We start from the raw sequence: 461,373 nt of genomic DNA, 5'->3' as shown, positions 1-461,373 counted from the left end.
GACCGGTGTGCTCCCCTTCACGAGTCGGCATGGTGACGGGCCGCATCCAAAACCGGTTCGGGCTGAATCAATTGATTAATGCTGGCGAAAAAGAACGCCTTCCCTTGTTCCAATATATTCCGCCAGAAGAGCCGACACTGCCGCGCTTGCTCCAAAAGGCAGGCTACACGACAGCACATATCGGCAAGTGGCATTGCAGTTTCCCTGAGAGACCAGGCTCCCCCCGCATGTGGGACTATGGGTACGACTACGCCGCAGTGCTGAACGCGGGCCGACATAACAGCTACAAGGACTCGGGCTGGGATGAGTCGGTGAACCATAAAACGACTCGCATCCAGACACCGGGCCAGTGGTCGGCGGACGTGTATGTGGACAAGGCAATCGACTTCATCAGCAAGGCCGGTGATAAGCCGTTTTTCGTGAACCTGTGGAGCTTCGCTCCGCATCAGGAAGTAGATGCGAGCGACGAATACCGAGCGCTGTACAAAGACCGCACGGAAAGCGAGCAGTACTTCTGCGGCGCAATCACCCAGATGGATGCGGCCTATGGCCGTCTGTTTGACTTCCTGGAGCAGCAGGGACTCATGGAGAAGACAATCATCATCTTCACAAGCGACAACGGGCCGGAGCCACATTTGATCACATGGAGCGACCGGGCTCGCGGCTCCGCCGGTGGGCTGCGTGGAGCCAAACATGAATTGTACGACGGTGGCATTCGTGCACCGGGATTAATCGTGTGGCCAGGCGTCACGAAGCCGGGGTCGGTCATCCATACGCCCGTCTGGACACCGGATATAGCGGCGACCTTGTGTGACTATGTGCATGAGAAACCGCCGGCGGAATACCCGTTTGACGGTGTGAACATCGAGCCGTTGCTAGAGGGTAAGCCCTTCACGCGTAAAGACCCGATGTATTGGCAGGCGCCCTGGCGAGGCACTTCGCTCAGGGACGGCACCGAGGACACGAGCCCTCCGCTGGCGCTGCGCGATGGCCGCTGGAAAATGCTCTGTAATGACGATTTTACCGGCATCGAACTCTATAACATGGAGATCGACATGAATGAGAAATGGAACATGAAGGACGAATATCCCGAAGTAACGGAGAAACTGTTGGCTGAGATGAAAGTCAGGTACGCCGACGTCAACGGCCCGTATTCGCGCGAGGCCGATATCTTTTCCCCCGACATCAAATTACCCAACGGCAAGAAGGTCTCGGATTACCCCATATACGCAGCGCCGGGCCTGGCGGTGATTGAATCAGAGGCGGAAGCCCAACAGTCCTCTGATTTTAATTAAGGACCTTCATCGAAGGACCATTTTTGTCGATAGGTTCTTCGGTCAAGATGGGACCGTAAAATCGGGTGAAAAAGGACGAATGCAAACCGAAGAGACTGTTCGCGATCCATCGCTCGACCTATCGGTATCGCTTTAAGTCGTGTATTCATATTACGGAGCGAGTCCGGGCAGGGTGGTTTTGAGGCCGTTTTTCGACTACCGCAAGATCACCTAAAATTCTCGTGATCATGTCTGCTTCGTTGGCAAGAACCTTGTGCAGCGCATGCGTCGCGAGAAGTATCTGCAAGTATCCGCGCCCAAACCTCTCCTACCCCTTGAGGGATTGTTCACCGGGCTTCCGACTGTGGCGTTTCTTTGCGACCATGTGCGAAGCTTCGACTTCATGAGCGACCACACCCAGCGCGGCGGAAAGCTACACGTATTCAACATTCAACCTGTTAGCCACGTAACCAATCGTAGTTAAAATATTGCTTAAAGCCCTATAGACGCTTCGTCTCACGTGAGCGCCACCATCAAGACTACCTGCCAATAGGTGGCTTTGCCTTGGGAGCTTTACTCTTGCCCCTGAAAATATTTTTAACGCTAAGCAATAGCTTAGAGTATAGATCATATCCATGTACGGTAAGCTCAATGGGGGCCGGAGCTCCCCGAAACAGCGTCAAGCTGGCCAGATACGCGAGGACCATTGTTATAATATTCGTAAAAATAGGTAACGTCCATAAATGAATCGGGAAACCCGGTATAATGCTAACGATCTTTCCATCTTTGAATATAACACATATAAACGTAATTATAACAGAACAACAAAGCCCAAAATATATCCCGTTTTTAGTCACCCGACGGGTAAAAAACCCCATTAGAAACAGGGCTAGCAATCCACCCCCGATAATCGCACCGACGATAGCCCCGACATCCATGGTAAACTCTGCGATCCCACCCGGATAAAGATCCATCAAGATGGCCAGTCCGATCATCAGCAATCCTGAGAGCAGGATCACCATCTTCCCCATCAGCAACTGCGTTCTGGCGTTCTGGGATTTGGAGAAGCGGCAGTAAAAGTCGCTCGTTATGCATGCACCGATAGAGTTGAGATCTCCCGAAATGGTGGACTGGGCGGCGGCGAACAGGCCCGCCATCACCAACCCGGTAACACCCATTGGCAGCTCGCTCCCGATGAAGTAGGGAAAGACCTCGTCGCCCTTCGTAATGGCTTCACTGAGGCGGCCCGGGTTCAGGTCATAGAAACCCCAAAGCAGCGAACCGATCAGGAAAAAGATGACCCAAGCGAGAATACAACATGCCAGTCCGATCATGGTCCCCCGAACAGCCTCCTTCACACTGGGAGCCAGGAGGTAGCGCTGAACCATGGTCTGGTCTGTTGAGTATTTTGTCAGAAACATGAACAGTCCAAACAAGGCGAAAACCCAGGAGGACTCCCGGGAGAGGTCAAAGGTGGGATCGATAACTTTAAATTTTCCGGCGTCCCAAGCCGTCGAAAATGCGGCAAATGAGGTGTCCGTCTTAAAGGATAAAAAGGCAATGACCAGGAGTCCGCAAAAGAGCATCAGCGCCCCTTGAACTACCTCCGTCAGAACCACGCCCTCAATTCCACCGAAAAAAGTGAAAATCAGCGTCCCTAATCCTAGAATCAAGATAATAGTCTTGGTATCCAGCCCAAGGACCGTACTCAAGGTAAGCGAGAGCGCATACAGGACCACGCCAACCTTGATGAAATGGCCGATCAAAAAACCGATTGTGCCGTAAAGTCGCCCGATATATCCGAATCGTTTTTCGAGGTATTCATAGGCACTCATTCGGATGGCTCTTCGGTATATCGGTATAATTAGAATCGCGCAAAAAATAACCGCGAACGGAGCCATACTTTCGCGTAATATTAACTGCCAATCATGATCATATGTCCAACCCGGAAAGGCAATAAATGTGAAGCTAGACAACAGCGTGGCAAACATCGATATTCCCGCCACCCAGCCCGGAATTTTCCTCTCGGCCACAAAATAGCGGTCCGTAGATGTCTGGCGTTTTGCGAACAGAGAACCGACAGCAATAACAAACAGCATGTAGGTCACGATCATGCCCCAGTCCAGCCAAGTCATGTAGTTCTCAGGGGTAGCTTGTTCCATTTTCTAAAAATATAATCAACGTTGTTTCGTGTGCTATTTTACAAAGGTTATCTCACGCGCATCTCTCCGTGTAAAGCGCACCTGTTTGTTTTCCCATACCGTAAAATGTGGAAAATCAATCTGCGGGCGCCAGAAGGATCCTCAGGCCAGTGCGGATAACACGCGTTGCTGACGGAAACGTGCACCAACAACTTGCGCGTCATTTCCTCCCATATCTCGGCATGTCCCGGATCGTCGAAATGGTTATTCCATTCATTGGGGTCATCTCGGAGTGAATAGAGTTCTCCGGCGGGCGTATACATTCCCTCCTCACCGGCTTGCGACGAGGGAAGGGGCAGCTTGCTGGTCCAGCCCGAGTACCCGGCAGGATATTCCTCGCCCTGGCCGTAATTTTTCACTTCATCCTCATAGATCTCTAACAAATCCGGATTCCGCTCTCCCATCAAAACAGCTCCGGTCTCATAAGCCTGCTCGTCATTGGCCGGGCCGATCCCGCGCACATCAAACCTCCGCGTCGAAGCAGAACGATTTTCCCAGCCATGGCTCCAGTTGGATTTCCAGCCAATCCCAACGCCTTTGTCGTCCATGAAAAATATAATGTTTAGAGTGCTCATTTTTAGCGCCGACATTCCTACAGTAAAACCTTTGTACAGGGTGGACCTGAGCCTCACCGGCCCTTCCTTCATTTTTTTTGGCAACTCTATCCCCGCTGGTCATTCAGGGTAGCGCACCAAGCGGGTCGTTAGCGGAAACTCATCGGTCCGAAACGGCGCAGCAGGAAAGTTGTCCATGTTGATCAGGTTCGCGGTTGGATTGTTCTGCCATGCGTAGCGAACCGCTACCGGATGGGGAACATGCTCCGAGGACACAATCACTGTTTCTCCGTCGATTTTAGCCTCAGCCCAATACCACCGGTGATCCGGGCCGCAGATTGTAAAGCCCTGTAATTGGCTCCCCGGGACAGGGATTTTCAGCGGTTTCACGGTGCCATCAGAAGTACGCACCGGATAGGAGGCATCCAGCGCTCTTGCTTTCAGCCCGCCGCCAACATTGCTGAACGAAAGACGGATCGCTCCGTCTTCAACTGTCTCCCCCTCAAAAACAGGTCCGGAAAAAGCGACGTCCTTTCCGTATGTATTCGCCAAAGCAATGGCCGCCAGTCGTTCTCCGGCAGTCTTCTTGTCACGCGGATGAATATCGCCCGCTTCACCCGCATCAATGAGCACCGCTTGCCCCGTGCCCGGCAACTCGAGTGCCAGGCTCTGAGCCTCACGCACCTCGGCCCATGAGCTCTCACCGGGCGTGGAAACTTTATCGCGATATGCGGCAAGCTGGCAGAAATAGAAGGGAAGCTCTGTCTTCCATGCATGCCTCCAGTCTTGGATCAGAAGAGGGAAAGTCTCTCGATACTGCCAGGCTCTACTATCCTGGCTCTCCCCCTGATACCAGATCACCCCGCGCAGCCCGACCGGAATCAGCGGATAAATCATCCCGTTATAGAGACGCGAGCAGAGATTTTTTTCCACCATTGGCTCCCGGGGCCGCTTCGGGGGCAGGGGGGAGTCTGCGGCAAGGGGGGGCATCGTGAACTCGATCTTCGCTAGCCAGTCACCCTCAAGGTAAAACATGTTTGAAGGGTCGTTCCCGACACGGAACGAGTTACGGCTGGCGCTTAGGCCTGCCCGTCCGTAGGGGCTAAAGACACGAACCGCCAGCAGCGATTCGCCCTCCGGCGTCGGGGGCAGGTTATACTGCCGCCCAAGCGAAGCCGTCGGCGTGGCAGTCGAAGTCTCGCCAACAAGTTTGCCGTTCCAGTAGACCCGGTCGTAATCGCGAACATGTCCCAGGTTTACAATCATGGGCTGATTGGCACGGTCCGGCGTAATGGGTACACGCTTGCGCAACCACACCGCCCCGCACTCAGGGAGCCCAACATCCTGAAAGGCTGCTGGCATTCGCACGGTTTTCCAGCCCGAGGGATCGACATCAAGCCCGGCATATTCCTGGGCATCAACCGCCCGGTCTTCTCTGCCCTGCCCCCGCATCCAGCCCTCGCAGGCTTCACAGTACTTCCGCATGCGCTCCGGATAAGTATTGAACTCCTCGCTTGCTTTTCGGCAACCTTGCTGAAGCTCCGGGTTTTCAGCAATAGCTTCCGCGCTCATCCATGTCTCGACATTGGTGCCGCCATACGACGAGTTTATAATCCCCACTGGGCAGCCCAGCGCCTGCTGCACGCAACAGGCAAAATAATAAGCGACCCCGGACATTTGCCCGATACTGTCCGGGCTGGCCGTTTCCCATCTACCACCGAGCTCACGCGTGGGCTCAGCCGCAGGATGTTTGCTAACCTTGAATTCCCGGATAAACTCGTTGCGGGGCTTCTGACGTTCCTCGGGGTAAGTGCTCGTATAGCGCAAGAAGAGCTCCATGTTGGATTGTCCCGAAGCCAGCCAGACCTCGCCGACCAACACATTGCCCAGAACAATCCGGTTGTTGCCGGCAACCGTCATGGCGAAGGGGCCTGCGCCGGTACCGCTCAGGTCCAGGCGGACTATCCAGCAGCCCGACTCATCCGCAACAGCCTCCGCCGACGCATCCTCCATCTTAACCGTGACAGTCTCACCCGGGTCTGCCGTGCCCCAAACGGGTGTGGCCGTACCCTTTTGCAAGACCATCCCGCTGGAGAAGATTGCCGGGAGCCGGACTTCAGCACGGGCGATTCCCGAACTCAGGACAAGGGCAACAAGTACCCAATGACGGACGGCCAACAATCGTGAAGATTTTTCCATCGCGATCATTCCGGCAGCGGTTGGTTGGATATCCCGTCCGTTCCGGGCTGGAGGATGTTATTACTGATGCGCAATCCGCGCGGCGACTCGCCACGTTCTGGGCTACTGGTTTCGATCAAAACGGCGTACTTAAAGCGAGGCGTCTGCTGCAACTCCGTTTCCAGACTGGTAAAAGGGTTCGATTGAATCACATTACCAGTGACGATGACATCTGTCAGGGGCGGATCATCCGGCTCCTGTCCTATATCTAGGCGAAAAACACATTTCGTCGGCCCTTCATTTTCCCAGACCCAATAGGCGTCCCCATAGCCAAAATCGGAAATGATGTTGTTTGCGATGACGCTCGATCCATCACTGTTTGGAGGGATACTTTCACCGAATTCATCCTTAGCGCCATGCGAAGCCTTGCCGGGCATCAGTCCGATACTCCAGAGGACATTTCTGGAAAACTGGTTACCGGTGATCAGGACATTGCGCGATCCATGCATCGCTTTCATACCAATAAAGGCGTTATCGACCAGATTGTTTGCGACGATGACCTGGTCGGTATGCAGATCGATCCCCTGAGCGGCATTTTGAACCCTGTTCCCCAGGATACGCGTGAACCGGCTTCTTACAGGGTTCCCGACCCAAATGGCCGAGCCCTGTTGCCACATCGCCACGTATTCTTTGTCCCAGGCTTCCTGCGCAATGAGGCTTCCTTTTACCTCGGCTTTCTCACTGAAAGTTCCCAGTTGATACTGTTCTTTAATCTCCGGTGTCGGGCACAGATTTTCTTCAATCACGGTATTTTCGGCAATCAGGGTTCCCTCGCAATCGCGGGCGGAGATCCCCGTGCCATCAATGCAATGAAAAGCAAAGCCGTAGTACTTGGGCGAATCCATGCGGTCGTCGATCGCGATCCGCATATAGTTAAGCACGGTACAGTTATTAATTGTTGAGGAGACACACTCCCGCAGGCTGATTGCGCCTGAGCGAGAACGGTTGTCGAGGACGGTAATCCCGTCCACCCGCAGAAAGCTGCATGAGTCCGCAAACAGGCCCTCAGCTTCTCCATCCGTGCCCTCCGTCCGTGTCAAAGTAATGTCCCGCAGCAACACGTTTTTCGCCCCCTTCACCTCGACAACGGGTTCGGACGGCGTGCTTTGGATGATTCGCCCATAGCCAACCAACCCGGAGCCATCATGCGTAATTCGAATACGCCGGTCCACCGTCCAATCGCCCACACCGATGTCGATCCGCTGCCCCGGATTGCTGTCGATAGCCTCTTGCAGTGATGTATAGTCACAGGCATTGGCGGTTACCTTATGAGTATATGCCTCCACGGAGTAAAGGTGGCGCAAAAGCATGAACGCGATGACAAGTGTGAATGCTGATTTTTTCATAAAAATGCCGTAGCGGATAATCTTAAAAAAATGTCGAGACCCACATTGGCCGCACCGCAACAAAAGCGTCCCGGCAATACACCGAAGAGGCAATTCGAATAAGCAATGGATGAGGGAACAAGGCTTTATGATTCTTCGGAAAAGACAAAGGAACTCAGATGGGATTCACAGCGCCTGTCACGGTGAATTCGTCACCCCCTGCAGCACCATCCAACGGTCGCCATTCTCTTCAAAATCCTCATAGGTATGAGAGCCGATATGAAAATCCGCAAACAGCACATTGGCATGCCCTTGATGACGAACCCTTTGCCCTCTCGTTCCATCCATGATCGGCTTGATCATATTCTCGATCCCCAAGGCTCCCCTTCCGGCCGAGATGTCGCCATTTGAACCATACACCGCATCCGTGATAAGTAGAAAATCAGCAGGATTCGCAATATCCCCCGCATTCAATTTAGTCCTACTGCCAAACCGTGCGCCAACCCCGCCGCTGCCATCGTCATAAGATGGTAAGACAAAAGCGTAGCCAGCCACATGATCCTCATCGTCACCTGGGCAACGTCGGTACTCCTCGATCAGTTGAGGTGCCTGACGATAGTCCGTCCCGAAATAATCACGGTAAGGACCACCACTTGAAATCCAGTTCCCATCTCCATCGCTGTGCGCATACCAGTAGATCTCGTTCCCATTGTCCAATGAGTAAGACTGGATAGCGCTCGCCCACATTTTTAAATTCCCTATACATTGCACAGACCTTCCCCTCTCAATCGTTGACGAAACGACTGGTATCAAGATAGCTGCCAGTATTGCAATGACAGCAATGGAGGCCAGTAGCTCGATCAGGGTAAATGCACGACCCAAAGGACGCTGTGAACGGAGGAGATTGGGGTAATGTTTCACAGAAATAATGTTACACAAATGACTGGTTCTCAACAAGAGCACATCAGACCAGAAAATGCGCAAAAAATGCCCCGAAAGACCCGTGCATTTTCAACAGTAACGCGCCCACACCCTAAGTCTTACGCGTCGCGGCATTCATCCCTTGTCGCCATTCTTGGATCGTTTGCCACTGCGCGGTATCGGCGGTGAGGGGATCGAAGCGGCTCGGGTCAGTGTCTATATAAAGTCGCCGAAAAAAGGCTTCGTCGCACTCGGGATTGGGCGTGTTGGACTGCACATCGTTGCTCTGGCGCCAGGCTTCGAGTGCCGCCCGCATCGCTGCCAGGCGGCCCGGCTCTTCAACCGAGAGATCGAGGCTCTCGCCAATGTCCGCTGACAAATCGTAAAGTTCGGCTCTTGCCTCATCATACATCTCAACCAGCAGCCAATCACCCTCGCGCATCGCACCGCTGGGGCGCCCCCCTTGGTTGGTGTAGTGGGGGAAATGCCAGAATAGCGGACGCTCAGGCATGTCGCCCCCAAGCAGGCCAGCCGCGAAGCTGACGCCATCGAGCCCATCTGGCGGCGAGGCCCCTGCCAACTCCATCAGTGTGGGGATCCAATCAACGTTATTAACGGGCGTATCAATCACACGACCAGCAGGCACGCGGCCCGGCCAGCGGACAATGAGCGGCACGCGTTGGCCGCCCTCATAGACATAACCCTTTCCAGCGCGAAAAGGAGTGTTGTGTGTCACGCGTTGGTGTTCGAGTTCGGGCACGTGCAAGCCGCCATTGTCCGAGGTAAAAACGACAATAGTATTCTCAGCCAGCCCGTAGGCTTCCAGTTTGTCCAGAAGCAGGCCGACAGTGGTGTCGAGCGTCTCGACAAGCGCGGCATAAACCGGCTCAAAGGCGTCCTTATGTTTCTCAACAAGATCCGCCCGCGCGCAATAAGGAATGTGCGGGGTGAAATGACCGAGATAGGCGACAAAGGGCTGATCGCGGTTTTCCTCGATGAAACGGAGAGTCTCGCCGGTGAGCTCGAATTCGGCCTTGCCACCCTCGCTGGCCGAAGGCTCCGTGTCCTTGGCATCCCCCGGATGATAGACAAAATCGAAGCCGTGTTCGCGAGGCCCAGGCTCACTGCCGATGTGCCACTTGCCAATAAGGCCTGTGACGTAGCCGAGTTCTTTAAAGTAGCGGGGCCAGGTCTTAATGCTCAACGGGACGTGCATCATGATCTCCGGGTGTAGCACGCGCTGGCTGGCCGCGTCCGGACGACCGGGTAGAAAGGTCGTCAGGTGCAGCCGGGCGGGGTTGAGCCCGGTGAGTATACCAGCGCGGGAGGCAGAACAGATGGCTTGCGAGGCATAGGCCGAGGTAAAACGCGTTCCCTCACGCGCAAGCCGGTCGAGATTGGGCGTGCAGTGATCTTCGCGCCCGTAGCAATGAAGATCGTTGATGCCAAGGTCGTCGCAGAGGATGAAGATAATGTTGGGCTGGTTCATAGGGGATAGTATTATTATCGCAACAATTTCGTTATTGGGAGACACGCCTCAAGGGTTATTCCGAATCGATGACACATAATCGACCGGACTCTTTAGGGCAGCGGAACGCAACATGGCATCCATGACTTCCATGGCGGCCAACCCCTCACTTCCGCCAGTCTCAGGCTCACGCTCACCCCGGCAGCAGGCGACGAACTCCTCAAACTCATCCCGCACGGTATTATTCTGTTCCACCTGAATAGGTTCCCGCTCGATCGACCGGCTTTTCTGATTATAAACCACCGTTTCGGTATCGCTGAAAAGGTTTCCGGTCGTTCCAAGAATATTCAGAGAACGTACCCTCGGGATGCAGTAGGCGTTCGTAAACATCGCACTAACTGCATTTCCGAATTTCAAATGGGCTAGGCAAAGGTCCTTCGCTTCTCCCTCCATCGCCGCATTACTGATCCACGCCTGTACCATTTCCGGCGGACCAAAAATCGAATGAAGAATGTCGATCGCATGGATACCGATCTGGGCAAGGGCCAGGGAAGGCGTCCTCTCAGGATCGTAACGCCACCCCTGATTGCCTGACAAGAGACCCGCCTCTGACGTATAGCAGATTTCCGCCATCAAGGGCTGTCCAAGCACGCCGTCCTCCAGCATCTTTTTCATCAGCCGGAACCGGAGTTCCCGTCGACTGTTATGCCCCACGAAAAGTACCACGTTGGCGTGTCGGGCCGCTTCGATCATTGCCCGGCATTCATCCGGGTTGGATGCCATGGGTTTCTCGACAAACACATGAAGTCCTCGGCTGGCAGCGCGAACAACCTGATCACGGTGCAAGAAGTTGGGCGTTAAAACCAAGACCGCCTCCAGTCCCGGCAAACCGAAGAGTTCCTCCTCGCTCGTGACGGCCGGTATGCCCGTTTCCTTCGAGAAGGCTTCGCGCTCTGCCCGGAGGGGACTATAGCAGCCGACAAGCTCCATCCCGGAGACTTCGCGTAAAGACTTAACACAAATCGATGCCCAAGTCCCTGTCCCCAAGAGGGCGACTCTAAGTGGCTTATCCATGATTTTTCGTATGTATTATTTGTTCAAGATAGCGGGCGGTATGTCGCGTTGCTGCCTCCTTGTCAGGGGCCGGGATATGATGCTCGATCATCAATGGACCACGATACCCGTAACTCCACAGGGCCTGCGTCAATACCGTCCAATCCACTTGTCCCCGCCCGGCCAACACATACTCCCACTTGGGCGGACAGAGCACAAGGTCTCTCACATGAACCCCGTTAATGAGCCCGGCTACCTGCTCCAACTCGGCGGTCAAAACGCTTACGGGATCCGTGAACGCGCGGTTGGCCGTAGCGTTTCCCAACCATAAGGCTCGCCCGCATAGTGAGTTGCAGGGGTCCCAGAGCATATGCAAGGCGGGGTGGTCGGCGGCCTCAATAAGCTGTGCCGTTGCCAGCCCTGTATCTCCCCAACACTGATAGCCAACCTCTACGGAAATGGTCAAGCCCGCCCTGGCCGCCATGTCAGCCATTTGACGCAATGCGGCGCAAATGGCTTTCACCGGGGCGGATGGACTGAGCCCTCCCGCCGTGCTCGGAGGGAGGGCCCCCAGAGCTTTGGCCCAGGAAAAGAGCGAAATATCTTTCGCACCGATTCGTCGAGCTGCCGCCAGGCATTTGGGGAACGCTTCATTGATGACCCGACCGATGTCCTTTTCGTCAAAGAGGCCCTTATTAATACCAGGGGAGATCACATCGAAGCGGCAAACTCCGCCTTTGCGCAAACTTTCCAGCCAGCGATGCTCCTCCTCGGGCACATCCGGGTAGCGCCGCTGATTAATCATACGCAGCGTATAGGTACGTATTCCGAGACCTTGCGCCACAGGCAACGCCCGGCGCGGATCCCAGTCAATTTCATCTAGGACCAGATGGATGGGAAAGTTCATAGAGGCAAGCTTAGGCAACTCAAAAATCAGGCAACGGACATGCGAATTATAAGATGTTAATCGGGCAACTTTTCGGGGCTGGTCAGGCCGACACCGAGCATACCGGACTACATAAGGGCAGGCACATTCTACCACCAGTATGACGTTTTTAATATAGCAATCATCTGCCATAGAATACTCATTTTACGTCACTTCTCCCCATAAACCCAGACTCCCCCTGTGTCTGAAGCCAAGATCGTGCATTCTCATAAACACGGGCGACAGGGTAAACATAACCTTCCCAATAGGTTTCCAATGACAGTCACCTCACGGGAAGTGCCTCCTATTGAGCGAAATACCCATGGTTGAAAATACCAATTCACTGATTTCTTATGCTGATGACGAAATTGGGGAAATCCACTAGTATTCGTTCACTGAGTTTTGTTACCAGCGTTGGAACTCAAACCAAAACCCCATAATCACCTATGAAAAGAAAATATCCCGTTAGGTTTATTTCAACTGCCTCACTCGGAAGCGCTCTCTTGCTGGCGCTATCGGCCACCCCCTCCCCTGCCGCAGACTCTACCTGGACCGGTGCCAACAGCACGGTTTATAATGATATCGCCAATTGGACGAACGGAGTGCCGGGAAGCTTCGACCTTGCGATATTCTCCGGCACGACCACGGCCAACCAACCCTACCTCTCTACAGGCGCGGATATAGGTGGCATCCAGTTTTTAACTGAAACCGGCGGCTGGACCCTAGACAGCGACGGCAGCATAATCACCCTCGGCAATAAGGGCATCAACACGACAGGCCAGACCAGTGGAACCAACACCATTGACGCCCCGATCCGCATGAACATGGGCCAGGGCCAACAAGCCTGGACCGTGACCTCCGGATCGACGCTCGTGCTCCAAAGAACCTTATATGACGTGAGCACGAATGTGAACTCAAGGCTCACCGTCGATGGTAACGGAACCGTGGTGTTCCAGACCACGAATACCTTCGTCTCTCAATTGCTGCTCAACGGGAATACAACCACTCTCTCGCTAGAAGCTGACGGTGCTTTGGGGACAGGGGAATTGATCCTGAACGGCGGTATAATCAATAGCGTCGGCGCCCGAACCCTCACCAACAGCTCCATCAGATTGATCGGTAACGTCAGCTTCACCGGAAGTAACTTGACCACAAATGCGGATGTCAGGATTGCGTATGCCGGCGGAGCCTTGCGTACTCTTACTATCGAAAACAACACGACTATCAACGGTGTCATCAGCGATTATACCGGAGACGCTGCCGGCTTTAATAAACAAGGGGCGGGAACACTGACCTTGGGCGGCGCGAACACCTACACAGCCGGCACCAGCGTGTCGGATGGCACCCTGATCGTCAACGGCGACCAATCCGCGGCCTCAGGCGACTTCGTCGTTCTTTCCGGTGCCACACTCGGCGGCTCGGGCATCATCGGAGGTAACACCAGCATTGCGGGCATCCTCACTCCGGGCAACAGCGCCGGCACTCTGACCTTCGTGGATAATGTTACCCTGGAGTCCACCGCTGAGGTCAACATTGAAGTCACCGGGGCTTCTGCGGGCGAATACGACCAGTTAGCCGGAGACGGAGCCAACACATTAAACCTGGATGGGACCCTGATCATCGATAACACCGGCTATACGGCGATGCTCGGAGACACGATCACGATACTTAGCGGCTGGGATACGATTACCGGCTCCTTTACCTTGATCGAAGGTATCGATCTTGGTGATGGCCTCTATTGGGACACGTCCGCGCTAGCCACGTCCGGCATCCTGAAAGTCGTGCCAGAACCCTCAACCTCCGCCATGCTCATTGGCCTGGGAGCATTGACGATTACTTTCATCCGCCGTCGCCGCCCGTAAGCCTGAAGGTCTGTCCCCGGTAAGCACATAGTAAAAACAAATCGGCCCGCTGCGATAAAGGTTCATATTTAAATTTATAGTAATATTATATACTATAAAATACATTAAATAGTTAACAATAAAACCAGTTCGCAGGCTGCACTTTAATAATCATGAAATCGAATCAAGTACAATATTCACCACAGGTAGAAAATAACTGGAAGACCCATCCATGGGCGGGCGTCTTCGCGGCGACACTCTGCCCGTTTCATGACGATGAGTCGATAGATGAAGAAGGACTTCGCTCCTACCTGAAAGACGTTATCGCCGTAGACGGCATCAAGGGGATAGTGACAAATGGCCACACCGGAGAGATCATGTCGCTCCTGCCAGAGGAAAGGGCCCGCGTAACCCGCATCGCTGCCGAAGTGGCGAACGGAAAAAAAGTCATTTCCGGCTTGAGCGCCGAAGGAAGCCTCGAAGCGATAGAGCATGCCATCGCAGCCAAGGAAGCCGGAGCGGATGCCATCCTGCTCATGCCGCCGCACCACTGGCTCCGGTTTGGCCGATCAAGCGAGACGGCCATCGGATTCATGCGCGACGTGGCTGAAGGTGCCAATATCAATATCATGGTGCACCAATATCCGGCCTGGACAAAGGCCGGCTATACGCTCGATGAGATGAAGGAAATGATCAAGATCCCGCAAGTCGTAGGGATCAAGATGGGGACGCGAGAAATGGCCCGTTGCCGCTACGACTACGAGAAACTCAAGGAAATTGAGCCGGACAAGCCGATCATCACCTGCCATGACGAATATCTCTTGGCCACCTTACTGGAGGCGGCCGACGGCGCGCTTGTGGGCTTTGCCGGATTTGCTCCTGAACTGATCGTTCAGTTGGCACACGCCGCGCTCAATGGCGACCTTGCCGGGGCCCGCAAGGCTCAGGCTCTGGTCGATCCCTTGGCCCGAATTATCTACAGTTTCGGAGAGCCCAGCAGCGAGGCGCACCAACGCATGAAATGCGCACGCTGGCTGATGGGCAAGCTCTCCAGTCCCCTCATTCGCAGACCCCTGCGTCCGCTCTCGCAAGCAAAGGTTGATACCATCCGACAAGAGCTTGAAGCCATTGGCGTCAAGTGCCTGCGCTAGGCCGATAGCTTACCTGAAAAGCACCGATGCCTCCAACGACTGTTGCTGATATGTTCTAAAATTACGGCTCTCGCCATAAATCCCTCCAAGCGGCATGGAGGGGGTCGAGATTATGTCACGCAGCAGCTAGGCCCAACTAATCCCGGCTGCAAAATAGCACATGTAACGATTAAGGATGGAGCTATTGTGCCATTTAGGCAGGTATTGGATGTCTTTTCGGACTGCCAATACCTGCTTTTTTTAAAAGGAGACCAGCTGTGGCAAGGTCTGTTACCCTAGAGAAGGGATGTTCCAGTAGGCTTGCGGTGGCCGAACTGGGGGCATCAGGGATCGGAGATTATTTATCCCCGAAAGAATCGGGAACGAACAGAGGAACGCTTAACTCCGCACGCTCATCTCGCGCCTGCTAAGCTAAACTCTCAAAGCGGCATAAAATAGGGCACTCCGCTTACCCGCCTTTTGCAAGAACGAGTTGCTGTACTCATGCGGGATTGCAAAATATTTCTCCGGGATCCTTGAGGCTAACCGAAGTCCCCTGAAAAGCATATATAGCGGCCTCTTAACCTCTTGTGCATCTCGGACATATCCATAAGGGTTATTTTTGACAAGGCGCTTCATTCTGTAAATAATTCTCGTTATGCTAAGACACTTTAATTATGGTCATCGTGACTTTAGATTGCTCCCGGATGTAGCCTCTATTCGATACAATTGGATATTTTTAGTGTCGTTTGACGGAAGTTTGCGCCCCAAACTAACTACGCCGAAAAAAGGGTCCCCTGAAATCTCAAAATCCGCCAATTTCTTTATAATACCCCCAGATACCAAGTACGTATTAATAGCAAGTAAACCTTCATGCTTCCGGGCAGCCTTTCACTTCTCCCATGTCTCCGATTTATTGCGGAAAGTCGTAACGAAGCATGGTTTATACTGGCAAACACTTAGTGAAGAACTGCTTCAGCAGGTGAAGAAAATCGCCGAAGAGATCAAACCACATTTCGACGGGCCGACCGAACTATCATCATTGGCATTTGAGTTGGCGCTATTGCAATTGTCGATGCTGGCACTGCGAGAATTCAAATTTGAGAAAGTCACCCCCCTCGACAACATAGGAAGACAGCGCGTTGTTGACGCGGTCGCCTGGTTTTCCGAGCACATCGACGAGTCCCCTTCGCTATCGGACATCGCAGGCATTGTGCATGTCTCACCAACTCAGCTACGAAGACATTTTTACGAAGAATTCGGAAAAAGCCCTAAGCCCATATTCATAAAACTACGTATGCAGCGAGCCGCCCAATTACTATCGACGACCTCCGATACGCTGGATCAAATTGCGGAACAATGTGGTTTCCAAACCGCAACAGATTTCTGCCGATCGTTCAAAAAGGAATTTAACGTAACTCCAAACCGTTGGCGTCACGACATAAACGCCTCATCGAATGTGGATAAAGCGGCATTATCACTCAAAGACATATGGAAATGACCGTGGTCGGTCCCTTGGATGTGGCAGGACTTCAACATGTGGCGTGACCTCCTAGAACCGTACCATTGCGTTTGAGACACTGGCGGGTAGAACCCGACCAGTTGTTGAACATCAAAGTTCTGGAGCAGGTGAACGCAAAAAATGGTAAGCCCGGGGCACATCCGATCCGATAACGGGCCGGAGTTTATCGCCACGACGACCAAGGATTACCTGGAATCCAAACACATCAAAACCCTCTTTATTGAGCCGGGCTCGCCCTGGCAAAACCCGCAGGTGGAGAGCTTCCACAACCGCTTGCAGGACGTACCGAACCTGTGCTGACAAGCGCGGCGACACTCGAGCACAGCGAAGACATGCCTCAAGCAGGAGTGGTTCCTCTCTGTGACTCAAGCGCGCGTCGTTATCGAAAACTGGCAACGTAAATATAACTGCCAGCATCCGCATAGTCGTTTGGGCTTTATATCCCCCGACGCCTTTGCCAAACTCTGGTAGCAAGCCAAGGGAGTGCTTGGCTCCGTTCGCCCTACGGGCTCTCTGCACCAAGCACTCCCTCAAGCCACAATACAACCAACATAAGCATACCCAACCAGTGTCTCATCGTGCTGGTACGAAAACAGGGGGCCGACCAAGGGCGTTCATCTCAGAGGTTTCACCAGCAATTTGTTTCTGGACGCTACCGCAGCGCAGCATCTTCTGGCCGTAATAAGGGTTGGCCACGCTCTTGTCGTCCTGAATCCAGCTAGCTCCCTTACCGTCGAAAGCCATTGGACAGTGGAGCAGGTACAGGCTGGAGTCATCGCTCACACCGACATGCGTAATCAGGCGTTCCATTCCGACCGAAAGGCCCTGGAAAGCTTCACGGGCAGCGGCTAGATCCTTGGCCCCGGCTATCGCCTGCGCGAGCTTGCTTAGGTGCTCGTCTGCTCGCCCGGCACCTTTGCTCGCATCAGGCGCTTTATCCATGACGGCGAGGAAGCCCTTGGCTCCTTTTTGGGCAGCCGGGAGATCGTCCGCCGCGAGGCCTTTTTCGATGCTCAAGTAGCCGGGGACGAGTGCACTGACAAAGCCCGGCGCAAGGACTTCATCGCCCGCGTGAAGCAGATTCGTTAACAGGAGCGAAAGCCCGAGGGCCAGGATGTTTTTGGTTTTCATGATCGGGTTGATTTGAGTTTTAGAGCGTTTCAAAAAAATGCTGTGGTCACAGTATTTGAATGGCTAATTGCTAATTGTTGGATGCGAAACGTAGAAAAGAACAATTAGCCATTTAACTATTTAGCCATTCGGTCTTTGAGCAGGCGGCTACGACTCTATTTAAACCGCGCTAATGAGTGTGAGATTTCGGCCATCCCGCAGTAAAGCACGGGCACTACGAAGATGGTGAGGATGGCCAGCAGCATACCGCCGAAGGAAGGAATCGCCATGGGCACCATAATGTCTGAGCCGCGTCCGACCGAAGTGAGCACCGGCATGAGCGCAAGAATGGTGGTGGCGCTGGTCATCATGGCCGGTCGCACACGGCGGTCACCCGCCTCGACGGTGGCGGCGCGGATTTCCTCAAGACTTTGAGGATTTTTTTCGCGGAAGATTTGCTGAAGGTAGGTGCAAACGATAACGCCGTTGTCCGTGGCGATGCCGAAGAGCGCGAGGAATCCGACCCATACGGCCACGCTGAGGTTAACCGTGCCCATCTGGAACAGCTCCCGCAGGTTATGCCCGAAGAGGCTGAAGTCCAGGAACCAGGGCTGGCCGTACAGCCAGATCAAGATAAAGCCACCGGACCAGGCGAAAAGAATACCGGAGAAGACCAGCAGCGTCGTGGATATACGCTTGAACTGGAAGTACAGGATCAGCCAGATCGCGAAAAGGGCGATGGGCAGGACAATGCGGAGCCTTTTCTCGGCGCGCACCTGGTTCTCGTAGTTGCCGGTGAACTTGTAGCTGACCCCGGCGGGGATGACCAGTTCGCCGCTGTCGATTTTATCGAGAATAAACTGCTGAGCCTGCTCGACGACTTCCACCTCGGCGTAGCCCTCGCGCTTGTCGAAAATGACGTAGCCGACGAGGAAAGTGTCCTCACTCTTGATGACCTGCGGGCCGCGCACGTAGTCGATGCTCGCCAGTTCACGGAGCGGAATCTGGGTCCCATCAGGCGCGGCGACAAGGATGTCCTCTATTGACTCGATCGTGTCGCGAAGCTCGCGCATGTAGCGCACACGAACCGGGTAGCGCTCGCGCCCTTCCACAGTCTGGGTGATCGGCTTGCCGCCGATGGCGACCTCGATCACGTCCTGCACGGTTTTGATTTTGATGCCGTAGCGGGCGATGGCGTCACGGTCGATATCGATTTCCAGATAGGGCTTGCCCACGATGCGGTCAGCCAGCACGGCCTCGGCTTTGATGGACGGTACCTGCTTCAGGTATGCCTCGATCTCCAGGGCCACCTTCTCCAGTGTCTCCAGGTTCGGGCCGAAGACTTTCAGGCCCATAGGAGCGCGCATGCCGCTCTGGAGCATGACGATGCGCGCCGCTATCGGCTGGAGCTTGGGAGCCGAGGTCGTCCCGGGGATGGTCGCGGCCTTGACGATCTCGTCCCAGATGTCATCGGGGCTCTTGATCTGGTCGCGCCATTGGCGGTAGGGTCGCCCGTCTTTGTCGGGGATCAACTCCCCGGCCTCGTCGCGCTCGAAGGCTCCGGCGCCCTTGTCATAGGCGAAAGTGAGGATGCGCCCGTTCTCGTCGGTGATGTACTCGGACTTATAGGAGATGATGGTTTCGATCATTGAGATGGGCGCCGGGTCGAGCGGACTTTCCACGCGTCCCAGTTTTCCAACCGCGTTCTCGACTTCAGGGATGGCGTTGATGGCCATGTCCTGCTTACTTAGTACGTCCATGACCTCGCCGATGGAGGCATGCGGCATGGTCGTGGGCATGAGCAGGTAGGAGCCTTCGTCCAGGGCGGGCATGAACTCCTTGCCCAAGCCCGGTACAGCATGGGCCATCGCCACGTAGGGCCTCGATTGGCGGATGGACTCCGGCAACCAGCCAACGACCTTACCCCACCCCATCCAGACGGTGAAGCCAAAGGCAACGATCAGGCAACTCAGGGCGATGAAAGCGGCCTTGAACCGCAAGAGGAAGGTCAGCATCCGTGCATAAAACCTGATAAAGAGCAGGAAGAAGCCGAGCAGGCCGCCCACGGCAATCAGTACAAAGAGAATGTTATGCAGATGCTGCTCAGGGCCGAGCGGCTTCCAGTCCGCCGCCAACCATACCGCAACCAGTACGGCCACGATGAAATTGAAGGCGAAGAAAACGCCCTTGCGTACCTTTTGCGGGATGGCTGATCCCGCCAGGTGAAAGCTGGCAACCACAACCATAAGCAACCCCAGCCAGCCCGGGAACCAACTGACCAGCAGCGCCCCCAGCAGGCCGATCACGCCAATGCCACCCCAGAGGCCGTATTTTGACCACGTAGATTTATAGCGCCCGGCAATGAACCAGTGTGCCAGCGGCGGAATAATCGTAAGCGCCACCACAATCGAGCCGATCAGCGCGAAGGTCTTGGTGTAGGCCAGGGGGCGGAACAGCTTGCCCTCGGCCGCCTCCATCGTGAAGACCGGCAAAAAGCTGATAACGGTCGTCAACACCGCTGTCACCACGGCGCTTCCGACCTCGGCGCAGGCGCGGTAGACGACCTCCAGACGATTCTCGTCCGGGGCCGAGTCGTCGAGATGTTTGAGGATGTTTTCGATCAGCACCACCCCCATGTCCACAATAGTCCCGATGGCGATGGCGATCCCGGAGAGGGCGACCACGTTGGCGTCCACCCCAAAGAGCTTCATCCCGATGAAAGCGAACAGCACGGCCAGTGGCAGCACGCCGGAAATGAGTGCGGCGCTTCGCAGATGCAGCACCATGAGCACGACCACAATGATCGTGACAAGAATCTGCTGGCGGACGGCATCCTCCAGCGTCCCGAGCGTTTCGTAGATAAGACCGGCGCGGTCGTAGAAAGGTACGATCTCCACCTGGCTGACCGTACCGTCGGCGAGGATCTTTTTCGGCAAGCCGGGTGAGATGTCCTTGATCTTGTCTTTGACGCGCTTGATCACGGCCAGCGGATTTTCTCCGAATCGGGTGACAACGACCCCGCCCACCGCTTCCGCGCCCGCCTTGTCGAGAGCGCCCCGGCGTAGCGCCGGGCCATATTGGATCTGGGCCAGTTGATCCAGCGTTATAGGCACATTGTCCCTCTGGGTAACAACGGTCTTGCGCAGGTCGTCCAGATTCTTGATAAACCCGAGGCCGCGGATGACGTATTCGGCGGCGTTGATTTCAATCGTCCGGGCGCCCACGTCGAGGTTACTGCCACGCACGGCATCGAAGACCTCCTGAAGCGATATGTTATAGGTCCGTAAAGCGTCGGGATCGACGTCCACCTGATACTCTTTGACGTAGCCACCGATGGAGGCCACCTCGGCCACGCCGTCCACGCCCTGAAGGGCGTAGCGGACATACCAGTCCTGCACGCTACGCAGTTCCTCCGGGTCCCAGCCGCCCGCCGGTTTGCCGTCCGGGGCACGGCCTTCGAGCGTGTACCAGAAAACCTGCCCCAGGGCGGTGGCATCCGGTCCAAGCTGGGGCGAGACCCCCTGCGGCAAGGTGCCGGAAGGCAGACTATTGAGCTTTTCCAGGATGCGGCTGCGCGTCCAGTAAAACTCCACGTCCTCCTTGAAGATGATGTAGATCGATGAAAACCCGAACATTGAGTAGCTCCGGATCGTCTTGACCTCGGGCAGCCCGAGCAGGGCGGTCGTCAGCGGGTAGGTGATCTGATCCTCAATGTCCTGCGGTGAGCGCCCCATCCATTCGGTGAAAACGATTTGCTGGTTCTCGCCAATGTCGGGGATGGCATCCACCGGGACCGGGTCGCGCGGCAGGATATCCGACTCCCAGTCAAAGGGCGCCACGGCCACGCCCCACAGGATCAGGACCACGGTGAAGAGCATGACGACCAGCTTGTTCTCCAGGCAAAACCGGATCAGGCCGTTGATGGGATTAAAAGATGTTTTCTTACTCATGGCCTGCGTGGTCCTGAGCGTTGCTCTCGATCTTTTCCTTCACTTCGCCACAGCTCAGCATGGCTGCACCGAAGTACGGGTTACGCAGTGGTTCGGTGGCTTGCAGCCATTCGGCCCCGGTGTTGTTGTTCACCATCGGGCAAACCATCACAAGCAGCGGCTGCTCCAACACCTGAGGAGTTTTCTTCGCGGTGGCGATGAGGACATGGGAGAGCTTTTCAAAGGAGGGGACGCGAAAGGCGTCCAGGGTTTCGGCAGCGAGCATCTCATGCAGTAACTCCGGCAGACTGCCACTGTGTCCGGTGATGGCCATCATCGCCTTGGCCTGCGCTTTGGCCGCGTTCAGATCGTCGGAAGCAAGCGCATCCTCCATTTCCAGATAGGGCTCAATCAGCGCGGGAAGCTTCCGGGCGGGAACCTCCAGTATGACAGTCTCAACGTGTGCAGACGCTCGGTTTGCGCCCGTTGCCGGACCATCGTGGTTGTGGCCGGGCATGAGGCCGCCGCCTTCCGGGTTCATCATGCTGGGTTTGGCCTGGATTTGCAGGGCGCTATCGATCTTGAAAGCCCCGTTGGTGACTACTCGCTCCCCGGCGTCCAGCCCGGCGACGACGACGTAGTTGTCCCCGGCACGGGGTCCAAGCACGATCTCGCGGCCCTCGTAGGTGGGGCGCTCCACGTTCGGTTTTTCCACATAAACGACGGCGCGCTTGCCGGTGCGCAACACGGCCGAGGACGGGACAACGACAGGCGCGGATTCGGTGGCGTTGTCCACGTAACCGAGTTGCTCAGCAGGGACAAGGTCCATGCCGCACACATCGCACTCGCCGGGGCCATCTTTAACAATCTCCGGGTGCATCGGGCTGATCCACTTGCCCGCGAACTCCGGCGCATAGACCTTGCCGTCTTCGGCGAGGCGGGACTTGACCACGGCACGCACAAACATGCCCGGCTTCAGGCGTCCGTCCGGGTTCGGCACATTGACCCGCACAGGAATCGTGCGCGTTTTACGGTTAACCTCGGGTTCGATAAACGCAATCTGCCCCTGAAAGGTTTCACCAGGAATCGCCTCGGCGGTAAAGGACACTGCCTGCCCGTAACGCAGCCAGGGCAGGTCCGTCTCATAGGCATCCAGAAAGGCCCACAGTTCGCTCAAATCGACGATCTTGAAAAGGGGCTCACCGGTCTTGACATAATCGCCCTCCTTCACGTTCTTCGCGACAACCACGCCGCTGATGGGAGCTTTCAGTTCGAAGTGAGCTTTGGCTTCTCCGCTGTCAATGATGGCGTCTACCTGCTCGGGCAGCAAGTCCCAGAGCTGTAATTTATCTCGGGCGGCACGGGTGATCGAGCTATCAGGATCGGCCCGGTACGCGGTCAGCAACTCTCGCTGCGCCGTCAGCAGTTCAGGGCTGTAAACCACAGCCAGGTGGTCGCCCGCCTTCACGCGAATGCCCGTAAAATTGACGAACAGCTCATCTATCCGTGCCGGGAAGCGAGCGGTCAGGGACTTTTCCCGGGTCTCGTCGTAGGCCAGCTTGCCGACCAGGCGAATATCCGCCTCGGGGTATTCCTGGCTCACCTCCGAGGTCTGAATATCCGCCAACGCCCGCGAGGACTCGCTCATGCTCAGAACGCGGGGTCCGTCATCGGCGCCGGCGTCTTCGACCAGCGGAATAAGATCCATGCCGCAAATCGGGCATTGGCCCGGCTCCGGCTGGCGGATTTGCGGGTGCATCGAGCAGGTCCAGACAGTCGGCTTTTCTGCATCATCAGCCGTTTCCGCCACGACATGGCTGGCGGAGGCCGGAGCATGTTCCGGCGTGCCACCTGAAATCATCCGCCCGATAATAATCCCAACGATCAGGGCCGCCGCGGTCGTTCCTCCAAGAGTGAAAACCAGTTTTTTATTCATCGTTCTGCGTTGCGTGAAAGGTTCCTAAAATGGGCAGATTGGCCAGGGCCTGAATGGTGATGCGCTGCTGCCAGGCATCGGCCGCAGCCCTCCAGTAAAGCAGTTGCAGGTCGAGCAGTGAACGCTCGCTGTCGATCACATCAAGAATACCGATGCGCCCGCTCTCATAGTCCGAACGGCTGTTTTCCACGGCCTGCCTGGCCAGCCCCAGCAAATCCTCGCCGTAGAGCCGGAGGCGGCGGTTCGCGTCCTTCAGGCTGGCCAGGCTCGCGGACAGTTCCGCGCGAAGGGCATTGGAGCGGTTGTCGTACTCGCTTTCATAAGAGCGCTGGTTGGCCAGGGCTTCGGCCTTGGCGGCATCGTATTTGTCGAACCAGATGGGGATATTCACCGCGACCGTGAAGCCCCAGGGGTCCTGTCCGGCGTCGGGCGTATTCGGGTTGACCACCGGGTCGCCCGTCTGGATGTAGTTAAAACCCAGGGTAATGTCCGGATAGCTTTCCAGGCGGGCAATCTCCCGGCGCGCCTCCGCGCTGGATATCTTGCGCTCCAGCATTTGCAGATCGGGGTTGTTAGCCTCAATCGCTGCGACCAGAGAAGGACCATCGAGAGTAATCATTTCCGGCGCTGTCCATTCTGGCCAGGGTAGCAAGTCAGTTCCCGGCAGGGCGAGCAGTTCGCGCAGCCTGGCCGACTGGCCCACCCTTTTTTGCCGCAGGGATTGCAGACGGTCATCGATCTTCCCGATCTCAACCTTCAAACGCAGGAGAGCATTGATCTTGTCTCCTCCCCTCACCTTTTCTTCGACGATGGGCTCAAGCTTGCGCAGAAGGTTCAGATTCTCCTCAGTAATCCGGATCGCCTCCTCCATATAGCCGTACTCGTAAAATGCCACCGAGACCGTCCGGGCCAGCATCAGTTGCTGGCTTTGATAGGCGAACCAGAGTGCCTGCGCTTCGGCTGAGGCGGCATTCTCCCGACTACTCAATTTTCCAAACCAGGGGATTTTCTGGCTGAGCATGAAGATATTCTCCTGCGGGCCGGTCCGCGTCTGAACCGACTCCACAAAGTGCGTCACCTGAAACATCGGATCGGGTAAGGCCGACGCCTGTGGGATGCGCTGCATGGCGGCATCATAGCGTCGCTCAAAGGCGTCCAATTGCGGGTTCGCAGCCATCGCCTGTCTCAGGTAGTCCTCCAGCCCCGACAACTGCGGGTTTCCTGGCGCCTCGTCGGCCTCCAACAGGGGGTTGACCAACCCCACGCTCAAGGCCAGGCCCAACACTATCTTCAGCGTTTTTCTACGTCGGCTTCGGTCCATCTATGTCCATCTAAACGCAGACATGGCCCAAACCCCTCAAAAAAGATTTTTCTAGCTATTACTGAGTACCGCATTTTCTCTGGCCCAGGCAGTCAGCAGCCCACGATGGTGGCCTGACGAGCATGGTAGGCCCCGCCCTCTTCCCGTCCCTTCAGAGGCACAGTTTTTTCTTCCCCTCCTCACAGAAAAAGGCCGCCTCACGACGAGACGGCCTTTTGTTTGGCAAAGGAATAAATCGGAAGCGCTGCCTGCTAGGAGGTCAGTTGCTTGATGATTTCAATAATCGGCAGGAACAGCGCGATAACGATCGTACCGACCACAAGCGCGAGCATAACGATCATGATCGGCTCGATAATCGATGTGATACTGTTCACGGCGTTATCCACGTCGTCGTCGTAGTTGTCGGCGATGCGGTTGAGCATCTCGGGGAGCTCGCCGGTTTCCTCACCCACGTCGATCATACTCGTGACCATGGTGGGGAACACGCGCTGCTGCTCAAGCGGAGCGGCCAGCGGTTCACCGTCACGCACACGGTCGTGCACGCGGTCGAGAGCGTTGCTGAGGATGGAGTTGCCGATAATGTCGCGGGTGATCTGGAGCGCCTGCAGGATCGGCACCCCGGAGGAGAGCAGCGTCCCAAAGGTACGGGTGAAGCGCGACACCGCAGCCTTGCTGGAGAGTTCCCCGATCTTCGGAGTGTTCAGCGCGAGCCAGTCGATGATCTTGCGCCCGGGACCAGTCTTGACCACGTAACGGAAGCCAACCACCAGGGCGATAATGACACCGACCATGATACCCGCGCTGAGGAAGCTCTTCGGTGTGATCACATTACTGATATTGATCACGATCTGGGTCAACAAGGGCAGTTCGGCCCCTCCAAGCATGTCGGAGAAGATTTTCTGGAAGCGCGGGACGATGAAGATCAGCAGCAGGGCGACGATAATCACGGCTACGGCCACAACCACCAACGGATAGATCATGGCGGACTTGACCTTTTTCTTCGTCTTGAGGTTCTTTTCCATGAAACGGGCCAGACGGGAGAGCACCACGTCGAGCACACCGCCAGCCTCACCGGCGCGGATCATGTTAATGTAAATGGGCTCGAACACCTTCGGGTGCTGGGCAAGGCCATCGGAAAGGTTGTTACCGGAGCGAACGTTGTCAGCGATGGCGCTGAGGATGTCGCGGAAGCGCGGGTTTTTCTCCTGACGGATCATGACCTCAAGGCTTCGCAGCAGGGGCAGACCGGCCTGGAGCAGGGTCGCCAACTGGCGGGTAAAAATGGTCAGGCCTTCTTCGTTGATCGCCTTGCCGAAGTTGATGCCACTGGCCTTCTTGGGCTTGGCGGCGGCTTTGCCGGTAGGGCCTTTACGGGCCGGGCCACCGGTGGCGACGCTCAGCTTGCTCACCATCAGGCCGCTGGCGGAGAGCTTGCTGTTGGCCTCGTCCTCGCTGTTGGCTACGATCTTACCGGTCTTTTGCTTACCGGAGGCATCAATTGCGGTATAGTTGAATTTGGGCATGGGATAGGGAGATTCTGTTACGGTGAAACGAGCGAAGATTCAGATAAAAAGCCATTTAGGGGACGAAAACAAGCCCCCTTTTTCGGGAAGCCCGGTTCGCTCAAAGGCGGTGGGTTTAGGTGTATTTTAACACTTCCTCGATCGTGGTTGCACCATCAAAGATGTTACGCAAGCCGTCATCGCGAAGAGTGCGCATGCCCTGCTCCAGCGCTTTTTGGCGCAAGACGAGCGTGGGAGCGCGATTCGTGATCAGCTCGCGGATCTGGTCGGTGACGGAAAGCATCTCGAAGAGACCCTGGCGTCCGCGATAGCCGGTCTGGCTGCACTCGGGACAGCCGCGACCGTAGTAGAAGTGCTTGTCTGCGATGTCGAGCGGGTCAGCCCCGAGCACATCGATCAGCTCCTGGTCGGGCTCGTAGGCGGTCTTGCAGGTCGGGCAGATGCGACGGACAAGGCGCTGGGCGAGAATGCCCTCGACCGAGGCCGAGATCAGGAACGGCTCCAGCCCCATGTCGATCATACGGGTGACGGCCCCGGCGGCGTCGTTGGTGTGCAGCGTGCTGAGCACGACGTGCCCCGTCAGCGAGGCCTGCACAGCGATCTGGGCCGTTTCAAGGTCGCGGATCTCACCAACCATGATCTTGTCCGGGTCCTGACGCAGGAAGGAGCGCAGGGCCGCGGCGAAGGTCAGACCGACGGTGTGGTTGATCGCGACCTGCATGATGCCGTCGATCTCGTACTCGACCGGGTCCTCGGCAGTGAGGATCTTGATCTCGGTCTTGTTCACCTCGCGCAGCGCGGAGTACAGAGTCGTGGTCTTGCCGGAGCCGGTCGGCCCCGTCACGATAAAGATGCCGTTCGGGCGGGCAACCAGATCGCGGATATTGGCCAGCACGTCCTCGGGCATGGAGAGCTGCTCCAGGTCGAGGTTGACGACGGACTTGTCGAGCACGCGGAGCACCACACTCTCACCGAACTGCGTGGGCAGCGTGGAAACGCGCAGGTCAACCGGACGACCCGCGATGGTCATTTTGATACGACCGTCCTGCGGGATACGGCGCTCAGCGATGTTGAGGTTCGAGAGCACCTTGACGCGGGAAATAACCGGTGTGGCCAGGCTCTTCGGGGGCGGGGCCATTTCGTAGAGCGCGCCGTCGATGCGGTAGCGGATACGGAACTGGTCCTCAAAGGGCTCGAAGTGAACGTCCGAGGCCTTGTCGCGAATGGCCTGCTGGAGCACGAGGTTGACGAAACGGATGATCGGCGTCTCGTTGGCCATCGTGGCCAGCGCCGTCTCGCTCATGTCTTCATCGCCGTGAGCTTCCGGCTCGCTGCTGGCGATTTCCTCCAACAGGTCGTCGATGGAGGAGTCTTCATCGCCGTAGGTGCCGATCAGGAGGTTGTCGAGATAGTCCGGATCGGTCACGACCAGATTAATGTCCTTGCTCAGCGAGAAGGTCAGGTCGTCGATGATGTTATTGTTAAAGGGGTCCTTGGCCAGCAGGTCCACCGACTGCTCATCGGCCCGGATCGGCACCACCGCGTACATGCGGGCCACGGCGGGCTTGACCATGCGGGCGACATCCTCGGGAATCGACTGCGGGGGCACGGGCAGGTACTCGTACTGGAGGTAGTCGGCGACCATCTCAAGCAGCTCGGCCCGCTCGATCAGGCCGGAGTCGATGACGGCCTCGGCCAGCGACTTGCCGGTGGCGAGGTGGGCGTTGTTGATTTCCTCGAGCTGCGCGTTGTCGAGCTGGTCGCTCTGACGCAGGATTTCGTGGATGGTATCGTTGTGGTCTTCGAACATCTTGGGTGGCTAACTGGCAACTCCGGTGGTTTTAATGGACTGTACTTTTTTGGCCATTTCCGCCGGAAGCTGGGATTTTTCCAGGCAAGTCTCGGCGGAGATGTACCCGCGATTAAACAAGCTCAGCAAATGCGCATCGAGCGTGATCATCCCCAGGCTCCCGCCTGTCTGGATGTCGGATGCGATGCGGTAGGTCTTGTTCTCGCGAATGAGGGCTGAAATGGAATCGGTCGTGATCATGATCTCGTACCCGGCGATGAGTCCGCCACCGACGCGGCGGCAGAGCACCTGGGAGATCACGGCGACCAGGGTTGAGGCGAGCTGGGTACGCACCTGATCCTTGGTCTCGGCGGGAAAGGCGTCCACGATGCGGTCAACCGTGCGGGCTGCGCCCGTGGTGTGCAGCGTGCCAAAGACGAGGTGCCCGGTCTCGGCGGCGGAAACGGCAGCCTCGATCGTCTCCAGATCGCGCATTTCGCCCACGAGGATGACATCGGGGTCTTGGCGCAACGCCCCCCGAATGGCCTCGGCAAAGCTCGGCACGTCCACCCCGACCTCACGCTGAGTAACGAGGCACTTCTTGTGCGAGTGGTAATACTCGATCGGGTCCTCCACCGTGATGATGTGGCCGTCGCGGTTCTCGTTGATCCAGTTGACCATCGAGGCGAGCGTGGTGGATTTGCCCGAGCCGGTCGGACCGGTGACGAGGATGAGCCCGCGGGTGCGGCGCAGGAGATCCTTGATCCGGTCGGGCAGGCCGATCTCGCGCAGGTCGAAGAACTTGCTCGGGATCTGGCGCAGGACGATGCCGTAGTGGCCCTTCGATTTGAGCACGGAGACGCGGAAACGCGAATCATCCTGAAAGGAAAAGCCAAAATCCGCCCCCCCCCGGGTCTTCACCTTCTGCTGGTTGTCCTCAGAGGTAATGGCCCGCATCAGCTCCTCGGTGTCGTCGGACTGAAGCGCCGGCCCGTCCACTGGCACCATCGATCCGCCCGTGCGCAGAGTTGGCGGCTGGCCGACATGCAAATGCAGGTCGGAAGCGCCCTCCTCCACCATGAGGTTGAGCAGATCGTTCATTTCGTAGCCCATGGAGCTGTGTGATTACGGGGTATACAGGGGGTCGTATTAAGATCAGGGAGCGTCGCCCACGGTGACGTGGAGGACTTCGTCGAGGGTGGTCATACCGGCGGAAACCTTGCGGAAGCCGTCTTCGCGCATGGTGCGCATGCCGGCCTCGCGGGCCTTGCTGCGCAGTTCGACGAGCGTGCGGCCCTCGTAGATCATCTGCTGGATTTCCTCGGAAACATTGAAAATCTCAAAGATACCGAAACGGCCCTTGTAGCCGGTGCCGTGGCACTTCGGGCAACCCTCGCCGCGATAGAAGGTGGCTTCGCTCAACTGCGCCGGGTTGAGCCCCATCGAGGCGACTTCCTTCGGCTCGAGCATCGTCGGCTTCTTACAGGCCGGGCAGATGCGGCGGACAAGGCGCTGGGCCAGCACGCCGCGCAGCGAGGCCGACACGAGGAAGGGCTTCATGCCAATGTCAACCAGACGGGTGACGGCGCTGGGGGCGTCGTTGGTGTGCAGGGTACTGAACACCATGTGCCCGGTGAGCGAGGCGTTAACGGCGATTTCCGCCGTTTCAAGGTCTCGAATTTCCCCCACCATGATGATGTTCGGGGCCTGACGCAGCATCGAGCGCAGCGCGGCGGCGAAGGTCATCCCCACGTCCTTGCGGACCTGCACCTGGTTAATGCCATTCATCTGGTACTCGACCGGGTCTTCCACCGTGATGATCTTGCGGTCAGGGTGGTTGACGTAGTTGAGGGCGGAGTAAAGCGTGGTGGACTTACCCGAGCCGGTCGGCCCGGTGACGAGGAAAATACCGTCCGGCATGGCCACGAGGCGCTCGAAGCGCTCCTGGTCGTCGCTGAAGAAGCCCAATTGGGGGAGCCCGAGGTTGAGCCCTTCCTTGTCAAGAATACGCATGACAATGGACTCACCGTAAACCGTGGGCAGCGAGGACACGCGAAGGTCAATCTCCTTATTGCTGGCCTTCATCTGGATACGACCGTCCTGCGGAATGCGCTTTTCGGCGATGGAGATATTGGCCATCAGCTTAAGGCGCGAAAGGATCGAGGGCTGGAGGCGCTTGGGCGGATTTTCCACTTCCTGCAGGACACCGTCGATACGGTAGCGGACGCGGAAGCGCTTTTCCAGCGGCTCAAGGTGGATGTCCGACGCACGACGCTTGATCGCCTCGGTGATCAGCATGTGCACGTAGCGGATGATGGGGGCTTCCTCTTCCTTGACCCCCTGCTCGTCGCCGGTCGGCAGGTCGATTTTGATATCGCCGTCCTCGGCGATCTCCCCGAAGAGGCCCTCCATCTCGCCGAGATCCTCGGCATGTGGGCTCTCGTAGTATTGCTGAATGGCATGCTCGATGTCCTCCAGCGGGGCCAGCCGGGCGTTGACCGTCATCTTGATGACGTGGCTGATGCTGTCGATCGAGTCCACGTCCAGCGGGTCGGAGGTGGCCAGTTCCAGTTGGGAACCGTCTACTTCGATCGGGAAGACCTTGTAGCGGGTGGCCATCTGGCGGTCCACTTTTTCCAGCGCCTCGTGGGAGACGCGGATATCGTTCAAGTCGACAACCTCCATGCTGAACTCGTCGGCCATGGCCTGCACCACCTGCTGAGTGGTAATCAGGCCCTTCTGGACCAGCAGATCCAGCGTTTCCGAGTCCGGATTGCTGGAGCCGTCGTTCTGGCCCTCGACCTGCTGACGTGCGGATTCCACGTCCTCGCCGGTAACGAGAGCTTTATCTTGGAGGAGTTGGAGTACAAAATCGTCTGCGGACGTCACGGGACTATTTTAAGTAGAATATTTCGCACTAAAGTGTGCGACTTGCACCGGGGGGCAAAGGGTTAAAGGCCCGAACATGCCAAGAAATCGGTCGTTTGCAAAGAGCATATTTCAGGATTTTTCCCGTCCGGACAAAAAAATCCGGTCCCGGCTCTGGCTAATATCACTCCGGGGCGGTTTTTCCACCCCACCCGATCCACCAATACTCTTACCATAAAAAAGGCGGAAAGGCTATAAAAGCCCTTCCGCCTGAAAGTGAAACAAATCTGACCTGGAAATCAGCGTCCCATCGTCATGAGGAACTCGGCATTGGTCTTGGTCTTCTTGATCCGGTTGATGAGCATTTCCATCGCCTCGGTCGAGGGGACGCCCTTCATGGCGCGACGCAGGCCGTAGATTTTCTCCATCTCGTGCGGGTGGTAAAGCAGCTCTTCCTTACGGGTGCCGCTCTTCTCGAAGTTGAGCGCGGGGTAGATGCGTTTGTTGACCAGTTCACGGTCGAGGTGAAGCTCCATGTTACCGGTGCCTTTGAATTCCTCGAAAATGACCTCATCCATCTTGCTCCCGGTATCCACCAGCGCCGTGCCGAGGATGGTCAGGCTGCCGCCGCCCTCGATATTACGGGCCGAGCCGAAGAAGCGCTTGGGCTTTTGCAGGGCCCCGGCTTCGACACCGCCGGAGAGGATCTTGCCGCTGCTGGGCATGAGCGTGTTGTAGGCGCGGGCCAGACGCGTGATCGAGTCCAGCAGGATGACCACATCCTTGCCGCTTTCCACCATACGGCGGGATTTCTCGATCACCATCTCGGCGGCGTGCACGTGGCTCTCGGCAGATTCGTCAAAAGTCGAGCAAATGACCTCGGCCGATTCCACCTGGCGGCGGAAGTCCGTCACTTCTTCCGGACGCTCGTCGATGAGCAGAATGATCAGGTGGACGTTGGGCCGGTTTTTCGTAATCGCCTTGGCCATGCCCTGCATGAGCACGGTCTTACCCGTACGCGGCGGGGCCACGATGAGCCCGCGCTGCCCCAGGCCGATGGGCGTGAGCAGGTCCACGATGCGCATGGACTTGTTATCCCAGTCCACCTCGTCCGGCGGGCACTCCAGCAGGATACGCTCCAGCGGGTAGTACGGCACCAACTCGGTGAAAGGCGTCAGGTGCTGGACGGCTTCCGGGTCGCCGTCCATGACCTTCTCCATCCCGATGACAAAGGGGCAGGACTCGTTTTCGCGCGCCGGGTGCAGAAGCGCGTCCACGATATGTCCACGCTGGAGGCCGTAGCGCTCGATAAAGCTGCTGTGGATAAAGGCGCTCTCGGCCAGGACCCTGTATTGCTCGGATTGATACACGAGAAAGCCATAGCCGTCCTCGGCCAACTCGACAATGCCACGGGCGCGAACCGGGGTGGCGTCCTTACCGGCCTTTTCAAGAATGGCGCGCAGGAGCTTCTTCTTCGAAGGCGCTCCCTCCCACTCGGCACCAAGCTCACGGGCGCGGGCTTCGAGATCCGGCAGGTTCAGGCCGTTGATCTCGTTAAAGTTGATGGCTGCGGCCTCACCGGAGGTTTTCTCGGCCCGGAGGGCATCGAAAGCTTCGGCGGAATTGAGCGTCTCGTCGTCGAGGAGCGAGTCATAGACGGGCGGCTCGTAATCGTCGTCGCTGGAAGCGGCAAAGCCACCGGCGGGCTGGAAAAAGCCCTTCTTGCGCTGCTGCTTGTTGAACTTCTGCTTCTTGCCGCCGGGGCCACCCTGGTTCTGATTGCCGGGGCCGCCGGGCTGGAAGTTCGGATTTCCGCCCTTTTTAAAGTTCTTGTTGCCCTTGGGCTGCCAGTGTTGGCCCTTGCCGTTCTGGTTCTTGTCCCGGCGGTTAAACTTGTCGTTGCCACCCTGGCGGTTCTGGTAGTCGGGCCGGTCGCCGCGGCGGTTGTAGTTGTCGTTGCCGCCCTGCGACGAACGCTCACCGGAGATACTGCGCTCGGAACCCTCGGAAGCGGAATCGCCCCGGTCGGAAACCGCAGGCTTGCCGCTGTTATGCGCCTCGTCGGAACGCTCACGCCCGCCACGACCGCGGTTTCCACCGCGCTCATCGGCGTCGTCATCGCGACCGCCACGCTCATCGCGGTCGTCGCGTTCGCTACGCTCGTCATCATCCTTACGGCGATTGCGTTCCTGGCGATCGCCGTAGTCGTCCACATCGTCGGGATCGGCGGAAAAAGCCTGAGGGATGTCGCCCTCGTCATCGGCGACCCGCTTCTTGCGGGAGCGGGCGGGCGTCATCTTGGTCGGGACGGGAGCCTTCTCGACGGCGGGTTCGGAAGCGGCTTGCTCGCTCGGCTTGGGCGCGGATTCGGCGCGGGGTTCGGCGCGGGGTTCCGAAGCGGTCTCGGACGCACCCTCAGGGGCCGTGTCATCCTTTTTGGTGACAGCTTTTTTGCGGGTCGAGCCCCGGCGCACGCTTTTGCGGGCCGTTTTTTTCTTGGGAGCGGAAGCCTCTTCGTGCTCCAGCGTGAATTCCATTTCTTCAGGTTCGCTCATGGCGGGTCAATACAGGGCGTTCAAAGGCCCCACCAGTACGGTGGCGGATGGCGTTACAGGCCCGGTTGGCTTGTCAGGAAACGTGGGTTAATTGGTCAATCAGTTGAAATACCTGCTGCCGGAGAAAATCGAGTGATCCGTCATTGAGAAGGACGAAATCCGCGCGGACGATTTTCTGCTCAAGGGGAAGTTGCCGCTGGATACGGGCCCTGGCTTGCTCTCGCGAAAGCCCCTTGGCGGCAAGGCGATCCAACTGGATCGCTTCGGACGAAAGTAAGCAAACAGTGAAATCGAAGTGCTTTTCAAGGTTTTTTTCAAACAGGAGCGGTATTTCCACGCACCAGTCGGCGGCGCGGTCCTCACGGATCAGGCCCCGCCAGACTTCCTCCACCCGGGGGTGAAGCAGGCGCTCCAGCCATTCGAGGGCCTCGGCGTCATGGAACACCACCGAGGCGATGGCTGCGCGGTCGGCCCCGCCTTCGGGCCGGATCACATGCTCACCGAAGCGTTCGCGCAGGGCGGTGAGCACGGGTTCGTCGCTTTCCAGCAGGTCGCGCACGACCTGGTCGCAATCGACTCGCCGGAAGCCGCGCTCCTCAAAAAAACCGCCCGCCGTGGATTTACCGCAGCCGATGCCGCCCGTCAGTCCTATCTTCATATGGCTCGTAGTGGAAAGAAATTAAAAGCCGCCAAAGTGACCCTCATCATCATCGCCCAACCGAAGCTATCATTTGGGGCCTCAGCGCGAACGCGTCCGGAAGGAACTGCGGGTCGAACTGCTGTCAGCGGTACTTTCGGACGCGCCGGAAGTGCCGGAAACCGGGGTGGTTGCTTCGGAGGCCGTCGCCTCCCCAGACTCAACGGAATCGTCGAGCACGGGGTTTTCCCCGGTCAGCTCGGTGATTCGGGCCTCAAGCCTGGCAATGCGTATCCGCAGCTTGGCCGAAACCGCCCGCTCGGCTTCCAACTGGTCGTGCAGCGAGGCCACCTCGGCCTGCGCCACCTTGGGATCGGAGAAGTCAATCGCTGCCGACTCAACGGCACGCCTGCGGCTCATTTCGCCAAGGGTCATTAAACTGCCCGAAGCCTCCGCCGAAGTCGCGCCCTGAGCCTCAGCCGAAGCGGCTGCAGACTCTCCGCTCGCGGTCGCACCCGTGGGGGGCAGATCACCGGGGGCAGCGGATTCACTTGTCACGGTCGGTGACGCGGACTCGGCCACTGCCGGCTTCTGAAAAGCAGGCGCGGGCAGGGTCCATTTGTCGAGCGGGCCATTGTAAAGGGAACGTCCCGCAGTGAAATAGGTCTGCTCCACCCCGTCGCGGTCGCGCATCAGGTTCCGGCTCTGCGTGCTGCAAATACGACGGCCGTTACGCTGGCCGAAGCTCTCGAAAAAGACGTTGTACTCACTGCGGGGAGCACCGTACTCGCGCCAGGCGATCTTGCCGTCTTCGATGTCGCCGCGATAGACGGTGTTTTTCCCCTGCTGGTCGATGCGATTAATGAGGAAGCCCTTGCCGATTTCGGCCTCGGAGGAAGAGTATTTCGCGTCCTTGCCCTGCCCGAACTTGAAACGGCCCAGGAGCACCTCCTTGCCGTTGACATTTTCAAGCCGGTACTCGGACTCCACCGCCAAGGTCTGGATGACGCTGCCAAATTTGTCCGTCAGGTCGATGGAGCCACGCCAGGAGCCGACGTACAGCCCCAGAATCTCCCGCAACGCCTCATCCGACAACGGCTGGCCGGGCTCCTGCCCCGCCGACACGACGATCTGCTCAATGGTAACGGGCTGCTCCGAGTCCTCCTGCCCCCTCAGCGCCGTCGCCAGGCTCAGCACGCAGGCCGTTAACGCCAGGGCATGTTTTAAAATAGCTATACCTGATAATGGATGTCGCATGAATAAATCGTCTAGTCGGACAATTGCGGTGCCGCGAAGTTCTGGGTCGTATTTTCAAGTGGGGAATCAGTCCGCACAGTAAGGTGTTGAGAGCGTTTTTCGACCGTCAGGACGAGGCAATTAAGGAATTATCGGAAGGGGAAAACGCACAGCAGGCCAAAATCCAGGCAGGTGGATGACAGAAAACAAGATGAAGACACCTCATACGATGGGGACATTCTCATGGCTTTTCAACGACAATCCCCACCCCGCTCTCCAACTGCGCGAACCATTCCCATCTTCGGGGCTACTGAAAAATGCCATTGAAAAATGGGGGTATTGATTTATAGCTCAAGGACTATTATCCCTCCCGAGCCCCCAACTGAGCGCTTCCGGTTCCGGCTGGAAGATATTGATTTCCGCAATCCCGCCGAAATCGCGCGACGAGTTGTGCTCCTGCACAAGGAGGCCTTCCCCGACGCCCCCTGCGACTACATTATCCCGCGCTTCGAGGCCGTGACGGATATGTTCGAGGGCAACTACACCGGTTTCCAACCGATGGATACGGCTTACCATGACCTGGAGCACACGCTTCAGACCACTTTCTGCCTCGCGCTGATCCTCATTAACCGCCACCACACGATGACGGCTCCCGTCATCGGCCCGGAGGACTTCAACACCGCGCTGATCGCCATCCTGCTCCACGATATGGGCTACCTCAAGGAGTCCGGCGACACCAACGGCACCGGGGCCAAGTACACACACATCCACGAACAGCGAAGCTGCCGCCACGCCCGGGCCTACCTGGAGCGCCGGGACTGGCCCGGCCACGCTATTCGCAGCGTCGAAAACCTCATTTGCTGTACTGGCCCACGCGCCCGGCTTGACACTATCGACTTCACCTCAGAGACCGAAAAAATGCTTGGCCAGGCCGTCTGCACGGCTGACTTTATGGGCCAGATCAGCGATCCTCGCTACCCCGAGAAGCTGCGCACGCTTTACCAGGAATTTATCGAGAGCTACACCCATCAGGGGCTTCCGCCCGACCAATGGCCCTATCACGCCTACGAAGATCTTCTGCGCAAGACACCCGACTTTTACGAGAAGTTCGTCATCCCCCGTATGAACAACGAATGCGGCCAGCTCTGGCGCTTCCTTGAAGACCCGCGCACCGGCGACAATCCCCACCTCGACAGCACCCGGCGCAACATGCAGCGCATCCGCCAGGCCATTCGGGAACTGGACTCATCGCGCCCCGAGAGCGCTCAGGATTGAATCCGCCGCGGCCAGGCCCGAAAGAGCCGCACCTTCCACCCGCTTGTCAATAAAAGCGTCCCCGGCGAACCAGAGTCTGGCCTGCGAATCGGCCAGGTATTGCCCACCGATCCCCTCCTCCCGAAAAGCGTAACGCCAACGGTGCGCATGTACCTGCACGACATCCGCCCGCAAGTAGGGTCGAACGGCGTTGAGTAAGTGCCCGCTCCAGCGCTCCTCCGGTTCGTCGAAAAAGCGCTGCGCGAATTCCGGACCGCTGTGAATCGTCAGGCATGGTACCGGCGAAATACCCTTGAGCTGATTATCCGCCACCCAGGCCACCGGCTCCGCGCCTGCCGGCTCAAGAATGCCCGGCGCAGGCAGTCCGCTGGGGCCGTCCAACTGGGCGAGCACGGTTAGCGTCCGCACATAGCCGACCCGGTGCAGGGCCTGCGAAATCCCCGGTGGGCACGGATAGCCGCCTGCGTCGAGAATCGCCCGTGACTGGACTGCCGGGGCCGTCAACACGAGCGTCCGGGCGCGCACCTCGGCGTCTCCTTCGACCTGTAAGAACCAGTCCTTTTCCTCGCGAACCGCCGCCGTGACCAGAGCTCCGCAATGCAGGTCCAGTCCCTCGGCCAAATGGCTGACCATCTCGCCCATGGTCGGCACTCCCCGGTAGTAAACCGTCTCTCCACTGCTGCCCTCGCGTGTATACCACGGCACGCAAATGCCAGTCGCGACCCAGTCCTCGACACATGCCCGGAAACGATCCGAGCGGGCGGTGAAATTCTGCACCCCCAGGTCGAAAACCGCGTCGCCGAACCGCCTTGTTGTCACGCGCCCTCCCACCACCGGACTTTTCTCCAAAACGACCACCTCAGTACCCGTGCGGGCTAAAGCGCGTGCCGCCATCAGGCCCGTAATTCCGGCACCCACAATCGCAACATCCGCACCTCGATCTTTCATGTACTTAATGAGCCTCATAAATGTAACTTATTCCAATGATATCAAGACGTATAAGTATGGCTGAAAAAATCATCAGAGACTCAGCGTTTGAACTGATTAGGGCCTAAATGGGAGAGCTGTACCGATGCCGTCATAAAGGCGGCTCACCGGGCGGAATCAGCGTAACAGAAATCCGTTATCCATACCGCTGGCTATCTGGCCCGTTGACAACACGGCAAGTCGTTCCGCAACACTAAAAGACTCTCTCCTTTCCCTCTCATCACGCCGGGTTAAAAAATCCCCAAGGAGTTGACAAAAACAGAAATACATCTCTGTTCGTGCTTTCTCACCAGCAACAACCGCTATCCAACCCATAACTGCATGAAAACAAAAACCCTTCTTCTCTCCCTCTCAATTTCCAGCCTCCTGGCGCTTCCCGCTGCCCATGCGGGAGCGGGTTGTTGCGGCTCCGTGCCCCCCGCGCAGGCCAGCACCGCCCCCGCTGCGGCCACCAGCGTAGTCGCATCGGCCAAGACTGATGCTGCCACCTGTCCTTACACAGGGGCTTCCGTTCAGGCCGCCAAGCAGGACTGTTCCGACGGCGCAAAAAAGGACTGCTCCGACGTGGCGAAAAAAGACTGCTCCGGTGGAGCCTGTGACGCTTCGGCCAAAAAAGATTGCGGCAGCATGGCCAAAGCCGATTGCAGCAAGGGTGCCTGCGACACCACCGCGAAAAAGGACTGCTCCGGTGCCGAGGTGGCCAAGAAGGATTGCGGAGCCTGCCCCGGCGGTTCCAAAGACGATGTTGTTTCATCCGCCGCTGCCCAGGGCAATCTGAACACCTTCCTCGCCGCCGTGCAGGCCTCCGGTCTCCAGGCTGAGCTTCAGGCTGAGGGCCCCTACACGCTTTTCGCCCCCAGCGATGAAGCCTTTGCCAGCCTCCCCGCAGGCACGCTTGAACAGCTCCTGCTGCCGGCCAACAAGGATCAGCTCGCCGCCATCCTCAGTTACCACGTCATCCCCGGCAAGCTCCTCATGAAGGACATCCAGGCCGGTGAAGTCCAGACCGCCAATGGCTCACCGCTGGAGCTGGCTTTCGTCGAGGGTAACTTCACGGCGGGTGGCGCCAAGGTCACCGAAACCGACATTATCGCCTCCAACGGCGTGATCTTCGTTATCGACACCGTGCTCCTGCCCAACGTCAAGACCGCCGCCTTGACCGAATAAGTGAGCGGTCACGCGACCGTGTTTTCCCGGTCTGCGGCGGTGTTTTATTCTAGCCGTCCGACATTATTTTATTTTCCCAAAGGGGTCGCTTTCCAGCGGCCCTTTTTTTTGCCATTTTCAACGGGCGGCATCAGCCATGACGAAAGGCCCTCGGCGACTGGCCCGTCTTTTTCTTGAACTGACGGCTGAGTGCGTAAACGTCGCAAAAACCTAGCGTTTCGGCAATCTGGCCGATCGACAGCGAGGAAGAACTCAGCAGCGCTTTGGCCGCCTCCATCCGCGCCTGTACCACGAACTCGACCGGAGCCATCCCCTTGTACTTGCGAAACAGCCGTCCGGCGTGCTCCGGCCCGCAGCCCAGGCGCGCCGCGATTTCGACCAGCCGCCACGGCTCGCCGATGCGCTCGCGGATCTCGCTACAGAGCGTTTCCACCCGCAGGGCCTGTTCTCGCTCCAGCCCCTGCCAGCGCGGACGGCGTGCCTGCCGGTACAGCTCCACCAGCAGCGCCCGCAACCAGAATGTAGCTTCCGCCGACGGTTCGCCCGGCCCACGGCTCGCCTCCAGCACGCGCCCGGCCAGCCCCCCGACAAACTCCGTGTGCTCCGCCTTGAAATGCCGGGGCAGAAGCTTCTCCTCCGGTAATTCGACAGGCCGTTTTTTTCTATCCAAAAAATCAAAGTGGATAAAGTACATCGAGACCGGATCATCCTGCCGCTGAATTCCCCGGTAGCTTTCCCCACGCCGCAGCAGCATACAGGATCCCGCCGATACCTGCCACTCCTTTTCATCCCCCGTGTATGTTGCTCTGCCGGATTTCAGAATAACGAGGTCGTAGTCCCGCAGCGGGCCGGAAGTCCAACTCCACTGAGGAGAGGCGATGGTCAAACCCGCGGTATTGACGGTTGCCCCGTGTATATCCACCCCTTCTATCATGCCGTCTTTTTACATCTTTTTGTCGCAATTGCCTATTTAAAAACGACGGCATTTTTGCTACCCTGTTTCCACACAAGTCACGATATCCCCCCTACAGTAAAGACATGACTATGACGCCGAAAACTGCCGTCCAAATGTACACGGTCCGCGAGCATACCCTGACCGCCGCCGACCTGTCCCAGACCCTGAAAAAAATCAGCGACATCGGCTACACCGCCGTGCAGGTGTCATGCGTCGGTGCCATGAACGGCGACGCCCCCGAAGTTGATGCCAAGACCGCCCGCCGCATGCTCGACGACAACGGCCTCAAGTGCATCGCCACCCACCGCGCCTGGGAAAGCCTCGCCGACAATCTCCAGGCCGAGATCGACTTTCACCACACCCTGGGCTGCGATTATATCGCCCTGGGAGGGGTTCCTGCCGCTTATGGAGACACCGTTGAGGGCTATCGCCGCTTTATCGCGGAGTCCCGCAGTGTCGTCGATGGCCTGAAGGCCGCGGGCATTCAGTTCGGACTCCATAACCACAGCAAGGAACTCTTCCGTCCGGTCAAGGGCGGCCCCTCGCTGCTGGACATCATGATCGACGACACCGCGCAGGACGTCATGCTCGAACTCGACCTGTACTGGCTCGACAACGCCGGTACCAACTGCGAGCGCATCCTCGAGCGCTGCCACGGACGCGTCCCGGTCATCCACCTCAAGGACAAGGAAGTCAGCGAGCCGACCAACGAGACCCGCATGGCCCCCATCGGCGAAGGCAACCTCGACTGGGACCACATCATTCCGGCCTGCGAGGCCGCTGGCGTCCGCTGGTACGCGGTCGAGCAGGACCAGTGCTTCCGCGACCCGTTCGACTGTCTCAAGTCCAGCTACGAGTACCTCTCTGGCAAGGGCCTTTAAACAGTCTGGGCAACTTCCGGGATTTTCCTGAAACGAGGCCTTGGGAGCGGACCGCCCCAAGGCCTTTTGTGCTTACAGGCGAAGCGCGCCGGGGGCCAGAGCGAGAACGCGCGAAGGACCAACCTCCCGGCCAGGTGAACGTCGGTGAGATAATTTCACTGTTCAACCTAATGGTCTTTCCTTTGAGTCGAACTCCTTCTATGCATGAGGAGAGGATGGCTGCTGTGCGCGGCCCCCCCTCCCACCAGACACACACTCCGCTCATGCTAAAAGGAATCTCCCCCCTGCTTTCCCCCGAACTGCTCGCCGTACTGACCCGCATGGGCCACGGCGACGAAATCGTCCTGGCCGACGCGCATTTTCCGGGCGAGAGCTTCAATAACCGCGTGCTGCGGGCCGACGGCCTGCGCATCCCTGCCCTGCTCGACGCAATTTTACCGTTGTTCGAACTCGACGCCTATGTCGATGCCCCACTGGTGATGATGGCACCCGTCGAGGGCGACACGCTCGACCCCAGTGTCGAAGCCTCCTATCTGGTCCCTGTAAAGAAGCACGCTCCCGACGCTCCGGCCATTGCCCGGATCGGGCGTTTTGCATTCTATGACCGGACCCGCGAGGCCTTCGCGGTCCTCATGACCGGCGAGACCGCCAAATACGGCAACATTCTGCTGAAAAAAGGTGTGACCCCTTGTTAGGGGCTGCTTCGCCGGGATAACCGCCTCGTCAAGTTATTATAAAATATGCCAGGTCGGTTAATAGTGCTCGCCTTTGTCGTTCCCAATGCCTTGATACATGCTTACATAACTCTTCCACACGGATGCTTCGTTCCGTTGCGATCTTCTGGGATTATCATCCTCTTCCTCTCACCAGTAACGCGCAACAAAGCGCACAATCCTCAAAACACTATGAAAGCAATCGCACTTATCGGTCTTCTCTCTGTCAGCGCGCTCATTTCCACCGCCAGCGCCGACACAGCCAAGCCCAAGGGGGAATTCGTCCCCGAAACAGAAATCATCACCAGCACGATCCTGACCCAGGCGGATCAGTCCAAGCTTACTCCCGAAGCCGTCCTTGAAATCCTCAAGCAAGGCAACGCCGAGTACATCGATGACAGCCTCACCGTCCGCAACAACAGCGAGCGCGTGCGTGAGGCCGCTCTTGGCCAATACCCGATGGCCGTCGTCCTCTCCTGCCTCGACTCCCGCGTGCCGGTCGAAGACGTGTTCCACCGCGGCATCGGCGACCTCTTCGTCGCCCGCGTCGCCGGTAACATCGTCAACGTTGACATCATCGGCAGCATGGAATTCGCCTGTAAGGTCTCCGGCTCGAAGCTGGTCGTCGTCCTCGGGCACGAGAACTGCGGTGCCGTCCGCGCCGCCATCCAGGGTGTCGAACTGGGCAACATCACCGAACTGCTGGCCAAAATCCAGCCCGCCGTCAAGGAAGCCGCCGGGCATTTCCACGGCGACGCCACGGCCTCGAATCCCGCGTTCGTCGAAGCCGTCTGCGACGATAACGTGCTCATCGCCATGCAGCAGATCCGCGAGCAAAGCCCCATCCTGAAAGGGATGGAAGACAACGGTGAGATCATGATCGTCGGCGGCGTCTATGACCTGAAAACAGGCAAGGTTGAGTTCTTCGATCATAAGTAACCGCCCCCTTATTCGAAGGTGACATAACCAGCCTTCTCTTCTCGCTTTTCACCAACGGCAGCCTCACCGGCTGCCGTTTTTTTGTGCGACAACACTGGCCCGGCGGGACACCCGCTCAGGGATTGAAGGTGTAGCGCACGGTGCTCTGGACCCGGAAGTCGTCGCCACTTTCGCCGTTAACGGCGAGCTTGCGCCCGTAGAGCAACTCCGCCCCCACGACGAGGAAGGGTGTCGCCTGCCAGACGATGTTGCCTGAGCTGTAAAGGGTCTCACGCATATTCGTCGCCCCCACGTAGGGGCCGAGTCCTTCGTCGCTGATGTTCACATAGCCAAAGGAGAAGGTCGAGCTGAGGTGGCGTGTCCAGTTGTGCTGGTAAGCGGCCCCCACACCGTACACGCGGATGGTTTCGAGCTGGTTGGAGGCGTTGATATAGCCATCCAGTCCGAGGCCGTAGGCATCCTGGATGTAGTCGGCAAAGCCGTCTCCGATGTTTCCCCAAAGCATGACCTCATCCTTTTCGGTAAACTGCCAGCTCCCGCTGAGCGAGAAGCCCCAGCCCAGCGCGCCCGTGTCCCCCGACGGGGTCTGCGCGACCAGGCTGCGCAGGACGACACCGGCCTGGACGTGCCAATCATCCCCGACGGCCCGCAGGGCGAGCACGCCGTCGGGAGCCTGTTGGAAAACATCCATCCCCCCGGCCACGCCGGAGATGCTCGGGCTGGCCTGTTCGAGGGAGATTTTCCCGATCAGGTTGGCGAAATCGTCCTCCAACAGCGTCCGGGTATAGCGAACCTGGGCGTTATATTTTTCCGGCAGGGAGTTCGGACCTTCGTAGTCGAGGGTGTTCGGATCGACCCCGGCATCCATGAGTGCGGTCCAGTCATAGCCAATGAGCAGGCCGTTCCACTCCGCATAGAAGCCCAGCAGGTAGTAGCCATAGCCGTTCGCGGGCTGGCCGTTGGGGAAAAAGTTATTGGCGTAGAAAAAGGTCAGCGGCTTGTCCCCGGTCTCAAACAGCAGGTCAAAGGCGAGCGTGGACTGGCGGAAACTGACGTCGGAGTTCAGCCCGCTGCCGTAGTTCGGCTGCCCCTTGACCGGGAGCGAGGAGGTGACAAAGGAGCCGGGCGAGTTGGCGTTGTTCGTGTCCACGATCACGTCGGCCTGGGCGATGAGGGAGATATTCGCATAGACGCCCTTTGTCACCGGGAAGTAGCCCTCGGGGACATTCGCCGGGGCATGCTCGACCGGCACCTTCGCTGCGCTGACAGCCGTGGATGCGGTGGCAGGAGTTAATGCGGTGGGAGCGCCGTCCGTCGGCGGGTGAGACTCAGCGGCCGACGGAGACGCTCCCACAGGCAGGGCCGCGTGCGCGGCGGCGGTGGCCACGGCGGGCGGTTTTTCCTGAAGGCGTTCGTTTTCGGCCCGAAGCGCATTAACCTCGCCCTCCAACTGCGTGATGCGTCTTTCCATCGCTTCGAGCTTTTGCATGAGCAGTTCGTTGCTGGCAGCAACGCTCTCGGGAGTTCCCTGCCCAGGCAACGCTATCGGGCACAGCAGCAAAATCGTGACGATGAGTTTCAATTTCATGGTTCGCGGCGATAAATGGCCTGCTTGTCTGGGCCTGTTCAGCTAAACACTACTATCCGGATAATCCTCTTCGTAAAAAAACAGCCACACACGCACCCTTCAGCCGGACGGTTTTTTCTCAAACCTGCGGACCAGCGCATTCAACACCAACGCCTGCACCAGCAACACGCCTACGGCCACCTCCATGACCACGAGTTGCCAGGGCTGGGTGATCAGGCCGAGCGAAACAATCAGGGTCGTCGCTCCGGCCGGCGGGTGGTCGATCTTGAAGAGCACGAGGAAGAAACACGTCAACCCGAGCGAAAGCCCGGCTGAAAGTATCCGCGCCCACTCCACCTGCACGGCGACATCCGGGGGACGGTCCACCAGCCCCGAAACCGTCAGCGCGAAGTACCCGCAAACCAATGCAATGGCGTGTCCGAGCAGGCAGGCTCGCGGAGTCGAAGCCGCCGCCGTCGGGGCAAAATACAGCAGGTACGCCGTCGGCCCCAGCGAGGGAAAGATGAACGGCGTATGAGTAATCGCCGCCACCCCCGCCAAAGAGGCCATACTCAGCAGGGAACCAAGCCCGACATAGCTGGCGTGAGGAAGCGGCTTCATAGGATACGGTTTATGACCGTTTGTTTCGCGATGCCAACCCAGAACTTGCCAAGAGCGCATCGCAGGATTCTCGACAGCCCGCCCCGCTCTTATTCCTGAAAAATGCCCGGTCAGGACCGGCAGTCAACAGAGTGAGCCTACCGGTACCTGTTTTTCGAGGCATCATGGATGATGTTACGAAGCATAGCCCATGCTTTTCCATGACCAGACATCATCCTCCCGGAGACCTACGCGCACCATCGAGCGCCGGACCCTTATGACAGTGCGGTCAAAAACGCGCGGGTCAGCTCAAGCGTTTGCTCCGGCTCGTCTTCGAGCAGGTAATGCCCGGCGTTTTCGAGCCGGTGGACGTGCGCCTGCGGGAAGCGGCGTTGCCACTCGTCGAGAAACTCCTTGTTGAAGCAAAAATCCTTCATCCCCCAGACTATCTGCATCGGGTGCGAAGCCAGTTCCGGCAGGCACTCCTCGATGCCCAGCAGCGTAACGTAACTGGGGTGCGCCGGGTTCATGGGGATGTCCTGCACGAAGCGTGCCACTGCGACACGGTCGTGCCAGTTGCGGTGCGGGTGCAGGTACCCGGCCTTGACGGCGGGCGGGAGTTTTTTCTCAACTGCCATACTGGTAGCGCTTCCGGCAAAGCCATTAAAGCCGCGCACAAAGACCTCCCCAAGCAGGGGCAGGCGACAGCAGCCGATCTGCCAGGGCATGTGGGCCGAACGGAAGGCCGCCGTATTCATAATCTGGATACGGCCGAGCTTGTCCAGATGGCGCAGCGCGGCCCCGATTCCGATAGCGCCGCCCCAGTCGTGTACAACGAGGTGAAACTGCTTCAGCCCGAGCGTGCGGATGAGCGTATCCAAATGTTCGATACGGTCGGCCAGGCGGTAGGAAAAATCCTGCGGCTTGTCCGACAGCCCCATTCCGAGGTGGTCGATGGCCACGCAGCGGAATTTATCCCGCAGGCCGAGAATCAGGTTGCGGTAAAAGAACGACCAGGTCGGATTGCCGTGCACGAAGACGACCGTCTCCTCCCCTGCCCCTTCGTCCACGTAGTGAACGCGTCCGGCGGGTGTCTCCAGCCAGTGGGATTCAAAAGGATAGAGGGCGCGCCAATCGGGAATATTTTTCATGCGGTGAACGGGCTTTTTTTAGGGGCACGCTAGCACTCCAGCGCGAGCATGAGACAGCACAGGCCGCTGCCGATCCCGAGCAGGGCGACCTTGTCCCCCGCGCCGATGGCCCCCGTCTCCAGCCCCTTGGAAAGCGTGAGCGGGCACGAGACGGACCCGGCGTTGCCGAGCGTTTCAAAGGTGCTGTAATCCTTGGCCGGGGCGATGCCCAGCCCCTCCAGCAGCTTGAGCTGGTGCTGGCGTCCGACCTGGTGGCAAACGATGCGGGAGGGGGTCTGCTCGTCCCAGCCGCACACGCCCTTGAACTGCGTCCAGGTCTGCCGGGCGAGCGCTACGCCCGCCTCCAGCAGCGCCACCGCGTCGGTCTGCATCACCAGCGCGCCGGAGCCGGAGGCATCGCCTTCGCAGAGGCGGTTGGCCTCGGAATCGGTCCGGGCCACGCCCGCCCGCAGGCACGGAGAACCGGCGGGCGCAAGGTCTTTGCGGGTGAGCACGGCGGCCACGCCACCCGCGCCGATGGTGAGGTTAGCAAAAAAGGGTTTCACCTGCTTGCGGGTCAGCGACGGGTCAAGCAGTTGGGCCAGCGTGTGTTCGAGTAAGGGCTTGCCGTTCTCCCCGGAGACGAGCAGCGCCCGCTCGATCTGACCGGACTCGATCATCCCGGCGGCCATGACGAGGGCATTCATGAAGCCCAGGCACGCGTTAGAAAGGTCGAAAAGCTGCGTCGTGGCGGGCAGACCAAGCGCCCCGTGGACGTAGGAAGCGGTCGAGGGCTCGAGCCGGTCGCGGCAGACCCCGCAGTGTATCAACAAATCAATACGCCCGCGTTCACCGGCGGGGAGCTTTTTCAGCGCCTTTTCCCCGGCCAGGGCGGAGATGGCGGAGGGCTTGGTGCCGGCGGGCCAGAAGCGGCGCTCGCGGATGCCGGTCATCAGTTCCAGACGCCCGGCAGGGAGCTTGACGCGCTCGTAGAGCGGCTTCAGCCGCTCCTCGATTTCGGCGGAGGTGACGACTTCGGGCGGCTCGACGTGGGCCAGCGCGGCGATAGCGACGTTGCTGAAGCGCATCGGCTTAAATTTTGGGCCGCATGGCGGCGTCGAGGACTTCGCGGTCGAAGTAGTTCATATCCATCCCCGCGTTGACCACGATCGACTGGCCGTTGATCCCGCTGGAGCGGGGGCTCAGCAGGAAGACCGCCGTGTTGGCGACTTCCTGCGTGGTCACGGCCTGCTTGCGCAGGGTCAGCTTTTCGGCAAAGAGGTAGTTCTCCAGGTAGCCGGGGATGCCGGCGGAGGCGCTGGTCTTGAGCGGGCCGGGGTTGACGGTGTTAAAGCGCACGGCGGTATCCGCGCTGAAGGACTTGGCCAGAAACCGCGTGGCTGAGTCGAGCGCGGCCTTGATCGGGGAAAGGTAGCCGTAGTTCTCCGCCGTGACCTGCGAGGAAATCCCGATCGAAACCACGGCGGCGTCGGGCGCGAGGTACGGCTTGAAGGCCCGCGCCAGCTCGACCAGCGAAAAACAACTGATGGTCGTGGCCTGCAGGAAGTCCTCACGCCGCGTGTTGTGGAACGGCTGCGGCCCGGCGCTGAAGTTGGCGAAGGCGATGGAGTGCACCAGCCCGGCAAAGGGGCCGTGGGCGGGCCCGGCCTGCTCGGCCAGCGCCTGAATCTGCGTCTCGTCCTCCACGTCGCAGACGTAGGCGGGGCGGTCGCCGAGGAGTTTTTTGACCGACTCCAGCCGCTCGGGCGAGCGCACACTGAACACCGTTTTCGCGCCCGCCTCTTCGAGCGTCTTGGCGATGTGCCAGGCCACGCTCTTGCGGTTGGCCACACCGGTAATGAGGAAGGTCTTTCCGGAAACAGACAGGAAACTCATACCTCGGCAGCGATCATGGCCAGGACGAAATCGAGCGCAACGGCGACCTTGCCGTCACCGCGCCGCACCACCGCCTTGAGGAAGTGGAAGTCGGCCAGCGTCTTGGTGTAGGTGACATCGATGGTGAAGGTCTCACCGGGGCGGACGATGTTTTTGAACTTGGCGTCGCCGATGCGCGAGAGGATCGGCGTGCGCCCCTCCATGTCGGTGCCCTCGCCTTCCATCTTCTTGACCAGATAGACGGCAGCGGCCTGAAAAGCCGATTCACACAAAAGCACGCCGGGCATGATCGGGTTACCGGGGTAGTGCCCGGCGAAATAGAACTCGTCCGCGCGCAAGGTGCGGCGGGCGCTGATACCGTCCTCGCGCAGTTCCGTCACCTCGTCGATGAAGAGGAACGGCGGACGGTGGGGAATGGTTTTTACGAGGTCGTCCATCGGAATGTGGGTTGAGGTAAGAGTGAATAAAGGAAGTTTCCCGCGAAGTCACGCGAAGATGCGCAAATCCGCCAAAGTGGGCCAAGCAGTGCGGGCCAGGAATATTTTCAGGGCAACTGGCCACGCGCCGGGCGGGCGCGGTCAGTTCGAGGCGGCGGGGGCGGCTTCACCGCGCTTGGCGGCCATCAGGAAGGAGTCGGCCTTGCTGGCGACGATGACCCCGTAGTTGATCGTGCCCAGCCAGCCGGACATGATGATGCCGACCGAACCGGCGTGGTAGAGCCCGCCAACTTGCTCGGGCAGCTCCATCGAAACCTTCAGCCCCTCGAACTTCGTCCCGAAGGAGGTGCCGCCGAAGTGCCGCGTGTAGTGATGCACGGTGCGCGGAGTAGCCGCTTCCTGCCAGTCCACCTTCTGGCGGATGTCGGGGATAAATTTTTCCAGTCCGTCCAGCGCCTGCGTGATGATGCGCTCCTTGGCGGCGGCATAATCGGGCTCAGAGAGTTTTTCCCAGTCCTTCCAGCGGGCGTTGAGCGAGGCCACGATGGCGTAGCGCTGGACCGGGTTTTGCGGTCGGGTGTCCGGGTAATAGACCGAAAAAGTCCGGCTGGTCGTGTTGAAGTCAGTCAGCTCGGTGCTGGAGTACTCCGGGGCCTCCGAGGTGAAGACCAGGTCGCCAATGTTCGGGATCGACTCGCCCTCGCGGATGCCCAGGTACACCTGGCACGAACTGGTGTTGACGCGGACTTTTTCCGTCTCGGCCACGAACTCGGGCCTGAAATTCTCGGCCCCGGCCAATTGGAGGACGGTGTTCTTGATGTTGGCGTTGGAGACAACGGCCTTACAGGCGATGTCGCGGGACTCGCCGCCGCGACCATTGGCGCGGATGCCGACCACACGGCGCTGGCCGGTGGCCGGATCGTCCTCGGTGTAAACTTTTTCCACCAGGCAGTTGCGGCGGATTTCGACCCCGTTGCGCTGGAGCTCGTCCGTCATGCGGCTGATGAGCTGGTCCGTCCCGCCTTGATAAATATAGACGCCCTTGCTCATGAAATTGGAAAACACGATCCCGTAGGTGATGGCGGGGTCGTCCCAGGTGGAGCCGTTGGCGTAGGCGATGGGCTCCATAAGCAGGCGGTGCACGTCGTTGCGACCGGGGAAGAACTCCTCGAACATCTCCTTGGTCGTGCGGGTGTCGCGGTCGTAGTAGTTCATCTGCCGCAGGTGCTCGAAGAACGCCTCGACGCGCTCGCGCGGGATCTGGAAGGTCTCCTGCAGGATGCGCGTGAAGTCGTTGCGGTCGAAGGTCGTGTCGATGTTGAACTGCGGGTTGATGAAGCGGATGGACTTGATCTGTTTGATCGAGTCGGAAATCTCCTTCGTCCAGTAGCGGCGGCAGGACTTGATCATCCCGACCGGAAAGCCGTGCAGCGAGATGTCGAAAATGTGCCGGCGCGGGCGCTTGAACCACGTGGCCAGGCCGCCGAATTGGTAATGGTGCTCAAGCACGAGCACGCGGTGGCCCATTTTCCCGAGGATATTCGCACTGGTCAGCCCACCCAGTCCGCTGCCGATCACGACAGCGTCATAGGAGCCGTTTACGCCTTCTAGCCAGTCTTTCGCCATAAGTAAAAAGGCCGAACGTAAGCGGCTTTCCCTTATGGGCAAGGGCAAAGCGCACCCCACCCCTTACTCGGGCCGGGGCTTGGTCCTTCGTACCGGCGTCTTAAAACCCCTCGACGCTCTTCGGGGCCTCGTCCTTTTTCTCGGCATCAGTCTCGGCGTCGGCCTCGTCTTTGCCCGCCTTGACCACTTCGTCAAATTCCACCCGGTAAACGAGCAGATAGTTGCCGCGCAACTGGGCGCGCACTTGCCCGTCCGCCCGCTCCAGGTTGTAGCCAAAGACGCTGGGCTTGGCCTCCTTGGCGTTGACCCGCTGCCAGTGGGAGCCGCCCTGGTTGACCACGAGGATGGCCTCCTCTTCGTAGCGGGTGATGCCCGCGCCGTTGCGCCGGTAGGCCTCGAAGACGGACTGGCCGTTTTTGTAAACCACGTGCAGCATCCACCCGTCGGGGAACTGGTTTTCATTCACATCCGCCGTGGTGGCCTGGCCGTCCTCGGCGATCTTGTAATAGACGGCTTCCTCGATACCGTCCGGGAAAAACTCGTACAGCGCCCGGTAAGGAACGGACTTGTGGGTGATCCAGTTACTCTGGTCGCGAGCGGGGACCTTGACCCCCTTGCGGTCCTTGAACAGCCGGTTTTCGAGCGAACTTCGGCTTTCGCCGATCCGGGCGTGAGCGGTCCCCGCGAGGAGACCGGCGGTGATAAGCAGGAGCAACGAGCGCTTTAGGTTGGACATCGGGGGTAAGTTCACAAAATGGGTTGTATCCCTTCCCGCCTCTCCCGCAAAGTCAAATCTGTCATGCCCGAGCCCTTTTACCGTGATTTTGATAACGCGCGCTACGGCTCCACCCGAAGTGGAGATTCCGACGAGCGCAGCCCCTTCCAGCTCGACCGCGACCGCGTCGTTTTCTCCTACGCCTTTCGCCGCCTCCAGTCCAAGACGCAGGTCTTCCAGTCCGGCGAATACGATTTTTACCGCACGCGGCTGACCCACTCGCTGGAGGTGGCGCGCATCGCCCGCTCCATCGGCGAGCACCTCAACCGCCGCTACCCAGAGGTGGCACTCGACGGCGACCTGCTCGAAGCCGTCGGCCTCTCCCACGACCTGGGGCACCCGCCTTTTGGCCACATCGGCGAGCGCAAGCTGAACGAACTCATGGCCCCCTGGGGCGGCTTCGAGGGTAACGCCCAGACGGCCCGCATCCTGACCGAAACCTTCTGGCAGCGCAAGGACTCCCCCCACGGCATGTCCCCGAGCCGGGCCTTTCTGGACGGGATTCTCAAGTACAAGGCCCTCTGGATGGACTGCTGCACCCCGCCGACCGAGACAAGCGGGGCCGAGTACCCCGAGAACCATTTCCTCTATGACGAGCAGGCCGGGGTGCGGGACTTCGTAGCCGGGGGCGAATGGCCCTCCGATGCGGTTGCCCCCGATACCGCCAACACTGCCAAGAGCCTGGAATGCCAGGTCATGGACTGGGCTGACGACACGGCCTACTCCCTCCACGACATCGTGGACAGCGTCAAGGCCGGTTATCTGACCCGCGCCGCCATCGTCCGTTGGGCCGAGGGGCCGGGCAGCAAACGCGCCGACTCGCCCGCCTTCAAGTCGTTGCTCGAACTACTGGAAGAGGACTACCTGGAGGCGATTTTCGCCCGCAAGCTGGGCGAATTCATCCGCGCCGTCGAGCTCGTCCCCTTCGACGGTGTGCTGGCGGACAAGACCGCCCGCTACCGTTGGCGGCTCCAGGTGCCGGAGGAAATTCTGGCCGAATGCTCGCTGTACAAGAAAATCGCCTTCGACCTGGTTTTCCGTTCGCCGCGTATCCAGCAGGTCGAGTTCAAAAGCGGCTTTCTGATCGAGCGGCTGTTCAAGGCCTTTTTCGACTGCCACCTCAAGCCCGGCAGCAGCGGCCTGAAACTCCTGCCCGAACCCGCCCTGACCTGGGTCGAACGCGAGGAGGACGAGCACCGACGCGCCCGCCTGCTGTGCGACACGCTCACCCAGCTCACCGACCACGAGGCCATCCGCCTCTACCGCCACCTTTTCGACCCGGAGTTCGGCTCCATCACGGATTTGCTTTAGGTCAGATCCCTTCAATAAATGTTATAGGCACAGCGCATTGAATGCGCTAAATGCCTGATTGTTAATGGCTGGATGCAGAACGTAGAAAACAACAATTAGCCATTTTAACCATTTAACCATTCGGTCCTTTAGTAGGTCGCTACGATCTTATTTATACCGCTCCAGTTCTTGAATGTACAAACAAATTAACGTTTTTGTTTTTGTAAATTAATGTATTTGACAAGTTGGGCCGGAGAAGCTTGAGTGGGCGGCATGCTGGGGTTCAGCACAGAAGAAAGCGTCATTGCGGCGATCCACGCCTTGTTGGAGGAACACGACGACCCGTCGGTTCCCCTGCCCTCGACGCGCAAGCTCGGGCAGTTGCTGGGGTTTTCCCATGTCACCGTCTCCAAGGCCCTGCGCCAGATGGGCGACGAGGGCGAGCTCTGGCGCAATGAAAACGGGCGCTACTACCCGAAGTCGGCCCGGCTGCTCTTTGATGCGCCGAAGCCAGTCACGTGTTTTTTCCGCAGCATCAGCGCCTGGGCCAGTTGGTACTCGCGGCTGGTGCAGGGGATCGGCCTGGCCTGCGAAGAGGCCAACCGCGGGCTGCTCATGCTCCCGGCCAGCAGCCTGATCCAGCAGGACGCCTCCGACGCCGTCCCGCAGGTGCTCGGCGTGGAAGAACAGTGCCAGTTGCTGGAGTCGCTCCTGCTGCGTACACAGGACGAGCCGGGTCGCCTGATCCTGGACGACCTCTGGGACGACCGCGCCTTGGCCGCCTACGCGGACCAGCTCGCCGGTGCCCGCGTGCTGTTGCGCGCCTGCCCGGTGCCCGGCATTGGCAGCGTCGCGCCGGACTTCGCGCAGGGGGCGCTGCTCGCGCTTTCGCACCTGCTGGCGCAGGGCTATGAGCGCGTGGTTGTCGTCCGCCCCTTCAGCGGCAAGGTCATCGACGCGATGGTCGAAGCCTTTGAAGAAGCCGTCGAAGGCGTCAACCTCGACGCGGCCCATTTCACCATCATCGACGGCGATCAGGGCTGCGACACCGCGCAGGTCGTCGCCCGCCTCTGCTCGGCCAAGGGGCGGACGGGCGTTTACTGCGCGGAAGAGAATTTCGCGGTCGCGCTCTACCAAGGGTTGACCGCCGCCGGGGTGGACATCCCCGGCAAGATCGGCCTGCTCGCCGGTTGGGGGACGGGCGAAGCCGCCCGCCTCGGGCTCAGCTCGCTCAAGATCGACTTGCAACACCTGGGCATGCTCGCGGTCAGCCTGGAAAACCCGGCCCTGCACCCCTTCCGCCCTGTCACGAATTTCACGCTCCACCGAGGCATCTCCAGTTAGGTTTTAAACAATACCGGGGCACGGACGCCCTGTTAAAAAAACACCTCTCCCCTCTTTCCACTTCCGGCCGACGCAACGGCGGGACCGGGCATCGCTTTTCCTGAATTAATTAATATCCATAAAAACTAAATTCAAATATCTATGAAAAAGTCAGTCATTGTCGGCATGGGGTTCATGGGCGCGATGCACGCCCAGATCTATGCCCAGCTCGAAAACGCCACGCTGGTGGGAGTCGTTGACTTCAAGGGCGCGGCAGCGAAGGAAAAACTCGACGGCCTGGGCATGCCCGGGGTGCCGGTGTTCGCGACGGTGGAGGAGGCGTTCGAGGCGCTTGATTTCGATGTGCTCGACATCTGCCTGCCGACCGACCTGCACCTGGAGTTCGCGCTCAAGGGCATCGCCGCGGGCAAGGCCGTTTTTTGTGAGAAACCGCTTGCGCTCAGCACGGAGGACGCCGAGCGCATCAGCACCGCCGCCGCCGAGGCCGGAGTGCCCTTCCAGGTCGGCCAGTGCATCCGCTTCTGGCCCGAGTACCAGGCACTGCGCGAGTTCCACGCCAGCGGCCAGGGCGGGAAACTGCTCAGCCTGACCATGCAGCGTCGTTCCGCTCGCCCTACTTACGCAGAGGGCGACTGGCTTAACCAGGAAATCCGCAGCAAGGGTGCCGCCTTCGATCTGCATATCCACGACACGGACTTCGTGCTCGCCCTGCTCGGGGAGCCCCGCGCCGTGACCAGCCACGGGCATTTCGATGCCAGCGGGCCGAGCCACATTTTTACCCACTACGCCTACGACGGCCCCGTCGTCTATGCCGAGGGCGGCTGGAACTACCCCGACACCTGGGGCTTTCAGATGGCATTCCAGGCCCTGTACGAAAACGCCACCATCGACTACGACAGCGGGGCGCAGCCGACGCTCTCGATCACCGTCCCCGGCACCCCCAAGGCGGCCCTGCCCTTCGCCAGCGCGGGGCAGCGCGAGTCGAGCTTCAAGGGCGGCAACCTCTCCGACCTCGGCGGCTACTACAAGGAACTGGAAGCCTTTATCCACTGCCTCGAAAACGGCTCCGCGATCACCGACGCCACCGCCGGGCAAGCTACCGCGTCCGTCCGCGTCGCCCTGGCCGAGATCGAATCCGCCCGCAGCGGGCAGACCGTGAGCCTGTAAGCGCCGGGCGCGCTCCTTGCGTATTTAAAAAAAACTACACCTCCACCCAATGAAAAAGAGCATCAACATCTGGTCGTTCAACCCGGCGCTGAGCCTGCCGGAGAAATTCGCGCTGGCGCAGGACGCCGGTTTCCCCGCCATCGAAGTCGAGCTGGCCGAGACCGGGCCGGTTTCGCTGGCCTCCACCGCCGCCGACCTGAGCGAAGTGCTTCGCCAGGCCGGGGACCACGGGCTGACCCTCAGCGGGCTGGCCTGCGGCCTCTACTGGGGCGCGAATGCCGCCTCCGCCGACGCCGCCAACCGTCAGAAGGCCGCCGACATCCTTAAGAAGCAAATCGAAGTCGCCCACGGGCTGAACCTCGACGCCATCCTCGTCGTCCCCGGCGCGGTGGGCGTGGACTTCATCCCCGACTGCGAAGTCGTCCCCTACGAGCGCGCCTGGGAGCGGGCCACGGCCTTTATCGCGGAGGCGCTGCCTGCCGCCGAAGCCGCCGGGGTGCAGATCTGCGTCGAGAACGTCTGGAACAAGTTCCTGCTCTCGCCGCGCGAGATGAAGGCGTTCGTCGCGCAGTTCGACAGCCCCTTTGTTCGCTGCTACCTCGACGTGGGCAACACCCTGCTCAACGGCTATCCGGAGGACTGGATCCGCACCCTCGCCGGGCACATCGGGCGCGTCCACTTCAAGGACTTCAAGCGCTCCGTCGGCACGGTGGACGGTTTCTGCGAACTGCTCGCCGGGGATGTGAACTGGCCGCAGGTCGTCGCCGCGCTGAAGGAAACCGGCTACGACAACTGGATCGCTGCCGAAATGATTCCGCCCGTGCCCATGTACAAGCACGCCCCCGACGTGATCATCTACAACACCTCGCGCGCGATGGACGCCATCTTCGCGCTGGCCTGAGCTTGGATTTGTTCTCGGTCCTTTTTTTCACAGCCGGAAGCCCGTCGGGGTTTCCGGCTGTTTTGTTTAAAGAGCGTCTTGCTTAAGGTCGTGTCTTTAAACAAGACGGAGCGATTCCCTCTTTGCGTCTTTGCGACTCTGCGGTTCATCTTTTTTAACCACAGAGGCACAAAGACACAAAGGGGATGAGAAACAGCAGCATGCCACTTCCAAACGCCTTTTCTTTGAACTGACTTGGCGTTCTTTCCGGCCTTCCTGTTTTTAGAGCGTTTCAAAAAATACTGTAGCCACAAACTTTGAATAGCTAAATGGCTAATTGTTAATTGTTGGATTCCGAACGTAGGAAATAACAATTAACCATTTAATCATTTAGCCATTCGGCCCTTTTGTGACGGCTAAGACTTTATTGGAAACGCTCTAAAAAGCATCATTCCAGCGTGCGGCGAAACCGGCGGGGCGGTTGGCCGGTCTCGCGCTGGATGAAACGGGTGAAAACCGAGAGCGAGTTAAACCCGCAACGCTCGGCGATGCGGCTGAGCGAATCGCTGGAACCGCTCATGAGCTGCATGGCGCGGTGCAGTTGGTAGTTAGCCCGGTAGCGGCGGATCGAGACCCCGGTCTGCTCCTCGAAGAGCGTCCGCAGGCGGCGTCCGGAAAGCCCGAGCTGGCTGGCGATTTCCTCGACCGTCCAGCCCTTGTAAATCGACTGGATGAGCAACGACTCCGTGCGTGCGATCCAGGAGGAGTTCCCCGCGCCCGCCGGAGTCACCGTTCTCTCGCCCGCCAGCAACCCGGTCAACAGCAGGTCCAGCAACGGAAGGACGACGGCGCGCTCAGGCCCCGTTTTTTCGCCCCAGGTGCGGGCGATCCGGCTCCAGAGCCGCAGCAGGTTTTCGTCGGGCCGGAGCACGCGGTAGTCAAGCTCCGGCAGACGCCCGCCCCCCGCCTCCAGGTCGAAAGTCACAAAGAGCCAGCGCAGCCGGTCCTGCTCCAGGTTGATGTAGTGGTGAAACTGAAAGGGCCTCACCAGCATTCCCTGCCCTTCGCCGAGGCGGACCTCGCTCCCATCGACAATGACCGACCCGGCGGTGTCGAGCGCGAGGATGAGCACATGGCGGTGGTGGGAGCGGTTGGCGAAATTGCGCTGCTGGAGCTTGTCGCGCTCCGTGCGCATGAAAACGAGTACGTTGCGCACGCGCGGGCGTTCCGGATCGTCCACCCCGGTGTAGTAGCTGCCCGGCTCCGGCAGCGAGGCGGGAAAGTCCGGCGTGTTGCGGGTACGTCTTAGCCTTGCGGGCTCCATATTTCCGAAATCATCAAAAAATTGCCGAACAATGCAATGTTTTAGCCATTTATTTACGCTATGATGGTGGGCAAGAAAACCCATTATGAACGAGTTCGCCCAACGTGAGCATATTTCCACCCGGATCTACCCGGGCGCGGACCAGGCCTGCGCCCATGTAGCCGACGCCATCGATAAACTCCTGCGCACCCGCCAGCAGGAAGGCCGCCCCGCCGTCCTCGGGCTGGCCACCGGATCGACCCCGGTGCGGCTTTACCGCGAGTTGATCCGCCGTCACCGCGAGGAGGGGCTGAGCTTCGCGCACGCCGTCACCTTCAACCTCGACGAGTACTACGGCCTCGACGGCTCCCACCCCGAGAGCTACCGGCGCTTCATGCAGGAGCAGCTCTTCGATCACATCGACATCGACCCGGCCAATACCCACGTCCCCGACGGCACAGCCGCCCGCGAACAGGTCTTCGACGCCTGCCAGTCCTATGAAGACGCCATCGCACAAGTTGGGGGCATCGACATCCAGATCCTCGGCATCGGACGCACCGGCCACATCGGTTTCAACGAGCCAGGCTCCGGCCCGGAGAGCCGCACCCGGCTCGTCACCCTCGACGCGCTGACCCGCCGCGACGCGGCCCGCGACTTTCTCGGCGAGGAGAACGTCCCCCGCCACGCCATCACGATGGGTGTCGGCTCCATCCTCGAAGCCCGTCAAATTTTCCTCCTCGCCTGGGGTGAATCCAAGGCCACCATCGTGGCCGAAACGGTCGAGGGCGAACAGCGCCTCGCCGTACCCGCGAGCTTCCTCCAGCGCCACAAGGCCTGTACCTTTTGCCTGGACGCGGCGGCGGCCAGCCATCTGACCCGCATCCGCTACCCCTGGCTCGTCGGTCCGGTCGAGTGGACCCCCGCCCTCATTCGCAAGGCCATCACCTGGCTCGCCTTGCAGGTTAAAAAGCCGCTGCTGAAACTCGTGGACGAGGACTACTCTGAAAACGGCATGTCCGACCTGCTGACTGAAAAGGGTTCCTACAATCTCAACATCGAGCTTTTCAACCTCACCCAGCACACCATCACCGGCTGGCCCGGCGGCAAGCCCAACGCCGACGACTCGCACCGGCCTGAACGCGCCCTGCCCCACCCCAAGCGGGTGCTTGTGCTCAGCCCGGAGCCGCTGGACGACGTCAGCTCGATGGGCGGCACCCTGCACCGGCTGGCCAATCAGGGGCACGAAGTCACGGTCGCTTACCTGACCTCGGGCAACCTCGCCGTGCCCGACGACGAACTTCGACGCATGCTGGAGTGGATGATGGGCATGCAGCGGGATTACCCCGAGCAGCCCTCGACCGCCTACGCCGCGCAGGTCATGCGCGAGCTTGAGGCCAAGGGCAAGTTCGACCTCGACAGCGCCGACATCCGCCACCTCAAGGGCCTCGTGCGCCGGGGCGAAGTCAACTCCTCGGCTCGTATCCTCGGGCTGTCCCCGGCCAGCCTGCGCTTCCTCGACCTGCCCTTCTACGAGGAGGGGCGCTACCGGCGTTTCAAGCCGGGCGAGGCCGACATCGCCCGCATGCGCGAGCTTCTGCTCGAAATCCGCCCGCACCAGATTTTCGCCACAGGCTACCGCTACGATCCGCTCTCGGTCCCCGCCCTGTGCTTCGGCATCCTCAACGAGGCACTGGCCTCGTTCAAGGACGAAGAGTGGTTGCGCGACTGCCGCGTCTGGCTCTATCGCGGCCCCGGCAACGAGTGGGAAACCCACGAAATCGACATGGCCGTGCCGCTCTCGCCCTCGGAGTTTGAAAACAAGATGCAGGGCATTTACCAGCAGCAGTCTCAGCGCAGCCAGTCGCCCGGCCTAGGCAAAAAGAGCGACGGCAACAGCTGGGATGTCGCCGCCGAACTCAACCACGGCACGGCACGCACTTACGATGCCCTCGGCCTGCCCGAGTATGAGGCCATTGAGGCCTTCAAACGCTGGCCGCTGTAACCCCGCAACCCCATCCGAGGAACCGACACCATGTTTGAACTCAAGCTCCTGCACACGCCCGAACTCGATCCGGGCTTCATCCCGGCCTCGCTGTGGAACCAGCACTATCGCGATCTGGCCTACCTCTGCCCCGACGCCCGTGAAGTCACGCTCCAGGTGGTGCGCCCCGACGGGCAGGCCAACACCTACCGCACCCGCCTGCTCCCGGCCAACCTCGCCTACGCGGGCTACAACCTGCGCTACTGCGAGCGGCTGGTCAAAATGATGCTCTGGGCCTGGGGCGGCTGCGAAGTCCGCCTCAGCGGCGCGCCCGAAATCGCCGCCAAACTGAAAACCATTTACAGCCCCGAAGGCGAACGCGCCTTTGACTGGGAGTTCATGGGGCAGCGCGTTTTTCTCCAACCCTTCTCCGTCCACGACACGCTCGCGCCGGAGTGCGCCGACAGCGGCGAACCCGCCCCGGCCAAACGCAATATTGACGGTTGCCGGATCGGCTTCGACCTCGGCGGAAGCGACCGCAAGTGCGCCGCGCTCATCGACGGCGAGGTGGTTTACTCGGAGGAAATCAAGTGGTCGCCCTACTTCGAGAGCGACCCCGAGTACCACATCGCGGGCATTCAGGACAGCCTGGAGCGCGCCGCCGCCCACCTGCCCCGCGTCGATGCCATCGGCGGCAGCGCGGCGGGCATTTACATCGACAACGAGCCCCGCGTGGCCTCGCTCTTTCGCGGCGTCAGTGCCGGCGACTTCGAGGCGAAGATCCGTCCGCTCTTTCACGAACTCAAACGCAAGTGGGAAAACGTCCCCTTTGTCGTGGCCAACGACGGCGATGTCACCGCGCTGGCCGGGGCGCACGTGCTCGGTGTCTCCGAGGTGCTCGGACTCTCCATGGGCACGAGCCAGGCTGTCGGCTATGTCAACGGAGCCGGAGCCGTCACCGGCTGGCTTAACGAGCTGGCCTTCGCGCCGGTGGACTACCGCGAACAGGACTCCCCCCGCGACGAGTGGAGCGGCGACCGTGGCTGCGGCGTGCAGTATTTCTCCCAACAGGCGGTCTCCCGCCTGCTCCCGGCCTCGGGGCTCCCGGTCCCGGCGGAAATGCCTATGGCCGAGCAGCTCGAAGCCGTTCAGAGCCACATGGAGCGTGGCGACCAGCGGGCCGCCGCCATCTACCGCACCATCGGTACCTGCCTCGGCTACGCGCTGGCGCATTACGCGGACTTTTACCGGTTCCGGCACCTGCTTTTCCTCGGGCGCGTCAGCTCGGGCGAAGGCGGCCAGATCATCCGCGAGCAGGCCGAGGATGTGCTCGGCGACGAGTTCCCCTCGCTCGCGCCAACCATCAGCATCACCCTGCCCGACGAGACCATGAAGCGCCACGGCCAGGCCGTCGCGGCCGCTTCGCTTCCGGTACTGGACAAGCAGTCCGCCTCAACCAGACTGTAACCAGCAGAGATCCCGACAACCTCAAGCGCATTTTTCCCCATGAAACTTTTTATTCCCGATCAGAGCGAGCAAACAAGCGCCCTGGTGCGCACCACCCACCTCGGTGTCGGTGCGCACCAGGACGACCTCGAATTCATGGCCCTGCACGGCATCCTCGAATGCTTCCAGCGCGCGGACAAGTGGTTCGGCGCGGTGACCTGCACCGACGGCGCGGGCAGCGCCCGGACGGGAGCCTACGCGGATTTCACCGACGAGCAGATGCAGGCCGTGCGCGTGACCGAGCAGGAAACCGCCGCCAGCATCGGCCAGTACGCGTTTATGGCGCAGCTCGGGTATCCCAGCTCCGCGGTAAAAACGCCCGCCCCCCGCGCCGCGCTCGTGCGCGAGTTGCGCGACCTCTTTGCCACGGCCCGTCCCGAGGTGGTCTATACCCATAATGCCTTTGACAAGCACCCGACCCATCTGGGCGTCATGCTCGCCGTGCTGGAGGCGATCCGCGAGCTTCCCGTCTCCGAGCGCCCGGCCCGCATCTACGGTTGCGAGGTCTGGCGCGGGCTGGACTGGCTGCCGGACGACATCAAAGTCCTGCAAGATGTCAGCGGACACCCGAATCTCGCCGCCGCGCTCAACGGTGTCTTTGACTCGCAGATAGCCGGCGGCAAACGCTACGACCTCGCGGTCGAAGGCCGCCGCACCGCCAACGCCACCTTCCTCGACGCGCACAGCATCGACGACGCCAACCGCATCCAGTACGCGCTCGACATGACACCGCTCATCGCCGGTGATGCTCCGCTCGCGCTGGACGCGTTCATGCGGGATATTCTTGAGCGTAGCGACACGCTGATGATGGACGCCATCGCCACGCTCAGCTAGTGTTCCGTCAGCTGAGTTCTTGCTGGAGGCATAGCCTGCACTTTCGATGCGTGCCGCGTCGCCCTTAGCTGGCACCCGTTTTCTTTTACCAGTCCGGGCTTGAAATAACGTCGCCCCTCCGGGGTCAACGGTCGTCGGCGTTCTCGCCGTCGATCACGCGGCCGTCGTCGTCGACATCCACCCGCGTACTGCGCAGATCGACAAACATCTGCCGCACGTCACGCACGCCGCCCACGATAAACCAGACGGAGGTAAACACGGCCAGCACGACGGATATCCACAGGTTGACCCGCCAGAATGCGATCCAGGTATCCTCGCCCACGTCCACGGCCAGATTGACCGCGCTGCCGAGCAGAAACACGCACCACCAGCCGAGCACCCAGATAATGGTGCAGACATAGATGACCTTGTCCCAGCGGCTGAATTCCGGCCCCATCCCCAGCGTGCGCCAGGATTTGAGCGGCTGATCCACCGAGGGATCGTCGGCGCGGCGGAATTTTCCCCGGTGCAGGAGCTTGTCCATGTTGTGGGTGTAGTTCTGCATGAGCGAGATCCCGACATAGGCGAGAATCGCGCACAGCATGGCGAAAAACATCATGTGCCGACCGTTGAAGGGGAAGTCGCCAGCCACGCTGTGCAGGTAGGTCCAGTCGGGGAACCACCCCATCAAGACCGGCGAAAGCGAGGCCCAGTAGGACTGCACCCCCAGCCCGCCCACCGAGAGCACCGCGCCCACGATCATCGCGGCCCAGGCACCCGCGGTCGTCCCGCGTTTCCAGTACAGCCCGCCAATAATGACCGACCCCGCGCCGCCGAGAAAGATCGCCCCGGTGATGTCGAAAAACATGTAGATGTAGTCGCGTAGTGGAAAAATGATACTGAAGCACCAGGCAAAGAACGCGACGCCCACCAACCCAAAACGCAGGAGCCGGATGTGCTGCTTCGGGGTCAGCGGTTTTTTGCGAAAAGGCATGATCACGTCCTGGATAAAAATGCTGCTCCAGGAGTGCATGTAGGTGTTGTCCGTGCTGACGGCGGCGGCCATGATCACTGCCGCGAGCAGCCCCATCAGCCCGGCGGGCAGGATATGCTTCAGGCCGACGGGGACCGTCATCTGATGCCGCAGCACCGGGTCCGAGAACTGGCCCAGGTCGCGCGTAATCTCCGCCGCCTGCTCGCTGAAGGCCGGGTTATGCAACACCGCGTACACGCACAACGGCATCAGCAGCAGCGCCATCGCCTGTGCGATGGCCCGCCAGTTGGCCAAAATCCCCGCCATGCGGGCTTCGTGCGCCGTGCGGGCGGAGGAGTTGTAAGCCGAGCTCCCCTGCCAGGCCCGCGTCGTATAGGCCACCATAAAAACCCCGATCAGGTAGTAGGCCATGTTGAAGTCTTTCATGCTCCCGGCCTGGAAGGGATGCAGCATGGACTCGCCCGTCGGGCGGGTTTGCAGCCCCGCGATGATGTCCTGCCAATCGAAGGCCCAGATCAGAAACAACATGATGACCAGAAAGGAAACCAGGCAGAACACGGACTGCGTAAAATCCGTCATCAACACCGTAATCTGGCCGCCCATGAAAACGAAAAATAGCGCCAACCCCAACTCCAGTGCCATGACCACGGGGAACGTCGCGATCGGCGTCCCCAAAACGGTAAAGACTTCCGGCAACTGGCAAAAGTGGATAAAAAACCGGGCCGTGATGGCCGGAAAAACCCCGAAATTTATCAGCCCGGACAGGAAAGCCAGCATCCCGCAAAAGACCCGGAAAGAGCGCCCGTAGCGCATTTCGATAAACTGTGGCATCGTCATCGAACGGGTCTGCCGGAAGCGGTAAATGACGAACCCCGAGAGCGCGATAATCAGCCCCAGCGGCGAGAGAAAGTAGCCCCACCAGATCGGCACAAACCCGGCCTGGTACGTGATCTCGAACGTACCCACAATCGTGATCGCCCCCAGCCCCGCGATCCCCTCCGAGAGCGTCAGCAGGTAACGCCCGGCGCAGCGGTTTGCCACGAGGTAATCCGCCACACCGCGCATGTAGCGGCGCGAGTACAGCACCAGCGCCAGCATCGCCATCAGCAGCAGCGCGACGATTCCCCAGTCGATGTAGCCCATTTTTTTATCCGGTCGGTTCGGGGTACGTTAATTGACGGCCGAGAGGGCGACCTTCTCCACCCACATCAGGTCGGGGCGTCCGGTCGAGCCGCCACCCTCCTCCTGCACCACACGCACGGCGGCCACCTTCACCGGGGCGAAGCGGACTGCGTTGCGCGCCTGTTCATTCTCGGAGTACTCGCTCACCAGAACCCAATCCTCGCTCTCCTGTGGCTTGACCTCGATCCGGAAATTCCGCGCCGCGTACGCCGTTCCGTTGTCCCAGGCCCAGTCGATGGCGAGCCCGTCCGCCCGTATCGGCTGCGGCAGGATAAACTCCAGCCAGTGGTCCTCGTCCGTCTCCTGAGAAGCCCACGCACGGTGACGCCAGCCGAGCGTGTCCTTGTCGGCGACACCATCGACCACGGCCTTGACCTCGTAGTCGGGATAGGACGAACTGGGCATAACGCGCGTGCCCGCCGGAAAGCCGTTGGCCGCCTCGGTCAGCTCGTAGGCCAAACGCTCGGGCGTACACTGTACAGTCAGGTAATCCGGGTTTTTCTGCGGCTGGTAGTCGATCTCGTAAATATCGTCCAGGTAGATGGTCGAAACCTCCGGGATAAAGCCGAATGTCGCGGCACGGTCCATCGCCGTTTTCACCAGTTCGGAGTCGGCGGACGGGGCATAGTCCAGCGCGAGCACAACCACGCCGTAGTTGTCCATCGCCGGTTTCAGCGCCTCCTGCCAAACCTCCAGCCCGTAGTCCCACGACGACGGCGTCAGTAAAAGGTAGCTGCTGCTGGGCCAGTCGTAGCTGGCGGTAAAACTCTCGAACATCACCCCGTCAATGACCGGGGCCAGCGCCTCGACCGTGTGGAAGCCGCGGTTGAGCACGATCAGGCTGTCCGGGTAGGCGCTACGCAGTTCGCGGATGAGCGAGACCATCGCCTCCTCGGACTCGGGGTACAGCTCGCTCGTATCGACCGTGTCCAGAAAGAAGCCGTCCACGTGGTGCACGGCCTTCATCCGGGCGATGTTTTTCATAAAATGCTCGCGCCAGGCAGGCTGCCGCGAGTCCGCGTAGTACGAGTCCCAGATGCCGTTGCGGTCCGGCTGGCCGTCACCGTCGCGGTCGAAGTACGAGGAGTCCTTGCCCCCCGGCCCCTTGCCGTCGCCCACGCGCAGGTCGTCGTCCTCGCCGATGCTGATGTAGCCGATGACGAGCGTGCCGCCCTCCTGCAGGCGATGGATGTTTTCCAGGCTCTGGTTCCTGGTTTCGATGACGACCGCGTCGCGGGTGCGCAGTTCGTCCAGCTTGCCCTCGCCGTAGTAGCAGGCGTAGGAATCGATTTTCCTGAAAGCGTCCCGTGCGCCGGAGACATCCGCCCCGCAGGCATGGGAAATCGTGGCCGCCAGCACCGCGCCGGCGAAATAGCGAGAAAGTAGAATCATCACTGTTAGGTGTTTTTTATTTCATGGAGGGCATGGCCTCCTCGGGGATAAAGTACGGATCTTCGATGGTGAAGTCCACCTGCTCGCGGATCTCGATATGCCCGTCCAGAAAGAGCCCGATCGCCTTACCGTCACCGTATCGGTCGGGGTCGGCCGGGTGCAGGATGGTGATGTAGCCCCACGAGTCGTAGCGCGGGCCGTCTGTTAATACGAGCGTCTTGCCTGGATTATCAAACAGGAACACCGGTTGCACGAAGTCCCCACTGTAGGACTTATCGCCGATATGCCGCCCCACGACCGCGAAGTTCCAGCCGTAGGAAATCGTCTGCGCAATCGTCGTGTCATTGGTCGCGTCAAACTCCTCGTGCGCCGGGCTGTGAAAGACCTCGTCGTCGTCGTTGACGTAGGGCCGCAGCAGTTGCCACCAGTATTTGCCGACCGTGTAGTCATGCCAGACCGGGAGGTTGCCGTCGCTCTCCTGCGAGTACATATGCAAGGCCCCGCCGATGCTGCGGACATTGGCAGCGCTTTTCATCTGGCTGCTTTTGTTTCTCACGTGGTTCACCCCCGTGATCAGGATACTCGAAAGTATCCCGACCACGGCGATGACGACCAGAAGTTCGATCAGGCTAAACCCGCTCTGTCTTTTCATCAGCATGACCCGTGAGTGTTTAACGACCCGGTAAAGAACGGACTACTTGCGGCGGCGGCGGAAGACCAGCAGAACACCAACTGCCAGCGCCGATACTCCCATCGCATAGTGGCCAGGCTCGGGGATGGCAAACGTATAAACGCCCTTGCCCAGGAGGCTGGCCTCGGAGGTCGTTGTGTAAAAGACGATGGCGATCGTGTCGTCCGGAAAGACCGCGCTGCCGTCATTGGCGTAGGTCGCCGACAGGCTGATGGAGAGCTCCTGCTGGATCGTGGTGGTCGCGTAGGGCGAGATGGCCGCTCCGCCATCGGTGACGGTTACACCGGTATTCCAGACATCATTATCCTGCTGGAACGGGAAGTCATTTTCCCAGGCGACTTCCGCTCCGACGATCCCCAACCCGTACACATTAAACCCAGTGCTAGGGTCGTTGTCCGTGTCGATGCCGATATAGATGTTGGTACCTCCGAAGTTCACGGCCACCTCGGCGGTGTACACCACCCGCAGGTAGAGCTTCTCCCCGTCATTGGCGACGGACATCGAAGCGAACTGCACCGGCCCGGCGGCCATGGGTGTCTCTGTCGTCAAGACGGGCACGTCGTCCCAGTCGGAAAAATCCCCGTCAATTGTGATCGTCTTGTACGTCCCGGCATGGACGGTGGCGCAGAACCCGAGTACTCCCAGGAGTCCGGCGAACAATTTGATACCTGTGTGGATTTTTGTCATAATCTGTAATGGTTGGTCGTTTGAGTTTCAGGGAAATAATGGACAACCGTCTGAAGCTCCCGATTGGTTAGTTTTTATACAGCTTCATTAGTTGCGTAAACGGTTTCACTCTCATTGCAGTTTTCATGCCATACCAGCCTCGGCTGGTTTAAATTGATCAATATTTCGCACTTCGCAGAACGTCCGGGTCTCGGCGCTCTGCTTGGCGGCGAGGCAGGCGTAAACGCTCTGTAATCCGGCCCAGATACTGGAGATCGAGCTGGCTTCACCGCGCACGACCTTGACAAAGTTCTCAGCCAGTACGCCGTCGCCACCGTGGTGGTTCAGCTCACAGTCCACTTTGATCGTGTCCTCGAACGGGCGCTGATGGTGCACGATCTTCGCCATGTTCTCATACCAGTCGAAGCGCAGCGTACCCCGATGTCCGGAGAAAGTGGCCCCGCGGGCGGCTGCCCCGCGCCGGGAATAAAACACCTGCGTGTAAAGCGCCTGGGTGCCGTTCGCGAACTCGATCAGCGCACTGGAGGAATCCTCGTTCATGCCCGTTTTTTCCGTGCCAACCTGGTCATAGTAATAGCAGTCCGGGTCCGGCTCACCGTCGGCCAGGCTGGAGTCGCGATAGACCCGGCCGCACGACTTCATGGCAGCGACCCGCACGATCGGGCTGCGCAGACAGTACGCCAGGTAGTCGAAATCGTGAGTGGCCTTTTGCAAAAAGAGCCCACCCGTCACGCCGTAGTCTCGATACCAGGAGTTGAAATAAACGTCGCCATAGGGAACGTAGTTGACAGCCAATACATGCTGCGGAATCCCGATCACGCCCTCCTCCAGCAGCTCCTTGACCCGCACGCAAAGAGGCGATGTCCGCAGCGGGAAGCTCACCACGACCTCGGAGCGGGAGTCCTGGAACGCCTTTTCCAGCATAAGCGCATCCTCCATCGTCGTCGCGACCGGTTTTTCCAGAAACAGGGGCAAACCTGTCCTGGACGCTTCGACCGCGTACTGCGCGTGCAGGTTGCAGCGTGTCCCGATCGCAATCGCATCGACACCGGCGGCGATCAGTCCTTCGCAGTTCTCCACGAACTTGACCGCAGCAGCCTCTTCTTCGGGCAGTGCCTTTTTTACTGCCTCCTCGTCGGGATCAATCGCGGCGACAACCTTCAACTCGGGATCCGCTTCGCGCATGCAGTTATTGACCATGTGACTCAGGCGTTTGCCCATACCAATCACTCCGATTTTCATGAGCCCATGCAATCAGCCTTCTTATACCGAGTCAAGAAAAAGCGTAACCGTTTACACACACATATAAGAAAATCCCCATATCCTCACACACGAGAGTAGCCATAAGAATAAAGATACTCACAAAACCAGACGACACAGAGGCGCGCTGCGCCGCTGCCGCTTTCAGTCCCGGCCCATCTTGACAGGCCCAATTGAAGCGCGTTCGATCAGGAAAGTGCTCACGGTATGCATAAACTGAGCGCTGTCCTGTCTGTCGCCGTTTGAGGAATCAATCAATTGATCCAGCATCTTCACCGCCCCCTCGGCAATACGCGCCCTGGGGACACCGATACTCGAAAGCGAAGGCACCGTCTGCGAGCTCAGCGCCAGGTCATCCATCCCGACAATGGACAGATCGCCGGGCACGGACACCGACTGGCCGAGCGCCCCCTGCAAGGCCCCAAAAGCGAGCAAGTCCGTGCAGCACATAACCGCTGTGATTCCTTCCTTTAAAAGCCCGGAAATAGCCTGCTGCCCATCCAGTATCGTCTTGGATGGTTTAGTGACGAGTGACTTGTCAAAGCGAATCCCGTTTTGCTTAAGGGCGCGACGGTAGGCGTCAAATTTGCTCTCATCGGTCTGTCCGCGAATGAACCCGATCCGCCGGTGCCCAAGACGGACGAGGTGAGAAACCGCCTGATTGATGCCGCTTTCAAAGTCCAGATGAATAAAACCGCGAGACGGGTTGTCGGGCCAGATCTGGTTGGAAATCACCACCGTGGCGCACTTGCGAATGACATCCTCCAGCCCTTCCAGACTACGCAGGCTGTCAGTCACGATGATGACGCCGTCCAGCCCCTTTCCCGCCACCAGATGATTCAGTTGCAAGTCCTTGCGCGACTGACTGCGCAGAACCAGGTGCAGGGATACACTGTGCTCGGCGCAGGTCTTGGCGATTTCCTGCGCCAGTTCCATATTGTAGTAGTCGAAGATGATCTCGTCGCCGAACGTGTAGTACAGGCCGATGACACCGCTGAGTTTCGACGAAAGGCGGCGCGCATTGATGTTCGGACTGAAGCCGTGCTTGTGCGCTTCGCGCAGGATGCGCTCCTGCGTCTTTTTGCTGATGCGGCCGCGTCCGGAAAAGGCCCGAGAAACCGTGGCCGTCGATACCCCTACCAAAGTTGAAAACTCACGAATGTCCATGACTGCGCAGGGCGGAAGTGATTACACTCACGCCTCGATGCCCACTGTGCCCGCTCCCACGGGAAAGGTAAAGGACAAACGTTTACACAAAACCGGGTCGAAATCGCCGTGACCACTTATGGCGTGCATGGCGGAACGCACCGCCCTCAGCGCACTTCAACCTCGTTGAGCCAGAGAATGTCGGGCCGCGCCGACGGTCCCTGTCGCGCAGGCTGCCGCACGACAAGCCCGACCAGGCTCGCCGGGTCGAAGGAAACCGTCGTAACCTCTGACTCCGGCTCGGGTGAATAGCTCGTCAGCTCATAGACCGAACCATCCGGGCGCACGCCTTCGATGATGCCGGACTGAGAGGTGTAGATCACGCCGCCCTCCCGGTTCCAGTAGATTTTTACCTCGCTGACTTCGCGCGGAGCCGAAAAATCAAATCGTACCCAACGCTCACCAGGCGCGTCCTCAGAGGCCCAAGCGGCTTCATTGAAGGCCATCCCCTCGGCAGCAGCGGTTACCCCGTCGCGCAGGACCTGCGCGGAGTAGCCGGGGAAGTCGCCACTGGTGCTGACCGAGACCGAGCTGTCGCGCACGACACTGGCCTGCTTGCCCAGAAAGGTCACCTCAACTTCTGCCATAAAGACATCCAGTCCGCGCGTCTGCGCCCGGAGGCTCACGCTGCCCTGAGGCTTGCCGTTGGAGACGACGGGCAGATAGACCTTGCGCTCCTCCTTCGCGGCGAGGGAGATGTCCGACTGCCCCTTGCCATAATCGCCGCTCCACTCGATGAGCAACTGCGCGGGTTCATCCAGCAGATTGCGCACGCGCAGCGGGATGCTGGCCTCCTCCTGGACCGAGAGAATGCGTTTGTCGAGCAGCACGACCGAAGCCGGATCGCGCAGCGTCCAGGCGAAAGGCTGGCTCAGCGTGTGAGGCGTACTGGAACCGTTCACGGTAAAAGTCGCTTCGAGCACGAAGTCGCTGCATTCAAAGTCCGCCGGGACAACCACCGTCATCCCGCTGGAGTTTCCTGCGGAAATCGTGAGCGGTGTTTTCGATAAATTGAGCGCGCCGCCATCCGCCAGCTTGAGCGCGAGCGCGGTGACTTCGATCTGTGAGGCGGACGCGTTTTTCATCTCCAGCCAAAGCTCATTCTCCACTCCGCGCAGCAGCGGCGGCGAAGCTTCCAGCCCCACCAGCAGACCGGCCTTTTGCTCCTTTTGCAGCGAGCGCAGCTTACTGATCAGGCGGGCGGCATCGCCCTCCCCGTCCCGCCAGTTTTCGAGAAAACCGATCTCTGCCGCAATGTCTCCGCCCGGCACCAGCGCGAACACGCGGACCTGCCCCGGCTCCAACATGACGGGAACGGTCCCCGCTCCACCGGCATCGGTGAAAAGCCAGCCCGCCTCGCCATCCAACGGATTTGTCCACAGCCATTCGCCGCTGTCGCGAGGGAGCTGGACATCAAGGTAGGAACTGACGGTGGACGCGCCCGAATTGCGCGCTGTTATAAAAATAACCGGCTCACCTTCGCCATAAAAATGCTCGACCTGGATCTCCGGCTCGGACGTGCTGGCGATCCCGGTCGGCTGCCAGCCGACCGCGGCCAGTCGCTGAATCCACGGCATGTAGCGTTGGAACCAGGGACGATCCCGCTCATACCATTCCGCATTTTCCCAGTACGGATCGTTGGCCGCGTCGTGACTGAAGAGGCTCGGCTGAAACGCCCAAAAGAGGCAGTCCTCAAAATAGCTTCTGGCGAACTGCGGCTCGAAATGGTCGTACTCGCCGTTCATGAGAAAGCCCCACGCCTTCTGCCCGGACATGGCGCGGCGGTAGTTCAGATCGCGATCGCTCATGCGCTCGTAGCGGCCCTTGCTGAACCAGTGCGTCTCCTCGCCGGGGATGTCGATCAGCGGCATGAAGAAGGGGAAATTCCAGCACGGGAAATTGCCCATCAGGTACTTGCCCTTCGATTCGGCGTAACCGGCCAACGCAGCGATAAATTCATAAGCTGCGATGGGCGTCGCCAGCCCGGGCTTGAGCACATCGGCAGTGAATGTCGCCGGATAGTCGGCCACGGCCAGTGCCTCGGGATTGTAGTCCATGATGAACATCGCGCTGAGCGAGTCCAGGTAGATGCCGTCCACTTTTTCGTGGTCCATCTGCTCACGCATAAAGGCGAACTCGGCCATGGCACGGTTGACCGACGCGCCCGGAGCAGTGGGAAGCTCGGGATCGGTGCTCACCTCCATGCGGCCACCGGAATTCCACGGCACGTCCTGAAAAGTCATGACAATGTCACCCTCCGGCGAACGGGCCGCCCCCAGTAGTCCGCCCGAGGCGAATTCGGCCGCCTTTCCGGTGCCCCCCGCAGCGAGCCGCTTCATCAGGGCCAGAGCTGTCTGCGGCGTGCGCTCCATCCCCTGCGGCATGGGCAGCCAGTACAGCCACGGCTCGGTATAGACGAGGGTGAGCACGCCGTTGTCATGGCAGAAATCCACGTCAGCGCCGATGGCTCCGCCCTTTTCGTAGTAGGCGAACCCGAAGTCCTGCGGGTCGCGGATTTTGGAAATATCGGTAAATGGCATCCACAAGCCGACCTCGGCAGGACGGCGCTCAAACAGCGCAGGGTTGCGCGTGTAAAGCTCCCCCAAAGCTTGACGAAACGCCTGCTGCTCGGGCACATCGCGGGCGCGCAGAGTCAGGTGTGTGACGGCTTCGTTGGGAAATTTCAGGGTCAGCGGCGTCAACGCCACATCGTAGTGAATTCCGAATACACCCTGCGCCGGGCGGGCGGATATTTTAAAAACCACCGGCTCGCTCAGGTCGGTCTCCAGCACGAGCGCCCGGTCATCCGCGCTAATGACTCCGAGCGGGTATTTCGAGACCGCCCCATCCATCCCGTAGGGGCTCGCGCCGGTGTGCGCGTACTCGGCGCGCCCGCTGGAGACAGGCTCGCGATACTCGACATCGTCATGCCAAACCCAGTCCGCCGCCGGTATTTTTACCCCGACACCGAGGCGAAGCAGCCGTTCGCCGGAACTTTTGAGGCGGGTGTAGATGTCCATGTCCGCGTTTTCATCCAGACGGGAAAAAACGCTCCAGTGCACGCCCCCGGCCTCGCCTGCCCACCGGGTCCACTCGCCCGATACAGACTGCGAGGCGGGCGTCAGCGCAACCGTCGCCCCCGTCTGGGCATCCTGTAGCGTAAAGACCAGAGGCAACGCCTCGTCAAAGCCCTTCGCCTTCCACGCCGGGGCGGCCAGCGGAGCCGACGTCCAGTCCAGCCCGTCCATGAGCCGGTCAAATCCTGCGTTCAGCGAAGACGGTGCAAAGGCCATCAACTCGTCGAGGGAATAATTTTTAGGCCCGACTTGTCGGTCAGGCCCTTGGTAAGAATATTCTTTGAGTTCGGACCTTTTCGTTTTTTTCATCCCTGTGCCGGGGTAGCGGTCGATCACCTCCCAGTTTGTATCCGTTTTTTCGATACGGTACTCGATGACATCCCCGTAGTCCACAGCCTCGATCTGGTAGAGGACCCCCGCCTCCCTGATGTCGGGGGTGAGTTGGCCGAGCGGTGTCCAGTCCCACCCCGTGCCCGAACCAGTGTGCTTGTAGAGCGTAAGCCCCTCGATCATGTAGTCGGCCCCGGCGGGAGCCAGACCGGTTGAGGCGTTGCCATCCGTATTGATAAAGGCACGGAGGCGATTGGGGTCCAACCCCTGCCCGAGGACGGCCACCGCCAGGCCTCCGGTGGGCGTGCGGTAGAGGTTACCGCTCAGCGAAGCGCTGCCCGAGACCTGCGGCACCGATCCAAGGCGGGAGGTGTCCACCGAGACCGCGCCCTCCGCGGGAAAGCGGTCCGTGACCTCCCAGTTGTCATTAAAGCTTTCCACAAAAAGCCGCAAAATCCGCGGCTGCTCGGGCAGCGCCAAGGTATAGACGAGGCGACCGCCTTCGACCGCATTGGGCACCGGACCGAGCGAATCCCAGTTCCAGCCCGTCGCCCCCTTGGGATAGGCGTAGAGGGTCGCCCCCTCGATCATCAGGTCTGCGCCTTCGTCGCCAAAGCCCGTGGCCCGGCTCTCGTCGGTATCCAGCATCACGCGGGTGTGTATCGCGTCCGCCTTCGGGGCCACGATCACAACCTGCACCTGCCCATCACCGGTCTTGCGCACCTCCAGGCTCTCGGCGGCGTACGCCCCCTCATACCATCCGAGGCCCATGAGGGCGATCACCGCCACCCGTAGCAACGGCATCGAACAACCTGACACACCCCGAATGACACGAAAAAATAAGGAGGAACGCATAATAAAAACGATGGTTTTCAATTAGCCCGAACTGGATTTTCCAGCATTTGCGTAAACATTTACGCAAATCGTATCCTCGTCAAGCTACATTCGACACGGGGGCTTACCTCCGACCTTGTTCTTGAAACCTTAAGCCACAGACGACCAATTATTTGTAATAGCAACGCTGGCGCTCAAAAAAACACGTTTTTCAGTCAGGGCTCACGGTGCCGGTTGACGCGGACTCGATTTTATTTTCGTCATTATCCTTCTAAAACCAAGGAACCACGCGCCCTGCAAATCCACCATCGCTACAAGTGCGTACAACCTGCTAAAATCAGCTAAGATCCTAATAGATACGTTCTTCCGCTTGCATAATCAGCATAAATAACTTCCATTAGGCCGACTGATTTTCAATCCCTCGTATTATCTGCATGAAGAAACTTCTCGCCGCTAACCGTAGTGAAATCGCCGTGCGCATCTTTCGAAGCGCCACCGAACTGGACATGCGCACCGTCGCCATCTATGCGCATGAGGACCGCTTCGGGGTCCACCGCTTCAAGGCGGACGAGGCCTACCAGGTCGGCAAGGACAAGGGACCGGTAGCAGCCTATCTGGACATTAAGGGTATCATCACCCTCGCCCGCGAGAAGGGCGTGGACCTTATTCACCCCGGCTACGGGTTTTTGTCTGAAAACGCGACCTTCGCGAAGGCTTGCCACGAGGCGGGTATCGTCTTTGTCGGACCGCGCCCGGAACTGCTGGAGATGATGGGCGACAAAGTGCAGGCACGCCACGCGGCGGAAAAGGTCGGCGTCCCCACCCTGCCCGGCACCCCGGACCCGATCAGCGACCCGAAGAAGGCGATGAAGGCTGCCGAGCGCATCGGCTTCCCGCTCATCATCAAGGCCGCCCACGGCGGCGGTGGCCGGGGCATGCGCATCGTCCGCGACCCGAAGCAACTCCAGTCCCTGCTGGAGGAGGCGCAGCAGGAAGCCAAAGTCGCCTTCGGCAACCCCGAGGTTTTCCTGGAGCGGTACATTTCCAAGGCCAAGCACATCGAAGTGCAAATCATCGGCGACCAGCACGGAAACGTCGTCCACCTGCACGAGCGCGACTGCTCCGTGCAGCGTCGCCACCAGAAGGTAGTCGAGATAGCACCCTCGCTCGGGCTCCCGGACGAGGTGCGGCACGCCCTCTGCGACGCCGCCGTCAAGCTCGCCAAGAGCATTCGCTATGACAACGCCGGGACGGTGGAGTTTCTCTACGACCAGGAGACGCAGGAGTGGTTCTTTATCGAGATGAACCCGCGCGTCCAGGTCGAGCACACCGTGACCGAGGTCATCACCGGGCTCGACATCGTGCGCTCGCAGATCCTCATCGCGCAGGGTGAGCCGCTGCACGGCCCCGCCGTCAACCTCCCCGCGCAGGACAAAATCGCCCGCAACGGCTTCGCCATCCAGTGCCGCATCACCACCGAGGACCCGGAAAAGCATTTCACTCCCGACTACGGCAAGATCATCAACTACCGAAGCGCGGCGGGATTCGGCATCCGCCTCGACGGCGCGATGGGCGACACCGGGGCGGTCATCACGCCGTTTTACGACTCGCTGCTGGTCAAGCTGACCGCCTCCGACGCGACCTTCCAGGGGGCCATCCACCGGATGGACCGTGCGCTGCGCGAGATGCGCATCCGCGGCGTAAAGACGAACATCCCCTTCCTCGAAAACGTCATCGCGCACCCGATCTTCGTCAGCGGCAAGGCCAGCACGACGCTCATCGACACCACGCCCGAGCTGTTTAACTTCCAGCCCCGGCGCGACCGCGCGACCAAGCTGCTGCGCTACCTGGGCGAAGTCATCGTCAACGGCAACCCGCAGGTCAAGGGCCGCCCCGAGCCCGACCGCAGCCTGCCCGTGATCGTGCCCGAGTGGGAGCACACCACCGCGCCCGCCGACGGCACCCGCCAGCGACTGCAAAAGCTCGGCCCGCAGAAGTTCGCCCAGTGGGTGCGCAAGGAAAAACGCCTGCTGGTCACGGACACGACCTTCCGCGACGCGCACCAGAGCCTGCTCGCCGCCCGCGTGCGCAGCTACGACATGCTCCAGGCCGCCCCCGTCATGGCCCGCCGCCTGCCCAACCTCTTCAGTATGGAAATGTGGGGTGGAGCCACCTTTGACACAGCCATGCGCTTCCTGCACGAGTGCCCCTACGCCCGCCTGCGCGAGTTGCGCGAGCGCGTGCCCAACGTGCTTTTCCAGATGCTCCTGCGTGGGGCTAACGGCGTCGGCTATTCCAACTACCCCGACAACGTCATCCGCGCCTTCGTCACCCACACCGCCGAGGCCGGGATCGACCTGTTCCGCGTTTTTGACAGCCTCAACTACCTGCCCAATATCAAGGTCGCCATCGAGGCCGTCACCGGGCACACGGACGCGCTCTGCGAGGCCGCCCTGTGCTACACCGGGGACATTCTCGACCCCGACCGCGCCAAGTATTCGCTGGAGTACTACGTGCGCCTGGCCAAGGAACTGGAGAACATGGGCGCGCATATCCTTGCGATCAAGGACATGGCCGGACTTTGCCACCCGCTCGCGGCGGAGAAGCTGATCAAAACCCTCCGGCAGGAAGTCGGCATCCCGATCCATTTCCACACCCACGACAGCAGCGGCATCGCCAGCGCGAGCATTCTCAAGGCGGCCGAGGCCGGAGCCGATATCGTGGACCTGGCCATCTCGTCGCTCTCCGGGCTCACCTCACAGCCGAACCTGAACTCCGTCGCCCACGCCCTGCGCCACAGCCCGCGCGATACCGGGCTCGATCAGGCCACACTCGACGAGCTTTCGTTGTACTGGGAAGCCGTGCGCCAGTCCTACGGGCCGTTTGACACCTCACCCAAATTCGGGAGCGCCGAGGTTTACCGGCACGAAATGCCCGGCGGCCAGTACACGAACCTGCGCGAGCAGGCCACCGCGCTGGGCCTGGGCAAACGCTGGCCCGAAGTTGTCCGCTACTACCGCGAGGTCAACCTCATGCTCGGGGACATCGTAAAAGTCACTCCGTCAAGCAAAGTGGTGGGCGATCTGGCGATTTTCCTGCTCTCCAAGGGGATCGAACCGCGCGACATGCTCAACCTCGATCCCGGCTCGACGCCCTTCCCCGCCAGTGTGGTGGACATGCTCTCGGGCGGCCTCGGTCAACCTGAAGGCGGCTGGCCCAAGCCGCTGCAAAAGGTCGTGCTGGGCGACCGCAAGCCCTCGACCGGACGCCCCGGCACGAAGGCTCCGAAGATCGACCTCAAGGCGGAAAAGGCCGAGCTGGCCAAGCGCCTCAAGCGCGAAGTCAGCGACGACGACCTCTTCGACCACCTGATGTACCCGGACGTCTTCACCGCGCTGGAAAAGGCCCGCGCCGACTACGGCAACGTCTCCGTGCTGCCGACTCCGGCCTTCTTCTACGGGCTCAAGCTGGGCGAGGAAATCACGGTGGACATCGAGGAGGGCAAGACACTCTACATCCGCCTGACCGGCATCGGCGAGCCCGACGAGGAAGGCGTGCGCACCCTGACCTTTGAGATCAACGGGCGCGCCCGCGAAACCTTTGTCGCCGACGCCGCTGTCAAGCCCGCCACCGAGCACCGCCCGCAGGCCGACCCGGCCGACCCGCGCCAGGTGGCCGCACCAATCCCCGGCATGATCAGCGGCCTCAACGCCACCGTGGGCCAGAAGGTGGCCAAGGGCGACAAGCTCGCCGTGATCGAGGCCATGAAGATGCAGACCACCGTTTACGCCCCGCAAAACGGCGTGGTGGACGAAATCCTTGTCAAAATGGGCGACAGCGTACAGACCAAGGACCTCCTCATCCGCCTGCGCTGAAGCAGCCAGCCGGGTGTCCGGTTTTTCATCAAAAAGCCGAGTCCCAAACGCGCCTCACTCCGGGGCGCGTTTTTTTTGCTCACCGGCTGAACCAATCACACTCACCCGAACATGCCATCCTGCCAGGCCTGCGCGATGACGAGCACCCAGACGACAAGGACGTTGACGAGGGAGAAAAAGACGGCGGCGCTCCCCATGTCCTTGGCCCGGCGGGCAAAGGGGTGTGTCTCCTGGCTCACGTAATCCACGGTCCACTCGATGGCGGAGTTGAGGAGCTCGGTGATGAGCACCAGAAACAGGCTACCGAGCATGAGCGCCTTTCCCAGCAGGCCAACCGGCAGCAGCGCGGCCACCGGTACGAGGACCGCGCACAGAATCATCTCCTGCCGAAAGGCTGACTCCTGCTTGACGGCGGCGCCGATCCCCTGCAGCGAGTAGCGCAGGGCGTTATAGATGCGCCGCAGGCCACCGGTGGACTTGTCCTGGCGGACAGTGTCCTCGACGGCGCGGGCGGCGGGTTCCGGCTGGCGTTCCTGCAACATAAATTTCCCCAAAGGAAAGCCGCGACGTAAATCGCGGCTTTCCGTTAAGGCAAACTTATAAGGCGTTCGTCACCAGCTTGTAACAAACACCACCCCACCCTGCGCCGCCGGATCGGCTCCGGCGCACGCGGGGCGGTATTGGTTAATCTTAAAGCAGGCTGAAGCTGACGGTGACGCCCGCCACCACGATGGAGACCATGCTCATCAGCTTGATCAGGATGTTGAGGCTCGGGCCGGAGGTGTCCTTGAAGGGGTCGCCCACGGTATCACCGATGACGGACGCTTTGTGGGCTTCGGAGCCCTTGCCGCCGTGGTGGCCTTCTTCGATGTACTTCTTGGCGTTATCCCAGGCACCGCCGCTGTTGGCCATGAAGACCGCCAGGGCAAAACCGCCCGCGAGCGCGCCACCGAGCAGGCCGAGCACACCCGGCACACCGAAGACGATCCCGACCAGCACCGGCACGATCACAGCCGTGAGCGCGGGGAAGAGCATTTCCTTCTGAGCGGCGAAAGTCGAGATGGTCACGCAACGGGCGTAATCCGGCTCGGCCTTGCTTTCGAGGATACCGGGTATCTCCTTGAACTGGCGGCGAACCTCGTCCACCATCTGGGAGGCGGCGCGGCCCACGGCATTCATGGTCAGCCCGCAGAAGAGGAAGGCCATCATGCAGCCCAGGAACAGCCCGATGATCACCTTCGGGTTCATCAGGTTGACCTCGAAGACATTCATCATGTCGAAGAGACTCAGGTTGGTCACCTCGTTGGCCGAGTGCACGACCGTCTTGTCCGGGAAGGTGAACTCGCCCAACTGCGCCATGACGCGGTTGATGCCGATCTTCAGTTCCTCGATGTAGGAGGCCAGCAGCGCGAGCGCGGTCAGCGCGGCCGAGCCGATAGCAAAGCCCTTGCCGGTGGCGGCGGTGGTGTTGCCCAACGAGTCGAGCATGTCCGTGCGGCGGCGCACTTCGGGGTCCAGGCCGCTCATTTCGGCGTTACCGCCGGCATTGTCGGCGATGGGGCCGTAGGCGTCCGTGGCCAGGGTGATGCCGAGCGTCGAGAGCATGCCGACCGCGGCGATGCCGATCCCATACAGCCCCTGTGACATGGTGTCCGAGTCAAACGTAAAGCCCGTGGCCAGCAGGTAGGCCAGCGTCGTGCCAACGCAGACCGCCAGCACCGGGTAGGCAACCGAGAGCATCCCCTCGCCCATTCCCGCGATAATGACCGTCGCCGGGCCAGTTTTGGCCTGTTCGGCGATGCGCTGCGTCGGGCGGTAAGCCTGCGAGGTGTAGTACTCGGTGGCGCGGCCAATAACGATACCCGTGATCAGGCCGACCACGATCGCACCCCAGATCCCGTACCAGTTGGGGATTTTCAGGAAGTACAGCACGAGGGCCGAGAAGACGATAATCAGCGCCGAGCTGACGTTGATACCCTTGCCAAGTGCGCCGAGCAGGGCCTTGCTGTCCGCGCCCTTTTGTACGCGAACGCTGAATATCCCCAGAATAGAAAGCAGCGTGCCAAACGCACCGATCAGCATCGGGGCGATGACGGCCTTCATCTGCACGTCCGTGCCTGCGCCGAGGAAGGCGGCCGCACCGAGCGAGGCCGTAGCCAGAATCGAGCCGCAATAGCTCTCGTACAGGTCCGCACCCATCCCGGCAACGTCGCCGACGTTGTCACCAACGTTGTCGGCGATGGTGGCCGGGTTGCGGGGGTCGTCCTCGGGGATGCCCGCCTCAACCTTGCCTACAAGGTCAGCACCAACGTCAGCGGCTTTGGTGAAGATACCGCCGCCCACACGGGCGAAGAGCGCCTGCAGCGAGGCCCCCATTCCGAAGGTCAGCATCGTGGTCGTGATGATGATCAGGTTGTGGCCTTCGGCCTCGCCAATCGGATAGAAGTGCGAGAGCACCAGGAACCAGATGGAAATGTCCAACAGACCCAGGCCGACCACGACAAGCCCCATGACCGCGCCAGAGCGGAAGGCGACCCGCAGTCCGTGATCGAGGGAGTCCTTGGCGGCGTTGGCCGCACGGGCGCTGGCGTAGGTGGCGGTCTTCATGCCGAAGAACCCGGCCAGCCCGGAGAAGAAGCCCCCCGTCAGGAACGCGAACGGCACCCAGGGGTTTTGCAGCTTCAGGCCGTAGGCCAGGAACATGAAGACCAGCGTAATGACGATGAAGACGATGCCGACGACCTTGTACTGCTGACGCAGGTAGGCGTAGGCGCCAGCCCGCACATGCGCGGCGATCTTGCGCATCGTCTCGGTGCCTTCGTCTTCGGCCATCATCTGGCGGAAGAAATACCAGGCGAATGCCAGGGCGACCACCGAGCCGACCGGCACACACCAGAATAACGGATGTATGGAATGCATAACTAAAGTGTGGATAAGATTTTTCTATACTGGATCGTAAGAAGCCGATCTGATACTAGCCCATGGAGGACTCGGCGGAGCGCCACCACTCGTAGTACTCGCGCTGGAGCTGGTCCATGCCCGGCATCGGGTAGTAGAGCATCTTGCCGCCGCCGCCCACGAAGAAGCCATGTTTGATCGTGCGGTACATGAGGTCGCCCGGCATTGAGCGTACCACCGTCTTGGTCTTCTTCGTCGGGTCGTTCTTGACCGCCAGCAGGCAGTCGCGCAGGTGGGCGATGTTCGGGTAAGGCAGGTTGTCGGCCTTGGCTTCGGCCGGGTCTTGAGCGAGGCCGTCGAGGGCCAGTTCGCAGAAGACGATCTTATCCACAGAGACCGGTTCGTTGCGGTCCGTGATCCGCTGGCAAAAGGCCGACGGGTTCAGGGTGCTGGCCACGCGCGGGCGCAACGGGCAGATTTCCTGGTAGAGGTGCACCGGGTCTTCGTCCTTTACCGCGTACTCCTGGGGCTCCAGCGCGAGCATCTTGCCATCATCGGTGATGAGGTAGAGCTTGCCCAGCGCCTCCAGCGGCACGTGCTCAAGCACCCGATAAATCGACAGGTAGCTCGATTTACGCGGACGCCCGTCCTCGTGCGGGACGCAGCGCTTTTCGATCTGGTCCAGCTTGAGGTAATCCGAGGCGAAGTCGCGCTTTACTTCGAAGAAGAGCGCGCGGCCGCGGCTGCGTTTTTGTGTCCCGGTCGCGTAATAAGCGCCGAACTGCTCCGGGGGAAGCATCGAGGCTATCAGCGACTCGGGGATGAGCGATAGGTATAAGAACGTTTGCATAACTCTTAGTCCATGATCACAAAATTAGCTAAGCTTAACAAAGGCAAGACCTTTATTAGCTATAATACTCCAGCTAATGAACTCTTAAACCGGTGCTTAAGTTACCCTTCAGTGACATAACGGCACAAAAACAGCACGGCCTAGTATTGTAACCTGTTTGTCATAAACACAGCTTTGACGAAAGGGCTTGGCGGCGTTTTATTGGCGTCAACCTCAATCCCCGATACCCATGCGCAAATCCTCTCCGGAAAAAACCTCTCCCTCTGCGTCCACCTCCAAGTCGAAACTCACCGGCAAACCCGGCAAAACCACCGCCCGCGCCCCTTCGTCCAAGGCACGGACCAGTCCTCTAAAACCGAAAAAAGCCGCCCGCCTCCTCAAGCCCGCCAAAGTCGAAACCATCGCCGAAAACGTGACTGCCGACGAAAGCGCGTCCAAGGTGACCCCCGCACCCGCGAACGTGGACACAGAGCGCGAAAAAATCCTTGATCGCAAAAGCAAGAAGCAGCTCAAGAAACTGCTGAGTAAAGGCAAACGCTCGGCCTACGAAAGTCTCCACGAGGAGATCATGGATGACCTGGTCGAGGAGATCGAGCACGACCTGGAGGACATCTTTGAGGAGCACATCGGGGTCAAGGCCGGGCTGCGTCCGCAGGTGGACCCCAAAGCGCGCCTGAGCTTCCGGCGCTTTTACTTTCAGGAACTGCGGCGGCTCCAGATCGAGCTGGTGCAGATGCAGGACTGGGTCGTTGAAACCGGGGCCAAGATCGCTGTCATCTTCGAGGGCCGTGACGCCGCCGGCAAGGGCGGCGTGATCAAGCGCATCACCCAGCGGCTCAACCCCCGCGTCTGCCGGGTGACTGCCCTGCCCGCCCCTTCCGAACGCGAAAAAAGCCAGTGGTACTTCCAGCGCTACGTGCCGCACCTGCCCGCCGGGGGCGAGATCGTGCTCTTCGACCGCAGTTGGTACAACCGCTCCGGCGTCGAGCGTGTGATGAATTTCTGCAACGAGGAGCAGGTGGAGCAATTTTTCCACGACGTGCCGATGTTCGAGCAGATGCTGGTCAACTCCGGCGTCCGGCTGATCAAGTACTGGTTCTCCATCACCGACGAGGAGCAGGAGTTCCGCTTCCAGTGCCGCATTCACGACCCGCTCAAGCAATGGAAACTCAGCCCGATGGACCTCCAGTCGCGCGTGCGCTGGGAGGACTACACCAAGGCCAAGGAAGAGACATTCGAGCGCACGAGTTTCCCCTACGCCCCGTGGCACGTCGTCGAGGGCAATGACAAAAAGCGCGCCCGCCTTAACTGCATCCACCACCTGCTCGACCAGATCCCCTACAAGCCGGTCGAGCGCGACGAGATCAAACTTCCCAAGCGCGTTCACCACGAAGACTACCACCGCCACCCCGTCCCCACGCAAATGAAGGTGCCCGAGTACTACGAATAGCCGGTCCTGATTCCTTTTTATTTAACAGGAAGCATGGGACGTGAGGAAGGCTGCGCCTCCGAACTGACTTGGCGTTCTTTCCGACCTTCCCGTTAAGCCCCGCCCCTTATCAAATCTGTTTGAAAGCGGCATCGCAAAATGGAGCACGCACGCTTTCCCTACCCGGCGGTAGGGGCAATTTCGAGTGATTCGGAAGCGGCGTGGTGGTGCTCTTGAAAGCGGCGGATGCCCTCGCTGTTGCCGATCACGTAGAGCACGTCGCCGGGGCGCAGGATTTCGTCCGGCAGCGGGCCGGTGATCCGCTTCTGCCCCCGCTGAATACCCAGCACGGTCACACCGTAAACCTTGCGCAAGTTGGACCCGGCGAGCGTCTTGTCCGCGATCTCCGAATCGCGGTCGAGGTAGATCGTCTCGATGGTGAAAGTCGGCGTACCGTTGGCCTCGGCCGGTTCGCTGCGTTCGCTCTGGAGCAGTTCGGTGGCCAGGCGTGTCTCCTCTTCGCTCCCGAAGAGGTAGAGGTGGTCGAGCGGAAAAATCACCGTGCCTGGGCCCGGGTCGTACTGGACCTGCCCGGCCCGCCCGAGCGCTATGATCGAGGCCCGGGTCTGGCGGCGCAGGTCGAGGTCGCTGATGCGCTTGCCGCAGGCGGCGGCGTTCGCTTTGACCAGCACGTCGCGGATCGACACCGGCCAGGGGTACTGGCGCTTGATTTCCTCCAGCGTCTTCTGGCGACGCTGCGGCTCCTCGGTCTCCGCCCGCTTGTTGAAGCTCTCCATGAAGAGCAGTTCCAGACGGCTCTGGATATTCACAATGCGCTTCCAGAAAATCACCCCGGCCACCACGATCAGAACAAAGAACCCGACCAGTGCCAGCCCGCCGGGCAGGTACTGCGCGGTGACGGACAGGTAAAGTCCGCCCAGCAGCACGATCAGGACGGCCAGCAGGAACGCGTTCATGATGTTACGCAACCGCCCGTGAAAGTACTGCCGCTCCACCGAATTAGAAAACAGCGCATCCGTCAGCAGCATGATCATGACATTGAGGTTGCGCAGGATCGACGAGATACCGGGCAAGCACAGCAGCGCGGCGGCCCACCAGGTCACCGGCACGGCCCAAATCCGGGTGCTGGCGAAATTATCATGGGTGCTGATGTAGCGCGAAATCATATAGGCCAGCAGGATGATCCCGTTCAGCAGCAAAAAGGTGAACAAAATCTGCAAGGCCGGTCGCTTGGCCAGCTTGAGGAAGTAGTTCCGCCCGATATGCTGGTGCACGTCGTCGTAGAAGTTACGGTAAAAGCGACCCAGTGTGACCAGCCCGCGCGGCATGCGGGTGGACACTTTTTTGTAAATCACATCCGACTCGACCGTGAGCCCGAGCGCCATGAGGGTGCTCAGCAGGGAAACTCCGACCGCCACCGCCACCAGGCCGTCGCCGGTCACCCCGGTCTTTTGTCCCATCGCGGCGATGATAAAGCTGAACTCCCCGATCTGGGCTTTGGCCACGGCGGCGCGAAACGACGTGTCGGGGTTCTGCCCGGCGAGGAAGAATCCCACCCAGACCGTGATCGTCTTGATCAGGACGACGAGGACGCTCAAGCCGAGAATCAGCTCCCAGTTCGTCAGCAGCAGGTGCGGCTCGATCAGCATTCCGATCGCAACGAAGAACACCGCGCAAAAGATATTTCGCAGCGGCTCGGTCGCATTCTCGATCCGGTGGGCCAGCGGGGTCTGCGACAGAATCGACCCGGCCAGAAACGCCCCAAGCGCCTCCGAGAATTGCAATTCCATCGCAATGACGCTGACCCCGAGCATCAGCGCTACGACCGAGAGCGTGATCAGCTCGATGCTGCCCACACGGTTGAGGATGTTCAGGAAATGCGGGGCGGCGAGCTTGCCCACGTAGTAGGTCACCACCACGAATACCGCGATGAAGAATGTGATCTTGCCCACAGCGAAGAAGCTGACCGCCCCGGACACGGCCACCCCCGAAAGCACGACCAGAAGCGTCACCGCAAGAATGTCTTCCAGGATGAGCACCCCCACAGCTAGCTGGGCATGCGGCTTGTCCAGCCGCCCCAGGTCGCGAAGCACGGCCACCGTCACCATCGACGAACTGATCGCCAGCAGCGAACCGAGAAAAATCCCCTGCACCGGCGTCCACCCCAGCAGGGGCGCGATTTGCGCCCCAAGAAAAAGCAGCACCACGGTCTGGAGCGTCACCGCCAGCACGGCCGGCCCCATCACCCGCCGCAATCGCCGCAAGTCGAACTCCAGCCCGATGTAGAACATGAGGAAGACCACGCCGAGTTCACTCAGTTCGTTGACTGTGGCCAGGTCGTGGATGGGCGACTCTTCCCACAGATTCGGGCTGATGAGAAACCCGCTGACCAGATAGCCGAGAAACACCGGCAGCTTGATGCGTTGAAAGATCAGCGAGACACTCGCCGCACAGATCAGCACGATGGCCAGATCGTTGATAAGACTACCGTGGTTCAAGCCGCAGAAAAAGTGAGAGTTTGACAGTCAGGAGAGTGATGCTCCCGCCTTTAGCAAAAATTGGGCCGATATGGCTTTGCCTGCAACGGAATTTTCTCCTCCGGGGCCCTTAAAAATGACCTGGAGCCAGGCACAGGCCGTTTCTGATTTGCCAGCCGGACGAACTTGCCGAAGATGGCCCGATGCCATTTATCCCTGGACTCGTTTCCGTCAGTTTCCGCCAACTCGCACCGGTCGAGGTGCTCGAGCTTGCCGCCAAGGCTGGCCTGCAGGCTATCGAATGGGGAGGCGACATCCACTCCCCCCACGGCGACATCGCACGCGCCCGCGAAGTCGCCCTCCAGACCACCGAGGCCGGGCTGCGCACCGCCTGTTACGGCTCCTACTACCGGCTCGGCGTCTCGGAAAAAGAGGGCCTGAGCTTCGACCGCGTTCTGGAGACCGCCGTCGCCCTCGGGGCGCCCTCCATTCGCGTCTGGGCCGGGAATACCGCGTCCGAGGAAACCTTCGAGGACCAGCGCAAGGCCGTCACCGCCGACGCCCTCCGCTGCGCCGAAGCCGCCGCCGCCGCCAATGTCAAAGTCGCGCTCGAATACCACGCCAACACGCTGACCGATTGCGATGCCTCCGCCACTCGTCTGCTGGCCGAAGCCGCCCACCCCAACCTTTACACACTCTGGCAGCCCATTAACGGCGAGACCCGCGAGAACAACGAAACCGCCCTGCGCCACGTACTTCCGCGCCTGCTCAACCTCCACGTTTTCCAATGGACAAAACCGGCGGATAAAATCATCCGCCACCCGCTGGCCGAAGGGCGCGAGAACTGGGTTTCTTATCTCAACCTCGCCCGCAGCGAAGACAAGGAGCGCTACTGCCTGCTGGAGTTCGTCCTCGGCGACGACCCCCAGCAACTCCTGACCGATGCCGCCACCCTCCGGGAATGGCTGACCGCGAATTAAGCGCAACTGCCCCCCTCCGCGGCTATTTACTCCACAGCCAGTAAGGACCGCAGGTGGGCCTTGACCGAAGCGGCCAGGGCTTTGTGTTCGTATCCGCCTTCCAATACACTGACCAGCCGCCCGCCGCAGTGTTCATCTGCCAGCGCGCGCGCCGTCCGCGTCATCGCCCCGAAGTCCTCTTCGGTCAGGTCCATGTGCGCCATCGGATCGTCACGGTGCGCATCGAAGCCCGCCGACACCAGCAACAGGTCCGGACGGAAGCCCGCCACCGCGTCAGCCACAGGACCAGCCAGCAGGTTTTGATAGGTATCCCCCTTGGTCCGGGGCGGCAGGGGCAGGTTTAGCGTCGTGCCTTTACCCGCACCGATGCCTTGCTCATCCGCGTTGCCCGTGCCCGGATAAAACGGGTACTGGTGCAGGCTGCAAAAAAACACCTGCCCGTCATCGTAAAAGCTGTGCTGCGTGCCATTGCCGTGATGGATATCCCAGTCGAGGATAAATACCCGGTCCAGCCCGTGCGCCTTGCGCGCGTGCCGGGCGGCGATAGCGACATTGTTAAACAGGCAAAAGCCCATCGCCTTGGCCCGCTCGGCGTGGTGTCCGGGTGGCCGCAGCGCGCAAAAAGCGTTGTCGCACGCCCCGGCCAGCACCGCGTCAACCGCGCCGACCGCCGCCCCTGCCGCCAGTCGCGCCACCTGAAAGGACTCGTGAGATACGCGCGTTTCCCCTTTGTCGAACTGCCCCGTGCCCGCGAGACAAGCCTCCTCGACATGCCGGATATAGTCGCGGTCGTGGTTCGCTTCCAGTTGCTCCAGCGTCGCTGGTTCGGCCAAATGCCATTGCAGTTCCGACTGGAGTGAGGAGTTTTCCAGCGCATCAATAATCGCCCGGTAGCGCTCCAGGCATTCCGGGTGATCGGGCCCCGTCTCGTGGTGCACGAAATCCGGGTGCTGAAAAAGCGCTGTCCTCGCCATAAAAAGAAGATAACAAAAAGCTCCTGCCTGCCAAGTCCTGAGACGCCTTAACCGTCAGTAACGGTTCCGGCTGCGCCAAAGCCACCTCCGCCCGGCGTTTCGATCCGCAAACGCTGGCCGGGGGCCGCGTCAAACTGGTCGCTCGGCGCGAGTACACGCGCGTCGCCGTCCGGCGAAACCAGCGTCTGCCTCCCCGGTTCGCCGGGGTTTCCGCCCGCCAGCCCTTCGGGGCCACTGGTTCGCCGCTGGGTAAGCAGTGAGACCGAAAGCGGCTCCAGAAACTCGATCTCGCGCACCAGCCCGTCTCCACCCGGCCACTGCCCCGCCCCACCGGAGCCTGCCCGCAAGCCGAAGCGCCAGAGGCGCACCGGGTAGCGCCACTCGAAAAGCTCGGGGTCGGTGATGGCTGTGTTTGTCATGTGAACGTGCACCCCGCTCGCACCTGCAAAGCCGTTTCCGGCCCCCGCGCCCCCACCGATGGTCTCGTAGTAGCTGCGGCTCTCGTCACCGAAGACCAGGTTGTTCATCGTGCCCTGGCTGCATGCGACCTCCCCGAGCGCGAGCAGCAGCGTATCGACCAACCGCTGGCTCACCTCGACATTTCCGCCCATGACCGCCGGGGCACGCGCAGGGTCGTCATCAAAGACCGGGTTGAGCATCCCCTTCGGCAGCCGGATATCCAACCCCGCCAGCAGGCCGTCGTTCAGCGGGATGTCCTCCCGCACCAGCAGTCTCAGGACATAGATCAGGGCGCTGTTCACGATGGCGGGAGTGGCGTTGAGATTTCCGGGATGAACATCCGATGTATCAGAAAAATCAATACATATCCGCCCGTTGCTTTCCGCCGAAATACGAACAGTAATCACCGCCCCGTCGTCCAGGCCCTGCCGGGCCGATAAGGGGCGGAAAACACGGTCGCGCAACACCCGGCTCAAGGTCGATTCGGAAAACGCCTTCAGGCCCTCCATCTGCGCCGCCACCGCCCCGGTCCCGAATTCCCGGGCCAGCGTCAGCAGGGTCTGCGCCCCCCGGTGGTTCGCCGCCACCTGGGCGCGAATGTCCGCGAGATTTTGTAAAACATTCCGGCTTGGCCATGCGCCGTCTCCCAATAGCTGCTCCAGTTCGGCAAAACGCGAATCGCCCGCCCTTATCAGGTGTCTGGGCGCGATCACCACACCTTCCTCTGCCAGCGTAGTGGCATCGACCGGCATCGAGCCGGGGCGCTTGCCGCCGATTTCGGCGTGATGGGCACGGCTGGCCACATAGCCGATCAGACTGCCGCCTTCGTCATGCACCGGCGTAATCACCGTAACATCCGGCAGGTGCGAACCGCCGAAGCCGGGGTGATTGGTCACCACCACATCACCGGGCCGGAAATCGAGCACCTGCGCCACCCGCCGCACGCACAGCCCCAGCGCCCCGAGGTGGACCGGGATGTGCGGGGCGTTAGCGATCAGTTCTCCACGGGCGTCGAGCAGAGCGCAGGAGTAGTCGAGCCGCTCCTTGACATTGGTGGAAACCGCCGTGCGCTGGAGCTGCATGCCCATCTCCTCGACGACGCGGCGGAAACGGTTGGTAAAAAGTTCCCGTCCCACCAGTTCATCGATCTCTCCCGTATCCGTTTTCGAATACATACCGCCCTCTCGGCCCCCGACTCTGTCGAGACGAAAGGTGCCCGCGCTCCCGCGGCTCAACGCCCAGCCCGGGTCCACCACGAGCGTCGCCGTTTCGTCCGCCAGCACGCGAGGCTTTTCCGCTGCCTGTACCTCCGCAGCGGCGAACCCCTCTTCCTCGGCCCTAGGGCCTGTCGCCGCGACAACCACGCGGAGCTTGACCACCTCGACGCTCCCGCCGGACTCCCAGTAGCCGAACACCTGCCGGTAGCGCCGGGCAAAAGCGTCCGCCAGCGACACCCCCGACTCCCACTCCACCTCCAGCGGAGACTCCTGCCCCGACAGCCTCAGCAGGGCCACGCGTTGCCGCACTTCGCACTGCGCGGCGCGAAGCCCCTCGGCTTCAAGCAGGGAAAAACCCTCCGTCGCCAGCTCCTCGAAAAGCGCGGCCAGTTCACCTTCCGCATCCTCCAGTTCGCGCAAGACCTGCCGCTCGCAGATGCGCTCCATGCGGGCGTTACGCAGGCCGTAGGCGCTGAGCAGGCCCGCGTCGCGGGGAAAGAGTACGGTGCGGATGCCGAGATTTTCCGCCACCGGGCAGGCGTGCAGCCCACCCGCCCCGCCGAAGGCCACCAGCGCGTACTGCGCCGGGTCGTACCCCTCGCGCACGGAGATCGCCCGGATCGCGTCCGCCATGCGCTCGTTGGCGATGTCGAGAAAGCCCCGCAGTAGAGTTTCGCGTTCGCTGCCGGTGGCCGCGATGATTTCGGCCAGACGCGTTTCGGCAGCCTCCGGGTTAACCGGGATGCCGAAGTGCTCCGGATCGAGCCGACCGGCCAGCAGGTTGACATCGGTCAGGGTTAACGGGCCGCCCGCCCCGTAGCAGGCCGGCCCGGGCGAAGCCCCAGCGCTCTGCGGACCGACAAAAAGCGACCTCCCATCGTACCCGCAGATGGACCCGCCTCCGGCGGCCACGGTCTCGATGCTCAGCGCGGGAGCCACGATCTGCGAGTCCCCCACGCGCTGCACATCGCGGTAGGAAAACTCGCCATCAAAGCGCGAAACATCCGTGCTCGTCCCGCCCATGTCAAAGGCGATGATTTTGGAAAAACCCGCCCGGCGGCCAATGGAGGCTGCCCCGACCACGCCCCCGGCAGGGCCGCTCAGCAGGCTGTCCTTCGGGCGGAACTGCCCGCGTCCAACCAGACCGCCCGCGCTGGTCATGACGTGCAGGCGGCCAGCGGGGACTGCCTCCTCGACACGGTCCAGGTATGCCTCCATGACCGGCCCCAGATAGGCGTCTGTCACCGCGGTCTGCGCCCGGGGAACAAGCTTGATAAACGGGGCCAGCTCCGACGAGAGCGACACCGTGCCAAAACCTTCCTCCCGCAACATCCGTCCGAGCGTCTCCTCGTGCCCCGGATTTTGGTAACTGTGCAGCAGCGCAACCGCCGCCGCTTCACAGCCGTCCTTTCGCGCGCGACGGAGGCGTTGCCGGAGCTGGTCGCCGCCTTCGAGCGCCAGCAGCACGGAACCGTCCGCGCGAAGGCGTTCCTTGACCTCGATCACATGATCGTAAAGCGGGCGCGGGCGCACGATGTTCAACGCGAAAAGGTCCGGGCGGCGCTGATCGCCGATGGCCAGCAGGTCGGCAAAGCCCTCCGTCACGACAAAAAGCGTGCGCGCCCCGCGCCGCTCCAGCAGGGCGTTTGTCCCGCGCGTGGTTCCCAGCCGCAGAGCGATCGGGGGAAGCGGCCTCGCCCCCGGTGTGCCCGTCATGACGCGGGCACCCACCACGGGTGCTTCCTCGCCGGTAAACAGCTCGACCAGCATTCCGGCCTCAAGCCCCTCCGGCGCCACCTCCAGACGCACGCCTTCATTGTCATGGGAAACAACTACAACGCCTTCGTCCCTCTCTCCGGCACGCCGCAGGCGAAACCCCGCCAGCACGCCGTCTACCAGACCGGGAAGTCCCTCCAGCACGAGTTGTCTCCCCTGCGTTCTCACAACTCGCGCCCGCAGGCAACCGCTCGAGAGTACCTTTGCGCGGCAGGGTTTGCCCGCCGGGTCGAGCCCGATCAGGTCCGTGAACGTCCCGCCTGTGTCTGCGCCGATCTGCCACATGCGGGGTATTCAAACGAACGCGCCCCGTACGTGCAAGTACGGGGCGCGATTAGGATAAAATTCCCGGCTATGCCGGAAGGTGTGTGTTTCACCTCAGAGCGGCCTGTCAGTGGCTAGAGGATCATCCCGGCGGCGACGGTTTCGTTGGTAAACTCGTCGATGAGGATGAAGCTGCCGGTCTGGCGGTTGCGCTTGTAACCGTCGTAAAAGAGCGGATTCGACGTACGCAGGCGGATACGCCCGATGTCGTTCAGACTGAACTCAATGTCGTCCTCGATCTTGTGCAGGGTGTTGATGTTCACCTTGTAGAGGATATCCTTGACGATGGCTTTGACCTCCCTGGTCGTGTGGCGCAGCACGTACTTGCCCCGCCCGGCGAGCTTCTTCGTGTCGGAGAACCAGCAGATCATCGCGTCGATGTCCTGACCGACCTCAGGCTGGTTGTTCGGCTTGACCAGCATGTCGCCCCGGCTGATGTCGATCTCATCCGTCAGGGTGAAGGTAACCGACTCGGGGTGGAATGCCTCGTCCAACTCCTCGCCCATGCTGTGGATGGCCTTGATGTGGGTGGTAAAGCCCGAGGGCAGCACCGTCACCTCGTCGCCGGGCTTGAAGACGCCTCCGGCCACGCGCCCGGCGTAACCGCGGAAGTCGTGGTACTCCTTGGAGTGCGGGCGAATGACCCACTGTACCGGGAAACGCGCGTCCACGTGGTTCGCGTCCGAGCCGATGTAAACCGTCTCCAAATGATAGAGCAGTGTCGGCCCCTGGTACCAGGGCATGTGCTCGGACTTGTCCACCACGTTGTCGCCGAGCAGTGCGCTGATCGGGATAAAGGTGACCTCAACCACGCTGTCGAGGCGGGAGGCGAAGTTTTTAAAGTCCTGAACGATCTTGTTGTAAACGCTCTCGTCCCAGTCCACCAGGTCCATCTTGTTGACGCAGACCGTGATGTGCTGGATGCGCAGCAGGCTGGCGATAAAGGCGTGGCGGCAGGTCTGCTCGATTACGCCCTTGCGGGCGTCGATCAGGATGATGGCGAGGTTCGCCGTGGAGGCGCCGGTCACCATGTTGCGGGTGTACTGGATGTGGCCGGGCGTGTCGGCGATGATGAACTTGCGCTTCGGCGTGGCAAAGTAGCGATAGGCCACATCGATGGTGATGCCCTGCTCGCGCTCGGCACGCAGGCCGTCGGTGAGCAGTGCGAGGTTCACCTGCTCATCGCCGTGCTGGCGGCTGCTGGCCTCGACCGCTTCGAGCTGGTCTTCAAAGATGTTCTTGCTGTCGTAGAGCAGGCGCCCGATGAGGGTGCTCTTGCCGTCGTCAACGCTGCCCGCCGTGGTGAAGCGTAGCAGGTCCATATCAAGGTATCCACGTTCGTCTGACATTGGAAAAGGTGTATTTGAAATTAACTACAATGTGTCGGCTTGGCCGTTTTTTTAAAGAAGAGGCCGGTCTGTTCGCCCTAGAAGTAACCCTGCTTTTTACGGTCTTCCATAGCGGTCTCGGAGCGGCGGTCGTCGGCGCGTCCACCACGCTCGGTCTGGCGGGCAGCGGCCACCTCCTCGATGATGTCGTCGAGGGTCGAGGCGCTCGAAAGCGTGGCCCCGGTACAGGTGGCATCCCCGATAGTGCGGAAGCGCACGGTCTTGCGCTCCAGCGTGGGCTCCTCCTCCGGCAGCAGCGAGATGAAGTCCGTCTTGGCCAGGAGCGTGCCGTCGCGCACAAAGACTTCGCGTTCGTGGGCGAAGTAGAGGCTCGGCAGCGGGATGTTCTCCTGCTTGATGTACTGCCAGATGTCCATCTCGGTCCAGTTGGAGAGCGGGAAGACGCGGAAATGCTCCCCGTGTTGCTTGCGGCCATTGAAGATGTTCCACAGCTCGGGGCGCTGGTTCTTCGGGTCCCACTGACCGAACTCGTCGCGATGGGAGAAAAAGCGTTCCTTGGCGCGGGCCTTTTCCTCGTCGCGGCGGCCACCGCCGAGGGCGGCGTCGAAGCCGTGCTGCTCAAGCGCGTCAAGCAGGGTCACGGTCTGGAGACCGTTGCGGCTGGCCTTGGGGCCTTTTTCCTCGACCACACGGCCCTTGTCGATGGACTCCTGCACGGAGGCCACGATCAGGTCGGCGCGGATGTCGGCGATGAACCGGTCGCGGTAGTCCATCGTTTCGTCAAAGTTGTGCCCCGTGTCCACGTGCATGAGCGGGAACGGCATGCGTGCGGGCCAGAACGCCTTGCGGGCCAGCCAGGCCATGACGATGGAGTCCTTGCCCCCGGAGAAGAGCAGGACCGGCTTTTCGAACTGGGCGGCGAACTCGCGCAAGACGTAGATCGACTCGGATTCGAGCTGCTTGAGGTGATTGATGCGGTACGTGTGCATGGGACTGAAAATCCGAAAAATTGAAAAAGCGTTAGAACGTTAAAAGTAAAAGTGCGGGGGTTTGAGAGGTCAAAAATTTGAAAGTCAAAAAGCGGAAAAACTAACCGGATACGCCCCGCGCAGGGCAGCTATAAACCGGGCCAGGGAACAACTCACAGGCTGATCCTCGGGGTGGTATAGTCGAGCAACCTTTGCAGGCTCTGCTCGACGGTTTCGCGCTCGGTGTCGATGAGCAGGTCGGGGGCCGCTGGCTCTTCAAAGCCGGAGTCTTTCCCCGTGAACTGCTTAACCTCCCCTGCCTTGACTTTGGCGTAAAGCCCCTTGGGGTCTCGGCTGGCACAGGCCTCGTAGGAGGCTTTTACGTAAACATCCGAAAAGTCCGCCGGGCCGACGATCTCGCGGGCCAGCTGGCGCAGCTCCGCGCGCGGCGTGATAAAGGACGTGATCACGATCAGCCCCGAGTCCGCGTACAGGCGGGCCACATGGGCGATGCGGCGGATGTTCTCGAGCCGGTCCTCGTCGCTGAAGCCGAGGTTGCTGTTGAGCCCGGTGCGGATGTTGTCGCCGTCGAGCACCTGAACGACCCGCCCCTGCGCAAAAAGGGTCTTCTCCAGCGCGATAGCCAGCGTGCTTTTCCCCGAGCCCGACAGCCCGTAGAGCCAGAAAACATGTGCCCGCTGCCCCAGACGCTCCTCCCGCTCGCGACGGGACAGCATTTTCTCGAACTGAGGATATAGGTGCTCCTGTGGCTTGGCTGTCATACGGTTAAGACTGATAGATGTACCGCTGAGAATGGCAATGGCAAGGTTTATTTACTAAATTTGGTAATTTAGTTAAGATAACAACAATACCGCTGCCGAATACCCATCAAACCGCAAAGAGAACGGCTAACAATGAAAGCTCAGGACTCGTCTAACTCGTCTTCCTCGACCGGGATTTCCTCCGCTTCCGGCAAGGCTCCGGCGGCAGCAGCCTGACCTTCCGGCTTCTGTGGGCGGGGTACTTTTTTCAAAAACTTGGGCACGGCCCGCAACCGCTCGTCAAGCAACTCCAGCGTGGCCGGGGAAATACTCTCGCGAGCGGCTTCGAAGCGCTTGCTGCCGGGGAATTCCATCCCTTCGGTCACCCCGGGGACGGAATAGTCGCCCTCCACATCAAAGCTGTAACCGCTCTCCTCCCCCGCCGAAGCAGCAGCAGCCTCCAACACCTCCAGCGGCACATCGTCACCGGGAAGCACAATCGGGGGCAGAGGCGCAGCCTGCTCGCGGTTTTTCTTGCTCGCGGCCGAGGCAGTCGCCCCCTGCCCTGCCCCCTTGGGCGTATCCGGCGAGGTCTTGGACGCCGCGTTCACGCCGCCGTCGCCAGCCGGAGCAGAAGCCCCGGAGCCGGCATCAGGCAACACAATGGGCGGCGGCGTTTGGGCGGGCCTGGATTGAGACTTGGCCGTACCGACATCCGCCGACGGCTTCGCGGCGGGGCCAGTTTCACCCCGTCCGCCCGGCACAGCGGGGGCTTTTTCGCGGGCGGGCACCTTTTTTTCAGGCGCGAGCGATGGGCTTATTTTTTTTTGGCCGGCATCCTCAGGGAGGCCGGCTGCAAGCTGGGAAAGTTCTTTAATCAGCGAATCGATCGCTCGGGACCTGCTCTGGTCAATGGCCCGCAGGAGCGCGACCTCGAAGTTGACCCGCTGCGAAAGTCCCTGACGCACGGTGTGCTCGGCGGATTGGAGCGCGTCGAGCATGCGTGTGAGCGATTCAGCGGTGAGCGGCGTGCCGAGCATGTCGGTTTGCCCGCCCCCGGTGATCGCCTCCAGCAGCGCCTGACGCACGATCCGCTGGATGTCCAGCAGCAGGCGGTAGAGGTCGCGGCCCTCGCTGGCGAGACGCTCAATGGCGGCGAAAAGCGGCTGGTGCGCGGCGGCAGCCATGGCCTCGGTCAGGGCCTTGAGGTCGTCCTCCGAGGCGAGCCCGTAAACGTCGAGCACATTCTCGTCGGTGATCTTGTTGCCACAGAAAGAAATGAGCTGGTCGAGGATCGACTGGGCGTCCCGCATCCCGCCATCGGCCATGCGGGCGATAGTGGTCAGCGCGCCGGGGGTGATGTCGATGGACTCGGCCTTGGCGATTTCGCCGAGCTTGCCCGCGATTTTGTCATCGGGGATGGGCCGGAACTCGAAACGCTGGCAGCGCGAAACGACCGTCGGCAGCACCTTGTGGGCCTCGGTCGTGGCGAAGATGAACTTCACGTGGCTGGGCGGCTCCTCCAGAGTCTTGAGCAGGGCGTTCCAGGCCTGGTTCGAGAGCATGTGCACCTCGTCGATGATGTAGATCTTGTACGTGCCCTGGGCCGGGGAGTACTGGCACTCCTGGCGCAGGTCGCGGATCTGGTCCACCCCGTTGTTCGAAGCACCGTCAATCTCGATCACGTCCATGCAGGAGCCGTCCATGATGGCCTTGCTGATGTCGCTGGTATCATCCGGGGTGGCACTGGGGCCGCCCTCGGCATTGAGGGCCTTGGCAAAGATGCGGGCCGTGGTCGTCTTGCCGGTGCCGCGAGGGCCGACAAAGAGGTAGGCGTGGGCGATGCGGTTGGAGTCGATGGCGTTCTTGAGCGTGCGCACGATGTGCTCCTGCCCGACGAGCTCGTCGAACTGCTTGGGACGCCAGCGGCGGGCGATGACCTGGTAGGCTTCTGCCATGAGTTAACAGCTTGCGCGGCCTCGGCGGCGGCTTCAACAAGAAATACCGTCCGGGCCGCTTTTCGCCCCCGGTCCTGCGCCGAATGAAGACCAAATCCCTATATCCGGGCACAAAAAAGGCCAGGCACCCCACGGCACACGCGAATCCTGACTACCGTTGCTTCCTTCCGGATCTGGCGGGATTCGCCGGTTCGTCGTTGCATGGGACCCGGCCAAGCATCAATATTCCCCCACAATGACCTCTACATCAACATCAAAATACCTTTTTCGTCTGAATGCCCTCTTAATGCTGGTTGCCGCCGCCCTCCTCACCGGCTGCGAAAGCGACCAGACAACCACCGTCAGTGACGGCTTCGGTATGACCTTCACCGAAAGCAACAACAACTAGCGCGCCGGGTTGCCCCCGGAGGCACTCCGGCTGGAGCAGCACCGTGGGGAACAAGTTCCCCTACGCGTCCAGAAAGACCATATTTTTGGGGGCTATGCGCCCCCAAGCCCCGCAGCAGGCAGATTGCTGGTCCAGCCGAACCCTGCACTTTCTGATACTGCCGCATCGCGTCTTGGATGACGGCACACTAAAACGTTTAAAAAATACTGTAGCCACAGTGGTAGGATGGTTAAATGGCTAATTGTTAATTGTTGGATGCGGAACGTAGAAAACAACAATTAGCCATTTAGCCATTCGGTCTTATAGTGGCGGCTACGGCCTTATTCAAATCGCCCTACTGAAAAAAATGCCTCTCCGCGACGCAGAGAGGCATATAAAGTTCGTTTGAACTGGCGACCAGCGCCGTTGCCCGTGCCTCCGCGTTGGCGGATGCATCAGTGATCGGCAGGATCACAGGTCAAGGACTCAGTCCTTGCGAAGCGGCGGCTCTTACGAGCCGAGCTGCTTCATAATCATGTCCGTGACCTTTTGCACGAGAGCTTCGGTCTCGTCCTTGCCGCCGGGCTTGAAGTTCATCGGATTGATGACGCCGGTGTCGGCCTGACAAACCACGCCGGGGCGGAACTCGGCATTGTCGCACAGTTCGCATTCCTTCCAGTCGGAGCGCTTTTCTGGCATTCCGAGGCTGGTGCGGATGTTCATCAGGTCCTTGAGCTTCTGCGGGCCGTAGGTTTTCATGCCGCCGAGTTGCGAGGCCACGTAAACCGTCTGGCAGTACGACTCGGTGTTTTCCATCTTCCAGTAGGCGTCCTCCACGTCCTTGCCCCAGACGATGACCCCGTGGTTTTCCATCAGGATCGACTGGTGGTCGGGAGCGAGACGACCCACGGTCTCAGCCATTTCGGGCGTACCGGGAGTTTCGTAGGGAGCAAGCCCAATCTGGCCGAGGAAGACCTCCGGCTCGGGAATCAGACAGGTGGGCGGAACCATCCCGCACACGGCGAAGGCGGTGGCGTAAATCGGGTGCGCGTGCACGCAGGACTTGGCCTCGGGCGTAGCCTTCATGATAGCCAAGTGCGTGTTGCACTCGCTGGTGCGCTTGCGGGTACCGGCAACCTGCTTGCCGTCCATGTCCACCATGCAGATTTCATCGGGCTGGATGTAGCCCTTGGAGATCAGGGTCGGCGTGCACAGCACGAGGTTGTCGCCGACGCGGATGGTGATGTTGCCGCCGTTGCCGTCGCAGAAGCTGCGGGCCCAGATGCGACGGCCCATGTCGCACATGCGCTCCTTGAGCACCTGGATTTCGGGCGAGTTAAAGAAAGCCTGGATCGCCTCGGGGGTCTTCGGGTCGTTGCCCTTCACCCAGTGGTACTCGTAGTCGGGCACCATCGGCTCGGCGGGCTTGGCCGCGGCCGCGGTAGCCTTGCCCGTGTGGCCCTTCTTCAGGGCTTCGCGGATCGCGTCACGGGCCGAAGGGGTCACCACCGCATTTGTGGGGATCGCGGTGACGTCGCCACCGGCGGCCACGATTTCGGCAATGTCTCTGGCTGTGTAAACCTTCTTCATGGTAAAAAATGGGTGCGGGTTTTTGGAAAAAAAATCAGTTGGCGGGCTGGTAATTCAGGTTCTCGATGATAGCCGCGTTGTAGGCGTCGATGGGAGTGGGACGGTCAAAAGGCGCAGTCGCCTCGGCCCCTTCGACAAAGCCGATAATGTCGCCCCGGCCCGCTCCGAGATCATCGTAAACAACAGCGGAGGCCGAAGCCGAAACGATTTCTTCATCCGGGCGGCTGAGCTGGGGGCGGGACATGGGGCTGACGATCAGCCAACGCGCGCCGCGAAAGGCGGGGTCCTGGCGGCTGAGGGTCACTCTGCCTATGACGCGTCCGAGTCTCATGATTTAATCGATAATCCCCATGACCATGTTGCGCAGCGGCGAATGCTCGTTGCCCACATGCTCGCGGGTGCTGCTGCCGTCCGTGGTGTAAAAAACCCGATCGCCAAAGCCTGCTCCGTGCTCATCGATGGCAATAACGGGATCGCCTTTTTCGCGACCCTGTTCGTCGATGCCTTGCAGGATGAGCAGGCGCCATCCCCTCAAGGTCGGATGACAGACCGTCGAGGTGATGTTGCCGTCTACGCGAGCGAGGATCATGGCGATGGGTTATTGAGTTATGCGGAGAAGCGAAAAGTTTTTGGATGCACAAATCCCGAATCTACGAATCTACAAATTCGGAATCTACAAATCCTAATACATCTGGAGGTTGTCCACCATGACGCAGCGGCGGCGGCGGGTGAAGGTGTCCGGCGTGGTGATGCCCTCGCCGGTGGTGGTGGCAATGGAGAAGCTGGAGTAGCCTTCGCCTCCGGTACCCAGACCGGCCAGGCAGGAGCCGTTTTTCACGAAAACGGTGGAGTCGAGAGCGCGGGCCATCATGCCCATATGCTCGACGTTGAGCGAATGGATCATGGAAGAGTGCTTGTATCCATGTTCGGATACACGGGCAAGCTCGATGGCTTCTTCGATGTCCCGAACACGCACAACTGGGACCATCGGCATCATCTGCTCTTCCATGACAAAGGGGTGGTCCGCGTCGGTCTCGGCGAAGAGCAGTTGCGTGCTGGCGGAGCAACTGGCACCGGCCACTTCGGCCAGGCGAGTCGCGTCGGCGCCGACCAAGTCGCGGTTGAGAACAGGGTGCGAGCAGCCGCCGCCGTCCTTTTTGTAAGTGAAGGCCGCTTCGGTCAGCTTGGCCAGTTGGGCGTCGTTGATCTGAACCGCGCCGGCGTCCTTGAAGGCCTGGAGGAACGCGCCGTAGATCTTGTCCAGGACGAAGATCTGCTTTTCACCGACGCACAGCAGGTTGTTGTCGAACGCCCCACCGAGAATAATATCCCGGGCGGCCTTGGCCAGGTTGGCGGATTCATCCACCACGACGGGCGGATTACCCGGGCCGGCGCAGATGGCACGCTTCCCGCTGGCCATCGCGGCCTTGACCACACCGGGACCGCCCGTCACGCAGAGGATGTCCACGTGGGGCGATTTGCACAGAGATTCAAAAGATTCGAGCGTAGGCTTTTCAATGATAGTGACGAGGTTTTCGATCCCGACCTCGGCCTTGAAAAGCCGGTTGTAGTGGCGGATCGCCTCCGCCGCGCAACGCGCGCCGCCGGGGTGCGCGTTGAAGACCACGCCATTCCCCGCGGCCACCATGCTGACGATGTTGCAACTGATGGTGGGGATGGAGTGCGTGACCGGCGTGATGCCGCCAACGACGCCGAAGGGCGTGTTTTCCTCCATCGTGATGCCGTGGTCGCCGCTCATGCCGCGCGGGGCAAGCCACTCGACACCGGGCACACCGGGGATACCGGCGAGCTTGGCCACCTTGTGCTCCAGGCGACCGATCTTGGTTTCCTCGAACTCGAGCTTGCCCCACTCTTCCGCCTTTTCGGCGCAGGTGCGCTTGACGATATTGACGATCTTGGCGCGTCCGGCGATGCCGAGCTTGCGCAATTGCTTCTGGGCGTGGGAAGCGGCCTCGGCCGCCTCGCCCGCATCCTGAAAGACGCCGTCGCGCCCCTTGGAGGACGACTTCGAGCAGCCGCAATCGGAACCCTTGGCGGGAGCGGCGGCGGCCTGTTGGCCGAGTTTTTTCAGAACGTCTTCGACGACGGACTTGAGCGTGGCTTCGTCAATATTCAGGCTCATGGGAAAGAGGAATTACAAGAGGGTTTATGCTCCGGGCTTGTCCTTGTAGAGCTGCTGGCCGAGCACATCGACCGTGTCCACAATACCGATCACGGCGGCATCGACCGGCAACTGTTTCATGCCGTCGGTCTGACGGGCGGAACTGCCCGAGCAGAACAGCACCATCTCGCCGGTACCGGCACCGAGCCGGTCCACCGCGACCACCGTGTTTGAGCCGTCGCGGAGCTGGCCGGGATTTTCCGGATCGACCACCTGGGGCCTCAGGACAAGCAGCCGCTGCCCCTTCATGGCGGGGTCTTTTTTCGTCGAAACGACGTGGCCGATGACTTTGGCGAGAAACATAACTTACAAGTTTGAGAGTTTGAACGTTTTTGGTTTGAGAGTTTGCAGAAGCAGTGCGGATGGCCCGAGGGACACGCACCGGCAACTTTCAAACTCTCAAACGTTCAAACTCCCGACGTTTCGGGTTACTTCTTCGCGGCGGGGGCCTTGAGGATGCTCTTGCTCAGCTCTTCAGCCGGGCGGGCGATGACGTGCGCGCTGACGACTTCGCCGAAGGCGGAAGCCGACTGGGCACCGGCGTCGATGGCGGCCTTGACCGCGGCGACATCACCGACGATCGTCGCGCTGACCAGCGCGCTGCCGACGCTTTTCATCGGGCCGACCAATTCGACATTGGCAGCCTTGAGCATGGCATCAACGCCCTGCACGAGCGAGATAAGACCTTTGGTTTCGAGGAGTCCGAGTGCTTGGGACATGATTGCGTGAATTAAGGTTTTGTTGAGTTGGTTTTGAAAGTGTGTCTTTTACGAGGCCGGGGTGAGCCGGGCCTCCATGAAGCGGTGAACTTCGCGGGCAACGACGAGTTCTTCGTTGGCCGGGATGACGAGCGCCGGGATGCTTGAGCCGGGTACGGAGATATTCCCCTCGCCCTTGAGTGAATCGTTGGCGGCGGGGTCGATTTTTAACCCGAAGGGCTCCAATCCCGCGCAAACGGCGGCTCGCAGGGCTGCGTTGTTCTCGCCGATACCGCCGGTAAAGGCGATGGCGTCGATGCCGCCCATCTGCCAGAAAAAGCCGCCCGCCCACTGCCGGATGCTGTGGATGAGAACGTCGATCGCCAGGCGCGCGCGCTGGTTGCCGTCGTCGGCAGCTTCGATCAGGTCGCGCAGGTCGTTGCTGACGCCGGAGAGGCCGAGCAGGCCGCCCTCTTTTGTCATCTGCCGCTCAATCTCGTCGATGGAGAGACCGCCGACCTTGGCCATGTACGGGACGGCCATCGAGTCGAGGTCGCCCACACGGTTGTTTTGCGGCAACCCGCCCTGAGGCGAGAAGCCCATGCTGGAGCCGATGGCCACGCCGTTACAGATACCCGTGATCGAGCTGCTGCCGCCGAGGTGGCAGGAAATGATGCGCAGCGGTCGTTCGACCGCTGTATCACCTTTCTGATACAGGCGCTGGACCTTCTCGGCCACATCGTCGCGTCCGAGCAATTGCGCGGAGCGCTCCGCCACAAATTTGTGGCTGGCCCCGTGGAAGCCGTAACGGCGCACGCCCAGTTCGTACCAGCTTTCGGGGACGGCGTAGCGGCAGGCCGCCTCGCTCATCCACTGGTAGAAAGCCGTCTCGAACAGGGCGACACGGGTGACGCCGGGCATGACCCGGGCGAACTGGCGGATGCCGTTCGCATAGGCCGGATTGTGCGCCGGGGCGATGGCCTCGAAGCCCGCCAGGGCCTCCAGTACCTTGTCGTCCGCCTCGACGCAACCGCTGAGGTTTTTGCCCAGCACGGTCTTGAAGCCGACCGCATCCAGATCCTCCACGCTGTCGAGGTGCCCCTGCTCCTGAAGGACTTTCAAGCAGTCCTCGATAACGGCACCGTGGTCCTCCACGCGCTCGTAGCCCCCTTTTGCCAAGAGGGTTTCCTCGCCCGCACCGAACTTGAACAGCCGGTACTTGAACGAGGTCGAGCCGAGATTTGCGACGAGAATTTTCACAGGTACGTTGGAAAGTTTGAAGGTTCGAAAGCTCAAGCGTTATTCAAAGCCGTGGGTCTCCGGAGGAAACCCGACTCCCAAACACTTAAACTCTCAAACGCTTGAACTAGGTTAGCTGATCCAGGGGCCGAGCTTGGAGAGGTCGTCGTGCGGGCGGGGAATCACCTGGACGCCGACCACCTGGCCGACCGCCGAGGCGGCTTCAGCACCAGCGTCAACGGCGGCCTTGACCGCGGCGACGTCTCCGGCGAAGAAGCCCGTAACGATCCCGCTGCCGATCTTTTCCCAGCCGGCGAGAGTGACGTCGGCCGACTTGAGGGCGGCGTCAGTGGCTTCGAGCAGGCTGATCAGGCCCTTGGTTTCGATCATGCCGATAGCTTGTTTTGCCATTTTCGGTAAATGTGTTGGAGTTGGAGATTACAGTTCAAACTGCTTGACGAGGTCCGCGTGGGGGCGCGGGATGACGTGTGAGGAGACCAGCTCGCCCACGCGTGAGGCAGCTTCCGCACCGGCGTCAACCGCCGCTTTGACGCTGCCGACGTCGCCCTTGACCATGACGGTGATGAAGCCGCCACCAATCTGGACGGTACGGGCCAGGGAGACTCCTGCCGCCTTGACCATGGCATCGCTGGCTTCAACGCTGCCAACGTATCCCTTGGTTTCGACCATGCCTATTGAATCGCTCATGTGTGTTGTTGGGTTGATTTAAGTTGGGTTCTGAAAGTTGTATTGAAAAATGGATACGAGGGGACGCTTACTTGACCAGCTCGACCTGGCTTTGCGGGCCGAGGCGGCAGGCGTTGCCCTCGTCGGTGTCGATGTGGACCTCCAGCTTGAAGGAGTCGCTCACGCGGACAAAAATCCGGTCGAAGGTCACGCCAAGGTCGCCCCCGACGCGCATCTTCATGAAGTCGCCCTGCTTAACGCCGTAATGCGCGGCGTCTTCCGGGGCCATGTGGACGTGCGGGGCGGCGCGGATGACGCCCTTGTCCAGCTCCAGGAAGCCCTTCGGCCCCATGAGCATGCAACCGGGCGTGCCCTCGATGTCGCCGGACTGGCGCACCGGGATGTCGTAGCCGAGCGCGATGGCGTCGGTAAAGGCGAGTTCGACCTGGTTGAGCGGGCGGCAGGGACCGAGGATGCGCAGGTTTGAAATGACGCGGCTGCGCGGGCCGACCAGAGTGACGGATTCCTGGGCCGCGTACTGGCCTTCCTGGTAGAGCCACTTCATCGGCGTAAGCTGGTGGCCGGGGCCGAAAAGCTTTTCCACCGCTTCGGGCGAAAGGTGACAGTGGCGCGCGCTGACATTGACCACGAGGGGGTTGGGTGCCTCGTTCCCGGCCGGGACTTGTTTGCCGAGCTGCTTATAAATACTCTCACGTACCAGCCGCTCAATCGCGGCCCTGGTCAGATCAGGAGTAGCTTGGGCCATGGGAAATGTGAAGGGGTTATGAAAGGTTTCTAGAAGATTATGAGTGAAAACTTTCAAAATCTTCCAATCCTGTCAACGACTATTTTCGCATGATTTGCCGGAATCACAAAAATAAAACGCCAGCGGTCAAATGTCACCCACCAGAGACAACCAAGTCTCTAAAATCCACCAATCGTCCGCTTTTATCAGTGCGAACTCCCCTCGCCTAGCCCCAGCGAACGCCCAACTTTCAAACTCTCAAACCTTCAAACTCTCAAACGATTCTCCCTGACCGCCGCCCAGGCAAAAAAGAGCGCACACAGGCCGACAAACCAGTCGCCATAGCGGACATAGGGGGTCAGCACGCCGCCCCAGCGCAGGTCGTGCCGCAAGTCAAAGGTGCCCGTTCCCTGAAAATAGGTGGAGCCGTTAATCCCGCGCAGCACGTCTCGGATGCGGCCCTGTTCGTCAATCCAGCCGCTCCAGCCGTTGTTGCCGCAGCGCAGGACGGGGCGGCGGGTTTCCACCGCCCGCAGGACGGAGTGCGCTGCGTGCTGGATCGCCCCACCCTCCTGGCCGTACCAGGCGTCGTTGGTCACGACGAGCAGGAAGTCCGCCCCCATCGCGGTCACTTGCCGGGCCAGTGTTGGAAAAATGTCCTCGTAGCAGATGAGCGGTCCGGCGTTGTAGGTGCCCTCGGGCAGTTCGACCGGCAGGATGACCGGGCCGGGGCCGCGGGCGATGTCCTCCAGCGGGACGAACTTGCCCAGAAAGGGCAACCACTCGCGGAACGGCACAAACTCGCCGAAAGGGACGCGTTTCTGCTTGGCGTACCACTCACCGTAGGTGCCGCTGGCCGGGTAGATGACAAAGGCGGCGTTGTACCAGTGGCCGTCGTCGATGGCCATATTGCCGGTCAGCAGCGGGACACCGGCGAAGTTCACCAGTTGCTCGACCCATGCCTTCATGCGCGGGTCTTCGGGGTCCAGCAGCGGGCCGGGCGTGGCCGCTTCCGGCCACACGATCAGGTCCGGGTCGCTCAGGGCCGCCCGTTCGGTCAGGGAGCTGAGCGTGAGCAGGTTTTCGCGGAAAAAGTTGATGTCCCACTTCTTTTGCGGGTCGGTCCAGGGCTGCACCACCCCGGCCTTGAACATCGGACCCGTCTCGTCGGCACGGGGGATGGTTTTGAAAAACAGCCAGAGGCTCCCAAGCACCATAGCCAACGCGAGGGCCAGCTCCGGGCTCACCCGCAGGAAACGCGTAAAACTCCCGCCCGGCGCGCGGGCCATGGAAAAGGCGCCGCTGAGGGAAAGCGCGTTGGTGACCGGACGCTGCGGCCGGGTATGCAATAACGAACGCCCGAGACTGCGGTAAGGACGCCCGCGCTCATCCTCGGCGTCGGGATCGGTGTCGCGGCCGTCAGATGAGGAGTCGTCCTGATCCGGCGCGGAATCGCGGGCGATGTTCTTCCCGGCGGTGGTGTCGTTTTCCGCGTCCATTTCCTCGCCTTCCGCCTCATCGTCGGGCTCGGGATTCAGCAGTCGCCAGAAATAGCCCGCCAGCGCGAGGTTGAAGAAGATCAGGATAAAGGAGACGCCGTAGGCCCCGGTCCAGGCAGCAATCTGGAGCATCGGCGGGCGTTGCCACTGGCTAACCGCCAGCGTGGCCCAGGGAAAGCCAAACAGCATCCAGCTCCGTGCCCACTCGATCACGACCCACGCTCCGGCCAGCCCGAGCAGGGCGATCAGGCGCGGACGCAAGGAACGCTCCATGGCGCGGGGGAAAAGCCAGCGGGCGGCGGCGGCCCAGGTAAGGTTAAAGGCCCCCAGTATACCCGATAACACGATCAACGCGATCCAGCCCATGGGAGGCTCCATGTGTCGGAGCCAGATCAGGAGGAAGAACCAGCTAACCGCGTACGCGCCCCAGGCCCCGAGCAGAAATCTGCGCCAGCGGGGCCGGGCAGTCGTCCACAGCAAGAGCGGGACGGCCAAGACATAGGCCGCCTCGGCCACATCGAAGGGCGGAAAGGCGATAACCGTCAGCAGGACTGTAAAGACCAGCGCCACGCCAGCCATGATACATCGCAGGGGCGCGCGCCCGGTGGACTCGGCCCCGTGTGGAGTGCTCATGGCTTTAGCGGGATGTGGCTGGAGAACCGGCGCTACTTTTTGGCCGTTTCGCTGGGCGGGACCAGTTCCCAGCCCTCGTCGCGGACCATTTCCTCGGCCTTTTTCCACTTGAGCGTCTGGGTCTGACCGCCCTTGCGGATGGACACGACCTCGTTGCGCCCGATCTTCGGCAGCTCACGCTTGACCGGCTGCACCGTGGGCAGCTTGATCGGTTTGCCGTCGGCGGTCCGGCCCGCTCCGGCGGCGGCAGGTCCGCGCCCGGCAGGGGCGGCACCCGGGGCCGAGGCATTCTCGGGGCCGGTGGCCTGGGCGCGGCGCTGCATCTCCATCAGGCGACGGCGGGCGGCTTCCAGTTCGGCGGGATTGTGGATAATAGCTACGCGGAAGATGCCGGTGCAGATGTCCGTGCGCACACGGGCGATCATGTCCTGGAAATAGGTGAAAGCCTCGGCCTTGTACTCGACGAGCGGGTCTTTCTGCCCGTAGCCGCGCAGGCCGACGGCGCGGCGCAGATCTTCCATTTCGGTCAAGTGGTCCTGCCAGTTTTTGTCAATGGCGCGGGTGAGCACGTAGCGCTCCAGGCCTTTGAAAGCCTTTTCATCCTCGGCGGAGGCGCGCTGATCGTAGGCCTTGTTGATGCGCTCGGAGAAGAGGCTGAGCAACTGGGCGTGGGTCTTGCCCTCGATTTCCTGCTCCTCGATGGCGACCGGGAAGTGCGTGTTGACCCAGGAGAGCAGGCCCTGCACGTCGCTGTACTCGGGCTGCTTGTCCGAGCCGGAGGCGATGGTGTCGAGGCGGGCTTCCAGCTCCTCCATCACCATTTCCATGATGACGTCGCGCGGGCTCTCGCTGTGGAGCGCGTCGTTGCGGATGCCGTAAATGACCTCACGCTGCTTGTTGAGCACATCGTCGTACTGGAGCAGGCGCTTGCGGATGGAGTAGTTCTGCTGCTCGACCTTTTTCTGCGCCGACTCGATGGAGCGGTTCAACAGCGGGTGCGCCAGCACTTCACCTTCCTGGAAGGAGCTTTGGAGAATCTTGGAGATGGGACCGGCATTGGCGAAGAGGCGCATCAGGTCGTCCTCCAGCGAGATGAAGAACTTCGAGCGCCCGTTATCGCCCTGACGGGCGCAGCGGCCCCGGAGCTGGCGGTCCACGCGGCGGGACTCGTGCCGCTCGGTGCCGATGACGAGCAGCCCACCCTTTTCATTGATGCCCTCCCCCAGCTTGATGTCCGTGCCGCGACCGGCCATGTTGGTGGCGATGGTGACGCCGCCCGGTTGCCCGGCCTGGGAGACGATTTCGGCCTCCTGCTGGTGGTACTTGGCGTTGAGCACGCTGTGGCGGATTTTCGTGCGCTGGAGCATGCGGCTGAGGACTTCGGAAGCCTCGACCGAAGCCGTCCCGACGAGCACCGGCTGACCCTTTTCATGGGCGACCTTGATGTCCTCGATGACGGCGTTGTACTTCTCGCGGCGAGTCTTGTAAATGACGTCGTTCTCGTCGATGCGCTGGCAGGGTCTGTGCGTCGGGATGACCATGACGTTGAGCCCGTAAATGTCGTGGAACTCACCCGCCTCGGTCTCGGCCGTCCCCGTCATCCCGGCCAGCTTTTCGTAGAGGCGGAAGTAGTTCTGGACGGTGATGGTGGCGTAGGTCTTGGACTCCTTCTCGATCTTGACCCCTTCCTTGGCCTCGACGGCCTGGTGGAGACCGTCGGACCAGCGGCGGCCCGGCATCATGCGGCCCGTGTTTTCATCGACGATGGCAACCTTGCCCTCGTGGATGACGTACTCCTTGTCACGCTCGTACAGGGCGTAGGCGCGCAGGAGCTGGCTGATGCAGTGGATGTCCTCCGAGCGGCGACCAAAAAGCTCCTCCTCCTTCTGTTTTTCCTTCATCTTCTCCTCGTCGGAGAGGGACTGGTCGCTTTCGATTTCGTTGAAAATCGTGGGCAGGTCGGGCAGGACGAAGGCGTCGGGATCATCCGGGCGCAGGGTGGAACGACCCTTTTCGGTCAGATCGCTCTGGTGCTGCTTTTCGTCGATGGTGTAGTAGAGTTCCTCCTTGAGCGCGTAGAGGATTTTTTTCTGGAAATCCGAGTGCATCTCGGCGTCGTGCTTCTCGAAGGCGCGGCGGATGTTGCCGTGCTCCATCAGCTTCATCAGCGAACGGTTCTTGGGCATGCCGAGCTTGACCTGGACGAGCTTGTTGAGAGCGTCCAGGCGGGTGTCGTTGTCGAGGTCGCCGCTCATGAGCGCCTCCTGGGCCGTGTTAGCCAGGTGGGTGCAGAGGTTGGTCTGGAGCGAAACGAGCTTCTGGATGCCGGGCTTGAGCTCCATGAACGGGGCCTGGCGGTCATCCTGCACGGGGCCGGAAATGATGAGCGGCGTGCGCGCCTCGTCAACAAGGATGGAGTCGATTTCGTCCACGATGACGTAGTAATGGTCGCGCTGCACCTGATCCTCGGCGCGGGTGGCCATGCCGTTATCGCGCAGGTAGTCGAAGCCGAATTCCGAAGCCGTACCGTAAGTCAGGTCCGCCTCGTAGGCGGCGCGTTTCTCCTCGGGGGGCTGCTGGTTTTTAATCACCCCGACGGTGAGTCCGAGGAACTTGAAAAGGTGCCCCATCCACTGGGAGTCGCGCTCGGCCAGATACTCGTTGACGGTACAGAGCTGGCAATTGCGACCCGAGAGCGCGTTCAGATAGAGCGGGAGCGTGGAGACGAGGGTTTTACCTTCACCGGTGGCCATTTCCGCGATGCGGTTGTCGTGCAGGGCCATGCCGCCGATGAGCTGCACATCGTAGTGGACCATCTCCCAGCGCAGCATGTGGCCCATCACATCAACATCCTTTCCGCAAAGGCGGCGGGCGGCGTTCTTGACCGTGGCGAAAGCCTCCGGCAACAGGCCGTCGAGGATAGCCTGGTTGGCCTCGACCAGACGCTCCGGGTCGGGATTGTCCCCGAGGCGGGCACGAACCTCATCCATTTCCTTCGTGTAGCGGGCCCGGAATTCCTCGGTTTTAGCGCGTAGTTGTTCGTCACTGAGCGACTGGTACTCCTGCTCAAGCTGGTTGATCTTGGCGACGATGGGCTGGGCTTTCTTCAGAAAGCGACGATAGTGACTGCCCGCGAATTTCTTGAAAATCTTTGTGATCATGATTCAGGCTTTTCCGGCTCGGAAAAGGAAAAGCCGGAAATGTTGCCAACAAATCCACCCTTTGGCAAGCTCCGGGTGCGTAACCACGCAGCGCCGATAAGACGCTTCCCCGGGAACTGCTCAGCCCCGGGCCTCAAAGGTGCCGTCCGCGCGTTTGACGACGCGCTTTTTCAGTTCGAGCATCATGAGCGTGGCCGCAACGACGGGCATTGGCAGCCCGAGCGCCCCGGCGATATCGTCCGCGCCACGCAGGCCGCTTTCGCACAGGTAGCGGTACACGCGGGCCTCGTCGCCGCTCAAGCCACCGGCCTGCGCCTCGGTAGCCTGCCCGCTTCCGGAAAAACCGCGGGCGGAGGCCCCGTCAACACCCGCTTCGTCAGTCGCGTCCAGACCGGGCATCTGAAGCTGCTCCCCGGCGAACTGCAACTCCTCCAGCAAGTCATCCACGCAGGTCAACAACGTAGCCCCGTCGCGGATCAACTGGTGGCAACCGCGGCTGGAGGGCTGGTCGATGCGTCCCGGCACGGCGAAGACCTGCCGGTTCTGCTCGGCGGCAAAGCGGGCGGTAATCATGCTGCCGCCGCTGGCGTCGCTCTCCACCACGATGACCGCCAGGCTCATGCCCGAGAGCAGGCGGTTGCGCATGGGAAAGGTGCTCTTGGTGGCGCGGGTGCCGAGCCGGAACTCGGAAAAAATCGCCCCGGATTTTTCCAGGCGGCGGTACAGGTCGATGTTTTCAGGCGGGTAAATAATGTCCAGCCCGCAACCGAGCACGGCCACGGTCGGCCCTCCGGCCTCCAGCGCACCCTCATGGGCGGCGGTGTCGATCCCCCTGGCCAACCCGCTGGCCACGCAGATGCCCAGCCGGGCGAGGTCGGCGGCGAGGCGGCGGGCCACCCCCTGCCCGTAGAGCGTGGTATGGCGGCTGCCGACAATGGCCACGGTCTTGCGGCCTACTCGCAGCGGCCCCTTGGTGTAGAGGCCGATGGGCGGGTCGTAGATTTCCTTCAGCAACGGCGGGTACTCCACGCTGCCCGTATGGATAAAGTTCACCCCGCCGCGAGCCAGTTTTTCCTCCTCTTTGGCCAGATCGAAATGCGAGCGCCAGTTGGCAATCGTGGATGCCATCTCCGGCCCCACTCCCTGCACCTGCCGCAGCGCCGACACGCCCGCCGCCAGCACCGACCTGGGATCTTCGCCAAAATGATCGAACAGCCGACGCAGCGTGACCGGGCCGACGCCGGAGAGGCCGTTGAGCACGAGCGTGGCCTGCGTGGGCGTCAGTTCCTTGTCCATCCGTTGCGTTGTCCTAAAGTGTTAAAAAGTAAACCAACCCGCCCCTAAGCCTCCCGCAGGGCCGGGCCGAAGTGCTCCAGCAACTCCGTGGTGTGCACGGCAATCTGGCCACGGGTACGGGCGAGATGGTCGGCGGCGAGGCCGTGCCAGAGCACCGCCCGGCAGGCCGGCTCGAAGGGCGCGCGCGGCTGCTGGGCGACGAGGCCACCCATCAACCCCGCCAGCATGTCGCCGCTGCCGCCCCGGGCCAGGACCGGTCCGCCCCGCGTACTGAGCGCGACCTGCGAGCCGTCGCACACGCGGGTATGCGGGCCTTTCAGAGCCGTGACCACGCGGTGCTTTTGGCAAAAATCCACCAGCGCCTCCCGCGAATACTCCGCGCTCTGCCGCCCGGCCAGCCGCATAAATTCGCCCATGTGCGGAGTCAGCACAACGCCCCCCGCCGAGGCCGGGCGGCTGGCGGCGGCCAGCGCCGTCTCCGGCTGGAGCGCATCGGCGTCGATGACCAGCGGCAGCTCGACCTCGCGCACCAGGTCGCGGACCAGTTGCAGGGTTTCCGGTTCGCGGCCGATGCCGGAGCCACAGAGCACCGCGTCGGCGCGGGAAAGACGTTCGCGCAGCAGGTGCCAGCCCTCCAGGGCCAGTCCGCCCTCGGGCGTTTCCGGCCAGGGCACCCACATGGCCTCAGGCACGGCGGCGGCGTACTGCGCGGCCAGCGACTCGGGCGCGAAGGCCGTGAGCAGGCCGACGCCGGAGCTGAGCGCGGCCTTGACGCTCATCAGCAGCGCCCCCGGAAAGGAGCGCGAGCCGCTGAGCACAAAGAGGTGGCCGAAGGTGCGCTTGTCGCAGCGCGGCGGGCGCAGCCCGCCCTGGCTCTGCAAGGCGGCGTCGGGCAGGATGTTCTCCGCGAACGAGCGCGGCCCCTCGTAGGGCAGTTGGAAAAACCCGATGTCCAGGTAGCGGATGCGACCGCATTTGTCCGCATGGGCTGGGTCGAAAAGCGGGCTCTTGGCGATGCCGGTGGCGTAAGTGAAGTCCGCCTGAAAGGCGTCCGCGTCACCGAGGCCGCTGGGCAGGTCCACCGCCGCGCGGAAGCGGATGCCCCGGCGGGCGTTGACCTCCGCCAGCAGATCGGCCAGATCGGACTTCAGTGGCGGACGGAACTGCATCCCGAGCAGCCCGTCGAGCGCGATGTCGTAGGCTTCCTGCCGGTAGGTCAGCTCATTGCAGAGGCTGGCGCGGGAGGATTTCAAAAGCTCGTCAAAGGCGCGGCGGGTCAGGCTGCGCAGCTCCTTTTTATCGGCCCGCAGCAACAGGTGCACCTCGGCCCCACTGTGGCGCTTGAGGATCTCGTCCGCCGCCAGCAGCGCGTCGCCGCCGTTGTGTCCCTTGCCCACCAGCGCGAGCACACGCAGGCGCGAGGGCACCTCGGCCAGCTCGCCGAAGTCCTGCAACACCGCCCGGCCCACGGCACGCCCGGCGTTGTTCATGGCCGTCCATTGCTGCTCACGCCCCGGCAAGAGCGTGCGCTCGAAATCGAGGGATTCGTCGGTCGAGAGAATGGGATGGGCGATGGGCATGGCGGATCGGGGGTCGGGAGTTCGAGGATGGCTTTTTTGAAAAAAGACGTCGGTCAACCGGGACGTCGCACGATGAGGACGAACGCCTGGGCCAGAGTCGAGGTATGAGTCAGGGAAAGGAGGACGTTGGTTCCGCCCACGGCCTCCAGCAGGGCCTGCCCTTTAGCGTCCAGACGGGCCAGCGGCTGGGAGCGCTCCCCGTGCTCGACGCTGAGCGAGGTGAACGCGAACTCCGCTCCGATGCCGGTCGAGAAAGCCTTCGAGAGCGCCTCCTTGGCGGCGAAACGGGCGGCCAGATGGGGATACGGATTGCGGTGGTCGAGGCAGTAGGCCTGCTCAACGGCGGTAAAAACCCGGTCGAGGAAGCGCTCGCCGTGGCGCTGGTGGGAAGCGCGGATGCGCTCGACATCCACCAGGTCCGTCCCAACCCCGAGCACGAAGCCGCCTTCCTCCAGCCGGATGTTCATCGCAGCACGCCGTTCATGAGGGCCTTCATCTCGCGCACGGCCTCGGTGATCCCCGTGTAGAGCGCGCGGCTGATGATGCTGTGGCCGATGTTCATCTCGTGCAGGTGCGGCAGTTCGCGCACCATGCGGATGTTAACGTAGTTGATGCCGTGCCCGGCGTTGACCTTGAGCCCGGCGTTGGCAGCGATGTCGGCGGCGATGCGCAGCCGCTCCAGCTCGTAGCGGGCGGCCTCGCGGCTCTCGTAAAAGGCGCTGGCAAAGGCCCCGGTGTGCAGTTCCACGTAGGCGCAGCCGGTCTGTGCTGCGGTTTTCACCTGCTCGGGGTCCGGGTCGATAAAGAGACTCGTCTCGACGCCCACCGCGCCCAGATGGCTGACCATAGTGCAGATGTTGTCGCGGCCGCCAATCACGTCGAGCCCGCCCTCGGTCGTCACCTCCTGGCGTCCCTCGGGCACGAGCAGCACCACGTCCGGGCGCACTTCCAGCGCGATGTCGAGCATCTCCTGCGTGCAGGCCATTTCGAGGTTGAGCGGCACCTGGATCATGTCGCGCATCAGGCGCACGTCGCTGTCCTGGATGTGGCGACGGTCTTCGCGCAGGTGCATGGTGATGCCGTCGGCCCCGGCACGCTGGGCGTGCAGGGCGATTTCCACCGGATCGGGCTCGACCATCCGTCCACGGTCAAGCGCGTGCTCGCGGTAACGCGCCTGGCGGACCGTGGCGCTATGGTCGATGTTTACGCCGAGAAGAATCTGCTGAGATTGCATAAGGGGAGGGAATGAAATTCGTAGATGTGTAAATTCAAAGATTCGTAAACGGGACCGCCCGTCAAGGCAACCACTGCCGCCAAGAAAATCCGCTCCCTAAAAAAACTCTGCGGATACCCCTCCGACCGACCTACGAACTTAAGAATCCCAAGAATCTACGAATCTATAAATCTACGAATTTCTCCCTTTCCCCTCCCCTTCACCGAGCACTTTCCTCAAAAACAGTGTGCGGTGATACGGGCACGGGCCATGCGCGTGCAGGGCGGCCCGATGGGTAGCGGTGCCGTAGCCCTTGTGCCCGGCGAAACCGTAGGCGGGGAACTCCGCGTCGAGCGCGACCATGAGCCGGTCCCGCGTGACCTTGGCCACGATGGAGGCGGCGGCAATGCAGAGGCTGCGGCTGTCACCTTTGACCAGCCCGTCGTGGGCGTAGGGGAAGTTCTTCAAGGGCTTGCCGTCGATCAGAATACGCAGGCGCGGGCCGCTGGCCGCTTGTTCAAAAAGCGGCATCTCCGCCTCCCCGGCGGACGGCAACTCCAAAGGGAGCGCTTCCAGCGCCCGGGTCATGGCCAGCCGGGTCGCACCAAGGATGTTCAGGCGCTCAATCTCGTCAATCTCGCCGGCCGCGGCGGCAAAGGCCACCCTGCCCTCGTCCCGCCACTGTTCCAGCCGGGCGAGGATCTCCTCGCGCTGGGCGGGGGAAAGGAGCTTCGAGTCGGTGATGTCGGCGCAAAGTTCCCGCAGCTCGCTATTTTCAAAAAATCCCTCTCCGGGACAAAACGCCGCCGCCACCACCGGCCCGGCCAAGGCCCCGCGTCCGGCCTCGTCCACCCCCACGAGCGCCCCGCATTCGCGAAAGACGCCACAGTCCATCTCCCAGAGGGGGAAGGAGGTTTGAGAGTTTGAAAGTTTGTTGGTTTGAGAGTTCATCGCGTAGCTGTTCCCGTTTCGTAAAACTTCTCCACCTTTAATCGTTCCAACCGCCCCCAACTCTCAAACTTTCAAACTCTTAAACTCTCAAACTTGTTTATCAATACCTGTGCCAGGGCTGTTTTTCGGGGACGGGCAGGCCGAGCACCTCGTAGGCGGTGCGGAAGTGGAGCTTGGCGAAGTTGCCGAGGGACTCGGGGCCGAATTTTTCCACGAGTTGCTTGCCCTGCTTTTTGACGGCGGCGCTGGCTCCCTTGCCGAGTTTGAACCCGGCCTCTTCGGAAAGCTTGTCCATCTGCCGCACGTACTCGGCTCGGGCGATGACGGAGGCCGCCGCGACCACGGGGTCGGACTCGGCCTTGGTCCGCATGCGCAGTTCGAAATCCGGCACCTTGAGCTGACGCTGGACGAGCGGCTGCTTGCTGAACTGGTCAAGCAGGCCCCACGGCACGTGGCGCTTGGCCAGGGCGTTTTCGGCTGACTTGGCGTGCATCCAGGCCAGGAGCTTGTTCAGGTTACTGCCGAATTTCTTGTAAAGCTCGTTGTAGCGGCCCATCCCGGCCCAGGTGCTCTCGACCACCACGCCCTTGGTCTGGCGGATGAGTTTTTCCAGCCGCAGGATGGCGGCGTCGGAGGTGATTTTCTTGGAGTCCTGCAGCCCGGCTTCGCGCCACTTTTCGATCATGGGCTTGTCCGCGATGACGCAGGCCGACACGAGGGGGCCAAAGAGGTCGCCCTTGCCGCTTTCGTCAAGCCCGGCATGGGTCTCGAACCACTCGGGGTTGAGGACTTCGTCATAGCCGAACTTCGGATCGTGGGTGATCTCGCCCTCCAGCACATACGTCACCCAGTCCTCGGTCTTTTTGCCCTGCACCACAAGCTTGCCGCTGGTGTAGCCGACGAGGTTCACCCCGTCGCCCTTGAAGGCGAAACGGGCGTAATCGACCTCGTAAAAACTCCACAGGTGCCGGTCGCACCAGTCCTTCACCTGGTCCATCTGCCCATCGGTCAGCTTGAGCGTGTACAGGGTCTTCTTCTTGGGGGCGTCTTCGTCCGTCTTGGCCATGTGCGTACTAGCACGCCAAATGTCAGCCCGGTTGCAACCGTATTTGCGCAAAAAAGCCGCACGGCCTTCGTCCGCCTGCGATTGGCCGGGATGGATGCGGGAAAAGATATTACCGAAAAGACAAGGCCTGCGTTGACCCGGAAGATTTATCAGTCGAGGTTATCGGGTGTGACTCACCCCGACGTTATCCGCAGCCGCCGGGCTTTCCAAAATACGCTTGAGCGCTGGTACGAGCAGAACCACCGCAAGCTGCCTTGGCGCACCGAGCCGAGCCTCTACCGGACCGTCGTATCGGAGTTCATGCTCCAGCAGACCCAGGTCAACACCGCCCTGCCCTACTTTGAGGACTGGATGCGCACCTTTCCCGACTTCGAGACGCTGGCCGCCGCCGACGAGGAAAGTGTGGTCAAGGCTTGGGAAGGACTCGGCTACTACCGTCGCGCCCGCAACCTGCTGGCACTGGCCCGCGCCTACGTCGCGGCCGATCCGAAGCCCGAGACCGCCGCCGAGTGGCTGGCGCTGCCGGGTGTCGGCCCCTACACCTCAGCCGCCATTGCCAGCATCAGCCACGGGGAGGAAATCGCCGTAATCGACGGCAACGTTGTTCGCATCCTGACCCGGATGCTTGACGACCACACGGCCTACAAGGACGCCTCACAGGCCGCCCGCCAGCTCACCCCCGTAGCCAACGAGCTGATCGCCGGAGCCGCCAACCCCGGCGACCACAACCAGGCCATGATGGAGCTCGGGGCCACCGTCTGCACCCGGGGCAACCCGCTTTGCCCGCTGTGCCCGGTGCAGGGGTACTGTCGCAGCCACGTCACCGGAGAGGCCGAGTTGCTGCCGATTTTCGCGAAAAAAACCACCACCTACCGGCAGATCAACCGCTGCTGGGTCGAACGGGACGGTAAATTGCTCTTGCAAAAAGCCCCCAGCGACTCTCCCCGTCTGGCCGGGCTGTACGAGTTGCCCGAGGGCCGTCTGGTCAACTCCGACTACGAGTCCGCCCCACTCATTTTGAGCAAGAAACGCGGCATCGCCAACGAACTGATCGAGGAGCGCATCTACGCCCTTTCCAGCGACGCGCATGTGCCCAATTCCCCCCACCTGCACTGGGTCGCGCTCAACCAACTCGACGGGATTACCCTCTCCGGGCCGCATCGTCGCTGGGTCGGTGAAATCCTCTTCTCGCGCCAGCCGGAGCTTTTCCCGCACGGCGGAAGGTAAAGCGAGCCGGTTTTTTGGTGTTTTTTTAACCACAGAGGGCACAGAGAACACAGAGAGGCGCTTGAACACTTTAGGAAATACTATAGCCACAGTGATTGAATGGCTAAATGGTTGATTGTTAATTGTTGGATGCTGAACGCAGAAAACAGCAATTAATCACTTAAGCCATTCGGTATTCAAGCAGCGGTACAGCGTTCATCAAGCCTCTCTCTGTGTCCTCTGTGGTTAATCCATTTCCCAACAACACTGGACGAAGAGGCTTAAGGAAGTGCCCCCCAAGCGTCCTACCAGTCGAGGAGCCGCTGGATGTCCGCGTTGAGCAGTTCGGCCGTCTGGTAGTCCGCCGTAAATAGCTCCAGTGCCCGGAAGTAGGCCTTGTCGGCCTCGCTCGGCTCGAAAACGTCTCCGGACTCCGGCTGCGGGAGTACCAGCCAGGTGTCATACACGACGGCAAGCGACAGCAGCGCGTTGTGGTAAACGGGATTCACCTTCTGGAGCAGGAGCTTGATCTCGCGCACCCGCTGGCGGGCGGCACTGCGCATGACCGGATTCCCCCGGTACGGGTACAACTCGTGAATCAGCGCGCGGACATCGCGGCCGTCGATTTCGGCCGTAAGCGTGGCGCAGTCCTTGATCAGCTTGACCGACTCGTCCAGCGAATAAAAAGGCGTCTGGCGCGCGCGCACTCCCATCTCGTACCCGACCGCCCACCACATGGCCGTCGTCCATTCGTCGGGCAAGGACTCGGGGAAAGCCGCTACCAGCAGGTGGAAAGGCGGCAGGTTTTTCAAAAAGCCCGCCATCAGGCGCTGAAACCGTTCCCGGTCCGACGACTGGTTTTCCAGAAAGCGCAGCAGCCACAGGCACTGACGCCGGGCCTGCACCGAATCCGAGCTGTCCATGCCCCGAATCGAAAAAATCCGTTCCAGCGACCAGGGATTCTCCTTGCGCGACTGCAGGGCGATCTCATCAATCAGCGCGGGGCGCAACTGCACCTCCAGCCCCAGTCCGGCCCCCAGTTCCAGCCAGTCGGGCACCTCGGCGGCGGCATCCGTGCCAAAGCGCCAGATCGCGCAACGCACAAGCCAGCCGCTCATCAGGGCCTGACAGACCTGCGAAAACTCCGTGTCCTCGCCCCAGCGGATGCTCACATGGACATCGCCGTTGGGCTGCGGGCGGATCACAAAAGCGCTCTCAAACGACGCCTGCGCGGCGGGCACCAGCTTGACGAGGATCGGCAGCGGCAGTGATTTGGAAAGCGGGACCAGCGACGAGCCATATTCGCCCGCCTGCTGCGCCATGTGGGTCACGTACTGGACGGAAACGTAGTCCTCGCCCGCGACCTGGAAGTAGTTGTTCGGCGTCACCCGGACCTGCACCCTGGGCGTGGCCGGAAGCTCCGGCGAGTCGCCTCCGCCCCCCCCTGTCCGGTTCTGGATATCAAGCGTCGGCCCGACCTGCATCGGCGCGCGGCGCACGACCGGCACTTCCGCCGGGGGGCTTGCCGCCACGTCCGTCTGCGACGAAGCCTGGGCCTCGTCAGCCTGCGCCTCCGGGGCGGATGGTTGCGCGTTCAACACAGCCGGGATCACCAGCGCCGCCAGCAGGAGGATAGCCCGAAGAACTCGTTGCAATGCAGTCACGGCGCAGTTTTTCGAGCCCGTGCGGCTCAACCTTTGACCAGTTGAAGCGTGTTACCTTCGATACGGACATCCGAGAGGTTGTCCCAGGCTTCCAAAAGGGCCTCACCCGCTTCGGATGAAGCGAAAATGTCGTAAATGAAATTATTCACCAGCGGGGTCACCACTTCCGGAGGCAGCTTGGCCGAGCCCAGGTAAGACTCCTGCGGGACAAAGACCACGCCATCGGCCCCGCGCTCGAAAGCGCCCTGCGTCTGAAACAGCACCTTGTGCGTCTTGCCGTAGGCGCGCACCTCCAGCATCACGGCCATGTTAAGCGAGCCGTCGGTGAGGTTAAACCTCGGCGACGAAGGGATCAGCACCACGCCTCCCTCGTCCGTCCCCTCGGGAGCCCGTGCGAAACGGAAGGTGTTCGTGGCCCAGGTGTTCAGCTCGTCTGCGCTGACGGACACCGTCCCGCCTTCGCGGCTATAAAGGGTGTTTTCCTTGATCTGGTAGGTCGGCGCGGAGCCGCCCGAGGGCTGCACGTAGTAAACCACGCGCGGGTCGCGGTCCCCCTGGGCCGGAAGCTTGCGCACTGTCTGCACCGGCATGAGTGCCAGATGCGTGACCCCCAGCACGAAGCCCAGCAGCGCAAAGCACAGTGCCAGCACGAGCGATGTCAACAGGCTCCCGGTGGAGCGGTTTTCGGCATCTCGTTCGCGCTGGCTTTTTTTCGGCATGGCGGGTGTAAAGGTGGGGTCAGTTTTTGCAGCCGCAGCTACCGCTGCAACAGTGCGAGCCGCCTTCGCTCTTGCTCTCCGAAGAGGACGGGCTGCCCTTTTTCGATTTGTAGTCGGTTTCGTAAAAACCGCTTCCTTTGAAAATGATGCCTGCGCCTCCGCTGATCATGCGCTGCACCTTGCCTTTTTTATGGCAAAGCGGGCACTCGCTCAGGGGTTCCGCCGTCATGGACTGGAACTGTTCGAAGTCCTGGTTACAGGCGCTGCAATGATATTCGTAAGTCGGCATGATTCGCTTGGTTAACTGGCTTCCTGTGTAAGGATATAAACCTGTGAAGTATAGCCAAGCAACGGGAGAAATCCACCAAAAAAGGCGAAGGGAAGGATCGGGAAAAACAGACCGGTCAGCCCGAGAAAAGCCAACCCCGGCACCAGCAGGCGACGCCAGTTGCGGGCGAAGGGGCGCCAGACCAAACGCGCATCCAGCAGCACCCGCCAATCGCCGTCGTTACGCTGGAAAGCCCACAGGGCGGAGAAAAACAGCCCGCAGACCATCCACAGCACAATGGAGGAGGCGATCATGGCCAGGAACCCCAACGGCGCGAACAGCCAGGCAAAGAACCCCTGCACGGCCAAGGCCACGCCCCAGGGCAGGCAGAACCACACCGCAAACACGGCCAGGGCCTTCAAGCCGGGCAGCAGCAGTTCGGCCGGCTGGTGCCACTCGGGCAGGGAAAAATCCCCCCGCGCCCGGATTTGCTCCAGGTAGCGCCAGAAAAAGCCGAAGGCAAAGGGCAGCCCGATAATGCTCAGGCACAACAGACCGCCAATTAAGACTTTACGCCACGCGCTCTGATCAGCAAAGATTCTCGCGCAAATTGTTTCCAGGCTTGCCAGCTCGGGATGTGATTGAGTTTCGCCCATCAAGTTTTAGAAGGTTTGATCTCTGCCCTATCCTAGGTGCCTCTCCCGACAGCGCAAGCGTAAGATCATTCATCTATGTCCAGCACTGAACTTATGGATTTCAAGACGACCTATCAGCAGTACCAGCAGAAGGTCGAAAACGCCATCGACGCGATCATGCCCGCTGCCGATACCCGCCCGGCGTCCGTGCACAAGGCCATGCGCTACAGCCTCCAGGCTGGCGGCAAGCGCATCCGCCCCGTCCTGCTCCAGGCCGCCCACGCGATGTTCCCCTCCCGGCACGACCCCATGCCCGCCTGCGTCGCTCTGGAGTGCCTCCACACCTACAGCCTCATCCACGACGACCTCCCCTGCATGGACGACTCCGACCTGCGCCGTGGCCGCCCCACCTGCCACATGGAGTTCGGCGAAGACATCGCCCTGCTCGCCGGTGACGCCCTGCTGACTTGGGCCCTCTGGCTCCTGGCCGAGAAGTACCAGCACGACCCCGCCACCGCCGTCGGCCTCGTCCGCGACCTCGGCGACGCCTCCGGCTCGGAGAAGCTCATCGGCGGCCAGGTCGAAGACCTCCAGGCCGAAAAGGAAGAGCCCAACGCCGAACGCCTCGACTTCATCCACCGCAACAAGACCGGCGCGCTCATCACCTCCAGCCTCACGATGGGCATCCGCCTGACGGACGCCCCCGCCGAGACGGTCGAAGTCATGCGTGAGATCGGCTACCACGTGGGCATGGCCTTCCAGATCGTTGACGACATCCTCGACGCCACCGCCGACGCCGAAACCCTCGGCAAGCCGGTCGGAGCCGATGTCGAGAACAACAAGTCCACCTACCCCGCCCTCTACGGCCTGGAAGCTTCCCGCGCCAAAGCCCACGAGCACTCCGAGGCCGCCATCAAGGCCTGCGAAGGGCTCGGCGGCAACAACGCCTTCCTCATCTCGCTCATCCGCGAAATGGAAAAGCGCGTCAATTAAGACCGGTCCAAGTCGCTTTGAAGATTATGCGAGAGGGTGTTTTTGAAAAAACACCCTCTCGCGCTCTCCCCAAAAACTTTTAAGGCGATTCGTCGCGGAGTTTTCTCCCGGCCTACAGGAGCATGAACGCCTCGCTGATCCGCAGCAGACCACCGCGTGAAACCAGCGCTAATTCGGGCTCGGTCAGCACCATGAGGTAATCGTCGCGGCTGTTTACCCAGGCCCAGAGCATGGCCTTTTCAAAGTCCAGCCGCAGGTGGCCGCGCGGGCAACCGTGCCCCTTGAGCAACACATCGAGCTGAAGCACCAGTCGGGTGGCCTGGGCGAGGTACTCCTGGCCGATACTCATGTCGCAGGCACACTCTTCCCAGACGCCAGACTCGAAGTCCCGCACCCCCGCCCAGGAAACCCCGGGCAGGTCACAGAGGCGGTCAATCATTTCCGCCCGGGTAACGTCCAACAGACAATCGGTCGCCAGCACTTGATCCCAGGGCACATCGTCAAAGTCTTCCCACCCGGTGACGCCTTCCCAGAACTGATAACGGAAGTCACCATTCCGGCGTTGCAGGCGGAAGGCGCGGCCCGGGTTCCATGTAAGCATTCCCTGTAAAGCCCCTGCCTGGAGGGCGCTGCCGCAATTCTCGCTGGAGCGGCACAGGGTGCTCAGCAACAGACCAAGTTCCTCGCTATCGACGGATTCCCCCGCTCCCTCTACGCTTAAAAAATCTTCCCCGAAGGTCAGTTCTACCATCGGATTGAGTGAATAGGAGTCTCCGTTCGCGCTCATCTACCTATCCTCTCTTTTCAGTTTGCCCACCGGGAGTCACAATTTCGTGGACCAGCGTCCGATCGACCCCGAGCACCTGGGCGGTCAGCTCCGGCTCCTCTCCGCCGAGCAGGTGGACGGCTTTCAGGTAGTCGTTTCTGCGCAGTTGGAGCAGAGGCTTGAGGTTCCGCACCTTCTCGCACGCGTTACCCCCACCACGGGAGCAGCTTTCCTCCAGCGCCTCCCGGCTGATCGGCTGGCCACCGGACGCGGCCACCACCGCGCGAACGGTGCGCTTAAGCTCCAGCATGCCACCGGGCCACTCCTTTTCGCGCAGAAGTGCCGCCGCCGGGCTTTCCAGCTCGGGCAGCGAGGGCAGCCCCTGACGGGCGGCCTCGGATTTGATCACGCGACGGGCAATCAGCGGAATGTCCTCCCGCAACTCCTTGAGGCCGGGGACCTTGATCTCGGTCGTCCCGAGGAACATATAAAGGTTGTCGTCGATCTTGCCCCCGTCGTAGAGGGAGTCGATGTCTTCGTTGACAAAAAAGATGTATCGCAGGGGCAAATTACTCGCTTGAAACGCCCCCTTCTTTTTGGCGGCAGCATAAATAGCCTCGATCTGCCCGGGATGGAGTCGGTCGGGCCGGCTGACCATCAGCGTGAGGCGGTTGGCACCGGCCTGTTTGGCCTCCTCCAGCGCGGCCAGCAAGGTGGCCTCACCCAACTGCTCCAGCTCCACCAGCGCGAAGGCCTCCCCGGCCTCGGCATCGAAGCGGCGGATGTCCTCCAACAGGCTGGCCAGATCCGTCCCGTCTTCGCCAATGAGCACGAGGTTGTTTTTAAAACCACGCAGGTGGTGGAGCTTTTTCGCGAACTCCAGGCTCGCCGCCGAGCGGCACGGGTAACTGTCAAAGGAGAAAGGCAGGCCGTGCTCGAAATCTCCGCCCTCGGCCTCGACCGAACGGGCAACCCCGGTGCGCTCCGAATCGGGCTGGACGGATTCGATCAGCGCGGAGGTGCGCTTGAGCAGGGAAAATACGTTCAGCGGCTTGAGAAAGACCCCGCCCACGCCCTCGCGGATGAGGTTGCGGATCGTGTCATTGTCCAGATAGCCGGAGACCATGATGACCGGCACCTCGGGCTTGAGCCGCTTGATCTCGCGGATAAACTCTTCGCCGCTCAGGCCGGGCATTTTCTGGTCGGTCACGACCAGGTCGAAATTGTCATCACGGAAAAGCCCGACGGCGACCTCCGGGTCGCGCTCGGAGACAACCTCGTAATCCGCCTGCGCATAGATGTCCGTCAGCAGATTGTTGAAGTCTGAATCGTCATCGAGTATGAGTATCCGTTTACCCATGGTTTATGTTACTTATAGCAGGTAATAAAAATAAGGTTCAAGCCATTCCGGCACCTGCCCCGGTAATCCTCCGCCAACGCCCTGCCCTCTCGACAGAAAACTCGCCGCCACAGACTCAGCTTTCGGCCTCCTTGAGCTCGCCCAGCTCACGACCGGCACGGTCGAGGGCTTCGGCAATCGAGGTGATGCTGGCCACGTACCACAGGATATTGCCGTCAAACTGCTCGGCCCAGTATTGCTTGGCCGGTTCGCTCAGATAGTAGCCGGTCGCCACCATGTAAAAGTCCTCCACCCGGTCAAAGGGGATCGTGAAGGTGGCCCAGCACACGTCGATGTTGACGCGCATTTCGCGGAACTTGCCCAAATCGTAGTTCCCAAGGTCAATCAGGCTGACCTCATCCCGCTCCATCAGGCTGTCGATCAGCTTGGTCTCATCGAGTGCCTTGAGCTCGAAGATGAGGATGTTCAACAGGCTCGCCGAACGCAGGTCGCCAGCCTGTACGACCTCAAGCAGCTTCTCGTTGGCGGTTTCCAGGTCGGCGTTGCTCACCAGGTCGCGTTCGAGCAGGGCGGCCCCGAGGAAACGGTTACTGCGCAGGACAAGCGGGCGCTGTTCAAGCATGAGCGAAAAATAAAGGCCGTGCCCTATGCAGGGCGATAAAAAAACAGAATCCTCTGCACGTGCCGAATTAAGTGTGTGCTCTGTTAACCTAATCAGTTTAAGGTGGGTGCTCTCCGGTTGGCTTCTGTCTTCCGGTTTACGGCTTGACATTCACACTCCGGGGTCGAGCTCCCAGTATATGAGAAAAGGATAAGAGCAGACGTTAGGTTTTCGTACACAGAAGAGGACTCTGCCAAAGAACATACCCGAAGCCCGGGTATTTTCAAATGGAAAAACGCGCCTTCGGGGCCAAGCGCCCGAGACTCAGCTCTAGCGCAGGACTCCGCCGCCGAAGGGGCCGGCATCGGCCAGCGAGTACTTCTGGGAAAGGTAGGCTTCGACCTGCTTGGTCGCCGCATCCCCATAGATCGCGCTCACGTCGGACATCATCTGCGTGCGCAGCTTGTCCAGCTCGGTCTCAGTCTCGGCGGGAAAACTACGGCCCTGGAAAGTGCCCTGGCTCAGCTCCATCACCCGGCTCTGGATAGGACGGATCTTGGCCAGGAGCTGGTTCAGGCGCTGCGGTTCATTGAAATTGACCGCCAGGTAGCCGATCGTGTCAATGACCGGTACGCGGTACTGCACATTGAGCATAACCTTGGGCTCGCTCCATTCCTGGTTTTCGTACTCCCAGCGGGTCCGGTGATTGTCAATCGGGCGCGGGCCGGCCACAAGACCGTGGGCCATGAATAGTGCGGCCCCGGCAAGGGCCATTAGAGTGAAAGCCTTCTGCATGGATCAGCTTATTGGTTTTTCTTTTTCTTCTCGTAGTAAGCGTTGATGCGGTCGGAAACATCCTTGTAGCCGATGTCGTCCTGATAGATTTCCTTCAGTTCCTCGATCGAGCTGTCCTCGTCGCCGTGCTCGGTGTAGGCGATGGCGAGGTCGTAAATGATTTCCTTCTTCAGGTCGCTCATGCCGATGACGTCGCCCTTGGCCGCCTTGAGCTGCTCGATGGCCATGTCGCTTTTGCCGGTGGCGTTGAGGGCGCGGCCCAGGTAAAGGATGGCGCGGGTGCGCACCTTCGGGTTACGCCGGGCCTGCTGGAACTGCTGGATGGCCTCGTCAAACTGGCCGTCTTCGTACAGGAGCTGGCCGAGGTCGAAACGGGCGGCGTAGTCGTTCGGGTACTTCTCGACAGTTTCGCGGGCGTTCTTGAGCCGGAAGTCGTGCTCTTCCTTGCGCAGGCTTTCGATCTGCTGCTGGAGGGAGGCGTCGTCAGGTTTGGCGGCAAGCTGTTCTTCCACCCCGGCGATGCGCTTGCGCATGGACTGGACGGTGAGGTCGCTGGCGAGGCGCTCCAGTGTGGTGTCACCACGGCCAGTCGGGCGTTCGCGGGCCATCTTGAGGTATTCGAGCGCCTTGTCGTAGTCCTCAAGGTTGCGGTAGCCGTTGATGATGTCCCGGTAAAGGTTCATGTTGTCGGGCTCTTTTTCCAGCAGCTTGAGGTTTCTGCTGACGAGCTTCTGGACCGTCTCTTCGTCGTTGACGACACGCGCCTGCTGTTCGAGTTCGATGGCCTCTTCTTCGTTGGCGAGCTTGTCGCGGAAGCCGCCTTCTTCTTCCCACTTGCCACGCTTCATGGACTCGGCCACGGAGGCGCGTTTGACGAGTTCCTGGGCCTGGTCGTTGCCCGGCAGATCGGCGAGGACTTCGCCCGCCACATGAACGGCGTCCTGGGCGCGTCCGGCCTCGATCAGGGCATTACCGAGGGCGAGCTTGATTTCCAAACTCTTGGGGTCGGCGGCCTTGGCTTCTTCGTAGGCAAAAGCGGCGGTTTCCCACAGGCCGAGAGCTTCGGCGGCCTGACCGAGCATGCGCTGGGCGCTGGCATTGGCCGGGTCGTTGGAAAGCATCTTCTCGGCGCTCTCCATGGCGGCCTTGGGGTCCTTCTTGAGCTGAGTGCTGGCCTTGATGGCAAAGGGCGCGCTGGTCACACTGCCGAGCAGGCGGCTGAAGCCGCTGGTCTTTCCGGCAGTGGCGCGTTTCTGGGCGGTACGAAGTATTTTGCGCACATCCAGGCATCCGGGCTCGCGCTGGAGGATGTTGGTGCAGATGTCGATGGCGTAGCTGGCGTTGCGGCTGATCGACTTTTGCGCGTTTTCTACCTGTTTGCGAAGGCGGGGATCCAGATCCTTCAGTTCGATTTCCTGATAAGTGCTTTCCGTGGTGTCCATAGGAGTAGGAAGTGGGTAAATTACTGATTGTGCAGCGGGCGTCAATGCCCAAGGCGCACATACAGCCATCCGAAGCGGTTTCCGGCGAAAATCGCGAAGCGCGCGGGGGAGTTCACCGTTAGTCTATCACTTCGAGGTCTTTTTTTGCGGCCTCAACCAGCAAATCCAGCCCCTTTTGGCTAATTGAGGTCTCCGAAGCCTCCACCAGCAGCCGTAATTTCGGCTCTGTGCCCGAATAACGCACCAGCAAACGGCCCTCGTGCCCGAGTTGCGCCTCCAGTTGCTTCATCGTGTCGCACAGGCTCGGACATTCCTCCAGCGGGAGCTTTTTGGCCACGCGGAGGTTTTTCGTCACCTGCGGGAAAAGCTCCACCTCCCGCCGCAGGGCGGAAAGCGGCTTGCCGGTGTCGAGCATGACGGAGATCAGCTTGACCGCGGCCAGCAGGCCGTCGCCCGTCACCGAATAATCGCGCTGGATAATGTGGCCGGAATTTTCCCCGCCCAGGTTGCAGCCGAGAGCGCGCATGCGCAGGAGTACGTTGCGGTCGCCGATACCGACCCTCTCCACCCTGCCCCCGGCGGCGGCCAGGGTCTTGTCGAGGCCGAAGTTGCTCTGCACGGTGGTCACAAGGGTGTTGTGAGCGAGCTTGCCCGAACGCAGCGCGTGCAGGGCGAGAATCCCCAGCAACTCGTCGCCGTCCACCGTCTCGCCTTTTTCGTCGCAGACCACCAGCCGGTCCCCATCGCCATCGTGGGCGATCCCCAGACGGGCGCCTTCGCGACGGACGGTTTCAGCCATCCGGGCGGGGTGCTCGCTGCCGATCCCGGCGTTGATATTCGTGCCGTCGGGGGCGTCACCAATAGCCACGATTTCCGCCCCAAAGTGCTCCAGCACCGGGCGGCTGGTTTCGACGGTGGCACCGTTGGCGGTGTCGAGGACGATTTTCCAGCCCTTGATGCAATGCTGGTGGAGGATCGATTTGAGCGTGTTGGTGTAAACGCCCTGCCCGTCGTAAGGGTAACCGCAGGTGTAGGTTTTAATGGTGTCGGCGTGCTCGCACTGCCGACGGATAAAGCCCTCGATTTCGGCCTCCGCCTCGACCGCGAACTTGAGCCCGCGGTTGTCGAAAAGTTTGATCCCGTTGTCCGAGGCCGGGTTGTGCGAAGCGGTGATGGCGATGCCCAAGTCCGCCTGCAACTCGCGCACGACCTGGGAAACCGCCGGAGTCGGCACCACGCCCAGCAGCATGACATGGACCCCGTTCGTGCAAAGTCCACCGCACAGGCCACTCTCGATCTCCTCCCCCGAGGAGCGGGTGTCACGCCCGATGACAACGGTGATCGGCTTGGTCGGATTGTGCTTTTTCAGAAAATGAGCCAGGGCGAAGCCGCAATGATGGACAAAGACATCGTTGAGCACCGGGCCACCCCAGGCGCCCCGTATGCCGTCCGTCCCGAAGTAGCTCAATTTCAACCCAGATCCTCCTTGAATCGTTCTAACCATTTGCGGAAGCCCCCCCCCATTATTTGTTGTTTTGACTGGTGGACGCCCAGCAGCGGAGAATCCGCCCGCCCGGCGACCCAAAGCGCGGCCCCCGCATTCATCGCCACCGTGTCCACAAGTCCGTTGGTGGCCCGGCCCTCGGCCAGCTCCTCCAGTATCTCGTGGTTGCGGGCGAGGTCTCCGCCCTTGAGGGAGGAGATCGCGCAGGGGGTCAGGTCAAATTTCTCAGGCAGCCACAGCTCATTGAGCCCGGACAGCTCGCCGCCGCCGGCCACGGCGTTGCTGGAGGCGCAGGACATCTCGTCGAGCACGCCCCCCTCGAAGGGCTGGCCGTGGACGACCAGCGCGCGCCGCGTGCCCAGTTGGCGAAAGGCATCGGCCAGCGGCTCGACCCATTCGCGGGAGTAAACCCCCATCACCTGATAGGGCGGGCGCGACGGGTTGATAAGCGGCCCCAGAATGTTGAAAATCGTGCGCTTGCCCTGCGCGCCAAGGGCTTTGCGAACCGGGCCGATGTGGGCAAAGGCCGGGTGGAAGGCCGGGGCATAGAGGAAGGTGAAGTTGTGCCGCTCGAAGAGGCCACGCAGGGCCTCGTTGTCTCCCTCCAGCGGGAAACCCAGGTCAGCGATCAGGTCAGCGCTGCCGCATTTGGATGTGACGGAGCGGTTGCCGTGCTTGACCACTGGCACCCCGAGGCTCGCCACCACCATCGCGCTCATGCTGGAGATATTCGCCGTGCCGGACTTGTCGCCCCCGGTGCCAACGATATCCACCGCATCCTGGGCCATAGGCCCCAGTTCCGGGTCGCGCGCCAGTTCGCGGAAAACACTCGCGAAAGCGGCCACTTCCTGCGCGGTTTCCCCTTTTTCATGCAGAGCAACGACGAACTCCTGGCGTTCGTCCAGCGTACCCGCCCCCTCGGCCAACAGGCCGGCGGCAGTCGTAGCTTGCCCGGCATCGAGGCTTTTGCCCAGCCGGAGCCCATCTGTTAATTCTGCGAGATAGCAGACCCCCATAGTAGCAACTTTTTTCCTATATTATGCGTCAGTGTCCACCCAAAAAAATTTGGTTTGAGTGAATTCCCCCCCCCTGCCATAGCCATTAGCCCATGTCCCGTGTACTGCTGTCGTTTTTATGGGTTACCCTGCTGGCCCCGCTCAACGCCCCGGTTCAAAGCCCGGCTGACGCGGCTGCCGCCCAGAACGCGACGACCGACGCCTCCCCCCTCGTGACCACCGCCGATGAGGCAGTGCCCAGCGCCGCCGCGAGTACTCCCACCGCCACCGGGTTGACCTATATGGACGGGTTGATCCTCGGTATCGTCGAGGGCGTGACCGAATACCTGCCGGTTTCCTCCACCGGGCACCTGATCCTGACAAACCGCTTTCTCGGGCTGGACGTGCCGCTGCCCCTGCTCGACGACGAGGGCCAGCTCATCCCCGGCAAGCGGATCGACCCGGCCACCGGCGAGCCCGCCCCCTTTACCCTCGAAGAAGCCGCCAACGCCTACGCCATCATCATCCAGGGCGGGGCCATCATCGCTGTGGTCATCCTCTACTGGAAACGCCTCTGGAGCATCGTCGAGGGCCTGCTGGGTAAAAATCGCAACGGACTGCTCCTGCTGCGCAACCTGATGGCGGGCTTCCTTCCGGCGGCTTTCCTGGGGCTGTTGCTGGACGATTTTATCGAAAGCGTGCTTTTCGGCGTGTGGCCGGTGGTGATCGCGCTGGTCGGCGGAGCCTTTCTCATGCTCGGTGTGGAACGCTGGCGACGGGCACGGCACGGCTCCAGTGCCCCCGAATCCGGTCCCGACCTGCACGAGTTGAGCATCCGCCAAAGCCTGCTCGTGGGGCTGCTCCAGTGCGTGGCGATGTGGCCCGGCACCAGCCGCTCGATGATGACAATCGTCGGCGGCTACGTCGTGGGGCTGTCCCCGGCGCGGGCCGCTGAATTCAGCTTTTTGCTCGGCCTTATCACGCTCTCCGCGGCCTCCGCCTACAAGGCCCTCAGCCTCGGCCCGCAAATGCTGGCCGCACTGGACCTGGGGCCGGTTCTCTTCGGGATCGTGGTGGCCACTGTCGCCGCCGCCTTCGCGGTCAAGTGGCTCGTCAGCTACCTGACCCGCCACGGCCTCGCGCTCTTTGCCTGGTACCGGCTGGCGCTGGCTGCGGTGGTCGCCGCCACGATTATCTGGGGATAAAAAGGACACGCTCCCGCCCGCACTTACGTGATGCGCCCAGATTACGCGGGCACTTCAGCGGAAGACTGCGGAAGCAACCGGATTCGGCTCAAGCGCCCGGCCTTTGCAGCGCTTCCAGAAAGGCTTTCGGCTGGTCGATGTGCGGATTGTGCCCGCAGTCGGGTACGGTAAGGATGCGGACGTTGGGGAAGTGCTTCAGAATGATAGCGTGGTCCTCCGGACGCACGAAGCGCGAGTACTGCCCGAGGATGAACCGCGACGGCCCCGTGTAAACCTCGTCCTCACGGATCGAGTTGGTGCGCAACAGGTCGAGGTTGCGGTAAAGCACTTCCAGGTTCACGCCCCAGACGAACTTGCCGTCGGCGTCGCGCTTGAGGTTGGTCAGCAAAAACTGCCGCTGCCCGAAATCGGGCACGGTGGCCTTCATGATCGTGTCGGCCTCCTTGCGGGTGGTGAGGGATTTCAGGTCGAGCGCACGCATGCTCTCAAAGTCACCCACGTGGTAGGCCGCGTAGCCCTTCGGGGCGATGTCCACCACGATCAGGCTGCGCACGCGCTGCGGGCGGTTCACCGCCATGTGCATGGCGATCTTCCCCCCCAGGCTGTGGCCCATGAGGTGCGCGCTTTCCAGCCCGAGCCCGAGAAGGGTCTCCTCCACGTCAGCGGCCATTTCCTCGAAGGTGGTGGTGTCGGCGTGGGGTGAGTCGCCGTGGTTGCGCAGATCCAGCGCGAAGACCTCGTAATCCTCGGCCAGGGCGCGGCCAATGGTGATCCAGTTGCGGGAAGACCCCAGCAACCCGTGCAGGATGATGAGCGGCTCGTTGCCCGCTCCGCCGAAATAGCGATGTGCAAGTTTCATGTGCGACTGAAACCGCCAACCCTACCGGGCGCGGGTGTGGAATGTCAATGCGGGCACCGCCCAAAGCCGAACCGGATTCGCCCGCCCACATCGTCAGATTTGTACTCCCCCCGCTGCGCTGGCGTGAAAAGCGTGTTGCACTCCGGGCCTCAAGCGGCAGCATGGGCGCTTTTAACCGGCCGGACAGGCCCCCCACTCACCGACGACGGACCATGCAACGCGAACGCCCCTTCATTCTCTTCGGACTGGACGAAGACCGCACCAGTTGGAAAGGCGTCCTCGCGCTCGTCTTCATTTTTTTCGGGGCCATGCTCTTCGCCGCCGTGGCCAGCCCCCTGCTCTACTTCGCAGTCAAAGCCTGGGCTTCCTCTTCCCCGGACACCATCCCCGGCTGGCTCTCCTCGCGGATGGCACCGGAAGACTTTCCCCGCTACTTCGACCGCGTGCGCTGGCTGCCCGTCGTCCTGCTGCTGCCGTGGCTGTTCCGCTGGACGGGGCTGTTTTCCTTTCGCCGCCTGGGGTACCGCAACCCGGCCCGCGCCCCCCTGCCCCTGCTGCGGTGGTGGCTGGCGGGCATGGCCATGCTCGCCATCGTCGCGCTGATTCAGTGGGTCACGGTCGGGCTGACGTTGAGCGAGCAATTCAGCGCGGGCTACCTGCTGGAAAAGCTCGCCCTCGGGATCGTGGCCGGGCTGGTCGTCGCCCTGCTGGAGGAAATGCTCTTTCGCGGGCTTATCCTGCGGCTCTTTTACACCGCCCTGCGGCCCGGTCCCGCCGTGGCGCTGGCCGCGCTCTTTTTCGCCTACGTACACTTCAAGCATGTCTCCTGGCCGCCGGGGCAGGAAGTCCACTGGTGGAGCGGTTTCGATGTCTGCTGGCGGGTGGCGCTCGGCATCGTGCTGGAGCCCGAATGGCTAAAATTTCTCAACCTCTTCGCCACCGGCGTCTTTTTAAACCTGCTCTTCCTGCGCGGGGGCACGCTCTGGCCCTGCGTCGGCGTGCATGCCGGGTGGGTCTGCTTCCGGGCCGTTTACACGAAGTTCGTCGAAGTCCCCGCCAGCGACCTGAAATGGCTCTGGGGCACGCAGGCCATGGTGGACGGGCTGCTCCCGGTCATCCTGCTGACCGGACTGTGTGCCTGGGCCGTACTCGCCCCACGTAAAAAACTCTCCGCCGACACGCTCTCCGCGTAAAACCGTTCCGCTCCTCCCTGATCTCATGAAACCGATTTTCCGACAACTCTGGGCTCTCACCCGCGAACTCCACGTCCTCGCCTGGCGCACCTTTAAGCGGCGCTGGCCGTGGTTCGTGCTTGGGCTGGTTGTGGTCATGGCGGGCGTGGCCTGGATGCTACCCCACGACAAAGCCTGGCTGGCCGACATCCGCCAGCCCGAGTACATTGCAGACACGCACCCGCCCGAGTTCACACCGGTCAACCTCGCCGCCCGCCAATTGAGCTACTGGGGCGATTTCTTTAAAATCAACGTCATCGTGTTCGTCATCGGGCTGCCGCTGGCGGTGATTTTTAAAAGCGTGCGGTGGCAGCGGATCATGCTGGCTGTGTTCATCGGTGCGCTCTGGGGCGGGATCGCGGTCAACGTCCTGCGCCCGGCCATCGGTCGCCCCCGGCCCAGCGAAAACGTGGCCGACGGCATGTACCTGATGCAGTTCAAGCACGGCTACCACAGCTTCCCCTCCGGGCACACAACCACGGCCTTCGCCAGCGCCACCGTCGTGACCTTCATCTGCCCGCCTGCCGGGCTCATCGCCTACCCGCTGGCCGGGAGCATCTCGTGGTCGCGCATGCAGCTCAACCGCCACCACCCCGCCGACATCCTTGGCGGCATCGGCCTGGGCGTCGCCTTCGGCGTCCTCTTCGGCTCCGCTGTGCGTGGCCGCACGCGACAATAAGGGGGTGCGTGGCCGCACCGGACAATGAGGGGCTTCGCCCCTACGCGGCCAGAAAGGCCGCTACCCCGGAACGGTGCTGCAAGCTATAGCATTCCCCACGGTGATGAAAGGGATGCCACGCGCTCATTCCCTCAGTAAAGGCACAGCGGAGTCTCCGTACGGGCTACTCGCGCCCCCCAGCCGCACAAGGGCTTTAGCGCCGCGTGGTGGCCTACTCTCATAAAACCTCTGTGCGCTCTTTGTCCTCTGTGGTTCATAAAAACAGCTTCACTCCAGCCCGCAAAACACGGCCCTACTCCGTCGCGACGGGAGCTGCTGTCTCCTGCGGGCGGATGATAATCAACTCGACCCACGACATGCGGGCGAAGTTGATCCCTTGCAGGTAAACGGCATCGCCGGGGGCCAGCCCGAGCCGGTCCCAGTCCGCGGTGTAGTCCTTGCCCGCTTCGAGCGGCTGGCCGATGAGGGTCTTGGCAAAGTCCTCCAGCCGCCATTCGCGTGAAAGCCCGACCGTGCCCGTGGGCTGGGCCGCCTCTTCGCGGAAAGCCTCCTCGGTCATGATCTTGTCCACGTCGCCGTAGAACTTCCAATGGTCGCCGCTGTAGAAGACCAGGCTCGGCTCCTGATAAATGACTCCGCGCCACTGCGTGCCCTCGGGGGCTTGCTCAAAGACCTTGACCAGCGCCGGGACCGGGGCCGTCGCCCGCAGGCCGACCGCCATCGCGTGCGTGCCCAGCCAGATGGCGATCAACGCGAAAATCATCTGCCCGTAGCTGGGCTTGCGGAAGCTGAACCCGATCCCCAGCAGCCCCAGCCAGACCACAGCCGCCCCGGCCAGCACAAGGCGCAGCGGAGCCGTCGGGCCCATCCCACCTCCGAAGTCCTGCGAAAAGAGCAGGTATGTCAGCAGCGCCAGCACGAAGAGCCAGAGCCCGTTCACGCACCAGTAGAAAATTTTCTCGCCGCGCCCCGTCCTGAACGCGTTGCGGGCCGGGCTGAATAGCAGCAGGAAAAAGGCCGCGAAACCCGGCATCGTATAATGCGGGAGCTGCGTGGCGTAGAAGGTAAAAATCACAAACGGCGCGATGAGCCAGCTCAGCAGGTAGGCGGCACGCGCGTCCCAGTTGCGGCGGACCTTGACCGCGCCCCACCAGGCGAAGGCCACCCACGGCATCAGGCTGATGAAGGCCGTCAACGGGTAGTAGATGGGCAGCGTGATCCGGTCATTAAACGACTTGAACCCGCGCTCGACCACGTGCTCGCCCATGCCCCGGTCCCAGAACTGCCCGCTGGTCTCAATCAAGGCGGGGACGCCCCAAATACCGATGATGACCAGAAACAGCACTACCCCGGCCACCGGCTGGAGGCGGCTCCACTTCTGCTTGTGGCCGCGCCAAAAGACCCAGCGCCACAGCAGCCAGGCCAGCAGCGGCACAAAAAACACAATCGGCCCCTTGGCCAGAAACCCGAGCCCCATCCCGACCCACAGCAACCAGAACCATTTGGAGAACTTGCGCGGGCGCTCGTCGCTTTCCACGCTCTTGTCAGCCTCATTCTCCGCCACCTCTATTTCGGACGCCGTCCTCCCGGGGTGGGAGCCTTTTGGCTCCGTAGGGGCGGAGCCCCTCGACAAAAGTTCCCAGACGGCCCACTGGATGAGTATGACGGCGAGGACCATGGGCATGTCGGCCACGGCCATGCGCGAGTGGATCATGACCTGGAGGCAGGTCAGCCAGCCCAACCCGGCGAATATCCCCGCGCGGGCATCGTAGAGGCGCGTACCAAAGCCGAAAATCGCCAGCGCGCAAAAGTACCCGGCCAACATCGAGTGCAGGCGCGCCCCGAACTCCGTCGTGCCGAAGACCCAGTAGTTGACGCGCATCCACCAGTAGGTCAGCGGCGGCTTGTCAAAGCGGTACTCGCCGTTGAAGTACGGGATGACCCACTGGTCCGTCTGCATCATCTCGATGGTGGCCTCGGCAAAGCGCGGCTCGTCGCGGTCGATCAGCGGCAGCGTGGCCGAGCCGCCCGTCAGGGTCAGCGCGGCGATGATGAGCAGGATCAACCAGGCCCAGCGTTTCAGGAAGGCTTCGTCGGCGAATTGGCGGATAAACTTTTTCAAGGCTGAAAAACGCGCATGCTCAACCATCACGGCTCAAACTTCCAGCAAAAAGGAAGCCCCGGCGCTTACCCGCGCAGCCTCGCGCAGGCCCTCGGCTGCCACCCTTCCCGCGGGCACTTATCCGGGCGAAAAAATTCCCCCGGCCCTTCCGGACTCAACTATAGGCGCGGATCGCGCTGGACTTCATCAGCAGGTACACGCTTTTACCGGGGCGCAGGCCGAGTTCCCGGACCGCGTCGGGGGTGATTTCGACCGCGAGCGGTTCGAGCGAACCACCCTCCAGCCGGGCCAGCGCGATGTGACGGTCCCCCAGCGGGCGAATGTCCGTGAGGACCGCGGGCAGGATGTTGCGGGCCGAAAGCCCTTCGAAACGCGCGGTGGCGATCAGGATGTCGCTGGCCGGAAAGCCCAGCATCAGGCGCTCGCCAGGCTCCACCTCCACCGGCAGGACGTTGACCTCCGGGCCGGAGCCGTCCTCGCCGAGCCGGACGCTCGTCTTGTGCCCGCCGTGCGCCGTCACCACCGAGGGCAGGACGTTCTCGAAGCCCTGCGAAGCGGCCATCGGGTAAATGTCCTCGCGAGTAAAAAGCCGGGCAGGCGGCTCGCAGGCGATGATCCGCCCCCGTCGCAGCGCGATGACCTCCGAGCACAGGGCCTGAAGCTCGAAGGGGTCGTGCGAAACAATCAGCATGGGGATGCGGAAGCGGTCGCGCACTTTTAGCAAAAAGGGCAACACCCGGCGGCGCAGGGTGATGTCGAGCGAGGCCAGCGGCTCGTCCAGCAAGAGCAGGCGCGGCCCCGAGCAGAGCGCCCGCCCGAGGGCCACACGCTGGCACTCCCCGCCCGAAAGCGTGGCCACTGTGCGCCCCAGCAGCGGCTCCAGGTGGAGGGTTTCGGTCACGTCGCGAAAGGTCGCCTCCGGGTCGTGGCGACTGCGGATCGCCCTCGCCTGCCCGGCCAGCAGGTTTTTTTCCACGCTCAGGTGCGGAAAAAGCAGATGGTCCTGCGGCACGTAGCCAATGTCCCGTTGCTGGGGCGGGAGGTTGACCTTACGGGCCGAGTCGAGCCAGTCCGTCCCGCCAAAGCGGATCACGCCCGCCATTCCCGCCATCCGGCGAATCCCCGCCACCGTCTCCAGCAGGGTCGTTTTGCCGCAGCCCGAGGGACCGAAGACCCCGATCACCGGCTGGGCCGAGGCGTATTCCAGATCGAGGACAAACTGGTCCAGCGGAACCTTCAGGCGGATTTCAAGTTGCGTGTCCATCGAGCTATCTTCCCGCCAGGCGGCTGCTCCTGAAACCCGGCATGACGGTGAGCCGCTCGGTCACATAGACCAGGACGAACCCAAGCCCGAGCGCGGTGACGAGCAGGATGTTGGCCCGGTGGTCGTTACCTGACTGCTGGGCGCTGTAGATGGCCGAGGCCAGGGTCTGGGTGCGGCCGGGAATATTACCGGCCAGGATGACGGTCGCCCCGAACTCCCCCATCGCGCGGGTGAATGCCAGGATCATGCCCGCGATCAGGCCCCTGGTGGCCAGCGGCAGGGTGACGATGAGAAAGGTCCGCAACGGCCCGCGCCCGAGCGTGAGCGACATGGCTTCAAGCCGGGGGCTCACCGCCTCGAAACTCACCCGCGCCGTCCGCACAAAGAGCGGAAAGGACATCACGCTGTAGGCGAGGATGACGCCTTTCCAGTTCAGGAGAATGTCCAGATCGATCCCGAGTGTGTTCCGGCCCAACGGGCCGTTATCGGCCAACAGGCTCAGCAACAGGTAGCCCACCGCCGTCGGCGGCAGGACCATGGGCAGGCTCACCACCGAGGATATCACCCGCTTGCCGGGGAACTCCCGACGAGCCAGCAGGTAGGCCAGCGGCACCCCGGCCAGCAGCACGAGGACCGATGACAACAGCGCCCACAGTAGCGTGGACCCGATAACCCCGAGGACCGACGTATCCATTACCCTGCGCTATTCACGATAAACCCGGCTTCGCTCAGCAGTTTTTGCGCCTTGGGTGTGAACAGAAAATCGACAAACGCGCGCGCCAATTCGGGGCTAGTGCTGGACGTGAGGGCCGCCACCGGGTAGGCAATCCTCACCGCCTCGGTCGGCACCTGATAAATAATTTTCACCTTGTCGGCCGCAGTCATGGAGTCCGTGCGGTAAACGGTGCCGATGATGTCGGACTTGCTCTCGACCTGAGCCAGCGCCGCGCGCACGTCGGGCGCGGGCGAGAGACGGCTCTCGATCTGGCTCCAGACGGACTTCCCGTCCGCATCCGTGACGCCTTCGAGCCACTTTTTCGTATAACTGCCCGCCGGAACGTGCCCCGGGTCGCCCACGGAAAAGAACTTGAAATCCATCCCCGGCAAATCCAGCGGCCCGCTCATGGTGTAGTCCGAGGAGATATTGGCGATAACGACCAGCGCGTTGTGCAGAAGGAGCTTCCTCGTGCCCTCGGCCACATCGCCGTGCTTCTCCACCTCGTCCATCCAGTGCACGTTCGCGCTGATGAACACATCCGCACGCGGGGCCGACATGATCTGCTGCGCCAGCGACCCCGACCCGGCGAAATTATAGACGAGTTTCGCCCCGTGCCCGGCCTCGAAATTCTTTCCGATCTCCTGTATGACATCGGTCAGGCTTGCCGCCACGTAAACCGTAAGCGTCGGCGAAACCACTTTCGCGGAGTCGGGGGTCTCATTTTTTTTATCACACCCGGCCCAGCCAAGAGCGAAGAGAGCACACAGAAGTACGATTTTTCTCACACCATTCGTCAAGCACTCGAAGTGCCAATAGCATTAAAATGTTTTTCTTTTGAACTCCACGATTAAGCCCTTTAGAGCGTTTCAAATAAAGTCGTAGCCGTCACAAAATGGCCGAATGGCTAAATGATTAAATGGTTAATTGTTATTTCCTACGTTCGGAATCCAACAATTAACAATCAGCCATTTAGCTATTAAAAGTTTGTGGCTACAGTAATTTTTGAAACGCTCTAGGAAACCCTATAAGCGAAGCTGAAGCACCGCCCACCCAATTCTTCAGAATTTTCGACGCCATCCGTTAACCCGACTAATCGTGCGTAAGGAGTCTTGCCCGTGCGCCTGATTTGTGATTTGGATAATGAGCTTGAGAAAATGAATGAGGGTGCAGGGATTGAGAGTACGCAGAAAAAAAGTTTGAGCTGGAAAGGACTGGAGCTTTTTCCCATCGGAAAGGTTCTGCGCCAGTACAACTTGCGTAAGGCGAAACAGGATGCGCGCGCGGCGATGAACGTCGCCCTGCTCGACATCCCGCAAAGCATGGCCTACGCGCTGATCGCGGGCCTTCCCGTCCAGACGGGGATTTTTTGCGCCTCGCTTTCGACTATCACGGGACCGGTGCTGGCCAGCTCTCGCTTTATCATGCTCGGGCCGAGCAACGCCACCGCCGTCATGCTCCTGTCCGTCTTTCTCTCGCTGGGCTACTCGCCGGGACAGGCGCTGATCGCCCTGCCGCTGCTGCTGCTGCTCGTGGCGATATTCATGACCGTGGGCGCGTTCTGCAAAGTCGCCGGCATCACCCAGTATATTTCAAAGGCCGTCATTTGCGGGTACATCACCGCGGCGGCCTTTCTTATTATCATCAACCAGCTAAAAACCGTCTGCGGGCTCCATGTGCCCCGGGCGGCGACCTTCGTCGAGTCGCTGGGTAACTTTTCCGCCGGACTGGGAAAGACGGACACCGACGCGCTCATCGTCTCGGGGATCACGCTCGTTTCCTATCTGCTCCTGAAGCGCTTCGCCAAGGGCCTGCCGACCATCGCTCTGTCGCTGGTGGTGACAGCGGTGGTGGTGTACGTTCTGCGGCCCTACGGGCTGGAACCCGAAATGCTCTCCGGTATCAACGCCAGTTCCTGGCCCCTGACGCTCCCCACTTTTCAGTGGAAGGAGTTCACGGAGATCGCGGGCGGGGCGCTGGCCGTGGCCTTCCTCGCCATGCTGGAAAGCTCGTCCATCGCCAAGAGCCTGGCCGCGCAGGCAGGTGACCGCATCGACCTGAACCAGCAAATGCTCTCGATGGGCGCGGCTACCTTTGCCAGCTCGCTCGGCGGGGGCATGGCCGTCAGCGGCTCGCTCACGCGCTCGATGCTGAACTTCCGCAGCAAGCCCGCCACCCGCATGTCGAGCGTCTTCAGTGGCACGATCCTGATTGTGGCGCTGTTCCTGTTCGGCGACAAGATCGCGTACCTGCCGCGGGCCGCGCTGGCCACGCTCGTCATCCTGGTCGGTATTTCGCTCATCAACCCGGAGCAGATCCGGCTCATGCTCAAGACCACCCGCAACGACGCCACCGTGTTCTTGGTCACCTTTGTCGGCGGGCTCATCCTGCCACTGGACACCGCGATTTACCTGGGCGCGGCTATTTCCATCGGGCTGTTTGTGCGCCAGGCCGCCCGCCCGGAACTGCGGGAAATCTCCTTTGACGAGCAGGGCAACCTCCTCGAACGCGCCCCCGAAGTACAGAAGCACCGCCGTCCTGAAATCGCCATCGTCCACGTCGAAGGCGACCTGTTTTTCGCTTCCAGCGATGTGTTCCTGGACCAGATGCGCCACCTGGCCGAACACCCTGACCTGCGCATCATTATCCTGCGCATGCGCAACGCCCGGCACCTCGACGCCACCGCCGCCAGCACCATGATGGAGCTGACGCGCTTCGCCCGCAGCAAGGGCAGCGACCTGATCGTCTCCGGCGTCCATCCCGAGCTGGAAACCGTCATGCGCCAGTCGGGCCTGCTCGACCTGATCGGGGAAAAGAACTTCTTCCGCTACTCACCGGAGAATCCGACCATCTCCACTCGCGACGCCCTCAAGCGTGCCCGCGAAATCACCGGTGTGGACTCGGCCGACATCACCATCTACACCGCCGACAAGGGCAAGGACCACGCCTGAGCGCTGGCCCGGCGTACTTGCCGCTCTTGCGAAGGAACGACGCTCCGCCTTAAAAGTTTTTTTAAACTAATATAAGCCGAGTCACACGCCCTGAAAGCTGAGCACGATCCGGCGCGCATGCGAAGCGTCCCGGTGTTCCCAGAGGAAAACGCCCTGCCAGGTGCCCAGGCAGAGTCGCCCGTTGACAAAGGGGATGACTTCGGCGGTGCGGGTCAGGGCCATTTTGATGTGGCTGGTCATATCGTCCGGCCCCTCCAGTGTGTGTGTATAGTCGGGGTCGTCGGTCGGGACGAGCTTGTGCATGAAGGTGTGCAGGTCGTGCCGGGCCGAGGGGTCGGCATTTTCCATGATGACCAGACTGCAACTGGTATGCTGGCAGAAAACCGTGACCGTGCCCTCACTCAATCCGCTGGAACCGAGCGCCAGCGCGATCTCGTCCGTGAACTCATACGTCCCCTGCCCGCGCGTACGCACGGTGAGCAATTTGGTGCAGACTGCCATGCAGACAGCAAGGTCGGAGCAGGGCACGTGGTCAAGCCCGCGCCTCGCTTGTGCCCGGAAATAAAAAGACGGCAGGATACCCTGCCGTCCGCATGTAAAAACTATCTCCCGGAAAACCGGGCATACGCGCCCTCTTTCCGTGGCGGGTTGGCGTCAGCCCCGGTTCCGGCGCCGACGGATGATAAACGCCAGGCCGAGAGTCAGGACGGCGAGGATCTGCGCATAGGTGGCCGGTTCGGGGACATTGAGCAGGCCCAGTTCCCAGGTAATCTCGGAGCCGTCTTCCAGATTGAAGTCCGGGCTGAAGTTGGCCCAACGGTCGTTAAAGGGCGAAAGATAGCCCTCCATATCGGTCAACTCCGCCAGCGTCGCCCAATACGGATCGTAGAACTCATCGCCTTCGGGCCAGGCCGCGCCAAAGAGCTTGGTCATGGCGTCTTCGCGGAGCAATTCATTGAACCAGTACATGGTCGAATAACGCACGGCGGCGTTGAGCTCATCTGTGTGATAGGACTCGTTGTACATGTCGCTGCCGAGCAGACCGGTCGCGATACTCGCGCTGAGCGAGGCGATCATGGTGGCCACAATATCGTGGTGGGTACCGCCTTCGGCGAAGTCTCCGGTGGCGATGATAATGGGCCCCGAGGCGAAGTCACCGTTCACGAGCGAAGCGCCCGAGTAGAGGGTTCCATCGGTCCACTGCCCGTTGACATAGGAGCCGTCCCCCTCCTCGGAGGGAACTACCGTCCCGTTGGCGACAATGGTAATCGTGCCCGTGGTGGCATCCCCGGCGTCCGGATCCGCCTCCCAGTCATTGGCGGCGCTGGGCTCGGTATTGACCCGGATATTGTTGATCTCGATGCTGCCGTCCTCCTTGACCTGCATGAAACCGGAATAGCCGTTGTTACCCGAATAATCGATGTACCAGCCCTGCTTGTCCCCGGAGGCGGTGCTGGTGGTAGGCTCATTGTCGCGCAGGTGTTGCAGGTAGTTCTCCATGCTGGGAGCGTAGGTGTACATGCTGCGCAACTCCTTGGTTTCCCCGCCCACCTGGGTGCTCGCGCCGGGGCCGGAGGTCCAGGTCTTGGAGGAGCCGATCCAGCGGTTGGCAGCGGGATTACCGCTGACGGTCGGCACCAGTGGTCCGTACCCGACTCCGCCTGGGCTGGGATAGTTGGCATTGTTCGGGCCGGTCGGCGTCGTCGGCATACGCGAGGAGAGCAGGGAAATCACGTCCGCAGCCTGCGTGCCGGCCTTGAAACCCGCCGTCTTCGTGCCGTCGGAATTTTTCACCTTCAGCGTGGTGGGAAAGGCGAAGGTATCTTCGTAGGAGACATCAATATTGTCATTGCTGTTGCCGTTGATCGTCCACTCCGCCAAGGCGTAGGGCACATTCTGATCAAAGACGCCGGGACCGTTGGTGCCGGAAAAAGGATTGCTCGCCCCCAGCCCGGCGAAGACCTTGGTCGAAACCGAGCCGACATCCAGCGAGAAGGTGCCGTTTTGCACGTCGCTGAGCTTGATCGAGGTGGCGTTCGAGACGCTGGTGGTCATCCCCGAGGTTGTATCGGTGTAGCTCACCGCACCCCCGGTATTGAGAAAATAGAGCCAAACCTCGCTGTCGTTGTACCCGCCACCGAAGTAATCGGCAGCATTATTAACCGACGGATTGAAGTTGTTGACGATTTTGAGGGTGGCCTGAGCCCAGGCCGAAGAGGTCAAGCCGCTCCCGGCACCCATCAACGCGAGCAGTGCAACCGCACTGCGACACTGGCGTGAAAATGAAAAGCCCGCACATACACCGTATTTGAGTCGCATATTGGTAGAAACAATGAGCGTTTGTCGCTCCGGACGGTCTGTCCGGAACTGTTTGGGACAAATAGCACACAGGCACTAATCGCCCCAATAAGGAAACATTATCCACCCCATATCACCAAGGCAATACTAATGAGTGACCCCGCGAACGGGTATTTAGCAACCACCCAAAACCAACCTTGCGAACGCTTCAGTTCAGCTCAATGCGGTCATCGGGCAGGCCGCCGCGCAGCTTATTGTCGATGACGAGGTTTTCGTTCGCCCGCTGGAGCACAGAGAAGAAGCGGCTGAAGCGCTCGGCCGTGCTGAAGGTTTCCAGCAGGCGCTGCTTTTCCAAACCATCCGGGCACAGCGTAAAGGCCGCCAGATCCAGAAACGTCTCCTCGTCCTTGAGGGAGCCGAGAAACTCCATAATTTCCTCGGGCACCTCGCCCCCGAGCTTGCCGTGGGCCAGGAGCAGATCCGTCAGCCGGAGGCGGTCCGCAGCGAGGGCTTCGCGCTGCGCGCCGGGCTCGGTCGCGACCGACTCGATCTCAACCAGCCGGTACGGCTCCTCCGAGAGTATCCGCCGGATACGCACCCGGGCCAGTCCCTGGATAATGAGGTTCGAGGTTGCGTCTTCGTTCAGGTGGCTGGCCCGGATAACTCCGACCGAGGCGATCCCGAAGGGCGGCTCAAACTCCCCTGTGACGCGGGCCTTTTCCATGTCCTGCCCGGCCACGACAAACAGCCGGTCGCTCTCCAGCACATCCTGGAGCATGCGCCGGTAGCGCTCCTCAAAGATGTACAGCGGTAGCATGGCGTGCGGGAACAGTACCACCTCCGGCAGCGTCATAACCGGGATTTCGCGCGGGATTTCGACCTGTAACGCCATTATAAGTAACAGTAAGCAGTTTTCGCGCACACGCGAACGGATTTTTCCGTTTTAAAGGAAAAATCCGTCGATTCGTAAATGCATGGAAGGCAGCGGACGACACACATGGCCCGAACGGCTGGCACCGGAGCGCCCCCCTCCGAGCCCCAACCGCACGAGGGGCCTCCCCTTTTACAGACACTACGCATCCATGAATTTACACATCTACGAATTCCATAAATCCTGCCCCTACTTCCTCCAGACGGACAGCTCCATCATCGCCGGATCAGGCGGCTGGTTTTCCGCGTAGTACACGGCCAGGCGGAAACAGGCGCGCAATTCGAGGTCGGCCTTGGGCTGGAGCTTTTTGTACTCGTCAAAAAGCGAGTCGGGTGAGCGCCCCTCCAACTGGTAAATCTGCTTGAGCCCGAGCGAAAGCAACGCGCGCGCGGCATCGACTTTCATCTTCGGGACACGCATGAAGGACGAACTGAGCGCTTCGTAGTCGGTTTCCTTTTTCTTTCTGGGCGGCATGAAGGCATCAAGTTCGGCCAGCGGGATCAAAGAGTCAAGCGTCCCGGCACCGCCCCGCCCCTTCATATAAAAAGCCCGCCAAACCGGATGCCGGAAAAAAGAGCGCGACAGACCCCAACGGCGTGTCACACACGACGCGCCAAGTGTGACAAGAGTGGGACATTCTGCGCCACCCGCTCCAATCCTAAAACGAACAAAAAACGCATTAAATCAACCTTAAAGCATTTATAAACAATAACTAAAAATAAAAAAGCCCAACCCGGCACGTTCCTTGCAATAGACTTGGCATGAGCAAAGTTTTAGGAATCGACTTGGGCACGACCAATTCGTGCATGGCGGTGATGGAAGCCGGCGAGCCGGTTGTCATCCCGAACTCGGAAGGCGCGCGTACCACGCCGTCCGTGGTGGCTTTCGCCAAGAACGGCGAACGCCTTGTCGGGCAGGCGGCCAAGCGCCAGGCCATCACCAACCCCGCCAACACCATCTTTTCGGCCAAGCGCCTCATCGGACGCAAGTTTAACGAAGTCCAGGAAGAGGCGAAGGGCCTTCCCTACAATGTCGTCGAAGGCAAAAACGGCGACGCCTGGATCGAGTACGTCATCAACGGCGAGACCAAGCGCAGCGCCCCCGAGGAAATCTCCTCCATGGTGCTGCAAAAGCTGAAGTCCGACGCCGAGAAATACCTTGGCGAAAAGATCACCAAGGCCGTCATCACCGTTCCGGCCTACTTCAACGACGCCCAGCGTCAGGCCACCAAGGACGCCGGTGCCATCGCCGGTCTTGAGGTCCTGCGCATCATCAACGAACCGACCGCCGCTTCCCTCGCCTATGGCCTGGACAAGAAGAGCGACGAGTTCATCGCCGTCTATGACCTTGGCGGCGGCACCTACGATATTTCCATCCTCGAAATCGGGGACGGCCTCTTTGAGGTCAAGGCCACCAACGGGGACACGCACCTCGGCGGTGACAACTGGGACACGGCCATCATCAACTGGCTGGCCAGCGATTTCCAGAAGGAGCACGGTATCGACCTGCTCGCCGACCCGATGGCCAAGCAGCGCCTGAAGGAAGAAGCCGAAAAGGCAAAGATAGCCCTCTCCTCTTCGCAGAGCTACGACATCAACCTGCCCTTCATCACCGCGGACGCCTCCGGCCCGAAGCACCTCAACGTGCAGCTCTCGCGCTCCAAGCTTGAGCAGCTCACCGGCGACCTCAACGCCCGCACCAAGGAGCCTTTCCTCAAGTGCCTCAAGGACGCCGGGCTCAGCGCCGGTCAGATCAACGAGCTGGTCCTCGTCGGCGGCATGACCCGCATGCCCGCCATCGTCGAGGTGGCCCGCGAGCTTGCCGGTAAGGACCCGCACCAGGGCGTGAACCCGGACGAAGTCGTCGCCATCGGCGCGGCCATCCAGGGTGCCGTTCTGGCCAACGACCCGTCCGTGCGCGACGTGCTCCTGCTCGACGTGACCCCGCTCACGCTGGCCATCGAAACCGCTGGCGGCGTCGCCACGCCGATGATCGAGCGCAACAGCCGCATCCCGACCAAGAAGTCGCAGGTCTTTTCCACCTACGGGGACAACCAGAGCGCCGTTGACATCGTCATCACCCAGGGCGAACGCCCGATGGCGCAGGACAACAAGCGCCTGGGGAACTTCCGCCTGGACGGCATCCCGCCCGCACCGCGCGGCGTCCCGCAGATCGAGGTGACCTTTGACATCGACGCCAACGGCATCCTCCACGTCACGGCCAAGGACAAGGGCACGGGCAAGGAGCAGCAGATCGCCATCACCGGCTCCTCCGGCCTGGACAAGGACGAGGTCGAAAAGCTCCGCAAGGAAGCCGAGGCCCACGCCGCCGAAGACGCCAAAAAGCGCGACTCCGCCGAAGCCCGCAACCAGCTCGACGGCCTGGTCTTCCAGACCGAAAAGCAGCTGACCGAACTCGGCGACAAGCTCCCGGCCGACAAGAAGGCCCCCATCGAAGCCGCCGTGGCCGAAGGCAAGAAGGTGCTCGAAAACCAGTCCGCCTCTTCCGACGAACTGAAGGCCGCCGCGACCAAGATCACCGAGGAGTTCTCCAAGGTGGCCCAGGACATCTACGGCCAGGCCGGCGCCCAGGGCATGGACCCGAACGCCGCCGCCGGAGCCGCTGGTGCGGGCACCCCGCCCCCGGCTCAGGAGTCTTCCAAGTCCGACGATCCCAACGTGGTCGATGCCGACTTTGAAGTCGTCGACGACGACAAGAAGTAAAGTTTCGCAAGCCAGTCACTGGCCGGTTCATTCACGCATCGGCCAGTGACTTTTGTTTTGAGAGAAAGATTTAACTCACACGGAGGCACAGAGGCACGGAGGAAAAAAGTAAAGGTTGGGGCGATCAGGATGGCCAAGGCTTCCACATTTCCCGCTCCGACGGTTAGAGAGTTTCACGAACTTCCCACCTGCCAATTTTAAACAACAAAAAACCTCCGTGCCTCTGTGCCTCCGTGTGAGCCCTCTTCAACTCTCAACCCCGGAACTTTCCAACGCTCAAACTTTCTTAAAAACCTAACCAAGTTCTAACAACAAACCATGAGTAAAGCACCTAAGATCCAACCCCTCGGAGACCGCGTTCTTGTCAAGACGGTCGAAGATCAGGAACAAATCAAGGGCGGTATCTATATTCCGGATTCCGCCAAGGAAAAGCCGCAGGAGGCCGAAGTGGTCGCCCTGGGCACCGGCGCCAAGAACGACAAGGGCGAGCCCCAGCCGTTCAACGTCAAGGTCGGTGACAAGGTCATCGTCTCCAAGTACGGCGGCACCGAGGTCAAGTTCGGCGACCAGTCCTACACGCTGCTGCGCGAGGACGACATCCTCGCCATCGTCGGCTAGCACGTGACACGTGCAGGCATTGATCATGGCTGCGCCATGATGCTGTATTCAAAAACGGATACAGCGTGCCGACCGGACCAATAAATAACAATTAGCAATTAACCATTAAGTAATTATACACCATGCCTAAGCAAATGGTATTCGATGAAGCCGCCCGCAAGAAGATCCTTGCCGGTGTTGAAGCTCTCGCCAAGGCCGTTGCCGTGACCCTCGGACCGAAGGGCCGCAACGTTCTTATCGACAAGAAATTCGGCTCGCCGACCGTCACCAAGGACGGCGTCAGCGTGGCCAAGGAAGTGGAACTGAAGGACCCCTACGAAAACATGGGTGCCCAGATGGTGCGTGAAGTCGCCTCCAAGACTTCCGACAGCGCCGGTGACGGTACCACCACCGCCACCGTCCTGGCCGAAGCCATCTTCCGCGAAGGTCTCAAGAACGTCGCCGCCGGCTCGAACCCGATCTTCCTCAAGCGCGGGATCGACAAGGCCGTTGAAGCCGCCGTTGAAAAGCTCGCCAAGGACTCCAAGAAGGTTTCCAGCCGCGAAGAGATCAAGCAGGTTGCCACCGTCTCGGCCAACTGGGACAGCGAAATCGGCGAAATCATCGCCGACGCCATGGACAAGGTCGGCAAGGACGGCACGATCACGGTCGAAGAAGCCAAGGGTATCGAAACCACCCTCGACGTGGTCGAAGGGATGCAGTTCGACAAGGGCTACCTCTCGCCGTACTTCGTGACCAATGCCGAAACGATGGACTGCGTCCTCGAAGACGCCTACATCCTGATCCACGAGAAGAAGATCAGCAGTCTCAATGACTTGCTCCCGATCCTCCAGAACGTGGCCAAGTCCGGCAAGCCCTTCCTCATCATCTCCGAAGACGTCGAAGGTGAAGCCCTCGCCGCCCTCGTGGTGAACAAGCTGCGTGGCACCCTGAATGTCGCCGCCGTCAAGGCTCCCGGCTTCGGTGACCGCCGCAAGGCCATGCTCGAAGACATCGCCATCCTCACCGGTGGCCGCCTGATCACCGAAGACCTCGGCATCAAGCTGGAGAACGTGCAGCTCGCCGACCTCGGCCAGGCCAAGCGCGTCGTCATCGACAAGGAAAACACCACCATCGTCGAAGGTGCCGGCAAGAGCTCCGACATCCAGGGCCGCGTGAAGCTGATCCGTCGCCAGATCGAGGAAACTTCCTCGGACTACGACCGCGAAAAGCTCCAGGAACGCCTGGCCAAGCTGGCCGGTGGCGTCGCCGTCATCAATGTCGGCGCTCCGACCGAGCCCGACATGAAGGAGAAGAAGGCCCGCGTCGAAGACGCCCTGCACGCCACCCGCGCCGCCGTCGAAGAAGGTATCTCCATCGGTGGTTCCGTCGGCCTGCTGCGCACGGCCGAAGCCATCGAGAAGGTCGCCGACTCCCTCGAAGGTGACGAACAGGTGGGCGCCCGCATCATCCGCCGCGCCATCGAGCTGCCGCTCAAGAAGCTCTGCTCGAACGCCGGTGTTGAAGGCAGCCTCGTCGTCCAGGAAGTGCTCAAGTCCAAGGGCTCGAAGGGTTACAACGTCGCCACTGGCGTTTACGAAGACCTGGCCAAGGCCGGTGTCGTCGATCCGACCAAGGTGACCCGTTCCTCCCTCCAGAATGCCGCTTCGGTCTCCGGCCTGCTCCTGACCACCGAGTGCATGATCACCGACCTGCCCGAAGAAAAGTCCGGCGGTGCCCCCGATATGGGCGGCATGGGCGGAATGGGCGGCATGGGCGGCATGATGTAAGCCCCCGGGCTTACGTTTCCGCTGCGGCATGATGTATGTGGACAGCGTCCACGGGCGATAGGGGCTCCACCCTGCACCGCTTACCATCAGCCTTCCAGCTAAACCAACGCATTTACAAGGGCGTCGCTTTCGAGCGACGCCCTTTTTGTTTTTCTCCGGTGGAATCTTCGGCCTTGTGCGGAAGAATTTTTGCCGCCCCGGGGCATGGGCGGGAGGGCGTTTTGGGGATTTTCTTCAGTCGCTGGAGATAAGGAGTTATCCTTGACGCTTTTGCACCAACGACACAGCTTATGCACCCATGGTTGAAAAGACGTGTGGGGCCACCGTAGCGGTGGATGCAATGGGCGGCGATCTCGGTCCTTCCGAGGTGGTCGCCGCCATCCGGTTGGGGCTGGGCAGCCCTGACTGGACCAAGCTGCACAAGATCATCCTGACCGGTCGCCAGGAGGAACTCCTTCCGCTGCTGCGCGAGGCCGGACTCGAAAACCACCCCAAGGTCGTGCTGGAGCACGCCCCGGATGTCATCTCGATGGACGAGAAGCCCAAGGCCGCCTTCCGGCGCAAGGAAGCTTCGCTGCTGCGCGTGATTGATCTGGTGCGCACCGGCCAGGCCGACGGAGCCGTCAGTTGCGGCAACACCGGGGCCCTGATGTTCTCCTCCACCCTGATCCTGAAAAAGATGAGCGGCGTGGAGCGCCCCGCCCTGCCCGCCGTCATCCCCAGCCGCAACCACCACTTCATCCTGCTCGACGCGGGGGCCCAGCCCGAGACCACGAGCCGCCAGCTCGTCCACAACGCGATCCTTGGCGAAGCCTACGCGCGCGCGATCTTCCCCATTGCCAAGCCCCGGGTCGGCCTGCTGACCATCGGCACCGAGGAGGGCAAGGGCACGGCACGCATCGCCGAGGCGCACGATTTGCTCAAGCAACTCAAGGGCGAGATCAACTACATCGGGCTGATCGAGGGCTTCGACACCTTCCGCAGCGTGGCCGACGTCGTTGTTTGCGACGGCTTTACCGGCAACATCCTCCTGAAAACGCTCGAAGCCTGCCTCGTCACCCTCAAGGACGTGCTCAAGGAGGAGATCACCGCGAACCCGATCCGCAAGATCGGCGCACTGCTTAACAAGGGCGCGTTCGCCAGTATCAAGCGCACCTTCAGCCCCGAGCACTACGCCGGAGCGCCCCTGCTCGGGCTCAACGGCCTCGTGGTCAAGGCCCACGGCTCCAGCAACCGGGAATTTATCAAGAGCGCCGTGCGCATCGCCTGCGACGCGCTGGAGCACGACATGAACGCCCACATCGGCGACACCATCGAAAAAGCCAACGCCCTGGCCAAATCCGCCCCCGTAACGCCCGCAGGCGTAGAATTTTCTGGTTAAGGGAGTTTTTTTCCGCCAAGGTCTTGCGGCATCCATGATGTGATCAATCCCGCACCGGCCCCTCGCGGTGCGTTCGACTCCTGACTCAATGCCCGCAGACACACCTTCCGTTATATTTCAGGGAATCGGTGCCTATGTGCCCGCTCGTATCGTCACCAACGAGGAATTGTCCCAAACCGTCGATACCTCCGATGAGTGGATTCGCACCCGCTCCGGCATCCGCGAGCGCCGCATCGCCGGGCCAGGCCAGGCCACCTCCGACCTCGCGGTCGAGGCTGCCAGGGCCGCCCTGGACGACGCGGGCCTCACGGCGCAAGACATTGACCTGATTATCGTTGCCACCATGTCCCCGGACATGTCCTTTCCCTCGACCGCCTGCCTCGTCCAGAGCAAGCTCGGGGCAAACTGCGTGGCCGCCTTCGACATCTCGGCGGCGTGCAGCGGCTTTCTCTACGCGCTGGAGACGGGTACGCGCATGATGCAGGCCGGCTCTTACCGGCACGCGCTCGTCATCGGGGCCGAGAAGATGTCCAGCCTGATGGACTGGGACGACCGGGCGACCTGCGTGCTCTTTGGTGATGCGGCCGGGGCCGTTGTTTTAGGCAAAAGCGACCAGCCCGGCGTGGGCGTGATCGACAGCATCCTGCGCGCCAACGGCGAACGCCCCTCCCTGCTCTACATGCCCTCCGGGGGGTCTCTCAGCCCGGCCAGCGCCGAGACCGTGGCCAACCACGAGCATTTCCTGAAGATGAACGGCAAGGAGATCTTCAAGGTCGCCGTGCGCGACATGGGCAAGGTCGCCCTCGACCTGCTGGAAAAGACCGGCGTCAGCCCCTCCGAGGTCGCCTGCTTCATCCCCCATCAGGCCAATATCCGCATCATCGAGGCGATGGTGGCCCGCATGGGTGTGCCGATGGACAAGTTCCTCGTCAACATCGACCAGTTCGGCAACACCTCCGCCGCCTCCATCCCGCTCGCCCTGGAGCAGGCCCGCCGCACCGGCAAGGTCAAGCCCGGCGACTACGTCCTCATGGCCGCCTTTGGCGCGGGGCTCACCTGGGCCGCCTCTCTCGTCAAGCTGACCTAGGGATTGGTCATTTTCCATTTCTCATTGGTCATCTATCATTTTGGGGATTCGTTGTTGGGGGCGGGTTTCGGGATTTTCCGTTCCGCGCCCGTTGCGGAGGAAATGATGGTTGACCAATCGCGCTCAGGCATTGACCATCAGCCGATAATGATGCGTCTGCCGACCGCCCTGCTGCTTTGCTTTTTCCTGGCTTGCACCGCCTGGGGCACGGACGTGGCACCCGCTGCCGACGAGCAGCCCGCGACGGTCGAATTTCGCCTGCTCGGCCAGGGCCAACCCGCCCGCCTCGCGCTTGGCAAAACCAGCCAGTACCGCAGTGGCAAACGCATCCCCGTGCCCGGCACCGAGGAGAATGTTTTCGCCGGGACCATTGTCACCCTCAAGCCGACCCTGAACGAATCCGGCGACATCGCCTATGAGGGTTCGCTCGAAGTGATCGATTTCCAGGGTTTCGACTCCGCCGCCAACGGCGCGCTGGCCCCCCGCACCCGCTCCGAAACCGTCGCGCTCAAGGGCGTTCTTTCCAACCATCAGGCCGTGGCCGTGGCCCTGCCCGAACTGGGCCGTACTGTCTATTTCGCCCTCGACGACCCGGCCCGGCCAAAAAAAGATTGCGCTGCCTGCGGACCTCGCGACAAAGGAGAGCTTGCCAAGCCCAACGGCACCTAACACAGTTACTTTCTAAATATGGGGATACGCTTCCTGACACTCTTTCTGTTTCTGACTACCCTGACCGCCCTGCGCGCCTCTCTGGTATGGACGCCTGACGAGGGCTGGCACGTCGTCGGACGCAACACGGACCACCTCGTCGGCCCCTCCGGCGAGGACTACACCAGCGCTCTCGACCTCATGAACGAGGCCCGCCTCGAGCAGGAGGAAGGTAACCAGTGGTCCGCCCTCGACCTTTACAAGGAAGTCGTCTCCGACTACCCGAACTCGGTTTTCGCCCCGGAGGCCATCTACCAGCGCGGCGTCATTTACGCCGACCGTCACCAGTTCGAAACCGCGACCAAGGAATTCCAGAAGATCATCAAGAAGTATCCTAATTACGAGGGCTTCAACCTCGTCGTCCAGCAGCTTTACAACATCGGCGAAAAGGTCCAGGACGGCGCCCTGCCCTACTACTGGGGGCTTTTCCCCGGCTTCTACAATGCCGACATGTCCACCAAAGCCTACGAGGAAGTTGTCCAGAGCGCCCCGTACAGCGACTACGCCCCCATGGCCCTCATGAACCTCGCTATGGTCGCCAACGACAACGACAAGCCCGAGGAGGCCATCGACGCGCTCGACCGCCTGATCAACAACTACCCGGACAGCTTCATCACCTCCGACGCTTACCTCAGCCTCGCCCAGACCTACGGCGCCCTCGTCCAGGGCCCCCAGTACGACCAGGGAGCCACCCGCCAGTCGATTTCCTACTACAAGGACTTCCTCATCCTCTTTCCAGACTCAACCAGCGTCTCCGAGGCTGAAGCCGGCCTCTACTACATGGAGGAAACCCTCGCCGCCAACCGCTACGACATGGGCACCTTTTACTGGGAATACCGCAACAACCCCCGCGCCGCCCTGATCTTCCTCAACGAGGCCATCACCGTCGCCCCCGATTCTCCCAGCGCCCGCAAGGCCCGCGAGCTGATCATCGAGATCAAGTCCGGCGAAAAGCCTCCCATGACCCCCTACGACTGGGTCTTTGGCCGCTACAAGGAGCCGAGCGACCGCCAGTACGACGAGCAGAGCGAGATCGACATGCTTGAGGACGAAGGCTTCCAGATCGAACAGACCGAAGACTTCCTGACCACCCCCGGAGCCGAAGCCGCCGAGATCTACGACCCGGCCACTGGCACCACCGAGGACTACATGGGTGTCGGCGCTCCTCTCATGGATCCCTATCTCGACGATCCGATCATGGAGCCGTACGAGGGCATGTGGCCCGCCGATCCGCTCATCGGCCCCGAGTTCGGGGTGGACAACCTCTTCCCCGTCCAGCTCCCCGGCCCGAACACCCCCCAGCAGGAAGCCGTGGACAAGGAGCAGACCGAAGCCGCCGAAAACCAGAACCTGCCCGCCGGAGCCCAGTAAGTCATGTTCCGCCCTGCCCGACTCCGTCTTTCCTGGTTCGCGCTGGTCGCGCTCGCCCTCGTCTTCGGGGCCTGCTCGCACTACCGGCTCGGCCCTCCCGGGGAGCTGCCCTTCCGCACGCTCTACGTCGCCCCGGTCAAGAACGGCTCCTTCGCCCCCCAGGCCGGAGCCACCCTGACCGACCAGACGATCACCGACCTGCAAGGCCACAGTAACCTCAAGATCGTCGAAAACGCCTCGGCCGACGCCACCCTGGAAATTCTCATCGCCAACTACGAGCGCACCGTCGGTGCCACGCAAAAGCAGGACACCGGCCTGGCCCAGTCCTACATGCTGCGCATGCAGTGCATCGTCACGCTCAAGAACAACCGCACCGGCGAGATCCTGATGAACAGCCGTGAGATCTGGGCCGAGCAGCAGGCTTTCGTCCAGGGCGGCTTCCAGATCGCCGAGTACCAGGCCCTGCCGGTGCTGACCCGCACCATGGCTCAGAAGATCTCCAACGCCGTAGTCAGCACCTGGTAAAGGAATCCCAGCCCATGTCCCACCGTCCCATCGTCGCCCCCTCCATCCTCGCCGGTAATCATGCCCGTCTGGCCGACAGCCTCGCCCAGGCCGAGCAGACCGACGGCGTCTTCTGGGTCCACATCGACATCATGGACGGGCACTTCGTCCCGAACCTCAGCTTCGGCCCCCAGACCGTGGCCGACCTGCGCGGGGGCAGCGAACTGTTTTTCGATGTCCACCTCATGCTGGACAACCCCCACCTTTACATTGACGCCTTCATCAAGGCCGGAGCCCAGAACGTGACCATCCACGCCGAGCCCGACTACCCGAAGGCCGAAACCCTGCGCCAGATCCGTGCGCAAGGGGCGACCTGCGGCATCTGCATCAACCCCGGAACCCCGGTGGAAATGCTGGAGCCCTACCTGGAAGCCGTGGACCTTGTTTTGTTGATGACCGTCCAGCCCGGCTTTGGCGGGCAGTCCTTCCGCGAGGATGTCCTGCCCAAGATCGAAAAGGTCGCCCACTGGCGCGAACAGCACGGCTACCAGTGGCGCATCGAGGTGGACGGCGGCGTTAACCTCGAAACCGGCTTGCGCTGCCGCGACGCCGGAGCCGACACCTTTGTCGCCGGGACCGCGTTCTTCAAGCACGCCGACCGCGCGGAATTCGTCCGCACCCTCGAAGGTGCCCCGGGTGAAACCCGATAGCGTTGAGCGGTCCGGTTTCCGACCGGACCAGCAATCGCCCCTGCGCCGCAAAAAACGGTTACCTTCAAAGCGGGCGGAACAGGCCACAGGACAGACCAGCTTCTTACCTGCATTAAAGCCGGTTATTTAGGCCCGAAAAAAGATAAAAAAGCTGCGAACAAATGCAATTTAGCCAATGTCAAGGTTGACATGCTTTTTTACTTTTAACTGAATGGTTCGTCTGTGGGTCTTTTGAGGAAATATATTCCTGTTCTATTACTGTGCGCTTTTTTGGGCGCACCGGCTGGTGCTGCGGAGCTGAACAAGCCCAACGAAACCATCACAGAATTTGTCATCGGCTTCGACAGCGATCCCGAGCGCGCCGAGGAGGAAGCCATCGCCGAAGCCGCCACCCGCGCCATCGACGGCGATTACGAAACCAAGGGCCTGTTGATCGAGGTGGGCGGAGGCATCTGCTACACCCGCATGCTCATCGAGCACAAGATCTACATGCGCCCGACGCAGACCCGGGACCAGCAGGTCGTCGCCGGTTATGGCAACAGTTGTGAACGCGCCTATGAAGACGCCCGCGACAAGGCCACGGCCCTGCTTTCCGATTCGTGCCGGAGCACAGCGCGCATCAACGATAAAAAAGACGAGCGCGCCCAAAGCCGCTGCCGGGCCAACTCGGCCGGATACTGGATCAAGTCCGCCACCTTTGCCAAGTACAACGGTAAGTGGACCTGTATCATGAAGTTCGAGTACCTGAAGGACAAGGAAGCCGAGTAATTACCGGTACCGCCTTTTACCTTCCCTTACCTTCCCCCACTCGAGATTGCCCCGCCCTGAGGTAACCATCACACCCCCTTCAGGACAGCGGAAAGGCCTATGCCTTACTCAAATACAGGGAACAAGGTTACCGGCATAAATCACGCGAAGTGACGAAAGAAATATCTCGTGTCCTCTGCGCATGGCTTCGGTGAGCAGCTTCTTCTATTTCAACATTCGCCTGGCCGGAGAAGACCGGAATGAACGCAAAGAAAAAGCCGGAAGCGAACGTTCCCGTCCTTTCCGGCCTTCCGTAAAATCTCTTATCCGAGCACCTAGTCGGAGCTGTCGCTGCCTTCGGCTTTTTGCAGGCGGACGAGCTTGAGCTGGTCGAGCTTGTAGTTGCCCAGGCCCACGGCCTGCGCGTACTCGAAGAGCTGCGGATCGCGATCCGGCACGGGGAATCTCTCCCGGGCGCGGCCATTGTAAATGCGGCGCCACATCAGGTAGTCGATAGCGACCGGGTTGGCGCTCAGCCAGAGCTTGGGCTCCTGCCCGGTGTAGAGGGAGTTGAAGCGCGGCCCGCCCATGAACTGGTAACGCTCCAGCGTTTGCAGGGTAAAGACCCAGGTTTCACGCAGTTCGGGGATGGCGGCGATTTCCGCCACGGCGACGGGGGCGTTGGCCGGGCTGGCCAGAAAGCGCGTGTTATTGCTGATGTTCCAGAGTGTGGCGTTGGCCAGTGCGCCGCTGATGCCGAGCGCTTTGTTGTCGGAAGCCATCGGCAGGTTGATCCAGAAGTCCACCTGCGAAATCAGCGGGTACGCCAGGTAGCTTTTGCGCTCCTCAGGGTCGTCCTCATAGCTGAAGCGTGAGTTCGAGGCCGCCATCGCCACGCGTTCGCGGGAGGGCAGGTTCGAGTCGTAGGACCACTCCTTGTCGTAGTAGTCGCCGCTATCCAGCGCATAAACCGGGATGCCTTCGAACTCGTTCGGGGAGGTGTCGCGCCGGGGCAGGTAGCCGCTTTCGCGCAGGCGTTCGGCGTTGGAGTCGATGAGGAAAAGTTTTTTCCGGTCAAAGCCGCGCTCTTCCAGGCAGGCCACCACGGCGCGGACAAGGTTCGGCGGCGTGCGCATGCCGGGGCCAGAGGCGGTGTATATCTTGATCCCGACCACGCCGTGTTCGCCCGGCTTGAGGGACTTGTCGCTGGTGTGCTCGTAGGCGCGGAAGAGGGTTTCGACTCCGGCCTTGTAGCCGTAGTAGTTGAACCTCACCATCGGGTATTCCCACACGTAGGACTGAAGGTCCGCATCGGGCGTATAGTCCGCCGCGAAAGCGGGCCGGAGCGACACCATTGCCAGAAAAAGGAGGATCAATCTGAAAAAGACGGGCATTCTCAACACTTGACAGAGTTTACACTGGGCAAGACATTGTTCGTATCAGTACGGGCATGTCTATCACAGTCGGCAAGATTGCGGCCATTTGTTTATCAGTGGCAACCTTTTTCGTGGCCGGTTGCTCTCGCAGTGACCCCGAGGCCGAACGCGCGCGCATCGACGCGGAAGTCGCCGCCCAGCTTGACACAGCCAAGGCCCAGCTTTACAGCGGCAACGTTGAGCAGGCCGTCCGCGCCCTGGAGTTGCTCGACGCCGACCACCCGAACCGCCCCGCCGTCATTGAGCAGCTTGCCTTCGCCTACCTCGAAGTCCCCGATCCGGCGATGGCCGCCTTTTACTTCGACCAGGCCTACGGGCTGGACAACACCCGCACCGACCTGGCGCTTTTCGCCGCACAGGCCCACTCGCGGATGAAGGACTGGAACGCCGCCGCCACCGCCTACCAGAACTACCTCGCCGGCGAACCGCTCGACACTCAGGCCTGGAAGGAACTGGCCAAGGCCCAGCGCGCCGCCGGTAAACTCCAGCCCTCGCTCGACGCATGGCTGCGCGCTTTCAAGACCTCGAACAACAAGCCCACCTGCGCCGAGGCCGTCCAACTGGGCCAACTCTACTACGAACTCGGCAATCAGGCTCAAGCCGGAGACTGGTGGAACTACGCCCTGAAAATGCCTGAGCAGGGCGACGGCTACGCCCAGGCCCGCATGGGCCTGCTCCGTCTGGCCCTCACCCGCGAGCACTGGGACCAGGCCGAACAGCTTGTGGCCCGCCTCGACGAGCAATCCCCTGCCCTTCTCGACAACAGCGACCTCTCCGGCGTGCGCCAGCAGTTAAAAGACCTCAAGGCCGGCACCTCGATCAAAGTTCCCGGCTCTCAGGCCGGGGCCGCTTCGGCCGGAACTGCGGCCACTGCGACCGGCGGCACTTCGGGCAGCAGTACCTCCACCGACACCACTAACGTGGCCGACATCCCCGACGCACCGGGCGGCGGCGCAAAGGTTATTGATTCCGAATATCTTGCCCCCGCCGGGCAAAATCTGGTCACGGAACCCGACGGCACCACCACCGTCGTCGCCAGCGGGACGCCTGCTGATTCCACCGCAACCGGCAGTGGCGAACAGGTGCTGACCGCGACCTGGGGCGATGCCGGAGACGGCACCCCGACGGACACGGTCTCCGTCGTCGTGACCGAGGACAACACCCTTTCCGCCGTGGCCCCGACCCCGCTGGCCGACACCGAAAGCTCGCTCCCCGACCCCGAACCGGAGATGCCCGAGGCTAAAAACGAGTACGAGCGCGGCCTTTTCGCCTATCAGGAGGGCAATTACGCGGCTGCCATCCGGCATTACCAGCTCTCCCTCGCCAACGAAAACAGCGAGAACCCCCAGACCTACTACGACCTTTCGCGGGCCTACTACGCCATCGGCCAGTGGCAGCAGGCCGAGCTTTACGCCTCCGAGGCCATGCGCCGCCAGCCGCGCAACCTCCAATACCGGGCCCAGTACCTGCGCACCGTCCAGAAAAGCCAGTCCCGCCAGCGCCTGATGATCGAGCTGGCCAAGGCCTACGAGCAATTCCCCGACAGCCCGGACATCGCCCTGGCCCTGGCCCGCGGCTACGACAAGATCGAGCAGAACCCCCGCAACGCCCGCATCATGTACGAGACCTTCCTCCAGCTCGCCCCCGCCGACCACGCCAAGCGCGCCGAAATCGAGCAGTTACTGATAACGTACCCGTAAGGATAAAAAGGATTTAACAGGAAGGACGGGAAGGACGGAAGCACAGGCTCTCGCAAAAGCGTCTCATTTGAAATGAGGGCGAAGATGCTCTATCAAAAACCCTTTGTGTCTTTGTGGTTAAAAAACAGATAAAACGCAGAGGCGATCACGCGGTTTCTTCATTCGGATTAAACGCCGGACATTTGTCACCGGATATAATCCGACACCGTGCAAGCTTGCACGGGAGGCGATAGTGGTTTCTTTTCTACTTTTTCAGCGGAATGCCCAGGGTCAAGCGTAGCAGTATCGAAAATCTCCGTCAGCGGGTCAGCCTTCTTGAGGTGGTCGCCCCGTACACGCAGATGAAGCGCGCCGGAGCCCAGTATCGCGGTCTCAGCCCGTTTAACCCGGAAAAAACGCCTTCCTTCTACGTCCACCCGGAGAAAAACGTCTTCATGGACTACTCCTCGGGCAACGCCGGGGACCTGTTCCGGTTCGTGCAGTTGAAGGAGAACCTGGAGTTCGGCGAGGCGATCGAGTTGCTGGCCGAGCGTTTCAGCGTCCCGCTGGAGTACGAGGACGACGGCCAGCCCCGCGAACGCCTCTCCCTGCGCAAGGAACTGCTCGGCATCCACGAAGCCGCCACCGACTACTACCACCGGTGCTTCCAGGCCGAGCACGCCGACTCCACCGCCATGCGCGAGTACTGGACCGGCAAGCGCCGCTTCCCCCTGAAACTGGCGGACGAGTTCCAGATCGGCTTCGCTCCCTCCAACGGCGGCAAGCTGCTCGATGTTTTGCACAAAAAGGGCTTCTCCGGCGAGGCCATCGCCCAGTGCGGGCTCTTTTACGTCAACGACCATGACACCGCCGCCCGCGCCGCCCGCCCGCGCTTCCGGGGGCGGCTGATGATCCCCATCCGCGACGTGCAGGGGCGCGTCATCGCCTTTACCGCCCGCCAGACCGACCTCACCCCGCAGGACGACCCTTCGCGCGAGGCCAAGTACATCAACTCCCCCGAAACTCCTCTTTTTAAAAAGAGCGACGTGCTCTTCGGACTGGAGCGGGCGCGCCAGCACGTCGGCGACGGCCAGAGCCTGATCCTGGTCGAGGGCCAGCTCGACTGCCTGCGCTGCGTGGAAAAAGGCATTCTCAACGCCGTGGCCCCACAGGGCACGGCCATCACCGAGCACCAGCTCGCCCTCCTGCGCCGCTACACCTCGCGGGCCGAAGTCCTGCTCGACGGCGACAGCGCCGGGCAAAAGGCCGCCCTGCGCATGCTCCCGCTCGCCCTCAAGGCCGGGCTGGACGTACGCTTCCTGCGCCTGCCCGCCGGGAGCGACCCGGACGAGTTGCTGGCCGAGGGCGGCGCCGAGGCCCTGGAAGCCCTTCGCGCCGAGTCCCTGAGCTGGATCGACTTCGCCACCGGGGTGCTCGTCCCTCCCACGGTCGAACCCGGCAGCCCCGAGGAACGCCGGGGGCTGGACGAGATTTTCGGCACCATCGCCCAGAGCGAGAGCGAGGTCATCCGCGAGCAGGCCCTGGCCGGACTCGCCATCCGCCTGAGCCGGGTGGACCGCCTGGCGCTTCACCGCGACTTCGAGCGGTTCATCAGCGGGCAGGCCCGCCCGGCCGCCCCCGAGCCGTCGGATAGTTTACCCCGATTATCTTCGGAGGCATTGACAACGGCTGAATCACAGCTATTGTTAATCGCTTTGCATAGTGAGAGCTTGGCTCGATCCATTGCCAATGCCGTTGACCACCAGTGGGTTAACGACAAGACGCCGGAGGGAGCCCTGTTTCGAAAACTTTTAATCGAGTTCCAGAATGATGCCTGGAGCGGTCTTGATGATTTTATTGAACTGCTTGAGTCCGACGAAGAAAGAAATTATCTTTACGCCCTGCTCAACCGGGACGTGTCACTCAAAGAGCCCGAACAGCAGGTTCTTGAGCCTGTCGGTGCGCTCTACCGCCGCCACCTGGCGCAACTTCAAAAGGAGCTGGATCTCAAGCTGATGAACACCCCTCCGGAAAACGCCGAGGCCATCCGCGGCCTTCACCGCCAGCGGATCGAACTGCGCAAGCTGTTAAGGCAGCCGCCCGTTGTCCGATTCTAAACGCTTTCCCCCTGTAACAATCCGTCCGTCCGATCATGTCGAAAAAAACCTCCGAAGCCGCCGCCGAGCCGAAAAAGAAGCCTTCTGAAAAGGCCCAGGCACGTCTCAATGATAAAATCCGGGTGCTCATTCGCCAGTCGAAGGAGCAGGGCTACCTCACCGTGCAGGACATCAACCGCGTCCTGCCCGAGAGCGTCAACAACCCCGAGGAAATCGAGAACGTCATCTCCATCCTCGAAAACCTGGAAATCGACATCCTCGACTCCGAAGAAGTCGAAGCCTACAAGCAACGCGTCGAAAACGAGGAAGAGGCCCAGTCCAAGACGGCCAGCATGGACATCCTCGACGATCCGGTACGCATGTACCTCAAGCAAATGGGCCAGGTGCCCTTGCTGACCCGCGAGCAGGAAGTCTCCATCTCCAAGCGGATTGAAAAGGCCGAGCAGAAGGCCGCCGATGTGCTCTTTTCCGTCGGGCTGACAACGATTTACCAGATCGACCTGGCCAAGAAGCTCCTCGACCGCGAAGAGCGCTTTGACCGCGTGGTCCTCGACAAGAAGATCGAGAGTCGCGAAAACTATTTCAAGAGCCTGCCCAAGCAGATCGAGCTGGCCGAAGCCGTCGAGGCCAAGTGCGAACGCGCCTGGGCCGACATCCAGAAGCACGACGACGACTCCTCCAACGAGAAGCGTGCCAAGACCCGCCTCTCCAAGCACGAGTCCGCCCTCAAGCCCATCTTCCGTAAGTTCTGCTTCAAGCTGAAGGTCTTTGAAGAATTCCTGGACAACCTCTCGCCCACCCTGCGCGAGATCGAGGATCACCTGGAGCACCTCAAGCTGGCCAACAAGGTCAAGTCCAGCCGCCACCGCAAGCACGACCCCGAGACCATCCGCAAGCGTCTGGAGGACATCAAGCAGATGTACCGCATCGAGCCGGAGGAACTCCTCAACCTCGTGCGCGAAGTGCGCAAGAACATGCGTGAGGCCCACCGCGCCAAGACCGAGATGGTCGAGAGCAACCTGCGCCTCGTCATTTCCATCGCCAAGAAGTACACCAACCGCGGCCTCTCCTTCCTCGACCTCATTCAGGAGGGCAACATGGGCCTGATGAAGGCGGTGGAAAAGTTCGAGTACCGCCGCGGCTACAAGTTCTCCACCTACGCCACCTGGTGGATCCGCCAGGCCATCACCCGCTCCATCGCCGACCAGGCCCGCACCATCCGCATCCCGGTCCACATGATCGAGACCTTGAACAAGGTCATGCAGGTGCAAAAGCAACTCCTCCAGGAGCTCGGCCACGAGCCCACCCCCGAGGAAGTCGCCATCGAGATGGACCTCCCGGTCGAGCGCGTGCAGGCCATCATGAAGATGGCCCAGCAACCGATTTCCCTCCAAAGCCCCGTCGGCGACTCCGACGACACCAACTTCGGTGACTTCATCGAGGACAAGGGCGCGGAGAACCCCTACGACATGACCGCCTACTCGCTCCTGCGCGAGAAGATCATGGACGTGCTCGACTCCCTCACCGAGCGCGAACGCCGCGTCCTCTCCCTGCGCTTCGGCCTGCAGGACGGCTACAGCCGCACACTGGAGGAAGTGGGCCGCCAGTTCAAGGTCACCCGCGAGCGTATCCGCCAGATCGAGGCCAAGGCCCTGCGCAAGATGCGTCACCCGACCCGTATCCGCCAGCTTCACGGCTTCTTCGAGGGCGAAATCGACACCTCCGGCCCCGGCTTCGACAACTTCCGCCGCCCCGGAGAATAACCCTTCCAACTTTGCGCCAGCCTGCCCCATGCGCGGGATCAAAACAGCCCTCTTCCTGCTGACCGCCTCTTCCCTGGTAGTCACGGATGTCTGGGCCGCGCCCCGGCAGGCCAAGCCGCCCATTTCCCAGCAGCGCAAGCCCGTCCAACTCGACGACGAGAGAGACGAGGCTCCTGCTGGCGGCGATGTTGATTCCATCCCCGGCGTCACGCTGGGCGGTGTCACTACGACGGCGACCGCGTCCGGCGCCTCGCCCCGCAGCGCGGGAGCAGCCAATGCCGGCGGACAGAGCGGAGCCTCCGCGGGCGCTGGCAACGCCGCCGCCATCCCCGGCCTGCCGCCCGGCGTCACCATGACCACCGGCTACACTACCCAGATCAAGGGTGACTACATTGACAGCTCGGCCACCGGCGAGCCCTTTGCGCTGCCTTCGGACAATGGTCCGCAGCCGGACATCGTGGTGCAGGCCGTGCGCGTCGATGCCGACGGCAACCCGCTGGAGCCGCCAACCACCTTTCCCGAGCCCGTGAGCGCGTTTACGGATGCGGACGCGTCCTCGACACCTACACCGCCTACCCCGGCATTTGACCCCGCCCCGGCGCAAGCAACTCCTCCCCAGAAAGAATCCGGCGGCTTTTTCAGTTTTCTGTTCGGCTCGGATGAGGACGAAGAACCCCAGAAGACTGCCGAGGAACCGACCCCCGAAACGGACAATCCTGCGTCCTCGCGTAACCTGCGCGTCGGCGAACTGGTCAGCGTGGACAAGGAGCGGGGCTTCGGCGTGGTCTGGCTCGACAGCCGCTACATGGCGTTTTTCGGGGACGAGCTACTGCTGGCCCGCGGTGACGACCTTGCCGTGACCGGCGCCTACCAGATGACGCTCATGCGCAATGGCAAGGCGGTCGGATTAACCCAAATCGTCGGCGATCCGCAGCCCGGCAACGAGATCATTTACCCCGGCCCGCAGTACACGGATTTTGTCAACGAACTGTACAGTTCGGGCCAACTCTCGCCCAGCACCCGGCAAGTCTCCCCGTAAAACACGGATTTGGAGTTGTTTTGCGCCCCGAGTAGCCCTATTTTTCACTCACAAACGATTCCCATGAATTCAATCAACGCTCTCGCCTTTATCCAAAACCTGGGCTGGCAGGAAATCCTGCTCATTCTCATCATTATCCTGCTGCTCTTCGGGGCCAAGCGCCTGCCCGAATTGGCCAAGGGCCTGGGCAAATCGATGAAGGAATTCAAAAAGGCCACGCAGGAAGCTGAAAGCACCTTTAAGCAAGCCCTCGAAGAAGAGGACAACAAGCAACAATCCGCCCGCCGCGAAAATCCGGCTCCGCGCCCGGTTGAAACACCCAAGGCCCCCGAATCTTCGGAGACCACCAGTTCCGAAACCACCCAGCGCTAGCAGAACCGGCTGACTGAAACCCAGCTCAGGCTGTCCCGGACAGTCGCCATGAACCGCCTCGAAAAACCTTTTCGCCTGACGAAAGAGTTTTTTATCGCCTGGCTCGTGCTGGCTCTCCCGACTCTTTGGCTGGTACGCCCCTGGGACTGGGAACTCCCGCTGTATTCGCGGCTGGCGGGGATGGTGTTCCTGCCCTTCGCGGTCACCATCGTCTTTTACTGTCCTGCCCTCTTTATCTTGTGGGCGCTTGGCGACGGCCCACAGGGCAGACGGGTGCTACTGACCTTTCTCATCGTCATGGTCGCGGCGGGTGTCACGACTGCCGTGCTCGCCGTCAACGGCACCTTCGACTCGTTCTCCCAGAGTTGGAATTTACTCGTGGCCGAAATCGTCTTGCTCATTCTTTACCTGCGCCTGACCCGGTTTAAATGACCAGCCTGAGAAAGCCTTAAAAACTCCAAAACCTCCTCTTGGAATCCCCCGCCACCGCACGGGGTAGCGCCCTTTTTGGGCGCGTAGGGGCGAAGCCCCTCATTGCCAGCGGGGGCACCCCGTCAGCCGCCGGCGAAGACGACGCGGTAACCGCGTTGTTCGAGTTCGGCGGCGACGGCTTCGCGCTGGTCGCCCTGGATTTCGATGGTCTTGCCCTTGACCGCCCCGCCAGTGCCGCAGCGGGTTTTCAGGGTTTTCACGAGCGAGTCCAGCTCCTGCGGGCCAGTGTGGAGCAGGCCCTCGCCCGCGCACAAGGTCACGGTCTTGCCACCGCGCCCGGCCTTGACCCGCTTGATGTCCACCCGCCCGCGCTTTTTCGGCGCAGCCGGGGCCGGAACGGGCTTCGAGACCGGCGCGGGCGCGGGTTGCGCCTGCGGCAGCCCCGCCGCCGAGAGGCCGCCAAAGGGGTTGTCCGCGTTCAGGGCCTGCCCGCCGTCGGTCGAGAGTTTTTCTTTTTTGGCCATGATGGAGAAAGTTCCGAAGTTCGCCGGTGGCCGCAACCCAGAATTAACCGCCCCCGCCCCGCGAAAACCAAACGCCCCTATGACTTGGGCGAACACGTGCCGCGCGGCGCCTGCTTGCCTTCGTTGAGCCAGGCCCAGGCCTTTTCGTAGCTGCGATTTTCCAGGTAGTGGGCCAGGTCGCCGGGGAGCTCGCGCTTGTTTTCGCGCAGCAGGCCGTCCAATGCGAGGACCGCCGCCGCCACATTTTGCTTATACACGATAATCGATTCGAGATTCTGATAAATACTATCTCTCAGGCTCATAGAAAACTAACGGAAATACTTGTCACAGCCTCAAGGTCAACGTATATCCTAACAATTGGGCTGCAAATACCCTAACGAGATGAAAAACCTCACCTTCGCCAACCGCTGGAACGCGGACTTGATCGACCAATATTATCAACGCTGGCTCGAAAACCCCGACGGGCTTGACCAGGAATGGCGCGCTTTCTTTGAAGGCTTCGAACTGGCGCAGCAGGTCGCCCTCAAGGGCGGGGCCTCTCCCCTGCCCGCTGCCGCCGGCGACACCGACCCGATCACGCAGTCGCGCGTCATTGGCGCGATCTACGCCTACCGCTCCATCGGGCACACGGAAGGCCGCTTCAACCCGCTCCAGGCCCGCGTGCTGGAAAACCCGCGCCTGAAGCTCGACCGCCTCGGTCTCGAAAGTATCGACCCGGAAAAGACTTTCCACACCGGCAACTACCTGGGCGGTGTGTTCATGAGCGTGCCGCAGCTGCTGCAGCGCCTCAAGCGCACCTACTGCGGCCACATCGGCTGCGAGTATATCCACATCCAGGAGACTCCGAAACGCCGCTGGCTCCAGGCCCGCATCGAGCCCAGCGACAACCAGCCCGATTTCAAGGCCGACCAGAAAATCCGCATCCTGCGCAAGGTCATGGAGGCCGAGCAGTTCGAGCGTTTCCTGCACACCCGCTATGTCGGGCAGAAGCGCTTCTCCCTCGAAGGGGCTGAGACCCTTATCGCCGCGCTCGACGTGCTGATCGAGAAGTGCCCCCTCATGGGCGTCGAGGAAATCGTCATGGGCATGGCCCACCGCGGCCGTCTCAACGTGCTGGCCAACATTTTAGGCAAATCCTACGAGTACATCTTCCGCGAGTTTTCTGAGAACTACATCCCCGACACCATCCACGGTGACGGCGATGTGAAGTACCACCTCGGCTTCGAGTGCACCCACAAGACCTCGACTGGCAAGGAAGTCGATCTGCGCCTGGCTGCCAACCCGAGCCACCTGGAGGCCGTTGACCCCGTGGTCGAGGGCAAGACCCGCGCCCGCCAGCGCATCCGCGGGGACTGGGACCGCAAGCGCGTGCTGCCCTTCCTCGTGCACGGCGACGCCGCCTTTGCCGGGCAGGGCGTGGTCATGGAGACGCTCAACCTCTCCCGCCTCAAGGGCTACCTCACCGGCGGCACGATCCACTTCGTCATCAACAACCAGATCGGCTTCACCACGGACCCGCGCGAGTCGCGCTCCAGCCGCTACTGCACCGACATCGCCAAGATGATCGAGGTGCCGATCTTCCACGTCAACGGGGACGACCCGCTCGCCGTCGCCCATGTCATGGACATCGCCCTGGAGTACCGGCAGCAGTTCGGCGACGACGTCGTGATCGACATGTACTGCTACCGCAAGCACGGCCACAACGAGTCCGACGAGCCGGGCTTCACCCAGCCGGGGCTTTACAAGCAGATTTCCCAGCACCCGGCCATCAGCCAGATTTTGCGCGAGCGCCTGGTCAAGGAAAAGGCCCTCACGGACGAGCAGGCCAACGACTTGACCAAGGAGTTCCAGCAGGCGCTCAACGACTCCTTCTTCCGCGTCAAAAAGGAGGAAGAAGAAAAGAGTACCAAGAAGAAAAAAACCTTCGAGGAGGCCTCCGCGATCAAGCAACCGGCCTACAACTTCGAGCCGGTCAAGACCGCCGTGACCAAGGGCGTGCTCACCCGCGTGGCCGAAACCCTCACCGCCATCCCGCCGAACTTCAAGCCCAACAGCAAGATCGCCCGTCAGGTCGAGACCAAGTGGGCCAACTTCCAGAAGGGCGGCGGCATCGACTGGGCTTTCGCCGAGCAGCTCTCCTGGGGCACGCTTCTGCTGGAAGGCACCCCGGTACGCATCTCCGGACAGGACAGCGAACGCGGCACCTTCAGCCAGCGCCACGCCGCCTTCTACGATGTGGAAACGCGCGTGCGCTACGTCCCCCTGCTCAACCTCGACCCCGACCAGGCCACCTTCTGCGTCCACAACTCCTCGCTCTCCGAGGCGGCTATCCTCGGCTTCGACTTCGGCTACTCGCTCGACTACCCCGACATGCTCGCCATGTGGGAGGCGCAGTTCGGCGACTTCAGCAACGGGGCGCAGACGCACTTTGACCAGTTCATCACCTCCAGCGAGTCCAAGTGGGGCCGCGTCTCCGGGCTGGTCATGCTCCTGCCGCACGGCTACGAGGGCCAGGGCCCCGAGCACTCCTCGGCCCGCCTTGAGCGCTACCTGCAGGCCTGCGCCGAGGACAACATCCAGGTCTGCATGATGACCACCCCCGCGCAGTACTTCCACGTCCTGCGCCGCCAGATGAAGCGCTCCTTCAAGAAGCCGCTCGTCATCATGGCCCCCAAAAGCCTCCTGCGCTACAAGGACTGCGTCTCCAGTGTAGAGGACATCACCAAGGGCCGCTTCCACGAGATCCTCGACGACGAACGCCCCGTCCAGAAGACCGAACGCATCGTCTTCTGCTCGGGCAAGGTTTACTACGACCTCATCAACCACCGCGCCGAAAACAAGATCACCAACACCACCATCATCCGCGTCGAGCAGCTCTACCCGATGAACGAGGAGCGCCTCGCGGAAATCCTCGACAAGTACAAGGGCTACAAGCACCTCGTCTGGTGTCAGGAGGAACCGCAGAACATGGGCGCGTGGACGCACATGTACCCGTACCTGCTCAAGGCCGCCGGACAGGCCCCGGTCTTCGCCGGACGCCAGGCCGCCGCCAGCCCCGCCCCCGGCTCGCTCTACCAGCACCGGATGGAGCAGCAGGCCCTCGTCGAAGAGGCATTCACCCTGTGAGATGTCCGAGCAACCGATCCGGAAACTGCTCTTTGTGTGTAGCATGAACAAGTGCCGCAGCCTGACCGCCGAAAAAATGCTTCAGCGCTCCGACTGCTATCAGGTACGTTCACGCGGCACGGCAAAGGGTGCCCGGATTCGGTTGACCGATCAGGACATCGGCTGGGCCGACGCCATCTTCACGATGGAGAAAAAACACACCGAACTGATCCGCACACGTTTCCGCACCAGCGGCAAGCCGCTGACCACGCTTTTCATCAAAGACATTTACCAACCCATGGAGCCCGCGCTTCAGGATGTGCTCCGCACCAAACTCGCGGCACACATCTTGTTGCCAGAGGCTCCCGAATCATCTTTAGTCCGCTAACGCCATTTAATTTACCCTCTCATGGCCACCGAAGTCAAAGTTCCCTCCCTGGGCGAGTCGATCACCAGCGGTATCCTCGCCTCCTGGCACGTCAACGACGGCGATTATGTCGCCAAGGACCAGCTCCTCTACGAACTGGAAACCGACAAAATCACCTCGGAGGGCATGGCCGAAGCCGCCGGTGTCATTTCGCTGAAAGTCGCCGAGGGTGACGAAGTCGAGATCGGCGCGACCGTGGCCGAGATTGACGAGTCCGCGAAGAAGCCCGCCAGTGCGCCGGAAGCTGCTGAGCAAAAGGAGGAAGCCCCCGCCAAGACCGAGAGCAAGCCGGAGGAAAAGCCCGCCCCCGCCAAGGAGGAACCGGCCCCCGCCAGCGCCCCCTCGGGCAAGGCCAAGGACCTGCCGCCCTCACCCGCCGTGCGCCGCATCGCCTCTGAGACCGGCATCGACCCGGCTCAGGTCGAGGGCACCGGCAAGGATGGCCGAGTGACCAAGGGCGACATGCTTCGCGCCGAGACGCGTCCTGCGACCAAGCCCGCCGCCAGTGCTCCGGCTCCAGCTGCGAAGGCCCCGACATCCGCCGCCGGGCAGGAAGGCCGCGTCACCCGCAAGAAGATGTCCCCGCTGCGCAAGAAGATCGCCGAGCGCCTTGTGGCCGCCACCCAGGAAGCCGCGCTGCTGACCACCTTTAACGAGGTGGACATGAGCCGCGTCATGGGCCTGCGCAAGAAGCATCAGGACGCCTTTGTCGCCCAACACGGGATCAAGCTCGGGTTCATGTCGTTCTTTGTGAAGGCCGTGGTCCACGCGCTCCAGGCCGTCCCGCAGATCAATACCCAGCTCGACGGCGACGTGCTCCTGCAAAACCACTTCTACGATGTGGGCGTGGCCGTCGGCACAGAGAAGGGGCTGGTCGTCCCGGTCGTGCGCGACTGCGACAAAAAGAGCTTTGCCCAGATCGAGCAGGACATCGCCGACTACGCCCAGGCCGCCCGCAATGGCAAGCTCACCATCGACGACCTGCAAGGCGGCGTCTTCACCATTTCCAACGGCGGCATCTACGGCTCCATGCTCTCGACGCCGATTCTCAACATGCCTCAGAGCGGCATCCTCGGCCTGCACAATATCCAGCAGCGCGCCGTCGTCGTCAACGGCGAGATCGTCGCCCGCCCGATGATGTACCTCGCCATGAGCTACGACCACCGCGTGGTCGATGGCAAGGAGGCCGTCACCTTCCTGGTCAAGATCAAGGAAGCCATCGAAGACCCCGACCGCCTGCTCTTCGGGATTTAGGCCACAGGCCTGAATCCCGTGTTTGAGAGTTCAGGGTTTGAGAGTTTGAAAGTTAATCTTTCGCACGCTCAAACGCCCCTCCTCCCAACTCTCAAACTTTCAAACCGTCAAACTTTCAAACTTCTTATGGATTACGACCTCATCGTTATTGGCAGCGGCCCCGGCGGCTACGTCGCGGCTATCCGCGCGGCCCAGCTCGGGCTCAAGACAGCCCTGGTGGAAAAAGACCCCGTCCTCGGCGGCACCTGCCTGAATGTCGGCTGCATCCCGAGCAAGGCGCTCCTGCACTCGACCGAAATTTTGCACACCCTTGAGCACAACGCCGCCGCCAGCGGCATCAGCGCCAAGGAAATCAAGACCGACATCGCCACCCTGATGAAAAAGAAGGAGGCCGTCGTCAACCAACTCAACAACGGGGTCAAAACCCTCGTCACCAAGCGCAAGATCGACATCGTGCAGGGTAAGGCACGCCTCGGCGGCAATGACAACAAGATCATTGTCGAGACGGACAAAGGCGGCCAAACGCTTGAGAGCAAGCATGTTATTATCGCCACCGGCTCCGTCCCGGTCGAACTGCCGTTTATGAAGTTCGACGGCAAGACTGTGGTCAGCAGCACCGAGGCTATCGCCTTTGACAAGGTGCCCGAAAAGCTCGTCGTCGTCGGCGCGGGTGCCATCGGGCTGGAAATCGGTTCGGTCTGGGCACGCCTTGGAAGCGAAGTCACCGTGGTCGAACTGCTCCCGCAGATCGCCCCCACCTACGATAAGGACGTGTCCAAACTCGCCGAACGCCTCCTGACCAAGCAGGGGCTCAAGTTCTCGCTCGGGGCCAAGGTCACCGGCGTCAAGACCGACAAGGGCAAGTCCGTGCTCACCGCCGAAAAAGACGGCAAGCCGCTCGAATTCCCCGCCGACAAGATCCTCGTCGCCGTCGGCCGCAAGCCCTGCACCAGCGGACTTGACCTCGACAAGGCCGGGGTCGAACTCGACGACAAGGGCCGCATCAAGACCGACGAGCACTTCCGCACCACCGCGCAGGGGATTTACGCCATTGGCGACGTGATCGCCGGGCCCATGCTCGCCCACAAGGCTGAGGAGGAAGGCGTCGCCTGCGTCGAATTGATCGCGGGCAAGGCCGGACACGTCAACTACGACCTCGTCCCCGGCGTCGTCTACACCGAGCCGGAAATCGCCTCGGTCGGCCTGGGCGAAGACGCCGCCAAGGAAAAAGGTCTCAAGGTCAACATTGGGAAATTCCCCTTCATCGCCAACGGGCGCGCCATCGCCACCGATGCCACCGACGGCTTTGTCAAGGTCATCGCCGATGCCGAAACCGACCGCCTCCTGGGCGTACAGATCATCGGCCGCAACGCCTCTGAGCTGATCGCCACCGCCGTCGCCCACATGGAGTACTCCGGCAGCGCCGAGGACTGGGCCCGCACCATGCACGCCCACCCCACCCTCTCCGAGTCCATGAAAGAAGCCGCCATGGCCGTCTCCAAATCCTCCATCCACTCCCTCTAACGGACGGCGATGGTAAACGCGGGGCTACGCGCCCCGCGTTCCTGCTAGCAGAAGTATGGCGGGGTTGGGCCGTTGAAGTCGGGGGCGGCCTGTTCGATACGGACGACGGAGCGGATGCCGCCACGGCCTTTCCAGATGGTTTCGATGCGCAACCAGCGGGGCTGGAGTTCGGCGCAGAGGTCGTCCATGATCTTGTTGGTCACGGCCTCGAAGAAGATCCCCTTGTTGCGGTAATCGTGCAGGTAGAGCTTGTAGTCCTTGAGTTCGACGCAGAGCTTGTCCGGCACGTAGGTCAGCACGACGGTGCCGAAGTCCGGGTGCCCCGTCTTCGGGCAGACGGAGGTGAACTCTTCAGCGATGTGCTGGATGACATAATCGCGACCGGGATTCGGGTTTTCAAAGGTTTCCATACGCCTACCCAATAGCGTCCCGGCCCGGCCATACAACCCCGTTTCGCAAAAAATCGTCCGCCGGTGTCAGCTTTTTCCCTAAAGTGCGACTATATTACCATTATGTTTACCTTGGCATTGATAACGGTTGCGGTGTGCGTGGGAGCCACGATCCTGTTTTCATGCTGCCAGCAGGACATTCCGGAATAACAGGCCTGCAACGGCGTAAACACCGCATCCCCTGATCCAGCGAGCCCGGGCTTCATTCCCCGGGCTTTTTCATGCCCGGAAGCGGGCGTTTTCCGAGTAAATAACCCTTGTGGGGATTTTTTTCTTTTTAGAACGATAATAATTCTTTGTTTAATGGCCTTCAGTAGAACAACTTCTCTAATTGTAATGAAAATAATTCTCAATTTCGGTTGATTTCTGGAATCATTCCAATTTAGTAGTCGTGTTGCCATCCATGAAAATAAACACCACCGCCAAACGCGAACTGGAGGAAGCGCTGCTGACCAACGGCCTGCGCGCCACCCGCCAGCGTGAGCACGTCTACACTGTGCTCCTGACCGAGCGCGACCACCCGACCGCAGACGAGGTGTACGCCCGGGCCAAGCAAGGCATGCCGTCCATTTCGCTCGCCACCGTCTACAACTGCCTGGAAACCCTCGTCGAGTGCGACCTGATCAAAAAGCTCAACTACGAGCGCGAGCCCAGCCGCTTCTGTCCTAACGATGGCGAGCATGCGCATTTTCTGGACGAGGAGACCGGACGGGTATTCGATATCGATTTGCCTGAAAACTTCATGCGCGAGATCACGAACGTCCTCCCGCAGGGCTTTCAGGCGAAGAAATTCAAACTCAGTTTCACCGGCTACGCGCCCAAAAAAATCAACAGCGAGCGCGCCTCCTGAAGCCCCCCCGAAGCAGCAAACCGCCTTTTTATCCTTTAACAATTAGCCATTAACCCTTCAGCCATTTAAACATCATGTCACTGGATATCCGTAACCTGACCGTCAGCATCGGCGAAAAGCCGATCCTCAAGGAGTTCAACCTCACCGTCCCCAAGGGCGAAGTCCATGCCATCATGGGCCCGAACGGCACCGGTAAAAGCACGCTCGCCAAGGCGCTCGCCGGGCACGAGGACTACGACATCATCGGCGGCGAAGCCCTCCTCGACGGGACCAACATCGTCGGCATGGAGCCGGACGAAATCGCCCGCTCGGGCCTTTTTCTGGCCTTCCAGTACCCGGCGGAAATCCCCGGCGTGAGCATCGCCAACTTCATCCGCGCCGCCGTCCAGGCCCGTCTGCCCGAGGGTGAGAACCTCGTCGCCACGAAGTACTACAAGGAGCTGTACGCGGCCATGGACCAGCTCAAGATGGACCGCGCCTTTACCTCGCGCTCGGTCAACGACGGCTTCTCCGGCGGCGAAAAGAAGCGCTGCGAGATCCTCCAGATGATGATGCTCAAGCCCGAGTACGCGATCATGGACGAGACCGACTCCGGCCTCGACATCGACGCGCTGCGCATCGTCGCCGAAGGGGTCAACTCCATGCGCGGCCCAGACCGGGGCTTCCTCGTCATCACGCACTATCAGCGCCTGCTCGACTACATCGTGCCGGACGTCGTCCACGTCATGTACGACGGCAAGATCGTCAAGAGCGGCGACAAGACCCTCGCCCTCGAACTCGAGGAAAAGGGCTACGACTGGGTCAAGGAAGAGCTGGCCCCGGCGTCGGCCTAGGCCGACGCGCGGGACGTTTGAGAGTTTTTGGTTTGAGAGTTTGAGAGTTCAGCAGATGGCAAGCATCCGAACATTCGAGGAGATTCAAGCCTGGCAGAAAGCGCGCGAGCTTTCCCGTCTGGTCTATGCTCTTACGTCTGCGGAGCCTGTCAGCAGAGACTTCGCGCTCTGCGACCAAATCCGCAGAAGCAGCATCTCGGCCATGTCCAACATCGCCGAGGGTTTCGGGCGCAGCGGCAACCGCGAGTTTTTGCAGTTCCTCTACGTCGCTCGCGGCTCCCTGGCCGAAGTCAAAAGCCAACTCTACGTCATGCTCGATGCCGATTACATTAACCAGGTTCAGTTCGATAGCGTCTATGCAGTCGCCACCGAAGCCGAGGCGCTGCTCAGCGGTTTCATCGGCTACCTGTCGAAATCGGATATCAAGGGCATGAAATTCAAACCCACAGAACTGCGCGAACCAGAAACCGCCTTCACCCTCCCCTCCGCCTAACCAACTTTCAAACCCTCAAACTCTCAAACATTCAAACTTCCGCATGAACATCCAAGCCTACGCCGCGGCCGAACCGAAGGCCGATTTCAAGCCTTTTGAATACAAGGCCGCCGATCTCGGGCCGCACGAGGTGCTGGTCGCGGTCGAACACTGTGGCATCTGCCACAGCGATCTCTCCATGCTCGACAACGACTGGGGCATCACGACCTACCCCTTCGTCGGCGGGCATGAGATCGTCGGCACCGTGCTGTGGAAGGGCGACGACGTGCGCCACCTCCAACTCGGCCAAAAGGTCGGCGTGGGCTGGTCCTCCGGCTCGTGCATGCACTGCCGCGAGTGCATGAGCGGCCACCACAACCGCTGCTCCACCGTCGAGGCGACCATCGTCGGGCGGCACGGCGGCTTTGCCTCGCACGTTGTCTGCAAAAGCGAATGGGCCATCCCGATCCCGGCGGCGCTCGACGCTTCCAAGGTCGGCCCGATGTTCTGCGGCGGACTCACAGTCTTTAACCCGTTCATCGAGGCGGACATCCGCCCCACCCAGCGGGTCGGCGTGGTCGGTATCGGCGGACTCGGGCACCTGGCCCTCCAGTTCGCCCGCGCCTGGGGCTGCGAGGTGACGGCCTTCTCCGGCAGTCCGGCCAAGGAAGAGGAAGCCCGCTCGATGGGCGCGCACCACTTTGTCAATTCCCGCGACCCCAAGGCGCTGGAAAAAGTCCGGGGCTCGCTCGACATGGTGCTCGTCACCGTCAACGTCAACCTCGACTGGAACGCCTACATCAACACGCTGCGCCCGGCGGGCACGCTGTACTTCGTCGGCGCGGTGCCGCCGGTCGAGTTCGAGGTCATGCCCATGATCATGGGCGCGAAGCGCATCATGGCCTCCCCCACCGGCAGCCCCGCCACCGCGGCGGACATGCTGGAGTTCTGCGCCCGCCACAACATCGCACCCGTAACCGAACACTTCCCGATGGAGAAGATCAACGACGCCTTCGACCACCTGCGCAGCGGCAAGGCCCGCTACCGCATCGTCCTCGACCGCAACTGAGCCCGCGCCACGCTGTATTGAAAAACGGATACACGCCACAGCCCGTCCGGAACACTCAAACCTTCAAACCCTCAATTTTTTAAACTTATCATGAGCGACACCGCCACACCCGATATCAACATCGACCGCAGCAGGGGAGACTTCTCCTTTGCCGAAGACTACGCCTTCGACGCAGGCATCGGCCTCAGAGAAGACACCATTGACTACATTTCCAACGTCAAAAACGAAGACGCCTGGGTCCGGGAATTCCGCAAAAAGGCGCTCAAGATGTTTGAGGACAAGCCGCTGCCCACCCACTGGGCAACGAAGGACCTCGAGAACATCGTCTTTGACGACGTGCGCTACTACCTGGCCAAGGGCCAGAAGGCCAGCCGCTCGTGGGACGAGGTGCCCGACGACGTGAAGCAGACCTTCGAGCGCCTCGGCATCCCCGAGAGCGAGCGCAAGTTCCTCGCCGGGGTGGAAGCGCAGTTCGACTCCGAGGCCGTCTATTCGCGCATGAAGGAAGAGCTGGCCGAACTGGGCGTGATCTTCGTCGGCCCGCACGAGGGGCTGCACGAGTACCCCGAGATTTTCAAGAGGTGGTTCGGCAAAATCATCCCCAGCGGCGACAACAAATTCTCCGCGCTCAACAGCGCGTGCTTCTCCGGTGGCAGCTTCATCTACGTGCCCCCGGGCGTGAAGGTCGCCCAGCCGCTCCAGGCCTACTTCCGCATCAACGCCGAGAACTTCGGCCAGTTTGAGCGCACGCTCATCATCGCCGATGAGGGCAGCGAAATGACCTACATGGAGGGCTGTACCGCCCCGAGGTTTGACACCGCCACCCTGCACTCGGCCGTGGTCGAGCTGATCGCCCTGCCCGGCGCGAAAATCCAGTACATCACCGTGCAGAACTGGTCCAACAACGTCTTCAACCTCGTGACCAAGCGCGGCATGGCGATGGAAGAGGCCGAAGTGCGCTGGATCGACTGTAACATCGGCTCGCGCCTGACCATGAAGTACCCCGGCGTCGTGCTCAAGGGCCGCAAGGCCCGCGGCGAGGTGCTCTCCATCGCCCTAGCCAACGACGGTCAGCACCAGGACACCGGCGCGAAGATGGTCCACGCCGCCGACGAGACGACCTCGAACATCATTTCCAAGTCCATCAGCGTGGGCAAGGGCCGCTCCAGCTACCGCGGGCTGGTCCAGATACCCAAGCACCTGAAGGGCTGCAAAAACAACACCGAGTGCGACGCGCTGCTGATCAACACCAACAGCCGCACCGACACCTACCCGGCCATCAACGTCCGGGGCGATCACAACAGCGTCCAGCACGAGGCCAGCGTCTCCAAGGTCAGCGCCGAGCAGATCTTCTACATGCAGCAGCGCGGCATGAACGAGGGCGAGGCCATGAGCCTGGCCGTCAACGGCTTCGTCAACGACCTCGTGCGCGAGTTCCCGATGGAGTACTCCGTTGAGCTCAAGCGCCTCATCGACCTGGAAATGGAAGGCTCCGTCGGCTAAGGCCTCCGGCGCAGTTTGAGAGTCTCGGGTTTGAGAGTTTGAAAGTTAAACTTCCGAACTCCTGACGACGACCGCCCACCAACTCTCAAACTTTTAAACTCTCAAATTCTCAAACTTCTAGAAATGCCCACCTTAGACAAACCCGCTTTCGACACCGCGACTTTCGAGGCGCACCTGGCCGAATGGTCCGCTCTGCCCTGGTTGCAGGACATCAAGCGCAGCAACTGGGAAGCCTTCCAAACCCTCCCCATGCCCTCGCGCAAGGACGAGCGCTGGCGCTTCTCCGGCATCAAGAACATCGACCTGGACACCTTCCGCCCGGCCAGCGAATCCACCCCGGAGCAAAAGGAGGCCCTGCTGGCCCGGTCGAACCTCGTCACCAAGGGGGCCGGACGGCTCGTTTTCGCGGATAACCGCGTGACCGCCTTTGACCCGGCGGCGCAGGAACTGCTCGACAAGGGCGTCGTCTGGATGCCCCTCAGCCAGGCCTTCAAGGAGCACCCCGAGCTCGTGCAGAAGTACTTCCTGGCCGAGGACCAGAAGCTCGGTTCGGACAAGCTCCTCGCCCTGCACAACGCCTTTTTCCAGGACGGCGCGTTTCTCTACGTGCCCAAGGGCGTCGAGATCAAGGACCCGCTCTGCGCCTACTACTGGTGCGGCGACTGCGAGGAGGCCGTCTTCCCGCACACCCTGCTCGTGGCCGAGGACAACGCCAAGGTGGACTTCGTCGATTACTACGGCTCGGCCAAGGAAACGGCCTGCTGCCCGTCGCTGTCCATCGCCACCGGGACCATTCACGCCGGGTCGGGCGCTCAGGTCTTCCGGAAAATCGTCCAGAACCTCTCCCCCACCGCGCAGTCGTTCCAGGTCGAGGCCAACGCCGCCGGACGCGACGCCAGCGTCAAGACCATCGCCGTCAACCTCGGCGCCACCTACGCCCGCCTGGAGAACCAGACCCGCGTCGCCGGGCCGGGAGCGGACGTGAAGATGTATTCGCTCACCGTGGCCACTGGCGAGCAGGAGTTTGACCAGCGCACGCTCCAGACGCACGCCGCCCCCCACGCCACCAGCGACCTGCTTTACAAGAACGCCCTCATGGACGACGCCCGCACGATCTTCTCGGGCATGATCCTAGTCGAGCCGGACGCCCAGCAGACCGACGCCTACCAGACCAACCGCAACCTGCTGCTCTCCCCCACCGCCGAGGCCTGTTCGCTGCCCGGCCTGGAGATCGAGGCCAACGACGTCAAGTGCTCCCACGGTGCCACTACCGGCGAGATCGATTCCGACCAACTTTATTACCTGCGCGCGCGCGGCATCCCGAAAAAGATCGCCGAGCAGTTGCTCGTTTTCGGCTTTTTCGAGGAAATCATCGAAAAGATCGACAACGAGGAACTCAAAGATAACCTGAGGAACCTCGTACAATCGAAATTCCAGGAATCCGAGTAAACCATGCCCGCCGACAACCACCGCACCCTCACCCGCGAAGTCGAAGCCACCGTCATTCCCGCCGGTGACAAGATCAACCTGCCCGAAGGCATGGAGGTGGACATCACCCACCGCCTCGGAGGCAACTTCACCATCGTGTGCGACTACGGGATGTTCCGCATCCTGGGCAAAGACGCCGACGCCCTCGGCGAAGAACAGCCCGGCGCGGAAAACGGTGGCGTTCCCGCCGCCGCCAGCGGCGCGGACGCCAACCACTCCGGCCCGCCCGAAGAAGGCGCACTGTGGGAGGCGCTCAAGACCGTTTACGACCCGGAAATCCCGGTCAACATCGTGGACCTCGGGCTTGTTTACTCGCTGGAGGCCAGCGAACGCGAGGAAGGCGGCTACAAGGTCAACGTCCAGATGACCCTGACCGCGCCCGGCTGCGGCATGGGCCCCGCCATCGCCGAGGATGCCCGCATCCGCTGCGAGACCGTGCCCGGCGTCAGCGAAGCGCAGGTGGACATCGTCTGGGACCCGCCCTGGAATCAGGACATGATCTCCGAAGAGGGCAAGATGGAGCTCGGCCTCATCTAACAGGGCATGCCCTGCACCCTCGGTGCTGCGCACCGTGATGGGGCTCCGCCCCATCGCGGCCAGAAAGGCCGCTGCCCCGGGGAAACCGGGTGTGTCTAATAGCGAGTCTCTCCGGCATTGAAAGCTGGTTGAAAGCCGCCGTTCTTGCGAAGGAACGAAGTTCCGTCTCAAACGTTTTTGGGGAGAGCGCGAGAGGGTGTTTTTTTCAAAAAACACCCTCTCGCATAAACCTCAAAGCTGGATAGACGCTACTGGCAGCGCACGTAGATATTATAAACGCGTGAGCGCCCATCGGCCCAATGCGCCTCAATGGGCAGGATGCCTGAGCCCCTTTCCCCTTCCAGAGGAGTAAGAGTCAAGGTGTAGCCGTTAGCGGGGGCTTGCCCGGCAGAGGCAGGATCGCTGTCGCTACCCGGCTGGGCGGCGGAGGCGCTGGCCGGGCGCGTTTTGGAATCGTAGGTTTCCAGTTGCACGGTGACGGGCAGCGGGCGTTTCGGCTTGCCCAACACGAGTTCGACTCCCGGCTGCGTCGGGATCTCCAAAACCTTCGCCTCACGTCCGTCTGCGGTGCTCCACTTGACGACGCGCGTCGGCAGCAACGCCGCCGGAGGGATATCGGAGTGAAAGCGCAGCACCGTCGCCGGATGGGCCTTTTCGTCGGTCAGCACGGTGATACTTGAGGTCTGCGGCCCCTCGCGCTCCTCCGTCTCAAAGAAGGCCACGATCTCGGCGGATTCGCCGGGCGGGATCAGTTGCTGGCTGGCAGCGGCGTAGGTACACCCGCAGGAGGTCTTCACTTCGACGATGCGCACCGGCTCGCTGCCCGTATTTTTAAAGGGATAAGCGGCCTGCAGGGACGCCTGCCCGAACTCGGCCGGGGCGGTCACCGTGGTCGTTTCCCACTCCAGCTCGGCACGGAGGGGGAGGACGGTTCCGGCCCCGAGGAGAGCGGCCAGTGCAAAGTTTATCGGCTTCATGATCCTCTCAGCAAAACAACTCCGGCCTACAGGTCAAGCGGACGCCGTGATTTCAGGCGAATGCCCCCTGGTCCATTCTCACCCCTTCACGCCCCCAACCACACAGGCGCATCAATCCACACAGGCGCGGATGCGATAGAGTTTTTCGCGCCCGCCGGGTAGCGTAGCCAGCAGGGTGATCTTATCCTCGCAATAGCCCCGGGTCGAGCGCGGCCAGACCTTCAGTTGATAGTAGCCCCGCTCGTCGAGACAGGTCAGGTTGCTGTGGAAACGCACATGCTCGCTGCCGTCGCTGAGCACGGAGAGCTGCACACCGGGCCGGGTGCGCACCATCACCTTGTGAGAGCGCAGTTCCTCCCCCTCTTCCCAGGAAATATAGGAACTCCCCAGCCGGACCCAGGGCTTGAACCAGCCGAACAGGTCCGTTCGGTCAGAGGAGTCCTCGCCCTCCCCGGCGGCAACAGACGTTGAGGTTGTTGTTACAGGCATGGGTCCAGTATCGGAGCTTCATGGCCGGGTTTAAAGGCAATTCACGATCCCGCGTGATGATTTTATCATACATTAAGCGACATTCCGCTCCGTATGCGACGCAATCGCGTTGGCAGAGATTCGCATTTTTGATTGGTAAAACTGCACATCATGCCTACATTCGCACTCAATCCTATGAACACATTCGATAAAGACACGGTTCGCTTCGACGGCGGGTGCGAAGAAAAGGGCAAGGAAGAGCCCAAGGGCGGCTTCCGCATGCTGGTGGAAAAGAAATTCCTCGAGCAGCGCAAAATTTTCCTCTGGGGCGAAGTCAACGACGAATCCATGCAGGAAGTCATGGAAAAGCTCCTCTATATGGACTGCGACAAGCCCGGCGAGCCCATCGACTTCTACATCAACACGCCCGGCGGCTCCATCACCGCGGGGATGGCCGTCTATGACACGATGAAGCTCCTTTCCTCGCCCATCCGCGTCACCGTGACGGGCATGGCCGCGAGCATGGGCTCGATCCTGCTCTGCGGCGCCGACAAGGGCAACCGCTTCATCTTCCCGCACGCCCGCGTGCTCATCCACCAGCCCCTCATCATGGGCCGGATCGTCGCCCCCGCCGTGGACATCAACATCCAGGCCGAGGAAATGGAAAAGCTCCGTGTCGAGCTCAACAACATCCTCGCCGCCTCTTCCGGCCAGCCGCTGGAAAAGATCGTCAAGGACACCGACCGCGACTTCTACATGACCGCCACCCAGGCCATCGAATACGGCCTGGTGGACAAGATCGTCGAGCAGATCTAGAGTTGTCCCGCCGGGGCATCTTCGCCCACGTTTTTAACAGCAGAAAAGCCGCCCGGAGTGATTCCGGACGGCTTTTCTTATGTCTTGTCGTTGCAAAAATCGTCTCGCCGCTTGCAGTTCGCCCGGGCGTGTGGCCATCGCCACGACACACGCTCGCACCGGCGCACTAAACCGCAGCCGCAGCGCGCCTACTGTTTCAGGGTCGCGACGTAGGCCTCAAGCCAGGACGGTTGATTCTGCCCGTAGAGCTCGTCCATGCGCTTTTCCACCTCGGCCAGCGACTGGGTAAAGGAATCCGGCTGGCGGTCGTAACGGGAAAAATCGTGTCCCTTGCCCGCGAATTCGACCACGACGCATTCGTTGCCGGAGGCCTGCATTTTTTCAGCAAAGCCGCGCACAAACTCAATCGGCACCTGCGTGTCCTTGTCGCCGGAGAGCAGGAGCGTCGGCGGCAGCCCGGCCCGGACATGGTTGTAGGGCGAGAGCGCTTCCTCCTGCCCGTCGAAACGCTGTTGATAGGCGGCGTTCAGGCGTTCGCGCTCGATCCGCACCGGCGCGCAAAAGAGAATCATCGCGTCCGGCACGGCGGACACGTCCAGATCGTCGCCAGACTCGTCATAGCCTTCGACCACCGCCGTGCAGGCCGCCAGGTGCGCTCCGGCCGAGGCCCCCGAGGCAACAATCTTGTCCGGCGAAATACCGAAGTCTTTCGCGTTTTCACGGATGTAGCGGATGGCGGATTTCGCGTCCTTCACGCATTCGGCGACGGTCACCTTGTCGCGGGTGGCCAAGCGGTAATCGGCCGAAAACACCACGATCCCGACCGAGGCGAGGTACTTCGCCTGCAAGTCGAAGGAACGGCGCGAACCCACATTCCAGCCGCCGCCGTGGAAAAAGATGATCGCGGGCAGGTCCTTGCGCTCCTTCATCACCGGCGAGTAAACGCTCATCGCCAGCTTGACGCCGTTGATTTCCTTAAAAACGACCTGGGATTCCTCCACCTTGAAAGGCCCCGACTCCGGGGCCGCGCGGCAGAGAGCCGGGACCATCATGCCGATGGCCATCGTTAACAGGAAAAAGAAGGAAACACCTCTGAATGGGCAGGTTTTCATAGTAAAGGGTTTTAGGGATATTATAGTTAAATGGCTGATTGTTAATTGCTGGATGGTGAATTCGGAAAACAACAATCGGCCATTTAACCATTTAGCTATTCTGCGTTTAAACGGTGGCTACGACTTTATTCTAACCGCTTTAAACTGGAGTAAGGCAAACCTGCGGACAGGCGAGAGATATAAAGGAATCGCCTATCAGGCTGCCGCCGGAGGTTCCAGTATAGCAAAAGCCCGCCCCCGCGTCATGACACGTGACTACGCGACACGCCCCCGTATTGTTCAATCACCTCAGCGCCGAAGTTGACGACAAAAAGCAGGCCCCGCAAGCTGTGGCGTTGCACTTCCCTGCCCACTGCTCGAATGTACGGGCAATGAGGAAGAAAAAGACGGGCAACTGGTTCAGGCGGAGATCCAGGCTGAGTCAGGCGGGCATTGTTCTGGCCCTGCTGCTCATGGGCCTGATCCTGATCGGCGGGCGCATGTTCGCCACCTGGCATGTGCAGCCGGCGGTCTCTTCGCCCGACGCGCTGGAGCAATCTCCCTGGTTCCCTCTCCCTCCGGGCGAAGCCACCCTGCGCCTGGCCACCTGGAACGTCTGGGGCCTGCCCGCGCTCACGCCCCACCGCGCGAAGCGTATCCAGGCCCTGGCCGAAACCGTCGCCCGAAGCGGTGCCGACATCGCCTGCTTTCAGGAAGTGTTTCTCGAAGCCGACCGCCGTACACTCTGCGACATCCTGGCCCGGGCCGGATTGGCGCACTGGCGGTACTTTTCCAGCGCCCCCGGCGGCAGTGGCCTGCTGACCGTCAGCCGCTATCCGATAGACGAGGCGGCGTTCATGCGCTTCTCACGCGGGGGTGATCCTTTCGCCTTCGAGGAGGGGGACTGGTGGGCCGGCAAAGGCGCGGGCCTCATCTCCGTCACCCTGCCCGGTCTGGGCCCGATCCGCGTCATCAACAGCCACCTGCACGCCCGTTATTCTGGCGACCGCTACCGTGAACTGCGCCAGCAACAGATGGCCGAACTGCTCGGGCTGGCCGAAACCGCCGGAGCCAACGACACCCCGGTCCTGATCGCGGGAGATTTGAACTACCGCAAGGACGACCCCTTCTGGACCGGGCAGATTGAGAGCTGCGGCCTGATCGAGCTTTCCCGGCGCTGGTCCCCCATCGACTACGTGCTGGCCGTGGGGAGCACGGATTTTGTTTTTGAACACACCGAGGGCGAAAAACTCGACGGCCACCTGCCCGACGGCGAAACCCGTTTCTCCGACCACGTCGGCATCCTCGCGGTGACAACCATCCGTGTTCGCCCTCAGTGAACTCCCCGGCACAGGCAATACTCGCTGCGGCGAGCGCACTTTTTTACATTTCTCCTTGCCATAAGGGGCAAAACCCTTTGTTTTCTCCGCTTTTCACGAAATCATGAGTCAGAAAACCCGCAAAGCAATGGCCAAGCGCTTCAAGGTGACCGGCACCGGGAAGGTTATGCGTCGCAAACCCAACCACCGCCACCTCCTGCGCAACAAGAGCTCCAAGCAAAAGCGTGCCGCCCGTCAGGACCAGCTCGTCCCGTCAGGCTACGTCAAGCAGCTCCGTGTCGGCCTCCCGCATCACGATATCTAAGTGATTGATTATTAACTGAGCCGGACAGGGTGAACAACCACCAGGCGACCCTGCCGCTCCCATACTTAAGAAAGACTACACAACATGCCTAGAGCAACCAACGCACCCGCTTCGCGCGAACGTCGCAAGCGCGTCCTCAAGTCCACCAAGGGCTACTTCGGCAACAAGTCCCGGCTGTTTCGCTACGCCAAGGACGCTGCCATGCACGCCGGCGTTTACGCCTACCGCGACCGCCGCAAGAAAAAGACGGAGTTCCGCCAGCTGTGGATCATCCGTATCAACGCCGCCTGCCGCATCAACGGCATCGCCTACAGCCGATTTATGGCCGGTCTCAAAGCCGCCAACATTGAGCTGGACCGCAAGGCTCTGAGCGAACTCGCCATCCATGACGAGGCCGCTTTCGCCGCCCTGGTCGAAAAGGCCAAGACCGCGGTCAACGCCTAAAGCGCGTTCCTCACAAGCTCGACCTTGAAATTTACGAAAGGCGGCCTCATTATGGCCGCCTTTTTTGTTGGTTGAAAATGGCTAAATGGTTAATGCGTCGTCGCGCGGCCCCCGCGCCTGTCACGTTGCCGCCGGTTTCCGATACGCAAACCATCCCTCATCGCCCATTTGAGCCGTTTATTGCATCAACCATCCAGCCATTTGACCCTTTAACCATTTCCACTCCATGAAAGAGCAACTCGCAGCCATCGTGACCGAAGTCGAGAGCGCCGTGCCCGCGCTGGAAAAGCGCGCCGCGTTCGAAGCGTTCAAGGCCACTATCTCCGGCCCCAACGGCAAGCTGACCGCCGCCATGAAGGGCATGAAGGACGTCCCGAAGGAGGACAAGCCCGCCATGGGCAAGCTCCTCAACGAGACCAAGCAGCAGATCGAGGCCCTCTACGCCGCGACCCTGGAGCGCATCGAGGCCGCCGAGACCGCCGAGAAGCTCGGCCCGCCCATCGACCCGACCCTGCCCTGCCCCGACATCGCCTCGGGCAGCCTGCACCCGCTCACCCAGACGCGCCGCCTGATGGAGGCCGCCTTCCGCAAGGTCGGCTTCACCGTGGCCGAGGGCCCCGAGCTGGAAACCGAGTGGTTCTGCTTTGACGCGCTCAACACACCCGAGGACCACCCCGCCCGCGACGCCCAGGACACGCTCTTTTTGCCCGAAGCCGCCGCGGTGGACAACGTGACCAAGCACGGCTCCGAGCGCTACCTCATGCGCTCCCACACCTCTACGGTGCAGATCCGCGCCATGATGAAGGAGGAGCCGCCCCTGCGCATCATTTCCCCCGGACGGGTCTTCCGCCGCGACACCACCGACGCCACCCACAGCGCCAACTTCCACCAGATGGAGGGCCTCTACGTGGACAAAAACGTCACCGTGGTGGACTTGAAGGCGATCCTCGACTACTTCGTGGCGGAGATCTTCGGCAAGGGTTCGACCGTGCGCCTGCGCCCGAGCTTTTTCCCCTTCACCGAGCCCTCCTTCGAGCTGGACATGAAGACCCCCAACCTCGGCAAGCTCTCCAACCAGTGGATCGAGCTGGGCGGCTGCGGCATGGTCGATCCCAACGTCTTCAGGCACGTCGGCTACGACCCCGAAAAATGGACCGGCTACGCCTTCGGCATGGGCATCGAGCGCATCGCCATGATCGTCCACGGCATCGACGACATCCGCTATTTCTACCAGAACGACCTGCGCTTCCTCCAGCAGTTCGCTTGAAGAATTAATACGGTCACAAAGAACACAAAGCAGGCACGAAGCTCACAAAGATTTTATTCAGAAAAAGAACCGATATAGACGCAAAACCGTCGGCACTTTATTTCGTGCTCTTCGTGTCTCCTTTGTGTTCTTCGTGACCCATTAAAACAACCTCTCTTTCCCGATGAAAATCTCCCTCAACTGGCTCAAGAACTACGTCGATCTCGACGTGAGCGCGGAACAACTGGCCAACGACCTGCCCATGATCGGGCTTGAGGTCGAGGGCGTCGAATCCACCGGCCTGCCGCAGTTTGAAAACCTCGTGGTCGGAGAAATCCTCTCCCGCGAGCAGCACCCCGACGCCGACCGCCTCGGCGTGTGCATGGTCAAGGTCGGCGACGGCGAGCCCCAGCAGATCGTCTGCGGCGCGAGTAATTACAAGGTCGGCGACCGCGTGCCCGTGGCCCTGCCCGGCTGCGTCCTGCCCGGCGATTTCAAGATCAAGGCGAGCAAGCTGCGCGGCGTCCCCTCCAACGGCATGATGTGCTCGGCCAAGGAGCTGGGCATGGGCGAGGACCATGCCGGCCTGCTCATTCTGGAGCAGCGCCCCGAGATCGGCACGCCGATCAACGACGTATTCCCCGGCGGCGACACCGTGATCGAGCTTGAACTGACCGCCAACCGCGGCGATTGCCTCAGCCACATCGGCGTGGCCCGCGAAATCGCCGCGCTTTATGCCAAGGAGCTGCGCCTGCCCAAGGTCAAGCAGCACCCCGGCACCGGCGAGGGGCTGATCTCCGCCGTCGAGGTCGAGACCGCCGACTGCCCGCTCTACACCGCCCGCTCCATCAAGGGCGTGAAAATCGCCCCCTCCCCCGAGTGGCTGAAAAAGGCCCTCGAAGCCGTCGGCCTGCGCCCGATCAACAACGTGGTGGACGTGACCAACTACGTGCTGATGGAAACCGGCCAGCCGCTGCACGCCTTTGACGCCAGTAAAATCCGGGGCGGCAAGATCGTGGTCCGCCCCGCCGCCGAGGGCGAGGAAATCACCACCCTTGACGGGCACAAGCGCAAGCTCGCCGCCGGGATGATGGTCATCGCCGACGCTGAGCGCCCGCTCGTGGTTGCGGGTGTCATGGGCAGCCTCGACGCCGAAGTGGACGCCTCCACGACCGACATCGTGCTGGAGAGCGCCTACTTCCGCCCCGGCTCCATCCGCGCCGCCTCGCGCGCGCTCAACCTATTTTCCGACAGCTCGCACCGCTTCTCGCGCGATGTCGATCCGGTCGGGGTGGACTTCGCCGCCCGCCGCGCCATCGACCTCATCCTGCAAGTGGCCGGGGGCGAAGTCGTCGGCAAGAGCATCATCGTCGGCGAGCCGCCCCGGGGCGACCGCACCATCACGATCACCCCCGACTACGTGCGCCGCGTCTGCGGCTTCGAGGTGGAGGACAGCGCCATCGCCGAGACCTTTACCCGCCTGGGCTTCACGGTGGACACCAGTTCCTACCAGTGGAGCGTGCTCGTGCCCTCCTTCCGCCCGGAGGTGGACCGCCCGATTGACCTCGTGGAGGAGTTCATCCGCCTGCACGGCACGGCGGACATCCCCGAGTCACGGGTCAAAGTCACCGGCCTCACCCGCGAGGACGATGCGCTGGCCGTCTTTAACCGCCAGGCCGTGCAAAAGCTCGTGGGCGAGAACTTCGCCGAGTGCTCGCACTATACCCTGACCGACGGCACCGGCGTGGCCAAGTGGTTCGGGCAGGAGCGCGCCGACGCCCTCCGCCTCGACAACCCGCTCACGACCGAGCAGAGCCACCTGCGCCCCTCGCTCATCCCCGGTCTGCTCGACGCCCTGCGCCTGAACTTCAACAACGGCAACCACCCGGCCCGCCTCTGCGAGACCGGACGCGTCTTCCGCACCGTCGAGGGCAAGCTCTGGGAACTGGCCAGCGTCGCCTTTGTCATCGCCGTGGACGACGGACGCCGCCGCTGGCGTGACCGCGAAGCCCCGGACTTTTTCACCGCCAAAAAGCTCGTGGCCGAGCTGGCCACACTCGCCGGGATCAAACCGGCCAAGCTCGACTACAAGGTGATCGAGGACGAGGCCTTCTGGCAGCCGGGCCACTCCGCCCGCGCCGCCTGCTGGAAGAAAAACGGCTACAAGGCCTTCGCCGGGCTGGTCAGCGTGGACGCGCTCAAGGACTGGGACCTGGACACGCTCGTGCTGGCGGGGGAACTCATCCTCCTGCCCGAGTTTCTGGAGAAAAAGACCGGCAAGACTATTCGCCTGAGCCCGTTCAGCAGCTTCCCGGCCTCGACCCGCGACCTCGCGCTCGTGGTCGATGCGGCCACCACCGCCGAAGCCGTCCGCCGCGACCTGCTCAAGGCCGCCTCCAAGGCCATCGGCAAGGCGGGCTTCGCCTGCGAGGGGGTTGAAGCCTTCGACCTCTACGCCGGACAGGGCTTGCCCGAGGGGAAAAAGAGCCTGGCCTTTGCCATCAGCTTCCGCGCCCCCGACCGCACCCTGACCGACAAGGAAGTCAACGCCGCCTTCGACGCCATCCAGGCAGCCGTGAAGGACATGGGCTACACCACCCGCACCTAGTGTCCCGTTAGCTTAGTTCCTGATAAAAATATTTTCACCGCAGAGGCGCAAAGACGCAGAGCGACATCTGTATCCACGAAGTTTTTTGTGCTTCTTGTGCCTTTTTGTGGCCATTAACATTTGTTAAGAACTTAGCTAACAAGTCACCAGGTAAACGCTGAATGCGGCACCGGAAATTGTGGAGATGCTCCGATGGCAACGGAGCGTTACGCGTCTGATGCTATTTAACCTCGTAGCATCAGACGCTAAACAAGCTCCGCTTATGCTTTCGCGTCGGCTCCGGAGTCGTCGCCGGCGTTGTCCTGTTTCGTGGCCGATTGCTCGACCACGGCCCGGTCGAAATTAGCCCGCGCCTCCTGAGCCTCGCGGACGGTTTCGATCCGGCGTTCGCTGGCGTCGTTGGCGGCTTTTTCCAGTTCCCGCAGACGCTCCAGGCGGATCACGTCCAAGGTGTCATGGCCGCGCAGGTGAAAGGCGCGGAAGGCCTTGGTCTGGCGGATTTGCTCCTTAAAGGTTCGCAGCTCGCGTTTGCGCTCCAGTTCCTCTTTCAGGGCCTTCTGCAATTGATCCTTTTTCTCCTCAAACGTCTTCAGTGCGTGCCCGGCGGGCGACCAGGGATCGACCTCGGGAACGTTCTCGATGTTGATGACCGGCTCGGTATAATCCGGGTGCAGCATCAGGTCCAGCCGCGCCACGCGCAGCGTCGAGATGGACAGCATGACGGTAATGGCCAGCAAGGGAAGCCCACCCACGATGGCCGCCGTCTGGAGCGTTTCCAGTCCACCGAGCAGGAGCAGCACCGTTGGCATAAAGGTCAGCGCGAAAGCCCAGAATAGCCGGTTCCAGGCCATCGGCTCTTCGGAGACATCCTTCTGCACGACCGAAGCCAGGATATACGAAATGGAGTCGAAGCTCGTCGCCGTGAACAGCACCGCCAGCACAGTAAAGGCCAGCACCACCACCCATTTGAACGGCAGCGTGTTGAGCACGGCGAAGATCGCGGTAAAGGCGTTGTCCTCCTTGAGGATGCTCACAATATCCAGCTCCCCGCTCAGTTGCAGGTGCAGTCCATAGTTACCCAGGACGATAAAGAACAGGAAGCAGCCCGCCGAGCCGAAGCAAATCGAGCCGATCACCATCTCGCGGATCGTACGGCCACGCGAAATGCGGGCGATAAACAGCCCCATGCTCGGGGCAAAGACCAGCCACCAGGCCCAGTAAAAAATCGTCCAGTCCTGCGGGAAGTGGGTTTTACTGAAACCGGCCAGCCCACCGAAGGACTCGGTATAGGTCGCCATGGTGAAAAAGTTGTTCAGCATCCTGCCCAGCGAGGAGAGCCCCGTTTCGAGCATGAACATCGTCGGCCCAACGATCAGCACAAAGGCCAACAGAGCGACCGCCAGCCACAGGTTGATATTGCTGAGCAGCTTCAGGCCCTTTTCAAGTCCCACATAGGAGGAAACCGCAAAGACCACCGTACAGCCCAACAGGGCCATGATTTGCATGAAGTTTGACTTGGGCAGGCCGAAGAGCTCGTGCATGCCCTCGGTGATCATGGGGGCGGCCAGCCCGAGCGTCGTCGCCGCCCCGCCCAGCAGGCCGAAGATGAAAAGAATATCAATCACTTTGCCCGGCCAGCTCTCGACCCACTTGTCACCGATGACCGGCGCGACCGCCGCCGAAACTTTCAACACGGGCCGGTTGCGCACATAGTAAAAATACGCGATCGGGAGGGCCGGGATCAGGTAAATCGCCCACGCGATCGGCCCCCAGTGGAACATCCCGTAAGCCGTGGCCCAACTAATGGCCTCCTCGCTCCCGGGCTCGGCCCCAAAGGGCGGATTGGTAAAATAGTAGGCCCACTCGATAATCCCCCAGTACAGGATACTCGCCCCGATCCCGCCGCAAAAGAGCATCGCTGCCCACGAGCCAGTGGCAAACTCAGGATCCTCATCCGGGTCGCCCAGCTTGATCTGCCCGATCTTGCTGAAAACGATATAGATCATGAACAAAAAGGCTCCCAGTCCCAGGACAAGGTAGCCAAATCCGACCTCATCGACCATGAAGGCGCGCGCAACCGACACCCATTTTTCGCCCGAGGCCGGCCAGAACACCAGCGGCAAGGTCGCCGCCAAAAGCAACCCCAGAGCACCCAAAAAGGTGGGCTTATCTATTAAACGGGCGGATTTTTTGATTTTTTCATAAATAGACACAACTAAGACCCATAGCATCCACGGAAAATACTGACAAGGGAACTTTCCCCCACGCACCGTCACCGACCGTCGCAAACAGGCCTTCAAAGCAATCTGCGACGCCTGAAGTATCCACTCTTGAATACGTCAGACAGACAAACGGCCCCTCCCGAGAGAAACCGTTGGCCGTAATTAAAATCAAAATTGTCCGTGACCTCCGGCACCGGAGGAATTAAGAAAAACACTATCATAGGCTGGCATAAACGCCGGGCCATCAAAGTTTTTCACCCGCATGCACCTCACCGGCCAAACGGACCTGACCCTCATTGTCTTTCTGCTCGTCTATGTGGCCATGGGCTTCGGCACCCTGCCGGGGTTCAAGGTGGACCGCACGGGCGCGGCCATCGTTGGCATGCTCGCCATGCTCACGATGGGCAGCATCACCTCCGAGGCCGCCTGGGACGCCATCGACTACCGCACGGTCGGGATGCTCTTCGGACTCATGGTCGTATCGGCCGCCTTCGCTGTGTCCGGCTTTTACGCCTGGACGGCTCAGCGCGTAGCCGCCCTCCCTGTCAGCCCCCCGATCCTGCTGGCCGTGCTCATCGCCGTCGGCGGCGGATTGTCCTCGTTGCTGACCAACGACGTGGTCGTCGTCGCCATGACTCCGCTGCTGGTTTCGCTCACCCTGGCCCGCGGGCTGAATCCCGTGCCCTTCCTGCTGGCCTTCTGCTTCGCCGCCAACAGCGGCTCGGCCGGGACGCTCATCGGCAGCCCGCAAAACATGATTGCCGCGCAGGGTCTGGGACTGTCCTTCGACGGTTTCCTGAAAGTGGCTGGCATCCCGGCGTTGATCTCGCTGCCGCTGGTGTGGGCGGTGGTCGCCTTCATGTACCGCAAGCGCTGGAGCATCCCCAAAACCGCCGAAACGGACATCCCCACCGCTCCCGCCGAAGAGGCCCCGAAGTTCGACATGGGCGAAACAATTAAGGGGGCCATCGTGGCGAGCGGCGTCATCGTGGCGTTTATTTTCAGCCCCTGGCCGCGTGAGTTGATCGCGTTGGCCGCAGCGGGCGTGCTGCTGATCAGCCGCCGCACCTCCTCCAAAGACATGCTCAAAAACGTGGACGGCAATCTGCTGCTCCTGATCATGGGTCTGTTCGTGGTCAACGCCGCCTTTGCCAACACCGGACTGCCGCAGGAAATCCTCGCCCGGCTGCGCGAGGCGGGGATCGACCTGAACCACCCCTTTTCCCTCTTCATCGTCGGCGGGACGCTCAGCAACATCGTCGGCAACAACCCGACCGTCATGCTGCTGGTCCCCTACCTGCATCCCGGCGAGACCGCCAACGCTCTCGGGGCCGCCCTCGCCCTGGGGACCGGCTTCTCCAGCAACATGATCATCTTCGGCAGCCTGGCCGGGATCATCGTTGTGGAGCAAGCGGCGGCCTGCGGGATCAAGATCAGCTTCGGCGAATTCGCCAAGGCGGGCATCCCCGTCACTCTCGTCAGCATGGCTCTGGCCGCGGTCTGGATCTTGTTCATGGCCGGTTTTTGAGCCAACAGCGACCGTGGCAGTGCCCGGAAGGTGTTTTTTTCTGAGCAAAAACGGCTGAAAAATCTCCGTGACCTCTGCCCGGGGGATGTTAGAACCACTGGATGCCGTCTGAAAAGATAGACATCGAATACGTAGCGCGCCTGGCGCGGATCGACCTCACCGACGAGGAAAAGCGCACCTTCACCTCGCAGTTGGAGGACATTCTCGCCTATGTGGACAAGCTCAACCAGGTGGACGTCTCCGGCGTCGAGCCGATGGCCCACGCCTTTTCCCTCGAAAACGTCCTCGACGACGACGAGCCGGGCCAACCCCTCCCCGTCGAGCAGGCCCTCCGCAACGCCCCCGCCCAACGCGACAACCAGATCGTCGTCCCCAAAGTCGTCGAAGACGCCTGACCGGGTTACACCCGGTGGCATTGAGGGGCTTCGCCCCTACGGAGCCAGAAAGGCTCCTACCCCAGTGCACCAAACAAGACTCGCTCACTCAGTCGTCAAACCATCTAGGCTCCTACCCCGCAGAGCAACGAGACTTCGAAAAGCAGAAATGAACGCTTCAGCCATTTTGATTTTAAACCCAGTAAGCCACTCTTCAGAAGACTGACGTTTTCACATTCCCACCCAGCGCAGTTGCCCTTTGCGTCTCTGCGTCTTTGCGGTGAAATATTAAATTCCTCTATTTCCCATGTCGGACATCATCCATCAGACCGCCGCCCAGCTTTCGCAGGCGCTCGCCAGCAAGGCCGTCTCCGCCGTCGAGGTGGCCCAGGCCTTCATCGACCGCGCCGAGGCGGTGGAAGCCCGCGTCAAGGCCTTCAACTCGCGCGATGCCGAGTGGACACTCGCTCAGGCCAAGGCCAGCGACGAACGCCGCGCCGCCGGTGGCGCCGCCGGACCACTCGACGGCGTGCCCGTCGCGCTCAAAGACATCCTCGCGGTCAAAGACCAGCCCCTGACCTGCTCCTCGCGCATGCTGGAGAACTTCGTCTCGCCCTACGACGCGCACGTGACCGAGCTTTTAAAAGCCCAGGGCGCGGTCCTGTGGGGGCGGCTCAACATGGACGAATTCGCGATGGGCTCGTCCACGGAAAACTCCGCCTTTCACACCAGTTCCAACCCGTGGAACCTCGACTGCGTGCCCGGCGGCAGCTCCGGGGGCAGCGCCGCCTGCGTGGCCGCGCTGGAGGCCCCGCTGTCCATCGGCTCGGACACCGGCGGCTCCATCCGCCAACCGGCGGCCTTCTGCGGCGTGGTCGGCCTCAAGCCCACCTACGGACTCGTCTCGCGCTACGGGCTGGCCGCCTTCGCCTCCTCGCTGGACCAGATCGGGCCGTTCGCCCGCACGGTCGAGGACGCCGCGCTCCTGCTTCAGGCCATCGCCGGGCACGACCGTCGCGACTCCACTTCCTATAAAACCAAGCTCCCCGACTACCGCGCCGCCCTCACCGAGAAGGAAGGCCCGTGGACCATCGGCGTGCCCAAGGAGTGCTTCGCCGAGGGGCTGGACCCCGAGATCAAGGCCGCCGTCGAGGACGCCATCGCCTTTTACGAAAAAGACGGCCACACGGTGAAGGAGGTCTCGCTCCCGATGACCGAGTACGCCATCCCGACCTACTACATCCTGGCCACCGCCGAGGCCTCGTCCAACCTCGCCCGCTACGACGGCATCCGCTACACCCACCGCTCGAAGAACGCCAAGGACGCCGTTGACCTGTACTTCAAGAGCCGCGCCGAGGGCTTCGGCCCCGAGGTCAAGCGCCGCATTATCCTGGGCACCTACGTGCTCTCCAGCGGCTACTACGACGCCTACTACCTGCGCGCCCAGAAGATCCGCACCCTCATCCGCGAGGAGTTCATGCAGGTCTTCGAGTCGGTGGACACCATCCTCACCCCGACCACCCCGACCCCGTCCTTCAAGCGCGGCGAAAAGGCAGACCCGCTCGCCATGTACCTGAACGACATCTACACCATCAACGTCAACCTCGCCGGCCTGCCGGGCATCTCCGTCCCCTGCGGTTTCACCTCCGGCAAGCTGCCCATCGGCCTGCAATTGATCGGCAAGCCCTTCGCCGAAGACGAACTGCTCGCGGTCGCCCACCGCTACGAACAGGCCCACGAGTGGAAGGACGCCGTCGCGGAACTGTAGAATAGAAATGGTTAAATGCTAAAGGGCTGCTCGATTAGTTACCGAAAAAACAAGCGCCATCGTCAACAATCAGCCATTTAGCACTCACAACCATTCAGCCCTTTAGCCATTTAACCATTTAGCATCATGGAATTCACCGCAGACATCGGGCTGGAAGTCCACGTCCAGCTCAAGACGAAATCAAAAATGTTCACGCGCGCGCCGTACCACTACGGGGCCGAGCCGAACACCCTGACCGACCCCGTCGTGCTCGCCCTGCCCGGCGTGCTCCCGGTCATGAACAAGGAGGCCGTCCGCAAGACCGTCCTGCTGGGCCTGCTGTGCAAGTGCAAGATCGCCGAGCGCTGCAAGTGGGACCGCAAAAACTACTTCTATCCGGACAGCCCGAAGAACTACCAGCTCTCCCAGTACGACCAGCCCATCTGCGAGGGCGGCGAGGTCGAGATCGAAATGCTCGGGGCTTCGCGCAATGTCATGGGTGAGCACCGCATGGTGCAGCTCACGCGCATCCATCTGGAGGAAGACGTGGGCAAGCTCACCCACTTCGCCAACGACAGCCTCGTGGACTACAACCGCGCCGGAGCCCCGCTGTGCGAGATCGTGACCGAGCCAGACATGCACAATGCCGACGAGGTCTTCGCCTTCCTCACCGCGCTGCGCAATAACATCCTCGCCGCCGGTCTCTCCGACTGCGACATGGAAAAGGGCCAGATGCGCTGCGACGCCAACATTTCCGTGCGCCCCAAGGGCCAGAAGGAGCTGGGCGTCAAGGTCGAGCTGAAAAATATGAACACCATCTCGGGCGTGCGCAACGCTGTCGCCTACGAGATCAAACGCCAGATCCACGCCGTCACCTCCGGCGAGGCCATCCACCAGCAGACGCGCCGCTGGGACCCGAGCACGCAGGTCACGACCAAGATGCGCGACAAGGAGGAGTCCCACGACTACCGCTATTTCCCCGAGCCCGACCTGATGCCCGTCTCCATCGGCAAGGAACAATTGAAGGTCCTCGCCAAGGAGCTGCCCGAGCTGCCCTTCGACCGGCAGCGGCGCTTCATGGAAACGCTCGACCTGCCCTACACACTCACGTCTGTGCTGTGCCCGGACAAGGAGCTGGCCGACTTTTTCGAGGAAGCCCTTGAAGACACTGGCGGCAAGGTCGCCCCGAAGGCCGTGGCCAATCTCATCGCCAACGACCTGTTGCGCGAACTCTCCGGCGGCGAGGAAGAAGGCCGTCTACCCCTCTCCGAGTGCAAGCTGGCCCCGGCCCACATCGCCGAGCTGACCTTGCTTGTCGAGGACGGTGTCATTACCAAGCAGATCGCGCAGACGATTTTTACCGAGATGTACGCCACCGGCAAGATGCCCAGCACTCTCGTCGAAGAAAAGGGCCTCCAGGCCCACAACGACGACGGCGAACTGGAGTCCATCGTGCGCGAAGTCGCCGCCGACCCCAAGCACGAGAAGGCCATTTCCCAGTTCAAGGAGGGCAACACCAAGGCCATCAACTCCCTCATCGGCCCCATCATGAAGGCAACTCAGGGCAAGGCCGACCCGCGCAAAATTCAGGAAATGCTCGCCAAGGTTCTCGGCTAGTGTGGTCTTCGCTTAGTTCCTGTCATAAGTTGGGGGTGCATAGCCCTCAAAAAACATAGCAAGAACTTGGCTAACGCTACACCAGGGCCGCCAGAGGGCATTTTCGGGTTCCCATCGGCGCGGGAGGTCGTTTAACTTGTCGGTCTAATGCTGTTACGCATCACCCAGTACGGAGAGCCGGTCCTGAAGGAAAAGGGCGCGCCGGTGACGGAGTTCAACGACGAGTTGCGCAAGCTCGCCGACGACATGGTTGAAACCATGCGCGAAGCCGAAGGCATCGGCCTGGCTGCCCAGCAGATCGGCAAAGCCATTCAGATGTTTGTCATGGAGGTCCCCGTCTATGAGGATCAAGACGATCCCGACTACCTCTACGACGGCAAGCACCCGCCGCTGGACCTCATCATGCCCCTGGCTGTGATCAACGCCGAGCTGACCCTCTCCGGCGAGGAAGCACCTTACGAGGAGGGCTGCCTGTCCTTCCCCGGCATTCGCGGCAAGGTCGAGCGCCCCACCCGCCTGCGCATGCGTTTTCAGGACCTCGACGGAAACCCGCACGAGATCGTTTGCGACGGGCTTTTCGCCCGGATCATTCAGCACGAATACGACCACACTCAGGGCGTGCTCTTCATCGACCGAATGAACCCTCGTGTTCTGCGTCCGCTGGAGTCGAAAATCCGCCGCCTGCGCCGCGACACCCGAGATTTTCTCAAGTCTCAGAATTAGAGAGGCTTAAGAAACACTGTAGCCACAACTTTTAAATGGTTAAATGGCCAATTGTTAATTGTTGGATGCGGAACGGGGAAAACAACAATTAGCCATTTTAACCATTTAGCCATTCCGCCATTTGTATCCGAAACCCACTACAAATCCGGATGCAGTCTGCGGGTGCTGCCCAGTTTGTACACGTATAGAAGCGTGTCCTTGAGCTGGACGATGGATAGCGGCTTGGCCATGTAGTCGTTGCAGCCGGCATCAAGGCACTTGCGGCGATCCTCGGCCAGCGCGAACGCGGTCACCGCCAACACGTAAATATCCTGCCGGGCTTTTCCGTACTCGCCCGAGCGCAGACGCCGCGTGATCTCCAGCCCGCTCCGACCGGGAAGCTGGATGTCCATCAGCACGATGTCGTAGCTGTTTTTGCGCAGCAGCCGTGAGGCCTCGGACTCGTCCTCCGCCATATCCGGCGTGTAGCCGAGCCGCGCGAGGATTTCCTGAACGAGCTTGCGGTTGATTGGATCGTCCTCAACGACAAGAACCGACAAGGGATGGTCATGAGCGAAATCTTCCGTCAAAACGGTCTTGCCGATGTTTGGGCGCGACAATACCGGGTCCCCTGAGCGGGTGAGCTCAAAATCAAAGGAAAAGACCGACCCCTTTCCCACCTCGCTCGTGACTTGGATGTCCCCGCCCATTTTCTCGACCAGTCGCTTGCAAATGACCAGCCCAAGCCCGGTTCCGCCATATTTGCGTGTCGTGGATGAATCCACCTGCGAAAAAGGCTGGAAAAGCCGGTCCAGCTTTGACGGAGCGATGCCGATGCCCGAATCCGCCACCTCGACATAGACCCGCTCGCGGTCGCTGGCAGGCGTAGAGTGCACGCGCACGTTTACCTCGACTTGTCCTTTCTGGGTAAACTTGACCGCGTTATTGACCAGGTTGAGAATGATTTGCTTGAGCCGGTGCGGATCGCCCACGTAGTCGTAGGACTCGGCCCCACTCAGCGTGTAGTTGACCTTGATGCCTTTCTCGCGGGCTTTGACCAGCACCAGTTCCAGCGACTCGACGATGGTTGTTTCCAGGTTGAAAGGAATGTATTCGAGTTCGATCCCGCGGGACTCGATCTTCGAGTAGTCGAGGATGTTGTTAATCAGCTCCAGCAGGGCCTTGCCGCTGCGGTCGATCACGGACAGCGACTCCATCTGCGCAGGGTCCAGCGCTGTCTGTGCCAGCAGGTCGGCAAAGCCCAGGATCGCGTTCATCGGGGTACGGATCTCGTGGCTCATCATCGCGAGGAACTCGCCCTTGGCCATATTGGCACGGTCAGCATTTTCCTTGGCATGGCGAAGCTGTTCCTCGACCTGGCGGTTGACGAAAAACGCCCCAATGCCAGCCGCCGCCAACTGAATAGCCGCCGTTTCGCCTTCCTCCCAATGGCGCTCCCGACCGCAATCGGCGATCACCATCACCCCCCAGAAGTAGCTTTCGACATGGATCGGCGTCATCAGAATGGTGACCACCCCCAGGTCTTCATAGCAGCGGCGCAAGTTGGGCGACATTTCCCGCACCACGCCCTGGACCACACCATGCGCGGCCATCCGGTCATACCAGTCCCGGCGTTCCCCCTGCCAGCAGTCGGCATTGATCCGCTCCGGGTCGAGCTCAAAGCCCGGGCGAGCCCAGCCGTAGCACCTTTCGGGACGTATCTGGTTGCCGTCCATGTCGAAGCGGTTTTCGAAGATCGTCACGCGATCGACCTGGGCATGCTCACCGATGGCGCGCAAGGCCCGCTCAACAGCTTCGCTCATATCGCGGACTCCCAGCAGCAGCGAACTCGCCCGAGACACCCCTTGCAGGAGTTGGTCTCTCTGCACGAGAGCGGCTTCGGTCCGTTTTCGCTCGGTGATGTCGTAAGCCACCCAGATAACCTGATCCTCCTCGCCTTGATCACCCGTGATGGGGGCAATACGCCCCTCAAACCAATAGGGCGAACCGGCAACCTCAAGCGAGTACTCCAGCGAAATCTGGTCGCGTTTTTCCAGGCAAAGGTCCACCGCCGCCTGAAACTCACGCGCTTGCACCTGGGGCCAGGATTCGCTGAAAGTACGCCCCTTGAGCCCCTCCGCCCTGCGCCCGAGCGGGCTGTTTTCACGCGAGAAAATTTCCAGATAACGCCCCTTCGCCGTCACCACAAAGGCAATGTCGGGCAGCGCGTCGATGAACCCGCGCAGGCGGATTTCATTCAGGCGACTGACTTCCTCCCGGCGGCGCAGCTCAGTCAGCACCGCGGCCAGGAAATAGCTCGTGCAACTGATGACCCCCACAAAGACCCATAGAAACTCGGGGCTTTGGCTGATGTACTTCTTTTCCGGGCCAAAGACCTGGAGCAGTTCCCACATCGCCATGATCGAGAGCAGAACGATGCCGGTGGTGGCCCCCCGCTGCCCGAAGCGGATCGCCCCCCAGGCCATGATGGGGAAAAGCACCAGTTCGAGCGGGTAACGCAGGGTATCCGTCGGTGCCCAGTTTCCAAAAATCACAATGCCGAAGAACGAGAGCACACCGATCCAGACTCCGACCTCGGCAAACTGCCGGTTACTCCAGTTGATCTTTGTACGGGAAGTCCATACGAGCAGAAACGGCGTCACCACCAGGATGCCCAGTCCTTCCCCCAAAAACCAGGGACTCCACAGGCGGCTGTAATCCCTCCACGGCACGGTGTCCACCAGCGCGCAAATCACCGCCGCGCTGAGGGAGGCACTAAGCAGGCCGACCAGCAACGGTCCTCCAAGGATGAAGAGAAATACCCCGCGAATGTTCTCCAACGAATAGTCATCTCGCAGCGCCCGACGCAGGACCAAGGCCCCGAAAGCGGAAGTCACCGCATAGACCGCTCCCAGGGATATGGCATAGGCAGCCGGCTGCTCGCGAAGCCATAAGGACCATAGCACGTAACCGGCGAAGACGCTCAGAATATACTTCAGGCCACCCCTCATCAGAATGGCCACAGCGAGGCCCGACGCCGGCCAAAGCAGGTTGACATACCCATCGAGCGCCCGCAGCGCCATCTGGCTTCCGATCTCAGCCAGCACAAGGTAAAACGCTGCGACTGCGATCAGTTTCCACACCAGCACAGTCATATTGAGCACCGGTCCACCCGAAACCTGCCATTGCGCAAAAGAGGGGGTTTTCGCCATTTTTGCGGCGTTAGTCGGCTCACCCATCGCCCGGTTATTAAGGGCAAGCGACTCACACTGACAAGGTTACACTTTCACCAATGTCTCTCCGCGCGGGTAATAGGGTAACTTTCCATCAGTACATACGGATCTTGTTGTATTAAATAAGTTAAGGTAATATACCCATTTAAAAATGCGATGTTTCCATTTCCCCTGAAACGAGTATCTTTCCCGACATGCCAATCTATGTCTATGAAGTCATAACCGGCGACGGCAGCAGCGGTGAGCGCTTCGAGATCGAGCAGCCCATGAGTGCCGCGCCGCTCACCCAGCACCCCCGCACCGGCCAACCGGTTCGCCGCGTTTACCTTCCGCCCAATCTCGGCTCTAAGTACACGCCCGGCTCGACCCAGAACAAGCTGAGTAACGAAAACGTGGAGAAGGCTGGCTTCACGCGCTACGAACGGGACAAACTCACTGGGACCTACCACAAGGTCGCGGGTAAGGACTCCGCCGCTCCCGACACCCTCAAGCCTTGACCTTTTGGCCGGGGCCGCGGATTATCGCCGGTCGCAATGCCCGCCCTTCCGGTCTGGCCTTGCCGCCCGCTTACAGAGCCCGACGCATCCCTCCATGCCCGACCAATCCGCCGATTCCTCTTTTCCCGTAAAACCGCCTCCGGGACGGGCTTATGAGGTTTTGACCCCCGGGGAGAAGTTTGGCGACTACCAGGTCCTGCGCTGCCTGACCTACGACCTCATGGGCAGCCTTTACCGGGTACGCAAAGCCCGCGTCAAGGAGACGCGCTCGCTCTTTGTGCTCCCCCCGCTGGTTCAGAATGACGCGCAATTTCGTGAGCGCTTCTTCCATAGCACCAGTCGCCTCGTTCAACTCGACCACCCCAACCTGCTCAAGGCCGAAGACGCCGAGCTGATCAAGGGCCGCTTCACGATCTTTCACGAAGCCTTCGACGGGCAGAACCTCGCCGACTATTTGGAGCAGTGTGCCATTGAGCAGCACAAAGGCCACCACCCCGCCCGGGGTGACGACTTGCTGGCTGACATGCCCGTCGGCCTTCCCGAGGAAGAGGTGCGGCAGATCCTGCGCCAGATACTGGAGGGGCTTAGCTACGCCCATACCCACAAGCAGCTCCACCTCAACCTGAACCCCACCAACATCCTCCGCAACAGCAAGGGCGAAATCAAGCTGGCCGAGCTGGGCGTCATGACGATGGCGGGCAAGGAGCTGTTCGAGACGCTCGTCTCCGCCGGTATCCCTCCGATCTCCCTCGGCCCGCGCCGCATCCGCATCAACACGGTGGACATCCTCTCGCCCGAGGCCCGGCTGGGCAAGCCCGGCGACGAGCGTTCGGATATTTACGCCTTTGGGATCACCGCATACTGGCTGCTTACGGGACAAAAACCCGGCTACAACTACACGCCGCCCAGTGAGGTAAACCCCGCTCTGGACAAAAGCTGGGACACGCTTCTGGCCAATTGCCTGGAGCGCGACCCCGACAAGCGCTATCCCTCCGCAAAGGCCGTCCTCGACGATCTCAAGGACCTCCGCCACATTCAGCAGCGCCACGAGCCTCTTGAGCCTGGGACGGCACAGACCCGTTCCGTCTTCCGTCACATGGACTTCATCCCGGTCCCCCGCCAGATCAAGCGGCATGGGCTCAAAACCACCCGGGCCTTTCGCATCGGCATCATCGGGCTCGTCGCCTGTGTCGCGTTTTACCTGCTCTCGATGTTCTATGATCTGGCTTTCGGCGGCGAGACGCCCATCGATTCCGCAGTCGCCATCCGTACACCGGCAGGCCAGACTCCCCGCCTCAGCATCCGCACAGACCCTCCCAACGCATTGCTGGAGTTCTCCGGGAAAGATACGAGCTTCAATATCCGCAACGGCAGCCTCGACCTGAATGTGGTGCCCGGCCTGTACCGGCTCACGCTCAGCTCTCCGCACCACCTCGACTACAACCGCATCGTCGAAATCGGTCGCACACCACAAACACTCGACATACGGCTGGAACCGGCGCTGGCTAACGTAAATATCCTGACGACGCCTGGCGCGCGCGCAGTCGCCATCGACGCCTCCCGCCGTATGTACGACCTGGGCACAGCGGATGAAAACGGTCTTCTCCAGGCCGCCCGGTTCCTCTACGCGGGCACCTACACGCTTCGCCTGGAGAAGGAGAACTACATGACGATGGTAAAGGAGGATTTCCATCTCGGCGAAAGCGACAGCCAGCTCCTTGAGTTTCCGCTCGTCCCGCTGCCCGGTACTCTGCGCGTGCGCTCCACTCCGCGCGACGCCACCATCTATGTCGAGGGCCGCGAAATCGGCAAAACCAACGCCACCATCGAGGGCTTGCCCGTGCAGGAGGAGTTTATCGTCACGCTGGAAAAACCGGGCTTCCGGACCGAGAAGCTGGCCGTCAACCTCGCCCCGAACACCCGCACCGTGCTCGACTTCGGCGAGCTTACGCCGCGCTCGGGAGAAGTGCTCCCGCAGGTCACATTCGGCGGCAAGGAGCCAAGCACCCGGCTCCTCGAAGGCTTGACCTACCACGTCGGCGACAAGACCTTCCCCGGGACTGCCAACGTCCTCTCCGACATCCCCGAAGGCCGGGTCACACTGACCGCCACGCACCCCGACTACCTCGACGCCACCCAGACCTTTCAACTCGCCGACAACACCCTCCTGCGCCTCCCGCTCGACCTGCCCCCCCGGCCAGGAGTCGTGCAGCTGGATGTTCAACCAGCCGGTCTCCCCCTCACCGTCTCCGCCAACGACAAAGTCCTTCACCTCAAGGATGCGCGACGCTTCACACTCCCCCCGGACGAGGACTACTCGCTCATCCTCGAAGCCCCCGACTACATTTCCCAACAGTTGAACCTGCGGCTGGCCCCGAACGAAACACGCACCTGGAGCACCCGCCTGACCCCGCTCCCCGGCCCGGCCACGGGCCTTACGTATAATGTCCCTTACCTCGGCATTGACATGGCCTGGATACCGCCGGGCACGTTCCTGATGGGTAGCCCGGTGCAAGAGCACGCGCGCCTCCCCGTCGAAGGCCCGCAGACCGAGGTTACGCTCACCCACGGCTTCTGGCTCTCGCGCACCGAGATCACACAACAGCAGTACCAGGCCCTCATGGGTGAGAATCCTTCGGAGTTCAAAGGTCTTCGCCGCCCGGTCGAAAAAGTCACCTGGCTCGAAGCCGTCGCCTTCTGCGAAAAGCTCAACCAGCGCGAGCAACAGGCTGGACGCCTGCCCGCAGGCTACGTTTACCGCCTGCCCACCGAGGCCGAGTGGGAATACGCCGCCCGCGCCGGGACGACGACGCCCTTTTACTGGGGGGATACCGCCGACATCACCCGCGCCAACTTCCGCGGGAAATATCCGCGCGACTTCACCTCCTCGCAGCTCGAAGACCCGGAATTCTACGGCACCAGCGAGGTCGGTGACTACCCGCCAAACGCGTTCGGCCTCTCCGACATCCACGGCAATGTGGCCGAATGGTGCCTCGACGTTTACAACGGGCGTCTCCCCGGCGGCAAACAGACCGACTGGGTGCTGACCGGCGAGGGCAGCCACCGCGTCGTCCGCGGCGGAGGCTGGGAAGACTACGCCATCCGCTCCCGCATAGCCTCACGCAAGAACATGGCCCCCGATACCCGCAACTCCGCCACCGGCTTCCGCCTCTGCCTGGGGCCGGTCATCGGGGAATAGTGAGGATTGGAGAGGGTGGCATTTGCCATTGGTCATTTATCAATGGGGATTGGCCAATGATGAACGGCACTCCTTTTGCCTCGGCTTTTCAGGACGCCGGGCCCCGTGACGACGTGGCCATATCCGTGGACATTGAGCACTGTCCCCCAATGGCATATGGCAAATGATAAATGACAAATGGTAAATAATCACAGCCACTTCATGCGACGGAACCACCACAGCATGCAGAAGAAAAACGTGGCCATGAACAACAGGCAGACCGGGTAGCCGAAATACATGTACAGCTCGGGCATATTCCAGGGGCTTTTTTCGTGGTCGAAGTTCATCCCGTACACCCCGGCGATGAAGGTCAGCGGCAGAAACAGCGTCGCGATGATCGTCAGCACCTTCATCACATGGTTGTTCCTGTGCTCCTCCATGAGGTGGTAATACTCCTGCATGTTCTGGAGCAGCAGTCGGGCGTGCTCCAGTCGGTCGGCGGCGCGGCGGGCGTTGTCGGCCAGGTCGCGGAAAAAGTAGCGGTCCTCCTCCTTCACCAGCGGGTGGTCGATTATCTCCAGCCGGTGAGCATTGTCGCGCATCGGCATGACAAAGCGCATGATCGCGAGCACGGTCCTCTTATGCTGGTAAATGATGTCGATGGTAAAATCCTCATCGCCGGTGAGCAGGTCCTCCTCCACTTCGACAATGTCCGTCTCCACCATGTCGAGAATGCTCAGGATGTTGTCGGCCTTCACATCCATTAGCGCGAAGAGCAGGTAGCCCGTGCCGCGCGTGCGCAGGCGCGCCTGCGCGTCACGCACCCGACCGATGACCGGGATAAAAAGGTGAGCCGCGCTTTCCTGGACGCTCAGGACGGCCTTTTCCGTGGCGTAAAAGGCGACCTGTTCGATCATGATCTCGCGCTTCTCGCGGTCCACCGTGGCCGACTTCGTCACGACAAACAAGTCCCGCCCGTACTCCTCGAACTTGGGCCGCGTATTGGTGTTCAGAATCTCCTCCTGTGCCAAGGGGTGTATCCCGAGCATCTCGCCCAGGCTGCGGACCAAGGCCTCGTCCGTAACACCGCAGACATGGATCCAGCACACCGGCCATTTGCCCAGTTGCTCGCTCACCTCGTCGAGCGTGGCGGTCTCGATCTCGAAAAAATCCGTCCCGCTGTAGGCCAGCAGACGAATCGTCGGTGCGCCGGCGGCGCGGTCATCACCGACACGCACGAGTTGACCGGGCGGCAACCCGTGCCCGTGCGCAAAGACCTGCTTGCGGGATACGACTCTCATCATCCAACAGCAAAGGCGATTCCGTCCGAGGTTTCAAAACGAAAAAATCGCACCCACACTTTCCGTTCACAACAAACCCGCCGACACCCGCAAAAGCAGAAAACGCTGCTCTCCCGCGCCTAACGGAGCCGAGTCCGTCACTGTCACCGTTTCCGTACCGTCGGTGTTGGTGCTCACGGATTCAGGCGCCGCCAAAGGCGCGAATGACATCCCCCTCGGAGAATCGCTCACTCCGACCGTGTAGAACGCCGGATCTGCCCCCGCCGGACGAATGTAGGACAAGGAAAGCACCCCGTCGCCGCCCACGCTCACACGCGGAAGGCGCTTGCGCACGGACTCGCCCCGATCTCGCCACGGGTCCACCCCGAGCGCGTACTCGGTCAGATTACTGATCCCGTCTGCGTTCACGTCCGCCGTCGGAGCGAGCTTCGCCGGGCTCACACCGGTAGCGAACCCGTAGTCCACAGCCCAGTTCTCGTAGGAATACGGCGTGAAAGCCACGAGCACAGCTTCCCCCTCCGCCTCATAATCCCCGGAATCCTCCAGCGTCAGCGTCAACACCCGCGCCTCACCGCTCATTCGCGTGAGCGCCTCAACTTCGATCATGGTCCGGGTCTCCCCGCCCTGGATAACCACCTCCCCGGGCAAGGGCACGAAATCCTCGCCCGCAACGGCGTCACCGCCCAGCGAATAGCTCAGTCTTAGCGGCTCAGTCGGCGCGGGCTCGACCCCGAGAACAATTTCTACCCGATCACCCGCTCTTTGCCACAAGGCGGCGTTACGCATTGTCATGAAAACTCGATACATACCCTGAACGGCAATGTCCCAAGCATATCTCACGACACTCTGGCCGTCGTCAATGTCGAGGGCTACCTTATAAACTCCCGCCGCCGCGAAATCAAAAACCGGACTCTCCGAACTGGCATCCTCCACCGTCCAGGCACCGGCAGCCTCAAGGACATCCCAGTGGTAGCTCAGCGGCAACGGTGCGTCCCTATCCTCCGCCGCGATTGACGGCTCCCAGAGGTTCCCGCCACCGGTCAGGCTGTCCGGTTGCGCCGTCAGAGCGGGGGCATGGTTAGCGCTCAGCACAGCGATATCTTGAGGCGAAAGCTCACGGCCATATACGCGGAGCTCATCCAGCGTTCCGTCCAGGCCACGTTCACCGGCTTCATCGTTTCCGAGGTAGGCGGTCCCGGATTTAACGATGGCAACCGCATTATCGGCAACTTCTCGCTCGCGGGTAACCAGCTGCTCGATCCCGTCAATGTAAAGACGTGGAGCCTCATCGCCATCCTTCCAGCTCACCGCGACATGGTACCAGCGTCCGGTTTCTATCGAGCCAATGGGTGTGTGCCAGATAGATGTCCCGGTATCGTACTGACGGGCGAACTTCAAGGACGGCACCCACGAGCCGTCGAGTCCGAGAAAGAATACCCACTCTTCACCGTCGATAATACGCGGAAATCTTCCGGCGACTGAGTCCGCCTTGACCCAGGCGCTGACCGTTACCTCCGGCAAGCTGGGAAAATCCTCGACCGTCACCTTCTGGCTCACCAACGCCTGCGCATGGTAGGCCGACCCAGCCACGCCGGGTCCACGGTCCTCGCTATTTGACAGTTGCCCATCGAGTCCATGCCCCGATGTATCCGTTAGCACGGGTCCAGTTCCCTCAAAAAGCCACTCAGCGGCAAGCCCTTCCCCCGCCGGGAGCCGACCGACGACGACAGTCTGCGAGGCCGCATGCACCGTACCTTCGGCCTCGACCGAAGCCGTCACCGAGTAAACACCGTCGGCACTGAAATTTACGTTCGCCCACCCGCCGGACTCGGCTGTCAAAACAGCTCCCACCGCCGGATTCACACTCCAGACCACATTGTCTATGTAAGCCAGGGCATCGGCCCCGGCTAAAACTGCGGCCTTCAGTCGAACAGACGCTCGCCTATCCGTCAGGCAAACCGCTCGCGACGGCGAGACGATTTCCACCCCCTTCACTTGCGCCCCGGCCACTTGCCCGGACGCGATAGCGCAGACGGCAAGCGCAACCAGCACCGCAGCGCTTCCGGCCTTTACCGGAGAATGTGCCAGAGCCGTCATCAATCGCCTGAGTCTATCTGCGAATCGCATAACAACAAATAGAGTCAACCATGAGGACTTCACCCCCTATTTCCAGCCAAATTCCACAGTGCGGTGGATTTTTTACACAAACGATTGGCGATGTGGATTTTATCTACCGCCTGCAAGTGCGCTTTCCATCCCTCCGGCTTCCCAACCGAACACGATATTCCAACCGATCCAACCCAGCCAACCGAACGATTGTGTGATCAAAAATCTGTGATAATATCAGCGCCACAACCGCCCGCCTGAGGCACCAACTCCTTTCCAACCGCCATCCATGATCAAACGCCAACACCTCCGCGAAGTTATCCTTCTCCAACTTGAGGCAGCCGCTCCGGCTTTCCTTCCCGTCGATACGCTGCGCACCGGCATCCGCCACGCCGGACACGAGATCACCGATCGCATCCTGCGCCGCGAACTCGCCTACCTCGACGACAAGAAGCTCATCGACAGCGCTCTGCCCGACCTCGATCCAGCCGACAAGCGCTACCGACTGGCCGCCCAGGGGCAGGACTTTCTCGACGCCAACGGACTGAGCGAATCCTGATCTGTATCAGAAAATGGATACGCCCCTAAAAGCTTTCTCCGGAAAACCGGAATCAGGGAAAAGCCATAACAGCCAGAGCAGTAGTGAGACACCGCCGCCGGCCGGTTCCATCGAGTCGGCCCCCGCAAACGGGCAGACGATGAAAAGCCGGCATTCTGCCAACAACGAGGCGGGCGGAGCCCCAGGCTCCGCCCCCTCACCGGCGGCGCTTCCGGACCCGTTCAGGGAGCACCTCAGGCATCTGAGTGAAGTCCGCCGCCAGACCAACGCGATCATGGAGCACTACAACCCTGGTCACGCCACCGCCCGTGGCGCGATGGAGCAAGCCTGGCAGATGCTCTTTTCCCTCCTCCAAAACCTCCCGCTGAACGAGCTTTCCGAGTTCAACACCCTCTCCTCCATCATCCATCGGCTCTGCTCGTCCTTTACCCAGATCGGCAGCCTCGAAATGAAACTCTGCGACTATGAGACCGACCGCCAGGAGCGCGAGGAACGCAAACGCAAGCTCCTGAGCGAGCTCGAATCCGCCCGCAGCCAGGGCGGCCTCTCCCTCGAAACCATCCGCGAGATCGAACAGACCCTCAAACTCCTATGACCACCGCCACCGCACAGCTATCCCCCACCGTCCGGCCCGCCAGCACCGGGGGCGATCCGCTGCCGTTTTTCCTGCCCTACCAGCGTAAGTGGATCGAGGACACCTCTCGCCTCAAGATCATGGAAAAGTCACGCCAGGTTGGCATGTCCTGGACCAGCGCCTACCGGCTGGTGCGTGAACAGTCACGCAGCGACACCCGGCTGGATGCCTGGATTTCCTCCCGAGACGAGGCCCAGGCCCGCCTTTTTCTGGAGGACGCCCGCGCCTTTGCCGCCATTCTCCACCGCGCCGCCGGTGACCTCGACGCCACTGTGGTCAGCGACTCCGACGGCTCTGCCTTCACGCTCGCTTTCGCCAATGGCCGCCGCCTGCATTGCCTTTCCAGCAACGCCGACGCCCAGGCCGGTAAACGCGGCACTCGCCTGCTGGACGAGTTCGCGCTCCACCCCGACCCGCGCCGTCTCTACGCCATCGCCTACCCCGGCATCACCTGGGGCGGGCAGCTTGAAATCGTCTCGACCCATCGCGGCTCGGACAACTTTTTCAACCAGCTCATCCGTGAAATCACCGAGCAGGGAAATCCGAAAAATTTCTCCCACCACCGGGTCACGCTCCAGGACGCGCTCGATCAGGGCTTTCTGACCAAACTCAAGGAGAAGCTCCCGCCCGAGGATCCTCGCAGCCAGATGGACGAGGCCGCTTACTACGATTTCATCCGCGCCTCGTGCCCGGACGAGGAGAGCTTCCAGCAGGAGTACCTGTGCCGCCCCGCCGACGACACCACCGCCTTTCTCTCGTGGGAGTTGATCAGCGAGTGTGAATACTCCGTTCACGACGACTGGGAGATCCCCCTCATCGCCGTCGCCTCGGGCAGCCCCCAACCGGTTGACACCAACCACCGCCCCCACGGCCGCGACCTCCGTCTGGCGCACGATCTCTTTCTGGGGGTGGACATCGGCCGTGAGCACGACCTGTCCGTTTTCTGGCTGGTCGAACGCGTCAACGACCTCTTCCTGACCCGCAACATCACCACGCTCGAGCGCACCCCCTTCGCCCAACAGGAGCAAGTCCTCGACGCCTTCCTCTCGCTCCCCACCCTTCGCCGGGCCTGCATCGACCAGAGCGGCCTCGGGCGGCAGTTCGCCGAACGCGCCGCCAGCCGCTACGGCGGCTATCGGGTCGAGGGGCTGACCTTCACCGCCGGGTTGAAGGAGTCGCTCGCCTACCCCGTGCGCAGCGCCTTCGAGAGCCGCAGCCTGCGCATCCCGCCCGACAAGCGCATCCGCGCCGACCTGCGCGCGGTCAAAAAAGAAGCCACCTCCAGCGGCAACATCCGCTTCTGCGCCGACCGTGGAACGAACGGTCACGCCGACCGTTTCTGGGCGCTCGCTCTCGCGCTCCACGCCGGTCGCCGCCCGCAGGCAGCCGCCCATTACGAATCCCTCGACCTGCCCGGACGCTCCCGCTAACCGCTCCGCCTCCAGTGCGTTCCACCAGCCCGGACCCCGTATCCAACTTTCAATACAACCCGCCATCGCCCATGAAAACCGCCTCTCTCATCCCGCACGACCGCGCCCGGACGTCCCGACGCGCGCGCTTCAACCCGATCCGGCACCTGACTCCGGACACCCTCACCCGCATGCTCGACGCCTTCCACGCCGGGGAACTGCGTCAGGCCGCCTTGGCCTGGGAAGCCATCGAGCAGCGCGACGACCTCGTCAAGGCCGTCGCCACCAAGCGCAAAAAGGCAGTCGGTCGTTTCGGCTGGCAGATCGAAACTTTTGACCAATCCGAAGAAGCCGCCCGCCATGCCGCCGCGCTGGAGTTTTTCTACCGGCAGTTAACCGCCGCCCACGCTTGCGATCTGAACGAAAGCGGCGGCTTCTCCCTCCTGGTGCGGCAGATGATGGACGCCGTGGGCAAGCGCTACGCCGTCCACGAAATCGTCTGGCAACCCATCCGCGTACAGGACAACGCACAGACGCCCGGCCTGCCCTCAACGCTGCTCACCGCGCAATTCCGTTTCGTGCCGCTGTGGTTCATGGAAAACCGCACCGGACAGCTCCGCTTCCTGGAAAGCGACACCGCCACCGAGGGCCGCCCGCTCGAGCGCGAAGGCTGGCTCGTCACTACCGGCGACGGGCTCATGGAGGCCACCGCCATTGCCTACCTCTTCAAGCACCTCCCGCTACGTGACTGGCTCGTTTACTGCGAGCGCAACGGCATGCCCGGCGTCCGCGGCGTGACTGATGCCGCCCCCAACACCCCCGAATGGGAAGCCGCCCGCGAGGCCGTACGGGACTTCGGGGCAGAGTTCCACGCGCTCATGTCACGGGGCACGCAGATCGAGGCCATCGACCTGCGCGGCTCGGGCGAGCTTCCCTACCCCGCGCTGGTTGACCGCATGGACAAGGCTATCGCCACCCTCTGGCGCGGCAGCAGCATGGGCACAGTCGCCGACTCCGGGGCGGGGATTTCTCTCCAAGGCAAAGAGACCGCCCTCATCGAGCGCGAGGACGCCGAACACATCGCCGGGACACTTCACACGCAGATCGACCGCACCGTCCTGCGCTACCTTTTCAATACAAACCAGCCCCGCGCCCGCATCGTCATCCGCCACAAGGAGAGCGGCCTCTCCGCCGAGGAACTCGACACCGCCCGCGAAATCATCGGCACCGCCATCCCCAAGGTCATTAACCAGTTCGTCCGTCGCCTCCTGGGCAAAGATAAGCCATCCAGTCCGAACTAACACCCACCGCCACAACGACCTCTGCCTCGATAAATACATCCTCCTTTTAAACTTTTCCAGACACCCATGAAAGAAGACTCCATCACCACCCTCGTCACCCAGGAATGGTCCAACGCGACCAGCGGCTGGCTCAAGCTGGCCGACTACGGGGACTGGCCGCACGCGCGCGGCGTCCAGCGCCTTAGCCGAGAAGCCGCCACCCGCATGTGCGACTATTTCAAATCTCTGCGCGGGCGCCTGGCCCGGCGCTTCGGCGGGCTCCCGGTTTACATCGGGCACCCGGACGATCCGGGATTCTCCGGCCAGAGCGGCCACGACGACACCCGCGCCTACGCCTGGATCGCCGACATGCAGGACCGCGACGACGGCCTTTACGTGCTGCCGCGCTGGTCGCAGGCCGGACGCGAGCTCCTCGCCAATGCCTTTTATAAATTCCTCTCGCCGCGCTGGGCCATGCGCCACCTCGACGGCAACCTCTACGAGCCGGTACGGCTCATTTCCATCGGCCTGACCAACCAGCCCAACATCCCCGGCGAAGCCATCGCCAATGAGATCATCCGCCCCTCCGCTCCGCAGCAAGTACCCGATTCGACTGATACTCACACCGCTGAAGAACCCACGACGGAAGTCCGCCCGGTGGAAGCGCTCGATGTGCTTGAGCTGATTGGTGTCGATCCCGAAGGTGACTGGCGCGCGGCCTGCCGCGAACTCGTCGCCAACGCCCGTCGCTGGGAAAAAGACGGCGCACCACTGGCCGAAACCAGCGAAGAACTCACCGCCGAGAACGAGCGCTTCTACCGCATCGCCACCGAGAGCGAACGCGTTTGCACCCAGGCGAGGGAGTCATTCTCCAACGAGCGTCGCGCCCGCATCGCCCTCCTGCTCGACCATGCGCTCCTGCGCGGGCGCATCCTGCCCCACGAGCGCGAGAACTGGGAGCGCGGCCTGCAGGCGGACTTCGAGACCGGTCTGCGCGAGCTGTGCAACACTGACTGCGCCCTCCACACCCAGCCCCGCACGCACGGACTGGGGCAACGGGCCCCGCTCGTACAAAAGCGCCGGGACTTCCTCGCTCTCGTCAACGAACGCGCCGAGAGCACGGGCGAGGATTTTACCACGGCCTGGTCCTGCGTGAAGCGCGACCGGCCCGATCTCTACGACCAGCTCAATCTGATCTGACCACGTATTCAATTTTCCACTACACCTGATTGTCCAGCTCCGAAGAAAGCAACCAACACACCTAACAACCATCCATCATGATTCGTTTCATCAAAAAACTGTTTCACGCCCGTCCGGTCTTTGCCAATAGCGCCGAGGGCACCCACGCGGGCCGCATTACCCGCATTCTCGAAAACACCGTCAGTGTACGCAACCTACTGGGCAAGATCGGCCCCACCGCCGACCAGACCAGTCTGTGCGGCGCGGGCGACAAGCCCCTGGGCGTCATCACCGACAGCGGCGAGGCGGGCGAGCATGTCAGCATCAGCCTGCTCTCGGCCTCGTCCACAACGATACTCCTCGTCGCCTCCGAAGCGATCCTCGCGGGCCAGGACATCTACACCTCCGCCTCCGGCAAGGTCCAGAATGAGCCGACCGCCGCCGGCACGTACTATCTGGTGGGTCGCGCCCTGACCGCTGCCTCCGGAGACAACACCCTCGTCGAGGTCGAGGCCTTCGCCCCGCGCAAGGTCATCGTCCTCAACGCGTTCACCGGCAATCCCAGCACTGACATGGCCACGCTGGGCGACACCTTCGGACAGGCCCCGGACAAGGTCATCGTCCTGCCTGGCATGTAGTTTTTCCCAACTACACAACCCTCAACCTGCGTTTTACCATGAACACCGAAAAAACAGAATCTTCCAATGCCGGCGAAATCACAGCCGCCAACGAAAGCCGTTTCAACGCGGCCCATTATTCCGAGCCGCTGACGGCCTTTACCGTGGGCTGGAAAGACCCGGAGAACCTCGACGAACTGCTCGACTTCGTTGCCCCCCGCGTCAACGTGGGCCGGCGTTTTGAGTTCAAACGTGCCACCAATGCCGAGGCGTTTTTCTCCGAGACCGACGATGTCCGCGCCATCGGTAGCGCCTTCAAGCGCGTCGAGTACTCCGGTGACAGCGTCAGCGCCAAGACCCTCAACAAGGGCCTGACCATGCGCATCGACCACGACGAGGTCTATGGCGACGATTGGCAGGAGCGCTACACGCAGATCCTCCTCCAGCGCCTGCTGCGCAACGAACTGCGCCGCGCCATCTCCGCCCTGGACACGGCCGCCACCGCCACCAACCACACCTGGGATAACGCCTCGGCCCCCGACGCCGATATCCGCGCCGCGCTCATCGACGCCACCGACGAAAGCGGCGTGCGCCCGAACCGCCTGCTTTTCGGCGAATCGGCCTGGGACCTCCGGGCCGCTGCCTACGAGGCGCAGGACAACGCCGGGGCCTTCAGCTCGCTCGCGCTCGACCCGCAGAGCCTCTCCCGCAAGCTCTTCGTCGAGGGCGTCCGCATCGCCGGGGCCCGCTACCAGGGCGTGTCCGGAGACAAGACCGGCCTCGTCGCCAACGCGGTCTACGCCTTCTTCGAGCAGAATGCAGTGACCAAGGACGAGCCCTCGAACCTGAAGCGCTTCGTCACACCGGTTGACGGCGGCGGCAACTTCCGCGTGTACGTCGAGGAATCCGCCAAATACACCGACCTGACCGTCGAGCACTACAGCACCGTTATCGCCACCAGCGCTCTGGGCGTGCGTAAGCTCGCCGTCAGCGCCTCCTAACCCGCCTCCCGCCATCCCATCCGGGCGGGGTCCCATTCCCCGCCCGGACACCAACCATTTCGCTTTTGTCATGACAAATTGGATACACCTCACCGAAGCGGACCTTCGCCCGCACCTGAACGCCGCACAGGTAGAAACGCTCCTGAGCCGCCCGAACAGGAGCGGTCCCTCGGACCCGCTCCTGTCCGTGCTGGATGAGACCGTCAGCCGCATCCGCACCGATATCCGCACCCAGGATACCAACATCCTCTCCGAGGACGAGGCAACGATCCCGCCCGAGCTCAAGCGCACGGCTTGCCAACTGGCCGTCGCTACACTCCCGGGCAGAATCCGCGGATTTCTCCTGAGCGAGCAGCAGGAAGAAGCCGCCGACGAGGCCGAGGAAGTCCTCTCGCGCATCCGCGAGGGCGACCTGCCCGTGCGCCTCCCCTCCACCCCCCAGAAAAGCCCGGATGTGCGTACGGAGTTCGGCGTCGAAGTCACCCGCAAACGAACTCAACGGCTCAGCGGCAGCCAGTTGAACGGGCTTTAATCGTCCGCCTCTTTGCCGCTCTCCCGCAACGTCACCTAACCATTCCTTTACCGCCATCCACGATGAGTACCATCCCTCCAACCCGCATCCGCATCCAGGCGGATCTATTCCGTTTCGAAGCCTTCGGCGACGTGCTGCGCGCCGATGACGACGAGTATCGCCCGAAATTCCGCGCCGGTGACGACATCCAGTTCGAGATCGGTTTCTTTAACAACGGCACCCTGCAGGACATCTCAGGCATTGCCAGCGTCACGCTGGAGATCAAGCCCATCGACGAGGAACTTATTGAACGCTTCAGCGAGGACGACGACGCCGACAACTACGACCTGCGTGGCCCGGACCTGAGCCTCACGCCCATCCGGGTAAAGACTATCGCCGCCACGGACCTCAACCCCGCGCTCACAGAAGTCAACTGGAACACCAGCGCGGCGGAACATTGCCACGCCCTGATCACGCTCAACTCTGCCGAAAGCAACATTGCCTCCGGTGACCGCTGGCTGACCATCGCTGTCACCACCAACGATGTCCCCGGCCGCACCCGCACCGTGTGCGCGGGTCCCATCCGCGTGCTCGGAGGCGGGCTCAGCCAGTCCGCGTCTCCCGAAGCAAGCACACCCGAGACTTTCTATAACACACAGGAATCCGACGTCCGCTTTCTCCAGATCAGCAACAACCTCTCGGACCTTTCCGACACGTCCAGTGCGCGCGATAATCTGGGACTGGGCGAAGACGACCAGCCCGCGTTTGCCGGGCTCTCACTCAGCGGCGAACTCGACCTGAACTCCCATCGCCTGCGCGAACTCGACGATGCTGTCAGCGACACGGACGCACTCAACCGCCGGAGCGCGGACAGCCGCTACTCCCGGCAAAGTTTCAACCTGTCCGATCTTTCCTCGCCCGCCGCCGCACGTGACAACCTCGACATCTTCAGCAAATCCGAAACACTCCGGCTCGCCGCCCGCGACTTCGGTCCGTCGCTGCACCTGGACGGCGTGAGCGGTTACGTGGCAATGGGCACCGCCATCCCGGTCGGCCCGGGAGACTGGACGGCGGCTCTCCGCATCAACCTCCACGCGACCCCGACATCTGCAATCAACCTGATCGGCTCCTCTAATGGGAGCAGTTCATATGGGCCGCTCGGTGTCATTTATGAACCGGCAGGATCATTATGGCGCACATCGGCTCACGGGACTGGCAACTCGGTCTCTGTTGGCAGCTATGAGCTCATCCCCGGTCGATGGGTTGCGGCCGTCATCCGCAAGCAATCTGGAACGACCTCGCTGTGGATCGACGGCCAGAAGATCGACGAGAGCGCCGACAGTCTGGACTATGCGCCTTTTGACCGGCTGGGCGTGCGTAACACCGTTAGTACCCCCGCCGGGCTTTCCCCGTTATATCTGGCGTCCTTTGACTTTTACAACCTGGCGCTCCCCGATGCGCTCATTATCGCCAGCTATTCAGCCGTCCCCACCCAGGCCGCCCCGATCCCTGCCTACAGGTGGGGATGGCCCGGACCGTTCAGCGAGGGCTGGAGCTTCAGCACGGGTAGCGGGTCGGTGGTCTCGTCCTCCTATGAGAGCTTCACCATGAGCGCCAGTGGTACCTGGCGGCTCTGGCAATATCCCAAGAACGGCTTTCCGGTAAAAGCTGGCTCGACCGTCCCGCTGAACTTCAACGCATCCAGCATCTCCGGCACCGTTATCCTGCGACTCGCCGATGCGGCGGGCAATGCCTTGACGGGCAACTACGTGGTTCAGGCCGGGGCGAACAACCATGCCATTTCGGTCAACACCAGTGCCGAGAGGGCCTTCTGGACCTTTGCATCCAGCACGGGACAGACGGGCTTTTCCGTCACGGATTTTGTCATCGCACCGCTGCCGGGGGCGATTATCAGCCTCAGCCCTGCAGCCCATGCGCAAAGCGGTTATCAGTTGCATGATCGCTCATACAACCACATCGACGCTCTCATCAGCCAGAATGGCTGCACCTGGACCACGCCTGCCGATCGCCTCCGCCTCTGCCTGCGCAGCGCCATCGCCGATGCCTGGCTGGGCGGCTCACAGCGCTTGCTGATTCCGGCGGGATTCCGGATCGTGAACATCATCGCGACCGAAACGGCGGGCAATGCCGCGACAAACCTTGCCCTCGGCACCACCGCCAACGGCGCGGACATCGTATCCGGCTTCTCGATCACTGCCGGGGAGACAAAGAACCTGAGCGTCACCGGCGCATTCGCCGCCCGGGCAAACGCACAACCCATCCATATCAACGACTCACCGGCGGGCTCCTGGAGCGGGGCCTCCATCGACTTAACCTTCATTCTGGAGCGCATTTAGCCGTCCCAGGACAATTCTCAAACGCTCAAATATTCAAACGCTCAAACCTTATGAATCCATACCTTGAAATCATCGACCTTGAAGGCGCGTACAACGGACAATCGGTCAAGCTCGGCTGGCGTGGCGGCATCCTCGGGGACTACCTGCTGGGAGACCTGCTCGACGCCGACGGTGAAACCGTCATCCAGGAGGGTGTCACCGCCGGCACCAGCCTGATAGGCTCTACCGCCGATTTCACCGGAGCAAACATCAAGACGGCGTTCCAGGCCGAGCTTGGGCTGCTTCCTCAAGACTAAGCTGCCATGAGATCTCCCAAAACAACCACCGTGGCCATCCTGGCCATCATCGCCGGGGCGGCCAAGGCGCTTTACTCGCTGCTCGCCGGGGAGGGCATCCCCAACACCGAGGACATCGTCCTGGTACTCTCCGGCGTCGGATTTCTTTTCGCACGCGACAACGACCGCACCGATGCCGAATCCGGCGCGCAGGTCGCCGAACAGAACCGCTCGATCAAGAAATCGCAAAAGACCGACTCGCCCGCCAAGGGCACGCTCCCGCACGGGCCGCGCCCCTGACTTATTTGTATCCAACTTCCAATACACACCGCCATGAACCGCATCAAAACATTCACCACATTCTCAGCCCTGAGCGTCGCTGCCGTCCTCCCCGGCACGCTCTTCACCGGTTGCGGCACGCTCCAAAACCTCTGGGAGCAGACACCCGACACCGTCAAAAATGTCGCCGTCGTCCTTGGTAAATCCGCAGCCAAGCTCGCGCTCAACATCGGCTTCACCGCTTTTCTGGACGGGGTCAACGAGACCGACCCCTACCGCGAGCAGTTGCTCGCGCTGCTGGCGGCGGTTGACGCCGCCTTTGAGACCGGGGCCGACGCCTCCGGGGCCGCCCGCGACATCGCCCGGCAGATCGCCGAGGCGCCGCTGCCGGACACGACCAAGAGCGCCCTCATCGGCACGCTGATGGACTCGCTCCAGACGCAGAGCGAGGCCGAGGCCGGGAGTGTTGCCGCCGCTCCGGCCTCAACGGACGCCAACTACGGCGAGGCGATCTACCGCCAGCTCGACGAAACCCGAGCCCGCTTCGCCGCCGAATAAACAAAAACGCCGGGCCCGCCCCCACGCTTCCGTCCGGGGGCGGGCTTTTTTTCTAAAAAGTTCACCGTCCCGATGCACACGCCTGCACTCGTTCCCAAGCTTGAGTGGACCCGCTCGCTCGCCGCCCGTTATCCGTATCTGGAGGCGCGCGGGCTAACCTTTCGCGATGCGCAGTACCGCCCGGTCGAGCAGGAGGAGGCCGAGGACCTCTACCGCTCGTTCCAAGACTGGATGCGGGCCATCCTCGCCCCGTACGGAGCCTACCGGTGGGCGGAGAACAAGGGCGACTGCGATTTCTGGAGCCGGCTTTTTGTCGCGCATGTTTTACTCAGAAACGCCATCGGACGCGCCCCCGGCAAACCTGCCATCGCTGAAATTCACTTTCTGACCGACCCGCACAACCCGAACAGCGGGCATTCCATCTGTTCTCTCCTGGATGCATCGCACACCGTTTATGAACTCGACCCTCAACCTGGCCTTGGCCTCACGACTATCGACGCGGCTCAGGCTGCGACGGTGCGCTCTTTTGACGCTTAGCCTGGCCCTGGCAGCTTGCCACAGTACTCCGACCGGCAGGGGAAAAGAGGCGCTCCAAAATTTTCGGCTGGTCTATCCGGATTTGCCTGAATCGTCCGTTTCACTGACTCCGTTTCCGCTTTCGGTGGATGATTCCCCTTGATGGGAGTTCTTTCGTGCAGACGTCGTTTTTGTATAGCGCAGAGGGATAAAAATCGCCATCCTTGACCGCCATGCAAACTTTCAGCCTCAGCGGCACTCTCCCCACTGGAACCACCGGCCCCGCCCCGGCCATGCAGGCTTGGCTGCCCAACGAAGCCGACCGTAACGGCGCGGCCATCATCATCTTTCCGGGGGGCGGGTATGCCAAACACGCCGAACACGAAGGCAAGGGCTACGCCGAGTACTTCGTGGCCCGTGGCTACGCCTGTTTTGTGGCGATCTACCGGGTCACGCCTGACGTGCATCCGGCCATGCTGGAGGATGCGCTGGCGGCGGTTTATGCCGTCCGCAGCCGCGCGGCCGAGCTCGGGATCGACCCGGACAAGATCGGTGTCATGGGCTCCTCCGCCGGTGGGCACCTGGCTGCCCATTGCCTGACCGCCAGCGGCACCTACAGCGCCGACCTCCCGCTGGCCCCGAACTTCGGCATCCTCTGCTACCCGGTCATCAGCATGCTCGGTGAGCATCGCCACACCGGCTCGGCTCATAATCTCCACGGTGGCGAGCCCACCCCGGAGCAGGTGGCGGCGACTTCGCCGGAGCTGCTCGCCAGTCCGCAGACCCCGCCGTGCTTTATCTGGCACACGCGGGAGGACCAGGGTGTCCCGTCGATGAACAGCCTGCTTTTCGCCCAGGCGCTGGAGCGCGCGGGCGTCAGCTACGAGCTGCACATCTATAAGGAAGGTCCCCACGGACTTGGGTTGAACACCGAATACGACTGGGGTGGCGCCTGCACAAAATGGCTGGGAAAAATCCTGGCATGAGGCTTGCCCCCGTCCGCACGGACGGGTTAGGCTTTACCCGCATACCTCATTTAATATCGGACGATGGCAAGCTCCCACTGCGGGATTTTGTTATCGTCACGATGGCCGTCTTTCCCCCAAAAAGGTCGCCCGTCCCCTACCCCGATAATACATATGACACGTTCTGTTCCACTCCTCCTGACCTGCCTGTTTCTGAATGCTTTCAGCGCGGGAGCCGCCAATATCTCCGACCCCAGGCTTGAGGAGATCCTTAATGATTACCTGAGCCTGCACGGGGGCATTTATAAAATACATGACCTCAGCAGCCTCAGAATCGAGGGAACCCTGAATTCCGGCGAGACGCATGTCGCCGATGTCCTTATTTTCCAGAAGCGACCGAACAAAGTGCGTCTCGTAATGCAAAATGGACCGCGAAAAGTAACCATGGGTTACAACGGAGAGCAATGCTGGGTCCAGCAGTCAATAAACGGAAAACCTATCCCGGGGATGGAACTCGATGAAACCGCGACGGCCAATTTCATCCGGGAATCAGACATGATCGACCCGCTGGTCAACTACCGCGACACCGACTATACCTATAAGCTCGCGGACGAACCGACCTTGAACGGCACCGAAACCTATCTGATCGAAGTCACTCGCCCCGGCATCATCGGCAGCGAAAGTTACTACCTCTCGCAGGAGGACCTCAAACTCATCCAGAAGGTCACCAAAGTCCCCCATGCCGACGGCACGACCGAGGAAGTCGTCACCACTTACAGCGATTATCGCCCGGTCAACGAGATCCCAATGCCGTATCGGACCGTAACCCAGGTTCAGGATGGAGAAAAACAGGTCCTGAATGTACAGTCCATCGTGCCCAACGCCGGTGTTTTCGACTACTACTTCGAGGAGCCGAAATAAGGGCCGCCTCGTCCGCTCCACAGGCGCACCTCGCAATGATTGGCGGATGAGAAAAAAGTCCCAAAGTTCACCTCACCGTCACAGAGCCCCGGCAGCGCGTACTTGACCCGATCAGTAATCTCTCCAAGTCTGCGTAGTACTCATTTTATATTCCATGAACGCTCTCTCATCTGTCCGCACAACTGCTTTTCTCCTGACGACCACCCTGCTGCTTCACAGCATCGCCGCCGCTCAAACCTACACGCCGCGGCTGTTTACTCCGAAACGCACCGGCGACAGCTACTGGTTCGAAGATCAGCGCACAGTCGGCAATTCCACCCTCATCATGCAGAACGGGACCGTGGCCAACAGCGAAAGATCGCAGTTCCAGTCGGTGTTCGAGGCCAACGCCACCGTTATCTCCAACAACGCCAAGGGCAAGGCCACGCAGGAGCGCTTCACCGTAATTAAGTTTACGGTGAGCAAAAACGACGGCGCGGCCGAAGAACTGCTCGCCCCCGGCACGGTCTTTTTCGGGAAACTTGAGCTGGGCAAAAAGGTCTTCGTGGACACCGACGGCAAAGCGCTTCCCGAGACCGCCACGCTCTATCTTTCGCAGATTATTTCCCTGAGGGACAACTCCATCTCCGACGACGATATCTTCGCTCCTGACCACCCGGTCGCGCTGGGCGAGAGCTGGCCCGTCAACGCCGATCTGGCGGCCGAGGACTTCAACTTCGACATGACCATCGTGACCTCCCCCGACAACCTTGAGGGCACAGTCACACTGCTCGATGCCGACGAACTGGACGGAGTTCCTTGTTACCACCTGCTCAGCGAGATGGAGATCAACCGCGTGCAACTGCCCTCGCAGAAAAATCTCCGACTCATCAAGGGCAGCCTGGACTTCCGTTCGGAGCTGTGGATGCCCCAGCAAGGCCCCGCCTACCCGCTGCAGCAAAAGACCAGCCTCAAGGTCGTATTCATCGGCGACCCGATCGAGAAGAACTCCTTCTCCCGCCACCGCATCATGGCCACCTCCACGGTGGAAAACATCATCCGCTCCAAGCCCCTGCCGCGCGACGAGTCAGTCATGGAGCTCGACCGCACCCTCGGCATCCGCCGCTAAGCGACGATGCGTTCTTTGAGGTTGCAGGGTGAAAGGAAGTGAAGGGTTTTGCCTGCCGATCACATCTTTTGTTCGCGCTCGACATCATCGCGCAGACAGGGGCCGAAGCGGCACAGCCAGATGCCCACGCCCACCATCCAGACAATCGCTGCGTAGCCTATGTGATTCATGCGGCTGAGCGGCAGCCAGTCGGCGCTGACGCGCGTAGTCATGGCGAGCACCAACAGTCCTCCCAACAGGTACACAGGGACCAGACGTGCCTTAAAAAGATGGCTGCGTCCACTATGGCCCAGTGCCACCCGAGTCGCGACGGTAAAGGTCAACAGACTAAAGCCCGAGATGAACACGACATGGATCAGTGCAGCCTGCCGGGCGGGCCACAACGCCATCGCCGCATACCCCAACGGGATGGAAAACAGCGCCACCCGCATGGCCAACGCGAGTGCCCCCTGGTTGAATTTCGCCTGGTGCAGGGGGAGTTCCCGGTAAAAATACAACACAACGGCAAAGGCTCGCAGCCCAAACCCGAACCGTTGCTCACCGATTGCTTCCAGATAGAAACTGGTCAGCACAAGCCCTCCGCACAGCAACGCGAACAGTGCCCGGGGAATCCAGCCGCGGGGCAGTTTTAACGATTCGGGAAAGTCCTGCCGGTTGGGCAGTCCAAAAAAACGCGGGATCAGAAACGCCCCGATGCCCATGACTGGCAGCAGCAGGTAGCCCTGGTTCAGTGCAGTCTTGAAAAACAAGACCGTAACCGCGCCCACCCGGTCGGGGGCTAACTGCTGGACAACCAAGGTGGCCCCACCGCTCAAGGCGCACAACATGCCCAACAGAACGAGAACAAAGCCCGGCGGAGGCGTGTCACGCCGTGAGCGAAAGCGCACCCACAGACTACCGAGCAGCAGCGTCATGCCCAGCGTGAAAACGTAATCACCCCACAGGTGTTTCCCCATGACGTGGCAAGCGCTCGCGCCGGTAAAAATACCGGCCCAGGTCAGGCTCTCCTCCAGCGAGAAGCGCCGGACCTCCAGCAAACGCGGGAAAGCCGTCCCCAGAAAGCCCACGACAAAACAACTCAGAAACCCCTCGATCATGATCCGCGCATGCGTCTGGCCGGGATAGCCATCAACCAAGCCCCAGGCGTAGGCAGGCCATAACGACACGCCAAACACCCCCAGCAGCGTCCCCACGGCAAAGAGCAGGCGGTAGGGCTCGCCCTCGGCGACGAGCCGCCAGAAACCGCAGCGGGCTGGCTCGGGAACGGTGGGCATGGGCAGCGCTTTCATGTCCGTGAGGGATCCGTTAGTGATCGCACATCGCCTGCGGGTTGAACTGAAAGGCGTCCGCCGGGCCCTGAAACTTTCCCTTGGCGATGAGGGTATCGACCAGTTCCTCGGCGTCCATCCCCCCGCCTGAGCAGATGTAGAAGCGGGCCTGTTCGCCAAAGGTATTTCGAATCGCTTCGATCAAGCTCTGCCGCGAAAAGGTGCGGTCGGATTCGCTCATCATTTGCAGCACGGCGTGGCCGTGGATTTCTTCTTGAAGAGGAGTGGACATGGTTAGTCTTGGGAGGAGAGTTAATGTAGTTTATTTTGAATACAAGAATCTACGAGGCCAGAATTGCCTGAAGGTTTCCCTGATTTTCATGGTTCATTTTCCGGGAGTTTAGCAAAACTCGCCCTGGAGTTCCTTGACCCAAGTCAAAAACCGTTCCTTTTTCAGGAAAATTCCATCGTCTCACCCCCAGCATCCCCTCTACTGTCGCTACCACGTCTTCCGAACGATCATGAGTGCATACGAAGCCATCATCTCCCGATGCAGCCTGTTTCAGGGGCTGGGTGAGCAGGATATCTCCTCGCTGGCCGGTATCTGTACGGAAAAGCGTGTGGCCCGCGGCGAGTTGATCTTCGTCGAGGGAACGCCTGCGCAGGGCTTCTACCTCGTGGCGGAGGGCCAGGTGAAGATCTTCAAAAGCAACGCCGAGGGGAGGGAAATCATCCTGCACGTATGCGGACCGGTCGAGTCCTTCGCGGAAGTCCCGGTCTTTCATGGCGCTCCGTACCCGGCCTCGGCCAGCGCGACGCAGGCTTCGCGCTTGCTCTATTTCCCGCGGGCGGAGCTGGCAGAGACGATTTCCCGCCACCCCACTCTCTCCCTGAACATGCTGGCGAATCTCTCGCAAAAGCTTCGCCGCTTCACCCAGCAGATCGAAAGCCTCGCGCTGAAGGAGGTCCCGGCCCGCCTGGCCTCCCATCTGATTTATCTGACGGAAAGCCAGAAGCATCCCGACCGGGTGACACTGCGCCTGCCCAAGGGCCAGTTGGCCAACCTCCTCGGCACGTCCCCGGAGACGCTTTCGCGGGTCTTCGCCCGCCTCGCTGAGACTGGGGTCATCCGCATGGACGGCAAAGACATAAGCATTCTGGACCGGGACGAGCTTGTCCGCCTGGCTGATTAGCCATAGCGACAGCAAAAGGTCAGCAAGACCCTCGACAACGTCACCTTCATACGATGGAAGGACCCGCAGGAGCAGAGGCATACTGGCGGCGATTCTCTGGAGGGGTTGAAACCGAGCTGTCCGCCAGCAGCGGGTTGAGGCCCCCGGCTATCGGATCTCAAGCAAGCACTGAAACGCAAATTATTTGCAACAAAAGCCCCTTGGCAGTTGACTATTGCAAGCAACTTGCACTACATGCCCTTTTGATATGATGCCATCTTTATTCAATAGATCAACGGCTGGGCGAGGTTCGGGAGATTCATGAGCAAGCGGCCCGTATCCTTTCATCCCGGTTTCACCCTTATGGAAGTCCTCGTGTGCATCATCATTATTAGTGTTGTTGCCTCGTTGGTAGTCGCCGCACTCGGGCAAGCCAGAATGCTGGCCTGGCGGGTTTCCTGCGCCTCAAATCTGCGCCAGATCGGTAACGCCATGTTCACCTACGCCAATGACCATAATGGGACACTTCCGCCCACCACGCACGTGACCGGGTCGGAAGGCTACGAAATCGCGTGGATTTACGCCCTGTCCCCTTATCTGAATGACATTGACGAGGTGCGCATCTGCCCGGCCGACCCACATGGCCCTGATCGCCTCAAGGGCGGCGGCACCAGCTACATTCTCAACAACATCGCGTTTGATCCCAGGTATGACCCGTTCGGGGGGCTTATGGATTCTTACAATAATCTTTTCCGCCTGACCAACCCACCGGAAACCTTCTGGGCGGGAAGTATTTCTGATTCGCGCACCGGAACCAGCGTCCAGAACGACCACACGCACGCGGAGGGTTGGGATGCCGGATGGGGCACGTTTATCAGCGACATAGAGCCCAACCGTCACCGTATGGGTGACTCCAACCGCGCTCATACCAATGGATCGTCAAACTACCTTTTTGCCGACGGACATGTTGAAAATATTCCCGCTATCGAGATGAAACGTCGCTTCGACCGTGGGGAGAACTTCGCGCGTCCGCCTCAATAAAAATTCAACCTTGGAACTCTCATGCAAACTAAGATTCACCACCGCTACTCAAATTCCGCCAGCATCCGTGCTCTTCTTGTCGCCGGGGCGCTTGCTTCGCTCGCTTTCACTCAGGGATTGTCCGCGCAGGTCATTCTGGATCAGGGACACGTCGATCTCGATTTCAACTACTCCGGCGGTAGCTGGCAGGTCGGAGTTCACCATGATAGTGTCGGTTATCTGAACCCGTCCGACGTGGTGTTCCATGCCAGGGATGAGGCCTGGAATGCCGGAGCGCGCATTAACCGTCCCTCAGGCAGTCAATGGGATTTTATCGGAACCGAAGCCGGAGAGCCGATATGGATTCTTCCGCAAACACAGGAGCCGTCGATTGTCTGGCCGGGCTTCGCCTCGGAGGAAACCGCGCCCGGTACGTTTGCGGCCTATTCCAGCCTCGATCCCCGAGTAACAGATACCCCCTCGCGCTGGATCACCATCCAGTTGAAGAGTGTCGAATACATCGGCGAGGGCACCGGGAACTTCTCCCTGTGGAGCACGGGAGCCCTTGGTGCCACCACCGTCTGGATGTCAACCGTCGATGGTATTACCACGAACGATTCGTTTTTATTCCTGGAGGGCGGACATGTGCACCTCAACTGGGGTTTTACGGATATTGGCCTGTACAAGATTACACTTGAGGCGAGCGGCTATCTAAACGACGGGTCGATGACCCCCACCAGCAGCGGGGACTGGACCTATAATTTTGGTGTCGGGGTTGTGCCCGAGCCGCAGACCATCGGGTTCCTCGCCCTGGCCGCGCTTGCGGTCTTGCTTCTTCGCCGGCGGAATGACTAAAACAGCCTGCCACCAGCATTTCCGGACGATGACGCAGCCAGCCCCCTTGCAGTGTCAGAAGTAACTACGCCTTCAGGGGACGCCTCATGCTGGATTCAAGGCAACGACACCTTGAGCGGCATGGGGCTGGCCAGCCTTACACCAAGTGCATAAAAACCGGCACCATCCCGGCCTCCTGTAAGCCCTCGATGATCTCAAAAGTCCCGCAGGCCACGATAAACCAGACCACATCCTGGAGTCCTCGTCGGAATACGCGCGGATTCAGTTGGATCTCCTGCGGTTCGCTGTAGAGTCCAAAACTGGGCCAGAACCGCGGGGTCGATTCACGGTAACGCGCGAAATTCGCTCCATGTATCTCCTCCAACGCACGTTCCTCCTGGCGAATAACGGCCGGATAGCTCAGGGCGAAAAGCGCCAGTACAGCCAGCGGCACAAACAAGGTCTCGCTAGTAAAACCGATGCCGACCGCCGCGATCAGGGTAAAAAGATAGAGCGGGTTACGCGTCAACGAATACGGCCCCTCTGTCACCAACTCGGCCTGCTTGCGACCGGAAATGTAGCTGAAGCACCACACCCGCCCGATGACGCCGACGCCAACCAGAGCGATGCCCAACGCGAACAGCGACTCCGAAAAGACGTGGGACAAGGCATCCCAGGCACTTGAGCAGAACAGCAGCGGCGATACGCACAAAATCAAGGCGAACCGCGTCACGAGAATACGGCGCCGGGCGAATAAAGAAGCTTTCATAGAAGATACGCCCTCTCGTATTTATGAAGGGCGGAAGAGAAGAGTTAGGAGTTCTGTTATCTTCAGATTAGACGCTTCCGGTGCTTCGGCGTTCAATGGAACTTTCAACGTTGAAACCCCACCCCCGGACCCAGACTTCTCTTTATTCAAAAAGACCGCCCTGGCTGGCAGCCTGACGCTTCTCACCCGAGGCCTGGCTCTGGGTCAGCAGCCAGGGGATGCTCATGTTTTCAAAGCCTTCCTCCCCACCCAACCGCAGGAGCAGCAGGGCCGAAGCCAACGCGTCGTAAAGGGCACAGTGGTACTTGCCGCGGCGCTCGGGGCAGAGCCGGTCGGCCTCGGTGTCGAGACGTTCCTGAAGCCCGAACGAACCGACCAGTTCCGAGAGCCCGTAGCCTTCCAGCCCCGGATAGACGCGGGCGTAGAGCTGCCGGGTGTCGATCCACGGCCCCCAGTCGGCCAGCGTCCTACCCTCATGCAGGAAGTCCGGCGAGGCTGGCGGGTAGGCCCACTGGGCCTTGAGAAAGCCGTTTTCGACCATGGCGTGGTGCGCGGCCATCGGGCCGCTCTTGCGGAGGTTGACGAAGCGGTCCCACTCCGCCGCAAAGGGTTCCTGCAGGCGGGCCTCGTCCTCGACGATCCCGTGCTGGGCGCGCTCCTGCGGGGTGATCTCTCCCCGGGGCCGACAGAGCCGGGTCGCGCAGGCGGCGATTTCACCGTCCCAGAGCGTGACCAGCCCGAACTCCACCACACCGCTGTTGCGGCTGCCTTCAAAATCCACCACGTGGATGGCACAGTCTTTCCAATGCATCGTTAAGGCCCCACCCTACACCGCCTTCGGGTGAAAAAACAAGTTTTGCTTTCCCGGGGGCGGTTTAGACGTGTTTTTGGGGACGGAGCCGTGTAACAATGAAGACTTATGGACGCCTCCCTCCGCGACGAACTCAAAGCCTTCACCACTGAACTAGCCTTCGCCAGCGGCGAACTCATCATGCGCTACTGGCGCGGGGAGGACATGCACGTCGAGCGCAAGGCCGATTCCACTCCCGTGACCGATGCCGACCGGGGCGCGGAGCAGCTCATGCGCAAAATGATCGCCGAGCGCTACCCTGCCCACGGCATCATCGCCGAGGAGTTCGGCAACGAGCGCGAGAACGCGGAATTTGTCTGGGTCCTCGACCCCATCGATGGCACCAAATCCTTTATCAGCCATGTCCCGCTCTTTGGCACGCTGATCGCGCTCCTGCACAAGGGCGAACCGGTCCTGGGCTGCATCCACCAGCCCGTCCTGGGCGAACTGCTCATCGGCGACAACGAGACCTGCATCCTCAACGGCTCCCCCACCCGCGTGCGCCCCTGCCCCGACCTCTCCAAGGCGGTCATTTCGACCACCGACCCGGCGCTCTTCGCGCAAGGCAAGCACCACGTGCCCGGCCTCGACCGGCTGGCGGAAGAAGCCTGGCTGACCCGCTCCTGGGGTGACTGCTACGGCTACCTGCTGGTGGCGACGGGACGCGTGGACCTGATGCTTGACCCGGTGCTGGAAACCTGGGACCTGATGGCGCTCATCCCGATCATCCGCGGGGCCGGAGGCGTCATCACCGACTGGTACGGCAACGAGCCCACACAGGGCCGCTTTGCCGAGGGTGCCACCGGTAATCCCGGCAGCCGTTCAGCCGTCGTGGCCGGGCCGGAAGTTCACCGGGCCGCGCTGGGCGTGCTCTTGGGATAATCGCGGCGCGGCACGCGTCCGATCACCGGCCGGTTAAAGGCCAGCGTCCCGCCCTCCAGATAGCCACCGAAGGCCATCGTCGGCATGACCGCGGCGGCCTTGCCCAAAATCGTGCCCGGCTGGAGCACGGCATTGCAACCGGCTTCCGCGCAGTCGCCCATCAACGCCCCCAGCTTGCGCATCCCGGTGTCCTCGCGCCCGTCCGGGGTCTGCGCGATCACCGTGCCCTGGTCGAGCCGCAGGTTGGCGCAGATCACGCCCGCGCCCAGGTGCGCCTTGTTGCCGAGGATGGAATCGCCCACGTAGTTGAAGTGCGGGGCCTGCACGCCTTCGAGCAGCATGCAGTTTTTCAGTTCGGTGGAGTTGCCCACCACCGAGCCGGGGCCGACGATCACCTTGCCCCGGATGTACGCGCCGGGGCGGATTTCCACCTCCGGGCCGATCCAGGTCGGCCCCTGGATGACCGCGTACGGGGGGAGCTTCACCGTGTAGTGGATAAAGACTTTACCGCTGATTTTGACGCCTTCGGGGATGTTCCCGTGCATGCCCTCGGCCCGCAGGTAATCAAACTCCTGCGCGGCCATGCCGACTTTCATCACCCAGACCCAGGGTGCGTCGTCCGGGCTGAAGTACCGGGCAAAAGGCATACTTTCGGGGAAATCGAACAGGTCGCTGGCTTTCATCTTAGAACACCCACTCTAAAAAATCCTCCCCACCAGTCGAAGCTTATTTTCCGGGGTGCGTGACCGCACTGGACATTGAGGGGGTCCGGCTGGACCAGCAATCTGCCCCCTACGCCGCCAGAAAGGCGGCTACCCCGTGCGTGGCCGCACGGGGGACGATGAAGGTGGTAGCAAGCCGCCCCGATACAGCCAGAAAGGGGACGCCCTATCCGCTTGCTGAGGTTTATAACCGGTGATGCTCAGGGCCGGTATCAGACCGGGCCGGGGTCGGCTCCCTCAGGTGGCGAAGGAAGTTGCCAAACGGGGCGGAATGTGCTTACTGTTCGCCCCGTAAGTGGAAGGGCTCGGCACCAGTCTGAAAATCCCCGACCTGTGGCAGCAGGAGGCTGTTAATTATTTGAAAGAGGGCAAGGATGTCGTCGTCCACGCCCCGACCGGCGCAGGCAAGACCTACATCTTCGAACTGCTGATGAAGGCCGGGTTCAAGCATCAGGCGATTTACACCGTGCCCACCCGCGCCCTCGCCAACGACAAGCTCTACGAATGGCGGCGTCAGGGCTGGAACGTCGGGATCGCCACCGGCGACATTGCCGAAAAGACCGACGCCCCCGTCGTCGTGGCCACGCTGGAGACCCAGAAAAACCGCCTCCTCAAGGGCGAAGGCCCCGGCCTGCTCGTGATCGACGAGTACCAGATGCTCGGTGACCCCAGCCGGGGCGTGAACTACGAACTCGCCGTGGCCTCGGCCCCGCCGGGCACCCAGCTTTTGTTGCTCAGCGGCAGCGTCGGCAACCCGCAGAAGGTCGTTTCCTGGCTGCGGCGCATTGGCCGCGACGCCGAAATCGTTTACCGGCACGAGCGCCCTGTCCCGCAGGACGAAATCATGCTGGAGGCTCTCTCGGACCGCCTGCCGGGCAACATCCGGGGCTTCTGGCCGCGTTTCATCGCGCGGGCGCTGGCGGCCGATTTCGGGCCGATCCTGGTCTTCGCTCCCCGCCGACACGCCGCCGAGGATCTCGCCCGGCAGTTGAGCGCCGCCCTCCCCCTGCCCGAGTGGCTGGAGTTGACCCCCGAGCAGAAGCACCTCGCTGGCGACCCGATGGCCAAGCTCTTGCGTAACCGCATCGCCTTTCACCACAGCGGCCTGAGCTACCAGCAACGCGCCGGGCTGATTGAGCCGTTGGCCAAAAAGGGCCAGCTTCGCGTCATCGTGGCCACAACCGGGTTGGCCGCCGGGATCAACTTCTGCATGAAGTCCGTCCTCGTGACCGACCGCGAGTACCAGGCCGGGAACCGCAGCCAGCTTGTCCGCCCGGATGAGTTGTTGCAGATGTTTGGCCGGGCCGGGCGGCGCGGCCTCGACGAAAAGGGCTACGTGCTGGTGGCCCCCGGCAAGCCCCGGCTCAACGAGGCCCGACCGCTGCAACTGCGCCGCTCCCCGCACATCGACTGGGGAAGCTTTCACGCCGTTATGCACGAGGCCCGGCGCGAGGGCGAATCCCCCGTCTCCGCCGCCGAGAGCCTGTCGGAGCGGTTGTTCAGCGAGCGTCCGGTCGAGTTGGGCCTGCGGCAGTTGAACATTTCCACCGCCAGCCATTCGCTGGTCCACAAGGCCGAAGCCGAGAGCGCCTCCAATGCCCCCCGCCCCAAGATCAAGGAGATGCTCAACTCCGAGGGCGAATGGGAGCGTCAGCGCCCCCGCAGCAAGGTGCGCCTGGGCGAAACCCTGATCCACGCCAAGGGCCGCTGGAAAAACGCCCTGCGCCTGCCCGAGTCGCTGGCCCGCATCCAGGTGGGCAACCTCTGCAAGCTCGGCGGCGAGGCCGGTAATATTTACGGGCGGCAAGTGGCCCTCGCCATGATGCCGCAGGCGGCCAACTCCGGCTCCGTCACGCTGGTCAAATGGATGTACCAGCAAGTCCGCGCGCACTACGGGCAGCTCGACCCCGAGGCCCGCCTGCCGGGCCGGTATTGGCGGCTGGAGCACTTCGAGCGCGACCTGGTGCCGCTGCTTCCGTACTTCACGCAGGGCGGAAAAGTCCTCGACCTGATTGAGCACAAGGGGCTGATCAGCGCCCGGCTCGACTACTCCGGAGCGCAAGTCTTCGCGCGGGTGGACTCGCACGGGCGCGCGCTTATCAACCCGCCCTTCCGCGTCGTCGAGCCGCCGCCCTTCCCCACCTTTGCGGAGTTGGCCGGGCCGCCCGCCGGGCTCCAGCACGCCCGCTCCACCCCCGCCCAGTGGTGGCACCAACTCGGACTCATCGACGAGCATAAGTGCCCGACCCGGCGCGGGGTCATTTTCAGCTTTTTCAACCACGGCGAAGGGCTCGCCATCGCCGCCGCCCTGGAAGACGAGAGCTACGCGCTCGAAGACCTCCTTTACGACCTGGCCAACCTCCGCGCCGGGCACCGCTTCGAGGAGTACGAGGACGCCAGCGCCCGCCTGGGCAATGTCTGCCGCCTGCGCTACCACGGGCTGACCTGCCCCGGTTACCTGGAGCAGGGCGTCCCTCCCGAGTACGGCAACGGCGCGGCCGAAGTCCTGGCCAAGATCCGCACCAGCCCCGGCTCGCGGGCCGAACTGGTCACGGAAAACCTCCGCCACGGCGACATCGAACGCGCCCTGTTGGAGTGGCGCAGCATCCTGAACCACATCTGCTTCGCCCCGGACTACCACTGGGAACGCTGGCGCGAACTCAAGGAGCTGGCTCGGGTCTTTGTTGCCACCTACTTCTCGCTCGCGCAGGTGAGCGACCTGCCCGAGCTGACCCACGCCCAGCGGCAGCGCTTCAACTGCCGCCTGCGTTGGTAAGCCAGCGTTTTTATTTGAAACGCAGGAGCCGCCTCCGGGCCGAAAGCCTTTTGCCCGATAGGGCGGTTAAAAAAATACTGAACCACCATAGTTAAATGGTTAAATGGCCAATTGTTAATTGTTGGATGCGAAACGTAGAAAGCAACAATTAGCCATTTTAACCATTTAGCCATTCGGGCTTTTTGTGGCGGCTAGGACTTTATTCAAGCTCCTGACTACTCCACCTCTGCCATGAACGGCGAGGCGGGCAACCCCTGGCCATTGTAGAGCGTGGCGGGCGGGTTGTTGCGCCAGGCATAGCGCACCTGCGCGGGCTCGGCGACTTCTTCGGCGGAAACGACCACGGTATCCCCCGCCAGCACGGCGTCCGCCGGGACAAAGTCCCCCCCGGCTGAGGCCAGTTCAAAGCCCGCCAACTTGTCCCCCTTCCGGGTAAGCCCGCTGGCCGCTTCGGAAAAGGTCAGCACGACTTCGTTACCCTGGCGGCGGGCCGCTTTGAGCAACGGCCCGGAAGCATCGCCCTGGTCCAACCCGTAATGGCGGACCGAGGCCAGGCGGGCCAGCCGCTGACCGACCTCGGTCTTGTCCGGCGGGTGGCCGATGGGCGTTTTCCCGTCGATCACGATGGCCGCTCCCGTTTCCGGCAGGGCCAGCGCCTCCATTTGCGCCGCCCGGAACTGCGCCCACTTCATGTCCGTGCGGTCGTAGTCCCACTGGTAGTTGGGCAGTTGCACGAAGTAAAAAGGCATTTCCGGCGCCCCCCAGCGCTCCCGCCAGTCCTGGATGAAGACCGGAAACATTTGGGCATAAGAGGCTGCGTTGCCGCTGTTGCCCTCGCCCTGATACCAGAGTACCCCGGCCATCGAGTACGGCACGAGCGGGGCCACCATGCCGTTGAAAATCCCCGAGGGAGCTTCGCGGGTGCCGGGTCCGGGCGGCGGCTTGGGGTATTTTTTCCAGTCGAACTCCTCCCCCTTCGCCTTGGCCTCGGCGGCGCGGCGACGGTACTCCTCGCGTTCCTTTTCGTAAGCGACCATTTTCTGCGGCAGTTCCTCCAGCACCTTCTCCCAGCGCTGTCCCACGGCAGGAAAGGATTCCAACGCGCGCGCACTCATCCAGGCCTCGATGCCAGTGCCGCCCCAACTGCTGTTAATCAACCCGACCGGCACGCCGAGCCGGGCTTGCAGTTCGCGGGCGAAGTAATAACCAACCGCCGTGAACGACCCAGCCGTCTGCGGCGAGCACAGCGCCCAGGAGCCCTCGGCCTCTGTTCCCGGTTCCTCCAGCGAGATGTTGCGGACCTTGAATTCACGGATCAGCGGGTAGTCCGAGCCCGCGATGAGCGCGTTGGCGTCGGGCACGGACTTGAGCGGCCAGGCCATGTTCGACTGCCCGGCGCAGAGCCAGACTTCTCCCACCACGACATCCTTGAGGACCACTTCCCGCGTGTCGCTGCGGACCGTAAAATCCCTTCCCTCGCTGCTGCCCTCCAGGGGCGGCAGCGTTGCCTGCCAGCGTCCGTCCTCGTCGGCCGTGGCCGTGGTGTCATGCCCGGCAAAACTGACCACCACGCCGGAGCCGGGTCGGGCCAAGCCCCAGACAGGAAGCGGCTGCCCGCGTTGCAACACGGCGTTATCGCGAAAGAGCGGAGCAAGCGTCAGAATCAAATCCGGCTCGTTGAGGGAAGCGTCGAGCTCCTCCCTCGTTTGCTCCGGCAAGATCGCAGCCGGGCGCGGAGTGCCGGGGGCGACGGTACCGCTCAACTCCAGCGAATCCAGGCGCAGGTAGATCTGGCTGCTGCCGGACTTGCTGCTCACGTACACGCGAATGTCGAACGACTTGAGTCCCTGATAACGGGCCGCGCCCAGGTCCGCCGTGTAGCGCGTGAAGGTCGGCTCGACTCCGTTAAAGCTGTGGGAAGCCACGGTGACCGAGCCGGGCTTCAGTTTCAGGTTGGCGGAGTCCAGTCCGGTCCGGACAACGGCCTGCACCGTGACCTCGTGGCTGCCCGAACTGCGGCTGCCGCCCAACTCAAAGGCGAACGTCTCCGGACGCAGCACATAGCCCTCGTTCGCCGTGACGCTGAAGCTCAGGCAACGCTCGCCGTCAAACCCTCCGAGCGTCGTGCCCGTGTCGATATAGGCGTTACCCTGTGAGGTGCTGAATCCGCCGCCGGGCACCGTCCACTGGGCTTCGGAGGCCGTCACGTGTTCCGCCACGGAAGCCGTTGCCAGCCCATTATCAAAGGAATAGGAAGCGAGACTACCAGCCTTGGCAACAACGGCAGAGGCCAGCACCACCACGAAGAGGGCGGACATTTTCATGGCAATCAAACGGAAGGGGGTAATCACTGGAAACATCAGTCGTCGGAGTCGGCGCGTGCCTGGCAGGAACGGACGTTTATCGTCTCGATGGAAAGCACACTACGGTATCGGCCCGCGAACAGCAAGGGGCAGTGGTTATGATTTCAGACCATACACTTAGAAATAACCACGGCACGCCAGCACCGAAGGTGAGGCAGCCGCCTCTGCCTGCCCGCGATAAAACTCGACTTCACCGCCCGCGGGCACCTACAACATCCTGAAACTCATCCACCGATCCCAGCCAGCGCTACCAACTCTCATGTACTTTTCAAAGTGCAGAAGGTGGGTACCGCTCCTCCGTTTTTCCCTATGATTAAAGAAGCTTCTTTCCGTACCTGCCCGATCTGCGACGATAGCACGGTCGAATGCCTCCACCACCAGAAGTTCACGCTCCCCAGGGATCATCCCCTGCCCGCCCAGTTCGACGTCGTTTCGTGCACGCAATGCGGGTTCGCCTACGCCGATACGGCGGGTGATGAAAACGCCTACAACCGCTACTACGAAAGCTACTCCAAGTACATCGACCAAAAAAATTCGACCGGCGGTGGCGGCAGCTCCGTGGACAAGGAACGCCTCGAAATCATGGCCGCAACCATCGCCGCGCAGTTCCCGGACAAGGACGCGCTCGTCGTCGATATCGGCTGCGCCAACGGTGGACTGCTTCACATGCTCAAGGGGCTGGGCTTCACGAACCTGCTCGGTGTGGACCCCTCTCCGGTCTGCGTGAAAAACACCCAGGAGCTGTTCGGCATTCCCGCCGAACAGGGCTGGCTCGGCGAACTTCCGCCCGCGGTCCATTCCGCCGGGCTGATCGTGCTCTCACACGTGCTGGAGCACGTGCTGCACCCCCGGCTCTCCATCGAAAAGCTTCGCGACCGGCTCGCCCCCGGCGGTATGATCTACGCCGAGACCCCGGACGCCGACCGCTATGTGGACTGCCTGACCGCCCCCTTTCAGGACTTCAACATCGAGCACATCAACCACTACGGCCCCGCCTCGCTGGAAAACCTCTTCGAGGCCGCCGGCTTCCGGGCCATCTCGGTCCAGACGAAGTTTATGGAAACCGCGCCCGGCATTCCCTACCCGGCAGTCTTCGGCTTTTTCCAGAAAAAGGACGGCCCTGCGACCGCTCCGGCCGAGTGGGTCAGGGACGAGACCTTTCTCCCCCACCTCAACGACTACATCGGGCGCTCGCGCGAAAAGCTGGCCGCCCTCGACCAGCAGTTGACCGAAGCCCTGCGCGGCCCGGTCATTGTCTGGGGCACGGGGCAACTAACCCTCAAGCTCCTGGCCGAAACCCGCCTGGGCCAGGCCGAGATCGCCGCCTTCGTCGATTCCAACCCCTGCAATCAGGGCAAGGAACTCCAGGGCATCGCCATCCTCCCCCCCGCCGCGCTGAGGGACATGCCTGCGCACCCGATCATTATCGGCACCATGCTTCACAACAAGGTGATCCGCGAACAGATCACGCAGGAGCTTCAGCTCGCCAATCCTGTCATTGAACTCGCCTAGCGCCGGGCGGAGGCGGGCTGTTTTTGGACGCTCGTGCCCGCGCACCAGCGGGATTCCACCAGCGTGCAGCAAGGGCGTTCCGGCAGGCCGGTTTCGTGCCGGTTGAGCATCCCCACGACTACATCGACGCTCATGCGCCCGATGGCGTGGTCGTTCTGATCGACGTAGGCCCAGAAGCTGCCCGATTTAATATCCCCGAAGATCACCACGGATAAATCCTCCGGCACACGTACGCCGAAGGATCGGATAGCCTTCCCGGTCTCCTCTCCGCCCACGATAACCGCGTCCGGGCGAAAACGCTCGTACCACGCCTGCCACTGCTCCCGGTTGAAGGGTTCGTCGAAAACCAGAAACGGGTTATCCCCGCTGGAGAGACCGGGCATGCACTTGCCGAGAAAGCCGCCCAGAAAATGGTCGTCCGTGCGCTCATTGTGTTCACGGGAAAGCACCATGCCGATACGCCGATGCCCGAGTTCGCGCAGCTTGCGAATCGCCAGCGCACTGGAGGCGGCCTGATCGTTCGCCACCACGTGCAGCAACGGCGCGCTGAGGGAATATCCCACGCGCACGGCGGAAAACTCGCTGATATCCCACCGCCAGCGCGTGCGCGGCTTCGGGTGCGGGCCGACGATCACCCCCATGATCCCGCGAGCCTGGAGCATGCGGCGCAGCGAGGCCGGGGTCATCCCCTCGGCCTTCGGACAGACCGGCAACAGCGAAAACCCAAGCTCGGCAGCACGCTCGCGGGCTCCTTCCTGACAATCACCGAATGTATGGTAACGAGGCGGATAAACCGCCGTGTCAAACAGGTTGATCCACACCAGCGCCGCCTGGTAACGCGCGGCCTTGGTCTGCTTGCGGTACTCGGACAGGGCCTTCAGCATCGGGTCCGGCCGGTAGCCCATCTTTTTCGCGATCGCGCAGACCTTTTTGCGGGTCGTGGCTGATATTTTCGGGTGGTTGCGCAGGGCCAGCGAAACTGTCACATGGCTCGTCCCGGCCACTTCCGCAATATCGCTCAGCGTGACCCGCTGGGGCAACGGGGGCTTGGCGTCGGCGTCGGGTACTGAGGGCTTCGGCATGACAGGTCTTACACAAACGAAAAGACGGACGGGTCGGTTCTCTCCCCGGCTTGGTAACGCCTTCCAGCTTGCAGGAACCACCCCTGCTCTGGCAAACCGATAAAACCGGCACCGACCGGTGGCCCCACTCCATCGTGCGCGGTTCAAGAGGCAACAGGGTTACCGGAGAAAAATAGGTGCGCCTTACGCGACACCTCCCCGGCAACCCCGCGTGCAGTACCCCTCGACCTCATGTTCCGCCACGCAGGCGGTTGTGACGCCGGGAATTTTTGTTATCGAAACAAAGGCATCAGCCAGTTCGTAAACCAGCGTCCCTGAAGCCGGTCTGCCCGACTCAGCAACGCCGCCCGCGGCGACGCAGCGCAAGTGCAAAGGTGACCGCGGCCAGGCCGACGAAGACGATCGTTCCCGGCTCGGGAACAACAACGGCGAGTTCGCCCGCCGCCTGGTCGAACTGGTAGTTAACCCCGGAGGCGGAGCCGACCCACACATCGCCCTCCTTCGTCAGGGTAACGCCGTTGATAGAGATGGTGTCGAAGTCACCGCTCTCGGAGCCATACCCGGTGAACAGCGCCCAGGAGTCGCCGACCGTGTAAGTACCGTCAACAGTTACGATGAGCGAGCCGCCATAGGTCAAGATCCCGCCGTCGAGCTGGATGTGGTCGTAGGTCCCGGCCCCGGTCCCGGTGATCCCGAGCAGGACTTCCGCCGTCGATTGCAGGCTCAGATCGTCGCCGAAGGAGAACGTGCCCGTACCGGTACCATCCGCGCCGGGCGAGAGTTGACCGGCAACGATGGCCGCCCCCGCGATGTCGCCCGTACCGATAAAGGAGCCGTTGAGCCCGACGGTCAGCGCGCCGGTATTGTTGATGCCCGAGTCTTGCAGGTTCAGCGTGCCGCCGTTGATTTCGAGCGTGGTCACTTCCATTGCCAGCGAACTGGCATAGGTCACCGTGCCGCTGAAGGCGTTGTCGTTGTCCCCGAGCTTGACGTTGACGACCGCGTCCGGGGTCAGGATCGAGCCGGGGTTATACGGGGAGGAAGTCTGCGGTGCGTTGCGGGCTTTACCCAGGTAGCTGTTCGTCGCGAACAACCACGAGCCCGACCCGGCGAAGGTCACCGAACCATTGGCCGAGTCCACTGTGTTCTGCACATAGGCCCGCTCAAAGATGCCCACGCCCGTGCCGTTATTGGTCAAAAGCATGCCCTTGTCGAACTGCAGACGGCCCCGGCGGTAGTTGTTCTGGGTCCGAGTCCCCCCGCCAAAGAACACCCAGCCATCCGTCGTGAAGGCGGAGGTTAGCGTGAACTGCCCGACAGTTTCACTATCCCCGAGCACAAAATAGGGATCGCCTGCCTGATAAAGGCGCGCGCCGGAAATATCGAAGGTGATGGAATTGAGAATGCGAGGGTCTGAATCCCAGCCGCCGATATTTTCAATCGTATTGTCAGCGGCCATCCCGGTGTTGCTGTTGATGAGCACATCCACTCCCGCCGATGCGCTGCTGCCGGGGACTTCGCCGTTGGACCAGTTGGCGCTGTTACTCCAGGACGAATCGGCCGCGCCCGTCCAGGTAACCGTTTCAGCCTGAAGGGAGGAAATGGCTCCGGCAACGAGAAGACCGGCCATGCAGAGGGAATTGGGGTACATTTTCATTGGCATGCCCAGAATCCTACTCCGCCCCCGGTTAGATTCAATGCCGACAGCGGTTTCACATTTAACCTGATAAAAACAGACGTATCAGCCCAAAAACGAACATATTCAACACCGGCTCATCAACGACAAGAACCGCATATCTCGTCAGGTTGGCAGGCCATCTCCGACGCAAGATGCCAACAATTTATCGACAAAACCGCCCGATCCCGGCAATGATCAAACCTCCACCCACGCGCCTGCAACTGCCCTGATTCGTTGAAAAAGGTAATCACGCAAAAAGACCTGGCCGAAGCGACCGGACTGAACCAATCGACAGTCAGCCTCGCCCTGCGGAACGACCCGCGCGTCAAAGAGGCAACTCGCCGCCACGTCCTCGAAACGGCCCGACGCCTCGGCTACCGTAAAGACCCCATGCTCTCCGCGCTGGCCTCGTACCGCAGCCGGCAGCGCGACAGCGTTTTCCACGGGACGCTGGTCTGGCTCTGGCGACCGGAGCTGCTCCAGTACCGTCAGGATCAGGACTCGGCCTGGAACCGCTATCTGGAAGGCGCCCGCCGCCGCTGTGCCGCCCTGGGCTACGCGCTGGAAACGCTCGAAGTCCCCGCCAGCCCGCAGGAGCAACGCCGCCTTTCCGACATTCTCTACCACCGGGGCATCGAGGGCATCCTCGTCCCCCCGCAACAGGTGTCCTCGGAGGCCCCGCATTTCCAGTGGGAGCAGTTCGCCGCGGTCACCTTCGGCTGGTCGGTCAGGGAACCCAACTTCCACGCTGTCAGCCCCAACCACTACCAGAACGCGATCACGCTGGTCAAAAACCTCCACCGCCTCGGCTACGAACGTGTCTCCGGCGTCGTGCTCACGGGAGGTAACTACGACCGGGCGCATTTCCACCTCTGGACTCATGGCCTGCAGGACGCTTCCCGCCAGTATGCCAGCTCCGGCCCCGGCATCCCTCCCCTGCTATTGAAAAAAACGGGAGGTTCCATCCGCGAGGTGCTGCTGCGCTGGCTCGACAAATACCGCCCCGACGCCATCGGCGTGAGCGCCGAGCACACGGATCTCCTCGTCGAGGAGTTGAGCGCGCTCGGCCTGAAAGTCCCCAACGACATCGCCGTGGCCACCCTCTTTCGCCCGGCTTCGGAGAGCCGTTACGCCGGGATCTACGAGAACTCCACCCACATCGGTGAGGCCGCCGTCGATATGCTGGCCGGAGCCCTCCGCCGACGCGAACACGGCATGCCGCCGGTCCGCCGCATGATGCAGATCGAAGGCACCTGGGTGGACGGCCCGACCGCTCCTGGTGCGTGACCGCACCGGACAATCATGCCACACTCAGACCGCTTTCATAAAGCCCGAGATTTAACAGGAAGTGCGGGAAGTGCGGGAGGCTACGCCGCTGAACTGGCTTGGCGTCCTCCCCGGCCTTCCTGTTTAGAGCGGCTTAAATAAAGTCGTAGTCGCCACAAAAAGGCCGAATGGCTGAATGGTTAAAATGGCTAATTGTTGTTTTCCCCGTTCCGCATCCAACAATTAACAATTGGCCATTTAACCATTTAACGATTGTGACTACAGTATTTTTTAAAGCGACCTCAATACGACTTGGCGAAAATGACGCGCTGGGTGCTGGGCTTGCCGGTGTAGATGCAGGTGCCCGGCTCACCGTCGTAGCCGAACTGGCCTTCGAGCGGGATATTGCGGATCGTCACCTTCATCTCCTTGGCGAGGCGGTCCTCGTCCTCGGCGTCGCCGCCCCAGTGGGCGATGGCGAAGCCACCGTGGATTTCCGGGCGCTCGGCGTTCTGCGGCGTGAAGTACGCCTTAAAGTCTTCCAGCGTATCGATAGTCTGGGTGTTCTCGGCGCGGTGGGCCTGGGCGCGGGCGAGCATGTCGTCCTGAATGCCTTGCAGGCGCTCGGCCACGGTGGCGACAAACTCGGCGCGGGGCAGGCCGACCTTTTCGCCGGTGTCGCGGCGGGCGACGAAGACGGCGTTGTTCTCGATGTCGCGGGGGCCGGCCTCGACGATGAGCGGCACGCCCTTCTTGACCCAGCTCCAGCGTTTTTCACCGCCGCGCATGTCGCGCTTGTCGATCTCGACCTCCACACGACGCCCGGCAAAACACTGAGCCTGAAGCTCCTTTTTCAGCGACTCGCAGTACTCAAGCACGGCGGCGGCTGTCTCGGGCTTGTGCATGACGGGCAGGATAACCACATGCGAAGGAGCCAGGCGCGGCGGCAGCACGAGGCCGTCATCGTCGGCGTGGGTCATGATGAGCCCGCCGATCAGGCGCGTGGACACGCCCCACGAGGTCGTCCAGGCGAACTCCTCGTTCCCCGCCTCGCTCTGGAATTTGATCCCGCTGGCCTTGGAGAAATTCTGCCCCAGGAAGTGGCTGGTCCCGGCCTGCAGGGCCTTGCGGTCCTGCATCATGGCCTCGATGGAAAAGGTGTGGTCCGCGCCGGGGAAGCGCTCGCCGGGGGTCTTTTCGCCACAAATGACGGGCATGGCCATGTAATTCTCCGCGAAGTCAGCGTACACGGCCAGCATCTTGCGCGTCTCCTCCATCGCCTCCTCGGCGGTGGCGTGGACGGTGTGCCCCTCCTGCCAGAGGAACTCGGCGGTGCGCAGGAATAGCCGGGTGCGCATCTCCCAGCGAACGACGTTGGCCCACTGGTTGATGAGGATCGGCAGGTCCCGGTAGCTCTGGACCCACTTGGCGTACATTTCGCCGATAATCGTCTCCGAGGTCGGGCGGACAATGAGCGGCTCCTCCAGCGGGCTGTCGGGCTTGAGCCCGCCGTTGCCGTCATCGACGAGGCGCGAATGCGTCACCACAGCGCACTCCTTGGCGAAGCCCTCGACGTGGGCGGCTTCTTTTTCCAGGTAGCTTTTGGGGATGAAGAGCGGGAAATAGGCGTTCACGTGCCCGGTGTCCTTGAACATCTGGTCGAGCACGTGCTGGATGTTTTCCCAAAGGGTGTAGCCCCACGGCTTGATCACCATGCACCCGCGCACGGGCGAGTTTTCCGCCATGTCGGCGGCCTTGATGACCTGCTGGTACCATTCCGGGTAGTCTTCGGCCCGCGTCGGGGAGATGGCTGTCTTCGCTTTTGCCATAAGCGGTCTATGCAAGCGTCCGGCTTCGCCGTGGCAAGCTCATTGCGCGGGCGCGGCCAAGGAAATCTCCCCGCCGGTCAAGCCGGTCGACGCTGCCAGCCGATTACTTGCCCGCCGCGCTCAACGCAGAAATAGCCTTGAGCGCGCGGGCGATGCCCCGGCGCTTGGCGTCCTGCATCCGCCACTCGAAGCTGAATCCACTGGCCAGCCCGCGCAGGCGATGCCGGACCTCGCCCAACGCACCGGGCGCGGGCGGCAAGCCCAAACCGTGCAGGTGCGAAATGACAACATTCGCGTAAGTGGACTCCTCGGCGATGCGCAGCAGGTAGTCTTTTTTCAGGCGGGCGGCTGGCATGAGGTGGACCAGCCGCAGGCTCGGAAAAACCCCGAGTCCGAGGCCGAGCGTACAGGCGGTGAAGGCCAGGTCTGTATCCTCTCCCCGGGCGAGGGAATTGCCGGTCGTGCCGATCTGAGAGCGAAAATCCTTGTCGAAATCCCGCGCGTAGGCCTCCACCACTCTGCGGCGGATGCACAGCCCCGCCCCCCAGGGGCAGGTCCGGTAGTTCGGGAAGCTCGCCCACTCCTCGCGGATAACGTCGCGGATGGCCAGGTGCACGAGGTAAGGGCGCAATTCGGGCGCGGGCTCGGTTTCAAACTCACCCTCCAGGTGCCCGCTCCAGGCCCCCAGAAACGGGTGCGAACGCGAAATCTCCAGCGCCCGCTCCAGATAGTCGGGGGCGAGCAGGTTGTCGTCGTCCACATAAACCAGCAGGTCGCTTTTCGCCTCGCGGCAACCGGTGATCCGCGCCCGGGCCAGACCGGGAACCGGCTCGAAAATCAACCGGAAAGGCCGCTTCGTCCTATCCGCCAGCGCGGACACCGTGAGCGGCTCGGGCGAGGCGTTGTCCACGATCAGCAGCTCCCACTCGCCCGCGGGCAGCGTCTGCTTCGCCAGCGCCTCCAGTGTCCGGCGCAGAGGAGCCGGAGCGGGGTTGTAGGTGCAGATGATAACGCTGAGCATGGAAGCGGTGAGGTCCGTTTACGGTTTGCCGGAGAATTTTTCCTAAAAAAAACGAAATCGACCGATCAGGTCAGTTCCTTAAGCAGCCATTGGGCCGGGGACATTTCGCGCTCCTCACCGAGCAGGTGGAGCAGTTCGCGGGCGGCCTCGCGCGTCGCCTCCAGCCGGGCCGGATCGCCGAGGCACAGGTCGAGTTCGCGCCCGAGTGCGGCGGGGTTGGCTGCGCCTTGCAGGTACTCGGGGTAAATATCGCGCCCAAGGAGGATGTTGGCGATGCCGAGCCGGTCAATGCTCACCACACGCCGCCCGATGAAGTACGTCAGCGGGTTGGCCCGGTAAACAATCGCCCCCGGAATCGCTGCCAAGGCGCAGTTCAGCGACATCGTGCCCGAACTGGTCAGGACGGCGGCGGCTTCCGCCACCTCGCCGCCGGGGCGCAGGCTGACGCGATCCGCCAGTGACGGGAAAGCCGCCAGTTGCTCCTCCAGGACCCCGGCAATGGCCGGGCTGGGAAAAATCGCCACCGCCCGCTCGTCCGGGGAAACACTCCTCTGCCCCGCTGACGGTTCACCGCGGCCCGCGCGCGTGGCAGCGTAACGCCGCTCCAGCGCCCGCAGCATGAGCGGGAAAATCCGCCGCACGGGTGTCTTTCGACTGCCGGGCAGCAGCAGCAGCGGGCCGTCCGGCGCATAGCGCAGCGGCAGGTGGTAGTCCTCCCCCGTGAAGGGGTGGCCCACGTAAGTCACGGGCAGGTCGGTGTCATCGTAACACTTGACCTCGAAGGGAAAAATCACGGCCAGAGCGTCGAGCAGCTTGGCCATCTTGAAGCGCCGGTGCCCTTTCCAGGCCCAGATTTGCGGGCTGATGTAGTAGAGCAGGCGCGTTTCTCCCCCGCCCTTCACGCTGATGCCCTCCTTGTGCAGGCGCTCGGCCAGGCGGAGGTTGAAGCCCGGGTAATCGACGAAACAGACCGCGCGCGGCCGGTGCTCTTTGATCCACGTCACCGTGGCCTCGAAGAGGTTTTTGAAAAAGCCGTAGTTCTTCAAAACCTCAAACAGCCCCACGACGGAATGCTGGGTCAGGTCGAACAAAAGCTGCGCTCCGGCCTTCTCCAGTTCCTCGCCGCCGATCGCGCACACGCCCAACGACGGCTGCGCCGCCCGCGCCTCACGCAGAAGGCGGGCCGCGTGCTGGTCGCCGGAGTGCTCACCGGCGATGATGAGCAGGTCGGGCCGAGCGGTAGGTGTGGGCAAGGTCATGATAGAATGCTAAAGATAATAGCTCACACGGAGGCACGGGGGCACGGAGTTTTACTGGGATTGCAGTTGCCCATTGATGACGCGGCTGATGCCGGTTTTCATGAGTTCGTCTCCGAAGTTTAAAAGGTAGCCCAGCTTGAGACCGGTGAGTCTTAGATAGGTGAGCAATTGCTTGTTGTGGGCGCGGGAGATTGCCTCCACGGATTTAAGTTCGAGAATGACTTTGTTTTCAACGATCAAGTCTGCGCGAAATCCTTCTTCAAAACGCATCTCCCTGAATACAACGGGGACCGCTACCTGTCGCTCAACCGCTAAGCCCCGTTGCTCAAGCAAAGTGGCCAACACCGATTCATAGACAGATTCCAAAAGCCCTGGCCCCAGTTCACGGTGAAGCTCGATCGCCGCCTGGACCACAATGTCCCCAATCGCATTCTCCTCCATCTCTGTGCCTCTGTGCCTCCGTGTGAGCAAAAAGACTACCCGCGCCGTTCGTTCGCCTCGCGGATTTGCTGGGTGATCTTGAGGGCGACCTCAAGCGCGCTGCGGCCGAGGACGGCATCGACTTTCGGGGCGGTGTGCTTGCGCACGGCGTCGGTAAAGGAGGCCAGCTCCAGCAGGAGGGGCTCGCCCTTTTCGATGGGGATGTCCTTCTTGCTCAGGCCGAGTTTGCCCTTGCGGATGAGGTGGCCCTTCTGCTCGGCGAAGTTGAGCGAGAGGTAGGCGTTGGGCTGGAAGACGCGGATCTCGCGCACCGGCTTGCGGCTGACGCGGCTGGTATTGATGTTGGCGACGCAGCCGTTCTCAAAGGTCAGGCGGGCGTTGGCGATGTCCTCGCTCTTGGTCAGGACGTTGACCCCGACCGAGTCCACCCGCACCAGCGGCGATTTCACCAGTTGCAGGATGACGCCAATGTCGTGAATCATCAGGTCGAGCACGACGCTGACCTCCACGCCCCGGATCTTGAACTCCGCCAGCCGGTCCGCCGTGATGAAGCGCGGGTCTTTGACGTGCTTTTCCAGAAAGGCCATGACCGGATTATAGTGCTCGATATGGCCGACCTGCACCAGCAGCCCGCGCGAGGCGGCGGCCTCGGTGATCTGCTCGGCCTCCTCCAGCGTGGGGCAGATGGGCTTCTCAATCAGCAGGTGGCAGCCCTTCTCCAGCAGCGGCAGCGCGACCTCGGTGTGGCGGTCCGTCGGCACGGCCACACTGACCGCTTCGCAACGCTCGCCCAACTCCTCCAGGGATTCACAGACGTGCGCCCCGCCGTGCTGTTTGGCGATCTCGCGGGCGCGCTTGGGGTCGGCGTCGTAAATACCGGCCAACTCGCAGCCGGGGAGCTGGTTGTAAATCCGCGCGTGGTGCTGCCCGAGGTATCCGACCCCGGCCACCCCGCATCGCAAGGGATTTTTATCTGCCATAAACAAAAGAGCTTAGCGGACCGGGAGCATTTTGGGAATGAATTTTTTCACTCACACGGAGGCACAGAGACACAAAGGTATCAGGCGGAAAGATCGCCGTTAATGATACGCTTGATGCCATTCTTCATCAACTCCTCGCCAAAGTTCAACACGAACCCAAGCTTCAATCCGGTCAAACGCAAGTAGGTTAACAATTGTTTTTGATGGGCGCGAGTAATGGCCTCCACTGATTTCAGTTCAAGGATAACTTTCCTGCCAGCAACAATGTCCGCCCGAAATCCTTCTTCGAAGCGCATATTCCTGAAAGTAACCGGAATGGACACCTGGCGCTCAACTTCGATGCCTCGCTCAGCCAGAAGCCGGGCCAGCACAGATTCATAGACACTCTCCAGCAAGCCTGGCCCAAGTTCCCGGTGCAGTTCAATCGCCGCATCGACAACTTCCCGGCCAATCTCGTTTTCTGTCATCTTTGTGCCTCTGTGCCTTCGTGTGAGCCAATCTCCTCCATCGCTCCGCCGCGCATGTAGAGCTGACGGCTGGTGCGGGCGGCAAAGGCCGGGTTGTGCGTGACCAGGCAGAGGGCGACCTGTTCCTCGGCGCACATTTTTATAAAAATGTCCATGACCTCGGCCCCGGTGTGCTCGTCGAGGTTGCCGGTCGGCTCGTCGGCCAGGACCAGCGCGGGGCGATTCAGGAGGGCGCGGGCCAGGGCCACGCGCTGACGCTCCCCGCCAGAGAGCTGGCCGGGCATGTGGCGGAGGCGTTCGGAGAGCCCCACCTGCGCCAGCAGGTCACGGGCGCGTTCTTTTTTGGCGGAGTCGAGCTTGCCCGCCAGCCGCGCCGCCATGAGGACGTTTTCCAGCGCGTTGAGCTCCGGGATCAGGTAGTAGGACTGGAAGACCAGCCCCATGAAGGTCGTGCGACGCAGCGCCCGCCAGTCGGCGGACTTTTTCAGGACGTTCTGGCCCTGCCAGCGGACCTCGCCCGCGTCGGGCAGCTCCAGCGTCGAGAGGATGTAAAGGAGCGTGGTCTTGCCCGCGCCGGACTCGCCGCGGATGCTCACACTTTCGCCCGCGTGGACGGCCAGTTCGACGCCGGAGAGGACTTCGATGTCGGCGTCCGGGCCCTTGAAGACCTTGGTCAGGCCGGTGGTCTGGAGAACGGGGTCACTCATTGCGGAGGGCGTCGGCGGGTTTGAGACGGGCGGCACGCCAGGCGGGCAGCAGCCCGGCCACGGTCGAGACGATGATGGCGAAGGTGATGATGAGGATGAAGTCCCGCGCCTCGTAATGCACGGGCAGCACGCGGAACTGGTAAAAACGCACCAGCGTGTCGGCGCTGTTGGTCGCGCGGGCAAAGGTGTCCACGATCTGCACACGGTAGTGAAGCGCCAGCAACGCCAACCCAACCCCGAGCAAGGAGCCAACCACCCCGATGATGAAGCCCTGGAAGCAGAACACGGCGGCCATCTGCCGGGAACGCCCGCCCATCGCCCCGATGAGCCCGATCTCGCGGGTCTTGCGCACCACGGCGGTAAAGAGCGAGCTGGCGATGGAGAACGAAGCCACCAGGATGATAAACAGGATGATAAACGACATGACGGCCTTTTCCAGCGAGAGGACAAAGAGAATGTCGCTGTTGCGGTCGAGCCAGGTCACGGCCCGGTAGGGGGGCTGGAGCTGGTCGTTGAGCTGCTTGGCCACGGCGTCGGCCTGGTTGCGGTCTTTCAGGCGCAGGGAGACACCGTGCGCACCATCCCCGAGGCCGTAAAGCTCCTGCATCAGCCGCAGGGTCACGATCATGGTGTTGGCGTCGATCTTGTTATAGCCGGTATCGAAGATGCCCGCCACGGTCAGTTCGCGGGGAAGCAGCACCTCGTCGCGCTTGAGCTTTTCCAGCATCAGGGGCGAGTAAACCTCAAGTGTTGAGCCCTTGTAAGCGCCGATGGAGGCGGCCAGCCCGGCCCCGAGGAAAACCGTCTCGTCGTCGAGGTCCTCGTAGCGGCTGTCGCCGCGCAGATAACGGTCGAAGGGGATGATCGGCTCGTCCCCGAGCACATCCACGCCCAGCACGTAAGGGAAGGCCGGGATGTTCCGGTGCATCATCATAACCATACCCTCGGCGTAGGGGGCGACGGTCTCCACGCCCTCGATCTGCTCGGCCATCTCGACCAGCGGCCAGGTCTGATAAATGATCCCCCCACCCTGGATGCGGACATGACCGTCGGTATCGGAGAGCTTGTCGCGGATCTCGTTGCCAAAGCCGTTCATGACGCTCTGCACGATCAGCAGGACCATCACCCCGAGGGTGACGCCGATGACCGAGACGACGCAGAACAGCGACACGAAGCGCCCCGAGGGAAAAAGCTGCTTGAGCGCTAAATACAGGTACCAGGGCATTTGTTCAGAAAAAGTTTGGATAAGCGGATGTCAACTCCGGGTCCGGCCAAGTGTTATGTTAGCTATTTTTTTGGTAAAAATGCTTCACCGCAGAGACGCAAAGGCGCAGAGCGGTTCTGCCGTTTATGGCGCAGTCTGTGTTTTTTGTGCCTTTTGGTGGGAGTTAAATTATTCAAAGAACTTGCTAACACGACCGCTACGGGCTGACAATGATCCGGTAATAACCTTGCGGGAGGGAGCCTTCCCACTCGGCGCGTTCGATCTGGCGGGCCCAGGCCTTTCCGGCCTCCCCCCCCGCGGCGGACGAAAGCGGCAACAGCGAGCCGATGTTTCCGGCACCGGCCCGGTAAAGGATGTATTCGAGCGCCTCGGGCTCGGGCGGGACCGGCAGGATACTCTCCCCGGTGTCGAGCGTGAACTCCCCCATTGCGCGCCCCGTGCTGGCGTCGCGGACTTCCACCCGGGCGACACGGCCGGAGGTTTCCGCCGACCGGGGAGGCTTGGACTGACCGTAGGTCGTGACGCCGTCGCGAGCGTAGCGGGCGAGCAGCCCCTCATAGCTCAGAGGCCCCTGCTCGGCCCCCTCGGCAGACCAGGAAAGGCTGGCCGTGACCGGCAGATTCAGCTCCGTTTCCAACAAAGCCGCTCCGGGCGAAAGCATGCGCAGGGCGTCGTTCTCGCCACGGGCGTTGAGCGCGGTGGGCAGAAAAAGGGCTTCGGAGTCGAGCAGCAGCCATTGTTCGAGCCGGATCATGCTCTCGTCCTGTTGCTCAGGGCCGTTCCAGATAATAAACGGGCGCGGCTGCTCGTGGGCCTCGGCAGGCTCGGACACGACCCGGAAAAGCAGAAAACCGGCCAGATGGATGCCGACTCCGAGCACCAACGCCACCCGCCCCAGCGGCGAATGCCACCAGCGTTGCAAGCGGTGCAGGTAACTACCGTTCTTGCCTTTGCTCATGGGTTGTAGCTGCCGAAGGGTTCGGCGGAGCCCTGCCCTTTCCAGACCTTGTCCGAGACGGAGCTGTTAGCGGCGATCTGCAAGGCCTCGTACCCGGCCTGCCGGGCCAGCTCGGCCAGTTCGAGCAGGGTCTGCATGGGGAGTTCGGCGTCGGCCTTGACCAGCAGGACGCCCTCGCCGGTGACTTCGCCGCGCTCGATCAGGCGCTGCCAGCCCTCCAGCGTGATGACACGCCCGTTGAGGATCATCATCTCGTCGCTCTTGTAAGTGAGCACCGCCAAGGTGGAGATACCCGCCGGGGCCGGATTGTCCATCACGGGGAGCCGGATCGACTCGCCGGGAGCGAAAATAAAACGTGACCCCAGCAGCATGAACATGATGCAGATCAGCAGCACGTCGAACAGTGCCGCCACATCAAAGCGCGCATCCGGCGGGCTCAGGTGGCGTTCGAGTTCGAGGGGACGGGTCAGGGACATGGGTGGGGGAAATGGCTAATTGTTAGTGGGTTAAATGACTGAAGCACTTCAATTAACCATTTTCTTTTTCGGTGTCGCTCTCCTCCTCAGGCACGTCGCGGTGCAGGAACTGGATAATATCGTTGCCGACCCACTCCATGTCATGGACGAGCGCCCGCACCCGCCCGTGGAGGAAGTGGTGCGCCAGATAGGCCATGATGGCGATGGCCAGCCCGGTCGCCGTGGTGATAAGCGCCTGCGCCACGTCACCGGAGAAGTTCGAGGCGTTGGCATAAGGCCCCTTCTCCTGCATGGTCAAAAAGGCGTTGAGCAGGGCGACAATCGTGCCCAGCAGCCCCAGCAGGGGGGAAATCTTGGCAATGGCGGCGATGGTCCCGACCCGGCGCTCCAGTGAGGGTATCTCGACCAGGGCGGCGTCACGGATCGCGCCGCGCATTTTTTCCTCGGACTTGTCGTGGTTGAGCAGGGCGGCCTTGACCACGCTGGCGACGGGGCCGGGCGTCTCCTCGCACACGGTGAGGGCTTCGAGCAGGCGGCGCTTGCGCACGAGGTTCTTGATGCCGTCCACAAAGGTGTTGGTCCGGATCTGGCCCTTGTGCAGGTAGAGGGTCCGCTCCACGAAAAAGATGAACCCGATCAGGCTAAGCACCAGCAGCGGCCACATGAGGGGGCCGCCGCGTTCGATCAGAGAAAAGTCAAAAATACCCATGAGGTTTAAAGCAAAGCAGTTAATGGGCGGGAGGCCGGGCGGTAAAGCCTGGAATCTGCCGCCGAAGGATCAGTTCGCGGGCACGCCCTCCTTGTTGAGGCGGGCCTGGGCCAGATGCCAGCCGGGCAGGCGGTTGCGCACGAGGATTTCCAGAGCCTGGACGGATTCACGGGGCTTCCCGTCAGTGGCCATCATGTCGGCCAGTCGAAGGAGCGACTTGGCCAGCCAGACGCGGCCCGAGGGGGAGAGCGTGGGCTCGACCTCGCCGCCGGGAGCCCCCTGCGTGATGACTTGCCAGAGCGCCTCTTCGGCCAGGTTGCGGTTCCCGGCCTCGCGCAGGCAGTGCGCCCAGGCGAAGCCTGCCTCCAGGCGGAAGTCCAGCGGCGCGTCGGGCCGGTCGAAGAGGTTCTCCAGGTCGGCGGCCACGGCGATGAGCCGCTGCGGCTCGCCTCCGGCCTGAGCCATGAGGGTGTTGGCACGGTAAAGCTCGACCAGATAAACATCCGGACGCTTGCCGTTGAACTGCTGGATAAGGTTTTCGTAGGTCTGCTGGGCGAGGCTGAACTCGTCCAGCTTACGCAGAATGTCCCCCTGCCGGATGCGGGCCGGGAAAACCAGTTCGTGCGCGGGGTATTTGGTGGCAAGTTCCTCCAGGTACTTGAGGGCCTCGGTCAAGTTACGCTCCTGCCCCTGCGCTTCGGCGGCCATAGCCCCCTCGTAGAGCGCGATAGCGGCCTGTGGGGTGTTCGGGTAGTCGTCGGCGATCTTGCGATAGCTCAACTGCGCCTCGTTGTAAATCCCCTGCGCCACGAAGTAGCGGGCTTCTTCGAGGTAGGAAAGCACGGCGGCATCGCTGGTGGGGAATTTCTCCCGCAGGCTGGCGTAGGTGGCGAACGCCTGCTCATTGCGCCCGAGCCGAAGAAGCGCCCGCCCGCGCAGGAACATGGCGTTGGCCGCAATCAGTTCGCGGTCGGCCAGAGGCACGTCGGCGGCGGGAGTGGCTCCGACCTCGGCCAGCAAGCTGTCCGTCATGGCGGGAATGTCCTCGTACTGATTGAGGTCACTGGCGAGCTTGATCTCCAGCCAGCGCAGGCGAAGCCGAAGCGCCGGGGGGATGGTCCCGGCGGCGGGCTGGTCGAGGATCGTGCGCAAGCGGCTGAGCGCGGCCTCGGCCTCTCCGGCCCGGGCCATGGACGAGGCCAGACTCCACTCGGCCTGCCAGCGGCGCTCGGGGGTCGAGTCGCTGATGTCAAAAGACTTGTTGAGCACGTCGCCCGCCTCCACGTAACGCTTTTCCCGGATCAAGGACTCAACGAGTTGAAGCAGCAGATCACCGCGCTCCTTGGGCAGGGGCTCCTCGTTGAGGACGGCCTCATAGACTTCGGCCGCGGCCTGATAGTCGCCGTTGAGGAAAAAGCTGTCCGCCACCAGCCGCCCGTAGTAGCGGTGTTCGCGACCGGGAGGGAGCGCCTCGCGGATCTGGTTCAGGTAATCGGCGGCGGTGCGGTAGCGCGGAGGCGTGGCGTTCCAGGCCTGAAAGGCGAGCAGCCGGATGGCGTCGATGCGCAGGGGCGAGCCGGGGTAGCGCTCGATCAGTTGCTCGGCGTCGCGGATGGCCAGTTCCGGCTCCGGTTCGGCCTTGTTCAGCATGAAGCGCGCGCGCAGCAGGAGCAGTTCGTCGTTGAGCGGGTGGTTGGGCTGGCTAATCAGTTCGTCGAGCAGTTGGCGGAATTCGGCCGGGTTGGTCTCGGGCAGACTGGAGCGGCTGAGGATGTTCAAGGCGATAGCGGCGGTTTCCTTGTCGCTGGCCGAGCGAAGGATCTCCTCCAGCGCGAGTTGCCCCCGCTGGGAGTCTTCCCCCGCCACCAGCGCGATCAGCAACAGGATCTCGGTCTGCTCGGGCTTTTCCTGGTCGGTGAGCAGCCGGAGCTGATCCTGAAGCACCTCAATGGCCTGAGTCTTGCGCCCGAGCAGGTCGAGCACGATGGCGTACTGCCGGGCAAAGCCGAAGCCCACCCGCGTGCCCCGGGTCTCCTCGACTTTTTTCTGCAACAGCTTGGCCATGTCTTCGTTGGCCTCCCCGGCGACGATCTGGTTGCGGAAAATCTCGGCCTCGAAGTCCGAACGCTGCGTCTCGGTGACGGCCTTTTCCAGCGCAAGCTTGAAGTTCGTCTCGGCCTTGGAAAGGCTCCCTTCTGAACGCTCCCTCAGCCCCTGCAACAGGTAATACCAGGGCTGGTATTCGAGCGAAAGATTTTTCGGGGAAACCTTGTTCAGGTAGCCCTTTACCGCCGACATGTCTCCGGCGTAGTAGGCCAGCAGGGCGCGGCTGAGGCGTTCGCGGGGGTCGTCCACCACTTCGGGCAACGCGTCGAGCAGGCGCTGCGCGGGCACGAGCTTGCGCTGGCTGATGAGCGCGACCGAGAGCTTGAGGTTAACCTCCAGGCGCAGGTTCTCGGGGATGGAATTGTCGGAAAGCGCCCGCAGGTAAAAACGCTCGGCCAGCGTCGGCAAGCCCGCCCGCAGCGCGTCGTCCCCGGTCGTGATGAGGTGCGCGGTCGCCGCAGCCACGGCCTGAGGGGTTTCCTCCGTCAGCAGGGGCGTCGTTTCGACCGGTTGCGCGCCCAGCGAGACGGCCAGGAAACCCGCCGCTACCGGTACGCCGCGCAGCATCCGCCGCCACATCCTTTTTAAAGACACTAACACGGTATATACTCTAATTCAGATGCGTGCCCGGCTGGCAAGCCTACACCGGCACAACTCTTTAGCAGACAAGACAAGAACACCGGATTATCATTGCCATTACTTCTAACAGACACAAATATCATAAGCTTTCCGATTATGAAGACCGTTTTCGCCGTTCGTGAGACCGACCCCCGTGAAACCCGCGCCGCGCTCATCCCCGAGCTGGCAAAGAAGTTGGCCGCTCTCGGTCTGAAAGTGCAGGTCGAGTCCGGGCTGGGTGCCCGCGCCGACCTGCCCGACGGACTCTACCGCGAGGCGGGTGCCGAAATCGTGACCGACCGGGACGCCGCACTGGCCGCCGCCGACATCGTCCTGCGCGTACGCAAGCCCGATGCCGACGAGTTGCCCCGGCTCAAGCCCGGCGCGCTCCATATCAGCTTCCTCGACCCTTTTAACGAAAAGGAACTGCTGGGCAAGCTGGCCGCGGCCAAGGTTAGCGCCGTGAGCCTGGAGATGATCCCGCGCACCACCCTGGCCCAGAAGATGGACGCCCTCTCGTCCCAGGCCAACCTCGCCGGTTACGCCGCCGTCCTCATGGCCGCCAACCGCATGAGCAAGATTTTCCCCATGATGATGACCCCCGCCGGAACGCTTTCTCCGGCCCGCATCTTCATCATCGGCGTCGGGGTGGCCGGGCTGCAGGCCATCGCCACCGCCAAGCGCCTCGGCGCGCGTGTGGAGGCTTTTGATACCCGCCCGGTCGTCGAGGAGCAGGTGAAATCGCTCGGCGCGAAATTTATCAAAGTGGACCTCGGCGACACCGGCCAGACCGCCCAGGGCTACGCCCAGGAACTCACCCCCGAGCAGCTCGAAAAGCAGCGCCAGGGCATGGCCAAGGCTTGTGCCCAGGCCGATGTGGTCATCACCACGGCCAAGCTCTTTGGCCGTCCGGCCCCGAAGATCGTCACCGCCGACATCCTCCGCCAGATGAAGCCCGGCAGCATCATCGTTGACCTCGCGGTCGAGGGCGGCGGCAACGTCGAAGGCGCGAAGCTGGGCGAGGAAGTTTTAACCGACAACGGCGTGCGTATCATCGGCCACGAGAACATCGAGGGCTATTACCCGCAGCACGCCAGCCAGATGCTCGCCTCGAATTTTTATAACTTCATCGAGCACTTCTGGGACGCCGAAGCGGGCGAGTTCAAGTACAACCTCGACGACGAGATCCTCAAGGGCTGCCTGCTCACCCGCGACGGGCAGATCATCCACGAGCGCTTCAAATCCGGCTGAGCCCGCACCAACTTTCAAACTCTCAAACTTTCAAACTTTCAAACGTTCAAACTCCAATAACATGGACCTGGTACTCCTCGTATTCATCTTTGTGCTGGCAGCCTTCCTCGGCTTCGAGCTGATCAGCAAGGTTCCCTCGCAGTTGCACACCCCGCTCATGTCGGGCTCGAACGCCATCTCGGGCATCACCATCGTGGGGGCGCTCATCGCCGCCGGTGAGACCACCGGCACGCTCTCGGCCTGGCTCGGCTTCGCCGCCGTCGTGCTGGCCGCGATCAACGTCGTCGGGGGCTACCTCGTGACCGACCGCATGCTGGGCATGTTCAAAAAGAAAGACGCCTCCAAACCCAAGGCCGACTAACCCCGCCCCGCGAACCGCACACGAACCCGACTTTCCAGCGCAAGCAACATCATGGATACAGCAGACATGCTCATCAACCTCGCCTACATCGCGGCGTCGGTTATCTTTATCTTCGGCATCAAAATGCTCGGCTCGGCGGACACCGCCCGCAAGGGCAACCGCCTCTCCTCACTGGGGATGCTCATCGCCGTCGTCGTCACGCTCTTTAACCGCGACATCATCAGCTACCAACTCATCATCGTCGGCCTGATCGTCGGCAGCCTGATCGGGCTCATCGCCGCCCGGCTGGTCAAGATGACCTCCATGCCCGAACTGGTCGCCCTGCTCAACGGCTTCGGCGGCCTCTCCAGCCTCCTGGTCGGCTGGGCCGAGTACGAGCGCATCACGCATATCACAGGCACTACCGGGAGTTTGAATGAAAACGGCGAGCTCATCACAAAGACGATTATCGACCTGAGCCACTTCGACGCCTTCACCGCCGCCACCATCGCCCTGGCCATCCTCATCGGGGGTGTGACTTTTACGGGCAGCGTCTACGCCTGGGGCAAGCTCTCGGGCAAACTTTCCGGTCGCCCCACCCTTTTCAAGGGCCAACGGGCGCTCAACGCGGTCATCGCAGCCCTCATCGTCGTCTTTGGGGTCATCATGACCGTGAGCGCGCCCCACGTCGGACCGGGGCAGATTTACCTCCTCATCCTCCTCTCGCTCGCGCTGGGCATCCTCGCCGTCATGCCCATCGGCGGCGGCGACATGCCGGTGGTCATTTCGCTGTTGAACAGTTGTTCCGGCCTGGCCGCGAGCGCGGCCGGCTTCGTCATCGGCAACAACGTGCTCATCGTGGCGGGCTGCCTGGTCGGCGCGTCCGGGCTGATCCTGACCGTCATCATGTGCAAGGCCATGAACCGCACCCTGGGCAACGTGCTCTTTTCCGGCTTCGGCTCGACCGTCCAGGCCGCCTCCGGCAAGGCCGAGGGCGAGCTCAAGCCGATCAGCGTCGAGGACGCCTACTACGTACTCGAAGCCGCCCACAACGTGGTCTTTGTCCCGGGCTACGGGATGGCCGTGGCGCAGGCCCAGCACGCGGTCAAGGAACTGGCCGAGCTGCTCGAAAACAACGGGGCCGAGGTCCGCTTCGCCATCCACCCGGTGGCGGGCCGCATGCCCGGCCACATGAACGTCCTGCTGGCCGAGGCCGATGTCCCCTACGAGCAGTTGGTCGAAATGGACGACGTGAACCCGACCATGAGCACGGTTGACGTGGCCATCGTCATCGGGGCCAACGACGTGGTCAACCCGGCTGCCGCCGACGACCCGAGCAGCCCGATCTACGGCATGCCGATCATCAACGTGCACGAAGCGCAGACGGTTTTCTGCCTCAAGCGCGGCAAGGGCGCGGGCTTCTCCGGCCTGGAAAACGTCCTCTTTCTGCGCCCCAACGCCCGCATGCTCTACGGCGACGCGAAGGCTTCGATCACGGGGCTGGTCACGCAGTTCAAGGAGTCCTGAGCCTTGGGCTTTCCGGCTGTTTTTTAAAACCGTAAGCTTTTAGAGAAAAAACTTCACCGGGAAGAGAAAGTCGCTTGACAGCAGCCGGTCCTGGCGGTTTTCTCCTCCCTTTCACAACTGCTCAGGTGGTGGAATTGGCAGACACGCTGTCTTCAGGCGGCAGTGCCGCAAGGTGTGAGGGTTCGAATCCCTCCCTGAGCACCACTTTTCAGCCCGCACCGTGCGGGCTTTTTTGTGCATTAAAACGCGATAATCGCACGGGCGATCTGTAGGCCGCGAAACCACGCGAAGGAAACGCCGCCACCACTCGACAAGACGAACCGCAAATGCCCCTTTGAGTCTCTATGGAAGAACTCGCCACACAGCTTGCCAGAGCGTTTCAAAGGACACCGTAGCCATAATATTTGAATGGCTAAATGGCTGATTGCTAATTGTTGGATGATGAACGCAGGAAATAACAATTAACCATTTAATCATTTAGCCATTCGACCTTTTTGCGGCGGCTGCGACTTTATTTAAAACAATCTAGTGTGCCGTGAGCTAAGTTCCTCGCATAAGTTTTGGGGTGCAACCCAGTTTGGATGTTCCTCAGGGATTGTTGCTTTTAGCCAAGCTAAAAGCAACAATCCCTGACGCGATGCGGCAGCATCGAAAGTGCAGGCTATGCCTGCTGCGGGGTTTGGGGGCGCATAGCCCCCAAAAATTATGCAGCAAACTTCGGTAACCGCACACTAGTGTCGTGTTAGCTAAGTTCTTAACAAATGTTAATGGCCACAAAAAGGCACAAGAAGCACAAAAAACTTCGTGGATACAGAGGTCGCTCTGCGTCTTTGCGCCTCTGCGGTGAAAATATTTTTATCAGGAACTAAGCTAACGGGACACTAGTGTGCTGTGAGCTAAGTTCATCGCATAAGTTTTGGGGGTGAAACTCAGTTTGGATGCTCCTCTGGGATTACGGCCTTCAGCGCCGCTGAAGGCCGTAATCCCAGACGCGATGCTGCAAGCATCGAAAGTGCAGGCTATGCCTGCTGCGGGGTTTGGGGGCGCATAGCCCCCAAAAAAATATGCAGCAAACTTAGCTCACGGCACACTAGCGAACGAGCATAGGCTTTTCCAGGTGAGCGGCGAAGGCTTCGGCCTCACGGCGGCCACGGATCAGGGTCGGGACGGTCACCGTCTGCCCGTCGGCGGTGTGGATGAGGGCATTATAGAAGACGCTGTTGCCGGAGGACATGGCCTGCTTGACCTCGATCCGGGTGATCGTCTTGCGGGGGAGCGTGCTGGTTTTTTTCATCCCAAAGCGCCTACTGCGGACCTCCAGCCGGTCCGGGTAGCGGTACACGCGGACGTAGCTCAGCAGCGACGAGCCAACCCCGTAGCAGACAAACAGCCCGAAAAGCAGAAAGACGACGGGAAAAAGCTTGGGCATGCCGCTGTTCCACGCGAAATACGCGAAGGCCACCATCCCGCCGCCGATCAGCAACGGGAAAAACAGCAGGGCCAGGTGCCGCATGGGTTTGAACTCCAGTACCTCGGCACCGGAAAGGTCCGGACGCACCGTCAACCCGGCAATCGCGCCCAGTTCGGGTAACGGCGTAGCGGAGCCGCCAGTGCCGCCCGTGGCCGAGGTGGTCGCGCTCGGCTGCTGCGCATTGGGGTCGCTGTCTTTGGTGTGGAAGACCGGGACGCGGAAAGACGCCTTGTAATCGAGGCCGGGCGCGCGGGCCGTGGCAGTCAGCTCCCAGTAGTCCTGCGAGCCGTCCCGGCGGCGCTGGGTCGGATGGCAGGTGTAGGGGATGAAGAAAAGCACCGGCAAGGCGCTGCGGGTCGGGTCGTCGGGCATCGCTTCCTGATCGAGCACCTGCCGCGACTCCCAGAGCGTTTCGGTGTGGGTGCGGCGGTTCTTGCCCGAGCCACTGGTCCACTGGTGGACGTTGCGCAGGGTCAGCGTAAAGCCACCCTGATGGCGGACATGGACCCGCGTCAGGATCAGCCCGCCGAGATTTCCGCCTATGACGCCGGGGATCTCCGCCAGTTCAAAGACCGACGTGCCGTATTTGCGCCAGCGCAGGATCTGGTAAACCGCCGCCCAGGCCAGCCCGAGACCAATCAGGGGGAACAGCAAGAAGATCAGCAGCGCCGGGTTCTCGCCGAGATTTCCACTACTGAGCATAACGAGGATCACGGTCCACGAAACGCCGTTCCAGAACAGGGCGAAGGGGATCATGAACAGCGCGCCGACCAGGTTGCTGTCCTTGATCCGTCCGGAGGCCCAGGTCTTGTTGTGCATCCAGGGCTGGTCCGGGTACTTCCGGGCCAGCCGTGAGCCTTGCCGGGCCGCCGCGATCACACGTATCCCGCCGACGATGGCCCCCACCCCGAAAAGCAGAAAAACACCCCCCACGAGACCGCCGATAAAATTGGGCGTGCCCGATTCCTCACGGAGCAGGCTGGCAAGCAGCTTGAAGCCGGTGCTGGCGAAAATACCGCCAAAGACGAACAGGACGATGGCGGCAATCCAGGAGCCGATCTGGACAGAGGATGATGAGCGGTCAGACATGCGGAGAAAAGACGAACAGGGAAAAACACTCGGGTACGGGCACCCGGTTCAGAAGCTGTTGCCTACACGAGGCACCCCCCTCCCCCGAGAAAAGCCGCACGGGTGAGGCGGCGCAGACTTTCCCGGCATACACAGTCAGCCCGGAGAGAGCCGGGCCAGCCGGTTACTCCTTACCCGTGACAAATTCGAGCGTGCCGTCGGCCTTGAGACGACGATAGTAGCAGCCGGAGCGGGCCGTGCCGGAGCTGTCCTTGGTGTGGCAGGCGCCCTTGCCCTTCGGGCGGACGAGGTAGAGCAGGGAATTCTGCTCGCAGTTGACGCGGATCTCGACGATTTCGAGGTAGTCCCCCGAAGTCTTGCCCTTGATCCACAGCTCGTTGCGGGATGTGCTCCAGAAAGTGGCCATACCTTCGGCCCGGGCGGTGTCGAGCGCGAGCTGGTTGGCATAGCCGAGGATAAGCACCTCACCGGTGTCCACATCCTGCGCGACAGCGGGCATCACGTCCGCGCCGCAGTCGGCGACCTTTTTCAGCTTCGTAAAATCCAGGCTCAGGACGGAGCCTTCTTCGAGTTCCTTGCTCATAAATATACGTTTGAAAGTTTAAGAGTTTGAAAGTTTAAGAGTTTTAAGCGGGGCTGCCAAGATTGAAGCCTCAACCTCATCGCAATAAACCACTTTAGAGCGTTTCAAAAATTACTGTAGCCACAAACTTTGAATAGCTAAATGGCTAATTGTTAATTGTTGGATTCCGAACGTAGGAAATAACAATTAACCATTTAATCATTTAGCCATTCGGCCATTTTGTGACGGCTACGACTTTATTTGAAACGCTCTAAACAGTGACAAAGCCCTTTGACCAACTCTCAAACCTTTAAACGCTCAAACTCTCAAACTGAAATCGCGGTTTTACCGCGATTTCACAGCCCCAGCCGGAAGGAGTGGGCAGCGAAACCGGCCCCGAAGCTGGTCAGCCAGAGGTCCTTGCCGTCGAGCGGGGCGTTGTCGCCCTTGAGGTACTCGTCGAGCGCGAAAAGGACGGACGGGCTACTCATGTTACCGTAGTTGGCCAGGACGACTTCGGCCTCATGCAGTTCGTAGTTTTTGAGCTTCTTGGCCACGGCCACAAGCACGTCGCGGCCTCCGGCATGGGAGAGCACGTGAGCGATCTGGGAAGGGTCCTGCTTACGGAAAAGCCCTTCGACCGCGATCCCGGCTTTTTGCGGGACGGAGAGGTGCAGCTTGTTGCGCAGCTTGCCATCCTTGTTCTCGAAGCGCAGCAGTTCGCGGTCCTCGGGGAGGTGGACGGTATCGAAATTACGGGCCTGGAGGCCGGTGGGACCGGGCTTGTCAGTCCAGATGCTGGCCGATGCGCCATCGCCAAAAAGACAGAGCGAGACGAGCACGCCGGGGTCGTCGTCGAGGTAAAAGGCGGCCGAGCAGATTTCCACTGCGATGACACCAACCTTCATGCCGGGGTTGGCGGCGATGAGACCCTCGGCGGCGCGCAGCGTGGGGACGGCAGCACCGCAGCCCAGGCCGACGATGTCCTGCAGGTAGGTGTCCCGGCGCATGTTCAGGCGCTCGGCCACGTAGCTGGTGATGCCGGGGCAGATGTACCCGGTGCAGGTGCACACGATGAGGGCGTCGAGTTCGTCTGGCTTGAGGCTTGCCTGTTCGAGCGCGTCGGTCAGGGCGTCGGCGGCGAGCAGCGGGGCCTCGCGTTCAAACTCACGGTTCAGTTGCCCGGCGTCCTTCTTGAAAACATTCTGGATGTCCGGAACGGCCAGATGGCGCTTTTCGATCCCGCTGGCTCCACTGATGAGGACTTTCTCCAGGATGTATCTGGAGCGGGGCAGGAGCTGCTTGAAAGGCTCGGTCGGCTGGAGCATTTCCCAGCACTCTTTCTGGGTGTAGGCGGTCGGCGGGACGCGATTGGCGAGAGCTTGAAGATACATTAATACGTCAGGTTGAACAGGAAGTGAAAGGCAATCAGCCGCGGCGGGCAAGCGTGTTCAGGTCGCCCCCCGGTGTGGGATTAATCGCTGCACGTAGGGCGTTCCGTCTGCCGGAAAGCTGAGAAAGACCCACTAAACTTGAAAAATCCAAGGTGCTTGCTTCCTCCCTGGCGGGCGGATTGTCAAGCCATGATGCACACGCACGGGCATGCAAGCCCCGGGTTTGGACGTGATCGGGGCGCTTAAATCGGCAAAAAACCCTTTCTGACCTCCCCCTCCACCCGCAGCGATTCCCCACCGCATGAGGGCCTCCGGCCTGGCTCGCCCTCCTCGACAGTGGAAGGCCAGGGCAGAGAAAAAAAGGAACCCTTCTCCGGGGTGCAGGACGAAAGAATTCGCCGTTGTCATCGGTATGAGCCGGTGTTATGGCCACAACGCATATGTTTTCCCTTAATTTTCTCTCCCGTACCCGCCCGGCGTTCCTGATGCTGCTGCTGGGAACCCTTGCCCTCGGCGCACAATCCGCCCCGAAGCCCTTCGGCGTGCTGCGGCTCCCCCCCCTGCCCTCCCTGCCGGAGAAGATCAACGCCTTCGGCTACGCCACCGACACCAATCAGACCCTGCAATTCCTGACGCTGTTCACGCTCGGGCAGATCGGCTACCCAACCTTTCCGGGGGCTTCGCGCACCGAGAATTCCGGGCTGGTGGGCTTCGAGACGGGCCTGCCCGGCGACATAGCCTACGCGCTGGTGACGAAATTCTCCGCCGGAAGCTCTGTCCCCGCCAAGATCCAGCAGGTCGGCGGCATGGCGGTGAAGGAAGTCGGCGGGTGGACTGTGATCGCGCCCGATCAGGCTTCCCTGCACTACGTTAATGCCAACAACATTGAAGGAATCCTCCAACTCGTGCGTAAAAAGCGCGTCTTCGACTTTGAATTCGAGGTCACGCGCTCACGCGAGGATATGCAGCGCATGCGCCAAAGCCTCAGCGGCTCAAAGGCCGGAAGCGACCAGCAGGGGCTGGCCCTGGCCCTCGCCTTCATGGAGAACGTCCAGTCCTCACTTTTCGGGATCAACCTCGACACCGAGCGCTTTCAGGTCGGCACGCGCCAGGTCGCCTGGCCCGACACCCCCGAAGCCGCCCTGCTCTCGGCCCCGGCGGGCGGTGAGGTCTCGGTGGCACGCTTCGTGCCCGCCACGGGTAACGCGGGCGTCATCTACCATGTCGATCCGGTAGCCGTCAGTGACTACCTGAAAGTCTTTTTCCAGCGCATGGAGGCCACAGGGGAACAACCCGAGGCCGCCCAGCTCCACGACAAGCTGGAGCAGACCCTCAACACCATCGCCAAAGACTGGGACGGCACCGGGGCCTATCGGCTCGAATTCCAGCCCGAGCAGGTGGACTACGCCGGAGTCGTCGGCGGCGACTGGGAGCAGGAACCCTTCAGCCAATTGCTCGACGAGCTGTTTTCCGACATCATGCCAGCCCTGTTGGAGGAAATCCCCGTCCAGCAGTACGCCAGCGCCGTGCAGATGGCCACCAGCACGACCAAGGCCGCCGGGCCGATCTCCTCGGCCCTGCCCGGAGCGGTCGGTAACGTCGTGGCCGGGGGCAGCCTCAACACCCTCGATCAGTACGAGCCGCCCACCCACCAGATCGTGGACGGGATGATTGTCATCTCCAATCAACCCGAGCGCCTCGAAGAGCTGGCCGCCGCCGTCGCCGCCGACCGGGCAGCCGACGATCCGCTTTCCGACCACCTGTCACTGAAGGACGGCCAGGCCCTGCGAGCCTACGTGGACCTGAAGTCCGTTTACATGCAAAGCCTCCGGCAGATGAACCTGCCGGCCTCGCCGAGCACGACGCTTGTCCTGAGCAATCTGGCCGCCACCCCGCTCGAACCGATGACTATCGAGGTGGACACGGGCAACAACACCATGACCGCCCTGCTGACCCTCCCGGTGGAGACGGTCCGTATCCTCTCCGGCACGCTCCAGCAACTCAAGCAGAGCAGTTCCGAGCAACGCATGCACTAAGCGCTGTTTCAAAATTCTTTTCCGGGGCTGCGCGCCCCGGACCCGCGGCAGGCAGATTGCTGGTCCAGCCGGACCCTGCACTTTCGATGCTGCTCATCGTGTCAGGGATTACGGCTTTCAGTGAAACTGAAAGCCGTAATCCCTGAGGGGCACTCAAACTGACTTACCCCCAAACGAAAAAGGCTCCCTCGCAAGGGAGCCTTTTTTTCGTAAAAGGAAGTCTATGCGGACCAATGCCAAGCGGGATTCGTCCGGTAAACCAAATCGACTAGAAGAGATTCTTGATCGTATCGACAGCCTTGTCCACGGTTTCATCACCAGTGTCAGTAGCGCCCTTGATGATGTCCAGGCCGGCCTTGGTCGGGTCTTTGGCGATCTCCTCGACCTGCTTGCTGATCTGTTCGATGACCTGCACGAGCACATCGGAGAGGACCTTGTCCACCAGTTCGGCGGGGTTGATGCCCTCGGGGGATTCGTTCTGGAGGATGATGTCGGGGATCTCGACCTTGATCGACTGGCCCAGCACGGTGGCGTTGGCCTTGGCCCCGGTGACGCGGACGTTGTGGATGACAAACTTCTTCTGCGAAGCGGCGGCGGGCGGCTGCTCAGCCGTGGCCGGAGTGGTGGTAGCGGGAGCTTGCGCGGCCTTGCCGGAGAAGTCCTTCACATTGTCGAGGATGGTTTGCAGGTTGCTCGACGTAAAAGTCTTCGTGATGTAGTTGAACTCCGCGTCCGTGATGGTGATCTCATCGATCACGATGATGTCGCTCATGAGCGAAGCGGGCTGGAGCGAGACGCTGATGTCCCCCAAGCTGAAGGCGTTGGCCGGCGGCTGGAAGCTTTCCGGGTTGCCGACCTGGAGGTCGCCGATCTTGGCGCTGCCCCCGAAAACCGAAATGCCCACGTCCTTGACCGTGACCGAGGTCTGGGTGGCTTGCGGTCCGTAGGTGTTGATGGCGTACTTGACGCTCTTGCTGACGATATTATCCAGCGTGAAGTAGAGCACCACACCGGCGATGATGACGAGTGCGACGAGCACTAGAAGGATTTTTTTGATCATAATAGAATGAATTAAGGTGGGTTAAAGAATGCGGACCCGCGCAAGAGGTGGCAAGGCTGGAAAACCGCTTGAGGCATCGACCTGGTTCACGTTACGTCCGGTTAAAATCTCCGCCCCTACGGCTCGTTGCGAAAACCCGCCTAACCGACACGCTCCCGGCGCCCGCGTCGGAGGAGGCTGGCAATCAGGCCCAGAAGCCCCCCCGCCGTGAAGCCTGCCACGTGGGCAAGGATGTCGGTCTGCTCCCCCCCGGTGCCGGTCATGACGAGCACGGTCAGCCCGGCGGCGAGCGGCACGAGCCGCGAGCGCAGGCGCTTCATGCCCTCCGGGTTGAAGCCGACCGCCAGGGCGTGCCCGACGAGCAGCCCGAGCGCGCCAAAAATTGCCGTCGAGGCCCCCAGCGAACGGTACGCGGTCTCACGATAGAGCCACGCGCACAGGCCGTTTCCCATAACGCCGCTGGCAATGACCAGCAGCCAGCCCAGCCGGTTGCCAAATATCTGCACCACGAGCCAGATCAGGCAGAGGCCGGAGACAAGGTTCCCCGCGAGGTGGGCGATGTCGGCATGCAGCAGCAGCGCCGTGAAGCAGCGCCAGAGCTGCCCCGCCCCGGTGACGGCCTGCGAATCGTTCATACCCGCCTGTTCCAGACCGGGCCAAAGCTGTTGCCCGATAAAAAACGCCACCAAGACCCCAGCGTAAATCCACAGCCCCAGCGCGGCGGGGTGGCTTTCGACTTCGACCGGCGCGGGCGGCGGCCAGGCGGCGTTCTCCTGCTCGTAGCGGTCGAGCTGCTCCTGCACCGCCCCGGCATGACAGGTGTCCACGCAAAGCAGGTAGCGCCCTTCCTCGTGGATCATCCGGTAGGAGAGCCGCATGGAGAGCACCACGAGGGCGCGTTCGTTAGCGGCCCGGAAGCTCTCATAGGAGCCGACCACGGTCAGACCTTCGGGGACGGGAGCTTGCACGTGTTTAGGGTTGCCGGGCGCGGGCGCAGGCTCAAGGCTTTTCCACATGGAAACCGCGCAATCCCTGAGCCAGATCGACCAGCTCAAGCGCATGGTCGGCGGCTGGACGCAACGGCCCTCCTGGGACGAGTATTTCGCCTCCATGAGCATCCTCATGGCCTCGCGCTCGCCCTGCGAACGGCTCCACGTCGGCTGCGTCCTCGTCTCCGCCGGCGAACATAAAAACCGCCTCGTGGCCGCCGGGTACAACGGCTTTCTGCCCGGCTCGCCGCACCTCTCGCGGATGCGCGACGACCACGAACAGGGGACCGTGCACGCCGAGCAGAACGCCATCGCCGATGCCGCCCGGCGCGGGGTCAGCCTCGACGGGGCCACGGCCTATATCACGCATTTCCCCTGCATCAACTGCTCGAAAATCCTCTGCGCGGCGGGGATCAAGGTCGTCAAGTACCTCGACGACTACCGCAACGACTCCATCGCGCTGGACTTGCTCCGCGAAGCCGGAGTCGATGTGATCAAACTCTAGGTCGTGTTAGCTAAGTTCTTAACAAATGTTAATGGCCACAAAAAGGCACAAGAAGCACAAAAAACTTCATGGATACAGAGTTCGCTCTGCGTCTTTGCGCCTCTGCGGTGAAAATATTTTTATCAGGAACTAAGCTAACGGGACACTAGGTCGTGTACGCAAACCTCCTGAACATCGGATTCTTTATCCCTTTTCCGCCCAAAATGATTTCCCTCAACTCAACAATTCGCCAAATTGCCTCGCTTCGAGAGCCTCATTTTTGCCTAAAAAATGGCAGAAAACTCCTCGTCGTGAGGTTTGCGTACACGACCTAGCCCTTCTCATGCCCGACGATGTGAAGCCCTTTTCCGGTTCTCTGCTGGTCGCCCACCCCGGCCTGCACGACCCGAACTTCCGTAAAAGCATCGTGTTGCTCTCAGCCCACGACGAGGAGAACGGCTCGCTCGGCGTGATTATCAACCGCCCCACTGGCCAAAACCTGGGCACGCTGAATGGCGAGTACGCCTTCGGGCCGCTCGCCCAGGTGCCCGTGTACGAAGGCGGCCCCGTCCAGCGCGACCAGCTCCTGCTGGCGGCCTGGCACTGGCTGCCGGAGAGTTCCGCCTTTCGGTTGTACTTCGGCATTTCTGAGCAGCGGCTGACGGAGTTGATGGCCGAATCGCCGGAGCTGGAAGTCCGGGCTTTTCTCGGTTATGCCGGGTGGTCAGAGGGACAACTCGAAACCGAGCGCCAGCAGAACGCCTGGCTCGTCATCCCTGTCAACGGCCATATGATGGAAGGGCTCGACGGCCCGGCCATGTGGCGCGAAATCCTCGCCAGCACCTGGCCCGAACTCGCCTTCCTCGCTGACGCGCCGGACGACCCCACCCTGAATTGAGGCCAAGGCTATTCTTATTTTTTAACCACAAAGGCACAAAGACGCAAAGGCTTTGAGAAGGATAGGCCGCGTGGCCGAGTTCCTGTGTGGGGTCCGGAAAGAAACCTCCGTGCCTCTATGCCTCCGTGTGAGCTCTCTTCCCTCTCCCCGTGCCCCGAACTCTACTTCCGCCATAAAAAAAACCGCCCGGAGTGACCGGGCGGTTTTGGAAAAATAGCGGAATCGGACGATCCCCTGGCGTTTGCTTACGCCTAGTGCTGGGCCAGCACGCTGATGAAGTAGCCGGCTACCAACGCGGTCCCGATAACACCGGCCACATTCGGGCCCATAGCGTGCATGAGCAGGAAGTTGCCCGGATCGTACTTCTGGCCGACGACCTGCGAGACGCGGGCGGCCATCGGCACGGCGGAGACACCGGCGGAACCGATCAGCGGGTTGATCTTGTTTTTCGAGAAGAGGTTCATGAACTTGGCCATGAGCACACCGGCGGCGGTGGCCACCCCGAAGGCGATCACCCCGAGGGCGAGGATCTTCAGCGTCTCGCCCCGCAGGAAGCGTTCGCCGGTCATGGTGATACCCACGCTCGTTCCCAGGAAAATCGTCACGACGTTGATCAGTTCGTTCTGGGCGGCCTTGGAAAGGCGCTCGGTCACACCGCACTCGCGCAGGAAATTACCCAGCAGGAGCATACCGATCAGCGGCGCTGCCGGCGGAACCAGCAGGATACAGAACACGGTCACGATCAGCGCGAAAAGCAGCTTTTCGAGCTTGGAGACCTTGCGCAGCGACTTCATGCGGATCTTGCGTTCCTTCTTGGTCGTGAGCGCGGTCATGATCGGGGGCTGGATCAGCGGCACCAGAGCCATGTAGCTGTACGCGGCCACGGCGATGGGAGCCAGCAGGTCCGGCGCGAGGGCGTTGGCGAGGAAGATCGAGGTCGGACCGTCGGCCCCCCCGATAATCCCGATGGCCCCTGCGGCCTGTGGTGAAAACCCGAGCAGGATGGCCCCGATGAAGGTGGCGAAGACCCCGAACTGCGCGGCGGCTCCGAGCAGGAGCGTGCGCGGATTGGCGATCAGCGGGCCGAAATCGGTCAGCGCGCCGACACCGAGGAAGATCAGCGGCGGGAACAGCTCCAGCAGGATGCCTAACGAAATGTAGTGGTACAGGCCACCCGTGTGGTCGCTGTAAACGCGCAGCAGCGGCTGGCCCTTGTTCACTTTCTCACCGGCCCCGACGTAGAGGCGGCTGATGTTGCCGGAGGCGTCGGCCCAGACGAGGTAGTCCTCGGGGCTGATTTCAATCGTTGTGCCGTTGAAGGGGACCGCGATGCGCTTCTGCAGCAGCTCGGGGTCGCCCCGGTCAGGCCGGATGACGGCCATCAGCGTGCGCTCGTCGAGGTTCTGGATGGCGTTCTCCTCTTCAAAGAGATTCACCAGATCGGCCTCGTCGGAAAACTTGGTCAGGTGCCCCACCCGCTCGATCGGCACGTGAGGCAGGATGACGTTTCGCTGTTCATCGGCATTGACGGCGACGACTGTCCCGTTGACCGGCGAAACCAGTTCCCCGGCGGGCTTGTTGATCATGCCCTCGGAAGGCAGGTTCGCCAGCAGCGCGCCGAAGGCGATCGGCACCAGCAGAAGCGGTTCGAAGTTGTGCCGTACCGCCAGGTACAGCAGCACACCGACGACTCCCCACATGACCAGCATGCGCCAGTCCAGATGGAAGAATCCGGTGTTCAGGATTAGGTCGATTAATTCGCTCATGAGCGCAGTTGCCCCCTGTGGGTGTTGGATGGAACCGCCGGAGCTTAGCTAAGCGCCAGCAGAGGTTGACCTTCTTCGACCGCGTTACCGGCGCCGACGTGGATGGCCGAAACCGTACCGGCGTGAGGCGCATTGACAAAAGTGTTCATCTTCATCGCTTCGAGCGTGATCAGCTTGTCGCCTTCCTTGACGGCCTGGCCGGGCTTCACATCGACCGAGACGACCACCGCCGACAGGGGGCTGACCACATCGCCGGCACCGGCGGGTGCGGCAGCGGCGGGCGCGGGGGCCGGAGCCGGGGCGGCCACCGGGGCGCTCACGGCAACCGAGCTGGCGGCGACAGGCCGGGGAGCGGCGACCGGGGAGGCATCTTCCTGGCCGATAACTTCAACTTCGACCTCGTAGGTCTTATTCTCAACCGTAATGCGGAGCTTCTTCATGTGCGTAAAGTCTTTCTGTAATTAGTGTGCGGATCTCTCGGGTGCTTATCTAACCTTGTGGGAGCGGAATATCTCGCGGCGTCCTTCGGCGGCCCAGTAGCGGTCCGCAGACGGGCGGATAGACAGGATGCGGTGCGGGTGTTCCAGCGTGGTGTGAACGGCGGCGGCAATCACCGCCACCACCTCGGGGCTGATCCCCTCGGAAGCGGCGGGCGCGGCAGCGGCCGGAGCCGGAGCGGCGGCGGCCACCGGCTTCGGGGCAGCCGGCTTCTTCATCGAGAAGATAAAACCGACCGCCTGGGTCACACCGGCCAGGATGGCCAGCACCACGATGACGAATACAAACCCCAGCATGATGTGGAGTGAGTCCTCGAACTGCGACAGCAGTGAGGCCAGGGAGCAAGTGGCTGCGAATGTCATGGTATCAGAGCGGGATGTTGCCGTGTTTCTTCGGCGGGCGTGTGTCACGCTTGCTGAGCGTATTGCGCAGGGCAAGCGAAATCACGGCGCGCGTCTGCTTGGGTTCGATCACGTCGGTGATCATGGCGCACTCGGCGGCCTGGTAGGGAGAGGCGAACTTGTGGCGGTATTCCTCGCGCAGTTCGGCTTCCTTGGCCTTCGGGTCAGCGGCCTCCTTGATCTCGTTGCGGTAGAGCACACCGACAGCGCCCTCGGCACCCATGACCGCGATCTCGGCCGTCGGCCAGGCGAAGACCATGTCCGCGCCCATGTCCGCGCTGCACATGGCCAGATAGGCACCGCCATAGGCTTTGCGCAGGATCAGGGTGATCTTCGGCACAGTGGCCGAGGCGTAGGCGAAGAGCATCTTGGCCCCGTGGCGGATGATGCCCCCACGCTCCTGGGCCAGTCCGGGCATGAAGCCGGGAACATCCACCAGCGTCACGATCGGGATGTTATAAATGTTGCAGGTACGGATGAAACGCGCGCCCTTGTCGGAGGAGTCGATGTCGAGCGTACCGGCCTTGACCGTCGGCTGGTTCGCGATAATCCCGACCACGATCCCCTGGATGCGGGCGAAGCCGACCACGATGTTTTTCGCGAAATCGGGCATGATCTCGAAGAAGCTCTCCTTATCAACCATGCGGTCGATCACGTCCTTGACGTCCATCGGGGTCTTCGAGCTTTCCGGCACGAGTTCGTTCATGCCGGGGTCGTCGCTCAGGTCGATGTCTTCAGTCGGCGCGTGGGGCGGGTCCTGAAGGTTGTTCGAGGGCATGTACGAGAGCAGCTTGCTGGCAAGCTGGAGCGCGTGCTTGTCGTCCTCGGCGATGAGGTGGATGTTGCCGCTGACCGAGGCGTGCGCGTCGGCGGTGGCGAACTGTTCCAGCGTCGAAGATTCACCCGTCGAGGCCTTGATGACCCCGGGGCCGCAGATGAACATGTTCGCGTTGGTCCTCGTCATGATGAGGAAGTCCGTCAGCGCGGGCGAGTAAGCGGCCCCACCGGCACACTGACCGGCGATGATAGCCACCTGCGGCACCACGCCGGAGAGGAACACGTTCTTGAAGAAAACCTGGCCGTAGCCGGAGAGCGAGTCCACGCCTTCCTGGATGCGGGCGCCGCCGGAGTCGTTGATACCGACGACGGGGATGCCCATGTCATGCGCGTAGTCCATCAGGTCCACAATCTTCTTGGCGTGGATACGGCCCAGAGCGCCGCCACCCACGGTGAAGTCCTGGCTGAAGGCAGCTACGGGACGTCCGTCCACATAGCCCACACCGCAGACAACGCCGTCGTAGGGCATGTCCTTGGTTTCCATGCCGAAGTTGTGGCAGGAGTGCTGGGCGTGCTTGCCGAACTCCTGGAAGGTGCCCTTTTCAAAGAAAAGTTCCAGGCGCTCACGGGCGCACAGAAGGCCCTTTTCGTGGCGCTTCTCTATCTTTGCCTTGCCGCCGGCGGCGTCAGCGCGTTCCCGGCGTTTTTTCAGCTCATCGAGCAGTTCTTTTGCGATAGCCATATTGCAAAATGGTTGAAGGGATCAGTCGGTGCGGACCTGCCGCGTTACTTGGGCATGCAGAACTCGGTCAACACGCCGCGGGTGGACTTGGGGTGGAGGAAGGCCACGAGCTTGCCGCCCGCGCCATCCACCGGCACTTCATTAATCAGCCGCACGCCGTTATCGGAAGCCTGCTTGAGCTGGCCTTCGATGTTGTCGGTACGGAAGGCGATGTGGTGGATGCCTTCGCCGTTCTTGGCGATGAACTTCGCGATCGGGCTGTCCTCGCTCATCGGCTCGAGCAACTCGATGTGCACCTGACCGCATTCGAAGAAAGCAGTCCGAACCTTCTGGGAGGCAACCTCTTCGCGATGCTCGCACTTGAGGCCCAGGGCGTTTTCATAGTACGGGATCGCCTCGTCCAGAGAATTTACGGCGATACCAAGGTGGTCGATTTGCTGTAACATGATGCTAAAAGTTGTTAACCGGGATTGGATTTATTGAATAAGTTTTTCTAAAGTCAACCCATTTCGCGATAAACAAATTTTATTTTTCGCATTGACAGTTTTGGGGGTCAGAAGCTTATCTGATCCACCATAATCCTGTGCGGGTTATTAGCAAATTTATTCCCTCAACCAGTTAGTCATGAGCAACACCGATACGACCACCTCGTCCGTCGGCGACCAGAAAGCATTAAACCTGCTCGAAGAGTTCGCACCCGTCGATTACGCCACTTGGAAAGAAGCGGCGGAAAAACTCCTCAAAGGCGCCCCCTTCGACAAGAAGATGCTTACGCCGACGCCGGAAGGCATCACGCTGCAGCCGATTTACCGGCAGGAAGACATGGAGGGCCTTGAGCACCTCGAAAGCTTCCCCGGCGAGTTTAACTTCTCCCGTGGCGCCACGGACGAAGGCTACCTGAAGAACGCCTGGAAAATCGCCCAGGAGCTTCCCTACGGGTTGCCGGAGGAATTTAACGCCGCCGCGCTCAGCGACATGCAGCGCGGTCAGGACGCCCTCAACGTCGCCCTCGACATCGCGGGGCAGACCGGGCGCGATCCGGCCGAGGCCGGTGTCGGCGAAGTCGGTGCCTGCGGCCTGTCCGTCGCCACGCTTGAGGACCTGCAAAAAGCTTTCAAGGACGTCGTGCCCGAAGCGGTCAATATCAACTTCCAGTCCGGCGTCAGCGGCGTGGCCGTCGCCGCCCTGCTGGTGGCCTGGCTGAAGGAACAGGGCAAGGAAGCCAAAAGCCTCAAGGGCGGGCTCAATCTCGACCCGCTCGGCGTGCTCGCCCGTTCCGGCTCGCTGCCGGTTTCGCTCGATGAAGCCTTCGCCGACATGGCCGCGCTCGCCAGCTACTGCAAGGACAACGCGCCGGAGTTCACGCCCGTGGGCGTCTCCACCCTCCCCTACGCCAACGCCGGGGCCAGCGCGGTCGAGGAACTCGCCTGCGCCCTCGCCACCGGGACCGTTTACCTGCGCAAGCTGATGGAAGCCGGCCTCGACATCAACGAGGCGGCCAAGGCCATCCGTTTCGAGTTCACGCTCGGGGCCAACTTCTTCATGGAAGTCTCCAAGCTGCGTGCCGCCCGCATCCTGTGGTCGAAGATCGTCTCCGAGTTCGGCGGCGACCGTCAGGCGGCCCGCATGCAGATCCACGGTCGTACCGGCCTGTGGAACAAGACCGTCCACGACCCTTACGTGAACATGCTGCGCACCACCACCGAAGCCCTCTCGGGCGTCGTCGGCGGCGTGGAGAGCATGCACGTGAGCCCGTTTGACGAGGTGATCGAAACCCCCACCACCTTCTCGCGCCGCATCGCCCGCAACACGCAGATCATCCTTCAGGAAGAATGCGAACTGCGCGCCGTGATCGACCCGGCGGGCGGCTCGTGGTTCATCGAGAACCTGACCGACCAGGTGGCCAAGGGTGCCTGGGGCATTTTCCAGGAGATCGAAAAAGAAGGCTGCATGGTCGCGGCGCTCCAGAGCGGTTCCGTCCAGGCCCGCATCGCCAAGACCAACGCCGGGCGCATCAAGCTGCTGACCCAGCGCCGCGCCAACCTCGTCGGCACCAATCTTTACCCGAACCTGAAGGAAAAGCCGCTGCCGAAGACGACCCCGGACTTCTCCGAGGTCAAGAAGCAGCGCGTCGAGGCCGTCAAGGCCGCCGCCAAGGACGTGGACCTCTCCACCCTGGCCGACCGCGACGATGGCCTGATCGACCGCCTCGCCGCCGCCGCCTCCCAGGGCGCGACCCTCGGGGCCATCTTCAAGGCGCTCCACACCGAGCCCGGCGAAGTCCCCTCCGTCACCGCCCTGCCCTCCGTGCGCGGCGCGCAGATTTTCGAGGAAATGCGCGACGCCGCCGACGCCTACACCCAGGCCAAAGGGCACGGACCAAAGATGTTCCTCACCACGATGGGGCCGCTGCGCAAGCACAAGGCCCGCGCCGACTTCACACGCGGCTTCTTCGAGGTGGGCGGATTCGACATCGTGGCCGCCGACGGCTTCGACAGCGTCGAGGCCGCCGTGGCCGGGGTCAAGGCTTCCGGCTCGGAGTTGACCGTCATCTGCGGCACCGACGACGCCTACGTGGAGTTCGTCCCGGCCTTCTGCAAGGCCCTCAAGGCCGAGGCCCCCGGTATCAAGATCATCCTCGCGGGCGACCCCGGCGAGAATGGCCCCGCCTACACCGAGGCCGGACTGGACGACTTCATCTCCATCCGCTCCAACGTGTACGACATCAACAAGAAGTACCTCGAAGCCATCGGCGTGATGTAAAGCGCGGCACTTTGGCCATTCGCATGAGAGTTGAAGACACAACGAAATTCAGGCATGAAAACACCAGACTTTACCAGCATTGACTATTCACCGGTCACGGAGCCGATCAGCCGTGAACAGTGGGAAAAACGCGTCGCCGAAAAAACCGGCAAGACCGTCGCCCACTGGGTAACGGAGACCATGGAGCAGATCCCGGTCAAGCCGCTCTACACCAAGGAAGACCTCGCGGGCATGGAGCACCTCGGCTACACCGCCGGGCTGCCCCCCTTCCTGCGCGGACCGTACGCGACGATGTACGTCTTTCGCCCCTGGACCATCCGCCAGTACGCCGGGTTCTCCACCGCCGAGGAATCGAACGCCTTCTATCGCCGCAACCTCGCGGCCGGGCAAAAGGGCCTTTCGGTGGCCTTTGACCTGGCCACGCACCGCGGTTACGACTCGGACCACCCGCGCGTGGTCGGTGACGTGGGCAAGGCCGGGGTCGCCATCGACTCCATCCTCGATATGAAGGTCCTCTTCGACAAGATCCCGCTCGACAAGGTCTCGGTCTCGATGACCATGAACGGCGCGGTCATCCCGATCCTGGCCTTCTACATCGTGGCCGCCCTCGAACAGGGCGCGAAGCTCGAAGAACTCGCGGGAACCATTCAGAACGACATTCTGAAGGAGTTCATGGTGCGCAACACCTACATCTACCCGCCCGAGCCCTCGATGCGAATCATTGGCGACATCTTCGCCTACACTTCGCAGAACATGCCCAAGTTCAACAGCATCTCGATCTCCGGCTACCACATGCAGGAGGCGGGTGCCACGGCGGACCTGGAGATGGGCTACACCCTCGCCGACGGCCTGGAGTACCTGCGCACCGGGGTCAAGGCCGGGCTGGACGTGGACGCGTTCGCCCCGCGCCTGTCGTTCTTCTGGGCCATCGGCAAGAACTACTTCATGGAAGTGGCCAAGATGCGCGCCGCCCGCGTGCTCTGGTCGAAGATCGTCAAGCAGTTCAACCCGAAGAGCGAGAAAAGCCTCGCCCTGCGCACGCACTCGCAGACCTCCGGCTGGTCGCTGACCGAGCAGGACCCCTTCAACAACGTCGTGCGCACCTGTGTCGAGGCGATGGCTTCGGCCTGCGGCCACACCCAGAGCCTGCACACGAACGCGCTCGATGAAGCTATCGCCCTGCCGACGGACTTCTCCGCCCGCATCGCGCGTAACACGCAGATCTATCTCCAGGAAGAGACCGGCATCTGCAAGGTGATCGACCCGTGGGGCGGCTCCTACTACGTCGAGGCGCTGACCAACGAGCTGATGAAAAAAGCCTGGGGCCACATCCAGGAGTGCGAAGCCCACGGCGGCATGACCAAGGCCATCGAGGCCGGGCTGCCCAAGCTCCGCATTGAGGAAGCCGCCGCGCGCCGTCAGGCCCGTATCGACTCCTCGCAGGAGACCATCGTCGGCCTCAACAAGTACCGCCTGGACAAGGAAGACCCGCTCGACATCCTCGACATCGACAACACCGCCGTGCGCCTTTCCCAGATCAAGCGTCTGGAAAAGCTCCGCGCCGAGCGCGACGAGTCGGCCTGCCGTGCCATTCTGGAAGAAATCACCCAGGTGGCCGCCGGAGACAAACAGGGCAACCTGCTCGCCCTCGCCGTCGAGGCCGCCAAGGTCCGCGCTTCGCTGGGTGAAATCTCCGACGCCATGGAAAAGCCCTTCGGGCGCTACAAGGCGCAAATCCGCTCGATCTCCGGGGTGTACGCCAAGGAGTTCGGCTCAGACAGCAAGACGATGGAAGAAATCAAGAAGATGATCGCCACCTTCGAGGAGAAGGAAGGCCGCCGCCCGCGTATCATGATCGCCAAGATGGGCCAGGACGGCCACGACCGCGGCGCCAAGGTGGTCTCCACCGCCTACGCCGACATGGGCTTCGACGTGGACATCGGCCCGCTCTTCCAGACCCCCGAGGAAACCGCCCGCCAGGCCGTCGAAAACGACGTTCACCTGATCGGGATGAGTTCGCTGGCCGCCGGTCACAAGACCCTGCTGCCCGCCCTCGCAGCCGAACTCAAGAAGCTCGGTCGTGAGGACATCCTCATCGTCTGTGGCGGCGTCATCCCGGCTCAGGACTACGACTTCCTGCTCTCGAACGGAGCGAGCGCCATCTTCGGGCCGGGGACGATCATCCCCGAGAGCGCCAAGAAGATGCTCGAACTCCTCCTCGAACAGCAGGCCGCCGAAGACTGAGCCGACCGGTCAAGCGATTGATCCGCTCTTAAGTCAAACACAGTTTACAACGGGCGCTCCACTGCGGAGCGCCCGTTTTTTTGTTTAACAGGAAGAGCGGGAAGGACGCAAAGAAAGGCACAAGGAGATGCCAGACGGCATCTCGGATTCTTAAGGCTTCGCCTTAAGCGGGGGTCTGGGGCGAGCAGCCCCAGTCACTTCCCCTCCCCCAAAACAAAAAAAAGCCCGGCATGCAACGCGCCGGGCTTTTTGATAAAAAACGATCAGCGAAGCGACCGCGCTCAGGCAAGTTCCTCAATGGAAACGTTGTGCTCGACGCCTTCGATCTTCAGATTTAGCCGGGTAACGCGGCCGGGGGCGGAAGCATACTCCGCCGGGGCGGTATGGCCCAGATGAACGACGTTGCGCGCCTCGGCAGCGGGAGCCGGTACGGCAGGGGCCACCTGCGCAGCCGGGGCTTGCGGGGCGGGAGCCGCTTTCGGAGCGTAGTGCTTTTCCAACTGCGCCGGGAACATGGCGTAGATCACGCAATGCTCGTCGTCGGAGGGCAGGCCCTTTGCCGTCAGCTCCTTGCGCAGGTCTTCCATGTGTTTGTGGTTCGAGCCGGAGGCTTCGACCGGGCGGCAGGTGATCGGGTCCTTCTGGAACTGCTTGGCGGCGAGGGCCTGGATTTCCTTGTCCACCGGGGCGGGCGTGGTGCCGTAGTAGCCCAGCGCGATGTCCGCGGCCTGTGGAGAAATCTGCTTCCAGCGGCCAAACTTGACGTTGAGGAAGGCCTGCATGCCGACGATCTGCGAGGTCGGGGTGACGAGCGGGATCCAGCCGAGGGCCTTGCGCACGACGGGGATTTCGGCGAAGACTTCCTCGAACTTGTCCTCCATTTTCTGCTCCTTGAGCTGGTTGCGGAAGTTCGAGAGCATGCCGCCGGGCACCTGGTAAATCAACGTGTCGGTATCGACGACTTCGTTCTTGTGGCTGGTGAAGTCGCTCAGCTCGGCGTACACGCGTGTCATGTGCGCGCGGATACGGGCCAGGCGTTCGTCGTTCTCGGTGGACCACTTCGGGCAGCGCGGGTGCTCGGCCAGGAGCGCGAGCATGCGCGAAGTGTCAGGCTGGCCGGTGCCATTGGCAAAAGGAATCACACTCAGGTCGATGGCGTCCACCCCGGCGTCAACCGCCGCCATGTACGCACCCGCGCCAAGGCCGGCAGTGTCATGCGTGTGGAACCAGACGGGGATTTTGACCTTCGACTTGAGCCCGGCGATAATGGCCGCAGCCCGCGCCGGCGGGACGAGCCCGGCCATGTCCTTGAGCACGATGCCGGTCGCCCCCATCGTCTCCAGACGGCAGCCCAACTCGATGAACTTCTCCGTCGTGTGGACGGGGCTGGTGGTGTAGCAAATCGTGCCGTGGGCCTCGGCCCCGGCCTCGCGGGCGGCGCGGATGGCCGTCTCCATGTTGCGCGGGTCGTTGAGCGCGTCGAAGATGCGGAAGATATTCATCCCGTGCTTGGCGGAGAGCTTGATAAAGCTGGCCACCACGTCGTCGGGGAAGTGCGCGTACTGGACGATATTCTGGCCGCGCAGCAACATCATGTGCGGGGTCTTCGGGCAGGCTTTCTTGAGCGCGTCGAGACGGTCGAAGGGGAATTCGTCCAAAAAGCGCAGGCCGGAGTCGATGGTCGCCCCACCCCAGGTTTCGAGGGCACCGAAGCCTATATTGTCCAGGTCTTCGCAGACGGGCAGCATCTGCGAGGTTTTCATGCGGGTGGCGGCCAGCGATTGATGGCCGTCGCGCAGGACAGTGTTGTTGAAAATTACGGGGGCGGTCTCGCTCATAATGCGTTTATAAACGCATTTGCGGGTGACTGACAACTCTTTGCTTCTGCGCGCCAGACTAATTGAAGCAAAAGCCCTCTCCTCGTCCAAAAAAACTGATAATGCCCTGCCCCATTTTGGAATGAAAATACTTAACCACAAAGACACAGAGAGGGAAGATGGGGCCATGCGCTGTGCCCAACAAGAGCATTAAAAAAGGGGAAAGAAGCTGCCCGCGAAGCCACGCGAAGAGGCGCGAAGAAATATTGCTTTTAAAAACTTCGCGTTCCTTCGCGTGGCTCCGCGGGAAATATTTTCCCTCTCTGTGCGCTTTGTGCCCTTTGTGGTTAATCTCTTTTTCTCAAAGATGGCCCGCAGACACAGCGAACCTGAGCAGCAGCTACCGTTCAATAGCTCCGACGACTCAGGCCTTCTTCCCGGCGGTTTTCTTTTTGCGAGCCGGGGTCTTTTTGCTGGCGACCTTCTTCGCTGCCGTTTTCTTCACCGCGCTCTTTTTGACCACAGATTTTTTCGCCGGGCTTTTGCTGACCGGCGTTTTTTTCACCGCGGCCTTTTTGGACACGGCCTTCGTGGCGGTGCTCTTTTTCGCTGTGGTCTTCTTGCTGGCCGACTTCTTTTTACGCACGGGCACGGCCTCCTCCGGGGCGGCGTCGCGGGCGGCCTTGCGGCCAACCTTCTCGGCCTTTTTCTTGTTCTTGAGCAGCTTCTTCAGCTTGGGCCAGAACTCCTGGGCCACGATGTAGCCGATGCAGTTCTTCGAACCGCAGCGGCAGGGGTGATCCATGAAGTGCTGGATGTCGTAGCCGTAGTCGAAGCCGAGTTCGTCCCCGGCCTTGATGTCACGCAGCGCGACGATCCAGATTTCGCCGTCGTAGTTGACCGCCTCGCAGTTCGGGTCACAGGAGTGGTTGACGTACTTGGCCGGGTTGTTCGGGACGTTGCCGTCGAGGTCGAAGCGCTTGTTCAGGTCGAAGATATAGACCAGCCCTTCGCCCTTCGTCCGGGCCGATGCCTCCCATGCGAGGGCGCGACGGGTAGATTCCTTCTTGGAAATCTTCTCGCCGACATACTGGATGATTCGCGTGCCCGACTCGATATCGGCGGCGGCGAACATTCCCTGATTGTGGATGGTGGACTTACGCAGTTCCCACAACTGGCCCTCGTTCTTTTTTGCCATAAAGTGGTCAAGAGTTGTCCCGCTCAGCCCGCAGCGCAAGCTTTCCTTGCAAGATAAAACGCCCCTCCTCGTTCAAGCGACAACAACGCCCCGCAACACAGATTCCGGACGGCACATTTATTCGCAGCGCACCCAGTTGATTTTAAACGCACCGCCGGGTTGGCGTGTCTTTCACTTTCAATAACTCAGCTCGGCTGGAAGATAAACAGCGCATGAAAGCTCTCCCACAAAAACCACCCCACCCCATAGGCCAAGGCCAGCGCCAGTACCGTGCGTATCCAGTGCTTGCGCAACTGCGAGGGCGTGTACTTGCCGGAGCCTTCGCGCGTAAACGCCGTGTATGTGAACCGCCGGAAACGCGACGGCGGACGCCGACGCCCCGACAGCCGCTGACGCGAAGAGCGCTGCTGCCGTCGATGGTAAAGCCAGAGATAAAACCTGCGGATCACAAGAGCGGGATTATCGGCCCGCTTTGCGCAAATGCAACCCCGACCTGCGCCCATGACCGAACATTATAGGCGGTACCTGCCGCACTGGGCACGGATGACACCGCCCATGCAGTTTCTCTATGAGTTGGCGGTCCACCCGGCTATCGATTCAGCCGCTCCCGGAATCAGCTTGCCAGCGAGGCGGGCAGGGATTGCGATAGGCACGCTATGGGAAAAGTGAGCACCCGCCACATCCGCCAACTCAAGGGCAAGCGCCCTGTCGTCTGCGTGACCGCCTACGACAGTATCATCGCCGGGCTCGCCTCCGAGGCCGGGATCGACCTGATCCTCGTCGGTGACTCCATGGGCACGACCCATCTGGGCTTCGACACCACCGTGCCCGTGACCGTCCCCATGATGCTTCAGGCCACCGCCTCCGTCGTCCGCGCCAAGCCCGACGCCCTCGTGGTGGCGGACATCCCCTTTGCCATCATCCGCCGCAGCCCGGACTTTGTGCTGGAGACCTGCGCGCGCTTCATGCAGGAGGCCGGGGCCGACGCCGTGAAGATCGAGGGCGGCGAGGATGTCGCCCCGACCATTGCCCTGCTGACCGCTTCCGGCATCCCCGTGCTCGGCCATATCGGCCTGCTCCCGCAACAGGTTTACCAACTCGGCGGCTACCGCAAGTTCGGCAAGACCGAAGCCGAAAAGGAGCAGCTCATCCGCGACGCGCAGGCGCTGGAAAAAGCAGGCGCCTTCGCCATGGTGGGCGAAATGATCGCCCCCGAGGCCGCCGCTGCCGTCAGTGCCGCCACCGGCGTCCCCCTCATCGGGATCGGCTGCGGGGTGGACTGCGACGGCCAGGTGCTCGTCTATACCGATCTGCTCGGGCTCACGCCGGGCTATGTCCCGGCCTTCGCCAAGCAATACGCCAACCTGCGCGAAACCGTCAGAAACGCCTTTTCCACCTACGCCGAAGAAGTCCGCGAAAGGAAATTTCCCTCATGAACATTGCCGTCCTCGGAGCCGGTGCCTGGGGCACCGGCATGGCCCTTCACCTGTCCCGGCTGGGGCATCGCGTCACCCTCTGCCCGCGCCGCATGGAGCACGCGCTGGAGTTGGCCAGCGCACGCGAGAACCGCGACTACCTGCCGGGCTTCACCTGGGGGCCGGACATGCAGATCGGCTGCGAGTTCAAGCCCGCCGTGATGGAGGCCGAGATGATCGTCCTGGCCTGCCCGATCCGCGGCTTGCGCGAGTTTTGTCAGGAGCTGGCCGCCGCTCGCGAGTCCGCCTGGCAGGCGAAGATGGTCGTGACCCTGTGCAAGGGCGTCGAAATGCGCTCCCTGCACGCGCCGAGCGAAATTGTTTCCGAGCTGGTGCCCGGCATCGCGGTGGGCGCTCTCTCCGGCCCCTCCAATGCGGCGGAAGTCGCCGCCGGAAGTCCGACCGCCGTCGTCCTTGCCAGCGAGGCCGGGGAGGAGCTGACCGCCCGCATGCAGGAGGCGCTCAACGGCGGTTCGCTGCGCGTGTATCGTTCCGCCGACCTGCGCGGCGTCGAACTGGGGGGCGCGTTGAAAAACATTTACGCCATCGGCGCGGGCCTGTGCGACGGACTCCGACTCGGCGACAACGCCAAAGCCGCCCTGCTCACCCGTTCCCTGCACGAAATGGCGAGGCTCGGTATCGCCCTCGGAGGTCAGGCCGAAACCTTTTACGGGCTCAGCGGCGTGGGCGACCTCATGGCCACGAGCTTCGGCGCGTGGAGCCGCAACCGGGGCTTCGGCGAAGCCGTTGGCAAGGGCCAGCGCGTGGCCGACCTGCTCGACCACCGCAAGACCGTGGTCGAGGGCTACGACGCCACCGACGGCTATTTCCGGATCGTGAAAAAGTGCGGCGCGCGCACACCTATCCTTGATCAAATCCACGCCATCCTGTATCAAGGAGTCGAACCCCGGCAGGCGCTGGGTGTCCTGCTCTCGCGCAGCCTGAAACCCGAACACTCCTGATGGACAACAAAGCCTTTCCCCGCTTCCTCATCGTCGAGCATCATGACGAGGGGCGGGTGACGGTGCTGGTCCACCACCTCGGCCAACCACGGCTGATGGTCGAGTTCGAACCGCGCCTCGACGCCGAGGGCAAAGTCACCGGCGGCACCCTCAAACGCGTCTGCGCCGAAAACGCCTGGTGCGGCGGCTACGGGCAGTATTCGCGGCTCGTCGGCCAGGCCGAGAAATTTTTCCACCGCTCCCTCGAATCCGACATCCCCCCGAACCGCCTCCAGTGGTAATGCCCCCAAATTTAGTGCAAGCACTTGGCTAACGGCACACTAGTTCCACTGTTTACGGGAGCAGCCCCACAGGACGAGGGCAACCCCGACCGCGCCTTGCAGGGCGAGCACGGCAACGGCCTGTCCCGGCGAGGCCACCCACTGGGCGTTGTTCTCGCGGAAGGCGTCCCAGAAGCGCGTGTCGAGCATCGAGCTCAGGTACCCGGCCCAGCCCCAGTAGCTGTTGATAAACGGGCGGCAGACCCAGACCAGCGAATCCGGCAGGGCCAGCACCACCCCCGAGAGTGGGAGTTGGAATCCCACCAAGTAGATTGACAGCAGGCTGGCTTTCTCCGCCGACTTAAAGAGTGCCGAGAACCCGAGGCAGACCAGCGTCATCGAACCGCACACGAGCATGAGCACCGCAAACTGCGTCAACCACGGCCCCGGAAAGCGGCAGATTACTTTGACGAAAAACGTCATCCACGCCCCCTGGAAAAACGCGATCAGGAGCACGAAGGTAATTTTCGCCAGCGCGTAGGGGATGACCCCGAGCCCGCTCAGGCGCTCCTTTTCGTAGAGCGTGCGCTCGGCGGCGATTTCGCGCGCGCCGTTGTTCGAGCCCATCAGGGTGAGCAGGATGACCTGAAACATGATCAGCCCCGTCACCAGCGAGGTCGTCTCCATCGCGTTAATTTTAAAGGCGATATTTTGGCGCATCTCCTCGATGAAGCTGACCGAACGCTCCAGCGCCATGCCCTGAATCTGCGGCAATCCGTCGAGCGCGAAAATCACCACCAGACAGGGAAAGCCGAACGTGATCGCGAGCGTCAACCAGAGGTAACCGCTGTCGCGGAAAAACAGCGTAAAGCGCCGCCGCAGGAGCGTCAGGTACTGCCCCACTCCGCCCGGACGCCGTGCCGGGGCCGGAATGTTGGCGGTTGAAAAAGCGGGCTGAGGGCTGTTTTCAGGGGTCGGGGCGGCGTCTGCGGCGGTGTTTGCCGCGCTCCATTTGTCTTGCCAGTGGGAGAGCTCCTCGGCGTTGAGACGGTCGTAGAGATGGAGCGCGTCGGGAATTTCAAAAAACGCGCACAGTTCTTCCAGCGTCCCCTGAAAAACCACGTCCCCTTCGTACACGACCGTGATCCGGTCGAAACAATCGAGCTTGGCCAGGTTGTGGATGATGCACAGAAAGGTCTTCCCCCGCTCCCGGCAGAGCCGTCGCATGAGCGCGAGGATCTGGTCCTCCGAGAGCGGGTCCAGCCCCGAGGTCACCTCGTCGCAGATCAGGCAGGGCGGGTCGAGGGTCAACTCCAGCCCCAGGCCGATCCGCCGCAATTGTCCGCCGGAGAGCGATTCGATGCGCTTGCTGCGGTGCTCGGCCAGCCCGATGACGGTCAAAATCGTCTCCAGCCGCCGCGACCGCTCGCCCGGATCGCTGACGCACAACTCCAGCGCGTAGCGCAACGACTCCTCCACCGTCAGCTTTGGCTGGGCGATGCTGAACTGCGGCGCGAACCCAACCCGCCCGACCAAATCTTCCGGGCAGGTGATTCTTTCGCCGCCGCAGAAGGCCTCCCCTTGCGCCGGAAGGATGCCAAGAACCGCCTTCATCAGCGTCGTCTTGCCACAACCGGAGGGGCCGATAACGGCATTCATGCCGCCGGGCAGGAAATCCGCCGTCGCCCCGCGCAGGAGTGTGGTCTTGCCATCGGGAGTCGTGACGGTGAGCGCGCGGCAGTGAATCATCGCAATGAGTGTGTAAGCCTGCCCCCCGGCCTTGGCAAATATGGATTTACTCACACGGAGGCACAAAGGCACGGAGGGTGGTATTGAGAAAATGACAATACGCAAAAAGCGAAGATGCTCTATTGAGCGGAGGTGGCCTCGCCTGCCTCCAGCTCTTTAGCCATCGCAGCTTCAACCATAATCCGCCAGCGAACAGCTGTCGGCGGGGGATCACTCTCAACAAGCTCACGTAACCGGTTCTCACTGGCCTCATCCCGAACAACGCCATGCACAAGGACTGAACCATTGGCGGCCGGAGACACGACGATGCTGACTTGGGCAAATTCTTCCTCCCGGCAATCTCCTCCATTTTCACGTCAACATACCCCTGCGCCAAAGCCATATTTTTTCCCTGCCGCGCCGCTGGCCCATAGCGATTCAGCAGGAATAAACCGATCAGGCCCAAGACAACGACGAGCAAAATAAGCCGAAAGCCTCTGAGGGTTAAAAGCTCACGCATAAGCGCGTATTATTCTCTTAATATTGACCAAAAACAAGTAAAACACCCCCACTCAAATCGTTCCAACTCCGTGCCTCTGTGCCTCCGTGTGAGTTTCTTCTAAAAACGTCCTGTGCGGCTCACGGCTCCGCGAACTGGGTCAGGTGCTCGTTGGCGAGAGTACGGAGTTCGTCGATGGTGTTGAGGCGGTCGATGGCGGGGCGGAGCTTGCGGGAGCCTGGCATGTCTTTGGTCAGGGCTTTGACTTTGGAACGCATCCAGGCGATGTCGTCAGCGGGCTTGCCCTTGTACGAGCCTTCCAGCAGCAGATCCAGAAAACGAAAAACCGTGGCCCAGCGCTCGGGGACAGTCGGCGGGGCGGGGGCTTCGCCGGTGGCGAGGGTTTCTTTGATCTCCTTGAAAATCCACGGGTAGCCAAGGGCGGCGCGCCCGATCATCAGGCCGGAGATAGCAGACTCACGGCGCACGCGGGCCACGAAGCGCCAGTCGCGCACGTCGCCATTGCCGATGACGGGGATGGGCAACGCACGGGCCACCTCCTCGATCACATCCCAGTCGGCCTGGCCGCTGTAGCCCTGCTCCTTCGTGCGCCCGTGGACGGCCAGCGCCCGGATGCCGACGGAGGTCAGGATGCGCCCGACTTCCAGCGCGACGATAGAGTTTTCGTCCCAGCCGATACGGATTTTCGCGGTCACGGGGCACTCCGGCAACGCCTTGACCACGGCTTCGGCCACCGCGCCGAGCCGGTCCAGATCCCGCAGGAGCGACGAACCGGCGTTCTGGTCGATGACCTTGCAGGCCGGGCAGCCGTAGTTGATGTCGATAAAGTCGGGCCGGTGGCGCTCCCAGACCAGCCGGGCGGCCTCGGCCATCGTGTCCGGACTTGAGCCGAAGAGCTGGACGCCCATCGGGCGCTGTTCCTCGGAAAAATCCACCGCCCGCCAAGCCTGGTGCCCGCCGCGCAGGAGGCCGTCCGCCTGCACGAACTCCGTTACCATCACGTCCGCACCCTGTTCCTTGCACAGTTGCCGGAAGCCGTAGTCGGTGTAGCGGGCCATCGGCGCCAGGTACAGGGGGAAGGCCCCGTCGGCGAACCAGGGTAAAGTCTCGGGCATGAGGAAGGGAAAAATGTTATAAAATGGAATGGCTGAATGGTTGATAGCCAGGATGCTTGTTTTTTGGGAAAATCGGAGCTACCGTAAAGCCCGGAATCGCCCGGACACACCCGATACGCCCCAGCCATTTGACCATTTTCACATTCGACGTCGATCAGTATTCCTTATAAACAAAGCGAATAGCCACCATTAAAAATACCCTTGCGTATTTGCAATGGCGAAACAGGCTTTATAGTTTACAGACCAAATTTTACCATGGAAGTTATTCGAGCCCAAAGTGCCGGCTTTTGCTGGGGAGTGGAACGCGCCATCAACGTCGCGGCCAAGTTCGCCGAAGAAGGCAAGCGACCCGTCTATACCGACGGCCCCCTCATCCACAACAAGCAGATGATGGAAAAACTGGAAGCCGTCGGCATCCAGGAAGTCGGCGATTACCAGAGCAAGACCGAAGTCAAAGTCACCGAGCAGGACCGCGAGCACGGCGTGCTCGTCGTGCGTGCCCACGGCATCTCCCCCGAGCGCCGCAGCTACCTGAAGGAACTCGGCATGGATTTCAAGGACGCGACCTGCCCCGACGTGGGCATCATCGCCGGCAAGATCAAGCTGCACTCGCGCAAGGGCTTTACCACGGTGATCTTCGGAGACCCGAAGCACCCCGAAGTCATTGGCCTGATGGGCTACACCGAAGACCGCGGCTATGTGGTCAAGAACGAGGAAGACATCCGCGCCCTGCCCAACCTCGGCGACAAGGTCTGCTTCGTCTCCCAGTCCACCATGTTCACGGACGAGTTCGAGCGCCTCGCCGCCATCCTGCGCGAGACCTACCCGGACGCCCAGGTTTTTGACACCATTTGCGGGGCCACCAAGGAACGCCAGAGCGACATCCACGTACTCAAGGACGCCGGGGCCGAGGCCATTATCGTGGTCGGAGGCCGTCATTCGGCCAACACCCGCAAGCTCGCCGCTCTGGTCGAAAAGACCGGCCTGCCCGCCTATCACGTCGAGACCGCTTCCGAACTGGACTTCGGCCACCTCAAGGAGCGCTACAAAAAGGTCGGCGTCACCGCCGGAGCCTCCACCCCGGAGTTCCTTATCCAGGAGGTCGTCGAAGAGCTTCAGCGCGTCTGAAGCCCGACGGATGGACGGCGCTCTCACCCGACAACACACGCTCTTTTTTTATCGTCATGAAACCGTTGATACTCGCGATCACACTTCTGGCGGGGGCTTCCTGCGCGTACGCCCAGGATTCGGGCAGCGACGACGGTGGCGGTATCCTTGACGGCGGCTTGCTGGGCAACATCCGGGAGCGCGTCAACCAGCGCACCCAGACGATTACGGACAACAGCTCCATCCTGAGCAACACCTCTTCGCTCGACGCCGACAGCCAGCCCCGCCCGGCACAGGAAGTCGTCAGCACCGTGACCGATCCGGTCAAGGAGGGCCTCAGCGACATCATGCCGACCAAGGCCGCACCCATAACCAAATCCGGTTTTCTTCCCAGCTACGACGGCTTTCAGGAAGATCCCGACACCGGCGCGTGGGTCTGGGTCAAGGAAAAGGGCGTGCTTGCCGACTACAACCGCTTCATCCTCTCGCCCATCGTCGTCTATCCCGCGGATGACGCCGAATTCAAAGGGGTCAACCCCGACGAACTCAAAAAACTGACCGATTATTTCCGTGCCGAGCTGACCAAGGCGCTCGACCAGGCCGGGTATCCCGTGGTTTACCAGCCGGGCAAGGGCGTCGCCGTGGTCCGCATCGCCATCGTCGGCGTCGTCCCCGGCAACCCGGTCATGTACGCCGGCTCGTGGATGCCCTACGCCCGCCTGGCCGACGCCGCTCAGCAGGCCACCGGGGGCACCTCTATGGGCGTGGGCTCGATTTCCATCGAGGCCGAACTGCTCGATTCTTTGACCGGCGCGCGCGAAGCAGCCGTGATCGACACCCTGGCGGGCAAGAAGCTCGAAGTGCGCCAGAGCCTGAACAAATGGGGCGACATCGCCCAGGCCATCCAGACCTGGGCCGGGCGTTTCTCCGCTCGCGTCACTAAAGCCCACGGCGGCAATTCCAACTAAGTCTGCGCCGCCTCCGATTCTCCATCCGGCGGCCAGGCAGTTTGCCCGCCGTTTTCAAGCTATTTTGAATTTACTGTAAAAACCAGCATCCCAAATTCCGGCGGGAACATTTTCGCCCGCAGGACGACTCAAGCTCCTTACTTTTTAACACCGCGGCTATCGATGAATATGATAGTTGTCATAAAACCTGCTATCACCGTTTTCCGGTGGTGGCCAAAGCGCTCCCTGGCATTGCATTTTAACAGCCGCACGCTATAACTGGCAGATTGGACAAAACCATGGCCTTCGATCTGAAAGCGATTATCACCGAACGGCAGGGCGAAAACTACGACCTGCACCACAAATACGTCAACCGCACCCTGGCCAAAGTCCTGGGTACGATCGGTTTTGACAAGGTCTATGCCCGCGCCGAGGGCTCCTATCTCTACGATATGGACGGGCGCGACTACCTGGACTTTCTCAGCGGCTACGGCGTCTATAATATGGGGCGCAACCACCCGGTCATCCGCAAGGCGATCGAGGACGTGCTCTCGATGGACCTCCCGAACATGGTGCAGATGGACTGCGCCCTGCTCAGCGGCCTGTTGGCCGAGAAGGTGGCCGAGATCACCCCGCCCCACCTGGACGCGTGCTTCTTCTGCAACTCGGGCACCGAAGCCGTCGAGGGCGCGATGAAATTTGCCCGCGCCTCCACCGGCCGCACGCGCATCCTCAGCTTGGCCGGGTCTTACCACGGCCTCAGCTACGGCTCTCTCAGTGCGACTCATAACGCACAGTTCCAGGAGGGCTTCGGGCCGCTCCTGCCCGGCGTGGAGAAAGTCGCCTACAACGATGTGGCCGACCTGGAGGAAAAACTCAAGCAGGGCGACGTGGCGGCCTTTATCGCCGAGCCCGTGCAGGGCAAGGGCGTCCACATCCCCGACGAGCACTACTTCCCCGCCGCCCAGGACCTGTGCCGCAAGTACGGCGCGCTCTTTATCGCCGACGAGGTCCAGACCGGCCTCGGCCGCACCGGTAAGCTCTTCGGGTTCCAGCACTGGGACCTGGAGCCGGACATCATCACGATGGCCAAGGCCCTCTCCGGCGGCTATGTCCCCTGCGCGGCCATCGTCACCACCCGCAAGATTTACCAGGGCGTCTTCTCCCGGCTCGACCGCTGCGTGGTCCACTCGACCACCTTCGGCCGGAACAACCTGGCCATGGCCTGCGGCCTGGCCTCGATTGAAGTCATCAAGTCGGAAAATCTGGTCGAAAACAGCCGTGTGATGGGCGAAAAGCTGATGGAGGGCCTGCGCGCGCTCGCCTCCAGGCACGACCTGATCAAGGAAGTGCGCGGCAAGGGCTGCATGATCGCCATTGAGTTCCAGCAGCCGCGTTCGCTCAAGCTGAAGATGGCCTGGAAGGCCATTCACAAGGTGGACAAGGGCCTCTTCGCGCAGATGGTGGTCAGCTCACTGCTGGACCGCCACCGCATCCTCACCCATGTGGCCGGACACAACATGGACGTGGTCAAGCTCCTGCCCCCGCTCATCATCGGCCAGAAGGAGATCGACCGCTGCGTGCAGGGCTTCGACGACGTGCTCCAGCAGGTCACGCGCTTCCCCGGCCCGATGTGGGAATTCGGCACCAACCTGGTCAAGACCGCCATCGGCCAGAAGCGCCAGAAGCAGACCGCCCAGGCCTGAGCCTTTTTCACGTCTCCGCTAGATTTTTTAAACAGGAAGGACGGGAAGAACAGGAAGACGCGTTCCTGCGATTGCTTGCTGTTCTTTCCGTCCTGCCTGTTTAAAAATTCATGGAGCCAAAAAAAAGTGAGTAATGGTATTAGGTCCGGGTAGGCGCTGACCGATAACTAATTAACAATTTTTGCTGGCCTTCGGCGGCAAAGACTTAAAGGCTGCACGACAGCGGATATCCTCTCATTTTTTCCCTGAAAATGCCACCAACCACGGATCAGCGACTGGCAGCCAGAACCCCGGACGGCAAAGCGCCTCTGGTATTCCTCCAAAACTGGGAGCACCTGCTCCTGTTGCATTGGAAAGTCGATCCGGAGCAGATCCAGGCCACCCTCCCGCCCGGCCTCCATGTCGATACCGCCCAGGACAGCGCCTGGCTGAGCATCGTGCCCTTTGCCATGTCGTGGGCACGCCTGCGCCGCCTGCCCGCCCTGCCCTTTATCTCCCACTTCCTCCAGCTCAACGTCCGCACCTACGTGTACGACGACGAGGGCAAGCCTGGCGTGTGGTTCTACTCGCTGGACTGCGGCAGCGGCCCCGCCGCCTGGCTCGGGCGGAAGTTTTTCAAGCTCCCCTACTTCCAGGCCCGGATGAAGGCCGCCATCACCGACGATGTGCACTACACCTGCCGACGCGCCGACCGCTACGGCGGCGCTCCCTACGGCAGCTATCGCCTCTCGGTCTACCGCTACAGCGGCGAGGGCCAGGTCCGCCTCTGCGAAGACCCCGAAGGGCTCCCCTTCTTCCTCATGGAGCGTTATTACTTCTACGCCTGGGACGGGCAACGAGTCCGCCGGGCGCAGGTCGCCCACAGCCCCTACCGCTATCAGGACGCCGATGTCGCCACCTTCGACACCATCCCGCTCTGTTTGGACGACCTTCCCCTGCCCTCCACTCCGCCCGACCTCAAGCACTACGTGGACAAGGTCAAGGTCGATGTGTACGGCCTCCAGTAAGCAGGGAAAAAGTCCCGCCCTTTTCCGTGGGGCTCGCGGCTCGCAACCCGCAGCGGAGCGGGAAGTTGTCTTTTTAACCGCAGAGGCGCAAAGACGCAGAGTTTTTTTGTTTTCACTTCGCGCTCCTTCGCCTGACTTCGCGGGCAACCTCTTCTCCATTTATGATCCTATTTGCCCACGTTTGCTCTCTGCGTCTTTGCGCCTCTGCGGTTAATAAAAAAACATCCCCCCGGCCACTCCCCCACCCGCCGGAGAAAATTTAGGCTTTGACAAACGCGGATTTTTCGTCTCTTCATTGCAACCGATAATGAAGTTCAACCTCGTAGCCGTGCTCGTAAACGTAGTCGTAGTCCTCGTGACCTCGACCGCATCCGCACGGGCCTAGAGATTAGAACTTCCCACTAAAATTTCTAAAAACCCCCTGCCGAATGCGTTCGACAGGGGGTTTTTGTTTACCCAGCCATGTCGAGCGCTTCCGGAGGGCCAACCAAGCCAACCAGATAAAAATTATGAAAATGACCGGAGCCGACCTCGTTATCCGCCTGCTGGAACGCCAGGGTATCCGCTTGATTGCGGGCATCCCCGGAGGAGCTAACCTGCCCCTCTACGACGCGCTGGCCCGGCGGCCAGTCATCCGCCACGTCCTCTCCCGCCATGAGCAGGGAGCGGGCTTCATCGCGCAGGGACTGGCCCGCACGACGGGACGACCCGCCGTGTGCTTCGCCACCAGCGGCCCCGGCGCGACCAACATCCTCACGGCCATCGCCGACGCCAAGCTGGACTCCATCCCGCTGGTCTGCATCACCGGGCAGGTCCCGCAGGCGCTCATCGGCACGGACGCCTTTCAGGAGGTCGATGTCTTCGGGATGAGCCTGCCCGTGACCAAGCACAACTACCTCGTCCAGTCCGCCGAGGAGTTACTGAGCGTCATCCCCGAGGCATTCCGTCTGGCCGCCAGCGGACGCCCTGGCCCGGTCTGGATCGACATCCCCAAGGATGTCCAACTGGCCTCTATCGAGTTCGACGCCTGGCCCGAGCCCGGCACCGCCGACGCGCCCGCCGAGCCCGAGGCCGAAGCCGTCGCGCAGGCCGCCGCCATGATCGAGGAGGCCCGCCAGCCGATTCTCTATCTGGGCGGGGGCATCATCCACAGCGAATCCAGCGCCGCCGCACGCGCGCTGGCCGAGCGTTCGCACCTGCCCACCGTCAGCACGCTGATGGCGTTGGGGGCGCTGCCGACCGATCACCCGCAATCCCTCGGGATGCTGGGCATGCACGCCGCCCCTTACACAAATCTGGCCCTGGAGGAGTGCGACCTGCTGATCGCGTTGGGCGCGCGCTTCGACGACCGGGCCACGGGCAAGGTTGCCGAATTCTGCCCCCACGCCCGCGTCATCCATGTCGATATCGACGCCTCCGAACTGGGCAAAATCCGCATGCCCACACTGTCCGTTCGTGCCGACGCGGGACGTTTTCTGGAAAGCCTGCTGGCCATCCTGCCCGAGCGCCAGCGCCCGGACTGGAACGCCCGCATCGCCGAGCTGAAAGCCACCCACCCGATGGAAATGCCCGGCGCGGAAGATCCCTCCACGCCTTACGGGCTGATCCACGCCATCGCCCGCCACGCCGGGCGCGACGCTATCGTCGCCACCGACGTCGGCCAGCACCAGATGTGGACGGCACAGGCGTTTCCCTTCTGCCGCCCCCGCCAATGGCTGACCAGCGGCGGCCTCGGGACGATGGGCTTCGGGTTGCCGGCGGCACTGGGCGCGGCTCTCTCCGAGCCGGGTTGCCCCGTCGTCTGCATCAGCGGCGACGGCAGCTTCCTGATGAACAACCAGGAAATGATCACCGCCGCCGAAGCCGGGGCCGACATCAAGGTCGTCATCATGAACAACCAGTCGCTCGGGCTCGTCCACCAGCAGCAGACCCTGTTCTTCGGCAAGCGCCTCATCGCCTCGAAGTTCGAGCAGGGGCCGGACTTCGCCATGATGGCGCGGGCCATGGGCATGGAGGCCGTCGATCTGGCCGGGGAACCGGACATCGACGCCGCGCTGGCCGAAGCCTTCGCTCGCCCCGGCCCGGTCCTCATCAACGCCCCCACCGGCGTCGAACAACACGTCCTGCCCATGGTCCCCCCCGGCGGCGCAAACCGTGAAATGATCCGCACAGCCTGCGCCCGCTAGTGCGTGGCCGCACTGGACATTGAGGGGCGCTGCCCCTACGGAGCCAGAAAGGCTCCTGGCCCCAGTGCTGCTTTAGGCCGCGTGGACAAAATACGGAACGAGCAGCCGAAGCCTGCACTTTCGTTGCTGCGCATCGCGTCAGGGATTGCGGCTTTCAGTGAAACTGAAAGCCGCAATCCCTGAGGGGCATCCAAACTGAAGCGTACCCAAACTTGTAGAAATAACGAAGTGGACGCCACCGGAGAAGGGAAACCAGAGACGTGCAAGTCTCTCGGCGTGGCCAACACCACTTTGTGTCTTCGTGCCTTTGTGGTTAATAAATCAAACCACCAAGGACTTAAAAAACCTGACGGGACCGGCTTAACCGCAGACGACGCGGCCGCACATGCTCAGCGCGTTTTCCCCAGCAGGACGCGCTCGCGCAGGATGGCCTTGAGTTCGGGCAGGCCCTCCTCGCTCAGGCAGGAAAGCTGGTGCACCTTGCGGCGGATCTTCTTTTTGAAGCGGGCGAGGTTTTCCGGCGACTCCGGCTCGTCCATCTTGTTGGCCACGATGAGCTGCGGCTTGTCGAGCATGGCCTCGTCGTAGTAGCGCAGTTCGCGCACCAGTTGCCGGTAGTCGTCCACCGGGTCGCGCCCGTCGGTCCCGGCCATGTCCACGAGAAACAGCAGCAGGTTGCAGCGCTCGATGTGGCGCAGGAAGCGGTGCCCGAGTCCGCGGTTCTCGTGCGCGCCCTCGATCAGTCCGGGGATGTCGGCCATGGTCAGGCGCTCGTAGGTCTGCGGGTACTCGATCACGGCCACGGTCGGCTGGAGCGTGGTAAAGGGGTAGCTGGCGGTCTTCGGCTCGGCGCCGGTCAGCAGGCCGATGAGCGTGGACTTGCCCGCGTTGGGGAAGCCGACCAGCCCGATGTCGGCGATGGACTTGAGTACGAGCTTGTAGGTGCCCTGCTCGCCTTCCTGCCCGGGGGTGTACTTGCGCGGGGCCTGGTTGGTGGACGACTTAAAGGTCGTGTTCCCCTTGCCGCCCTTGCCGCCCTTGAGCAGGAGGTACTCCTTGCCGTACTCGATCAGCTCAAGCACGGTGTTGCCCGTCTCCTCGTCGATCACGACCGTGCCGGGGGGCATTTTCAGCTTGAGCGAATCGCCGTTGGCACCGTCCTTGTCCGAGCCCTTGCCGGGAACACCGTTCTTGGCGGCGGCGTGGGGCTTGAACTTGTAGTCGGTGAAGTCCGCCGTGTTCGGGTCGCACACGAGGATAATATCCCCGCCCTTGCCGCCGTTGCCGCCGTCGGGTCCGCCCTTGGGGTTGTGCGCCACGCGCCGGAAGCTCATGCAGCCGTTGCCGCCGTCTCCGGCCTTGAGGCGAATAGTGACTTCATCCACAAACATGCCGCTGATTTGTCTGCGCTCGGGGGCGGCGGGTCAAGGGCCAAAGCAAGGGCTGAGCTTCGGGCTTGCCGGTTTTTTCGCCGAAACTACCCTGCTTCCATGTCCCGGCGACACCCCTACGAGTACCTGATGGAGCCCCTGGCCGAACGCCCCGGCTACGAGCGCAAGCACATGTTCGGCTGCCTCGGCTGCTACTACCGGGGTAAAATCGTCGCCGTGCTGGCCGAGGGCGAAGACCCCTGGAACGCCTTTCTCGTGCCCGCCGAGCGCGACCAGCACGCCGCCATCGTAGCAGAATTCCCTATGCTGACGAACCACCCCGTCCTGCCCAAATGGCTCATGCTGCACGCCGAAGACGACGCCTTCGAGACCGTGGCCGGGCGCATCGTCGAGTACCTCCTGGCCGAAGACCCGCGCTTCGGCGTCGTCCCCAAGCCCCGAAAGCGCAAAAAAAAGCCCGGCGCATAACGCACCGGGCACAAGAGAGGGGCAAACTTCCCTCCTCGAATGCTCAAAGACGAGAGGTCGCTACCGTTAAAAGGATATAAGGGCTAATTGTTATTTTCCGGATTCTACATCCAACAATTAGCAATCAGCCATTTAACCATTTGCCCTTCGTGGCAGCCGGATCTCACAAAAGCTCTTAAAACGTGTCCTCGAACACGATCTCGTCGAGCGGGAGCTGGCCGCCGCGCGGGCGGGCGGGCTGGACGGCCTTGCCGACGGCGATCATCATACCGATGACGTGGTCCTTCGGCAGCTTGATCAGCCGGGAGACCGTCTCCATGTCGAAGCCGATCATCGGGCAGGTGTCGTAGCCCATGGCCTTGGCGGCGACCATGATCGTCTGCGCGGCCATGCCGGAGGAGCGCAGCGCCTCGTCGCGCTGGAGCTGCTTGTCGTCCTTGTAAAACTGGTGGATCATCCCGACCAGCATCTTGCGGGTCTCTTCGGGAGCATTGGCCCAGTAGCGCTCGGTCCGCAGGCCCCAGGCGTTGAGGTCGGCGCAGACCATAATGAGCGCGGAGGCTTCACGCACCTGCGCCTGGTTCCAGGCCGCCGCGCACAGTTGCTCGCGCAGTTCCTTGTCGCGGATCACGACGAAGCGCCAGTTCTGGATGTTGAACGAGGTCGGCGAGAGAGTAGCCAGCTCCAGCAGGCGGTCGATGTCCTGCTGCGGCATGACAAACTCCGGGTCGTAGAGCTTGACCGAGCGGCGTTCGCGGATGGCGGTAAAGGTGTCCAGGGGACTGGTGGCGGTACTGTTTTCCATTTCGTGTAAAAGAAAACGCCCAGCTTATAGCAAAATCCACCCTCCGGCAAGCCGGGCCTCGCATTTTGCGGCAACAACGCCGTCGCCTCCACAACAACACCGGCACCCCCTTTCCAAGTGCGAAACCTCCCCCGCCCCGAAGCTTACAACGTCGCCTGCAAGCTGTGGTAAGAGGCGTACAACTGCTCCTCCAGCGTATCCCACTCCTCCGGGCTAAGCCCGGTGTCGCGACGGTCATCACGGTAGCGCATCGCCGTCACCCGCAGTTGCGCCGCCGGGAGCATATCGTCCACCGGCTGGTCGTTGAGCAGCGCATACAGCCGGGCGAGCACGGCGGCGACTTCGTCCCCGGTAGCCTTTTCCCGCCGAAGCTGCCACCACTCAAGCTCCAGCCGGGCGGCCTCCTCGTAGTCGAAACTGTTATCAAAGGAGTCCGAGATCACCCGGTAATAGTCCACCAGATACGGCAGGGCCAGTTCGGCCTTTTCCCGGCTGGTGGATTTCTGGAAAACGCGGGCAGCCTGCACCCCGTAGTAGGCGATCCGGGTATCCACCCACGGCGAGCACCCGAACTGCGTGCGAACCGTCCGCCAAAGCCCGGCCCCCAAGTCCACGTAATCCTTCGCGTAATAGGCCTGCCACATCTTCGTCTCCAGCCGCGCCATCTCGCGCGGGTCAAAGTCGCGGTACGTGCACGGGCGCGGCCAGAAAAACCACAGCGCCCCGGCCAATACCAACAGCGCGGCCACCAGACCACCCCACTTGATGAGGATTCGCTTTCTTATTGCAAACATGACTGCCCCGTTGCGGAAGGTCACCCCAGCTTGGGTTAAAAACGCCTTCGGTTAAAACAAAAAAAGTGCGCCAGCAAACTGGCGCACTTTGAAATGTATATGGAATTCGGCTCTTCGGGAGTGAATGAATCACCCCGAAGAATGCGACCCGCCTAGTAGCGGTAGTGGTCGGGCTTGTAGGGGCCTTCGACCTGAACACCGATGTAGTCGGCCTGGGTCTGCGAGAGCTTGGTCAGCTTGCAGCCGATCTTTTGCAGGTGCAGGCGGGCGACTTCCTCGTCGAGGTGCTTGGGCAGGATGTAAACGCCGGGCTTATAGGTCTCGCGCTTCTTCCACAGCTCGACCTGGGCCAGCACCTGGTTGGTGAAGCTGTTGGACATCACAAACGAGGGGTGACCCGTGGCGCAACCGAGGTTGACCAGACGGCCCTTGGCCAGCAGGTAAATGCTGTTGCCGTTCTCGAAGGTGTACTTGTCCACCGCGCCCATGTGGTCGGGCTTGATCTCTTCGACCTGCACGCCGGGGAGCTTCGCCAACTGGTCCACCTGGATCTCGTTGTCAAAGTGGCCAATATTGCAGACGATGGCCTGGTCCTTCATCTTCGCCATGTGGGCGGCGGTGATGATGTCCTTGTTACCCGTGGTGGTAACGTAGATATCGCCGAAGCCGAGGGTGTCCTCGACCGTCAGCACGCGGAAGCCTTCCATCGCGGCCTGGAGCGCGCAGATCGGGTCAACTTCGGTCACCACGACGTTCGCACCCTGGGCGCGCATGGCCTGGGCGCAGCCCTTGCCCACGTCGCCGTAGCCGCAGATGACCGCGACCTTGCCGGAGATCATCACGTCAGTGGCACGCTTGATGCCATCGATGAGGGATTCGCGGCAGCCGTAGAGGTTGTCAAACTTGGACTTGGTGACGGAGTCGTTCACGTTGATCGCGGGGATCAGCAGCGAGCCCTTCTTGTGCATCTCGTAGAGACGGTGCACGCCGGTCGTGGTTTCCTCGGAGACGCCCTTCCACTCCTTGACCACTTCGTGCCAGCGGGTCGGGGACTCACCCTTGACCTGCTTGAGCAGGTCCTTGATGACCTTCTCCTCGTGGCTGGAGGATTCGCCTTCGACCCAGTCGGAGCCGTTTTCGAGTTCGTAGCCCTTGTGGATCAGGAGCGTGGCGTCGCCGCCGTCGTCAACGATCAGTTGCGGGCCCTTGCCGTCCGGCCAGGTCAGCGCCTGATAGGTGCACCACCAGTACTCCTCCAGCGTCTCGCCCTTCCAGGCGAAGACCGGGATGCCGAGGTTCTTCGCCACGTAGGCGGCGGCGTGGTCCTGGGTGGAGAAGATGTTGCACGAGCACCAGCGCACGTCGGCGCCGAGAGCCTGAAGGGTCTCGATCAGCACGGCGGTCTGGATCGTCATGTGCAGCGAGCCCATGATGCGGATGCCATCGAGGGGCTTTTCCGCCGCATACTTCTCGCGGGTGGCCATGAGGCCGGGCATTTCAAACTGGGCGATCTCGACCTCCTTGCGGCCGAAGTCGGCCAGCGAGATGTCCTTCACCTTGTAGTCGGTCGTGGTCAGTGTATCTGTAGACATGATCTTTAATTAAGTTGCCCGCGAAGACACGCGAAGAGGCGCGAAGGTCAGCGGGAGTGTGCTAAGCGTTTGTATTCTAGTTTGCCGAGGGAGCCGAAATTAACCAGCAGTCCGAGCGGAAGCCGGGTGGCGGAAAGGTAATTGAGCAGTTGAGCTTCATGTTCCGCCAAGAGTGATTTCAGCGATTTAATTTCCAGGAGAATCGAGTTATAGAGGAGAAAGTCTGCAAAGTATTGGCTTTCCAGTTGGCGCCCCCGGTAGTGAATGGCGATAGGTGCCTGTTCCCTGAACGGTATCCCGGTCTGATCAAACTCAATCCGCAGACATTCCTGATAAACTCTTTCCAAAAAGCCGCTCCCCATCGCGGAATGAACCCTCATACAAGCCCCAATGATCTCGTAGCATTCCTGCTTAAAGATCACTTCGCTCATCTTCGCGTTCCTTCGCGTAGCTTCGCGGGCAATTTCCCCCCTTAAACGGCGGCGCCGAGAGCGGCCTTGAGTTCGGCGGCGCGGGCGGTGCTTTCCCAGGGCAGGTCCGCCTTGGCGAAGTGGCCGTAGTTGGTGGACTGGCGGTAAATCGGCTGGAGCAGGTTGAGCTGGCCAACGATATCGGCAGGCTTGAAGGAGAAAACCCGCTGCGCGGCGGCGGAGATTTCCGCGTCAGAGAGGCCATCCTTGGCCGTGCCAAAGGTGTCCACGTGGATGCTCGTCGGGTACGGATAACCGATGGCGTAGGCGACCTGGAGCTCGCACTCGTCGGCCAGTCCGGCGGCGACGATGTTCTTGGCCACCCAACGGCAGAAGTACGCGGCGGAGCGGTCAACCTTCGAGGGGTCCTTGCCGGAGAAGGCGCCGCCACCGTGGCGAGCCCAACCGCCGTAGGTATCGACGATGATCTTGCGCCCGGTCAGGCCGGCGTCGCCCTGCGGGCCGCCGACGACGAACTTGCCCGTCGGGTTGATGAGAAACTCGGTTTCGTCCGTGATCAGCTCAGCCGGGAGCACCTTGCGGATGACCTCGTCGATGCAAAACTCGCGGATCGTGCTGTGCTTCACGTCCTCGATGTGCTGCGTGGAAATGACGACATTGCGGATGCCCTTGATCTCACCGTCCACGTATTCAACGGCGACCTGGCTCTTCACGTCGGGGCGGAGCCACTCGACGCCGACTTCCTTGCGCTGGTAGGCCATCTCGCGCAGCAGACGGTGCGCGAACATGATCGGGGCGGGCATCAGCTCCTCGGTCTGATTGCAGGCGTAGCCGAACATGATCCCCTGGTCCCCGGCGCCCTGCTCGGCAGTGTCCTTGCCATCGGCCGCAGCGGCGTCAACGCCCTGCTTGATGTCGGGGGACTGGGTGGTCAGGCAGTTGGAAATGAAAACTTCGTCGGCGTGAAAAACGGCGTCGTCCTTGGCATCGATGTAGCCGATGTCGCGGATGGCGTCACGCACGACCTGCTCGTAGTTGAACTTCGAGTTGGTGGTGATTTCTCCGGCGACGAACACGCAGTTGCTCTTGACGAGGGTTTCGCAGGCAACGCGGCTCTTGGGGTCGTCCTTGAGGCAAGCGTCGAGGATGCTGTCAGAGATATAGTCGGCAACTTTGTCCGGATGGCCTTCGCCCACCGATTCAGAGGAGAAGATGAAACTTTTGTTCATAAGCCGCTAAATCTGCACAATCTCACAGCGCCCGCAAGTCAAATCATCAAAACATCCAGATTTATTGATATGAGACTTAGTTTCAATAACAAGACCCGCGTTGACCTTCGTAACGGCCCGGCAAAAAGTGTTCCCTCCGGCACGAAAAAGCCGCCCGGCGGGAACCGGACGGCTTGAGAAAAACGGAAACAACCGGAGCCACCCAGGACGGTTGATGCGCCCCTCGCGGCCTCTTATTTAGAGCCCCGAGACCTGCACGTCTTCGGGCCAGGTGACGCTGAACTCGAAGGGCGTCTTGACCTCCTGGCCGGGGTTGAGGTTGTAGATCCACTCGATGAATTTCTGCGAAGTCATCTTCAGCGAGGCGGTGTCGGCGGAATACTTCGGCTGGATCAGCTCGACGGCGATGTCGTCGTTTTCCGAGACGGGGATCTGGTCCCAGACCGAGAGCGTGATCGGCGTCTGCTTGTTGTTCTTGATCTCGAACTCGTAGCGCCAGGTCATGCTTTTGCTCCCGCCGAAGAACCCGGCTTCGCCCTCCTTGCGGTCGAGGAGCTTGCGCTCGACCGTCACGCCCTGGTCGATCCCGAGCCACGTCCAGAACTCCTGTCCCGGCGGCACCAGATCGAGCGCGGACTGACCCACGAAGCTGCCGTCGAGGTAGATATTCCCCGGCCCCGGCAGGAAGGCGTATTCGCTGGCGTTGGTGACTTTCGTCTTCAGGTAAACGTGCGGAGAGAGCTTCGGCACGGCCGAGTAGCGGAACTCGCCCGGGAAGCTCTGCGTGGTGATGGACACGCGCACCGGCTGGTTGTCGCTGGGGATGGAGGCTGTATTGGGAATCTGATACACCACGGCAGTCGCTCCGCTCTGCACGGTCGCCTCCTGCACCTGCATCGGAGCCGAGGCGACGAACGAATCGGCCATGATCTCGTTGGTAAGGCCGCTGGCCATCGCCGGGCGAGCCTGCTTGGCGCGGGCGGATTCATAGGCAAAGGGCGGCTCGACCGGCATCGGCTTGAACACATTGACGAACCACGGGTTCAACTCAGGCTCGCGTCCGCCGACCTGCGGCTGCGCGGTCGAGAGGCTCAGACGCACATCGGTCCAGTCCTCGCCGGTGTTCTGGGTCACGCTGCCGTAGCTGGCGAGCGTCACCTGCTTGTCCGTGGTGTTGGCGCGGATGTCGTAGCTGGGGGTCCAGCGCGGGCCATAGACGATGCTCGTCAACTCAACGACGACCTCCGAGGAGCGGTCGAGTGAAACCACCACCTTGGCCACGTTGCTCTGCTTGCGGGCGTTGGCGTTGAGCTGGGAAATCTCGCGGCGCAGGCGGTTCTGGATTTCACTGACCTGCTGGAGCGCGGCGTCGTTCTCCATCGTGGACTGGTCGATCTTTTCCAACTGCGTGTTATAAAAAGTCAGCATCTCGGTCCACTGCACGGCATCCATCGGCGCGGGGGCACTACTGTCCTTGGGCGTGGCGGTGACGCGGGCCAGCACCGCCTCCAGCGCGGCACGACGGTCCTTCAGGCGGGTGGCCGTCATCCCGAGCGCCTTGGCCTGGGTGTCGGCTTTTTGCAGTTCGTCGGTCAGCTCCTTGAGCCGCCCTTCGGGCAGGTCGGTGAGCTGCCGCGTCTCAAAGCGTACGTCCTGCAAAGTGAAGCCGCCAGTGCCGTCCACCTGAAGGCTCCCGGCGTCGGTCTGCGCGGGCAGATCGGTAAAGATCAGCGTGTGGACGCCGGGGTCGAGCTTGAGCCCGGCCTGGCGGACGACCTCGGCCCGGTCGGTGTAAACCGTAACCGCGTTGAGGTGCGAATCGAGGACTTGCTCCTGCGCGGCAGGCAGTGAGAACGGTGCCGCCAGAGCGGCGAACAAGAAGGGGGATAGTCGGGTCATCGGCATAGTGACAGTTTATAACGGAATCGGTTCTCAGCGTGAAACCCAAAAGCTGTAAAAGTTTTGTCATGCCCGCCGAAGGCTTGCACCGCCCAGCCGCCCCGCCTAAGAACCTCAAACTCTAATTATGACAAAACTAGCGCTGCTGACGGCTTTCTGCATCCTGCCCGCCTCTTTCCCGGCAGTCTTCGCCACCCCGGTGAGCGCGCCTCCGCCCGCCTGGCGCATGTCCTACCCCGACCCCGCGCTGCCGCTGCACTACCAGGAAGAGGAGACGTTCTTTCTCACCTCGTTCGGCTTCCGCGCCGCCAGCACAGGCGAAAGCGCCAGCACCCTGGCCGAGAATGCCGAGGGCGGCACTACGGGCTTCAGTATCGACATCAGCAGCGAGAGCTTCGAGGTCGTGCAGGATCTGATCGCGCTCGAAGGCGAACACAGCTTCCACCTGTTCCACAGCGACGGCACCGACTCGAGCCTGACACTGGCCAGCCCGGTCGCCGTCACCGCCGGGATGAAGCTCTTTTTTGAAAGCTGGCTCCGTTACTCGACTCAGTCGCAGATCGCCCGCGTCCAGCTCTCCACCGACGACGGGGCCACCTGGCCTGTCACGCTCTACAGCCTTCCCGGCAGCGGTGGCGAGACCGAGCTATCCCCCTCCCTGCAACAGCTCGACCTCTCTCCCTACGCCGGGGAAACCGTGCGCCTGCGCTTCCTTTACGAAAGCACCGGCAGCTACTATCCACTCACCGCCCCCGAGCACGAACCTCTCGTCGGCTGGTTCTTTGACAACATCCAGGTTGGCACGAGTTTCATCAAGCGCCCCTACTCCATCGGTGATCCCAGCGACGACGAACAGTACTACCTCGAACTCATCAACCGCGCCCGTGCTGACGCCAACGCCGAAGCCCAGCGACTGGCCGCCCCGACCGACCCCGATGTCATTGCCGCCATGAACCACTTCGGCGTCAGCATCCCGCAGATGATCGTCGAGTTCGCCGATCTGGAGAACAACGTCCAGCCCCTCGCTTTTAACAAAAAGCTCCTCGCCTCCGCCCGCCTGCACACGCAGGACATGCGCGACCATGTCTTTCAGGACCACACCAGTTCCCCCGATGCGCCCGCTCCGAACCAGCCCGGCGACACGCCCGGCGACCGCGCCACCCGCCAGGGCTACGATTTTTCCTACATCGGCGAAAACATCTATCTCAACGCGCTTTCCGTCACCCACGGGCACGCCGCCTTTGAGGTGGACTGGGGCGACGACGCCAATGACGCCCCCGCCTACGCCGGCACGGTCCACGACAATGACGGCATGCAGGACGCGCCCGGCCATAGGCTCAACCTCCACAACCCGCTTTTCAAAGAGGCCGGTATCGGGATTTTGAATACAACCGGCCCTCTCGCCGGCCCCCAGGTCGTGACGCAGGACTTCGGTCAGCCGCAGGCGGACACCGCCTACATCACCGGCGTCATCTTTGACGATTCCGACGGCGGCAAGTCCTACGCTACCGGCGAGGGTGCGGGCGGCGTCCGCGTTGATGTGGACGGCAGTGTTTACTACGCGATCAGCACCACCAGCGGCGGCTACGCCGTCCCGGTGTACCGCGACGGCACCTATACCGTCACCTTCACTGCACCGGGCTACCCCGTGCAAACGCGCACCGTAACCGTGACCAATCTGCAAAATGTGAAAGTGGACTGGCGACGCCTGCGCCTGAACGTCGAGACCGTTACGCACAGCCCCGGCGGCCTGACCAGCATCACCTTTGACCCGGAGAACGAAAGCCCCGGCGCGACCTTCACACTTCTCAAGGCAACCGCCCCCGGCGGCCCCTACTCCGCCGTCCCCGAGGCCACGCCTTCCGGCCCCAGCGGCCCCGACAACGCCTACATCTACACCTATCAGCACGCCCCCGGCGAAGACCTTTTCTTCCGCATCCTCATCCAAGACTAGCGGGTTACACCCGCTGGCATTGAGGGGCGATGCCCCTACGGTGCGTGGCCTTTCTGGACTTTGAGGGGGCGACGCCCCCTCAAAGTCCAGAAAGGCCGCTACCCCTCCCCCGCCGGAGAGTGCGGGTTTCGCAGGTAAGCAAGTCTGCTCGGAGAGCACGATTCGGCGGGACAAGGACAGCTCCCCAGCGCAAGGGTTCGGCGCTTTGATCCGGATGAGAGGTGCTATTCCTCTCCCAACGCTCCCGCCCCTTTAACTCTCAAACTCTCAAACCCGAAACTCTCAAACTCTTAAACGCACAAGCGTTTAAGCTATAAAAAGACGCCCGGCGTAGAAGCCGGACGTCTCGGGGTTGTTCGTTAAGATCGCGAAATCTTAAAGGCGGGAAATGAGCAGTTCGCGTTCGAAGATCAGTTCCTTGGGCAGGTGGTCGAAGAGTTGGAGGAAGAGCTCTTCGTGCTGCAGGGTCTGCATCTTCATCTTTTCGCGGTCGATGCTCATGAGTTCCTTCCACTGATCTTCGGAGAAGTCCAGGCCGCGCCAGTCGAGGTCGCAGTAGCGGGGCACCCAGCCGATCGGGGTTTCCTTGGCGAAACCGCGGCCGTTGGCACGCTCGACGATCCAGCGCAGGACGCGCATGTTCTGGCCAAAGCCCGGCCAGAGCCACTTGCCGTCGGCGTTGCGGCGGAACCAGTTGACGTGGAAGATACGCGGGGTTTCGTCCAGGTCCTTCTGCATCTTGAGCCAGTGGCGGAAGTAGTCACCCATGTGGTAACCGCAGAACGGCAGCATGGCCATCGGGTCGCGGCGCAGTTCACCGGCCTTACCTTCGGCGGCGGCGGTGCGCTCGGAGCCCATGGTGGCACCGAGGTACACCCCGTGACTCCAGGTGAAGCTCTGGAAGACGAGCGGAATGTCGCTCATGCGGCGGCCACCGAAGACCATGGCCTTGATTTCAACACCGTCGAGGCGCTCCCAATCCGGGTCGATGACCGGGCAGTTGCGGGCCGGGGCGGTGAAGCGGCTGTTCGGGTGCGAGGAAGGACGGCCACAGTCGGGGGTCCAGTCGTTGCCCTGCCAGTCGATCAGGTGCGCCGGGGCTTCCGCAGTCATGCCTTCCCACCACACGTCGCCGTCGTCGGTCAGCGCGACGTTGGTGAAGATGGTGTCACGCGAGCAGGAGTCCATCGCACTCGGGTTGGTGTCGTAGGAGGTACCGGGGGCCACGCCGAAGAAACCGGCTTCCGGGTTGATGGCGCGGAGCTTGCCGTTGGCGTCGGGCTTGATCCAGGCGATGTCATCGCCTACGCAGGTGACCTTGTAGCCTTCCATTTCCTTGGGCGGGATGACCATCGCGAAGTTGGTCTTGCCGCAGGCGCTCGGGAAGGCAGCGGTGACGTAGGTCTTCTTGCCGCAGGGCTCTTCCACACCGAGGATGAGCATGTGCTCGGCCATCCAGCCCTCGTCGCGGGCCATGGTGGAGGCGATGCGCAGGGCGAAGCACTTCTTGCCGAGCAAGGCGTTACCGCCGTAACCCGAGCCGAAGGAGACGATCGTGCGCTCTTCGGGGAAGTGAACGATGTACGTATTTTCCGGGTTGCAGGGCCAGGCGGCGCTCTTTTCGCCATCCTTCAGCGGCTGGCCGACAGAGTGCAGGCAGGGGACGAAGAAGCCGTCCGTGCCGAGGGCGTCCAGCACCTTCTGGCCGACGCGGGCCATGATACGCATGTTGACCACGACATAGGCCGAGTCGGTGACTTCGACGCCGATCTGAGAAATCGGGCCGCCCACGGGGCCCATGCTGAAGGGGATGATGTACATCGTGCGCCCCTTCATGCAGCCTTCGAAGAGTTCCTTCATCTGGCGGCGCATCTTGCGGGGTTCTTCCCAGTTGTTGGTGGGACCGGCATCGTCCTTGTTCTGCGAGCAGATAAAGGTACGGGATTCGACGCGGGCGACGTCGCGGGGATCGGAGCGGAACAGATAGCTGTTCGGGCGCTTCTCCTCGTTAAGGCGGATACAGGTGCCGGCTTCAACCATTTCGGCGAAGAGGCGGTCTGCTTCCTCCTGAGAACCATCGCACCAGTGCACCTTGTCGGGCTTGCACATCTCGACCATCTTGTCGACCCACTTGAGCAGGGCGGCGTTCTCGGTTTTGGGTTGGGATTCTGTGGCAGTACTCATGATTAAGTTAGTTGCTGGGTGTCGTAAAATTAAAAAAACTAATCCACAAAAACTGAAATGAATAGCAACACTAATTTAAATCCAGACGAGCAAACGCGTCCCGATCCTCTAATTACGCATGCGACTTATGGCTTCCATTTACAAATCTAATAAAAAACACCGACAGGACAATCCAAAACAAGAGCTGATACTTCCCCTGAAAAGCACGGTCATAATAATTAACCATACCCGACAACAAGCCATGCCTGGCGCTTTCGGAAGCCAGAAAAAACCCCGCACCAGTGCAGGTGCGGGGTGTAGTCAAAGGGAGAAAAGCTCTGTTTATTTCAGCCCTGGAAAGTCGGCGACACCGTACGGCGCTGGCCGGGCTCAAGCTCGATCATGTCCCCGTCAGCGGGGATTTCATCGTTCTTGTAGATGCGGCAACTGATGGGCTCCTCGCCATCGGGCGCGGTCCACTGCCATTTTCCGATTTCGAGAAACTCCATCGGCACGCCCTCATCCGGCGAAAGACCGGGGCCGATGCCGCGCACGTACGGCTTGTTGCCGATGCCGATCAGCACCTGGGCAACCAAAACGGTCGCGCCTTTCGGGCTCTTGCGGGGCTTTTCCCGCAACGGAGGCAATTCCTCCATCAGGTTCGGCTGAGAAAGGCCCTCGGCGGCGTCATTGTCATCGGCATCACTGCTGGTGCCCTCAGCGGCATCCGCTGAGGCGGCTCCGGCAGAGGCGTCCAGTGGGCGGGAGTCGGTAAAGACCGGCCCCTCTTCGCGGGCGAGATCGGCGGCGGCTTCTTCGCGGCGGGACTCAAGCTCGTCGATCTCGGCTTCGTAGGCCGCGTCTTTGACGGACAAATCCTCGGGCACGTCCTCAGCCCCTTCAAGCTCCTCTTCGGCGGATGGCTCCCAGGAGGGCTGTGCAGGCTCGGATTCCTCGTCCGCCTCAAGCAGGTCGTCATCGGAAATCACGCTTTCGTCATCAGCCACGTCCCCGGGCAAGGTGTCGCCGGGCAAGAGCTCCCCTTCCTCGGCGGCCAATTCTTCGGCGGCCTCGGCCAAGTCGGCTTCAAGCTCGTCGATCTCGGCCTCGTAGGCGGCGTCCTTGACGGCCAAATCTTCGGGCACATCCTCAGCCCCTTCGAGCTCCTCCTCAGGCGTCTCCTCACCGGGAACTTCCTGCTCGGCCAACAGGGTCTCGTCGGGTTCGACCGTCTCGTCGTTGGCGATGTCGGCGGGCAGCGTATCGCCAAGTGCGAACTTCGTGTGGGCGTGCGATAAACCACCTTCCGTCTCCAGCGCCGAGGGCTCGACCGCCTCGTCGGCGTCGGAAGCGTGAGCCGGGGCCTGATCCGGGGCTGTGCGGGCGGCTGCGTCGCGGGTCAGTTGATACTGCACCTGCTCAAGCTGGCCGCTGAGATTGACCAGCGACACCTCGATTCCGCCAATGAGGGCTGCGGTGTCCTCCGCCGAGGCCACGCTCTCAAGCGCCTGGGCCACATCCTTGCGCAGGGACTCGACCGAGTCGGACAGCGCCTTGATCTCGCCGCTGTCACCGGGCTGGCCGGGCGTGTGCCCCTCCAGCCGGGCAGCAGCCTCGGTCGTCTTGGCCAGGGCCTCCTCGGCGCGGTCGGTCTGGCGGGCGACGATGGCCGCGATCTCGTGGATCTCGGCCAGCACCCGCTCGATGCGTTCGGCGTTTTCCAGGTTGGCCTGACTGCGGTCGTACTCCATCAGGTTCGCCCGGATCTTGAACTCCAGGAAAAAGGGAATGAACGCAAGCACGCCGCCGAGCCCAACACTGACCACCACCCAGAAGAACTGCATGGGGCTCATGGGGCCATCGCCGCTGAAGGCAAAGATCAAGCCGAACGCGACGAGAAGGACGTCGGCGACGATCATGCTGATCTTCTGAAGCCGGAAATTGTTTAGGTCCTCCATTCTGATAATTTGCAGCCAGTTTGCAGGATAAAGTGCCCGCTGACAAGAACCTATCGCAAGAGTCGCCAGACGGGCCACGCTGGCGATCTTTTCTTTCATGTCATCGCGGGCGTTTTCCCCGCTTTTAGCCCCGGGGGACTTCGACGAAACCGGCCTTGCGCCAGACCTTGGAGAGGGTCTTGTAGGCGCGCTTCTGGGCGGCGGCGCTGCCGTCGCGCAGGACGGACAGGAGGTAGTCCTTGTCGCCGTGAATGGCCTCGTAGCGCTCACGCACCGGGGTGAGCATTTCGACTACGGCCTCGGCCACAGCCCCTTTGAAATCGGCGTAGGTCTTGCCCGCGAAGTCCCTTTCCAGCATCTCGACCGGCTGGCCGCTGGCGGCGGAAAAGATGTTCAGCAAATTGGTGATGCCGGGCTTGTCGGCCCCGGCGCGGATCTCGCTGCCGGAGTCGGTCACGGCACTGCCGATTTTCTTGCGGATCGTCTTGGGGTCGTCGATGAGGTAGATCGTGCCGTTCTGGTTGGTATCGGACTTCGACATCTTCGACTCGGGCGACTGGAGCGACATGATGCGCGCCCCGGTTTTCGGAACGTCGATCTCGGGCACTTTGAAGGTCGGCGAGTAGGTCTCGTTGAACTTCTGGGCGATGTCGCGGGTGATTTCCAGGTGCTGCGTCTGGTCCTCGCCCACCGGGACGCGGTCGGCGTTGTAAAGGAGGATGTCGGCGGCCATCAGGACCGGGTAGTAGAGCAGCCCGCTGCCGATGAAGCCCGCGCTGCCGGAGTCCTGCTGCTTGCGGGACTTTTCCTTGAACTGGGTCATGCGCTCCAGGCGGCCCAGAGGGGTCAGGCAGCCGAGCACCCAGGTCAGCTCGGCGTGACCGGTCACATGCGACTGCAAAAAGAGGTGGCAGCGCTCCGGGTCGAGGCCGCAGGCGATGTAAGTCGCCAGGAGATCGAAAGTATTCTTGCGCAGGTCCGCGGGGACATAAGGCACGGTGATCGAGTGCATGTCCACGATGCCGAAAAAGCATTCGTAATCGTCCTGAAAGCGCACCCAGTTTTTGACCGCCCCGAGGTAATTGCCGAGATGGATTTTCCCGGTGGGTTGGGCGCAGGTGAGAACGACGGGTTTGTCGGCGGTTTGTTCAGCCATTTTTAAGGGAAAACGCCCCGGACCACACCGGGGCAAGCCAAAACGTGCGGGGACGCATAGAGCGTTTGAAGAAATATTATAGCCACAATGGTTAAATGGCTAAATGGCTGATTGTTAATTGTTGGCTGTTTGAACCCGGGAAATAACAATTAACCATTTAACCATTTGGTCATTCGGCCTTTCAACGGTTGGTAACGACTTTATTTACTCCGCCCCCTAATACGCGGTCCCGAGCTTGTAATGCGGGTTCCAGTAGCCGTTGTTGTCGGTCGGGCCAAACCAGCCGACGGTGTACTTGCCGTTGTCGTCGCCGTAGGCATTCTGGCTGGTGTCGGCGTCGTTGGGCGCCTCCAGCGTGACGTGACCGTCGCACCAGGCCACGAGCGCCTTGCCGTTGAAGCGGAAATGCGTGGTCGGGGTCAGTCTCTGCCCCAGTTCGGTGCCGGAAAGCGCATGGTAGGGCGCGGAAAGATAGGTCTCCACCACTCCGCCCTCCTTGACCAGCGCGGCCGAGGTGAACATGACGGTATTGGCCGGATCGATGAGTGCGCTGGGGCGGTTAGCCGCTGTCTCCGTGCGAACTGGGCGGGTTGGACGCGTGTTTCCACCCCCCGACGAACCGGAAGGAGCAATCGTTGCGGCGGGATCGTTGCCTAGGTAAATCCCGTTGTAGCCGTAGCCACCGGTGCCCTTGTTGAACTGGTTGCCCTCGTCCTCTTCGAGGATCTGCTCAAAGACCGGGCACAGGCTCACCTTGCGGTCCTCTCCCAGATAAGGCGTCAGGTAGCCGCCGTAACCAACCCAGTTGTTGGAGCTCTTCTGCTTGCCGTGCCAGTGAACCGTATCGGCCAGGTTTTCAGCCTTGGCGAAGCGCCCGGTGTCGGCGGCACAGGCGTAATTGGCAGTGACGAGGGCGCGGATGCTCCCCATCGAACGCGAGGTCATGGCCTGCTGCCGGACACTGCCCACCACGTTGACCACGAGCGTGCCAAGAATGGCGAGGACTGCCATAGCGCTGAGCAGTTCAATCAGGGAAAAGGCGCGGCGGAGCCGCCCGGAAGTCTTTGTCTTTAGTGTCATTGTGCGTCAACCCAGTCGATGCGCACGCGATAGAAACGCGTGGTGTCGGCGGACAAGTCGGTGAAGCTGACAGTTTGCCAGACACCGAGCGTGGCTTGAGTGTGACGAGATTCGGCAGAAGTGGTCGCCTCCAGGCCGGGGAGCGAGACCACGGGGTCGGAAAAGGCTTCAACCCGCGCAACCTCGTACCAGGCAACGGGGCTCAGGCTGTCGGTCGCCTCCAGCACGTAGGTGATGTCGCTGTTGCGCACGTCGCGGCGGAAGCTAAGCTGCGGCTTGCCGTCCACCAGTTGCATCCGGGGGAGATTACCGGCGTCGGGGGCGGCAGGGTTCATATCGAAGGCGTATTCGAGCAGGTTAACGACGCCGTCGCCGTCGTCATCGTCGAGCGGGTTCATCGCCGTCGTACCGCTCCAGTCGTAAAAGCCGCGCTCCTGCCCGATAACCCCGATGGCGTCCAGATCGAAGCCGCCCGTGCCCTCGTTATAGATGTTGGTCGGGTACGGGTCGTAAATCGAGTTGCCGAGAGAATCCAGCCGCGAACCGTCGCCGGGGATATCGACGATTCTGATATAGCGGATGTTGTTAATGTCCACCTGACGCTCAATGTCTTCGTCGTCCAAATAGGTCAGGTCTTCCTGACGCAAGCTGGCGAGGTCAAAGGGCGTTCCCCAGCATTCGCCCTGATTGTTGACGTGTTTACCGGCGAGGTTGTAAACATTCGTCGGGTCGAGCGAACCGTTGGGGCCGTAGGCGGCCTCGGTCAACGAGACCGAAGGGAAGCGCGCGAAATGCACCCCGTCCGAGGAAACCTCGACGTAGGCCAGTTCGGCGAAAACGCCACCAATCCCCTCGCCGGGATCTCCGCCATCCTCGCCCAGTTCGGATTCGGAAAAAATCGCGTTCTCGAACACGACGAGATCCGCGCCGGGCACATCGCGCACCGGCTTGCGAAAATAAAGGGTGATGTAGCCCGGTTCAACTTCTGCGGTATCCTGGCCCGGCGCATAGCCCCCCAGCGAGCAGACATCGTTGATATAGGGAAACAGCGGCCCCTCGGCCATCACCGGCTCGGACCAGGGCCAGTAATATCCCTCCACGCTCGGCTCATAGGCCACCCCCGGATAGATCGTGCCTTCTTCATCGTAGTAATAAGCCCAGCCGACAAAGACCGGGTTGATGTAGTTGCCGATGTTGACGGTGGGGTTGCCGTACTCGTCCGGCAGGGGCACGCCGCCCTCACCTGCCGGGCCGACCCAGCCGGGGATGGGTGCGTCGTAGGCGTTGTCGGGGTCGTACTTGCCACGCGAATAGTCCCCGCCATGCAATAGCGGGGACATCAGCGCCAGCAGGCACAAGGCCGAAACCAGCATTTGTCTATTATTCCAAGCCACCATACATTCCAGGTCTTATTCCCTCAACCGGGTCACGCGGCGGCGATAATAAAGTGAAAACGCGAGCATGAAGATCCCACCGGCCAGGGCGTAAACGCTCGGTTCGGGCACCGCCTCCAGCACCGAGATGCCGTCCTGGCTCCAGGTCGTGTAGTAGAGCTTCCCGTCCAGCTCGTCCAGATAGACGATTCCGTCATAGAGGGCGGTCCCGATCACATTGCCGTCTGAGTCGGTGATTAGAGTTTCGTAGGTCGAGTAATCATTGCCGGAGTAATAGATGGTGCCGTCTTCGCCCACGGCAACACCGCCGATACCGCCGTTGTTACCCGTCATGGAGTAGGTCTCAAGGATATCGCCATCGCCGACCAGCAGCGGCGTCCAGGTGCCACCAAGCTCCATGGTCTGGAGGAAGCTGTTGAGCTGCGCGTTGCTGTAGCCGAGGATGTAATTATCCCCCGTGAGGCCGTAGGTCCCCACGACCATGCCGGAGTCCCCGAAGGTAAGCTGAGCCGAATTCGTCCCGAACTGGGCAAAGGCGGTGGTGCTGCCAGTCTCGCCATCGATCCAGTAAACTGTGTTCCCGGCCATGACGAAGGCTTCCGTGTTGTAGAAAGCGAGGCTGTAGTTGTTGGTCAGGCTGTTCACCTGGGTCCACTCGCCGGACGAGCTGACCTTGTAGATCCGGTCGATTGCGGGATTCTGCCAGTTGGTGAAGCCGACCCAGACGGAACCGTCCGAGGGGTTGTAGCTGACAAAGGAGGGCGAAGCTGCCGAGCCAAGATCAGCATCGGGAGCGCCCAGGTTGCCCGTCTCGGCTCCGCTGCTCATGGAGTACTGCTTGAGCGCGCCACCGGTCCAGCCGTAGGCGTAGCTTGAGCCGCTTCCGGCATCGGTGTAAATGTCAAAGGCCCCGAAGGAACGCCCCGTCAACACCGTCGAACCGGTGTACCCGGCCCCCGGCGTGATCGCCCCCTGGGCACTTGCGGCCAGCAGGGCCGCCACCATAAATACAATAATCTTGGTCCCTCGTAGCATAGTAGATTAGAGGACGTTTTTGGCATGCGAGTGTCAATTAGAAAATGTACTTTGCACGGCGGTTTATTTCCCTAAGCTGCCCCATAACGCCACCAAGCATGCACGGGAAAAGAAAAACCAAACAGCGCGATGCCATCATCCACGCCTTGCAGCAGGCCCAGCGCCCGCTGAGCCTGGACGATATCCTCACCTCGGCCCGCCAGGACTGCCCCGGTATCGGCCAGCGGACGATTTTCCGCAACCTGGCCGAGATGATCCGCGAGCACATGCTCATCCGGGTCAACTTCCCCGGCCAGCCCGTGCGCTACGAGTTACCCAACCCCGACGGCGGCCACCACCCGCACTTCATCTGCCGCGAGTGCAACCAGGTCTTCGTCCTGCCCGGCGAGACCCCGGCGGTCATGGACAAGGTGCAGCAGCCCCCGGAATTCGAGTTCGAGGGCGAAGAGGTCATCATCTTCGGCCGCTGCGTAAAAAAGCTCTGCCCCCTCAAGTCTGAGGAGAACCTGTAGCTGTGCTGCCCATCTGGCCGTCCTGAAGGCGGGTCAGGTATTTTTTCAACTCTTCGGAGCGCAGGGGCTTCGTCAGGAAGGCGTTGACCCCGGCCTCGTGGCACTCCTGCTTGAAGTCCTGAAACGCGCTGGCCGTGAGCGCGATGATGTAAGGTTGCCGGTCCCGCGCGTAGCTCTCGCGGATGTTGCGTGTGGCCTCCAGCCCGTCCATTTCGGGCATGTGCATGTCCATCAGGATAACGTCGTAGTGGCGCTTGCGCATGGCGTCGAGCACCTCCAGCCCGTTGTTGGCGATGTCGGCGGAGTAGCCCATTTTTTTCAACAACAAGCCCGTCACCTTCTGGTTCACCTTGTTGTCCTCGGCCATGAGGATGTTCAACTGCCGTCGCTCCTCGCCCTCCGCAGAGGACTGCGCGGAAGGAGCCTGCCTGACAGGCGGCAGCGGACGGGTGGAGAGCTTGAGCGCGTCGGCCATATACTTTGAGAGCGTATTCAACCGGTAGGTTGGAGGGAGCGCCAGTTCAAAGGTCTCGGTGTAGTTCTGGCTCAGCCTGGCATTGCTCGCACGCAGCAGCACCAAGCTGAGTTTCCCCTCGTAGATGCGGTCAAGCTCAATGGCCAATCGGCAGGCATCGTAATTTTTCAGGTCCTGCGCGATAAGCACCAGGTCGATGTTCCCGTTAAGCTTGGACCAGGCCAGGCACTCGTGGGCCGAGCGAAAGGCCTCCACCCGCAATCCGAGGGTTTTGAGCTGCCGGGTGTAGTATTCGCGTGTCAGGGTGTGGCTCTCCACGATCATGACGGACTTGCCCGCATACGGCACGGCGGCGGGTTCCTTCACCTCGTCCGAATTGTTGTGGACGCTTTTCATGGGCACGACGACATGGAAAACGGTCCCCTTCTCCACCACACTATCGACCCATATCCGCCCGCCCATCCGCTCCAGCAGCTTCTGGCTGATGACCAGCCCCAGGCCGGTCCCGCCATGCCGCCGCGTCGAGGACGTGTCCAACTGGCTGAAGGACTTGAACAGCCGGGTCATCTGCTCCTGCGAAATCCCGATCCCGGTGTCGTGCACGTCAATCGTGACCTCGTGGAAGCCGGAATTTTGCAGCCGGGCGTTAACCAGGATCGACACTTCACCCTCTTCGGTGAACTTGACGGCGTTGCCCACCAGGTTGAAAAGCACCTGGCGGATGCGGGTGGCGTCGCCGAGGAAAGTCTCGGGCATGCCGTCGGCAAGGCGATAGGCCATGCGCAGGCCCTTTTCGGCCGCCTTGGGGCCGAGCAACTCCAGGGTGCTCTCGACGCAGTCGCGCACGCTGAAGGGGGCCTTGTCAAAGTCCATGCGCCCGGCCTCGATCTTGGAGAAGTCGAGGATGTCGCTGATAATGGCCAGGAGCGACTCGCCGCTGAGCTGGATCGTCTCCACGTAGTCGCGCTGCTGGGCGGTCAGCTCGGACTCCATCAGCAGGCCGGTCATGCCGACCACCCCGTTCATCGGAGTACGGATTTCATGGCTCATGGTGGCCAGGAACTCGCTCTTGGCGCGGTTGGCGGCGTCGGCGTCGGCGAGGGCCTTGCGCATCTCCCTTTCGTGTTCGAGACGCCGGGTGATGTCTTCAATAAAGGTCACGACCTGCTTTTCGCCCTCGCGGCCGTCGATCATGATGTTCTGAAAGACGACGGAGACCCGGTGCCCGTTTTTATGGAAAAGCTCGCTCTGGAAAGGCCCGCTCCAGCCCTTTTCCATCATCAGCGCCCGTTCCTGCTCAACCTCCTCCAGTCGGTCCTCGGGAAAGAGTTCACGGTATGAACGCTGGGCGATGTCTTCCTCCGTGCAGCCAATGACTCCGAGAAAGGCCTGGTTGCTGTGGAGCATGATCCCGTCCGCGGTCTGGATCACCATGCCGATGGGAGACTGGCGGAAAATGGCGCGGAAGCGTTCGTCGGCCACACGGCGGGCGTCCTCCTCCACGTTGCGCTTGATGGCAGCGCCCAGATTACGCGCCGACGCGGCGAAAATCGCCCGCTGCTCCTCGGTCCAGTTGCGCTCCCGGCGGCAATCCTCAAAGGCCATGAAGCCCCAGCAGGTATTGTCGAAAACAATCGGGCAGCAAAAAAGCGAACGGATGCCGAAACGGGCCAGGAAATCGGCATCGGCGCGTTCCGCGCCCGGCAGCGAACAGAAAACCTCCCGCTCCTCGACAAAGCGCTCGTACCAATGCCTGAGCCCAAACTGATTGTAGGAAAAAGGCTGGAATTCCCGGTTGTCCATGTGCGAGGTCATCCCGGTACGCGCCCACTCGTAGTGCTCCTCGGCCTGGGGCTTGTCAGGCGACATACCCGCCGGATGGTGCATCAGGTACACGCGGTCCACCCCGGCGGTTTTCCCCACCAGACGGAGCGCCTCGTTAATGGACCGCGAGAGGTCCGGCTCGCTCAGGATGATCCGGTTCATCTCGGCGATCGACTTGAGCAGCTTCTGGTTGTACTCCAGCTCTTCCAGCGACTGCAGCGAGCGGCGACGCGCCTGGTTCTTGACCGCCTCGGCCTTGATCAGGATAAACTGAATCCAGGCCGCAACACTGCCGAGCATCCCGCTCAGGATCAGGGAGAGGATAATGCCTCCGGTCGCCACCCCCCGTACTTCGGCCATGCGCTGGTTATAGACGTCGATCGGCAGATCGACCCCCGCATAGGCCACAGTATTGCCGGACGAGTCCACCACTGGCGCCAGCCCCGACATATATGTGCCGAAACGGTCCGTGTAGGGTTCGCTGGTCGAATAAACTTCATTCGGGCCGAGTTTGCGGATCGCCTCCTGGTCCTCCGGCGCAAAATTGCCCGAATAGGGCTCCATGATGGCGATGGGCTTCAGGTTGCCCGGCTTGCGTTTGAGCAGGTCGATCTTCTGGCTCGTGTCGAGCACGATGCTGTAGCCGCCCTGGCTTCGGGGCGTCATGGTGTAAACCCGCTCGATGTCGGGCGCCGCGTTGTGAAAGGCGATCATCGGCTCCAGCAGCAACTCGTGCATGAAGCTGTCCTGCTGCTGCGGAGAAAGGATCTGCCGGTGCTTGTCTCCGTCAATCTGGGCCGCCACCAGACGTGCCAGGCGCTCCAGGTCGCCCCGGATGCTTGAGACTTGCGTGCTGCGCGCCTGGTAATACACATAGGCCACGACAATGCACCCGACCGCAAAGATCATCCCGGCAACCAATAGCCCGAGTGCGGCCGGTCCGAAACGGACCCCAGTCTTTTCTTGTTCTTTTTGCAAGCGTGCTTTGTATCGGTAAATTACAGTAAAAACTAAACAGAGGACTTTACCCTATATTTGCAGACGATAATAAATCTGCAACACCGAAGAAGAAGCCTTAATTCCCTGCAAAATTCCCTCTCATGAGCAAGTTTGAGCACTTTTCAGCACAAATGGCAATCGACGCCGTGCGCAAGGCCGCACTTTTATGCGCACACGTCCGGGCAAACCTGACTGCGGACGGTGCGCTGGCCAAAAACGACAAATCGCCGGTCACGATTGCCGACTACGGCTCGCAGGCCGTCATCCTCCACCTGCTCCAGGCCGCCACCCCGGATATCCCGGTGGTAGCCGAGGAAGACGCCGACGCCCTTCGCGCCGACGACAACGCCGCTCTGCGCGCCCAGGTCTTCGCCGAGGTCAGGCGTATCCTGCCCCAGCTTGGAAACCCGGAAATCCTCGCTGCCATCGACCGCGGCAACCATACCGGCGGTCCCGCCGGACGCTTCTGGACCCTCGACCCCATCGACGGGACCAAGGGCTTCCTGCGCAACGACCAGTACGCCATCGCCCTTGCGCTGGTCGAAGACGGGCAGCCCGTGATGGGCGTGCTCGGCTGCCCCGAACTCCCCTGCGGCCATGAAGCAACGGCCAAAACCGGATGCCTGCTCGCCGCCTGTCGCGGAGAAGGGGCCTGGCTCTACCCGCTCGACGCAGGCGAAGCCGCTCCGGTCAAGGTCTCATCGACCGCCGACACCGCCCTCGCCTGCTTCTGCGAATCGGTCGAGAGCGGACACTCCCGCCATGACTGGTCTGCCACCGTGGCGGAGAAACTCGGCATCACCCGGCCTTCGGTCCGGATGGACAGCCAGTGTAAGTACGCCTCCATCGCACGCGGAGACGCGGACATCTACCTGCGCCTGCCCACCCGCCCCGGCTACGAGGAGAAGATCTGGGACCACGCCGCCGGCTGCCTCGTGGTGGAGGAAGCGGGTGGCACTGTCACCGATATCCGCGGCAAGCCGCTCGACTTCAGCGCCGGGCGCACGCTCCGGCACAACAGCGGTGTCGTCGCCACCAACGGACGCTGGCACGACCAGGTCATCGCCGCCATCCAAGCGGCCACCCCGGCATAACCGGGGCGGTTTAAATAAAGCCGTAGCCGCCACTAAAAGAGCGAATGGTTAAATGGCTAATTGTTGTTTTCTAGATTTCGCATCCAACAATTAACAATTGGCTACTTAACCACTATGGCTACAGGTTTTCTTAAACACCTAACAATAAACGAGCTACATTTACCGGAGCGTAGTCGTGGCCTCGGCCACTGGCGCTTCGTTGCGTGATTGCGCACGGTGGCTGACGACAGCACCGACGACAAAAGCGATAGCCACGGCAATAGTGAGAAGAATGCCGGGCGTAGTCATTTTGTTCCTGACAAGTTTATACATGAGAAAGAATCGTTAGGAGGTCAGAAACGAGAGACGGGGACGATTTTCTTGCGGAAAAGCCTCTTCAAGCAGAGGAGCGCGGGGTCGGGCCAGTACCGACGGGCTGCGTGAGAGTCGCCCGCTGTTTGGCTGGATATGGACGGCGCGGTCATCCCAGAGCTCAACCATGTCCATATCGACACGATTGGTGATCTCCAGGCCTTCCAGGCCTTGTTTGCGCAGCCACTTCTCAATCGGAGGGAGAGACTCCGGCAGGGTTGCCCGCGCAGTCACGATTTTCACCTGGTAACCGGCGGCCCGCCAGCGATGGATACGGGCCAGCATCAAGGGGATGGGGCGCCCCACATGCTTCAGCCCTTTCCAGCTCTTGAATCTGGCTAACGTGCCGTCCAGGTCCACTCCGATCCAAGCCTTCTCCGTGAGCGGCGGAATCACTTCCGTCGATGCCAGAGAAGCCTCAACCTTGGCTGCGTGACCCGTCAGCCGCTGGAGTATGGACTTCATATGATAAAAACAACAACCGGGGAAGTCGATAGCACCTCGTAAGCAACTATTCGTCACTCATGGGTTTTCCCTAGTTTCGATAGGTAAGACTATTTAAACAGGCCTCGAAAGCAAGCTTTAAGCGCGTGAGCAGCGTCCCTTTACATTTAGATTACAATAACTTATGAACATAGTTAGCTTTCATCACACAACAGTTAAAATCAGGTAAAAAGACAACGAAAGCCCTGCTGCCGATCTCCGTCTGGACCTTGTTTCGCCGCCTCCGCACAACCTTTCGCCTGCGCGCACGCTTTTCTTTGCAATTCGCCCACTTCCTCACTAGAGACATTTATCATGCCGAGCCGAACGGTTGAGAACTACATCCGAAACATTTACCTGCTCGCGGACCGGGCTGAACATGGAACCGTTACGGTCGAGGAGATCGCGGACAGCCTCGACCTCATCCCCGGCACGGTCTCATCCATCGTCAGCGGGCTGGCCAAGGCGGAACTCGTCACCGAAGAGCCCCCGCAAACAGTTCGGCTCACCTCCAAGGGCAAGGAACTGGCTGTGGGCATGATCCGCCGCCACCGCCTGCTGGAATATTTCCTGGCCGAAGTGCTGAAAATGAACCTCGCCGACGTCCATCACGAAGCCGAGACCCTCGAACACGCCGTCTCGGACCGCTTGCTCGAACATTTGGACGCCTTTCTCGGCGAACCACGCTTTGATCCGCACGGCGACCCCATCCCGACGCGCGAAGGTCACATGCACCGTCGCCACATGCATCAGATGACGCACCTGACTCCCGGCCAGCGGGCCAAAGTCGCCCACATCGCCGACCAGCAGCCCGATTTTCTCGAACACGTACGCTCGCTCGGGCTGTTGCCCGGCACGCCGTTCAAGGTCAGCAAAGTCCACACCCCCTCGGGAGTCTTCACCATCGAAATCCCCGGCCAGGCCCCCAGAGAAATCGGCCTGTCCGCCGCAGGTAAAATCTGGGTCGAACTCTGACCCGCCCCCACCCGGAGCCTCAGCCGGTTATTCTATTTAAGGGTCTCTCCAGCATCCAGTTATATCACTTTCTGAAAAGAAGGATAAAATGAAAGCGGTGCCCGCGAAGGACACGAATAGGCGGAAAGGAACTTCGGGCCCCTTCGCGTGGCGTACCAGGCAACCCTCTTGTTTAAAAAAGCCGGTCCGCAACGGACCGGCTTTTGCCAGGTAAATTGAACCGTTAATCTACGGGCGCATCTCAACTGCACCCCAGCGAAGTGCCGCAGTTCAGGCAACAGGCGCAGGTGCCAGTGACCTTGACCTTGCTCGACCCGCATTCGGGGCAGGTCAGGTTGCCCTCGGACTGAGTCAGAAACTCAAGCTGCTCGGTGTCGATGTGCGCCTCCTCTTCCTCCTTGGGGATGGTCGTGCTGCCGGGGTGCTGGTCCTCGAAGCCACCTTCGGCCTGGAGGGCGGGCGACATACGCTCCTTGTAGCCGGGGATAAACTCCATGCCCAGCAGGCGGGCCACGTAATCAACCACACTCTTGGCGAAGGGAATGTGCGGGTTGCGAGTCATGCCCTCGGGCTCGAAGCGGACGTGGCTGAACTTTTTCACCAGCGTTTCCAGCGGCACCCCGTATTGCAGGCAGAGCGAAACCAGCGTGCCGACGGAGTCCATCAGGCCGTTGATGGTTGAGCCCGCCTTGGCCATCTGGATGAAGACCTCGCCCGGCTTGCCGTCGTCGAACTTGCCGATGGTGAGGTAGCCCTCGGTCCCGGCGATGGAGAATTTATGCGTAATGGACTGCCGCGTGTCAGGCAGCTTGCGGCGGTACGGCTCGGTCACGACCTGCACGACCGGCTTTTCCTCTGGCGTGTCCTTGCGGGTCTTGATCGGGGCCGAACGCTTCGAGCCGTCGCGGTAGATGGCGATGCCCTTGATGCCCTTTTTCCAGGCTTCGATGTAGGTCTGGCGGATGTCCTTGACCGAGCACTCCTCGGGCATGTTGACCGTCTTCGAGATCGCCCCGGAGAGGAAGGGCTGGACCGCGCTCATCATGTCGATGTGCGCCGTGTAGGGCAGGTAACGCTTGCCCATACCGGAGCGGAAGGCCGAGTCAAAGACCGCCACATGCTCGTCCTTGATGCCGGATTCGCGCACCTTTTCGCCCATCTTGATGTTCTCGACCGTGCCGTACTCCTTGACGTGGGCGCAGATTTTTTCAATCGCGGCCTTGTCGTAGCCGAGCGTTTCCAGCGCCAGCGGGATGGACTTGATTGGCAGGGTCATGAGACCGCCGCCGGCGAGCGTCTTGTATGCGACCAGGCCGATGGCGGGCTCGACGCCCGTGGTGTCGCAGTCCATGAGAAAACCGATCGTGCCCGTGGGCGCGAGGACCGTGACCTGCGCGTTGCGGTAGCCGTAGCGTTTACCCAGGTCGGAGGCTTCCTTCCAGACCCTGGCGGCGTATTCGGCCACGGGCTTGGGGGAGTGGTGGTCGAGAGCCTCGACATGGCTTTTATGCAGTTCGATCACGGCCTGCATGGAGGCGACGTTGTCGGCTTCGGGTGGGTTGGGCACGCCGTAGTGGGCGGCCTCGTGGTAGCCGGGGAACGGCCCCTTGAGCGCGGCCATTTCGGCGGAAGTCTTGTAGGCCACGCCGGTCATGGCGGCGGTGATGGCCTTGGCCAGCCCGAGTCCCTCCGGCGAGGCATACGCGTAACCGTAGGACATGAGGAGCGCACCGAGGTTGGCGTAGCCGAGCCCGAGCGTGCGGAACCAGTGGCTATTGTAGGTGATGCCCTCGGTCGGGTACGAGGAGCGGTCCACGATGATCTCCTGCGCGATGATGAAGATACGGGCGGCAGCGGCGAAGCGCTCCACGTCGAAGCCCTCTGGCGTGCGGAACTTCATCAGGTTGAGCGAGGCGAGGTTGCAGGCGGAGTTGTCGAGGAAGAGGTACTCGCTGCACGGGTTGGTGCAGTTCTGACGGCCCGAACCCTTGCAGGTGTGCCACTTGTGGATGGTGTCGTCGAACTGCATGCCGGGGTCGCCGCAGATATGGGTGCCCTCGGCGATCTTGTCCAGGAGGAAGGACGCGTCTTTCTCCTCGCAGGGCTGCCCGTCGGTCACGCGGCGGGTGAAAAACTTTTTCCCGTCGATGGCGGCCTGCATGAACGAGTCAGAGGCGCGGATGGAGAGGTTTTCGTTCTGGTACTTGATCGAGGCGTAGGCATCACCGTTAAAGGACGGGTCGTAGCCCTCCTCGATCAACGCCCAGGCCTTGCGCTCCTCGACCTGCTTGGCCTTGATAAACTCCTCGATGTCCGGGTGCCAGTCCTTGAGGGTGTTCATCTTGGCGGCCCGGCGGGTCTTGCCGCCGCTCTTGACCACCCCGGCCACCGCGTCGTACACGGCCAGGAAGCTGAGAGGGCCGCTTGGGCGTCCGCCGCCGGAGAGTTTTTCGCGGGTCGAGCGGATGCTGGAAAGGTCCGTGCCCGAGCCCGAGCCGAACTTGAACAGCATGGCCTCGGCGCGGGCCAGGTCCATGATCGACTCCATGTTGTCCTCGACGTGCTGGATGAAGCAGGCCGAGCACTGCGGGTACTCGTACTGGCTCTCGGCCCGCATGACGACATCGTGCTGCTGGTTCCAGTAAAAGTTGCCCTTGCACGAGTCCTTGCCGATTCCGTAGGCGTGGTAGAGGCCGAGGTTGAACCAGACCGGCGAATTGAAGGCGCCGTACTGGTTGGCAAGCAGCCAGGTCAGCTCGTCTCGGAAGATGTTCGCCTGTTGCTCGTCCTTGAAGTAGCCGTCGGCCAGGCCCCAATCGGTGATGGTGCCCGCCACGCGGTCAATCACCTGCTTAAAAGAGCTTTCGCGGCCCCCGTTTTTCGGATCGGTACCGTTGTCGATGTCGCCGTAGAGGTATTTCGAGGCGAGGATTTTTGTCGCCAGGTCGGAGAAGGCGGCCGGGACTTCGATGTTGTCCTGCTTGAAGATGGCCTTGCCCTTATCGTCGGTGATTTCGGCAGTGCGGTATTCCCAGGTCAACTGACCATAGGGGTGGACGTCCGAAGAGGAAAAGCAGCGGTTGATGGTGAGCGCGTGCCTGGGAGTCTGGTTGCGGGTGGAGGATTGGTCTTTCATGCGAATAAAATGTGAATAGCGGTGAACAACTTACTACATGTGGGGTGTTTTTAGCGTAAAGCCGCTAAATCTAGTAGTCGAGTAAAACCGATCCAAACACAATGGCACGCGGAAACGGCCACCCGTCCGCACTTTCAAACGCCGGTTTAGCTCTTCATTAGCCCCCCTAATCCAGCCATCTCCTTCCGCCCAAAATTGAAAAATCCCCAACCCCCTGACCACGAAGCGCTATCGGGTAAATGGCATAAAGACGCCGTCATTTTTCGTCGCTCGCGATGTGCGCTGGTCGGTGGCTGTTCGGGTCGGGCAAGCGACGAAAGTCCTCGTGCCAGGTGCCATCCACATAGCACACACCTGCCGAAGAAGCAGAGCCTGCGCATGCTCCGGGGTGCCTGCCCCGCCCCCGCCTATCCGCGTGCACAAACCGGACCCTCTATATGGGCGATTTCGCTGTCGCTGAGTCGGAAATCCATCGCCCCGATGATGCCTTCCACCTGGGCGGCGTTGCGCCCGCCGACGATGGCCCCGGTCACTTCCGGACGCCGCAGGGTCCAGGCGATGGCGGCCTCGCCGGGAGTGCGACCGTGGGCGGCGGCGACTTCGCGCAAACGCTCGACCAGACGCAGGTTTTCGGAAAGCTTCGGCTCCTGAAACTCGGCGTTGCCGCTGCGCCAGTCGGCCTTGGGGAGCTTGGCGGCACGCTCGCGCGTCATGGCACCAGTGAGCATCCCCGAGCCCATCGGCGAGTAAACAATCACGCCGATCCCGTGTTGGCCGCAGTACGGCAGCACGTCCTGTTCAATCTCGCGGCGCAGGAGCGAATACGGCGGTTGCAAGGAGGTGACGGGTGCGATTTCCGACGCCTTCTCCAGCTCTTCACGACTAAAGTTCGAGGCCCCGATCCAGCGGACTTTGCCCTCGGCTTTCAGCTTGGCCATCTCGGCCCAGCCTTCGAGCGTTTCGTCCAGTTCGTCGGCGGGCCAGTGCATCTGGTAAAGGTCGATCACATCGACCTTGAGCCGCTTCAGGCTGGCCTCGATCTCGCGGCGGACCGACTGCGCCGGAACCTTGAAATCCACCTCCCCTTTTTCATCCCAGACGATCCCGCACTTGGTAAAAACGTAGGGCCGCTCGCCCGGCCAGTCGGCCAACGCGCGCGCCACGACCTCCTCGGAGTGTCCCAGGCCGTAGGCCGCGGCGGTGTCGATCCAGTTCACGCCGAGTTCGAGCGCCTTGTGGATAGCCGCGACCGAGTCCTTGTCCTCCTGGTCGCCCCAGCCGTATTTCCAGTTGCCGCCGACCGCCCAGGCCCCGAAGCCCACGGGCGTGATTTCCATGCCAGAATTACCGAGAGGTCGCTTGTTCATAGCAACCAGTATAGCGCGCTCAACTCCACGTGCAACCACGGGCACGCAGCTTACCCTATTTTTCGGGGGCAACAGGTTTTCTGACCCCGCTCAGGCCATAGCGAGAAAGACACCCGCCCCGGCGAAGAAGCCGATCAGCGCCAGCCAGGACACCCGCTTCAGGTACCACAGGAAGTCGATCTTCTCCATGCCCATGGCGGCGACCCCGGCGGCCGAGCCGATAATGAGCAGGCTCCCGCCCGTGCCCGCCGAGAGAGCGATAAACTGCCAGACCGGCGCGTTCAGCGGATCGTTGTACATCCCAATCGAGGCGGCCACCAGCGGCACGTTGTCCACCACCGACGAGAGCATCCCCAACAAAAGCACGACGATATTTTCGTTGGGGATGACGGTCCGCAGGCTTTCGGCCATGTAGCGCAGCGCCCCCATCGGCTCACCGCCGACCGAGCCATAGACCAGCGACTCCAGCACGCCGACCGCCATCAGGATACCCCAGAAAAACAGAATGCTCGACATCTCGATCTTCGAGAGTGCGCGGTTGGAGGAGTACAGGTAGCGCCGGGCCTGCTTGAAATCCCTTTCCGGGTGGATGCTCTCCGACACCGCCCAGACAATTCCCAGTCCCAGCATGATCCCCATGTAGGGGGGCAGGTGGACCAGCGCCTTGAACACCGGCACCGAGACAATCGCCCCGAGGCCGAGCCAGAGCATCGTCCGGCTGCTGAGCAGGCGTTCCTCTTCGAGGTCGGACTCGTTGTCCACCGAGAGGTTTCCCCGGAACACCGGCAGGAACGAGGCGATCCCGAACGGCACCGCGAAGCAGATAACAGACGGCAGCACGGTGTAGAGCACCAGATGCGTGGCAGAGACCTTGTTCGCGATCCAGAGCATGGTCGTCGTCACGTCACCGATCGGAGACCAGGCGCCCCCGGCATTGGCTGCAATCACAACCAGGCTCACGTACCAGATGCGCTCCTCGCGGGAGGAGATGAGCTTGCGCAGGAGCGTCACGAGGATGATCGTGGCGGTCAGGTTGTCGATGACCGAGGAGAGGACAAACCCGCCAATCCCGGTGATCCACAGCAGCTTGCACTTACTCTGGGTGCGTACGGCCCCCTTGAGGATGCCAAAGCCCTGGTGCAAGTCGATGATCTCCACGATAGTCATCGCCCCGATCAGGAAAATCAGGATCTCCGCCGCCTTGCCGAGGTGATGCAGGATAATCGCGTTCAGCCCGGCCATCGAGGCCTCCGCCGTCTCCGGCGTAAAACTGAATACCTCTCCTTCCCCGTTAATGATTGAAAACCAGCCCTCCCGAAAACCGCAGGTCAAGACCGCCCACATGATCACCGCCATCAGCAGCGCGGGGACGGTTTTATCGAGCTTGAGCGGATGCTCCAGCGTAATCGCCAGATAGCCCAATACAAAAATAAGCACCAATACAGGTTCCATACCACCTGCACTTAAATTACATATTCTAATTCAACACAATCCCAGAATATAAATATCTAATTGAATGGGTGATTTTAAGCCCGTGTGCGTTGCTGTATTTGCCCGCCTAATGACATGGACACGCAATATGCCGGGGGATTGCCCAAAAAAAGCCATTTCCCGATAACAGCTTATGGTCGCGGCAGAAAAGTCACCAAATAGAGACAAAAAAAGAGGACGCACAGGTTGCGTCCTCTTTTCAAAGCACTGGCAGTCGCAAGGGCCACCTTCGGGGCTGGTGCGGTGACTCGTTAAACCCGCAACTTGATGACCACCTTTTTAGATTCCACATCGGCCTGATGCGAGCAGCAGGGCAGGTGCCCGTCCTGCGGGAAAAGCACGGTGAACATGCCGGGCGTCAGGATGAGTGCCTGGCTGGCCGCCCCACTGTAAAAGATCACGTCGCGCTCGGCATCGTAGGGGATGGATTCGCTGAGCACGTCCAGCGGGCTGTGGTAGATGATTTCCTCGCCACTGACCATGTACTGGAGGTCCACGTAGTTGTAGTGGGACTCGAACTGCCGTCCGTCCGCCGGCGAAGTCGTGTAGCTCTGCACCAGCGCGAAAACGCGGTCACCGTCCAGATCGACGCGACCATCCGGGGTGCCGGGGTCGAATCCGGCCAGGTAATCGAAGGCCAGGTCAAGGCCGGGGTGGCAGTTGCGGTAGCGGAACTGTTGTTCCAAATGATCGTAAATCATGGGTAATGGGTCGGTTTTCAGTTTGCTAAAAACTGCCCTGCCCTCTGCGGAAAAACACACGCCGGGCGCAGCAGCACCTCGAAACTGGTCAATAGCCCCGCACCGGGCAAGCCTATCCCTCTCCGCCTGACAGAAATTTCCGGTCCTCAGATATAGTACATGGGGCCGGTCTCGGCAGCCAGGTCCGACAGGCGGATTTTCCGCGTCTGCTCGGCGAAGGTTTCTCCGATCTCGGCCCAGACCGCCTGCACGGCCTGTCCGGACTGGCCGTTGGCGGAGACGGAGTTCTCCAGCATCTCGGCGTCAACGATACGGATAATGTCGAAGAGGGAAATTTCCCCCGGGGCCTGGGCCAGCGCGTAGCCCCCCTGCTTGCCCCGGCGGCTGATGATAAGTCCGCCGTTGCGCAACTCGTTCAGGATCTGGACGAGGTAGTTGGCCGGCACGTTTTCAGCCTCGGCAAGATCTTCGATATGAGCCAGTTGCTGGCTCCCGTGGCTGCGCGCCAGTTGAGCCAGGACGCGACAGGCGTATTCGATTTTGAGAGAGAGTTTCACGGGAAAAACCCCATTCTTGAGCGAGCTACCCAACAAAGGCAAGACAGGAAAGCCCCGCCGCAGGCGAAGTCAGCCGCCGCTTGCTATAAGCTTGGCAAGCAGCCTCCGTTGCGCCAGAAAAAGTTTATCCCCGACAGAAGCGATGAACGAGGAAATCGAGCAAATCCAGCAGCACACGGAGTTTATTGTCCAATTTCTGGTCGAGAACGGCTCCAAGATACTCAGCGCGTTCATCATCCTGCTGATCGGGTGGATCCTGTCGGGCTGGCTGAAGGGCTTCCTGCTGAAGCGCTTCGAGAGGCGCAACCTCGACCCCACCCTTTCGCGGTTCTTCGCCGGGAGCGCACGGGTCATGATATTGGCCGTCGGCGTCACCTTCGCCGTGGCGAAGTTCTATAATATAGCGCCGCTCATCGCCGGTCTGGGGGCCATCGCCTTTGGGGCCACCCTCGCCATCCAGGGGCCGATCTCGAACTACGGCGCGGGCCTGGCCATCATCCTGACGCGGCCCTTTGTCGTCCACGACACGATCCTCGTCCAGGGCCAGTACGGAATCGTGCACGAGGTTACACTGGGCGTCACCCGACTCATCACCGAGGACAACGAAGTCATCTCCATCCCCAACAAGCTCATCATGGGGGAGATTTTTACTAATTCGCGCGCCAACCGCATTGTCGAGGCCACTCTGAACATTCCCGCCAGCGCCGACGCGCAGCGGGCCTGCCAGGTCATGACCGAAGCGATCAGCGCCGTAGAGGGCGTGGCCAGCACGCCCGCTCCCATGATCGGGATCGATGAGTTCCGCGACGGCACGATCCAGCTCGGCTACCGCTACTGGCTGCCGACCGAGCGCTATCATCAGCTCCGCTATCAGGTCAACGGCGCGATTGACGCGGCTTTCCGCTCGGCGGGGATTCCCTTGGCCGTGCCCCCCTACGAGGTGCGCATGCGGGGCGGCGAGAGCGTCTCTTAAACGCCTTCTGCGCGTTTTGCGCTCAAAAATCCCCCTCCGCCACAGGTGTTTCCGGCCTGTTCTAAACTTTTTGTTCGCCTTGAGAACGCCGTTTCCCTATTTTTGATCCTTTACCAGCATACTTATGCCAGACACAGACCCTTCGCAAAGCACCACACCCACAAACTATTCTCCCAAAAGCAATTACGACGTTGACTCCCTCGGCAAGCTCGAAGGGCTCGAAGCGGTCCGCAAACGGCCGGGGATGTATATCGGGGACCCGACCAACGGCAGCGCCCTGCACCACTGCGTGTTCGAGATCGTGGACAACTCGGTGGACGAGCACCTCGCCGGCTACTGTAACGAGATCAACATCACGATCCACATGGACGGCTCCTGCTCCGTCGAGGACGACGGACGCGGCATCCCGGTCAAGGTTCACAAGCAGTACGGCAAGACCGGCGTCGAAATGGTGCTGACCGAGCTGCACGCCGGGGGTAAGTTCGGCCAGGGCGGCTACAAGGTCTCCGGCGGTCTGCACGGCGTGGGCGCCAGTTGTGTGAACGCCGTCTCCGAATGGCTCAAGGCCGAAGTGCGCCGCGACGGCGAAATCCACCGCATGGAGTTCTCTCGCGGCAAGGTGACCGAACCGCTCAAGGTCGTCGGCAAGACCAAGTCCACCGGCACCAAGATCACCTTCCTGCCCGACACGGAGATTTTCGTCACCGCCAACGAGTTCGTTTACGAAATCCTGGCCAAGCGCCTGCGCGAGATGGCGTTCCTGAACCCGGGCGTGTCGATCAACTTCAGCGACGAACGCTCCGGCAAGAGCGAGCTGTTCAAGTTCGATCAGGGGGCGGCCCAGTACGTCACCTGGCTCAACCGCTCCAAACAGTGCCTGCACCCCGAGCCCATCCACTTCACCGGCGAGATGGCCCCGGACGACACCAAGCCCGACGAGACTGTGGCGATCGACATCGCCATGCAGTACAACGACTCGTACAACGAGCAGATCTACGCCTACGCCAACTCGATTTTCAACGGCGACGGCGGCACGCACCTTTCCGGTTTCCGCACCGCGCTCACGCGCATCATCAATAACTACGCCAAGTCCAACAAGCTCGTTAAGGACAAGGACCCGCAGATCTCCGGCGACGACGTGCGCGAAGGACTCACCGCCGTCATCTCAGTCAAGCTGTTCAACCCGTCCTTTAACAACCAGACCAAGGACAAACTCCTCAACCAGGAGGTGGACGGCATCGTGCAGCGCGTGATGGGCGACAAGCTCAAGCTCTTCTTCGAGACGAATCCGCAGATCGCCAAGAAGCTGATCGACAAGTGCCTTAACGCCGCCCGCGCCCGCGAGGCCGCCCGCAAGGCCCGCGAAACCGTCCGCAAGTCCGCCATGAGCGGAGGCGGCCTGCCCGGCAACCTGGCCGACTGCTCCGAGAAAGACCCGTCCCTGTGCGAAGTCTTCATCGTCGAGGGTGACTCCGCCGGTGGTTCGGCCAAGCAAGGCCGCGACCGGCGCTTCCAGGCGATTTTGCCGCTCTTCGGCAAGCCCCTGAACGTCGAAAAGGCCCGTCTGGACAAGATGCTCAACAACAAGTCCCTGCGCCTGCTCATCACCGCGCTGGGCACCGGCATCGGCAAGGAGGGCGACGGCTCATTCGACGTCTCCAAGGTCCGCTACCACAAGATCATCCTGATGGCGGACGCCGACGTTGACGGCTCGCACATCATGACCCTTTACCTGACGTTCTTCTTCCGCTTCATGCGGCCGCTGATCGAGCACGGCTACGTTTACATCGCCCAGCCCCCGCTCTACAAGATCAAGCGCAAGAAGCGTGAGCAGTACATCGACAACGACGCCGAGATGAACCGCATCCTGCTCGAACTCGGCTCCGAGGATGTCGTGCTGAAGCGCTTCCGCGACGACCACGAGTTCCCCGGACCCAAGGTGGACAAGATCGTCGAGACCCTCTCGCGCCTGGAGGCAATCAGCAACAGCGTCTCGCGCTTCGGATGCAGCCCGGCAGCTTACCTCGACCAGCACGACGAGGAGACGCACGAACTGCCCCAGTACATCGCCCGCATCCGCACCGGCAATGTCGAAGAGTTCGCCTTTATCCGGGACGACGACGAGCGTTCGCGCTTCTACGTCGAGCACGACATTCAGGAGGACATGTACGCGGGCATGAGTATCCGCGAGGTCACGGTGGACGGTAACACCGTCCAGCAGCGCATCTCCGTGCACGAGATCCACGAGGCCCCCGCCATCAGCAAGCTGCTCAAGGAACTGGCCAAGATCGGCCTGGACATCCGCAACTTCACCCCCTCGGAGGAAGCCCGCTACACCATCACCGAAAACGTCGGCACCAAAAACGAGAACGTGATCGAGCTGCACTCCATCCTGGAGATCGTCGGCAAGATCCGCGAGCTCGGCCGCCGCGGGCTCAACATCCAGCGATACAAGGGTCTCGGGGAAATGAACCCCAAGCAGCTCTACGAAACGACGATGGACCCGTCCAAGCGCCGCCTGCTCAAGGTGGACATCACCGACGCCGCCCACGCCGACGAAGTCTTCTCCCGCCTCATGGGCGAAGACGTCCCGGCCCGCCGGACCTTCATCGAGGACAACGCCCTCAACGCCGCCAACCTGGACGTGTAGCAATATAATTTTAAGTCACGAAGGACACAAAGAAGGCACGAAGAGCACGAAGTATTTACAAGCATGCTCGATGTGAAAACCGGCCTCTCCTCTTTGTGAACTTGGTGTCTTCTTTGTGTCCTTTGTGACCCTCTTTAACTGATTATTTCCCATGTACACCGAAAACGAACGCCTCGAACCGCGCTCCATCACGCAGATTATGGAGACGGCCTACATCGACTACTCGATGTCGGTCATTGTTTCGCGCGCCCTGCCCGACGCCCGTGACGGCCTCAAGCCCGTCCAGCGCCGCATCCTCTACGCCATGCAGGACATCGGCCTGGCGCACAACCGCCCCTTTAAAAAGTGCGCCGCCGTCGTCGGTGAGGTTCTGGGTAAATACCACCCTCACGGTGACCAGTCCGTCTATGACGCCCTCGTGCGTATGGGCCAGAGCTGGGTCATGCGCTACGGCCTGATCGACCCGCAGGGTAACTTCGGGTCCATCGACGGTGACCCGCCCGCGGCCTACCGTTATACCGAGTGCCGCCTCGCCGCCATGGCCGAGGACCTCATGCGCGACATTGACAAGGACACGGTCGATTTCGTCCCCAACTACAACGAGGAAACCGTCGAGCCCTCCGTCGTCCCCTCCGGCCTGCCGAACCTTCTGATGAACGGTTCGACCGGGATCGCCGTGGGTATGACCACGAACATCCCCCCGCACAACCTCGGGGAGCTGATCGACGCCACCTGCGCCATCATTGACAACCCGAACATCACCGTCGATGAGCTGATCCGCATCATCCCCGGCCCGGACTTCCCCACCGGCGGCACCATCGCCGGTCGCGGCGGCATCGACAGCTACATGCGCACCGGGCGCGGCATTGTCCGCATCAAGGGCACCGCGCACGTCGAGGAGGTCAAGGGCGGCAAGGAACAGATCGTCATCACGGAGATCCCCTACAACGTCAACCGCGCCAACCTCGTAACGAAGATCGCCGAGCTCGTGCACGACAAGACGATTAATGAGGTCTCCGACCTGCGCGACGAGTCTGACGAAAACACCCGCATCGTCATCGAACTCAAGCGCGACGAGTCCACCCGCGTCGTCATCAACAAGATTTCCAAGCACACGCCGTTCGAGAGCTCCTTTGGTGTGATCCTGCTGGCCCTGGACAAGCGCCGCCCCAAGCAGATGAACATCAAGGAGATGATCAGCTGTTACATCGAGCACCGGCGCGAGGTGGTTTACCGCCGCACGCAGTTCCTGCTCCAGAAGGCCGAAGACCGCGCGCACATCCTCGAAGGCTACAAGATCGCGCTCAACAACCTGGACGACTTCGTCAAGATCATCCGCTCGTGCAGCAACCGCGACGAAGCCCGCGAAAAGTTGATCGACAAGTACGCCCTCTCCGAGCGCCAGGCCAACGCCATCCTCGACATGCGCCTGTACCAGCTCACCGGGCTGGAGCGCGAGAAGATCGAGGAGGAGTACCGCCAACTCATGATTACCATCGAGGAGTACCGCTCCATCCTGGCCAGCGAACACAAGCTGCTTGCCGTCATCAAGACCGAGCTGCACGAACTCAAAATCAAGTACGAGTCCCCGCGCAAGACCCAGATCATCGGCGAGGAAGGCGAATTCCGCATGGAGGACGTCATCGCCAACGAGGGCTGCATCATCACCGTCTCGCACAAGGGCTTCATCAAACGCACCCCCGTCAGCTCGTACCGTTCGCAGCGTCGCGGCGGCAAGGGTGTGATCGGCTCCGGCCAGCATGAGGAGGATTTCACCGAGCACCTCTTCACCGCCTCCACCCACGACTACATCATGTTCTTCATGAACAATGGCCGCGTCTATGTGGAGAAGGTTTACGAGATCCCCGAAGGCACCCGCACCTCCAAGGGCCGCTCCATCGTCAACGTGCTCCAGATGCAAAAGGGCGAATCCATCGCCGCCATGATCTGCGTCAAGGAGTTCGAGGGCGAGGACAGCCTCATCATGTGCACGAAGAAGGGCATCGTGAAGCGCACCATGCTCATCGACTACCAGAACTACCGCAAGGGCGGCATCATCGGCATCAAGATCGACGAGGATGACGAACTGATCGGCTGCAAGCTGGTCAAGGACGGCGACGATGTGGTGCTCGTCACGCACCACGCCATGAGCATCCGCTTTACCATCAACGAAAGCAACGTCCGCGCCATGGGCCGCGCCACGCGCGGGGTCAAGGGCATCACCCTGAAGAAGGCGGACGATTTCGTCGAGGCCATCGAACTGGTCGATCCCAACGCCGCCCTGCTCATCGCAGGCGAGAACGGCATCGGCAAGCGCACCAGCTACGACGAATACCGCGTGCAGAGCCGCGGCGGCTCGGGCATCATCGCCACGAAGACCCAGGGCAATGTCGCCGGGGCGCTCAGCGTGCGCGAAGAGGACGAGATCATGATGTTCACGCTCGGCGGCCAGGCCGTTCGCAGCCCCGTCAAGGACATCCGCGTCATCGGCCGCGCCACCCAGGGCGTGCGCCTGATCAACCTCGCCGACGGCGACACCCTGGTGGGCATCTCCCGCATCGTGGAAGTCGAGGACGACAAGGCCGACGCCGAGTACGAGGGAGCCGATGACTCTGCCGAGGCTGCCGGAGACGACGAGTCCGACGAATCCTGAACCCATCCATAGAAACGCTTTCAAAGCCCCGTGCGCCGTTTGTGGCCACGGGGCTTTTTTCGCTCCGCGCCGAGGACAGCATTCTCCCGCGCCCCCCCCCGGTAAGATGAAGCGTTCTACTGCCCCAGCCTGTCACATGAATGCAAACTTATAGCCCTACAAGCGGTTTAAGAAATACTGTAGCCACAACCGTTAAATGGTTAAATGGCCAATTGTTAATTGTTGGATGCGGAACGGGAAAAACAACAATTAGCCATTTTAACCATTTAGCCATTCGGCCTTTTTGTGGCGGCTACGACTCTATTTATACCGCTTTCGGTGCCTGTTTCTGTCGAAACTGGTTGCACGTTGGCCCGCGTCCTGCATCTTGTCAGCTTTGATGGACTTGAAAAAAGCGATTGGAATTGAAGCGGGTAAACGTGAGACGCCATTGCGCGATCCCTTTTTGCTCGAATACGTCAACGTCAAGCTCGCCTCGCTGGGGCAACCCATTTACGGCAAGCCCACTGATTACCAGTTCATGCCGCTGGCCGGAGCCCTGCTCGGGGATTATCAGGAGAAGAGCCGCCTGCTGAGCGGACACCTCTGCCCGGTGGACATGCGCATCCAGGCCTTTATCGACGCCTACCTCTCCGAACTGGACGAGGCCGAGCCGCGCCCGCGCCTGCCCGAGAACACTCTCGTACTCGACCGCCACGGCCTGGCCCGTATGCTCTCCATCCCGCCGAACAAAGACGAGTTCCAGTCCGACATTGTGGACTCTTTCCGCGTGCAGCAGGGCGTCCTCCACAACCCCAAGAGCGACCGCCGCACGACCAAGGGCGTCTTCCACGTGACCGAGGGCGGGCTGCCCATCACGGCAGACAAAGTGGCCGTGCCGAAGGTCACTTTCGCGCGCATGCTCAAGGCCGCGCTCAACCCACCCAGCGACTTGATGCGCCTGCCGTTGACCTCCTGTCAAGAGCAGCAGGCCGAGGTCTGGGTGTCGCTCATGCTGCGCCCGACGGTCAGCCCGGACATTCCCGGCACCATTGCCAAAAAGCGCTACGAGTGCCGCTTCTTCGCCCCCGGCAACCTCGTCAGCAACCTCGATTTCGTCGAGTCGATCTTCGGCAACGCCGGGGACCCCGTCCTGCCCGAGAACGACTCCGGCCTCGACGCCAAGGGCTGGACCGGCCACACCGGCTGTGTCATTCTCGCCCCGCACCTCATTGGCATGACCAAGAAGGAGCTCGGCCTGCCCAACATCTCCGAAGCCACCGAACGCCAGAAGAAGGAAGGCATGTGCTGGGAGAAAGAGGACGAGATTTACAACGGCGGCAGCGCCTTCAAGCTCACCTGCCGCAACAGCACAGGCGTGGTTGTCACCATCATCGCGGACAACTACTTCGGCTACTGCAAGAAGGAAGTCAAAACGCAGATCAGCTACTCGGCTAACCTCTACGGCTTGGCCGAAGAGGAGCACGCCGGCGGTGCTCTCGCCTTCCCCAGCTATGACCTCGGGGAAGACTTCCGCCTGGCCACCGTGCTGCACGACCTCGACCACACCTATGAGGACGTTATCAGCCGCTTCGCCGACCTGCTTGAGCCGCAGCCGCAAGGCTACGCCATCGACCGGCATTACCCGGACGTTTACTACGTGCCCGAGGACGCCTTTTTCTCGCTCGCCGAGCAGTCCATCACCTGGACCAAGGACGGCGAGGAGCACGCCATCCGCCTCAGCCCCGGCATCACCTACGTGCTGCCCTCCGGCTACCGGGTCGAGATGGTCAAGCCCGCCGAAGGCCGTCGCTGGCGTCTCATCGGCACGACTGCCGAGGGCACCTATTGCCATAAGCCCTGCACCGTCTCCGGCGGCGGCAAGTCCGAAATCTCCAAGTCCATTTCCGACGCCATCATTTACGGCCCGGTCATCGTGACGGACTTCAAGAGCGACTTCGACAAGGTCGAGGAGATCGTCAACAAGGAGTACGGCATGCGGTTCAAGGACGCCTCGCGCAACCGCGAACACGGACGCCCCATCCTCGGCAACGAGCGCTCGCTGGGCTCCGTCATCAAGCTCTTGACCCCCTCCGCCGACTACACCGAGGAGTACAACGAGTGGCTCAAGAGCATCCCCTACTACATCAAGGAGCTGGTCTTCATCGTCAAGCGGCACTACAAGCCCGACTGGGGCAAGAACTGGCGCGAGCGTTTCCATGTTGACCTCGTCAACGGCGTCGGCGGCAACCAGCTTCGCTACCGCGAGAACCTCCTCGTCACCCAGTACCTGCGCATCGGCTTCACCGAGACGGGTGCCTGGCGTACCTTCGGGCTGCGCAAGGACTTTTACCCGTCCTTCAAGCTCCAGACCGAAGACGATATTTCGGCCTCAATCGTGATGCCACGCGAGCGCATCCCCGGCCTTCCCGCCGGGCTGCCAAACGAGTCGCTCAAGTTCATCGACAACTGCGAGTTCCGGCTCTTCCAGCGCCCCGACGAAGCCATCCACCGCGGCTACGACAAGCGCACCGAGCTGGATATGTCCCTGCCCGGCAATTTCTTTAGTAACTACCAGCCGCTCAGCCGCGAAGAGGTGCAGGCGATCCGTCAGGACAGCATCCGCTTCGACCAGTACACCAAGCCAATTAAGGAGCTGATCAACAGCTTCCTGGCCGCGGACAAGCCGGACTACCTCGTCATCCCCTCGCACCCACGCCTGGTGGACGGCAAGCCGACCAAGAACCCGCGCTACCTGCAGGACCGCGACGACCTCGTCAACCCGCGCCGCTTCTACCTCGGCGATGTCGGCACGCGGCTCTACCGCACCATCCCGACGAGCGAAGGCGTGCCGCGCCCGGTCAACGCCGTGCTGCCGGGCCGCCGGAACAACCCGCCCGAGCCGGGCATCCGCCCGCTGGCCGTCTTTAACCCCGTGCACTACCTGCCGCTGCCGGAGTTCTTCATGGAGGTCATCTCCAGCATGACGGGCAAGTCCCCCTCGACCACGGGGGCCGGTTCCGAAGGCGCGCTGACCAAGGGCCCCTTCAACTGCCTGCCGCAGATCATCGACTTGAACAACGCGCTGGTCAGCTTCGTGCTCACCGGCTACCAGCCGTTCATCACGGCGGCCGGGTACGTCGGCCCGAAGTGCCGCGTCGATCACGACATCAGCCTGCTGGTGCCCGAGATCTGGTGCCGCCTCAAGCCCGAGGAGCGTTGCCCGCAGTTCATGATCGAGCACGGCTACCTGGAGAAGTGCCCGGACGTGGAATTCGAGGGCAAAACCATCCCCTCGTCCATCCTGGGCTACCGTCTGACCGACCGCTTTGTGCGGACTTTCTTTGGACGCGTTTTCGCCAACCCCGGCTCGGTCTTCACCGAGGAGATGCTCAAGCCCGAACTTCAGGGGCTGGACCTCTTCGCCGACGGCATGGACAACATCATCGCCACCCACGAGCGGGTGGCCAAGAGCTACTTCGAGGATGGCACCATCGAAGGCGCCTGCCCGCCCCTGCGCGCCCTGCTCAAGATCATGGCCGAGGGCGATTTCGCCGCGCTGGGTGACGAGTCCTTCCGCCAGCAGTTTACGCGCGAGGCACTGATCCAGAGCGACTGGTACAAGAAGCGTCTGGAAACCCGCCAGCAGATCGAAGTGGACCTGTGGAAGAAGCACATCTCCTACCTGGAGAGCTTCCAGCACAAGCCCAGCCATCTGCGCGAAGCTGAACGGCTCGGCATCGGTGAAATGCTCGCCGACGCCCACAACACGCTGGAGGTTTACTCCTCGCCGGACCACCTCAAGCAGCTCATCGGCACCCTCGGCACAGACCCCTACGCCCACCGCGCATAACCGGCTCGTGGTGCGGAGGCGCGAACCAGCCGGAGCAGTCATCCGTTTACCAAAAAAGGAGAGGGAAATTCCCTCTCCTTTTTTCGTCTTTGGGCGCGAGTTTTTTTGTATCTCAGTGGCTTCACGTTTGGCAGGCGGGCAGCCCTGTTCACACAGAACGCGGGCAGAGAACGCCTCTACTTGGCGTAGCGTTTGAGATCGATGCCGTACTTCTTCACGCGCAGGCCCATCTTGCGTTCGGTCAGGCCGAGACGGCGGGCGGCTTCGGCCATGTTGCTGCCGGTTTCCTTGAGCGTATCGACGATCATCTCCCGCTCCACCGCCTGGATGGCATCTTCCAGCGTGGACGATTCCGATTCTCGGCGTTCGGCGGCGTTCTTTTTCTGAAGCGTAGGCGGCAGGTGGTGCGCCTTGATCGACTGCCCCTTGGAGAGCAGCACGGCACGCTCGACGCAGTTCTCCAGCTCGCGGACGTTGCCGGGCCAGTGGTAGCTCATCAGCAGGTCAATCGCCGCCGAGGAGATACGCACCGGCTTGCCCCCGGCGCGGGCGGTGTACTTGTCGATAAAGTGGTCGGCCAGCATGAGAATGTCGCAGGTGCGTTCCCGCAGCGGCGGCATGTAGATCGGGAAGACATTGAGCCGGTAGTAAAGGTCCTCGCGAAAAGTCCCCTCCTCCATCATCGCCTCCAGGTCGCGACTGGTGGCGGCGATGATGCGCACGTCCACCTTCTGCGTCTTCTGACTGCCCACGCGCTCGAACTCGCGTTCCTGCAGGACGCGCAGGAGCTTGATCTGCGTGGAGATGGAAATGTCCCCGATCTCGTCGAGAAAGATCGTGCCGCCGTGCGCCAACTCGAAGCGCCCCTTGCGCATGGCCAGCGCTCCGGTGAAGGCGCCTTTCTCGTGCCCGAAAAGCTCACTCTCGATGATTGAGTCCGGCAGCGCCGCGCAGTTGAATTTGACAAAGGGCTGTTTCTTGCGAGGGCTTTTTTCGTGGAGCGCCTTGGCCACGAGTTCCTTGCCCGTGCCGCTCTCCCCGCGAATGAGCACCGAGGTCACACTGGTGGCCACCTGCTCGATGTGGTAGTAAACCGACTGCATGAGGCTGGAGTTGCCGATCATGTTTCGCGGGCGGAAACTGTGCGCGATCTCCTTCTGGAGACGGTCGTTCTCCTCCCGCAGGCTCTGGATACGCTCGGCGGCCTGCTGACGCACGCGCGCGGCCTGGGCGATGATCGAGGCAATCATGCTCAGGATACGCAGGTCCGCCTCCCAGCCCACTTCCGGGTCGTGTGGCCGCTCGATGCTCAGCGTGCCGATGGCCTCGTTTTCGAACTTCAGTGGCACGCTCATCAGCCCGGCCTGTGGGGCGATGTTGAGCGCTTCCAGCAGCTCGGGTTCGGTCCCCTGCTCCCGGAGCCAACTCGCGAACCGGGGCACGATGACGGGGTTGCCCTTCTTGACTGTTTCCTGCAACTGCGGGCGGATCAGTCCAAGATAATCGTTCGAGCGCACCCCGCGCGGAAGCCCCACGGCCTCGGAAAGCATGAAAGCCCCCGTCTCGCGGTTGAGGATCGCGATGGTCCCGCGCTCGAGGCCGATCATGTCCTGCAAACGACGCAGCACGGGCTTTACAATATCGGTCAGGTCAAAGCTCTTTTCGAGGGTCTGGCTGATCGCAAACATCAGGCTCAGCTCCTGCACGGAACGGCAGCTCACCCCCATGGTACGATTCAGCAACTCCAGCGAGGGGCCCTCCCTCGCCAACACGCATCCCACATTTTTACAGCGATCCAGCTCAGTCATAAGTCATCACGGGTGTAGCTTACCCGGTGCCGAATCCGCTGGCTGTGAAAATTTCAGCCAATTACTGCGCCGATATACGCAGTTATAAAGCCGTCTCCAATCCGCTTAACAGTATCTGATAGGTATGAGCAGCGGGACATAGGGATGCCCGCGGATTCGATTAGATTTGCATCATCTGTCAATTAGGAAGGCTTAACAAAAACAAACCCAAGTGAACCTACATTTATGTAGGATTCGTTCCCGGCATCGCACATCGACGTAGGTTTTTCGGCCAGAACAGCGTTAACCACGGCCAGTTACTTTAAATTTATAATCAAACTATGTATTGATATTCAAATAGTTACAAAATCCACAACAACCATTGGCACGCCCTTTGCGATAGAACTGGCACCAAACAACTGACTCCGAACTCACAACTATAACAACAAGGTAAAACAATGGTTACACAGCTTGAACAGCCGGTCGCCGAAAAGGCCACGGAAAAGAAAATGCGCAAAGTCGCCATCTACGGCAAGGGCGGCATCGGCAAGTCCACCACCACGCAGAACACAGTGGCAGCGTTGGCCGAGATGGGCAAGAAGGTCATGGTCGTGGGTTGCGACCCGAAGGCCGACTCCACCCGCCTCCTGCTCGGCGGACTGGCCCAGCGCTCCGTCCTCGACACCCTCCGCGAGGAAGGCGAAGACGTCGAACTCGAAGACATCCGCTCCGGCGGCTTCTGCAACAGCCTCTGCGTGGAGTCCGGCGGTCCCGAGCCGGGAGTGGGCTGTGCCGGTCGCGGCATCATCACCTCGATCAACATGCTCGAACAGCTCGGTGCCTACGACGAGGAAAACGAGCTGGACTACGTCTTCTACGACGTGCTCGGGGACGTCGTTTGCGGCGGGTTCGCCATGCCGATCCGTGAGGGCAAGGCCGAGGAAATCTACATCGTCTGCTCGGGCGAAATGATGGCCATGTACGCCGCCAACAACATTTGCAAAGGTATCATGAAGTTTGCCGAAACCGGCGTCGTCCGCCTCGGCGGCCTCATCTGCAACAGCCGCAAGGTTGACCGTGAGGACGAGCTGATCGAAAACTTCGCCAAGCGCCTGGGCACGCAGATGGTGCACTTCGTTCCGCGCGACAACGACGTGCAGCGCGCCGAGATCAACCGCAAGACGGTCATCGACTGGAACCCGAACTGCCCGCAGGCCGACGAGTACCGCACCCTCGCCCGCAACATCGACAACAACCAGCTCAAGGTCATCCCGAAGCCGCTGGCCATCGACGAACTCGAAAGCCTCCTCATGGAGTACGGCCTGTTCAACTAAGACAGGCACCTCTCCAGTTCAAACCACACCGAGGGCGAACCAAGCTCCCTGCTCTGGGACGAGCGCGTACGCGCCCTTCTTAGCGAACAACCACCAAACGACAAGTTTCATCATGTCTGAAGAAAACAGCAACACCTCCCCGATGGGGAGATACGGCCCGGATGCCGCGACCGCCCGCGAGGAAATGCTGAAGGTCTATCCGCGAAAGACCCAGCGCAAGCGCGGCAAGCAGATGCTGGTCAACGAAAACCCCGCCACTCCGGCGGAGATCGGGGCCAACAGCCGCACCGTCCCCGGCATCATCACCCAGCGCGGGTGCTCCTATGCCGGTTGTAAGGGGGTCGTCATCGGCCCCATTTACGACATCCTGCACATCACTCACGGTCCCATCGGCTGCGGGTGGTACAGCTGGCTCTCACGTCGTAACATCACCAAGATCCGCGCCGACGGCGAAGTTAACTTCCTCCAGTACAGCATGTCCACCGACATGCAGGAGGACCACATTGTCTTCGGCGGGGAGAAGCAGCTCGCCGCCGCCATTCAGGAGGCTTACGACGAGTTCCACCCGAAGGCGATCAGCGTGTACGCCACCTGCCCGGTCGGGCTCATCGGCGACGATATCCACACCGTCTGTCGCCAGATGAAGGAAAAGCTCGGGATCAACATCTTCGGGTTCTCCTGCGAGGGCTACAAGGGCGTCAGCCAGTCAGCCGGTCACCACATCGCCAACAACGGGGTCTTCAAGCACATGATCGGGCTGGACGACTCCCCCGTCGAGGCGAAGTACAAGATCAACATTCTCGGCGAGTACAACATCGGCGGGGACGCCTGGGAGATCGACCGCGTGCTCAAGCTCTGCGGCATCCACATCATCGGCACCCTCTCGGGCGGGGTCAGCTACGACGAGATCTGCAACTGCCACATGGCCGACCTCAACGTCGTCATGTGCCACCGCTCCATCAACTACATGGCCGAGATGATGGAGGAAAAGTTCGGCATCCCGTGGTTCAAGGTCAACTTCATCGGCCTTGAGGGCACGAAGAAGTCCCTGCGCAAGATCGCCCAGTACTTCGGGGACAAGGAGCTCATCGACCGCGTCGAGGAAGTCATCGCCGCCGAGATGGCCGAAGTCCGCCCCGTACTCGACGACATCCGCACCCGTACCACCGGGAAGACCGCCGCGCTCTTCGTCGGAGGCAGCCGCGCCCACCACTACCAGGACCTGTTCAACGACATGGACATGCAGGTCATCGCCGCCGGTTACGAGTTCGCCCACCGTGACGACTACGAAGGCCGCGACGTGCTCCCGCACATCAAGATCGACGCCGACTCCCGCAACATCGAGGAGCTCGTTGTCACGGCCGATGAAACGCGCTTCGACGCCGCCAAGCCCGAGAAGAAAAAAGCGCTCGAAGAGAGCGGTTTCACCTTCAGCGACTACGAGGGCATGATGCGCCAGATGGCCAAGGACACGCTCGTCATCGACGACATCTCGCACCACGAGATGGAGAAGCTGATCGAGATGTACCACCCCGACGTAATCGGCTCGGGCATCAAGGACAAGTACGTTATCGAAAAGATGGGCGTGCCCTGCAAGCAGCTCCACTCCTACGACTACGGTGGCCCCTACGCCGGATTCAAGGGGGCTGCTAACTTCTATAAGGACATAGATCGCATGACCTCGACCAAGGTCTGGAAACTCGCCCGCGCCCCCTGGCACGAGGGAGGCTCCGCACCCGCCGCGGAGAAAGAGCCCGCCACCGCCGGCGCCTGATCCGATAGCCCCTCAACAACAAGCAACAGGAGACACTTATCATGTTAGACGGAACCACCTCAGAAATCCGCGAGCGCAAGGCGCTCCGCATCAATCCTGCCAAGACCTGCCAGCCCATCGGTGCCATGTACGCCGCTCTGGGCATTAACAAGTGCATGCCGCATTCGCACGGCTCGCAGGGCTGCTGCGCCTACCATCGCAGCCAGCTCACCCGCCACCATAAGGACCCGGTCGTCGCCACCACCAGTTCCTTTACCGAGGGCGCGTCAGTCTTCGGCGGTATGGCCAACCTGAAAACCGCGATCAACAATATCTTTACCATCTACGAGCCGGACATCATCGCGGTCCACACGACCTGCCTCTCCGAGGTCATCGGTGACGACATTCCGATGATTATCAAAAAGTCCGCCGAGGATGGCATCATCCCCGAGGGCAAGCTGGTCATCCACACCAACACCCCGAGCTTCGCGGGCAGCCATGTGACGGGCTTCGCCAACCAGTGCACTGCCTTCGTCAAGTACTTGGCTGAGTCCGCCGGCGAAACCAAAAACGTGGTCAACATCATGCCCGGCTGGGTCGAGCCGGCGGACATGCGCGAGATCAAACGCATCGCGGAGATGGTCGGTGTCGAGTACATCCTCGCACCCGACACCTCCGACGTGCTCGACTCCCCGCATGACGGCAAGTACCACATGTATCCGGACGGCGGTACCACCATTGCCCAGCTCAAGGCCATGGGTGACAGTTTCCTCACCATCGCCCTCGGCCCGCTCGCCAGCGGTCCCGCCGCCACTGAGCTGGAAAAGAAGTGCAAAGTACCGAACAAGGTGCTCGAACTTCCAATCGGGGTAAAGGCGACCGACGAGTACGTCAACGCCCTGCGCCTGGCCGGGGACACCACAGTCCCCTCCGCTCTGGAGAAAGAGCGCGGCCGTCTGATCGACATGATCAGCGACATGTCCCAGTACCTGCACAACCTACGGGTGGCGATCTTCGGCGATCCGGACCACCTCACGAGCATGGTCAGCTTTTTGGTCGAAATGGGCGCCAAGCCCATGATCGTCATCACCGGCACGCCCGGCAAAAAGTGGGAAACCAAGATGCAGGAAATCTGCGCCGAGACCAATCCCGACACGCAGTTCCTCGCCTTCAGCGACATCCACTACATGCACCAGTGGATCAAAAACAACCCGGTCGATCTGATCATGGGCAACACCTTCGGCAAGTACGTCGCGCGCACGGAAAACCTTCCCTATGTGCGCTTCGGCTTCCCCATCCTCGACCGCGTCGGCCACCGGGCCTTTCCCACGGTCGGCTACGCGGGCGGCATGCGCATCATCGAGAAGATCACGGACGCGGTCTTCGACAAGCGCGACCGCGAGGACCCTGACCACGAAGTCGAGCTGGTGCTCTGATTAGGACCGTTTACGCCAGATAATACATGCAATCAAAACTGAGATAATCAGATAACCATAATCCGCCCTACGCCGAGATGGAACCGTCTATAATAACAGTCCTCAACGATCAGGCTAATCACGAACTTCTTTCAGCCCACTGTTATGAAGCTATGGCCTACTGGTGTCAGTCACGTGACTACACCGGTTTTGCCAAATTCTTCTTCGCCCAGGCAGCCGAAGAACGTGAACACGGGGCCAGATTCTTCAAACATCTGCTGGACCGCGGTGTCCAGCCAAAGGTCGGTTCCATCGAGGCGCCGCGGGGTGAGTTCACCTCCCTCAACGAGCTTGCCTGCTACGCGCAGAAGCTGGAGCAGCAGAACAGCTCCAACATCCGCCAGTGCTATTCGCTCGCCCTGGAGGCGAAGGACTTCGACTCACAGCCCATGCTGATGTGGTTCATCGGCGAGCAGGTAGAGGAGGAAGCCTGGGCCGCAAAAATGATCACCCTGGTAGCCCGCGCCGAGTGCGCCGGCTCCATTTACGCCCTTGATCGGCATATAGTCAAGGAGTTCGAAGACGGCTGATTCATGACCGAAAAATTATAGCTCTATTATAATTTTATAAATAAGACAAAAAACCTAAAACAACGAACATCAGGCACGCTTAAAGCTTAACCTTAATTACCGATGAACAGCGTCAACACACCCAGTTCAATTCGCGTACTTGAGGAGCGGTCGGGCCAGGTCTGGACCAAGGGGTCGGGCAAGGAATTTTCTTGCGACAAAAAGAGCGCCGCCGGTTCCGTCACCCAGCGCGCGTGCGCCTTCTGCGGCTCGCGAGTCGTGCTCTACCCCATCGCCGACGCGCTGCACATCGTCCACGGCCCGATCGGGTGCGCGGTTTATAACTGGGACATCCGCGGCTCCCTTTCATCCGGTCCGCAGCTCAACCGCAACAGCTTCTCGACCGACCTGGCGGAAAAGGAAGTCATCTTCGGCGGCGAGAAAAAGCTCAAGGCTTCGCTCATCGAGCTGATCCATTATTACCGCCCCAAGGCAACCTTTGTTTACTCGACCTGCATCGTCGGCCTCATCGGTGACGATGTCGAAGCGGTCTGCAAGCAGGTCACAAAGGAAACCGGCATCGACTGCATCCAGGTCGATTCGCCCGGCTTCAAGGGTACGAAAAAGAGCGGCTACCAGGCCGCCTGCGAAGCTGCTTACAAGCTCGTTGGCACCGGAGACACCAGCGGTATTTCCCCCTACAGTATTAACCTGCTGGGTGAGTTCAACATCGCCGGGGAAGCCTGGATGATCCGGGGCTACTTTGAGAAAATCGGCATCCAGGTCGTCTCCACCATCACCGGCGATGGCCGGGTGGACGACCTGCGCCGCTGCCACGGGGCGAAGCTGAACCTCGTGCAGTGTTCCGGGTCGATGACCCACCTTTCCAAACTGCTCAAAGATAACTACGGCATCCCGATGGAGCGTGTCTCCTTCTTCGGTTTCGAGGATACAGCCCGTGCTATCTACACCGCCGCCGAGCACTTCGGCGACCCTGAGCTGCTGCGCCGTGCCGAGGAGCTTGTCCGCGAGGAAATCTCCCTCTACGCGCCGAAGCTCAAGCAGTACAAAAAGCGCCTCAAAGGCAAAAAAGCCGCCCTCTATGTGGGCGGCGCATTCAAGGCCTTCTCGCTCGTGCTCGCGCTGCGGGCGCTGGGGATGAAGACCGTGCTCGCCGGCACCCAAACCGGCAGTGCCGAGGATTACGAACAGCTCAAGGAAATCTGCGACCAAGGCACCGTCATCGTGGACGACTCCAACCCTTTGGAACTGGCCAAGTTTGTTCTGGAAAAAGACGTAGACCTTTTCATCGGCGGCGTCAAGGAGCGCCCTATCGCCTTCAAGCTCGGGGTCGCCTTCTGCGACCACAACCACGAGCGCAAGATCCCGCTGGCAGGATTCGAGGGGATGCTTCACTTCGCCGAGGAGGTCGCCAACAGCGCCTGCTCGCCGGTCTGGAAGTTCGCCCCCCGCCGCCAGGTCAAGGCCCTGCGCCTGCCCGGCTCTGATGAATCCGCCAATCAAGATCCAGGTACACTCGCCAGCAAAGGAGGTGCGGCATGAACATATGTAAAGGAAATCCCGATACACTAACCACCACCGGCGAACGCACCGAAGGTCCGCTACCGGCCGCCGCCACCCGTAACGCCTGCAAGCTATGCACCCCGCTCGGGGCAGCTATGGTCTTCAAGGGCGTGCGCGGCTGCCTGCCTTTTCTCCACGGTTCGCAGGGCTGCGCGACATACATCCGCCGCTACATGATCAGCCACTTTCGCGAGCCGGTGGACATCGCCTCGTCCAGCTTCTCCGAGGATGATGCGATCTTTGGCGGCGCGAAGAATTTCGCCCAGGGGGTGGACAATGTCATCCATCAGTACGCCCCCGAGCTCATCGGCGTCGCCACGACCTGTCTCTCCGAGACCATCGGTGACAACATGCTCGGCATGATCAAGACCTATCAGGACAAGCACTGCGGCGACGGCCCGCCGCTGGTCCACGTCTCGACCCCCGCCTACACCGGCACCCACAGCGACGGCTATTACTCGGCCATCCGCGAGCTTATAAAAGCCTTCGCCCAGCCCACGCGTATCACCCAGCCGCGCATGGTCAACATCCTCCCGGCCATGATGTCGTGCGCGGACCTGCGCCACCTGCGCGAGATCTGCGCCTTGTACGAACTTGAGGCTACCATCTTGCCCGACTACAGCTCAACGCTGGAAGGCGGAAGCTGGGAGTGTTACCACCGGATTTCTCCCGGCGGCACTTCGCTGGACGAGATTTCCGAAATGGCCACCGCCGCCGCCACTCTTGAGATCGGGCACACGCAGGCGGTGGACAAAGACAGCGCCGGCTCCTGGCTCGAACGGGAGCGCGGCGTGCGCTGCGACGCCCTCGGCTGGCCCATCGGCATCCGCCTGAGCGATCAGTTTTTCGCCGCGATGGCCACCGCCTCAAACCGCCCGATGCCCGCCATCCTCGCGGACGAACGCGGGCGACTGGTGGATGCCTACGTGGACGCGCATAAGTACGTCTCCGGCAAGCGGGCCGCCATTTTTGGTGAACCGGACCTGGTCGTCGGGCTGGCCGCGTTCATGAGCGAGATCGGCGTTCGCCCGGTCATTTGCGCCACTGGATCCAAAGTCAAAAAATGGAAAGAGCTGCTCGCCTCCGAGATAGAAGGCGGCACCGCCGATGTTGAAATCCTGTCCGACGCCGATCATGCCAAGCTGGCCGAGGCCGCTCGCACCCTGAAGCCCGACATCATCCTCGGTTCCAGCAAAGGCTATCCGCTCGCCCGCGAACTAAAGATCCCGCTCGTCCGTATCGGCTTTCCGATACACGACCGCATCGGGGCTCAGCGCATGCTCAGCGTCGGCTACCGGGGGACACTGGAGCTTTTCGACCGGGTGGCCAACGCCCTGCTCGAAAGTCGCCAGGACGATTCGGCAACCGGCTACAGTTACCTCTAAAACACACCGCTACTTTACACTACCCGGCACAGCCAGAGAGGAAAACATCATGACCACAGCGACTGCGACGAACATCGACCCTTCGGAAATCAACCTCGACAACCACCCGTGCTTCAGCAAGGGGGCCTGCGCTACTTATGGGCGCATCCACCTGCCTATCGCGCCGAAGTGCAACATCCAGTGCAACTACTGCAACCGCGATTTTGACTGTGTCAACGAAAGCCGACCCGGTGTCACCTCCGCCGTACTTTCCCCCGGACAGGCGCTTGCCTACCTCGATAAAGTCATGGAGATGCGAGACGACATAGCAGTCGTTGGCATCGCCGGCCCGGGCGACCCTTTCGCCAACCCGACGGAGACGATGGAGACCTTCCGGCTCGTGCGGGAGAAGTACCCGAAGATGATTCTCTGCCTCTCCACCAACGGTCTCGGACTGACCGAAAACTACGTCCGCGAGCTGGCCGAGTTGAAAGTCTCGCACGTCACCATCACCATGAACGGTGTGGACCCGGAAATCGCGGGGCAGGTCTATGCCTGGGCGCGCCACGACAAGCGCATCTACCGCCACCGCCAGGCGGGCGAACTCATGATCGAGAGCCAGCTCCAGGCCATCCGCTGGATCAAGCAGTACGGCATGATTGCCAAAGTAAACTCGATCATCGTCCCCGGCGTCAACGACACGCACCTGCCGCAGATTGCCAAAACGGTCTCCTCGCTGGGCGCGGACATCATGAACTGCATCCCGCTCTTGCCCACGGCTGAAACGGTTTTTGAGAACCTTCCCGAACCGGATGCCAAGATGCGATTCGGCGTACGGCTCAAGTGCGGCGAGCACATCAACCTGATGACGCACTGCGCGCGCTGCCGCGCCGACGCGGTGGGCCGGCTGGGCCAGCAGAACACCGAGGAGATTCAGCAGCTGATCCGCGACTGCTCACGGCTCCCGCTGAACCCCCAGGAGACCCGCGAGTACGTGGCTGTGGCCACCCGCGAGGGCATGCTCGTAAACCAGCACTTGGGCGAAGCGCGTGAGTTCACCATCTTCGCGGTCGATCCCGGTGACGAGGAGGAGTTTATCGCCGTCGAGAAGCGCACCGCCCCGGAGGCAGGCTGCGGCGACCGGCGCTGGCTGGAACTCGCCACGATGCTTCAGGACTGCCGGGCCGTTCTGGTCAATGCCGCCGGTTCAACCCCAAAGCAGGCGCTCAAGGCAGGAGGCATCCGCGTGATTGAGATGGAGGGAATGATTGACGCCGGGCTGGCGGCCGTCTTTCACGGGACGGAGCTCCCCCCGAGCCTGGTCCGCAGTTTCAAGGGGTGCGGCTCCGGCGTCAGTTGCGGGGGCGACGGGACCGGCTGCGGCTGAGCACGCGTCGAGAGCCTTGTATTCAAATTCAATGACACAACCAACGATTAACCATTAGCAATCAATCTGACCTTAATCATGAATAAGCCCGAACATCACCTGTTCATCTGCGGCAGTGCCCGCGCCTCCGGCGAACTCAAAGGCGTGTGCTGCAACAAGGAATCCATCAACCTGCTCTCCTACGCTCAGGGCGAGGTGCAGGACCGCATGCTCAACGGCGTGGAGGTGTCCATGACCGGCTGCCTTAACATGTGTACACGCGGCCCGGTCATCATCGACTACCCCGCCGGTCATTTCTACGAGAAAGCGACCGAAGAGCTGATTGATGAGATACTCGACTCGATAGAAGATGGCGAGGTCTGCAAGACCAACCTCATTTCCGAAGACTGACCACAACCATCCAACATAAAATACATGAAAATATCCGCACGCAATCAACTGAAGGGCAAAGTCGTCTCTATTGAAAAGGGCTCGGTTAATTCCGAAGTCGTCATCGCCCTGGCAGGCGGCGAGGAGGTCGTCAGCATCATCACGAACCACGCAGTGGAGTCGCTCGGCCTGAGTGTCGGTGGCTGCGCGGTCGCCGTCATCAAGGCCAGCAGCGTCCTGCTCGGCATAGAGGACTAACATTCGTGAAACACACTCGCTATCTGATCGACACCACCCTGCGCGACGGCGAACAGGCGGCGGGCGTTGTTTTCACCCTTGCAGAAAAGATGGCCATCGCCCGCCAACTCGCCGAGGCCGGCGTGACCGAGCTGGAGGTGGGCATCCCCGTCATGGGCCCGAATGAGGTAGAGCACATCCAGGCCATCATCGCCCAGCGCCTTCCCTGCCGCCTCACGACGTGGGGGCGCGCCACCCATCAGGACCTGGAGGCTGCGGCCCAGACCGGGGCTGACGGGTTTCACTTTTCTCTGCCCGCCAGCGCCCTGCACATGCGTATCTGGAAAAAAGATGCGGCGTGGGCGCTGGCCATGCTTTCAGAACTGGCGTGCGAGGCGAAGCGCCATTTCACCTACTTCAGCGTGGGCGCACAGGACGCTTCCCGGGCCGATCCGGGTTATCTCGTCGAGTTTGCGCAGGCGGCCGAGTCCGTCGGCGCGCGCCGGTTACGACTGGCCGATACCGTCGGCTGTCTTAACCCGCAGAGCACGATGGATCTCATCCGCGCAATCCGAGGTGCCACAGACATGGAAATCGAGTTCCACGGGCACAACGACCTCGGTATGGCCGTGGGTAATACCGTGGCCGCGTTTATCGCGGGGGCCGATTGCGCCAGTGTAACCGTCAACGGCCTCGGTGAACGCGCCGGTAACGCCGCCCTCGAAGTCACCGCTGCCGCTTTGCGACACACGGCTGACATGGATCTGGGCATAAATTTTAAAAGCTTCGCCGCACTGAGCGACCTCGTCGCCAACGCCTCCGGGCGCCGCCTGGCCTGGGATAAGCCGGTCACCGGCGCGGGGTGTTTTCAGCACGAGTCCGGCATCCACTGCCGCGGCCTGGCAGAAGATCGCGCCAGCTACGAGACCGTGCGTGCCGAGGATGTCGGTCGCGCGCGGCAGTCTTTTGTCATCGGCCGCCACAGCGGGTCAGCCGCGCTTGCGCAAGCCGCGACCGAACTGGGCACACCGCTCACCCGTACGCTGGCGCAGGATCTTTTGCCTCTTGTCCGCCGCGAGGCCGAACGTCTCGGACGCGGGCTTTCGAGCGAGGAGTTTAAACACGCCCTGGAGAACTTTCTTCTTAATCACAACGAGGTCTGGTCATGAGTTTTTGGCTTTATCACTGCGAAAACAACCACTACACCCGGCTCGGCCCGGTCAAACTGACCGGAGAGGACGGGCTGCTCGCGCGCTACCTCTTGCAGCACACGAGCGCCGATACGCCTTACACCTGGAACCTGATAAACAAGGATCTCATCCCGCTGATCGACCCGAAGCTTCCGGCGGACACGCACCTGATCGTGCTCGACATGCTGCCCGAAAGCCTGACCGAAGTCAGCCTCCACCGCGTGTTCGCGATCCAGGGAAGCTCCGAGGAGGACAGTTCGGACGTCGTACTGGCCTGCAAGATCCTTTATCAGGGCTCGCCCGGCAGCCTCGGCCAGACCTTTAAAGACGACTTCTCCTGTGAGCCGCCCGCTGACAACCGCCAGATGCTGGAGGCGCTCGGCCTCACCGGAGGTATCGCCGGGGGCAGGTTTCGCTGGAGCCGCCCGAAGATGAACATAGGCGCCACAGTCTGCACCTGAACCGCCTAATCAGCCTCCCGCCATCCACTCCGACCACAGCCTTTAAACAACAGCCAACCCACAACCACAGCAACCAGCCATGTCAGATATCAAGTTAACCGTCCTCTACGGAACCGAAACCGGCAACAGCGAAGGGCTTGCCAAGAAAGTCGCCGCCAAGGGCGAGAAAAACGGAGTCACGGTCGATCTCGTCGATCTCTCCGACTACTCGGTGGAAAAGCTAGCCGCCATCCAGAATCCGGTCCTCGTCATCATCTCCACCTGGGACGACGGCGCGCCCCCCCCCACGTGCGTGGACTTTTGCGATGAACTTTTTGCCGCCAGCGTTGACCTCAGCCACCTGGAGTATGCCGTGCTCGCGCTCGGCGACAACGAGTACATGCAGTTCTGCGAGTGCGGCAAAAAAGTCGATGCCAAGCTCGCCGCTCTCGGTGCCAAAGCGGTGCTTCCCCGCACTGACATGGGCGCAGACTTCATGGTCACTTACATCGGCTGGTCGAAGGATTTCTGGAAGGCCATGAAGGACGTTTACGGCGTCGGGGCCGCCTGATTTTTTTCGCAAATTAACATCCGCCAAATAGCCACTACTCCGCTGGGAAAATCAGGGGCTGGTGTTAGCTGTGCCCGTTTTTCCGCTTTCCCGTATCGGATTTTGAATACACACAATTGCTCCCCGGCATGAATCTCGCTCAAGCCCTTTGCCAATGATCTCCCAAGGACCGGGCCAGCCTACCATCAACCATTGCGAAATCCCACCCTGGATTATCGCCTCGGATGAGTTTAACCTCGCACCGGTCCCACTCAGCATCGCTGGCGTGCGCGAGTCGAATGTCCACCTCTTCCGGAGGCTGGAGGGAATCCCCGACCCGATGGAGCGCGGGCAGGTTTTTCACGACTACGTCTCTGTGAAGTTTGCCCTGCACCAGTGGGAGAACTACCACGGCAAGGCCCGCAGCAGCCTGCGCAACAGCTATATCCGCTTCCTGCGCGGCTGGGGCGTGGACAGCAACGGCATCGAAGGCGCGGTGCTCAAGAGCTGGGTTCAGAGCCGCTTCGGCATCCTGCCCACCTACCACCGGGGCGTGCTCCGCCCGCTCGACGGAGGGGAGGAAGACCACCGTTTTGCCCTGGACCGCATGCGCGGCAGCGCCAAGACCAACTGCATTTTTTCCCAGCTCGATCTGCTCTATGAGTTTTGCCAATACGAGTTGGCCCGCCGCTGGCCGGAGCGCGAGGTGCTCACCCTCTATCGCGGCACCTTCGACCCGGAGGAGCACCCCGTTTTCGAAACCCGGGCGCGGCGCGAGTCATGCGTGCGTCTGAACAACCTCATCTCCTTCACCGACGACCGGGAAAGGGCTTGGGAGTTCGGCTCGACAGTCTGGCAGGCTACCGTGGCCGCGGCCAAAGTCGTTTTCTTCAGCCAGCTATTACCCAGCCAACTACTCAAGGGTGAAGATGAATATCTTGTCGTCGGCGGCAACTACTGGGTCCGGGAACTGCTGTACTGAATGCAGCGTATTTTATTATTCATCAAGGAACACCATGAACTGCCTGGTCAATGCCAGAACGCCTTCCCGGCTGGCCACGCCGGAACAGCTCGAAGCCGGGCTGCTGGGCATGCTGATCGGCGACGCTGTCGGCGTGCCCTACGAATTTCGACTGCCGCACGAGTTGCCGCCCTTCGACCTGCTCGATATGGAGCCGCCCCGGGGCTTCCTGCGCACCTACGCCGATGTCCCAACCGGCACCTGGTCCGACGACGGCGCACAGGCTCTCTGCCTCCTCGCCTCACTGCAGGAGTGCGGTTATTACCACGCCTTCGATTTCTCCCGCCGCCTCGTGCAGTGGCACGACTTCGGGTACATGGCGGTGGACGGCTACGCCTTCGACATCGGTAACCAGACCAGCGTCGCCCTGGCCCGGCTGAAAAAAGGCATCTCCACCAGCCACTCGGGCCTGTCCGGTGTCCGCAATAACGGTAACGGCTCACTCATGCGCTGCCTGCCGCTGGCCCTCCAGCACCTGGGCAACGACCTGGCGCTGGTGCTCGATGCACACCGGCAGTCGCGGCTCACACACCGGCATCCGCGTTCGCAGGTGTGCTGCGCGCTGTACTGCCTGTGGGCGCGACGGGAGATGCAGCGCCACCCCGACCCGTGGGGCGACGCCGTGGCCACGCTGCGCATGATCTACGCGGCTGACCCGGTCTCGGCGCGGGAGCTGGAGGAGCACGTCCGCCCCGACGATCCGCCCAAGGGCAGCGGCACGGGCTACGTGGTGGACTGCCTCAACTCGGCCCGCCTCGCCTGCGAGGAGTACGGCTACGAGCGCATCATAAAAAAAGCCGTCTCGCTCGGCAACGACACCGACACCACAGCAGCCGTCGCCGGGGGCATCGCGGGGGTGCGCTACGGACGCGAGGACATCCCCGAACGCTGGATCAACGCCCTGCGGGGCAAGCACATCCTTGCCACACTCGGTTTGTATTTGTAAAACTGATACACGCGCAGCCCGCACACGGAATAGTCCACGGAGCTGTCGCCGCCCGCACCGGCCCGATTCGGGACAGTGGCTCTCCGCAACGGAAAGCGGATGTTTCAGGCTCCCACCTGTCCGTCCGGCTCGCAGTAGCCAAGCTCGGCCAGCAGGTCCCCGGCGATGGCGAGTGCCTCGGCCAGTTGCTCCGGCGGCTGGTTACGACCGGAGATGCCGGTCGATTTCGTAAAGGCCTTGTTCAGGCGCTTCTGGAACTGGGCCGAGTCGGGATGACCGAGAAATTCGCGGATGCGGTTGCCCTGCGCGACGGGTTCCTTGACGAACTCGTCGTACTTGACCTCGTAGTAACGCTCCGGCGGGAGCGTTTTACCGAGCGCGCGGCAGCGCAGGGTCATTTCCTTCCACAGGCGCACGTAGCGACCGTACTTTGACATCTGCCGGAAGGCCGTCTCCTCCGCCTCGGGGAGCCACCAGGGAAAGTTGAAGCCGTCGATGCGCCGCCAGGTGCCAATCTCCGACACCTTGTTGTAGCTGAGTTGGTCGGAGGCGAGCACATCATCCGAGAGCGCTTCGCCGTAGGTGCGCACCATAGAGTCGGCGTTGTCGCGTCCGTCGCGGATAATGTGGATAAATTTCGATTTCGGGAAATGCGTCGCGAAGTGCTCCGCCGCGAAGCACAGGAACGGCTCCTTGTAACAGAAGATTTTCCCGTCCATGTCCGGTTTTTCCAGAAACTCACGGGTGCCGATACTGCGCTCGACCAGTAGGGAAAGCTTTTCCCCGCGAAAATAAACACGCCGCCAGAACGCCTGCCAGAAAATATCCCGCACGCACGAGAGCAACTCTTCGCGAATGGGCGTGGACACGCCGGAACCGATCAGGTGCATCATGCGCGGGGGGGCCAGTACCCCGACAAATTCTCTCACACCGGGAATCGCCGCCACACAACTCGACAGGAAGGTCGTCCCCGAACGGGGACAGCCGAGGATAAAAACCGGACCGTGCTCATCGAGCAGGCTCGGGGAATCTTCTACGGGGAGGTCGGCCAGGTGCATATGGTCAGGAAGAATAAAAAAATCTGAGTGAGAAACACGGTTAAAAATCCGCCGCGTCGAATCGACAAGCCCTGAATCGGACATTCCCGCCCCGGCTGAAGCCCGATCTTCCCCTTTATGCCGCTTGCCCCCGCTGACACTGCCCCCGACGCGCACGCCTTCACTCACCTCCGCCAAGCCCCAGACTCCGCCCACCGGGGCCGTTGAGGCGGGCCTGCTTTCGGTCTTGAACTCACCGTCGAGGCCGTGTTTGCTACGCGCTTTCCCTGTGGCGTGTGGCCACGCGTCGGCCCTCGCGGCCCGGCAGCCCGCACTCCATCCGGAAAAGCGCTTGCAGAGCGTCCCAGTTCTTCACATACTGATTATTTTAAAACCTAAGGGCCTGTAGCTCAATCGGTTAGAGCAGAGGACTCATAATCCTTTGGTTCGGGGTTCGAGTCCCCGCGGGCCCACCATTGTTTTCCTCTTCGGGAGCAGGTTTTATCAGTATTCGCCGGGAGGGGCCATTAAGTGCTTTCGGAGCGGAAGCACGAGAAAAATGGTCAATTGGCCGGTTTTGCCCCTTCGAGCAGTGCGCCCAGTGCCGGGGTCTCGCGCACCCACTCCTGACACTCCTGCACATGGTTAATCATCTGGAGCGGGGAGCCGGGCGAGCGGCTGAAAATCGCGGCCCCGTGCGGCATGAAGCGCAGGTACCAGTTACGTCCGGCGATGAGGATCGTCAATTGCGAGCAATCCTCGGGGTACTCGAGTTCGACGTTTTCCGGCTCTTCTTCTTCCACGGTGTCGATGAGGTCCTCGATCCGGTACGAGGCGTCGAGCGTGAGCCGCACCTCATCGAAATTGCGGAACAGGATCGCCTGCAAGCCCGCATCGCGCAGGGTCTCGGGGTTTTTAATGTTGGTCAGTTGATAGCTGACGACGTAGCTCTGGCGGTCTTCGTCGTCCTGCGCATAGGACAGCGCCAGGTCGAAGTCCCTCGTCGAGAGCAAGGCGCTGGCCCCCTCGCAGGCATAGGTCAACTCCTTGCGTTTGTAGCCGAAGTTCTTCTTCAGGCGCTCGCGCAGGGTGTTGGCTTCCTCTTCCAGATCGGCGGCGGCGATACGCGCGACAAACTCCCGGGTCCGCTCGGAGACGGAATCGGGTACGCGGTGGACGCCTTTACGGAAGCCGCTGAGGTCGCGCACGCGCCCCCTGATGCGTCCGAAAAAGTCAATGCTCCGAAGTTTCATCGGGCCACACTAGATAAACCCCGCTGGCCAAGCCAACCCTGTTTATCATTTCCAAGATGGAGCAGGCCGGGAATACACTTTTCGGGCCGAAGTCAGGCTCGCCGGAAAAGGCATATCAACAATACCGCCCCGCCAATGGCTGCGTGATCGGAAGCAATCTACCGGCTACCGCCTGTCAGGGAGATTTTCCGGGTGGATGGTCTCGCTCTGCGTAGCGCCGTCGGTTTCATGCGTGACGGCGGCTTCGTCGAGATTCTGGTGCCCAACCACGGTGCCGTCGTCGAGTTCGTTCACGACCTGCGACTTGAGGTGGCCAAAGAGCGCGAAAATATCCCGCGTGCCGCCCCAGGTGAACCAGATCGCCGTCGCCAGCGACATGAACACCGGAATCCCGATCCCCACCACGTGCCAGAACTGCTTCCACACCTCGACCGGCCACGGAGCGAGCAGGTTCCAGGTCGTGCCGACGATGAAGACGCTGAACCAGAACATCCCCCAGCCCACCAGGCCACCGGCAATGATCTTGTCGCCACGGCTAAAGTTCTCATCAATGCCGAGGATTCTCGCCAGCCAGCCCCGGCGGCGGTTCGGCTCGGGTGCGCGCGGATCGCCCACCGCACGGGTCAGCTTGGCGTACTTGCCGCGGTGGAGCATGCGGTCCATGTTGAAGTTCTCCTTGCACGTCAGCAACGATACGAGCACGTATAGCCCGATGGCGATCAGGCAGGAGAAAAACGAGACCTGCATGCCGTTGAGGGGAAAATCGTCCTTCAGCACGGTGCGGGCGATAATCCCGCCCACACTCAGGCCGGAACCGGCCAGCAACGCCGTCCAAGCCGCCGCCGTCGTGCCTTTTTTCCAGTAAAGCCCGCCGATGATAACCGCCCCGGCTCCCCCGATGTAAATGGCCATCGTGACCGACCACCACATGACGATGAACTCCGTCTGCGGAAAGAGCGCCCCAAAGATGAAGGCGAAAATCGCCACCCCGGTGATCGAGCGGCGCAGCACACGGATGTGCTGTCTGGGGCCGAAGGGACGCTTGCGCAGCGGTACGAGCACGTCCTGCACAAAAAGACTCCCCCATGAGTGCAGGTGCGTGGAATCCCCGCCGAAGATCCCCATGATAAGCACCGCGCAGAAGGCCCCCTTCACGCCAATGGGTAGCATGTGAGACACAGCCATGGGGATGCGCATCTGCTCCTGCGCCCGCGTATCCGGGATGAGCGAGAGCTCCTGCATGACCACCTTCGCCTGCTCGGCGAAATCCGGGTGCAGCAGGTACGTCATGGCGCACATGGCCAGCAGATAGACCAGCGCCTGCTTACCGTACTCGCGCCAGCGCCCGAGGATGTTGCCCATGCGGTTCTCGTGCGGGGTCAGCCCGGCGGAGTTGTAGGCACTCTGATTCTGCCACGCCATCGTGCCATAGACGCTGGTAAAGGCGGCCATCAGCACATACCACAGATTAAAATCCTCCAACGCCATCGAGTCGAAGGGGTTGATCAACGACTCGCCTGCCGGACGGTTGGAAAGCACGTCCGAGATTTCGCTCCAACTGAACATCCACACCAGGCAGCCGATGATGACCAGATAAAGGATCTGCGAAAGCATGCCCTCCAGGCAATCTGTCACCATCACTGTGATCTGCCCCCCGGCAAGGGTCAGAAACAGCGTGATCGACAGCAACACCGCCATGACCAGCAGATGCGTTCCCACGTCCACACCCGCAATATTCAACACGGGCGGCAGGCCGACAAACGCCGTGATGAAGCGTGCCCCGATCACCGGGATGATTCCGAAGTTCACCAGCCCGGCGAAGAACCCGAGGAACCCGGTAAACACGCGGAAACGCTTGCTGTAGCGAATTTCGAAAAACTGCGCCAGCGTCATGGCCCGCGTCTCGCGGTAGCGGTAAACGACGAAGCCCGTCGTGGCCACGAGCAGGCCGACCGGGATGTTTATCCACTGCCACCAGGTCCAGGTAAACCCGGCGCGCGCGATCACCTCGAAGACTGCGGCAAAGACCACGGCCCCGGCCGCCATCTCCCCCTTGGAAACCGCCAGCAGGTAGCGTCCCGCCACACGCCCGCCGGACATGAAGTCCGCCACGCTGCGCATGTACTTCTGCGTAAAAGCCCCGATGCTGAAAACGATCAGCAGTGGCGTGATGACAAAAAGCCAGTCGATGGTATGCATGAAAAAAGAGAGAAAAGGTCAGCCCGCCACGAAACGTTGTGAAAAGTTTGCCGGCACAATCACACTCCGCACAGCAGCAGAAACAAGCCGTTGCGCAATCGGAAGCGGATCGCAAAAAGACAAGGTGTTATTCCTCCACGTAGAAGGGGGTATTCTGCACGCTGGCACCGCCCTTGCCGTTACTGAGTTTGAGGTAAAGCCGATAGGCTCCCGGTTTTTCCGGCATGCGGACGGTCGCCGTCGGGCCGTCGCTGGCCATGATCACGCCCTCGATCGGTGTCAGCCACTTTTCGGGATCACCGCCGACCGACGGCCCCTTCTTTTCGGGGAGCACCCACCACTCGCACTCCAGCGTGTCGGCATGGTCGGCGTGGACCTTGGCCTCAACAGTGAAAACTTCTCCCGCCTTCACTTTTTTCTCAGCAAAGGGCACCGTCCAGTCCTCCACCCAGGGGGCCAGCTCCTCCGGCCACTCCCCTGTCCAGGCGTAGGACATGTAATCGACGGCGGGAGTTTTCTCCCCCGTCGAAAGGAACATGCTGAACCATGTCGGCGTGACCTCCTGCCGGTCGCCCCACAGGAAGGCGAAACTGCCCAGATAATTGCCGCCGCCGTTTTCCTCCAACGCCTGATAGGTGTCGAGGTAGAGCCGGGCCTTGTCGATCGGGGAAGGCTCAATCGGCGCGCCCCACTGGGTCTTCCGCACTTCCCAATGGCCACGCGGGCCGTACTCGGAAAGTACATAGGGCTTCGTCCAGCCAAAGCGCTGCAGGCGTTCGGGCACATTCGATCCGCCGCCGTAGGCGTTCACGCCGAGAACATCAATGGCGGGCGTATTCGCCAGTAACCCCTTGATCCGGCCCTCGTGCGCGCCGGCGATCACCGTCATGACCGGACGGAACGGGTCCTCTTCCTTCACGATCTCGGCCAGCACATTGAGCTCTTTCCACATCGCGTCATTGTCACCCGGCGTTGTGATCGCGATTTCATTGCCCAGCCCCCACATGAGGATGGCCGGATGGTCGCGAAAATCACGGACGCCCTGACGGATCAACTCGCGCTGCTTTTCGAGCGAGGCCTGGTCGGTGTAATCGAAGCCGCTGCGCAGTTGCTGCACCCAGATTCCGGCCACCACGGCAATACCCGCCTCGTGGGCGCGGTCGAGCAGGTTCTTACCGTTATCGTCGCGCGGGTAGAGTTGGTTGATGCCCCAGGTGCGGGTGGTGTTTCCTCCCTCTTCCGCGAGTTTTTCATAACGGCTCGGGCCTCCCGCCCCCTTTATCTGGTAGGGTTCTCCGTTGCGCGTCAGGCTGTAGTTACCGTCCGTGTCCTGCACGATCTCGACCCAGACCTGTTCGGGTTCTTCTGGAGCGGCATTCGCAGTAGTGCTTTCGGTGCTGTTGTTGCCACAGGCACCCAGGCACAAAAGGTTCAGGGAAGCCAAGGGCACTGTTTTGTAAAACCAGGTCATCATATCACTGCTTCATCATAAGGGGTTATCATCGTGGTGCCCGGCGAAACACGTGCCGCCGGGATCTGCGTTTTAAAGTCATCGACCGAGAGGCGACAGCCTCCGCTGGCCTGCCGCGTCAAGGCCGCCACAGACCGTCCGCCTCACCCAGCGGCTTGAGTTCGTCTTCGGTATAGCGGTGGACACTGCCGTCCAGCAAAATTACCTGTGTATATCCGCCCGCATGCCGAAACATAACGTGCTGGATTCTTGAGGCGGTGGAATGTATCTCGAATGAATCAGCATCGGCCAGCAGGATCGGGTTGCCGCCACCGGACAGCGTGCCCATACTCAGGTCCATAAACCTCTTGTTGATCCCGTAGCTCATCACGCTGGCGTAGGGTTTCTCGTCAGTCGGGCAGAGATAAATACCGCTGGCCTGCGCGCCTGTCTTCCAGTCCATACTTTTGGGAATTTCGACGTAAGCGCCAATCCGGCGGTGCCACCACTGTGGGAGTTGATCATCATCACTGGCCTCTTCGTAAGGGAATTTCCCCTCATTATCGACCGTGGCCATCATAAACGCTCCGTGCAACACCCGCAGGTTGGAGCCACATTGGGCTGACTGGGCGGATGTCGATACCTTCTGAACCGCCGCCATCAGGATCGCGCCCAAGATACCGATCACGGCGATGACGGCCAGCAACTCGATGATGGTAAAAGCATACGATCCGTCCGATAGCCGCGACCGGCTGGTGACGTTAGATATCATGGGAGTAGTTTTGTTTGAATTTATGGGGTTCGAGGGCCTTGCCTCATTTACAGTCAGTATGCCGTGTGTCTTTATTTATCGCCAGTTTTTCAGGTTTCCTTACTCGTCCCAATAGTTAGGAAAACTGAGCATCTTCGGGTATTCCAGCCATTCTTCAGGGTTATCATGACTGGCCGGGCAGCAGAGACGACAGGCGCTCAAGCAAAGCCGCCACATGGCCCCCATCACAACTACCGCCGGGGATTGCTCTTTTTGCCCAATAGTCGCTGCTGGTGATGAGGCCCTCGCGCTCAAGTACCTCGAAGGCCTGGGTGACATTTTCCACCGGCTCGATATTCTTGGAAACAACCTTCAGCGTGAGCACGCCAACATTCGTGCCCGACATTTGCTTCCCGGGGCGGGCAAGCGCCGTCCAGTAGTTCGCGTTGCTGATGTAGCCGGCCTTCGCGAGTTTATCGACCGCTACCGCCGTTGAGCCCGACTCGGCCTGCGAGGCGGCCTTGGGAGAAGCCGCCGGTTTCGACGCGGGATCGAGCACCATTCCCAGGTCCAGCAACTGGGCGCGCAAATCAGCGTAAGGCACATCCTGCACAGCGGCCCCGTTCTGCTCGGCAATCCCGATGGCGGCGGCCGCGGCCTGCCCGAGCATCATGAAAACCGGCTCCATGCGGATCGACCCGAAGGCCGAGTGCGTCGAAGACAGGCAAACCGGCACGAGCAAGTTTTCGCACTCCTCACGGCGCGGCGTGATCGTCTCGTAGCCGACGGGGAACGGCGTCACCGGCAGGAAAAACGCGCCCTCCAGCATAAGCGTCCCGTCCGGCCCGACGTAGAGGCTGACCAAATGCGAATCGAGCGGATACGAGGCCAGCGCGATTGAATCCGCCGCCACATCCTCGCCCGTTGCGTTGTGCTCGGTCACGACAGCCGCGCCGCGCATGCGACGAGCCTCACGGACGTAGAGCTGGTGCGGCCAGTGCCCGTTGTCCACGAACTCGTCCCTGGGCAGGCCCCAGCGAAGCACCTCCTCGCGGATGTGAGCGGGCACGCGAGGGTCGTTGCCCAGAAACCAGAGCAAGCCCTGAGTGTAAGTCTTGTGCTGGTTCCAGATTTGCTCGCGCTCCCCGTAGGAGGCCTCGGCCCAGTCCCAACTCATGCCCACATAGTCGGTGGAGAAAAGGTTCTTGTTGTTCGAGTCTGTCTTGCGATTGGGCATCGGGGTAAGCGTGAACAAACCGCTCTTCTTACCGTTGCCGGGCATGATGTCGGGACTGCCCTGGATGTGGCGCAGCACCACCTCGTATTCCATCGGGTCGTAGCCCTCGGGCTTTTCGATAGCGATGCGGTTTTCGGGAACGTCGGTCAGGCAAAGCCGAAAGTTATAGGCCTGCGTGCGCCCGTCAGCCGAGCCTTCCGGCCCCGGACGCTCCGGCAGGATGCGCGGCAGCAGCCCGCTGGAGGGATCACCCGCCACCTTGTACGGCGAAACGTGCGCGGCCCGGTAGGCGGGCAAGGTCTGCACGCCGTTTAGCGTCTCCTTGAAATCGTCGTTGGACTCGCGACCAACGATGTAGGAAACACCTGCCTCAGCCATCAGATCGCCCTCGTAAGTGGCGTCGATAAAGTATTTTGCCCGGTAGCTTTTCCCGTCCTCGGTACGGATCCCGGTGATGCGGTTCCCGTCTTTGGTCACGCCGTTTTCACGGTCGAGACGCGCGTGATAGACAACAGGGAAGGCATTCTCCTCGATCATCTCCGCCATCACGTCGCTGGCTACTTTCGGCTCGAAAAACCAATGCGCCTTCAGCGAATCGTTCACATTGAGGTGGTGGCGCGGAAGATAGTCCTCGCGGGTCTCGTGCGTCCAGTTGCCTTCGTTGAGGTAATGATCATAGACGCGACGGTAAAACTCCATCGCCAGGCCGCCTACAGTACTCCCGCGGCCAGTGTCCGTCGCGCCCAGCCCGCCCGTGGTCATCCCGCCGAGAAATTCGCCTGGCTCCAGCAGAATGACCGAGTCACCGGAACGCGCCGCCTGAACCGCCGCCATGACACCAGCCGCCGTCCCTCCGTAGACGACAAGATCGTAGTCCGCCGAAAGGCTGTCGGCCCGAACTGCTTGCGTACACAACAGTGAGAACAGGAAAAGCTTCAGAATCAAATATCGGGGCATAAACGGAGAAGTCATAACGTATATTCTAAGATTAAAAGTTTTATAGTTTTCTGATACTTGCAACCACCAATCCACCATCGAACTTACTCATACGTGGGGCACATCAACTTATACATAACTAGAGGTCTCACGGGGTTATCAAAATTACCGATCGACAGAAACTCGCTCGGTGATCAGAGGCCGGGTTCATCGGCCTCGGGCCAGCGTTTCGTTCATCTACCGAAAAACCGACGCTACCTACATTTGGTGCAGTTTTTTCAACCTGCAAGCAAGGCCGGTTATGTTTTTCTCAAAACAGGTTAGTAAAAAGCACAGTACTCTCTTCGCACTGATTCGCGTACCTTCATTCGACCGCCATCTACCGATTTATTGGTAACCTTTTTACCGTTTTACCTAACCGCATTCATTTGCAGCGACAGAACCGAATCACCTACGGTTACCCCATCATATCCGACGTCAGCTCCATTGCATACCGCGCATGTAAAATCACGCGTCCCTCAATATCTCAAACAAGTCCACGTCCTGCGAATCCCGTCTCAATGAATTCATCATATTTTCAATGACAATAGTCATAATAGAGGACGATTCACCTCAAACTTAAACCCATTACGCGATTCACATCAGACGCTGATGTACAGCTGCGACGCAGATCAATAACGGTCACTCAATCAATTAAACTCTTTCCATGAGCAATCACCATGATGTTGTAATCGTCGGCGGCAGCTTCGGCGCGGTCGCTGCCGCTCAAACCCTCTCCAGCACCGGCCATACAGTCGTCCTCGTGGATGAATTTGACTGGATCGGCGGGCAAGCCACCAGCCAGGGCCTTTGCGTGCTGGATGACATGCATGACCCCATCTCCGAAAAAGCCGGCGTCAACCGCAGCTACTATCAGTTCCGCGAGCGCGTGCGTGCACACTACCGCAAGCACCGCGAGCTGTCCGCTTTCGGCAAGGCGCAAATCCACCTCAACCCCGGCAATGCCCTGTGCTCGCATCTGGCTGCGGAGTCGCATATCGCACATCGCGTCATCCTCGAATGGCTCAAGCCCGCCGTGGACGAAGGGCGGCTGACGATAAAAACCGGCTGGAAGATCCACGAGATGGAAAAAATCGGCAAGCGCGTCACAGCCGCTATTTTCAAGAACCTTTCCAACGGTGAATTGATGCGTATCGAGGGCTCGTTCTTCCTCGACGGCACGGAGATGGGCGACACGCTTCCGCTGCTGCTACTGCCCTACATGAAGGGCAGCGAATCACGGTCTGAATTCGGCGAACCGCACGCGCCCGAAGAAGCCCGTCCGAATTCCATCCAGTCGATCACCTTCTGTGCCACCGTGGAGTGGGCCCCCGGCGAAAACAATGCCCTGCCCAAACCCGAGAACTATGAGGCTGTACGCGAACGTCAGGGCGGTTTCTTCCTCTTTTCTCCCGGACGGAGTCAGAGCCGCCCCGCCTACATGTGGAAAACCTCCCGTACCCCGAATGGCGAGCTGTGTGTCCCGAGCTGGTTTTACCGCTCGGTCATTGACCCGAAAAATTTCGCCGATGATGCCCGCCCGCGAGCCGTTATCAACGTCCCAAGCAACGACTATCACGAAGAGCCCCTGCTCGAAAGCGAATCCCCCGAGCGCGTTCTGGCCGACGCCCGGCACCTCACACAATGCTACCTGTACTGGCTGCAAAACGAAGCGCCTCGCGACGAGGGCGGTTTTGGCTACCCGGAAATCCGCCCCGTCCCCGAGGCCACCGGCACGCCCGACGGCATTGCCATGGCCCCGTACATCCGTGAGTCGCGTCGCCTGCGTGCCCGCACCATTGTACGCGAACAGGATGTCCACCGCGACTGCTTCGAAACCGCGCGGGGGAGTATTTTCAACGACTCCATCGGACTCGGCGGATACTGGCTGGATGTCCACAAATGCAGCGGTGGAGGCCGGGGCCTGTGGGAGCCAACTGCGGCTTACCAGATACCGTACACGGCGATGGTCACCGACGAACTCGTGAATTTTTCCGTGGCCGGAAAATGCCTCGGTGTGACGCAGATCGCCAACGGCGCCTACCGACTCCACCCCGAGGAGTGGGCCATCGGCCAGGCCGCCGGGGTAATGGCCGCTTACTGCCTCACCCACCAGGAACACGAATGGCCACTCGCCGGCTGGGACCTGCACCGCTACCAGCAGGAGCTCGTGCGCGCCGGTATCCCGCTTTACTGGTACGAGGACATTACATTCGAGCACCCGGCGTTTGAAGCTTTCCAGATGCTCGCCGTGCGCGGGGTCTGGACCGGTGCTGCCACACACTTACGTGCTGACAGCGAACACAGCCTCTGCCAGATCCGGCCTGAATTCCACCGCGTTGTGGATCAGTTGAAAGAGAACGGAACCGATGTCATGGACATTCGCACGACTCTCGACATCGCCCACAATATCCGCAAATACGATACGATGTCCGTCCTTTACCAGCGCCTTGAAGAGCTGGCTCGCAACAACGCGCCCTCCTACCCTGACCTACAAGCCCGGCAGACGGTCGCGTCCGCGCACTGAATATATCTCACACGCTGCACGGGCCACCATCCCGGCGCAAACGGTGACGTAAATCCTCGCGTAAGCGAGGTGTAGGGATACGCAAATCCCGGTATGGCCCATCGTACTTACCGGGACGCTTCCCTGTTTTTGCTTGCCCCGGAGGGTAATATCCTATTTTGCGACTGACAGGAACCATGTCCTCCTCCCAGCTTGAATACCGCGACTATGCCAACCTGCACCTGGACTTGGCGTGGATCTACAGCGGTATTGTCCCCGAAGCCTTCAGGGATGCGCATTGCCAGCCCGACTTCATGGGGGCATGGCTCGTTATCGACGGCGAAATCAAGCTGCAGCAACAGGGAAAAACTATCGTGGCCTACCCCGGCGAATGGCTAATCCTCAAGCTCGCCTATGGCACGCAGCATTTCGCCAAAAACACGCGTATCCGCTCGATCCGCTTTCAGGCCGAGTGGCCGGACGGCCAGCCCTTTTTCAACAAGGGGCTCAGCATAAAAACGCCCGCCTCCGCCTGCCCCGAGCTGGAGACTCTCTCCACCGAACTGTTGGAGTACATCCAAAACTCCGGCCTCAAAGCTAACTACGAACTGCGCACGCAGACGGTGTCTTTCGACTGCTTCATGGAAATACGTTCGCTGTTCAACAAGTGGTTTATCAAGCTACACAACCACCTCAACAGTTTGGGTGTCCATGCCTCACGCGGTGATATTCAGGACAATACCGCCCTCAACATCCTCCATCAGCTCAACCACATGCCGCTCGTCAACCAGCCGACGATCAAGGACATGGCCGAGCAGGCGGGCGTGTCGATCAGCCAGTTCAACCGTAAATTCCGCGAAGAGATCGGGGTCACGCCGAAGCGCTACTTTCTCAACCGCAAGCTCAACGCCTGCCGTCGCCTGCTGGCTTTTTCGGAAGTCCCGATCAAAGAAGTCGCCTACGATCTCGGCTTCAAGCGCCTGTCGGACTTCTCCGCCTGGTTCCGGGCCAACGAAGGCATTTCTCCGCGCGACTACCGCACGATGGCCACCGAGCACTGAGCCTACACGCCCAGCCGGTCGGGCATTGATCTCGACTCCACTCGTCCAAAACACGGAATTCGGCGGCAGCTATTTCTTCGGAGCACACACCGTCTCGCCTTCACGCATCTGGCCGTCAAGCAGGATGTGTTGCGCCGGGCCGTAACGCTTACCGAGCAAATCACTCAGCCGGTTGGAAGCTACGTATCCGATATTTCGATACGGAATGCAAACCGTACTCAAGCGGGGCATCCCGGCGGGAACGTGAATACCATCAAACCCGGTAACGGAGACATCTTCAGGCACCCGCAGGCCGCGCTTGAGCAATGCCCGGATCAAGTCGTAGGCCTGGTGATCAGCCGCACAGACAAAGGCTGTCACGCCTTCGCGCACTCGCTGGGCAGCGAGGTCAAAACTCTCCTCCAGCCCGACCATGCGCGACGGATGCGTGTTGATCATGTCCCCGGAGCGCATGCGTAACCCGATTTGCGTCATTCGTTCCATGTAGGCTCCGAAACGCCTCAACGCCCACCCAGCCTCCACCGCGTACGCCTTGGAATAAAAGCCGACCCTGCGATGCCCCAACCCATGAAGCCGGTCGATCACCATACCGACACCCTGGTAATGGTTAACATCCACACAGTCGAGATTACGGGCGTCCGCCTGCTCCACCAGCGAGACACAAGGGTATTTCAAGGCCAGTTCCACCACCACGCGGGAAGGAAAGGGATAGAGCAGCAGCAGCCCCGACCAGTGGCGGCCAGCGGTATTGAAGAGTTCCGCATAAGCCTCATCCTCCACCGTCTGCACCGCTGGATCGATGAAGTGCACCGACATGCCGACCCCACTCAACTGGCAATACTCGGATATGCCCTTGATCAGCAGGCGACCGGGACTCTCGTAGTCGAGCCGATGATACTCCTCCTCGCTCGTGCAAACCAACACTCCGAATGTCAGCCGGGAGCGTTTAGCCCCCGCCTTGCCTCCACGCATGACCATGTGATTATAGCCAAGCTTTGAAGCCAGCTCGAACACACGCGCCCGGGTCTCAGGATTGATGCCCGGGTGGTTAGTGAAACAGCGCGATACGGTCGCGCGCGAAAGGCCGAGTTTGTCGGCGATTTCCTGCTGGTTGGTCTGGGTCATGAATAAGTCGAAACGATCTCTCCCGTTATTTGCAATTACATGCAACAAATCAAGGAAAAGCCTTGACCATTGAAATGCAATTTTATGCAATTTTGGCATTAAAGAAATGCTGCCTCCGCCCATTTCCGAAATACCGAGTCTCAGTATGGCACGGCGCTGGCGGACGGAAAGACACACTCCTGGCACTCACCCGCCTTCGACCGGCCAGTTATCGGAGATACCTCCCGTCAACATTCACATAAATCCCAAACCCATCCCAAGAGAGATCGGTTCCCCATGAGCAAAGAAAAAATCTCCCGCCCCCGTTCGGCGTCCAAATCCGCTTGCGCCCCGGCAACAACTAGCCCGAACGACACGTTTGTCACCATCGACGGGACACGCTTCCAGTGCATTGAGCATGTAGAGCAAATGCCGCCGTTCTTTTTCAGCGTGATCAGCCCGGAGAATCACTGGATGTTTGCCGCCAGCAACGGTGCGCTCAGCGCCGGACGCGGATCACCCGACACCTCCCTGTTCCCCTACTACACCGTTGACAAGATCATTGACAACTGGAACACAACCGGGCCGCAGACCATCATTGTAGCTGACGGCTGCCGCTGGGAACCATTCAAACCCTACTCCAGGCTCCAGTATCCAGTCAACCAGCGCCTCCTCAAGAGTATCGACGGAGACATCATCATTTTCGAGGAGACAAACGGCGACCTGCAATTGCGCTTCAGCTATAGTTGGCAGACCTCGCCGAAATACGGCTTTGTCCGACAGGTAAAACTCGAAAACACCGGGCCAGTCAGCCGAAAATTGGCCGTTGTTGACGGACTGTGTAATTTTATGCCCGCCGGCCTGGATGCACGCACCCAGCTCCACTACAGTTGCCTCGGCGACGCCTACAAACTGAGCGAACTTGACACCGAACGCAAGCTGCTGATCCACCGGATGGCGTCTTCGCTCACCGACGAGGCAGTCCCAATGGAGTGCCTGCTGGCGACTGCCGTATGGTCGCACGGCTGGGACGGCAGCGAAGTGCTCCTTCGGCACGAGGATGCGGACGCCTTTCTTTCAGCTCCGTCAAAACACAAAGTAGTCGAGAGCGTCCGGGCCATGCGCGGATGCTACCTGAACGCCGGTCATTTTTCTCTCAAAGCCAAGGGCACCAAGGCATGGGTACAGGTGGCCGATATCCGGCAAACACAGCAGCAGGTGGCCGAACTCCAACTCCACCTGAAGAATCCGGAAAAGATCTGGCAGGACGTGCTTACGGACATCGACCGGGGACACAGCCGTCTGCAGGCACTGGTAGCCTCGTCCGACGCGCAGCAGCTATCAGCCGAGGAGGCCGTCACCGCTCACCATCACGCCAACGTTCTTTTCAACATCATGCGCGGCGGCGTATTCGAAGATAACTACACAGTCAGCCGCGAGCTCCTAACGCGTCATATAGAAACACACCACACCCGCCTTACCGAAACCGAAAAAGCCTGGCTCGCTCATCTGCCTGAGACGCTTTCCTTCCCTGAGTTGGTCGCCCGCTCGCGGGAGGAAGTCGGAGGCCCATTGGCCAGGCTCTGCCAGCAGTACCTCCCATTGACCTTCAGTCGCCGGCACGGTGACCCCAGCCGCCCCTGGAACAACTTTGCCATTCAGACCCGCGACGCCAATGGCCAACCCGTCGTCGGGTTTCAGGGGAACTGGCGCGACATTTTCCAGAACTGGGAGTCACTCGCCTGGAGCTTTCCGCGCTACAATGACGCTTTCCTTGCCCAGTTTCTCAACGCCTCCACTGCCGACGGTTACAACCCGTATCGCCTGACCTCCTCAGGCATCGAATGGGAAAAGCCCGACCCCGAGGACCCCTGGGCCTCTATCGGCTACTGGGGCGACCACCAGATTATTTACCTGCTCAAGTTCCTGGAGTTCTCCTTCGACCTCGACTCCGAGAGCCTGCGCAACCGGTTGGGCAATGCTGATTACGTCTTCGCGGATGTGCCCTATGAGATCAAACCCTTCGAGCAACTGGAGCGCGACCCTAACCACTCCATCCACTTCAATGCGGAACGAGACCGCCAGATAAGCGAGCGCACCCGGACCGAAGGATCTGACGGACGCCTGCTCCATGACAGCGCCGGCCGCCTTGTCACGGCCAGCCTTCTTGAAAAGTTGCTCATCCCGCTCGCCGTCAAGCTGAGCAACCTCGTCCCCGGCGGTGGCATCTGGATGAACACCCAACGCCCAGAATGGAACGATGCCAACAATGCCCTCGCCGGTTACGGCCTGTCCATGGTAACAACCGCATACCTGCACCGCTACGTCGGCTTCCTCGAAAAGCTGCTCAAACCCGTCCAGGGCGAGTTCGATTGCCATGAGAATTTCCACCAGTTTCTCGAGCATCTCGACGCTTTCTTTCAGTCGACGCCGGCCGTGGACAAGAAACCCAACCCCAAACGCACCTACGCCTCCATCCGTGCGCTGGGCAAGGCCGGAGAAGCCTACCGAAGCAGCGTTTACCGGGGCGAGAGCGGCACGCGCACCCAGCTTGAGGTCTCGCAGATACTCGCTTTCCTCGGGCGGGCACGGGCACACCTGTTTGCGTGCATCCGGGGCAACCAGCGCAACGACGGCCTCTACCACTCCTATAATGTCCTCCATATCGAACCCAGCCATCAGACTGCAAACATCGAGCGCCTTGGCCTGATGCTCGAAGGCCAGGTCGCCGTGCTCAGCTCAGGCGCAATCTCTCCCGCCGAAGCCGTGCGCATCCTCGATCTGCTCGCCGAAAGCCCGCTCTACTGTCCCCACCGCCAAAGCTACATCCTCTACACCGACCGCGAGCTTCCGCGCTTTCTGGAAACCAACCGCGTCAAGCCCGACGACGCCCGAGCCATCCCCCTGCTCAAGGCCATGATCGACGCAAGGGACAACACGCTGCTAATCTCTTCACCAAAGGAAAAATGCCTGCGCTTCCACCCTGCGATGGTCAACCGCTTCGCACTGGAAAAACGCCTCGACGAGATCGACCGCGACCCCGAACGGAAGGAACTGCTCATCAACAGCCGCGAGGCGGTGCTCGCGCTCTACGAAGCCACCTTCAACCACCGCTCATTCACCGGGCGCAGCGGTTCGATGTTCGCTTACGAAGGGCTGGGGAGCATTTACTGGCATATGGTTTCCAAGCTGATGCTGGCCGCAGCCGAACTTTCCCTGCAAGCCTCACGCATCAACGACAGCGCAAGCTTCGCCGCGCTCCGGCACCAATACTACACGATTCAGAACGGCCTTGGCTTCCGCAAGACTCCGCAGGAGTACGGCGCGTTCCCGGCAGATGCCTATTCTCATACGCCCGCACATGCAGGTGCGCAGCAGCCAGGCCTGACCGGGATGGTCAAGGAGGGCATCCTGTGCCGCTTCGCCGAGCTGGGTGTCTCCTATCGTAAGGGCGAAGTCGTCTTTCGGCCCCGGCTGCTGAGGCGCGAGGAATTCCTTAGCCAACCGCGTAGCGTCGATATTATCGACACGGCTGGACTCAGTACGCATTACACTGTGCCCGTCGGCGGACTGCTTTTCACCCTGGCGCAAGTGCCGGTAATCTACCACCTTGACGAATCGCCCGACACCCGCATGGAAGTGTATTTAGCGGACGGTTCGAGCCGGACAATCCCCTCCGACACCCTGCCGCAAGACCTCGCAGAGGAATTGATTGGCCGCACCGGAAGAATCAAGCGGATCGAGATCAGCTTCGCGATGTAGAGCAACTTCGCCCGGGAGGATTATTCGCCCTCACAGAATTTATGTGATAAATCGCTCTCCGGTTTTACCGCAAAAAGACGGGCAGGAATCGCCGTTCCTGCTCGCAAGGTCGTCATCGCGTTTACCGGGGAATATCGGGTATCGCCAACCCTGTATCCGTCAATTCATCCTGAAGTCGCTCGATGAGTTGCTCCCGTCGCGAAGCGAATTCCGGAGAGCCGATCACGTTGCTTTTTTCTTTCGGGTCCTCCTGCAGATCAAAAGCCTCCGTCCACTCAGGATGGCCGGGATAAGTCACCAGTTTATCCGTCTCCGTGCGCAGCGTGTTCGCCCAGATAATAGTCGGGTTATAAACAGCACTTCCATCTCAGGAAAATTCCTGAAACATGACTTGGGCTGCACAGTTCACGTTCGCCCCGCAGCCACCATTTATGACTTTCGGTAAGGAGTCAGCCGCGCCTGAAAGTCATCGATGCCTTCGCTCAGGCGGGCCATAACAGCGGCATAATTGGGGTCTTCGGCCAGGTTGATCGTTTCGCCCGGGTCGCTGCGCATGTCGAATAACTGTTGCGTTGGGCTGGGCACATAGCGATCCGTGTAGCGAATCAACTTATAGCGCTCATCGCGCCCCATCGCGCCCTCAAAGGAAGCTCCCGTCACAAGGATGTCGCGCGCGCGCTTACCGGACACATGTTGGCCGATAATGTCGTAGCCGCACAGATTAGGAGGAGTCGGGATACCGGCCAGCGTGCAGAAGGTCGGGAAAAGATCGATGCCGGAAGTGTAGGTCCGGTCATCTATCACGCCTTGCGGCAGGCGATCCGGCGCAGCGATTACCATCGGGACGCGGGCAGCCTCGTCGTAAAGAAAAGCTTTCGCGCTCAGGCCGTGATGGCCAAGACCTTCCCCGTGGTCCGAGGTGTATAGGATCACGGTGTTCTCGCTCTGGCCCGAGGCTTCGAGGGCGTCGAGGACCTGGCCGATGGCGACTTCCACCATCTCACAGTAGCGGTAGTACATCCACCGGTAAAAGCGCCAGTCGGTCTCCGTCCATGTGCTCACGGGCAGACGGCGCGGGGAGTTGCGCACTTTCATGGTGACGACCTCGGGTTCCGGCGGGCGGGCATAGAAGTTATCGGGCAGCGGCGGCAAGTCATCAATGTCCACCGGCAACTGGCCGTCCGCAGTACGCATGCAGGCCACCTGACAAATGTCGTGGGGGTTCATCAGCGAAACATGCGCGATAAACGGTTTGTCCTTCGTCCGGCTCAGCAGGTAAGATCTCGCCACTGCGCCAGCAGGCAGATCCCCGTACTGGCCCGCCGGGTGCATCCCCGTGTAGTACTGGAAGCTCTTGGCCGGATCGCGTCCCGAGGTGTGCCACTTGCCGAAATGGGCGGTCTCGTAGCCGTGATCTCCGAACCACTGGCCAAAATCGACAATCGCCGGGTCGATTTTAACTCCGTTCCAGGTGACTGCGTGTTCGACCGGCATGAGTCCCGTCAGCCAGGAAGTGCGCGTCGGCCCGCAAACCGGATCTGGCGAGTACGACATCGGGAAGTCCACGCCCATAGCAGCGATGCGGTCCGAGTGCGGCGTTTGCAGGAAGTTATTGCCCCGGTATCCGAAAGCATCGGCATGCCACTGGTCCGTGCTGATCATGAGGATGTTCGGCTTCCGGTTTTTCAGGATGGCTGGTGACTGTCCCCTGCCCCACTGTGGCAGGCTCGCGCCCGCTCCAACGATGGCTGCGGTTTTCAGGAAGTTTCTTCGAGATAATGCATTCATGCCAACTCCTCCGACTGTTCGAGCACAAAGGCGCGGTTCGGCCCCCAGCACACATAGATCACGACGCCATTCTCATTGAGCCAGTAATCGGCGGGATAACCGGTCGCTGTATAAACGGTATAGCCCGTCAAACCCTGGGCCAGTTTATTGCGCTGAAGCTCTTTCGGGGCATTTTTTATCCGGGCGGAGGTGACAAAACTCAAGGTCTCCTCCTGAAGCAAGGCCTCGCCCAAACCGCCCCGCGAAACGTCCGGAAAAGCGGCCATCAAGGCATAAACGGACGCGAAGGCCGGTGCCGCGCGGGCATTTCGTATTTCCCGCGTGCCCTGAGTTGTTACCGTCTGCACTCTCGCGTTTTCCCAACGGCCTTGCTCGACGATAGCAGGTAAGATCTCATTCCCGCGGGTCGTGGTGAAAGTCTGCGCGAGATTCCAGATCGTTGGGCTGCGCCAGGCGTTATCGGCGCAGCGCATTTCGCCGGAAAGGGTAAAATTCGATGTGAGGGGCCACTCGTGCGTGATTCCAAGATCGAATCCGCCGCGTTCAGTCCGGATATCGAGCCTGATGCCAGGGCGTTTGTCCACCGTAGGCGGCCACTGCGAATCCGCGCTGCTTTTGTCCTTGAACCACCGGGTCACACGCTCGCCATAGACGCGCCGGACCTGGGAGTTTCCCGCCACCGACTTCATACCGTCGGGCAAGGCCAACTCATCCGTCATTATATCAAAGGGGTGCCACATAAAGAGATAAGAGTTACATCAAAGGTTAATCCACAACCCGCACCGGTCAACGAATGCTCCTTAGGAAAAACGGTCAAAAAGTTACGCTTAAGGAAGGACGGAAACAGAGCCGGGTATATCTTAAACTTCGCCGCTAAATCTCGCCAACGAGTTTGAGCTATCGCAGATGAAAATATTCCTGGCGACAGGGGCTGAAGGAACGGTTCTACTTAAAGCGGTTGCTATCAATCCCCACGAGCCTGCTCAAGCTCCCGGTATTTACGCGGCGAGACCCCGTGTTCATCACTGAACCAGGCAGAGAAATCCGACAGGCGCGTAAAACCGAGATTGTAGGAGATTTCCTTGATGGGAATATCGGCCGCCCCAAGCAGACGACGGCAGGCATCACGACGCCGCTCATCGAAGTACCGCTTTGGAGTCACCCCGACTTCATCCCGAAAAAGGCGCACAAAATACGCGGTGGAGAGTCCCGCCAGACGCGCCAGATCGCTCTCACGTACCCGCTCGGAAAGTTCCAGGTGGTCGAGATAGTGCACCATCTGGGACACACGTTCATCCTGAATTCCAACCCTGGTCGGAGAGATACCGCGCCCGCTCAGCGCTTCGTATAGTTCACCAAACCACTCCCAGAACTTCGCCCGCACCGCGATAAAGCTGCTCAGGTTCACCGACTGCCCCTGCAATTCGGTCGGCACCGGGGGCAGGACTTTTTCCACCGCGACCCGCAGCTCCTGAGCTCGCAGTTCCAGCTCGGGGTGATCTGCTCCGCGCATAATCAGCGGCAGTCCCAACTCGAAGAACGGCTTGCGGTCAGGCCACTCCGCGCAGTAGCGGATAGACAATATCTGCGCCCCCTCGGAAAACTCCTGATAGCCCTCATTCTGAGCCATGATCAGCCAGTCACCCGGCGCGGCGCATACTTCCCGGTGACGCTGGCTAACTCGCACCGAGCCTTCCAGCACCAGCCATGCGCCCAGAAAATCTGAAGGGCAATGCCGTTTACGAAACTCATCTGGTACGCTTCCCTTGTACACCCAAGCCAAGTCGGCATGCAGGCTCGACCAATCGCGAAACTGGAGCAAAGAGGCCGGCTTCATTCTCCTGCCTTCCTACTCATGACATCCTCAGGGCAAACACTTATACTTCGCAACGTCTGTGAGGCATATCTACCAACGTGGAATTTCTTCAAATCATCACATCTCTCAATCATACACCGTTTTCCCAAGTAATGGCATATCCTAAAACGAATATTATTATTAAGAATCCATATATATACATCCAACAATCATGGCTCGGCTCATGAGCATTTCATTCGCACGCATAACACTGAGGCAAAAACGGGCAAAGCCCATCAGACAACGAGCACAGGAAAGGCATGAGAGACATCGGTTATAGCCCATACGCGGCTACCCTCGCAATGAGATGAGGTTAGGAAAAACAATCAAGTGGTTACCAATAAAACGCTTCATACGTCCCTATCACCACTCGCTCCCTTACTGTTTATCGCGCTTTTTTCTAACCTGATTCCTAAAAAACATAACCATGTCCGCTTGCTGCTATCCTTTTTCGAACCTAGCCTGATAGCAGTTAATTACCCGTATGAGTGCCCATAAGACAGATGGCACCGATACAATATCGCCCCGAACCAACGACTCAAAATACCATGACCATGAATGCATTAACACGTTCTGCCCTGCCCTTGAAATCAGCCCTCATCGGCGCAGCCGGACTCTTGTCCCTGGCCTGCGCCGCCAACGCGGCTGTCCTGGTCGAGTACCAGTTTGAGAGTACGTCTTCGCCCGTGAATGGCCCAACCATCGTCGATGAAAATATCACCGCTGACAATGCCACGTGGGAAGGCATCAACGGCACGGGCTCGGGTTACGGAGGCACCTACAATAGCGCCTGGACCCAAACGGCCAATCTCGGCCAGAGCTTTAATGACACCCAATTCCTGAGCATTACTCTTACCGCCGACGAGGGAAGCGCTCTGTACCTGAACTCGCTTACGTTCGACCTGGGTGGCACTCGCAACTCTGGCAGCAACAACTACACTGTTAATGCCGTCGTCCGCACGAGCGCCGATAACTACACCAACGACCTGGCCGTTAATACCGGCGGAGATACCATCGCCTCAACGACCTTCAACACAACGTCCCCGTCCTATAACACCTTCACGGTCGATCTGAGCGGCGCCCAATACCAAGGGTTGGAAACCATCGAGCTTCGCATCTACGCCTACGTTACCTCCACGCCCGTCACCACGATCTACTACCGGCTCGACAATGTCACTGTCGAAGGCTCGACTGTGATCCCCGAGCCCGCCGTGATCGGCCCGGTCTTCGCCGCCCTGGCCCTGCTCCTGACCCTGGGCCGGAAGAAATTCTTGTCCAAGCGTCGCTAACGGCCAATAACCTTTAGAGCGTTTCAAAAAATACTATAGCCACAAACTTTGAATAGCTAAATGGCTAATTGTTAATTGTTGGATGCCGAACATAGGAAATAACAATTAACCATTTAATCATTTAGACATTTGGCCCTTTTGTGACGGCTACGACTTTATTGGAAACGCTCTAAACATGCACGCCAACGCCTTGCCCATCGGGGCAAGGCGTTTTTTTTTGTGGCCGATTCCCGTATTGGAAAACAATGGCAAATCGCCATATCGGTCACAGGCAGCAGAAACGTGGTTATGCCTCAAACTTCCTCGGGCTCCCGGCCAGCGATAAGCTCCAGAAAAGCCGGAAGGATCGACTCGGCCTTGGCCGGACCGATACCCTTGACCTGCATGGCCGCGTCGGCGTCGGCGGGCTTCAGATCCGCCAGTTGCGCCAGGACGGCGTTGGGAAAAATTGTGTAGGCCGGAGCATTACCGCGGGCCCGTCGCATGCGGTCACGCAGGGCGACCAGCTTGCGGTAAAGCTCGCGATCCTGCACATCGTCGGGACTGGCGACAGCGGCTTTCTTTTTGCGGGAGGGGGCCGGACGTGCCGCTTCCGGCCAGTCGAGGGCGACCTCGTCCTCGCCGAACATGACCCGCGCCCCGCTCTCGGTCAGGCGCAATAACGGGTACTCACCCTGCTCGATTTCAACGAGTCCGGCTTCTTCCATCGCCTCAAACAAGCGACTGATAAATTTCGCTCCCAGCTCCTGAAGGATGCCAAAGGTCGGCAACTCATCGAGCCCGGACTGGGTCAGGCGGGCATCGTTTTTACCCAGCAGGCAGTGCATAATCTTCGTCCGCCCGTAACGTGGCTGCCATTCGTAGCGACTGTGCCGGTACGACATCCGCGCGACTCCGCTGAGAGCTTTTTGCAGGATGACGAACTCGTCCGGCAGGAGCGTCCGCGCGACCGATTCGCGCGAACACTGGTCGCAGCGCCCGCAATCCTTCTCCACCGGTTCGCCGAAGTACCGCAGGATCCACGACTGGCGGCACTCCTTGGCGTAGGCCATCTGGACCACGGCCTTGAGCTTGTCCAGATCGCGGCGGCGTTTTTCGAGCAGGTCCGCTTCGGGAAGCTCCAGCCCGCGCGCATCCACTTCAGGCTTGAGCAAGCGGGTGCCGCGCAACTGCTCACCGGGCACATCGAAGCGCTCCAGGTAGCCCCGGCGTACCAGGTGCCCGATCGCGGTATGAACGGCCATTGGGTTGTTCCTGCCCGGCAGGGCCTCGGTGATTTCGTCCACCGGCAGAAACATCTCGTGCTGGTCATTGCAGCGCGAGCGGATGAAGTCGTAAACCTCGCGGATCTTGCGCACCTCCGGATTCGCTCCTTCGACGAAAAAGTCCTGCACGCGCTTGTCCGCGTACATGAAAAGCAGTTCGCAATAGGCGGGCTTACCGTCGCGCCCGGCGCGGCCGGCTTCCTGATAAAACGCCTCCACGCTGCCGGGCATTTCATAGTGGCAGACGAAGCGAATGTCCGCCCGGTCGATACCCATGCCGAAAGCGCTCGTGGCCACGGCGACAGGGACTTCCCGGCGCATGAAGCGCTCCTGCGCGGCCTCGCGCTCTGAGTTCGATAGCCCGGCGTGGTAGGCACAGTGCGCGATCCCGTCCTCCCGCAGTTCCGCCGACACGGCCTCCACGCTCTTGCGCGTGGCGCAGTAGATGATGCCGGTGCCGTAGGCGTCGATGAGTTCGCGCAGGCGGACGGATTTGTCGATCTTGCGGTCGATCTCAGAGACGTTGAAACTAAGGTTGTCCCGGGCGAAACCCGAGACGAAGACCGACGGCTCACGCAATCCCAACTGGCGCTGGATGTCCTCCCGGACATCGGGGGTCGCCGTCGCGGTGAAAGCCGAGCATAGCGGACGGCCCAGTTGCTCGACCACGCTGCCGAGCCGCATGTAGTCTGGCCGAAAATCGTGCCCCCACTGGCTGATACAGTGCGCCTCGTCGATGGCCAGCATGGCGATGCGCGTCGTCTCCAACGAGCGTGTGAATGAGGCCGCCCGGAAGCGCTCCGGCGAAACGTAAACGAGCTTGATCTCATCCCGGCGCATCAAATCCAGCACTTCTTTCTGTTCCTCCCAATTCTGCGAGCTGTTAATCATGCCAGCGGGGATACCCCGAGCGCGCAGCGCATCTACCTGGTCCTTCATCAGCGCGATGAGGGGCGAGACCACCAGTGTCACCCCGTCCATCATGAGCGCGGGGAGCTGGTAGCAGAGGCTTTTACCGCCCCCGGTAGGCATGATCACGAGCGTGTCGCGCCGCTCGAGGATGCTGGACACCACCTGCTGCTGAGCATCGCGAAAATCATCAAACCCAAAGTGTTTCCTCAGTACCTGTCTTGCCTGCTGCACCCGGCCCATCCATACGGACCCTCCGGTGAAAGCCAAGAGCAAAGCTCCCTCTTTTCGGGAGCTTTAACCGACCACAGCTCCCACTCTGCAGGCTCTTACTGGAGCGAAGCCGGGGAAACCTCCCGCCAGCTTAGCAGCTTGAGCTCGGCAATGCCGCCGGATGAGCCGCCAGCATCCTCGGAGTCGCTTTGACCGCCACCACCCAGATTTGTGTCGTAGTAAAACTCAGCTCCGTTAGTGACCTCGATATACCGGGCCACAATCGCCCCCCGGAACTGCGACTTCGGAGAACCACCCACCCCGGCCAGCCGCACGTTGGAGTTGGGGGCGTTGATGACGCCGGTGAATACCTTGAAATTGTTCAGCACCACGTCCTGGTTGTTTTTCGCGATGATCTGCAACTGCGCTGGGTACTGCTGGTCAATTTGCTGCGCGTTGATATGGATGTTCTCGCCGGCCATGATGATGAGGGTCGCACCCGGCGCTATATTGACATCAGCCCCGAGGTTGAGATTGCGCTGCGCGTCGATCACGACATCCCCCACGATGTTGATCTGCGAGCCGTTATTGGAGTTGATGCGCTCGGTGCTAACCCACGTCGGCTGGTTCCACGAGCCGAGGCTGATCCGCGCCTTGTTTTGCCAGTCGTTCTGATCCATGGTCGAGACGGCTCGTCCTTCAGTCGTGGGGTAGTCCGGGCTCGGGATTTCCGCGTCAAAATCCGTGGATATCCGGTTCGGGTCCACCCCATACGTCATGCCGGAATCCGGCCCGATGACGGTGGCATTCTGCCGAGGGTCGTGCGGGTGAGAGTTCGAATAACCGATCGTGCCACCGCCGCTGCGCACCGCGCCGTGGATGTAGGCATTGTTGATGTTGATCGCCCAGCCGTTCTTCGACGGGGTGGCGACGACGATGTCGTACCCGGTATTCTGCCCGAAGACAGGGACTCCGTAGTCGGTGTCGCTGTTGTAGCTGGCTACGCGCATACCGGGGTTGTTGTGGTTGAGCTTGAGGCCGTCCTTGGCCACCATGCCGTAACCGAAAATGCCGCTGCCGGAAGAGTTCTCCTCCTGCGCAACGGTGCGCGAGGCCCGGACCTTGATCTCCACCGCGCTCTGGACCAATTCGCCGCCGACCTTTACCCCCGTCAACGCGGTGATGGTGTAAACCTGATCCGTATCGAGATTGACTGAAACGGTCGTGTCGGCCTCGTAGCTCCGGTAGAGTTTTTCCGAAAAAGACTTTGACCAGGAGCGCGTGCCCTGCGGATTCCAGCCATCCGAACCCATGTCGCCCTCGGTGATGGCGTGCATGGCCCGCTCAAGCCCCGACTCCGAGAGATGGAAGGCGGACTGACCGATCCCGTAATCCACCGTTGTCTCGTACTGCTGCATAAGCGTCCGGGTCTGGCTGAGAATGATCAGCAAGGCGGCGGTGGCGAAGATCAGCGTCACCAGAATAACGGAGCCACGGCGAGCGGAACGGTCTTTCATAGCGTCTTGTTTCTGAAGGTTATCATGGCCGTTTCGGTATCGACGGATTTGCTTCCACCCATGCCTTCACGCTCGGAAGTTACCCTAAGGCGGGCGGCATTCATGTCGATCTGGGTACCAGTTTCCTCTCCGAAACGGTCGTAGTAGGTGAAAAGCACGTGTGTCACGTTACCGATCAATTTCCGGGACGTCCCGTCGCTCACCGAGGTGCGGACGAAAGCCTGCCCATCCGGATCGAAGGCGTACCGGAGGCGTTCGCTGCTGCCGTCCATCCGTACCGTGGTAAACTCGAACACATCGCTGTCGGTCTGGTGCACCTGGCTGACAGCCCGCATCGAGCGCAGTACCGACTCGAAGGCAAACTGCAACTCGGACGACTGGTCCACATGCTGGAGCGACACCCGCGTACTCTGCCCCACGGAATAGAAAGCCGAATACGTTCCGGCCAATACCAGAGACAGGATACTTGTCGCGATCAGCAGCTCAACCAGGGAGAAACCCTTGTCTCCGCGGTCAGCGAGCCCGCAAGCCTCAGTTCGCGAGGCTGAATTTTTTGTCGGATAATCCATTTTCTGAAAAAACTGCGTGGCTACAGATCAGGTGATCTTCGCCACTCTGGCTCCAGTGCACGACGACGGTCGCTTTTATCAGCTCCGAATCTCCGTCCACATACTGGAGAAAACTGTCCACAGTGTAGGTCACGTTATTCTGCACGATCTCATCCAGATCGTGACTGAGCTTGTCGGACGGCGTGGAAATGTCATCCCCAAGGAGGCTGATCATCAGCGCGACGTTGGCGGAAGAGGCACCCGTGCCGTCGATCTCGTCCGCCATCTGCTCAAAAGTCCGCGTCCGATAGGCTTCGATGGCGGCATTGAGCTGGGTAAAGCCCATCCGGACCGAATCCGAGCGGTAGGAGATTTTACGCAACTGTGGCAGCGCCGCAATGCAGGCCATCAGCACCAGGCTCAGAATAAACATGCCGATCATCACCTCAACGAGCGAATAGGCGATCTTTCCGCGATAAACCGGGGTCCTGTCGAAAAATAAACGAGCCCTTTCCATCGCTTCAACCATTAAGCATTACCACCCATAAAGACATAGGCTATAAACCTTAAAATCGAATCCGGGTCAACGTAGAACCACCTGCGTTTGTCTTAATGATTTGATGAAATGGCCGTTCCCAGCCCGGCCTCAACGGGTTTGGCGCCAGACGAGGTTTTCAATATAACTTCCGGCTCCCTTGTCCGCCCGTCACAGAAGCGTAATAATGCGGCCTGTCAGACCGCTTTTCGGGCTGACACCTAACCCCTACCGATACCCGCATATGCAAGTCTCCGTTGATGACCTCTCACCCCGACGACCTTCCCTCCGCTTGACACCGCAGCTGTGCATCACCGCCCTGGCACTTCTCGGTTGCCCGTTACTGCACGCGGCCGACGAGATCGAAGCAGCCGACCCCGAGTATACTTTTGACCCCGACCTGGGCCAGTATGTGGACATCGACGCGGGCGGCTTTCGCGGTATCTTCGACCCGGCAGGCATCCGCAAAACCTACCACCCGACCGACGGCGGCGGACAGCCCTGGGCAATCGCCACCACGGCGGACGATATCCCCTACCTCGGCAACTGCGCCTGGTATTCCCATGTCGATCCTGACCTGAGCAGCACCACCGGCAACGGACGCAGCGAAAACATCGTCTGCCGCAAGATTCGCTTCGGCGACACGGTTTACGTCAGCTTCGCCTTCAAGGCGCTCGATACCGATTCGCTCTATACAGGAGGCACGGGGCAGAACTGGGTCTTCCTCGCGCAACTTTGGCAATCCGACGCGGGCAGGCCGCCCGTTTTCCTCTCCGTCAAAAGCGACAACTCCCTCGAACTGGCCAAACGGGACTTCCAGAACGACGACTACAACGATGCCGACACCGAACGCGCTACCCTGTGGGAAAGCGCCGACGATGGCTGGTACATGCAGGCGGGCCAGTGGTACCACTTCCGCCTCACCCTCAAACCCGGGCGTGACAACGACGGCATCATCCGGCTTGAGATCATGAACCTCCAAAGCGGCCTCTGGGAAATGGCCTACGACGGCACCAACATCGACGACGTCGGCAAAGCCTATCCCGCCGGCACCAACCCCGAGTTTAAGTTCAAGCTCGGCGGCTACATGGGCAAAGACCACTGGTGGAGCGCCCTCTACGACTCCATCCGCTATGCCGACACCGACGCCCGCTCCCTGCGCGACGGCCTGATCGGAAACGCCCGCCAGATCCTCAAGCTCGGCTACAAGAACACCGACCAGAGCAGTCGCGGAAACAACATCACCCTCAAAAACGGAGCCACCTGGAGCGGCACCTGGCTCTACCTCGACGGGACCGACGACTACGCCGTCATGTCCGTCCCCACCACCACCGGGGGCGGCTTGGCCGACTTTGACGTGGGCAACCAGTTGCGCATCGAGACAAACTTCAAAGTCACCGGCCCTCTGAGCGGCACAGCCGGAGTTTTTTACGCCAAAACCGATACCGGCGGCGAAGGCTACGGCATCCTCGTCAACGAGGCCTTCGACAAAATCACCTTCGTGGTCGGCCATCCCGACGGGACCGCCACCTGGACGCACTACCCGGTATCCGTGCAGACCACTTCTTCCTACAAGGCCGTGGCCACCTACAACCGCTTCGGCAACATCACCTTCGAGCTGTTCGAGGACGGCGTCAGCCTCGGCACGATGACGAACACCCACAGCGGTAAACCGATCGCCACCCCCACCGAGGTCTGGCTCGGCAAGCGCAAGTCCTACCTCCTCAACGGTGCCATCGACAGCGTACTGGTTTACAACAACATCAACGGCGGCACCTGACCCCGCGCCGTTTCGCTCGCCTGCCCGCTCCCTGTCTTAACAAAATCTTAATGGAAAGCGCCCTGACCTTAACTACCCTGGCGACCATTATCGGGGTAAACTGGGCGCATGAAGAACAAGGCATCGCAATCCCCCTGGTCAGCCAAGCTGATCCGGGGAGCCCTGCTGGCGAATCCGCGCCCGGCAGACCTTGTCACGATGTCCGGCAGCGGTCTGGACCCGCACATTTCCTTGTCCGCAGCGCAGTATCAGGTGGCCGGCGTGGCGGCGGCGCGGGGGCTTTCACCAGTTGTCGTAAACGCGCTTATCAAAGAATGCGCGACCGGGACCGGCGGCTTGGCGGGAGGCGCGGAGGTTGTCAACGTGCTTGAACTCAACCTCGCGCTTGACCAGCTAAGCCCGGAGTATCCCGCCTCCCCCGGCTCGCCCGGCTCCACGCGCACCGACGCCGGGAGATAATTTCCCCGCCCGAAGCAAGACTCGTCAACGACGGTCTTTTGGCTATTCTTATTCCCATTCCCATGTCACCGGAAACACCAGCCTCGTCTCCCTCCGGACCACCGTCCCGCAAAGGTCGCCTGAAGATATTTTTCGGGATGTCACCCGGCGTCGGCAAAACCTACGCCATGCTGGAAAATGCCCAGGCCCGGCGGCGCGAAGGACTTGATGTGGTGGCCGGAGTTGTCGAAGCCCACGGACGGCAGGAGACAGAGGCCCTGCTCGAAGGGATCGAGCCGCTGCCCCCGGCACGGCTGGCTTACCGCGGCGCTTCGTTCGCGGAGTTCGACCTCGACGGTATGCTCCTCCGCTCCCCGCAGCTCGCCCTCGTCGATGAACTTGCCCACAGCAACATCCCCGGCAGCCGCCACCCGAAGCGCTACCAGGATGTGCGCGAACTGCTCGACCACGGCATCAACGTTTACACTACGCTCAACGTCCAGCATCTGGAAAGCCGCGCCGATGCCGTGGAGGCACTCAGCGGGGCACAAGTGCGTGAACGCGTGCCGGACACCGTGCTTGAGTGGGCGGACGAGATCGAAGTCATCGACCTCTCGCAGGAAGAACTGCGCGAGCGTCTGGCCGAGGGAAAGGTCTATTTCGGCGATCAGGCGGTGACGGCGGCGGACGCTTTTTTCTCGGAAAAAAACCTCTCCGCCCTGCGTGAGATGGCCCTGCGCTCGACCGCCGAACGGGTTAACCTCGACCTGCTTCGCGCCCTCAAGCACGAGCGCGAAGCCCGACCCCTGCCCACCGGCGAGCGAATCATGGTCGCAGTCGGACCCAGCCCATACAGCAACCGCCTCGTCCGCTGGACGAAGCGCTACGCGGCCAGCCTTAATGCGAGCTGGGTCGCCGTCCATGTCGAAAGCCCCGAACCTCTCCCGCCCGACGCCGAACAGCGCCTGCACGCCAACCTCCAGCTCGCCCGCACTCTGGGTGCGGAAATCGTCTCGACCTCGGGCGAAAATGTCGCCGAAAGCCTGTTGCGCATGGCCCGCCGGGAACTGGTCACGCAGATCGTGGCCGGACGCTCGCCCGCATCCTGGCTGCGGCGGCTCACGGGCGGTTCGCTCACGGACCGGCTGGTTTCCGAGTCCGGCCCCATCGCCGTCCACGTCGTTCCCGCCGAGTCCCCTCCTGCCAAGCCTCGCTGGAAACGCCTTCAGGAAACAGGCGTCAACCGCCTCCGCGATTACCTCCTGGCCGTGGGCGGCGTCGGCCTCCTTGGACTGGTCAGTTATCCTTTCCGCGCAGACATCGGCTACCTCAGCGTGGCCCTGCTCTATCTGGCGCTGACCATTCTTGGCGGGCTTTTCCTCGGAAGGAGCGCGGTGCTCGCGCTGGCCGTCCTCTCGGCCTGCGCGTGGAACTTTTTCTTCGTGCCGCCCCAGTTCACTTTTCACATCAACTCCGGGCAGGACATCCTGCTGTTCTGCCTGCTATTGCTGGTCGCCGCCAGCATGGGGCAATTGACCGCCCGTCTCCACGCGCTCAACCTCGCCGAACGCCGCCGGGAAACGCGCACCTATGCTCTCTACCGCTTTCTGGACTGCCTCAGCCGCCAGGCCGCGCCTGCGGAAACCATCGACGAGGCACTGACCCACGCGCGCGAGGTCACCGGCTGCCGTGTCAACCTGCTGCTTGACGGGACGCAGATCAACGGACGGGACGCGTTTCCGGACGCAGTCCAACTCGACAGCCGCGAGAGCGGCGTCATCTCCTGGGTGGTCAAAAACCGCGACATGGCTGGGGCCAGTACGCAGAATTTGCCCGAGATTCCATCGCTTTTCCTGCCTGTGGAATCTGGCGAGAAAGCGCTCGGAGTCCTGCGCGTCGAGCTTGAGACCGACGTTCTTTCGCTGGCCAGCCGCGACCTGCTGATGCAGATGGCGCGTCTGCTGGGGCGCTTCCTCGAACGCGAAGCCATGCGCTCCCGCCTGGAGGAAGCCCAACTACTGGAAGCTTCCCAGCGCCTGCAAAAAACCCTGCTCGACACCGTCAGCCACGAGTTGAAGACGCCCTTGACCGTCATCCTCGGCGCCCTCGAACAAATTGCTCCCAGCCTGAGCGAAGCCCCCCTCCAGGCCGACCTGCTCCAACAGGCCGAACGCTCCTCGCGCCGCCTCCTGCGCAATGTCAACATGCTGCTCGACCTGACCCGTTTCGAGAGCGGGACCATCCGCCACAGGACCGAATACGTGGACCTGCATGACCTGGTCCGGCGCCTCCGCTCCGAGTTGGCCGAGGAGTTTGGGGATCGTGCGGCGGACATTGGCTTCACGCTCGGTGTCGAGTCGTTCCAGAGCGACGAAGCTTTGCTCTTCCAACTCCTCAATCAGCTCCTGCGCAACGCCCTCAGCCACACCCCTACCGGAACTGAAATCCATTGCGAACTAAAGCTGGCCGACAACGACTTGAGCCTTGTCGTCCGTGACAACGGTCCCGGTCTGCCGGATAACCCCGATTCGCTCTTCGCACCTTTTTCACGCGGTCCCCAACACCGATCCAAGGGCCTCGGCCTCGGGCTTTCCATCGCCCGGCGCATCTGTGAAAATCTCGGCGGCTCGCTCACTGCCGATAATGAACCCGGCGGCGGCGCACGCTTTTCGGCCACACTTCCGCCCCCCACTGTATCCGCTCAGCCATGACAGCTCCCCTGACCATCGCCCTCATCGACGACGAGCCCGCAATCCGGCGACTCCTTCGAACCGCGCTCGAAGGTGAACACCACCGCACCGTCGAGGCCGGCAACGGCGCAGACGGACTCATCTGCGTTGCCCAACGCCAGCCCGACGTGGTCCTGCTCGACCTCGGCCTGCCCGACATGGACGGGCTGGAAGTCCTCGACCGCCTGCGCGAGTGGACAGATGTTCCCGTCATCATCATCACAGTCCGAGACGAGCCCGAAGAGAAAATCGCCGCCCTGGACTCGGGGGCGGACGATTTCATCACCAAACCCTTTCACACCGGCGAACTGCTCGCCCGCATCCGTAGCGTCTGCAAGCGCCTCCACCCCGCCGAGCAGGGAGCCCTCCTTGAAGCCGGACCGCTTCGGATCGACTTTCTCGGACGCGTAGTGAGCGCGGGCGGACACCCCGTAGAGCTGACGCCGACCGAGTACCGTATTCTCCAGACTCTCGCCCGGCACCACGGCAAGATCGTCACAAAATCAACCCTGCTGCAACAGGTCTGGGGAGGCGCGGGCACTACCACCGACGAGCACCTGCGCGTCCACCTCGCCGCCATCCGCAAGAAGCTGCGCGTCCGCGGTTGCGACGACCTCATCCAGACCGAGACCGGAGTCGGCTACCGGCTAGCCGCGCGCAAGAGCTGAGTACGCGCACACAGAAAGCACCAAGAGCGGATACACTGCTCACCGGAAACAGCCCTCTATTTACCCACAAGCGGGGGAAGCGGGCTATTTCTCTGTGCGCATTTCCGCTGGAACGCCGTCGAAGAAATCGACCAGCCCGGTTTCCAGCGAATACTCGGCTCCAACGACCAGCAGGCCTTCGTTGAGGATCAGGCGTTCGAGTAGTTCGGAGCCGCTTCTGAGCGACTGGGCGGCCATGCGTACATTGGACCGGACGGCCCGGTGCTTGAGCGTCGCCTCGTCCTCGCCCTCGTGGATCAGTTCCTCAACCGCCGGACGTATGCGGTTCACGATCGACGACAGGCCGCGGGTATTTTTGCACTCAGGGTTGCGGATCGCGTCAAGCGTCGCGCTGATTGCCCCGCAACGGCTATGCCCCATGACGACAACCAGCCGGGTGCCAAAAGATTCCGCCGCAAACTCGACACTCCCGATCTGCGAGGAAGCCACCACATTACCGGCCACGCGGATGACGAAAAGATCCCCAAGCCCCTGATCGAACACGATCTCCACCGGCACACGCGAATCCGAGCATCCAAGAATGACCGCAAAGGGCGCTTGCCCGGCCACCAGGTCCGGCTTGTGAGCCTGGCTCAACATAGTATCAAGACTACGTATACCGGTAGCGAAACGCTTGTTACCTTCCTGCAGCCGTGAGAGTGCTTCCAACGCATTAATCATCACCGCTTAAGGTGCAAGAAGTCTCTCTTATGGCAAGGCGCGAAGCGTGTTTTTACCCACCTGCCCAGGGGCTGCCTCGCCAAGCCTCAGCCACACGAGACTCGGGCGACCCCAAATACATAAGGCGTTTACAAACAACTGAATATAACAACCAAAAACCCGGACAACGTACAATTACCTGTGCGCCGTGCGCGTCCGGTGAGCGCCGCAGCCGTCCATCATTTGGAAAAAATCACCGCGCGACGAAGGACACGCGCGGGACAGAATAACCGGATGCCACTGGGCGGTTCATGCCCGGCAACACTTCGACAATGGCCTGGCAATCAGCCCTCCGACGCACTGTCAGTTGCCGGAGGCTTGGGCTCAAGCATCGGCCGCAGGGTCCGGTAGCAGTGCAGGTTTATCCCCGCAAAAGCGGGATCACCGGCAAGCGCGGCATTGAGCTCGCGCACAGCGGCGATCAACTCGCTGCCCTCGCGTCCGTGGAAGGTAATGCTGGGCGTCTCATCCAGCGTGACCGTCTCCAGCGACAGGTAAACGGAGCCGCCGGTCTGGCGGGCGTAGTCCAACTCTTCGCTGGAAATGTCCACGACCGAGTTACCGCCGGTCATTTTCGTCCGGTAGGACATGATCCCGATGCCGTCGGAAAGGTCCTGGATGTGCTCATCCAAAAACTTCGTGCTCCCCCCAAATTCGACCGCCAGTTCCTCCCGTCCGTTGTACCAGAACGGGATGTCGTGCGTGATGGTCAGCTCCGGGTCGACGGCCTTTACCTTGTCGTCGATGGCCCGCATCGTCTCCAGCAGTTCGAGCGCGACCTGCTTCTTGTCGGAGGTCTTCCAGCGCTTCGTCACGTACGGCTCGATGTCGTAGTGAAACCCGCTGAACCCGGCCTCATCCGGCTGGGCCGCATGAAAGGCCAGCACGGCGTCGAGGCGGGCCAGTGTGTCGGCCCTGTTCGCCGCGAACCCCATGTCACCGGCCCCATCCAGCGCCTCGACGCTGATTCCGGCCTCACGGGCCATCGCCATCAGCGCCACCCAGTCCTCCGTATTGGAAAGTTGATACGCGCCCGCCTCCTTATCGAAGCGGACCTGCACAAATATCCGGGAAATCCCGAGCTCACGGCAAAACGCAATCAGGGCTTCACGCTCCTGAGGGTCGGACAAGGGCTCCGCCCGCCACACCCACATCCCGAGGTTCGCGCCGGGCGCGATCAGGGTCTCCCCAGCCGACGCCACCCCGTTCTCCCCCACGGGAGTGGAATCAGTAGCCACCGCCGTCACCGGGCTGGCAGCAGACGCCACCACCGGCAATACCGCCAGCGCAGCCAGCGCGCAGAGGGTTCGGGCTTTTCCGCCTAAGCGGAGCACTTCGGTACGGTCAAAAGGAAATCGTTCGTTCATCTCTCTAGGGTGAATGGTGTTTTTACATCAGTGTCGGACAGCGCCCGCTCTACATTTGTTCTGAGCGCACGCGGTCCCAAGCTTCTTCCCGCAACGCGGATCGAAGCTCAACTTGCTTGATTCGAAATCTCAGGTGGAACCGACAGGATAATCCTGAGTCGGCATCGCCCCGCCCCCGATTAACCGGGCAGCGAAACCGGACCACTCCGGCCTACCGCTGACGGCGCCCGCGCCAGCGGAGGAAGGCCACCAGCAGAACCGTCCCCAGGCCCGCCATGCCGGCGTATTCGCCGGGTTCCGGGACCATGACGGCGCTGATGGAATCGACATAGACATCCTGCCGCACATTGCTCTGCTGATCGTTTTCAAAGCGCAGGCGGATGCTCGTGATCGCCGCCAGCGTATCGCTGAGTGATCCGCTGCCATCGACCCGTTCCATTTCCGTCGTGTTCAGGTTAAAGCTGATCGTGGTGTAGCTGGCTGAGTTCAAATCGACCGCGTACGCACTTGTCGTCTGCCAGATCGAGCTGCTCGTCCCGCCCTGGATAGCCAGCCGCAACTGGGTGTCGGAAGCCGGAGCGTCATAACCATCCCGCGTCACGAGATAGAGCGTGACTTCAACCGAGGTGGCAGCGCTAAGATCCTGCACAGCGGACGGGACAGTGGCCATACGCATATTGGCATTATTACCCGCGCTCCAGTCGAGATAGTACAAGGCCGCGTTCGAGCCGCCCACGCCCTCGCCGGGAGCCAAAACCGCCGCTCCGGCCGAGGCCGCCCCGCCGAATGAGTTCCAGACCGCCTGCAACTCGCCCGTCGTCGAGTACTCGTTGAAATTATCGATTGTAACCTGGGAGAACAGATTTCCGGCAGTGGCCACAGCCACGAACAATGAGCATGTTAACAGCTTGTTCATATACGTCTTGCGTTGATGGTTTTGGGAGATCAGAGAGAATCGTGATTTACTTCACTTAATGAAGTATTTCACCAACTTTTCATTCCGTCAACTTTTTTCTCAAAATTTCCCAGCTGTGGCTGACCGGGCAGCCTCGCTCTCCATGTGCATACCGGGGGCTTGAGGCCGAGAGAGGTTAAACCGGACTGCTCTCAATACGCCCGTGCCAAGGCCGTCTCCAGCGAGTGGTGCAGGACCGCGAGCGCGGCACCTTTGGAGAGATCGGCCAGCCCGTTTTCGGCGAAGCGAATGTCGAAGACGCGATTTGAAATCGGGATCAGGTAGCCGCGCAAGGCATCCGCGAGCACGTTGAAATACTCCCCCTCCATAGAGGCATACTCGGTCGCCACGACAAGGTGGCCGATGTCGAGCAGATTGACAACCGAGGCCAGATGCCGCCCCAGTCGGGAGAAAAAGACTGTGGCATCGTCGTGCCCGCGCAGGCCCATTTTTCGTAGTTCCGAGGGAATCAGGACCGCATCCTCCTCTCCCACGGCCTCCAATTCGCCCGCCGCGTAATTGGCCCCGCGGTAGATCTCGCCGTTGACGGTGATGGCCAGCCCCAGCGAATAGGGCGAGCCCAGCGAGACAACCCGATTGCGCTTCACCAGCAAATAGCCGGAGTTGTACCAATACTCGCCCGGATTCATGTGCTGCTCGTAGTAACTGCCGTAGTTGACGTTGCGATCAACGAAGACCGGAAGCTTCAGCTTGCTTTGCAGGTGCTCCTGCATCGGATAGTTCTGCAGGTTCAGCGCTCGCGACAGAATCACCGTCCCCCTCTCGCGGTTGACGACACCGGGCACGGACACGCCAACCCCACAGAGTTGCGCCATGTCCAGTCCCGCCTTTCGGGCCAGCGACTTGATCTGCGCGGGCAGACGGGCGGGCATCTTTTCATCCCAGTCCTTTTCAAAGACAGCCTCCGCCAGCAAGGTGCCGTCCCCGTCAAAAACACATATCTCGTGCGCAGCGGCGTGGAAGTTGATCCCCACCGAACAGGCGGCCTGGGGATTGATGCGCAGCAGGGTTTCCTTCGGGCCGACCCGTCGGCTCTCCCGCGCCTCGCCTTCCACCACCAGGCCCGAGCTGATAAGCTCCGCGATGATGTTCGAGATCGTGGAGGCCTGCATATGCGTCTCCGCGGCAATCCGCCGCTGGGAGTACTCTTCGCGCGAATAAATCAGCCGCAGGACACGCAGCCGGTTGGCGACCTGAGCCTGCTTGCGGTTATTCATCGGCTTACCGCCCTCACGTGGCTCCACCGCGGGCGCCACACGCTTACGATCCACAATCTCCATCCCTTCAGTTCTCCGCCAGGACTCCCACCGGCGCAAGATTAATAGTTCACCCAGAGGAGCAATCACCCATACCTTCCGATTTCCAGGCCATCCAAATCCCGCCACCTAAAAGTTCACTTAATGAAATATTTAGTTGACCGATTCCGCTTTTCAACTTTGAATAGTAATCACAAGGCGCGGAAAGCGCTCCGGCCCAGCGCCTCCTCTTCTCTTTGGTATGAGCAAGATACACGGATTTATGATCGACAGCGCCCGCTGTCTGGAGAAACGCGAGTTCTACGAGCGGCTCATCGATTTTTGTGCCGGGCAAGGGATGAATACCCTGCTGTGGCACTTCAGCGACGACCAGGGGTGCAGCCTGGATTTCACGGGGGTGCCCGGCATCGGAGATCCACATGCCTACTCGGGGGACGAGATGCGGGCGCTGGTCCGCTACGCGCAGGACCGGGGTGTCACGCTCATCCCCGAATTGGAAACGCTCGGCCACTCGCGTTACCTGACCCGCCACCCCGCGTACCACCACTTGAAGGAGAGCGACGACGACTTTACCGCGATCTGTCCCTTGCACCCGGACACACGCGCACTGATGCAGAAACTCCTGCGCGAGCTCACGGACATTTTCCCCTCCGAGTACATCCACGTCGGGCTCGACGAGGTCAACCTCGGCGGCCATCCGCTGACCGCGGAGGCTTTGCGTACACGTCGCGAGGTGGATATTTTCGCCGAGTACGTCCGCTTCATCCACGGAGAGCTTCAGGCGCTCGGACGCAAAATGATCATGTGGGTCGATCAGGCCAGTTACGACACCGGACTGCTGGATATCATCCCGGCCGACATCGTCATCGCGCTCTGGCAGTACGCGCCCGAAGTCACCGACGGACTCACCCGCTCCGTACTGGATAAAGGCTTCCAGGCGCTGCTCTGCCCGGGGCTGATTACTTACGACCAGCAGGCGCTGCCGGGCGACTTCGCTCTGCCAAACATCGAGCGCATGTGCTCCTACCAATCCCTGCGCGGACGCGGCGAAATCCTCGGCGCCCTCACAACCATATGGACGCCGATGCGCTACCTGCACGACTGCCTGTGGCCCGCACTCCGTGTCGCCTCCGATGCGATGGCTACCGGTTCGCTCACCCTTGTGCGCTCCGTGCGTTCGCATGTAGAGGATTTCCACGGGGCTGTCCCCCATCCCGATCTCGTCCAACCGCTGTGCCGCATGTTTGAACTTTCCCCCCGGCGCGACGAATACCTGGCCATCCTCAAAGCCGAGCCGGGCAGCAATACCGTCGCCCACTTACAGCAACGGTCCGAAGACTGGAACGAAGTCTTTGATTGCTTGAGTGGCGCCACCGGTCACATCCGCCGCGAGCGGCGAGCCTACGAGACGTTGTGTAAATTCACCGGCTGGATGGCCTACCTCTACCGACGAGGCGCCGTTCTCGCCGAACAGGGACCAGGCACGATCCTCGACGACACCCTCGCCGCTGAAGGCCGCGACTGGCTGGCCTGGCTCGAAACGGTCTGGGAACACGAACGCTTCCCCGACGACCCGCGCAGGCACACCCCCCTCTTCCCTTGGGAACGCAACGAATACCTGCTGATCAACTTCCGGCACAGCCTGAGCGCCTGTGCTCCCACGCCCGAAGATGTCGCGCTGAGCGCATCCTGAATTCCGCTGAGCTTAATCCGCTTATTAACATAAAACGCATCCTTTTTACCATCGGTCACATACACAATCCGATCATCATACGCAGCGGCTTGCCGGGATTGGCCCAGGGCCTGCTTTCCGCTAAGACTCCACTTCATCCACTCTCGAATATGCACGCCCGCATTTGACCCATTTATCCTAGCACACATACTCTCAGGCATAAACAACCTACTCCCACACAACCTGGAGCCCCGCTCAGTAAATCCCGAACGAACAGAAAACTTAACCACACAGGCATTAAGGCGATGACAATGACAGGCACACAGGCTGAACGAGCAAAACCGGCAGCAGGCACCACCTTGCAGGCACGCATATCACAGGCGCAAACCCACATCCGCGGAAACAACCAGCGCACGCGTCTCTCCGGCACGACGGCCCCGGCACCGGGCCGCAGTTGCACCCCCGCCTTCAGCCTGATTGAACTGCTGACGGTGATTGCGGTCATCGCCATCCTCAGCGCCATCCTCATCCCCGTCGTCCAGTACACCCGTCAGTCGGCCCGGGAATCGACCTCCATCAGCAACCTGCGCCAGATTGCCACCGCGTTGAATCTCTACGCCACCGAGCACGAGGGCCGTTACCCGCCCGGCTACTTCTATAAGCCCGGCGAGGGCGAGCGCATCTGGACAGTCGAGCTTTCGCCCTACCTCAACCAGGAGAGCGGCTCCGGCGAGAGCGCCAGAAACATTTTCGTCTCGCCGCTGGCGGAAATCCCGGTCCGTGACGGCAGTTTCAGGCAGGGTGTCGTCCCCTCCACCTATTCCGTGCACGGCCTGATCTGCGCAGACATCAGCAACGGGGACACACGCCTGCGCCAATCCGGAATCCTAAGGCCGACCGAGGTCATTCTCGTCGGCGAGGGCACGCAGCGCAGCAACAGCAGTTACTCCAACGCCAGCTTTTCCAACCCTTCCGCCTTTCGCACCTCCGACAGCCCGGAACCCCTGGACCGGCTGATCCCGACCGGATCGGACGCCGATGGTGTCGGCGGAGCTCTCCGCTACCGTGCCCGCGGTGCCGTCCCCGTGGCCTTTGTGGACGGCCACACGGAGTTGATGAAAAAAGGCACCGTGACCTATGCCAACGTCATTGCTGACCGCTAGCGCGGTTTAAATAGAGTCGTAGCCGCCTGCTCAAAGACCGAATGGCATAGAGTGATCTTCGCCTAAGTAGTTTATCCATCTGCTCCGAATCGAGCTGAGGATACAAGGCAGTTGTCCCAACCTGGCCATCGCCTAAAAACCGATTCGCTCCGGGTTTGAAGGTTGCCGTTTTTGCGAAGGAACGAAGTTCTGGCTCAAAGGTTTTTTGGAGAGCGCGAGAGGGTGTTTTTTTCAAAAAACACCCTCTCGCATAACCCTAAAAGCTACCTGGAGTCGGTATTAATCGCTTTCCTGCAAATGCTCGTCGCCGCGGACGGAGCCATCATCATTGACGTCGCGTTTGACGGCTTTCAAATGGTGCACGAAATCCCCCAAGTCGCGGATACCCCCAATCAGGAACCAGACCGTTGCCACCAGCGCGATCAGGATCGTGACCGCGACCTTGAAGCCCCACCAGTGAATCCAGCTTTCCTCCGAGATGCCGGTGGTCGTTGCGATGAGAGTCCCGACCAGGAAGCAGGCAAACCAGAACAGCGCGAAGCAAGTGGCGAACAGGTATATGAACCGGTCACCGCGCGTGAAGTCCGCGCTGATCCCCAGCAGCAGGTAGGCGCGTTTTCTCCAACTCGCCGGACGCGGGACGGCCAGCGTCCCCGGCTGCTCAGCCGAACCCGCCGGATGGTGCCCGGCCTGCTCGACCGCGTACTGCCCCCGGTGCAACAGCTTGTCCATATTGACCGGCGGGCGCTTCGACAGCAGAGAACCAGCCACATACGCTGTCGCCGCCGACAGGGCCGCGATCAGCGACATCTGCACCCCATCGAGCGGAAACGCCTCGGGCAGCCCTTGCAGCCACCCCTGCGCAGGATGCGCGAGCTTCCAGTCCGGCAGCAGGTATGGCCAGATAATGTTGCGTAGCACGATCCCGCACACCGCCACCGCCGAGCCGATAATCATCGCCGCCCACGCGCCCTCCACCGAGCCGCGTTTCCAGTATAGCCCCCCAAGGATGACCGCTCCGGCCCCACCCAGGTAAATCGCCCCCGTGATCTGGAAGTACATGTAGATGTATTCGTTCAGCGGGAACAGCAGGCTAAAGCAGAATGCAAAGGCCGCCACCCCAACGATCGCCCCGCGCAGGAGCCACATATGGGCCTTCGGGCTGAGCGGTTTTTTGCGCAATGGCATGACCACATCCTGGATAAAAATCGACCCCCACGAGTGCAGATAGGTATCGTCTGTGGAAACGGCCGCCGAAATAATCATTGCCACAAAGAGCCCCATCACGCCGATGGGAAGCAGTTCAGATAAGCCGGCGGGCACTCGCATCTGCTCCTGTATCTGCGGGTTTTCAATCGTGGCCAGCACGGCGTTGACCGTCTCGGCCTGCCCGGAAAACTGCGGCAGATGCAGCATGGCGAAAACAAACAACGGACAGAGCATCGAGAGCAGAAACAACACCTGTGCCCGGAACATCCCCAGGATGTTTGCCATGCGTGCCTCGTGCGGGCTTTTCGGCGCGGCGTTGTAGCCCTGCGAACCCTGCCAGGCCTTGAAGCCGTACACGTTCAAAATCCCGATCATGACAAAGAACGCCGGGTTGAATCCCTTCGTATCCTCCTGCTCGAACGGGTTCAGCCGTGAAGCCTGCTCGGGGGCCATTTTCAGCCCCTCGATCAACTCCGTCCAACTGATCTGCGAAATCAACACGAAGAAGCAGATCAGGATCGTAATCTGCACCATCTGCCCCTGGAAGAAATCCGTAATCATGACGGCAATCTGCCCCCCCGACAGCGTCAGTGTCAGCGCCACCGCCAGCAACAGAAACATGACCGGTGCGATAGTCGGAAAGGAAAACCCCAGCACCTCCATCCGCACCGGCAAGCCGCAGAAGTAAACCAGAAAGCGCGCCGTCACGGCGGGGAATATCCCGTAGTTGAGCACACCCGACAGAAACGCCAGCATCCCGGCGAAGACACGGAAGCGGCGACTGTAGCGCATCTCGAAAAACTGCGCCATGGTCAGGGCGCGGGTCTCGCGGTAGCGATAGATGACAAACCCGGACAACGCCAGGATCAGTCCGAGCGGCGCCAGCACCTGCTCCCACCACGCGCCCGCGAACCCAGCCTCGTAGAACTTCTCGAAATTCGCCGCGATGGAGATCGCCCCCAGCCCGGCCATCCCGTCCGCCATCGTCAGCAGATAGCGCCCCGCGCAACGGTTGCCCGCCAGGAAGTCGGCCACGCTACGCGTCAGCATATGCGTGCGGACGGCCACGCCGATGAGGAAGGCCAGCAGCAGGCCGATTATCAGCCAGTCGATCCAGTGTAGATTCATGGGAAAGATGTTATTCGCTTCGGCGTCGGGGAGAGTCACACCTAGTACCGCCTGCCGTCCACGGCAAATGATTACGGGGCAGTGCAAGGGTATTTATTTCATTAAGTGAAATAATTCACAACCGTACTCTTGTGTCAACGTAAAACAGCTAGAGCATGTTCGCTTTAATCACATAAGCATTCGCACACCCCAATAACTTCACTTAATGAAGTTTTTAATTGATTACACGATGGGAATATATTTATATTAAGGCCATGAAGCTAAGCGCACCTATTCTCGCACTGATTCTGTGTTCCGTGCTTACCGTTTCCACCCAGGCGGCGGAAATCGTCCTCGAAAACTTTGATAGCTACGCCACTACCGCCGACCTGCAAAAGCGCTGGAACGCATTCGGCAGCGCGGCCTCCGCCGGTCCCGCCACCCTGTCCAAGGCTCCCAGCCAGACAGGCGGCAAAGCCGCGCTTTTCCAGCTCAACTGGGACGCCGGTAACAATGCCAACATGCGGCTGGCCGCCTTGCCGGAAAATCTGCAAGACCTCAGCGGCTATCAGTCGGTCGCGGTCACGCTCCGGCTCGCGGACGACTCGGGCGGCTACGGCCAGCCCTCCGCGCCCACAAAGCTCCGCCTCGTCGTGCGCGGCGGTGCGGATGAAACGATCTGGCAGACCGACGCAGACGCCATGCCACCGGTCCCCGGCGGCGAAACCGTCACGTTGATTCTCCCGCTGTCACAGAAAACCATGACACGCGAGAGTGGGCGCAGCAGCCTGAGCGAGACCCTGTCCAAGGTCGGTGACCTGCGGTTGCGTTTTGAAAACGAGGAAGCCGCCAACACCCGGCAGGACGCCTACGTGGAGTCGATCACGCTCATCCAGTAATCCTGCCGCAGACGCATTCGGCACACAGGTCACTTTCTCCATTCTTATGCCCCGCACGCTCAAAATTTTTCGTCGCACTCCGGCGGAGTTGTCAGTCGCACTCGATGAGATCACACGCGCTTTTCCGCACCGCTTCCGCGACAACGCGCTAGGCTGGGAAATCGAGTTCGTCCCCTGTCCGGCGGAACGGCCCGGATTTCTGTTTGAGGCCGGGCCGGGCCAGACGGCCCGGATTTACTACTCGCAACCGGCGGCGGCTTTCCGGGCGCTGGGTATTTTGATGGGGCAGTTGGAGTCCGGGCTACCGCCAGTTTCGCTGGATCAGAAGAGCAGTTTTCGTCAGCTCGGGGCGATGCTCGATGTCTCCCGCAACGGCGTCCTGCGCCTGGATACGGTCAAGAAGCTCATCCGGCACTTCGCGTTGATCGGGATCAACGAGGTGATGCTCTACACCGAGGACACTTACGAGATCCCCGGCGAACCGGTTTTCGGCTATTTTCGGGGCGGCTACAGCCAGGAGGAGTTGAAAAGTATTGATAACTACGCCGCCGCCTTCGGGATGGAGGTCATCCCGTGCATCCAGACGCTCGGTCACCTTGAGCAGGTGCTCCAGTGGCCTACCTACCGGCACCTGAAAGATACCGACGGCGTCCTGCTGGCCGGGGATGACGAGACCGACGCGTTTGTCGAAAAAATGATCGTCGCAGCCTCGACCCCCTTCCGCAGCAAACGCATCCACATCGGCATGGACGAGGCGCACGGTATCGGCTCCGGCCTGTACCGGCTCAAGAACGGCCTGCGCCCGCCCTTTGAAATCCTCTGCGAGCATCTGAGCAAAACCGTCGCCACCTGCGAGCGCCACGGCCTGCATCCCATGATCTGGAGCGACATGTTTTTCCGGCTCGGCTCGAGGACCAACAATTACTACGACCGCGACTCCCGTATCGACCCCGCCATCAGCGCGCAGATTCCCGAGGGCGTTGAGCTTGTCTATTGGGACTACTACCACACGCAGAGCGAGTTTTACGACGAGTGGATCGACCGTCACCGACAGTTGGGCAAAAAACCGCTCTTCGCGGCGGGCATCTGGACCTGGAACCGCTTCTGGGCCCAGCTCCCCCACTCCCGCGACACACTGAACGCCGGGATGGCCGCCGCCCGCCGCGAGAAGCTCGACGAGGCCGTCGTTACCATGTGGGGCGACGACGGTATGGAGTGCGACATTTTCTCGGCCCTGCCCGCCGTGCAGATATTCGGAGACCTCGCCTACGGCCAATCCCCGGAGGATACCGCCTGCACGCACGCCTCGAACTTCGCCGGGAGCGTGGACGGCACGTTTGACTCCTGGTTCGCAGCCAGCGCTCCCGCCCTCGTCCCGGCGGACAGCCCCGCCGACTACGAGGCCAACGCCGACAAGTGGATCTTCTGGCACGACCCGCTGCTGGGCTTTCTCGAACACCAGATACGCCACGAATACGCCGCCCATTTCAAGCGCACTGCCGAGGCACTCAGCCAGGCTCCCGCCAACCGCCACGAGGACCGGCGACTGGACTTTCCCCGCCGGGTGGCCTCACTCCTGCACGCCAAGTGCGAGCTCCACCTGACCCTGCGCCCGGCTTACCAGAGCAACGATTTACCCACACTGCGCCGCGTCCACGATTCGCTGCTGGGGCAGTTGAGCGACTCGGTCGGGCAGTTGCGCGACGTTCACGAATCCCTCTGGCACGAGAACTACCGCAGCTTCGGATGGGAGGTGCTTGAGCGCCGCTACGCCGGGCTGCTCTCCCGCCTCCATACCCTCAAGCGCAAGCTGGCCCTTCACCTTCAGGACCCGTCGGTAAAAATCGACGAACTGGAGTGCGCGCCGCAACAACTGTGGCCGCCGGAGCAGACCAACACCGTCACCCTCACCCACCGGCAGACGGCGACGCCGAGCACGATCGCCTGATGTCCGGGCACGCAGGAGTCACTACAGTTCGGCCATACGTCATACAAACCAAGGCCCTGCCTTCGCGGCGCTGGAGAATGCGTTGTCCATTCTTATATACTTCATATTCAAAGTATTATAGGGCTTAGAGCTGCAAGGGATTGTCTGTACGATGCCAGCGTAAAAGCGGCCGATGAGAGTAAACATGGGAATTCCACCTCACCGGACAAGTCGCTCACCACGAAACCGTTTCCTGCGGAAAAACACGCCACCCGCCACCCTCTGTTAGTCGGGCACAAAAAAGCCGGGAACACATTCCCGGCCCTGCCATATCAGCTTGAGCTTCGGCTTAATTGCCCTGGCGATGGCCGTCGCCATCGAGGCCCTTCAGGTGCTCAACCTGAGAAAGGTCCGCCGAAATGGAGTACGCCCGCCCGAAACCGAGCACCAGGCGACCGTCCTGCGGAGCCAGGCGGAAGAGGTGGAAATCGGTCATGCCCTTCAAGTGCTCGACCACGCGGCCGAATTTTTCCTCGAAGCGCCCAAGGATGGCTTCCCAGGACTCGCTTCCGCGTTCGACTTCGGTGGCCTCGGCCTTGAAGGAGATACGCTTGCGGGCGAAAATCTGGCCCGAGGTGGCTTCGTCCTCGATCACCATAAAGGAGACCTTACCGTTGGCCAGGAGGTTGCCCGTGTGGTTGGCAATCTCACTCACGTAGATGTAGAAATTGCGCTCGTCGTCGAGCACGGCGGGCGAGTAGCTGGCGGTCGGCACGCCCTCGGCGTCCACGGTGGCGAGCTGCAAGCTCTGGAACGCCCCGAGCAGTTGCTCGTACTGGTCCTGGATTTTGCCCAGGTCGTTGGCCGCAGAGGAAGGGGATGTCGTGGCTTGTGTCATATATTAATCGATACGTTGGTTGATTCAGTAGGATTGGTGTTGAGAGATTGTTTTTACCGGTGGTGCCGGGGCAAAAGTGCGGTGGCAGCTGCCTTGCTGGCGGGTTGACCGGGGGCAGCGTGCGACCGGTCGCCAGCGCGATGCCTGCCCTTCACTCCTGATGGGTGAGCGCATCGCAGAGCGGGCGCGACGGGCTTTTTTCCTCCAGCAGGTCGTTGATGGTCGAGGCTCCGAAGCTCGCCTCAATCGTGGCCACGGCGTCATCGATGCGCTTGTGCATCGGACACAGGCAAGTCCCGTGAGAGGCCAGCCCCAGCGGGCAGGTGTGAATCCGCTGGAGGGGATCGACCGCGTTAACCACCTCCAGCACGGAAATGCCCTTCGGGTCGCGAATCAGCATAAACCCGCCGTTACTCCCCCGCTGGGCCGAGAGTACGCCGGCCCTGGTCAAGCTTTGCAGGGCCTTGATCAGGTACCCGGGAGCCGCCCGGGTGCCATCGGCGATCTCACGCAGCTTAAATGTCTCCCGCGGCCGCTGAGCCAGCCAGACGACGGCCCGCAGGGCGTATTCGGAAGCATCGGAGAGTAATTTCATAGTGTTTGAGGAAAACTTATTGACGAGACTGTATCTCAAGTCCACATATAAGTAAAGAAAGCTTCAATGCTTTAATACTTATTTTTTAAAAAATCAGGCCCCATAGAACTGGCCTACCTCGCGTTACACAGACTTAACCACCAACGATCAGACTCCATGACCCAACCCAATGCCCAGACCACCGTCGGCGAACTCGTGCGGGAGCGTCCCGCCCGCTCGCGTGTCTTTGAACAGCACCGCATCGACTACTGCTGCGGCGGCAAACGCCCGCTGGCCGAGGCCTGCGCCGAGCGCAAGCTCGACCTGGCACTGATCCTGCGCGAGCTTGAGGCCTCCGACCGGGCGGATGAGCGCCTCGTCGATGCCGATGCCATGAGCCTCTCCACGCTGGCCGACCATATCGAGGCGACCCACCACGCCTACCTGCGCGAGGAGTTGCCCCGCCTCGACTTCATGACGCGCAAAGTGGCCGCCGTCCACGGGGACACCGAGCCGCGCCTGCGCACGATCCGCGAGGTGTTTATAGCTTTCGAGCAGGAGCTCAGCTCGCACATGCTGAAGGAGGAGCAGGTCCTCTTCCCCATGATCCGTGAGATCGAAAGCACCGACACGGCCCCGCAGTTCCACTGCGGTTCACTCGCCAACCCCATCTCCCAGATGGAAAGCGAGCACGACAGCGCAGGCAACGCCCTCGCGCAGTTCCGCTCGCTGACCGACGACTACACGCCCCCGGAGTGGGCCTGCAACACCTTTCGCGCCCTCTACGACGCGCTGGCCGAACTGGAGCGCAACATGCACCAGCACGTCCACAAAGAGAACAACGTCCTCTTCCCCAAAGCCCTCCGGCGCGAAGCCCAACTGGCTGCCACTCCGGCTGGAGCAGCATACAGGGGAACAAGTTCCCCTACGCGTCCATAAAGGCCTCTACCCCCTGACAGTTGCGAAACCTGGGGGCACAGAGCCCCCAACATTAAGCGCAAGAATTTCGACAACGGGACACCGACTAGGTCGTGTCTTCAAATTACGGAGCGAGTCCGCGCAGGGTGGTTTTGAGGCCGTTTTTCGGCTTTCGAGGTGAGGCAATTCAAGAATTGTCGAACCGAGGAAACGAAAAACGGGCCAAAATCCGACCAAGTGGACGACGTGAGATCATTTGAAGACACGACTTAGGCTTTAGGGCTGCGACGCTTCATGTACACCGCCACGTACTCGCACTGGGGGACGACTGGATAACCCTTGCCTTCAGCAAAGACCAGCGCGGCCTCCGCCAGTCGGGCGGCAATCCCCTGCCCCCTCAATTCCACAGGCACGCCGGTGTGCTGCACGACGAAACGCCCTTCGCCGTCGATCTCGTAGGTCAACAAGCCCCCGTCCGCCGTGACGAACCGGTTCTGTTGCGGCTGGTGGACGACTTCGACGGGCGCGTTTTCAGTGTTTTCTTTCATCAGAAAAATCGGGGATTTCGATTTAGAACAGCTACTTGGTCTTCATGACGTAAACGCCGTCCCAGCCAGCCGGGGGCGGATTGGCCTTCATCTGGGCGCAGCGGGCGATCATGGCCAGGCTCGGATTGAGAAAGACTCCCGGATCGCGGCCCGGCTGGAATTGTTCCCCCTGGGCTGCCTTTTCAAAGTCCGCCCGTGCGCCGTCCCAATCGCAGGCGAAGTAGCGTTGCAGGGCGGCTTCGTAAATCCCCACCGCTTCGACGACCTCGGGCGAAAGCTCCTCGCGAAAGCCCACCAGCTCGTACATATCGACCGGCTGGGCGCGGCCCTTGACCTGCCACTTGTCCACGAACCGGAATAGCAGGTCGTCGCGCACGGCGAGGGCTTCGCGGCGAGTCTGCTCGGTCACGAGGGTAAAGGCTCCGGCGGACTTGGCCCCGCTTTCGCAGCGGGCGGCCAGGTTGACCGTGTCGCCCATCATGGTGTAGTTGAAGCGCGTCTCCGAGCCCATGTTGCCAACCGTGGCGTGTCCGGTGTTCAGCCCGATGCGGGTGCGCATCTGGGGCACGATGGGCGGCCACTTATCGCCCTCCCCGGCCCACTTGCGGCACAGGATGGCCTGACGCTGCTGGATGCGGGCAGCGGCGCGGCAGGCCTTGTAGGCGTGGTGCTCGATGTGGATGGGGGCGTTGAACATGGCCACCATGGCGTCGCCGATGTACTTGTCGAGGGTACCACCCTCTTCCTGCACGATGTCCGTCATGGCCGTGAGGTACTCGTTCATCAGCTCGACGAGCTGGTGTGGCTCCAGGAGCTCGGAAAAACTGGAAAAGCTCTGAATGTCACTGAAAAAGGCGGTAATCGTCTCATCCACGCCGCCAAGCTGCGGCTCCTCGCCGGACTCGACCATGCGCTCGACGAGCTGCGGCGAGAGATAGGTGCCGAACATCCCCTTGATCCGGCCCTTCTGCTTCTCCTCCACCAACAGGCGGTAAATTGCTCCCGCCGTCGTCGTGGTGACGGCGCAGGCCACCGGCGCCACCAACGGAACCACCAGCCCGAACTGGCTAAAAGCCCAGAAAACGCCACCGACGTACAGCACCAGGACGGCGAAGCTGGCCAGCTTCGCCCACAGGCTGGATCGGCCCGAGTACGTCCCCAGCCAGGCGACGAGCGCTGTCAGCGCGCACAGGATAACGACGTCCGCCCAGCGGGGCAGCCGCGTGATGTACTGCCCGCTCATGAGCGTTTTGTAGAGGTTCCCGTGGACGCTGACCTTGGGCACGGGATTCGAGTCAAAGGGCGTGGGCGCGAGATCCTGCAGGAGCGGGTCCGTCGGCCCGATCAGCACAACAGCGTCCTTAAACATTTTGAAAAACTCCCGCGCCTCGCGTTCGAGCTGCTCGTCGCCGGATTCTTCGAGGTTGTAGGCCTGCTCGTAGATTTTGCGGGCGCTGGCGGCGGGGTTCAGTTCGCGGTTATCCCAGCGGGAGAACCAGTTCGTCTCGACGACCTGGCCGTCGGTCAGCGGGGCATCAATCAAGACCTCGCCTTCGGCATCCGTGACCTGGAGCGAATCCTCGTCGATGCTGATCGCGTCGCGCTCCAGCCCGAGTTCGATCAGGGCCAGCTCCAGTGAAAGGGTGTAAAAAGTCCGCTCGGTCCGGGTCGGGAAAACGCCGAGCTGGTTGTAGTCCCGGTCGAAAACGAAGACCTTCCCGTCGAGTTCATCGACGAATTCGCGGGCCTCGTTTTTATCGATCCCGAGGCTGGCGTAAATGCCATCAACGTGGTTCAGCGTCTCGTACGGCCCCCGCGAGCGGGAAAAGAGCGGAATCCAGCGCTGCACAGGCCCGGCATTGCGTATCTGGTCCATGTCGATCAGGCCGACACGCCCCTCGCCCAGCCCCGGCACGATGGGGTAAGCCGGCATTTCCGGAAATGTGTCCTCGGTCCCGGCCTCGGGATTCTCGCGCAGATAGGGGAAATTCCGGGGCTTTTCTTCCACGTATTCAACGCTGCGGTCCTTCTTGCGGTCCTCAATCGTGAGCGGCAGCAACGAGCCACTGTAAAAGGCGGCGTACACGGTCTCGGGGTGCAGACGGGTCAGCAGGGCCATCAACTTGTCCTGCTCGATGATGGTCTCCCTCGGCACCATGACCGAGTGCGCCTGCGGCGAGAGCACAAAGTCGAAGCCCACGGCGCGGGCCTCACCGTACTCGAAGAGCACACGGGCCAGGCGGGCGTATTCACCACGCGGGAAGGGGCGCTCCCCCCAATAATCGGAGGTGGCGGCATCGACATTGGCATAGACGAGCCGGGCCTCGGGAACCTCCCGCTCCCCCCGAATCTGGAAGCGCCAGTCCATAGCGAGATTCTCCAGAGGCTTGAAAACCGGCTGCAACGGCTCCCATTCGCTCAGCGCCAGCCACAGGAGCGCGACCGGGGCCATGACCAGGAAGAGTTTGAAATTACTGGCGCGGGCGGATGCCATAAGGGGATATTTATTAATCGTTTCTCACCGACACGGTGGCAACCCTCTTTAGGGCAGTTTAAACAAAGCCGTAACCGTCACTGAAAGGTAGAATGGCTAAATGGTTAAAATGGTTAATTGTTGTTTCCCGCGTTCAGTATCCAACAATTAACAATCAGCCATTTAACCATTCCATCATTGTGACTATAATATTTCATAAAACGCGATAGGACACATGCTGCCGCCGCGAGAGGGACAAGTAAACGTGACCGAAAAGTCTTACTGGCCACCGGAGGGCGATTTAATGCTCCCGTCTCTGCTCCGCTCAATGACGATGCTCGGCCCCTGCCCGTGAATCGGCGTGACCCGCGGCAACACCGCCATCGGCATGGGCGGAGCCTGGTAGCGGAAAAGATTGGCCAACTTGACATCCGGCCCCATCGCCTTGTCCCGGGCGACTTGCCCTTCCTCCTTGGCGGCGCTGGGGGAAGATTCCGCGGCGGCAGGCACCGAGGCGCTCGTTGTCGCGGGAGCCGCAGGCGGGACGGTCGAGTCGGCTTGCGCGGCGGGCGCGCTATCGGCGGCCCACAGGCAGAGCGGGGCCGACACGAGAGCGAACACTTGAAACAGACGGACAAGGCTGGGAGTCTTCATGGCGATCAAGGGATGAGGATTTTCATGCGCATGCTTTGCGCGGTCGGGTCGTCCGGGTTCAGTTCGAGCACGCGCTCGATGGCTTCCAGGGCCTGCGCACGCGTGTCCGGGTCGATATTCAGGTACGCCGACAGGTGATACCATGCCACCGGGCTGTTGGGAGCGATTTCAGTCGCACGGCGATAAGCCTCTCCGCTCCCGGCATAGTCGCCCTGCATCCACTTGGCCGTACCCAGTGCGATCCAGGCCTCCATATAATCGGGGCTGATGTCGAGCGCCTGGCGGATCTGCTCTTCGGCTAAGGCTCCGAATTCCGCGTGCCGCGAGGGATAGACGTAGCTCTGGCTGAGGAAGGCACGTGCCAGGTCCGTCAACAACCGCGGATTGTCGGGGTCGCTCTCAACCGCGCGCCGGGCGATAATCAGCGTGTCCTCGGCCAGAATCGGGTCCGGGGTCTGCCGTTCGCGCAGGTTGTCGGCCATTTTTTCCAGCAGACGTTCACTTTCAAAGCCATAGGCCTGCGCCAGCAGGTACTGGCTGGAAATACTCAACAGGAAAACCGTCGCCACCAGCGCTGTGCCGAGGCAGAGCAAGCCGGTCAGTGGCCCGGCCTTGAACTTGTAAACATCGGCTGGCTGGCACTTCACCATGATCGCCAGGTAGATGGCGGCGATGAACAGCAGAGCCGGTACCCGCAGGTTAAACTCGAAAAAGAGCTGCACCGCAAAGGCGAAAAGCGCCATCAGGGTCGCGGTCAGAAACATCCGCCGATGCGGGGAAACCTTGCGCTTGTTCGGGTGTTCGAGCAGCACAAACTGAGGCTGCGCGGCCAGTGCCCGGCAGGAGCGGACCACCATCCACACGACCGGAGCCGCGCACACCACCCCGATCAACCCGAAGTCGCTGATAAAGTTGACATAGGCGTTGTGGGCGTAGAGCGGGTTGTAGTTAAAACCCGCCGGACGGTGCAGTTCAAAGAACCAGGCATAGGCGCTCATCCCCTGGCCCAGGATCGGGTCGGCCAGGAAGTTCTTAATCCCGACCAGCCAGAGCACCGGACGCGGATCGCTCACCGTCCCGTCGAGCAGCCCGACCAGACTGTCCTTAAATCCGGACTGGGTGAAATACAGATATCCAATCCCCGCCACCGGGACCAGGAGCGCGCACAGAAAGGAGTACAGCTTCCACTTCGGGCGCGTAGCCAGCAGAAACGGGCACATCAGCAGCCCGCAGGTCATGGCCAGGATGGCCGGGAGACTTTGCGTCAGGACCAGCGCGTACATCGCCAACAAGGCGAGGAAAAAGCAGAAGAACCGGACAGGCGGATTCAGGCGTCGGCCAAAAGCCCCCACCAGCAAGGGGCTTATAATCAGCAACATCAACCCGGCAAAAGCCGCCGGCGAGCCCATGCTGCCCGCGGCTTTCCCCGCGAAGGCCGCCGATAGCTTCACCCCGTAGGAGCGCCCGTCCATCGGGTTCACGATAGCCGGAGACCAGTCCGGACGCCGCATGCTCTGGTTAAACGCGGGCATGATCATCAGAGCGCCGAAGAAGCAGATGATCGCCAGCAACAGCCACACCTGTTCACGCTTGCGCAGGTTGTGCACCGCCACCCAGAACACGATGAATCCCTCCAGAATGACGATAAAATCCCGCCTAGCCTCCCACGGCACAGGGGAAAGCAGCAGCCATTGTACCAGGGCGTAGGCCACAAAGGGCACCAGCAGAAGGGCGCTGCGCTGGAGCATATAAACGCCCTCCCGCGCACTCATCGCGAACCACAGGCCATGCAACAGCAACAGCCCGCCGCACATCCACGCCGTCATCAACTGCGTCTCGGCGCGCACCCCGCCCAATTGCCAGATATTGAAGCACAATATCCCGCCCAGGGTCAGGGTGATGAGCCAGTCGAGCAGATTGGAAAGCGTGAGTTCCCCGATCAGGAAGACCCGGAACTGCAAAGTTCTATTCTTTGGGCGCGGCATAAGTGCGAGCAAGCCATGTCAGGCTTTAAAAGCGGCATCCTCTAACGGTTTTTATTCCCTACCGGCAAACCTAAACTTGCCGCGCGACCGGGTTCCGCCCCCGCGCCTGGCCCCTGAAATCCGCCACGCTGCCCCCAACCGTACGCCCCAAACGGAGCGAAAAGGCTTGAAAAGCCCTTGCTCTGGCGGGAATGATTCCCCCAGTGGCGAACAACGGGGCCGCCCTGGCTGTCAAAGGAGCCCTTCGCCGAACCTTTTAACCCATTCGCGATCATGACTCCGAAGGAAGTTCTCGCCCTGGCCAAAGCCAAGGACGTCAAAATCATCGACCTGAAATTTTGTGACATCCACGGGAGCTGGCAGCATTTTGCCATCCCCTTTACCGCGCTGAACGAAGAGCTCTTCGAGGATGGCCTCGGCTTCGACGGCTCGTCCATCCGCGGCTGGCAGAGCATTGAGGCCTCCGACATGCTCGTCATGCCCGACCCGCGCACGGCCTTCATCGACCCCTTCGTCGAGGTGCCCACCCTCGGGCTCATCTGCGACATCGAGGACCCGATCACCCGCGAGCCCTACAGCCGCTCCCCCCGGGGCGTGGCCAAAAAGGCCGAAGAGTACCTGAAAGCCACCGGCTTCGCCGACGCGGCCTACTTCGGCCCCGAGGCCGAGTTTTTCATTTTCGAGGACGTGCGCTACCAGAGCGGTGCCAACGAGTCCTTCTACGCCGTGGATTCCTCCGAGGGCATCTGGAACACCGGGCGCGAGGAGTTCCCGAACCAGGCTTACAAAATCCGCCACAAGGAGGGCTACCTGCCCGTCCCCCCAGCCGACAAGCACATGGACCTGCGCAACGAGATGGTCCTGACCATGCAGGACCTCGGGCTCACCGTCGAGGCCCAGCACCACGAAGTCGCCACCGGCGGCCAATGCGAGATCGACCTGCGCTTCGACACGCTGCTGAAGATGGCCGACCAGATGTGCATTTATAAATACGTGGTCAAAAACGTCGCCTACCGCGCGGGCAAGACCGCCACTTTCATGCCCAAACCGCTCTTCGGTGACAACGGCTCGGGCATGCATACGCACCAGTCGCTGTGGAAGAAAAACAAGCCGCTGATGGCCGGGGACGGCTACGCCAACCTCTCCCAGATGGGCCTGTGGTACATCGGTGGGCTGCTCAAGCACGCCCCCGCGCTGTGCGCGTTCTGCAACCCGACGAACAACTCCTACAAGCGCCTTGTCCCCGGTTACGAGGCCCCGGTCACGCTCGCCTACTCGGCCCGTAACCGCTCGGCCATCTGCCGCATCCCGATGTACAATGCCAGCCCGAAGGCCACCCGGGTCGAATTCCGCTGCCCGGACCCCTCGGCCAACCCGTACCTGGCCTTCGCCGCGCTCCTCATGGCCGGACTCGACGGCATCGAAAACAAAATCGACCCCGGCTCGCCGGTGGACAAAAACCTCTACGACCTCCCGCCCGAGGAGGCCGCCAAGCTCAGCTACGTCCCCGACAGCCTGCGCGGCGCGCTCGAAGCCCTCAAGGCCGACCACGAGTTTCTGCTGAAGGGCGAAGTCTTCACCGAGGACTTCATCAACAACTACATCAAGCTCAAGATGGCCGAGTACAACGAGATCCGCCTCCGCCCCCACCCGCACGAGTACTCGCTCTACTTCGACGCGTGAGCATACGTTGGGGACGCACCGGGATTCGTCCAGACGCCATCCCGCCCCCTCGTCCTCAAAGTCCGCAAGGCCCCTGTCCCGTATAAAAATTCATTTGCGCGAGGGGACGGGAATATTTTATATCCGGTGTACTCTCACCGGATTAGGCCCGTTTTGGCGGGTAAATTTTCTTTCAAAAAAAGAAACTTTGCCTGCATTTGACGGTCTTCTAAGCCTATCGGTTATCAGTAATAGAACCATGACTGCGACACTCCCCGAAATGAACGAAAAGGTGAAGGAGGCAGCGGCCTGGGTGCCGGCCCTTCGCCAGGAAATCAGCAAAGTCATCATCGGCCAGGATTACCTGGTAGAGCGCCTTCTGGTCGGCCTGCTGGCCAACGGCCACGTCCTGCTCGAAGGCGTCCCCGGCCTGGCCAAGACTTTGTCCGTGCGAACCCTCGCCAGTGCCATTGACGCTGACTTCTCCCGGCTCCAGTTCACGCCCGACCTGCTCCCGGCCGACATCATCGGCACCCTCATTTACAACCCGCAGACGGCGGAGTTCTACACCCGCAAGGGCCCGGTCTTCGCCAACCTCGTGCTGGCGGACGAAATCAACCGCGCCCCGGCCAAGGTCCAGTCCGCGCTGCTGGAGGCGATGCAGGAGCGCCAGGTCACGCTCGGCGACGAGACGTACCCCCTGCCCTCTCCCTTCCTCGTGCTGGCCACGGAAAACCCGATCGACCAGGAGGGCACCTACCCACTGCCCGAGGCGCAGGTGGACCGCTTCATGTTAAAGCTCAAGGTCGGTTACCCGACCCGCGAGGAGGAGCGCGCCATCCTTGAGCGCATGGCCTCGACCGCCCCCAAGATGGAGGTCAACCCGGTCATCCGCCCCGCCGACATTCTCGCCGCCCGTCAGGTGGTGGACGGCATTTACGTCGATGACAAGGTCAAGGACTACATCGTCGATATCGTTTTCGCCACCCGCAAGCCCAGCCAGCACGGGCTCCAGATGGACCACTTCGTGCAGTTCGGGGGCAGCCCCCGCGCCACCATCGCGCTGACCCTGGCGGCGAAGGCGTGGGCCTTCCTGCAAGGGCGCGGCTACATCACCCCGCAGGACGTGAAGACCATCGGCATGGACGTGCTCCGCCACCGCGTCATCCCGACCTACGAGGCCGAGGCCGAAGACCTGACCAGCGAGGACATCGTCGCGAAGATTTTCGAGACCGTCCCGGTTCCCTGACCCCGTATTGGGGTGCTTTTGATGCAATAAGGCGCTGAACGCACCCTGCGGCCCGGCACCTTCATCCGCTATTGATCGCCATGCAGTCAACCGACAGAACCCGCGAAATCCTCAAAAAAGTCCGGCAGGTCGAGATCCGCACCAATCGCTTGGTGACGGACGCGCTCGCCGGGGCTTACCACAGCATTTTCAAGGGCCAGGGGATGGACTTCGAGGAAGTCCGCGAGTACACCCCCGGTGACGACGTGCGCTCCATCGACTGGAACGTCACGGCCAAGATGGACCGGCCCTTTATCAAGAAATTCCGCGAGGAGCGCGAGCTGACCATCATGCTTCTGGTGGACCTCTCGGCCTCAGGGGGCTTCGGCTCCGCCGAGGAGTCCAAGCGTGAGCGCGCCGCCGAGATCGCCAGCGTGCTCGCCTTTTCCGCCGTGCGCAACAACGACAAGGTCGGGCTGATCCTCTTCACCGACCAGGTCGAGGCCGTCGTTTTACCGAAAAAGGGACGCCAGCACGTCCTGCGCGTCATCCGCGAGATTCTTTACTTCGAGCCGCAGAGCACGGGTACGGACATCGTCAACGCGCTCGACACCATGAACCGCATGCTCAAGCGCCGCGCCGTGGCCTTTCTCGTGACGGACTTCCTGCAAGGCCCCGATGGTCGCCTCCCCGATCCGGCTGACCGGCACGGTGACGCCGTTTTCCGCACCCTCACGCTGACCAACAAGCGCCACGACCTCACCGCCATCGTCATGGCTGACCCGCGTGAGGCCGAGCTGCCCGACATCGGGATCGTCACCCTGGAGGACGCCGAGACCGGGCAGGTCGTCGAGGTCGATACCTCCAGCCGCCAGCTCCGCGCCCTCTACAAGCGGGAGAACGAGCGCCGCGTGGACCTGCTCCAGCGTGGCCTGCGCCAGTCCGGTGTGGGCGTCATCCCCGTCAGCACGACCGAGCCGTACATCACCCGCCTGCGGCAGTATTTTTCCAACCGGAGCAAGCGCCGATGATTTTTTCCCGTATCCAGATTTTCATGACAGGCACACTGCTGGCCGCCGTGCAGTTGCATGCCCAGGAGGACGACATCATGGACATTCGCGGCCTGGCCGGTGACACCTTCTGGGAGGCGAACTGGCCCTGGCTCGTGCCCACCGCCGTGGTCGCGGCAGTTGTAGTGGTTTTGCTGATACGCGCGTTGGTCAAGCGCCTGAACCGCCCCCGGCCGCTCACCCCGCGCCAACTGGCGCTCAAGCAGGTAGCCGAGGCCCGCGCGATCCTCGACGACGGCCAGCCACAGGCCGACAAGCGTTTTTCCTTCGCCGTCTCCGACGCCCTGCGCGGCTATCTGGAACGGGCGCTGGGCCTGCGCGCCCCCGAGCAGACGACGGAAGAGTTTCTCGACACCGCCCACCGCAGCCCGCGGCTTTCGCCGGAGGCGCTGGTGTCGCTGGGGCAGTTCCTGCAACTGTGCGACCTGGCCAAGTTCGCCCGCCACGCCTTCGGGCCGGACGAGCGCGAACGCCTGCTGGCCACGGCCCAGACCTTTATCGAACAAACCGACAAGCGCGAGCAGCAGGCCGACAACGCGCCGATTGACGAGCGGAGTGAAGTCGAGGGCGCGATGCGCCAGCTCAACGCACCCGCCGTGCCGCCGAAAATCCGCTCCTCGGCCCCGACCAAGTCATGAGTACCTCGCTCCAGTTTCACAACCCGGAACTGCTCTGGCTGCTCGCCCTGCTGCCGGTGCTGATCCTCCTGCGCGGGCGCTCGGGGCGCAACGCGGCCATGACCTTCTCCAGCGTCGCGCTGGCCCGCGCCGTCAGCGGCAAGATCCGCACCCGCGCCGGGGCGTTTTTGTTTTTCCTGCGCCTGCTGGCGCTGGCCGCGCTCATCGTCGCCATCGCCCGCCCGCAGTTGGGCAAGGGGCACTCGGAGATCGAGTCCAGCGGCATCGACATCATCCTGGCAGTGGACGTTTCGGGGTCGATGCGGGCGCTCGACTTCGCCACGCAGGACGACCTGGCCAACCGCCTCGATATCGTCAAGCGCACGATTTCCAACTTCATCGAGGAGCGCCCCAACGACCGCATCGGCATGATCGCCTTCGCCAAGGAGCCGTTCCTGGTCAGCCCGCTCACCCTCAACCACGAGTGGCTGCTCAAGCTGGTGGACAACTTAAAAATCGGCCGCATCGACGAGACCGCCACCGCCATCGGCCCGGCCATCGGCATGGCCAGTAACCGCCTGCGTGACCTCCAGGCCAAGAGCCGCATCGTCATCCTCCTGACTGACGGCGAGGACAACGTGAACAAAGTCCCGCCCGTAGCCGCCGCCGAAGCCGCCAAGGCCTTCGGGATCAAGTTCTATACCATCGCCGCCGGTTCCATCGGCAACGTACCCATGCCCCGGCTCAACGCCAATGGCGAGTACCTGCGCGACCGCTCCGGGCGCATTGTTTACGACCTGATGCGCAGCGAGATCGACGACAAGATGCTTCAGGAGGTGGCCGACGTGACCGGGGGCAAGTTCTACCACGCCACCAACAAGGATGAGCTGGCGAAAATTTACGACGAGATCGACCAACTCGAAAAAACCAAGGTCAAGCTCAAGCACTACTCCACCTACGAGGAGTTGTTCCTCTGGCCCGCCTGCCTCGCCCTGGGGCTGATCGGGCTGGAGCAACTGCTGGCCAACACCCGTTTCAAGCGCATCCCGTGACCTTCCTCACTCCAGTCTGGCTTTACGTCATCCCCGCCGCGCTGCTTGTGCTGTGGGCTATCTTCCACCTCTCCGCCCGCGCCCGCCGACGGCAGTTGAGCACCTTCGCCGCCGACCGGCTTCTTGGCGGCCTGCTGCGCTCGTTCAGCTCGGGCCGCCGCCGCTTCAAGCACCTGCTCATCGCCGCCGGGGTTGCGCTCGTCCTGCTCGCGCTGGCCCGCCCGCAGTACGGCTTCACCTGGCGCGAAACGCCCGCCCGCGGCATCGACGTGCTCTTCGTACTCGACTCCTCCAAGAGCATGCTCGCCCAGGACATCCGCCCCAACCGCCTCGAACGCGCCAAGTTCGCCATCCTCGACTTTGTGGAAAAAATCCAGGGCGACCGCGTCGGGCTCGTTGCCTTCGCCGGGAACGCCTTCCTGCAGTGCCCGCTTACGCTCGACTACGACGCCTTCGATATGTCGCTCAAGGCCGTGGACACCAACGTCATTTCCCACGGCGGGACCGACATCGCCCGCGCCTTGGCCGAGGCCGAAAATGCTTTCAGCGCGAACAACAACCACAAAGTCGTCGTGCTCATCACCGACGGCGAAGACCTGGAGCAAAGCGGGGTGGACAAAGCCCGCCAACTGGCCAAAGACGGCATGACCATTTACACCGTCGGCGTCGGCACGCCCGAGGGTGAGCTCATCCCCATCCGCGGTGCCAACGGCCAGGTCGAGTACCTGCGCGACAGCGACGGCAAGCCCGTCACCACCCACCTCGACGAGGAAACCCTCAAGGAAATCGCCCAGGCCACGGGCGGCTTCTACGTGCCGCTGGGCACATCCGGCTACGGGTTGGAGCAGGTTTACGAGGCCGGGCTCAAGTCCATCCCCGACCAGGATCTCGGCAGTCACCGCCAGCGCATCGGGCTGGAGCGTTTCCAGTGGCCGCTCGGGCTGGCCATCTTCCTGCTCGCGTGGGAGCCACTCGTGGGTACGCGCCGCCTTTTCCTGCGCCAGCGCGCCCGCAAACTCGCCGGCCTCAAGCAGGCCGCCACCCTCGCCGTGTTTTTTGTAGTGGCGGCGTGGATACTGCCCTCGTCCGCGCAGGCGCAGAGCGGAAACCCGGCGGTCGCCCCGGCCCCCATTCCGGCGCAACCGGCACCGGGGCAAAAAATTCCCGTCGGGCAGGACGAGCCTGACACTCCCGAAGCGGAAACGCCGCCACCGGTCGTCATCCCGCCCAACGCCAACCCGGCCAAACTGTATCGGTCCGGCAACTACGCCGCTGCCGCCCAGCTCTACGCCCAGGCACTGGAGGCGAACCCCACCGACACCGAGACCCGCTACAACCTCGGCAACAGCCTTTACGCCCAGGGCCAGTACGAGGCCGCCCGCCAGGCTTACGAACAGGCACTGGCCGCGCTCGATCTCAAGCTCCAGGCCGACGCTTTCTACAACCTGGGCAACTCCAGCTACCAGCTCGGCAAGGCCGCGCTGGCCGACACCGCGCCAGCCCCCGAGATCCAGCAAGCCAACGAAACCGCCTTCGCCCAGACCCAACAGGCGCTCGACACCGGCAACGACATCCTCAAGCGCGCCGAACCCAACCGCGTGCCCGCCGCCCTCCGCAACGAGCAAACCCAGCAGTCCGCCGTCCCGCAGCAGGAGATCCAGCAGGCCATCCAGCAAGCCGAGCAGGCCAAGCAGGCGACCACCGCCGCGCAGGAGCAGAGCCAATTGGCAGCCACTGCGGGTGAGAGCAGCACTAACTTCTGGCAGCAGGCGCTGGACGAGTACCGCAGTTCGCTCGAACTGGCCCCCGACAGCACCGACGCGAGCCATAACCGCCAGCTTGTCGAGCGCAAGCTCACCCAGCAGCAGGCCCACAACGAGGAGTTTACCAAAGCCGCCGAGCGCCACGCCGAGAACACCGAAGTCCTCGACATGATGATCGAAGAGTTGAAAAAGCTGCTCGAACAGGACCAGCAGGACCAGAACCAAGACCAGCAAAACCAGGATCAACAGAATCAGGACCAGCAACAAAACGACCAGCAGCAGAGTCAGGATCAACAGCAGCAGAACGACAATCAGCAACAACAGGACCAGCAGAACAACCAGCAGTCCAACTCCGACTCCAGCCAGCAGCAGAATCAGGATCAGTCCCAGCAAAACCAGCAAAACAGCGGTCAGCAGGACCAACAGAATTCCCAGAACCAAAATCAGGACCAGCAATCCGGCCAGGACGACCAGCAACAGCAGAACGAAAAGTCTGAGCAGGACCAGTCCGCCGAGCAGCAGCAGTCGGGCGACGAGGAACAGCCCGACCAGCAGGACTCGCAAAAGCCGGACGAGCAATCAGCCGGTGAAGACCAGTCTGAGCAAAACGAAGACAAGGGCGAAGAACCCGGCGAGGACGAGTCCGCGCAAGGCAAGGACGAGCAGCAGCCCCAAAGCCCCGAGCAGGAACAGCCCGGCCAGGACCAGCAGGGTTCCGAGTCCGGCCAGCAACCGCAGGACGAAAAAGGCCCCAGCGAATCCGGCTTGAGCGAGGAGCAGCTTCAGGAGCTTTCCGAGCAGGTCGCGCAGGAGCAGTCCGCCGCCCAGGCCGGGGAGAAAGGCGGGGATGAAAAAGCCGCCGCCGCTGCCGCCGCAGGCGAGGCCACCGGCGAGGAAAAGGATGTGCGCCGTGTCCCCGGCGTGATGACCCGCGAGGAGGCCCGTCTCCTCCTTGACGCTTTGAAAAAAGATGATAAAAAACTGCCCTCCCTGTATGTCCCACGCCAATACAATGTGGACGACGAGGGCAAACGTAAGGATTGGTAGGACCATGCGCTTTCTTACTGGCATATTTCTGAGCATCTTCCTGTGCGGCGCACTGTCCGCGCAGGATGTGCGCGTGGAGAGTTCGTTCGAGCCCTCGATCATGCACGCGGGTGAAACCGGCATTTACCGCTTCACCGTCTCGAAGCAGGAAAGCGGGCGCAATGTGATGGCGTTTCGCGGTTTCGACATCGACTTCAGCGCGATACGGGGCATACCCGGCTTGCAGGTTTCCTACCTCGGGCCGAGCCAGAACGTAAGCATCATCAACTCCCAGACGATGGTCAGCGTCTCGCATCAGTTCCGCGTCCGCGCGGACGAGGCGGGCGAGTTCACCCTGCCCGCCTTTCCCATCACGCTCGACGGCAAGAGCTATACCGTGCCAGCCGCCACCCTCAAGGTGCTGGCCCGCTCGCAGGCCGCCGTCGCCGCCGCCGGGCAGTCCATGCAGATGGAGCTTATCCTTCCCCGCGACAAGATCTACGTCGGCGAGTCCCTCCCCGTCCAGATCCGGCTCTACATCCGCCGCGACATCCAGGTCTCCCACCTGGGCAGCGAGGTGCCGGTCAAGATCGGCGACGCCTTCGCGGTGAGCGATTTCTCCGACCCGGCCCAGCGGCAAGTCGAGCGCAACGGCGAGATTTACCAGGAGGTCGTGTGGCAGGCCGTCGTTACCCCGTACAAGGCAGGGGACTACCCGCTGGTCTTTCAGGAGGATGTCTACGCCTATGCTCCCGAACAGAACCGAGGCCGTTCGCGTGATCCGTTTGAGAGCATCTTCAACCGCATCGGCATGCGCGACGTGCAAAAGGTCTCCCTCTATACCAATCAGGACGAAGATCTCAAAGTGCTCGACCTGCCCGCAGAAGGGCGACCGGCAGATTTCAGCGGGGCGGTCGGGATTTTCCGCACCAGCCAGCCCACGGTCGATCCGACCAAGGCCCAGGTCGGCGAACCCATGACCCTGAGCTTCAACATCGAAGGCTCGGGTAACTTCGATCGCTTCTCGCCGCCAGTGGCGGCGGACTCGCAGGGCTGGCGCGTCTATAACCCGGAGGAAACCTTTGCCCCCACAGACCGCTACCGCTATCAGGGCCGCATGACCTACAACTACGTCATCATCCCGCGCGACGAGTCCGTAACCGAAACACCGGAAGTGACGTTCAACTATTTCAATCCCGACACCGAAAAATACGTCGAGCTGAAGCTCCCGCCGCGCCCGGTCACGATCACCCCTCCCCCGCCCGGCCAGCGCCCGAACATCCCTCCCCCCACGACCGCCAATCAGCCCGCTACAAGCACCGCTTCGCGTCACCCCGAGCTGTTGCCGATCAAGACCACCGTGACCGCCTGGGGGCAGTCCATGCGCCCGCTTTTTCTCTCGCCGTGGTTCCTTGGGGCGCAAGTCGTTCCGCTGGGCGTGCTGGTCGGTCTGGCCCTGACCCGCCGCCGCCACAACCGCTTGCTCACCGACCCACGCTACGCCCGCGAAGTCCGCGCCCGCAAGCTTCTGAAGCCCCGTCTGGCCGCCGCCCGCAAAGCCGCCACCTCGGGCGATCACGCCGCCTTTTACGCCGAGGCCCAGCGCGTCATCCAGTGCGCGGTCGGAAGGCTCGTTGACCAGACCTCCGAGGCCCTGCTGGCCGACGAGATCGACGCCCTGCTGACTGCACGCTCCGTCGATCCGGCCATCCGCAAACAGACGCAGGACTTCCTCCACGCCGGGGACGCGCTCAAGTTCGGCGGACTCAAGCGGGCCGACATCGACCTGCCCCGCGAAATGTCCCGCCTGGAAACCCTCGCCACGCAACTGATGAAACTCTCATGAAACGCGCCCTGCTAATCCTTTGCCTGCTGGTTTCCACCCTCGGCCTGCAAGCCGCCGAAGGTTCGCTCGACGAACGCTTTGTCGCCGCCAACCAGGCTTACGACGACGGCCAGTACGAGCAGGCCATCAATGGCTACACGCAACTGCTGGAGGAAAGCCCTTCGGCCACCGTTTACTACAACCTTGGCAACGCCTACTACCTCAGCGGCCAGTACGGGCAAGCGATTCTCCAATACCAGCGCTGCCTCGTCCTCTCTCCCGACAACGCCGACGCGCAGGCCAACCTCAAACTCGCCCAGGACGCCGCCCAGGTGGACCCGCCGGAACGCGTCTGGTACGAGACCTACGCGCAGAGCACGTCGGTCAACTGTTGGACCTGGCTCGCGGTCGCGGGCTTCTGGGGCGCGGCCTTTCTCATCATCCTGCCGCCGCTCTACGGCTGGCGCAGCCCGTGGCGCGCCCTGCTGCTTGCCCTCTGCATCCTCGGCGGCGGCGCGGGCGTGGCCGGCCTGACCGGCTACCACTTCATGAGCGCGGAGGGCATTGTCCTGGCCGACGATGCGCCGCTCCAGCTCGCCCCCACCTCGACCAGCCCGGCCAAGACCTTTCTGCACGCTGGCACCAGCGCCACCGTCAAGCAGATCCACGGCGAGTACGCCTACGTCGTCACCCCAACGGGCGATCAGGGCTGGATCAGCCAGAAGGTTTTCGGCAAAATCTGGGACATGCGTTAGCAGACCTTCGGTCGGTTCAGGAAATATGACAGCCACATGATTGAATGGTTAAATGGCTGATTGTTAATGGTTGGAGGCTGAACTTAGCAACCGCCAGTTAGGCCGATTCCCTCCGGGCTTGTAGCTGACCGTTCTTGCGACGAAACACAGTTCCGTCTCAAAACTATTTCAAACCCGTATTCGAGCGTTTTTCTATACTCGCAGCCTCGCACGAGGATTCTTGTTTTGACCGCCGGGATGGACGCGGGCAGGCTTTCTGACCTGTCTCCCCTATGAAAAATACCTGCCCCCGCCTTGGCCTGCGCAGTTGGAAGTGGTTCGTGCCACTGGCTGCTCTCCTGCTGGTTCTCTTTGTCACCGGATCATGCCAACCGGCCAGCGAGCACGTGCCCGGTGTCGTCATCGTGCATTCCCCCGCCTCGTCTGAAAAGTACATTGGCAGCCCGTCCATCGCGATACTGCCGGACGGTCGTTATGTAGCCAGCCATGATTTTTTCGGGGCCGGCAACAAGGGGCCGAGGACTCTCATCTACCGCAGCGATGACCGCGGGGAAACCTGGACCTACCTCACCGAAGTCGCTCAGACCTGGTCGGTGCTCTTCGTCCACAGGGACCAGCTCTACCTCCTGGGCCGCAACCCTCAAGGCGTGGTCATCCGGCATTCGGCAGACGGTGGCGAGAGCTGGACCGACCCGGTTGACGAAACCTCGGGACTATTGTTGCGGGGAAAGTTCCACTGTGCGCCGGGGCCCGTCACTGAACACGACGAACGACTCTGGCACGCGATGGAATCGGTCGAGGACGACGGCGAGTGGGCCGAGAAATTCCGGGCGTTTATGATGTCTGTCCCGACAGATGCCGACCTGCTCCAGGCCGCTAATTGGACTTCTTCCAATCGCCTTTCCTACAACCAGGACCGCTGGCGGGGTATGGGCTGGCTGGAGGGCAACGCCGTCCCAACCCCCGATGGGAAAATGCTCAATATCCTTCGGCTGGCCCGGCAAACCGGCATCGCCACCGTCATTGAGGTTTCCCCGGACGGTACATGGTCCAGTTTTAACCCCAAGGACGGCTACATCGACTTCCCGGGCGGGGCCAAGAAATTCACCATTCGCTACGACCCCAAGAGCGAGCATTACTGGTCGATCACGAACTACATCCGCCCCCTGGACCGTTTCAAGACGCTTCATCCGGGCTGGATCCGCAACACCGCTGCGCTTATCTCCTCCCCTGACCTCAAACACTGGACGGTGCGCCGGACCTTACTCTATCACCCGGATGTGTACTGGCACGGCTTCCAGTATTGGGATTGGCAGTTCGACGGTGACGATATTATCGGAGTCTCCCGCACCGCCTACGATGATGGCGAGGGCGGCGCCAACAACTACCACGACGCCAACTACCTGACCTTTCACCGGGTCGAAAATTTTCGTACCGACGAAGCACCTGGCGCTGGAGATTAAGTTCGTCGCCCGTAAAATCGCCCCCGTACCCGAGATTACCGGTTTTATTCGCTGTCCGTCTGAATCTTCCTCTTGCTCTGGCGGGCAAAACGTCAAAACTGCCTAGAAAAGGCACTTGCTCAAGAAGCAGCCTGCGATGCTTTATCCTGAACCATCATGAAGAGAAAACTACTCAAATCGTTTATCCTGTCTCTCTCTCTGCTGTCGGCTGGCAGCGGACTTTCCCTGGGGCAGTCTGACCCCTGCGCCGTGGAGATCGGCTCGCATACGGCCGTCACTCCCGTCGGTCGCCCGGACGTCAGTTGGTGGATGCCCCGGCACGAGGCCGTGTTGGAGCGTGTCGCCGAGGGCGATGTGGACCTGATCATGATCGGGGACTCGATCACACACGGCTGGGAAAAGTCCGGCAAGGCGACCTGGGACGAATACTACGCCCCGCGCAACGCTGTCAACATGGGCTTCAGCGGTGACCGCACCGAGCACGTTCTGTGGCGCCTGCAAAACGGTGAAATCGACAACATCGACCCGAAGCTGGCCGTCCTCATGATCGGAACCAACAACTCCGGCGGCAACCAATACTCCGCCGAACAAATCGCTGACGGCATCAAGGCTATCGTCTGCACCCTTCGTACCGAACTGCCCGACACGAAGGTGCTCATCCTCGCCATCTTCCCCCGTGGAGATGCCGCCCAACGCAAGGATGAAACCAAGGGCGCTTCTTACAATGAGATGTGGGCCAAGAATGCCAAAGCCAGCGAACTGGTTTCCCAACTGGCCGACGACAAGATGATCTTCTTCCTCGACATCAACGACGCCTTCCTCGACGAAAACGGCGTACTGCCCCGTGAAGTCATGCCCGACCTGCTCCACCCCCGCGAGAAGGGTTACCAGATCTGGGCCGAAGCCATGGAGCCGAGCATCTCCGCCCTCATGCTGGAAAACCAGTAAGAGCCTGCGCGCTGAATTCATTTATCGAAAAGCGCCGCCGTCTGATGACGGCGGCGCTTTTTTAATTCCCCGGGCTGACTTGTTTAAAAGCCGGCGGTGGCGCTCACCTATTGAAGCCAGCATCATACGATTCACACTGCCCAGCCTGTTACTTCATCCACGAGGGAAACTCGTCAATCGCACGGTAGCTCATGCGTCCGGTCTCGGGTGATTTAAAAGTGAACAGGTAGGTGCGGACCCGATTCTGTCGCGGCCATTGCGTAGAGGCAAAGAGATAGGTGCGCTCATCATCCTGTGTATAAAACTCCACCTGATAGCTGAAAACATCTTCTGCCATCTCAGGAGGGGAAATCTTTTGGAAACTGCGAGGTTTGAGCAGGACCTTTTTTTCCTGAAGCTTCACGCCCACAGCGTCATCGCTGAGGTTGAAGAACTGCACATCTCCAGTTTTGAATGAAGGGTCATCCGCGCGAATAGCCACGAGGCGGAATGGATTTCGATCCGAAGCTTCTGGCAGGAGCAAAACCAGAAAGAGGTTTCCTTCCTCCGGCAGGCTCAGGTGACCGATCAGGACTGGAGAGCCGGTGTCATCGATCATCCCGAGAGCAAGCTCACGCGCTGGCACTCCGACCTTCCGGCTAAAGCTGTTACTGGGAATGGCGAACGGCTCTGACCGCCAATCCTCACTTCCGGTCAGGAGAAATTGGCGGTTCGCCCCGAGTGGAGCGAACGAGGCAAAACGGATCTGGTACGGAAGCTCGGCGACCTTATCCCCTGCCCGTGTCTCCTCCGCCTCCGCGGCGCTTCTCAGACACGCCAATACCAGCGACACGATCACGAATAAAACCACTCGTATATCCATCGCACTGGATCGTGCGTACATATTATTCATGCGCTTAAGAGCTTAGATTTCATCTTCATCGAGCCAGCGAAAAGAAACGACCTTAAACTGGCGGCCGAAAAGCTTATTGGTATTATTCAGTTGGTCGTAAGCCAGACGCGGTTCCTCCGCCGAATCTACATATTCTGGCACGCGTTGCACCACGGCTTCGCATCGCACAGACGCCACCCGGTTCCCGAAGTTGTCGTTCACTTCACCATAGCTTCGGATCGTGAATGTGTCTGAGCGTACATTCAACCCCGGCCCTAGAATTGTCAACAGGTCGGCCTGATCGACGTAAGCGGCACTTCCGGTCGAGCGTGCCCCCACCTCGGCTTGGCGGAATGGCAGGCTTCCCGGCACGTCGCCAAGAGCGACTTTACGGCTCCCTTGCATCAGAGTTTCGTTAATGACTTCATCCAGTGCTGCCTGGAGAGCACCGCTCTTAGCCAGGTCCTCATCGGCACCAACCCGGCGATTAACGAAGTCAGCGATAGACAGGAAAGGCCCCCGTAACCGAACCTGTGCCACGATAGCCTCCGCCAGCTCACGGATATTCTCATCCGTAAAGGAGCGGTAACCAAGCCATTGCTCCGGTCGGGCCGCGTTGCCCAGATCTCCATCCTCGAGCCTGCCACTGGCCGGAAGCATCAGCCCCGGAATAGCCGTATAGTCCTCCTCATCGTCCCAATCCAAGCTTCCTGACAAATCTAATACGGCAACCGGCTCTGAGCGGAGTGAGGACAGAATCGCCGTCCAGGCGTCCACATCGGTAGAGTTCACGTTGAACATGCCCTCAACCATAAGGGACTCCGCGGCCAGGGTGTAGGCCTCTGGCCGCGGATTACCATTCTCCTGAAAAAGCGACGTCCGTAAGTCATCCGCATCTCCTGAATAGTGAAGCTTCATCCGCTTGTTGGGCAGAGGTGTTTCGTCTCCCACGAAGGCATCGAAGACAGCCGCCTGAGTCTGGTCGATTCCAGCGTCACGGTAAGCGGCAGACTGCCGGGGGGAAATGGAGGACAGGAACCAGTCATCCCACAACGCCTGGTTGGCGTAATAGGAATGATCGATCGCCGGATGTCCATCGTTGGTCGTGCCGGTTGTCTGGTTCGGCGCAAAGATAGGCAGCGCATGCGAGTTCCCGACGATCTGCGCCACCGCGGGCTCAATTTTTCGCTTATGAAAGTCCGTATTAATATTCGTCGGAATATCCCAGCGCAGTCCCGACAGACCGCCTGCCGTGGCATGCTGGAAGGCCGCCAGCGAGTAAACAGGCGTCCGGGGGATCGATTGAGTAATCAGGTAACTATTGCCGGATGTGGCCATGTAGCTCCCCCCAAAGTAAGCCTTGCCGTTGAAAACATCGAAGCCGGGATTGTCGGTAATGCTGCTCATCGCGCGCATTTGTATGTCGATCCCCTGGGAAGCGAGTGTTTCAGCCGAAAGATCCTGCAAGTCAAATCCGCCTGCCGCGCGTGTCGCCCGGGAGAGGAAACGGCCTGGGATGGCGCTCCCCTCTTCAGTCCTCAAGCCGATGCTGAACACCGCAACCGGAAACTTTCCGATTGCTCCGGCCGAACCGCCACCCCCGCTTTTCGAAAGGTCTGCCGCCGTTCCCAGAGTGATCTCAGGGATATCCGTAAAAATATCCGGATAGTCTGAGGGTACCATGGAATTTCCATGCCAGCCATAGCGATCAAGACTGAAGCCACCTGAGATCGCGCCGCCGATGCGGCCGATGCGCTCCTCGAAATTAATCAGCTCCCACTGCGCCACAGCACGCCCATTGGGGTCCGCCCGCAGTTCAATGCTCATCAGAGCATCTTCACTCACATTCGCGCCAACCGGAGCGATAATGCCGCCCCCCCGACTCCACCCCAACTGTGCCTCTATGGCCAGATTCGCCTTGGCCGAGACGCTGTACGAGGTGGAACCAGCAATAGAATACATTAAAACTTCCCCCGGACGCATCCTCAGCTCCGAGCCGGCCTGGTTTCCTATCAGCAGTTCAATATCCGCTCCCTGCAACAGACTGCTCGAACCGACAAAGGGCGATCCTCCCGGATTAATGCTGACCCCATCGGCAAAAACTTCCGCAATATAGGGCAACCCATCCAGCCGCAACCGGACGTATGAGCCGGCGGGGACATTCAGGGAAACATCGTAGGGATTCCACAACGTGACAATAGGATCGAGCACAACCTCCATCTGATATTCCGTGGGTCTTCCATCGACCACGGTATCCATGTCCGGATTACTCTGGAGGGAGATCATCCACGAGACCCGGGCCAGCAAAGGGCGCCCATAAACCCCGAACGGGCTGACACGCTCGACAGACGGATCCGCATCTCCCGTCAGCACCGGGACCGCGGAAGAAAGCGCTCCGCCGTCCGGGTGAGTGAGCGCTCCGGTAAAATCCAGTTGACGCCACAGGTTATAATAGGCCCACAACTCGCCAAAGTGCACGCCGTTACGCCCATCAAGTGTGTAGAGGGGGTCCTGTGGCCGGTCCTCCATCGAGGTTTCCAAATAAAAAGATAAATCCTTGCGCAACCCTCCGCTCCGCACGTTCGTCAACAACCCGTACGAGTACGGTGTCAGCGAACGCATTAAAGACTCCTCTTGGCCAGAAGTGGCCCCAAACAATTCGAGCGAACCACGGGGCAACGCCATGCCCAACCGATTGTCACCTGAATCAACCCCGCTCATATAGGCCAAGGCCTGTGTATTCGCCCCAGCAGCTCCCTGCGCACGCTCAACCCACTGGGTTATATCATTCCCTCCTCTGGTATCGGTGTGAACGCGGGCCTTGGCATTTTCGTCCCCGATCCACCAGGCATAGGCACCTCCCCCATCATCCTGTTCGATCTCGACCAACCCCGCCTCGACCTGAAAATCGGTGCTGCCACGGATTAAGCCAAGATAAGGCGTCCCGATTTCCCCTTCCCGGGCAGTGTTATGCTGTTTGAGCGCGGTTGCATCGCCGGAAACCATCCAGCGCACAAACTCGGGCTGCGCGGGCCGGGTCGTGCTCTGGTCTGTCCAGCTTTTATAGACGCCCAGCCATTGCTTGCGATCTTCCTCGCTCTGAGTATCCAGAGCCGCCGTGGCATTCACTCGTTGGTCCGGCCCCAGCGCGGACTGTAGCTCGCCAAGCGCAACGCTCATTCCGAAAAGGGCATTCTGCCTCGCCTTTTCCAGATCCTTGTGCACGACACTTCCGGACACCTCCACGATCGTCAGAGAGCCCAGACTCGATAGCAGCAGGAAGATAAACGCCATCAGCATCAACGCGATAACAAGGGCAAAGCCATGACAATCAGGCTTCGCGGAGACGATTCTTTCCTGTGCGCAGAGCTGATTCGGAGCTAATTTATTTTGCTGCATGGGCAATGTCCCGGGAACCAAAGATCCCATTTTTTTCAAGAATTACAGAGTCGCGCCAGTAATATTCGATCCAGAACCGAGACTGCCCTGACGACTCACCGAGATGGGATGGCCGCTCCGGGATACTCTTGATTAGAACGATCATTAGCTTTCTGCCATTAGGATAGCACAATAGCGGCATTAAAATCTCCCATCAGCTTGCAATATTGTGGTATTCAGTTAACCGCTCGCGGGCAATTAGTCGGCAACAGCTGAGAAGTATAAGCCAGTATCCTCGCCTCTGGCCCTCATTTAACAGAAGCATCAGGTCCCATTCTTCCACCTGATTGCAAATTTCTGGCACGCAGTTAGCCCAAAGGCAGTCAGGGTTTGAATAGCGAACGCGAAACGACTACCCCCTGCAATCAGGCATTTGCATTGGTTCTAAGACCATTTTCATCCATTCAGTACCATGCTTCGTATTAAAAAAATCGTACTTTATCTCTTCGAGATATCCCTGTTACCGATATGCATCAGCGTATCTCAAGCAGATAGCGACCGGACACCGTTGCCCCCCAAAGAGAACTTCCACCTCTATCTGCTGGCTGGACAATCCAATATGTCAGGACGAGGGGTTGTGGAAGAGCAGGACAAAATCCCGCATCCGCGTGTTCTCATGCTGAATCAGGAAGGCCAGTGGGTCGCCGCCACTGAACCGGTCCATTACGACAAAAGCGGAACCGGCGTCGGGCCTGGCCGCACTTTTGCCATGTCAATCGCGGCCGATGACGAAACAATCACCATCGGCCTTATCCCCAGTGCGTGCGGCGGTTCGTCTATCACGCATTGGGCCCCGGGGGCCTATTTCGACCAAACCCAAAGCCACCCCTTTGACGACGCACTCTCCCGTACCCGCCTTGCCATGAAAGACGGCACCCTCAAAGGCATACTCTGGCACCAGGGCGAGGCCGACTCCACACCTGAACTCTCCCCCCTCTACAAGCACCGGCTGGAGGTGCTGATTGAGCGTTTCCGGACAGAGTTTAACGACCCGCAGTTACCTTTTATCATTGGCCAGTTAGGCCATTTTCCACAACGCCGCTGGACAGAAGAACGCCAGCACATAGACCGGGCTCATCGTGAGATCGCGAAGGAGGTGCAACTCGTCGGGTTCGTATCGAGCGAGGGCTTGACGAGCAAGCCCGATAACCTCCACTTCGACGCAGCGTCACAGCGAGAGTTCGGACAACGATACGCAGAGGTTTACCGGGAGCTGGTCCAGGAGAACGACCCTGATTTCCCCGCTGCTCCGTAAGCCGCTGCTCAACCATTGCGAGTCGGCGCGCCAGCTATTAATCCAGTACCACCGACTCGTTCCAGGCTCAGCCAACAAAGCTTAATCCTCCAGCCAGGGCGACTCCAATATCTGCTTGCCGGCGAAGACATGGTTCACCATTCCCCACAGCACACATTTGGCAGCCCGGCGAGGATCGTACAGCAGATGCTTTCGGTTTTCCGGAATACCCTCGATAGAGGTGGAGCAAGTCGGATCGGAGCCAATCAGGATAGCACCGTGAAGCGCCTTGTTATCCGGGGTATCTGCCTGATTGAGACAGGCCGACATCCATAAGCGCAACCCGATGTCTTTAAAGCGCTCATCACGCACATGCCGATAGAGCCACAGCATACCGTTGGCGCACTCATAGGTTGACATGTGCATCTCCGGCAGATCGGAAGGAAGGATGTCCGGCCCCACACAATACGGGAGCGCACCGTAGCAATAATAGACCCTGACAATGTAATCGCCCAGCTTCGTCGCGCACTCCAGCAGGCGAGGATCTCTCATAATCTCATACGCCTCGGCCAGCGCGTTGAAAATGTAGGCAAAAAACATGCACTTGACCGAGCGCCCGGCACGAGTGACCCCCAAAGTCTCGATATCGTACAGTTGGTAAAATGAGCCATCATCGAGCTGCATTCTCAGCACCCCCTCCACCGCACGCTCATAGGCCTGTCGGTAAGACTTCTCGGATGTGAGCTTATAAAGGTTGGCAAAGGTAGCGAGGATGTAGGCATAACGGCTGCCGATACGGTCATTGGCCTCTTCCCAGCCTTTTTTCGGTGACCATCCGCCGCCGATCAAACCGTTGGCAAGCTGCTCTCTGGCCAATGTATGTCCGATAGCCTTACATTTGTCTAACAGACGCTGGTCTCCAGTTATGTCGTATAACCGCATGAAGGCCCGCGGTATCCGCATGGAGTAAAGCGTGCTGTACGAGCCCACATCCGTCCAGTACCACATGAGCCCTTCAGCCTCGGAAGCCGGCCCTGCATAGAGTCCGTACTCGTGGTTCTCGATCAGTGCGTTGGCATACTCCACGGCCTTCGCTGTAAACTCGGGCCTCCCCAATGCGTCTCCCATATCCAGCCAGGCGGAGATAGTTTCCGCTGTATTGCTGTTCGGATACATCCACGTCACACCCCCAGCGACATCATAAACCGCCATGCGGTAACACTTGCCTTCAACCGGATCGGCCTGTGTCGAAGTTTCAATCCAGTCAGCAACTCCCTGCATCGAACGCAACACACGCTCCCGTGTGATTAACTCCGAGAGCTTTGTCTTCCCCATCAACGGTTCGCATGTCGCCACAGGGCTGCGGCCCAGGCCGTCATTATCACGTGTCATATGGTTCATTTATCTGCCTTTATTTTGTTCTGTCCGTTGCCGAACTTCGGGTCGGAACGAAAACGCCAGGCCGATCCGGATATTTATCTCCATATCAGGCCCCGCTCTCTTTTTGGACGTGCTCATCGTCGCTCACGGTCCCGTCATCGGACTCGTCGCGCTGAAGGCTTCGCAAAGCCCGAGCCATGATTCCAAGATCCCGAAAGCCTCCCCAGAGAAACCAAATCACGGTGATGATGCCTACGCAGTAGGTCAGTCCGACTTTGAAACCCCACCATTTTTCCCAGACCGAGTCCGGGATCGGTACAAAGAGATGGATGATCGTCCCGACGGCAAAAACCAGTACAAAGAACATCGCCCAAGTGAGCTTGAGCACATAGATGATTTTGTCTCCGCGTGTGAACTCCGGCCCGATGCCCAGGCGTTGTGCCAGCGTGCGGCGGGGTCTCGGCTGGTCCAGCGGGGCGGGCACGGCACCGGACGCCACGTCCGCCTTGACCGCATATTTTCCCCGATGCAGGAGCCGATCCATATCGGCCGGAGGACGGCGCGAAAGCAGCGAGCAAATCACATAAGCCAAGATCGCCACGACAGCCGCGATAAACGACATCTGCATGCCGTTGAGAGGAAATTTTTCCGGCAGGCCGAGCAGGAACTCGCTCCAGGCATCCGACTCACGAAACCGTGGCAGCAGGTACGGCCAGAAAATATTCCGCACAAAGATACCGCCGACCGCGACCACGGAGCCGCAAATCATCGCGGCCCAGGCTCCTCCCGCCGTCCCCCGTTTCCAGTACAGGCCCCCGATAATGACTGCCCCGGCTCCTCCCATGTAAATGGCTCCGGTGATCTGGAAGTACATATAGATGTACTCATGCATGGGGAAAACCATGCCCCAGATAAAAGCAAACACAGCAACCCCGATAATTGACAACCGCAGTGCCCACATATGCCACCGTGAAGACAAGGGCTTCTTGCGCAGCGGCTGGAGCACGTCCTGGATAAAAATGCTACCCCAGGAGTGCAGGTAGGTATTGTCGGTAGAGACAGCGGCCAGGATAACGACAGCGGCGAACAACCCCATGATCCCGGCGGGTAAAATCGCGCCCAGGGCAACCGGCACCAGCATTTGCTTTTGAATCTGCGGATTAGCGATCTGGTCAAGCTGGTCGTGGATCAGCGTGGCGTCTCCGGCAAACTGAGGCAGGTGCAGATAGGCGAAAACATAAATGGGCACCATCACAATCGCGAGGCTGGTAATCATGCCCCGGAAGTCTCCCAAAATCCCAGCCATCCGCGCTTCGTGGGGCGTACGGGCAGCGGCGTTGTAGCCTTGCGAGCCTTGCCAGGCGCGGGTGCCGTAAACATTCAGCACTCCCATCATTAGGAAATACCAAATATTAAAGTCGGGAAGGTTTCCCTGATCAAAAGGGTTGATCTTCGATTGCCCTTCCGGCGACTGGTGAAGCCCCGCAATCACGTCGGACCATGACATGTGGAAAAACAGAATCGTAAGGATAATCAGCATGACCAGGATAACGAACTGCCCCTGCACCATGTCCGTCACCATGATGGATATCTGGCCTCCAAGCACAGCCATCAACACTGCTACAGTCAGCAATAGCAGCATCACCAGCGCAACGGTCGGCACGCTGAACCCGACCAGTTCGACCTGCTGCGGGAGCCCGGTGAAATAAATCAGAAAGCGGGCGCTGACCGCGGGAAAGATACCATAGTTCAAAATCCCCGAAGACCAGGCAAGCACCCCGGCAAAGACACGGAAACGCTTACTGTAACGCATCTCGAAAAACTGCGCCATCGTCATCGCACGCGTCTCTCGGTAGCGATAGATGACAAAACCGGAGAGTGTAATAATCAGGCCGATGGGGATCACGAGTTGTACCCACCAGGTCGCGCCAAAGCCCGCCTGGTAGAACTTCTCAAAGTTCGCGGCTATCGTAATGGCTCCCAGTCCCGCCATTCCCTGCCCCACCGCCAGCAGGTAGCGGCCCGCCAGACGGTTTGCCGCCAAAAAGTCAGCCACGCTTTTGGTCAGACGGGAGGCCCACCAGCAGATAACGAGCAACACCATGAGTGCTCCCGTCAGGATCACCCAATCAAGGGTTTGCATATTCATATAGCGCCCATCGCAAATGGTTAGCAGGAAACGGTGCGGCAAGTCATGTCCGCCAGTCCTTTTGCTGCGAATGCGACCTCGCGAAGACGCGGATCTATTCGTGGAAACTCAGACACGACCAACTGCGCCATGGCACGGGCACCGACAACGGTAAAGTGCGTCCTGTCGCCCTGTCCGGGGCGATCTTCACTATCCAGTTTGTTCAGAGTATATGCGGTGCTCGCCTCCTCTCCCAACCGTGAATACATCGCACCGCTGGCCGCATGCAGGTCGATGACAGGGACGCCGGACTCCATCCCCTCGTCCTTCATGGCATCCGCATAGGGTTGAAGCTCGTGAGTCAGCACTCCATTCACGAAGGTGCGGCGATGATTGGGCGTAACAAAAATGGGCACAGCCCCTATCTCACGGGCCTCATCGACGTATTGGCGCAGATACTTCCGATAGCTCGTCTGCGGCTCGGTATAGCGCTCCGGATCGTAGTCCTTCGAATCGTTATGGGCAAAGTGCATGAGTATAAAATCCGGCCGCCCCTCCAGAATCCGCTGCCAGCGCTCAGGCGGAAAAGACTTGGTACTGGTCCCGGCGCGGGCTTCATTGTGCACAATGACACCCGGAGCCAAAAACTCCTCCAGCATCTGGCCCCATCCTCGACGGGCACCATCGAGACTGTAAGTTTGCACCGTCGAGGCACCGATGACACCAATTCTCACTGGCGCCGATGGCGGACCCGGCAAATGGGATTCTGTGAATGTCTTCATGTAGAAATAAATTAGGCCGTAGAGCCTTCCTCCAAGAGGAGCTCGTATTCTGCTGCCAGAACATGCCACACAGGTTTACAAAAGCATGCCACGACTCCGCCCCATGTGAGGGCATGAGAAAAGTGTCTTACGGTACAAGCTCCTACATCACCTGGCAGCAAGCTTGAGACAAATCGTCTGTTCACTTTCCCCGCCGGATACTCATGCTCCAGTTGAGGAAGGCGTCAGACAATGCTTCACCTCCATCCTTTCCCGGCGGGCGGCTTACCCGCCGGGAAAGTCTGAAGACAGCGTATCATCCTTTGCGAATAAGGCGCTTTCTCAGCAGTAATAGTGCGATGGCGACAATCCCGCCGACAGCGCCAAAGGAGGAGGCCTCAGGAATCGGAGTCGCTGCAATATAAGTAACCAGGCCGTTGGAGCTCTGTGTCTGCTCCGTGTCATCGCGGATCAGCCAGCGTTTTCCGCCCACCGTATTATCAACTCCGGCACCAATCGTGTATGGTCGCAGGGAGGCCTTATCGCCGGATTCCCCTGTCCCAGTGGGCTCCGTGAAGGCGAACTCGACCATGTAGTACTTGTCCATATCCAGGACGACGGATTCATCGAGAGCGAACGTGATGTAGTTCTTGCTCAACGATGCCGGCAACTCCCCGGCCTGACTGGAAATCAGGGACAGCGGGCCATCTTCGCCCTCCGTGCACAAATACACGTTAATGGCAAAATCCTTGCCCTGCACACCGCTATCGAAGCCACCGATCAGAAACGTGACGGCCTCAAGTGCCATCTGGCTTTCGGCACCGACGGTTGAAAAGCCCTGGCCGACACTTGTCTCGTAATAACCGCTTGAGGGAGTCGTCGTGTAGTTGTATGCACTTACATATCCGTAGGAGCCAGGCGCCACTTGAGACTTGAAGATATCTTCAGTGGGCGCATTCGCGCTGAGAGAAACAGTGACCGCTGATGCCGAGGTCGCCGCCAACGAGAGCGAAGCCAGGGCGATCATGGATAGATTTGATACTTTGGAGATCATAGCTGTTTTTAGTTTTTGATGTGTGTGAGTTTTCGAGGGATGAAAGCAGGCCCAGGACGAACATTGCCCTAGGGTTGCATGCTCAGGAAATCGAGGAAGGCTCGCCGGTCAGTCATTCGAATCCACCAGTTGTAGTCGCCATCCCGGCGCGCTTCGAATATCTCGCTCACCGGTTGCGGATATGACTCGACCTGATAAACGAACGTGTCCACAGAGACTCGTGAGTCTAATCGGCGATCTACATTGATGGCCTGGTCATACTTGGGATCGTAGAAATCGTTGATGAAGTCCGGCCAGAGGTCATGGTACAGGCGCATCACCTCAGGCAGCGGATTCTCGACCAGGCCACCGGGACTGCTTCCAGACAGATTCTCGGGTTGGCTGGCAACGTTGCCATTGCTGATAATGGCCTGAGACATGCCGCCGAACTCATTGAACTCCGTAAAGTAGTTCCCGCGAACACGCTGGGCATATTCGATCTGGTAAGAACGGCTGTGGTCATGGAGCCAGGGCCGGTTTTGTCTCAGATAGTCACTGGCGTAAAGCTGGGCCTGCATCCCTGTGATCGCCATCAGGGCGTAGTAGGCCGAGCCCTGCATGGTCTGCGCGTCATTGAATTGCCGGGCGATACGCACCATCGCCACCATGGCCGCATAAATGCCATTGCTTTCCTGATTACCGTTGCCGACTCTCAGCCCGCCAAAGCTGTCCCAGCTCATCCCCGTCGCCCAGTCATGGCTGTTGCGCGGAGCGTTCATAAGCAGCTGGATCGTCTCGTAGTTATTCCACAGCCAATCATAACGCTGAAAGGTATCCGCGTAATTCCAGACCATGTAAACGGTCACTGACCCGAAGTAGACCTGATCGACGCCAAAGCGCGTCACCCCATAAGGCGAGAGACCGATGTAGAGATCATTATCCGGATTGTATACCTCCACGATCAGTGGCTGGTCGCGGTAAACTTCATCCACCAGCGGAGCAAGCTCAGGAGGCGGCTCACTCGTGCTCAGGAAATAAGTCTCCGTCTCTGTCCGGATTTCATCTTCCACTGCCTGGCGTAACGGATCATCCAGGTAGGGAAGCGCCAGCAACAGGTTCGTATAGTAGGCGCGCAGGTTACCCGGAATAAAACCGCCGTGCCGCAACTCCGTGCTCCAGGGATGCTTGCTCAATTCGTCCTGAAGCCCCTCCGCTACCGTATGGTTAAGCTCATCACGCACCGCTTGAGCCTCTTCAGTTTCAGGTAACGACAGGTTCCCACGCCGTTCATCAATAAAGCTCAGCAGGCCTTTGATCCGAAAGATTCCAATTTCACGATTCTCCCAGGCGACAAACGGTCCCTGCAGCGTCGCCATCCCCAGGTCACGCGTCGGGGCATCGGCAGCGATGTCGATCTTTCCGGCTTTGCTCGACAAGGCAAGCGTCGGGCTGACGGGAACGATCTTCATACCTTCGGTCCCCCAGGCGTCCTCGATCTCCAGATGCGTGACCTCGTCTTTGACAATCAACTCGTCATTCGCAAAATCAGCCAAAGTGCTGCGCCGCACCTGATCGGGCGCATTGAGCAGTACCCGCGACCAGTATTGGCACCGCTCGACAACGTCCTGCGGCAAGCCTTCACTCCATCCAGCCGTGCGGGCAGGCTCCTGCAAGGTCACTCCATAAAGCGGCATCCCTTGCAGGATTCCAGCGGCAGTTTCATAGGAAAAAACCAGAGCCGTGCCCGCAGACGTGCTCACCGATGTTGGCCGCTTCTCCAGTACAAACAGCCAGGGAGTGTCAAACTCATCCCAACCTGCCCCGCCATTGAACCAGGCCAATACCCAGTTCGCGGTCATGTCTTCGCCAGGGATGCCCTCCGTTGCGGGAACGACGTTGACGCCATTCCTCCCTTCATAGGCCAGGTACTGAGGCAACCCGACGGCATGCGTCTGAATACCATCAAAAACCGCGATCTCGTCGGAATTGGTGGAGACGACCCAGGCAGGGCTGACCGCGCTGATGCTGAAATCCATCCATACGTCGCCTGAATAATCGTAGCGGTAAGTCCGCTTTGCCCACGAAGACGCCTGGACGGAAAGACCCTGCAACGTATTCGATCCAGCCGGCCCGACCTTCCCATAGACCCACGCGTCATTCAACCCGTCATAACGGTGTCCGGCTACCCGGTGGAATTTGCGCACACGCTCCCCTCCCGCCGGAGTCGGACGGGTATTGGCCAGGAATATCCGCGGCTCTTGTAAGGAATCCTGAATCTGGACTGAATAGGCAACGCCGCTTCGGGCGTCAGTCTCGCTCAGGTTGTCATACAGTTCGAACGAGGCATCGACCTCGCGCGGACTGAAGCGCCCCATGGCCGTATCGTTGACAACCACAGGCAGTGCCTGCCCCATGTAGGCGCCGATTGCCTCATCCACCGGCAGTTCGTAGGTAATCCTTTCAATGGGCCCCACCTCGAATGGGAGGCTCATCTCCCACACGAGTTCACCGTCCACATGGTAGGCGAGATGGCACGTATAGTCCGCCTCCTGCTCAGGGGCAACGAACTGGAACCGCGCTGCGCACCATTGCTTCGGATCTATTTCGAGGGCGATCTGGTCACGCTGCAGCGCGATGCCGCTGGCGTTGACGATCTCAGCCGAGAGCACGCCGTGGACAGGGTTTTCTCCGAGGCTGGTCAAAGACGGTTCGACAATCACATCCGCAGACGGCTCGAAGCGCTGTGCGAAGGGAGCATCGTAGAGCAAGGTTTTAAGCGCGTCAGCCCCCGGCACCTTCAAGGACATTTTTGCATAGAGCTGGCTGCTGTCGTAGGGTTGGAGCGTGTAAGGCCCTTCATACATCCCACCCTTGTGGCCGGCATAGACCCGTACAGCGATAACGTTACGTCCCGGCCTGAAGTGCCCGGCGGGCACCGGGTAGCGGCGCTTCACGTCGGAAGCGCCAAGTACGAAATTAGGCGGAGTGCCGCCGTAACTGCCGACATTGTCTCCGTTCACATAAACCCGGTCGGTTACTGAAATAGCCCCCAGACTCAGCACCAGATCCTTGCCTTCCAGTTCGGGTGGCATCTCAAACGCCAGCCGATACCATCGCCAACCACCGCCGCCGATTGTCGTTCCGGCGTTCACGCTTCTCCAACTTTCATCGTTGTATGACGGGTCGGCATAGGAGGAGTTGTCACCGCGGGTGAATTTCCACACTTGCGGCAGGGTCCAGGAGTTTCCCTCGACCGGACGTTCAAGCAAAAATACCTCGCTCTCTGAGACAGGCACAGGAGCGATTGTTTGAGCTGCAAAGCATTCGCCCAAACCAAGTAACAAACATAGAAAATACTTAAGCATAGTTGATGACATTTAGGCCGCCTCCAACAGAGCACATCCATAAGTGCTCCACAGGAAAAGAAACCGCCTCTCCGATTAATACATTTCGACCGAGAACAAACCGGCTTGGCACAATCACCTGCCTACACAGTCGATTGAGCACTCGCCATTATTTGCCCCAATAATACCACGAGGGCATCCGACTTTCTCCCTCCTGTTTGCAAATGAATGATACTCAGTTAACAGCCAAGTGCATGCGAAGAGGTAAAAAAGGGTAAGAAGCGTTACCGCGCCCTCTCGCTACAGGATATCTGCTCGATCCCACATCGAATACTTGGAGAAGCTCAGAGTCTCTCAATACGCATTGAGAGGGTTTTAGACCGATTTTGCCTCCGACGAGCAATAATCATAAGTAAAAGCATAATTATGTAAATCCCATTTCCTTGTTCCTCTTCTCTGCTTTTCCGAGACTGGAAACATGAAATCTCACCCCACCCCAAGGAGTACAAAAACAACCCTGCCCAAGCAGTGTAAATCTTCGCTTCATGTTGATATGCACACGCTTACCCGTCAGTCATGACCGTAGATCATAAATAAGTATAAAAAAATTTATTTCGATAAATACATCTACGCATTTATCGAGATTAACTCCTAAGCCAGGTTCTCACATGCCGAGATTACTTGAAGCGCCCTTGAACGACTCCCGCTCAACGCAATCCCCCGGTTTATCTCCCAAACCCCAGTTCGAATTACTTCCGGCAGGACAACAGGGCGTCAAAGCCACGAGCTATTCGAAAGGATACGTGGATTCGCACTGGCACTTCCACCCGGAAGTGGAGCTTGTCTGGATTGAGCGCGGACAAGGCATCCTTCACGCCGGCCACGCGCTCACAACTTATGGACCAGGGCAACTCGTGCTGATGGGGGCGAACCTGCCACATGCCTACAACTCCCATCCGAACCAGCGCAATGGCGCCCGATGGACAGTGCTCCATTTCCGCCCGACACTGTGGGGCGAAGACTTCTGGAGCCTGCCGGAAAACATCCGCATCCGGGACTTCCTTGCCCGCGCGGGCTGCGGCTATGTCTTTACCGGAGAGATCGCACAGGCCGGAGGAGAGCTTTTGCAACGCATCGAAAAACATCGCCCCGGCGACATGCCACTGGCCCGCCTGCTGGATCTGCTGGAGCATCTGGCCCGCGACAAGGACGCATACCGACTGAATCCCCAGCCGGTCGGCGGAGGACGGTCCAGGCAGAACGATCCTCGCCTGCGCGGCGTTCTCAGCCGCATGGAACAAGAAGCTGACAATCCCGATCTGACACAGGCCCAGGTGGCTCAGTGGGCTGGGATGTCTCCCCAGGCGTTTTGCCGCTATTTCCAGCGACTGACCGGGCGAAAGTTCCAGCATCACCTGAACGAGTTGCGCATTACACGCGCTTGTGCCTGCCTGCTGGGCACCGAAAAAACCATCGCCGAAGTCGCATTCGAATGCGGGTTTAACAGCCTCTCGAATTTCAATCGCCGCTTCCGCGAATTCACCGGCCACACCCCTCGCAATTACCGAAAAACCGAAGACGAGACCATTTCGAACAGCGGTTTTATGACCCTCGCCGGGACTTGACCCCCAAGCCCGACGAGAACAATTGCGGACTAGTGTGCTGTGAGCTAAGTTCCTCGCATAAGTTTTGGGGTGCAACCCAGTTTGGATGTTCCTCAGGGATTGTTGCTTTTAGCCAAGCTAAAAGCAACAATCCCTGACGCGATGCGGCAGCATCGAAAGTGCAGACTATGCCTGCTGCGGGGCTTGGGGGCGCATAGCCCCCAAAAAATATGCAGCAAACTTCGGTAACCGCACACTAGGTGTATTTGCTCCGAAATTCACTCGGTGTCTGACCACGACGTTTCTTGAACCACGCCGTAAACTCCGATTGATGCCGGAAGCCCAAGCGGAAGGAAATCTCCTTCAGTTGCGAATCCGAAGTACTCAGGGCCGCCAATGCGTAATCAATTCGCAAGCGCTCGGCATAGCGCTTGGGAGTCAGCCCGTAGGATTGGGTAAAGATGCGGTTTATCTGGGCGATACTGAGTCCGACAAGCTCGGCTAGGTCCTGCATCCGAACCGGCTCCCCCATTGGCTGCGCATCCATCCAGCGCTTCATGATCAGCGCACGAGAGTCTCCCTGGACAGGCATGTGGCTGACGACTCCCCGCGCCCGCAAGACCGCCCATACCAGCCCCAGCCATCGGTGGAAATTTCCTTGCAGTGCCATATACTGTTCATAGCTCACATCCTGGTCGCGCAGCTTATTATAAGCCTGAGGAAAAAAGCGACGAACCAGCTTTAACATCGGCACTGTCGGAGGTAGCCAGGCACGTGTTTCCTCTGCCTCCAGCACGAGCGGCCCCTCCCACTCAAAGAGCGGTAAATCGCTGATCCAGCTTGCCCTAAAATGCAGTGAAAGGATACGCGCCGAGTCGCTGAACCGACGTTCGTTTTCCACTGGAGGGATGAGCACCCACTGCCCGGGCGTCACCCGGCATGAGCGGCCATGAGCAGAAACCTTGACCTCTCCCCGCAGTACTTGCCAGGCCGTGAAGTGTCGGTCCCAGACGCGCAAGCGGCCAGCTGTTTGTGGCTCTCCCTCATAGATCCAAAGCAAATACGCATCGAGCGTTCTCCAATTACGGAAATATGTCCGGGGGCTGTCATGAGTCGGCATATTGAGCAATTATCATAACCAAACGCATAATTATGTAAATCCGATTTTCTTGTTTAGTCACTATGCGCCCCAGAGAGTATCATCCATGGAAACCTGTTCCACTCTTCTGAGATATTATCATACCCCCAACCACCGACACGCGCTTACACTGGACGTTGACATCTGCATATTCGGTGGCAACTCCGGCGGCATAATCGCGGCCATCGCGGCCAAACGCAAGGGCCTGAGTGTCGCGCTACTTGAGCCTGGCTACCACCTCGGGGGCTTGACGGCCGGTGGGCTTGGCTACACCGACATTGGCAATAAGTTTGCGATCGGGGGGCTCGCGCGCGAGTTCTACCGCCGTATCGGCCTCAAGTACAACCAACCAGAACTCTGGCGCTTCGAGCCAAGCGCGGCCGAAGCCGTCTATCGCGAATGGCTGGATGAACAAGGGATCGAATGCTACCTGGAGAGCTTCCTTGAGTCGGTGGAAACAGCAGGCGGGAAGATTGTTTCTCTGAGCACTGAAAACGGAATCAAGGTAAAAGCCCGTCAATTTATCGACGCCACCTACGAAGGCGACCTCATGGCCCAGTCCGGGGTGAGCTATACCGTTGGACGTGAAAGCAACAGCGTCTATGGAGAAACCTGGAACGGCCAACAACTGCTGAGGAAACATCAATTCGAGTACGATGTGGATCCCTATAGAATCAAGGGGCGCCCCTCCAGCGGACTGCTTCCCGGCATCAATGAGGGCTCCTACGAACAAGGGGCAGGAGACCGCTGCGTGCAGGCCTACAACTTCCGGCTGTGCATGACCAATGATCCCGCCCGGCGCATTCCCTTCAGCGAACCCGAACACTACAACCGTGATGACTACGAGCTATGCGCCCGCTATTGCCGGGCTGGCCACATCCCCAGCCTCCGCAAGTTCGATGCGTTGATAAACAGCATCTACGACGTCAACAACTGGGGAGCGATCTCCACCGACTATGTCGGCATGAACCACGATTTTCCCGACGCAGACTACGCGACCCGTGAGAAGATTTTCCAGTCCCATGTCCAGTGGACCAAAGGGCTGTTGTGGTTCTGGTCCACCGACCCCAGCGTTGATGAAAACTTCCGCCGCCAACTGCGCGAATTCGGCTGGCCGGAGGACCAGTTTCCCGAGACCGAAAACTTCTCTCACTCCCTTTATGTCCGTGAGGCACGGCGCATGGTCAGCGACCTTGTCATGAACGAGCACCACTGCACCGGGCGCCTTCGAGTCGAAGACCCAGTCGGCCTGGCCGCCTACACGATGGATTCGCACAACTGCCGGCGTATCGTCATAGACGGAAAGGTATTAAACGAAGGTGACGTGCAGATCCACTCCGGTCCGCCCTACCCGATCTCTTATCGCAGCATCATTCCCAGCCGTGGCGAGATCAGCAACCTGCTGGTCCCTTTCTGCTTGTCCGCCTCTCATATCGCCTTTGGGTCGATCCGCATGGAGCCGGTCTTCATGATCCTCTCAGAATCAGCGGTCGAGGCCGCCAGCCTGGCAATCGAACACAAATTCGATCTTCAAGACATCCCCTACGAACGTCTGAAGAAACGCCTGCTAGACGCACAGCAAGTCATCCATCCCGTCCCAAAAGTCAAAAATACGCAAACCGGCGAGTGACAGAACAGAAGCACAAGCCCCCATAACATCAGAACGACTTGGGTGGCCCGGCCAGGACAACCTGGTCCCCCATCTGAATCAAGTCCTTCAGCACCCAGTCCTCCTCACGTAAAGAGGCCAGCCACAAATCGTAAACGTCTTGATGCATGGGCAGTCTTTAAATCAGCCCCTAAACCATGTCCATTAAAAATCACGGAAAGCCATAGAGTACCCAGACAAAAGCTAGTCCAACTCGTCGGTAATGTCCGTCACGGCAAACAGGCAATTGCAATCGCTGCGCCTGTTCCTGAAGAAATAGACATACCCGCTCTCCAGCAAAATCTCGTCGGATGCAACATCGCTGGGCCTGAGATCAGCCCAACGCGTGCGTTCGATCCAATCTGTTTTTTTGATGTAATCCTCCAATTTTCCCGGCCCCAGCCGGTAATATTCCGACGGCAAACGGGGATGCAGTGCATAAGTATGACCATCTCTTACTGGCAGACGAAACTGTCTTTTCGAATCATAGCGATCGGCCACAGTTGCGATGAGGAATTTGTTCTCGTTGTTACAAACCACTCGCTGATCTTCGGGGCTTGGCCAGGTATCCGGCGCATCCAGATCGATCATCGAGATGTAATCGAAACGCAGAACCTGCGCCCGTTGAAGCTGGATGGCCCCCAAGTCGATCACACCCCGCAAATCCGGCTGAATCGTCAAGGTCTGCGTGACATAGCCTTTGGCGGAGATTTTTAGCTCATAGGGGATGGGTGACAGCCCTTCAAAGCTGAAGCTCTGGCCCGGAGAAATATCCTTCGTTTCCACGACAGGCCGCAAGCATTGCTGCCACGTGCCCCCGTCTCTTCCGAGATAGGCCTCGTTCTGGACGATCAACTCAAGCTTAACCTCGGGCGTTTTTCCCTTCATCGGCTCAGCCTGAACACTCCCGGTCAACGTCCTTAAATCTTCGAGTGGAGCCTTTTCGAAGGTGTGAGTCCCCACATCACAAATCGGACCCCATACAGGCTCATTTGGGGTGATAACCAAGGGCTCATAGCCATGAATATAGAGTTCAAGCGTCCTCCCCGGATAGATCGCCGTGGCAAAACTGCCATCGTTTTGCAGGGTTAAGATGCGGGCAATCTTCGCGCCTTCCGGTGGCTCAATCCGCCCAACGAGGATATGTCCCCCACCATCCCAAAGACGCTTGATGTGCCACTTGTACTCCTTGGAGATACTTTTGGCCGATTGATAATGCGCTCTCAAATCAGCCATCACCGGCCCCAAGGACGGCATCTCCGTGGTTTCATTCGCTGACGGGATGGATCGCTTATAGAAGTGAAGAGCGGTGAAGGTGATAGCATAGAGCAGCACCAACACGCCAAGGGTTTTGAGGAACGATTTACTCATGGCGGGGGGTAATGGATGACGTCGTTAGTCTTGTGCCACAGATGCACGGCCAAGCCAATATCATTTCTAACTTCAACCACACATGAATGCAGCGATTTGGCAGCCTTCTCAGCAGCCCGAAAAGAAATGACCTCCACATTTGGCCACAAAAGGCCCGTTTAGAGGAAATAAAAAATGGCACAGGAATGGCACAGTGATTTCCAAGGCCTCGAAACCCGGAAAATAAAAATCCCGTAAATCGTTGAATTTACGGGATTTAAAGTGGAGCCGGGGGACGGAATCGAACCGACGACCTACTGATTACAAATCAGTTGCTCTACCAACTGAGCTAACCCGGCACTTGTTGATTATAAACAAATTGAAAAATAATTCTTGTCTCATTGACCACCAGCATTGGCCACCGATTGCCAGATCGCGCATACTACGTCTGGCCCGACCGGCGTCAAGGCGGAAGCAAACACACTCATCAAATCCATCGACTCGCAGTTTGCCTTCTCGTTGACAACCCACTGTTCCAGCACCCGCCCCGCGCTCGGCTCGGCCGGTTAGGCGCACACGTCCGCTCAGCCCGGAGGCCACTCCAGCGGACGTCCTGCGAGTAAGTGCACGTGCAAGTGCGGGACAGTTTCGCCGCCGTGGGGACCGTTGTTGATGACGATGCGGAAGCCCTCCGGCCCGTGCTCGGAACCGAGTTTCTTCGCGGTCAGGAGCAGGTGCCCAAGTAATTCGGCGTCGGCTTCGCCCGCCTCGGCAATACGGGGGATGACCCGCTTCGGGATGATCAGGAGGTGTGTCGGGGCCTTCGGATCTATGTCGTGGATGGCCAGGCAGCGCTCGTCCTCGTAGGCGATTTTAGCTGGAATCTCACGGTCTAGGATTTTTTCAAAGAGGGTTTTGTCGGACATGGAAAAAAGAAAAGTTGAGGCGTAGCGGTTGTAACTTCTCCGGCTTGTAGACGTAAGTGATTAATGCGCTTTTTCCGGCCCGTGGGCAAGAATATCTCCGAAACGGCAAAACAACCAGTCCCGGTATTTTCCCTCAATCTACAAATCCCTATAAACCTGCAAACGGATTTTACGTCAGAAAGATCCTCCTCTTCTACAGGAAAATCAACTGCAACCGGGTGCGGGGGGAGCTGTGGGCAGCGGCGAGATGCTGGATGTAGCCGACGAGCTCCTGATACGTCCGGCGGCGGGACGGAGACCAGCGCCGCCCCTGCGGGCGAACAAGCGTGGGCAATCCGGAAATGAGCAGAATCGCCTCCCGCGACCCAGCCAGCTTGCGCAACGATTTGAGCACTTGCGCGCGTATCCACAGGGGGTCGTTGTCCTGGCCATGCAGGTCGCAGTGCTGAAAGCCGCAGGTGGCACGGTTGTCCAGGTGAAGCTCCAGCAGACGACGGGCTGAGTTGGCCAGCATCTCGTGGGCCGGGTGAGACTCCCCCACCTGCTCGCGGCTGAACTCAATTGCCTGCTCAATGTGCCGGGCCAACTCCTGATCCGAGCCGGTGGCCAGGCTCAGAAGCGAGTTAAGGGTACGCAGTTGGCTGAGGTTGTCCGTAGGCATGCGCACTAACTAACTGCCAAACTCATCCCTGCAGACAAGCGAAAGTTACTCACAACGAGCCATCGGTGCCTGTCGCGAGCGCCCGGTCAGCGCGTAGTGCGCTTGAGGGAGCTAATTTCGCGGGCGAACTCGTTGATGTCGCGAAAGTCCTTGTAAACGCTGGCATAGCGGACGTAGGCGATGGAGTCGATGGCCTTGAGTCGGTTCATGATCTGCTCGCCGATGGCCTTGGTCGGGATTTCGGTGTCGAACTCGCTGTCGAGCGCCTCCATGACCTCGGCCACCATCATTTCGATCTGCTCGGCCTGGATGGGGCGCTTTTCGGTGGCCTTGCGCAGGCCGTCGAGAATCTTCATCCGGTCGAAGTCCTCCCGACGTCCGTCGCGCTTGATCACGATGAGGCCCTCGCGCAGGATTTCCTCCACCGTGGTGAAGCGGTAGCCACAGCCGAGGCACTCCCGGCGGCGGCGGATGGAGAGCTTGCTCTTGCCGATCCGGGTGTCGAGTACCTTGGTGTCCTTATGGCCGCATTTTGGGCAATACATCCTGCTTCGGGGGTGGAATGTTGGTAACCGTTTGAGAGTTTCGAGATTGAAAGTTTGAGCGTTGGGGGGGACGCGGGACGGGACTCTTTTTGAAAGAACTCCTGAACAGTGAAAAGGAACGTGGCGGGGAAAAAATATCCGACTCTCGGGACGGGGCGAAAACCGGGCGCGGTTAGAGTTTGAGGAAGTTGTCCAGCATTTTGAGGCCGGAGTCGGTGGCGTAGGACTCGGGATGGAACTGCACGCCCCAGACGGGCAACTCCTTGTGGGCCAGGCCCATGATGTCGCCCTCGACAGTCTCGGCGGTGACTTCGAGGCACTCGGGGAGCGTTTCGCGCTCGACCACGAGCGAGTGGTAGCGGGTGGCCTCAAAATCCTGCGGCATCCCCTTGAATACGTCCGTATCGCGGTGGCGGATGGGGGAAGTCTTACCGTGCATCAGGCGCGGGGCGCGGATGACCCGGCCGCCGAAGTACTGGCCGATGCTCTGGTGGCCAAGGCAGACCCCGAACAGCGGCACCTTGCCCGCGAAGGCCTCAATGATGTCGAGCGTAACGCCCGCTTCATTAGGAGTGCACGGGCCAGGCGAGAGCAGGACACGCTCGGGCTTGAGCGCGAGGGCTTCGGCCACCGTGATCTCGTTATTGCGATAGACGCGTTGTTCCGCCCCCAACTGGCCCAGGTATTGGACCAGATTGTAGGTGAAAGAGTCGAAGTTATCGATGACCAGTATCATCTGCAAAGAATGAGTCTGTGTGCTCCCCCATAAATAGTCAAGCGCCCCCTGCTACTTACTAGATATGGGTTGGCCGTGCGAAAATCGCCCCTTTTCGCGTAAAAAAAGCGTTGCCGCCGGGGCGGGAGCTTCCACGCTGGCCGGGTGGATTCGACCTTCCAACTGAAAATTCCCGGCACAGACGGGAGCCCTGCCCCCCACCCCGGCGGCCCGCGTCGCGGCGTGCTCAAGACCCGTCACGGCGAGATTCAGACTCCGATCTTCATGCCCGTGGGCACGCAGGGCACGGTCAAGGCCATGACCTGCAAGCAGTTAGAGGAGGTCGGCGCGCAGATCATTCTGGGCAACACCTACCACCTCAACCTCCGACCCGGCCCGGAGCTGATCGAGTCGTTCGGCGGGCTGCACAAGTTCATGGGCTGGGACGGCCCGATCCTGACTGACAGCGGCGGCTTCCAGGTCTTCAGCCTGGCCAAGATCCGCCAAATCACCGAGGAGGGCATCCGCTTTCAGTCCCACCTCGACGGGACCAAAATTTTTCTCAACCCGGAAACCTGCTACCGCATCCAGAAGTCGCTCGGCAGCGACATCGCCATGGTGCTGGACGAGTGTCCGCCCTGGCCCTGCTCCGAGGAAGACAGCCACCAGGCACTTGAACGCACGGTGCGCTGGGCCAAGCAGTTCCGCGACATTGCGGCTGACGACGGCTTTTTCGCCCGCGGGCACCACGCCTTCGGGATCGTGCAGGGCTCCGTCTTTGAAAAGCACCGGGCCGAGTGCGCCCAGGCGCTGGCCGCGATGGACTTCCCCGGCTACGCCATCGGCGGGGTCAGCGTGGGCGAGCCGGAGGAGGAAATGCTCAAGCAGGTGGCCGCCGCCATCCCCCACCTGCCCGCCGACAAGCCCCGGTACGTCATGGGCGTAGGCACGCCCCCGCAGTTGCTGAAAATGATCGCGCTGGGCGCGGACATGTTTGACTGCGTGATGCCCAGCCGTCTGGCCCGGCACGGCAGCGCCTTTACGCCTGACGGACTGATCAACCTGCGCAACGAGCGCTTCAAAGCCGACCACGCGCCGCTGGTCGAGGGCCTCGACAACTACACCTGCCACCGCTTCAGCCGCGCCTACCTGCGCCACCTCAATATGGCCAATGAGATCACCGGCCACACCCTCCTGACCTTGCACAACGTCCACTTCTTCCTCGACCTCATGCGCCAGGCCCGCGAACACATTGAGGCCGGCGATTACGAAACTTGGTCAGCCGCCTGGATCGAGCGCTACGAGGCCGGAGAAAAAGCGTAAAAAATCCGCCCCGGCCAGCATCGGCGGTAATCGTACTTTAGACTTTCCCCTCTGAACCGATAGAGACACCCTAAATACTATGCGAATTCTTGTTACCGGCGGTGCGGGCTTCCTCGGAAGCCATCTGTGTGAACGACTCCTGGGCGCGGGCCACGAGGTCATCTGCCTCGACAACCTCTTTACGGGGCGCAAGGCGAACATCGCCCACCTGCTCGACGACCACAACTTCGAGTTTGTGCGCCACGACATCGTGGACGGTTTCAAGGCCGAAGTGGACCAGATCTACAACCTCGCCTGCCCAGCCTCGCCCGTGCATTACCAGTTCAACCCGATCAAGACGGTCAAGACCTCTGTCATGGGCGCCATCAACGTCCTCGGCCTGGCCAAACGCGTGAAGGCGCGCGTCCTGCAGGCCTCGACCTCCGAGGTGTACGGCGACCCGAGCGTCCACCCGCAGGAGGAGAGCTACTGGGGCAACGTCAACCCCATCGGCATCCGCTCCTGCTACGACGAGGGCAAGCGCGTGGCCGAGACGCTCTTTTTCGACTATCACCGCCAGCACGGGATCGAGATCCGTGTCATCCGCATTTTCAACACCTACGGCCCCCGCATGCACCCCAAGGACGGCCGCGTCGTTTCCAACTTTATCGTCCAGGCCCTCAACAACGACCCGATCACCATTTACGGCGAAGGGCAGCAGACACGCTCGTTCTGCTACCGCGACGACCTGATCGAAGGCATGATCCGGCTGATGGACAACCAGATCGGCTACACCGGCCCCTGCAACATCGGCAACCCCGGCGAATTCACCATCCGCGAACTGGCCGAAAAAGTCATCGCCCTGACCGGCAGTAAGTCGAAGCTCGTCTTCGAGCCCCTGCCCTCGGACGACCCCAAGCAGCGCAAGCCCGACATTACCCAGGCCCGCGAAAATCTCGGCTGGGAGCCGACTGTGGCACTCGAAGAGGGATTAAAAAAGACCATCGCCTACTTCGACGATCTACTCAAATCAGGCGGCGGCGACTACCCCGACCCCGAGCGCGTCGAAGACTGAGCGGACACACCGGCACCCCCGCCCCCGGAACTCGCGCGCAAATAGCCGGGCTGCTCTATCCCTGCAGCAGTCTAATACGACATGTCTCCAACACTTACAACCGAGACCTACAGACGCCCCCTACTGGTTCGAGTAGCAGCCCTGCATGCGCTGACCTCGACGCTCGCCATCGGCTAGCCAAGCTCTTTTCTTATCCTGTGTGTCTTAAATGGTGCTCAGGGCGGGACTCGAACCCGTTGTAAGTATTTCATATTATATTAATAATTAAATAGTTATGTAGTTTTAAAAAAACAAAACCGTCAGGTTTTCGGGTGATTTTTACGGCTTTTTTAACTGACTCCTACTGACTCTTTAGAAATTTCCAGAAAGCAATTCTTTTTGAGGTATTGATGATCCCGATAAAAGGCAGTGTCTCCCTTTCAAAACACCCAGACGATTTACAATTTATTACCTCAGTACGTACTGCAACGGCATTGACCGACCAAGGGAAAGCGGACAGACTCGGGAATACCCGTTGAGCCGATTATGAGCGTCCCTGAAAAGAGCCCCATCATTCCCCTTGAGGCGTTTCTGAAAAAGGCGATGGGCAAAGAAGTGGAAGCAGGCTTTTCTGATTTCCTTAGCCTGTGGGAATCTTCCAAGGGCTTGCAAACGCTCATCAGGCAATTCGTCGAGCGCACGCCAACGGATACCCCGGGCAACATGTCAGCGGATGCCATACCAGCATCCCTGCCCGAGGGACCGGTGGAGGAAATGCCGTCCGACTGGCGTGCGACTTCCGCACCTGCGGTGGATCGGCGTTTAACCCAATCTCACGGTGGCCTCAGCCGCAAAGAATTGCTCATTTTGCTGGAGAAACATAAGTCGGGCAACCGGGACCTGGGGCTTTATCTGCTGGTCCGCGCCTGGAAAAAACACATGATCGGCCCCCGTAAGCCGCTGCCCACCTGGCTAAGGCAACTGACACTCGATTATTGGGGGCAGGCAATCGCAGAGAACCAAGCAGACTATTTCCTCCAAATCGCGAACACCGTGAAATTTCTCGAAGAGGGAGAATTTCAGGCAAATGGGCAATGGAACCACGATCCGGGCCAGTGGTGGCAATTTCACCTGCTGCTCTACGTGCTGGACCATCCGAAAAACAAATACCCGATGCGCGAATTCGTCCGCTATTTCGAAACCGAAGTCGGCGCAAACGCCATGCCAACGACCAAAACCTTGCGCCATTTCTGCCGTTCGGTCGGCATTGCATTGGACTCCACCCCCGGCGCACCCCGGAAGCGACAACAATACTAGACGGTGCGCTCAAAGCCTTGACCACCACCGGGCGGGATTTTCAGAACCGTGAAAGAGTCCGTAGAAACGGATTAAATCCTCCTTCTCAAAGTATTCGTAATGGACGATATGGCGGCGGAATTTCCGTAAAATGATATGGCGCGTGCTGCCATAGAGGAACCCATGGTGCATCGGCTCGGCTTTGACCGCAGCAACCGCTTCCTCCACCTTTTCGAGAAAGGCTTCTCCCAACTCGGCTTCCTCTTGCAGGTAGCGTGCCTGCGCTTCAACATCCTCGCTGAAAAGCGGGTGGAACTCTACTGTTCTGGCCACTAAGCCTGCTTGCGAAATTGCTCTTTGAGCGCGTTCATTTTGCCTCCGAATTCCTCTTCGGTCATCGGAACCACCTTGCCAGAACTCATTTCCCTAGCCCGACGGGCGCTTTCTGCAAGCTGCGCCTTCTCATTCGGCAAGCTTGATGCGAGCTGCAAAAACACCTGCAACCGCTCGTCTTCCGGAAGAGCTAAGGCCTCGCTGGTGATGCGCATCGTGGTCGTACTCATATCTGAAACCGTATATCTTTTGGCCAAAAAGTAAAGCTGCTTCCCATTTCCCCAAACTGGCTCAAGCGATCAAATCCCTAGAAACTGCCACACGCCTAATACCGCTCCTGCTGGTAGTCTTCCAGATCGCTTTCGATCTGCTTGAAGCTGAACAACAAAGAGTATCCTTTGTTGTTCGGAATTTTGTAGCAGGAAATAACCCGATCCTTGACCCATCGGCGAATCGTATCCTGAGATTTGCCAAAATACAGGGCAACCCGCTCGATCCCCACCAACGGCGACTGAATGGCATTCAACTCGTGCAATTCCCGCTGAAGCCCGGCCAACTCCTTCCGCAATGCCGCCAATTCCTGCGCAACAACCGCGTCTCCTACTGCCGGACGCTCCCGCTCTGGGGTTGCGCTGGCCGGGAACGGATAAACAGAGGCGGTTGACTGACTCATGATGCCGTCAGTTTAGCAGAAAAAACAACCGCGAATAGGGAAGACGGGAGCCAATGCACTTCCCTATTCTGCCAAAGAGAATCGGCTGCCCGCTGGCGGGCAGCCGATTTCTGAAAAGCTGGCGTATCGCCATTCCACTGAGTGCGCCATAACCCCATGTCAGTAAGTCGGACCCGCAAATCACTCCCCAGTCACGCCTAAGATCAGATTCGCCGCCTTCTGGGCCTGGCTGGCGGCAGTGACTACCAGCTTGCTGTCACCTTTCAGGATGCGAATCCAGCCCTGAAGGTAAGCGGCGGAATTCTCGATCACGCTGTTATCAATGCCGCAGTGGGCGCAGAGGAAAGCGGCGGTCATCTCGGCAATCAGTTCCTCGCGGGAATAGTCGGCGTCGCCGATAGTTCCCTCTAGATTGCGGTCCAGTCGATGCTTGGCCCCGCAACTATGGCCTAGCTCATGAAAGAGCGTGGCGTAATATTCCTGACAGGACGAAAAACGCGTCTTGGGCGGGAGCTGGATTTCATCGGTGGCGGGAATGTAGCAGGCGTGCTGGTAGCCGTGCACAATCTCCGGGCCTTCCTTCCAGCCTTCAATCACCCGCTCGGCGGCGTCGATGGGCGAAAAGTCCAGCGGCTCGACTTCGGGCAGTTCGGGGAACTCAACCCCTTCGACGTGACAGGCATTAAAAACCACATAGGCTTTCAGGAAAGGAATTTTCCGGGTTTCACCTTCGTCGTCGCTGTCCTCGTTTTCACGTTCCCAGGTTCCCCAGTAAACCACGGGAATGCCCTTGCTGCCCTTGATGATCTTCCCGCCCTTGGCCTTGACCTGATTAAAGGTCATGAACCACGGCAGATCAAAGGCCATCGCCTCCAGCAAAAACCAGTTCACGCCGGAGTAAGGGCGATCACTGACAAAGTTTCGGGGACGGCCCCCGACACGGTTCCACGGTCTGCGCCACGGGCAAACCCCATTCTCCAAGAGTTCAAGCATACGCTCGGTCACACGGTCATAAGCGGATTTCTTCACGGTTGGCTCCTTTCGGGTTAAACGGTCTTCGGCATGAAAACCTGCTTTCCCCTGCCAAGCGGCGAGCGAGCGAGAGCGTGCCCAAAGCGATGGCCGTAGGCCGCCGTCAAGGTGGAGATTTTTGCGCCGAGAGCGGAAGCGAGAAGCCCGCGCCGAAGCTGCACAAGCGAACGCAAAAATACGACCTTGAAGGCTGGGAGCGGAGGGCTGGCATAATCCCCTTTCCTGCGGGCAGGAAAGCAGGTTCTCAGCCCCACGCGGATACGTAATTTCCTTATCTAACCCCTGGAAATATAGGCATAGCCTATGGCCATAGCCATCTCTTCATGCCATCCGTATCCATTACGTAAGATACGGTTAGGATCATGCATTAAAAAATGCCAAACAGAACGTCTACAGACCAGCGTACTTTTCGGCTGCTCGGGACAACAATCCATTCAGTATCGTGAGCGTCATTGAGGACCCTTTGGCCTTAGATTGAGCGACAACTTTTTTCCATATCGTATCGTTACGGGCATTTTCGAGGAAATCGTGTCCTCCCCACGTCAATCGTTGAATTGCAAATGTCAGAGGATCTCGTGAAAATACCTCGCCCACAACCAAATCAGCCTCGACCATGAGCTCAATATGTTCAGCAACAGCACTATCCCGTATATCCGGACCTACCTCTAAAACCACCAAAGCCGTTCCACTGTCAGCTTGCTCCACCTGAAGCATAATACTTCTGATCAAATCGAAATCTCTTTTCATGGCAAAAGGTTAAAAAAACAATAACATCAATCAACTAGTGATCCCACCACGAACCCTGCGGTAATCAGATTTCAGTGCTTTCAACTCCCGCTCGAGCCTTCTGACCTCGACACGTAATTCATTGGTTTTACATTCCAAAGATGACTTGAAAGCTTGTGCAACTTCAGAATCGATACGAGCGCGTACATGGGTCAATTTTCTTGCTTCAGCTTGGTCGATAGAATGGGCCTTGGCCCATGCAGTAAGCCCTCCTGGGTAGATACTAAAATATGCCTTGGTCTGTGAAAGGCTAATCCCAAGCTCACGCAACGCGCACATTTTATCCTGAATTAAGCTCTCATATCGTATGGCATGTCTCCAATCACCCCCATAATCCCTCTTACGCCAAAATCTAAATTTATTCTGAATAGAAGTTGGGGATATTCCACGAATCTCTCCCCATAAAACTGATGCTTTCTTAGCCACATCCAATGCCGCAGTCCTGTATTTTTTTCCCTTAGGCCAGCAACGTCTAGACATTTCCTGCATCAGCCATAGCTCCCGCTTTACGTCCATACGCTGCTTGCGGGTTAATTTTTCCCAATCAACTCCACTTGGGCGGTAGGCCTCGCCCAATATCCAATATGCACCCCGCGGCGGAGAAATCCCTTTGGGATCATGCCAGTAACGCAATAAACGTTCCTTTACATTTGCTTCCGTAAGCATGTCGTCATGATTAAACTCCTCCAAGTAGATACCGTGTTTGGCGCATAACTCTCTTTTTCTCTTATCGCGTTCAACCAAAGCGTTATAACCGCTCTCTCCACCAAAAAAATCAACCGGCTTGGCATGCTGTTGGCCTTGATACTCAATTCCAACCCACTGGGCAGGCAACCAGAAGTCCAGTTCAAGCCCCTCAAGCTCTGGCGGCCTAACGTTTCGCAATATTTCAACGTTTGGAAACGCTCCGCGCAGACACAACCAAAGCAAATCTTCGCGCCGCATATCACCCTTCAGCCCCAAGCGTTGATTAAGGCGTTCATATACCCTCAAATCACGCTTGGAGGTAAACTTTTCGGGGTCATATTCGGAAACTAGTCCCAATTCATACCCAACTTGATCCAGGTACGGATAATAACGAGTATCTGCCAGGCGGTTTCCTCCTGTATGAAGAGTCGGTACGTGTCCGGTGCATAAATGGCAAATGCCGTTTCGAAAAAAGCCACTACCTTCCAATTCTTCAATCGCCATGGCCTGCCCGGCTGGATTTATCGCAAAATGCGACAGCAAATTCTTATTTCCCGGCGCAAGTAACCTCTGCCCATTGGCTAATTCACGAGCGAGCCAAAATTTCGCCGCAGACCGCGCACAAGAACACAAGTAAGCGACAGAATCCTGTCGTTCTCGAAAGGTAACCCAAGGCCCAAATCCATAGTCTACCCATGGCAGGGGGAGCTCTTTCTCTTCAACTGGTCTATCGATAAACATTACAGATTTTCACAACCGCCCTGGCTCATAAATCCTGTAAGAAGACATTCATCGCCCTCGAAAAACACCACTGCTCCAGCGATCAATATACTCACTGCCGCTACTCGGATCATCGTCATCCTCAGGGTCGTCCGGGTCATAGTCTGCAACCAAAAGAGTCAACAGGCGCCCATAGCGACCGAGCCCAACAACATCCTCGCTCGCATAAACACCGCTGACATCAGGAAACCACTCTACCAAGTCAATCCTGCCTGATTCAGACTGCGCAGTCTCGATCCAATCGCTATCGCACGATTTTTCATACGATAGAGTATCCGGAGGAACGTCTTCTTTTTTGCGCAACCAATCGATGCCTGGAATTTGGCGAAACCCGTCCGAAGCCACCATATAGTCAATTGTTCCTGAACGAGAGAGGACCACAGCGGCGCATTCTTTGGTAATCTCAGTGAAACGGATCGCGGAGGCCAAAAGGGAGCTTTGGCATTGCTCGGCGATAAGCCTGATCGCGTCCATTCCTCGCTCTTGGCCAGCAATGATAGGCGAAACCAAAGCCCACGGCATTAGGAACTCCGTCGCGAAAACATCAGCCTCACGCTCATACTGATCTTTTGCAATATATCCGGCACGCGATAGATGTTTACCTTCTGCCAATACGGCTTGGACATGACCATCGATCAAGTAATGCCCAAGCTCGTGAGCGACAGTAAAATGCTGAAATCCAACGCTTTTTATCTGAGACGAATAGCCGATTCCAAAATTATTTCCAAGCTGCATGAGAAAGCCGGAAATATCCTTCTCAGGTGGATCGAAAGATTGAACAACAATATCTTTGTTCTGCGCGAAAGCGATCGGATCGACTGGCAGGCTCAATGCTCCGCCTGCCTTCAGTTCATTACGGGCTAGCGTGCAAATCTGTTGCTTGCGCAATCGGCTTATCTTCACTTGGAATCCTTTTTTTCCTTCTCACTTAAGGCTTTAGCCATTTCGTTCAGAAAATTGAGGCTGCTATCCGAGAGGTTTTCCGCATTCCTGAAAAGCTCACGCGACCGAGGAGCAGATACACTCCCCATTCCATATTGCTCCTCATCGATCCTGCCCAGCAAGTAATCAACGCTCACATCCAGAGCGTCAGCAATTTTGCGCAGGTTATCGAACGAGGGAGATCGCTTCCCTGTTTCAAAATGCGAGATAGCCGCTGGCATCAGTCCTGATCTCTCAGCAACATCCGCCTGGCTTAATTGACGACGCTCCCTGAGCGCCTTGAGTCTGTCTTTGAATTCTTCATTCATAGCTAGTTACGGAAACGTATAGGAAAAATATACAATATCCCTTGACTTTCCACAATTCACTCTATACGATTCGTATACAATAGCAATACCGAAAAGGTTTTTCATGAACCCAACTGTAATCATTAAAAATTCCGCGAGAGACTTGCTTGACTCCAAGCTCTTTCGCCAGGAACGCAAAACCGCGTTCGCGGTGGAGAGCATTACTCCACCTTCCGTAAATATCACAGCCACCACTGGCATTCACTTCTACGCAAAAATCAGCCTGCGCCTCGACCTTGAAGCGGCAGACCGGGACGCAGCTACTCGCAGCTACCTTCAGGTGGTCGATCAATTCGCCAGGGTGGCAGACGCGTTAACCGAAGAATCCGCCGCCGAATTACTGGAAGTCCAAGGCGAGGTGTTACACCTGTATTTGCCGTGTGAGGCGAATGAGCAGAGTTTGCTGACAGCGTTGGCCTACTCTGTCGCCTTGCATGAAGAAATTGAAAAACGAGTAAAACCACTCGCCGGAGATAGCTGGAAAAGCGTTCGCTTTGCCTTTGATTTCGGTCAGACCATTCTGGTGGACACCGAACGCAACATTGACGATTCCATTATTTCCCTAGCACCGGCAGCAAACCGGCCAGCCAAGGAATTCGCAAACGACTCTTCTACTTTCCCCAATAGTTCGGTCCGTTTCCCCACCGCAATATTGCAGTGGTCTCCGACCATTCTGAGATACGCAAAAGGCCGCTCAATCAGTCATAACGGACAATGGGTAAGCCTTCCCATAGACGTCGCAGCAACATTCATACGTCTATTTACCACCGCCGAGTCTAATCTGTATGAACTTCAGGAGAAATTGGCCACCGCCATTCGCTCAAAGCAGGCATCCATCAATTTCTCTCAGTTGAGAATCAACGAATCCATCGATCCGAGCAGCAGTAAAATCTCCTCTCCCACCCGCCTCCGGGGATGGTCTCTCAGAGCTGATCTGGACGGATTTAGCCGCGGGGTAGAGGCCGCCTTCTCGTCCCCAAACCGCGATGAAGCCTGCCGCAAACTTACAGAAGACTTCCTTGAGGTTATGGAAGATGCTTCTCATTTCGACAGCCTATGCCCTTGGCAACTGGTCCAACTCGCATGGGCGGGAGATTGCGCTTCACGCCTCGTCGTCTCTCAACCGAAGGACTATGAGGCCGACGGCAAAGAACGTCCCGCGAGTATCGCCCTGCGCTGGCATAACAAAGCCCAGAATAAGCGTTGGCTAACATCGATAGCTGGAGGCGATACCGAGGAAGGCAATGGCCGTATGCTTGTGGCGACTATCACTGTTGGCTGGCGGACCTTTCGAATTGCTGGAGGCTGGCCGATCAAGCGCGCAAAACAGGGTGAACAAGACATTGGAGGCAAGCCCCTCGAAACCGTTCTTCATAGCCGAGACGTCGTACGACTCGACGCTCATTGGGCTGATGCGTTTAAACCCATTATGGGCATCTCGAACTTCAAGCGTGCCTCGAAGGCAGCGTTGGATAAAGCAGCAAATCAAGCCGATGATCAGGCAATGGCAAATACCATCGAATGCCATCCTCGCATGCCTTACATAGCCCGTCCTCGTCCTTATTATGGTCGTTGAACAATTAGTCAGACTATCGTCATCAGGGGCCGAATCGTTTTTGAAATCCCTCCGGGCACATGACGCCTCAGATGCCCAGGGAGTCGATACGTTTCGGATAAAAGGGACAGACAGCGCATTGGCTTACACGACGACAATAGGGGTTCGACTGCCTTCACATCAAAACACGATAGTCCCCATCATCGTGTGCGCCAATGCCCTCTGGGAACAGAATACCCCTAGTGTGCGCTGTGATGAGCCATGGGTACGCAGAGAAATAGACTGGCACGTAAACAAGGGTGGCTATCTGTGCTGGGACCACGATCACCGTTGGGCTGACCGCTGCGAAATAACCCACATAATTCTGGGCCGAGACGCTGGTAATGAGTCTCTTGCGACATGGCTCATCCAAAGCGTCGGTATGCTACTCTATTACCATCAGGTTGGTGCCGAGAGGGGCCTCGAACAATGGCAGAGTTCCTGGCAGCAATTCTCCCACTACGAGGCGGGCACCAAAGAGTATGATCAAGAGCGAGAGAAATTTCGCCGTCATCTCGCCGAGCAACTCATTAGGAACAATCCCAACGCAACCACTCCCCATACTGCTTGAACAAAGAACACCCCAACTGCTAGACGGTACCAAAAGAATTTCCTTGCGACAATACGCCCCAAATTGGTCAATTGATCTGAATACTCTTCTAGCATTTTTTTAACGTCCATCCCCTGCAGCAGGTCAAACATCTCAGAGGAAGCTAGGTCAATATTCTCGTATCTGTCTACGTGAATTGGGAACAGTGCGGTATGTTTCGATGTAAGTTTTAGACGCGCGATATTAGTCGCTACACAGAAAAAAATCGAACAGATGGAAGCCACACAGGATAAAACGGCTAATTCCAGTGCAATAAAATCCACACATGGCAAAGCAAAAATCCCTTCAAATCTAGGCTCTTCAAGCTTGAGCACAAATTTAATAATGAATGCCATGCCACCAAGAACCAAAAGAATCAAACTGGTCAGCGCAACCGTCTTTCCATCGATGAATCTGGAAATAGAATGCATATTCGCAAAACACTCTTTTGCATGACTCAATTTCAATTCGTCTTCCGCATTCATTGTTGTTTTTAATAGCTCCCTAGCTCTCCGGAAGTCAATCCCATCTCTCAAGAACCATAAGCGCTTTCAAAAGCCTCTTGGACATGCAAACGGCAGGTTCCGCCTCCTAGTCATCTGACAGATAATACCATCCATAATTCGTCTGTTTATATCCGATTATAACAACATTGACTCGCAACATCCCCATAAACAGCATCAAACGACTTGTACGCCTAATGGCATTACAGATCACCGTATTCGTTACCCCCCCCTTTTGTACGACATGAAAACACACGATGATATCAAAGCCGAGGTCGAACAAATATTAAGAACGGAATGGAGCCGACGAAAAGACCAATCAGTACCAGAAGCAGAAGACATCCAACTCGGGAACGACGCCATGGAGCTTGATGCAACAGTACTCTACGCCGACATGGAAGATTCTACAGGCCTAGTCATCGGGTACAAAGATTGGTTTGCTGCCGAAGTATACAAAGCCTATCTACGAGGAGCTTGCGACATCATCAAAAACAATAATGGAGTAATTACAGCCTTTGACGGTGACAGAGTCATGGCCGTTTATATTGGAAACTCCAAAAATACCTCAGCGGCTAAAACCGCCCTTCAAATAAATTATTTATCATCGAAAATAATTAATCCAGCCCTAAAAAAAATCTACCCCAAGTCAACATTCCAACTACAACAAGCGGTAGGTGTCGATACCGGAAGTTTATTCATAGCCCGCACAGGCGTTCGAGGATCAAACGATTTAGTATGGGTAGGTCGATCCGCAAACTATGCGGCAAAACTATGCGGTCTTCGTAATGATACTTACGCATCATTCATCACCGAAGAAGTATTTAACAAGGTGCATGAGTCCGCAAAATATGGCGGCAACCCCAAACAATTGATGTGGAAAAAGAGCATCTGGTCTCAGAGAAACATCTCCATATATAGGTCGTCATGGCATTGGAAACCCTGACCCCACGCATTCCATCTTCAAAAAAAGCCTTGGATGTAACGGCTACACCCAAGGCTTACTTGAAAATAATCTAAGCGTCCGCTACTCGGCCTCCATGTCGAGGTAGGTCTGGACAAGATGGTCGTCCTGTTCGGGGGGCTGTTTGCCGGAGAGCAAGAGCACCTGACGCTCCAGACCGGCGACGACCTCGTGGGCCTCAATGCCCGAGAGGTAGAAGATGATCAGTTCCTCTGGGCTGGGAACGGCGTTCTGGTAGCGGCGCGTCAAAAAGTCATTGGATCGCTGAAAGGTAGCCATGATCTCAGCGGGAATTCTCAAGACGGTGGATTTATCGGAAGTGGTTTCAGTGGTCGTTTCCATGATTAAACCTTGGGTTGGTAGTTTAGGACGAACGCTCTTCACATCTTGAGCGCAGACTTGGTCGCTTCCTGCCGTCCAAGCCGGACGCGGGCCTGCTCCTTACGATCATCGGGCACGCGGGCAATGCGCTTCTCGATATCTTGGGCAATCTCCGGGTTCTCCTTCAGGAATTTCCCGACAGCCTCGCTTTCCTTCAGCCTCAGACGCTGGCTAGCGTCAGACTTGAGGGCTTCCCGCAACACGGCCCGACGAACCAACTGGTCCTTCGTCTCCGTCTTGAGGTAGGCCACGCGTTCGGGGTTTTCTTTCATGTAGCGATCGATGATCGCGTCGATTTCCGGGTTGCGCTTCGGCCCGTTCGACTTGCGGGCTTCGGCGAGTTTCTTTTCCACGCTTTCTTTTAATGACATTGGATTTCTTTCTCAAAAACCCCGCGCTTGCTTAACCTGCCTGCGGGGCCGCTATCAGTCAGCTTCGGGCAGGTCTGGCCGGATGCCAGAAGTGTATGATTCAGGTATGCATCGAAAGGGTCATGGGCGTTCGAGCTCGGAGAGGCGCTTCGACAATTCGTCCAGTTGCTTGTCGCGCTCATCAAGCTGCGTCTGCAAAACATCGTTCTGCTCAATCAGGGTCGCGATGAGCGTGTTAGCCTGGGCGATCTTGTTCTCCAACTCGCCGGAAAGAAGCCCCACCTGCTGCGCCGGGTCGACCACGGCCACGACCGGCCCCAGCGGAACCGCCGTGGGAGCGCTCGGGGAAAGGTTCCAGCGGGCAGGCTGCTCCACCCGCGCAATGCGATGGGCATCGTGCCGTACGCCGGAGTCCTGCGGGTCCACATACGGCCCGAGGTAGTAGGCGTGCACGGATTCGGGGGTGCGAATCTTCCCCATGCTATAGGGATCCAGCTCCGTCCCCGACACCTGCACGGGCATGGAGGGCGGCGGTTCTTCCACCGGCTCGCTGGCACACCCGGCCAGCAACCCGGAAGCGGCCAGTACCCCACTCCAGCGAGACAGACGTTTACGCAAGTCAGTTTGTTTTCGAATTCCAGATGTCATGATTGCTGATGTTTCCGCGCGAGCCTTCCGCCGCGTCGATGGTCTGCGTGACGTAAACATAAAACTGCGTCCCTGCCGGAACCCGGATGTAGAAGCCGTCGCGTTCGATGGCCGCCTGAATCTGCTCGGCGTATTTTTCGAGGACGGCGGTCGTCCCATCCAGCGCGGCATTGCCAACGGAGCTTTCGGCAATCTGCACCGCTGATCCCGTGTCCGTAATGAAGTCGTCGTACTGCTTGAAGCCCTGGGTGGCGGCGGCAAGGAACGTGGCCGCGAATAGCTTGATCTCATTCCAGTCGTCACTCTTGATAAGGTAGCCCTTGAGTCCGGCTGAGCCGTCCTGCAAGCCCCACAAGCCGGTGTTGAAATTATACTCGCGATCGAGCGCAATTCCCTGAAGGGTCAACTCGGTTCCGTTCAAGGCTTCGTGCGTGCGCCAGACAAAATTCCAGGTGCCCGTGGCGGAAATGCGGTCGCGGGTGTTCCCCTCACTGGCCCGTCCATGCACCTCCGCCCCAGCAGGGATGATGACCTTTCCGGCATGAACCACGTCCTCGGTGACAAGGCCGATAATGGGCGTGTCCATCGAACTGCTCTCCACTGTGATGATCAGTTCACAGGGAATGAGCCGCCCGAAAGGGGCGTAATCCGGTGAAACCACCTCTTCTTGATCTGAAACCGCGCCGGTAAAGAGATTTAGCGGCAGTCCGCCTTTGGCCTTAGTCTTCTCCTCATTCAGGCGGGCCTGCTGGGGCCGCGACAGCGGCGACTCCGGTTCTTCCGGACTCTCAGCGTTTTCTGCGGTAAGCTCCTCCTCATTGGTAGTCACGACCGCACCGGGCATTTTAAAGCGCGGAATGTCGCGTTTGTACACGTCGGGCTTATAGTCGTATGCCTCCTCGGGCGTAGTGAAGTCTGCCTCCCCCTTGTCCATCGTATGCAACACGACGAGCCCGCCGATGCCGCCGATGAACAGCACGGCGGCCACGACATTGCCCAAGGGCGAATTGAGAAACTTGATCATGGTGCGTTTAAGGAATGAAGAGCTTGGCCGGGTAGGTGATCCGAGTGACGATGACCTGAAAGGGGTTGTGAACGCTGAGGTGAGCGGCTTCCCCGTTGGGTTTGCCGGTGATGGCCAGGTAAGCCACGCTGTCGGACTGGGCCGGGATGATACCGGAAGCGTCCGCGATGGATGGATAATAGAGGTTCTGGCCGATGCGGATAGCTAGCATCTGCGGCTGATAATAGATGTCCTCTTCCGAGGTGTTGTGTAACGAAATCCTGAATACGAGGGTGTCATAGCGGACAAACCGCATGACCTCCTCAATGGTCGCCGTGTAATCGCGGTACTCGGTCGTGAGCCCTTCGGGAACACGGTAATCAACCTCCTCATCTAACATCCCCGGATAGGCCCGCTGGACCAGCGGATAGCTCTTGGCCCGGTCGAGCAAATCCAGCAGGACGTTCGGCGTGGTCCGGCGAATGGTAATCGCCCCCGGCCCCAAGGCGGCACTGTCCGCCATCAGTTCATCGGACTGCATAAGCCGCACCGTGCGGTACGGCACGACGTCCTCGTGGTGATAGAAATTAAAAGCGTAGGTCTGCCCCTGATAAACCACATTGAGCGCTCCTCGCGCATTGGGCTGCATGGCCCGTACGGAAAAGAAAGACTGTCCGGCCACGTAGCTTAAGAGCACGGGTGGGTTGTCCTTGGGAACGCTGCCCACATTGGCCCCGTCGATGGACTGGAGCGGCCCCGGAAAGGTAACTGTGGTCGGCGTGTTGCCGATGGGGATGTTGTAAACCGTCTGCGGGCTCAAGGCATACTCCTTGATGACCTCGCGGTTATAGCGGTCCTCCTCCGCATGGCAAAGAGGAGGCAACAAGAAATACAGGATGACAATGCGGTTCAGCTTCATCGGACTACAACAGTATTTTTTCCTCAAAGGACATCACGGCCAGCGGGTAGCGTTTGTTTTCAAGCATATTGGGATTGCGATACATCACGAGAGTGAGCGTGAACTGCGGGTCTTCCACGAAGGTTTTTCCCTCGAAGCTGCCGGTGCGGATCAACTGCCCTTTTACTTGGGTGAACACCTGATCGCCCCGCGTTTGCAGCACTTTGATTTCAAAGACCTCTACCTTTTGGTGGATGGCCTTTTCGCGCAGTTCCTTTTCGGCTCGCGCATGTAACTGCCGGGCTTTTTTAAGCGGGTCATTCAGAAACAGCTTGTCCAAAAGCTCGGGCATATCGAAACCGTTCGGGTTCTGCGAAAAGAGCGCGTAGGTTGCCCACAGGGCCAACTCCTCGTGCAGGTGAGTAGCCTCTTCAAAATCGAGCGTGGGGGCGATGGAATACGTTCCCGCCCCATCCATGATAACCACGCGCTCGCGGGTGCGGTAGGCATTGATGATGAAGAAGGGCTGAATCACCACCCACCCCAACAGCATGAGCGCGATCAAAAACCACAGCCGCGCCGCCCAGGCATTATCCGTGAACAATTTCAACGGATGGAAGGCGTTGCGGGCGCGAAGCTGCTTGCCATGCGCCCGCGCCTTGGCGGGATCAACGGAGGAACGCTCCGGCATCTCGTGTTCGTCGTGACTCATATCTGCGTATGCGGTTTGGGTGGTGACGCCTGCGCGTAAAGCTTCGCGGCCAGTTGGCTGCCGGAGGGATCATGGGGATTGACGGGCAACAGCGGATTATCCATCGCCGGTACGGCAGCTTGCGGTGCACCAGAAGGAACGGGAACCGATGACGAGACAGGTGGCCTCAGTCCAGGGTCGCTCTGGGGAGCACTCACCGGAGTGGCTTGAGTGGGCTTGACGGCGGAGGGGGATAGCGTGACACCGGGCGAAGAACTTCCCCGAGAAGTCGCCACAGCAGCGGTCCGCAGGGCCGATCCCGCGAGGGCCTGCAAACCAGTACCACTGGCGAAGATCATAAACATGATCGTTGGTGTGGCCAGCGTACCGATGACGAGGATCAGCGCAGCGATCAGCCCCATGATAAGCGAGCCGAAGCTCATCATGTAGAGCGCGGCGCCCGTGTCATTCCCGGAAAAGGTGGAGGCATCAGCAAAATCTTCCACAAGTCCCATCGCCGCGAGATTGGTGATGGCAAAGCCTATGGGCCACGCCATCACCGCCAGCATATTGGCGATGAGCTTCACGCCAATATTGGCCAGCGAAGGAAACATGAACAGTGCTAGCCCAATTGGGAGGAAGAGGAATCCGAGCCACTTAAGCACATACTGAAGGATGTAGAAGGGCACCTGAAAGAGCGCCGCCACGGTAATGCCCAGTTTGGAAATCCCGTAAACGATGCTCAGATAGACGGAGTTCACGATCCTCTCGACGCCCCACCCTTCGGCCTCGGGATCCTCGTCGATGGTTTTGATCAGAGCATCCGTAACAGCATAGGGCTCACTTCCAAAGTCGGTATTGATGACGTCGGCGGCATCATACATCCCCTGATCAATCGCGTTAAACCAGTAGCGGCCTGTGGCCATCAGCGCGACAAGGAAGAAACCGATAAAAACGGCCTTCGTCATGGCCACCATGTCGCCACCGGTATCCGAGATGCGCATGATCCGAACGATCAGCCCTGCTACGAGAATGAAATAGGCAACAAAAAGGAGCGTACCCTGAAGCTCAAGAATTGAGCTTTCAAAGTTTTCCATCGTAATGGGACCAATCAGGTTCATGGCAGCGTGTCAGCTTAGCAGGTTATTCCTCGGAAGGATTCGCTTTCGGGTCTGAGTGGAAACCCTTCAGGTAATCCATGGTCGACTCCCCCGGCGTCTTGCCCTCGCCGTCTTCAAAAACAAAGTTCACTCCGTTGTATTTCTTCATCTGGGCGAGAATGAATTGCTTTCGCATGGATTGCAGTTCGGACACACGTTGGTGCGTACTTCGACGCAGATCGCCGAAGGCACGACGCTCCTCGTCGGTCATACTTTGGCGCTCCTGAATGTAGCGTGAGCGCTCTTTCATGTAAGCAGCCGACAAGGCCTCGATTTTTTCGATGTACGGGTCCTCGATGACCACATCGTCGCCCTTTTCCACGATGATGCGAATGGTTCGGACCGGTTTGGCGTCCTCGTGCACGGTGATAGTGGTTTCATTGGGCGCGTCCGAACAGACGCACAGGGCGAGCACGGCCAGAAGGAGCGGCAAATAGATCAGTTTCATAGTGGTGGATGTTCTAGGGATTCGTGTTGGTCAGAGTTTTCAGGTAATCCGAGAGCGAGCGGTAGGCAGCGTGCTGATCCTTCAACTGGGCCTGCACGGAAACCGCATTGGCCTTAGCTTCCTGGTTTTCATTCAGAGCTTTCAAGGCGGCATATTGCTGGTACTGCTTCTCGCGTTCGGAAATGAGTAATGCGATCTGCCCGTTCTGCGCGTTAACGATGGCCGAGAGTTTTTGGACCTCCGCATCGGTGGTGGCGTTTTTCAACTCTTCCAGCGTGAGAGTCTGGTTCTCCTGCAACTCCTTTAAGCGGGCGTCGATCTCATCGGAGGCTGTCACATAGTTGGTGTATTGATCGTCCACGACAGCATAGGGCTTCAACGTGTCGTCTTTGACCGTGACGGACTCGCCGGTCACGGTTTCCGTTCTCACCTGCACATAAAGCCCTCCGTGTGTTTCATTCAGGCTCTCGGTTCCGCTGGCCTCGTCGATGATCGTCGTCCACGGGATGCCGTGGTTGAGATCGTCCATGAAATCCTCCACGCCGAGCACATCGAGCGAAGGCAAAAGAACCGTCCCCGGATTGCCCGTCCATTCCTTGATTGTGGTCTGCACGTCCAGTTGCTCCGTCATGGTTTCGATCTGTTGCGTCAACTGCTCGTATTGCTGTTGCCACTCTTGCAGGACCTCGGCGTGCTCGGCGGCGTCCTGCAACGTCGCCGCGATGGTCTGGGCGGTGTGTCCGGGGTCGGAAACGATCCACTGCGCCTGCACGCCAGGCGCAAGCAGTAGGCAGATTAAAATGAATGATGCTTTCATGGCTTACTTGGCTTTGAGGTAAATGACGCGCTCCTCTTGGATGACCCCGTTTATTTCCTGCGCGGGGAGGACGACGGGCACGAATGTGCCCGGGTTCTCGGATTCGCTAAATTCGTCTTCCTTCTGGCGGTTCTGGATGATCCAATACTGCTGCTTGACGCTCTGGTTGAGGGCGGCCTCGTAGCCATCTCGGTAAGCAATACGCTCGTTTTCCTTGGCCATCGCATTAGCCCCTAACGCGGCGACAGCTCCCATTGCGGCCCCGCCCGTTGTCCAAGCCGCATCCCCATCGGACGCCTGATTGGCGATGACTGCGCCCAAGGCGCTACCGCCGACTACGGTGGCACTCTTACCGACTTCATTGCTGGCGCAACCGGAGAACAGTCCCGTCACCATGAGCAAGAGAATGGTTCGTGCGTATGACTCGCGTGTAATCATGAAACGGAAACCTCCGGTTGTGCCGCCGCCGTAGCAACGGACTGGTAATAGGTCTGCGCCTGAATGTTGAGCGCGGTCCCGCACACGGGCGGACGCGCCCCCGGCGCATAATAGCAGATGGACGAAAACTTGTGCCCCTCGGCCTGCTGCTCAACAAGCGGGTAATCCATGATCGCCTCCTGCACTGCTTGCGGCAGTCCGGTGTCACGGGCGATTTCCTGGATGTCGGCCTTGTCGAGCTGGCGCATCAAAAGATGCTGCTTGGAGTTGCCCATGACCACGGCGCGAATCCGCGAACTTTTGAAGCGCTCGTATTGCTGGACGATAGAGCAGGTCCAGCATGAGAATTTGCGGAGCTGCGCATAGGCTTCAGAGACAATTTTCTCTCCGCCGGGCACATCGAGGAAACGGGAGACTTCCTCAAAGATCATCCGCTTGCGCAGTTTGCGCGGCAGCGAAATGATGTGCTGACGGGCGAAAGATGTAATGAGCAGTCCCGCCGCTGTGCGCAGTTCAACCGCTTCATCGCCCAGTTGCCCCAACTCGAAGTGGGCGATCTGGCTGCGCAGGTTGATGTTGGTCGTCCCGTCGAAAAGCTTCCCGTAGCTGCCAGTGCCCGTCCATGCCGCCATCAGCGTGGCCAGTTCATCCATCTCGGCCTTCGGGTGATACGAGCTGCGCCCGAAGCGCATCAGTTCGATTAGTTGAGAATGAACCGGGTAGTCCTCCGGCTTGAAGTATGCGAAAGCCGTATCTTTCACGTAGTCGCTGGTGTCCGCATGTTTGGCGAACTGCACAATCCGCTCGCTTGGGATAGTGTCGTAGAACTCCAACGCCTCGTCATCTTCGGCCTTGAGCAGCTCACGAAAGAGACTAAACGCTTCCACGAAGCTGGTTTTCGTTTTGATCTTTTCCTGTTTCCACAGGTAGGTGGCGCAAGCCATCTTGCGGACCTCGGGCATTTGCTCGCGGTGCCGCTTGCTCCACGACTCGAACTGATCCCGGTAAAGCAGGTCGATGTAGTGGCCGATCTGAGCCTGCCGCACCTGCTGGCGCTCCTGCGAATCGGACACGCCGATCATGCGGGAGATCAGCGCCACCCCGGAGGAAACCTGCTGACGGGTCAGGGGCATCCCCACCGTGTCGAGGTAGTTAATGACCAGATCGCTGTCCGGCTCAATGATGATGGGCGTCCCGCCCAGCGATGTCGTGAAATTCTGATACGAGAGCCCCTCCTCAATGATGACCGTATAGGCGAAGCGGTGCGCGGTCTGCGTGAGCAAATCCTCCATGAAGACCGACTTGCCCGCGCCGCTGATCCCGAAGAGCACCGTATGCTGCGGCGTGCCGCCGATGAAGGTATTGATCCCGACAATGTTGTGCTGGTTGCCGTCGTAGATGGCTTCGGCCTCTTCGAGATAACCGGTAAACGTAGCCGAAAACGGCAACAGGTCGGCAAGATAACCGTCCTCAGCGTATTCGTCACGGTGGGTGTAGCTGGAGCCCGTCCAGCCCGGCCATGAGGCGAAGAACAGCTTCCGGCTGGAGGCAAACAAGGTGTTCTGGTAAATCTCGGCTCCATTCATCTGGCTGATCGCCTGTTTTAATTCGGCGGTCTTGGCCCGTAGGGTGTCGAGATCACGTGCCCACGTGCGGATGATATAGGTCACGGCAAAAGGCTTGGTATAGCCCTGCGCCAGTGCATCAATGGTTGTCTCCTTCTTCGCAATCGCGGTGGCGTCCGACTGCCGCCCTTTGTGGCGGTGTTCATTCTTCAAGCGATCGGCCTCTTTTTCCTCCTTGCGGATAACCTGCTTCACATTGAGCGGTTTCAGGTTGACCGTTATCTGGTAGTCGAGTGACGGGAGGCTCGTCAGGTGATGGATGATGCCCGGATACGTTTCGCTCGGCCAGCGCTGCACGGTAAAAACCGAATGATAGTATCCGTCGAATTCCAGCGCGGCCTTGTCGGCGGGCCGGATGTCGCAGTGCAGGCAGTTTTCCTGAATGGTGTATCGCTCGTCAAAAGTGCGGGCATAATCGTAGTCGATGTTTTCCAAAAGCGACGGATTGAGGAAACGCTTGCAGGTGGCGTAGTGCGCCACATCGTCCATCGGCGTGACGGTCGTATCTGATCCGAGCACGCTTTGGATGTGGTGTTCGCGCTCCTGAAAATGAATCCGCAGGCTGTCGAGCTGCGCTTCGTAGAAGGTCCGCAAACCGGACTTGGTTTTCAGGTTGCCCGAATACTTTTCCATCCGCGTGCACAGGAACACAATCAGGTACTCGCGCCGGAGCTTGCGTTCCAGCATCCGTTGCCAGTAGCGGGAAAAGCGCTCGTTGCGGACCGCCTTCACGTAGTCGTCCCGGCAGTGCTGCTGGGTATCCTGATAGTAACGCGTCAGTGCCTTGCGGTAATCATTGCCGCAGGTCCACTGCACCTGCATGGACTCGGTCGGTCCGAGCGAACTGAGTAACTGCCGAATCTTGCGCTTGTATTCATTGCGAACGCCCACGCTGGCCCCGCGCAAATCCGGTGTCTCCACCGTGAAACCTTTCGCCACGTGGCAACCACTCTCCAGCGAACCGAAGATCAGCATGCCGTCCGCGAACCAACCGTTGGGTGCTCCGCTACTCATGGCAATCCTCCCTGTGGTGGCGCGGGTTGAGGGGCTGGACGGCTTTGACATAGGAAAAGCCTGCCGAGGTGACGTTGCTGAACCAGTCCCGGTCATAGCCACGGGGCTTGTTGTGCCGCAGTAAGAGGACATACAAGGTCGGCAGGATCAGGACCGGCAGGCCCGCCCCGAGCGAGAGCAACAGGGGCAGACCAAGCACCATAAAGCAGAGCATGACGGTGGCCAGCGCGGCCACCACACCGATCACCGGATAGAGGAAAAGGTTGCCCGAGAGACCAAAGGCCTGGCCCTTGGCGTCGGTCGCCGCATGGGTGCGGGTACGCTCCAGCTGTTCCATCACCTTATGGAGTCTGAAATGAACGATCGTGTTGCTTGCGAGGCCCTAGAATGAGGGCTCAATCGCCGCGTCCCCAAGGCCCGCCAACACGAAAAATGAGGACATGATCAAACCCGCTCCTGCGATGATGATCCCACCAAAGATTGAGGAATAGCCCTCGGAATCCCCATCGGCGATTTTACGGGCACCGCGCCAGATCAGGAAGACCCCGTAAACGAATCCGAAGAAGAAGATAACCCCCAACGCAACCGAGAACATATCCTTCAAATCGGTAAGCGTAGTTTGTGCGAGAACGAGTGGCGTGTTCAGGATATTCATTTCACATTTTGTTAGAATTAGTCGTTTATCGTTCGTTAAATTCAAACGCAAAAATCAAACAATCCACCTCCGCGTTTGACGATTAAACATAAACAACTATTACCAACCAAAGTCAACGTGCACCAGAGCCACAATTCCCTATTTACTATTTTTTAAAATCACTAACAATAACAACCCTACAATTAGTCACCATGGACAGTAATTATATTGAGAAAATAGCCCACCTAGAAGAGCACCTCACCTCACAGATAATAGGACAAGATAAAGCCATCAAAAAAGCCTGCTCGGTCCTGCAAAGAGGAGCATTAAAATTATCGCATCCGGACCGCCCGCTGGGCTCATTTTTGTTCGTCGGCCCGACCGGCGTCGGCAAGACCGAACTGACCAAGTGCTTCACGAAATATCTCTTCCCCGGAGAGCACCGCTTGATCCGTTTTGACATGTCCGAATACCAAAACAAAGAGCAACTCGAAGTGCTCCTGGGAGACGGCACGAACGCTCAAGGTCAGATGGGCCGATTGTTCGACTTGAACCGGGATGGACAGGGGAATCTTCGAGGTGGAACGATTCTTTTCGACGAGATCGAAAAAGCCCATCCCGACCTGCTCTTGATCCTACTTCAGGTCCTGGAAGACGGGCGCTTAACCTTGCGGGATGGAACCACCTTGAATCTGAGGGATTTCTTCGTCGTTTTGACCTCCAACATCGGCGCTTCCGAGGCCATGGAAATGCGCAAATCTACCCCCGAAACCATCGAGCGCGTCGTCTTCTCGCTGGTCCGGGAAAAGCTCCGCCGCGAACTCGTCGGACGCATCACCGAAATGATTATGTTCGAGCGCTTGGAGTATGATGTTCAGGTCAAAATCGCCCGCCTCATGATGGAACGCGAAGTCGAACGGTTAAGCGGGCAATTGGGAATGACCATTACCTTCGATGAGGATGTGTTGGAATTTATACTAATCGAAGGCTTTGACTCTCGATTCGGAGCCCGTCCGCTCCGCCGGTGTATCGAACGATTAATTGGAAACATGCTGATCAAAAAGATCATGAAAATAAAGCCACCCTCGGGCACGCTCATGATGGACGAGCAAAAAGGAGCGCTTCATTTGCGGGCACATGGCGTCCGTTGAGAGCCCACTCCTAGCGGTTTTTCCGGTACACATGCAAGTGCATCACCGACAGGATCTTGTTTCTGACAGCTTTCAAGGTGTACGGGAAATTCTGACTCTTCACTCTCTCTTCCCTGTGAATGCCCGGTCCGCATCACCCAACGTTTGCGACGGCCTTCCACGAATACATGACGACGTATACGTTCCCATTGTTCCATCTCTTAGTCGGGCACCTGATACTGGCTGCGGAGCCGTTGCAGTTCTTCTTTCAGACGGGCGATTTGATCGGCGCAGGCGGCCTCGCCGTAGCGATTGTGCATTTCGGAGGGGTCCGTTTCCAAGTCGTAGAACTCCCATTCGTCGCCATCGGGCATACCGGGGCCGTAGAAATGGATCAGCTTGTAGCGTTTGTCGGCCACGCCCTCGTGGCGGCGAACGCTGTGGGGGCCGGGATACTCGTAATAATGGTAATAGAGGGAATCGCGCCAGTCCTGCGGCGTCTTCCCCTCCAGCAGAGGCACAAGGCTGACGCCCTGCATGTCGGCCGGGGTCGGCAGACCGGCCATGCCCAGAAAGGTCGGCGCGAAGTCGATGTTCTGCACGAGATCCTCGTTGATGCTGCCCGGCTGGACTACGCCCGGCCAGCGCACGACCAGCGGCGTGCGGAACGATTCCTCGTACATGAAGCGCTTGTCGAACTGGCGTGACCTCCTAGAATCGTACCATTGCGTTTGAGACCCTGGCGGGTAGAACCCGACCAGAAGTATGAAACGAAAGAGATACACCGAAGAGCAAATCGTGGCGCTCCTGCGCGAGGCAGACGAAGGCCGCAGCGTGGACGATGTTTGCCGCGAGCACAATGTGAGCAAAGCGAGCTTCCATCGTTGGAAGAGCAAGTACGGACAGATGGAGCTGCGCGATGTGAAGCGTCTGAAGGAGCTTGAGCGCGAGAACGCCGAGCTGAAGAAACTGGTGGCCGACCAGCTTTTGAACATCAAAGTACTGGAGCAGGTAAACGCAAAAAAATGGTAAGCCCGGGGCACAAGCGCGAAGCGGTGCGCGAGGTGGCCGAGTCGGGAACGTGCTCGTTACGGGCCGCCTGTCGGTATCTTCGTCTGCACTGGTCGAGCTTCTGCTACCGGGCTAAAACCGCCACCGACAAGATGGTTCGCCTCGTGCGTGCGATCATCGCGGTGAGCCGGACCAACCCGCGCTACGGTTATCGTCGCGTACGAGCGCTGCTGGCCAACGAAGGCTGGCAGGTCAGCCGCAAGCTGGTACAAAAGGTACGCCGGGCTGAAGGGCTGGGCGTGAAGCCGCCGCGCCCCCGGCAACGGCGTCAGGGCAAGTCCACCGGCAAGATCCCGACCGCGGCGACGCATCCGCGGCACGTGTGGAGTTGGGACTTCGTGGCGGATCGCACCGACAATGGAGCGCCTCTGCGGGTGCTCAGTCTGATCGACGAGTTTACCCGCCAGTGCATCAGCCTGACGGTGGCTCGCGGGCTGAAGTCAGCCGACATCGTCGCGGCCTTGGACAAAGCCATCGCCAAGCACGGTGCTCCCGAGCACATCCGTTCCGACAACGGGCCGGAGTTTATCGCTACGGCGACCAAGGACTACCTGGAATCCAAACGCATCAAAACCCTCTACATCGAGCCGGGCTCGCCCTGGCAAAACCCTCACGTGGAGAGCTTCCACAACCGCCTGCAGGACGAGTGCCTCAAGCAGGAGTGGTTCCTCTCCCTGACCGAAGCGCGCGTCGTCATCGAAAACTGGCGACGCAAATACAACAGCCAGCATCCGCACAGCCGTTTGGGCTTTATATCCCCCGACGCCTTTGCCAAACTCTGGCATCAAACCAAGGCAGTGCTTGGCTCCGTTCGCCCTACGGGCTCACTGCACCAAGCACTCCCGCAAACCATAACCCAACCAACATAATCCTACCCAGCCAGCGTCTCATCGCTCTGGTACGAAAAGTGGGGGCCGACCA

The 461,373-nt window shown here is 60.6% G+C and carries 377 protein-coding genes, 3 tRNA genes, 2 other RNA genes and 1 pseudogene (1 of these 383 only partly in view); 165 read left to right on the top strand and 218 right to left on the bottom strand.

Annotated features, from left to right (window positions below; translation table 11 throughout):
- Window positions 1-1,295: the 3' portion of a sulfatase family protein gene (locus tag H5P28_RS02990; RefSeq protein ID WP_185674208.1), read on the top strand. It extends 220 nt beyond the left edge of the window; the window shows 1,295 of its 1,515 coding nt (coding positions 221-1,515); the start codon falls outside the window, past its left edge; its stop codon occupies window positions 1,293-1,295.
- Between the two features lie 518 nt (window positions 1,296-1,813).
- On the opposite strand, the gene H5P28_RS02985 is transcribed toward H5P28_RS02990, so the two are convergent.
- From H5P28_RS02985 to H5P28_RS02950, 8 genes are all read right to left on the bottom strand, one after another.
- Window positions 1,814-3,436, bottom strand: coding sequence for a sodium:solute symporter family transporter (locus tag H5P28_RS02985; RefSeq protein ID WP_185674207.1), 1,623 nt, complete (start codon window positions 3,434-3,436; stop codon window positions 1,814-1,816).
- Window positions 3,437-3,483: 47 nt separating this feature from the next.
- Window positions 3,484-4,023: a hypothetical protein gene (locus tag H5P28_RS02980; RefSeq protein WP_185674206.1), complete on the bottom strand. Its 540-nt coding sequence runs from the start codon at window positions 4,021-4,023 to the stop codon at window positions 3,484-3,486.
- Window positions 4,024-4,149: 126 nt separating this feature from the next.
- Window positions 4,150-6,237 (bottom strand): sialate O-acetylesterase, encoded by a 2,088-nt coding sequence (locus tag H5P28_RS02975; RefSeq protein ID WP_185674205.1) that lies wholly within the window; start codon window positions 6,235-6,237, stop codon window positions 4,150-4,152.
- Complete coding sequence (locus tag H5P28_RS02970) at window positions 6,234-7,613, bottom strand: right-handed parallel beta-helix repeat-containing protein (RefSeq protein WP_221773341.1); 1,380 nt, start codon at window positions 7,611-7,613, stop codon at window positions 6,234-6,236. Before H5P28_RS02970 ends, H5P28_RS02975 begins: the two co-directional genes overlap by 4 nt.
- Window positions 7,614-7,790: 177 nt before the next feature.
- Entirely contained in the window at window positions 7,791-8,513 is a 723-nt protein-coding gene (locus H5P28_RS02965) for a prepilin-type N-terminal cleavage/methylation domain-containing protein (RefSeq protein ID WP_185674204.1), read from the bottom strand.
- Between the two features lie 112 nt (window positions 8,514-8,625).
- Window positions 8,626-10,002: a sulfatase gene (locus H5P28_RS02960; RefSeq protein WP_185674203.1), complete on the bottom strand. Its 1,377-nt coding sequence runs from the start codon at window positions 10,000-10,002 to the stop codon at window positions 8,626-8,628.
- Between the two features lie 48 nt (window positions 10,003-10,050).
- A complete protein-coding gene (locus H5P28_RS02955; RefSeq protein WP_185674202.1) occupies window positions 10,051-11,055 on the bottom strand; it encodes a Gfo/Idh/MocA family protein in 1,005 nt (334 codons plus the stop codon).
- Window positions 11,048-11,941, bottom strand: a complete 894-nt coding sequence (locus tag H5P28_RS02950) for a sugar phosphate isomerase/epimerase family protein (protein ID WP_185674201.1) — start codon at window positions 11,939-11,941, stop codon at window positions 11,048-11,050. Before H5P28_RS02950 ends, H5P28_RS02955 begins: the two co-directional genes overlap by 8 nt.
- A 464-nt stretch (window positions 11,942-12,405) precedes the next feature.
- Here H5P28_RS02950 and H5P28_RS02945 point away from each other — a divergent pair, with 464 nt between their 5' ends.
- From H5P28_RS02945 to H5P28_RS20085, 4 genes and pseudogenes are all read left to right on the top strand, one after another.
- A complete protein-coding gene (locus tag H5P28_RS02945; protein WP_185674200.1) occupies window positions 12,406-13,821 on the top strand; it encodes an autotransporter-associated beta strand repeat-containing protein in 1,416 nt (471 codons plus the stop codon).
- Window positions 13,822-13,973: 152 nt separating this feature from the next.
- On the top strand, window positions 13,974-14,951 hold the full coding sequence (locus H5P28_RS02940; RefSeq protein ID WP_185674199.1) for a dihydrodipicolinate synthase family protein: 978 nt from the start codon (window positions 13,974-13,976) through the stop codon (window positions 14,949-14,951).
- Between the two features lie 637 nt (window positions 14,952-15,588).
- Window positions 15,589-16,431 (top strand): helix-turn-helix domain-containing protein, encoded by an 843-nt coding sequence (locus H5P28_RS02935; protein WP_185674198.1) that lies wholly within the window; start codon window positions 15,589-15,591, stop codon window positions 16,429-16,431.
- A 141-nt stretch (window positions 16,432-16,572) separates the two neighbouring features.
- Window positions 16,573-16,923, top strand: a pseudogene (locus H5P28_RS20085) (integrase core domain-containing protein).
- Window positions 16,924-17,025: 102 nt separating this feature from the next.
- Here the strand turns inward: H5P28_RS20085 and H5P28_RS02920 are convergent.
- The 11 genes from H5P28_RS02920 to H5P28_RS02870 form a co-directional block, all read right to left on the bottom strand.
- On the bottom strand, window positions 17,026-17,583 hold the full coding sequence (locus tag H5P28_RS02920) for a DUF3347 domain-containing protein (protein ID WP_185674196.1): 558 nt from the start codon (window positions 17,581-17,583) through the stop codon (window positions 17,026-17,028).
- Window positions 17,584-17,738: 155 nt separating this feature from the next.
- Window positions 17,739-21,512 carry an efflux RND transporter permease subunit gene (locus tag H5P28_RS02915; protein ID WP_185674195.1) on the bottom strand — a complete coding sequence of 1,258 codons (3,774 nt, stop codon included), beginning with the start codon at window positions 21,510-21,512 and terminating at the stop codon, window positions 17,739-17,741.
- Window positions 21,505-23,427 (bottom strand): efflux RND transporter periplasmic adaptor subunit, encoded by a 1,923-nt coding sequence (locus H5P28_RS02910; RefSeq protein ID WP_185674194.1) that lies wholly within the window; start codon window positions 23,425-23,427, stop codon window positions 21,505-21,507. The genes H5P28_RS02915 and H5P28_RS02910 overlap by 8 nt, the downstream gene beginning before the upstream one ends.
- Window positions 23,420-24,748 carry a TolC family protein gene (locus H5P28_RS02905; RefSeq protein WP_185674193.1) on the bottom strand — a complete coding sequence of 443 codons (1,329 nt, stop codon included), beginning with the start codon at window positions 24,746-24,748 and terminating at the stop codon, window positions 23,420-23,422. The genes H5P28_RS02910 and H5P28_RS02905 overlap by 8 nt, the downstream gene beginning before the upstream one ends.
- A gap of 251 nt (window positions 24,749-24,999) precedes the next feature.
- The gene (locus H5P28_RS02900; RefSeq protein WP_185674192.1) at window positions 25,000-26,271 is read right to left on the bottom strand and encodes a type II secretion system F family protein; all 1,272 of its coding nucleotides are present in this window, start codon (window positions 26,269-26,271) and stop codon (window positions 25,000-25,002) included.
- A gap of 115 nt (window positions 26,272-26,386) precedes the next feature.
- Window positions 26,387-28,081: a type II secretion system ATPase GspE gene (gene gspE / locus H5P28_RS02895; RefSeq protein WP_185674191.1), complete on the bottom strand. Its 1,695-nt coding sequence runs from the start codon at window positions 28,079-28,081 to the stop codon at window positions 26,387-26,389.
- A 9-nt stretch (window positions 28,082-28,090) separates the two neighbouring features.
- A complete protein-coding gene (locus H5P28_RS02890) occupies window positions 28,091-29,173 on the bottom strand; it encodes a type IV pilus twitching motility protein PilT (RefSeq protein ID WP_185674190.1) in 1,083 nt (360 codons plus the stop codon).
- Between the two features lie 42 nt (window positions 29,174-29,215).
- Complete coding sequence (locus H5P28_RS02885; RefSeq protein WP_185674189.1) at window positions 29,216-30,949, bottom strand: ATPase, T2SS/T4P/T4SS family; 1,734 nt, start codon at window positions 30,947-30,949, stop codon at window positions 29,216-29,218.
- Window positions 30,950-31,227: 278 nt separating this feature from the next.
- Window positions 31,228-33,483 (bottom strand): transcription termination factor Rho, encoded by a 2,256-nt coding sequence (gene rho, locus H5P28_RS02880; RefSeq protein ID WP_246455559.1) that lies wholly within the window; start codon window positions 33,481-33,483, stop codon window positions 31,228-31,230.
- A gap of 73 nt (window positions 33,484-33,556) precedes the next feature.
- Complete coding sequence (coaE, locus tag H5P28_RS02875) at window positions 33,557-34,141, bottom strand: dephospho-CoA kinase (protein ID WP_185674188.1); 585 nt, start codon at window positions 34,139-34,141, stop codon at window positions 33,557-33,559.
- Window positions 34,142-34,222: 81 nt separating this feature from the next.
- Window positions 34,223-35,317, bottom strand: coding sequence for a hypothetical protein (locus H5P28_RS02870; RefSeq protein WP_185674187.1), 1,095 nt, complete (start codon window positions 35,315-35,317; stop codon window positions 34,223-34,225).
- 369 nt (window positions 35,318-35,686) lie between these two features.
- On the opposite strand from H5P28_RS02870, the gene H5P28_RS02865 reads away from it, so the two are divergent.
- Window positions 35,687-36,631, top strand: a complete 945-nt coding sequence (locus tag H5P28_RS02865) for a hypothetical protein (protein WP_185674186.1) — start codon at window positions 35,687-35,689, stop codon at window positions 36,629-36,631.
- Here H5P28_RS02865 and H5P28_RS02860 read toward each other — a convergent pair.
- A complete protein-coding gene (locus H5P28_RS02860) occupies window positions 36,602-37,597 on the bottom strand; it encodes an NAD(P)/FAD-dependent oxidoreductase (RefSeq protein WP_281398096.1) in 996 nt (331 codons plus the stop codon). The genes H5P28_RS02865 and H5P28_RS02860 overlap by 30 nt on opposite strands.
- A 342-nt stretch (window positions 37,598-37,939) precedes the next feature.
- On the opposite strand from H5P28_RS02860, the gene H5P28_RS02855 reads away from it, so the two are divergent.
- Window positions 37,940-38,785, top strand: a complete 846-nt coding sequence (locus tag H5P28_RS02855) for a fasciclin domain-containing protein (RefSeq protein WP_185674184.1) — start codon at window positions 37,940-37,942, stop codon at window positions 38,783-38,785.
- 130 nt (window positions 38,786-38,915) lie between these two features.
- Here H5P28_RS02855 and H5P28_RS02850 read toward each other — a convergent pair whose 3' ends face one another.
- Window positions 38,916-39,671, bottom strand: a complete 756-nt coding sequence (locus H5P28_RS02850) for a helix-turn-helix transcriptional regulator (protein ID WP_185674183.1) — start codon at window positions 39,669-39,671, stop codon at window positions 38,916-38,918.
- Between the two features lie 158 nt (window positions 39,672-39,829).
- Between H5P28_RS02850 and H5P28_RS02845 the strand changes: the two genes are divergently transcribed.
- The 3 genes from H5P28_RS02845 (at window position 39,830) to H5P28_RS02835 (ending at window position 42,273) form a co-directional block, all read left to right on the top strand.
- Window positions 39,830-40,621, top strand: coding sequence for a sugar phosphate isomerase/epimerase family protein (locus H5P28_RS02845; RefSeq protein WP_185674182.1), 792 nt, complete (start codon window positions 39,830-39,832; stop codon window positions 40,619-40,621).
- 263 nt (window positions 40,622-40,884) lie between these two features.
- Window positions 40,885-41,316, top strand: coding sequence for an L-fucose mutarotase (fucU, locus tag H5P28_RS02840; protein ID WP_185674181.1), 432 nt, complete (start codon window positions 40,885-40,887; stop codon window positions 41,314-41,316).
- Between the two features lie 210 nt (window positions 41,317-41,526).
- A complete protein-coding gene (locus H5P28_RS02835; RefSeq protein ID WP_185674180.1) occupies window positions 41,527-42,273 on the top strand; it encodes a carbonic anhydrase family protein in 747 nt (248 codons plus the stop codon).
- A gap of 115 nt (window positions 42,274-42,388) precedes the next feature.
- Here the strand turns inward: H5P28_RS02835 and H5P28_RS02830 are convergent, their stop codons facing one another.
- From H5P28_RS02830 to H5P28_RS02795, 8 genes are all read right to left on the bottom strand, one after another.
- Window positions 42,389-43,861 carry a hypothetical protein gene (locus tag H5P28_RS02830; RefSeq protein ID WP_185674179.1) on the bottom strand — a complete coding sequence of 491 codons (1,473 nt, stop codon included), beginning with the start codon at window positions 43,859-43,861 and terminating at the stop codon, window positions 42,389-42,391.
- Between the two features lie 99 nt (window positions 43,862-43,960).
- On the bottom strand, window positions 43,961-44,461 hold the full coding sequence (locus tag H5P28_RS02825) for an HPP family protein (RefSeq protein ID WP_185674178.1): 501 nt from the start codon (window positions 44,459-44,461) through the stop codon (window positions 43,961-43,963).
- Window positions 44,462-44,715: 254 nt separating this feature from the next.
- Window positions 44,716-45,591, bottom strand: coding sequence for an alpha/beta fold hydrolase (locus H5P28_RS02820; RefSeq protein WP_185674177.1), 876 nt, complete (start codon window positions 45,589-45,591; stop codon window positions 44,716-44,718).
- Between the two features lie 29 nt (window positions 45,592-45,620).
- Window positions 45,621-46,658, bottom strand: a complete 1,038-nt coding sequence (locus H5P28_RS02815; RefSeq protein ID WP_185674176.1) for a 3-oxoacyl-ACP synthase III — start codon at window positions 46,656-46,658, stop codon at window positions 45,621-45,623.
- A gap of 4 nt (window positions 46,659-46,662) precedes the next feature.
- Window positions 46,663-47,466 (bottom strand): enoyl-ACP reductase FabI, encoded by an 804-nt coding sequence (locus tag H5P28_RS02810; RefSeq protein WP_185674175.1) that lies wholly within the window; start codon window positions 47,464-47,466, stop codon window positions 46,663-46,665.
- Window positions 47,463-47,903: a 3-hydroxyacyl-ACP dehydratase FabZ family protein gene (locus H5P28_RS02805; protein WP_185674174.1), complete on the bottom strand. Its 441-nt coding sequence runs from the start codon at window positions 47,901-47,903 to the stop codon at window positions 47,463-47,465. Before H5P28_RS02805 ends, H5P28_RS02810 begins: the two co-directional genes overlap by 4 nt.
- 141 nt (window positions 47,904-48,044) lie before the next feature.
- Window positions 48,045-49,529: a phytoene desaturase family protein gene (locus H5P28_RS02800; RefSeq protein WP_185674173.1), complete on the bottom strand. Its 1,485-nt coding sequence runs from the start codon at window positions 49,527-49,529 to the stop codon at window positions 48,045-48,047.
- Between the two features lie 100 nt (window positions 49,530-49,629).
- A complete protein-coding gene (locus H5P28_RS02795) occupies window positions 49,630-50,265 on the bottom strand; it encodes a hypothetical protein (protein WP_185674172.1) in 636 nt (211 codons plus the stop codon).
- Between the two features lie 63 nt (window positions 50,266-50,328).
- On the opposite strand from H5P28_RS02795, the gene dgt reads away from it, so the two are divergent.
- From dgt to H5P28_RS02775, 4 genes are all read left to right on the top strand, one after another.
- Window positions 50,329-51,615, top strand: coding sequence for a dGTP triphosphohydrolase (gene dgt / locus H5P28_RS02790; protein WP_185674171.1), 1,287 nt, complete (start codon window positions 50,329-50,331; stop codon window positions 51,613-51,615).
- Window positions 51,616-51,867: 252 nt separating this feature from the next.
- Window positions 51,868-52,938 carry a substrate-binding domain-containing protein gene (locus H5P28_RS02785; protein WP_185674170.1) on the top strand — a complete coding sequence of 357 codons (1,071 nt, stop codon included), beginning with the start codon at window positions 51,868-51,870 and terminating at the stop codon, window positions 52,936-52,938.
- 141 nt (window positions 52,939-53,079) lie between these two features.
- Window positions 53,080-54,105 (top strand): Gfo/Idh/MocA family protein, encoded by a 1,026-nt coding sequence (locus H5P28_RS02780; RefSeq protein WP_185674169.1) that lies wholly within the window; start codon window positions 53,080-53,082, stop codon window positions 54,103-54,105.
- A gap of 49 nt (window positions 54,106-54,154) precedes the next feature.
- Window positions 54,155-55,006, top strand: coding sequence for a sugar phosphate isomerase/epimerase family protein (locus H5P28_RS02775; RefSeq protein ID WP_185674168.1), 852 nt, complete (start codon window positions 54,155-54,157; stop codon window positions 55,004-55,006).
- A gap of 427 nt (window positions 55,007-55,433) precedes the next feature.
- Here the strand turns inward: H5P28_RS02775 and H5P28_RS02770 are convergent, their stop codons facing one another.
- Window positions 55,434-56,309, bottom strand: a complete 876-nt coding sequence (locus H5P28_RS02770) for a helix-turn-helix transcriptional regulator (protein WP_185674167.1) — start codon at window positions 56,307-56,309, stop codon at window positions 55,434-55,436.
- An 85-nt stretch (window positions 56,310-56,394) separates the two neighbouring features.
- Between H5P28_RS02770 and nagB the strand changes: the two genes are divergently transcribed.
- From nagB to H5P28_RS02755, 3 genes are read left to right on the top strand one after another with little or no spacing between them, the layout of a single operon-like run.
- Window positions 56,395-58,290 (top strand): glucosamine-6-phosphate deaminase, encoded by a 1,896-nt coding sequence (gene nagB / locus H5P28_RS02765; protein ID WP_185674166.1) that lies wholly within the window; start codon window positions 56,395-56,397, stop codon window positions 58,288-58,290.
- Window positions 58,291-58,320: 30 nt separating this feature from the next.
- Entirely contained in the window at window positions 58,321-59,736 is a 1,416-nt protein-coding gene (locus tag H5P28_RS02760) for an ROK family protein (protein ID WP_185674165.1), read from the top strand.
- A gap of 39 nt (window positions 59,737-59,775) precedes the next feature.
- Window positions 59,776-60,609 (top strand): PIG-L deacetylase family protein, encoded by an 834-nt coding sequence (locus H5P28_RS02755; protein ID WP_185674164.1) that lies wholly within the window; start codon window positions 59,776-59,778, stop codon window positions 60,607-60,609.
- 124 nt (window positions 60,610-60,733) lie between these two features.
- Here H5P28_RS02755 and H5P28_RS02750 read toward each other — a convergent pair whose 3' ends face one another.
- The 7 genes from H5P28_RS02750 to H5P28_RS02720 form a co-directional block, all read right to left on the bottom strand.
- Entirely contained in the window at window positions 60,734-62,725 is a 1,992-nt protein-coding gene (locus H5P28_RS02750) for a sodium:solute symporter family protein (RefSeq protein WP_185674163.1), read from the bottom strand.
- 27 nt (window positions 62,726-62,752) lie between these two features.
- Window positions 62,753-64,156, bottom strand: a complete 1,404-nt coding sequence (locus H5P28_RS02745) for an endo alpha-1,4 polygalactosaminidase (protein WP_185674162.1) — start codon at window positions 64,154-64,156, stop codon at window positions 62,753-62,755.
- Window positions 64,157-64,172: 16 nt separating this feature from the next.
- Window positions 64,173-64,814 carry a type II secretion system protein gene (locus H5P28_RS02740; RefSeq protein WP_185674161.1) on the bottom strand — a complete coding sequence of 214 codons (642 nt, stop codon included), beginning with the start codon at window positions 64,812-64,814 and terminating at the stop codon, window positions 64,173-64,175.
- 36 nt (window positions 64,815-64,850) lie between these two features.
- The gene (locus H5P28_RS02735) at window positions 64,851-65,534 is read right to left on the bottom strand and encodes a hypothetical protein (protein ID WP_185674160.1); all 684 of its coding nucleotides are present in this window, start codon (window positions 65,532-65,534) and stop codon (window positions 64,851-64,853) included.
- A gap of 123 nt (window positions 65,535-65,657) precedes the next feature.
- On the bottom strand, window positions 65,658-66,776 hold the full coding sequence (locus tag H5P28_RS02730; RefSeq protein WP_185674159.1) for a Gfo/Idh/MocA family protein: 1,119 nt from the start codon (window positions 66,774-66,776) through the stop codon (window positions 65,658-65,660).
- Window positions 66,777-66,938: 162 nt separating this feature from the next.
- Window positions 66,939-67,961, bottom strand: coding sequence for a LacI family DNA-binding transcriptional regulator (locus tag H5P28_RS02725; RefSeq protein ID WP_185674158.1), 1,023 nt, complete (start codon window positions 67,959-67,961; stop codon window positions 66,939-66,941).
- A 146-nt stretch (window positions 67,962-68,107) separates the two neighbouring features.
- On the bottom strand, window positions 68,108-72,211 hold the full coding sequence (locus H5P28_RS02720; protein ID WP_185674157.1) for a hypothetical protein: 4,104 nt from the start codon (window positions 72,209-72,211) through the stop codon (window positions 68,108-68,110).
- A gap of 464 nt (window positions 72,212-72,675) precedes the next feature.
- Here H5P28_RS02720 and H5P28_RS02715 point away from each other — a divergent pair, with 464 nt between their 5' ends.
- Window positions 72,676-76,116, top strand: a complete 3,441-nt coding sequence (locus H5P28_RS02715) for a pyruvate carboxylase (RefSeq protein WP_185674156.1) — start codon at window positions 72,676-72,678, stop codon at window positions 76,114-76,116.
- A 101-nt stretch (window positions 76,117-76,217) separates the two neighbouring features.
- On the opposite strand, the gene H5P28_RS02710 is transcribed toward H5P28_RS02715, so the two are convergent.
- From H5P28_RS02710 to H5P28_RS02700, 3 genes are all read right to left on the bottom strand, one after another.
- A complete protein-coding gene (locus tag H5P28_RS02710) occupies window positions 76,218-76,658 on the bottom strand; it encodes a diacylglycerol kinase (RefSeq protein ID WP_185674155.1) in 441 nt (146 codons plus the stop codon).
- Between the two features lie 148 nt (window positions 76,659-76,806).
- The gene (locus tag H5P28_RS02705; protein WP_185674154.1) at window positions 76,807-79,035 is read right to left on the bottom strand and encodes a sodium-translocating pyrophosphatase; all 2,229 of its coding nucleotides are present in this window, start codon (window positions 79,033-79,035) and stop codon (window positions 76,807-76,809) included.
- Window positions 79,036-79,090: 55 nt separating this feature from the next.
- Window positions 79,091-79,864, bottom strand: a complete 774-nt coding sequence (locus H5P28_RS02700) for a hypothetical protein (RefSeq protein WP_185674153.1) — start codon at window positions 79,862-79,864, stop codon at window positions 79,091-79,093.
- A 568-nt stretch (window positions 79,865-80,432) separates the two neighbouring features.
- Here H5P28_RS02700 and ppk2 point away from each other — a divergent pair.
- Entirely contained in the window at window positions 80,433-81,314 is an 882-nt protein-coding gene (gene ppk2 / locus H5P28_RS02695; RefSeq protein WP_185674258.1) for a polyphosphate kinase 2, read from the top strand.
- Window positions 81,315-81,472: 158 nt separating this feature from the next.
- On the opposite strand, the gene H5P28_RS02690 is transcribed toward ppk2, so the two are convergent.
- Window positions 81,473-83,812 (bottom strand): monovalent cation:proton antiporter family protein, encoded by a 2,340-nt coding sequence (locus H5P28_RS02690; RefSeq protein ID WP_185674152.1) that lies wholly within the window; start codon window positions 83,810-83,812, stop codon window positions 81,473-81,475.
- Window positions 83,813-83,994: 182 nt separating this feature from the next.
- Between H5P28_RS02690 and H5P28_RS02685 the strand changes: the two genes are divergently transcribed.
- A complete protein-coding gene (locus tag H5P28_RS02685; protein WP_185674151.1) occupies window positions 83,995-84,771 on the top strand; it encodes a sugar phosphate isomerase/epimerase family protein in 777 nt (258 codons plus the stop codon).
- Between the two features lie 26 nt (window positions 84,772-84,797).
- Here the strand turns inward: H5P28_RS02685 and H5P28_RS02680 are convergent, their stop codons facing one another.
- The 7 genes from H5P28_RS02680 to ffs form a co-directional block, all read right to left on the bottom strand.
- The gene (locus H5P28_RS02680; RefSeq protein ID WP_185674150.1) at window positions 84,798-85,745 is read right to left on the bottom strand and encodes a histone deacetylase family protein; all 948 of its coding nucleotides are present in this window, start codon (window positions 85,743-85,745) and stop codon (window positions 84,798-84,800) included.
- Between the two features lie 47 nt (window positions 85,746-85,792).
- Complete coding sequence (locus tag H5P28_RS02675; RefSeq protein WP_185674149.1) at window positions 85,793-89,482, bottom strand: hydantoinase B/oxoprolinase family protein; 3,690 nt, start codon at window positions 89,480-89,482, stop codon at window positions 85,793-85,795.
- A 113-nt stretch (window positions 89,483-89,595) separates the two neighbouring features.
- Entirely contained in the window at window positions 89,596-90,870 is a 1,275-nt protein-coding gene (locus H5P28_RS02670; protein WP_221773339.1) for a sulfate adenylyltransferase subunit 1, read from the bottom strand.
- A 77-nt stretch (window positions 90,871-90,947) separates the two neighbouring features.
- Complete coding sequence (cysD, locus tag H5P28_RS02665; RefSeq protein WP_185674148.1) at window positions 90,948-91,859, bottom strand: sulfate adenylyltransferase subunit CysD; 912 nt, start codon at window positions 91,857-91,859, stop codon at window positions 90,948-90,950.
- Window positions 91,860-92,011: 152 nt separating this feature from the next.
- Window positions 92,012-92,620 (bottom strand): adenylyl-sulfate kinase, encoded by a 609-nt coding sequence (cysC, locus tag H5P28_RS02660; RefSeq protein ID WP_185674147.1) that lies wholly within the window; start codon window positions 92,618-92,620, stop codon window positions 92,012-92,014.
- A gap of 140 nt (window positions 92,621-92,760) precedes the next feature.
- Window positions 92,761-94,557 (bottom strand): DNA polymerase III subunit gamma/tau, encoded by a 1,797-nt coding sequence (gene dnaX, locus H5P28_RS02655; RefSeq protein ID WP_185674146.1) that lies wholly within the window; start codon window positions 94,555-94,557, stop codon window positions 92,761-92,763.
- A gap of 115 nt (window positions 94,558-94,672) precedes the next feature.
- An RNA gene (ffs, locus tag H5P28_RS02650) (signal recognition particle sRNA small type) lies at window positions 94,673-94,771 on the bottom strand.
- A gap of 21 nt (window positions 94,772-94,792) precedes the next feature.
- Between ffs and H5P28_RS02645 the strand changes: the two genes are divergently transcribed.
- Window positions 94,793-94,945, top strand: a complete 153-nt coding sequence (locus tag H5P28_RS02645; RefSeq protein ID WP_185674145.1) for a hypothetical protein — start codon at window positions 94,793-94,795, stop codon at window positions 94,943-94,945.
- A 489-nt stretch (window positions 94,946-95,434) separates the two neighbouring features.
- Here the strand turns inward: H5P28_RS02645 and H5P28_RS02640 are convergent, their stop codons facing one another.
- The 18 genes from H5P28_RS02640 to rnhC form a co-directional block, all read right to left on the bottom strand.
- Entirely contained in the window at window positions 95,435-96,514 is a 1,080-nt protein-coding gene (locus tag H5P28_RS02640; protein WP_185674144.1) for a class II aldolase/adducin family protein, read from the bottom strand.
- A gap of 34 nt (window positions 96,515-96,548) precedes the next feature.
- Entirely contained in the window at window positions 96,549-96,845 is a 297-nt protein-coding gene (locus tag H5P28_RS02635; RefSeq protein ID WP_185674143.1) for a EutN/CcmL family microcompartment protein, read from the bottom strand.
- Window positions 96,846-96,848: 3 nt separating this feature from the next.
- The gene (locus tag H5P28_RS02630) at window positions 96,849-97,103 is read right to left on the bottom strand and encodes a EutN/CcmL family microcompartment protein (protein ID WP_185674142.1); all 255 of its coding nucleotides are present in this window, start codon (window positions 97,101-97,103) and stop codon (window positions 96,849-96,851) included.
- A gap of 93 nt (window positions 97,104-97,196) precedes the next feature.
- Window positions 97,197-98,657 (bottom strand): aldehyde dehydrogenase family protein, encoded by a 1,461-nt coding sequence (locus tag H5P28_RS02625; RefSeq protein WP_185674141.1) that lies wholly within the window; start codon window positions 98,655-98,657, stop codon window positions 97,197-97,199.
- A 24-nt stretch (window positions 98,658-98,681) separates the two neighbouring features.
- Window positions 98,682-98,999 carry a EutN/CcmL family microcompartment protein gene (locus H5P28_RS02620; protein ID WP_185674140.1) on the bottom strand — a complete coding sequence of 106 codons (318 nt, stop codon included), beginning with the start codon at window positions 98,997-98,999 and terminating at the stop codon, window positions 98,682-98,684.
- Window positions 99,000-99,124: 125 nt separating this feature from the next.
- A complete protein-coding gene (locus tag H5P28_RS02615) occupies window positions 99,125-99,415 on the bottom strand; it encodes a BMC domain-containing protein (protein WP_185674139.1) in 291 nt (96 codons plus the stop codon).
- A gap of 48 nt (window positions 99,416-99,463) precedes the next feature.
- Window positions 99,464-100,654: an acetate kinase gene (locus H5P28_RS02610; protein WP_185674138.1), complete on the bottom strand. Its 1,191-nt coding sequence runs from the start codon at window positions 100,652-100,654 to the stop codon at window positions 99,464-99,466.
- A 111-nt stretch (window positions 100,655-100,765) separates the two neighbouring features.
- Complete coding sequence (locus H5P28_RS02605; protein WP_185674137.1) at window positions 100,766-101,044, bottom strand: BMC domain-containing protein; 279 nt, start codon at window positions 101,042-101,044, stop codon at window positions 100,766-100,768.
- A 27-nt stretch (window positions 101,045-101,071) separates the two neighbouring features.
- Entirely contained in the window at window positions 101,072-101,341 is a 270-nt protein-coding gene (locus H5P28_RS02600; RefSeq protein WP_185674136.1) for a BMC domain-containing protein, read from the bottom strand.
- A gap of 67 nt (window positions 101,342-101,408) precedes the next feature.
- Window positions 101,409-102,086, bottom strand: coding sequence for a phosphate propanoyltransferase (gene pduL / locus H5P28_RS02595; protein WP_185674135.1), 678 nt, complete (start codon window positions 102,084-102,086; stop codon window positions 101,409-101,411).
- A gap of 245 nt (window positions 102,087-102,331) precedes the next feature.
- Window positions 102,332-104,197, bottom strand: a complete 1,866-nt coding sequence (gene lnt, locus H5P28_RS02590) for an apolipoprotein N-acyltransferase (protein WP_185674134.1) — start codon at window positions 104,195-104,197, stop codon at window positions 102,332-102,334.
- Between the two features lie 32 nt (window positions 104,198-104,229).
- Window positions 104,230-107,358 carry a preprotein translocase subunit SecA gene (gene secA, locus H5P28_RS02585; RefSeq protein WP_185674133.1) on the bottom strand — a complete coding sequence of 1,043 codons (3,129 nt, stop codon included), beginning with the start codon at window positions 107,356-107,358 and terminating at the stop codon, window positions 104,230-104,232.
- A 120-nt stretch (window positions 107,359-107,478) separates the two neighbouring features.
- Window positions 107,479-108,654: a DNA-processing protein DprA gene (gene dprA, locus H5P28_RS02580; RefSeq protein ID WP_185674132.1), complete on the bottom strand. Its 1,176-nt coding sequence runs from the start codon at window positions 108,652-108,654 to the stop codon at window positions 107,479-107,481.
- Window positions 108,655-108,698: 44 nt separating this feature from the next.
- Window positions 108,699-110,234, bottom strand: a complete 1,536-nt coding sequence (locus tag H5P28_RS02575) for an NAD(P)H-hydrate dehydratase (RefSeq protein WP_185674131.1) — start codon at window positions 110,232-110,234, stop codon at window positions 108,699-108,701.
- Window positions 110,235-110,287: 53 nt separating this feature from the next.
- The gene (gene acpS, locus H5P28_RS02570) at window positions 110,288-110,701 is read right to left on the bottom strand and encodes a holo-ACP synthase (RefSeq protein ID WP_185674130.1); all 414 of its coding nucleotides are present in this window, start codon (window positions 110,699-110,701) and stop codon (window positions 110,288-110,290) included.
- Window positions 110,698-111,468: a pyridoxine 5'-phosphate synthase gene (locus H5P28_RS02565; RefSeq protein ID WP_185674129.1), complete on the bottom strand. Its 771-nt coding sequence runs from the start codon at window positions 111,466-111,468 to the stop codon at window positions 110,698-110,700. Before H5P28_RS02565 ends, acpS begins: the two co-directional genes overlap by 4 nt.
- A gap of 171 nt (window positions 111,469-111,639) precedes the next feature.
- Window positions 111,640-112,398 (bottom strand): ribonuclease HII, encoded by a 759-nt coding sequence (locus H5P28_RS02560; protein WP_221773338.1) that lies wholly within the window; start codon window positions 112,396-112,398, stop codon window positions 111,640-111,642.
- A gap of 100 nt (window positions 112,399-112,498) precedes the next feature.
- Entirely contained in the window at window positions 112,499-113,464 is a 966-nt protein-coding gene (gene rnhC, locus H5P28_RS02555; RefSeq protein WP_185674128.1) for a ribonuclease HIII, read from the bottom strand.
- A 168-nt stretch (window positions 113,465-113,632) separates the two neighbouring features.
- On the opposite strand from rnhC, the gene H5P28_RS02550 reads away from it, so the two are divergent.
- The gene (locus tag H5P28_RS02550; RefSeq protein WP_221773337.1) at window positions 113,633-114,691 is read left to right on the top strand and encodes an A/G-specific adenine glycosylase; all 1,059 of its coding nucleotides are present in this window, start codon (window positions 113,633-113,635) and stop codon (window positions 114,689-114,691) included.
- Between the two features lie 284 nt (window positions 114,692-114,975).
- Here the strand turns inward: H5P28_RS02550 and H5P28_RS02545 are convergent, their stop codons facing one another.
- From H5P28_RS02545 to H5P28_RS02530, 4 genes are read right to left on the bottom strand one after another with little or no spacing between them, the layout of a single operon-like run.
- Entirely contained in the window at window positions 114,976-116,334 is a 1,359-nt protein-coding gene (locus H5P28_RS02545) for a hypothetical protein (RefSeq protein ID WP_185674126.1), read from the bottom strand.
- Window positions 116,335-116,360: 26 nt separating this feature from the next.
- On the bottom strand, window positions 116,361-117,053 hold the full coding sequence (locus tag H5P28_RS02540; protein WP_185674125.1) for a hypothetical protein: 693 nt from the start codon (window positions 117,051-117,053) through the stop codon (window positions 116,361-116,363).
- 19 nt (window positions 117,054-117,072) lie between these two features.
- Complete coding sequence (locus tag H5P28_RS02535) at window positions 117,073-117,342, bottom strand: FmdB family zinc ribbon protein (protein ID WP_185674124.1); 270 nt, start codon at window positions 117,340-117,342, stop codon at window positions 117,073-117,075.
- 11 nt (window positions 117,343-117,353) lie between these two features.
- Window positions 117,354-117,872, bottom strand: a complete 519-nt coding sequence (locus H5P28_RS02530; RefSeq protein ID WP_185674123.1) for a DUF4013 domain-containing protein — start codon at window positions 117,870-117,872, stop codon at window positions 117,354-117,356.
- 180 nt (window positions 117,873-118,052) lie between these two features.
- On the opposite strand from H5P28_RS02530, the gene H5P28_RS02525 reads away from it, so the two are divergent.
- Window positions 118,053-118,949, top strand: a complete 897-nt coding sequence (locus H5P28_RS02525) for a polyprenyl synthetase family protein (protein ID WP_246455555.1) — start codon at window positions 118,053-118,055, stop codon at window positions 118,947-118,949.
- Window positions 118,950-119,061: 112 nt separating this feature from the next.
- Here H5P28_RS02525 and H5P28_RS02520 read toward each other — a convergent pair whose 3' ends face one another.
- The 8 genes from H5P28_RS02520 to trpD all read right to left on the bottom strand — a co-directional run bounded on the left by H5P28_RS02520 (window position 119,062) and on the right by trpD (window position 126,433).
- Window positions 119,062-119,736: a hypothetical protein gene (locus H5P28_RS02520; RefSeq protein ID WP_185674122.1), complete on the bottom strand. Its 675-nt coding sequence runs from the start codon at window positions 119,734-119,736 to the stop codon at window positions 119,062-119,064.
- Window positions 119,737-119,740: 4 nt separating this feature from the next.
- Window positions 119,741-121,075: a response regulator gene (locus tag H5P28_RS02515; protein WP_185674121.1), complete on the bottom strand. Its 1,335-nt coding sequence runs from the start codon at window positions 121,073-121,075 to the stop codon at window positions 119,741-119,743.
- A gap of 115 nt (window positions 121,076-121,190) precedes the next feature.
- On the bottom strand, window positions 121,191-121,697 hold the full coding sequence (locus H5P28_RS02510) for a hypothetical protein (RefSeq protein WP_185674120.1): 507 nt from the start codon (window positions 121,695-121,697) through the stop codon (window positions 121,191-121,193).
- A 46-nt stretch (window positions 121,698-121,743) separates the two neighbouring features.
- Window positions 121,744-121,926: non-coding RNA, 6S RNA (ssrS, locus tag H5P28_RS02505), on the bottom strand.
- A gap of 80 nt (window positions 121,927-122,006) precedes the next feature.
- On the bottom strand, window positions 122,007-122,471 hold the full coding sequence (locus H5P28_RS02500) for a hypothetical protein (RefSeq protein WP_185674119.1): 465 nt from the start codon (window positions 122,469-122,471) through the stop codon (window positions 122,007-122,009).
- Between the two features lie 8 nt (window positions 122,472-122,479).
- Window positions 122,480-123,913, bottom strand: a complete 1,434-nt coding sequence (locus H5P28_RS02495; RefSeq protein ID WP_185674118.1) for a tetratricopeptide repeat protein — start codon at window positions 123,911-123,913, stop codon at window positions 122,480-122,482.
- A gap of 118 nt (window positions 123,914-124,031) precedes the next feature.
- A complete protein-coding gene (gene glmM / locus H5P28_RS02490; RefSeq protein WP_185674117.1) occupies window positions 124,032-125,387 on the bottom strand; it encodes a phosphoglucosamine mutase in 1,356 nt (451 codons plus the stop codon).
- A complete protein-coding gene (gene trpD / locus H5P28_RS02485) occupies window positions 125,384-126,433 on the bottom strand; it encodes an anthranilate phosphoribosyltransferase (RefSeq protein WP_185674116.1) in 1,050 nt (349 codons plus the stop codon). The genes glmM and trpD overlap by 4 nt, the downstream gene beginning before the upstream one ends.
- A gap of 92 nt (window positions 126,434-126,525) precedes the next feature.
- Between trpD and H5P28_RS02480 the strand changes: the two genes are divergently transcribed.
- The gene (locus H5P28_RS02480; protein WP_221773336.1) at window positions 126,526-127,617 is read left to right on the top strand and encodes an undecaprenyl-diphosphate phosphatase; all 1,092 of its coding nucleotides are present in this window, start codon (window positions 126,526-126,528) and stop codon (window positions 127,615-127,617) included.
- An 88-nt stretch (window positions 127,618-127,705) separates the two neighbouring features.
- Here H5P28_RS02480 and H5P28_RS02475 read toward each other — a convergent pair whose 3' ends face one another.
- On the bottom strand, window positions 127,706-128,476 hold the full coding sequence (locus H5P28_RS02475; RefSeq protein ID WP_185674115.1) for an alpha/beta fold hydrolase: 771 nt from the start codon (window positions 128,474-128,476) through the stop codon (window positions 127,706-127,708).
- Window positions 128,477-128,688: 212 nt separating this feature from the next.
- Between H5P28_RS02475 and H5P28_RS02470 the strand changes: the two genes are divergently transcribed.
- Both H5P28_RS02470 and H5P28_RS02465 read left to right on the top strand, forming a co-directional pair.
- Window positions 128,689-129,669, top strand: a complete 981-nt coding sequence (locus H5P28_RS02470) for a CPBP family intramembrane glutamic endopeptidase (RefSeq protein WP_185674114.1) — start codon at window positions 128,689-128,691, stop codon at window positions 129,667-129,669.
- A gap of 25 nt (window positions 129,670-129,694) precedes the next feature.
- On the top strand, window positions 129,695-130,387 hold the full coding sequence (locus H5P28_RS02465; protein ID WP_185674113.1) for a phosphatase PAP2 family protein: 693 nt from the start codon (window positions 129,695-129,697) through the stop codon (window positions 130,385-130,387).
- A 292-nt stretch (window positions 130,388-130,679) separates the two neighbouring features.
- Here the strand turns inward: H5P28_RS02465 and H5P28_RS02460 are convergent, their stop codons facing one another.
- The 4 genes from H5P28_RS02460 to modA form a co-directional block, all read right to left on the bottom strand.
- The gene (locus H5P28_RS02460) at window positions 130,680-132,509 is read right to left on the bottom strand and encodes an ArnT family glycosyltransferase (RefSeq protein ID WP_185674112.1); all 1,830 of its coding nucleotides are present in this window, start codon (window positions 132,507-132,509) and stop codon (window positions 130,680-130,682) included.
- A 154-nt stretch (window positions 132,510-132,663) separates the two neighbouring features.
- Entirely contained in the window at window positions 132,664-133,773 is a 1,110-nt protein-coding gene (locus H5P28_RS02455; RefSeq protein ID WP_185674111.1) for a molybdenum ABC transporter ATP-binding protein, read from the bottom strand.
- A 4-nt stretch (window positions 133,774-133,777) separates the two neighbouring features.
- Window positions 133,778-134,467 carry a molybdate ABC transporter permease subunit gene (gene modB, locus H5P28_RS02450; RefSeq protein WP_185674110.1) on the bottom strand — a complete coding sequence of 230 codons (690 nt, stop codon included), beginning with the start codon at window positions 134,465-134,467 and terminating at the stop codon, window positions 133,778-133,780.
- On the bottom strand, window positions 134,467-135,189 hold the full coding sequence (gene modA / locus H5P28_RS02445; RefSeq protein WP_185674109.1) for a molybdate ABC transporter substrate-binding protein: 723 nt from the start codon (window positions 135,187-135,189) through the stop codon (window positions 134,467-134,469). The genes modB and modA overlap by 1 nt, the downstream gene beginning before the upstream one ends.
- A 498-nt stretch (window positions 135,190-135,687) precedes the next feature.
- Here modA and H5P28_RS02440 point away from each other — a divergent pair, with 498 nt between their 5' ends.
- On the top strand, window positions 135,688-137,439 hold the full coding sequence (locus tag H5P28_RS02440; RefSeq protein ID WP_246455548.1) for a SulP family inorganic anion transporter: 1,752 nt from the start codon (window positions 135,688-135,690) through the stop codon (window positions 137,437-137,439).
- An 81-nt stretch (window positions 137,440-137,520) separates the two neighbouring features.
- Here the strand turns inward: H5P28_RS02440 and H5P28_RS02435 are convergent, their stop codons facing one another.
- The 4 genes from H5P28_RS02435 to H5P28_RS02420 all read right to left on the bottom strand — a co-directional run bounded on the left by H5P28_RS02435 (window position 137,521) and on the right by H5P28_RS02420 (window position 141,208).
- A complete protein-coding gene (locus H5P28_RS02435; RefSeq protein ID WP_185674107.1) occupies window positions 137,521-137,940 on the bottom strand; it encodes a secondary thiamine-phosphate synthase enzyme YjbQ in 420 nt (139 codons plus the stop codon).
- 153 nt (window positions 137,941-138,093) lie between these two features.
- Window positions 138,094-139,758 (bottom strand): PEP-CTERM sorting domain-containing protein, encoded by a 1,665-nt coding sequence (locus tag H5P28_RS02430; protein WP_185674106.1) that lies wholly within the window; start codon window positions 139,756-139,758, stop codon window positions 138,094-138,096.
- A 187-nt stretch (window positions 139,759-139,945) separates the two neighbouring features.
- Window positions 139,946-140,629 carry an LON peptidase substrate-binding domain-containing protein gene (locus H5P28_RS02425; RefSeq protein ID WP_185674105.1) on the bottom strand — a complete coding sequence of 228 codons (684 nt, stop codon included), beginning with the start codon at window positions 140,627-140,629 and terminating at the stop codon, window positions 139,946-139,948.
- 228 nt (window positions 140,630-140,857) lie between these two features.
- A complete protein-coding gene (locus H5P28_RS02420; protein ID WP_185674104.1) occupies window positions 140,858-141,208 on the bottom strand; it encodes a helix-hairpin-helix domain-containing protein in 351 nt (116 codons plus the stop codon).
- A gap of 221 nt (window positions 141,209-141,429) precedes the next feature.
- On the opposite strand from H5P28_RS02420, the gene dnaK reads away from it, so the two are divergent.
- The 10 genes from dnaK to H5P28_RS02370 all read left to right on the top strand — a co-directional run bounded on the left by dnaK (window position 141,430) and on the right by H5P28_RS02370 (window position 152,307).
- On the top strand, window positions 141,430-143,391 hold the full coding sequence (gene dnaK, locus H5P28_RS02415) for a molecular chaperone DnaK (protein ID WP_185674103.1): 1,962 nt from the start codon (window positions 141,430-141,432) through the stop codon (window positions 143,389-143,391).
- A 318-nt stretch (window positions 143,392-143,709) separates the two neighbouring features.
- Window positions 143,710-144,009 carry a co-chaperone GroES gene (locus tag H5P28_RS02410; protein WP_185674102.1) on the top strand — a complete coding sequence of 100 codons (300 nt, stop codon included), beginning with the start codon at window positions 143,710-143,712 and terminating at the stop codon, window positions 144,007-144,009.
- 122 nt (window positions 144,010-144,131) lie between these two features.
- Window positions 144,132-145,778 (top strand): chaperonin GroEL, encoded by a 1,647-nt coding sequence (gene groL, locus H5P28_RS02405; protein ID WP_185674101.1) that lies wholly within the window; start codon window positions 144,132-144,134, stop codon window positions 145,776-145,778.
- A gap of 298 nt (window positions 145,779-146,076) precedes the next feature.
- A complete protein-coding gene (gene plsX / locus H5P28_RS02400; protein WP_185674100.1) occupies window positions 146,077-147,159 on the top strand; it encodes a phosphate acyltransferase PlsX in 1,083 nt (360 codons plus the stop codon).
- 88 nt (window positions 147,160-147,247) lie between these two features.
- Window positions 147,248-148,246 (top strand): beta-ketoacyl-ACP synthase III, encoded by a 999-nt coding sequence (locus tag H5P28_RS02395; protein ID WP_185674099.1) that lies wholly within the window; start codon window positions 147,248-147,250, stop codon window positions 148,244-148,246.
- A 147-nt stretch (window positions 148,247-148,393) separates the two neighbouring features.
- The gene (locus H5P28_RS02390) at window positions 148,394-148,915 is read left to right on the top strand and encodes a hypothetical protein (protein WP_185674098.1); all 522 of its coding nucleotides are present in this window, start codon (window positions 148,394-148,396) and stop codon (window positions 148,913-148,915) included.
- 18 nt (window positions 148,916-148,933) lie between these two features.
- Window positions 148,934-150,325: a tetratricopeptide repeat protein gene (locus H5P28_RS02385; protein WP_185674097.1), complete on the top strand. Its 1,392-nt coding sequence runs from the start codon at window positions 148,934-148,936 to the stop codon at window positions 150,323-150,325.
- A gap of 3 nt (window positions 150,326-150,328) precedes the next feature.
- Complete coding sequence (lptE, locus tag H5P28_RS02380) at window positions 150,329-150,850, top strand: LPS assembly lipoprotein LptE (RefSeq protein ID WP_185674096.1); 522 nt, start codon at window positions 150,329-150,331, stop codon at window positions 150,848-150,850.
- A 14-nt stretch (window positions 150,851-150,864) separates the two neighbouring features.
- Window positions 150,865-151,539 carry a ribulose-phosphate 3-epimerase gene (gene rpe / locus H5P28_RS02375; protein ID WP_185674095.1) on the top strand — a complete coding sequence of 225 codons (675 nt, stop codon included), beginning with the start codon at window positions 150,865-150,867 and terminating at the stop codon, window positions 151,537-151,539.
- A 270-nt stretch (window positions 151,540-151,809) separates the two neighbouring features.
- Complete coding sequence (locus H5P28_RS02370) at window positions 151,810-152,307, top strand: hypothetical protein (protein ID WP_185674094.1); 498 nt, start codon at window positions 151,810-151,812, stop codon at window positions 152,305-152,307.
- A gap of 314 nt (window positions 152,308-152,621) precedes the next feature.
- On the opposite strand, the gene H5P28_RS02365 is transcribed toward H5P28_RS02370, so the two are convergent.
- Complete coding sequence (locus tag H5P28_RS02365) at window positions 152,622-153,680, bottom strand: DUF362 domain-containing protein (RefSeq protein WP_185674093.1); 1,059 nt, start codon at window positions 153,678-153,680, stop codon at window positions 152,622-152,624.
- A gap of 56 nt (window positions 153,681-153,736) precedes the next feature.
- Here H5P28_RS02365 and H5P28_RS02360 point away from each other — a divergent pair, with 56 nt between their 5' ends.
- The 6 genes from H5P28_RS02360 to H5P28_RS02335 all read left to right on the top strand — a co-directional run bounded on the left by H5P28_RS02360 (window position 153,737) and on the right by H5P28_RS02335 (window position 161,124).
- Entirely contained in the window at window positions 153,737-155,422 is a 1,686-nt protein-coding gene (locus H5P28_RS02360) for a tetratricopeptide repeat protein (RefSeq protein WP_185674092.1), read from the top strand.
- A gap of 260 nt (window positions 155,423-155,682) precedes the next feature.
- Entirely contained in the window at window positions 155,683-157,518 is a 1,836-nt protein-coding gene (gene dnaG / locus H5P28_RS02355) for a DNA primase (RefSeq protein ID WP_185674091.1), read from the top strand.
- A gap of 35 nt (window positions 157,519-157,553) precedes the next feature.
- Entirely contained in the window at window positions 157,554-159,281 is a 1,728-nt protein-coding gene (gene rpoD, locus H5P28_RS19980) for an RNA polymerase sigma factor RpoD (RefSeq protein ID WP_185674090.1), read from the top strand.
- A gap of 28 nt (window positions 159,282-159,309) precedes the next feature.
- The gene (locus tag H5P28_RS02345) at window positions 159,310-160,320 is read left to right on the top strand and encodes a hypothetical protein (protein ID WP_185674089.1); all 1,011 of its coding nucleotides are present in this window, start codon (window positions 159,310-159,312) and stop codon (window positions 160,318-160,320) included.
- A gap of 90 nt (window positions 160,321-160,410) precedes the next feature.
- Entirely contained in the window at window positions 160,411-160,692 is a 282-nt protein-coding gene (locus H5P28_RS19855; RefSeq protein WP_185674253.1) for a Sec-independent protein translocase subunit TatA/TatB, read from the top strand.
- Between the two features lie 48 nt (window positions 160,693-160,740).
- Complete coding sequence (locus H5P28_RS02335) at window positions 160,741-161,124, top strand: hypothetical protein (RefSeq protein WP_185674088.1); 384 nt, start codon at window positions 160,741-160,743, stop codon at window positions 161,122-161,124.
- Window positions 161,125-161,246: 122 nt separating this feature from the next.
- On the opposite strand, the gene H5P28_RS02330 is transcribed toward H5P28_RS02335, so the two are convergent.
- Both H5P28_RS02330 and H5P28_RS02325 read right to left on the bottom strand, forming a co-directional pair.
- Window positions 161,247-161,648, bottom strand: coding sequence for a translation initiation factor (locus H5P28_RS02330; RefSeq protein ID WP_185674087.1), 402 nt, complete (start codon window positions 161,646-161,648; stop codon window positions 161,247-161,249).
- 77 nt (window positions 161,649-161,725) lie between these two features.
- On the bottom strand, window positions 161,726-161,950 hold the full coding sequence (locus tag H5P28_RS02325) for a hypothetical protein (RefSeq protein WP_185674086.1): 225 nt from the start codon (window positions 161,948-161,950) through the stop codon (window positions 161,726-161,728).
- A 79-nt stretch (window positions 161,951-162,029) separates the two neighbouring features.
- Here H5P28_RS02325 and H5P28_RS02320 point away from each other — a divergent pair, with 79 nt between their 5' ends.
- The 4 genes from H5P28_RS02320 to lpdA all read left to right on the top strand — a co-directional run bounded on the left by H5P28_RS02320 (window position 162,030) and on the right by lpdA (window position 167,958).
- Entirely contained in the window at window positions 162,030-164,774 is a 2,745-nt protein-coding gene (locus tag H5P28_RS02320; protein WP_185674085.1) for a 2-oxoglutarate dehydrogenase E1 component, read from the top strand.
- 1 nt (window position 164,775) lies between these two features.
- Window positions 164,776-165,141, top strand: a complete 366-nt coding sequence (locus tag H5P28_RS02315) for a protein tyrosine phosphatase (RefSeq protein ID WP_185674084.1) — start codon at window positions 164,776-164,778, stop codon at window positions 165,139-165,141.
- A gap of 21 nt (window positions 165,142-165,162) precedes the next feature.
- Window positions 165,163-166,434 carry a 2-oxoglutarate dehydrogenase complex dihydrolipoyllysine-residue succinyltransferase gene (gene odhB / locus H5P28_RS02310; RefSeq protein WP_185674083.1) on the top strand — a complete coding sequence of 424 codons (1,272 nt, stop codon included), beginning with the start codon at window positions 165,163-165,165 and terminating at the stop codon, window positions 166,432-166,434.
- Window positions 166,435-166,560: 126 nt separating this feature from the next.
- Window positions 166,561-167,958 carry a dihydrolipoyl dehydrogenase gene (gene lpdA, locus H5P28_RS02305; protein ID WP_185674082.1) on the top strand — a complete coding sequence of 466 codons (1,398 nt, stop codon included), beginning with the start codon at window positions 166,561-166,563 and terminating at the stop codon, window positions 167,956-167,958.
- 44 nt (window positions 167,959-168,002) lie between these two features.
- Here lpdA and queF read toward each other — a convergent pair whose 3' ends face one another.
- Both queF and H5P28_RS02295 read right to left on the bottom strand, forming a co-directional pair.
- The gene (queF, locus tag H5P28_RS02300; RefSeq protein ID WP_185674081.1) at window positions 168,003-168,368 is read right to left on the bottom strand and encodes a preQ(1) synthase; all 366 of its coding nucleotides are present in this window, start codon (window positions 168,366-168,368) and stop codon (window positions 168,003-168,005) included.
- Between the two features lie 89 nt (window positions 168,369-168,457).
- Window positions 168,458-168,808: a hypothetical protein gene (locus H5P28_RS02295; RefSeq protein WP_185674080.1), complete on the bottom strand. Its 351-nt coding sequence runs from the start codon at window positions 168,806-168,808 to the stop codon at window positions 168,458-168,460.
- A 2-nt stretch (window positions 168,809-168,810) separates the two neighbouring features.
- Here H5P28_RS02295 and H5P28_RS02290 point away from each other — a divergent pair, with 2 nt between their 5' ends.
- From H5P28_RS02290 to sufT, 7 genes are all read left to right on the top strand, one after another.
- The gene (locus H5P28_RS02290) at window positions 168,811-169,257 is read left to right on the top strand and encodes a Fur family transcriptional regulator (RefSeq protein WP_185674079.1); all 447 of its coding nucleotides are present in this window, start codon (window positions 168,811-168,813) and stop codon (window positions 169,255-169,257) included.
- A 74-nt stretch (window positions 169,258-169,331) separates the two neighbouring features.
- Window positions 169,332-170,090, top strand: coding sequence for a Fe-S cluster assembly ATPase SufC (gene sufC / locus H5P28_RS02285; protein WP_185674078.1), 759 nt, complete (start codon window positions 169,332-169,334; stop codon window positions 170,088-170,090).
- Between the two features lie 55 nt (window positions 170,091-170,145).
- Window positions 170,146-170,583, top strand: a complete 438-nt coding sequence (locus tag H5P28_RS02280; protein ID WP_185674077.1) for a four helix bundle protein — start codon at window positions 170,146-170,148, stop codon at window positions 170,581-170,583.
- A 43-nt stretch (window positions 170,584-170,626) separates the two neighbouring features.
- Window positions 170,627-171,631 (top strand): NADPH-dependent aldehyde reductase Ahr, encoded by a 1,005-nt coding sequence (gene ahr / locus H5P28_RS02275; protein WP_185674076.1) that lies wholly within the window; start codon window positions 170,627-170,629, stop codon window positions 171,629-171,631.
- Between the two features lie 90 nt (window positions 171,632-171,721).
- Window positions 171,722-173,134 carry a Fe-S cluster assembly protein SufB gene (gene sufB / locus H5P28_RS02270; RefSeq protein ID WP_185674075.1) on the top strand — a complete coding sequence of 471 codons (1,413 nt, stop codon included), beginning with the start codon at window positions 171,722-171,724 and terminating at the stop codon, window positions 173,132-173,134.
- Between the two features lie 123 nt (window positions 173,135-173,257).
- The gene (sufD, locus tag H5P28_RS02265) at window positions 173,258-174,583 is read left to right on the top strand and encodes a Fe-S cluster assembly protein SufD (RefSeq protein WP_185674074.1); all 1,326 of its coding nucleotides are present in this window, start codon (window positions 173,258-173,260) and stop codon (window positions 174,581-174,583) included.
- Between the two features lie 3 nt (window positions 174,584-174,586).
- Window positions 174,587-175,159, top strand: a complete 573-nt coding sequence (gene sufT, locus H5P28_RS02260) for a putative Fe-S cluster assembly protein SufT (protein ID WP_185674073.1) — start codon at window positions 174,587-174,589, stop codon at window positions 175,157-175,159.
- Between the two features lie 248 nt (window positions 175,160-175,407).
- Here the strand turns inward: sufT and H5P28_RS02255 are convergent, their stop codons facing one another.
- Together H5P28_RS02255 and H5P28_RS02250 are read right to left on the bottom strand one after the other, a co-directional pair.
- Complete coding sequence (locus H5P28_RS02255; RefSeq protein WP_185674072.1) at window positions 175,408-176,136, bottom strand: DUF1573 domain-containing protein; 729 nt, start codon at window positions 176,134-176,136, stop codon at window positions 175,408-175,410.
- 111 nt (window positions 176,137-176,247) lie between these two features.
- Entirely contained in the window at window positions 176,248-176,625 is a 378-nt protein-coding gene (locus H5P28_RS02250; RefSeq protein WP_185674071.1) for a hypothetical protein, read from the bottom strand.
- 174 nt (window positions 176,626-176,799) lie between these two features.
- Between H5P28_RS02250 and H5P28_RS02245 the strand changes: the two genes are divergently transcribed.
- The gene (locus tag H5P28_RS02245; protein WP_185674070.1) at window positions 176,800-177,420 is read left to right on the top strand and encodes a ClpP family protease; all 621 of its coding nucleotides are present in this window, start codon (window positions 176,800-176,802) and stop codon (window positions 177,418-177,420) included.
- 188 nt (window positions 177,421-177,608) lie between these two features.
- Here H5P28_RS02245 and H5P28_RS02240 read toward each other — a convergent pair whose 3' ends face one another.
- Window positions 177,609-178,532 (bottom strand): alpha/beta hydrolase, encoded by a 924-nt coding sequence (locus H5P28_RS02240; RefSeq protein ID WP_185674069.1) that lies wholly within the window; start codon window positions 178,530-178,532, stop codon window positions 177,609-177,611.
- A 251-nt stretch (window positions 178,533-178,783) separates the two neighbouring features.
- On the opposite strand from H5P28_RS02240, the gene H5P28_RS02235 reads away from it, so the two are divergent.
- From H5P28_RS02235 to pheT, 5 genes are all read left to right on the top strand, one after another.
- Window positions 178,784-179,851, top strand: a complete 1,068-nt coding sequence (locus H5P28_RS02235; RefSeq protein WP_185674068.1) for an endonuclease/exonuclease/phosphatase family protein — start codon at window positions 178,784-178,786, stop codon at window positions 179,849-179,851.
- 103 nt (window positions 179,852-179,954) lie between these two features.
- On the top strand, window positions 179,955-180,155 hold the full coding sequence (gene rpmI, locus H5P28_RS02230; RefSeq protein ID WP_185674067.1) for a 50S ribosomal protein L35: 201 nt from the start codon (window positions 179,955-179,957) through the stop codon (window positions 180,153-180,155).
- An 84-nt stretch (window positions 180,156-180,239) separates the two neighbouring features.
- Window positions 180,240-180,599, top strand: coding sequence for a 50S ribosomal protein L20 (gene rplT, locus H5P28_RS02225; RefSeq protein WP_185674066.1), 360 nt, complete (start codon window positions 180,240-180,242; stop codon window positions 180,597-180,599).
- Between the two features lie 226 nt (window positions 180,600-180,825).
- Window positions 180,826-181,866: a phenylalanine--tRNA ligase subunit alpha gene (gene pheS / locus H5P28_RS02220; protein ID WP_185674065.1), complete on the top strand. Its 1,041-nt coding sequence runs from the start codon at window positions 180,826-180,828 to the stop codon at window positions 181,864-181,866.
- Between the two features lie 163 nt (window positions 181,867-182,029).
- Window positions 182,030-184,453, top strand: coding sequence for a phenylalanine--tRNA ligase subunit beta (gene pheT, locus H5P28_RS02215; RefSeq protein WP_185674064.1), 2,424 nt, complete (start codon window positions 182,030-182,032; stop codon window positions 184,451-184,453).
- Window positions 184,454-184,713: 260 nt separating this feature from the next.
- Here pheT and H5P28_RS02210 read toward each other — a convergent pair whose 3' ends face one another.
- Window positions 184,714-186,648 carry a BCCT family transporter gene (locus tag H5P28_RS02210; RefSeq protein ID WP_185674252.1) on the bottom strand — a complete coding sequence of 645 codons (1,935 nt, stop codon included), beginning with the start codon at window positions 186,646-186,648 and terminating at the stop codon, window positions 184,714-184,716.
- A gap of 289 nt (window positions 186,649-186,937) precedes the next feature.
- Here H5P28_RS02210 and H5P28_RS02205 point away from each other — a divergent pair, with 289 nt between their 5' ends.
- The 5 genes from H5P28_RS02205 to def all read left to right on the top strand — a co-directional run bounded on the left by H5P28_RS02205 (window position 186,938) and on the right by def (window position 192,664).
- Complete coding sequence (locus H5P28_RS02205) at window positions 186,938-188,203, top strand: ArsB/NhaD family transporter (RefSeq protein ID WP_185674063.1); 1,266 nt, start codon at window positions 186,938-186,940, stop codon at window positions 188,201-188,203.
- Window positions 188,204-188,304: 101 nt separating this feature from the next.
- On the top strand, window positions 188,305-188,598 hold the full coding sequence (gene gatC / locus H5P28_RS02200; RefSeq protein WP_185674062.1) for an Asp-tRNA(Asn)/Glu-tRNA(Gln) amidotransferase subunit GatC: 294 nt from the start codon (window positions 188,305-188,307) through the stop codon (window positions 188,596-188,598).
- A gap of 286 nt (window positions 188,599-188,884) precedes the next feature.
- Complete coding sequence (gatA, locus tag H5P28_RS02195; protein ID WP_185674061.1) at window positions 188,885-190,345, top strand: Asp-tRNA(Asn)/Glu-tRNA(Gln) amidotransferase subunit GatA; 1,461 nt, start codon at window positions 188,885-188,887, stop codon at window positions 190,343-190,345.
- Window positions 190,346-190,471: 126 nt separating this feature from the next.
- Window positions 190,472-191,941, top strand: a complete 1,470-nt coding sequence (gene gatB / locus H5P28_RS02190; protein ID WP_185674060.1) for an Asp-tRNA(Asn)/Glu-tRNA(Gln) amidotransferase subunit GatB — start codon at window positions 190,472-190,474, stop codon at window positions 191,939-191,941.
- Window positions 191,942-192,088: 147 nt separating this feature from the next.
- Entirely contained in the window at window positions 192,089-192,664 is a 576-nt protein-coding gene (def, locus tag H5P28_RS02185) for a peptide deformylase (protein WP_185674059.1), read from the top strand.
- Window positions 192,665-192,801: 137 nt separating this feature from the next.
- On the opposite strand, the gene H5P28_RS02180 is transcribed toward def, so the two are convergent.
- Entirely contained in the window at window positions 192,802-195,855 is a 3,054-nt protein-coding gene (locus H5P28_RS02180) for an ATP-binding protein (RefSeq protein ID WP_185674058.1), read from the bottom strand.
- A gap of 215 nt (window positions 195,856-196,070) precedes the next feature.
- Between H5P28_RS02180 and H5P28_RS02175 the strand changes: the two genes are divergently transcribed.
- Together H5P28_RS02175 and H5P28_RS02170 are read left to right on the top strand one after the other, a co-directional pair.
- On the top strand, window positions 196,071-196,373 hold the full coding sequence (locus tag H5P28_RS02175; RefSeq protein WP_185674057.1) for an FmdB family zinc ribbon protein: 303 nt from the start codon (window positions 196,071-196,073) through the stop codon (window positions 196,371-196,373).
- Between the two features lie 94 nt (window positions 196,374-196,467).
- Window positions 196,468-199,572, top strand: coding sequence for an SUMF1/EgtB/PvdO family nonheme iron enzyme (locus H5P28_RS02170; protein ID WP_185674056.1), 3,105 nt, complete (start codon window positions 196,468-196,470; stop codon window positions 199,570-199,572).
- 188 nt (window positions 199,573-199,760) lie between these two features.
- Here the strand turns inward: H5P28_RS02170 and corA are convergent, their stop codons facing one another.
- On the bottom strand, window positions 199,761-200,855 hold the full coding sequence (gene corA / locus H5P28_RS02165) for a magnesium/cobalt transporter CorA (protein WP_185674055.1): 1,095 nt from the start codon (window positions 200,853-200,855) through the stop codon (window positions 199,761-199,763).
- A gap of 63 nt (window positions 200,856-200,918) precedes the next feature.
- Complete coding sequence (locus H5P28_RS02160; RefSeq protein WP_185674054.1) at window positions 200,919-202,949, bottom strand: LamG-like jellyroll fold domain-containing protein; 2,031 nt, start codon at window positions 202,947-202,949, stop codon at window positions 200,919-200,921.
- Between the two features lie 298 nt (window positions 202,950-203,247).
- Between H5P28_RS02160 and H5P28_RS02155 the strand changes: the two genes are divergently transcribed.
- From H5P28_RS02155 to H5P28_RS02080, 16 genes are all read left to right on the top strand, one after another.
- Window positions 203,248-203,517, top strand: a complete 270-nt coding sequence (locus H5P28_RS02155) for a hypothetical protein (RefSeq protein ID WP_185674053.1) — start codon at window positions 203,248-203,250, stop codon at window positions 203,515-203,517.
- 139 nt (window positions 203,518-203,656) lie between these two features.
- Window positions 203,657-204,112 (top strand): hypothetical protein, encoded by a 456-nt coding sequence (locus tag H5P28_RS02150; RefSeq protein WP_185674052.1) that lies wholly within the window; start codon window positions 203,657-203,659, stop codon window positions 204,110-204,112.
- Window positions 204,109-205,581, top strand: coding sequence for a phage terminase large subunit family protein (locus H5P28_RS02145; RefSeq protein WP_185674051.1), 1,473 nt, complete (start codon window positions 204,109-204,111; stop codon window positions 205,579-205,581). Before H5P28_RS02150 ends, H5P28_RS02145 begins: the two co-directional genes overlap by 4 nt.
- Window positions 205,582-205,652: 71 nt before the next feature.
- Window positions 205,653-206,861 carry a phage portal protein family protein gene (locus tag H5P28_RS02140; protein WP_185674050.1) on the top strand — a complete coding sequence of 403 codons (1,209 nt, stop codon included), beginning with the start codon at window positions 205,653-205,655 and terminating at the stop codon, window positions 206,859-206,861.
- A 66-nt stretch (window positions 206,862-206,927) separates the two neighbouring features.
- A complete protein-coding gene (locus tag H5P28_RS02135) occupies window positions 206,928-208,040 on the top strand; it encodes a phage protease (RefSeq protein ID WP_185674049.1) in 1,113 nt (370 codons plus the stop codon).
- A gap of 77 nt (window positions 208,041-208,117) precedes the next feature.
- The gene (locus H5P28_RS02130; RefSeq protein WP_185674048.1) at window positions 208,118-208,657 is read left to right on the top strand and encodes a DUF2190 family protein; all 540 of its coding nucleotides are present in this window, start codon (window positions 208,118-208,120) and stop codon (window positions 208,655-208,657) included.
- 38 nt (window positions 208,658-208,695) lie between these two features.
- Entirely contained in the window at window positions 208,696-209,637 is a 942-nt protein-coding gene (locus H5P28_RS02125) for a hypothetical protein (protein ID WP_185674047.1), read from the top strand.
- Window positions 209,638-209,707: 70 nt separating this feature from the next.
- Entirely contained in the window at window positions 209,708-210,169 is a 462-nt protein-coding gene (locus tag H5P28_RS02120; protein WP_185674046.1) for a hypothetical protein, read from the top strand.
- Window positions 210,170-210,231: 62 nt separating this feature from the next.
- Entirely contained in the window at window positions 210,232-212,505 is a 2,274-nt protein-coding gene (locus tag H5P28_RS02115; protein ID WP_185674045.1) for a LamG-like jellyroll fold domain-containing protein, read from the top strand.
- 50 nt (window positions 212,506-212,555) lie between these two features.
- Complete coding sequence (locus H5P28_RS02110) at window positions 212,556-212,801, top strand: hypothetical protein (RefSeq protein ID WP_185674044.1); 246 nt, start codon at window positions 212,556-212,558, stop codon at window positions 212,799-212,801.
- Window positions 212,802-212,807: 6 nt separating this feature from the next.
- Window positions 212,808-213,080 carry a hypothetical protein gene (locus H5P28_RS02105; protein WP_185674043.1) on the top strand — a complete coding sequence of 91 codons (273 nt, stop codon included), beginning with the start codon at window positions 212,808-212,810 and terminating at the stop codon, window positions 213,078-213,080.
- 33 nt (window positions 213,081-213,113) lie between these two features.
- On the top strand, window positions 213,114-213,617 hold the full coding sequence (locus H5P28_RS02100; protein WP_185674042.1) for a hypothetical protein: 504 nt from the start codon (window positions 213,114-213,116) through the stop codon (window positions 213,615-213,617).
- A 72-nt stretch (window positions 213,618-213,689) separates the two neighbouring features.
- A complete protein-coding gene (locus H5P28_RS02095) occupies window positions 213,690-214,154 on the top strand; it encodes a hypothetical protein (RefSeq protein WP_185674041.1) in 465 nt (154 codons plus the stop codon).
- Window positions 214,155-214,366: 212 nt separating this feature from the next.
- A complete protein-coding gene (locus tag H5P28_RS02090) occupies window positions 214,367-215,119 on the top strand; it encodes an alpha/beta hydrolase (protein WP_185674040.1) in 753 nt (250 codons plus the stop codon).
- A 153-nt stretch (window positions 215,120-215,272) separates the two neighbouring features.
- Entirely contained in the window at window positions 215,273-216,019 is a 747-nt protein-coding gene (locus tag H5P28_RS02085) for a LolA family protein (RefSeq protein WP_185674039.1), read from the top strand.
- Window positions 216,020-216,173: 154 nt separating this feature from the next.
- Window positions 216,174-217,127, top strand: coding sequence for a hypothetical protein (locus H5P28_RS02080; protein ID WP_185674038.1), 954 nt, complete (start codon window positions 216,174-216,176; stop codon window positions 217,125-217,127).
- Between the two features lie 59 nt (window positions 217,128-217,186).
- Here H5P28_RS02080 and H5P28_RS02075 read toward each other — a convergent pair whose 3' ends face one another.
- Together H5P28_RS02075 and H5P28_RS02070 are read right to left on the bottom strand one after the other, a co-directional pair.
- On the bottom strand, window positions 217,187-218,416 hold the full coding sequence (locus H5P28_RS02075; protein WP_185674037.1) for an NnrS family protein: 1,230 nt from the start codon (window positions 218,414-218,416) through the stop codon (window positions 217,187-217,189).
- 16 nt (window positions 218,417-218,432) lie between these two features.
- Window positions 218,433-218,687 (bottom strand): YecH family metal-binding protein, encoded by a 255-nt coding sequence (locus H5P28_RS02070; RefSeq protein ID WP_185674036.1) that lies wholly within the window; start codon window positions 218,685-218,687, stop codon window positions 218,433-218,435.
- 229 nt (window positions 218,688-218,916) lie between these two features.
- Between H5P28_RS02070 and H5P28_RS02065 the strand changes: the two genes are divergently transcribed.
- From H5P28_RS02065 to H5P28_RS02055, 3 genes are all read left to right on the top strand, one after another.
- Window positions 218,917-219,588, top strand: coding sequence for a Crp/Fnr family transcriptional regulator (locus tag H5P28_RS02065; protein ID WP_185674035.1), 672 nt, complete (start codon window positions 218,917-218,919; stop codon window positions 219,586-219,588).
- A gap of 300 nt (window positions 219,589-219,888) precedes the next feature.
- Window positions 219,889-220,608: a DUF1559 family PulG-like putative transporter gene (locus H5P28_RS02060; RefSeq protein ID WP_185674034.1), complete on the top strand. Its 720-nt coding sequence runs from the start codon at window positions 219,889-219,891 to the stop codon at window positions 220,606-220,608.
- Between the two features lie 21 nt (window positions 220,609-220,629).
- Window positions 220,630-221,442, top strand: a complete 813-nt coding sequence (locus H5P28_RS02055; RefSeq protein ID WP_185674033.1) for a choice-of-anchor M domain-containing protein — start codon at window positions 220,630-220,632, stop codon at window positions 221,440-221,442.
- A 136-nt stretch (window positions 221,443-221,578) separates the two neighbouring features.
- On the opposite strand, the gene H5P28_RS02050 is transcribed toward H5P28_RS02055, so the two are convergent.
- Together H5P28_RS02050 and H5P28_RS02045 are read right to left on the bottom strand one after the other, a co-directional pair.
- A complete protein-coding gene (locus tag H5P28_RS02050) occupies window positions 221,579-222,190 on the bottom strand; it encodes a methyltransferase family protein (RefSeq protein WP_185674032.1) in 612 nt (203 codons plus the stop codon).
- A gap of 142 nt (window positions 222,191-222,332) precedes the next feature.
- Window positions 222,333-223,001 (bottom strand): 3'-5' exonuclease, encoded by a 669-nt coding sequence (locus tag H5P28_RS02045; protein ID WP_185674031.1) that lies wholly within the window; start codon window positions 222,999-223,001, stop codon window positions 222,333-222,335.
- Window positions 223,002-223,109: 108 nt separating this feature from the next.
- Here H5P28_RS02045 and hisN point away from each other — a divergent pair, with 108 nt between their 5' ends.
- Window positions 223,110-223,922 carry a histidinol-phosphatase gene (gene hisN / locus H5P28_RS02040; RefSeq protein ID WP_185674030.1) on the top strand — a complete coding sequence of 271 codons (813 nt, stop codon included), beginning with the start codon at window positions 223,110-223,112 and terminating at the stop codon, window positions 223,920-223,922.
- Here hisN and H5P28_RS02035 read toward each other — a convergent pair.
- A complete protein-coding gene (locus H5P28_RS02035) occupies window positions 223,889-224,605 on the bottom strand; it encodes an acyltransferase (protein WP_185674029.1) in 717 nt (238 codons plus the stop codon). The two genes, hisN and H5P28_RS02035, sit on opposite strands and share 34 nt — an antisense overlap.
- 334 nt (window positions 224,606-224,939) lie before the next feature.
- Here H5P28_RS02035 and H5P28_RS02030 point away from each other — a divergent pair, with 334 nt between their 5' ends.
- On the top strand, window positions 224,940-227,420 hold the full coding sequence (locus H5P28_RS02030; protein ID WP_185674028.1) for a DEAD/DEAH box helicase: 2,481 nt from the start codon (window positions 224,940-224,942) through the stop codon (window positions 227,418-227,420).
- 215 nt (window positions 227,421-227,635) lie between these two features.
- Here H5P28_RS02030 and H5P28_RS02025 read toward each other — a convergent pair whose 3' ends face one another.
- Window positions 227,636-229,744, bottom strand: a complete 2,109-nt coding sequence (locus H5P28_RS02025) for a sialate O-acetylesterase (RefSeq protein ID WP_185674027.1) — start codon at window positions 229,742-229,744, stop codon at window positions 227,636-227,638.
- A gap of 348 nt (window positions 229,745-230,092) precedes the next feature.
- Here H5P28_RS02025 and H5P28_RS02020 point away from each other — a divergent pair, with 348 nt between their 5' ends.
- Window positions 230,093-231,295 (top strand): class I SAM-dependent methyltransferase, encoded by a 1,203-nt coding sequence (locus tag H5P28_RS02020; protein ID WP_185674026.1) that lies wholly within the window; start codon window positions 230,093-230,095, stop codon window positions 231,293-231,295.
- Here the strand turns inward: H5P28_RS02020 and H5P28_RS02015 are convergent.
- Together H5P28_RS02015 and H5P28_RS02010 are read right to left on the bottom strand one after the other, a co-directional pair.
- The gene (locus H5P28_RS02015; RefSeq protein ID WP_185674025.1) at window positions 231,292-232,377 is read right to left on the bottom strand and encodes a LacI family DNA-binding transcriptional regulator; all 1,086 of its coding nucleotides are present in this window, start codon (window positions 232,375-232,377) and stop codon (window positions 231,292-231,294) included. The genes H5P28_RS02020 and H5P28_RS02015 overlap by 4 nt on opposite strands.
- Window positions 232,378-232,711: 334 nt before the next feature.
- Window positions 232,712-234,007: a PEP-CTERM sorting domain-containing protein gene (locus H5P28_RS02010; protein ID WP_185674024.1), complete on the bottom strand. Its 1,296-nt coding sequence runs from the start codon at window positions 234,005-234,007 to the stop codon at window positions 232,712-232,714.
- A 282-nt stretch (window positions 234,008-234,289) separates the two neighbouring features.
- Here H5P28_RS02010 and H5P28_RS02005 point away from each other — a divergent pair, with 282 nt between their 5' ends.
- Window positions 234,290-235,342 carry a LacI family DNA-binding transcriptional regulator gene (locus H5P28_RS02005; RefSeq protein ID WP_185674023.1) on the top strand — a complete coding sequence of 351 codons (1,053 nt, stop codon included), beginning with the start codon at window positions 234,290-234,292 and terminating at the stop codon, window positions 235,340-235,342.
- A gap of 281 nt (window positions 235,343-235,623) precedes the next feature.
- On the opposite strand, the gene proS is transcribed toward H5P28_RS02005, so the two are convergent.
- From proS to H5P28_RS19975, 12 genes are all read right to left on the bottom strand, one after another.
- Window positions 235,624-237,150 carry a proline--tRNA ligase gene (gene proS / locus H5P28_RS02000; protein WP_185674022.1) on the bottom strand — a complete coding sequence of 509 codons (1,527 nt, stop codon included), beginning with the start codon at window positions 237,148-237,150 and terminating at the stop codon, window positions 235,624-235,626.
- 103 nt (window positions 237,151-237,253) lie between these two features.
- On the bottom strand, window positions 237,254-238,171 hold the full coding sequence (locus H5P28_RS01995; protein WP_185674021.1) for a glycosyltransferase: 918 nt from the start codon (window positions 238,169-238,171) through the stop codon (window positions 237,254-237,256).
- Between the two features lie 65 nt (window positions 238,172-238,236).
- A complete protein-coding gene (locus tag H5P28_RS01990) occupies window positions 238,237-239,430 on the bottom strand; it encodes a lipid-A-disaccharide synthase (RefSeq protein ID WP_185674020.1) in 1,194 nt (397 codons plus the stop codon).
- A 51-nt stretch (window positions 239,431-239,481) separates the two neighbouring features.
- On the bottom strand, window positions 239,482-239,871 hold the full coding sequence (locus H5P28_RS01985; RefSeq protein WP_185674019.1) for a GxxExxY protein: 390 nt from the start codon (window positions 239,869-239,871) through the stop codon (window positions 239,482-239,484).
- 35 nt (window positions 239,872-239,906) lie between these two features.
- Window positions 239,907-240,851: a Gfo/Idh/MocA family protein gene (locus tag H5P28_RS01980; protein WP_185674018.1), complete on the bottom strand. Its 945-nt coding sequence runs from the start codon at window positions 240,849-240,851 to the stop codon at window positions 239,907-239,909.
- An 80-nt stretch (window positions 240,852-240,931) separates the two neighbouring features.
- Complete coding sequence (locus H5P28_RS01975) at window positions 240,932-241,318, bottom strand: GxxExxY protein (RefSeq protein ID WP_185674017.1); 387 nt, start codon at window positions 241,316-241,318, stop codon at window positions 240,932-240,934.
- On the bottom strand, window positions 241,315-242,025 hold the full coding sequence (locus H5P28_RS01970; RefSeq protein ID WP_185674016.1) for an ABC transporter ATP-binding protein: 711 nt from the start codon (window positions 242,023-242,025) through the stop codon (window positions 241,315-241,317). The genes H5P28_RS01975 and H5P28_RS01970 overlap by 4 nt, the downstream gene beginning before the upstream one ends.
- A complete protein-coding gene (locus H5P28_RS01965; protein WP_185674015.1) occupies window positions 242,018-243,250 on the bottom strand; it encodes an ABC transporter permease in 1,233 nt (410 codons plus the stop codon). Before H5P28_RS01965 ends, H5P28_RS01970 begins: the two co-directional genes overlap by 8 nt.
- Window positions 243,251-243,446: 196 nt before the next feature.
- Window positions 243,447-244,208: a hypothetical protein gene (locus H5P28_RS01960; RefSeq protein WP_185674014.1), complete on the bottom strand. Its 762-nt coding sequence runs from the start codon at window positions 244,206-244,208 to the stop codon at window positions 243,447-243,449.
- Window positions 244,205-244,684 carry an ExbD/TolR family protein gene (locus H5P28_RS01955; RefSeq protein WP_185674013.1) on the bottom strand — a complete coding sequence of 160 codons (480 nt, stop codon included), beginning with the start codon at window positions 244,682-244,684 and terminating at the stop codon, window positions 244,205-244,207. Before H5P28_RS01955 ends, H5P28_RS01960 begins: the two co-directional genes overlap by 4 nt.
- 52 nt (window positions 244,685-244,736) lie before the next feature.
- Window positions 244,737-245,393: a MotA/TolQ/ExbB proton channel family protein gene (locus H5P28_RS01950; protein ID WP_185674012.1), complete on the bottom strand. Its 657-nt coding sequence runs from the start codon at window positions 245,391-245,393 to the stop codon at window positions 244,737-244,739.
- A gap of 69 nt (window positions 245,394-245,462) precedes the next feature.
- Window positions 245,463-248,093 (bottom strand): tetratricopeptide repeat protein, encoded by a 2,631-nt coding sequence (locus H5P28_RS19975; protein ID WP_185674011.1) that lies wholly within the window; start codon window positions 248,091-248,093, stop codon window positions 245,463-245,465.
- Window positions 248,094-248,234: 141 nt separating this feature from the next.
- On the opposite strand from H5P28_RS19975, the gene H5P28_RS01940 reads away from it, so the two are divergent.
- The 4 genes from H5P28_RS01940 (at window position 248,235) to H5P28_RS01925 (ending at window position 251,439) form a co-directional block, all read left to right on the top strand.
- Window positions 248,235-249,368 carry a Re/Si-specific NAD(P)(+) transhydrogenase subunit alpha gene (locus tag H5P28_RS01940; RefSeq protein WP_185674010.1) on the top strand — a complete coding sequence of 378 codons (1,134 nt, stop codon included), beginning with the start codon at window positions 248,235-248,237 and terminating at the stop codon, window positions 249,366-249,368.
- Window positions 249,369-249,429: 61 nt separating this feature from the next.
- Window positions 249,430-249,729, top strand: coding sequence for an NAD(P) transhydrogenase subunit alpha part 2 (locus H5P28_RS01935; protein WP_185674009.1), 300 nt, complete (start codon window positions 249,430-249,432; stop codon window positions 249,727-249,729).
- A gap of 51 nt (window positions 249,730-249,780) precedes the next feature.
- Window positions 249,781-251,235, top strand: a complete 1,455-nt coding sequence (locus H5P28_RS01930; RefSeq protein WP_185674008.1) for an NAD(P)(+) transhydrogenase (Re/Si-specific) subunit beta — start codon at window positions 249,781-249,783, stop codon at window positions 251,233-251,235.
- Between the two features lie 119 nt (window positions 251,236-251,354).
- A tRNA-Leu gene (locus H5P28_RS01925) sits at window positions 251,355-251,439 on the top strand.
- A gap of 886 nt (window positions 251,440-252,325) precedes the next feature.
- Here the strand turns inward: H5P28_RS01925 and H5P28_RS01920 are convergent.
- The 3 genes from H5P28_RS01920 to H5P28_RS01910 all read right to left on the bottom strand — a co-directional run bounded on the left by H5P28_RS01920 (window position 252,326) and on the right by H5P28_RS01910 (window position 255,751).
- Window positions 252,326-253,795, bottom strand: coding sequence for a YdbT family protein (locus tag H5P28_RS01920; RefSeq protein ID WP_185674007.1), 1,470 nt, complete (start codon window positions 253,793-253,795; stop codon window positions 252,326-252,328).
- 163 nt (window positions 253,796-253,958) lie between these two features.
- Window positions 253,959-254,378, bottom strand: a complete 420-nt coding sequence (locus H5P28_RS01915; protein WP_185674006.1) for a phosphoribosyl-AMP cyclohydrolase — start codon at window positions 254,376-254,378, stop codon at window positions 253,959-253,961.
- A 335-nt stretch (window positions 254,379-254,713) separates the two neighbouring features.
- Window positions 254,714-255,751, bottom strand: a complete 1,038-nt coding sequence (locus H5P28_RS01910; protein ID WP_185674005.1) for a type III polyketide synthase — start codon at window positions 255,749-255,751, stop codon at window positions 254,714-254,716.
- 440 nt (window positions 255,752-256,191) lie between these two features.
- Here H5P28_RS01910 and H5P28_RS01905 point away from each other — a divergent pair, with 440 nt between their 5' ends.
- Window positions 256,192-257,787, top strand: a complete 1,596-nt coding sequence (locus H5P28_RS01905) for a hypothetical protein (protein WP_185674004.1) — start codon at window positions 256,192-256,194, stop codon at window positions 257,785-257,787.
- 268 nt (window positions 257,788-258,055) lie between these two features.
- Here the strand turns inward: H5P28_RS01905 and H5P28_RS01900 are convergent, their stop codons facing one another.
- Window positions 258,056-258,847: a DUF748 domain-containing protein gene (locus H5P28_RS01900; RefSeq protein ID WP_185674003.1), complete on the bottom strand. Its 792-nt coding sequence runs from the start codon at window positions 258,845-258,847 to the stop codon at window positions 258,056-258,058.
- Window positions 258,848-258,987: 140 nt separating this feature from the next.
- Window positions 258,988-259,863: a rhomboid family intramembrane serine protease gene (locus H5P28_RS01895; RefSeq protein WP_185674002.1), complete on the bottom strand. Its 876-nt coding sequence runs from the start codon at window positions 259,861-259,863 to the stop codon at window positions 258,988-258,990.
- Between H5P28_RS01895 and H5P28_RS01890 the strand changes: the two genes are divergently transcribed.
- Window positions 259,862-260,341, top strand: a complete 480-nt coding sequence (locus tag H5P28_RS01890) for a deoxycytidylate deaminase (RefSeq protein ID WP_221773333.1) — start codon at window positions 259,862-259,864, stop codon at window positions 260,339-260,341. The two genes, H5P28_RS01895 and H5P28_RS01890, sit on opposite strands and share 2 nt — an antisense overlap.
- A gap of 322 nt (window positions 260,342-260,663) precedes the next feature.
- Entirely contained in the window at window positions 260,664-261,218 is a 555-nt protein-coding gene (locus H5P28_RS01885; RefSeq protein ID WP_185674001.1) for a YqgE/AlgH family protein, read from the top strand.
- Window positions 261,219-261,469: 251 nt separating this feature from the next.
- On the opposite strand, the gene H5P28_RS01880 is transcribed toward H5P28_RS01885, so the two are convergent.
- From H5P28_RS01880 to mce, 5 genes are all read right to left on the bottom strand, one after another.
- Window positions 261,470-262,918 carry a sodium ion-translocating decarboxylase subunit beta gene (locus H5P28_RS01880; protein WP_185674250.1) on the bottom strand — a complete coding sequence of 483 codons (1,449 nt, stop codon included), beginning with the start codon at window positions 262,916-262,918 and terminating at the stop codon, window positions 261,470-261,472.
- Between the two features lie 110 nt (window positions 262,919-263,028).
- The gene (locus tag H5P28_RS01875) at window positions 263,029-263,424 is read right to left on the bottom strand and encodes a biotin/lipoyl-containing protein (RefSeq protein WP_185674000.1); all 396 of its coding nucleotides are present in this window, start codon (window positions 263,422-263,424) and stop codon (window positions 263,029-263,031) included.
- Between the two features lie 45 nt (window positions 263,425-263,469).
- Entirely contained in the window at window positions 263,470-263,844 is a 375-nt protein-coding gene (locus H5P28_RS01870; RefSeq protein ID WP_221773332.1) for an OadG family transporter subunit, read from the bottom strand.
- Between the two features lie 4 nt (window positions 263,845-263,848).
- On the bottom strand, window positions 263,849-265,402 hold the full coding sequence (locus H5P28_RS01865; protein WP_185673999.1) for an acyl-CoA carboxylase subunit beta: 1,554 nt from the start codon (window positions 265,400-265,402) through the stop codon (window positions 263,849-263,851).
- Window positions 265,403-265,446: 44 nt separating this feature from the next.
- Window positions 265,447-265,848 (bottom strand): methylmalonyl-CoA epimerase, encoded by a 402-nt coding sequence (mce, locus tag H5P28_RS01860; protein ID WP_221773331.1) that lies wholly within the window; start codon window positions 265,846-265,848, stop codon window positions 265,447-265,449.
- Between the two features lie 178 nt (window positions 265,849-266,026).
- Here mce and H5P28_RS01855 point away from each other — a divergent pair, with 178 nt between their 5' ends.
- Window positions 266,027-268,165 carry a methylmalonyl-CoA mutase family protein gene (locus H5P28_RS01855; RefSeq protein ID WP_185673998.1) on the top strand — a complete coding sequence of 713 codons (2,139 nt, stop codon included), beginning with the start codon at window positions 266,027-266,029 and terminating at the stop codon, window positions 268,163-268,165.
- A 54-nt stretch (window positions 268,166-268,219) separates the two neighbouring features.
- Window positions 268,220-270,409, top strand: coding sequence for a methylmalonyl-CoA mutase (gene scpA, locus H5P28_RS01850; RefSeq protein WP_185673997.1), 2,190 nt, complete (start codon window positions 268,220-268,222; stop codon window positions 270,407-270,409).
- 281 nt (window positions 270,410-270,690) lie between these two features.
- Here the strand turns inward: scpA and H5P28_RS01845 are convergent, their stop codons facing one another.
- From H5P28_RS01845 to H5P28_RS01835, 3 genes are all read right to left on the bottom strand, one after another.
- Entirely contained in the window at window positions 270,691-272,247 is a 1,557-nt protein-coding gene (locus tag H5P28_RS01845; protein ID WP_185673996.1) for a pyruvate carboxylase subunit B, read from the bottom strand.
- 403 nt (window positions 272,248-272,650) lie between these two features.
- The gene (locus H5P28_RS01840) at window positions 272,651-273,424 is read right to left on the bottom strand and encodes an SET domain-containing protein (RefSeq protein WP_185673995.1); all 774 of its coding nucleotides are present in this window, start codon (window positions 273,422-273,424) and stop codon (window positions 272,651-272,653) included.
- A 185-nt stretch (window positions 273,425-273,609) separates the two neighbouring features.
- Window positions 273,610-273,873 (bottom strand): hypothetical protein, encoded by a 264-nt coding sequence (locus tag H5P28_RS01835; RefSeq protein ID WP_185673994.1) that lies wholly within the window; start codon window positions 273,871-273,873, stop codon window positions 273,610-273,612.
- Between the two features lie 207 nt (window positions 273,874-274,080).
- Between H5P28_RS01835 and panB the strand changes: the two genes are divergently transcribed.
- From panB to H5P28_RS01820, 3 genes are read left to right on the top strand one after another with little or no spacing between them, the layout of a single operon-like run.
- The gene (gene panB / locus H5P28_RS01830) at window positions 274,081-274,860 is read left to right on the top strand and encodes a 3-methyl-2-oxobutanoate hydroxymethyltransferase (RefSeq protein ID WP_185673993.1); all 780 of its coding nucleotides are present in this window, start codon (window positions 274,081-274,083) and stop codon (window positions 274,858-274,860) included.
- A complete protein-coding gene (locus H5P28_RS01825) occupies window positions 274,857-275,861 on the top strand; it encodes an NAD(P)H-dependent glycerol-3-phosphate dehydrogenase (protein WP_185673992.1) in 1,005 nt (334 codons plus the stop codon). The genes panB and H5P28_RS01825 overlap by 4 nt, the downstream gene beginning before the upstream one ends.
- Complete coding sequence (locus tag H5P28_RS01820) at window positions 275,861-276,142, top strand: hypothetical protein (protein ID WP_185673991.1); 282 nt, start codon at window positions 275,861-275,863, stop codon at window positions 276,140-276,142. The genes H5P28_RS01825 and H5P28_RS01820 overlap by 1 nt, the downstream gene beginning before the upstream one ends.
- A 39-nt stretch (window positions 276,143-276,181) precedes the next feature.
- Here H5P28_RS01820 and H5P28_RS01815 read toward each other — a convergent pair whose 3' ends face one another.
- Window positions 276,182-277,924: an ATP-binding cassette domain-containing protein gene (locus H5P28_RS01815; RefSeq protein WP_343075462.1), complete on the bottom strand. Its 1,743-nt coding sequence runs from the start codon at window positions 277,922-277,924 to the stop codon at window positions 276,182-276,184.
- Between the two features lie 564 nt (window positions 277,925-278,488).
- Window positions 278,489-279,484: a tRNA dihydrouridine synthase gene (locus H5P28_RS01810; RefSeq protein ID WP_185673990.1), complete on the bottom strand. Its 996-nt coding sequence runs from the start codon at window positions 279,482-279,484 to the stop codon at window positions 278,489-278,491.
- Window positions 279,485-279,739: 255 nt separating this feature from the next.
- Between H5P28_RS01810 and ispH the strand changes: the two genes are divergently transcribed.
- The 5 genes from ispH to ilvB all read left to right on the top strand — a co-directional run bounded on the left by ispH (window position 279,740) and on the right by ilvB (window position 286,437).
- The gene (gene ispH, locus H5P28_RS01805) at window positions 279,740-280,612 is read left to right on the top strand and encodes a 4-hydroxy-3-methylbut-2-enyl diphosphate reductase (RefSeq protein ID WP_185673989.1); all 873 of its coding nucleotides are present in this window, start codon (window positions 279,740-279,742) and stop codon (window positions 280,610-280,612) included.
- 56 nt (window positions 280,613-280,668) lie between these two features.
- Window positions 280,669-281,559 (top strand): DUF3313 domain-containing protein, encoded by an 891-nt coding sequence (locus H5P28_RS01800; protein ID WP_185673988.1) that lies wholly within the window; start codon window positions 280,669-280,671, stop codon window positions 281,557-281,559.
- Between the two features lie 278 nt (window positions 281,560-281,837).
- Window positions 281,838-283,244, top strand: coding sequence for an aspartate aminotransferase family protein (locus H5P28_RS01795; protein WP_185673987.1), 1,407 nt, complete (start codon window positions 281,838-281,840; stop codon window positions 283,242-283,244).
- A 251-nt stretch (window positions 283,245-283,495) separates the two neighbouring features.
- Window positions 283,496-284,251 (top strand): YqjF family protein, encoded by a 756-nt coding sequence (locus H5P28_RS01790; RefSeq protein ID WP_185673986.1) that lies wholly within the window; start codon window positions 283,496-283,498, stop codon window positions 284,249-284,251.
- Window positions 284,252-284,760: 509 nt separating this feature from the next.
- Complete coding sequence (gene ilvB, locus H5P28_RS01785) at window positions 284,761-286,437, top strand: acetolactate synthase large subunit (RefSeq protein ID WP_221773330.1); 1,677 nt, start codon at window positions 284,761-284,763, stop codon at window positions 286,435-286,437.
- Window positions 286,438-286,826: 389 nt separating this feature from the next.
- On the opposite strand, the gene obgE is transcribed toward ilvB, so the two are convergent.
- Window positions 286,827-287,828, bottom strand: coding sequence for a GTPase ObgE (gene obgE / locus H5P28_RS01780; RefSeq protein WP_185673984.1), 1,002 nt, complete (start codon window positions 287,826-287,828; stop codon window positions 286,827-286,829).
- A 99-nt stretch (window positions 287,829-287,927) separates the two neighbouring features.
- Here obgE and H5P28_RS01775 point away from each other — a divergent pair, with 99 nt between their 5' ends.
- On the top strand, window positions 287,928-288,296 hold the full coding sequence (locus tag H5P28_RS01775) for a hypothetical protein (RefSeq protein ID WP_185673983.1): 369 nt from the start codon (window positions 287,928-287,930) through the stop codon (window positions 288,294-288,296).
- Window positions 288,297-288,471: 175 nt separating this feature from the next.
- Here the strand turns inward: H5P28_RS01775 and H5P28_RS01770 are convergent, their stop codons facing one another.
- The 6 genes from H5P28_RS01770 to H5P28_RS01745 form a co-directional block, all read right to left on the bottom strand.
- Window positions 288,472-289,074, bottom strand: coding sequence for a nitroreductase family protein (locus tag H5P28_RS01770; RefSeq protein ID WP_185674246.1), 603 nt, complete (start codon window positions 289,072-289,074; stop codon window positions 288,472-288,474).
- A 170-nt stretch (window positions 289,075-289,244) separates the two neighbouring features.
- Window positions 289,245-289,895 carry a hypothetical protein gene (locus H5P28_RS01765; RefSeq protein WP_185673982.1) on the bottom strand — a complete coding sequence of 217 codons (651 nt, stop codon included), beginning with the start codon at window positions 289,893-289,895 and terminating at the stop codon, window positions 289,245-289,247.
- 152 nt (window positions 289,896-290,047) lie between these two features.
- Window positions 290,048-291,487: an adenosylhomocysteinase gene (gene ahcY / locus H5P28_RS01760; protein ID WP_185673981.1), complete on the bottom strand. Its 1,440-nt coding sequence runs from the start codon at window positions 291,485-291,487 to the stop codon at window positions 290,048-290,050.
- A gap of 47 nt (window positions 291,488-291,534) precedes the next feature.
- Complete coding sequence (locus H5P28_RS01755) at window positions 291,535-291,918, bottom strand: GxxExxY protein (RefSeq protein WP_185673980.1); 384 nt, start codon at window positions 291,916-291,918, stop codon at window positions 291,535-291,537.
- Window positions 291,919-291,959: 41 nt separating this feature from the next.
- Complete coding sequence (metK, locus tag H5P28_RS01750; RefSeq protein WP_185673979.1) at window positions 291,960-293,147, bottom strand: methionine adenosyltransferase; 1,188 nt, start codon at window positions 293,145-293,147, stop codon at window positions 291,960-291,962.
- Between the two features lie 237 nt (window positions 293,148-293,384).
- Complete coding sequence (locus tag H5P28_RS01745; RefSeq protein ID WP_185673978.1) at window positions 293,385-295,046, bottom strand: mucoidy inhibitor MuiA family protein; 1,662 nt, start codon at window positions 295,044-295,046, stop codon at window positions 293,385-293,387.
- Between the two features lie 127 nt (window positions 295,047-295,173).
- Between H5P28_RS01745 and H5P28_RS01740 the strand changes: the two genes are divergently transcribed.
- Window positions 295,174-297,000 carry a hypothetical protein gene (locus H5P28_RS01740; RefSeq protein ID WP_185673977.1) on the top strand — a complete coding sequence of 609 codons (1,827 nt, stop codon included), beginning with the start codon at window positions 295,174-295,176 and terminating at the stop codon, window positions 296,998-297,000.
- Window positions 297,001-297,375: 375 nt separating this feature from the next.
- Here H5P28_RS01740 and H5P28_RS01735 read toward each other — a convergent pair whose 3' ends face one another.
- From H5P28_RS01735 to H5P28_RS01710, 6 genes are all read right to left on the bottom strand, one after another.
- Window positions 297,376-299,184, bottom strand: coding sequence for a phosphoenolpyruvate carboxykinase (GTP) (locus tag H5P28_RS01735; RefSeq protein WP_185673976.1), 1,809 nt, complete (start codon window positions 299,182-299,184; stop codon window positions 297,376-297,378).
- A gap of 326 nt (window positions 299,185-299,510) precedes the next feature.
- Window positions 299,511-301,121, bottom strand: coding sequence for a hypothetical protein (locus tag H5P28_RS01730; RefSeq protein ID WP_185673975.1), 1,611 nt, complete (start codon window positions 301,119-301,121; stop codon window positions 299,511-299,513).
- 124 nt (window positions 301,122-301,245) lie between these two features.
- Window positions 301,246-302,277 (bottom strand): tryptophan--tRNA ligase, encoded by a 1,032-nt coding sequence (gene trpS, locus H5P28_RS01725; protein ID WP_185673974.1) that lies wholly within the window; start codon window positions 302,275-302,277, stop codon window positions 301,246-301,248.
- A gap of 216 nt (window positions 302,278-302,493) precedes the next feature.
- Entirely contained in the window at window positions 302,494-303,357 is an 864-nt protein-coding gene (locus H5P28_RS01720; protein ID WP_185673973.1) for a type II secretion system protein, read from the bottom strand.
- Window positions 303,354-304,730 (bottom strand): hypothetical protein, encoded by a 1,377-nt coding sequence (locus H5P28_RS01715; RefSeq protein ID WP_185673972.1) that lies wholly within the window; start codon window positions 304,728-304,730, stop codon window positions 303,354-303,356. Before H5P28_RS01715 ends, H5P28_RS01720 begins: the two co-directional genes overlap by 4 nt.
- Before the next feature lie 36 nt (window positions 304,731-304,766).
- Window positions 304,767-305,786, bottom strand: a complete 1,020-nt coding sequence (locus tag H5P28_RS01710) for a hypothetical protein (protein ID WP_185673971.1) — start codon at window positions 305,784-305,786, stop codon at window positions 304,767-304,769.
- Window positions 305,787-305,884: 98 nt separating this feature from the next.
- Between H5P28_RS01710 and H5P28_RS01705 the strand changes: the two genes are divergently transcribed.
- Entirely contained in the window at window positions 305,885-306,298 is a 414-nt protein-coding gene (locus H5P28_RS01705) for a Fur family transcriptional regulator (protein ID WP_185673970.1), read from the top strand.
- Here H5P28_RS01705 and H5P28_RS01700 read toward each other — a convergent pair.
- Window positions 306,276-309,575 carry a response regulator gene (locus H5P28_RS01700; protein ID WP_185673969.1) on the bottom strand — a complete coding sequence of 1,100 codons (3,300 nt, stop codon included), beginning with the start codon at window positions 309,573-309,575 and terminating at the stop codon, window positions 306,276-306,278. The genes H5P28_RS01705 and H5P28_RS01700 overlap by 23 nt on opposite strands.
- A 152-nt stretch (window positions 309,576-309,727) precedes the next feature.
- Here H5P28_RS01700 and H5P28_RS01695 point away from each other — a divergent pair, with 152 nt between their 5' ends.
- Window positions 309,728-310,690 (top strand): 3'(2'),5'-bisphosphate nucleotidase, encoded by a 963-nt coding sequence (locus H5P28_RS01695; RefSeq protein ID WP_221773329.1) that lies wholly within the window; start codon window positions 309,728-309,730, stop codon window positions 310,688-310,690.
- 324 nt (window positions 310,691-311,014) lie between these two features.
- Here H5P28_RS01695 and H5P28_RS01690 read toward each other — a convergent pair whose 3' ends face one another.
- Window positions 311,015-311,506, bottom strand: coding sequence for a hypothetical protein (locus tag H5P28_RS01690; protein WP_185673967.1), 492 nt, complete (start codon window positions 311,504-311,506; stop codon window positions 311,015-311,017).
- A 333-nt stretch (window positions 311,507-311,839) separates the two neighbouring features.
- On the opposite strand from H5P28_RS01690, the gene H5P28_RS01685 reads away from it, so the two are divergent.
- Window positions 311,840-312,499, top strand: a complete 660-nt coding sequence (locus H5P28_RS01685) for a metal-dependent transcriptional regulator (protein WP_185673966.1) — start codon at window positions 311,840-311,842, stop codon at window positions 312,497-312,499.
- Window positions 312,500-312,740: 241 nt separating this feature from the next.
- Here H5P28_RS01685 and H5P28_RS01680 read toward each other — a convergent pair whose 3' ends face one another.
- The 5 genes from H5P28_RS01680 to H5P28_RS01660 form a co-directional block, all read right to left on the bottom strand.
- Window positions 312,741-315,635: a vitamin B12-dependent ribonucleotide reductase gene (locus H5P28_RS01680; RefSeq protein ID WP_185673965.1), complete on the bottom strand. Its 2,895-nt coding sequence runs from the start codon at window positions 315,633-315,635 to the stop codon at window positions 312,741-312,743.
- A gap of 407 nt (window positions 315,636-316,042) precedes the next feature.
- Window positions 316,043-317,002: an aldo/keto reductase gene (locus H5P28_RS01675; RefSeq protein WP_185673964.1), complete on the bottom strand. Its 960-nt coding sequence runs from the start codon at window positions 317,000-317,002 to the stop codon at window positions 316,043-316,045.
- 90 nt (window positions 317,003-317,092) lie between these two features.
- On the bottom strand, window positions 317,093-318,454 hold the full coding sequence (gene nhaD, locus H5P28_RS01670; protein WP_185673963.1) for a sodium:proton antiporter NhaD: 1,362 nt from the start codon (window positions 318,452-318,454) through the stop codon (window positions 317,093-317,095).
- Window positions 318,455-318,744: 290 nt separating this feature from the next.
- Window positions 318,745-319,194, bottom strand: a complete 450-nt coding sequence (locus tag H5P28_RS01665) for a NanQ anomerase/TabA/YiaL family protein (RefSeq protein WP_185673962.1) — start codon at window positions 319,192-319,194, stop codon at window positions 318,745-318,747.
- Window positions 319,195-319,340: 146 nt separating this feature from the next.
- Window positions 319,341-319,751, bottom strand: a complete 411-nt coding sequence (locus H5P28_RS01660) for an Rrf2 family transcriptional regulator (RefSeq protein WP_185673961.1) — start codon at window positions 319,749-319,751, stop codon at window positions 319,341-319,343.
- Between the two features lie 142 nt (window positions 319,752-319,893).
- Here H5P28_RS01660 and H5P28_RS01655 point away from each other — a divergent pair, with 142 nt between their 5' ends.
- The 4 genes from H5P28_RS01655 (at window position 319,894) to H5P28_RS01640 (ending at window position 329,859) form a co-directional block, all read left to right on the top strand.
- The gene (locus H5P28_RS01655) at window positions 319,894-320,724 is read left to right on the top strand and encodes a mechanosensitive ion channel family protein (protein WP_185673960.1); all 831 of its coding nucleotides are present in this window, start codon (window positions 319,894-319,896) and stop codon (window positions 320,722-320,724) included.
- A 124-nt stretch (window positions 320,725-320,848) separates the two neighbouring features.
- The gene (gyrB, locus tag H5P28_RS01650; RefSeq protein WP_185673959.1) at window positions 320,849-323,374 is read left to right on the top strand and encodes a DNA topoisomerase (ATP-hydrolyzing) subunit B; all 2,526 of its coding nucleotides are present in this window, start codon (window positions 320,849-320,851) and stop codon (window positions 323,372-323,374) included.
- Between the two features lie 151 nt (window positions 323,375-323,525).
- Entirely contained in the window at window positions 323,526-326,027 is a 2,502-nt protein-coding gene (gene gyrA, locus H5P28_RS01645; RefSeq protein ID WP_185673958.1) for a DNA gyrase subunit A, read from the top strand.
- A gap of 379 nt (window positions 326,028-326,406) precedes the next feature.
- Complete coding sequence (locus H5P28_RS01640; protein WP_185673957.1) at window positions 326,407-329,859, top strand: PPi-type phosphoenolpyruvate carboxykinase family protein; 3,453 nt, start codon at window positions 326,407-326,409, stop codon at window positions 329,857-329,859.
- Between the two features lie 176 nt (window positions 329,860-330,035).
- Here the strand turns inward: H5P28_RS01640 and H5P28_RS19850 are convergent, their stop codons facing one another.
- On the bottom strand, window positions 330,036-331,667 hold the full coding sequence (locus tag H5P28_RS19850; protein ID WP_221773328.1) for a sigma-54-dependent Fis family transcriptional regulator: 1,632 nt from the start codon (window positions 331,665-331,667) through the stop codon (window positions 330,036-330,038).
- Window positions 331,668-332,155: 488 nt separating this feature from the next.
- Between H5P28_RS19850 and nifH the strand changes: the two genes are divergently transcribed.
- The 14 genes from nifH to H5P28_RS01565 all read left to right on the top strand — a co-directional run bounded on the left by nifH (window position 332,156) and on the right by H5P28_RS01565 (window position 345,805).
- Entirely contained in the window at window positions 332,156-332,980 is an 825-nt protein-coding gene (gene nifH / locus H5P28_RS01630; RefSeq protein WP_185674244.1) for a nitrogenase iron protein, read from the top strand.
- Window positions 332,981-333,092: 112 nt separating this feature from the next.
- Window positions 333,093-334,754 carry a nitrogenase molybdenum-iron protein alpha chain gene (gene nifD, locus H5P28_RS01625; RefSeq protein ID WP_246455535.1) on the top strand — a complete coding sequence of 554 codons (1,662 nt, stop codon included), beginning with the start codon at window positions 333,093-333,095 and terminating at the stop codon, window positions 334,752-334,754.
- A 38-nt stretch (window positions 334,755-334,792) separates the two neighbouring features.
- Window positions 334,793-336,169: a nitrogenase component 1 gene (locus H5P28_RS01620; RefSeq protein ID WP_425504435.1), complete on the top strand. Its 1,377-nt coding sequence runs from the start codon at window positions 334,793-334,795 to the stop codon at window positions 336,167-336,169.
- Window positions 336,170-336,246: 77 nt separating this feature from the next.
- Window positions 336,247-336,738 (top strand): ferritin, encoded by a 492-nt coding sequence (locus H5P28_RS01615; RefSeq protein ID WP_185673955.1) that lies wholly within the window; start codon window positions 336,247-336,249, stop codon window positions 336,736-336,738.
- Between the two features lie 102 nt (window positions 336,739-336,840).
- Entirely contained in the window at window positions 336,841-338,280 is a 1,440-nt protein-coding gene (gene nifE, locus H5P28_RS01610) for a nitrogenase iron-molybdenum cofactor biosynthesis protein NifE (protein WP_185673954.1), read from the top strand.
- Window positions 338,277-339,686 carry a nitrogenase component 1 gene (locus H5P28_RS01605; RefSeq protein WP_185673953.1) on the top strand — a complete coding sequence of 470 codons (1,410 nt, stop codon included), beginning with the start codon at window positions 338,277-338,279 and terminating at the stop codon, window positions 339,684-339,686. Before nifE ends, H5P28_RS01605 begins: the two co-directional genes overlap by 4 nt.
- 49 nt (window positions 339,687-339,735) lie before the next feature.
- Entirely contained in the window at window positions 339,736-341,052 is a 1,317-nt protein-coding gene (locus H5P28_RS01600; RefSeq protein ID WP_185673952.1) for a radical SAM protein, read from the top strand.
- Between the two features lie 78 nt (window positions 341,053-341,130).
- Window positions 341,131-341,442, top strand: coding sequence for a (2Fe-2S) ferredoxin domain-containing protein (locus H5P28_RS01595; protein ID WP_185673951.1), 312 nt, complete (start codon window positions 341,131-341,133; stop codon window positions 341,440-341,442).
- A 24-nt stretch (window positions 341,443-341,466) separates the two neighbouring features.
- On the top strand, window positions 341,467-341,679 hold the full coding sequence (locus H5P28_RS01590) for a TOBE domain-containing protein (RefSeq protein WP_185673950.1): 213 nt from the start codon (window positions 341,467-341,469) through the stop codon (window positions 341,677-341,679).
- Between the two features lie 5 nt (window positions 341,680-341,684).
- The gene (locus H5P28_RS01585; protein WP_185673949.1) at window positions 341,685-342,827 is read left to right on the top strand and encodes a homocitrate synthase/isopropylmalate synthase family protein; all 1,143 of its coding nucleotides are present in this window, start codon (window positions 341,685-341,687) and stop codon (window positions 342,825-342,827) included.
- Window positions 342,824-343,309: a hypothetical protein gene (locus H5P28_RS01580; protein ID WP_185673948.1), complete on the top strand. Its 486-nt coding sequence runs from the start codon at window positions 342,824-342,826 to the stop codon at window positions 343,307-343,309. Before H5P28_RS01585 ends, H5P28_RS01580 begins: the two co-directional genes overlap by 4 nt.
- 79 nt (window positions 343,310-343,388) lie before the next feature.
- Complete coding sequence (locus tag H5P28_RS01575) at window positions 343,389-343,859, top strand: flavodoxin domain-containing protein (RefSeq protein ID WP_221773327.1); 471 nt, start codon at window positions 343,389-343,391, stop codon at window positions 343,857-343,859.
- Between the two features lie 154 nt (window positions 343,860-344,013).
- The gene (locus H5P28_RS01570) at window positions 344,014-344,820 is read left to right on the top strand and encodes an NAD(+)--dinitrogen-reductase ADP-D-ribosyltransferase (protein WP_185673947.1); all 807 of its coding nucleotides are present in this window, start codon (window positions 344,014-344,016) and stop codon (window positions 344,818-344,820) included.
- A gap of 34 nt (window positions 344,821-344,854) precedes the next feature.
- Complete coding sequence (locus tag H5P28_RS01565) at window positions 344,855-345,805, top strand: ADP-ribosylglycohydrolase family protein (RefSeq protein WP_185673946.1); 951 nt, start codon at window positions 344,855-344,857, stop codon at window positions 345,803-345,805.
- Between the two features lie 104 nt (window positions 345,806-345,909).
- Here the strand turns inward: H5P28_RS01565 and H5P28_RS01560 are convergent, their stop codons facing one another.
- Window positions 345,910-346,863: a sulfotransferase family protein gene (locus H5P28_RS01560; protein ID WP_185673945.1), complete on the bottom strand. Its 954-nt coding sequence runs from the start codon at window positions 346,861-346,863 to the stop codon at window positions 345,910-345,912.
- Between the two features lie 378 nt (window positions 346,864-347,241).
- On the opposite strand from H5P28_RS01560, the gene H5P28_RS01555 reads away from it, so the two are divergent.
- A tRNA-Ile gene (locus tag H5P28_RS01555) sits at window positions 347,242-347,318 on the top strand.
- An 87-nt stretch (window positions 347,319-347,405) separates the two neighbouring features.
- Here H5P28_RS01555 and H5P28_RS01550 read toward each other — a convergent pair.
- From H5P28_RS01550 to H5P28_RS01530, 5 genes are all read right to left on the bottom strand, one after another.
- Window positions 347,406-348,095, bottom strand: coding sequence for a hypothetical protein (locus H5P28_RS01550; RefSeq protein ID WP_185673944.1), 690 nt, complete (start codon window positions 348,093-348,095; stop codon window positions 347,406-347,408).
- 165 nt (window positions 348,096-348,260) lie between these two features.
- Window positions 348,261-350,294 (bottom strand): sodium:solute symporter family protein, encoded by a 2,034-nt coding sequence (locus tag H5P28_RS01545; RefSeq protein WP_185673943.1) that lies wholly within the window; start codon window positions 350,292-350,294, stop codon window positions 348,261-348,263.
- Window positions 350,295-350,421: 127 nt separating this feature from the next.
- Window positions 350,422-351,768 carry a glycoside hydrolase family 2 TIM barrel-domain containing protein gene (locus H5P28_RS01540; protein WP_185673942.1) on the bottom strand — a complete coding sequence of 449 codons (1,347 nt, stop codon included), beginning with the start codon at window positions 351,766-351,768 and terminating at the stop codon, window positions 350,422-350,424.
- A gap of 115 nt (window positions 351,769-351,883) precedes the next feature.
- Window positions 351,884-352,516: a type II secretion system protein gene (locus tag H5P28_RS01535; protein ID WP_185673941.1), complete on the bottom strand. Its 633-nt coding sequence runs from the start codon at window positions 352,514-352,516 to the stop codon at window positions 351,884-351,886.
- Between the two features lie 163 nt (window positions 352,517-352,679).
- Window positions 352,680-354,689, bottom strand: coding sequence for an FAD-dependent oxidoreductase (locus H5P28_RS01530; protein WP_185673940.1), 2,010 nt, complete (start codon window positions 354,687-354,689; stop codon window positions 352,680-352,682).
- 685 nt (window positions 354,690-355,374) lie between these two features.
- On the opposite strand from H5P28_RS01530, the gene H5P28_RS01525 reads away from it, so the two are divergent.
- Together H5P28_RS01525 and H5P28_RS01520 are read left to right on the top strand one after the other, a co-directional pair.
- Entirely contained in the window at window positions 355,375-357,234 is a 1,860-nt protein-coding gene (locus H5P28_RS01525) for an FAD-dependent oxidoreductase (protein ID WP_185673939.1), read from the top strand.
- A 176-nt stretch (window positions 357,235-357,410) separates the two neighbouring features.
- Window positions 357,411-358,274, top strand: a complete 864-nt coding sequence (locus H5P28_RS01520; RefSeq protein ID WP_185673938.1) for a helix-turn-helix transcriptional regulator — start codon at window positions 357,411-357,413, stop codon at window positions 358,272-358,274.
- A 69-nt stretch (window positions 358,275-358,343) separates the two neighbouring features.
- On the opposite strand, the gene H5P28_RS01515 is transcribed toward H5P28_RS01520, so the two are convergent.
- The gene (locus H5P28_RS01515; RefSeq protein ID WP_185673937.1) at window positions 358,344-359,399 is read right to left on the bottom strand and encodes a LacI family DNA-binding transcriptional regulator; all 1,056 of its coding nucleotides are present in this window, start codon (window positions 359,397-359,399) and stop codon (window positions 358,344-358,346) included.
- A 276-nt stretch (window positions 359,400-359,675) separates the two neighbouring features.
- Here H5P28_RS01515 and H5P28_RS01510 point away from each other — a divergent pair, with 276 nt between their 5' ends.
- A complete protein-coding gene (locus H5P28_RS01510; RefSeq protein ID WP_185673936.1) occupies window positions 359,676-363,140 on the top strand; it encodes a hypothetical protein in 3,465 nt (1,154 codons plus the stop codon).
- 121 nt (window positions 363,141-363,261) lie between these two features.
- On the opposite strand, the gene H5P28_RS19970 is transcribed toward H5P28_RS01510, so the two are convergent.
- From H5P28_RS19970 to H5P28_RS01490, 4 genes are all read right to left on the bottom strand, one after another.
- Window positions 363,262-363,462, bottom strand: coding sequence for a sulfatase/phosphatase domain-containing protein (locus tag H5P28_RS19970; protein WP_343075465.1), 201 nt, complete (start codon window positions 363,460-363,462; stop codon window positions 363,262-363,264).
- Between the two features lie 107 nt (window positions 363,463-363,569).
- Entirely contained in the window at window positions 363,570-364,928 is a 1,359-nt protein-coding gene (locus H5P28_RS01500) for a sulfatase-like hydrolase/transferase (RefSeq protein WP_185673935.1), read from the bottom strand.
- Window positions 364,925-365,647 carry a hypothetical protein gene (locus H5P28_RS01495; protein WP_185673934.1) on the bottom strand — a complete coding sequence of 241 codons (723 nt, stop codon included), beginning with the start codon at window positions 365,645-365,647 and terminating at the stop codon, window positions 364,925-364,927. Before H5P28_RS01495 ends, H5P28_RS01500 begins: the two co-directional genes overlap by 4 nt.
- Window positions 365,648-365,892: 245 nt before the next feature.
- Complete coding sequence (locus H5P28_RS01490; RefSeq protein ID WP_185673933.1) at window positions 365,893-366,765, bottom strand: AraC family transcriptional regulator; 873 nt, start codon at window positions 366,763-366,765, stop codon at window positions 365,893-365,895.
- A 572-nt stretch (window positions 366,766-367,337) separates the two neighbouring features.
- On the opposite strand from H5P28_RS01490, the gene H5P28_RS01485 reads away from it, so the two are divergent.
- On the top strand, window positions 367,338-368,072 hold the full coding sequence (locus tag H5P28_RS01485) for a hypothetical protein (RefSeq protein WP_185673932.1): 735 nt from the start codon (window positions 367,338-367,340) through the stop codon (window positions 368,070-368,072).
- A gap of 293 nt (window positions 368,073-368,365) precedes the next feature.
- Here H5P28_RS01485 and H5P28_RS01480 read toward each other — a convergent pair whose 3' ends face one another.
- From H5P28_RS01480 to H5P28_RS01465, 4 genes are all read right to left on the bottom strand, one after another.
- Entirely contained in the window at window positions 368,366-370,489 is a 2,124-nt protein-coding gene (locus tag H5P28_RS01480) for a RecQ family ATP-dependent DNA helicase (protein ID WP_185674240.1), read from the bottom strand.
- 86 nt (window positions 370,490-370,575) lie between these two features.
- Window positions 370,576-371,976 carry a DUF7305 domain-containing protein gene (locus H5P28_RS01475; RefSeq protein ID WP_185673931.1) on the bottom strand — a complete coding sequence of 467 codons (1,401 nt, stop codon included), beginning with the start codon at window positions 371,974-371,976 and terminating at the stop codon, window positions 370,576-370,578.
- The gene (locus H5P28_RS01470) at window positions 371,973-372,545 is read right to left on the bottom strand and encodes a PulJ/GspJ family protein (protein ID WP_185673930.1); all 573 of its coding nucleotides are present in this window, start codon (window positions 372,543-372,545) and stop codon (window positions 371,973-371,975) included. The genes H5P28_RS01475 and H5P28_RS01470 overlap by 4 nt, the downstream gene beginning before the upstream one ends.
- Window positions 372,508-373,053 (bottom strand): PulJ/GspJ family protein, encoded by a 546-nt coding sequence (locus H5P28_RS01465; RefSeq protein WP_185673929.1) that lies wholly within the window; start codon window positions 373,051-373,053, stop codon window positions 372,508-372,510. Before H5P28_RS01465 ends, H5P28_RS01470 begins: the two co-directional genes overlap by 38 nt.
- 298 nt (window positions 373,054-373,351) lie before the next feature.
- Between H5P28_RS01465 and H5P28_RS01460 the strand changes: the two genes are divergently transcribed.
- The 4 genes from H5P28_RS01460 to H5P28_RS01445 all read left to right on the top strand — a co-directional run bounded on the left by H5P28_RS01460 (window position 373,352) and on the right by H5P28_RS01445 (window position 378,674).
- Window positions 373,352-374,839: a heparin lyase I family protein gene (locus H5P28_RS01460; protein WP_185673928.1), complete on the top strand. Its 1,488-nt coding sequence runs from the start codon at window positions 373,352-373,354 to the stop codon at window positions 374,837-374,839.
- Window positions 374,840-374,947: 108 nt separating this feature from the next.
- Window positions 374,948-375,298 (top strand): potassium-transporting ATPase subunit C, encoded by a 351-nt coding sequence (locus tag H5P28_RS01455; protein WP_185673927.1) that lies wholly within the window; start codon window positions 374,948-374,950, stop codon window positions 375,296-375,298.
- A gap of 62 nt (window positions 375,299-375,360) precedes the next feature.
- Complete coding sequence (locus H5P28_RS01450; protein ID WP_185673926.1) at window positions 375,361-377,988, top strand: ATP-binding protein; 2,628 nt, start codon at window positions 375,361-375,363, stop codon at window positions 377,986-377,988.
- Window positions 377,985-378,674 (top strand): response regulator transcription factor, encoded by a 690-nt coding sequence (locus tag H5P28_RS01445; RefSeq protein ID WP_185673925.1) that lies wholly within the window; start codon window positions 377,985-377,987, stop codon window positions 378,672-378,674. Before H5P28_RS01450 ends, H5P28_RS01445 begins: the two co-directional genes overlap by 4 nt.
- A gap of 84 nt (window positions 378,675-378,758) precedes the next feature.
- On the opposite strand, the gene H5P28_RS01440 is transcribed toward H5P28_RS01445, so the two are convergent.
- The 4 genes from H5P28_RS01440 to H5P28_RS01425 form a co-directional block, all read right to left on the bottom strand.
- A complete protein-coding gene (locus H5P28_RS01440) occupies window positions 378,759-379,394 on the bottom strand; it encodes a carbonic anhydrase (RefSeq protein ID WP_185673924.1) in 636 nt (211 codons plus the stop codon).
- A gap of 323 nt (window positions 379,395-379,717) precedes the next feature.
- A complete protein-coding gene (locus tag H5P28_RS01435; protein ID WP_185673923.1) occupies window positions 379,718-380,800 on the bottom strand; it encodes a hypothetical protein in 1,083 nt (360 codons plus the stop codon).
- Window positions 380,801-381,011: 211 nt separating this feature from the next.
- A complete protein-coding gene (locus H5P28_RS01430) occupies window positions 381,012-381,716 on the bottom strand; it encodes a hypothetical protein (protein WP_185673922.1) in 705 nt (234 codons plus the stop codon).
- A 191-nt stretch (window positions 381,717-381,907) separates the two neighbouring features.
- Window positions 381,908-382,993 (bottom strand): ROK family transcriptional regulator, encoded by a 1,086-nt coding sequence (locus H5P28_RS01425; RefSeq protein ID WP_185673921.1) that lies wholly within the window; start codon window positions 382,991-382,993, stop codon window positions 381,908-381,910.
- A 280-nt stretch (window positions 382,994-383,273) separates the two neighbouring features.
- Between H5P28_RS01425 and H5P28_RS01420 the strand changes: the two genes are divergently transcribed.
- The gene (locus H5P28_RS01420) at window positions 383,274-384,725 is read left to right on the top strand and encodes a family 20 glycosylhydrolase (protein WP_185673920.1); all 1,452 of its coding nucleotides are present in this window, start codon (window positions 383,274-383,276) and stop codon (window positions 384,723-384,725) included.
- Between the two features lie 338 nt (window positions 384,726-385,063).
- Complete coding sequence (locus H5P28_RS01415; protein WP_221773323.1) at window positions 385,064-385,867, top strand: type II secretion system protein; 804 nt, start codon at window positions 385,064-385,066, stop codon at window positions 385,865-385,867.
- A 279-nt stretch (window positions 385,868-386,146) separates the two neighbouring features.
- Here H5P28_RS01415 and H5P28_RS01410 read toward each other — a convergent pair whose 3' ends face one another.
- Window positions 386,147-388,204 (bottom strand): sodium:solute symporter family protein, encoded by a 2,058-nt coding sequence (locus tag H5P28_RS01410; protein WP_185673919.1) that lies wholly within the window; start codon window positions 388,202-388,204, stop codon window positions 386,147-386,149.
- A 296-nt stretch (window positions 388,205-388,500) separates the two neighbouring features.
- Here H5P28_RS01410 and H5P28_RS01405 point away from each other — a divergent pair, with 296 nt between their 5' ends.
- Window positions 388,501-389,082 carry a hypothetical protein gene (locus tag H5P28_RS01405; protein WP_185673918.1) on the top strand — a complete coding sequence of 194 codons (582 nt, stop codon included), beginning with the start codon at window positions 388,501-388,503 and terminating at the stop codon, window positions 389,080-389,082.
- Between the two features lie 46 nt (window positions 389,083-389,128).
- Window positions 389,129-391,030, top strand: coding sequence for a beta-N-acetylhexosaminidase (locus H5P28_RS01400; RefSeq protein ID WP_185673917.1), 1,902 nt, complete (start codon window positions 389,129-389,131; stop codon window positions 391,028-391,030).
- Window positions 391,031-391,358: 328 nt separating this feature from the next.
- On the opposite strand, the gene H5P28_RS01395 is transcribed toward H5P28_RS01400, so the two are convergent.
- Both H5P28_RS01395 and H5P28_RS01390 read right to left on the bottom strand, forming a co-directional pair.
- Window positions 391,359-391,907: a HugZ family pyridoxamine 5'-phosphate oxidase gene (locus tag H5P28_RS01395; protein ID WP_185673916.1), complete on the bottom strand. Its 549-nt coding sequence runs from the start codon at window positions 391,905-391,907 to the stop codon at window positions 391,359-391,361.
- A gap of 151 nt (window positions 391,908-392,058) precedes the next feature.
- Complete coding sequence (locus H5P28_RS01390) at window positions 392,059-392,502, bottom strand: Rrf2 family transcriptional regulator (RefSeq protein WP_185673915.1); 444 nt, start codon at window positions 392,500-392,502, stop codon at window positions 392,059-392,061.
- A 156-nt stretch (window positions 392,503-392,658) separates the two neighbouring features.
- Between H5P28_RS01390 and ric the strand changes: the two genes are divergently transcribed.
- The gene (ric, locus tag H5P28_RS01385; RefSeq protein ID WP_185673914.1) at window positions 392,659-393,420 is read left to right on the top strand and encodes an iron-sulfur cluster repair di-iron protein; all 762 of its coding nucleotides are present in this window, start codon (window positions 392,659-392,661) and stop codon (window positions 393,418-393,420) included.
- 248 nt (window positions 393,421-393,668) lie between these two features.
- Here the strand turns inward: ric and H5P28_RS01380 are convergent, their stop codons facing one another.
- The 4 genes from H5P28_RS01380 to H5P28_RS01365 all read right to left on the bottom strand — a co-directional run bounded on the left by H5P28_RS01380 (window position 393,669) and on the right by H5P28_RS01365 (window position 399,035).
- Window positions 393,669-393,947 (bottom strand): GNAT family N-acetyltransferase, encoded by a 279-nt coding sequence (locus H5P28_RS01380; protein WP_185673913.1) that lies wholly within the window; start codon window positions 393,945-393,947, stop codon window positions 393,669-393,671.
- Window positions 393,948-393,978: 31 nt separating this feature from the next.
- Complete coding sequence (locus H5P28_RS01375; protein ID WP_185673912.1) at window positions 393,979-396,441, bottom strand: adenylate/guanylate cyclase domain-containing protein; 2,463 nt, start codon at window positions 396,439-396,441, stop codon at window positions 393,979-393,981.
- A gap of 258 nt (window positions 396,442-396,699) precedes the next feature.
- The gene (locus H5P28_RS01370; protein WP_185673911.1) at window positions 396,700-397,074 is read right to left on the bottom strand and encodes a hypothetical protein; all 375 of its coding nucleotides are present in this window, start codon (window positions 397,072-397,074) and stop codon (window positions 396,700-396,702) included.
- Window positions 397,075-397,079: 5 nt separating this feature from the next.
- Window positions 397,080-399,035, bottom strand: coding sequence for an O-antigen ligase family protein (locus H5P28_RS01365; RefSeq protein WP_185673910.1), 1,956 nt, complete (start codon window positions 399,033-399,035; stop codon window positions 397,080-397,082).
- A 297-nt stretch (window positions 399,036-399,332) separates the two neighbouring features.
- On the opposite strand from H5P28_RS01365, the gene glnA reads away from it, so the two are divergent.
- The 10 genes from glnA (at window position 399,333) to H5P28_RS01315 (ending at window position 412,468) form a co-directional block, all read left to right on the top strand.
- On the top strand, window positions 399,333-400,742 hold the full coding sequence (gene glnA / locus H5P28_RS01360; protein ID WP_185673909.1) for a type I glutamate--ammonia ligase: 1,410 nt from the start codon (window positions 399,333-399,335) through the stop codon (window positions 400,740-400,742).
- A gap of 238 nt (window positions 400,743-400,980) precedes the next feature.
- Window positions 400,981-401,970 (top strand): AAA family ATPase, encoded by a 990-nt coding sequence (locus H5P28_RS01355; protein ID WP_185673908.1) that lies wholly within the window; start codon window positions 400,981-400,983, stop codon window positions 401,968-401,970.
- An 80-nt stretch (window positions 401,971-402,050) separates the two neighbouring features.
- Window positions 402,051-402,980 (top strand): DUF58 domain-containing protein, encoded by a 930-nt coding sequence (locus tag H5P28_RS01350; RefSeq protein WP_185673907.1) that lies wholly within the window; start codon window positions 402,051-402,053, stop codon window positions 402,978-402,980.
- Complete coding sequence (locus H5P28_RS01345; RefSeq protein WP_185673906.1) at window positions 402,977-403,657, top strand: hypothetical protein; 681 nt, start codon at window positions 402,977-402,979, stop codon at window positions 403,655-403,657. The genes H5P28_RS01350 and H5P28_RS01345 overlap by 4 nt, the downstream gene beginning before the upstream one ends.
- Window positions 403,654-404,688, top strand: coding sequence for a VWA domain-containing protein (locus H5P28_RS01340; RefSeq protein ID WP_185673905.1), 1,035 nt, complete (start codon window positions 403,654-403,656; stop codon window positions 404,686-404,688). The genes H5P28_RS01345 and H5P28_RS01340 overlap by 4 nt, the downstream gene beginning before the upstream one ends.
- A complete protein-coding gene (locus H5P28_RS01335; protein WP_185673904.1) occupies window positions 404,685-407,498 on the top strand; it encodes a VWA domain-containing protein in 2,814 nt (937 codons plus the stop codon). The genes H5P28_RS01340 and H5P28_RS01335 overlap by 4 nt, the downstream gene beginning before the upstream one ends.
- 4 nt (window positions 407,499-407,502) lie before the next feature.
- The gene (locus H5P28_RS01330) at window positions 407,503-409,323 is read left to right on the top strand and encodes a BatD family protein (protein ID WP_185673903.1); all 1,821 of its coding nucleotides are present in this window, start codon (window positions 407,503-407,505) and stop codon (window positions 409,321-409,323) included.
- A complete protein-coding gene (locus H5P28_RS01325) occupies window positions 409,320-410,057 on the top strand; it encodes a tetratricopeptide repeat protein (protein ID WP_185673902.1) in 738 nt (245 codons plus the stop codon). Before H5P28_RS01330 ends, H5P28_RS01325 begins: the two co-directional genes overlap by 4 nt.
- 272 nt (window positions 410,058-410,329) lie before the next feature.
- A complete protein-coding gene (locus H5P28_RS01320) occupies window positions 410,330-411,520 on the top strand; it encodes a sialidase family protein (protein ID WP_221773322.1) in 1,191 nt (396 codons plus the stop codon).
- A gap of 156 nt (window positions 411,521-411,676) precedes the next feature.
- The gene (locus H5P28_RS01315; protein ID WP_185673901.1) at window positions 411,677-412,468 is read left to right on the top strand and encodes a platelet-activating factor acetylhydrolase IB subunit; all 792 of its coding nucleotides are present in this window, start codon (window positions 411,677-411,679) and stop codon (window positions 412,466-412,468) included.
- A gap of 148 nt (window positions 412,469-412,616) precedes the next feature.
- Here the strand turns inward: H5P28_RS01315 and H5P28_RS01310 are convergent, their stop codons facing one another.
- Window positions 412,617-413,360 carry a hypothetical protein gene (locus H5P28_RS01310; RefSeq protein WP_185673900.1) on the bottom strand — a complete coding sequence of 248 codons (744 nt, stop codon included), beginning with the start codon at window positions 413,358-413,360 and terminating at the stop codon, window positions 412,617-412,619.
- A 12-nt stretch (window positions 413,361-413,372) separates the two neighbouring features.
- The gene (locus tag H5P28_RS01305) at window positions 413,373-416,738 is read right to left on the bottom strand and encodes a helix-hairpin-helix domain-containing protein (RefSeq protein WP_185673899.1); all 3,366 of its coding nucleotides are present in this window, start codon (window positions 416,736-416,738) and stop codon (window positions 413,373-413,375) included.
- A gap of 451 nt (window positions 416,739-417,189) precedes the next feature.
- Here H5P28_RS01305 and H5P28_RS01300 point away from each other — a divergent pair, with 451 nt between their 5' ends.
- The gene (locus H5P28_RS01300; protein WP_185673898.1) at window positions 417,190-418,032 is read left to right on the top strand and encodes a sialate O-acetylesterase; all 843 of its coding nucleotides are present in this window, start codon (window positions 417,190-417,192) and stop codon (window positions 418,030-418,032) included.
- A gap of 81 nt (window positions 418,033-418,113) precedes the next feature.
- Here H5P28_RS01300 and H5P28_RS01295 read toward each other — a convergent pair whose 3' ends face one another.
- The 5 genes from H5P28_RS01295 to H5P28_RS01275 form a co-directional block, all read right to left on the bottom strand.
- Window positions 418,114-419,412 carry a beta-L-arabinofuranosidase domain-containing protein gene (locus H5P28_RS01295; RefSeq protein ID WP_185673897.1) on the bottom strand — a complete coding sequence of 433 codons (1,299 nt, stop codon included), beginning with the start codon at window positions 419,410-419,412 and terminating at the stop codon, window positions 418,114-418,116.
- A gap of 85 nt (window positions 419,413-419,497) precedes the next feature.
- A complete protein-coding gene (locus H5P28_RS01290) occupies window positions 419,498-421,540 on the bottom strand; it encodes a sodium:solute symporter family protein (RefSeq protein ID WP_185673896.1) in 2,043 nt (680 codons plus the stop codon).
- Window positions 421,541-421,560: 20 nt separating this feature from the next.
- Window positions 421,561-422,301 (bottom strand): rhamnogalacturonan acetylesterase, encoded by a 741-nt coding sequence (locus H5P28_RS01285; RefSeq protein ID WP_185673895.1) that lies wholly within the window; start codon window positions 422,299-422,301, stop codon window positions 421,561-421,563.
- Window positions 422,302-422,596: 295 nt separating this feature from the next.
- Window positions 422,597-423,334 (bottom strand): PEP-CTERM sorting domain-containing protein, encoded by a 738-nt coding sequence (locus H5P28_RS01280; RefSeq protein ID WP_185673894.1) that lies wholly within the window; start codon window positions 423,332-423,334, stop codon window positions 422,597-422,599.
- Between the two features lie 68 nt (window positions 423,335-423,402).
- Window positions 423,403-426,678, bottom strand: coding sequence for a hypothetical protein (locus tag H5P28_RS01275; RefSeq protein WP_185673893.1), 3,276 nt, complete (start codon window positions 426,676-426,678; stop codon window positions 423,403-423,405).
- A gap of 647 nt (window positions 426,679-427,325) precedes the next feature.
- Between H5P28_RS01275 and H5P28_RS01270 the strand changes: the two genes are divergently transcribed.
- Window positions 427,326-428,282 (top strand): helix-turn-helix domain-containing protein, encoded by a 957-nt coding sequence (locus tag H5P28_RS01270; RefSeq protein WP_185673892.1) that lies wholly within the window; start codon window positions 427,326-427,328, stop codon window positions 428,280-428,282.
- Between the two features lie 235 nt (window positions 428,283-428,517).
- Here H5P28_RS01270 and H5P28_RS01265 read toward each other — a convergent pair whose 3' ends face one another.
- On the bottom strand, window positions 428,518-429,279 hold the full coding sequence (locus H5P28_RS01265; RefSeq protein ID WP_185673891.1) for an AraC family transcriptional regulator: 762 nt from the start codon (window positions 429,277-429,279) through the stop codon (window positions 428,518-428,520).
- A gap of 187 nt (window positions 429,280-429,466) precedes the next feature.
- On the opposite strand from H5P28_RS01265, the gene H5P28_RS01260 reads away from it, so the two are divergent.
- Window positions 429,467-431,029 carry an FAD-dependent oxidoreductase gene (locus tag H5P28_RS01260; protein ID WP_185673890.1) on the top strand — a complete coding sequence of 521 codons (1,563 nt, stop codon included), beginning with the start codon at window positions 429,467-429,469 and terminating at the stop codon, window positions 431,027-431,029.
- Between the two features lie 222 nt (window positions 431,030-431,251).
- Here H5P28_RS01260 and H5P28_RS01255 read toward each other — a convergent pair whose 3' ends face one another.
- From H5P28_RS01255 to H5P28_RS01230, 6 genes are all read right to left on the bottom strand, one after another.
- On the bottom strand, window positions 431,252-432,418 hold the full coding sequence (locus tag H5P28_RS01255; RefSeq protein ID WP_185673889.1) for a carboxypeptidase-like regulatory domain-containing protein: 1,167 nt from the start codon (window positions 432,416-432,418) through the stop codon (window positions 431,252-431,254).
- A gap of 262 nt (window positions 432,419-432,680) precedes the next feature.
- Window positions 432,681-432,756 (bottom strand) — tRNA-Thr (locus H5P28_RS01250).
- Window positions 432,757-432,981: 225 nt separating this feature from the next.
- Entirely contained in the window at window positions 432,982-433,323 is a 342-nt protein-coding gene (locus H5P28_RS01245; RefSeq protein WP_185673888.1) for a histidine triad nucleotide-binding protein, read from the bottom strand.
- 193 nt (window positions 433,324-433,516) lie between these two features.
- Complete coding sequence (locus H5P28_RS01240) at window positions 433,517-433,984, bottom strand: hypothetical protein (protein WP_185673887.1); 468 nt, start codon at window positions 433,982-433,984, stop codon at window positions 433,517-433,519.
- A gap of 86 nt (window positions 433,985-434,070) precedes the next feature.
- The gene (nrdR, locus tag H5P28_RS01235; RefSeq protein ID WP_185673886.1) at window positions 434,071-434,529 is read right to left on the bottom strand and encodes a transcriptional regulator NrdR; all 459 of its coding nucleotides are present in this window, start codon (window positions 434,527-434,529) and stop codon (window positions 434,071-434,073) included.
- 172 nt (window positions 434,530-434,701) lie between these two features.
- Window positions 434,702-435,265, bottom strand: a complete 564-nt coding sequence (locus tag H5P28_RS01230; protein WP_185673885.1) for an anthranilate synthase component II — start codon at window positions 435,263-435,265, stop codon at window positions 434,702-434,704.
- Between the two features lie 168 nt (window positions 435,266-435,433).
- Here H5P28_RS01230 and tgt point away from each other — a divergent pair, with 168 nt between their 5' ends.
- The 3 genes from tgt to H5P28_RS01215 all read left to right on the top strand — a co-directional run bounded on the left by tgt (window position 435,434) and on the right by H5P28_RS01215 (window position 438,917).
- A complete protein-coding gene (tgt, locus tag H5P28_RS01225; protein WP_185674237.1) occupies window positions 435,434-436,567 on the top strand; it encodes a tRNA guanosine(34) transglycosylase Tgt in 1,134 nt (377 codons plus the stop codon).
- A 79-nt stretch (window positions 436,568-436,646) separates the two neighbouring features.
- A complete protein-coding gene (locus H5P28_RS01220; RefSeq protein WP_185673884.1) occupies window positions 436,647-437,621 on the top strand; it encodes a UDP-glucuronic acid decarboxylase family protein in 975 nt (324 codons plus the stop codon).
- 525 nt (window positions 437,622-438,146) lie between these two features.
- Window positions 438,147-438,917 (top strand): hypothetical protein, encoded by a 771-nt coding sequence (locus H5P28_RS01215; RefSeq protein WP_185673883.1) that lies wholly within the window; start codon window positions 438,147-438,149, stop codon window positions 438,915-438,917.
- 9 nt (window positions 438,918-438,926) lie between these two features.
- Here H5P28_RS01215 and H5P28_RS01210 read toward each other — a convergent pair whose 3' ends face one another.
- The 8 genes from H5P28_RS01210 to H5P28_RS01175 form a co-directional block, all read right to left on the bottom strand.
- Complete coding sequence (locus H5P28_RS01210) at window positions 438,927-439,229, bottom strand: type II toxin-antitoxin system RelE/ParE family toxin (RefSeq protein WP_185673882.1); 303 nt, start codon at window positions 439,227-439,229, stop codon at window positions 438,927-438,929.
- The gene (locus tag H5P28_RS01205; protein ID WP_185673881.1) at window positions 439,229-439,459 is read right to left on the bottom strand and encodes a hypothetical protein; all 231 of its coding nucleotides are present in this window, start codon (window positions 439,457-439,459) and stop codon (window positions 439,229-439,231) included. The genes H5P28_RS01210 and H5P28_RS01205 overlap by 1 nt, the downstream gene beginning before the upstream one ends.
- 95 nt (window positions 439,460-439,554) lie before the next feature.
- Window positions 439,555-439,902, bottom strand: a complete 348-nt coding sequence (locus tag H5P28_RS01200) for a helix-turn-helix domain-containing protein (protein ID WP_185673880.1) — start codon at window positions 439,900-439,902, stop codon at window positions 439,555-439,557.
- A 180-nt stretch (window positions 439,903-440,082) separates the two neighbouring features.
- On the bottom strand, window positions 440,083-440,931 hold the full coding sequence (locus H5P28_RS01195) for a zincin-like metallopeptidase domain-containing protein (RefSeq protein ID WP_185673879.1): 849 nt from the start codon (window positions 440,929-440,931) through the stop codon (window positions 440,083-440,085).
- A 393-nt stretch (window positions 440,932-441,324) separates the two neighbouring features.
- Window positions 441,325-441,681, bottom strand: a complete 357-nt coding sequence (locus tag H5P28_RS01190; protein WP_185673878.1) for a DUF2513 domain-containing protein — start codon at window positions 441,679-441,681, stop codon at window positions 441,325-441,327.
- 30 nt (window positions 441,682-441,711) lie between these two features.
- Window positions 441,712-443,148: a PDDEXK family nuclease gene (locus tag H5P28_RS01185; RefSeq protein ID WP_185673877.1), complete on the bottom strand. Its 1,437-nt coding sequence runs from the start codon at window positions 443,146-443,148 to the stop codon at window positions 441,712-441,714.
- Window positions 443,149-443,196: 48 nt separating this feature from the next.
- Window positions 443,197-444,090: an ImmA/IrrE family metallo-endopeptidase gene (locus tag H5P28_RS01180; RefSeq protein ID WP_185673876.1), complete on the bottom strand. Its 894-nt coding sequence runs from the start codon at window positions 444,088-444,090 to the stop codon at window positions 443,197-443,199.
- Window positions 444,087-444,437, bottom strand: coding sequence for a helix-turn-helix domain-containing protein (locus tag H5P28_RS01175; protein WP_185673875.1), 351 nt, complete (start codon window positions 444,435-444,437; stop codon window positions 444,087-444,089). Before H5P28_RS01175 ends, H5P28_RS01180 begins: the two co-directional genes overlap by 4 nt.
- A 103-nt stretch (window positions 444,438-444,540) precedes the next feature.
- Between H5P28_RS01175 and H5P28_RS01170 the strand changes: the two genes are divergently transcribed.
- Window positions 444,541-446,052 carry a hypothetical protein gene (locus tag H5P28_RS01170; protein ID WP_185673874.1) on the top strand — a complete coding sequence of 504 codons (1,512 nt, stop codon included), beginning with the start codon at window positions 444,541-444,543 and terminating at the stop codon, window positions 446,050-446,052.
- Window positions 446,053-446,580: 528 nt separating this feature from the next.
- Here H5P28_RS01170 and H5P28_RS01165 read toward each other — a convergent pair.
- A complete protein-coding gene (locus H5P28_RS01165) occupies window positions 446,581-447,144 on the bottom strand; it encodes a Pycsar system effector family protein (RefSeq protein ID WP_185673873.1) in 564 nt (187 codons plus the stop codon).
- A gap of 262 nt (window positions 447,145-447,406) precedes the next feature.
- Between H5P28_RS01165 and H5P28_RS01160 the strand changes: the two genes are divergently transcribed.
- Window positions 447,407-448,105: an adenylate/guanylate cyclase domain-containing protein gene (locus H5P28_RS01160; RefSeq protein ID WP_185673872.1), complete on the top strand. Its 699-nt coding sequence runs from the start codon at window positions 447,407-447,409 to the stop codon at window positions 448,103-448,105.
- 81 nt (window positions 448,106-448,186) lie between these two features.
- On the opposite strand, the gene H5P28_RS01155 is transcribed toward H5P28_RS01160, so the two are convergent.
- From H5P28_RS01155 to H5P28_RS01095, 13 genes are all read right to left on the bottom strand, one after another.
- Entirely contained in the window at window positions 448,187-448,465 is a 279-nt protein-coding gene (locus H5P28_RS01155; protein ID WP_185673871.1) for a hypothetical protein, read from the bottom strand.
- A gap of 38 nt (window positions 448,466-448,503) precedes the next feature.
- On the bottom strand, window positions 448,504-448,875 hold the full coding sequence (locus H5P28_RS01150; RefSeq protein ID WP_185673870.1) for a hypothetical protein: 372 nt from the start codon (window positions 448,873-448,875) through the stop codon (window positions 448,504-448,506).
- Window positions 448,876-448,995: 120 nt separating this feature from the next.
- Window positions 448,996-449,493: a hypothetical protein gene (locus H5P28_RS01145; protein ID WP_185673869.1), complete on the bottom strand. Its 498-nt coding sequence runs from the start codon at window positions 449,491-449,493 to the stop codon at window positions 448,996-448,998.
- Between the two features lies 1 nt (window position 449,494).
- Window positions 449,495-450,547 carry a TrbI/VirB10 family protein gene (locus H5P28_RS01140; protein ID WP_185673868.1) on the bottom strand — a complete coding sequence of 351 codons (1,053 nt, stop codon included), beginning with the start codon at window positions 450,545-450,547 and terminating at the stop codon, window positions 449,495-449,497.
- A gap of 7 nt (window positions 450,548-450,554) precedes the next feature.
- Window positions 450,555-451,445, bottom strand: coding sequence for a hypothetical protein (locus H5P28_RS01135; protein ID WP_185673867.1), 891 nt, complete (start codon window positions 451,443-451,445; stop codon window positions 450,555-450,557).
- Between the two features lie 4 nt (window positions 451,446-451,449).
- Window positions 451,450-452,136, bottom strand: a complete 687-nt coding sequence (locus H5P28_RS01130) for a hypothetical protein (RefSeq protein ID WP_185673866.1) — start codon at window positions 452,134-452,136, stop codon at window positions 451,450-451,452.
- Window positions 452,133-453,236, bottom strand: a complete 1,104-nt coding sequence (locus tag H5P28_RS01125) for a hypothetical protein (protein WP_185673865.1) — start codon at window positions 453,234-453,236, stop codon at window positions 452,133-452,135. The genes H5P28_RS01130 and H5P28_RS01125 overlap by 4 nt, the downstream gene beginning before the upstream one ends.
- Before the next feature lie 22 nt (window positions 453,237-453,258).
- Entirely contained in the window at window positions 453,259-453,723 is a 465-nt protein-coding gene (locus H5P28_RS01120; protein WP_185673864.1) for a hypothetical protein, read from the bottom strand.
- Window positions 453,724-453,736: 13 nt separating this feature from the next.
- The gene (locus tag H5P28_RS01115) at window positions 453,737-454,540 is read right to left on the bottom strand and encodes a TrbJ/VirB5 family protein (RefSeq protein WP_185673863.1); all 804 of its coding nucleotides are present in this window, start codon (window positions 454,538-454,540) and stop codon (window positions 453,737-453,739) included.
- A 3-nt stretch (window positions 454,541-454,543) separates the two neighbouring features.
- Window positions 454,544-454,936 carry a hypothetical protein gene (locus H5P28_RS01110; RefSeq protein WP_185673862.1) on the bottom strand — a complete coding sequence of 131 codons (393 nt, stop codon included), beginning with the start codon at window positions 454,934-454,936 and terminating at the stop codon, window positions 454,544-454,546.
- 38 nt (window positions 454,937-454,974) lie between these two features.
- The gene (locus tag H5P28_RS01105) at window positions 454,975-457,617 is read right to left on the bottom strand and encodes a VirB4 family type IV secretion system protein (protein ID WP_185673861.1); all 2,643 of its coding nucleotides are present in this window, start codon (window positions 457,615-457,617) and stop codon (window positions 454,975-454,977) included.
- Window positions 457,610-457,954: a hypothetical protein gene (locus H5P28_RS01100; RefSeq protein ID WP_185673860.1), complete on the bottom strand. Its 345-nt coding sequence runs from the start codon at window positions 457,952-457,954 to the stop codon at window positions 457,610-457,612. Before H5P28_RS01100 ends, H5P28_RS01105 begins: the two co-directional genes overlap by 8 nt.
- Before the next feature lie 45 nt (window positions 457,955-457,999).
- The gene (locus tag H5P28_RS01095; RefSeq protein WP_185673859.1) at window positions 458,000-458,272 is read right to left on the bottom strand and encodes a hypothetical protein; all 273 of its coding nucleotides are present in this window, start codon (window positions 458,270-458,272) and stop codon (window positions 458,000-458,002) included.
- Window positions 458,273-458,463: 191 nt separating this feature from the next.
- Between H5P28_RS01095 and H5P28_RS01090 the strand changes: the two genes are divergently transcribed.
- On the top strand, window positions 458,464-459,402 hold the full coding sequence (locus tag H5P28_RS01090) for an AAA family ATPase (RefSeq protein WP_185673858.1): 939 nt from the start codon (window positions 458,464-458,466) through the stop codon (window positions 459,400-459,402).
- A 200-nt stretch (window positions 459,403-459,602) separates the two neighbouring features.
- On the opposite strand, the gene H5P28_RS01085 is transcribed toward H5P28_RS01090, so the two are convergent.
- Window positions 459,603-460,166 (bottom strand): sulfatase/phosphatase domain-containing protein, encoded by a 564-nt coding sequence (locus tag H5P28_RS01085; RefSeq protein ID WP_425504428.1) that lies wholly within the window; start codon window positions 460,164-460,166, stop codon window positions 459,603-459,605.
- Between H5P28_RS01085 and H5P28_RS01080 the strand changes: the two genes are divergently transcribed.
- Together H5P28_RS01080 and H5P28_RS01075 are read left to right on the top strand one after the other, a co-directional pair.
- The gene (locus H5P28_RS01080; RefSeq protein WP_185673679.1) at window positions 460,147-460,413 is read left to right on the top strand and encodes a transposase; all 267 of its coding nucleotides are present in this window, start codon (window positions 460,147-460,149) and stop codon (window positions 460,411-460,413) included. The two genes, H5P28_RS01085 and H5P28_RS01080, sit on opposite strands and share 20 nt — an antisense overlap.
- The gene (locus tag H5P28_RS01075) at window positions 460,407-461,321 is read left to right on the top strand and encodes an IS3 family transposase (protein WP_185673678.1); all 915 of its coding nucleotides are present in this window, start codon (window positions 460,407-460,409) and stop codon (window positions 461,319-461,321) included. The genes H5P28_RS01080 and H5P28_RS01075 overlap by 7 nt, the downstream gene beginning before the upstream one ends.
- The last annotated feature ends 52 nt before the right edge of the window (window positions 461,322-461,373 follow it).

The organism is Ruficoccus amylovorans, assembly GCF_014230085.1.
Lineage (GTDB): Bacteria > Verrucomicrobiota > Verrucomicrobiia > Opitutales > Cerasicoccaceae > Ruficoccus > Ruficoccus amylovorans.
The sequence above is the reverse complement of the archived record's forward strand: the minus strand, read 5'-3'. Positions and strand labels throughout refer to the sequence as shown.

Bases quoted from the DNA above. Each gene is read 5' to 3' on its own strand.
- H5P28_RS02635 (WP_185674143.1), bottom strand. From the start codon at position 96,845: ATGAGACTCGGACGCGTCATAGGCAGAGTGACCCTCAGCCGCCAGGAC.
- H5P28_RS02360 (WP_185674092.1), top strand. From the start codon at position 153,737: ATGTCTATCACAGTCGGCAAGATTGCGGCCATTTGTTTATCAGTGGCA.
- H5P28_RS01755 (WP_185673980.1), bottom strand. From the start codon at position 291,918: ATGAGCGAAGTGATCTTTAAGCAGGAATGCTACGAGATCATTGGGGCT.
- H5P28_RS02825 (WP_185674178.1), bottom strand. From the start codon at position 44,461: ATGAAGCCGCTTCCTCACGCCAGCTATGTCGGGCTTGGTTCCCTGCTG.
- H5P28_RS02855 (WP_185674184.1), top strand. From the start codon at position 37,940: ATGAAAACAAAAACCCTTCTTCTCTCCCTCTCAATTTCCAGCCTCCTG.
- H5P28_RS01560 (WP_185673945.1), bottom strand. From the start codon at position 346,863: ATGCACCTGGCCGACCTCCCCGTAGAAGATTCCCCGAGCCTGCTCGAT.
- H5P28_RS02335 (WP_185674088.1), top strand. From the start codon at position 160,741: ATGAACCGCCTCGAAAAACCTTTTCGCCTGACGAAAGAGTTTTTTATC.
- H5P28_RS01435 (WP_185673923.1), bottom strand. From the start codon at position 380,800: ATGAACGAACGATTTCCTTTTGACCGTACCGAAGTGCTCCGCTTAGGC.
- H5P28_RS01200 (WP_185673880.1), bottom strand. From the start codon at position 439,902: ATGAGTCAGTCAACCGCCTCTGTTTATCCGTTCCCGGCCAGCGCAACC.
- H5P28_RS02075 (WP_185674037.1), bottom strand. From the start codon at position 218,416: ATGAAAGCGCTGCCCATGCCCACCGTTCCCGAGCCAGCCCGCTGCGGT.
- groL (WP_185674101.1), top strand. From the start codon at position 144,132: ATGCCTAAGCAAATGGTATTCGATGAAGCCGCCCGCAAGAAGATCCTT.
- H5P28_RS01245 (WP_185673888.1), bottom strand. From the start codon at position 433,323: ATGTCCGACAAAACCCTCTTTGAAAAAATCCTAGACCGTGAGATTCCA.
- H5P28_RS01680 (WP_185673965.1), bottom strand. From the start codon at position 315,635: ATGAAAGACCAATCCTCCACCCGCAACCAGACTCCCAGGCACGCGCTC.
- H5P28_RS01190 (WP_185673878.1), bottom strand. From the start codon at position 441,681: ATGAAAAGAGATTTCGATTTGATCAGAAGTATTATGCTTCAGGTGGAG.
- H5P28_RS01440 (WP_185673924.1), bottom strand. From the start codon at position 379,394: ATGATTAATGCGTTGGAAGCACTCTCACGGCTGCAGGAAGGTAACAAG.
- H5P28_RS01690 (WP_185673967.1), bottom strand. From the start codon at position 311,506: ATGAAGTCCATACTCCAGCGGCTGACGGGTCACGCAGCCAAGGTTGAG.
- H5P28_RS02645 (WP_185674145.1), top strand. From the start codon at position 94,793: ATGACCTCTACATCAACATCAAAATACCTTTTTCGTCTGAATGCCCTC.
- obgE (WP_185673984.1), bottom strand. From the start codon at position 287,828: ATGTTTGTGGATGAAGTCACTATTCGCCTCAAGGCCGGAGACGGCGGC.
- H5P28_RS01430 (WP_185673922.1), bottom strand. From the start codon at position 381,716: ATGAACAAGCTGTTAACATGCTCATTGTTCGTGGCTGTGGCCACTGCC.
- cysC (WP_185674147.1), bottom strand. From the start codon at position 92,620: ATGACAGCCAAGCCACAGGAGCACCTATATCCTCAGTTCGAGAAAATG.
- H5P28_RS01570 (WP_185673947.1), top strand. From the start codon at position 344,014: ATGATCTCCCAAGGACCGGGCCAGCCTACCATCAACCATTGCGAAATC.
- H5P28_RS02035 (WP_185674029.1), bottom strand. From the start codon at position 224,605: ATGAAAGCCAGCGACCTGTTCGATTTCCCCGAAAGTATGCCTTTTGCC.
- H5P28_RS01765 (WP_185673982.1), bottom strand. From the start codon at position 289,895: ATGTTTGCAATAAGAAAGCGAATCCTCATCAAGTGGGGTGGTCTGGTG.
- H5P28_RS01975 (WP_185674017.1), bottom strand. From the start codon at position 241,318: ATGACAGAAAACGAGATTGGCCGGGAAGTTGTCGATGCGGCGATTGAA.
- H5P28_RS01295 (WP_185673897.1), bottom strand. From the start codon at position 419,412: ATGAACCATATGACACGTGATAATGACGGCCTGGGCCGCAGCCCTGTG.
- H5P28_RS01580 (WP_185673948.1), top strand. From the start codon at position 342,824: ATGAGTTTTTGGCTTTATCACTGCGAAAACAACCACTACACCCGGCTC.
- dprA (WP_185674132.1), bottom strand. From the start codon at position 108,654: ATGGACAAGGAACTGACGCCCACGCAGGCCACGCTCGTGCTCAACGGC.
- H5P28_RS02385 (WP_185674097.1), top strand. From the start codon at position 148,934: ATGGGGATACGCTTCCTGACACTCTTTCTGTTTCTGACTACCCTGACC.
- rpmI (WP_185674067.1), top strand. From the start codon at position 179,955: ATGAGTCAGAAAACCCGCAAAGCAATGGCCAAGCGCTTCAAGGTGACC.
- H5P28_RS02970 (WP_221773341.1), bottom strand. From the start codon at position 7,613: ATGAAAAAATCAGCATTCACACTTGTCATCGCGTTCATGCTTTTGCGC.
- H5P28_RS01230 (WP_185673885.1), bottom strand. From the start codon at position 435,265: ATGATACTGGTCATCGATAACTTCGACTCTTTCACCTACAATCTGGTC.
- H5P28_RS01330 (WP_185673903.1), top strand. From the start codon at position 407,503: ATGCGCTTTCTTACTGGCATATTTCTGAGCATCTTCCTGTGCGGCGCA.
- H5P28_RS01345 (WP_185673906.1), top strand. From the start codon at position 402,977: ATGATTTTTTCCCGTATCCAGATTTTCATGACAGGCACACTGCTGGCC.
- H5P28_RS02045 (WP_185674031.1), bottom strand. From the start codon at position 223,001: ATGCATTGGAAAGACTGTGCCATCCACGTGGTGGATTTTGAAGGCAGC.
- H5P28_RS02240 (WP_185674069.1), bottom strand. From the start codon at position 178,532: ATGAAAACCTGCCCATTCAGAGGTGTTTCCTTCTTTTTCCTGTTAACG.
- H5P28_RS01900 (WP_185674003.1), bottom strand. From the start codon at position 258,847: ATGATCAAAAAAATCCTTCTAGTGCTCGTCGCACTCGTCATCATCGCC.
- H5P28_RS01905 (WP_185674004.1), top strand. From the start codon at position 256,192: ATGTTTTCCCTTAATTTTCTCTCCCGTACCCGCCCGGCGTTCCTGATG.
- H5P28_RS02745 (WP_185674162.1), bottom strand. From the start codon at position 64,156: ATGATTCTACTTTCTCGCTATTTCGCCGGCGCGGTGCTGGCGGCCACG.
- H5P28_RS02565 (WP_185674129.1), bottom strand. From the start codon at position 111,468: ATGCAATCTCAGCAGATTCTTCTCGGCGTAAACATCGACCATAGCGCC.
- def (WP_185674059.1), top strand. From the start codon at position 192,089: ATGCTGTTACGCATCACCCAGTACGGAGAGCCGGTCCTGAAGGAAAAG.
- rpe (WP_185674095.1), top strand. From the start codon at position 150,865: ATGTCCCACCGTCCCATCGTCGCCCCCTCCATCCTCGCCGGTAATCAT.
- H5P28_RS02245 (WP_185674070.1), top strand. From the start codon at position 176,800: ATGAACACATTCGATAAAGACACGGTTCGCTTCGACGGCGGGTGCGAA.
- H5P28_RS01395 (WP_185673916.1), bottom strand. From the start codon at position 391,907: ATGACACAAGCCACGACATCCCCTTCCTCTGCGGCCAACGACCTGGGC.
- H5P28_RS01825 (WP_185673992.1), top strand. From the start codon at position 274,857: ATGAACATTGCCGTCCTCGGAGCCGGTGCCTGGGGCACCGGCATGGCC.
- dgt (WP_185674171.1), top strand. From the start codon at position 50,329: ATGCCCGAGCCCTTTTACCGTGATTTTGATAACGCGCGCTACGGCTCC.
- H5P28_RS01280 (WP_185673894.1), bottom strand. From the start codon at position 423,334: ATGATCTCCAAAGTATCAAATCTATCCATGATCGCCCTGGCTTCGCTC.
- H5P28_RS01425 (WP_185673921.1), bottom strand. From the start codon at position 382,993: ATGAATAACCGCAAGCAGGCTCAGGTCGCCAACCGGCTGCGTGTCCTG.
- H5P28_RS02605 (WP_185674137.1), bottom strand. From the start codon at position 101,044: ATGGCAAAACAAGCTATCGGCATGATCGAAACCAAGGGCCTGATCAGC.
- H5P28_RS01980 (WP_185674018.1), bottom strand. From the start codon at position 240,851: ATGGCAGATAAAAATCCCTTGCGATGCGGGGTGGCCGGGGTCGGATAC.
- ispH (WP_185673989.1), top strand. From the start codon at position 279,740: ATGGAAGTTATTCGAGCCCAAAGTGCCGGCTTTTGCTGGGGAGTGGAA.
- H5P28_RS02155 (WP_185674053.1), top strand. From the start codon at position 203,248: ATGATCAAACGCCAACACCTCCGCGAAGTTATCCTTCTCCAACTTGAG.
- H5P28_RS01160 (WP_185673872.1), top strand. From the start codon at position 447,407: ATGAAAACACACGATGATATCAAAGCCGAGGTCGAACAAATATTAAGA.
- H5P28_RS02175 (WP_185674057.1), top strand. From the start codon at position 196,071: ATGCCAATCTATGTCTATGAAGTCATAACCGGCGACGGCAGCAGCGGT.
- H5P28_RS02920 (WP_185674196.1), bottom strand. From the start codon at position 17,583: ATGAAAACCAAAAACATCCTGGCCCTCGGGCTTTCGCTCCTGTTAACG.
- H5P28_RS01185 (WP_185673877.1), bottom strand. From the start codon at position 443,148: ATGTTTATCGATAGACCAGTTGAAGAGAAAGAGCTCCCCCTGCCATGG.
- H5P28_RS02020 (WP_185674026.1), top strand. From the start codon at position 230,093: ATGATTAAAGAAGCTTCTTTCCGTACCTGCCCGATCTGCGACGATAGC.
- H5P28_RS02085 (WP_185674039.1), top strand. From the start codon at position 215,273: ATGACACGTTCTGTTCCACTCCTCCTGACCTGCCTGTTTCTGAATGCT.
- H5P28_RS01855 (WP_185673998.1), top strand. From the start codon at position 266,027: ATGAGCAACACCGATACGACCACCTCGTCCGTCGGCGACCAGAAAGCA.
- H5P28_RS01965 (WP_185674015.1), bottom strand. From the start codon at position 243,250: ATGCCCTGGTACCTGTATTTAGCGCTCAAGCAGCTTTTTCCCTCGGGG.
- H5P28_RS01130 (WP_185673866.1), bottom strand. From the start codon at position 452,136: ATGAGTCACGACGAACACGAGATGCCGGAGCGTTCCTCCGTTGATCCC.
- ahr (WP_185674076.1), top strand. From the start codon at position 170,627: ATGAACATCCAAGCCTACGCCGCGGCCGAACCGAAGGCCGATTTCAAG.
- H5P28_RS02795 (WP_185674172.1), bottom strand. From the start codon at position 50,265: ATGTCCAACCTAAAGCGCTCGTTGCTCCTGCTTATCACCGCCGGTCTC.
- H5P28_RS01350 (WP_185673907.1), top strand. From the start codon at position 402,051: ATGCAGTCAACCGACAGAACCCGCGAAATCCTCAAAAAAGTCCGGCAG.
- H5P28_RS01080 (WP_185673679.1), top strand. From the start codon at position 460,147: ATGAAACGAAAGAGATACACCGAAGAGCAAATCGTGGCGCTCCTGCGC.
- H5P28_RS02715 (WP_185674156.1), top strand. From the start codon at position 72,676: ATGAAGAAACTTCTCGCCGCTAACCGTAGTGAAATCGCCGTGCGCATC.
- proS (WP_185674022.1), bottom strand. From the start codon at position 237,150: ATGGCAAAAGCGAAGACAGCCATCTCCCCGACGCGGGCCGAAGACTAC.
- H5P28_RS02680 (WP_185674150.1), bottom strand. From the start codon at position 85,745: ATGGCGAGGACAGCGCTTTTTCAGCACCCGGATTTCGTGCACCACGAG.
- H5P28_RS01465 (WP_185673929.1), bottom strand. From the start codon at position 373,053: ATGGTTGAAGCGATGGAAAGGGCTCGTTTATTTTTCGACAGGACCCCG.
- H5P28_RS02955 (WP_185674202.1), bottom strand. From the start codon at position 11,055: ATGGATAAGCCACTTAGAGTCGCCCTCTTGGGGACAGGGACTTGGGCA.
- H5P28_RS01075 (WP_185673678.1), top strand. From the start codon at position 460,407: ATGGTAAGCCCGGGGCACAAGCGCGAAGCGGTGCGCGAGGTGGCCGAG.
- H5P28_RS01540 (WP_185673942.1), bottom strand. From the start codon at position 351,768: ATGATGACCTGGTTTTACAAAACAGTGCCCTTGGCTTCCCTGAACCTT.
- H5P28_RS02750 (WP_185674163.1), bottom strand. From the start codon at position 62,725: ATGGGCTACATCGACTGGGGAATCGTCGCGCTGCTGCTGATGGCGATG.
- H5P28_RS01985 (WP_185674019.1), bottom strand. From the start codon at position 239,871: ATGGAGGAGAATGCGATTGGGGACATTGTGGTCCAGGCGGCGATCGAG.
- lptE (WP_185674096.1), top strand. From the start codon at position 150,329: ATGTTCCGCCCTGCCCGACTCCGTCTTTCCTGGTTCGCGCTGGTCGCG.
- H5P28_RS01420 (WP_185673920.1), top strand. From the start codon at position 383,274: ATGAGCAAGATACACGGATTTATGATCGACAGCGCCCGCTGTCTGGAG.
- H5P28_RS02160 (WP_185674054.1), bottom strand. From the start codon at position 202,949: ATGACGGCTCTGGCACATTCTCCGGTAAAGGCCGGAAGCGCTGCGGTG.
- H5P28_RS02830 (WP_185674179.1), bottom strand. From the start codon at position 43,861: ATGAAATTGAAACTCATCGTCACGATTTTGCTGCTGTGCCCGATAGCG.
- H5P28_RS02010 (WP_185674024.1), bottom strand. From the start codon at position 234,007: ATGGCCGGTCTTCTCGTTGCCGGAGCCATTTCCTCCCTTCAGGCTGAA.
- H5P28_RS02675 (WP_185674149.1), bottom strand. From the start codon at position 89,482: ATGTGGCAGATCGGCGCAGACACAGGCGGGACGTTCACGGACCTGATC.
- H5P28_RS02315 (WP_185674084.1), top strand. From the start codon at position 164,776: ATGTCCGAGCAACCGATCCGGAAACTGCTCTTTGTGTGTAGCATGAAC.
- H5P28_RS01880 (WP_185674250.1), bottom strand. From the start codon at position 262,918: ATGTGGGGAGTCGTCGGTGTGCTGCTGTACCTGGCGGTACGGCACAAC.
- H5P28_RS01255 (WP_185673889.1), bottom strand. From the start codon at position 432,418: ATGAGTAAATCGTTCCTCAAAACCCTTGGCGTGTTGGTGCTGCTCTAT.
- H5P28_RS02900 (WP_185674192.1), bottom strand. From the start codon at position 26,271: ATGCCCAAATTCAACTATACCGCAATTGATGCCTCCGGTAAGCAAAAG.
- H5P28_RS02080 (WP_185674038.1), top strand. From the start codon at position 216,174: ATGAACGCTCTCTCATCTGTCCGCACAACTGCTTTTCTCCTGACGACC.
- H5P28_RS01140 (WP_185673868.1), bottom strand. From the start codon at position 450,547: ATGATCAAGTTTCTCAATTCGCCCTTGGGCAATGTCGTGGCCGCCGTG.
- H5P28_RS02330 (WP_185674087.1), bottom strand. From the start codon at position 161,648: ATGGCCAAAAAAGAAAAACTCTCGACCGACGGCGGGCAGGCCCTGAAC.
- H5P28_RS01775 (WP_185673983.1), top strand. From the start codon at position 287,928: ATGTCCCGGCGACACCCCTACGAGTACCTGATGGAGCCCCTGGCCGAA.
- ahcY (WP_185673981.1), bottom strand. From the start codon at position 291,487: ATGTCTACAGATACACTGACCACGACCGACTACAAGGTGAAGGACATC.
- H5P28_RS02510 (WP_185674120.1), bottom strand. From the start codon at position 121,697: ATGCTTGAACAGCGCCCGCTTGTCCTGCGCAGTAACCGTTTCCTCGGG.
- H5P28_RS02465 (WP_185674113.1), top strand. From the start codon at position 129,695: ATGAAACCGATTTTCCGACAACTCTGGGCTCTCACCCGCGAACTCCAC.
- H5P28_RS02860 (WP_281398096.1), bottom strand. From the start codon at position 37,597: ATGAGGCTCATTAAGTACATGAAAGATCGAGGTGCGGATGTTGCGATT.
- H5P28_RS02395 (WP_185674099.1), top strand. From the start codon at position 147,248: ATGCCCGCAGACACACCTTCCGTTATATTTCAGGGAATCGGTGCCTAT.
- glnA (WP_185673909.1), top strand. From the start codon at position 399,333: ATGACTCCGAAGGAAGTTCTCGCCCTGGCCAAAGCCAAGGACGTCAAA.
- H5P28_RS02170 (WP_185674056.1), top strand. From the start codon at position 196,468: ATGCCCGACCAATCCGCCGATTCCTCTTTTCCCGTAAAACCGCCTCCG.
- H5P28_RS02015 (WP_185674025.1), bottom strand. From the start codon at position 232,377: ATGCCGAAGCCCTCAGTACCCGACGCCGACGCCAAGCCCCCGTTGCCC.
- H5P28_RS01590 (WP_185673950.1), top strand. From the start codon at position 341,467: ATGAAAATATCCGCACGCAATCAACTGAAGGGCAAAGTCGTCTCTATT.
- H5P28_RS02630 (WP_185674142.1), bottom strand. From the start codon at position 97,103: ATGATCCTCGCTCGCGTAGACGGCAACATCACCTCGACGGTCTGTCAT.
- H5P28_RS01910 (WP_185674005.1), bottom strand. From the start codon at position 255,751: ATGTATCTTCAAGCTCTCGCCAATCGCGTCCCGCCGACCGCCTACACC.
- H5P28_RS01550 (WP_185673944.1), bottom strand. From the start codon at position 348,095: ATGAAACTTCGGAGCATTGACTTTTTCGGACGCATCAGGGGGCGCGTG.
- H5P28_RS02180 (WP_185674058.1), bottom strand. From the start codon at position 195,855: ATGGCGAAAACCCCCTCTTTTGCGCAATGGCAGGTTTCGGGTGGACCG.
- H5P28_RS01410 (WP_185673919.1), bottom strand. From the start codon at position 388,204: ATGAATCTACACTGGATCGACTGGCTGATAATCGGCCTGCTGCTGGCC.
- H5P28_RS02100 (WP_185674042.1), top strand. From the start codon at position 213,114: ATGAACCGCATCAAAACATTCACCACATTCTCAGCCCTGAGCGTCGCT.
- H5P28_RS01500 (WP_185673935.1), bottom strand. From the start codon at position 364,928: ATGAATGCATTATCTCGAAGAAACTTCCTGAAAACCGCAGCCATCGTT.
- H5P28_RS01800 (WP_185673988.1), top strand. From the start codon at position 280,669: ATGAAACCGTTGATACTCGCGATCACACTTCTGGCGGGGGCTTCCTGC.
- H5P28_RS01790 (WP_185673986.1), top strand. From the start codon at position 283,496: ATGCCACCAACCACGGATCAGCGACTGGCAGCCAGAACCCCGGACGGC.
- H5P28_RS01740 (WP_185673977.1), top strand. From the start codon at position 295,174: ATGACAAAACTAGCGCTGCTGACGGCTTTCTGCATCCTGCCCGCCTCT.
- H5P28_RS02935 (WP_185674198.1), top strand. From the start codon at position 15,589: ATGCTAAGACACTTTAATTATGGTCATCGTGACTTTAGATTGCTCCCG.
- H5P28_RS02625 (WP_185674141.1), bottom strand. From the start codon at position 98,657: ATGAGCCTGAATATTGACGAAGCCACGCTCAAGTCCGTCGTCGAAGAC.
- H5P28_RS02060 (WP_185674034.1), top strand. From the start codon at position 219,889: ATGAGCAAGCGGCCCGTATCCTTTCATCCCGGTTTCACCCTTATGGAA.
- rplT (WP_185674066.1), top strand. From the start codon at position 180,240: ATGCCTAGAGCAACCAACGCACCCGCTTCGCGCGAACGTCGCAAGCGC.
- H5P28_RS01735 (WP_185673976.1), bottom strand. From the start codon at position 299,184: ATGAGTACTGCCACAGAATCCCAACCCAAAACCGAGAACGCCGCCCTG.
- H5P28_RS02770 (WP_185674167.1), bottom strand. From the start codon at position 56,309: ATGGAGCCCGCAAGGCTAAGACGTACCCGCAACACGCCGGACTTTCCC.
- H5P28_RS01370 (WP_185673911.1), bottom strand. From the start codon at position 397,074: ATGAAGACTCCCAGCCTTGTCCGTCTGTTTCAAGTGTTCGCTCTCGTG.
- metK (WP_185673979.1), bottom strand. From the start codon at position 293,147: ATGAACAAAAGTTTCATCTTCTCCTCTGAATCGGTGGGCGAAGGCCAT.
- H5P28_RS02815 (WP_185674176.1), bottom strand. From the start codon at position 46,658: ATGCGCTTCAGCAACGTCGCTATCGCCGCGCTGGCCCACGTCGAGCCG.
- H5P28_RS01315 (WP_185673901.1), top strand. From the start codon at position 411,677: ATGAAGAGAAAACTACTCAAATCGTTTATCCTGTCTCTCTCTCTGCTG.
- H5P28_RS02070 (WP_185674036.1), bottom strand. From the start codon at position 218,687: ATGTCCACTCCTCTTCAAGAAGAAATCCACGGCCACGCCGTGCTGCAA.
- H5P28_RS01135 (WP_185673867.1), bottom strand. From the start codon at position 451,445: ATGAAGCTGAACCGCATTGTCATCCTGTATTTCTTGTTGCCTCCTCTT.
- H5P28_RS02800 (WP_185674173.1), bottom strand. From the start codon at position 49,529: ATGGCGAAAGACTGGCTAGAAGGCGTAAACGGCTCCTATGACGCTGTC.
- hisN (WP_185674030.1), top strand. From the start codon at position 223,110: ATGGACGCCTCCCTCCGCGACGAACTCAAAGCCTTCACCACTGAACTA.
- H5P28_RS02470 (WP_185674114.1), top strand. From the start codon at position 128,689: ATGCAACGCGAACGCCCCTTCATTCTCTTCGGACTGGACGAAGACCGC.
- H5P28_RS02055 (WP_185674033.1), top strand. From the start codon at position 220,630: ATGCAAACTAAGATTCACCACCGCTACTCAAATTCCGCCAGCATCCGT.
- H5P28_RS02135 (WP_185674049.1), top strand. From the start codon at position 206,928: ATGAAAGAAGACTCCATCACCACCCTCGTCACCCAGGAATGGTCCAAC.
- H5P28_RS01575 (WP_221773327.1), top strand. From the start codon at position 343,389: ATGTCAGATATCAAGTTAACCGTCCTCTACGGAACCGAAACCGGCAAC.
- H5P28_RS02890 (WP_185674190.1), bottom strand. From the start codon at position 29,173: ATGGGCTACGAAATGAACGATCTGCTCAACCTCATGGTGGAGGAGGGC.
- H5P28_RS02740 (WP_185674161.1), bottom strand. From the start codon at position 64,814: ATGCTGATGAAAAGACAGAGCGGGTTTAGCCTGATCGAACTTCTGGTC.
- H5P28_RS01875 (WP_185674000.1), bottom strand. From the start codon at position 263,424: ATGAAGAAGCTCCGCATTACGGTTGAGAATAAGACCTACGAGGTCGAA.
- H5P28_RS02140 (WP_185674050.1), top strand. From the start codon at position 205,653: ATGAAAACCGCCTCTCTCATCCCGCACGACCGCGCCCGGACGTCCCGA.
- H5P28_RS01870 (WP_221773332.1), bottom strand. From the start codon at position 263,844: ATGACATTCGCAGCCACTTGCTCCCTGGCCTCACTGCTGTCGCAGTTC.
- H5P28_RS01175 (WP_185673875.1), bottom strand. From the start codon at position 444,437: ATGAATGAAGAATTCAAAGACAGACTCAAGGCGCTCAGGGAGCGTCGT.
- H5P28_RS02065 (WP_185674035.1), top strand. From the start codon at position 218,917: ATGAGTGCATACGAAGCCATCATCTCCCGATGCAGCCTGTTTCAGGGG.
- H5P28_RS02525 (WP_246455555.1), top strand. From the start codon at position 118,053: ATGTCCAGCACTGAACTTATGGATTTCAAGACGACCTATCAGCAGTAC.
- H5P28_RS01545 (WP_185673943.1), bottom strand. From the start codon at position 350,294: ATGCATACCATCGACTGGCTTTTTGTCATCACGCCACTGCTGATCGTT.
- pduL (WP_185674135.1), bottom strand. From the start codon at position 102,086: ATGGCCCAAGCTACTCCTGATCTGACCAGGGCCGCGATTGAGCGGCTG.
- H5P28_RS02865 (WP_185674186.1), top strand. From the start codon at position 35,687: ATGGGGGTATTGATTTATAGCTCAAGGACTATTATCCCTCCCGAGCCC.
- H5P28_RS01495 (WP_185673934.1), bottom strand. From the start codon at position 365,647: ATGACGGATGAGTTGGCCTTGCCCGACGGTATGAAGTCGGTGGCGGGA.
- nifE (WP_185673954.1), top strand. From the start codon at position 336,841: ATGAACAGCGTCAACACACCCAGTTCAATTCGCGTACTTGAGGAGCGG.
- H5P28_RS02090 (WP_185674040.1), top strand. From the start codon at position 214,367: ATGCAAACTTTCAGCCTCAGCGGCACTCTCCCCACTGGAACCACCGGC.
- H5P28_RS02975 (WP_185674205.1), bottom strand. From the start codon at position 6,237: ATGATCGCGATGGAAAAATCTTCACGATTGTTGGCCGTCCGTCATTGG.
- H5P28_RS01325 (WP_185673902.1), top strand. From the start codon at position 409,320: ATGAAACGCGCCCTGCTAATCCTTTGCCTGCTGGTTTCCACCCTCGGC.
- mce (WP_221773331.1), bottom strand. From the start codon at position 265,848: ATGTTACAGCAAATCGACCACCTTGGTATCGCCGTAAATTCTCTGGAC.
- H5P28_RS02480 (WP_221773336.1), top strand. From the start codon at position 126,526: ATGTCCCGTGTACTGCTGTCGTTTTTATGGGTTACCCTGCTGGCCCCG.
- H5P28_RS01820 (WP_185673991.1), top strand. From the start codon at position 275,861: ATGGACAACAAAGCCTTTCCCCGCTTCCTCATCGTCGAGCATCATGAC.
- H5P28_RS02685 (WP_185674151.1), top strand. From the start codon at position 83,995: ATGCCATTTATCCCTGGACTCGTTTCCGTCAGTTTCCGCCAACTCGCA.
- H5P28_RS02150 (WP_185674052.1), top strand. From the start codon at position 203,657: ATGAAAAGCCGGCATTCTGCCAACAACGAGGCGGGCGGAGCCCCAGGC.
- H5P28_RS01840 (WP_185673995.1), bottom strand. From the start codon at position 273,424: ATGGCAAAAAAGAACGAGGGCCAGTTGTGGGAACTGCGTAAGTCCACC.
- H5P28_RS01665 (WP_185673962.1), bottom strand. From the start codon at position 319,194: ATGATTTACGATCATTTGGAACAACAGTTCCGCTACCGCAACTGCCAC.
- rho (WP_246455559.1), bottom strand. From the start codon at position 33,483: ATGAGCGAACCTGAAGAAATGGAATTCACGCTGGAGCACGAAGAGGCT.
- H5P28_RS01100 (WP_185673860.1), bottom strand. From the start codon at position 457,954: ATGGAACAGCTGGAGCGTACCCGCACCCATGCGGCGACCGACGCCAAG.
- odhB (WP_185674083.1), top strand. From the start codon at position 165,163: ATGGCCACCGAAGTCAAAGTTCCCTCCCTGGGCGAGTCGATCACCAGC.
- H5P28_RS01960 (WP_185674014.1), bottom strand. From the start codon at position 244,208: ATGAGCAAAGGCAAGAACGGTAGTTACCTGCACCGCTTGCAACGCTGG.
- H5P28_RS01095 (WP_185673859.1), bottom strand. From the start codon at position 458,272: ATGAATATCCTGAACACGCCACTCGTTCTCGCACAAACTACGCTTACC.
- H5P28_RS01375 (WP_185673912.1), bottom strand. From the start codon at position 396,441: ATGGCATCCGCCCGCGCCAGTAATTTCAAACTCTTCCTGGTCATGGCC.
- H5P28_RS02820 (WP_185674177.1), bottom strand. From the start codon at position 45,591: ATGAAAAATATTCCCGATTGGCGCGCCCTCTATCCTTTTGAATCCCAC.
- trpD (WP_185674116.1), bottom strand. From the start codon at position 126,433: ATGGGGGTCTGCTATCTCGCAGAATTAACAGATGGGCTCCGGCTGGGC.
- gspE (WP_185674191.1), bottom strand. From the start codon at position 28,081: ATGTTCGAAGACCACAACGATACCATCCACGAAATCCTGCGTCAGAGC.
- sufB (WP_185674075.1), top strand. From the start codon at position 171,722: ATGAGCGACACCGCCACACCCGATATCAACATCGACCGCAGCAGGGGA.
- H5P28_RS01810 (WP_185673990.1), bottom strand. From the start codon at position 279,484: ATGCCCGAGACTTTACCCTGGTTCGCCGACGGGGCCTTCCCCCTGTAC.
- pheS (WP_185674065.1), top strand. From the start codon at position 180,826: ATGAAAGAGCAACTCGCAGCCATCGTGACCGAAGTCGAGAGCGCCGTG.
- H5P28_RS02600 (WP_185674136.1), bottom strand. From the start codon at position 101,341: ATGAGCGATTCAATAGGCATGGTCGAAACCAAGGGATACGTTGGCAGC.
- H5P28_RS01520 (WP_185673938.1), top strand. From the start codon at position 357,411: ATGTCCTCCTCCCAGCTTGAATACCGCGACTATGCCAACCTGCACCTG.
- H5P28_RS02295 (WP_185674080.1), bottom strand. From the start codon at position 168,808: ATGGCAACACGACTACTAAATTGGAATGATTCCAGAAATCAACCGAAA.
- modB (WP_185674110.1), bottom strand. From the start codon at position 134,467: ATGGATACGTCGGTCCTCGGGGTTATCGGGTCCACGCTACTGTGGGCG.
- H5P28_RS01320 (WP_221773322.1), top strand. From the start codon at position 410,330: ATGAAAAATACCTGCCCCCGCCTTGGCCTGCGCAGTTGGAAGTGGTTC.
- H5P28_RS01445 (WP_185673925.1), top strand. From the start codon at position 377,985: ATGACAGCTCCCCTGACCATCGCCCTCATCGACGACGAGCCCGCAATC.
- H5P28_RS01305 (WP_185673899.1), bottom strand. From the start codon at position 416,738: ATGCAGCAAAATAAATTAGCTCCGAATCAGCTCTGCGCACAGGAAAGA.
- H5P28_RS01990 (WP_185674020.1), bottom strand. From the start codon at position 239,430: ATGACCTTGCCCACACCTACCGCTCGGCCCGACCTGCTCATCATCGCC.
- H5P28_RS02725 (WP_185674158.1), bottom strand. From the start codon at position 67,961: ATGGACATTCGTGAGTTTTCAACTTTGGTAGGGGTATCGACGGCCACG.
- H5P28_RS01285 (WP_185673895.1), bottom strand. From the start codon at position 422,301: ATGAAGACATTCACAGAATCCCATTTGCCGGGTCCGCCATCGGCGCCA.
- H5P28_RS01865 (WP_185673999.1), bottom strand. From the start codon at position 265,402: ATGGCTATCGCAAAAGAACTGCTCGATGAGCTGAAAAAACGCCGGGAA.
- H5P28_RS01380 (WP_185673913.1), bottom strand. From the start codon at position 393,947: ATGAAAGAAAACACTGAAAACGCGCCCGTCGAAGTCGTCCACCAGCCG.
- H5P28_RS01530 (WP_185673940.1), bottom strand. From the start codon at position 354,689: ATGCCCCGATATTTGATTCTGAAGCTTTTCCTGTTCTCACTGTTGTGT.
- H5P28_RS01685 (WP_185673966.1), top strand. From the start codon at position 311,840: ATGCCGAGCCGAACGGTTGAGAACTACATCCGAAACATTTACCTGCTC.
- H5P28_RS02915 (WP_185674195.1), bottom strand. From the start codon at position 21,512: ATGAGTAAGAAAACATCTTTTAATCCCATCAACGGCCTGATCCGGTTT.
- H5P28_RS01970 (WP_185674016.1), bottom strand. From the start codon at position 242,025: ATGAGTGACCCCGTTCTCCAGACCACCGGCCTGACCAAGGTCTTCAAG.
- H5P28_RS02430 (WP_185674106.1), bottom strand. From the start codon at position 139,758: ATGCGACTCAAATACGGTGTATGTGCGGGCTTTTCATTTTCACGCCAG.
- H5P28_RS01795 (WP_185673987.1), top strand. From the start codon at position 281,838: ATGGCCTTCGATCTGAAAGCGATTATCACCGAACGGCAGGGCGAAAAC.
- H5P28_RS02670 (WP_221773339.1), bottom strand. From the start codon at position 90,870: ATGTCAGACGAACGTGGATACCTTGATATGGACCTGCTACGCTTCACC.
- H5P28_RS01535 (WP_185673941.1), bottom strand. From the start codon at position 352,516: ATGATATCTAACGTCACCAGCCGGTCGCGGCTATCGGACGGATCGTAT.
- H5P28_RS02710 (WP_185674155.1), bottom strand. From the start codon at position 76,658: ATGTTGCAGGAACGCCAGCCGGAACCCGCCGCCCGCGCCGTCGAGGAC.
- H5P28_RS01885 (WP_185674001.1), top strand. From the start codon at position 260,664: ATGCCCGACGATGTGAAGCCCTTTTCCGGTTCTCTGCTGGTCGCCCAC.
- H5P28_RS01355 (WP_185673908.1), top strand. From the start codon at position 400,981: ATGACTGCGACACTCCCCGAAATGAACGAAAAGGTGAAGGAGGCAGCG.
- H5P28_RS02950 (WP_185674201.1), bottom strand. From the start codon at position 11,941: ATGAACTTTCCCATCCATCTGGTCCTAGATGAAATTGACTGGGATCCG.
- H5P28_RS01165 (WP_185673873.1), bottom strand. From the start codon at position 447,144: ATGAATGCGGAAGACGAATTGAAATTGAGTCATGCAAAAGAGTGTTTT.
- H5P28_RS01605 (WP_185673953.1), top strand. From the start codon at position 338,277: ATGAACATATGTAAAGGAAATCCCGATACACTAACCACCACCGGCGAA.
- ppk2 (WP_185674258.1), top strand. From the start codon at position 80,433: ATGGATGACCTGGTCGAGGAGATCGAGCACGACCTGGAGGACATCTTT.
- H5P28_RS02720 (WP_185674157.1), bottom strand. From the start codon at position 72,211: ATGCCGTTGCTACGGGTGGCGGTGATCGCCCTCATGGGCCTCGGATGG.
- H5P28_RS02620 (WP_185674140.1), bottom strand. From the start codon at position 98,999: ATGTTTCTCGCCAAAGTCATCGGCCACGTCGTTTCGACGAAAAAAGAC.
- H5P28_RS01525 (WP_185673939.1), top strand. From the start codon at position 355,375: ATGAGCAATCACCATGATGTTGTAATCGTCGGCGGCAGCTTCGGCGCG.
- H5P28_RS02105 (WP_185674043.1), top strand. From the start codon at position 212,808: ATGAGATCTCCCAAAACAACCACCGTGGCCATCCTGGCCATCATCGCC.
- H5P28_RS01120 (WP_185673864.1), bottom strand. From the start codon at position 453,723: ATGAAACTGATCTATTTGCCGCTCCTTCTGGCCGTGCTCGCCCTGTGC.
- H5P28_RS01950 (WP_185674012.1), bottom strand. From the start codon at position 245,393: ATGGGTATTTTTGACTTTTCTCTGATCGAACGCGGCGGCCCCCTCATG.
- H5P28_RS02810 (WP_185674175.1), bottom strand. From the start codon at position 47,466: ATGAGTTTCCTGTCTGTTTCCGGAAAGACCTTCCTCATTACCGGTGTG.
- rpoD (WP_185674090.1), top strand. From the start codon at position 157,554: ATGTCGAAAAAAACCTCCGAAGCCGCCGCCGAGCCGAAAAAGAAGCCT.
- H5P28_RS01955 (WP_185674013.1), bottom strand. From the start codon at position 244,684: ATGTCCCTGACCCGTCCCCTCGAACTCGAACGCCACCTGAGCCCGCCG.
- H5P28_RS01930 (WP_185674008.1), top strand. From the start codon at position 249,781: ATGGATACAGCAGACATGCTCATCAACCTCGCCTACATCGCGGCGTCG.
- H5P28_RS02095 (WP_185674041.1), top strand. From the start codon at position 213,690: ATGCACACGCCTGCACTCGTTCCCAAGCTTGAGTGGACCCGCTCGCTC.
- H5P28_RS02290 (WP_185674079.1), top strand. From the start codon at position 168,811: ATGAAAATAAACACCACCGCCAAACGCGAACTGGAGGAAGCGCTGCTG.
- H5P28_RS02515 (WP_185674121.1), bottom strand. From the start codon at position 121,075: ATGGGTAAACGGATACTCATACTCGATGACGATTCAGACTTCAACAAT.
- H5P28_RS02425 (WP_185674105.1), bottom strand. From the start codon at position 140,629: ATGGCGTTACAGGTCGAAATCCCGCGCGAAATCCCGGTTATGACGCTG.
- secA (WP_185674133.1), bottom strand. From the start codon at position 107,358: ATGATCACAAAGATTTTCAAGAAATTCGCGGGCAGTCACTATCGTCGC.
- H5P28_RS02250 (WP_185674071.1), bottom strand. From the start codon at position 176,625: ATGCCTGTAACAACAACCTCAACGTCTGTTGCCGCCGGGGAGGGCGAG.
- pheT (WP_185674064.1), top strand. From the start codon at position 182,030: ATGAAAATCTCCCTCAACTGGCTCAAGAACTACGTCGATCTCGACGTG.
- H5P28_RS01895 (WP_185674002.1), bottom strand. From the start codon at position 259,863: ATGTGGAAAAGCCTTGAGCCTGCGCCCGCGCCCGGCAACCCTAAACAC.
- H5P28_RS02615 (WP_185674139.1), bottom strand. From the start codon at position 99,415: ATGTCCCAAGCACTCGGACTCCTCGAAACCAAAGGTCTTATCTCGCTC.
- H5P28_RS02560 (WP_221773338.1), bottom strand. From the start codon at position 112,398: ATGAACTCTCAAACCAACAAACTTTCAAACTCTCAAACCTCCTTCCCC.
- H5P28_RS01675 (WP_185673964.1), bottom strand. From the start codon at position 317,002: ATGAACAAGCGACCTCTCGGTAATTCTGGCATGGAAATCACGCCCGTG.
- nifH (WP_185674244.1), top strand. From the start codon at position 332,156: ATGCGCAAAGTCGCCATCTACGGCAAGGGCGGCATCGGCAAGTCCACC.
- lnt (WP_185674134.1), bottom strand. From the start codon at position 104,197: ATGAGCACTCCACACGGGGCCGAGTCCACCGGGCGCGCGCCCCTGCGA.
- H5P28_RS02540 (WP_185674125.1), bottom strand. From the start codon at position 117,053: ATGCCGAAAAAAAGCCAGCGCGAACGAGATGCCGAAAACCGCTCCACC.
- nrdR (WP_185673886.1), bottom strand. From the start codon at position 434,529: ATGTATTGCCCAAAATGCGGCCATAAGGACACCAAGGTACTCGACACC.
- H5P28_RS02910 (WP_185674194.1), bottom strand. From the start codon at position 23,427: ATGAATAAAAAACTGGTTTTCACTCTTGGAGGAACGACCGCGGCGGCC.
- H5P28_RS01240 (WP_185673887.1), bottom strand. From the start codon at position 433,984: ATGCCTACGGACAACCTCAGCCAACTGCGTACCCTTAACTCGCTTCTG.
- H5P28_RS02120 (WP_185674046.1), top strand. From the start codon at position 209,708: ATGACAAATTGGATACACCTCACCGAAGCGGACCTTCGCCCGCACCTG.
- gatB (WP_185674060.1), top strand. From the start codon at position 190,472: ATGGAATTCACCGCAGACATCGGGCTGGAAGTCCACGTCCAGCTCAAG.
- H5P28_RS01275 (WP_185673893.1), bottom strand. From the start codon at position 426,678: ATGCTTAAGTATTTTCTATGTTTGTTACTTGGTTTGGGCGAATGCTTT.
- H5P28_RS19850 (WP_221773328.1), bottom strand. From the start codon at position 331,667: ATGACTGAGCTGGATCGCTGTAAAAATGTGGGATGCGTGTTGGCGAGG.
- H5P28_RS01730 (WP_185673975.1), bottom strand. From the start codon at position 301,121: ATGGAGGACCTAAACAATTTCCGGCTTCAGAAGATCAGCATGATCGTC.
- rnhC (WP_185674128.1), bottom strand. From the start codon at position 113,464: ATGGCCAAGACGGACGAAGACGCCCCCAAGAAGAAGACCCTGTACACG.
- H5P28_RS01565 (WP_185673946.1), top strand. From the start codon at position 344,855: ATGAACTGCCTGGTCAATGCCAGAACGCCTTCCCGGCTGGCCACGCCG.
- H5P28_RS01310 (WP_185673900.1), bottom strand. From the start codon at position 413,360: ATGAATAATATGTACGCACGATCCAGTGCGATGGATATACGAGTGGTT.
- H5P28_RS01510 (WP_185673936.1), top strand. From the start codon at position 359,676: ATGAGCAAAGAAAAAATCTCCCGCCCCCGTTCGGCGTCCAAATCCGCT.
- H5P28_RS01705 (WP_185673970.1), top strand. From the start codon at position 305,885: ATGCACGGGAAAAGAAAAACCAAACAGCGCGATGCCATCATCCACGCC.
- H5P28_RS01490 (WP_185673933.1), bottom strand. From the start codon at position 366,765: ATGAAGCCGGCCTCTTTGCTCCAGTTTCGCGATTGGTCGAGCCTGCAT.
- H5P28_RS01475 (WP_185673931.1), bottom strand. From the start codon at position 371,976: ATGAAAGACCGTTCCGCTCGCCGTGGCTCCGTTATTCTGGTGACGCTG.
- nifD (WP_246455535.1), top strand. From the start codon at position 333,093: ATGTCTGAAGAAAACAGCAACACCTCCCCGATGGGGAGATACGGCCCG.
- queF (WP_185674081.1), bottom strand. From the start codon at position 168,368: ATGGAAACCTTTGAAAACCCGAATCCCGGTCGCGATTATGTCATCCAG.
- sufC (WP_185674078.1), top strand. From the start codon at position 169,332: ATGTCACTGGATATCCGTAACCTGACCGTCAGCATCGGCGAAAAGCCG.
- H5P28_RS02125 (WP_185674047.1), top strand. From the start codon at position 208,696: ATGAACACCGAAAAAACAGAATCTTCCAATGCCGGCGAAATCACAGCC.
- H5P28_RS02110 (WP_185674044.1), top strand. From the start codon at position 212,556: ATGAATCCATACCTTGAAATCATCGACCTTGAAGGCGCGTACAACGGA.
- H5P28_RS02700 (WP_185674153.1), bottom strand. From the start codon at position 79,864: ATGCAAACGTTCTTATACCTATCGCTCATCCCCGAGTCGCTGATAGCC.
- H5P28_RS02940 (WP_185674199.1), top strand. From the start codon at position 13,974: ATGAAATCGAATCAAGTACAATATTCACCACAGGTAGAAAATAACTGG.
- scpA (WP_185673997.1), top strand. From the start codon at position 268,220: ATGAAAACACCAGACTTTACCAGCATTGACTATTCACCGGTCACGGAG.
- H5P28_RS02945 (WP_185674200.1), top strand. From the start codon at position 12,406: ATGAAAAGAAAATATCCCGTTAGGTTTATTTCAACTGCCTCACTCGGA.
- H5P28_RS01920 (WP_185674007.1), bottom strand. From the start codon at position 253,795: ATGTCTGACCGCTCATCATCCTCTGTCCAGATCGGCTCCTGGATTGCC.
- ilvB (WP_221773330.1), top strand. From the start codon at position 284,761: ATGAAAATGACCGGAGCCGACCTCGTTATCCGCCTGCTGGAACGCCAG.
- H5P28_RS02775 (WP_185674168.1), top strand. From the start codon at position 54,155: ATGAAAAAGAGCATCAACATCTGGTCGTTCAACCCGGCGCTGAGCCTG.
- H5P28_RS02960 (WP_185674203.1), bottom strand. From the start codon at position 10,002: ATGAACCAGCCCAACATTATCTTCATCCTCTGCGACGACCTTGGCATC.
- H5P28_RS01155 (WP_185673871.1), bottom strand. From the start codon at position 448,465: ATGGAAACGACCACTGAAACCACTTCCGATAAATCCACCGTCTTGAGA.
- H5P28_RS01260 (WP_185673890.1), top strand. From the start codon at position 429,467: ATGGAAACCTGTTCCACTCTTCTGAGATATTATCATACCCCCAACCAC.
- H5P28_RS02735 (WP_185674160.1), bottom strand. From the start codon at position 65,534: ATGACAAAAATCCACACAGGTATCAAATTGTTCGCCGGACTCCTGGGA.
- H5P28_RS02500 (WP_185674119.1), bottom strand. From the start codon at position 122,471: ATGCAGAAGGCTTTCACTCTAATGGCCCTTGCCGGGGCCGCACTATTC.
- H5P28_RS01390 (WP_185673915.1), bottom strand. From the start codon at position 392,502: ATGAAATTACTCTCCGATGCTTCCGAATACGCCCTGCGGGCCGTCGTC.
- H5P28_RS01940 (WP_185674010.1), top strand. From the start codon at position 248,235: ATGAAGACCGTTTTCGCCGTTCGTGAGACCGACCCCCGTGAAACCCGC.
- H5P28_RS01470 (WP_185673930.1), bottom strand. From the start codon at position 372,545: ATGGATTATCCGACAAAAAATTCAGCCTCGCGAACTGAGGCTTGCGGG.
- H5P28_RS01995 (WP_185674021.1), bottom strand. From the start codon at position 238,171: ATGCTCAGCGTTATCATCTGCACCTACAACCCCGCTCCGGCTCCTCTG.
- H5P28_RS01710 (WP_185673971.1), bottom strand. From the start codon at position 305,786: ATGCTACGAGGGACCAAGATTATTGTATTTATGGTGGCGGCCCTGCTG.
- H5P28_RS01720 (WP_185673973.1), bottom strand. From the start codon at position 303,357: ATGACACTAAAGACAAAGACTTCCGGGCGGCTCCGCCGCGCCTTTTCC.
- H5P28_RS02575 (WP_185674131.1), bottom strand. From the start codon at position 110,234: ATGCCCATCGCCCATCCCATTCTCTCGACCGACGAATCCCTCGATTTC.
- H5P28_RS01170 (WP_185673874.1), top strand. From the start codon at position 444,541: ATGAACCCAACTGTAATCATTAAAAATTCCGCGAGAGACTTGCTTGAC.
- H5P28_RS01745 (WP_185673978.1), bottom strand. From the start codon at position 295,046: ATGACCCGACTATCCCCCTTCTTGTTCGCCGCTCTGGCGGCACCGTTC.
- cysD (WP_185674148.1), bottom strand. From the start codon at position 91,859: ATGCACACGTACCGCATCAATCACCTCAAGCAGCTCGAATCCGAGTCG.
- sufD (WP_185674074.1), top strand. From the start codon at position 173,258: ATGCCCACCTTAGACAAACCCGCTTTCGACACCGCGACTTTCGAGGCG.
- H5P28_RS01485 (WP_185673932.1), top strand. From the start codon at position 367,338: ATGAATGCATTAACACGTTCTGCCCTGCCCTTGAAATCAGCCCTCATC.
- H5P28_RS01890 (WP_221773333.1), top strand. From the start codon at position 259,862: ATGGAAACCGCGCAATCCCTGAGCCAGATCGACCAGCTCAAGCGCATG.
- gyrB (WP_185673959.1), top strand. From the start codon at position 320,849: ATGCCAGACACAGACCCTTCGCAAAGCACCACACCCACAAACTATTCT.
- H5P28_RS02145 (WP_185674051.1), top strand. From the start codon at position 204,109: ATGACCACCGCCACCGCACAGCTATCCCCCACCGTCCGGCCCGCCAGC.
- H5P28_RS01480 (WP_185674240.1), bottom strand. From the start codon at position 370,489: ATGGGCCGGGTGCAGCAGGCAAGACAGGTACTGAGGAAACACTTTGGG.
- H5P28_RS02390 (WP_185674098.1), top strand. From the start codon at position 148,394: ATGATGCGTCTGCCGACCGCCCTGCTGCTTTGCTTTTTCCTGGCTTGC.
- H5P28_RS01340 (WP_185673905.1), top strand. From the start codon at position 403,654: ATGAGTACCTCGCTCCAGTTTCACAACCCGGAACTGCTCTGGCTGCTC.
- H5P28_RS01290 (WP_185673896.1), bottom strand. From the start codon at position 421,540: ATGAATATGCAAACCCTTGATTGGGTGATCCTGACGGGAGCACTCATG.
- H5P28_RS02760 (WP_185674165.1), top strand. From the start codon at position 58,321: ATGTTTGAACTCAAGCTCCTGCACACGCCCGAACTCGATCCGGGCTTC.
- sufT (WP_185674073.1), top strand. From the start codon at position 174,587: ATGCCCGCCGACAACCACCGCACCCTCACCCGCGAAGTCGAAGCCACC.
- H5P28_RS02985 (WP_185674207.1), bottom strand. From the start codon at position 3,436: ATGGAACAAGCTACCCCTGAGAACTACATGACTTGGCTGGACTGGGGC.
- H5P28_RS01935 (WP_185674009.1), top strand. From the start codon at position 249,430: ATGGACCTGGTACTCCTCGTATTCATCTTTGTGCTGGCAGCCTTCCTC.
- H5P28_RS01595 (WP_185673951.1), top strand. From the start codon at position 341,131: ATGAATAAGCCCGAACATCACCTGTTCATCTGCGGCAGTGCCCGCGCC.
- H5P28_RS01115 (WP_185673863.1), bottom strand. From the start codon at position 454,540: ATGAAAGCATCATTCATTTTAATCTGCCTACTGCTTGCGCCTGGCGTG.
- fucU (WP_185674181.1), top strand. From the start codon at position 40,885: ATGCTAAAAGGAATCTCCCCCCTGCTTTCCCCCGAACTGCTCGCCGTA.
- H5P28_RS01615 (WP_185673955.1), top strand. From the start codon at position 336,247: ATGGAACCGTCTATAATAACAGTCCTCAACGATCAGGCTAATCACGAA.
- H5P28_RS02420 (WP_185674104.1), bottom strand. From the start codon at position 141,208: ATGAAGGGGCGGGGCGGTGCCGGGACGCTTGACTCTTTGATCCCGCTG.
- H5P28_RS02845 (WP_185674182.1), top strand. From the start codon at position 39,830: ATGACGCCGAAAACTGCCGTCCAAATGTACACGGTCCGCGAGCATACC.
- H5P28_RS01300 (WP_185673898.1), top strand. From the start codon at position 417,190: ATGCTTCGTATTAAAAAAATCGTACTTTATCTCTTCGAGATATCCCTG.
- H5P28_RS02520 (WP_185674122.1), bottom strand. From the start codon at position 119,736: ATGAGCGCGAACGGAGACTCCTATTCACTCAATCCGATGGTAGAACTG.
- H5P28_RS01105 (WP_185673861.1), bottom strand. From the start codon at position 457,617: ATGAGTAGCGGAGCACCCAACGGTTGGTTCGCGGACGGCATGCTGATC.
- lpdA (WP_185674082.1), top strand. From the start codon at position 166,561: ATGGATTACGACCTCATCGTTATTGGCAGCGGCCCCGGCGGCTACGTC.
- H5P28_RS02130 (WP_185674048.1), top strand. From the start codon at position 208,118: ATGATTCGTTTCATCAAAAAACTGTTTCACGCCCGTCCGGTCTTTGCC.
- H5P28_RS02205 (WP_185674063.1), top strand. From the start codon at position 186,938: ATGCACCTCACCGGCCAAACGGACCTGACCCTCATTGTCTTTCTGCTC.
- H5P28_RS01915 (WP_185674006.1), bottom strand. From the start codon at position 254,378: ATGAGCAAGGAACTCGAAGAAGGCTCCGTCCTGAGCCTGGATTTTACG.
- H5P28_RS01715 (WP_185673972.1), bottom strand. From the start codon at position 304,730: ATGCTGGTTTCGGCCTTGTGCCTGCTGGCGCTGATGTCCCCGCTATTG.
- H5P28_RS01450 (WP_185673926.1), top strand. From the start codon at position 375,361: ATGTCACCGGAAACACCAGCCTCGTCTCCCTCCGGACCACCGTCCCGC.
- H5P28_RS02905 (WP_185674193.1), bottom strand. From the start codon at position 24,748: ATGGACCGAAGCCGACGTAGAAAAACGCTGAAGATAGTGTTGGGCCTG.
- corA (WP_185674055.1), bottom strand. From the start codon at position 200,855: ATGATGAGAGTCGTATCCCGCAAGCAGGTCTTTGCGCACGGGCACGGG.
- trpS (WP_185673974.1), bottom strand. From the start codon at position 302,277: ATGGCTGAACAAACCGCCGACAAACCCGTCGTTCTCACCTGCGCCCAA.
- H5P28_RS01215 (WP_185673883.1), top strand. From the start codon at position 438,147: ATGAGCGTCCCTGAAAAGAGCCCCATCATTCCCCTTGAGGCGTTTCTG.
- H5P28_RS01455 (WP_185673927.1), top strand. From the start codon at position 374,948: ATGAAGAACAAGGCATCGCAATCCCCCTGGTCAGCCAAGCTGATCCGG.
- H5P28_RS02410 (WP_185674102.1), top strand. From the start codon at position 143,710: ATGAGTAAAGCACCTAAGATCCAACCCCTCGGAGACCGCGTTCTTGTC.
- H5P28_RS02780 (WP_185674169.1), top strand. From the start codon at position 53,080: ATGAAAAAGTCAGTCATTGTCGGCATGGGGTTCATGGGCGCGATGCAC.
- H5P28_RS02805 (WP_185674174.1), bottom strand. From the start codon at position 47,903: ATGGACGACCTCGTAAAAACCATTCCCCACCGTCCGCCGTTCCTCTTC.
- H5P28_RS01655 (WP_185673960.1), top strand. From the start codon at position 319,894: ATGAACGAGGAAATCGAGCAAATCCAGCAGCACACGGAGTTTATTGTC.
- H5P28_RS02025 (WP_185674027.1), bottom strand. From the start codon at position 229,744: ATGAAAATGTCCGCCCTCTTCGTGGTGGTGCTGGCCTCTGCCGTTGTT.
- H5P28_RS01125 (WP_185673865.1), bottom strand. From the start codon at position 453,236: ATGAACCTGATTGGTCCCATTACGATGGAAAACTTTGAAAGCTCAATT.
- H5P28_RS02320 (WP_185674085.1), top strand. From the start codon at position 162,030: ATGAAAAACCTCACCTTCGCCAACCGCTGGAACGCGGACTTGATCGAC.
- H5P28_RS01640 (WP_185673957.1), top strand. From the start codon at position 326,407: ATGGACTTGAAAAAAGCGATTGGAATTGAAGCGGGTAAACGTGAGACG.
- gatA (WP_185674061.1), top strand. From the start codon at position 188,885: ATGTCGGACATCATCCATCAGACCGCCGCCCAGCTTTCGCAGGCGCTC.
- H5P28_RS01600 (WP_185673952.1), top strand. From the start codon at position 339,736: ATGACCACAGCGACTGCGACGAACATCGACCCTTCGGAAATCAACCTC.
- gyrA (WP_185673958.1), top strand. From the start codon at position 323,526: ATGTACACCGAAAACGAACGCCTCGAACCGCGCTCCATCACGCAGATT.
- H5P28_RS02325 (WP_185674086.1), bottom strand. From the start codon at position 161,950: ATGAGCCTGAGAGATAGTATTTATCAGAATCTCGAATCGATTATCGTG.
- H5P28_RS02345 (WP_185674089.1), top strand. From the start codon at position 159,310: ATGCGCGGGATCAAAACAGCCCTCTTCCTGCTGACCGCCTCTTCCCTG.
- H5P28_RS02535 (WP_185674124.1), bottom strand. From the start codon at position 117,342: ATGCCGACTTACGAATATCATTGCAGCGCCTGTAACCAGGACTTCGAA.
- H5P28_RS02835 (WP_185674180.1), top strand. From the start codon at position 41,527: ATGAAAGCAATCGCACTTATCGGTCTTCTCTCTGTCAGCGCGCTCATT.
- H5P28_RS02115 (WP_185674045.1), top strand. From the start codon at position 210,232: ATGAGTACCATCCCTCCAACCCGCATCCGCATCCAGGCGGATCTATTC.
- H5P28_RS02785 (WP_185674170.1), top strand. From the start codon at position 51,868: ATGCTGGGGTTCAGCACAGAAGAAAGCGTCATTGCGGCGATCCACGCC.
- H5P28_RS01515 (WP_185673937.1), bottom strand. From the start codon at position 359,399: ATGACCCAGACCAACCAGCAGGAAATCGCCGACAAACTCGGCCTTTCG.
- H5P28_RS02755 (WP_185674164.1), top strand. From the start codon at position 59,776: ATGAAACTTTTTATTCCCGATCAGAGCGAGCAAACAAGCGCCCTGGTG.
- H5P28_RS02255 (WP_185674072.1), bottom strand. From the start codon at position 176,136: ATGAAGCCGATAAACTTTGCACTGGCCGCTCTCCTCGGGGCCGGAACC.
- H5P28_RS01090 (WP_185673858.1), top strand. From the start codon at position 458,464: ATGGACAGTAATTATATTGAGAAAATAGCCCACCTAGAAGAGCACCTC.
- ric (WP_185673914.1), top strand. From the start codon at position 392,659: ATGACCCAACCCAATGCCCAGACCACCGTCGGCGAACTCGTGCGGGAG.
- H5P28_RS02050 (WP_185674032.1), bottom strand. From the start codon at position 222,190: ATGAAAGCTTCTTTATTCGCCCGGCGCCGTATTCTCGTGACGCGGTTC.
- panB (WP_185673993.1), top strand. From the start codon at position 274,081: ATGGGAAAAGTGAGCACCCGCCACATCCGCCAACTCAAGGGCAAGCGC.
- acpS (WP_185674130.1), bottom strand. From the start codon at position 110,701: ATGAACATCCGGCTGGAGGAAGGCGGCTTCGTGCTCGGGGTTGGGACG.
- dnaX (WP_185674146.1), bottom strand. From the start codon at position 94,557: ATGGCAGAAGCCTACCAGGTCATCGCCCGCCGCTGGCGTCCCAAGCAG.
- H5P28_RS02280 (WP_185674077.1), top strand. From the start codon at position 170,146: ATGGCAAGCATCCGAACATTCGAGGAGATTCAAGCCTGGCAGAAAGCG.
- H5P28_RS02705 (WP_185674154.1), bottom strand. From the start codon at position 79,035: ATGCATTCCATACATCCGTTATTCTGGTGTGTGCCGGTCGGCTCGGTG.
- H5P28_RS01220 (WP_185673884.1), top strand. From the start codon at position 436,647: ATGCGAATTCTTGTTACCGGCGGTGCGGGCTTCCTCGGAAGCCATCTG.
- H5P28_RS02475 (WP_185674115.1), bottom strand. From the start codon at position 128,476: ATGAAACTTGCACATCGCTATTTCGGCGGAGCGGGCAACGAGCCGCTC.
- H5P28_RS02495 (WP_185674118.1), bottom strand. From the start codon at position 123,913: ATGGACACCACGGAAAGCACTTATCAGGAAATCGAACTGAAGGATCTG.
- gatC (WP_185674062.1), top strand. From the start codon at position 188,305: ATGCCGTCTGAAAAGATAGACATCGAATACGTAGCGCGCCTGGCGCGG.
- H5P28_RS02640 (WP_185674144.1), bottom strand. From the start codon at position 96,514: ATGAAGAAGGTTTACACAGCCAGAGACATTGCCGAAATCGTGGCCGCC.
- H5P28_RS01110 (WP_185673862.1), bottom strand. From the start codon at position 454,936: ATGGTGACGGGACTGTTCTCCGGTTGCGCCAGCAATGAAGTCGGTAAG.
- nhaD (WP_185673963.1), bottom strand. From the start codon at position 318,454: ATGGAACCTGTATTGGTGCTTATTTTTGTATTGGGCTATCTGGCGATT.
- plsX (WP_185674100.1), top strand. From the start codon at position 146,077: ATGGTTGAAAAGACGTGTGGGGCCACCGTAGCGGTGGATGCAATGGGC.
- H5P28_RS02365 (WP_185674093.1), bottom strand. From the start codon at position 153,680: ATGCCCGTCTTTTTCAGATTGATCCTCCTTTTTCTGGCAATGGTGTCG.
- H5P28_RS01205 (WP_185673881.1), bottom strand. From the start codon at position 439,459: ATGAGTACGACCACGATGCGCATCACCAGCGAGGCCTTAGCTCTTCCG.
- H5P28_RS01270 (WP_185673892.1), top strand. From the start codon at position 427,326: ATGCCGAGATTACTTGAAGCGCCCTTGAACGACTCCCGCTCAACGCAA.
- H5P28_RS02435 (WP_185674107.1), bottom strand. From the start codon at position 137,940: ATGGCAGTCTGCACCAAATTGCTCACCGTGCGTACGCGCGGGCAGGGG.
- H5P28_RS02455 (WP_185674111.1), bottom strand. From the start codon at position 133,773: ATGGACACGCAACTTGAAATCCGCCTGAAGGTTCCGCTGGACCAGTTT.
- coaE (WP_185674188.1), bottom strand. From the start codon at position 34,141: ATGAAGATAGGACTGACGGGCGGCATCGGCTGCGGTAAATCCACGGCG.
- H5P28_RS01695 (WP_221773329.1), top strand. From the start codon at position 309,728: ATGGCAATCGACGCCGTGCGCAAGGCCGCACTTTTATGCGCACACGTC.
- H5P28_RS02980 (WP_185674206.1), bottom strand. From the start codon at position 4,023: ATGGACGACAAAGGCGTTGGGATTGGCTGGAAATCCAACTGGAGCCAT.
- nagB (WP_185674166.1), top strand. From the start codon at position 56,395: ATGAACGAGTTCGCCCAACGTGAGCATATTTCCACCCGGATCTACCCG.
- dnaG (WP_185674091.1), top strand. From the start codon at position 155,683: ATGCCCAGGGTCAAGCGTAGCAGTATCGAAAATCTCCGTCAGCGGGTC.
- H5P28_RS01150 (WP_185673870.1), bottom strand. From the start codon at position 448,875: ATGTCATTAAAAGAAAGCGTGGAAAAGAAACTCGCCGAAGCCCGCAAG.
- H5P28_RS02730 (WP_185674159.1), bottom strand. From the start codon at position 66,776: ATGAAAATCGGAGTGATTGGTATGGGCAAACGCCTGAGTCACATGGTC.
- H5P28_RS01845 (WP_185673996.1), bottom strand. From the start codon at position 272,247: ATGAGCGAGACCGCCCCCGTAATTTTCAACAACACTGTCCTGCGCGAC.
- H5P28_RS01400 (WP_185673917.1), top strand. From the start codon at position 389,129: ATGCCCCGCACGCTCAAAATTTTTCGTCGCACTCCGGCGGAGTTGTCA.
- dnaK (WP_185674103.1), top strand. From the start codon at position 141,430: ATGAGCAAAGTTTTAGGAATCGACTTGGGCACGACCAATTCGTGCATG.